This is a genomic window from Salmonella sp. SSDFZ54 (assembly GCF_004010735.1).
Taxonomy (GTDB): domain Bacteria; phylum Pseudomonadota; class Gammaproteobacteria; order Enterobacterales; family Enterobacteriaceae; genus Salmonella; species Salmonella enterica.
Genome location: NZ_CP034819.1, coordinates 3166789 through 3628161, shown reverse-complemented (window position 1 = coordinate 3628161; position 461373 = coordinate 3166789). Strand labels below are relative to the sequence as shown.

The 461373-nt window shown below is 52.6% G+C and carries 423 protein-coding genes, 13 tRNA genes, 1 other RNA gene, 9 pseudogenes, 1 riboswitch and 1 other annotated feature (2 of these 448 cut by a window edge); of the genes and pseudogenes, 214 read left to right on the top strand and 232 right to left on the bottom strand.

The window, feature by feature from the left end:
• Positions 1–309 (top strand): annotated as a pseudogene (locus EOS97_RS17870) (Cof-type HAD-IIB family hydrolase); its annotated part reaches 420 nt to the left of the window's first position; the annotation flags it as partial.
• Positions 310–337: 28 nt separating this feature from the next.
• Here the strand turns inward: EOS97_RS17870 and EOS97_RS17865 are convergent.
• Positions 338–1081, bottom strand: a complete 744-nt coding sequence (locus tag EOS97_RS17865) for a DUF4261 domain-containing protein (protein ID WP_077906549.1) — start codon at positions 1079–1081, stop codon at positions 338–340.
• A 399-nt stretch (positions 1082–1480) separates the two neighbouring features.
• Positions 1481–3073, bottom strand: coding sequence for an ABC-F family ATPase (locus EOS97_RS17860; protein ID WP_000961479.1), 1593 nt, complete (start codon positions 3071–3073; stop codon positions 1481–1483).
• A gap of 218 nt (positions 3074–3291) precedes the next feature.
• On the opposite strand from EOS97_RS17860, the gene ldtB reads away from it, so the two are divergent.
• Entirely contained in the window at positions 3292–4212 is a 921-nt protein-coding gene (gene ldtB / locus EOS97_RS17855; RefSeq protein ID WP_001056404.1) for a L,D-transpeptidase, read from the top strand.
• A 43-nt stretch (positions 4213–4255) separates the two neighbouring features.
• Here the strand turns inward: ldtB and EOS97_RS17850 are convergent, their stop codons facing one another.
• Both EOS97_RS17850 and mntR read right to left on the bottom strand, forming a co-directional pair.
• A complete protein-coding gene (locus EOS97_RS17850; RefSeq protein ID WP_001046524.1) occupies positions 4256–5368 on the bottom strand; it encodes an anion transporter in 1113 nt (370 codons plus the stop codon).
• Positions 5365–5838: a manganese-binding transcriptional regulator MntR gene (gene mntR, locus EOS97_RS17845; RefSeq protein WP_000533542.1), complete on the bottom strand. Its 474-nt coding sequence runs from the start codon at positions 5836–5838 to the stop codon at positions 5365–5367. Before mntR ends, EOS97_RS17850 begins: the two co-directional genes overlap by 4 nt.
• Positions 5839–6023: 185 nt before the next feature.
• Here mntR and mntS point away from each other — a divergent pair, with 185 nt between their 5' ends.
• A complete protein-coding gene (mntS, locus tag EOS97_RS17840) occupies positions 6024–6152 on the top strand; it encodes a manganase accumulation protein MntS (protein WP_001001755.1) in 129 nt (42 codons plus the stop codon).
• A 264-nt stretch (positions 6153–6416) separates the two neighbouring features.
• Entirely contained in the window at positions 6417–7997 is a 1581-nt protein-coding gene (locus tag EOS97_RS17835) for a phosphoethanolamine transferase (RefSeq protein ID WP_001089327.1), read from the top strand.
• Between the two features lie 62 nt (positions 7998–8059).
• On the opposite strand, the gene ompX is transcribed toward EOS97_RS17835, so the two are convergent.
• Entirely contained in the window at positions 8060–8575 is a 516-nt protein-coding gene (gene ompX / locus EOS97_RS17830) for an outer membrane protein OmpX (protein ID WP_000716763.1), read from the bottom strand.
• A gap of 353 nt (positions 8576–8928) precedes the next feature.
• Between ompX and rhtA the strand changes: the two genes are divergently transcribed.
• From rhtA to ybiO, 6 genes are all read left to right on the top strand, one after another.
• Positions 8929–9816, top strand: coding sequence for a threonine/homoserine exporter RhtA (gene rhtA, locus EOS97_RS17825; RefSeq protein ID WP_001119554.1), 888 nt, complete (start codon positions 8929–8931; stop codon positions 9814–9816).
• Between the two features lie 302 nt (positions 9817–10118).
• Positions 10119–10622 carry a DNA starvation/stationary phase protection protein Dps gene (dps, locus tag EOS97_RS17820; protein WP_000100805.1) on the top strand — a complete coding sequence of 168 codons (504 nt, stop codon included), beginning with the start codon at positions 10119–10121 and terminating at the stop codon, positions 10620–10622.
• A gap of 475 nt (positions 10623–11097) precedes the next feature.
• Positions 11098–11844, top strand: a complete 747-nt coding sequence (gene glnH / locus EOS97_RS17815; RefSeq protein WP_000838671.1) for a glutamine ABC transporter substrate-binding protein GlnH — start codon at positions 11098–11100, stop codon at positions 11842–11844.
• Positions 11845–11989: 145 nt separating this feature from the next.
• Complete coding sequence (gene glnP, locus EOS97_RS17810) at positions 11990–12649, top strand: glutamine ABC transporter permease GlnP (RefSeq protein WP_001159076.1); 660 nt, start codon at positions 11990–11992, stop codon at positions 12647–12649.
• Positions 12646–13368, top strand: a complete 723-nt coding sequence (gene glnQ / locus EOS97_RS17805) for a glutamine ABC transporter ATP-binding protein GlnQ (RefSeq protein ID WP_000569093.1) — start codon at positions 12646–12648, stop codon at positions 13366–13368. The genes glnP and glnQ overlap by 4 nt, the downstream gene beginning before the upstream one ends.
• Positions 13369–13486: 118 nt before the next feature.
• Entirely contained in the window at positions 13487–15709 is a 2223-nt protein-coding gene (ybiO, locus tag EOS97_RS17800) for a mechanosensitive channel protein (protein WP_001267724.1), read from the top strand.
• Here ybiO and rlmF read toward each other — a convergent pair.
• A complete protein-coding gene (gene rlmF, locus EOS97_RS17795; protein WP_001275962.1) occupies positions 15706–16632 on the bottom strand; it encodes a 23S rRNA (adenine(1618)-N(6))-methyltransferase RlmF in 927 nt (308 codons plus the stop codon). The genes ybiO and rlmF overlap by 4 nt on opposite strands.
• Before the next feature lie 204 nt (positions 16633–16836).
• Here rlmF and EOS97_RS17790 point away from each other — a divergent pair, with 204 nt between their 5' ends.
• Positions 16837–17103, top strand: a complete 267-nt coding sequence (locus EOS97_RS17790; RefSeq protein WP_000146330.1) for a DksA/TraR family C4-type zinc finger protein — start codon at positions 16837–16839, stop codon at positions 17101–17103.
• Between the two features lie 284 nt (positions 17104–17387).
• Positions 17388–17648, top strand: coding sequence for a DUF1471 family protein YbiJ (gene ybiJ, locus EOS97_RS17785; protein ID WP_000849089.1), 261 nt, complete (start codon positions 17388–17390; stop codon positions 17646–17648).
• Positions 17649–17803: 155 nt separating this feature from the next.
• Here ybiJ and ybiB read toward each other — a convergent pair whose 3' ends face one another.
• The 8 genes from ybiB to EOS97_RS17745 all read right to left on the bottom strand — a co-directional run bounded on the left by ybiB (position 17804) and on the right by EOS97_RS17745 (position 29354).
• Positions 17804–18778 (bottom strand): DNA-binding protein YbiB, encoded by a 975-nt coding sequence (gene ybiB, locus EOS97_RS17780; RefSeq protein WP_000386495.1) that lies wholly within the window; start codon positions 18776–18778, stop codon positions 17804–17806.
• A 29-nt stretch (positions 18779–18807) separates the two neighbouring features.
• Positions 18808–20952, bottom strand: coding sequence for an ATP-dependent DNA helicase DinG (gene dinG / locus EOS97_RS17775; protein WP_001218630.1), 2145 nt, complete (start codon positions 20950–20952; stop codon positions 18808–18810).
• A gap of 207 nt (positions 20953–21159) precedes the next feature.
• Positions 21160–22521 carry an ATP-dependent RNA helicase RhlE gene (gene rhlE / locus EOS97_RS17770; RefSeq protein ID WP_000007072.1) on the bottom strand — a complete coding sequence of 454 codons (1362 nt, stop codon included), beginning with the start codon at positions 22519–22521 and terminating at the stop codon, positions 21160–21162.
• 181 nt (positions 22522–22702) lie between these two features.
• Positions 22703–25315 carry a bifunctional acetaldehyde-CoA/alcohol dehydrogenase gene (gene adhE / locus EOS97_RS17765; protein ID WP_023165980.1) on the bottom strand — a complete coding sequence of 871 codons (2613 nt, stop codon included), beginning with the start codon at positions 25313–25315 and terminating at the stop codon, positions 22703–22705.
• A 56-nt stretch (positions 25316–25371) separates the two neighbouring features.
• A complete protein-coding gene (locus tag EOS97_RS17760; protein WP_000083414.1) occupies positions 25372–26364 on the bottom strand; it encodes a transketolase family protein in 993 nt (330 codons plus the stop codon).
• The gene (locus EOS97_RS17755; RefSeq protein ID WP_000784291.1) at positions 26364–27209 is read right to left on the bottom strand and encodes a transketolase; all 846 of its coding nucleotides are present in this window, start codon (positions 27207–27209) and stop codon (positions 26364–26366) included. The genes EOS97_RS17760 and EOS97_RS17755 overlap by 1 nt, the downstream gene beginning before the upstream one ends.
• A 13-nt stretch (positions 27210–27222) precedes the next feature.
• Positions 27223–27972, bottom strand: a complete 750-nt coding sequence (locus tag EOS97_RS17750; RefSeq protein ID WP_000924698.1) for an SDR family NAD(P)-dependent oxidoreductase — start codon at positions 27970–27972, stop codon at positions 27223–27225.
• A gap of 50 nt (positions 27973–28022) precedes the next feature.
• Positions 28023–29354 carry an MFS transporter gene (locus tag EOS97_RS17745; RefSeq protein WP_001518324.1) on the bottom strand — a complete coding sequence of 444 codons (1332 nt, stop codon included), beginning with the start codon at positions 29352–29354 and terminating at the stop codon, positions 28023–28025.
• 465 nt (positions 29355–29819) lie between these two features.
• On the opposite strand from EOS97_RS17745, the gene EOS97_RS17740 reads away from it, so the two are divergent.
• The 6 genes from EOS97_RS17740 (at position 29820) to EOS97_RS17715 (ending at position 36560) form a co-directional block, all read left to right on the top strand.
• Positions 29820–30743 (top strand): LysR substrate-binding domain-containing protein, encoded by a 924-nt coding sequence (locus EOS97_RS17740; RefSeq protein WP_001075546.1) that lies wholly within the window; start codon positions 29820–29822, stop codon positions 30741–30743.
• A 73-nt stretch (positions 30744–30816) separates the two neighbouring features.
• Entirely contained in the window at positions 30817–31491 is a 675-nt protein-coding gene (gene cecR / locus EOS97_RS17735) for a transcriptional regulator CecR (RefSeq protein WP_001025260.1), read from the top strand.
• A complete protein-coding gene (gene hlyD, locus EOS97_RS17730) occupies positions 31491–32486 on the top strand; it encodes a secretion protein HlyD (protein ID WP_000743431.1) in 996 nt (331 codons plus the stop codon). Before cecR ends, hlyD begins: the two co-directional genes overlap by 1 nt.
• Entirely contained in the window at positions 32479–34215 is a 1737-nt protein-coding gene (locus EOS97_RS17725; RefSeq protein ID WP_001287616.1) for an ATP-binding cassette domain-containing protein, read from the top strand. The genes hlyD and EOS97_RS17725 overlap by 8 nt, the downstream gene beginning before the upstream one ends.
• The gene (locus EOS97_RS17720) at positions 34208–35338 is read left to right on the top strand and encodes an ABC transporter permease (RefSeq protein WP_000045762.1); all 1131 of its coding nucleotides are present in this window, start codon (positions 34208–34210) and stop codon (positions 35336–35338) included. Before EOS97_RS17725 ends, EOS97_RS17720 begins: the two co-directional genes overlap by 8 nt.
• Before the next feature lie 115 nt (positions 35339–35453).
• On the top strand, positions 35454–36560 hold the full coding sequence (locus tag EOS97_RS17715; RefSeq protein ID WP_000469050.1) for an ABC transporter permease: 1107 nt from the start codon (positions 35454–35456) through the stop codon (positions 36558–36560).
• Here EOS97_RS17715 and EOS97_RS17710 read toward each other — a convergent pair.
• Positions 36522–36932 carry a YbhQ family protein gene (locus tag EOS97_RS17710; protein ID WP_000871970.1) on the bottom strand — a complete coding sequence of 137 codons (411 nt, stop codon included), beginning with the start codon at positions 36930–36932 and terminating at the stop codon, positions 36522–36524. The two genes, EOS97_RS17715 and EOS97_RS17710, sit on opposite strands and share 39 nt — an antisense overlap.
• 132 nt (positions 36933–37064) lie before the next feature.
• Between EOS97_RS17710 and EOS97_RS17705 the strand changes: the two genes are divergently transcribed.
• Genes EOS97_RS17705 through EOS97_RS17695 form a run of 3 tightly spaced genes read left to right on the top strand, consistent with a single transcriptional unit; the run spans position 37065 to position 40023 of the window.
• On the top strand, positions 37065–37823 hold the full coding sequence (locus EOS97_RS17705; protein WP_000192039.1) for an endonuclease/exonuclease/phosphatase family protein: 759 nt from the start codon (positions 37065–37067) through the stop codon (positions 37821–37823).
• Positions 37820–39061 carry a cardiolipin synthase ClsB gene (clsB, locus tag EOS97_RS17700; protein WP_000649639.1) on the top strand — a complete coding sequence of 414 codons (1242 nt, stop codon included), beginning with the start codon at positions 37820–37822 and terminating at the stop codon, positions 39059–39061. The genes EOS97_RS17705 and clsB overlap by 4 nt, the downstream gene beginning before the upstream one ends.
• Positions 39061–40023, top strand: coding sequence for a YbhN family protein (locus EOS97_RS17695; protein ID WP_001129817.1), 963 nt, complete (start codon positions 39061–39063; stop codon positions 40021–40023). The genes clsB and EOS97_RS17695 overlap by 1 nt, the downstream gene beginning before the upstream one ends.
• A gap of 2 nt (positions 40024–40025) precedes the next feature.
• On the opposite strand, the gene EOS97_RS17690 is transcribed toward EOS97_RS17695, so the two are convergent.
• The 9 genes from EOS97_RS17690 to moaA form a co-directional block, all read right to left on the bottom strand.
• Positions 40026–40586, bottom strand: coding sequence for a hypothetical protein (locus tag EOS97_RS17690; protein WP_001052196.1), 561 nt, complete (start codon positions 40584–40586; stop codon positions 40026–40028).
• Positions 40587–40593: 7 nt separating this feature from the next.
• Complete coding sequence (locus tag EOS97_RS17685; RefSeq protein WP_077906195.1) at positions 40594–41202, bottom strand: hypothetical protein; 609 nt, start codon at positions 41200–41202, stop codon at positions 40594–40596.
• Positions 41203–41225: 23 nt separating this feature from the next.
• The gene (locus tag EOS97_RS17680; protein ID WP_000529066.1) at positions 41226–41933 is read right to left on the bottom strand and encodes a Bax inhibitor-1 family protein; all 708 of its coding nucleotides are present in this window, start codon (positions 41931–41933) and stop codon (positions 41226–41228) included.
• Between the two features lie 145 nt (positions 41934–42078).
• On the bottom strand, positions 42079–42783 hold the full coding sequence (locus EOS97_RS17675) for a Bax inhibitor-1/YccA family protein (protein ID WP_000373611.1): 705 nt from the start codon (positions 42781–42783) through the stop codon (positions 42079–42081).
• 47 nt (positions 42784–42830) lie between these two features.
• Complete coding sequence (moaE, locus tag EOS97_RS17670; RefSeq protein ID WP_000545202.1) at positions 42831–43283, bottom strand: molybdopterin synthase catalytic subunit MoaE; 453 nt, start codon at positions 43281–43283, stop codon at positions 42831–42833.
• Between the two features lies 1 nt (position 43284).
• Entirely contained in the window at positions 43285–43530 is a 246-nt protein-coding gene (moaD, locus tag EOS97_RS17665) for a molybdopterin synthase sulfur carrier subunit (RefSeq protein WP_000598585.1), read from the bottom strand.
• Positions 43523–44008 (bottom strand): cyclic pyranopterin monophosphate synthase MoaC, encoded by a 486-nt coding sequence (moaC, locus tag EOS97_RS17660; protein WP_000080894.1) that lies wholly within the window; start codon positions 44006–44008, stop codon positions 43523–43525. The genes moaD and moaC overlap by 8 nt, the downstream gene beginning before the upstream one ends.
• Positions 44009–44010: 2 nt before the next feature.
• Complete coding sequence (moaB, locus tag EOS97_RS17655; RefSeq protein ID WP_000084604.1) at positions 44011–44523, bottom strand: molybdenum cofactor biosynthesis protein B; 513 nt, start codon at positions 44521–44523, stop codon at positions 44011–44013.
• Positions 44524–44544: 21 nt separating this feature from the next.
• A complete protein-coding gene (moaA, locus tag EOS97_RS17650) occupies positions 44545–45534 on the bottom strand; it encodes a GTP 3',8-cyclase MoaA (protein WP_000168180.1) in 990 nt (329 codons plus the stop codon).
• A riboswitch (molybdenum cofactor riboswitch) is annotated at positions 45522–45666 on the bottom strand. It overlaps the preceding gene by 13 nt.
• A gap of 264 nt (positions 45667–45930) precedes the next feature.
• Here moaA and yvcK point away from each other — a divergent pair.
• Positions 45931–46839, top strand: a complete 909-nt coding sequence (gene yvcK / locus EOS97_RS17645) for a uridine diphosphate-N-acetylglucosamine-binding protein YvcK (RefSeq protein WP_001246033.1) — start codon at positions 45931–45933, stop codon at positions 46837–46839.
• 91 nt (positions 46840–46930) lie between these two features.
• On the opposite strand, the gene slrP is transcribed toward yvcK, so the two are convergent.
• From slrP to bioB, 7 genes and pseudogenes are all read right to left on the bottom strand, one after another.
• Entirely contained in the window at positions 46931–49198 is a 2268-nt protein-coding gene (gene slrP, locus EOS97_RS17640) for an SPI-1 type III secretion system effector E3 ubiquitin transferase SlrP (RefSeq protein WP_023165979.1), read from the bottom strand.
• Between the two features lie 7 nt (positions 49199–49205).
• A pseudogene (locus tag EOS97_RS27235) lies at positions 49206–49380 on the bottom strand (hypothetical protein).
• Between the two features lie 307 nt (positions 49381–49687).
• The gene (gene uvrB / locus EOS97_RS17635) at positions 49688–51709 is read right to left on the bottom strand and encodes an excinuclease ABC subunit UvrB (protein ID WP_000042502.1); all 2022 of its coding nucleotides are present in this window, start codon (positions 51707–51709) and stop codon (positions 49688–49690) included.
• Positions 51710–52359: 650 nt separating this feature from the next.
• Positions 52360–53046, bottom strand: coding sequence for a dethiobiotin synthase (gene bioD, locus EOS97_RS17625; RefSeq protein WP_001616933.1), 687 nt, complete (start codon positions 53044–53046; stop codon positions 52360–52362).
• Positions 53039–53794 (bottom strand): malonyl-ACP O-methyltransferase BioC, encoded by a 756-nt coding sequence (bioC, locus tag EOS97_RS17620; RefSeq protein WP_000079911.1) that lies wholly within the window; start codon positions 53792–53794, stop codon positions 53039–53041. The genes bioD and bioC overlap by 8 nt, the downstream gene beginning before the upstream one ends.
• Positions 53778–54935 carry an 8-amino-7-oxononanoate synthase gene (gene bioF / locus EOS97_RS17615; RefSeq protein WP_000118939.1) on the bottom strand — a complete coding sequence of 386 codons (1158 nt, stop codon included), beginning with the start codon at positions 54933–54935 and terminating at the stop codon, positions 53778–53780. Before bioF ends, bioC begins: the two co-directional genes overlap by 17 nt.
• Positions 54932–55972 (bottom strand): biotin synthase BioB, encoded by a 1041-nt coding sequence (bioB, locus tag EOS97_RS17610; protein ID WP_000090727.1) that lies wholly within the window; start codon positions 55970–55972, stop codon positions 54932–54934. The genes bioF and bioB overlap by 4 nt, the downstream gene beginning before the upstream one ends.
• A gap of 86 nt (positions 55973–56058) precedes the next feature.
• Between bioB and bioA the strand changes: the two genes are divergently transcribed.
• Positions 56059–57348 carry an adenosylmethionine--8-amino-7-oxononanoate transaminase gene (gene bioA / locus EOS97_RS17605; RefSeq protein WP_000205507.1) on the top strand — a complete coding sequence of 430 codons (1290 nt, stop codon included), beginning with the start codon at positions 56059–56061 and terminating at the stop codon, positions 57346–57348.
• Positions 57349–57405: 57 nt separating this feature from the next.
• Positions 57406–57882, top strand: a complete 477-nt coding sequence (locus EOS97_RS17600) for a kinase inhibitor (RefSeq protein ID WP_000767404.1) — start codon at positions 57406–57408, stop codon at positions 57880–57882.
• An 84-nt stretch (positions 57883–57966) separates the two neighbouring features.
• Here EOS97_RS17600 and hutH read toward each other — a convergent pair whose 3' ends face one another.
• From hutH to hutI, 5 genes are all read right to left on the bottom strand, one after another.
• Positions 57967–59487, bottom strand: coding sequence for a histidine ammonia-lyase (hutH, locus tag EOS97_RS17595; protein WP_001095242.1), 1521 nt, complete (start codon positions 59485–59487; stop codon positions 57967–57969).
• A gap of 1 nt (position 59488) precedes the next feature.
• Positions 59489–61174 (bottom strand): urocanate hydratase, encoded by a 1686-nt coding sequence (gene hutU / locus EOS97_RS17590; RefSeq protein ID WP_001115217.1) that lies wholly within the window; start codon positions 61172–61174, stop codon positions 59489–59491.
• 195 nt (positions 61175–61369) lie between these two features.
• Positions 61370–62095, bottom strand: coding sequence for a histidine utilization repressor (locus tag EOS97_RS17585; protein WP_000287413.1), 726 nt, complete (start codon positions 62093–62095; stop codon positions 61370–61372).
• Positions 62096–62139: 44 nt separating this feature from the next.
• Complete coding sequence (gene hutG / locus EOS97_RS17580) at positions 62140–63081, bottom strand: formimidoylglutamase (protein ID WP_000195697.1); 942 nt, start codon at positions 63079–63081, stop codon at positions 62140–62142.
• Positions 63078–64301 (bottom strand): imidazolonepropionase, encoded by a 1224-nt coding sequence (hutI, locus tag EOS97_RS17575; protein WP_001249483.1) that lies wholly within the window; start codon positions 64299–64301, stop codon positions 63078–63080. Before hutI ends, hutG begins: the two co-directional genes overlap by 4 nt.
• Before the next feature lie 237 nt (positions 64302–64538).
• On the opposite strand from hutI, the gene EOS97_RS17570 reads away from it, so the two are divergent.
• A complete protein-coding gene (locus EOS97_RS17570) occupies positions 64539–65822 on the top strand; it encodes a putative acyl-CoA thioester hydrolase (RefSeq protein ID WP_001094772.1) in 1284 nt (427 codons plus the stop codon).
• Between the two features lie 123 nt (positions 65823–65945).
• Here EOS97_RS17570 and pgl read toward each other — a convergent pair whose 3' ends face one another.
• On the bottom strand, positions 65946–66941 hold the full coding sequence (gene pgl, locus EOS97_RS17565; RefSeq protein ID WP_000815464.1) for a 6-phosphogluconolactonase: 996 nt from the start codon (positions 66939–66941) through the stop codon (positions 65946–65948).
• Positions 66942–67104: 163 nt separating this feature from the next.
• Here pgl and EOS97_RS17560 point away from each other — a divergent pair, with 163 nt between their 5' ends.
• Positions 67105–67923 carry a pyridoxal phosphatase gene (locus EOS97_RS17560; protein ID WP_001748281.1) on the top strand — a complete coding sequence of 273 codons (819 nt, stop codon included), beginning with the start codon at positions 67105–67107 and terminating at the stop codon, positions 67921–67923.
• Here the strand turns inward: EOS97_RS17560 and modC are convergent, their stop codons facing one another.
• The 4 genes from modC to EOS97_RS17540 all read right to left on the bottom strand — a co-directional run bounded on the left by modC (position 67924) and on the right by EOS97_RS17540 (position 70763).
• Entirely contained in the window at positions 67924–68982 is a 1059-nt protein-coding gene (gene modC, locus EOS97_RS17555) for a molybdenum ABC transporter ATP-binding protein ModC (protein ID WP_000891711.1), read from the bottom strand.
• A 2-nt stretch (positions 68983–68984) separates the two neighbouring features.
• A complete protein-coding gene (gene modB, locus EOS97_RS17550; protein ID WP_000604026.1) occupies positions 68985–69674 on the bottom strand; it encodes a molybdate ABC transporter permease subunit in 690 nt (229 codons plus the stop codon).
• Complete coding sequence (modA, locus tag EOS97_RS17545; protein WP_000951418.1) at positions 69674–70447, bottom strand: molybdate ABC transporter substrate-binding protein; 774 nt, start codon at positions 70445–70447, stop codon at positions 69674–69676. Before modA ends, modB begins: the two co-directional genes overlap by 1 nt.
• Before the next feature lie 166 nt (positions 70448–70613).
• Positions 70614–70763 carry an AcrZ family multidrug efflux pump-associated protein gene (locus EOS97_RS17540; protein ID WP_000891513.1) on the bottom strand — a complete coding sequence of 50 codons (150 nt, stop codon included), beginning with the start codon at positions 70761–70763 and terminating at the stop codon, positions 70614–70616.
• Positions 70764–70891: 128 nt separating this feature from the next.
• Between EOS97_RS17540 and modE the strand changes: the two genes are divergently transcribed.
• The 8 genes from modE to gpmA all read left to right on the top strand — a co-directional run bounded on the left by modE (position 70892) and on the right by gpmA (position 79759).
• On the top strand, positions 70892–71680 hold the full coding sequence (gene modE / locus EOS97_RS17535; protein ID WP_001147418.1) for a molybdenum-dependent transcriptional regulator: 789 nt from the start codon (positions 70892–70894) through the stop codon (positions 71678–71680).
• A 67-nt stretch (positions 71681–71747) separates the two neighbouring features.
• Positions 71748–73223 (top strand): molybdate ABC transporter ATP-binding protein ModF, encoded by a 1476-nt coding sequence (gene modF / locus EOS97_RS17530; protein WP_000096931.1) that lies wholly within the window; start codon positions 71748–71750, stop codon positions 73221–73223.
• A 170-nt stretch (positions 73224–73393) separates the two neighbouring features.
• Complete coding sequence (locus tag EOS97_RS17525) at positions 73394–74302, top strand: DUF2167 domain-containing protein (protein WP_000885519.1); 909 nt, start codon at positions 73394–73396, stop codon at positions 74300–74302.
• Between the two features lie 222 nt (positions 74303–74524).
• Entirely contained in the window at positions 74525–75541 is a 1017-nt protein-coding gene (galE, locus tag EOS97_RS17520; protein ID WP_001265465.1) for a UDP-glucose 4-epimerase GalE, read from the top strand.
• Between the two features lie 10 nt (positions 75542–75551).
• Positions 75552–76598, top strand: coding sequence for a galactose-1-phosphate uridylyltransferase (gene galT, locus EOS97_RS17515; RefSeq protein ID WP_000187473.1), 1047 nt, complete (start codon positions 75552–75554; stop codon positions 76596–76598).
• Positions 76599–76600: 2 nt separating this feature from the next.
• Positions 76601–77749 (top strand): galactokinase, encoded by a 1149-nt coding sequence (gene galK / locus EOS97_RS17510; RefSeq protein ID WP_001049368.1) that lies wholly within the window; start codon positions 76601–76603, stop codon positions 77747–77749.
• Complete coding sequence (gene galM, locus EOS97_RS17505; protein ID WP_000931428.1) at positions 77743–78783, top strand: galactose-1-epimerase; 1041 nt, start codon at positions 77743–77745, stop codon at positions 78781–78783. Before galK ends, galM begins: the two co-directional genes overlap by 7 nt.
• Positions 78784–79006: 223 nt before the next feature.
• Positions 79007–79759, top strand: coding sequence for a 2,3-diphosphoglycerate-dependent phosphoglycerate mutase (gene gpmA, locus EOS97_RS17500; protein WP_000301554.1), 753 nt, complete (start codon positions 79007–79009; stop codon positions 79757–79759).
• A gap of 90 nt (positions 79760–79849) precedes the next feature.
• Here the strand turns inward: gpmA and EOS97_RS17495 are convergent, their stop codons facing one another.
• The 3 genes from EOS97_RS17495 to aroG form a co-directional block, all read right to left on the bottom strand.
• On the bottom strand, positions 79850–80626 hold the full coding sequence (locus EOS97_RS17495) for an ABC transporter ATP-binding protein (RefSeq protein WP_001214710.1): 777 nt from the start codon (positions 80624–80626) through the stop codon (positions 79850–79852).
• The gene (locus EOS97_RS17490) at positions 80626–81705 is read right to left on the bottom strand and encodes an iron ABC transporter permease (RefSeq protein WP_000128336.1); all 1080 of its coding nucleotides are present in this window, start codon (positions 81703–81705) and stop codon (positions 80626–80628) included. Before EOS97_RS17490 ends, EOS97_RS17495 begins: the two co-directional genes overlap by 1 nt.
• Before the next feature lie 153 nt (positions 81706–81858).
• Positions 81859–82911: a 3-deoxy-7-phosphoheptulonate synthase AroG gene (aroG, locus tag EOS97_RS17485; protein ID WP_001109234.1), complete on the bottom strand. Its 1053-nt coding sequence runs from the start codon at positions 82909–82911 to the stop codon at positions 81859–81861.
• A 319-nt stretch (positions 82912–83230) separates the two neighbouring features.
• Here aroG and EOS97_RS17480 point away from each other — a divergent pair, with 319 nt between their 5' ends.
• Together EOS97_RS17480 and zitB are read left to right on the top strand one after the other, a co-directional pair.
• Positions 83231–83617 (top strand): YbgS-like family protein, encoded by a 387-nt coding sequence (locus EOS97_RS17480; protein WP_000784380.1) that lies wholly within the window; start codon positions 83231–83233, stop codon positions 83615–83617.
• Between the two features lie 110 nt (positions 83618–83727).
• Positions 83728–84666: a CDF family zinc transporter ZitB gene (zitB, locus tag EOS97_RS17475; protein WP_000951251.1), complete on the top strand. Its 939-nt coding sequence runs from the start codon at positions 83728–83730 to the stop codon at positions 84664–84666.
• On the opposite strand, the gene pnuC is transcribed toward zitB, so the two are convergent.
• The 27 genes from pnuC to EOS97_RS26795 form a co-directional block, all read right to left on the bottom strand.
• Complete coding sequence (gene pnuC / locus EOS97_RS17470; protein ID WP_000345373.1) at positions 84663–85382, bottom strand: nicotinamide riboside transporter PnuC; 720 nt, start codon at positions 85380–85382, stop codon at positions 84663–84665. The two genes, zitB and pnuC, sit on opposite strands and share 4 nt — an antisense overlap.
• A gap of 25 nt (positions 85383–85407) precedes the next feature.
• Positions 85408–86451: a quinolinate synthase NadA gene (nadA, locus tag EOS97_RS17465; RefSeq protein ID WP_000115342.1), complete on the bottom strand. Its 1044-nt coding sequence runs from the start codon at positions 86449–86451 to the stop codon at positions 85408–85410.
• A 390-nt stretch (positions 86452–86841) separates the two neighbouring features.
• A tRNA-Lys gene (locus EOS97_RS17460) sits at positions 86842–86917 on the bottom strand.
• Between the two features lie 134 nt (positions 86918–87051).
• Positions 87052–87127: transfer RNA gene (locus EOS97_RS17455), tRNA-Lys, on the bottom strand.
• 142 nt (positions 87128–87269) lie between these two features.
• Positions 87270–87345 (bottom strand) — tRNA-Lys (locus EOS97_RS17450).
• 3 nt (positions 87346–87348) lie between these two features.
• A tRNA-Val gene (locus EOS97_RS17445) sits at positions 87349–87424 on the bottom strand.
• A gap of 136 nt (positions 87425–87560) precedes the next feature.
• Positions 87561–87636, bottom strand: a tRNA-Lys gene (locus EOS97_RS17440).
• 164 nt (positions 87637–87800) lie between these two features.
• On the bottom strand, positions 87801–88589 hold the full coding sequence (gene cpoB / locus EOS97_RS17435) for a cell division protein CpoB (protein WP_000097554.1): 789 nt from the start codon (positions 88587–88589) through the stop codon (positions 87801–87803).
• Positions 88590–88598: 9 nt separating this feature from the next.
• Positions 88599–89123, bottom strand: a complete 525-nt coding sequence (pal, locus tag EOS97_RS17430) for a peptidoglycan-associated lipoprotein Pal (RefSeq protein WP_001176623.1) — start codon at positions 89121–89123, stop codon at positions 88599–88601.
• Between the two features lie 34 nt (positions 89124–89157).
• Entirely contained in the window at positions 89158–90450 is a 1293-nt protein-coding gene (gene tolB, locus EOS97_RS17425; RefSeq protein ID WP_001805604.1) for a Tol-Pal system beta propeller repeat protein TolB, read from the bottom strand.
• Positions 90451–90573: 123 nt separating this feature from the next.
• Positions 90574–91752 carry a cell envelope integrity protein TolA gene (tolA, locus tag EOS97_RS17420; RefSeq protein WP_023204971.1) on the bottom strand — a complete coding sequence of 393 codons (1179 nt, stop codon included), beginning with the start codon at positions 91750–91752 and terminating at the stop codon, positions 90574–90576.
• A 64-nt stretch (positions 91753–91816) separates the two neighbouring features.
• Positions 91817–92245 (bottom strand): colicin uptake protein TolR, encoded by a 429-nt coding sequence (tolR, locus tag EOS97_RS17415; RefSeq protein WP_000124676.1) that lies wholly within the window; start codon positions 92243–92245, stop codon positions 91817–91819.
• A gap of 3 nt (positions 92246–92248) precedes the next feature.
• A complete protein-coding gene (tolQ, locus tag EOS97_RS17410; protein WP_000131318.1) occupies positions 92249–92941 on the bottom strand; it encodes a Tol-Pal system protein TolQ in 693 nt (230 codons plus the stop codon).
• Positions 92938–93342 (bottom strand): tol-pal system-associated acyl-CoA thioesterase, encoded by a 405-nt coding sequence (ybgC, locus tag EOS97_RS17405; RefSeq protein ID WP_001046240.1) that lies wholly within the window; start codon positions 93340–93342, stop codon positions 92938–92940. The genes tolQ and ybgC overlap by 4 nt, the downstream gene beginning before the upstream one ends.
• Before the next feature lie 228 nt (positions 93343–93570).
• Positions 93571–93864, bottom strand: coding sequence for a cyd operon protein YbgE (gene ybgE / locus EOS97_RS17400; protein WP_000148790.1), 294 nt, complete (start codon positions 93862–93864; stop codon positions 93571–93573).
• Positions 93864–93977 (bottom strand): cytochrome bd-I oxidase subunit CydX, encoded by a 114-nt coding sequence (gene cydX / locus EOS97_RS17395; protein WP_000270278.1) that lies wholly within the window; start codon positions 93975–93977, stop codon positions 93864–93866. The genes ybgE and cydX overlap by 1 nt, the downstream gene beginning before the upstream one ends.
• Positions 93978–93991: 14 nt before the next feature.
• Positions 93992–95131: a cytochrome d ubiquinol oxidase subunit II gene (cydB, locus tag EOS97_RS17390; RefSeq protein WP_000568258.1), complete on the bottom strand. Its 1140-nt coding sequence runs from the start codon at positions 95129–95131 to the stop codon at positions 93992–93994.
• A gap of 15 nt (positions 95132–95146) precedes the next feature.
• Positions 95147–96715, bottom strand: coding sequence for a cytochrome ubiquinol oxidase subunit I (cydA, locus tag EOS97_RS17385; RefSeq protein ID WP_000884369.1), 1569 nt, complete (start codon positions 96713–96715; stop codon positions 95147–95149).
• A gap of 1581 nt (positions 96716–98296) precedes the next feature.
• The gene (gene sucD, locus EOS97_RS17380) at positions 98297–99166 is read right to left on the bottom strand and encodes a succinate--CoA ligase subunit alpha (protein ID WP_000114631.1); all 870 of its coding nucleotides are present in this window, start codon (positions 99164–99166) and stop codon (positions 98297–98299) included.
• Positions 99166–100332: an ADP-forming succinate--CoA ligase subunit beta gene (gene sucC / locus EOS97_RS17375; RefSeq protein ID WP_001048590.1), complete on the bottom strand. Its 1167-nt coding sequence runs from the start codon at positions 100330–100332 to the stop codon at positions 99166–99168. The genes sucD and sucC overlap by 1 nt, the downstream gene beginning before the upstream one ends.
• A 141-nt stretch (positions 100333–100473) precedes the next feature.
• Positions 100474–101682 (bottom strand): 2-oxoglutarate dehydrogenase complex dihydrolipoyllysine-residue succinyltransferase, encoded by a 1209-nt coding sequence (gene odhB / locus EOS97_RS17370; protein WP_000099858.1) that lies wholly within the window; start codon positions 101680–101682, stop codon positions 100474–100476.
• Positions 101683–101696: 14 nt separating this feature from the next.
• Positions 101697–104498, bottom strand: coding sequence for a 2-oxoglutarate dehydrogenase E1 component (sucA, locus tag EOS97_RS17365; protein WP_001181500.1), 2802 nt, complete (start codon positions 104496–104498; stop codon positions 101697–101699).
• A gap of 523 nt (positions 104499–105021) precedes the next feature.
• Positions 105022–105738 carry a succinate dehydrogenase iron-sulfur subunit SdhB gene (gene sdhB / locus EOS97_RS17360; RefSeq protein ID WP_001537859.1) on the bottom strand — a complete coding sequence of 239 codons (717 nt, stop codon included), beginning with the start codon at positions 105736–105738 and terminating at the stop codon, positions 105022–105024.
• 16 nt (positions 105739–105754) lie between these two features.
• Positions 105755–107521 carry a succinate dehydrogenase flavoprotein subunit gene (gene sdhA, locus EOS97_RS17355; protein WP_000775561.1) on the bottom strand — a complete coding sequence of 589 codons (1767 nt, stop codon included), beginning with the start codon at positions 107519–107521 and terminating at the stop codon, positions 105755–105757.
• Entirely contained in the window at positions 107521–107868 is a 348-nt protein-coding gene (gene sdhD / locus EOS97_RS17350; RefSeq protein ID WP_000254356.1) for a succinate dehydrogenase membrane anchor subunit, read from the bottom strand. The genes sdhA and sdhD overlap by 1 nt, the downstream gene beginning before the upstream one ends.
• Positions 107862–108266 (bottom strand): succinate dehydrogenase cytochrome b556 subunit, encoded by a 405-nt coding sequence (gene sdhC / locus EOS97_RS17345; RefSeq protein WP_000263340.1) that lies wholly within the window; start codon positions 108264–108266, stop codon positions 107862–107864. Before sdhC ends, sdhD begins: the two co-directional genes overlap by 7 nt.
• A gap of 393 nt (positions 108267–108659) precedes the next feature.
• Complete coding sequence (locus tag EOS97_RS26795) at positions 108660–108905, bottom strand: hypothetical protein (RefSeq protein ID WP_001539488.1); 246 nt, start codon at positions 108903–108905, stop codon at positions 108660–108662.
• A gap of 100 nt (positions 108906–109005) precedes the next feature.
• Between EOS97_RS26795 and EOS97_RS17340 the strand changes: the two genes are divergently transcribed.
• Entirely contained in the window at positions 109006–110289 is a 1284-nt protein-coding gene (locus EOS97_RS17340) for a citrate synthase (protein ID WP_127836183.1), read from the top strand.
• Between the two features lie 136 nt (positions 110290–110425).
• Positions 110426–111472, top strand: a complete 1047-nt coding sequence (locus EOS97_RS17335) for an AbrB family transcriptional regulator (protein WP_001122035.1) — start codon at positions 110426–110428, stop codon at positions 111470–111472.
• A gap of 54 nt (positions 111473–111526) precedes the next feature.
• On the opposite strand, the gene nei is transcribed toward EOS97_RS17335, so the two are convergent.
• From nei to ybgI, 18 genes are all read right to left on the bottom strand, one after another.
• Entirely contained in the window at positions 111527–112318 is a 792-nt protein-coding gene (nei, locus tag EOS97_RS17330) for an endonuclease VIII (protein ID WP_001113967.1), read from the bottom strand.
• A 48-nt stretch (positions 112319–112366) separates the two neighbouring features.
• Positions 112367–112504 carry a hypothetical protein gene (locus tag EOS97_RS17325; RefSeq protein WP_001145917.1) on the bottom strand — a complete coding sequence of 46 codons (138 nt, stop codon included), beginning with the start codon at positions 112502–112504 and terminating at the stop codon, positions 112367–112369.
• Between the two features lie 67 nt (positions 112505–112571).
• Positions 112572–114467, bottom strand: a complete 1896-nt coding sequence (locus EOS97_RS17320; RefSeq protein ID WP_077906550.1) for a glycosyl transferase — start codon at positions 114465–114467, stop codon at positions 112572–112574.
• Between the two features lie 57 nt (positions 114468–114524).
• Positions 114525–115358, bottom strand: a complete 834-nt coding sequence (locus tag EOS97_RS17315) for a glycosyltransferase family A protein (RefSeq protein WP_001800477.1) — start codon at positions 115356–115358, stop codon at positions 114525–114527.
• Between the two features lie 192 nt (positions 115359–115550).
• Positions 115551–117329, bottom strand: a complete 1779-nt coding sequence (locus EOS97_RS17310) for a glycosyltransferase (RefSeq protein WP_000273747.1) — start codon at positions 117327–117329, stop codon at positions 115551–115553.
• Between the two features lie 93 nt (positions 117330–117422).
• On the bottom strand, positions 117423–118133 hold the full coding sequence (locus tag EOS97_RS17305) for an ABC transporter ATP-binding protein (protein WP_000702849.1): 711 nt from the start codon (positions 118131–118133) through the stop codon (positions 117423–117425).
• A gap of 3 nt (positions 118134–118136) precedes the next feature.
• Positions 118137–118907, bottom strand: a complete 771-nt coding sequence (locus EOS97_RS17300; RefSeq protein WP_023165933.1) for an ABC transporter permease — start codon at positions 118905–118907, stop codon at positions 118137–118139.
• Between the two features lie 104 nt (positions 118908–119011).
• Entirely contained in the window at positions 119012–120169 is a 1158-nt protein-coding gene (locus EOS97_RS17295; protein WP_127836182.1) for a glycosyltransferase family 4 protein, read from the bottom strand.
• A 12-nt stretch (positions 120170–120181) separates the two neighbouring features.
• Positions 120182–121078 (bottom strand): glycosyltransferase, encoded by an 897-nt coding sequence (locus EOS97_RS17290; RefSeq protein ID WP_000973919.1) that lies wholly within the window; start codon positions 121076–121078, stop codon positions 120182–120184.
• On the bottom strand, positions 121075–122226 hold the full coding sequence (gene glf, locus EOS97_RS17285) for a UDP-galactopyranose mutase (protein WP_001669310.1): 1152 nt from the start codon (positions 122224–122226) through the stop codon (positions 121075–121077). Before glf ends, EOS97_RS17290 begins: the two co-directional genes overlap by 4 nt.
• Positions 122227–122511: 285 nt before the next feature.
• Positions 122512–123252, bottom strand: coding sequence for a hypothetical protein (locus EOS97_RS17280; protein ID WP_001194237.1), 741 nt, complete (start codon positions 123250–123252; stop codon positions 122512–122514).
• 1 nt (position 123253) lies between these two features.
• Positions 123254–123589 (bottom strand): hypothetical protein, encoded by a 336-nt coding sequence (locus tag EOS97_RS17275; RefSeq protein WP_001182680.1) that lies wholly within the window; start codon positions 123587–123589, stop codon positions 123254–123256.
• A gap of 459 nt (positions 123590–124048) precedes the next feature.
• On the bottom strand, positions 124049–124615 hold the full coding sequence (locus EOS97_RS17270) for a tyrosine-type DNA invertase (RefSeq protein ID WP_000824704.1): 567 nt from the start codon (positions 124613–124615) through the stop codon (positions 124049–124051).
• Positions 124616–124674: 59 nt separating this feature from the next.
• Positions 124675–124806, bottom strand: coding sequence for a hypothetical protein (locus EOS97_RS17265; protein ID WP_001521652.1), 132 nt, complete (start codon positions 124804–124806; stop codon positions 124675–124677).
• 323 nt (positions 124807–125129) lie between these two features.
• Entirely contained in the window at positions 125130–125864 is a 735-nt protein-coding gene (gene pxpA / locus EOS97_RS17260; protein ID WP_001017922.1) for a 5-oxoprolinase subunit PxpA, read from the bottom strand.
• Positions 125854–126786, bottom strand: coding sequence for a 5-oxoprolinase subunit PxpC (gene pxpC / locus EOS97_RS17255; RefSeq protein WP_000932052.1), 933 nt, complete (start codon positions 126784–126786; stop codon positions 125854–125856). Before pxpC ends, pxpA begins: the two co-directional genes overlap by 11 nt.
• Positions 126780–127436 (bottom strand): 5-oxoprolinase subunit PxpB, encoded by a 657-nt coding sequence (gene pxpB, locus EOS97_RS17250; protein ID WP_001188371.1) that lies wholly within the window; start codon positions 127434–127436, stop codon positions 126780–126782. The genes pxpC and pxpB overlap by 7 nt, the downstream gene beginning before the upstream one ends.
• 15 nt (positions 127437–127451) lie before the next feature.
• Positions 127452–128195, bottom strand: coding sequence for a radiation resistance protein YbgI (ybgI, locus tag EOS97_RS17245; RefSeq protein ID WP_000798844.1), 744 nt, complete (start codon positions 128193–128195; stop codon positions 127452–127454).
• Between the two features lie 328 nt (positions 128196–128523).
• Between ybgI and EOS97_RS17235 the strand changes: the two genes are divergently transcribed.
• A complete protein-coding gene (locus tag EOS97_RS17235; RefSeq protein WP_001041123.1) occupies positions 128524–130005 on the top strand; it encodes an MFS transporter in 1482 nt (493 codons plus the stop codon).
• Positions 130006–130043: 38 nt separating this feature from the next.
• On the opposite strand, the gene phrB is transcribed toward EOS97_RS17235, so the two are convergent.
• Both phrB and EOS97_RS17225 read right to left on the bottom strand, forming a co-directional pair.
• On the bottom strand, positions 130044–131465 hold the full coding sequence (gene phrB / locus EOS97_RS17230) for a deoxyribodipyrimidine photo-lyase (protein ID WP_001142028.1): 1422 nt from the start codon (positions 131463–131465) through the stop codon (positions 130044–130046).
• A 110-nt stretch (positions 131466–131575) separates the two neighbouring features.
• The gene (locus EOS97_RS17225) at positions 131576–131782 is read right to left on the bottom strand and encodes a YbfA family protein (RefSeq protein ID WP_000401433.1); all 207 of its coding nucleotides are present in this window, start codon (positions 131780–131782) and stop codon (positions 131576–131578) included.
• A 336-nt stretch (positions 131783–132118) separates the two neighbouring features.
• Between EOS97_RS17225 and kdpF the strand changes: the two genes are divergently transcribed.
• From kdpF to EOS97_RS17175, 10 genes are all read left to right on the top strand, one after another.
• Complete coding sequence (gene kdpF, locus EOS97_RS17220; RefSeq protein WP_001670793.1) at positions 132119–132208, top strand: K(+)-transporting ATPase subunit F; 90 nt, start codon at positions 132119–132121, stop codon at positions 132206–132208.
• Entirely contained in the window at positions 132208–133887 is a 1680-nt protein-coding gene (gene kdpA / locus EOS97_RS17215; RefSeq protein ID WP_000226488.1) for a potassium-transporting ATPase subunit KdpA, read from the top strand. The genes kdpF and kdpA overlap by 1 nt, the downstream gene beginning before the upstream one ends.
• 20 nt (positions 133888–133907) lie before the next feature.
• Positions 133908–135956 carry a potassium-transporting ATPase subunit KdpB gene (kdpB, locus tag EOS97_RS17210; protein WP_000088031.1) on the top strand — a complete coding sequence of 683 codons (2049 nt, stop codon included), beginning with the start codon at positions 133908–133910 and terminating at the stop codon, positions 135954–135956.
• A gap of 8 nt (positions 135957–135964) precedes the next feature.
• Positions 135965–136549, top strand: coding sequence for a potassium-transporting ATPase subunit KdpC (gene kdpC, locus EOS97_RS17205; RefSeq protein ID WP_001518103.1), 585 nt, complete (start codon positions 135965–135967; stop codon positions 136547–136549).
• Positions 136546–139230: a two-component system sensor histidine kinase KdpD gene (gene kdpD, locus EOS97_RS17200; protein ID WP_000997489.1), complete on the top strand. Its 2685-nt coding sequence runs from the start codon at positions 136546–136548 to the stop codon at positions 139228–139230. The genes kdpC and kdpD overlap by 4 nt, the downstream gene beginning before the upstream one ends.
• Positions 139227–139904, top strand: coding sequence for a two-component system response regulator KdpE (gene kdpE, locus EOS97_RS17195; RefSeq protein WP_000186064.1), 678 nt, complete (start codon positions 139227–139229; stop codon positions 139902–139904). The genes kdpD and kdpE overlap by 4 nt, the downstream gene beginning before the upstream one ends.
• 278 nt (positions 139905–140182) lie before the next feature.
• Positions 140183–140287, top strand: coding sequence for a leader peptide SpeFL (gene speFL / locus EOS97_RS17190; protein WP_015632840.1), 105 nt, complete (start codon positions 140183–140185; stop codon positions 140285–140287).
• A 379-nt stretch (positions 140288–140666) separates the two neighbouring features.
• Positions 140667–142865 carry an ornithine decarboxylase SpeF gene (gene speF, locus EOS97_RS17185; RefSeq protein ID WP_023165931.1) on the top strand — a complete coding sequence of 733 codons (2199 nt, stop codon included), beginning with the start codon at positions 140667–140669 and terminating at the stop codon, positions 142863–142865.
• Positions 142862–144181, top strand: a complete 1320-nt coding sequence (gene potE, locus EOS97_RS17180; RefSeq protein WP_000042658.1) for a putrescine-ornithine antiporter — start codon at positions 142862–142864, stop codon at positions 144179–144181. Before speF ends, potE begins: the two co-directional genes overlap by 4 nt.
• 64 nt (positions 144182–144245) lie before the next feature.
• Positions 144246–144731 (top strand): pyridoxamine 5'-phosphate oxidase family protein, encoded by a 486-nt coding sequence (locus EOS97_RS17175; protein ID WP_000070059.1) that lies wholly within the window; start codon positions 144246–144248, stop codon positions 144729–144731.
• 114 nt (positions 144732–144845) lie between these two features.
• Here the strand turns inward: EOS97_RS17175 and pgm are convergent, their stop codons facing one another.
• Positions 144846–146486 carry a phosphoglucomutase (alpha-D-glucose-1,6-bisphosphate-dependent) gene (gene pgm, locus EOS97_RS17170; RefSeq protein WP_000974387.1) on the bottom strand — a complete coding sequence of 547 codons (1641 nt, stop codon included), beginning with the start codon at positions 146484–146486 and terminating at the stop codon, positions 144846–144848.
• A 24-nt stretch (positions 146487–146510) separates the two neighbouring features.
• The gene (gene seqA, locus EOS97_RS17165; RefSeq protein ID WP_000848395.1) at positions 146511–147053 is read right to left on the bottom strand and encodes a replication initiation negative regulator SeqA; all 543 of its coding nucleotides are present in this window, start codon (positions 147051–147053) and stop codon (positions 146511–146513) included.
• A gap of 184 nt (positions 147054–147237) precedes the next feature.
• Between seqA and ybfF the strand changes: the two genes are divergently transcribed.
• From ybfF to tcuC, 9 genes and pseudogenes are all read left to right on the top strand, one after another.
• A complete protein-coding gene (gene ybfF, locus EOS97_RS17160; RefSeq protein ID WP_000773245.1) occupies positions 147238–148008 on the top strand; it encodes an esterase in 771 nt (256 codons plus the stop codon).
• A 133-nt stretch (positions 148009–148141) separates the two neighbouring features.
• Positions 148142–148435: a LexA regulated protein gene (gene ybfE / locus EOS97_RS17155; RefSeq protein ID WP_001040939.1), complete on the top strand. Its 294-nt coding sequence runs from the start codon at positions 148142–148144 to the stop codon at positions 148433–148435.
• A gap of 150 nt (positions 148436–148585) precedes the next feature.
• Positions 148586–149116, top strand: a complete 531-nt coding sequence (gene fldA / locus EOS97_RS17150; RefSeq protein WP_001018621.1) for a flavodoxin FldA — start codon at positions 148586–148588, stop codon at positions 149114–149116.
• Positions 149117–149319: 203 nt separating this feature from the next.
• Positions 149320–149405 (top strand): annotated as a pseudogene (locus EOS97_RS26955) (ryhB-regulated fur leader peptide).
• On the top strand, positions 149398–149850 hold the full coding sequence (gene fur, locus EOS97_RS17145; protein ID WP_000131699.1) for a ferric iron uptake transcriptional regulator: 453 nt from the start codon (positions 149398–149400) through the stop codon (positions 149848–149850). The pseudogene EOS97_RS26955 and the gene fur overlap by 8 nt, the downstream one beginning before the upstream one ends.
• 114 nt (positions 149851–149964) lie before the next feature.
• Entirely contained in the window at positions 149965–150891 is a 927-nt protein-coding gene (tcuR, locus tag EOS97_RS17140; protein WP_000423370.1) for a tricarballylate utilization LysR family transcriptional regulator TcuR, read from the top strand.
• 97 nt (positions 150892–150988) lie between these two features.
• Positions 150989–152392: an FAD-dependent tricarballylate dehydrogenase TcuA gene (gene tcuA, locus EOS97_RS17135; protein WP_000228709.1), complete on the top strand. Its 1404-nt coding sequence runs from the start codon at positions 150989–150991 to the stop codon at positions 152390–152392.
• A complete protein-coding gene (gene tcuB / locus EOS97_RS17130) occupies positions 152379–153518 on the top strand; it encodes a tricarballylate utilization protein TcuB (RefSeq protein ID WP_000811134.1) in 1140 nt (379 codons plus the stop codon). The genes tcuA and tcuB overlap by 14 nt, the downstream gene beginning before the upstream one ends.
• A gap of 50 nt (positions 153519–153568) precedes the next feature.
• Positions 153569–154873, top strand: a complete 1305-nt coding sequence (tcuC, locus tag EOS97_RS17125; protein ID WP_000057014.1) for a tricarballylate/proton symporter TcuC — start codon at positions 153569–153571, stop codon at positions 154871–154873.
• Positions 154874–154921: 48 nt separating this feature from the next.
• Here the strand turns inward: tcuC and chiQ are convergent, their stop codons facing one another.
• The 4 genes from chiQ to nagE form a co-directional block, all read right to left on the bottom strand.
• Positions 154922–155254 carry a ChiQ/YbfN family lipoprotein gene (gene chiQ / locus EOS97_RS17120; protein WP_000722260.1) on the bottom strand — a complete coding sequence of 111 codons (333 nt, stop codon included), beginning with the start codon at positions 155252–155254 and terminating at the stop codon, positions 154922–154924.
• A 49-nt stretch (positions 155255–155303) separates the two neighbouring features.
• Positions 155304–156710, bottom strand: a complete 1407-nt coding sequence (gene chiP, locus EOS97_RS17115; RefSeq protein ID WP_001258803.1) for a chitoporin — start codon at positions 156708–156710, stop codon at positions 155304–155306.
• 660 nt (positions 156711–157370) lie between these two features.
• Positions 157371–159038 carry a glutamine--tRNA ligase gene (gene glnS, locus EOS97_RS17110; RefSeq protein ID WP_001287186.1) on the bottom strand — a complete coding sequence of 556 codons (1668 nt, stop codon included), beginning with the start codon at positions 159036–159038 and terminating at the stop codon, positions 157371–157373.
• Positions 159039–159248: 210 nt separating this feature from the next.
• Positions 159249–161201 carry a PTS N-acetyl glucosamine transporter subunit IIABC gene (gene nagE / locus EOS97_RS17105; RefSeq protein ID WP_001023065.1) on the bottom strand — a complete coding sequence of 651 codons (1953 nt, stop codon included), beginning with the start codon at positions 161199–161201 and terminating at the stop codon, positions 159249–159251.
• A 326-nt stretch (positions 161202–161527) separates the two neighbouring features.
• Here nagE and nagB point away from each other — a divergent pair, with 326 nt between their 5' ends.
• From nagB to EOS97_RS17040, 13 genes are all read left to right on the top strand, one after another.
• Positions 161528–162328 carry a glucosamine-6-phosphate deaminase gene (gene nagB / locus EOS97_RS17100; protein WP_001237059.1) on the top strand — a complete coding sequence of 267 codons (801 nt, stop codon included), beginning with the start codon at positions 161528–161530 and terminating at the stop codon, positions 162326–162328.
• Between the two features lie 59 nt (positions 162329–162387).
• A complete protein-coding gene (nagA, locus tag EOS97_RS17095) occupies positions 162388–163542 on the top strand; it encodes an N-acetylglucosamine-6-phosphate deacetylase (RefSeq protein ID WP_000271186.1) in 1155 nt (384 codons plus the stop codon).
• 4 nt (positions 163543–163546) lie between these two features.
• Positions 163547–164767 (top strand): DNA-binding transcriptional regulator NagC, encoded by a 1221-nt coding sequence (gene nagC, locus EOS97_RS17090; protein ID WP_000187578.1) that lies wholly within the window; start codon positions 163547–163549, stop codon positions 164765–164767.
• A 46-nt stretch (positions 164768–164813) separates the two neighbouring features.
• Positions 164814–165566 carry a ribonucleotide monophosphatase NagD gene (gene nagD, locus EOS97_RS17085; protein WP_000153143.1) on the top strand — a complete coding sequence of 251 codons (753 nt, stop codon included), beginning with the start codon at positions 164814–164816 and terminating at the stop codon, positions 165564–165566.
• A 289-nt stretch (positions 165567–165855) separates the two neighbouring features.
• A complete protein-coding gene (gene asnB, locus EOS97_RS17080) occupies positions 165856–167520 on the top strand; it encodes an asparagine synthase B (RefSeq protein ID WP_000337035.1) in 1665 nt (554 codons plus the stop codon).
• Between the two features lie 222 nt (positions 167521–167742).
• A tRNA-Met gene (locus EOS97_RS17075) sits at positions 167743–167819 on the top strand.
• A gap of 9 nt (positions 167820–167828) precedes the next feature.
• Positions 167829–167913 (top strand) — tRNA-Leu (locus EOS97_RS17070).
• A 23-nt stretch (positions 167914–167936) separates the two neighbouring features.
• Positions 167937–168011 (top strand) — tRNA-Gln (locus EOS97_RS17065).
• Between the two features lie 35 nt (positions 168012–168046).
• Positions 168047–168121: transfer RNA gene (locus EOS97_RS17060), tRNA-Gln, on the top strand.
• Positions 168122–168136: 15 nt separating this feature from the next.
• Positions 168137–168213: transfer RNA gene (locus EOS97_RS17055), tRNA-Met, on the top strand.
• A gap of 46 nt (positions 168214–168259) precedes the next feature.
• Positions 168260–168334 (top strand) — tRNA-Gln (locus EOS97_RS17050).
• A 43-nt stretch (positions 168335–168377) separates the two neighbouring features.
• A tRNA-Gln gene (locus EOS97_RS17045) sits at positions 168378–168452 on the top strand.
• A gap of 135 nt (positions 168453–168587) precedes the next feature.
• Positions 168588–169163: a hypothetical protein gene (locus tag EOS97_RS17040; protein ID WP_001109070.1), complete on the top strand. Its 576-nt coding sequence runs from the start codon at positions 168588–168590 to the stop codon at positions 169161–169163.
• A gap of 66 nt (positions 169164–169229) precedes the next feature.
• Here EOS97_RS17040 and ubiF read toward each other — a convergent pair whose 3' ends face one another.
• Positions 169230–170405: a 3-demethoxyubiquinol 3-hydroxylase gene (gene ubiF, locus EOS97_RS17035; protein ID WP_023165950.1), complete on the bottom strand. Its 1176-nt coding sequence runs from the start codon at positions 170403–170405 to the stop codon at positions 169230–169232.
• 143 nt (positions 170406–170548) lie between these two features.
• Between ubiF and miaB the strand changes: the two genes are divergently transcribed.
• From miaB to EOS97_RS16975, 12 genes are all read left to right on the top strand, one after another.
• Positions 170549–171973 carry a tRNA (N6-isopentenyl adenosine(37)-C2)-methylthiotransferase MiaB gene (gene miaB / locus EOS97_RS17030; RefSeq protein WP_001519200.1) on the top strand — a complete coding sequence of 475 codons (1425 nt, stop codon included), beginning with the start codon at positions 170549–170551 and terminating at the stop codon, positions 171971–171973.
• A gap of 204 nt (positions 171974–172177) precedes the next feature.
• Positions 172178–173224: a PhoH family protein gene (locus tag EOS97_RS17025; RefSeq protein ID WP_001805632.1), complete on the top strand. Its 1047-nt coding sequence runs from the start codon at positions 172178–172180 to the stop codon at positions 173222–173224.
• Positions 173221–173694, top strand: coding sequence for an rRNA maturation RNase YbeY (gene ybeY, locus EOS97_RS17020; RefSeq protein ID WP_000084479.1), 474 nt, complete (start codon positions 173221–173223; stop codon positions 173692–173694). The genes EOS97_RS17025 and ybeY overlap by 4 nt, the downstream gene beginning before the upstream one ends.
• 157 nt (positions 173695–173851) lie before the next feature.
• Positions 173852–174730 carry a CNNM family magnesium/cobalt transport protein CorC gene (corC, locus tag EOS97_RS17015; protein WP_023165951.1) on the top strand — a complete coding sequence of 293 codons (879 nt, stop codon included), beginning with the start codon at positions 173852–173854 and terminating at the stop codon, positions 174728–174730.
• 19 nt (positions 174731–174749) lie between these two features.
• A complete protein-coding gene (lnt, locus tag EOS97_RS17010; protein ID WP_001575804.1) occupies positions 174750–176288 on the top strand; it encodes an apolipoprotein N-acyltransferase in 1539 nt (512 codons plus the stop codon).
• Positions 176289–176642: 354 nt separating this feature from the next.
• Positions 176643–177551: an amino acid ABC transporter substrate-binding protein gene (locus EOS97_RS17005; RefSeq protein WP_001518176.1), complete on the top strand. Its 909-nt coding sequence runs from the start codon at positions 176643–176645 to the stop codon at positions 177549–177551.
• A gap of 159 nt (positions 177552–177710) precedes the next feature.
• Positions 177711–178451: a glutamate/aspartate ABC transporter permease GltJ gene (gene gltJ, locus EOS97_RS17000; RefSeq protein WP_000020930.1), complete on the top strand. Its 741-nt coding sequence runs from the start codon at positions 177711–177713 to the stop codon at positions 178449–178451.
• The gene (gene gltK, locus EOS97_RS16995; RefSeq protein ID WP_000272795.1) at positions 178451–179125 is read left to right on the top strand and encodes a glutamate/aspartate ABC transporter permease GltK; all 675 of its coding nucleotides are present in this window, start codon (positions 178451–178453) and stop codon (positions 179123–179125) included. Before gltJ ends, gltK begins: the two co-directional genes overlap by 1 nt.
• The gene (gene gltL, locus EOS97_RS16990) at positions 179125–179850 is read left to right on the top strand and encodes a glutamate/aspartate ABC transporter ATP-binding protein GltL (RefSeq protein WP_000631369.1); all 726 of its coding nucleotides are present in this window, start codon (positions 179125–179127) and stop codon (positions 179848–179850) included. The genes gltK and gltL overlap by 1 nt, the downstream gene beginning before the upstream one ends.
• A gap of 116 nt (positions 179851–179966) precedes the next feature.
• Positions 179967–180902 carry a pyrimidine-specific ribonucleoside hydrolase RihA gene (gene rihA / locus EOS97_RS16985; RefSeq protein WP_001207422.1) on the top strand — a complete coding sequence of 312 codons (936 nt, stop codon included), beginning with the start codon at positions 179967–179969 and terminating at the stop codon, positions 180900–180902.
• 31 nt (positions 180903–180933) lie between these two features.
• Positions 180934–182172, top strand: coding sequence for a hypothetical protein (locus EOS97_RS16980; RefSeq protein WP_000498883.1), 1239 nt, complete (start codon positions 180934–180936; stop codon positions 182170–182172).
• Between the two features lie 75 nt (positions 182173–182247).
• Positions 182248–183927, top strand: a complete 1680-nt coding sequence (locus tag EOS97_RS16975) for a molecular chaperone HscC (RefSeq protein WP_000368026.1) — start codon at positions 182248–182250, stop codon at positions 183925–183927.
• Between the two features lie 21 nt (positions 183928–183948).
• Here EOS97_RS16975 and EOS97_RS16970 read toward each other — a convergent pair whose 3' ends face one another.
• The 4 genes from EOS97_RS16970 to EOS97_RS16955 are packed head-to-tail and all read right to left on the bottom strand — an operon-like array spanning position 183949 to position 188271.
• Entirely contained in the window at positions 183949–185421 is a 1473-nt protein-coding gene (locus EOS97_RS16970) for a J domain-containing protein (RefSeq protein ID WP_001017766.1), read from the bottom strand.
• Complete coding sequence (locus EOS97_RS16965; RefSeq protein ID WP_000356621.1) at positions 185418–186122, bottom strand: DUF1266 domain-containing protein; 705 nt, start codon at positions 186120–186122, stop codon at positions 185418–185420. Before EOS97_RS16965 ends, EOS97_RS16970 begins: the two co-directional genes overlap by 4 nt.
• Before the next feature lie 11 nt (positions 186123–186133).
• Positions 186134–187567 (bottom strand): J domain-containing protein, encoded by a 1434-nt coding sequence (locus EOS97_RS16960; RefSeq protein WP_000845194.1) that lies wholly within the window; start codon positions 187565–187567, stop codon positions 186134–186136.
• A complete protein-coding gene (locus EOS97_RS16955) occupies positions 187564–188271 on the bottom strand; it encodes a DUF1266 domain-containing protein (protein WP_001805626.1) in 708 nt (235 codons plus the stop codon). Before EOS97_RS16955 ends, EOS97_RS16960 begins: the two co-directional genes overlap by 4 nt.
• A gap of 124 nt (positions 188272–188395) precedes the next feature.
• Here EOS97_RS16955 and EOS97_RS16950 point away from each other — a divergent pair, with 124 nt between their 5' ends.
• Positions 188396–189391, top strand: coding sequence for a tetratricopeptide repeat protein (locus EOS97_RS16950; protein ID WP_001016632.1), 996 nt, complete (start codon positions 188396–188398; stop codon positions 189389–189391).
• Between the two features lie 37 nt (positions 189392–189428).
• On the opposite strand, the gene EOS97_RS16945 is transcribed toward EOS97_RS16950, so the two are convergent.
• From EOS97_RS16945 to EOS97_RS16925, 5 genes are all read right to left on the bottom strand, one after another.
• Positions 189429–189902, bottom strand: coding sequence for a zinc ribbon-containing protein (locus EOS97_RS16945; RefSeq protein ID WP_001044885.1), 474 nt, complete (start codon positions 189900–189902; stop codon positions 189429–189431).
• 92 nt (positions 189903–189994) lie between these two features.
• Positions 189995–191923, bottom strand: coding sequence for a sigma-54-dependent Fis family transcriptional regulator (locus EOS97_RS16940; RefSeq protein ID WP_001044183.1), 1929 nt, complete (start codon positions 191921–191923; stop codon positions 189995–189997).
• A gap of 67 nt (positions 191924–191990) precedes the next feature.
• Positions 191991–192944 (bottom strand): 2-keto-3-deoxygluconate permease, encoded by a 954-nt coding sequence (locus tag EOS97_RS16935; RefSeq protein ID WP_000694480.1) that lies wholly within the window; start codon positions 192942–192944, stop codon positions 191991–191993.
• A 49-nt stretch (positions 192945–192993) separates the two neighbouring features.
• A complete protein-coding gene (locus tag EOS97_RS16930) occupies positions 192994–194166 on the bottom strand; it encodes a UxaA family hydrolase (protein WP_001670689.1) in 1173 nt (390 codons plus the stop codon).
• Between the two features lie 16 nt (positions 194167–194182).
• Positions 194183–194524, bottom strand: coding sequence for a UxaA family hydrolase (locus EOS97_RS16925; protein ID WP_001574029.1), 342 nt, complete (start codon positions 194522–194524; stop codon positions 194183–194185).
• 236 nt (positions 194525–194760) lie between these two features.
• On the opposite strand from EOS97_RS16925, the gene leuS reads away from it, so the two are divergent.
• From leuS to nadD, 4 genes are read left to right on the top strand one after another with little or no spacing between them, the layout of a single operon-like run.
• Positions 194761–197343, top strand: coding sequence for a leucine--tRNA ligase (gene leuS / locus EOS97_RS16920; RefSeq protein ID WP_001157920.1), 2583 nt, complete (start codon positions 194761–194763; stop codon positions 197341–197343).
• A 14-nt stretch (positions 197344–197357) separates the two neighbouring features.
• Positions 197358–197948 (top strand): LPS assembly lipoprotein LptE, encoded by a 591-nt coding sequence (gene lptE, locus EOS97_RS16915; protein ID WP_001269950.1) that lies wholly within the window; start codon positions 197358–197360, stop codon positions 197946–197948.
• The gene (holA, locus tag EOS97_RS16910; protein ID WP_000620498.1) at positions 197948–198979 is read left to right on the top strand and encodes a DNA polymerase III subunit delta; all 1032 of its coding nucleotides are present in this window, start codon (positions 197948–197950) and stop codon (positions 198977–198979) included. The genes lptE and holA overlap by 1 nt, the downstream gene beginning before the upstream one ends.
• A 1-nt stretch (position 198980) precedes the next feature.
• Positions 198981–199622: a nicotinate-nucleotide adenylyltransferase gene (nadD, locus tag EOS97_RS16905; RefSeq protein ID WP_001518902.1), complete on the top strand. Its 642-nt coding sequence runs from the start codon at positions 198981–198983 to the stop codon at positions 199620–199622.
• Here the strand turns inward: nadD and cobD are convergent.
• Entirely contained in the window at positions 199597–200691 is a 1095-nt protein-coding gene (gene cobD / locus EOS97_RS16900; protein WP_001173249.1) for a threonine-phosphate decarboxylase CobD, read from the bottom strand. The genes nadD and cobD overlap by 26 nt on opposite strands.
• A gap of 96 nt (positions 200692–200787) precedes the next feature.
• Here cobD and EOS97_RS16895 point away from each other — a divergent pair, with 96 nt between their 5' ends.
• The 11 genes from EOS97_RS16895 (at position 200788) to lipA (ending at position 211593) form a co-directional block, all read left to right on the top strand.
• Positions 200788–201396 carry an adenosylcobalamin/alpha-ribazole phosphatase gene (locus tag EOS97_RS16895; RefSeq protein ID WP_001241921.1) on the top strand — a complete coding sequence of 203 codons (609 nt, stop codon included), beginning with the start codon at positions 200788–200790 and terminating at the stop codon, positions 201394–201396.
• A gap of 328 nt (positions 201397–201724) precedes the next feature.
• Positions 201725–202042: a ribosome silencing factor gene (gene rsfS / locus EOS97_RS16890; protein WP_001161670.1), complete on the top strand. Its 318-nt coding sequence runs from the start codon at positions 201725–201727 to the stop codon at positions 202040–202042.
• Between the two features lie 3 nt (positions 202043–202045).
• On the top strand, positions 202046–202513 hold the full coding sequence (gene rlmH, locus EOS97_RS16885) for a 23S rRNA (pseudouridine(1915)-N(3))-methyltransferase RlmH (protein WP_000776107.1): 468 nt from the start codon (positions 202046–202048) through the stop codon (positions 202511–202513).
• A 30-nt stretch (positions 202514–202543) separates the two neighbouring features.
• Positions 202544–204445: a peptidoglycan DD-transpeptidase MrdA gene (gene mrdA / locus EOS97_RS16880; RefSeq protein ID WP_000828700.1), complete on the top strand. Its 1902-nt coding sequence runs from the start codon at positions 202544–202546 to the stop codon at positions 204443–204445.
• Between the two features lie 2 nt (positions 204446–204447).
• The gene (gene mrdB, locus EOS97_RS16875; protein WP_000131713.1) at positions 204448–205560 is read left to right on the top strand and encodes a peptidoglycan glycosyltransferase MrdB; all 1113 of its coding nucleotides are present in this window, start codon (positions 204448–204450) and stop codon (positions 205558–205560) included.
• A gap of 10 nt (positions 205561–205570) precedes the next feature.
• On the top strand, positions 205571–206704 hold the full coding sequence (gene rlpA / locus EOS97_RS16870; RefSeq protein WP_001231303.1) for an endolytic peptidoglycan transglycosylase RlpA: 1134 nt from the start codon (positions 205571–205573) through the stop codon (positions 206702–206704).
• 139 nt (positions 206705–206843) lie between these two features.
• Positions 206844–208055: a D-alanyl-D-alanine carboxypeptidase DacA gene (gene dacA, locus EOS97_RS16865; RefSeq protein ID WP_000858711.1), complete on the top strand. Its 1212-nt coding sequence runs from the start codon at positions 206844–206846 to the stop codon at positions 208053–208055.
• Between the two features lie 107 nt (positions 208056–208162).
• Positions 208163–208426: a DUF493 family protein YbeD gene (gene ybeD / locus EOS97_RS16860; RefSeq protein ID WP_000850547.1), complete on the top strand. Its 264-nt coding sequence runs from the start codon at positions 208163–208165 to the stop codon at positions 208424–208426.
• 99 nt (positions 208427–208525) lie between these two features.
• Positions 208526–209167 carry a lipoyl(octanoyl) transferase LipB gene (gene lipB / locus EOS97_RS16855; protein ID WP_000284009.1) on the top strand — a complete coding sequence of 214 codons (642 nt, stop codon included), beginning with the start codon at positions 208526–208528 and terminating at the stop codon, positions 209165–209167.
• A gap of 301 nt (positions 209168–209468) precedes the next feature.
• Positions 209469–210422, top strand: coding sequence for a YbeF family transcriptional regulator (locus EOS97_RS16850; RefSeq protein ID WP_001282822.1), 954 nt, complete (start codon positions 209469–209471; stop codon positions 210420–210422).
• A gap of 205 nt (positions 210423–210627) precedes the next feature.
• The gene (gene lipA / locus EOS97_RS16845) at positions 210628–211593 is read left to right on the top strand and encodes a lipoyl synthase (RefSeq protein WP_000042640.1); all 966 of its coding nucleotides are present in this window, start codon (positions 210628–210630) and stop codon (positions 211591–211593) included.
• A gap of 85 nt (positions 211594–211678) precedes the next feature.
• On the opposite strand, the gene tatE is transcribed toward lipA, so the two are convergent.
• Positions 211679–211882, bottom strand: coding sequence for a twin-arginine translocase subunit TatE (gene tatE / locus EOS97_RS16840; RefSeq protein ID WP_000503938.1), 204 nt, complete (start codon positions 211880–211882; stop codon positions 211679–211681).
• Between the two features lie 128 nt (positions 211883–212010).
• Positions 212011–212799 carry a deaminated glutathione amidase gene (locus tag EOS97_RS16835; RefSeq protein ID WP_000495776.1) on the bottom strand — a complete coding sequence of 263 codons (789 nt, stop codon included), beginning with the start codon at positions 212797–212799 and terminating at the stop codon, positions 212011–212013.
• Positions 212800–212888: 89 nt separating this feature from the next.
• Between EOS97_RS16835 and crcB the strand changes: the two genes are divergently transcribed.
• On the top strand, positions 212889–213272 hold the full coding sequence (gene crcB / locus EOS97_RS16830) for a fluoride efflux transporter CrcB (protein WP_000939753.1): 384 nt from the start codon (positions 212889–212891) through the stop codon (positions 213270–213272).
• Between the two features lie 58 nt (positions 213273–213330).
• Here crcB and cspE read toward each other — a convergent pair whose 3' ends face one another.
• Together cspE and pagP are read right to left on the bottom strand one after the other, a co-directional pair.
• On the bottom strand, positions 213331–213540 hold the full coding sequence (gene cspE, locus EOS97_RS16825; RefSeq protein ID WP_000034826.1) for a transcription antiterminator/RNA stability regulator CspE: 210 nt from the start codon (positions 213538–213540) through the stop codon (positions 213331–213333).
• 187 nt (positions 213541–213727) lie between these two features.
• Positions 213728–214300, bottom strand: coding sequence for a lipid IV(A) palmitoyltransferase PagP (gene pagP / locus EOS97_RS16820; RefSeq protein WP_001623090.1), 573 nt, complete (start codon positions 214298–214300; stop codon positions 213728–213730).
• Positions 214301–214678: 378 nt separating this feature from the next.
• Between pagP and dcuC the strand changes: the two genes are divergently transcribed.
• Complete coding sequence (dcuC, locus tag EOS97_RS16815; protein ID WP_000958619.1) at positions 214679–216064, top strand: anaerobic C4-dicarboxylate transporter DcuC; 1386 nt, start codon at positions 214679–214681, stop codon at positions 216062–216064.
• Positions 216065–216117: 53 nt separating this feature from the next.
• On the opposite strand, the gene dpiA is transcribed toward dcuC, so the two are convergent.
• Together dpiA and dpiB are read right to left on the bottom strand one after the other, a co-directional pair.
• Positions 216118–216798 carry a two-component response regulator DpiA gene (gene dpiA / locus EOS97_RS16810; RefSeq protein ID WP_000138784.1) on the bottom strand — a complete coding sequence of 227 codons (681 nt, stop codon included), beginning with the start codon at positions 216796–216798 and terminating at the stop codon, positions 216118–216120.
• Positions 216767–218428, bottom strand: a complete 1662-nt coding sequence (gene dpiB, locus EOS97_RS16805; protein ID WP_127836181.1) for a sensor histidine kinase DpiB — start codon at positions 218426–218428, stop codon at positions 216767–216769. Before dpiB ends, dpiA begins: the two co-directional genes overlap by 32 nt.
• 385 nt (positions 218429–218813) lie before the next feature.
• Between dpiB and citC the strand changes: the two genes are divergently transcribed.
• The 9 genes from citC (at position 218814) to rnk (ending at position 227112) form a co-directional block, all read left to right on the top strand.
• Positions 218814–219890: a [citrate (pro-3S)-lyase] ligase gene (citC, locus tag EOS97_RS16800; RefSeq protein WP_127836180.1), complete on the top strand. Its 1077-nt coding sequence runs from the start codon at positions 218814–218816 to the stop codon at positions 219888–219890.
• On the top strand, positions 219887–220183 hold the full coding sequence (citD, locus tag EOS97_RS16795; RefSeq protein WP_000700679.1) for a citrate lyase acyl carrier protein: 297 nt from the start codon (positions 219887–219889) through the stop codon (positions 220181–220183). Before citC ends, citD begins: the two co-directional genes overlap by 4 nt.
• Positions 220180–221088, top strand: coding sequence for a citrate (pro-3S)-lyase subunit beta (gene citE, locus EOS97_RS16790; RefSeq protein ID WP_000622342.1), 909 nt, complete (start codon positions 220180–220182; stop codon positions 221086–221088). The genes citD and citE overlap by 4 nt, the downstream gene beginning before the upstream one ends.
• A gap of 9 nt (positions 221089–221097) precedes the next feature.
• Positions 221098–222627, top strand: a complete 1530-nt coding sequence (citF, locus tag EOS97_RS16785; RefSeq protein ID WP_000192323.1) for a citrate lyase subunit alpha — start codon at positions 221098–221100, stop codon at positions 222625–222627.
• Positions 222628–222630: 3 nt separating this feature from the next.
• Entirely contained in the window at positions 222631–223182 is a 552-nt protein-coding gene (gene citX / locus EOS97_RS16780; protein ID WP_001236063.1) for a citrate lyase holo-[acyl-carrier protein] synthase, read from the top strand.
• Positions 223154–224050, top strand: coding sequence for a triphosphoribosyl-dephospho-CoA synthase CitG (gene citG / locus EOS97_RS16775; RefSeq protein ID WP_000982653.1), 897 nt, complete (start codon positions 223154–223156; stop codon positions 224048–224050). The genes citX and citG overlap by 29 nt, the downstream gene beginning before the upstream one ends.
• A gap of 37 nt (positions 224051–224087) precedes the next feature.
• Complete coding sequence (gene citT / locus EOS97_RS16770) at positions 224088–225551, top strand: citrate/succinate antiporter CitT (RefSeq protein ID WP_000059029.1); 1464 nt, start codon at positions 224088–224090, stop codon at positions 225549–225551.
• A 109-nt stretch (positions 225552–225660) separates the two neighbouring features.
• Positions 225661–226467 (top strand): ribonuclease I, encoded by an 807-nt coding sequence (rna, locus tag EOS97_RS16765; protein WP_001092568.1) that lies wholly within the window; start codon positions 225661–225663, stop codon positions 226465–226467.
• 234 nt (positions 226468–226701) lie between these two features.
• A complete protein-coding gene (gene rnk / locus EOS97_RS16760) occupies positions 226702–227112 on the top strand; it encodes a nucleoside diphosphate kinase regulator (protein ID WP_000089748.1) in 411 nt (136 codons plus the stop codon).
• 82 nt (positions 227113–227194) lie between these two features.
• Here the strand turns inward: rnk and EOS97_RS16755 are convergent, their stop codons facing one another.
• Positions 227195–228433, bottom strand: a complete 1239-nt coding sequence (locus tag EOS97_RS16755) for a zinc-dependent alcohol dehydrogenase (protein WP_000646120.1) — start codon at positions 228431–228433, stop codon at positions 227195–227197.
• Positions 228434–228655: 222 nt separating this feature from the next.
• Between EOS97_RS16755 and uspG the strand changes: the two genes are divergently transcribed.
• Positions 228656–229084 carry a universal stress protein UspG gene (gene uspG / locus EOS97_RS16750; RefSeq protein WP_000278499.1) on the top strand — a complete coding sequence of 143 codons (429 nt, stop codon included), beginning with the start codon at positions 228656–228658 and terminating at the stop codon, positions 229082–229084.
• Between the two features lie 67 nt (positions 229085–229151).
• Here the strand turns inward: uspG and EOS97_RS16745 are convergent, their stop codons facing one another.
• The 6 genes from EOS97_RS16745 to ahpC all read right to left on the bottom strand — a co-directional run bounded on the left by EOS97_RS16745 (position 229152) and on the right by ahpC (position 236008).
• A complete protein-coding gene (locus tag EOS97_RS16745) occupies positions 229152–229919 on the bottom strand; it encodes a dimethyl sulfoxide reductase anchor subunit family protein (RefSeq protein ID WP_000417102.1) in 768 nt (255 codons plus the stop codon).
• Positions 229919–230476, bottom strand: a complete 558-nt coding sequence (locus tag EOS97_RS16740) for a 4Fe-4S dicluster domain-containing protein (protein ID WP_001250381.1) — start codon at positions 230474–230476, stop codon at positions 229919–229921. Before EOS97_RS16740 ends, EOS97_RS16745 begins: the two co-directional genes overlap by 1 nt.
• Positions 230473–232752 carry a molybdopterin-dependent oxidoreductase gene (locus EOS97_RS16735; RefSeq protein ID WP_000064310.1) on the bottom strand — a complete coding sequence of 760 codons (2280 nt, stop codon included), beginning with the start codon at positions 232750–232752 and terminating at the stop codon, positions 230473–230475. Before EOS97_RS16735 ends, EOS97_RS16740 begins: the two co-directional genes overlap by 4 nt.
• Positions 232745–233305, bottom strand: a complete 561-nt coding sequence (locus EOS97_RS16730) for a molecular chaperone (protein WP_000377434.1) — start codon at positions 233303–233305, stop codon at positions 232745–232747. Before EOS97_RS16730 ends, EOS97_RS16735 begins: the two co-directional genes overlap by 8 nt.
• A 332-nt stretch (positions 233306–233637) precedes the next feature.
• Positions 233638–235203 (bottom strand): alkyl hydroperoxide reductase subunit F, encoded by a 1566-nt coding sequence (ahpF, locus tag EOS97_RS16725; RefSeq protein WP_000887644.1) that lies wholly within the window; start codon positions 235201–235203, stop codon positions 233638–233640.
• A gap of 241 nt (positions 235204–235444) precedes the next feature.
• Positions 235445–236008 (bottom strand): alkyl hydroperoxide reductase subunit C, encoded by a 564-nt coding sequence (gene ahpC, locus EOS97_RS16720; protein WP_000052802.1) that lies wholly within the window; start codon positions 236006–236008, stop codon positions 235445–235447.
• Positions 236009–236448: 440 nt separating this feature from the next.
• Between ahpC and dsbG the strand changes: the two genes are divergently transcribed.
• From dsbG to EOS97_RS16695, 4 genes are all read left to right on the top strand, one after another.
• A complete protein-coding gene (gene dsbG, locus EOS97_RS16715; RefSeq protein WP_000597128.1) occupies positions 236449–237195 on the top strand; it encodes a thiol:disulfide interchange protein DsbG in 747 nt (248 codons plus the stop codon).
• A 316-nt stretch (positions 237196–237511) separates the two neighbouring features.
• Positions 237512–238417 (top strand): LysR family transcriptional regulator, encoded by a 906-nt coding sequence (locus EOS97_RS16705; RefSeq protein ID WP_000002487.1) that lies wholly within the window; start codon positions 237512–237514, stop codon positions 238415–238417.
• A gap of 162 nt (positions 238418–238579) precedes the next feature.
• The gene (locus EOS97_RS16700; protein ID WP_000118142.1) at positions 238580–239815 is read left to right on the top strand and encodes a phosphoadenosine phosphosulfate reductase; all 1236 of its coding nucleotides are present in this window, start codon (positions 238580–238582) and stop codon (positions 239813–239815) included.
• Positions 239788–240405: a ParB/RepB/Spo0J family partition protein gene (locus EOS97_RS16695; protein ID WP_001164751.1), complete on the top strand. Its 618-nt coding sequence runs from the start codon at positions 239788–239790 to the stop codon at positions 240403–240405. The genes EOS97_RS16700 and EOS97_RS16695 overlap by 28 nt, the downstream gene beginning before the upstream one ends.
• Here the strand turns inward: EOS97_RS16695 and EOS97_RS16690 are convergent, their stop codons facing one another.
• A complete protein-coding gene (locus EOS97_RS16690) occupies positions 240406–241566 on the bottom strand; it encodes a pyridoxal phosphate-dependent aminotransferase (protein WP_001245597.1) in 1161 nt (386 codons plus the stop codon).
• A gap of 126 nt (positions 241567–241692) precedes the next feature.
• Between EOS97_RS16690 and EOS97_RS16685 the strand changes: the two genes are divergently transcribed.
• Positions 241693–242781, top strand: coding sequence for an oxidoreductase (locus EOS97_RS16685; protein WP_001016869.1), 1089 nt, complete (start codon positions 241693–241695; stop codon positions 242779–242781).
• A gap of 35 nt (positions 242782–242816) precedes the next feature.
• Here the strand turns inward: EOS97_RS16685 and EOS97_RS16680 are convergent, their stop codons facing one another.
• The 7 genes from EOS97_RS16680 to entC all read right to left on the bottom strand — a co-directional run bounded on the left by EOS97_RS16680 (position 242817) and on the right by entC (position 250202).
• Positions 242817–243014 (bottom strand): YbdD/YjiX family protein, encoded by a 198-nt coding sequence (locus EOS97_RS16680; protein ID WP_000460619.1) that lies wholly within the window; start codon positions 243012–243014, stop codon positions 242817–242819.
• 63 nt (positions 243015–243077) lie between these two features.
• On the bottom strand, positions 243078–245183 hold the full coding sequence (gene cstA / locus EOS97_RS16675) for a pyruvate/proton symporter CstA (protein ID WP_001043108.1): 2106 nt from the start codon (positions 245181–245183) through the stop codon (positions 243078–243080).
• 181 nt (positions 245184–245364) lie between these two features.
• Positions 245365–245778: a proofreading thioesterase EntH gene (gene entH / locus EOS97_RS16670; protein WP_000637966.1), complete on the bottom strand. Its 414-nt coding sequence runs from the start codon at positions 245776–245778 to the stop codon at positions 245365–245367.
• Between the two features lie 2 nt (positions 245779–245780).
• Positions 245781–246536, bottom strand: coding sequence for a 2,3-dihydro-2,3-dihydroxybenzoate dehydrogenase EntA (gene entA / locus EOS97_RS16665; protein ID WP_001112173.1), 756 nt, complete (start codon positions 246534–246536; stop codon positions 245781–245783).
• Positions 246536–247393, bottom strand: coding sequence for an isochorismatase (locus tag EOS97_RS16660; protein ID WP_001007166.1), 858 nt, complete (start codon positions 247391–247393; stop codon positions 246536–246538). The genes entA and EOS97_RS16660 overlap by 1 nt, the downstream gene beginning before the upstream one ends.
• A 13-nt stretch (positions 247394–247406) precedes the next feature.
• Entirely contained in the window at positions 247407–249017 is a 1611-nt protein-coding gene (gene entE / locus EOS97_RS16655; protein WP_001222441.1) for a (2,3-dihydroxybenzoyl)adenylate synthase EntE, read from the bottom strand.
• Between the two features lie 9 nt (positions 249018–249026).
• Positions 249027–250202, bottom strand: a complete 1176-nt coding sequence (gene entC / locus EOS97_RS16650; protein WP_000367609.1) for an isochorismate synthase EntC — start codon at positions 250200–250202, stop codon at positions 249027–249029.
• Between the two features lie 307 nt (positions 250203–250509).
• Here entC and fepB point away from each other — a divergent pair, with 307 nt between their 5' ends.
• Positions 250510–251466: a Fe2+-enterobactin ABC transporter substrate-binding protein gene (gene fepB / locus EOS97_RS16645; protein ID WP_001238992.1), complete on the top strand. Its 957-nt coding sequence runs from the start codon at positions 250510–250512 to the stop codon at positions 251464–251466.
• Positions 251467–251528: 62 nt separating this feature from the next.
• Here fepB and entS read toward each other — a convergent pair whose 3' ends face one another.
• Complete coding sequence (gene entS / locus EOS97_RS16640) at positions 251529–252773, bottom strand: enterobactin transporter EntS (protein ID WP_001081667.1); 1245 nt, start codon at positions 252771–252773, stop codon at positions 251529–251531.
• Between the two features lie 110 nt (positions 252774–252883).
• Between entS and fepD the strand changes: the two genes are divergently transcribed.
• From fepD to fepC, 3 genes are read left to right on the top strand one after another with little or no spacing between them, the layout of a single operon-like run.
• Positions 252884–253891 (top strand): Fe(3+)-siderophore ABC transporter permease, encoded by a 1008-nt coding sequence (gene fepD / locus EOS97_RS16635; protein ID WP_001277876.1) that lies wholly within the window; start codon positions 252884–252886, stop codon positions 253889–253891.
• Entirely contained in the window at positions 253891–254880 is a 990-nt protein-coding gene (gene fepG, locus EOS97_RS16630; protein ID WP_127836215.1) for an iron-enterobactin ABC transporter permease, read from the top strand. Before fepD ends, fepG begins: the two co-directional genes overlap by 1 nt.
• On the top strand, positions 254877–255671 hold the full coding sequence (gene fepC / locus EOS97_RS16625; RefSeq protein WP_000140622.1) for an iron-enterobactin ABC transporter ATP-binding protein: 795 nt from the start codon (positions 254877–254879) through the stop codon (positions 255669–255671). The genes fepG and fepC overlap by 4 nt, the downstream gene beginning before the upstream one ends.
• 53 nt (positions 255672–255724) lie before the next feature.
• On the opposite strand, the gene wzz(fepE) is transcribed toward fepC, so the two are convergent.
• The 4 genes from wzz(fepE) to fes form a co-directional block, all read right to left on the bottom strand.
• Positions 255725–256861, bottom strand: coding sequence for an LPS O-antigen length regulator Wzz(fepE) (wzz(fepE), locus tag EOS97_RS16620; protein ID WP_001139578.1), 1137 nt, complete (start codon positions 256859–256861; stop codon positions 255725–255727).
• A 249-nt stretch (positions 256862–257110) separates the two neighbouring features.
• Positions 257111–260995, bottom strand: coding sequence for an enterobactin non-ribosomal peptide synthetase EntF (gene entF, locus EOS97_RS16615; RefSeq protein WP_000194147.1), 3885 nt, complete (start codon positions 260993–260995; stop codon positions 257111–257113).
• Positions 260992–261210 carry an MbtH family protein gene (locus tag EOS97_RS16610; protein WP_000396006.1) on the bottom strand — a complete coding sequence of 73 codons (219 nt, stop codon included), beginning with the start codon at positions 261208–261210 and terminating at the stop codon, positions 260992–260994. Before EOS97_RS16610 ends, entF begins: the two co-directional genes overlap by 4 nt.
• A 30-nt stretch (positions 261211–261240) precedes the next feature.
• A complete protein-coding gene (gene fes, locus EOS97_RS16605) occupies positions 261241–262455 on the bottom strand; it encodes an enterochelin esterase (protein WP_000656607.1) in 1215 nt (404 codons plus the stop codon).
• A 188-nt stretch (positions 262456–262643) separates the two neighbouring features.
• Between fes and EOS97_RS16600 the strand changes: the two genes are divergently transcribed.
• The 4 genes from EOS97_RS16600 (at position 262644) to EOS97_RS16585 (ending at position 267095) form a co-directional block, all read left to right on the top strand.
• Complete coding sequence (locus EOS97_RS16600; RefSeq protein ID WP_001034952.1) at positions 262644–264899, top strand: TonB-dependent siderophore receptor; 2256 nt, start codon at positions 262644–262646, stop codon at positions 264897–264899.
• Between the two features lie 46 nt (positions 264900–264945).
• Positions 264946–265650, top strand: coding sequence for an enterobactin synthase subunit EntD (entD, locus tag EOS97_RS16595; protein WP_000958056.1), 705 nt, complete (start codon positions 264946–264948; stop codon positions 265648–265650).
• A gap of 11 nt (positions 265651–265661) precedes the next feature.
• A complete protein-coding gene (locus tag EOS97_RS16590; RefSeq protein WP_001196908.1) occupies positions 265662–266780 on the top strand; it encodes a YbdK family carboxylate-amine ligase in 1119 nt (372 codons plus the stop codon).
• A gap of 66 nt (positions 266781–266846) precedes the next feature.
• The gene (locus EOS97_RS16585) at positions 266847–267095 is read left to right on the top strand and encodes a DUF1158 family protein (RefSeq protein WP_000682497.1); all 249 of its coding nucleotides are present in this window, start codon (positions 266847–266849) and stop codon (positions 267093–267095) included.
• A 5-nt stretch (positions 267096–267100) separates the two neighbouring features.
• On the opposite strand, the gene EOS97_RS16580 is transcribed toward EOS97_RS16585, so the two are convergent.
• The gene (locus tag EOS97_RS16580; RefSeq protein WP_000155631.1) at positions 267101–267442 is read right to left on the bottom strand and encodes a RamA family antibiotic efflux transcriptional regulator; all 342 of its coding nucleotides are present in this window, start codon (positions 267440–267442) and stop codon (positions 267101–267103) included.
• Between the two features lie 288 nt (positions 267443–267730).
• Between EOS97_RS16580 and EOS97_RS16575 the strand changes: the two genes are divergently transcribed.
• From EOS97_RS16575 to EOS97_RS16535, 9 genes are all read left to right on the top strand, one after another.
• On the top strand, positions 267731–268312 hold the full coding sequence (locus EOS97_RS16575) for a TetR/AcrR family transcriptional regulator (RefSeq protein ID WP_000113609.1): 582 nt from the start codon (positions 267731–267733) through the stop codon (positions 268310–268312).
• Positions 268312–268680, top strand: coding sequence for an MmcQ/YjbR family DNA-binding protein (locus tag EOS97_RS16570; RefSeq protein ID WP_000348989.1), 369 nt, complete (start codon positions 268312–268314; stop codon positions 268678–268680). Before EOS97_RS16575 ends, EOS97_RS16570 begins: the two co-directional genes overlap by 1 nt.
• A 96-nt stretch (positions 268681–268776) precedes the next feature.
• Entirely contained in the window at positions 268777–269430 is a 654-nt protein-coding gene (gene nfsB, locus EOS97_RS16565; protein ID WP_000355878.1) for an oxygen-insensitive NAD(P)H nitroreductase, read from the top strand.
• A gap of 199 nt (positions 269431–269629) precedes the next feature.
• Positions 269630–270079: a PTS sugar transporter subunit IIA gene (locus EOS97_RS16560; RefSeq protein ID WP_001216659.1), complete on the top strand. Its 450-nt coding sequence runs from the start codon at positions 269630–269632 to the stop codon at positions 270077–270079.
• Complete coding sequence (locus EOS97_RS16555; RefSeq protein ID WP_000594180.1) at positions 270057–270527, top strand: PTS system mannose/fructose/N-acetylgalactosamine-transporter subunit IIB; 471 nt, start codon at positions 270057–270059, stop codon at positions 270525–270527. The genes EOS97_RS16560 and EOS97_RS16555 overlap by 23 nt, the downstream gene beginning before the upstream one ends.
• 14 nt (positions 270528–270541) lie before the next feature.
• Complete coding sequence (locus EOS97_RS16550; RefSeq protein WP_000927523.1) at positions 270542–271285, top strand: PTS mannose/fructose/sorbose/N-acetylgalactosamine transporter subunit IIC; 744 nt, start codon at positions 270542–270544, stop codon at positions 271283–271285.
• A gap of 2 nt (positions 271286–271287) precedes the next feature.
• Positions 271288–272142, top strand: coding sequence for a PTS system mannose/fructose/sorbose family transporter subunit IID (locus EOS97_RS16545; RefSeq protein WP_000005802.1), 855 nt, complete (start codon positions 271288–271290; stop codon positions 272140–272142).
• A 32-nt stretch (positions 272143–272174) separates the two neighbouring features.
• Positions 272175–273218, top strand: a complete 1044-nt coding sequence (locus EOS97_RS16540; RefSeq protein WP_001805529.1) for an SIS domain-containing protein — start codon at positions 272175–272177, stop codon at positions 273216–273218.
• Between the two features lie 66 nt (positions 273219–273284).
• Positions 273285–274271 (top strand): SIS domain-containing protein, encoded by a 987-nt coding sequence (locus tag EOS97_RS16535; RefSeq protein WP_000109361.1) that lies wholly within the window; start codon positions 273285–273287, stop codon positions 274269–274271.
• Positions 274272–274398: 127 nt separating this feature from the next.
• Here the strand turns inward: EOS97_RS16535 and EOS97_RS16530 are convergent, their stop codons facing one another.
• Positions 274399–277128, bottom strand: coding sequence for a sigma 54-interacting transcriptional regulator (locus EOS97_RS16530; RefSeq protein WP_001031470.1), 2730 nt, complete (start codon positions 277126–277128; stop codon positions 274399–274401).
• Between the two features lie 166 nt (positions 277129–277294).
• On the bottom strand, positions 277295–279265 hold the full coding sequence (locus tag EOS97_RS16525; protein WP_000192412.1) for an autotransporter domain-containing esterase: 1971 nt from the start codon (positions 279263–279265) through the stop codon (positions 277295–277297).
• Between the two features lie 309 nt (positions 279266–279574).
• Here EOS97_RS16525 and EOS97_RS16520 point away from each other — a divergent pair, with 309 nt between their 5' ends.
• Positions 279575–280822: a mechanosensitive ion channel family protein gene (locus EOS97_RS16520; protein ID WP_001156971.1), complete on the top strand. Its 1248-nt coding sequence runs from the start codon at positions 279575–279577 to the stop codon at positions 280820–280822.
• Positions 280823–280863: 41 nt separating this feature from the next.
• Here the strand turns inward: EOS97_RS16520 and EOS97_RS16515 are convergent.
• Positions 280864–281724 (bottom strand): annotated as a pseudogene (locus EOS97_RS16515) (amino acid permease); the annotation flags it as partial.
• Between the two features lie 185 nt (positions 281725–281909).
• Between EOS97_RS16515 and EOS97_RS16510 the strand changes: the two are divergent.
• Positions 281910–283172, top strand: coding sequence for an IS1380-like element ISEcp1 family transposase (locus EOS97_RS16510; RefSeq protein WP_000608644.1), 1263 nt, complete (start codon positions 281910–281912; stop codon positions 283170–283172).
• Positions 283173–283411: 239 nt separating this feature from the next.
• Positions 283412–284053 carry an MBL fold metallo-hydrolase gene (locus EOS97_RS16505; protein ID WP_000134999.1) on the top strand — a complete coding sequence of 214 codons (642 nt, stop codon included), beginning with the start codon at positions 283412–283414 and terminating at the stop codon, positions 284051–284053.
• A 224-nt stretch (positions 284054–284277) separates the two neighbouring features.
• Here the strand turns inward: EOS97_RS16505 and EOS97_RS16500 are convergent.
• Positions 284278–284817: pseudogene (locus EOS97_RS16500) on the bottom strand (amino acid permease); the annotation flags it as partial.
• Between the two features lie 325 nt (positions 284818–285142).
• Here EOS97_RS16500 and EOS97_RS16495 point away from each other — a divergent pair.
• Positions 285143–286318, top strand: a complete 1176-nt coding sequence (locus EOS97_RS16495) for a DnaJ family molecular chaperone (protein WP_001033459.1) — start codon at positions 285143–285145, stop codon at positions 286316–286318.
• A 78-nt stretch (positions 286319–286396) separates the two neighbouring features.
• Here EOS97_RS16495 and rclC read toward each other — a convergent pair whose 3' ends face one another.
• The 3 genes from rclC to rclA form a co-directional block, all read right to left on the bottom strand.
• On the bottom strand, positions 286397–286957 hold the full coding sequence (gene rclC, locus EOS97_RS16490; RefSeq protein WP_000362177.1) for a reactive chlorine resistance membrane protein RclC: 561 nt from the start codon (positions 286955–286957) through the stop codon (positions 286397–286399).
• A gap of 12 nt (positions 286958–286969) precedes the next feature.
• Positions 286970–287206, bottom strand: a complete 237-nt coding sequence (gene rclB / locus EOS97_RS16485; protein WP_000922168.1) for a reactive chlorine resistance periplasmic protein RclB — start codon at positions 287204–287206, stop codon at positions 286970–286972.
• Positions 287207–287362: 156 nt separating this feature from the next.
• On the bottom strand, positions 287363–288688 hold the full coding sequence (gene rclA, locus EOS97_RS16480; RefSeq protein ID WP_000195935.1) for a reactive chlorine resistance oxidoreductase RclA: 1326 nt from the start codon (positions 288686–288688) through the stop codon (positions 287363–287365).
• 215 nt (positions 288689–288903) lie between these two features.
• On the opposite strand from rclA, the gene rclR reads away from it, so the two are divergent.
• A complete protein-coding gene (gene rclR, locus EOS97_RS16475; RefSeq protein ID WP_000339615.1) occupies positions 288904–289758 on the top strand; it encodes a reactive chlorine-specific transcriptional regulator RclR in 855 nt (284 codons plus the stop codon).
• Between the two features lie 50 nt (positions 289759–289808).
• Here rclR and EOS97_RS16470 read toward each other — a convergent pair.
• Positions 289809–290069: pseudogene (locus EOS97_RS16470) on the bottom strand (efflux RND transporter permease subunit); the annotation flags it as partial.
• Between the two features lie 9 nt (positions 290070–290078).
• Between EOS97_RS16470 and EOS97_RS16465 the strand changes: the two are divergent.
• From EOS97_RS16465 to EOS97_RS16445, 5 genes and pseudogenes are all read left to right on the top strand, one after another.
• Positions 290079–290453, top strand: a pseudogene (locus EOS97_RS16465) (ATP-binding protein); the annotation flags it as partial.
• 199 nt (positions 290454–290652) lie between these two features.
• Positions 290653–290898: a copper-binding protein gene (locus EOS97_RS16460; protein WP_000445905.1), complete on the top strand. Its 246-nt coding sequence runs from the start codon at positions 290653–290655 to the stop codon at positions 290896–290898.
• Between the two features lie 424 nt (positions 290899–291322).
• Entirely contained in the window at positions 291323–291685 is a 363-nt protein-coding gene (locus EOS97_RS16455) for a GtrA family protein (protein WP_000915529.1), read from the top strand.
• On the top strand, positions 291682–292602 hold the full coding sequence (locus EOS97_RS16450) for a glycosyltransferase family 2 protein (protein WP_000703665.1): 921 nt from the start codon (positions 291682–291684) through the stop codon (positions 292600–292602). The genes EOS97_RS16455 and EOS97_RS16450 overlap by 4 nt, the downstream gene beginning before the upstream one ends.
• A gap of 1 nt (position 292603) precedes the next feature.
• Positions 292604–294061, top strand: coding sequence for a glucosyltransferase domain-containing protein (locus EOS97_RS16445; protein WP_023166277.1), 1458 nt, complete (start codon positions 292604–292606; stop codon positions 294059–294061).
• A gap of 169 nt (positions 294062–294230) precedes the next feature.
• Here the strand turns inward: EOS97_RS16445 and EOS97_RS16440 are convergent.
• Together EOS97_RS16440 and EOS97_RS16435 are read right to left on the bottom strand one after the other, a co-directional pair.
• Positions 294231–295330, bottom strand: a protein-coding gene (locus EOS97_RS16440) for an IS3 family transposase (protein WP_086013477.1) whose coding sequence is annotated in 2 segments (ribosomal slippage) — positions 294231–295075 and positions 295075–295330 — 1101 coding nt in all. Because the reading frame shifts where the segments join, the coding sequence is not laid out codon by codon here.
• A gap of 183 nt (positions 295331–295513) precedes the next feature.
• Positions 295514–295590, bottom strand: a tRNA-Arg gene (locus tag EOS97_RS16435).
• 254 nt (positions 295591–295844) lie between these two features.
• On the opposite strand from EOS97_RS16435, the gene fimW reads away from it, so the two are divergent.
• The 4 genes from fimW to fimZ all read left to right on the top strand — a co-directional run bounded on the left by fimW (position 295845) and on the right by fimZ (position 298891).
• A complete protein-coding gene (gene fimW, locus EOS97_RS16425) occupies positions 295845–296441 on the top strand; it encodes a fimbria biosynthesis transcriptional regulator FimW (protein WP_000948627.1) in 597 nt (198 codons plus the stop codon).
• Between the two features lie 161 nt (positions 296442–296602).
• The gene (locus EOS97_RS16420; RefSeq protein ID WP_000226491.1) at positions 296603–296914 is read left to right on the top strand and encodes a hypothetical protein; all 312 of its coding nucleotides are present in this window, start codon (positions 296603–296605) and stop codon (positions 296912–296914) included.
• Between the two features lie 18 nt (positions 296915–296932).
• A complete protein-coding gene (fimY, locus tag EOS97_RS16415; protein ID WP_127836179.1) occupies positions 296933–297655 on the top strand; it encodes a fimbria biosynthesis regulator FimY in 723 nt (240 codons plus the stop codon).
• Between the two features lie 603 nt (positions 297656–298258).
• Positions 298259–298891 carry a fimbria biosynthesis transcriptional regulator FimZ gene (fimZ, locus tag EOS97_RS16410; RefSeq protein WP_000801272.1) on the top strand — a complete coding sequence of 211 codons (633 nt, stop codon included), beginning with the start codon at positions 298259–298261 and terminating at the stop codon, positions 298889–298891.
• Between the two features lie 45 nt (positions 298892–298936).
• Here fimZ and sfmF read toward each other — a convergent pair whose 3' ends face one another.
• The 6 genes from sfmF to fimA form a co-directional block, all read right to left on the bottom strand.
• Positions 298937–299455, bottom strand: coding sequence for a fimbria assembly protein (gene sfmF / locus EOS97_RS16405; protein ID WP_000603410.1), 519 nt, complete (start codon positions 299453–299455; stop codon positions 298937–298939).
• A 9-nt stretch (positions 299456–299464) separates the two neighbouring features.
• Positions 299465–300472, bottom strand: coding sequence for a type 1 fimbria D-mannose specific adhesin FimH (gene fimH, locus EOS97_RS16400; protein WP_000708664.1), 1008 nt, complete (start codon positions 300470–300472; stop codon positions 299465–299467).
• Positions 300473–300486: 14 nt separating this feature from the next.
• Positions 300487–303099: a fimbrial biogenesis usher protein gene (locus tag EOS97_RS16395; RefSeq protein WP_000754212.1), complete on the bottom strand. Its 2613-nt coding sequence runs from the start codon at positions 303097–303099 to the stop codon at positions 300487–300489.
• 30 nt (positions 303100–303129) lie between these two features.
• Entirely contained in the window at positions 303130–303822 is a 693-nt protein-coding gene (gene fimC, locus EOS97_RS16390) for a type 1 fimbria chaperone FimC (RefSeq protein WP_023170764.1), read from the bottom strand.
• Positions 303823–303865: 43 nt separating this feature from the next.
• Entirely contained in the window at positions 303866–304399 is a 534-nt protein-coding gene (fimI, locus tag EOS97_RS16385) for a type 1 fimbrial protein subunit FimI (RefSeq protein WP_000619617.1), read from the bottom strand.
• A gap of 74 nt (positions 304400–304473) precedes the next feature.
• The gene (gene fimA, locus EOS97_RS16380; RefSeq protein WP_000681029.1) at positions 304474–305031 is read right to left on the bottom strand and encodes a type 1 fimbrial protein subunit FimA; all 558 of its coding nucleotides are present in this window, start codon (positions 305029–305031) and stop codon (positions 304474–304476) included.
• A 546-nt stretch (positions 305032–305577) separates the two neighbouring features.
• On the opposite strand from fimA, the gene folD reads away from it, so the two are divergent.
• The 5 genes from folD to EOS97_RS16350 all read left to right on the top strand — a co-directional run bounded on the left by folD (position 305578) and on the right by EOS97_RS16350 (position 308582).
• Entirely contained in the window at positions 305578–306444 is an 867-nt protein-coding gene (folD, locus tag EOS97_RS16370) for a bifunctional methylenetetrahydrofolate dehydrogenase/methenyltetrahydrofolate cyclohydrolase FolD (protein WP_000729165.1), read from the top strand.
• 1 nt (position 306445) lies between these two features.
• On the top strand, positions 306446–306658 hold the full coding sequence (gene ybcJ / locus EOS97_RS16365; RefSeq protein ID WP_000190281.1) for a ribosome-associated protein YbcJ: 213 nt from the start codon (positions 306446–306448) through the stop codon (positions 306656–306658).
• Positions 306659–306785: 127 nt separating this feature from the next.
• Complete coding sequence (locus EOS97_RS16360; RefSeq protein WP_001143574.1) at positions 306786–307331, top strand: metal-dependent hydrolase; 546 nt, start codon at positions 306786–306788, stop codon at positions 307329–307331.
• Positions 307324–307761 (top strand): STM0539 family protein, encoded by a 438-nt coding sequence (locus tag EOS97_RS16355; RefSeq protein WP_001038580.1) that lies wholly within the window; start codon positions 307324–307326, stop codon positions 307759–307761. The genes EOS97_RS16360 and EOS97_RS16355 overlap by 8 nt, the downstream gene beginning before the upstream one ends.
• Complete coding sequence (locus tag EOS97_RS16350; RefSeq protein WP_000819120.1) at positions 307758–308582, top strand: DUF2145 domain-containing protein; 825 nt, start codon at positions 307758–307760, stop codon at positions 308580–308582. The genes EOS97_RS16355 and EOS97_RS16350 overlap by 4 nt, the downstream gene beginning before the upstream one ends.
• Before the next feature lie 43 nt (positions 308583–308625).
• Here the strand turns inward: EOS97_RS16350 and cysS are convergent, their stop codons facing one another.
• Positions 308626–310011 (bottom strand): cysteine--tRNA ligase, encoded by a 1386-nt coding sequence (cysS, locus tag EOS97_RS16345; protein ID WP_000912376.1) that lies wholly within the window; start codon positions 310009–310011, stop codon positions 308626–308628.
• A gap of 172 nt (positions 310012–310183) precedes the next feature.
• Between cysS and ppiB the strand changes: the two genes are divergently transcribed.
• From ppiB to purK, 4 genes are all read left to right on the top strand, one after another.
• On the top strand, positions 310184–310678 hold the full coding sequence (gene ppiB, locus EOS97_RS16340) for a peptidylprolyl isomerase B (protein WP_000255991.1): 495 nt from the start codon (positions 310184–310186) through the stop codon (positions 310676–310678).
• 2 nt (positions 310679–310680) lie between these two features.
• On the top strand, positions 310681–311403 hold the full coding sequence (gene lpxH, locus EOS97_RS16335; protein ID WP_000212284.1) for a UDP-2,3-diacylglucosamine diphosphatase: 723 nt from the start codon (positions 310681–310683) through the stop codon (positions 311401–311403).
• A 117-nt stretch (positions 311404–311520) separates the two neighbouring features.
• Positions 311521–312030 carry a 5-(carboxyamino)imidazole ribonucleotide mutase gene (gene purE, locus EOS97_RS16330; RefSeq protein ID WP_000098736.1) on the top strand — a complete coding sequence of 170 codons (510 nt, stop codon included), beginning with the start codon at positions 311521–311523 and terminating at the stop codon, positions 312028–312030.
• On the top strand, positions 312027–313094 hold the full coding sequence (gene purK, locus EOS97_RS16325; RefSeq protein WP_000815597.1) for a 5-(carboxyamino)imidazole ribonucleotide synthase: 1068 nt from the start codon (positions 312027–312029) through the stop codon (positions 313092–313094). Before purE ends, purK begins: the two co-directional genes overlap by 4 nt.
• Before the next feature lie 40 nt (positions 313095–313134).
• Here the strand turns inward: purK and EOS97_RS16320 are convergent, their stop codons facing one another.
• Genes EOS97_RS16320 through EOS97_RS16305 form a run of 4 tightly spaced genes read right to left on the bottom strand, consistent with a single transcriptional unit; the run spans position 313135 to position 317786 of the window.
• Positions 313135–314028, bottom strand: a complete 894-nt coding sequence (locus EOS97_RS16320; protein WP_000855345.1) for a carbamate kinase — start codon at positions 314026–314028, stop codon at positions 313135–313137.
• A gap of 3 nt (positions 314029–314031) precedes the next feature.
• On the bottom strand, positions 314032–314841 hold the full coding sequence (locus EOS97_RS16315; RefSeq protein ID WP_000821191.1) for a DUF2877 domain-containing protein: 810 nt from the start codon (positions 314839–314841) through the stop codon (positions 314032–314034).
• Between the two features lie 11 nt (positions 314842–314852).
• The gene (locus EOS97_RS16310) at positions 314853–316112 is read right to left on the bottom strand and encodes a DUF1116 domain-containing protein (protein WP_000495330.1); all 1260 of its coding nucleotides are present in this window, start codon (positions 316110–316112) and stop codon (positions 314853–314855) included.
• 9 nt (positions 316113–316121) lie between these two features.
• A complete protein-coding gene (locus EOS97_RS16305) occupies positions 316122–317786 on the bottom strand; it encodes an acyl-CoA synthetase FdrA (RefSeq protein WP_000580905.1) in 1665 nt (554 codons plus the stop codon).
• A gap of 315 nt (positions 317787–318101) precedes the next feature.
• Here EOS97_RS16305 and allD point away from each other — a divergent pair, with 315 nt between their 5' ends.
• From allD to allE, 3 genes are read left to right on the top strand one after another with little or no spacing between them, the layout of a single operon-like run.
• Complete coding sequence (gene allD, locus EOS97_RS16300; RefSeq protein ID WP_000703936.1) at positions 318102–319151, top strand: ureidoglycolate dehydrogenase; 1050 nt, start codon at positions 318102–318104, stop codon at positions 319149–319151.
• Between the two features lie 21 nt (positions 319152–319172).
• Positions 319173–320408 carry an allantoate deiminase gene (gene allC / locus EOS97_RS16295; protein WP_000589764.1) on the top strand — a complete coding sequence of 412 codons (1236 nt, stop codon included), beginning with the start codon at positions 319173–319175 and terminating at the stop codon, positions 320406–320408.
• Positions 320409–320418: 10 nt separating this feature from the next.
• Positions 320419–321204, top strand: coding sequence for a (S)-ureidoglycine aminohydrolase (allE, locus tag EOS97_RS16290; protein WP_000540988.1), 786 nt, complete (start codon positions 320419–320421; stop codon positions 321202–321204).
• A 79-nt stretch (positions 321205–321283) separates the two neighbouring features.
• Here the strand turns inward: allE and glxK are convergent, their stop codons facing one another.
• The 10 genes from glxK to allA all read right to left on the bottom strand — a co-directional run bounded on the left by glxK (position 321284) and on the right by allA (position 333128).
• Positions 321284–322432: a glycerate 3-kinase gene (glxK, locus tag EOS97_RS16285; protein WP_000706337.1), complete on the bottom strand. Its 1149-nt coding sequence runs from the start codon at positions 322430–322432 to the stop codon at positions 321284–321286.
• Positions 322433–322454: 22 nt separating this feature from the next.
• Positions 322455–323753 carry a uracil/xanthine transporter gene (locus EOS97_RS16280; RefSeq protein WP_000484505.1) on the bottom strand — a complete coding sequence of 433 codons (1299 nt, stop codon included), beginning with the start codon at positions 323751–323753 and terminating at the stop codon, positions 322455–322457.
• Between the two features lie 58 nt (positions 323754–323811).
• Positions 323812–325173, bottom strand: coding sequence for an allantoinase AllB (gene allB / locus EOS97_RS16275; protein WP_000006865.1), 1362 nt, complete (start codon positions 325171–325173; stop codon positions 323812–323814).
• Positions 325174–325251: 78 nt separating this feature from the next.
• Entirely contained in the window at positions 325252–326706 is a 1455-nt protein-coding gene (locus EOS97_RS16270) for a putative allantoin permease (RefSeq protein ID WP_000401064.1), read from the bottom strand.
• 95 nt (positions 326707–326801) lie between these two features.
• Positions 326802–328049 (bottom strand): MFS transporter, encoded by a 1248-nt coding sequence (locus EOS97_RS16265; protein WP_000005070.1) that lies wholly within the window; start codon positions 328047–328049, stop codon positions 326802–326804.
• A 65-nt stretch (positions 328050–328114) separates the two neighbouring features.
• Complete coding sequence (gene glxR, locus EOS97_RS16260; protein ID WP_000765809.1) at positions 328115–328993, bottom strand: 2-hydroxy-3-oxopropionate reductase; 879 nt, start codon at positions 328991–328993, stop codon at positions 328115–328117.
• Between the two features lie 100 nt (positions 328994–329093).
• A complete protein-coding gene (gene hyi / locus EOS97_RS16255) occupies positions 329094–329870 on the bottom strand; it encodes a hydroxypyruvate isomerase (RefSeq protein WP_000943591.1) in 777 nt (258 codons plus the stop codon).
• A gap of 12 nt (positions 329871–329882) precedes the next feature.
• Entirely contained in the window at positions 329883–331664 is a 1782-nt protein-coding gene (gene gcl, locus EOS97_RS16250; protein ID WP_001096886.1) for a glyoxylate carboligase, read from the bottom strand.
• A gap of 84 nt (positions 331665–331748) precedes the next feature.
• On the bottom strand, positions 331749–332567 hold the full coding sequence (allR, locus tag EOS97_RS16245) for an HTH-type transcriptional repressor AllR (RefSeq protein WP_000141265.1): 819 nt from the start codon (positions 332565–332567) through the stop codon (positions 331749–331751).
• A gap of 78 nt (positions 332568–332645) precedes the next feature.
• Positions 332646–333128 carry an ureidoglycolate lyase gene (allA, locus tag EOS97_RS16240; RefSeq protein ID WP_000764659.1) on the bottom strand — a complete coding sequence of 161 codons (483 nt, stop codon included), beginning with the start codon at positions 333126–333128 and terminating at the stop codon, positions 332646–332648.
• A 226-nt stretch (positions 333129–333354) separates the two neighbouring features.
• Here allA and allS point away from each other — a divergent pair, with 226 nt between their 5' ends.
• Together allS and mnmH are read left to right on the top strand one after the other, a co-directional pair.
• Positions 333355–334281 (top strand): HTH-type transcriptional activator AllS, encoded by a 927-nt coding sequence (gene allS, locus EOS97_RS16235; RefSeq protein WP_000460169.1) that lies wholly within the window; start codon positions 333355–333357, stop codon positions 334279–334281.
• A 69-nt stretch (positions 334282–334350) separates the two neighbouring features.
• A complete protein-coding gene (gene mnmH, locus EOS97_RS16230) occupies positions 334351–335445 on the top strand; it encodes a tRNA 2-selenouridine(34) synthase MnmH (protein WP_127836178.1) in 1095 nt (364 codons plus the stop codon).
• Between the two features lie 38 nt (positions 335446–335483).
• Here mnmH and EOS97_RS16225 read toward each other — a convergent pair whose 3' ends face one another.
• From EOS97_RS16225 to ybbA, 6 genes are all read right to left on the bottom strand, one after another.
• A complete protein-coding gene (locus EOS97_RS16225) occupies positions 335484–336143 on the bottom strand; it encodes a methionine ABC transporter permease (protein WP_000342247.1) in 660 nt (219 codons plus the stop codon).
• Positions 336136–337152, bottom strand: a complete 1017-nt coding sequence (gene sfbB, locus EOS97_RS16220; protein ID WP_000569660.1) for a virulence-associated ABC transporter ATP-binding protein SfbB — start codon at positions 337150–337152, stop codon at positions 336136–336138. Before sfbB ends, EOS97_RS16225 begins: the two co-directional genes overlap by 8 nt.
• Positions 337153–337188: 36 nt before the next feature.
• Complete coding sequence (locus tag EOS97_RS16215) at positions 337189–338019, bottom strand: MetQ/NlpA family ABC transporter substrate-binding protein (protein WP_000524311.1); 831 nt, start codon at positions 338017–338019, stop codon at positions 337189–337191.
• Positions 338020–338275: 256 nt separating this feature from the next.
• A complete protein-coding gene (locus EOS97_RS16210; protein ID WP_000152869.1) occupies positions 338276–339409 on the bottom strand; it encodes a porin in 1134 nt (377 codons plus the stop codon).
• 185 nt (positions 339410–339594) lie between these two features.
• A complete protein-coding gene (gene ybbP, locus EOS97_RS16205; protein WP_000561787.1) occupies positions 339595–342009 on the bottom strand; it encodes a putative ABC transporter permease subunit YbbP in 2415 nt (804 codons plus the stop codon).
• On the bottom strand, positions 342006–342692 hold the full coding sequence (ybbA, locus tag EOS97_RS16200) for a putative ABC transporter ATP-binding protein YbbA (protein ID WP_001110601.1): 687 nt from the start codon (positions 342690–342692) through the stop codon (positions 342006–342008). Before ybbA ends, ybbP begins: the two co-directional genes overlap by 4 nt.
• Between ybbA and tesA the strand changes: the two genes are divergently transcribed.
• From tesA to cnoX, 3 genes are all read left to right on the top strand, one after another.
• A complete protein-coding gene (tesA, locus tag EOS97_RS16195; RefSeq protein WP_001010574.1) occupies positions 342663–343277 on the top strand; it encodes a multifunctional acyl-CoA thioesterase I/protease I/lysophospholipase L1 in 615 nt (204 codons plus the stop codon). The genes ybbA and tesA overlap by 30 nt on opposite strands.
• Positions 343278–343431: 154 nt before the next feature.
• A complete protein-coding gene (locus tag EOS97_RS16190) occupies positions 343432–344202 on the top strand; it encodes an SDR family oxidoreductase (RefSeq protein WP_001172807.1) in 771 nt (256 codons plus the stop codon).
• Between the two features lie 59 nt (positions 344203–344261).
• Positions 344262–345116: a chaperedoxin gene (cnoX, locus tag EOS97_RS16185; protein WP_000116056.1), complete on the top strand. Its 855-nt coding sequence runs from the start codon at positions 344262–344264 to the stop codon at positions 345114–345116.
• 85 nt (positions 345117–345201) lie between these two features.
• On the opposite strand, the gene fetB is transcribed toward cnoX, so the two are convergent.
• Complete coding sequence (gene fetB / locus EOS97_RS16180; protein WP_001002130.1) at positions 345202–345981, bottom strand: iron export ABC transporter permease subunit FetB; 780 nt, start codon at positions 345979–345981, stop codon at positions 345202–345204.
• On the bottom strand, positions 345968–346645 hold the full coding sequence (fetA, locus tag EOS97_RS16175; protein WP_000140192.1) for an iron ABC transporter ATP-binding protein FetA: 678 nt from the start codon (positions 346643–346645) through the stop codon (positions 345968–345970). Before fetA ends, fetB begins: the two co-directional genes overlap by 14 nt.
• A 146-nt stretch (positions 346646–346791) precedes the next feature.
• On the opposite strand from fetA, the gene EOS97_RS16170 reads away from it, so the two are divergent.
• Together EOS97_RS16170 and EOS97_RS16165 are read left to right on the top strand one after the other, a co-directional pair.
• The gene (locus EOS97_RS16170) at positions 346792–347709 is read left to right on the top strand and encodes an SPFH domain-containing protein (RefSeq protein ID WP_000906146.1); all 918 of its coding nucleotides are present in this window, start codon (positions 346792–346794) and stop codon (positions 347707–347709) included.
• Complete coding sequence (locus EOS97_RS16165; protein WP_000561177.1) at positions 347706–348158, top strand: NfeD family protein; 453 nt, start codon at positions 347706–347708, stop codon at positions 348156–348158. Before EOS97_RS16170 ends, EOS97_RS16165 begins: the two co-directional genes overlap by 4 nt.
• Here EOS97_RS16165 and cueR read toward each other — a convergent pair whose 3' ends face one another.
• A complete protein-coding gene (gene cueR, locus EOS97_RS16160; protein WP_001026760.1) occupies positions 348159–348575 on the bottom strand; it encodes a Cu(I)-responsive transcriptional regulator in 417 nt (138 codons plus the stop codon). It abuts the gene before it with no gap.
• 109 nt (positions 348576–348684) lie between these two features.
• Between cueR and copA the strand changes: the two genes are divergently transcribed.
• The 4 genes from copA (at position 348685) to ybaK (ending at position 353727) form a co-directional block, all read left to right on the top strand.
• Positions 348685–351186, top strand: a complete 2502-nt coding sequence (copA, locus tag EOS97_RS16155) for a copper-exporting P-type ATPase CopA (RefSeq protein ID WP_127836177.1) — start codon at positions 348685–348687, stop codon at positions 351184–351186.
• A 152-nt stretch (positions 351187–351338) separates the two neighbouring features.
• Complete coding sequence (locus tag EOS97_RS16150; RefSeq protein WP_127836176.1) at positions 351339–352166, top strand: lysozyme inhibitor LprI family protein; 828 nt, start codon at positions 351339–351341, stop codon at positions 352164–352166.
• A gap of 85 nt (positions 352167–352251) precedes the next feature.
• Positions 352252–353046, top strand: coding sequence for a TraB/GumN family protein (locus EOS97_RS16145; RefSeq protein WP_000421861.1), 795 nt, complete (start codon positions 352252–352254; stop codon positions 353044–353046).
• 201 nt (positions 353047–353247) lie between these two features.
• The gene (ybaK, locus tag EOS97_RS16140) at positions 353248–353727 is read left to right on the top strand and encodes a Cys-tRNA(Pro)/Cys-tRNA(Cys) deacylase YbaK (protein WP_000186618.1); all 480 of its coding nucleotides are present in this window, start codon (positions 353248–353250) and stop codon (positions 353725–353727) included.
• A 116-nt stretch (positions 353728–353843) separates the two neighbouring features.
• Here ybaK and ushA read toward each other — a convergent pair whose 3' ends face one another.
• Positions 353844–355496 carry a bifunctional UDP-sugar hydrolase/5'-nucleotidase UshA gene (gene ushA / locus EOS97_RS16135; protein ID WP_000670406.1) on the bottom strand — a complete coding sequence of 551 codons (1653 nt, stop codon included), beginning with the start codon at positions 355494–355496 and terminating at the stop codon, positions 353844–353846.
• Positions 355497–355668: 172 nt separating this feature from the next.
• Between ushA and EOS97_RS16130 the strand changes: the two genes are divergently transcribed.
• Together EOS97_RS16130 and ybaL are read left to right on the top strand one after the other, a co-directional pair.
• A complete protein-coding gene (locus tag EOS97_RS16130; RefSeq protein ID WP_001251593.1) occupies positions 355669–356889 on the top strand; it encodes an MFS transporter in 1221 nt (406 codons plus the stop codon).
• A 214-nt stretch (positions 356890–357103) separates the two neighbouring features.
• Positions 357104–358780 carry a YbaL family putative K(+) efflux transporter gene (gene ybaL, locus EOS97_RS16125; protein WP_000546215.1) on the top strand — a complete coding sequence of 559 codons (1677 nt, stop codon included), beginning with the start codon at positions 357104–357106 and terminating at the stop codon, positions 358778–358780.
• Between the two features lie 48 nt (positions 358781–358828).
• On the opposite strand, the gene gsk is transcribed toward ybaL, so the two are convergent.
• Positions 358829–360133, bottom strand: coding sequence for an inosine/guanosine kinase (gene gsk / locus EOS97_RS16120; RefSeq protein WP_000671592.1), 1305 nt, complete (start codon positions 360131–360133; stop codon positions 358829–358831).
• Positions 360134–360285: 152 nt separating this feature from the next.
• On the opposite strand from gsk, the gene aes reads away from it, so the two are divergent.
• Positions 360286–361257: an acetyl esterase gene (gene aes / locus EOS97_RS16115; RefSeq protein ID WP_000801786.1), complete on the top strand. Its 972-nt coding sequence runs from the start codon at positions 360286–360288 to the stop codon at positions 361255–361257.
• Here the strand turns inward: aes and hemH are convergent.
• From hemH to EOS97_RS16070, 8 genes are all read right to left on the bottom strand, one after another.
• Complete coding sequence (gene hemH, locus EOS97_RS16110; RefSeq protein WP_001250074.1) at positions 361254–362216, bottom strand: ferrochelatase; 963 nt, start codon at positions 362214–362216, stop codon at positions 361254–361256. The genes aes and hemH overlap by 4 nt on opposite strands.
• Positions 362217–362444: 228 nt before the next feature.
• The gene (gene adk, locus EOS97_RS16100) at positions 362445–363089 is read right to left on the bottom strand and encodes an adenylate kinase (protein ID WP_001220237.1); all 645 of its coding nucleotides are present in this window, start codon (positions 363087–363089) and stop codon (positions 362445–362447) included.
• Positions 363090–363446: 357 nt separating this feature from the next.
• Positions 363447–365321: a molecular chaperone HtpG gene (gene htpG / locus EOS97_RS16095; protein ID WP_001523272.1), complete on the bottom strand. Its 1875-nt coding sequence runs from the start codon at positions 365319–365321 to the stop codon at positions 363447–363449.
• Positions 365322–365431: 110 nt separating this feature from the next.
• Entirely contained in the window at positions 365432–366037 is a 606-nt protein-coding gene (recR, locus tag EOS97_RS16090; RefSeq protein ID WP_001195023.1) for a recombination mediator RecR, read from the bottom strand.
• On the bottom strand, positions 366037–366366 hold the full coding sequence (locus EOS97_RS16085; RefSeq protein ID WP_000467098.1) for a YbaB/EbfC family nucleoid-associated protein: 330 nt from the start codon (positions 366364–366366) through the stop codon (positions 366037–366039). Before EOS97_RS16085 ends, recR begins: the two co-directional genes overlap by 1 nt.
• Before the next feature lie 45 nt (positions 366367–366411).
• On the bottom strand, positions 366412–368340 hold the full coding sequence (gene dnaX, locus EOS97_RS16080) for a DNA polymerase III subunit gamma/tau (protein WP_000121967.1): 1929 nt from the start codon (positions 368338–368340) through the stop codon (positions 366412–366414).
• Positions 367015–367079 (bottom strand) — a sequence feature (DnaX frameshifting element). (Overlaps the previous gene by 65 nt.)
• A 113-nt stretch (positions 368341–368453) precedes the next feature.
• Positions 368454–369005: an adenine phosphoribosyltransferase gene (gene apt / locus EOS97_RS16075; protein WP_000127350.1), complete on the bottom strand. Its 552-nt coding sequence runs from the start codon at positions 369003–369005 to the stop codon at positions 368454–368456.
• Between the two features lie 152 nt (positions 369006–369157).
• Complete coding sequence (locus EOS97_RS16070; RefSeq protein WP_001189860.1) at positions 369158–369535, bottom strand: DUF454 family protein; 378 nt, start codon at positions 369533–369535, stop codon at positions 369158–369160.
• Between the two features lie 68 nt (positions 369536–369603).
• On the opposite strand from EOS97_RS16070, the gene priC reads away from it, so the two are divergent.
• From priC to EOS97_RS16055, 3 genes are all read left to right on the top strand, one after another.
• Entirely contained in the window at positions 369604–370131 is a 528-nt protein-coding gene (gene priC / locus EOS97_RS16065; RefSeq protein WP_001519637.1) for a primosomal replication protein N'', read from the top strand.
• A gap of 13 nt (positions 370132–370144) precedes the next feature.
• A complete protein-coding gene (rsmS, locus tag EOS97_RS16060) occupies positions 370145–370312 on the top strand; it encodes a pleiotropic regulatory protein RsmS (RefSeq protein ID WP_000051161.1) in 168 nt (55 codons plus the stop codon).
• Between the two features lie 69 nt (positions 370313–370381).
• Positions 370382–371305, top strand: coding sequence for an Rpn family recombination-promoting nuclease/putative transposase (locus EOS97_RS16055; protein WP_000440528.1), 924 nt, complete (start codon positions 370382–370384; stop codon positions 371303–371305).
• 41 nt (positions 371306–371346) lie between these two features.
• Here EOS97_RS16055 and mscK read toward each other — a convergent pair whose 3' ends face one another.
• Positions 371347–374709, bottom strand: a complete 3363-nt coding sequence (gene mscK, locus EOS97_RS16050) for a mechanosensitive channel MscK (RefSeq protein WP_000178234.1) — start codon at positions 374707–374709, stop codon at positions 371347–371349.
• Positions 374710–374827: 118 nt separating this feature from the next.
• Complete coding sequence (gene acrR, locus EOS97_RS16045; RefSeq protein ID WP_000101755.1) at positions 374828–375481, bottom strand: multidrug efflux transporter transcriptional repressor AcrR; 654 nt, start codon at positions 375479–375481, stop codon at positions 374828–374830.
• 141 nt (positions 375482–375622) lie between these two features.
• Between acrR and acrA the strand changes: the two genes are divergently transcribed.
• The 6 genes from acrA (at position 375623) to EOS97_RS16015 (ending at position 382421) form a co-directional block, all read left to right on the top strand.
• The gene (acrA, locus tag EOS97_RS16040; RefSeq protein WP_001039199.1) at positions 375623–376816 is read left to right on the top strand and encodes a multidrug efflux RND transporter periplasmic adaptor subunit AcrA; all 1194 of its coding nucleotides are present in this window, start codon (positions 375623–375625) and stop codon (positions 376814–376816) included.
• Between the two features lie 22 nt (positions 376817–376838).
• Complete coding sequence (gene acrB / locus EOS97_RS16035) at positions 376839–379988, top strand: efflux RND transporter permease AcrB (protein ID WP_001132508.1); 3150 nt, start codon at positions 376839–376841, stop codon at positions 379986–379988.
• 495 nt (positions 379989–380483) lie between these two features.
• Positions 380484–380858 (top strand): Hha toxicity modulator TomB, encoded by a 375-nt coding sequence (tomB, locus tag EOS97_RS16030; RefSeq protein WP_000344807.1) that lies wholly within the window; start codon positions 380484–380486, stop codon positions 380856–380858.
• A 27-nt stretch (positions 380859–380885) separates the two neighbouring features.
• Positions 380886–381104 carry an HHA domain-containing protein gene (locus tag EOS97_RS16025; RefSeq protein WP_001280991.1) on the top strand — a complete coding sequence of 73 codons (219 nt, stop codon included), beginning with the start codon at positions 380886–380888 and terminating at the stop codon, positions 381102–381104.
• A gap of 178 nt (positions 381105–381282) precedes the next feature.
• Positions 381283–381834: a maltose O-acetyltransferase gene (gene maa, locus EOS97_RS16020; RefSeq protein ID WP_001278793.1), complete on the top strand. Its 552-nt coding sequence runs from the start codon at positions 381283–381285 to the stop codon at positions 381832–381834.
• A gap of 116 nt (positions 381835–381950) precedes the next feature.
• Positions 381951–382421, top strand: a complete 471-nt coding sequence (locus tag EOS97_RS16015; protein ID WP_000136183.1) for a YlaC family protein — start codon at positions 381951–381953, stop codon at positions 382419–382421.
• A 55-nt stretch (positions 382422–382476) separates the two neighbouring features.
• Here the strand turns inward: EOS97_RS16015 and ykgO are convergent, their stop codons facing one another.
• Both ykgO and EOS97_RS16005 read right to left on the bottom strand, forming a co-directional pair.
• Positions 382477–382617, bottom strand: a complete 141-nt coding sequence (gene ykgO, locus EOS97_RS16010; protein ID WP_001197749.1) for a type B 50S ribosomal protein L36 — start codon at positions 382615–382617, stop codon at positions 382477–382479.
• 5 nt (positions 382618–382622) lie between these two features.
• Positions 382623–382883, bottom strand: a complete 261-nt coding sequence (locus EOS97_RS16005; protein WP_000801411.1) for a type B 50S ribosomal protein L31 — start codon at positions 382881–382883, stop codon at positions 382623–382625.
• A 224-nt stretch (positions 382884–383107) separates the two neighbouring features.
• On the opposite strand from EOS97_RS16005, the gene EOS97_RS16000 reads away from it, so the two are divergent.
• Positions 383108–384658 (top strand): EAL domain-containing protein, encoded by a 1551-nt coding sequence (locus tag EOS97_RS16000; RefSeq protein WP_000213145.1) that lies wholly within the window; start codon positions 383108–383110, stop codon positions 384656–384658.
• 49 nt (positions 384659–384707) lie between these two features.
• Here the strand turns inward: EOS97_RS16000 and ffs are convergent.
• Positions 384708–384804: signal recognition particle sRNA small type (gene ffs / locus EOS97_RS15995), an RNA gene on the bottom strand.
• An 84-nt stretch (positions 384805–384888) separates the two neighbouring features.
• On the opposite strand from ffs, the gene EOS97_RS15990 reads away from it, so the two are divergent.
• Positions 384889–385278, top strand: coding sequence for an MGMT family protein (locus EOS97_RS15990; protein WP_000961285.1), 390 nt, complete (start codon positions 384889–384891; stop codon positions 385276–385278).
• 32 nt (positions 385279–385310) lie between these two features.
• Here EOS97_RS15990 and EOS97_RS15985 read toward each other — a convergent pair whose 3' ends face one another.
• Positions 385311–385880, bottom strand: coding sequence for a YbaY family lipoprotein (locus tag EOS97_RS15985; RefSeq protein ID WP_000779802.1), 570 nt, complete (start codon positions 385878–385880; stop codon positions 385311–385313).
• A 214-nt stretch (positions 385881–386094) separates the two neighbouring features.
• Between EOS97_RS15985 and tesB the strand changes: the two genes are divergently transcribed.
• Positions 386095–386955, top strand: coding sequence for an acyl-CoA thioesterase II (tesB, locus tag EOS97_RS15980; protein ID WP_000084176.1), 861 nt, complete (start codon positions 386095–386097; stop codon positions 386953–386955).
• 99 nt (positions 386956–387054) lie between these two features.
• On the opposite strand, the gene amtB is transcribed toward tesB, so the two are convergent.
• The 5 genes from amtB to decR all read right to left on the bottom strand — a co-directional run bounded on the left by amtB (position 387055) and on the right by decR (position 392969).
• Positions 387055–388341 (bottom strand): ammonium transporter AmtB, encoded by a 1287-nt coding sequence (amtB, locus tag EOS97_RS15975; RefSeq protein WP_000684911.1) that lies wholly within the window; start codon positions 388339–388341, stop codon positions 387055–387057.
• 31 nt (positions 388342–388372) lie between these two features.
• A complete protein-coding gene (gene glnK, locus EOS97_RS15970) occupies positions 388373–388711 on the bottom strand; it encodes a P-II family nitrogen regulator (RefSeq protein ID WP_000780341.1) in 339 nt (112 codons plus the stop codon).
• A gap of 212 nt (positions 388712–388923) precedes the next feature.
• Positions 388924–390705 carry a SmdB family multidrug efflux ABC transporter permease/ATP-binding protein gene (locus EOS97_RS15965; RefSeq protein WP_001256082.1) on the bottom strand — a complete coding sequence of 594 codons (1782 nt, stop codon included), beginning with the start codon at positions 390703–390705 and terminating at the stop codon, positions 388924–388926.
• Positions 390698–392470: a SmdA family multidrug ABC transporter permease/ATP-binding protein gene (locus EOS97_RS15960; protein ID WP_001235560.1), complete on the bottom strand. Its 1773-nt coding sequence runs from the start codon at positions 392468–392470 to the stop codon at positions 390698–390700. The genes EOS97_RS15965 and EOS97_RS15960 overlap by 8 nt, the downstream gene beginning before the upstream one ends.
• 40 nt (positions 392471–392510) lie before the next feature.
• The gene (gene decR, locus EOS97_RS15955) at positions 392511–392969 is read right to left on the bottom strand and encodes a DNA-binding transcriptional regulator DecR (protein ID WP_000884593.1); all 459 of its coding nucleotides are present in this window, start codon (positions 392967–392969) and stop codon (positions 392511–392513) included.
• Between the two features lie 112 nt (positions 392970–393081).
• On the opposite strand from decR, the gene cdsH reads away from it, so the two are divergent.
• On the top strand, positions 393082–394137 hold the full coding sequence (gene cdsH / locus EOS97_RS15950; protein ID WP_000987850.1) for a cysteine desulfhydrase: 1056 nt from the start codon (positions 393082–393084) through the stop codon (positions 394135–394137).
• 49 nt (positions 394138–394186) lie between these two features.
• On the opposite strand, the gene cof is transcribed toward cdsH, so the two are convergent.
• A complete protein-coding gene (gene cof / locus EOS97_RS15945) occupies positions 394187–395005 on the bottom strand; it encodes an HMP-PP phosphatase (RefSeq protein WP_000113036.1) in 819 nt (272 codons plus the stop codon).
• Positions 395006–395105: 100 nt separating this feature from the next.
• Between cof and EOS97_RS15940 the strand changes: the two genes are divergently transcribed.
• The gene (locus tag EOS97_RS15940; protein WP_001238162.1) at positions 395106–396806 is read left to right on the top strand and encodes an SgrR family transcriptional regulator; all 1701 of its coding nucleotides are present in this window, start codon (positions 395106–395108) and stop codon (positions 396804–396806) included.
• 64 nt (positions 396807–396870) lie between these two features.
• Positions 396871–397566: a 7-cyano-7-deazaguanine synthase QueC gene (queC, locus tag EOS97_RS15935; protein WP_000817201.1), complete on the top strand. Its 696-nt coding sequence runs from the start codon at positions 396871–396873 to the stop codon at positions 397564–397566.
• Between the two features lie 106 nt (positions 397567–397672).
• On the opposite strand, the gene EOS97_RS15930 is transcribed toward queC, so the two are convergent.
• The 9 genes from EOS97_RS15930 to bolA form a co-directional block, all read right to left on the bottom strand.
• Complete coding sequence (locus EOS97_RS15930; protein WP_001194527.1) at positions 397673–398071, bottom strand: YbgC/FadM family acyl-CoA thioesterase; 399 nt, start codon at positions 398069–398071, stop codon at positions 397673–397675.
• Between the two features lie 103 nt (positions 398072–398174).
• Entirely contained in the window at positions 398175–398549 is a 375-nt protein-coding gene (locus EOS97_RS15925) for a helix-hairpin-helix domain-containing protein (protein ID WP_000680322.1), read from the bottom strand.
• Between the two features lie 149 nt (positions 398550–398698).
• The gene (gene ppiD, locus EOS97_RS15920; RefSeq protein WP_000969434.1) at positions 398699–400570 is read right to left on the bottom strand and encodes a peptidylprolyl isomerase; all 1872 of its coding nucleotides are present in this window, start codon (positions 400568–400570) and stop codon (positions 398699–398701) included.
• Positions 400571–400860: 290 nt separating this feature from the next.
• A complete protein-coding gene (gene hupB / locus EOS97_RS15915) occupies positions 400861–401133 on the bottom strand; it encodes a nucleoid-associated protein HU-beta (protein ID WP_001043544.1) in 273 nt (90 codons plus the stop codon).
• 208 nt (positions 401134–401341) lie between these two features.
• Positions 401342–403696 (bottom strand): endopeptidase La, encoded by a 2355-nt coding sequence (gene lon, locus EOS97_RS15910; protein ID WP_001067719.1) that lies wholly within the window; start codon positions 403694–403696, stop codon positions 401342–401344.
• A 185-nt stretch (positions 403697–403881) separates the two neighbouring features.
• A complete protein-coding gene (clpX, locus tag EOS97_RS15905) occupies positions 403882–405153 on the bottom strand; it encodes an ATP-dependent protease ATP-binding subunit ClpX (protein WP_127836174.1) in 1272 nt (423 codons plus the stop codon).
• 251 nt (positions 405154–405404) lie between these two features.
• Positions 405405–406028 (bottom strand): ATP-dependent Clp endopeptidase proteolytic subunit ClpP, encoded by a 624-nt coding sequence (gene clpP / locus EOS97_RS15900; protein ID WP_000122257.1) that lies wholly within the window; start codon positions 406026–406028, stop codon positions 405405–405407.
• A 246-nt stretch (positions 406029–406274) separates the two neighbouring features.
• Positions 406275–407573: a trigger factor gene (tig, locus tag EOS97_RS15895; protein WP_001198403.1), complete on the bottom strand. Its 1299-nt coding sequence runs from the start codon at positions 407571–407573 to the stop codon at positions 406275–406277.
• Positions 407574–407919: 346 nt separating this feature from the next.
• Entirely contained in the window at positions 407920–408237 is a 318-nt protein-coding gene (bolA, locus tag EOS97_RS15885) for a transcriptional regulator BolA (RefSeq protein WP_000973433.1), read from the bottom strand.
• A gap of 303 nt (positions 408238–408540) precedes the next feature.
• On the opposite strand from bolA, the gene EOS97_RS15880 reads away from it, so the two are divergent.
• The 7 genes from EOS97_RS15880 (at position 408541) to cyoE (ending at position 415884) form a co-directional block, all read left to right on the top strand.
• Positions 408541–409119 carry a lipoprotein gene (locus tag EOS97_RS15880; RefSeq protein WP_058805511.1) on the top strand — a complete coding sequence of 193 codons (579 nt, stop codon included), beginning with the start codon at positions 408541–408543 and terminating at the stop codon, positions 409117–409119.
• Between the two features lie 43 nt (positions 409120–409162).
• The gene (ampG, locus tag EOS97_RS15875; RefSeq protein ID WP_058107427.1) at positions 409163–410638 is read left to right on the top strand and encodes a muropeptide MFS transporter AmpG; all 1476 of its coding nucleotides are present in this window, start codon (positions 409163–409165) and stop codon (positions 410636–410638) included.
• Between the two features lie 452 nt (positions 410639–411090).
• Positions 411091–412047 (top strand): cytochrome o ubiquinol oxidase subunit II, encoded by a 957-nt coding sequence (gene cyoA, locus EOS97_RS15870; RefSeq protein WP_001239448.1) that lies wholly within the window; start codon positions 411091–411093, stop codon positions 412045–412047.
• 10 nt (positions 412048–412057) lie between these two features.
• Positions 412058–414049: a cytochrome o ubiquinol oxidase subunit I gene (gene cyoB, locus EOS97_RS15865; protein ID WP_127836173.1), complete on the top strand. Its 1992-nt coding sequence runs from the start codon at positions 412058–412060 to the stop codon at positions 414047–414049.
• The gene (locus EOS97_RS15860) at positions 414039–414653 is read left to right on the top strand and encodes a cytochrome o ubiquinol oxidase subunit III (protein WP_000179833.1); all 615 of its coding nucleotides are present in this window, start codon (positions 414039–414041) and stop codon (positions 414651–414653) included. The genes cyoB and EOS97_RS15860 overlap by 11 nt, the downstream gene beginning before the upstream one ends.
• Positions 414653–414982: a cytochrome o ubiquinol oxidase subunit IV gene (locus tag EOS97_RS15855; RefSeq protein WP_000019878.1), complete on the top strand. Its 330-nt coding sequence runs from the start codon at positions 414653–414655 to the stop codon at positions 414980–414982. Before EOS97_RS15860 ends, EOS97_RS15855 begins: the two co-directional genes overlap by 1 nt.
• A gap of 11 nt (positions 414983–414993) precedes the next feature.
• Positions 414994–415884 carry a heme o synthase gene (gene cyoE, locus EOS97_RS15850; RefSeq protein ID WP_000971352.1) on the top strand — a complete coding sequence of 297 codons (891 nt, stop codon included), beginning with the start codon at positions 414994–414996 and terminating at the stop codon, positions 415882–415884.
• An 85-nt stretch (positions 415885–415969) separates the two neighbouring features.
• Here cyoE and EOS97_RS15845 read toward each other — a convergent pair whose 3' ends face one another.
• Entirely contained in the window at positions 415970–417460 is a 1491-nt protein-coding gene (locus EOS97_RS15845) for a tetratricopeptide repeat protein (RefSeq protein ID WP_000595931.1), read from the bottom strand.
• Positions 417461–417471: 11 nt separating this feature from the next.
• Positions 417472–418983, bottom strand: coding sequence for an SEL1-like repeat protein (locus EOS97_RS15840; RefSeq protein ID WP_000404189.1), 1512 nt, complete (start codon positions 418981–418983; stop codon positions 417472–417474).
• 174 nt (positions 418984–419157) lie between these two features.
• On the opposite strand from EOS97_RS15840, the pseudogene EOS97_RS27230 reads away from it, so the two are divergent.
• Positions 419158–419289 (top strand): annotated as a pseudogene (locus EOS97_RS27230) (IS5/IS1182 family transposase); the annotation flags it as partial.
• A gap of 230 nt (positions 419290–419519) precedes the next feature.
• On the top strand, positions 419520–420884 hold the full coding sequence (locus EOS97_RS15835; RefSeq protein ID WP_127836172.1) for an MFS transporter: 1365 nt from the start codon (positions 419520–419522) through the stop codon (positions 420882–420884).
• 46 nt (positions 420885–420930) lie between these two features.
• Here EOS97_RS15835 and EOS97_RS15830 read toward each other — a convergent pair whose 3' ends face one another.
• Positions 420931–421422 (bottom strand): YajQ family cyclic di-GMP-binding protein, encoded by a 492-nt coding sequence (locus EOS97_RS15830; RefSeq protein ID WP_001138913.1) that lies wholly within the window; start codon positions 421420–421422, stop codon positions 420931–420933.
• A gap of 125 nt (positions 421423–421547) precedes the next feature.
• Between EOS97_RS15830 and panE the strand changes: the two genes are divergently transcribed.
• The gene (panE, locus tag EOS97_RS15825; protein ID WP_000705814.1) at positions 421548–422459 is read left to right on the top strand and encodes a 2-dehydropantoate 2-reductase; all 912 of its coding nucleotides are present in this window, start codon (positions 421548–421550) and stop codon (positions 422457–422459) included.
• Complete coding sequence (yajL, locus tag EOS97_RS15820; protein ID WP_001275809.1) at positions 422422–423012, top strand: protein deglycase YajL; 591 nt, start codon at positions 422422–422424, stop codon at positions 423010–423012. Before panE ends, yajL begins: the two co-directional genes overlap by 38 nt.
• Before the next feature lie 96 nt (positions 423013–423108).
• Here the strand turns inward: yajL and phnX are convergent, their stop codons facing one another.
• Together phnX and phnW are read right to left on the bottom strand one after the other, a co-directional pair.
• Positions 423109–423918: a phosphonoacetaldehyde hydrolase gene (gene phnX, locus EOS97_RS15815; protein ID WP_023165955.1), complete on the bottom strand. Its 810-nt coding sequence runs from the start codon at positions 423916–423918 to the stop codon at positions 423109–423111.
• 9 nt (positions 423919–423927) lie between these two features.
• Positions 423928–425031, bottom strand: coding sequence for a 2-aminoethylphosphonate--pyruvate transaminase (gene phnW / locus EOS97_RS15810; protein ID WP_000203962.1), 1104 nt, complete (start codon positions 425029–425031; stop codon positions 423928–423930).
• A 139-nt stretch (positions 425032–425170) separates the two neighbouring features.
• On the opposite strand from phnW, the gene phnR reads away from it, so the two are divergent.
• From phnR to phnV, 5 genes are all read left to right on the top strand, one after another.
• A complete protein-coding gene (phnR, locus tag EOS97_RS15805; RefSeq protein ID WP_000836265.1) occupies positions 425171–425890 on the top strand; it encodes a phosphonate utilization transcriptional regulator PhnR in 720 nt (239 codons plus the stop codon).
• A 197-nt stretch (positions 425891–426087) separates the two neighbouring features.
• A complete protein-coding gene (phnS, locus tag EOS97_RS15800) occupies positions 426088–427101 on the top strand; it encodes a 2-aminoethylphosphonate ABC transporter substrate-binding protein (RefSeq protein WP_000778008.1) in 1014 nt (337 codons plus the stop codon).
• Positions 427102–427106: 5 nt separating this feature from the next.
• On the top strand, positions 427107–428216 hold the full coding sequence (gene phnT, locus EOS97_RS15795) for a 2-aminoethylphosphonate ABC transport system ATP-binding subunit PhnT (protein WP_000928791.1): 1110 nt from the start codon (positions 427107–427109) through the stop codon (positions 428214–428216).
• Between the two features lie 2 nt (positions 428217–428218).
• Positions 428219–429079, top strand: a complete 861-nt coding sequence (gene phnU, locus EOS97_RS15790) for a 2-aminoethylphosphonate ABC transporter permease subunit (protein WP_001128373.1) — start codon at positions 428219–428221, stop codon at positions 429077–429079.
• 2 nt (positions 429080–429081) lie between these two features.
• Positions 429082–429879, top strand: a complete 798-nt coding sequence (phnV, locus tag EOS97_RS15785; RefSeq protein WP_000909793.1) for a 2-aminoethylphosphonate ABC transport system, membrane component PhnV — start codon at positions 429082–429084, stop codon at positions 429877–429879.
• Positions 429880–429922: 43 nt separating this feature from the next.
• On the opposite strand, the gene thiI is transcribed toward phnV, so the two are convergent.
• The gene (gene thiI, locus EOS97_RS15780) at positions 429923–431371 is read right to left on the bottom strand and encodes a tRNA uracil 4-sulfurtransferase ThiI (protein ID WP_000668648.1); all 1449 of its coding nucleotides are present in this window, start codon (positions 431369–431371) and stop codon (positions 429923–429925) included.
• A gap of 209 nt (positions 431372–431580) precedes the next feature.
• Between thiI and xseB the strand changes: the two genes are divergently transcribed.
• The 4 genes from xseB to EOS97_RS15760 are packed head-to-tail and all read left to right on the top strand — an operon-like array spanning position 431581 to position 435640.
• Entirely contained in the window at positions 431581–431823 is a 243-nt protein-coding gene (gene xseB, locus EOS97_RS15775) for an exodeoxyribonuclease VII small subunit (RefSeq protein WP_001124944.1), read from the top strand.
• Positions 431824–432723 carry a (2E,6E)-farnesyl diphosphate synthase gene (ispA, locus tag EOS97_RS15770; protein WP_000348074.1) on the top strand — a complete coding sequence of 300 codons (900 nt, stop codon included), beginning with the start codon at positions 431824–431826 and terminating at the stop codon, positions 432721–432723.
• 23 nt (positions 432724–432746) lie between these two features.
• Positions 432747–434609 carry a 1-deoxy-D-xylulose-5-phosphate synthase gene (dxs, locus tag EOS97_RS15765; RefSeq protein WP_000006783.1) on the top strand — a complete coding sequence of 621 codons (1863 nt, stop codon included), beginning with the start codon at positions 432747–432749 and terminating at the stop codon, positions 434607–434609.
• Between the two features lie 56 nt (positions 434610–434665).
• Positions 434666–435640 carry an aldo/keto reductase gene (locus EOS97_RS15760; RefSeq protein ID WP_001199862.1) on the top strand — a complete coding sequence of 325 codons (975 nt, stop codon included), beginning with the start codon at positions 434666–434668 and terminating at the stop codon, positions 435638–435640.
• 103 nt (positions 435641–435743) lie between these two features.
• Here EOS97_RS15760 and pgpA read toward each other — a convergent pair whose 3' ends face one another.
• From pgpA to nrdR, 6 genes are all read right to left on the bottom strand, one after another.
• The gene (pgpA, locus tag EOS97_RS15755; RefSeq protein ID WP_000584834.1) at positions 435744–436259 is read right to left on the bottom strand and encodes a phosphatidylglycerophosphatase A; all 516 of its coding nucleotides are present in this window, start codon (positions 436257–436259) and stop codon (positions 435744–435746) included.
• On the bottom strand, positions 436237–437217 hold the full coding sequence (thiL, locus tag EOS97_RS15750; RefSeq protein WP_000752133.1) for a thiamine-phosphate kinase: 981 nt from the start codon (positions 437215–437217) through the stop codon (positions 436237–436239). The genes pgpA and thiL overlap by 23 nt, the downstream gene beginning before the upstream one ends.
• 81 nt (positions 437218–437298) lie before the next feature.
• On the bottom strand, positions 437299–437718 hold the full coding sequence (gene nusB / locus EOS97_RS15745; protein ID WP_000801129.1) for a transcription antitermination factor NusB: 420 nt from the start codon (positions 437716–437718) through the stop codon (positions 437299–437301).
• Between the two features lie 20 nt (positions 437719–437738).
• Positions 437739–438209 carry a 6,7-dimethyl-8-ribityllumazine synthase gene (ribE, locus tag EOS97_RS15740; RefSeq protein WP_001021372.1) on the bottom strand — a complete coding sequence of 157 codons (471 nt, stop codon included), beginning with the start codon at positions 438207–438209 and terminating at the stop codon, positions 437739–437741.
• 88 nt (positions 438210–438297) lie between these two features.
• A complete protein-coding gene (gene ribD / locus EOS97_RS15735; protein WP_001150222.1) occupies positions 438298–439401 on the bottom strand; it encodes a bifunctional diaminohydroxyphosphoribosylaminopyrimidine deaminase/5-amino-6-(5-phosphoribosylamino)uracil reductase RibD in 1104 nt (367 codons plus the stop codon).
• A gap of 3 nt (positions 439402–439404) precedes the next feature.
• Positions 439405–439854 carry a transcriptional regulator NrdR gene (gene nrdR / locus EOS97_RS15730; protein ID WP_000543533.1) on the bottom strand — a complete coding sequence of 150 codons (450 nt, stop codon included), beginning with the start codon at positions 439852–439854 and terminating at the stop codon, positions 439405–439407.
• Positions 439855–440005: 151 nt separating this feature from the next.
• Between nrdR and EOS97_RS15725 the strand changes: the two genes are divergently transcribed.
• Entirely contained in the window at positions 440006–440545 is a 540-nt protein-coding gene (locus EOS97_RS15725) for a DUF3251 domain-containing protein (protein WP_000198488.1), read from the top strand.
• 299 nt (positions 440546–440844) lie between these two features.
• Positions 440845–441707 (top strand): annotated as a pseudogene (locus tag EOS97_RS15720) (nucleoside-specific channel-forming protein Tsx).
• 83 nt (positions 441708–441790) lie between these two features.
• Here the strand turns inward: EOS97_RS15720 and EOS97_RS15715 are convergent.
• The 9 genes from EOS97_RS15715 to queA all read right to left on the bottom strand — a co-directional run bounded on the left by EOS97_RS15715 (position 441791) and on the right by queA (position 449681).
• Positions 441791–441898, bottom strand: a complete 108-nt coding sequence (locus tag EOS97_RS15715) for a type I toxin-antitoxin system toxin Ldr family protein (RefSeq protein WP_000176312.1) — start codon at positions 441896–441898, stop codon at positions 441791–441793.
• Positions 441899–442336: 438 nt separating this feature from the next.
• Positions 442337–442684 (bottom strand): HNH nuclease YajD, encoded by a 348-nt coding sequence (gene yajD, locus EOS97_RS15705; RefSeq protein ID WP_000974818.1) that lies wholly within the window; start codon positions 442682–442684, stop codon positions 442337–442339.
• A gap of 168 nt (positions 442685–442852) precedes the next feature.
• On the bottom strand, positions 442853–443545 hold the full coding sequence (locus EOS97_RS15700; RefSeq protein ID WP_000198318.1) for a YafY family protein: 693 nt from the start codon (positions 443543–443545) through the stop codon (positions 442853–442855).
• Positions 443546–443570: 25 nt separating this feature from the next.
• On the bottom strand, positions 443571–443936 hold the full coding sequence (locus EOS97_RS15695; protein WP_000793038.1) for a VOC family protein: 366 nt from the start codon (positions 443934–443936) through the stop codon (positions 443571–443573).
• 144 nt (positions 443937–444080) lie between these two features.
• A complete protein-coding gene (secF, locus tag EOS97_RS15690; protein ID WP_000046629.1) occupies positions 444081–445052 on the bottom strand; it encodes a protein translocase subunit SecF in 972 nt (323 codons plus the stop codon).
• Between the two features lie 10 nt (positions 445053–445062).
• Complete coding sequence (gene secD, locus EOS97_RS15685) at positions 445063–446910, bottom strand: protein translocase subunit SecD (protein WP_000934811.1); 1848 nt, start codon at positions 446908–446910, stop codon at positions 445063–445065.
• A 27-nt stretch (positions 446911–446937) separates the two neighbouring features.
• On the bottom strand, positions 446938–447270 hold the full coding sequence (yajC, locus tag EOS97_RS15680) for a preprotein translocase subunit YajC (protein ID WP_000007628.1): 333 nt from the start codon (positions 447268–447270) through the stop codon (positions 446938–446940).
• A 22-nt stretch (positions 447271–447292) separates the two neighbouring features.
• The gene (tgt, locus tag EOS97_RS15675; RefSeq protein WP_000667305.1) at positions 447293–448420 is read right to left on the bottom strand and encodes a tRNA guanosine(34) transglycosylase Tgt; all 1128 of its coding nucleotides are present in this window, start codon (positions 448418–448420) and stop codon (positions 447293–447295) included.
• A gap of 196 nt (positions 448421–448616) precedes the next feature.
• Positions 448617–449681: a tRNA preQ1(34) S-adenosylmethionine ribosyltransferase-isomerase QueA gene (queA, locus tag EOS97_RS15670; RefSeq protein ID WP_001266530.1), complete on the bottom strand. Its 1065-nt coding sequence runs from the start codon at positions 449679–449681 to the stop codon at positions 448617–448619.
• A gap of 93 nt (positions 449682–449774) precedes the next feature.
• Here queA and acpH point away from each other — a divergent pair, with 93 nt between their 5' ends.
• Complete coding sequence (acpH, locus tag EOS97_RS15665; protein ID WP_001009858.1) at positions 449775–450356, top strand: ACP phosphodiesterase; 582 nt, start codon at positions 449775–449777, stop codon at positions 450354–450356.
• Between the two features lie 209 nt (positions 450357–450565).
• Positions 450566–451168 carry a peroxiredoxin gene (locus EOS97_RS15660; RefSeq protein WP_000244731.1) on the top strand — a complete coding sequence of 201 codons (603 nt, stop codon included), beginning with the start codon at positions 450566–450568 and terminating at the stop codon, positions 451166–451168.
• 71 nt (positions 451169–451239) lie between these two features.
• On the opposite strand, the gene malZ is transcribed toward EOS97_RS15660, so the two are convergent.
• The 5 genes from malZ to phoB form a co-directional block, all read right to left on the bottom strand.
• Complete coding sequence (gene malZ / locus EOS97_RS15655) at positions 451240–453057, bottom strand: maltodextrin glucosidase (RefSeq protein WP_000930722.1); 1818 nt, start codon at positions 453055–453057, stop codon at positions 451240–451242.
• Between the two features lie 161 nt (positions 453058–453218).
• On the bottom strand, positions 453219–454589 hold the full coding sequence (proY, locus tag EOS97_RS15650) for a proline-specific permease ProY (RefSeq protein ID WP_001555879.1): 1371 nt from the start codon (positions 454587–454589) through the stop codon (positions 453219–453221).
• A 74-nt stretch (positions 454590–454663) separates the two neighbouring features.
• Positions 454664–455983, bottom strand: coding sequence for a branched-chain amino acid transporter carrier protein BrnQ (brnQ, locus tag EOS97_RS15645; protein ID WP_127836171.1), 1320 nt, complete (start codon positions 455981–455983; stop codon positions 454664–454666).
• A gap of 408 nt (positions 455984–456391) precedes the next feature.
• Positions 456392–457687 carry a phosphate regulon sensor histidine kinase PhoR gene (gene phoR / locus EOS97_RS15640; protein ID WP_000893641.1) on the bottom strand — a complete coding sequence of 432 codons (1296 nt, stop codon included), beginning with the start codon at positions 457685–457687 and terminating at the stop codon, positions 456392–456394.
• A gap of 69 nt (positions 457688–457756) precedes the next feature.
• Positions 457757–458446: a phosphate response regulator transcription factor PhoB gene (phoB, locus tag EOS97_RS15635; RefSeq protein ID WP_000113921.1), complete on the bottom strand. Its 690-nt coding sequence runs from the start codon at positions 458444–458446 to the stop codon at positions 457757–457759.
• Positions 458447–458660: 214 nt separating this feature from the next.
• Between phoB and sbcD the strand changes: the two genes are divergently transcribed.
• Together sbcD and sbcC are read left to right on the top strand one after the other, a co-directional pair.
• The gene (sbcD, locus tag EOS97_RS15630; RefSeq protein WP_001221268.1) at positions 458661–459863 is read left to right on the top strand and encodes an exonuclease subunit SbcD; all 1203 of its coding nucleotides are present in this window, start codon (positions 458661–458663) and stop codon (positions 459861–459863) included.
• Positions 459860–461373, top strand: the 5' end (the start) of a protein-coding gene (gene sbcC / locus EOS97_RS15625) for an exonuclease subunit SbcC (protein WP_001805043.1). 1627 nt of this gene lie beyond the right edge of the window; 1514 of the gene's 3141 nt are visible here — the first part of the coding sequence; the start codon lies at positions 459860–459862; the stop codon falls past the right edge of the window. Before sbcD ends, sbcC begins: the two co-directional genes overlap by 4 nt.

Sequence of the window (461373 nt, the reverse complement as noted above, 5' to 3'; positions counted from 1 at the left end):
GATGGCATTATGAAGCCCGTCACAAGTGGTTTTGGCTTTATCGTTCTGATTATTCCCGGCCTGCATAAAGTAAACGGTATTTCGCGGTTACTGAAACGCTGGGATCTGTCGCCACAAAATATGGTAGCGATTGGCGACAGCGGCAATGACGCAGAGATGCTTAAAATGGCGCATTATTCCTTTGCGATGGACAATGCCGCAGAAAACATTAAACAAATCGCCCGTTACGCTACCGATAATAATAAGCATGAAGGCGCACTGAATGTGATTCAGGCTATGCTGGAAAATAAAGTGCCGTTTACACTTTAACGAGAGTCGGGGCAATCGCCCCGATTTCTCAATGAGCATTACACTCATCTTCTTCAATCAGTTCAACCACTAATGTGGTTCCAGGCCCCTGTAAGTAATATTCATCGTCAAGGGGATCGCGCAGTTTCATAAATGTCGTTTTACCGACTTGCATGGTATGCCCGGCAGCCATTTCTGCTCCACTTTCAAGCAGGTAACGCAGAATATTATTGAAAATATCAGAATATTTTTGCCCTTCGTGATGACCTTGTGCGTGTGCTGCGAAATCTGGTAGCCCAAAGCAATCAGCACCATAGGTACGCATCCATACACCTTCGATATCCTCAACTTCATATTTCACAAATCCACAAAATAGAGAGGTCAGCGGGAAACCTTCACGCAACATCTCCAGACTATGCTTACCCAACTCCTGAGACTTAAATACCCCCGCAGGTAATGAAGTGTGAGCCGATTCATTTAATACAGCGACAGCCCCCATGTTACTTAATGCACCTGCAACCACAGCCAACGCAACATATTGCTCTAAAGGTGAAGTATCATACCCCTTATAATATAAAATAATATTTGCACTGGTTGCCCGTACTTGCTCTTTTACTTCCTGGGGATAATGAGCTGGCGCGACGCATTGTTCGATTGATTCCTGGGGGTAAGGCGTTTTAAATCCAACCATCGATATTACATGCTTACCCCATCCTGCTAAACCAAAAAAATCCAGTTCAGGGACAAGTTCACACGTTGCCTGTTTCATACTGGAATGATAATTACGCAACAAGCGGGTGAGTTCTTTTGAATTATTTTCCGGGAGAGTATCAAATACAACAACTAAACTTAGTGGGTTATCAATTTCAGCATTCGCTACTAAAACACCTTGTATATTAGATGAGTTTTTTTCTTTACGGCCAAAAAAGCGTTCCAAAATGCTCATATTCATTCCTTTTGTTGAACAATAAAGGAATATAAAATAGCACTTGAATTCTTATAAAGAAAATAACATTACAATATGTTTACCACAAAATATATTCGCAATTTTTATGATAGATCCTCTTCTTTCATTTAATTTTAAAATCGAATATTAAGAGTATATATAATTTTTACATTGCATTCGGAAAAAATAAAAATTACCTTGTTAACATTCTGTAACCCCGACGCTATCGGGGTTACAGACAATAACTTACTCGATCCCTTTACTACGCAAATAATCGTCGTAGTTGCCGCTGAAGTCCACCACGCGCTCCGGCGTAATTTCAATGACGCGGGTTGCCAGCGAGCTGACGAACTCACGGTCGTGCGAAACAAAGATCAGCGTGCCCTGATACAGCTCCAGCGCCATATTCAGCGATTCGATCGACTCCATATCCAGGTGGTTAGTCGGTTCGTCCATGATCAGGATATTCGGCTTTTGCATCATCAGTTTGCCGAACAGCATACGGCCCTTCTCGCCACCGGAAAGGACTTTCGCAGGCTTTTTGATATCATCCTGGCTAAATAACAGGCGGCCCAGAATACTGCGCACTGCCTGCTCGTCGTCGCCTTCCTGCTTCCACTGACTCATCCATTCAAACACCGTCAGGTCATTTTCGAATTCATATTCGTGGTCCTGCGCGTAGTAACCAATACGCGCGTTTTCCGACCATTTAACGGTGCCGTGATCGGCGTCCAGATCGCCAACCAGCGTCTTCAGCAGCGTAGATTTACCCACGCCATTGGTGCCGAGTACCGCCAGCTTCTCGCCGACTTCGAGCAGCAAATTGACATTTTTAAACAGCGGACCGTTATCAAAACCTTTCGTCAGCGCCTCCACTTCCAGAGCGTTACGGAACAGTTTTTTATCCTGCTCAAAACGGATGAACGGGTTCTGACGGCTGGAGGCTTTCACCTCTTCCAGCTTGATTTTATCAATCTGCCGCGCGCGCGACGTTGCCTGACGCGATTTAGAGGCATTGGCGCTAAAACGGCTAACAAAAGATTGCAGCTCGGCAATTTGCGCTTTTTTCTTCGCATTATCGGCCAACAGACGTTCACGCGCCTGGGTCGCCGCCGTCATATACTCATCATAGTTACCCGGATAGACGCGCAAGTCGCCGTAATCCAGATCCGCCATATGCGTACAAACCATGTTCAGGAAGTGACGGTCGTGCGAAATGATGATCATCGTGCTATCGCGCTCGTTCAGCACCTGCTCCAGCCAACGGATAGTATCAATATCCAGGTTGTTGGTCGGTTCGTCGAGCAACAGGATGTCCGGATTAGAGAATAACGCCTGCGCCAGCAGCACACGCAATTTCCAGCCTGGCGCGACTTCACTCATCAGACCGTAATGCTGCTCCAGCGGGATGCCCACCCCCAACAGCAGTTCGCCCGCGCGCGCCTCAGCGGAATAACCGTCCATCTCGCCGTATTTTACTTCCAGATCGGCGACTTTATAGCCGTCTTCTTCGCTCATTTCCGGCAAGGCGTAGATACGGTCGCGCTCCTGCTTGACTTCCCACAGTTCGCCATGCCCCATAATGACAGTATCAAGTACGGTGAATGTTTCAAAAGCGAACTGGTCCTGACGCAGCTTACCGATGCGCTCATTCGGATCGAGGGAAACATTGCCCAGCGTCGGCTCCAGGTCGCCGCCGAGGATTTTCATAAAAGTGGACTTTCCGCTACCGTTGGCGCCGATCAGGCCGTAACGGTTGCCGCCGCCAAATTTGACGGAAATGTTTTCGAACAGCGGCTTACTGCCGAACTGCATGGTAACGTTGCTGGAAACTAACACAGGCTTATCCTGAAAAAAGATGTGACAAACCGCTTATTATGCCACAAGTCTGAAATAAGATCGCGCCCTGTACAAAGGGCTACACTGAACCGTAAGGGAAAAAAACGTGATTTCGTACACATCTGAATTCCCTGTTCACTGGAATGCACCTATAATGCGCTCCCAACATGACAGAATTCTCAACCTACTAGCCTGCTTGGCACAGAATCTCGCATAACATGAATATGAAATTAACAACGCTTTTCGCGGCGGCTTTCGCTGTAGTTGGTTTTTGTAAAACAGCCTCAGCAGTCACTTACCCGCTGCCTACCGATGGTAGCCGTTTAATTGGGCAAAATCAGGTCATCACCGTTCCTGAGGGCAATACCCAGCCGCTGGAGTATTTTGCCGCGGAGTATCAGATGGGGCTGTCCAACATGCTGGAAGCCAACCCGGGCGTGGATACCTTCCTGCCGAAGGGCGGTACCGTGCTGAATATTCCGCAGCAGCTGATCCTGCCGGATACCGTACACGAAGGCATTATCATCAATAGCGCGGAAATGCGCCTCTATTACTACCCGAAAGGCACAAACACCGTTATCGTCCTGCCGATTGGGATCGGTCAGTTAGGTAAAGACACGCCTATCAACTGGACGACCAAAGTTGAACGTAAAAAAGCCGGTCCGACCTGGACGCCTACGGCAAAAATGCACGCTGAATATCGCGCCGCCGGCGAGCCGCTGCCTGCGGTCGTGCCTGCGGGCCCGGATAACCCGATGGGCCTGTACGCGCTGTACATCGGTCGCCTGTATGCTATTCACGGCACCAACGCCAACTTCGGCATCGGGCTTCGCGTGAGCCACGGCTGCGTACGTCTGCGCAACGACGATATCAAATTCCTGTTTGAAAATGTGCCGGTCGGTACCCGCGTGCAGTTTATCGATGAACCGGTAAAAGCCACCACCGAGCCGGACGGTAGCCGTTACATTGAGGTACATAACCCGCTGTCAACGACGGAAGCGCAGTTTGAAGGTAAGGAAGCGGTGCCGATCACGCTTAATAAGAGCATCCTGGCCGTCACCAACGAGCCTGACGTTGATCAGACCGTCGTACAACAGGCGGTTCAGGATCGTTCCGGGATGCCGGTTCGTCTGAACTGACAGACTCTGCCTGCGAAGCCCGATAGATACTATCGGGCTTCTCTTACGGCATCAGTTGCAATAATCCATATCCCACCAGCGCCGCCCATGCCAGCATCGGCAGCGAATAGAAATGAAACCGCCACCAGATTCGGCGATCGTTCGCCATCCGTAAAGCAATAAGATTTGCCAGCGACCCCGGCAGCAGACCAAACCCGCCGATATTCACCGCCCACGCCAGCAGCGTCGAGGCCGGTACATAGTTCAGCAGGAGAATGGTACTGGGCACATTACTGATAACCTGCGACAGGCCGATAGCGGTTAGCCAAAGTCCCAGGTGAGACAGTGCGCCAACCTGGTTGAAAACGCCCTGCAACGCCGACAATTGCGTTAGTAGATGGACATCAATAAACATCGCCATAAATACCAACAGCAGCGTCCAGTCCACGCTGACTATCACCCTGCGCGCCAGCACAATAAACCCAGCAGCCACCAACACCAGTCCCCATAACTCTTGCCTGAGCTCCAGCGCGGTAAGAAAAACGACATATAATGCCAGGCAACTCCACACCAGACGGGGCTGCCACTGCGGCGAACGCGTACCGGTATGGTACTGTAACGCCCTACCCGGAAAACAAAACCAGCACAGGAGCAGTAACGTCAGCATCATCATGACGGCAAGCGGCGCCATTTGCCCGCTAAATTCAGCAAAGGTTAAGCCGGAGCGTCCCCACAACAGAATATTTTGCGGATTACCGACAGGCGTCAGCAGCGAACCGGCGTTCACCGCCAACGCTTCAAAAATAATCAATCGGTTGACCGGAATCGCGCACAGTTTTTTCAACGTTATCGTCAGCGGCACAACGATAAACAGCGCGACATCGTTTGTCAGAAAGGTCGACAGCACCGCCGCAGCCAGCACCAGGAACATCGCCAGTTGCCGCTCGGTATGAAATCGGCGCGTCATCTTGCGTCCCAGCACATCAAAATAGCCGCTCAGCTCAACGCCTTTAGTGAGCAACATTAACCCACTGAGGGTAATAATGGTGTGCCAGTCAATCGCGCCAGGCCAGGCGCGAGGCGCAAAAGGAACAAACAGGCTTAACGCCATCCCCACAATGATCAACAACTGAAAAAAACGGTCACGCCGCAGCGCCCGTAAAAAGGCCAGATTCATTCTGCAGATGTTCCATGCTGTTGCGTGAAGGCCAAAAAGGCATCCAATGTCTCCTGGCTGACATGGTGTTCCATCCCTTCCGCATCACGACGCGCGATCTCCGGGCTTACGCCTAATACCAGTAAAAAATTTTCGACAATTTGATGCCGCTCGCGGCTTTCCTGCGCCAGCTTCTCCCCTTCCGGCGTCAGAAAAACGCCGCGCCAGGGGATCATTTGAATAAATCCTAACGATGCCAGGCGCTTAAGCATTTTGGCCACAGTCGGCTGGGAGACGCCGAGCCGCGCCGCCATATCCACCTGACGCGCTTCCCCTACCTCAATAATTAAATCGGAAATCAGCTCAACGTAGTCGTCTATCAACTCACGGCGATGCGCCTCTCTGACCTGACGAAATCCTTCAACGTGTTCTTCTACGTTCACCAATTGCGTCACTTTTTTTGTTGTTGGCGTACCTGCGCGACGACCCATTTTGCTTCCTCGTTTCTGTGACGCGTTAACGCGTCAGCTGACAGAGCGCTCATTGTAAACCAGAGTTGTCCGGGCACAAAAAATTAACGTTTTAGCAATAGCTATAAAACATAGCCTGTGCTATATCTGTATGTAATGCAGACATCCCTCACGGATCGATGGGATAGAAACATCAGGAGGTTTATATGAACGAATTTAAGAGGTGTATACGCGTGTTCAGTCACTCTCCCTTTAAAGTCCGGTTAATGCTGCTCTCTATGTTGTGCGATATGATCAACGGCAAACCGGAACAGGATAACCCTTCCACGAAATAACGCGGCGGTGCGGTACGCCGCTTTATTTTGCATCCTCAACGGAAATGGCGCCCATTTCCCCTGTTTTTTTGTGGTTTTGCTATTCTCTTCGCAAAACATTTTCTTTCCGGCGGTTGACCTTCTTACCCGCACGCTCTATCTTCTGGCAGCCCTGAATATTTTGCGACTCGCCGTTGCGAACCCAATACCTTTTTTACGCATAATCAGGCAGGTAATGACCCTTCGCGCCAGGGTTAGCACATGGCGTTTTTGCAATAGTGGCATATGAATTCAACCCTTATCGATTCACTTCTGGCCCGTCGTCGGGCTGTAAGCCCATGGGCGGGCCTCTACTTTTTACAGTCGCTGCTGATTAACCTCGCGCTCGGCTACCCCTTTAGCCTGCTTTATACCGCGGCGTTTACCTGCCTGTTGCTGCTGCTCTGGCGCTACCTGCCTCGCGGACAAAAAGCGCTGCTCGGCATCTGTTCGCTGGTAGCCGCTTGCTATTTTCCCTTTGGCCAGGCTTACGGCGCGCCGAACTTTAATACGCTGCTGGCGCTGCACTCCACCAATATGGAAGAGTCGAGCGAAATCCTGACCATCTTCCCGTGGTATAGCTACCTGACCGGACTTTTTATTTTTGCGCTGGGTATTATTGCGCTTCGCCGCCGAAAAGAAGAGGTCAGGCCGCGCTGGAATAGCCTCGACAGCCTGTGCCTGCTGATTAGCGTCGCGGCATTTTTCGTCGCGCCGGTACAAAATCTGGCGTGGGGCGGCGTTTTTAAGGTTATTGATACCGGCTATCCGGTTTTTCGCTTCGCCAAAGACGTTATCGTCAATAACAACGAAGTCATTGAAGAGCAGCACCGTATGGCGCAGCTATCCGGCATAAAAGATAGCTGGACGGTTACTGCGGTGAAACCCAGATATCACATCTATGTCGTGGTGATTGGTGAAAGCGCGCGACGGGATGCCATGGGCGCTTTCGGCGGCCACTGGGATAATACCCCCTTCGCCAGCCATGTGAATGGCGACTTCTTTATGGATTACATCGCCGCCAGCGGCTCAACGCAAAAATCGCTTGGTTTAACGCTCAATCGCGTGGTGGATAACAAACCGCAGTATCAGGATAACTTCGTCACGCTGGCTAACCGCGCCGGTTTTCAGACATGGTGGTTTTCCAATCAGGGGCAAATCGGCGAATACGACACGGCCATCGCCAGTATCGCCAAACGCGCCGATGAAGCGCATTTCCTGAAAAACGGCGATTTTGAAGCGGATAAAAATACTCGCGACGACGCGCTGTTAACCATGACGGCGCAGGTATTGGCGACAGAACGCACGCAACCGCAGTTGATTGTGTTGCATTTAATGGGATCGCATCCCCAGGCCTGCGACCGCACTCAGGGAAAATACGCGACGTTTGTCCAGTCGAAAGAGACGTCTTGTTATTTATACACCATGACGCAAACCGACGATTTGCTCCGTCAGCTCTATACTCAGCTTCGTCATAGCGGCGACAGTTTTTCGCTCGTCTATTTCTCCGATCACGGACTGGCGTTTAAAGAGCGCGGCAAAGCGGTACAGTACCTGGCGCATGACGACAAATTCCAGCAAAACTTCCAGGTGCCGTTTATGGTGCTATCCAGCGACAGTAAAGCGCATCGGATCATTAAAGCTCGCCGTTCTGCGAACGATTTCCTGAGTTTTTTCTCGCAATGGACAGGAATTAGCGCTAAAGAGATCAAAAATCGCTATCGATTTATTTCGGAGCAGAAAGCCGGGCCCGTTTATATCACCAATTTCAAATTACAAAAAGTGGACTATAACCATCTGGGCAGCGATATTTTTTCACTAAAATAATGCACGTTTCAGGCAAAAAAAATCCGCCCCGAAAGGCGGATTTTTCATTTTCACCGACGTGATTAGAAGCGGTAACCTACGCCAGCAATCCAGGTGCCAACGTCAACGCTACGAATACGGCTCTGCTCGTAAGAGAAGTCCAGAGCAACATTTTCCATCGGGTTGAATTGCAGACCAGCGCCATAGGAGAAGCCATAATCGCTGGTGTCATGCTTGTAGGTTGGGTAATCGGTCGTCTGGAATTTACCGTAACCCACACCGACTACACCGTAGATGCTCGCCCAATCGTTCAGACGGTAAGCCGGGCCGGCAGTGATGCCGTAGTACTGACCTTTGTTGTAATCGCCCGCACCGTTAGTACGATCTTTTTCGGTGTAGGTGAAGGAACCGATTACGCCCAGCGGGTTGTCGTCCTGCTCGTAACGATACTTCAGGTTGAAACCGCTCATTTTATTCGCTACGCCCTGCGCGTCGCTCTGAGCGTAACCACCGGTAACGGTAGAAGTAGCAGCTACTGCAGTACCTGCGGAAAAAGCCAGAACAGCGGCCAGTGCTGAAAGACATGCAATTTTTTTCATAACCACCTCAAATGTGCTTCAAGTAAGTCCTAAGTTTTAAATATATCAAAAATTAATGGGAAACTCTTTGCGATTCACGGTGTCTAAGGGCGCCTTTCATGTAACAGAACGTTTCCATATCGCGCTATCTTATTCAATTAACATCACTTTTCCGGCTGATTGCACCAATAATGCGCGTGCGACGCGATACATTCATCCAGATTATTCCTAAACTAACAGTCTATTTATCCATCAATTTAAGTTCATTTTATGGAATCCTGGAAATTTTTTTTCAACGAATCCTCAACCGCCACGGGGAATTTCCATTACACTGCCACCTTTACTCGTACTGACATTTTTTGACAGGAGAAAGGATGCCGGGGTCAACACGTAAACTACCAGTCTGGTTGCCCATTTTGGTTTTGCTCATTGCCATGTCCTCTATTCAGAGTGGCGCTTCACTGGCGAAATCGTTATTTCCTCTTGTCGGCGCGCCGGGCGTAACGGCGCTTCGTCTGGCGTTGGGAACGCTTATCCTTATCGCCTTTTTCAAACCCTGGCGTTTGCGTTTTGCCAAAGAGCAGCGGCTGCCTTTACTGTTTTATGGTCTGTCGCTGGGCGGGATGAACTATCTATTCTATCTGTCGATTCAGACGGTGCCGTTGGGTATTGCGGTCGCGCTGGAATTTACCGGTCCTCTGGCGGTCGCGCTGTTTTCATCCCGGCGGCCGGTAGATTTTATTTGGGTCGTACTGGCTGTACTTGGACTCTGGTTCCTGCTGCCATTAGGGCAAGATATGTCTCACGTCGATCTTACCGGGGCCGCGTTAGCGCTCGGCGCTGGCGCCTGTTGGGCTGTCTATATTCTTACCGGCCAGCGAGCAGGCGCGGAACATGGTCCGGCCACGGTGGCGGTAGGCTCGCTGATTGCCGCCATCATTTTCGTGCCGATTGGCGCAGTTCAGGCTGGCGACGCGCTATGGCACTGGTCGATTCTTCCCTTAGGGTTAGCGGTCGCTGTGCTTTCTACGGCGCTGCCTTATTCACTGGAAATGATTGCGCTGACGCGCCTGCCAACCCGCACCTTCGGTACGCTGATGAGCATGGAACCCGCGCTGGCCGCCGTTTCCGGGATGATTTTTCTGGGCGAAACGCTTACGGGCATACAAATCCTGGCCCTGTGCGCCATCATTGCCGCTTCAATGGGATCTACCCTAACGATTCGCCGCGAACCGCAAATTAAACAAGTTGACGTAAAATAGTTTCTTATTCTGCATGATGTGCATAATCATGCAGAATATCACCTCGTTATTCACCTTTTATTATTGCGCTATTACTTCGTCATTTTTTGTCATATTTTTTCTCATTTTTTACATTAAAATGAGAATTATTACCCACCAAACAGCAAACTCGTCTAACCAATTGATTTTTAATCAAAATAAATATTAAATCTTGTCTGTACTATTAAAGTGATAGGTAAATTCAAAAAAGCAAAGTTAAAAACCGGTGCTATACTTATTTTCGTTAATTACCTGGGACACAAACATCAAGAGGATATGAGATTATGAGTACCGCTAAACTGGTAAAAACAAAAGCGTCTAATCTGCTTTATACCCGTAACGATGTATCAGAGAGCGATAAAAAAGCGACGGTTGAGTTGCTTAATCGTCAGGTGATCCAGTTCATTGACCTGTCGCTGATCACGAAACAGGCCCACTGGAACATGCGCGGTGCTAACTTTATTGCCGTTCATGAGATGCTGGATGGCTTCCGTACCGCACTGACCGACCATCTGGATACTATGGCCGAGCGCGCCGTACAGCTTGGCGGTGTGGCGTTAGGCACCACGCAAGTTATCAACAGCAAAACACCGCTGAAAAGCTATCCGCTCGACATCCATAACGTGCAGGATCACTTAAAAGAACTGGCCGATCGCTACGCTGTTGTCGCTAATGATGTTCGTAAAGCTATTGGTGAAGCCAAAGATGAAGACACTGCCGATATCTTTACCGCCGCATCACGCGACCTCGATAAATTCCTGTGGTTTATCGAATCCAACATCGAATAAATCTATCTCTACCCTGAATACTTCGAGTTGCAGGAGGTACAAACGCAGCGAATCCGCAGGAGCTTGACTTCCGTCGGTCACTGAAGCGAACGCACCTGCAACTTGATGTACACAGGTATATAAGTCATCCCTATACCCCTGCCTGGCACAGGGGTTTTGCACTTAAATAGTGCACACGTCTTGTACTCCCCTCCGATAAAAGTGAATTATTTGTAATAATTACATCACACAATCGTTAATTAAAGATTGTTTTAACAACAATTTTTACGCTAAATAGACCCTGTATCTCTACTTTGTTATTCATGCACTAAATCAGTGCCCCAAAACGGTGCGGCATACTGGTTTTGCCCGACTTATTGTGCACAGGAATGATTGACGCTTCTGTTAAAACAATGAGTTACATAATTGGCATGATTTTTTCATTACGCTACATGTTCTCGCAGGGGATCGCCCCGTGGATAGAAAAGGAAATGCTATGAAGTCTCTATTAAAAGTTTCACTGGCTGCACTTACCCTGGCTTTTGCGGTGTCTTCGCACGCTGCGGATAAGAAACTCGTGGTGGCAACCGATACGGCGTTCGTTCCGTTTGAATTTAAACAGGGCGACAAGTACGTCGGTTTTGATGTTGATCTGTGGGACGCTATCGCGAAAGAACTGAAGCTGGACTACACCCTGAAACCGATGGATTTCAGCGGCATTATTCCGGCATTACAAACCAAAAATATCGATCTGGCGCTGGCGGGTATTACGATTACGGACGAGCGTAAAAAAGCGATCGACTTTTCCGATGGCTATTACAAAAGCGGTCTGCTCGTGATGGTGAAAGCCAACAATAACGATATTAAAAGCGTTAAAGACCTCGATGGCAAAGTCGTTGCCGTGAAGAGCGGAACCGGGTCGGTGGATTACGCGAAAGCGAATATCAAAACCAAAGACCTGCGTCAGTTCCCGAACATTGATAACGCGTACATGGAATTAGGCACCAACCGCGCAGACGCCGTTCTGCACGATACGCCGAACATCCTGTACTTTATCAAAACCGCAGGCAACGGCCAGTTCAAGGCGGTAGGCGAATCGCTGGAAGCACAGCAATACGGAGTTGCCTTCCCGAAAGGCAGCGATGAACTGCGCGAGAAAGTCAACGGCGCGCTGAAAACGCTGCGTGAGAATGGCACCTATAACGAAATCTACAAAAAATGGTTCGGTACAGAACCTAAATAAAACGACCTGATGTTGGCTTGTGGCCCGGTAGTGAGGACGCTCACCGGGCCTACAGCTCTTTTCCGTGACGGATAAGACACTTTCACGCCATTTCCGCGCCGGATAGAGCATTTGACTATTTACACCACGGTAACAGGAACGACATATGCAGTTTGACTGGAGCGCCATCTGGCCCGCCATTCCGCTTTTGCTTGAGGGCGCTAAAATGACCCTGTGGATCTCGGTCCTCGGTCTGGCTGGCGGCCTGGTTATTGGACTCGCGGCAGGTTTTGCCCGTACGTTTGGCGGCTGGTTCGCCAACCACATCGCCCTGGTTTTCATTGAAATTATTCGCGGCACGCCCATCGTTGTCCAGGTCATGTTTATCTACTTTGCCCTGCCGATGGCATTTAATGATTTGCGTATTGATCCGTTCAGCGCAGCGGTCGTGACAATTATGATTAACTCCGGCGCTTATATCGCGGAAATTACTCGCGGCGCAGTACTATCCATTCACAAAGGTTTTCGCGAAGCGGGTCTGGCGCTGGGCCTTTCTCGCCGGGAAACCATCCGCCATGTTATTTTACCGCTTGCTCTGCGCCGTATGCTGCCGCCGCTGGGCAATCAGTGGATCATTAGCATCAAAGACACCTCGTTGTTTATTGTTATCGGCGTAGCCGAGCTGACCCGTCAGGGCCAGGAAATTATTGCCGGTAACTTTCGCGCCCTGGAAATCTGGAGCGCCGTGGCCGTCTTCTATTTGATCATTACGCTGGTGCTGAGCTTTATTTTGCGTCGTCTTGAAAGAAGGATGAAAATCCTGTGATTGAATTTAAAAACGTCTCCAAGCACTTTGGCCCCACCCAGGTGCTACATAACATTGATTTAAACATCCGTCAGGGCGAAGTGGTTGTGATTATCGGCCCTTCCGGTTCGGGTAAATCCACGTTATTACGCTGTATCAATAAACTGGAAGAGATCACCTCCGGCGATCTGATTGTCGATGGTCTGAAAGTCAACGATCCTAAAGTAGACGAACGGCTGATTCGCCAGGAAGCCGGCATGGTGTTTCAACAGTTTTATCTGTTCCCGCATCTGACCGCGCTCGAAAACGTGATGTTCGGTCCTCTGCGCGTGCGCGGCGTAAAGAAAGAAGAAGCGGAAAAACAGGCGAAAGCTCTGTTAGCGAAAGTTGGACTGGCGGAACGGGCGCACCACTACCCCTCCGAGCTTTCCGGCGGTCAACAACAGCGCGTCGCTATTGCCCGAGCGCTGGCAGTGAAGCCGAAAATGATGCTCTTTGACGAGCCAACCTCCGCTCTGGACCCTGAACTGCGCCATGAAGTGCTGAAAGTCATGCAGGATCTGGCGGAAGAAGGCATGACCATGGTCATTGTGACTCACGAAATCGGCTTTGCCGAAAAAGTCGCCTCACGGCTGATTTTCATCGATAAAGGCCGTATCGCCGAAGATGGCAGTCCGCAGGCGTTGATCGAAAACCCGCCAAGCCCACGTTTACAGGAATTTTTACAGCACGTCTCCTGAGATATCGCCCTTCCTGCCCTGCGGCAGGAAGGGCATCATGGAATAGTCCCATTTCATTTTCCCTCCCCTGCGCCATCTATACTTAGTGTTTTGCGTCTCTTTTCTCACTGGAGGAGTCATGCGGTGGACCCTGTTCATCCTTTTTTGTCTACTGGGCGCGCCTGCCCATGCGGTCACCATACCCGGCGTGACCACAGGGACATCAACCAGCCAGCAAGCAGCGCCAGAGCCCAGTCCTGAACAAAAAAAAGCGGCCTATGCGGCCCTGGCTGACGTACTGGAGAACGAGGCTTCACGTAACGAATTGATAGCGCAACTCCGCGAAGCATCAACCACGCCGCCGACCGAGCCGGCACCAGCGCTTGCGCCGCCTGCGGCCAAAGATGAGAAAACGGTACTGGAGAACGTCACCACCGTTACCCGTCAGTACGGCGATGCTTTCGCTACCCGTTTCGCCCAGCTTTATCGCAACATCACCGATGCGCCGCACAAGCCATTTAACTCGCAAACCTTCACCAACGCGTTAACCCACTTTTTATTTCTGGCCGCCGCGGTATTTGGTTTTTATAGCGTGATACGGCTTTGCGCCCTGCCGTTATATCGAAAAATGGGCCTGTGGGCGCGCAAGAAAAACCGTGAACGCAGCAACTGGTTACAGCTCCCGGCGATGATCGTCGGCGCGTTTATTATCGACCTGCTGCTACTGGCGCTCACCTTATTTATCGGTCAGATGCTCAGTGATAATTTCCATGCGGGAAGTCGAACTATCGCTTTTCAGCAAAGCCTGTTCCTGAATGCCTTCGCGCTGATAGAGTTCTTTAAAGCGATCCTGCGGCTTATTTTTTGCCCTAATGTACCGGAGTTACGCCCATTCGCGATTCAGGATGCGACAGCGCGTTACTGGAATCGCCGTATGAGTTCCCTTAGCAGTTTGATTGGCTACGGGCTGATTGTTGCCGTTCCGATTATTTCCAACCAGGTGAATGTTCAGGTTGGCGCGATGGCTAATGTGGCGATCATGCTCTGCATCACCATCTGGGCGCTGTACCTGATCTTTAAAAACAAAGCGGAGATTACGCAACATTTATTAAGCCTGGCGGAACGATCATTAGCCTTTTTTAGCCTGTTTATCCGCGCCTTTGCGCTGGTGTGGCACTGGCTGGCCAGCGCCTACTTTATCGTGCTGTTTTTCTTCTCGTTATTCGACCCAGGCAATAGTCTGAAGTTTATGATGGGCGCGACCGTGCGCAGTCTGGCGATTATTGGCATCGCGGCGTTTATCTCCGGTATGTTTACCCGCTGGATAGCGAAAACCATCACCCTGTCGCCCCATACGCAGCGCAATTACCCGGAATTACAAAAGCGGCTTAACGGCTGGCTCTCCTCGGCGCTAAAAGTCGCACGCTTTTTGACCGTCTGCGTCGCCGTTATGCTGTTGCTCAACGCCTGGGGATTATTCGATTTCTGGCACTGGCTACATTATGGCGCGGGGGAAAAGATGGTCGATATCCTCATCCGTATCGCGTTAATCTTATTCTTCTCCGCCGTGGGATGGACGATTCTCGCCAGTCTGATTGAGAATCGCCTGGCCTCCGATATTCATGGCCGCCCGCTACCCAGCGCCCGCACGCGCACGCTGCTGACGCTGTTCCGCAATGCGCTGGCAGTGATTATCAGTACCATAACCATCATGATCGTGTTATCGGAAATCGGCGTCAATATCGCGCCATTGCTGGCTGGCGCGGGGGCGTTAGGTCTGGCTATCTCTTTCGGTTCGCAAACCCTGGTGAAAGATATTATTACCGGCGTCTTTATTCAGTTTGAAAACGGGATGAATACCGGCGACTTAGTCACCATAGGCCCGCTGACGGGGACGGTCGAAAGAATGTCGATTCGTTCCGTCGGCGTGCGGCAGGATACCGGGGCATACCATATTATCCCGTGGTCCTCGATCACCACTTTCGCCAACTTTGTGCGCGGTATCGGCTCTGTTGTCGCCAACTATGACGTGGATCGCCATGAGGATGCGGATAAAGCGAATCAGGCGCTGAAAGACGCGGTAACGGCGCTGATGGAGACGGAGGATATTCGCGGGCTGATTATCGGCGAACCCACGTTCGCCGGTATTGTCGGTTTAACGAACACGGCGTTTACTTTACGCGTGTCGTTCACCACGCTACCGCTCAAGCAGTGGACGGTGCGTTTTGCCCTTGATAGCCAGGTGAAAAAGCATTTTGATCTGGCCAATGTGCGCGCGCCGGTGCAAACGTATCAGGTTCTACCCGCCCCCGCCGGCGGCCCGCCGCCTGATTCACTGCCGCCGCGCGAACCGACGATTTAGCGTTTACGGGTGATAAAACGGCGACGCTGGTCGTCATCCATAAAGGTCCAGGCGATAAAGCGGCTTTGCTTTTGCCCCTGGGCCATCTCTTTTTTCACCACTTTCACCGCGCCAGCCTCCGTCAACGCCCGGTAAAGCGGTGGTAAATTCTCGCCGCGCGACACCAACGTCGTAAACCACAACACCTGACGGCGGAAGGATTGGCTTTCAGCAATCATTTTTTTAATAAAGGCGACTTCGCCGCCTTCACACCATAGCTCCTGCTGTTGACCGCCAAAGTTCAGCGCATCATCTTTATTCTGCCCCAAATTGCGGCGCTTACGCTCGCTGCCCGCGCGGGCTGCGGCGGCGGAGTCGTGAAAAGGCGGGTTACAAAGCGTTGCGTCATAAAATTCATTTTTATGAATAATACCGGTAAAAATGGCCGCCGGATCTTTTTGCCGACGCAGACGAATGGCGCGGCTTAACCCCGTATTAGCCTGAATGATAGCCTGCGCGCTGGACATCGCTGCGTCGCTGACTTCACTACCGGTAAATCGCCAGCCATATTCATGGACGCCGATAAGCGGATAAATACAATTGGCGCCCACGCCCACGTCCAGAATAGTTGCCTGCGCCGGAATACTCCCTGTTGTTTCGCCAAGCAGATCCGCCAGATGATGGATATAATCCGCACGACCAGGCACTGGCGGACATAAAAACCCTGGCGGAATGTCCCAGTGTGTAACGGCATAAAAATGCGCCAGCAACGCCTTATTGAGCGCTTTTACCGCTTGCGGATTAGCAAAATCAACGCTCTGTTCACCGGCGGGCGTGCGGATAAGAAAGGACGTCAATTCCGGCGTGGTCTGACACAGTGCGGCGAGATCATAACGGTGTTGATGGCGGTTGCGCGGGTGTAACCCCGGTTTCTGGGCGGACATGGCATTCTCCTTTTAGCAGCGGCGTAAGATACCCGTATAACGCCACGGGGTAAATATACCACCGCGAATTCCCTGCCTCGCTCGTTTGATCGGATATCTGAATGACATTGGCTCTGCTCATGGTCTGAAAAGATCGCGCGATGCGATTTTTTCGCCTGACGGCGCTACACTTAACCTCAGGTACCCTAAAATCAGGAGAGCGTGATGGCATCCGGCTGGGCAAATGACGACGCAGTGAATGAACAAATCAACAATACCATTGAAGATGCCGTTGCCCGCGCTCGCGGCGAACTTCCCCACGGCGAAAGTCGCGATGAATGCGAATCTTGCGGCGACCCTATCCCTGAAGCGCGGCGTAAAGCCGTACCGGGCGTTCGGTTATGCATAGCCTGCCAACAGGAGAAAGATTTACATAACGCAACATTTTCAGGATATAATCGCAGAGGTTCAAAAGACAGCCAGTTACGCTGACTTTTCTTTACCGAAACCGCCAGTATCATCCATTCCTTTACGCTCATGCTTTTTAGCGTTCTGCGTCGCAGAATGTGCCGTTAACCTCGACTCTGTAAAGCCAGATGACAAGAACGGTAAATTCCACTGTTGAATTAATTAATAATCAATAGGTTATTTGTCATTCAAAAATTTTGAGCAAGGCCGTCAATTCTATTCGATTTTATCTTTCGCAAAAAACCGTGATACTCATCACATCGACGGAACATCGTTCCATAAACAGAATAACCTGCGAGAGATTAATCATGAAAACCATTAAATATGCTGTTGCAGCCATCGCGCTCTCCACCCTTTCTTTTGGCGCTTTTGCCGCAGAACCGGTTAGCGCGTCTCAGACGCAAAACCTGCATAAAATCGGCGTAGTGTCTGCCGATGGCGCCACCACGCTGGATGGCCTGGAAGCTAAACTGGCTGAAAAAGCCGCCGCTGCTGGCGCAAGCGCTTATAACATCACCTCCGCCGTGGGTAATGACAAAATGAGCGGCACTGCGGTGATTTATAAATAATTTACCTGCCCGCCAGATTTCAGGCTGTAACATCGCTGTTGTTTGAATTCTGACGGGTATTACCCTCGTCTGTTTGCCAACAGACCCACTGCTCCAACCCTCATTAACCCTGTTTGTTACCCTTATTTGCCCGTCCGCCACTGGACGGGCTTTTTTTATTCGCTAAAAGCCTGTTCGACGCGCGCAAGCCCGTCTTCTAACGTCGCCGCCTCTCCCGTCGCAACCAGACAACAGGCCATTTGCGTTTTTAATGATTGCGGCACCGGCTCGTGGCCGGCAAGGCAGCGCTCAATCCAGCGCGCGGTGATTTCAGGATCTTTAGTCGCAGGCAGTGAAAGCGGCTCGTCGTGCGTGTCGCTCTGACGCTCATGCAGTACCTGCACGCCACGGCTATCAATCAGGCTGATTTGCGGACAGCGTTGCGGGTTGGCATAGACTTCGCCTTCGGTACCATGCATTAGCAAAGCCCGCCCGCCAATGCGGCTAAAAAAGGTCGCCACACGCGGGACATATTCAGGGTGAGAAACGCTTGATAAACGCAGCGCGGCATCCTCAGCAAATGGTGTTGCCAGCTTGGCCAGTGAATGCGCGCTGTTGCGCACGCCCATCCGCCAGCGCATCGCCAGTTGTTTTTCCAGCGGCGGGCAGAGCGCGCTCACCGGGATAAACACCGGCTGGTGCCCGTCCAGTTTGGCCTGCGCTTGTCCGCCGTGTAGGGTGGGGACAATCCCCATCAGCTCAAATATTGTTTCCGTCAGTACGCGGGTCGGATCTTCACTGACGCCGTGTACTACAACTGGAAAGCCCAATTTATGCAGCAGGATAGCCAGCAACGGCGTTAAATTCGCCTGTTTACGCGCGCCGTTATAGCTGGGAATAACGACCGGCAACGGCCTATCTGCGGGCGGTGTCAGTTTGATGGTATGATTCTGCATGGCTTCATAAAAGCCCAGCATTTCGGCTTCGCCTTCGCCTTTAATACGCAGCGCCATCAATATACTGCCCATCTCCAGGTCGGGGACGTCGCCATTCAGCATTCGGGTATACAAACCGCGCGCGGTATCCAGATCCAGATCGCGGGCGTGATTTTTACCTCGCCCGATCTCTTTGATGATCTTGCGATAATCCATTGAAAGCTCCTTGAAGTGTGCTCACAGCATTAACGCCGTCGGCGGCGTGCAGGTTTTGCTTTTGGTTTTACTATAACGTCTGGCACGGCAGGCTGCTCTATCGGAAAAACAGGTAAGGCATTCAGTAAACGCTGTCCGTAGTTTTTGGTCAACAACCGCTTATCATAAATGACCACTTCTCCCCGACAGGCATGGCTACGGATCAATCGCCCTACCTGCTGAATTAAATTAAAAGACGCGCTTGGTAAACTTTGTACCTCAAACGGATAACGATTCAGACTTTTTAGCCATTCGCCTTCGGTGATCACGACCGGACTGTCGATCGGCGGGAAGGCAATTTTATGGATATGGACCTGCGTCAGCAGCTCGCCTTTAAGATCCAGCCCTTCGGCAAAAGACTGAAGCCCAACCAGCACGCTGCGTTCGCCGCTCTCCACCCGTTTACGGTGCAGCTCTACCAGCCGGTAACGCGGCTGGTCACCCTGGACCAGGAGGAGTAAGCGCACATCAGCGACATGCTCCAGAAAACGCTGCATCGCCCGCCCGCTGGCGAACAGTACCAGCATACCATGATGTTTTTTGCTCTCCAGTTGCTCACGAAAATAGGCCGCCATTTCGGCAATATGCTGCTCTTCGTTATCAATGGTGGGTTCGTAGCGCATCTGAGGAATCACCAGTTTCCCCTGTTCCACATGATTAAACGGCGAATCCAGCGCCACAAAGCGGTCGCCGGCTTTTTCTTTTAAGCCGCTCATTTCCTGCAGACGCGAAAAGCTATTGAGCGAGCGCAGTGTCGCCGAGGTGACAATAATGTGCGGTACGCTGCGCCATAACAATCTTTCCAGCTGATCGCTGACGCGGATACCGACACAATGGAACCAGACGTGGAGTTGCCCTTCGCGTATTTCACGCGTCGCCCATTTGGACACCGGCGCGCCTGAAGACTGCGCCATCGAAGCCAGTCGCCATAATTTACTTTGCGCCTCGAACATTCCCAGCGCCCGGTTCATCTGTAAAATCACCCGATGCAAACGCACAATATCGTGCGATCCGGTTTTTTCGCTGAGATCGTTGAGAAAGGATTCCGCCAGCCCACGCAGCGTCTCGGTCAGCTTCGCCAGTCGCTGGCAGATTTCCATGACCTCATCAGGCAACTCGCCCATTGCAAAACGGTGCTCCGCCTCCTGCGCTGCGGGCATATACAGATTAAGAATGGCATTGAGCGAGGCGATCAGTTCGTACACCTCCTCGCAATGGGCGTTAAGTCGCTCAGGATTCGCTAACGGCGGCGTGGTCTTAGGGCGAAATTGCTCCATACAGGTCGCCACCAGTTTGCTGAACAGGTCCAGTTGCAAGCGATACCAGGAGGCGGTAATTTCCGCGCTCATCTCCAGCGCATCGCGAGCGACATCGGGCAGATGATGACCTTCATCCAGTACCAACAGCAGATGCTTTGGTTCCGGCAGTACGGCTTCACTTTCCATCGCCGCCATTACCAGCGCGTGATTCGCCACCACGACTTCCGCTTCCTGTATTTCACGTCGGGCGACAAAGAATGGACATTCGCGGTAATAGTGACAGTTGCGGTTCAGACAACTGGCTTTATCGGTACTTAATCGCCGCCACAGATCGTCGTCAATAGCAATGTCGGTATGATCCCGCAGACCATCCCATTTGTAACCGTCAAGATCCCCTTTCAGCCTGGCGCAACGCTTTTGCTCTTCCTGGTTGTTAGGCGTCAGTTCGTCATCAAGAAAGGCGAGCAGATCCTGCTGCGTAGGCTCGCTACTGGCGAGCGCCGCCAGGTTTCGCGGACACACGTAACGCCCGCGGCCAAAGGCGGCGGTAAAGCGCAGATCGGGGATGATTTTTCGTAGCAGCGGCAAATCTTTGCTAAAGATCTGATCCTGTAACGCCACGTTAGCGGTACTGACCACCAGTGTTTTTTGCTCTTCCCGGGCAATGGCGATACCGGGAATAAGATAGGAGAGGGTTTTCCCGACGCCGGTCGGCGCTTCAATAGCCAGATGTCTCCCTTCTTCCCCGGCCAGCGTTCTGGCGACGTCAGCAATCATCTGCCGCTGCGGCGCACGGGGAATAAAGTCGGGAATCTGGTCCTGAAGCGCCTTATACCAGGCGGCGATTTGCGCTTTCAGCGCAGCGGTCAATGCCATGAGAAAACCTGAAGTACTGTATAAACAGCCACTATTGTGTCACATTTCAGGGGCGGGAAGTACCTTTTTTACCGGTTCTGGAAGGCGGCTCGCAACGCGATGTGTATTTTGCCGGATGGCGGTGCAAGCACCTTATCGGGCCTACGTATTTGCATAGTCCGTAGGCCCGGTAAGCGTCGCACTACCGGGCATGTTGCCGGATAAAATTTACTGGGCAGGCGTGATTCTGCGCGGGCGACGCGGCGGACGTGCTTTGTCGCCCGCGGGTTTCCCCTCGCCTGTGCGCGGTTTTGGTTTCGCCTTCGCCGCCCCGCTATCCTGACGTCGCGGCTGCTGACTGCGCCCCGCTCCCCCCTGATTTTGTCCGCGTCCACGACCGCCGCCGCCGCGCTGCTGACGACCGTTCTGAATAGGCTCCGCTTTAATCGACGGGTCCGGCTCATAGCCCGGCGTCGTAATGCGTGGGATCTCTTTTTTCAGCAACTTTTCGATATCACGCAACAATTTATGCTCGTCAACACAGACCAGCGACAGCGCCTCGCCAGTTGCCGCCGCGCGACCGGTACGGCCAATACGGTGTACATAATCTTCCGGCACGTTCGGCAGCTCATAGTTGACCACGTGCGGCAGCTCTTCAATATCCAGACCACGCGCCGCAATATCCGTCGCCACCAGCACGCGAATATCGCCGGATTTAAAATCGGCCAGCGCGCGGGTACGTGCGCCCTGCGATTTATTACCGTGGATCGCCGCGCTGCGAATACCGTCTTTATTAAGCTGTTCCGCCAGATGGTTCGCGCCATGCTTGGTGCGGGTGAAGACCAACACCTGCTGCCAGTTGCCCTGGCCAATCATCTGCGACAACAGTTCACGTTTGCGTTTTTTATCGACAAAGTGCACGTGCTGCGTTACCTGCTCTGAGGCCGTGTTGCGGCGCGCCACTTCGATTTCCAGCGGGTTGCGCAACAGCTTTTCGGCAAGCGCTTTGATGTCGTCGGAGAACGTGGCGGAGAACAGCAGATTCTGACGCTTCGCCGGCAGTTTCGCCAGCACGCGACGAATGTCGTGAATGAAGCCCATATCCAGCATACGGTCGGCTTCATCCAGTACCAGAATCTCAATCTGATCCAGCTTCACGGCATTTTGATGTTCCAGGTCAAGCAGACGTCCCGGCGTCGCCACCAGCACATCCACGCCGCCGCGCAGTTTCATCATCTGCGGATTGATGCTTACGCCGCCAAACACCACCAGCGAGCGAACGTTGAGGTATTTACTGTAATCTCTAACGTTTTCGCCAATTTGCGCCGCCAGCTCGCGGGTTGGCGTGAGGATCAACGCGCGCACCGGGCGACGACCTTTAGCGTGCGGCTGATGGGTAATCAGATGCTGCAACAATGGCAGGGTAAAACCCGCCGTTTTACCGGTTCCGGTCTGGGCGCTGGCCATCAGATCGCGGCCTTCCAGCACGGCGGGAATCGCCTGTTGCTGAATAGGGGTAGGTTCACGGTAACCCTGCTCGGCAATGGCGCGCAGGATATCAGGGTTTAATCCCAGGGAATCAAAAGACATAACTACTCCGGACCGCCCCGACCGTTGCCGGTGTAGTTTTCAGGGAGATGCTCAAATTTGGAATGACAAAAACCACAATGTCATGAAGGGGCGGAGTGTAGCAGTTTTTGTGATGCGGCGCATAAATTATCCTTACGGTGAGCCGCGGGGAAAATGACGCCCCGCGACGGGGATCCATGCGTTATTGTTCAGCAAACGCCTCGCCGTAGAAACTTGCCAGCAGCAGTTGGCGCAGTTCCGATACCAGCGGATAACGCGGGTTAGCGCCGGTGCACTGGTCATCGAAGGCATCTTCAGACAGTTTGTCAACGTGTGCCAGGAAGTCAGCTTCCTGCACGCCTGCTTCACGGATAGACTTAGGAATACCCAGCTCAGCTTTAATGCTTTCCAGCCATGCCAGCAGTTTTTCAATCTTAGCGGCGGTACGATCGCCCGGCGCGCTCAGGCCCAGGTGGTCAGCAATTTCAGCGTAACGACGGCGTGCCTGCGGACGATCGTACTGGCTGAAAGCGGTCTGCTTGGTCGGGTTGTCATTCGCGTTGTAGCGGATAACGTTACAAATCAGCAGGGCGTTCGCCAGACCGTGCAGAATGTGGAACTGAGAGCCCAGTTTGTGCGCCATGGAGTGACATACACCCAGGAAGGCGTTGGCAAACGCGATACCGGCGATAGTCGCTGCACTGTGAACACGTTCACGCGCAACCGGGTTTTTAGACCCTTCGTGATAAGACGCCGGCAGGTTTTCTTTCAGCAGTTTCAGGGCCTGCAGAGCCTGACCGTCAGAGAACTCAGAAGCCAGTACGGAAACGTAAGCTTCCAGGGCATGAGTTACCGCATCCAGACCACCGAACGCACACAGGGACTTCGGCATATCCATCACCAGGTTGGCGTCGACAATCGCCATATCCGGGGTCAGGGCGTAGTCAGCCAGCGGATATTTCTGACCGGTTGCATCGTCGGTCACAACCGCAAATGGTGTGACTTCAGAACCGGTACCGGAAGTGGTGGTGACGGCGATCATTTTCGCTTTCACGCCCATTTTCGGGAACTTGTAGATACGTTTACGGATATCCATAAAGCGCAGCGCCAGCTCTTCGAAGTGGGTTTCCGGGTGTTCGTACATGACCCACATGATTTTCGCCGCGTCCATCGGGGAACCGCCGCCCAGCGCGATAATCACGTCCGGTTTGAAGGAGTTAGCCAGCTCAGCGCCTTTGCGAACAACGGAAAGCGTCGGGTCGGCTTCAACTTCGAAGAAGACTTCGGTTTCAACGCCAGCCGCTTTCAGCACAGAGGTGATCTGGTCTGCATAGCCGTTGTTGAACAGGAAGCGGTCAGTCACGATGAGCGCACGTTTGTGGCCATCAGTAATCACTTCATCCAGCGCGATGGGCAGAGAGCCACGGCGGAAGTAGATAGATTTCGGAAGTTTGTGCCACAACATGTTTTCAGCTCGCTTAGCAACGGTTTTCTTGTTGATCAAGTGCTTAGGACCAACGTTTTCAGAGATGGAGTTACCACCCCAGGAACCACAACCCAACGTCAGGGAAGGTGCGAGTTTGAAGTTGTACAGGTCACCGATACCACCCTGAGAGGCCGGGGTGTTGATCAGGATACGCGCGGTTTTCATCATCTGACCGAAGTAAGCAACGCGTTCTGGCTGGTTATCCTGGTCAGTGTACAGGCAGGAGGTATGACCGATACCGCCCATAGCGACCAGTTGCTCCGCTTTATCTACCGCATCGGCAAAATCTTTTGCTCGGTACATGGCGAGCGTCGGAGAGAGTTTTTCGTGAGCGAAAGGCTCAGAGGCGTCCGTTGCACTCACCTCCCCTATCAGAACCTTGCTGTTTTCAGGCACAAAAATGCCGGCAATCTCTGCGATTGTAGCCGCTGACTGGCCGACAATTGCCGCATTCAGCGCCCCATTTTTGAGCAATACTCCGCCTACAGCTTTCCTCTCTTTTTTATTCAGAATCACCGCGCCGCATTTCGCAAAACGCTCGCGCACGGCATCGTAGACGGAATCAACAACGACAACAGACTGTTCAGAAGCACAGATTACGCCGTTATCGAAGGTTTTCGACATCAGGATTGACGCCACAGCGCGTTTAATGTCAGCAGTTTCATCAATCACTACCGGAGTGTTACCTGCGCCTACGCCGATAGCAGGTTTACCGGAGCTGTATGCTGCTTTCACCATGCCTGGACCACCCGTCGCAAGGATCAGGTTAATATCCGGGTGGTGCATCAGCGCGTTAGACAGTTCTACGGAAGGTTGATCGATCCAGCCAATCAGATCTTTCGGCGCGCCGGCAGCGATAGCCGCTTGCAGAACGATATCTGCCGCTTTGTTGGTTGCCTCTTTAGCGCGCGGATGCGGAGAAAAGATGATGGCGTTACGCGTTTTCAGGCTAATCAGCGACTTGAAAATCGCGGTAGAGGTCGGGTTAGTGGTTGGAACGATACCGCAAATAATACCGACAGGCTCAGCAATCGTAATGGTCCCGAAAGTGTCGTCTTCTGACAGCACACCGCAGGTCTTTTCATCTTTATAGGCGTTATAGATATATTCGGAAGCGAAGTGGTTTTTAATCACTTTGTCTTCTACGATGCCCATACCAGATTCGGCGACCGCCATTTTGGCCAGCGGAATGCGGGCATCAGCGGCGGCCAGAGCGGCGGCGCGGAAGATTTTGTCTACCTGTTGTTGCGTGAAACTCGCGTACTGACGCTGGGCTTTTTTGACGCGCGCAACCAGCGCGTTTAATTCTTCAATGGAATTAATCGACATGGAAACCTCAAACGGAAACAGAGAAGCGCCGCCGCAGAACGCGGCGGCGAAAGTCATTAACGCAGACGATGCTTAATTTTTTCTACCATCATCGCGGTGGAGATGCCGTAGCGATCGTGCAGGGTCGGCAGCGCGCCGGCCAGCAGGAATTCGTCAGGCAAACCAACGGTATCCAGCTCACAGCGTACGCCCTTACGCATCAGCAGCGCGGCAACCGCCTCCCCTAACCCGCCGACCGAGGTATGGTTTTCCGCGGTCATCACCAGGCGACCGGGCTTCGACGCTTGCTCAATAATCGCTTTTTCATCAAGCGGCTTGATTGTCGGCACGTGCAATACGGCCACGCTGATATTATCGGCGCGTAGCTTTTCAACCGCCTCCAAAGCACGCATGGTCATCAGCCCGGAAGAGATAATCAGCACATCATTGCCGTCCTCCAGCAGTTTCGCCTTGCCCAGCTCAAACTGATAGTCGTACTTATCCAGCACCAGCGGCACCTTACCGCGCAGCAGGCGCATATACACCGGGCCGTTATGGTCAGCAATTGCCGGTACCGCCTGCTCTATCTCCAGCGCATCGCAAGGATCGACGATAACCATGCCGGGAATGCCGCGCATAATCGCCAGATCTTCGGTTGCCTGGTGGCTTGGGCCATAACCCGTCGTCAGGCCCGGCAGCGCTGCACAGATCTTCACGTTCAGATGCTCTTCGGCGATCACCTGATGGATAAAATCATAGGCGCGACGGGTGGCAAACGCAGCGTAGGTGGTAGCGAAGGGAATAAATCCCTCTTTCGCCATGCCCCCCGCCGCTCCCATCAGCAGCTGTTCCGCCATTCCCATCTGGAAAAAGCGATCCGGGAAAGCCTGGGCGAAAATATGTAGATCGGTATATTTTGACAGGTCCGCGGTCATACCGACGATTTCCGGGCGCTGCGCCGCCAGTTTTGACAGCGCGACGCCAAACGGCGCAGGGATCGTCGCCTGGCCTTCATCGGCGATAGAAGCAATCATCGCGGACGTTTTTAAACGTGGTTTACTCTGGCTCATTACAGCACTCCTTCCGGTTTGTTAGCGTCCAGCACCGCAATCGCTTTTTGCCACTCGTCAGCATCGACGCGAATAAAATGGTTCTTATCGCGGGTTTCGAGGAACGGCACCCCTTTGCCCATCAGCGTGTCGCAGAGAATGACCCGCGGCTGGTTGCCGGCATGACTTTTCGCGTTGTCAAAGGCCGCAATCACCGCAGCCAGATCGTTACCGTCCACGCGCTGTACGTACCAGCCGAAAGCGGCCCATTTTTCATGCAGCGGCTCAAAGCCGAGGATTTTGCGCGAATCGCCGTCCGCCTGCTGTTTGTTAACATCAACGATGTTAATCAAGTTAGTCAGGCCATAGTGGGCTGCCGACATCGCCGCTTCCCAGGTTGAACCTTCGTCCAGTTCCCCATCCGACATAGAGTTATAAACCCAGGACGTGCTGCTCTTTTGCTTCAGCCCGAGCGCCATTCCTACGGCAATGGACAGCCCCTGCCCCAGCGAACCACCGGACATCTCCATCCCCGGCGTGTAGGTCGCCATCCCCGACATCGGCAGGCGGCTGTCGTCGGAACCGTAGGTTTCCAGCTCCTCTTCCGGGATAATTCCCGCTTCCAGCAGCGCCGCATAATAGGCGATGGCGTAATGGCCGTGAGAGAGCAGGAAGCGGTCGCGCCCTTCCCACTCAGGGTCTTCCGGACGGTAGGTCATCGCGTGGCTGAACGCGGTTGCCAGCACATCGGCATAGCCCAGAGCCTGGCCGATATAGCCCTGTCCCTGAACTTCCCCCATTTGCAGGGCGTAGCGGCGGATGCGCCACGCCGCCGCGGCGACTTTTTGTGATTCGGTCATCTTCATCTCATTGCCTCGCTTAGTGAATTAACATGCCGCCGTTAACATCCAGGGTGATACCGGTGGAGTAGGACGCGAGATCGCTTCCCAGGAACAGCGCGGCGCGCGCGATGTCTACCGCATCGCCCAGGCGGTTCATCGGGATCCCGGCAAGGATGTTGGCCGTCATTTCATCGGTCAGCTTACCGGCGGTGATGTCGGTCTGAATCAGCCCCGGAGTGATGCAGTTTACGCGGACGTTATCGGGGCCAAGCTCACGCGCCATCGCCCGCGCCAGACCGAGCACGCCGGCTTTTGCCGCGCTGTAGTGCGGGCCGCCGAAGATACCGCCGCCGCGCTGGGCGGAAACGGAGGAGATGCAGACAATGCTGCCGGATTTTTGCGCTCTCATGACCGGGATAACCGCCTGTGACATCAACAGCGTGCCGCGCAGGCTGACGTCAAGCACCGCGTCATAATTAGCGCGCTTAATGTCCATTAGCTTCAGCGGCTGAGTAATACCGGCGTTATTCACCAGTACATCGACCCGACCATATTTAGCCACGATCTGTTCAATTGCCGCCTGAACCTGAACTTCGTCAGCGACGTTTGCCGCCAGCCCGAGATGACCTTCGCCTAATGCCGCAGCCGCGGCTTCACTGGCTTCGCCATTGAGGTCGATAATGACCACTTTAGCGCCGTTTTCAGCAAATAATTTCGCGGTAGCAAAGCCCAAACCGCGTGCGGAGGCCGCGCCAGTAATAATGGCGACTTTATCTTTTAATAACATATTTTCACTCCATGACATTACGTCATATTAATTAACAGGATATATTTCCGTTATTGTGGCTCATCGAGGAAGAGAATAACCACCAGACCAATTGCTGCGCAGATACCGAAATAGGTAAATACAGAATTAAAGCTGCCGGTCTTATCAAGTAAAAAACCCGCAGCCATCGGAGCGACAAACCCGCCGAGGTTGCCGCCGCTATTGATAATAGAAGAGGCAATGGGATAAGTTTTCGTATCCGAAACCGCCATACCGTATGCTGTGAATGCGGGCCAGCCAATATTCAGGCATAAACCGACGAAGAATAACCCAACACATACCGCCCAGGTGCTTGCCGGAATATTCAGCATAATTAACATCATGACCACGGTGGAAATAGCGGTAAACATCATCGTTGGCTTACGACGACGGCCTAATACTTTATCCGAAATCCATCCGCCGCCAATCGCGCCAATAAACCCGCCGATGCACGGCATACTGGCTACAAACCCCATACTCATGACATCAAAACCGCGCTCTTTCACTAAATAGAGCGGAATCCAGGTTAATAAGCCATACAGCACGCTAACCATCATAAAATAGGCCAGGCAGTCACCGAGGATATTTTTGGAGGTAAATAATCCTTTTGCCGTATCGATAGGCGCCATTTTTTTCACCCGAATAATTTTATCCAGCAAAGTGAAACGATCGGCAATTAATATATTTTCCCGCACGGTATTTTTATGGATATCACGCCCGGCATTAATCTCTTCCAGTTCACTTTGCGAAACAAATCCGCTCTCTGAAGGTTTTGACTTAACCAGTAAATACCAGGCAATCGCCGCCACGATCCCCGGGATCGCAAAGGAGAAAAAGACCCACCGCCAGCCCCAGGTGACCGCAATCCACACCGCCAACGGCGGCACGATAATCGGCGCAAACATGGTGGCCGCGATATAAACGCCGGTTGCCGTGGCTTTCTCTTTCGGCGGAAACCAGTTATTAATGGTTGAAGCCAGACCCACCGGGCATGGTCCTTCGCTAAGCCCCAGTCCCAGTCGCACCATCTTCAGGCTAAACACCGAACTTACCGTGCCCATCAGCCAGGTGAAAGCGGAAAAGCCGAAAATTGACAGTGAAACTAACCCCCGCGTGCCGCGTTTGGCGATAAAAAAACCTGCCGGGATCTGGCTTACCGCGTAGCCAAGGAAAAACATACTGGCGATGGCCCCGGCTTCAAAGTTGTTGATATGAAACTCATCAATGATAAACGGCAGCACCGCGCCGATATTGGTTCTGTCGGCGTAATTTATTGCATACACCAGGAAAATCATCGTCAAAACCACCAAACGATATTTTGTCTTCCTGGCGTCAGTACAGACTACAGTATCTATACGTGACATAGGGTATCCTCATTATTGTTTATACCCTTCATACTTCAAGTTGCTTATGTGTTGGCTACGCTCGCTCACCCCAGTCACATAGTTATCTATGCTCCTGGGGACTCACTCCCTTGCCGCCTTTAAGCAACTCGAATTATTTTGGGTATATGTTTTTTTCGCGAACCTTACCGCATCGCGCCTTGTTATCAGGCCTGTGGTTGCAATATAACAATCCCCAAAAGAAACGGTATTCAAAAAACCTCAATTATGAATGAGGAAAATTTGCTTCGTGACTGGATTCAAATTATTGTCGAATCAGCTTGACCGACAGAAATGGCAGATAAAACTGTTAACTTCATCACGAATTACCCCATAACTTATTTTTCGCCTATGTTAAGCTGACCAGGTATTAGGGGAGTAACCGCTGAATTTACTTCCTGGGGTAATAAAATTGGGCGATCATCATTCCATTCACCGGAGATAATCATGAACCAGCCACTACAGAATAAAAGCTTGCCTGTGCCATCTTTACGCAATATCCAGGCATTCATTGAAGTGGCTGATACCAACAGCCTGAATCTGGCAGCTGAAAATCTCAATGTTACGGCCTCCGCGGTAAGCCATCAGATAGCCAGTCTGGAACAGTATCTGGGAAAGAAACTTTTTTCGCGCAGCAGTAAAGGCGTCGTATTGACCGCTATTGGTGAAAAATATTTAAAAGAGGTTTCGGGGGCGTTAAACATTATTGGACAGGCTACCAACCAGGTCATAAATGATATTCACCAGGATTATTTACGCATACATTCAGCACCGAGTTTTGGATTACTATGGTTGATGCCCCGTCTGAATAAATTTCGCCAGGCCTGGCCTGAGCTTAAAATTAGCCTGACCTGTTCTTACGAAAGTATTCAGTTCTCCCGTGATAATATCGACATCGATATCCGCCACGGCCTTTCACAATGGCCGACGCTGGTCGTCAAAACCATAAAAAATGAACGTATGCTCCCCTATACGTCATCGACTTATTTAGCGAGTCATAGCATTCAAAACATTGAAGACTTACTGGGTTGCGATCTTATTCATTCAGATAGCACGCTGATCAACTGGAGCAACTGGCTGTCCTGGCATAAGGTTCGCGGCTGGAATAAAAACTTTATTTTTAATTTTGACCGCTCCTATATGAGCATTGAGGCTGCACGTATGGGCATGGGGATTATTCTTGAAAGCAATTTACTGGCCGGACAAAGCGTTAGCCAACGCCACCTGGCGCCCGTTTTTACGACTGACGTGAGTATGCCGGTTAACGCTCACCACTTCGTTTTGCCACATCACAATGAACAAAAAGAGAAAGTGAAGATATTCTTTAATTGGGTTTCCAAAGAGCTAAGCCGCGAAGGATTTCAGATCTAATAGCTGGCGGTAGACAAACCTGAAATGTGCGCCTAAAGTTAATCAATCGATTGATTAAGACTTAGGGCGTGTGATGAATATTCCCACCACGACCACCAAGGGCGAGCAGGCGAAAAGTCAGCTCATTGCCGCCGCGCTGGCGCAGTTTGGCGAGTATGGCCTCCATGCCACCACGCGCGATATCGCCGCGCTGGCGGGGCAAAATATTGCCGCTATTACTTACTATTTCGGCTCAAAAGAGGATTTATACCTCGCCTGCGCCCAGTGGATTGCCGATTTTCTTGGCGAAAAATTTCGCCCCCATGCTGAAAAAGCGGAACGTCTGTTTAGCCAGCCTGTCCCTGACCGGGACGCCATACGCGAGCTTATTCTGCTCGCCTGCAAGAACATGATTATGCTGCTGACGCAGGAAGACACCGTTAACCTGAGCAAATTCATTTCACGCGAGCAGCTCTCTCCCACGTCGGCCTATCAATTGGTTCATGAACAGGTTATCGATCCGTTGCACACCCATCTGACAAGATTGGTTGCCGCTTATACCGGCTGCGACGCCAATGATACGCGCATGATTTTGCATACCCATGCCTTACTGGGCGAAGTGCTGGCGTTCCGTCTCGGCAAAGAAACTATTCTGTTACGTACCGGCTGGCCGCAGTTTGATGAAGAAAAAGCGGAGCTGATTTACCAGACGGTAACCTGCCACATCGATCTTATTCTGCACGGTTTAACGCAAAGGAGTCTGGACTGATGAAAAAACCTGTCGTTATCGGACTGGCAATCGCAGCGATCGTCGCTGTGATTGCCGGTGGAACCTGGTGGTATCAAAGTCGGCAGGACGATGGGCTGACGCTATACGGTAATGTCGATATCCGTACCGTCAATATCAGCTTTCGCGTCGGCGGCAGGCTGGCGTCGCTGAATGTTGATGAAGGCGATGCCATCAAAGCCGGACAGGTGCTCGGCGAACTGGATCACGCGCCATACGAAAACGCGCTGATGCAGGCGAAAGCTGGCGTGTCGGTCGCGCAGGCGCAATATGATTTGATGCTGGCAGGCTATCGCGATGAAGAGATAGCCCAGGCCGCCGCCGCCGTCAGACAGGCGCAAGCCGCCTATGACTACGCGCAAAACTTTTATAACCGTCAGCAAGGATTGTGGAAAAGCCGCACCATTTCCGCTAACGATCTGGAAAACGCCCGCTCATCGCGCGATCAGGCGCAGGCGACTCTGAAGTCCGCGCAGGATAAACTGAGCCAGTACCGTACCGGTAATCGTGAACAGGATATCGCCCAGGCGAAAGCCAGCCTGGAACAGGCAAAGGCCCAACTGGCGCAGGCGCAGCTTGATTTACAGGACACCACGCTTATCGCGCCTGCCAACGGAACCTTGCTCACCCGCGCGGTCGAGCCTGGCAGTATGCTGAACGCCGGCAGCACGGTATTAACGCTCTCGCTGACCCGCCCCGTCTGGGTGCGCGCCTATGTTGATGAACGCAACCTCAGTCAGACGCAACCGGGGCGCGACATTCTGTTGTATACCGACGGTCGTCCTGACAAACCTTACCACGGCAAGATTGGTTTCGTTTCGCCCACCGCGGAATTTACGCCGAAAACCGTCGAAACGCCGGATCTGCGTACCGATCTCGTCTATCGCCTGCGCATTATCGTCACCGATGCGGACGATGCGTTACGCCAGGGGATGCCAGTCACGGTGAAATTTAATGACGAGGCACGGCATGAGTGAGGCCGTTATTACGCTGCACGGTCTGACGAAGCGCTTTGCGGGAATGGATAAACCCGCCGTCGCGCCGCTCGACTGTACCATTCATTCCGGTTATGTCACCGGGCTGGTAGGGCCGGACGGCGCAGGAAAAACCACGCTAATGCGTATGCTGGCGGGCCTGCTCAAAGCCGATGGCGGCAGCGCGTCCGTATTGGGCTTCGATCCGATACAAAACGACAGCGAGCTGCACGCGGTTCTGGGCTATATGCCGCAGAAATTCGGTCTGTATGAAGATCTTACCGTCATGGAGAACCTTAATCTCTATGCCGATTTACGCAGCGTTACCGGCGAGATACGGGAAAAGACCTTTGCCCGTTTGTTGGAGTTTACCGCCCTCGGCCCTTTCACTGGCCGTCTGGCAGGAAAATTGTCCGGAGGGATGAAGCAAAAACTGGGGCTGGCCTGTACGCTGGTCGGCGAACCGAAAGTGCTGCTGTTGGATGAACCGGGCGTTGGCGTTGACCCGATTTCACGGCGCGAGTTGTGGCAGATGGTCCACGAGCTGGCGGGCGACGGGATGCTAATCCTCTGGAGCACCTCCTACCTCGACGAAGCCGAACAGTGCCGCGATGTGCTGCTGATGAATGAAGGCGAGCTGCTCTATCAGGGCGAACCTAAAGCGCTGACGCAAACGATGGCCGGGCGTAGCTTTCTGATGAGCAGTCCACAGGAAAACAACCGTAAGTTACTACAGAGAGCGCTCAGACTGCCGCAGGTGAGCGACGGCATGATTCAGGGACGTTCGGTACGCCTGATCCTGAAAAAAGAGGCGACCGCAGCAGATATTCGTCAGGCCGAAGGGATGCCGGAAATCACCCTCAATGAGACCGCGCCGCGCTTCGAAGATGCGTTTATCGATCTGCTTGGCGGAGCGGGAACCTCGGAGTCTCCGCTGGGTTCAATCCTGCATACGGTTGAAGGCACTGCCGGCGAAACGGTGATTGAAGCGCAGGAACTGACGAAAAAATTTGGCGATTTCGCGGCCACGGACCATGTTAATTTCGTCGTACAGCGCGGCGAGATTTTTGGCCTGCTCGGCCCGAACGGCGCGGGTAAATCAACCACCTTTAAAATGATGTGCGGCCTGCTGGTGCCGACGTCCGGCAAGGCGCTGGTGCTGGATATGGACCTGAAAGTCAGCTCCGGCAAAGCCCGTCAGCATCTGGGCTATATGGCGCAAAAATTTTCGCTTTACGGCAACCTGACGGTTGAGCAGAACCTGCGTTTTTTCTCCGGCGTCTACGGTTTGCGGGGCCGCGCGCAAAATGAAAAAATTCAGCGCATGAGTGAAGCGTTTGGTCTGAAAAGCATCGCGTCGCATCCCACCGATGCGCTACCGCTGGGCTTTAAACAGCGACTGGCGCTGGCCTGCTCGCTGATGCACGAACCGGATATTTTATTCCTTGATGAACCAACGTCCGGGGTTGATCCCCTCACCCGCCGTGAATTTTGGCTGCACATTAATAGCATGGTGGAAAAAGGGGTCACGGTAATGGTGACGACCCACTTTATGGATGAGGCGGAATATTGCGATCGCATCGGACTGGTTTATCGCGGGAAGCTTATCGCCAGCGGTACGCCGGACGATCTCAAAGCGCAGGCCGCCGATGAGCAGCAGGCCGATCCGACGATGGAGCAGGCCTTTATCACTCTCATCAATGACTGGGATAAGGAGCATACGCATGAGTAAGTCTCTCTCCTGGCGCCGCGTGCGTGCGTTGTGCGTCAAAGAGACGCGCCAGATCGTGCGCGATCCCAGTAGCTGGCTGATTGCGGTGGTGATCCCGCTGCTGTTGCTGTTTATTTTTGGTTACGGCATTAACCTCGACTCCAGCAAGCTGCGGGTGGGGATTCTGCTTGAACAGCAAAGCCAGGAGGCGCTGGATTTCACTCATGCGATGACCGGTTCACCCTATATCGACGCGACCATTAGCGATAATCGCCATGAATTAATTGAAAAAATGCAGGCCGGACGCATTCGCGGACTGGTGGTGATTCCGGTGGATTTCGCGCAGCAAATGGCGCGCGCCGGTGACAGCGCGCCGATTCAGGTGATTACCGACGGCAGCGAGCCAAACACCGCCAACTTCGTTCAGGGCTATGTTGAAGGCATCTGGCAAATCTGGCAACAGCAGCGGGCGGAAGATCGCGGCGACACCTTTGAACCGCTCATCGACGTCCAGACGCGCTACTGGTTTAACCCGGCGGCGATCAGTCAGCATTTTATCATTCCCGGGGCGGTGACCATTATCATGACGGTAATTGGCGCCATCCTCACCTCGCTGGTCGTTGCCCGCGAATGGGAGCGCGGCACGATGGAGGCGCTGCTCTCAACCGAAGTGACGCGTGTTGAACTGCTGCTGTGTAAGCTTATTCCCTATTACTTTCTCGGTATGCTGGCGATGCTGCTCTGTATGCTGGTATCGGTGTTTATTCTCGGCGTGCCGTATCGCGGTTCGCTGGTGATTCTGTTTATCATCACCAGTCTGTTTTTACTGAGTACGCTGGGGATGGGGCTGTTGATTTCCACTATCACTCGCAACCAGTTTAACGCCGCGCAGGTGGCGCTGAACGCCGCGTTTTTGCCCTCGATTATGCTGTCCGGATTTATCTTCCAGATAGACAGTATGCCTGCGGTGATCCGCGCGGTGACCTATATTATTCCGGCGCGCTATTTTGTCAGCACCCTACAAAGTCTGTTTCTGGCCGGCAATATTCCGGTCGTGTTAGGCGTTAACGTACTGTTTTTAATCGCCTCGGCGGTGATGTTTATTGGCCTGACGTGGCTAAAAACCAAACGACGGCTGGATTAACTATGTGTATGGATAATTGTCGTCGTAGGCCGGATAAGGCGTTCACGCCGCCATCCGGTATTATGCCTGATGCGCTTTGCTTATCAGGCCTACAAACTGGACTGAGAGGACGGACATGTTTCATCGTTTATGGACGTTAATTCGCAAAGAACTGCAATCGCTTTTACGCGAACCGCAAACGCGCGCGATCCTGATTCTGCCGGTGCTGATTCAGGTCATCCTGTTTCCGTTCGCCGCGACGCTTGAAGTCACTAACGCGACTATCGCCATCTATAACGAAGATAACGGCAAACATTCGGTAGAACTTACCCAGCGCTTTGCCCGCGCGAAAGCGTTTACCCATGTGCTATTGCTGAACAGTCCGCAGGAGATCCAGCCGACTATCGATACGCAAAAAGCGCTGCTGCTGGTGCGCTTCCCGGCGGATTTCTCGCGGAATCTGGATACCTTCCAGCCTGCGCCGATGCAACTCATTCTTGATGGACGTAACTCCAACAGCGCGCAAATCGCCGCCAATTATCTGCAACAGATCGTCAAGGAGTATCAGCAGACATTGATGGACGGCAAGCCAAAGCCCAACAATAGCGAACTGGTGGTACGCAACTGGTATAACCCGAATCTGGACTACAAGTGGTTTGTGGTGCCCTCGCTGATCGCCATGATCACCACTATTGGCGTGATGATCGTCACTTCGCTGTCCGTCGCCCGCGAGCGAGAACAAGGCACTCTGGATCAGCTGCTGGTCTCTCCGCTCACCACCTGGCAGATTTTCGTTGGTAAAGCGGTGCCGGCGCTGATTGTCGCGACCTTCCAGGCCACGATCGTGCTGGCTATCGGCATTTGGGCATACCAAATTCCCTTCGCCGGTTCATTAGCGCTGTTTTATTTCACGATGGTGATTTACGGGCTGTCGCTGGTAGGCTTTGGCTTGCTGATATCATCGCTTTGCGCCACGCAACAGCAGGCGTTTATCGGCGTCTTTGTCTTTATGATGCCGGCGATTTTGCTCTCGGGTTATGTCTCGCCGGTGGAAAACATGCCGGTCTGGCTGCAAAACCTGACGTGGATAAACCCTATCCGCCACTTTACTGATATTACCAAGCAAATTTATCTTAAGGATGCGAGTCTGGGGATTGTCTGGGGAAGTTTGTGGCCGCTACTGGTGATAGCGGCCACCACGGGTTCAGCGGCGTATGCGATGTTTAGACGCAAAGTGATGTAGCTTTTTATCTTTCGCCAGTAGCGAGACCACGGCGGGCCCGGCCAGGATAGCCAGCCCCGCCAGCGCCAGTAAGACATTGTTTTGCAATACGCGGGATAGCAGCCAGAGGACAATCAGCGCGGTGCCGAAGTACCAGGTGGTAGTCAGCTCTTCCAGCACATCCGCCACATCGCGCCAGCGTTGCTCATGATGGCGCTGCAACGCCAGCATCAGCAGTACCGTCACGCCATAAAGCACGCATAATCCCAGGCCGACGCGCACTAATGTGCCGCTCATCCAGCCTATTACCAGCATCGCCACTACCAGTAAATGCAACATAATCTGCCAACAACCGAGGCCGGTTGCGACACGAACGCGTTGTTGCCACTTCATGGCTTTTCTCCTGAAGCATTTTTCTCTCATTATTCAGAGTACCGAACTTTACGGAAAATTCCGTAAGACCGCATCTTTTTGTGACGACGACTACACTATTTCAATCAGGATAGTGACGCGGACAGGAAGAAAATGACTCAACACACGCGAAATTTTTCATTCAAAGTGCTCACAATTAATACGCACAAAGGTTTTACCGCCTTTAATAAACGCTTCATCCTGCCGGAGCTGCGCGACGCCGTCAGAACGGTCGGTGCCGATATCGTCTGTCTGCAAGAAGTGATGGGCGCGCATGAAGTACATCCGCTGCATATCGAAAACTGGCCGGACACTACCCACTATGAATTTTTGGCCGACACCATGTGGAGCGATTTCGCCTATGGCCGCAATGCGGTCTATCCGGAAGGCCACCACGGTAACGCGGTTCTTTCTCGCTATCCCATTGAACATTATGAAAATCGCGACGTCTCGGTCGGCGGTAGCGAAAAACGCGGCGTGCTCTATTGCCGCATTACGCCGCCCATGCTCAACCGCCCTATCCACGTCATGTGCGTACATCTCGGCCTGCGGGAGAGCCACCGCCAGGCGCAGTTAACCATGCTGGCGGGATGGGTGAATGCCTTGCCGGAATCAGAACCGGTGCTGGTGGCCGGAGACTTTAATGACTGGCGGCAAAAGGCCGGCCCGCCATTAAACGCGGCCGGGCTGGAGGAGATATTCACCCGTGCCCATGGCCGACCGGCGCGCACATTCCCGGTGAGTATGCCGCTGCTGCGACTCGATCGTATTTACGTCAAGAATGCGAACGCCAGTTCTCCTACGGCGCTACCGCTGCGGAACTGGCGACATTTATCAGACCATGCCCCCCTTAGCGCGGAGATCCATCTATGAAATGCGGCTGGCGTGAAGGTAATCAAATTCAGCTACTGGAAAACGGCGACCAGTTCTATCCTGCCGTGTTTGAGGCTATCGCTCAGGCACAGCAAAAAATCATTCTGGAAACCTTTATCTTGTTTGAAGATGAGGTGGGTAAAAAACTCCATGCCGCTCTGCTAAAAGCCGCACAGCGCGGCGTAAAAGCCGAAGTATTACTCGACGGCTACGGCTCTCCCGATCTCAGCGACGCGTTTGTCGGCGAATTAACCTCGGCGGGCGTGATTTTTCGCTATTACGACCCCCGCCCGCGTCTACTGGGGTTGCGAACTAATATCTTCCGCCGAATGCACCGCAAAATTGTGGTGATTGATGATCGTATTGCCTTTGTCGGCGGCATTAACTACTCCGCCGAACATATGTCGGATTACGGCCCGCAGGCGAAACAAGACTACGCGGTACGGGTCGAAGGGCCTGTAGTGGCCGATATCCTGCAATTCGAAGTCGAGAATCTGCCGGGGCAAAGCCCTGCGCGCCGCTGGTGGAAGCGCCATCACCAGGCCGAAGAAAACCGTCACCCCGGCGAAGCGCAGGCGCTGTTTGTCTGGCGAGATAATGAAGAGCACCGCGACGATATCGAACGTCATTATCTGAAAATGCTGACCCAGGCAAAGCGTGAAGTGATTATCGCTAACGCCTATTTTTTCCCCGGCTATCGCTTGCTCCACGCAATGCGTAAAGCCGCCCGCCGTGGCGTGAGCGTAAAACTGATTGTCCAGGGGGAACCAGACATGCCGATAGTCAAAGTCGGCGCGCGGTTGCTCTATAACTATCTGGTGAAGGGCGGCGTGCAGGTTTATGAATACCGACGCCGTCCGCTGCATGGCAAGGTGGCGCTGATGGACGATCACTGGGCCACGGTAGGGTCGAGTAATCTCGATCCGCTCAGCCTGTCGCTTAACCTTGAAGCTAACCTGATCATTCACGATCGTACCTTTAACCAGACCCTGCGCGATAATTTACAAGGCATCATCGTGAACGATTGTAAGCAGGTCGATGAGTCTATGTTGCCGAAACGCACCTGGTGGAACCTGACCAAAAGCGTGCTGGCGTTCCACTTTTTACGTCATTTCCCGGCGCTGGTCGGCTGGCTACCTGCGCATACCCCGCATCTGGCGCAGGTTCCCCCGCCTGCCCAGCCAGAAATGGAAACCCAGGATCGCGTTGATCCAGAAAATACAGGAGTGAAGCCCTAATGGCTAAATCGCATCCGCGCTGGCGGCTGGCTAAAAAAGTGCTGACCTGGCTGTTTTTTATTGCGGTCGTCGTTCTGCTGGTGGTTTATGCTAAAAAGGTCGACTGGGGCGATGTCTGGACCGTCATCCGCGACTATAACCGCACGGCGCTTTTAAGCGCTGTGGGACTGGTGATCGTTAGCTATCTTCTGTACGGCTGCTACGACCTGCTTGGACGGCTTTATTGCGGCCATAAACTGGCGAAGCGACAGGTGATGTTGGTATCGTTCGTCTGCTATGCCTTTAACCTGACGCTCAGCACCTGGGTCGGCGGAATCGGGATGCGTTACCGACTATACTCTCGCCTCGGGTTGCCCGGCAGTACTATCACGCGTATTTTCTCACTCAGCATTACCACTAACTGGCTGGGCTATATTCTGCTTGGCGGCATCATTTTTACCTTCGGCATTGTCCAGCTTCCCGACCACTGGTATATCGATGAAGGCACGCTACGTATTCTCGGTATCGTTTTATTGTTGATTATCGCGGTCTATCTGTGGTTTTGCGCCTTTGCGAAGCGGCGGCATATGACGATTAAAGGGCAGAAGCTGGTGCTGCCGTCATGGAAATTCGCGCTGGCGCAGATGGCGATCTCCAGCGCGAACTGGATGGCGATGGGCGCCATTATCTGGCTGCTGATGGGTCAGGATGTGAACTATTTCTTTGTGCTGGGCGTACTGCTGGTGAGCAGTATCGCGGGCGTCATCGTGCATATTCCGGCAGGCATCGGCGTGCTGGAGGCCGTATTCCTTGCGTTGCTGGCGGGCGAACATACGTCGCAAGGCACGATTATCGCCGCCCTGCTCGCGTACCGCGTGCTTTACTATTTTATTCCCCTGTTGCTGGCGCTGGTGTGCTACCTGATCCTGGAGAGCCGGGCGAAGAAGCTGCGGGCGAAAAACGAGCGGGCGATGGCGAAATAAATTTAAGCAGACGCGTTTTCGCTTTCCAGCACAACGCGTTTTATCCGGTAAAAATAAACATATGCTGAGAAAAAAGACGTATTCATCTGTAAGCGGGAAAAAAGCAGCAATGACCAGCTAAATAGCAGCAGGAGCACTTCGTGAAACTCGCCCATGAATACTGATGACAGGGTACAGAACGTTGCCAACGTAACGGAAATAATGGCCAACAATAGCGCATAGCGGTAAATAATGACCCCGCTCATTCTTCCTTTAAGCAGGAGCTGATTTGACGGGGTAAGAAAAGCGATATAGCCCACGGCCAGGAAGAAGACCAGCTCCAGATGCTTTTTATTGTGCAGCTCAAACTGCGCAATAACCATGTTTATACTGACGATCCATGTCATGGTCATCATGATCGCCGTAAGCCCAATAACGCCTCCGTGAGGAATACCTTGTTCATACCAGTTTTTTTTGTAGTGGCTGGCCGGATACACAGGTAACTTAATCTCTGGCGGGATCAGCTGCCCTTTTTTCACCAGCTCCGCCAGTGTTTTTCCTGTTAGCCACGTCATCAGGTTCATGGGCTTATCATTTCCTTGTCTGTGAGGTGAGATATTTTTGTAATGCGACTCGCACTAATCGACGCCCCAGGCAGAAACGAATCATCATCGTAAACGTTTCGCCATTCATCACCCAGCGGCAAAGCACAACCATAATAATCGCGATAACCAGATCACTCTTTAGTTCGCTATTTTGATTGCACAACACGTCAAATAATCCAGTACCACAGAGCATAATATTTAATAAAAACAGTAAAACGCAGAGGCGCAACCCCAGGATAAAACCTTTGGCAATAAGCCATACCTCAGCCATAACACATAGCATCATACCTATAGCACTGCCAAAATAAATAATTATATTTAGTGGCCAATACAGGATAAACTTATCAAAAACAAAATGCGCACTACACACACCTCCCACAAGAAGCATAAAACTAAACGCGCAAACAGGCGCAGGATTGGGTAATGAATGTTCCCATGACAATCCGGTAATGAAATGAGAAATCAGCGCTGGCGGGCATTTCTTATTAAAATCCTCGCCGCCATTTTTAATGGCGCGAGTGACGTCTTTAGCTTCACAAAACGCTAACCAAAATTGTTTGCCACATAATTTACTCATTATACCCATCATCACCAACCTGAATAAAAAACCTGCAACGCCTACGACCTGAAAGATAATAGTATTTCCAGAATCATCAAAATGATATAACGACACAGCGTAACCACAGCATTAATAATGCCAAGGTAAAGCGTCAGCGCGCCAAGTAAAGCGCAACGAGACAGGGATGAAAACTCGCTGTGGTATAACATGCGGGCATAACCATGAAGTGTCGATTTTTCTAGTGCTGTAATCAATGTCCACACCAATACCGTCAGCACACTGACTATCCAGACCAGAGTGCTACTGGCCACCAGGCTATTGACAACTATCGCAGCGATGATCCCGCTTACCGCCATAAAAATTAACGGCCTGAATAGACCAGAACTGATATTCAGGTAGAAAATAAATAAGGCATTAAGACTAAACATGATTCCAACAATCACGAAAATGGTCGCGCCACCTGAGAAAAGGTAAGCTAATGACACGCCGGTAAGCGTAATGATGGCAATATATATCAACGTTGCGACAACAGTGCCAAAGCGGGAAAGACAGGTAACGGTCCCATACCCCAGGCCAAGCAAAAGTGCTGATATCCACAAAACAACAACAGGTTGAACGTGAGTTATCAAAAAATGAGTATACAACGTTAACCATATAATGCCGGCGGTACACCATAGTCCCAACGCAGTATACCAATAGGTAAGGGATAACATTGTCGCGGGAATAAATGCTATTTGCCGTATACGTATTGCAGCCAGAGGTCCCACTTGTCATTTATCACTCTTCACATGATCACGGTGATAAGAATGGCAAGCGCAGGAAAACATTTCTAAGATATTTATGCTGTTTCGCCCTAAATATAGTCCTAAAAAAATCCTGGCGCAGGGCCAGGATTTTAAGAGATAGCTATAATTAGCGGCGATTACCAAAAATACGCAGTAACATCAGGAACAGGTTGATAAAGTCCAGGTACAGCGTTAACGCGCCGAGAATCGAATATTTACGCAGATTAGCGCTATCGCGGGTATCTATTTGCTCGCCGATATTTTTCAGTTTCTGCGTGTCATAGGCGGTCAGACCGACAAACACCACCACCCCGATATAGGTTACCGCCCACATCAGCGCTTCACTCTTCAGCCAGAAATTGACCAGCGACGCCAGAACGATACCAATAAGCGCCATAAACAGCATGTTGCCGAAACCGCTAAGATCGCGTTTAGTGGTGTACCCGTACAGGCTCATGGCGCCAAACATTCCCCCCGTCACCACAAACGTGCTGGCGATAGAGGAGTAGGTGTAAACGATAAAAATACTGGATAACGTCAATCCGGTTAGCGCCGAATAGAGCATAAACAGCGTGGTCGCCATTCCGGCGCTAAGTTTATGCACCAGTCCCGACAGAACAAACACCAGCGCAAGCTGGGCAATAATTAAGCCAAAGAAGGTGATCTTACTGGAAAAGACAAACATCATGACGGCTGGCGTATTAGCCGCATACCACGCGATAAACGCGGTCAGTAACAGTCCGACCGTCATCCAGCCATACACTTGCGCCATATAGGTCTGCAGGCCGGACCGCGCCTGCACTATTGAATCAGATCGTGGAAATCTGTCCATGATGAACTCCTGTGTGGAAATGATACCCTAAAGCGTATCACATTCTGCTACCAACGTTTCGCCAACTGCTGGTCGCTGTCGCGCGCTTCGACCCAGCGATCGCCTTCCGGCGTGGCTTCACGCTTCCAGAACGGCGCACGGGTTTTCAGATAATCCATAATGAACTGACCGGCGTCGAACGCGCTACTGCGGTGCGCGCTGGTGACGCCGACAAACACAATCTCATCGCCCGGCCATAATTCGCCAACGCGATGAATCACCGTGACCCGCCCCAGCGGCCAGCGGGAACGCGCCTTCGCGACGATCTCCGCCAGAGCTTTCTCAGTCATGCCGGGATAATGCTCCAGCGTCAGCGCCTTAACGCTATCGCCCAGGTTATGATTGCGCACTTTTCCGGTAAAGGTGACGACCGCGCCGTCTTCGTCGCGCGCCGCCAGCCAGGAATATTCCTCCCCGACGCTAAACGGCGCGGGGCCGACTACAATTCGCGTTTCGTGCATGTTAGCCCCCCGTGACTGGCGGGAAAAACGCCACTTCATCGCCCGCCGTCAGCGGATGGTCAAAACTTACCAGCGTCTGGTTGACCGCCGCCAACAGCTTGCCGTCTTCCAGCGCCAGCGCCCAACGATCGCTCTTTGTCGCCAGATGCTGTCGCAGCGACTCAACGGTGGAAAAATCTGCTGGAAGATCCAGCGCATCAGTTCCTGTAAGCTCGCGAAGCTGGGCGAAGAAAAGCACCTTAATCATGCGCATCCACCTTAAAATCCCCCGATTTGCCGCCGCTTTTCGCCAGCAGGCGCACCGGACCAATTACCATATCTTTTTGTACCGCTTTGCACATGTCGTAGATGGTTAACGCCGCGACGGACGCCGCGGTTAACGCTTCCATTTCGACGCCGGTTTTACCGGTCAGACGGCACAGAGACTCAATACGCACGCGGTTATGCTCCGGCTCGGCCTGCAGCTGAATCTCCACTTTACTTAGCAGTAGCGGGTGACACAGCGGGATCAGCTCCCAGGTGCGTTTGGCGGCCTGAATACCGGCAATTCGGGCGGTGGCGAAAACATCGCCCTTGTGGTGTTTGCCATCAACAATCATCGCCAGCGTTTCACTACGCATGGTAACGAATGCTTCCGCACGCGCTTCACGAACGGTTTCCGCTTTCGCGGAAACGTCCACCATGTGCGCTTCGCCTGCGGCGTTTATATGGGTTAATTGCGACATCGTTATTTCTTTAAATGAGGGTGAAAATTACATGGGCGTGTACGGGCATCCAGCTGCGGCGCAATGATATTCTCCCATGCGGTTCTGCACGCTTTTGTGGAGCCCGGCATGGCGAAAATCAAGGTGTTATTCGCCACGCCAGCTACCGCGCGCGACTGCAGAGTTGCGGTGCCGATCTCTTCAAACGAGAGCATGCGAAACACTTCGCCAAATCCTTCCACTTCACGATCGAACAGCGGCAACAGCGCTTCCGGCGCCTGATCGCCTTCGGTCAAACCGGTCCCGCCAGTTATCAATACGACCTGCACCTCATCACTGGCGATCCAGGCGGAAACCTGGGCGCGAATCGCGTAACGGTTCTCTTTAACGATGGCTTTCGCCACCACTTCATGCCCGGCCTCCTGCGCCGAATCACGCAGATAATGACCGGAGGTGTCGTCTTCTTCGCCGCGTCTGCTGGAAACAGTAAGAATAGCGATGCGGGTCGGGATAAATTCAGCGCTGACCTGACTCATCTGAAATCTCCTTATTAAGGATTAACCGCCAATGTAAGATAAATTTTGCGTAATACCAGTATTGCTCTGGTGAAGGAAATGGGTCTGCTTTTTCTCCCGCAACGCGTCGGAAATACGTTCCTCAAGCGCGTATTGCTGCGCATCATCCTGTAACAGGTCGCGTAAACTCACGCCGCCGTCGCCAAACAGACATAAATGCAGCTTCCCGACGGACGAAACACGCAGGCGGTTACAGGTGGCGCAGAAATCTTTTTCGTACGGCATAATGAGACCAATCTCACCGGCGTAATCGGGATGACAAAAAACCTGCGCCGGGCCATCGCTGCGCTGGCGGAGCTGGTGGATCCAGCCGCGCTTAATCAGCTCGTCGCGTAATACCTGACCCGAAATATGATGTTTGCGGAAGAGATCGCTCCCCTCGCCCGTCTCCATAAGTTCAATGAAGCGTAGCTGAATGGGGCGAGGCTGAATCCAGGCAAGGAAGGTATCCAACTGATGGTGATTCACGTCGCGCATCAGCACGGTGTTGACTTTCACCTTTTCGAAACCGGCGTCAAAGGCGGCATCGATGCCCGCCATCACCTGGCGGAATTTGTCCTGACCGGTAATCGCATGGAACTGACGCGCATCCAGACTATCCACGCTAACATTGACGCCCGTCAGCCCCGCTTCGCGCCAGTTCGCGGCATCGCGCGCCAGTCGATAACCGTTAGTGGTCACCGCGATCTGGCGAATAGCATCATTTTCACCCACGGCGGCAATGATGTCGGTAAAATCGCGGCGTAATGAAGGCTCGCCGCCGGTAAGACGCACCTTCTCCGTGCCAAGACTGGCAAAAGCGCGCGTAACGCGACGAATTTCATCGACGGTAAGGAAACCGTTGTTAGTGACGCCGCCAGGTTTGTAGCCATCCGGCAGGCAGTAGGTGCAACGAAAGTTACACACATCGGTAATCGACAAACGCAAGTAGTAAAACTTACGCGCGAAAGCATCGGTAAGTTGTGAAGCCATGTACACCTTTCCAAATACGGGAGGCGGAGTCATTTCTTCCTGCGCCCTGGTGGCAAACGTTAAACGTTGTCACGGCCAAAGCACCGTATCAAAAATGACCCAGGTGCAGAGGCTAGAGTGTTTACTGTGGTTACGCCGATACTAGCGTGTAAATGACAATTTCGCCATCACGCTTTCGCTATATAAACATATACATAGCGATATGATCGTGCTATTTAGCGACAGAATACGTGAAAATCACACTTTTACATTGATATATATCATTTAGCCGTGGTAACGCCCTCGCTATAAAGGGGTAGTCGGGAATAATTAATTGTCTTTTAGCCGGTCGGCTAATTGCTGAAAACCCGCGACTTGCGCTACTGTAGCGCTGCTTATTTGACTTCAGGAATTTTTATGCGCAATCGTACGCTGGCTGACCTTGATCGTGTCGTTGCCCTCGGCGGAGGGCATGGATTAGGACGCGTCCTCTCCTCGCTTTCTTCATTAGGTTCGCGCCTGACCGGCATTGTGACTACCACAGATAACGGGGGGTCAACTGGCCGTATTCGCCGCTCGGAAGGCGGGATCGCCTGGGGCGATATGCGCAACTGTCTGAATCAGTTAATTACCGAACCCAGCGTCGCATCCGCTATGTTTGAGTACCGTTTTGGCGGTAATGGCGAACTTTCTGGTCATAACCTCGGAAATTTGATGTTAAAGGCGTTAGATCACCTGAGCGTGCGGCCTCTGGAAGCGATTAATTTAATTCGTAATCTGCTTAAAGTGGACGCGCAGCTGATCCCGATGTCGGAGCTACCGGTAGATCTGATGGCGATTGACGATCAGGGGCATGAGATTTATGGCGAGGTGAATATCGATCAGTTAGCGACGCCGCCGCAGGAGATCATGTTAACGCCAAACGTTCCGGCGACGCGGGAAGCGGTACAGGCCATTAATGACGCGGATCTGATTCTGATTGGCCCTGGCAGTTTTTATACCAGCCTGATGCCTTGCCTGCTGCTGGATGAACTGGCGCAGGCGCTGCGGCGCACCCCAGCGCCAATGGTGTATATCGGCAATCTGGGTCGCGAACTGAGTCTGCCCGCCGCCAGTTTAACGCTGGTCGATAAGCTGGCGATGATGGAGCAATATATTGGCAAAAAAGTCATTGACGCAGTAGTGGTTGGGCCGCGAGTTGACGTCAGTGCGGTGAACGATCGGCTGGTGATTCAGGAAGTGCTGGAGGCCAGCGATATCCCCTATCGCCACGATCGTCAGTTATTACATAATGCGCTGGAAAAAGCGCTACAGGCGTTGGGTTAAGCCCGTTTACCGACGACGCTGCGCTTATCAGAAGCCTGTTTACACCGAAGGGTAAACAGGCTCTCTCCCCCTTCCGATAAACTGCGTTCAGCTACCGCCAGTAGGCGCTCATGAGCGAGCTCACCTCTTTTTTCAGCAATATATTCTCCATGAGCTCAGTACAGAGTGACTGATTAATTTCTTCCATTATTTTTTTCCCAATAGCACGCTCTGCGTCAGAGTCGTCTGCTATTCTTAACGCTTCCAGTTCAGCATTGACCCGGCTCTGATACTCATCCGTTTCAATACACTCAGCCCTTTTGGCCATCATTTCACGCCACTCTTCTGGCGCTATACGCTCCAGCACTTTATGCCACGGCCCCCACAGCGCAAACCATTTGTGAAAATCCCTATTTTCAGCAATTTTTATCCTTATTTCCGCCTCGTCCAGGTCAGACTCAGTGATACCCGAAACGTTATAAAATCGCATATCCTGGGTCATTGTTGTCAGCGACAGCGACTCTCGTAACTGATTCTGAAAACCCAGATATACTTCGATTTCGTCAATAAAAAACAGCCGTTTTACCTTTTCTCTGGCGAGCGATTCTATTTGCTCCAGCCGAAAGATTTCACGCCCCGCCATAATCAGTTCCGCTAAGTGGCTATCAAAGGCGCCTCTTTCAGCATCATGAACCAACGTCGCTTCCTGCATTTGGTGGTATGTCAGTGTGACCCGATCTTCACAGCTTATCGTTGCATCCATAGCTATAATAAATGCGGTTTCTCTTAGTGTGCTATCATCAGCCAGGCGCATTAGCCAGGCGGAGACTTGTGCCTTAAAATCCGGGTGTCGGGTATTCTGCGTATCACCAAGATAGTCCAGGAATCCGCTGAAAGCCGCCGCGTTTGCCTCTGCCTCAAATGCCCGCCATTGGTTGATGTCTTCCTCCTCAAGATTGGTTAGCCACCACCGGACAGCTTGATGCAGTGGTCGAGTTACCCGAACAGTTGAAAAGTCGCCCATGGCGAAAAATACCTCGGGTCCCTGATAACCCGCAGAGGACATTAGCCGCTGCATATTCTGTATTGTTCGTTCTGAAAAAGGATTATGTTCTACGATTATTCTTGTAGGTCGAGGTCCTTCACCACGAAAATGGGGTAACGACTCCGGGAGACGGACCAGGCGATTGCGAGAGGCCTGCATTATTTGTAATGCTGCCGGGAGGTTTTCCGGAAGATTACTCAATGCGTTACGGGAAACGTCCAGCGTTGTTATCGTGGGAGGTAGTGTTTCAGGCAGAACAGTAATCTGATTTTTACTTACATCCAGGAACTGTAATTCTGGTGGTAACGATGCGGGCAGACTGGTTAAGGCATTTTCGCCGGCCTCCAGATTCTTCAGGCCCGGCGGCAATGTTTCAGGCAGAGCGGTTAACGAATTACTCTGCACATTCAAACGGATAATCCCTGACGGAAGATGTTCTGGCAATGTCCTTATGCGGTTATCATAAACGCTCAGGTACCGAAGTTCCTCAGGTAGATTTTCAGGTAAGCAACTAATTTTATTATGGAAAAGATCCAGCGATTGAAGCGCTGAAGGCAAACGTTCCGGTAATTCAGTAATACGGTTAATGCTCAGCTCCATTTTCTGTATGGTATCTGGTAACGAGGCAGGGATACTGGTTAGCTGATTACTTCTGGCATACAGGATCTGTATATTTCCCTGTAAATTTTCCGGCAAACTTTTCAGTTCATTGTTATCGAGTATCAGAGTAGTTATCTGCTCAGGAATACAGGCGGGTATAGTGGTAAGTCCTAATATTTTCAGACGGAGTTCCGTCTTATTATTTTTCAGGCAGTCACGCATCCGTTGTACGGCTTTTTCACGATTTGCTGCCTCTTCCGCTGGCGCCGCTTTTACCCACTCAGACCAGTTTAACTCATAATTCACAGCATCTTTGGAGCCAGAAGCGCTACTCGCCTGCTCGCTTTCTGTCACACGGGTATAGGTGACTGACTTTCCCCCTCCCTCAACGGTATAGCCCTCTGTATTAAAAACTATAGACAGAATTTCCTGACTATTTTCACTCAAAATACAGTATTGGTCTGCCCCTCCTCTACTATACTGAATATTATCCGCATACGCCGGGAAAGCTAACGTCCTTAAACATTCAAACTTGCTTTTGATCTCTTCTGGCGAGGCGGTTTCAGGTGGATGACAAAGATAAGCGATGCAGCTTTGTGCTTCAACCTGATGTTCTGAAGAGAAAAAGGCACTTATTTTATTCCATATCTCTTCTTTTAAAGGCACCTCTGTTGATGCCTCATTGCTAATACTTTGATGCCTTGCCGTAGGTTGTATATTAGTAATATTAAACATATTTTCCCTACCTGATCTGAACGTAACCTAAAGTAACAGATAAGGATATTCTCAACTTTAAATAAGAGGTCATAGTCGTCATTATTTCGGACAAATCATTCAGTATTTGCTGCACTTGACTTATAAATGCTCACGCTTCCATCACCTCTTTTTTTACGTAGGATGATGTTATCTGTTGCCATGACACGATTTCAACGAACTCACATAAGATTAAAATGACGATCATAAGGATAGCTATACCGATAATACGGGGCGTTTTTTTCATAGCCGAGGAGAGAGGGAAAATTAGCGTTGGGTTCAGCCTCAATGCTAATTTTCTTCAGTTGTGATTAAACTAGCTACCCCATTGATGTTTTGACTTTTTCGACAATCTCGTTAGTCAAAGCCTGTCACTGTTTTTCATTCCTGACTGACTTAGCCCTGACTATTGCACTGAAATTCTCAAAAACGAGCCATGGTAACGATGACTCGCTGGCGATCGACACATTGTCAGGACGCCGCGATAAACAACTCGCGTAACTGGTGCAACTGGTCGCGAATTTGCGCGGCTTCTTCAAACTCCAGATTTTGCGCGTGCTGCATCATTTGCCCTTCCAGTTCATGAATTTTCTGCTGCAACGCTTTCGGCGTCATATCCAGTTCGACAATTCCGGCTTTTGCCGTAGAACGGCCCTTGCCTTTCCCCTTCGCTTTGGTTTTCGCAATGTTCTGCCCCAGCGCCAGGATGTCGACCACTTTTTTGTTCAGCCCCTGCGGAGTGATACCGTGCTCTTCGTTGTACTTCTGCTGCTTCTCGCGACGTCGCTCGGTTTCGCCAATCGCCTTCGCCATCGACGGCGTGATTTTATCGCCATACAGAATCGCTTTACCGTTAACGTTACGCGCCGCGCGTCCTATGGTCTGAATCAGGGAGCGCTCGGAGCGCAGGAAGCCCTCTTTATCGGCGTCCAGAATCGCCACCAGCGAGACTTCCGGCATATCCAGCCCTTCGCGCAGCAGGTTAATCCCCACCAGAACGTCAAACTCGCCCAGACGCAAATCGCGGATGATTTCCATGCGCTCCACGGTATCAATATCTGAGTGCAGGTAACGCACGCGCTCGCCGTGTTCTTCCAGATATTCGGTCAAATCTTCCGCCATCCGTTTGGTGAGCGTAGTGACAAGGACACGCTCATTAATGGCCGCACGCTGACGAATTTCGGACAGCAGATCGTCCACCTGGGTCGCCACCGGACGCACTTCAATAATCGGGTCCAGCAGCCCGGTCGGTCGCACGACCTGATCCACCACCTCATCACCAGATTTTTCCAGCTCATAGTTGCCGGGCGTGGCGGAAACATAGATAGTTTGCGGCGCTAAGGCTTCAAACTCCTCAAACTTCAGCGGACGGTTATCCAGCGCCGAAGGCAGACGGAAGCCATACTCGACCAGCGTCTCTTTGCGCGCCCGGTCGCCGCGGTACATGCCGCCTATCTGCGGGATGGTGACATGAGACTCATCCACCACCAGCAGTCCGTCGGCGGGCAGATAATCGAACAAGGTTGGCGGCGGTTCGCCCGGCCCGCGGCCCGACAGAAAGCGGGAATAGTTTTCAATGCCTGAGCAGTAGCCCAGCTCGTTCATCATCTCTAAATCGAACTGCGTGCGCTGGCTTAATCGCTGCTCTTCAAGCAGCTTATTATTTGCCAGCAAAACCTTACGCCTGTCCGCCAGCTCATCTTTTATCTCTTCCATCGCCTGCAGAATACGCTCGCGCGGCGTCACGTAGTGCGTTTTGGGATAGATAGTATAACGTGGCACCGTTGACTCTACCTGCCCGGTTAACGGGTCGAACAGCGACAGGCGTTCCACTTCTTCATCAAACAGCTCAACGCGTAGCGCGATGTCGTCAGATTCAGCTGGGAAGATGTCGATCACTTCGCCGCGCACGCGAAAGGTACCACGCTGAAAAGCTTGATCGTTACGGGTGTATTGCAATTCCGCCAGCCGACGCAAAATCGCGCGCTGGTCAATCAGCATTCCCACCGTCAGATGCAGCATCATTTTCAGGTAGAGATCCGGATCGCCCAGACCGTAAATCGCGGACACGGAAGCCACCACCACGACATCGCGTCGCTCAAGCAACGCTTTCGTTGCCGACAACCGCATCTGCTCAATATGTTCGTTTACCGAAGCGTCTTTTTCGATAAACGTATCCGAACTTGGCACATACGCTTCCGGCTGATAGTAGTCATAGTAGGAGACGAAATACTCCACCGCGTTTTCCGGGAAAAACTCTTTCATTTCGCCGTAGAGCTGCGCCGCCAGGGTTTTATTGGGCGCAAGCACCATCGTTGGCCGCTGCAAGTCCGCAATGACGTTGGCTATGGTGAATGTCTTCCCGGAGCCGGTCACGCCCAATAACGTCTGATGCGCCAGCCCGTCCTCCAGCCCCTCTTCCAGACGACGTATAGCGTCCGGCTGATCGCCAGAAGGTTTAAAAGCGGAATTCAGTTTGAACGGTTTACTCATGAGCGGCTACCTGAAGGAGTGAGCGGGCAGGGATGTAATTTTACTCTCGACGGTGAATATTGCCAATAAAAAACACTGGATGAAAAAACAGTAACACTCCAGTGTATAATGGCTATCGGCAGATACCCCACGCTATTTAGAGGTAAAACATAGACAGTCGCGGGGTAAAATTCCAGCAGTGTGCTGGTTATCCCCAGACCAGAGTCTTTTTTAACATTTGTCAAGTCGGATGATGAAAGTTTTATGTCAACGTATCCCCCTTCCTTTACAACCATTGATTTTATATAACTTGCTGTCTGAAAAGGGATATTTTCTCAAGCCGTCTTTCGCGCCAATTTAGTCGCAGGCCGCGTCGCCTCTCGCTTACGTTGTGTTTTCTAACTCTAATACACAAGGTTATCCACAGGAATAGTGGATAACTGCTTCCAGCCCGTATCCCCTGCCGCCTGGCAAAATCAGCCCCTGACGTTTTCGCCGGGCGATAAAAAAAAATTATCGCTATTTTTGGCAGATTATTGGCTAACGAGAAGGGAAAAATTGAAGCGTACACGCTCACATTTTGCACATTTTTAGCCTGGCGACGTCAGGAGGGTCTGGCGAAAGAACAGCAGGATCGTCAGATCCTGCAAGAAGGCGGTTTTTAAGCGCGGTCAGGCGCGTTCCAGGGGGCTGAGGTCCAGATACTGTCCTGTCGCCGCCTGCGATGGAGAAATGCCCAGCCACGGGATTTCCCCTAACAGCGGGGCCGGTATGACGCGGCGAAGCGTCGCGAGATATTCACCATGACGCGCGCCCGGCGGCTGTATGTCGTTGGCTATCCATCCGACAAGTGGTAATCCGGCCTGTTCTACCGCCAGCGCCGTCAGCATGGCGTGATTAATACAGCCCAGCTTGACGCCAACAACCAGAATCACCGGCAGCTGTTCCGTCTGTACCCAGTCGGCAAACGTCAGCGTGGCAGAGAGCGGTGTAAACCAGCCGCCCGCCCCTTCTGTCAACACCCAGTCTGCCTGCGCCTCCAGCGTTCGCAATCCGCGTGATAACACCGCCGCGTCTATCGCCCGGCCTTCGTCGGCGCTAACGATGTGGGGAGAGGTAGGCTCGGCAAAAGTATAAGGATTGATAGCGGAATAAGGTTGCGGCAGGCTGCTGTTACGCTGCAAGGCCAGGGCATCGCTATTGCGTAGCCCGTCGGTTGTCATTTCGCTGCCGGAAGCGACGGGCTTATAGCCTACGGTTTGATAACCTAACTGCGTTGCGGCCTGCAATAAGGCGCAACTGGCAACCGTTTTACCGACTTCAGTATCAGTACCGGTCACAAAATAGCGTTTAGTCACGTTCAATCACTCCCATAAAAAGATGGTACGTCAGCGGATATTTCCCCTGCCGCTGCGGCCATGCCAGTTGAATCTGTCTAAGCCGGGCGCGGGTTAATACATCCGACTCCCGCCCTTCATGAAGATGGGTGGCGCCAATGCCTTTAAGCGAGCGCATCGCGCTCAGGGCATCCTCAAACCACAATGTCATCGCCTGAGTATGACGAGACGCCCGCCAGCCGCGCAGCGCGTGGTCAATGGCCTCTTCCGGTAAAAAGCTATTCGCGTGAGCGCGATTATCGACGGCCTGCCATGCCTGACGCAGCTCCGGCAACGACCCCTGGCACAAGGTGGTAAACGCCACCACGCCGCCGGGCCGTACAACCCGATACAACTCGCTCAACGCATCACGTAAATCGCCGCACCACTGGACCGCCAGGTTGCTCCAGGCCAGGTCAAAAACTTCGGCGTCATGGGGAATCGCTTCGATATCCGCCAGCAAATAGTGATGCGCCGCCTGACGATCGCGAGCCTGTTGCAGCATCGGCAGCGAAAGATCCAGGGCGGTCACTTCGCTCCCCCGCTCTCGCCAGTAACGACTCATACGTCCGGGGCCGCAGCCTGCGTCCAACACACTGGCAAACTGGCGGCCTGTCAACAGCGTCAGCAGCGCATCCGCGCTGTGTTGCTGCAAAGAGGCGTGCTGTTCATATTGCGATGCGGCCCGGCCAAACGCCGCCGCAATAGCCTGCTTATTCACCTGCGCCATGCAGCACCTCCAGCAGACGGTCGATATCGCACGCTTCATGCGCCTGCGTTAACGTTAAGCGTAGGCGCGCCGTACCGACAGGCACCGTCGGCGGACGAATCGCCGTCGTCCAGCATCCTTGTTGACGCAGCGCCTCCGCCAGGCGCAATGTACGGCTGTTATCGCCCACGATTAACGGCTGGATGGCGCTATGGGCATTCAGTAGCGTAAACCGGGACGCGTTAACGCCGGCCCGAAAGCGCTGAACCAGAGCGGCGAGTTTTTCGCGCCGTTCACGACCTTCATCGCTACGGATCACCGCCAGCGAGGCGCTTAACGCCTGCGCCTGGGCGGGCGGCATACTGGTGCTGTAAACCAGATGACGGGCGAATTGCAGCAGATAATCCGCGACGCTTTCCGAGCAGAGCACCGCTGCGCCGCTGACGCCAAACCCCTTACCGAAAGTCACCACCAGTAACTCAGGCTTCACCCCCCGTTGCCAGCAGGTGCCCCGCCCCTCATCGCCAGTCACGCCGATGCCGTGCGCATCATCAACCAACAGCCAGGCATGATGCCTGCGGGCAATGTGCTGGATTTCCGCCAGCGGCGCGCAGTCGCCGTCCATGCTGTATACACCTTCTGTCACCACCAGTTGCTGACCCACGCAGGGCGATTGCAGTAAACGCGACAGATGCTGCGTATCGTTATGGATAAAGCGGCGAAGCTGCGCCGGACTCAGATTGGCGGCCTCCAGCAGGGAAGCATGACTCAACCTGTCGGCCACAATCCGGTCATTTTTTTTCATTAAGGCGGTAATGACCGCCTGATTCGCCGCAAAGCCAGAGATAAACAGCAGCGCGCGTGGATATCCTAACCATTGCGCCAGTTCCTCCTCTAACGCCTGGTGCGCCACGGAATAACCGCTGATATGACCCGACCCGCCGCTGCCGACGCCAAAACGCGTCGCTGCCTGTTGCCAGGCGCGAATAATCTGCGGGTGTTGACTTAAGCCGAGGTAATCATTGCTGGAGAAGTTAAGATACTGTCGCCCGTTCGCTACCAGCCAGCGTCCGGCACCCTGCGATACCACATAGCGGCGGCGCAACGTATCCGTCGCCCGACGCGCCGTCAGCGCATCGTCGACGCGTTGTTGCCAACTCATAAGGCTGCCGCGTTGTAATAATCATCGGTGTCAGGCGTCATCAGCGTCTGCTCCAGACGTTGCTGCTGCTCGTTATCGCCCGCCAGCACCCTGGTCTGCTGCGGATTCAGCCCCAGCTTACGGAATAACTGCAGATCCTTGTCCTCTGCCGGATTTGGCGTAGTTAACAATTTGCAGCCATAGAAAATCGAGTTCGCCCCGGCCATAAAGCACATCGCCTGGGTCTGCTCGTTCATCTGTTCACGCCCTGCGGAAAGACGCACGTATGAGGTCGGCATCATGATGCGCGCCACGGCGATAGTACGAATAAAATCAAACGCATCCACGTCATCGTTATCCGCAAGCGGTGTGCCTTTCACCTTCACCAGCATGTTGATTGGCACGCTTTCCGGCGGCGTCGGCAGGTTCGCCAACTGCAACAACAGTCCGGCGCGATCGGTAACCGTTTCGCCCAGACCCACAATGCCGCCGGAGCACACTTTAATCCCTGCTTCACGGACTTTTTCCAGCGTGTCGAGGCGCTCCTGATAGGTACGGGTAGTGATGATATTGCCGTAAAACTCCGGCGAGGTATCGAGGTTGTGGTTGTAGTAATCCAGCCCGGCGTTAGCCAGACGCTGCGCCTGGCTCTCGTTCAACATGCCGAGCGTCATACAGGTTTCCAGCCCCATCGCTTTGACGCCCTGTACAATCTGCTCCAGATAAGGCATATCGCGTTCATGCGGATTCTTCCAGGCCGCTCCCATACAGAAGCGGGTCGAACCGGCGTTTTTCGCTTTACGGGCGGAGTCCAGTACCTGCTCTACCTCCATTAAACGCTCGGCTTCCAGCCCGGTTTTATAGCGCGAGCTCTGCGGGCAGTATTTACAATCCTCCGGGCAGGCGCCGGTTTTGATCGACAGCAGCGTACTAACCTGTACCTGCTGCGGATCGAAATGCTGGCGATGAATTTGCTGCGCTTCAAACAGCAATTCCAGCAGTGGTTTTTCAAATAATTCGGTTACTTGCGACAGTGTCCAGCGTGGGTGGCGAGCCATCGGGCTTCTCCAAAATATGTTGTTTGTTTTTGATATGGTGTAGACTCGTAAACCTAAATCTTTTTAATTTGGTTTACAAGTCGATTATGACAACGGACGATCTGGCCTTCGATAAACGCCATATTTGGCATCCTTACACTTCCATGACCTCGCCGCTGCCGGTATATCCCGTTGAGCGGGCCGAAGGCTGCGAGCTGGTTCTCGCCTCGGGCGAACGCCTGATTGAGGGGATGTCCTCCTGGTGGGCGGCCATTCATGGTTATAACCACCCGCAATTGAACGCGGCGATGAAAGCGCAAATTGACGCCATGTCGCATGTCATGTTCGGCGGCATAACCCATCAACCTGCGGTGAATCTGTGCCGTAAGCTGGTCGCGATAACGCCTGAGCCGCTGGAGTGTGTCTTTCTGGCCGACTCTGGTTCGGTGTCGGTAGAAGTGGCCATGAAGATGGCGCTGCAATACTGGCAGGCGCGCGGCGAATCGCGTCAGCGTTTTCTGACGTTTCGCCACGGTTATCATGGCGACACGTTCGGCGCGATGTCGGTGTGCGATCCGGATAACTCCATGCACAGCTTGTGGAAAGGCTATCTGCCGGAAAATCTGTTCGCGCCGGCGCCGCAAAGCCGGATGGATGGCGAATGGAATGAAAGCGACATCGCGCCATTTGCCCGCCTGATGGCCGCGCATCGCCATGAAATAGCCGCCGTGATTCTGGAACCTATCGTTCAGGGCGCGGGCGGGATGCGCATATATCATCCACAATGGCTCAGGCGTATTCGTAACATGTGCGATCGCGAAGGCATTCTGCTGATTGCCGATGAAATAGCCACCGGGTTTGGCCGTACCGGCAAACTGTTCGCCTGCGAGCACGCCGGGATCGCGCCGGATATTCTGTGTCTCGGCAAAGCCTTAACCGGCGGCACCATGACCCTCTCGGCAACGCTCACGACACGCCAGGTTGCAGAGACTATTAGCAACGGCGAGGCGGGGTGTTTTATGCATGGCCCGACGTTTATGGGGAATCCGCTGGCCTGCGCCGTCGCCTGCGCCAGCCTGACGCTGCTGGAAAGCGGCGAATGGCGTCAGCAGGTGGCGTCTATCGAGTCTCAGTTACGCGCTGAGTTAGCCCCCGCACAACGTTCGCCCTGGGTGGCGGATGTGCGGGTGTTGGGCGCGATTGGGGTGGTTGAAACCACGCATCCGGTCAATATGGCGGCGCTTCAACGCTTCTTCGTCGGGCAAGGCGTCTGGATCAGGCCGTTCGGCAAGCTAATCTACCTGATGCCGCCCTACATTATTCGTCCGGATCAACTGCGCCGTTTGACCCAGGCGGTCAATGACGCAGTACACAATGAAACATTTTTTAGCCATTAATCAGCGGTAAGCGATGCTGCTTCTGGCTACACTTCTGGTGAGTCAAAAGGAGAGCGCATGAAACTTATCAGCAACGATTTGCGCGATGGAGATAAACTTCCTCATCGCCACGTTTTTAACGGTATGGGCTATGATGGCGATAATATTTCGCCGCATCTGGCCTGGGACGACGTGCCGATGGGCACCAAAAGTTTTGTCGTGACCTGTTACGATCCCGACGCGCCGACCGGCTCCGGCTGGTGGCACTGGGTGGTGGTGAACCTCCCGGCGGATACGCGCGTACTGACCCAGGGGTTCGGCTCAGGCCTGGTGGCCGTACCAGACGGCGTCATTCAGACGCGTACCGATTTCGGTAAAGCGGGCTACGGCGGCGCGGCGCCGCCTAAAGGGGAAACGCACCGCTATATCTTTACGGTTCACGCGCTGGACGTCGAGCGTCTTGACGTTGATGAAGACGCCAGCGGCGCGATGGTCGGCTTTAACGTGCATTTCCATTCGCTCGCCAGCGCCTCGATAACGGTGATGTTCAGTTAAACGCTGTGCCGGATGGTGGCGTAAACGTCTTACCCTGCCAACGGGTTGGGTAAGCCGAATAAGCGCCGCGCCATCCGGCAGCATTCACATAAAGTCCGGCACCAGACGCTGTAACGCGCCTTGCGCCAGCAGCGCCGTCGCACACTCAATATCGGGTGCGAAAAAACGATCCTGCGTATAGTGCGCCACCCGCTCGCGCAGTGTCTGCCGCGCCTGTTCCAGTAACGGGCTGGAGGTTAACCCTTCCCGTAAATCTATCCCCTGACAGGCAGCCAGCCACTCCACGGCAATGATGCCGCGGGTATTCGCCGCCATTTCCCAGAGTCGCCGTCCTGCCGCCGGGGCCATTGAGACATGATCTTCCTGATTCGCCGAGGTCGGCAGGCTATCCACGCTGTGCGGGTGCGCCAGCGCTTTATTCTCGCTGGCGAGCGCCGCGGCGGTGACCTGGGCAATCATAAAACCGGAATTAACGCCGCCATTTTTCACCAGGAACGGCGGTAACTGCGACATATGTTTATCCATCATCAGCGCGATGCGCCGCTCCGATAGCGCGCCGATTTCCGCTATCGCCAGCGCCAGATTATCCGCCGCCATGGCAACCGGTTCAGCATGGAAGTTACCGCCGGAGATCACCTCCCCCGCATCGGCAAAGACCAGCGGATTATCGGACACCGCGTTGGCCTCAGCCAGCAGTACCTCTTTCGTCTGACGTAACTGGGTCAGACAAGCGCCCATTACCTGCGGCTGGCAGCGAAGGGAATACGGGTCCTGAACTTTATGACAGTGGTGATGTGATTCAGCAATGGCGCTGGTATCGGTCAGCAGGTGCCGGAACAACCGCGCGACGTCAATTTGCCCCTGTTGTCCGCGCGCGGCATGAATGCGCGCATCAAAAGGACGGCGCGATCCCAGTACGGCTTCGGTAGTCAGCGCGCCGCAGACAACGGCGGAGGCAAATAACTCCTGTGCCTCAAACAAACCGCGCAGCGCGAAGGCCGTTGATGCCTGGGTGCCATTAAGCAGCGCCAGCCCCTCTTTGGCCGCCAACGCGACAGGCTCCAGTCCGGCCTTTTTTAGCGCCGTCTGCGCCGGAAGCCATTCGCCCTGCCAGCGCGCTTTTCCTTCGCCAAGCAGCGTCAGCGACAGATGCGCCAGCGGCGCTAAGTCGCCCGACGCGCCAACCGAGCCTTTTGCCGGAATCAGCGGATACACGCCGGCATTCACCAGAGCGATGAGCGCTTCTATCACGCTCAACCGAATCCCGGAAAACCCGCGCGCCAGACTATTGATTTTCAATACCATGATCAGACGCACCATCGCGTCATCCAGTGGGTCGCCTACGCCCGCGGCGTGAGACAGCACCAACGATCGCTGTAGATTTTGCAAGTCTTCATCAGCGATGCGCGTCTGCGCCAGCAGGCCGAAACCGGTGTTGATGCCGTAGGCGGTACGCCCTTCGGCAACGATATCATTGACGCACGCGACGCTGGCGTTAATGCCGTCAATGGCGCTGGCGTCCAGCCGAAGCTGTACCGGATGACGCCAGACATCGTACAGTTGAGAGAGGCTTAACTGCCCCGGAGTGAGTGTCATGGTGTTCATATCAGCCTTTCCCCTGCGTCGCCGCAACCATCGGTAAATTCAGACCTTGCTCAACAGCGCATTCCACCGCGAGGTCATATCCGGCATCGGCATGGCGCATGACGCCCGTCGCCGGATCGTTGTGTAACACGCGGCGAATACGCGCGGCGGCCTCGTCAGTGCCATCACAGACAATCACCATACCGGCGTGTTGCGAAAACCCCATTCCCACCCCGCCGCCATGATGGAGCGATACCCATGTCGCCCCGCTGGCGGTATTCAGCAACGCATTTAACAGCGGCCAGTCGGAAACCGCGTCGGAGCCGTCGCGCATCGCTTCGGTTTCACGGTTAGGGCTGGCGACAGAACCGGAATCCAGGTGATCGCGGCCAATCACAATGGGCGCGGATACCTCGCCGCAACGCACCATTTCGTTGAACGCCAGCCCCAGTTTTTGCCGCCACTCCAGGCCTACCCAGCAGATACGCGCCGGTAGCCCCTGAAAATGAATGCGCTCGCGCGCCATATCCAGCCAGTGATGCAGATGTTTATCCTCAGCCACTATCTCTTTGACTTTGGCATCGGTTTTATAGATATCCTGCGGATCGCCGGACAGCGCCACCCAGCGAAACGGCCCGATGCCACGACAGAACAGCGGACGAATATAGGCTGGCACAAATCCCGGAAAATCAAAGGCGTTTTCCACCCCCATCTCTTTCGCCATCTGGCGAATATTGTTGCCATAGTCAAAGGTCGGCACGCCCATTTGACTGAACGCCAGCATCGCCCGAACATGTGCCGCCATGGAACGTTTCGCTGCCTGCATCGTCCCGTGGGGATCGGATTGCGCGTTTTTCTGATACTCCTCCCAGCGCCAGCCGGAGGGTAAATAGCCATGTAGCGGATCGTGGGCGCTGGTCTGATCGGTCACCAGGTCCGGGCGCACGCCGCGATTAACCAGTTCCGGCAGGATATCCGCCGCGTTCGCGCACAGGGCGACGGACACGGCTTTCCCCTCGCGGGTGTAGCGCGTAATGCGGGCCAGCGCGTCATCCAGCGTGGCGGCCTGCTCATCCACGTAGCGAGTACGCAGACGAAAATCGATACGGCTTTGCTGGCATTCAATCGTCAGCGAACACGCTCCGGCCAGCGTCGCGGCTAGCGGTTGCGCGCCGCCCATGCCGCCCAGCCCGGCAGTCAGCACCCAGCGTCCCGCCAGCGTGCCGTTATAGTGCTGACGCCCCGCCTCGACAAAGGTTTCGTATGTTCCCTGCACGATTCCCTGGCTGCCGATATAAATCCAGCTTCCGGCCGTCATTTGACCGTACATCGCCAGCCCTTTCGCATCCAGTTCGTTAAAGTGTTCCCATGTCGCCCAGTGGGGAACCAGGTTGGAGTTGGCGATTAATACCCGCGGCGCGTTGTCGTGCGTTTTAAATACGCCGACCGGTTTGCCAGACTGAATAAGCAACGTTTCGTCCGCCTCCAGCCGGGTGAGCGCATCAACAATAGCGTCATAGCATTCCCAGTTGCGCGCGGCGCGACCAATCCCGCCGTAGACCACCAGCTCATGCGGATTTTCCGCCACGTCAGGATCGAGATTATTCATTAACATCCGCAGCGGGGCTTCTGTCAGCCAGCTTTTCGCCGTTAATACCGTGCCTCGGGGCGCGCGGATAGTCTGCTGACGATACTTGCTTTCAGGCATAGCAATGACTCCTCATTATTATCGGTCTGCCATCGCCAAATAACGCTAAAACGCCACTATCAGGCACCGCCGCAGACCCACAGATAAGAATCAGACATATACTTGTCTATACAAGTAAGCACAAGAATAGAATTAACAAAAATGATACAATTTTGTTATATTGTGTCAGCAATCACGTTTTCCGGCAGCAGCCGCTCAGGAGATAAATCGTCCCTGTAGCCGGTAGCGCGACCCGGGGAAAAGTAAGCGGGCGTGAGAAACAATCCGCGACGCGGACCAGGTTGTACGACGAATGAGCAGACAAGGCTCATGCTCTTTGATAGTTAACCACGCGCACTCTTGCGCCGTGGCGCGCACCGCCTCCACAATATGTTCCCCTTCCGTTAGCGGCGCGATCCGCGACAAATAAGCGTGCGGCGTGGTCTGACGGTAATCCTGCGTCAGGTAATCCACGGCAATATCCGCATTCACGCAGCGATCTTCAATTTGTACCGGCAGATCGTTTTCATAATGCACCATGATGGAATGGAAAATGACATCGCTCTCATTGACGTTGAGAGCGCTGGCCTGGATGGCGTTTGCCCGCACGCGCTCCAGCGTGAGCACCTCACAACGATGCTGATGGCGGCGGGCGGCAATCTCCTCGGCGATACTGCGGACTTCAAACAGCGCGGACTGGCCTTTCGGTTCGGCGACAAACGTCCCCACGCCCTGTAAACGCACCAGCCACCCTTCATCCGTCAGCTCACGCAGCGCCCGGTTGATGGTCATTCGGCTAAAGCCATACTGGGCGACCAGTTCTGCTTCCGACGGAATGCGATCGTGCGGCTGCCAGACGCCGCCGGCTATTTTTTTACAGATGTCCTGTTTCACCGTTTCGTAAAAAGGCGCAGGCGCAGAACGGGAGCGGGATGAATACATGCGTGAAGCCTTCCTTATGCGGAGAGTGTTTTCCGGATGACAGATTAACGCCACCAGTGCGCGATTTGCCAGCCAAGCCGCGCCGCCACGCGCGCCGCTGCGCCAACGTCATCAAAGCGTGGATTAAATTCAACCAGATCCGCCGCCTGTAATTTTCCGCTACGGCAAACCGGCTCAATTAAACGCAGAACCTGTATCAGCGGCACGCCCAGCGCTGCGGGAGCGGAGACGGCCGGCATTTCCCAGACAGGCAATACGTCGAGATCGATAGTCAGATAAATTTTATCCACCTTGTCGATAAACTGCGTCATCTGCGCCAGCGCGTCATGGCAGTCAAGATCCTCCACCACGGTAACATTCCGCCACTGCGCTTCCCGCCACAACGCCTGCGTATTTGCCGCACGGCTCACGCCGAAACAGGCATAATGAAACGCGCGGCTCTGCGCGTCGCATAGCTGCGCCAGTTGACGAAACGGCGTCCCGGATGTTGCCCGGTCGGTCTGACGGAGATCCAGATGCGCATCAAGATTAATGATCCCTACGCTTTCCTGCGCAAACGCGTCCAGCACCCCCGCGCCGTGTCCAAACGCGGTTTCATGCCCGCCGCCCAGTACCAGCGTGCGCATCCCGGCCCGCAGACAGCGGCTTACCGCATCGCGCAAGGCCTGCTGCGCGCCTTCCAGATCGGGAGTCGGCGCAACCCAATTGCCTAAATCCACCAGCCGTTCATGTCCCTGGTGGCTGGCCATATTCGCCAGCGCTTTACGCAACGCGTCCGGGGCGCCTGCCGCGCCGGGACGGCCTGAATTGCGTTTTACCCCCTCGTCGCAGGCAAATCCCATTAACGCGATCTTTTGCTGCCAGTTTTCGGGGGAAAAGGTCTCGCTGCGCGTGACGGTCTGAAACAGACGCCGCGCATCCGGCGCTTCTATACTGTCATCGCGCCCCTGCCAGAGCGCCGGAGAAGCCGGATACCATTGCGTCATGAGATTTGTCCTCTGTATACCCGCTGATATAAAGGGTTACGCCCCGGCTCATACACAATCTCTACCGGCTGTTCAGCATCCCACACCACAAAATCCGCCCGGTAGCCGGCCCTGATCTGCCCATGCGTCGCCTGTCTTCCCAGCGCGCGAGCGGCATGGCGCGTAACGCCCGCCCATGCCTCTTCCGGCGTCAGACCAAACTGTACGCAGGCCATATTCATCGCCAGATGCAAACTGCAAAACGGGCTGGTGCCAGGATTGAAATCGCTGGCGACGGCGACAGGCACCTGATAGCGGCGCAGCAGTTCCACCGGCGGGCGCTGCGTCTCGCGCAGAAAATAAAACGCGCCGGGCAACAACACGCCAACAGTACCGCCGTCACGCATCGCCGCGACGCCCGCTTCATCAAGATATTCGATATGATCCGCCGATAAACCCTGATAACGACTCACCAGCTGCGCGCCGCCCAACAGCGAAAGCTGCTCAACATGGCCTTTAACGGGAATACCTAACGCCTTCGCCGTCTGCAACACGCGCTCACTCTGCGCCACATTAAAGCCGACGCTCTCGCAAAAGAGGTCTACCGCATCAAATAACCCTTTTTGCCAGAGCTGCGGAATCATCGTCTCGCAGACCAGAGTGATGTAGCCGTCCGGGTCGTCACGATACTCCGCTGGCGTAGCATGAGCGGCCAATAGCGTGGGGCTAATGTCGATAGCGTTTTCGGCGGCAAGTTTTGCAGCAACGCGCAACAGCTTTTCTTCTGTCGCAAGCTCAAGACCATAGCCGGATTTAATCTCCAGCAGCGTAACGCCTTCGCTGGCAAGGCGCATCATGCGTTCGCGCGCCAGCAGGTAGAGCGTCTCCTCCGCACAGGCGCGGGTTGCTGATACCGTCGCGTTAATGCCGCCGCCCTGAGCGCTAATATGCTGGTATGACGCGCCGTTAAGCCGCTGCTCCCACTCTGCGGCGCGGTTACCGGCAAACACCAGATGCGTGTGGCAATCGATAAGTCCCGGGGTTACCAGTCGTCCCTGCATATCATGGATATTGTCCCCACTGACAGGAAGCTGCGTCTCTGGCACGATATCGCAAATATGCCCTTCGCGTACAATCAGCGCCTGGTTATCCACCAGCCCGTACGGGGCTTGCCGCTGCGGGTCCATTGTCGCCAGCCTGATGTTTCGCCAGACAGTATCGCCCGGTAAAAGTTGCCGCATTCCTGTCGCTCTCTTGCCTGTCATGAGTTGTATAGACATTTATTTTCTTTCTGCTCCGGATTGTCAACTCAAAGCGCGAAAGTTGTTGCTTAATTGTGATAAAACTATCTGATGCGACAGGTGTTTCCAGCCTGAAAAGGAACTTTTTACCTTTTCGCCTTCCCGTTTCGTTCAACTTAGTATAAAAAAGCAGGCTTCAATGGATGTCATTTAACTTTTTCAAGCCCGGAGCAACCTGTGAATACATTATCGGTTTCCCGTCTGGCGCTGGCACTGGCTTTTGGCGTGACGCTGAGCGCCTGTAGCTCTACGCCACCCGATCAGATCCCTTCCGATCAAACCGCGCCTGGCACCGCCTCGCGCCCCATTCTGTCGGCAAATGAAGCGAAAAACTTCGTTGCGGCGCGCTATTTTGCCTCCCTGACGCCGAATACCGCCCCGTGGTCGCCGTCGCCGATTACCCTGCCCGCACAGCCTGACTTTGTGGTAGGGCCGGCAGGTACGCCAGGCGTTACGCACACCTCGATTCAGGCCGCGGTCGATGCGGCAATGGTTAAACGCACGAACAAACGCCAGTACATTGCTATTATGCCGGGCGACTATCAGGGGACCGTGTATGTTCCCGCCGCGCCGGGAAGTCTGACCCTGTACGGGACCGGTGAAAAACCGATCGATGTGAAAATTGGGATGGCGATTGATGGTGAAATGAGTGTCGCTGACTGGCGCCGCGCGGTGAATCCCGGCGGGAAATATATGCCTGGTAAACCCGCCTGGTATATGTTCGACAACTGCCAAAGCAAACACGCCGCGACGATCGGTGTAATGTGTTCTGCCGCGTTCTGGTCGCAGAATAACGGTCTGCAGCTACAAAATCTGACCATCGAGAACACGCTGGGCGACAGCGTCGATGCCGGAAACCATCCGGCGGTGGCGCTGCGTACCGATGGCGACAAAGTCCAGATTAACAAGGTCAATATCCTTGGCCGCCAGAACACCTTCTTTGTGACCAACAGCGGCGTGCAGAACCGTCTGCAAACCGATCGTCAGCCGCGTACGCTGGTGACGAACAGCTATATTGAAGGCGATGTGGATATGGTGTCCGGACGCGGCGCCGTGGTGTTCGATAACACCAACTTCCAGGTCGTCAACTCCCGCACACAGCAGGAAGCCTACGTTTTCGCCCCGGCGACGCTGTCCAATATTTACTATGGCTTTTTGGCGATCAACAGCCGCTTTAACGCCTCCGGCGATGGCATTGCGCAGCTTGGCCGCTCGCTGGATGTCGACGCCAACACCAACGGTCAGGTCGTGATCCGCGACAGCGTGATTAACGAGGGCTTCAACGTTGCCAAACCGTGGGCCGACGCGGTCATCTCGAAACGTCCGTTTGCCGGAAATACGGGAACCGTGGATGACAAAGACGAGGTGCAGCGTAATCTGAACGACACTAACTACAACCGCATGTGGGAATACAACAACCGCGGTGTAGGCAGTAAAGTAGTGGCGGAACCTAAGCAGTAATCGCCGTTCCGGTTCAGGCTTATAAACGGGCCGCCGCAGCAGATGTGGCGGCCCGTGGTTTTACTGCAAGCGATGTTTATTGAAATTAATCAGGCAGCCCGCCGCCCTCCGGCACACAGCGCTTTAGTACGCGTTCACCACAACCCACATTGGCCCCTGGCCGACGGCATAACGGCCTTTTTCCGTCAGCAACCCCTGAGTGCCCGTAATTTCATAGACCGCGATATGATGTGATTTTTGACCCGCTGCAATCAGGTATTTTCCGCTATTGTCGATATTAAAGCCGCGCGGTTGGGCTTCCGTCGGCTGGAAGCCTTCAACGCTCAGTACGCTGCCATCTTCGGAGACACTAAAGACGGTAATCAGACTGGCGGTGCGGTCACAGGCATACAGATGCCGTCCATCCGGCGTAATATGAATATCCGCCGCCCAGCGGGTATCGGAAAAATCGGCGGGCATCATATCCAGGGTTTGTACGCACTCTATCTCGCCATGCGGATTTTTAAGCTGCCAGACATCCACCGAACTGTTCAGTTCATTGACGCAATACGCATATTGTCGATTCGGGTGGAAGACCATATGACGCGGGCCTGCCCCTTCGACTGTATTTACTTCCGCCGGCTCCTGGGCCACCAGATGGCCGTCATCACTTAGCGTAAACAGACAAATGCGATCCTGTTTTAGCGCAGGCACCCACAAGGTACGGTTATCAGGCGTAATATTCGCCGAGTGACAGCCGTCCAGCCCTTCCACCACATCCACCAGCTCAACCGGCAGGCCATCCTGTAAGCGCGTCACGCTGACATTACCGGCGTTATACGAGCCGACAAAGATAAAACGACCATGATGATCGGTAGAAATATGGGTCGGGCTACCCGGCAGGGCGGATTCGGCGGCAAACGTCAGCGCGCCATCATCCGGCGCAATACGATACGCCAGGACACGAAACTCCGGGCGTACGCCGACATAGAGGTAGCGTTTATCCGGACTGACCACCATCGGCTGAACCTGACCGGGCACATCCACGACCTGCACCAGCGTCAGCGTCCCTTCGTGGTTCAGGCTCCAGACGTGAATTTGCTGACTCTCAGGGCTGGCGGTATAGACTGTTTGTTTCATGAATACTCCTTTGCATATGGCATGTAGCTGCAATAACAGGACACAGCTTAACGTAGTCGCTTTTGACGGCGAATGCTGAATTCAGACGCAGAATTTTGTCTGCTTACCGTCCCGGTGTACCATGCCGACAGACGGAATTATTACTCTTAATCTGGAAAAAATTATGACTGCACGCGTGATTGCCCTCGATTTAGACGGAACATTATTAACCCCGCATAAAACCTTACTCCCCTCCTCGCTTGACGCGCTATCGCGCGCCAAAGAGGCGGGCTTTCAACTTATCATTGTCACTGGTCGCCATCACGTTGCTATTCATCCTTTTTATCAGGCGCTGGCGCTGGAAACACCTGCTATTTGCTGCAACGGCACCTATTTGTATGATTATCAAGCTAAAACTGTCCTGGATGCCGATCCTATGCCCGTGGATAAGGCGTTGCAGTTGATTGATTTACTGGATGAGCATCAGATTCACGGCCTGATGTATGTTGATGACGCTATGCTTTACGAACACCCAACTGGTCACGTCGTGCGTACCTCCCGGTGGGCGCAGACCTTGCCGCCGGAGCAACGTCCGACCTTTACACAGGTCTCTTCGTTGGCGCAGGCGGCGCGCGACGTGAATGCCGTGTGGAAGTTTGCGCTTACCGATGAAGATATTCCCAGGCTACAGCGGTTCGGTCAGCATGTTGAACAGGCGCTTGGCCTGGAGTGCGAATGGTCATGGCACGATCAGGTGGATATCGCGCGCAAAGGCAACAGTAAAGGCAAGCGCCTTACCCAGTGGATAGAAGCGCAGGGAGGGTCAATGAAAAATGTGATCGCTTTCGGCGATAACTACAACGACATCAGTATGCTGGAGGCGGCAGGCACCGGCGTTGCGATGGGCAACGCCGATGAGGCGGTGAAAGCGCGCGCTGACGTTGTGATCGGCGATAACACTACCGATAGCATCGCCAAATTTATTTACACCCACCTGCTATAGTCAGGCGGTGATAGAAACGCTTTTCACCTGCGCGTAAAGCCACAGGCCAGGCTTGATACTCAGCTCATCCCTGGCCCACGGGCTTATTCGCGCCCACAGCGTTCTGCCGCCTATTTCAAGCTGGACTTCCACCTGCCCGTTATCGTCATAACAATTCGCCACTTTTGCCCGTAATACGTTGCGGATACTGGTCTGCTGCGGCGGCTGTAGTACCAGCGAGACATCCGACGCCTGTATACGAATACGCAGTGTGGATTGCAGCGGCTGATTGAGTTTATTTACCCACAGGTGCTGGTCGCCAAGCGCCAAAGCGGTCATGGCATAATGTGGGTGATGCTCCAGCACGCTAACTTTCAGAATACTGCTCTGTTGCTCTTTCGGCAGCCACGGGTGCATAACGCTGCTTCCCCAGACCTCCTCCAGCGGGCCAAACGCTTTAACCTGTCCATCCTCCAGCACCATGACTTTATCCGCCAGGTGGAGAATTTCATCGAGAGAATGGCTGACATACAGCATGGGAATATTGATTTCCCGCGCCAGCCGTTGCAGGTACGGCAGTAATTCGCGTTTACGCGGGATATCCAGCGAGGCCAACGGTTCGTCCAACAGCAGCAACTCCGGGGCGGTGAGCAATGCCCGGCCTATCGCTACGCGCTGTTTTTCTCCGCCGGACAGGCTCCCCGGCAGGCGATCAAGCAACGCTTCAATTCCCAGCAGCGACACCAGCTTATCAAACTGACCGGTCATGCTTTTCGCCATGCCGTAGCGCAAATTGCCGCGTACTTTGTAATGGGGGAACAGGCGCGCATCCTGGAAAACATAACCGATGCGGCGCTTTTCCGGCGTTAAACAGATACCGTTTTCCGCGTCATGCAACACCCGGCCATTCAGCGCGATGCGTCCTTTTTGCGGGCGAGTCAAACCGCTGATGGCATTAATCAGCGAGGTTTTTCCCGCGCCGGAGACGCCAAAGATAGCCGTGATCCCACTGGCTGGCAGCGTTTCGTTGAGGGTTAAACAGTGCGTTCCCAGCGTCTGGGAAAAATTAAGCTCCAGCATGGTTAGCGCCCCGTCCGTTCACGGCTAATCCGCGCCAGCCATTCAGAAATCAACAGCGAAATCAGCGCTAATACAATCGAAATCACGCACAGCCTCGCCGCCGCGCTCTCCCCGCCCGGCGTCTGGATCAAGGTATACATGGCGGAAGGTATGGTGCGGGTTTCGCCCGGAATATTGGAAACAAAGGTAATGGTCGCGCCAAATTCGCCAAGCGAACGGGCAAACGCCAGCACCGTACCAACAATAATACCCGGCAGGGTAAGCGGTAAGGTGATAGTCAGAAAAACGCGCCAGCGCCCGGCGCCCAGCGTTCTGGCGGCCTGTTCAAGCTTGATATCCACCCCCTCCAGCGCCAGCCGAATGGCCCGCACCATCAGCGGGAAGGACATCACCGCCGCCGCCAGCACGGCGCCGCGCCAGCTAAAGGCAAACGTGAGACCGAACCAGTCATACAGCCACTGGCCAATAAACCCGCGTCGCCCCATCGACACCAGCAGCAGATAGCCGACCACCACCGGCGGCAGCACCAGCGGCAGATGCAGGACGCTATCAAGTAAGGCTTTGCCCGGAAACCGGCATCGCACCAGTAACCAGGCAAAAAAGATCCCAAACGGCAGGCTAAACAGCACGGCCAGGGAAGACACTTTCAGGCTAAGAAGGACAGCCTGCCATTCTGGATCGGTCAGTATCATTACTTCGTCGTAAATCCATAACGTTTAAAGATTGCCGAGGCCTGCGGTCCTTTCAGGTAATCATAGAACGCGCTGACGGTCGCATTTTTATGCCCCTCCACGATAGCGATGGGGTATTCCACTTTTTTATGTGAATCTTCCGGGAACGTCGCCACCACGTTGACCCCCTTGCTGGCGACCGCATCAGAACCGTATACAATGCCCAAAGGCGCTTCGTTACGTTCGACCAGCGCCAACGCGCCGCGCACATCCTCGCCCGGCGCCAGTTTCGGTTCAAGCGTTTGCCATGCGCCCAACTTTTGCAGCGCTTCTTTGGCATAAATTCCCGCCGGTACGTGTTGCGGATCGCCCACCGCCAGACGTCCGCCGTTCAGCAGACGAATCCAGTCCGTTTTGTTGTCGATGGTAAACTGCTTCTGCTCGCTGGCTTTCGGCGCCACCACCACCAGGCTATTGCCAAGCAATGTTTCGCGCGTCGTGGTATCCACCGCTTTTTTATCGGCTGCGTAATCCATCCATTTCTGGTCAGCAGAGATGAACAGATCCGCCGGCGCGCCCGCTTCTATCTGGCGCGCCAGCGTTGAAGAGGAGGCGAATGAGGAAACCACATCCACATTTTTCTCTTTTTTATATTCTGCCGCAATGTCTTGCATCGCGTTCGTTAGCGACGCGGCGGCGAATACGGTGATCTTGCCTTCATCCGCCAGCGCATGACCAGCGATGACGAAAGATAATGTCGCCCCTGCGACCAGGCGTAACCAGGAATGCGCCATCTGTAACTCCTTGTGCGTTTCGTTATGTAAACGACAATATAACGATAATCTCAGGGGTTTCCCAGCGGTTATTCATACCCATTAACGATTAAACACAGAAAATATCGGCAGGAAAAGCAGGATCTTGAGTAACAAAAACGCCCGACTGAGCGGGCGTTTGGGGAAATCAGCGGTTCTGTCTGGACTGGTCTTTCTGACCGATACCGGAAAAAATGTTGAACACCTCACCCAGACCGTAAATCAGACCGAGGATGATGGCCATCACTACCGGTACCATGATGACGGCGAATACCAGACTTTTTAATAACTCTAACATGGGCAACTCCAGATATAGTCCTTTTTGTATTTTAACCGCATCACACAGAAAAGCACTCCCCTTTTGTGCGGTCGGCTTTGCGCTGACGCGCTTTTCAGTCACAATAGTCTTTTTACCAGGAGCTGGTTATGCAGGCCGAAATCCTTCTTACCCTGAAACTTCAGCAAAAGCTTTTTGCCGATCCCCGACGTATCTCTCTGCTGAAACACATTGCGCTTTCCGGCTCGATTAGTCAGGGCGCGAAAGACGCGGGAATCAGCTATAAGAGCGCCTGGGATGCGATAAACGACATGAACCAGCTTAGCGAACATATGCTGGTTGAACGCGCAACGGGCGGCAAAGGCGGCGGCGGCGCGGTATTAACCCGCTATGGCCAGCGTCTGATCCAGCTTTACGATTTGCTGGGCCAAATTCAGCAAAAAGCGTTCGATGTGTTAAGCGACGATGACGCCCTGCCGCTTGACAGTCTGCTGGCCGCTATCTCCCGCTTTTCACTGCAAACCAGCGCCCGAAATCAGTGGTTCGGCACCATTACCGCCCGCGATCGCGATCAGGTGCAACAGCATGTCGATGTGCTGCTGGCCGACGGCAAAACGCGGCTCAAAGTCGCGCTGACGGCGCAAAGCGGCGAGCGTCTCGGCCTGGAGGAAGGTAAAGAAGTGCTGATCCTGCTAAAAGCGCCATGGGTTGGCATTACCCGGGATGCAGCCGTTGCACGCGCCGCTGACAATCAGTTGTCGGGAACGATCAGCCATATCGAGCGCGGCGCGGAACAGTGTGAAGTGTTGATGGCGCTGCCGGACGGCCAGACGCTGTGCGCCACGATACCGACTTCAGATGCCGCCACGTTAAAGGAAGGCGATGACGTGATTGCCTGGTTTAATGCGGACAGAGTGATTATTGCAACGTTGTGCTAAGCACATTGACATCCGTTGCCGAAAGACGTATCCCTGTCATTCATCGCTGCAAAAAATGGGATGCAAAATGTCATCGTTGCAAATTTCGCAAGGCACGTTTCGTCTGAGCGATACAAAAACACTTCATCTGGATTCGCTGACGCTCAATGCGGGCGATAGCTGGGCATTCGTTGGGGCTAACGGGAGCGGAAAGTCGGCGCTCGCCCGCGCGCTGGCGGGTGAACTGCCATTATTAACAGGCGAGCGCCAGTGTCGGTTTACCCGCATTACTCGTCTGTCCTTTGAACAATTGCAAAAGCTGGTCAGCGATGAATGGCAACGTAATAACACCGATATGCTCAGTCCTGGCGAAGACGATACCGGGCGCACTACCGCGGAAATTATTCAGGATGATGTTCACCATCCTGCCCGCTGTGCGATGCTGGCGCAGCAGTTCGGCATTTCCGCTTTACTCAACAGACGTTTTAAATACCTTTCTACCGGCGAGACGCGAAAAGCGCTGCTGTGTCAGGCGCTGATGTCTGAGCCGGAGTTATTAATCCTTGATGAACCGTTCGACGGACTTGACGTGACCGCCCGTCAACAACTGGCGCAACGCCTGACGGCGTTGAACCAGGCGGGTATGACCCTGGCACTGGTACTCAACCGTTTTGATGAAATCCCGGACTTCGTGCAGTTTGCCGGCGTGCTTGCCGACTGTACGCTGGCGGAGACCGGAACGACGGCGGAGTTGCTGCAACGGGCGTTGGTTGCTCAACTCGCGCACAGCGAGCGTCTGACCGACGTACAATTACCCGAACCGGACGAACCTTCCGCCCGCCATGCGTTACCCGATGGCGAACCACGGATCGTACTTAACGATGGCGTAGTCTCGTATAACGATCGCCCTATCCTCCACCACCTAAGCTGGCGAGTCAATCCGGGCGAACACTGGCAGATCGTCGGTCCTAACGGAGCGGGTAAGTCTACGTTGCTTAGCCTTATTACTGGCGATCATCCGCAAGGCTACAGCAACGATCTTACGCTGTTCGGGCGGCGGCGAGGAAGCGGCGAAACAATCTGGGATATCAAAAAACATATCGGCTACGTCAGCAGCAGTTTACATCTGGATTACCGCGTCAGTACCACGGTGCGCAATGTCATTCTCTCCGGCTATTTCGATTCTATCGGCATTTACCAGGCCGTTTCAGACAGGCAACGAAAACTGGCGCAACAGTGGCTGGATATTCTGGGAATCGATAAGCGTACGGCGGATGCCCCCTTCCACAGTCTCTCCTGGGGACAGCAGCGGCTGGCGCTGATCGTGCGCGCGCTGGTTAAGCATCCGACAGTGTTGATTCTGGATGAGCCGCTGCAAGGGTTGGACCCGCTGAACCGCCAACTGGTACGCCGTTTTGTAGATGTATTAATTCGCCAGGGAGAGACCCAACTGCTGTTCGTTTCCCATCATGCAGAGGATGCGCCTGCCTGTATTACCCACCGGCTGGAATTTGTACCAGAGGGCGAACGTTATAAGTACGTTTCCGGACGATGCAATAATTAAATGTATTATCAGAATGGCGCCGCGCGCCATTCTGGAACCACTCTCATTTTATTAATAATAATAATAACGGTCGATAAGCTTACTATCTCTTGAATCGCTGACCGCCTCATTGTCATAATAATCCTGAAATTTTCGACAATGATGTCGTATGTGAATATAAGGGATTCATTATGGCTTTTCGTTTTCCACAAATAATACTATTTTTACTGGCAGCCATGTTATTTTGCCCCGGCAGTTATGCTGAGCAAAAGCCGACCGCTGCGCAGGAAGCGCGTAAAACCGCCGTTGAGGTCGCTGTTGAAGGCATGAGTCGCGCCGCCGTTGCGGGTCCGACAAAGATTAGTTTAGGTGATAAAGCCACGCTTAATCTGCCGGAAGGATTTACCTGGATACCCGCAAAAGAAGCGGCGGTATTTATGCGTGAAATTGGTAACTATGTTGACGATGAATATTTTTACGGTCTCGTATTTAAAAAGGAAATGAATGGATTTATTTCTATCGAATATGATGATTCTGGTTATGTAAAAGATGACGATGCAAAAAACTGGGATGCCGATGAATTAATGGATAACCTGCGCAAAGGCACAAAAGAAGCGAATAAAGATCGTATTGCAAAAGGCATTGAGCCGATAGAAATTATTGGCTGGATCGAGAAGCCTACCTACGATGCAACCAATCATCGTCTGATCTGGTCCGCCGCCATCCAGGATATCGGCACCAACGAACCACTGAATGAACAAGGCGTGAACTACAACACCTATCTGCTGGGACGTGAAGGCTATTTTTCTTTAAATCTGGTGACCGACAGAGGTTCTGTTGACCACGAAATCCCTCTGGCGAAAAGAATTCTCAGTTCCGTCAAGTTCAACGCTGGACAACGCTACGCTGACTTCAACGAATCAACGGACAAAATAGCGGAGTATGGGCTCGCCGCGCTGATTGGCGGTATCGCGGCCAAAAAAGTAGGTCTGCTTGCTATGCTCGGTATCGCGCTGCTTAAGTTCTGGAAAGTGACCGCCATCGGCGTCGTCGCTGTCGGGGCGCTCGCCAGGAAGCTACTCTCGCGTAAAAAAGACTGACAGCTCCTGCCCCGTCCGTTTAATTCCCAGGCGCGTAACGCGCCTTTTTTTCGGATAAAAAGCAGAAGCATTCTCAAGCCAGATGATTTGTAATCATTTAATTGATATAAATGCGTAAAATCACCAGTGTGTAAACGATTCCACTAATTTATTACATGTCACACTTTTCGCATCTTTGTTATGCTATGGTTATTCCATACCATAGGCTTAACGGAGCGAATTATGAGAGTATTGGTTACAGGTGGTAGCGGTTACATTGGAAGTCATACCTGCGTACAATTGCTGCAAAATGGTCATGACGTCGTCATCCTCGATAACCTCTGCAACAGCAAGCGCAGCGTGCTGCCCGTTATTGAACGTCTGGGCGGTAAGCACCCGACCTTTGTCGAAGGCGATATTCGCAACGAAGCGCTTATAACCGAAATTCTGCACGATCACGCGATTGATACCGTGATTCACTTTGCCGGCCTGAAAGCCGTCGGCGAATCGGTCGCCAGGCCGCTGGAGTACTATGACAACAACGTCAACGGTACGCTGCGGTTGGTCAGCGCCATGCGTGCGGCCAACGTTAAAAACCTTATTTTTAGCTCCTCTGCCACCGTTTATGGCGATCAGCCCAAGATCCCTTACGTCGAAAGTTTTCCTACCGGCACGCCGCAAAGCCCCTACGGCAAAAGTAAATTGATGGTAGAACAGATCCTCACCGATCTGCAAAAAGCCCAACCGGAGTGGAGTATTGCGCTGCTGCGTTATTTCAACCCGGTCGGCGCGCACCCGTCGGGCGACATGGGAGAAGATCCGCAAGGTATTCCGAATAACCTGATGCCCTATATCGCCCAGGTCGCCGTGGGGCGTCGCGAATCGCTCGCCGTTTTCGGCAACGATTACCCGACCGAGGATGGCACCGGCGTACGCGATTACATTCACGTTATGGACTTAGCCGACGGGCACGTCGTGGCGATGGAAAAACTGGCGGACAAATCCGGCGTACATATTTATAACCTCGGCGCGGGTGTCGGCAGTAGCGTCCTGGATGTGGTCAACGCCTTTAGTAAAGCCTGCGGTAAACCCATTAATTACCACTTCGCGCCGCGTCGCGACGGCGATCTCCCGGCGTATTGGGCGGATGCCAGCAAAGCCGATCGCGAGCTGAACTGGCGCGTCACCCGCACGCTTGACGAAATGGCGCAGGACACCTGGCACTGGCAGTCACGCCATCCGCAGGGATACCCAGATTAAGGACGTTGTTATGACCCCATTTAATCCCATCGATCATCCGCATCGCCGTTATAACCCGCTTACCGGCCAGTGGGTTCTGGTTTCGCCGCATCGCGCAAAACGCCCCTGGCAGGGGGCGCAGGAAACGCCGTCTCAGCAAATGCTGCCGGCCCACGATCCGGACTGCTTCTTGTGTGCGGGCAATACGCGTGTCACCGGCGATAAAAATCCCGATTACAAAGGGACTTACGTCTTTACTAACGATTTCGCGGCGCTGATGGCCGATACGCCGGATGCGCCGGACAGCCACGATCCGCTGATGCGCTGTCAGAGCGCGCGCGGCACCAGCCGCGTGATCTGCTTTTCTCCCGATCACAGTAAAACGCTGCCGGAGTTGAGCCTGCCCGCGCTGACGGAAATCGTCAGAACCTGGCAAACGCAGACCGCCGAGTTAGGCAAAACCTATCCGTGGGTGCAGGTCTTTGAAAATAAAGGCGCGGCGATGGGCTGTTCGAACCCGCATCCGCATGGCCAGGTCTGGGCCAACAGCTTCCTGCCGAATGAGGCCGAACGCGAAGATCGTTTACAAAAAGCCTACTTCGCCGAGCAGCGCTCGCCAATGCTGGTGGATTATGTCCAGCGAGAACTGGCGGACGGCAGCCGCACCGTGGTCGAAACCGAACACTGGCTGGCGGTGGTGCCTTACTGGGCGGCGTGGCCGTTTGAAACGCTACTGTTACCCAAAACGCATGTCCTGCGCATTACCGATTTAAGCGACGAGCAGCGCGACTCTCTGGCGCTGGCGTTGAAAAAGCTGACCAGTCGTTATGACAACCTGTTTCAGTGTTCATTCCCCTACTCAATGGGCTGGCACGGCGCGCCGTTTAACGGTGAAGAAAACGCACACTGGCAGTTGCACGCACACTTTTACCCGCCGCTGCTGCGCTCTGCGACCGTCCGTAAATTTATGGTCGGCTATGAAATGTTGGCGGAAACCCAGCGTGATTTAACCGCAGAACAAGCGGCTGAACGCCTGCGCGCGGTCAGCGACATCCATTTTCGCGAATCCGGAGTATAAAAATGAATCTGAAAGAGAAAACGCGCGCGCTGTTTGCTGAAATTTTCGGCTACCCTGCCACCCACACGATTCAGGCGCCAGGCCGCGTCAATCTGATCGGCGAGCACACTGATTACAATGATGGTTTTGTTCTGCCCTGCGCTATTGATTACCAGACCGTAATTAGCTGTGCGCCGCGCGACGATCGTACCGTACGGGTGATTGCCGCCGATTACGACAATCAGGTGGACGAATTTTCACTGGATGCGCCGATCGTGACCCACGATAGCCAGCAGTGGTCTAACTATGTGCGCGGCGTAGTGAAACACCTGCAACAGCGTAACAACGCGTTTGGCGGCGTGGATATGGTCATCAGCGGCAATGTGCCGCAGGGCGCCGGGTTAAGCTCCTCCGCCTCGCTGGAAGTGGCGGTGGGCACCGTCTTCCAGCAGCTTTATCACCTGCCGCTGGACGGCGCGCAAATTGCGCTCAACGGACAAGAGGCCGAGAACCAGTTTGTCGGCTGTAACTGCGGCATTATGGATCAGCTCATCTCTGCGCTCGGCAAAAAAGATCATGCGCTGCTGATTGATTGCCGTACGCTCGGTGCCAAAGCGGTTTCCATGCCGAAAGGTGTCGCAGTGGTGATCATCAACAGTAACTTTAAGCGCACGCTGGTGGGCAGCGAGTATAATACCCGCCGTGAACAGTGCGAAACCGGCGCCCGTTTCTTCCAGCAGCCGGCCCTGCGCGATGTCAGCCTTGAGGCGTTCAATGCCGTTGCCAGCGAACTGGACCCGGTAGTCGCAAAACGCGTTCGCCATGTATTGAGCGAAAATGCGCGCACCGTTGAAGCGGCAAGCACGCTGGAGAAAGGTGATTTGCAACGTATGGGCCAACTGATGGCGGAGTCCCATGCCTCAATGCGCGATGATTTCGAAATTACCGTCCCGCAGATAGACACGCTGGTAGACATCGTCAAAGCGACCATCGGCGATCAAGGCGGCGTGCGCATGACCGGCGGCGGCTTCGGCGGCTGTGTTGTCGCGCTGATCCCGGAAGATCTGGTTCCCGCTGTTCAGCAGGCCGTTGCGCAACAGTACGAAGCGAAAACCGGAATCAAAGAAACCTTTTATGTATGCAAACCGTCACAAGGAGCAGGACAGTGCTAAATGAAACGCCCGCACTGGCCCCCGATGGTCAACCGTACCGCCTGCTAACCCTGCGCAACAGCGCAGGGATGGTGGTAACGCTGATGGACTGGGGAGCCACTCTTCTTTCCGCCCGTATTCCGCTGTCTGACGGCAGCGTTCGGGAAGCATTGCTGGGCTGCGCCAGCCCGGAACACTACCCTGAACAGACGTCATTCCTCGGCGCCTCTATTGGCCGTTACGCGAACCGTATCGCCAATAGCCGCTATACGTTTGCCGGCGAAACCGTACAGTTAAGCCCAAGTCAGGGCGAGAACCAGTTACACGGCGGACCGGAAGGCTTTGACAAGCGCCGCTGGCAAATTGTGAACCAGAACGATCGCCAGGTATTATTCGCGCTCACCTCTGATGACGGCGACCAGGGCTTTCCTGGCCATCTTTGCGCCACGGCGCAATATCGTCTGACCGATGACAATAGAATATCCATCACCTACCGGGCGACGGTCGATAAACCCTGTCCGGTGAATTTGACCAACCACGTCTATTTTAATCTGGACGGCGATCGGACCGACGTGCGCCAACATAAGCTGCAAATTCTGGCGGATGAGTATCTGCCGGTAGATGAATCCGGTATTCCACGCCAGGGGCTAAAATCGGTAGCCAATACCTCGTTTGACTTCCGGATGCCAAAAGTCATTGCCAGTGAATTTCTCGCCGATGACGATCAGCGCAAGGTTAAAGGCTACGATCATGCTTTCCTGCTACAGACGCAGGGTGATGGCAAAAAGCCGGCGGCCCGTCTGTGGTCACAGGATGGAAAGCTACAAATGATGGTTTACACCACCGCCCCGGCGTTGCAGTTTTATTCCGGCAATTATCTGGCGGGTACACCTTCCCGCGGGCCGGAACCTTATGCCGACTGGCAAGGGCTGGCGCTGGAAAGCGAACTGCTGCCGGACAGTCCGAATCATCCTGAATGGCCGCAGCCTGACTGTATCCTTCGCCCTGGCGAGGAGTACGCCAGCCTGACCGAGTATCAGTTTATTCCGTTCTAACGATATGCCGCTACATGCCCGATGACGCAAGCTTATCGGGCCTACGCGCCATTGCCCTGCTCAAACCTCCACCACTTAAAGACAAAATCGCAACCCTGAGTTCACAAGAACCTTACACTGCGCCACTATTTTCGCTATGGTTATGCGTAAGCATTGCCGCCAACACCTCGCGGCAATATAATGAGAATTATTATCATTACATATGATTTATAGGAGTGAGAGTATGGCTGTAACTAAGCTGGTTCTGGTACGTCACGGTGAAAGTCAATGGAACAAAGAGAACCGTTTCACCGGCTGGTATGATGTTGACCTGTCTGAAAAAGGCGTAAGCGAAGCAAAAGCAGCGGGTAAACTGCTAAAAGAAGAAGGTTTCAGCTTTGATTTTGCCTACACTTCCGTACTGAAACGCGCTATCCATACGCTGTGGAACGTACTGGATGAACTGGATCAGGCGTGGCTACCGGTGGAAAAATCCTGGAAACTCAATGAACGTCACTATGGCGCGTTGCAGGGGCTGAATAAAGCGGAAACGGCAGAAAAATATGGTGACGAGCAGGTTAAGCAGTGGCGCCGCGGTTTTGCCGTGACGCCGCCGGAACTGACCAAAGATGATGAGCGTTATCCGGGTCACGATCCACGTTATGCCAAACTGAGCGAGAAAGAGCTGCCGTTGACCGAAAGTCTGGCGCTGACCATCGACCGCGTTATTCCTTACTGGAACGACACCATCCTGCCGCGTATGAAGAGCGGTGAGCGCGTGATCATCGCCGCTCACGGTAACTCATTGCGTGCGCTGGTGAAATACCTGGATAACATGAGTGAAGATGAGATCCTTGAGTTAAACATCCCGACCGGCGTGCCGCTGGTGTATGAGTTCGACGAAAACTTCAAGCCGATCAAACATTACTATCTGGGCAACGCTGACGAGATCGCTGCGAAAGCGGCTGCCGTGGCGAATCAGGGTAAAGCGAAGTAATCACCTTTGCCGGATGGCGGTATAACTGCCTTATCCGGCCTACGAGCAATGGGTAGGCCGGATAAGCGCAGCGCCATCAGGCAATATGTCTTAAACAGCGATCACGCCGTCCAGCACCACCTGCAATTTACCCTGCGAACAGCGCTCCACGCGTCCTCGTACCCGGTACACTTCAGCCAGACGCTCCGCAGTAATCACCGTCTCCGGCGCGCCGCTGGCGACCAGCCTGCCGTCTTTTAGCATCAGGACATGGTCACCATGACGCAGTGCAATATTAATGTCATGCGCCACGACTATCGTCACCCTATTTTGCGCCTGGGTATCCCGACGCACGAGATCCATTACGTGAAACTGATAGTTTAAATCCAGCGCGCTGAGCGGCTCATCCAGCAACAGAAGTTCAGGGCGACGAATCAGCGATTGCGCCAGACCCACTAACTGCCGCTGACCGCCGGAAAGCTGGTCGAGATACTGCAACGCCAGATGCGTTATGCCCAATTGCTCAAGGATAGCCAGTATCTGCGCTCTGCCCTGCGCATTGTCTCTGCCGCCTGATGCCCGCAGTACCACGATAATCGACTCCAGTACATGCAGATGTACGCCCTGCGGTAATGACTGCGGCAAAAACACAACTTTCTGCGCCCGCTCGGCAAACGATAACGACATGAGATCTTCGCCATCAAGCAGCGCCTCGCCGTCGGCGTTATTCAGCCCGGCCAGCGAACGTAGTAACGTCGATTTACCACAGCCGTTCGGCCCCAGCAAAATGGTAATTTTCCCGCGCGGCAGTAAGGGAACGTTGAGATCTGCAATAACCGGCTGAGTGGAATAGCCGGCGCTAAATGAGCGGAGCATTAACCCGCGCATCAGAGACTCCCCCGATGTCGCAATACAATGCTTAAAAAGAACGGAACCCCGACCAGCGAGGTGACAATCCCCACCGGCACCATGACGCCCGGAATACTATTTTTCGCCGCAATAGAGGCCAGCGATAACACCAGCCCGCCTATCAGCACGCTGCCCGGAAGGTAGAAACGGTGATCTTCCCCCAAAAGTATTCGCGCAATGTGCGGCGCAACGAGACCAATAAAACCAATCGGCCCGACGAAAGCTACCGCCAGCGCTGATAACAAGCTGATACGCAACAATGACAGCAGGCGTAAACGGCGGACATGAATCCCAAAGCTCATCGCCCTCTCTTCGCCCAGACGTAATGCCGTGAGTTGCCAGGCGCTTCGTAACGCGCAAAAAAGCACAGCAATAAACACCACGGCCAGTACGCCCAATTTTTCCCACGACGCGCGGACCAGGCTCCCCATCGTCCAGAATACCAGCCCCTGCAGCGTATCTTCATCAGCCACAAACTGCATAATGGCGACCAACGCGTTAAAGGTGAATACCAGCGCAATACCGAACAACACCACTCCGGATGCGGCGACGCCTGTCCAACGGGTAATACCGTCCAGGAGTAACGCGGATAACAGCGCAAAGATGAACGCATTGGCCGGGATAAACCAGGCGGCAGGAATACCGGGAATACCGATCCCCAACACAATCGCCAGCGCAGCGCCAAAAGCCGCCGCGGACGATACGCCGAGGGTAAACGGCGTCGCCAGCGGATTATTTAAAATGGTTTGCATTTCAGCGCCCGCTAACCCTAACGCCATGCCCACCAGTAGGGCCATCAGGGCATAGGGTAAGCGGATATCCCAGACAATAACGTGTATGCCCGCATTCACCTTTTCCGGTTGAAAAAGCGCCTGCCACAGCGCACTGAGCGGTAAACCAGAAGACCCACAGGTTACATCCACCATCAGTGAAGCCATCATCGCCAGCGCAATAGCTAACATGAGCACAGCCCGTTTTCGTATGATCTGGCGATAGCGCGGAATGACGGGCGTGGAAGCGAAACCGGGGGCCAAAAGTGATTTGTCCTGACAGGTCATGGTTCGGGCTACGTTATTAATCAGAGGAGAATTATAGCGCCGAATTATTTCGTTATATATTTATTTATATTTCGATTAATGACACGGTGGCCTATCTCACCGGTTTCCAAATAAAAAACCGGCCTTACGGGCCGGTTTAAGACGTAATGAAGATTAGCCGCGACGGGCTTTTACCGCTGCCGACAACTGACGAAGCAGCGCATCGGTATCTTCCCAGCCAATACAGGCGTCAGTAATGCTTTTACCGTAGGTCAGCGGCTGACCGCTTTCCAGACTCTGGTTTCCTTCTACCAGATGACTCTCGACCATCACGCCAATAATCGCTTTTTCACCGCCCGCTATCTGCTGACAGACATCGGCGCAAACCTCCATCTGCTTTTGAAATTGCTTACAGGAGTTGGCATGGCTGAAATCGATCATGACCTGCGGCGTCAGTCCCGCTTTGGTGAGGCCTTCTTTCACCTCAGCAACATGCTGCGCGCTATAGTTTGGCGCTTTACCGCCGCGCAGAATGATATGGCAGTCGCCGTTGCCGCTGGTATTCACAATCGCCGAATGACCCCATTTAGTGACGGAGAGGAAGCAATGCGGCGCGCCGGCGGCGTTGATGGCGTCAATGGCGACTTTAATCGTGCCATCAGTACCATTTTTAAAACCGACCGGACAAGAGAGGCCAGACGCCAGTTCGCGATGAACCTGGGATTCAGTAGTCCGCGCGCCAATGGCGCCCCAGCTCATCAGATCGGCCAGATATTGCGGCGTGATCATATCGAGGAATTCGCCGGCGGCAGGCAGGCCGCTGTCGTTAATATCCAGCAGCAGTTTGCGCGCAATACGCAGACCGTCGTTAATCTGGAAGCTGTTATCCATGTGCGGATCGTTAATCAGCCCTTTCCAGCCGACGGTGGTACGCGGTTTCTCAAAATAGACGCGCATGACAATTTCAAGCTCGCCTTGAAGCTCATCACGTAGCGCCAGCAAACGGGCGGCATACTCTTTCGCCGCTGCCGGATCATGAATTGAACAAGGACCGATCACCACCAGCAGACGATCGTCATTGCCTTTGAGAATTTTATGGATAGCTTTGCGCGCGTGAGCAACGGTATTTGCTGCATTTTCCGTGGCGGGAAACTTTTCCAGCAGCGCGACCGGAGGTAATAACTCGTTGATTTCTTTAATGCGTAAATCGTCGTTCTGATAATTCATGTTTATTCCAGTGTTGCCGTACTTATCCCAATGAATGCAATCCCTCCAATCTATCTCTTCAATTAAATAGTGTAAACGGGCTTTTACACTTTGAACGGAATAATCCTGGAATTCAGGAAAAAAACGCACAAATGTAGCGAAAAATGGGATCTAACCTACACTTTTTAACTGTAACCACTCTGTTTATGAATTATTGCAAGATTCTCTGCTGCGTTAACCCGCGGCGGCGAACGCTTTTTATCCCTTATTTGAGGATTTGACTGACACGTGCACTGTTGGAAGAGGTTATCCGACATATCCACCATAACAGGAGCATCTTATGAAAATGACAAAACTGACTACGCTTTTACTCACCGCTACCCTCGGCCTTGCCAGCGGCGCAGCGTTAGCTGCTGAATCTAACGCGCAATCCAGTAATGGCCAGGCGAACTCGGCGGCAAATGCCGGTCAGGTTGCCCCGGACGCCCGCCAGAATGTAGCGCCGAATGATGTGAATAACAACGACATCAATACCAACGGCAATACTAACAGCACGATGCAGCATCCAGACGGTTCAACCATGAATCATGACGGAATGACCAAGGATGAAGAGCATAAAAATACCATGTGTAAAGACGGTCGCTGCCCGGATATTAATAAAAAAGTGGAAACCGGTAATGGCGTCAATAATGACGTGAATACCAAAACCGACGGTACCACACAGTAATGCAGAAAAAAGTCTGATAACGGGAGAGCTTTCGCTCTCCTTTTTATTTTGTCAGCGAAAAATCAGTATGATGTCTACAGTATTGATGAGAATAACAAAGGAATGACGTTATGGCGCACTCACACTCTCATGCCGATTCACACCTGCCGAAAGATAATAATGCTCGTCGCCTGCTTTTCGCCTTTATCGTCACTGCCGGATTTATGCTCCTTGAGGTGGTGGGCGGGATACTCTCCGGCTCTCTGGCGTTGTTGGCGGATGCGGGACATATGCTCACCGACGCGGCGGCCCTTCTCTTTGCGCTGCTGGCGGTTCAATTTTCCCGTCGTCCCCCGACTGTTCGCCACACTTTTGGCTGGCTAAGACTCACCACACTGGCGGCTTTTGTGAATGCCATTGCGTTGGTGGTCATTACCCTTCTCATTGTCTGGGAAGCGATAGAGCGCTTTTACACGCCACGTCCGGTGGCGGGCAATCTGATGATGGTGATTGCGGTTGCGGGTCTGCTGGCGAACCTGTTTGCGTTCTGGATTCTCCATCGGGGAAGCGATGAAAAAAACCTGAACGTGCGCGCTGCCGCGCTACATGTGATGGGCGATTTGCTGGGTTCCGTCGGCGCAATAGTCGCCGCGCTGATCATTATCTGGACGGGCTGGACGCCAGCGGACCCGATTCTCTCTATTCTGGTTTCGGTACTGGTGTTACGCAGCGCCTGGCGTTTGTTAAAAGATAGCGTCAACGAATTGCTGGAAGGCGCGCCGGTTTCGCTGGATATTAATGCCTTACAGCGCCATTTAAGCCGGGAAATCCCCGAAGTCCGTAACGTACACCATGTGCATGTTTGGATGGTCGGCGAAAAACCGGTCATGACATTGCACGCTCAGGTCATTCCGCCACACGACCATGATGCGCTGCTGGAACGTATCCAGGATTTCCTGATGCACGAATACCATATTGCGCACGCCACGATTCAGATGGAGTATCAAGTGTGTCACGGCCCGGACTGTCATCTGAATCAGACATCGTCCGGGCATGTTCATCACCATTAACGGGAAAGCGCGCGCGATCCTCGCTCCCGCGCGCTGTTTATCCACAGGCGGCTACCGTTCACGGCGATAAATGTCAGGATCAGATATTCCAGCGACATCGCATAGACGCCCTGCAAAGCAAAAATCACCACACTGATCACGTTGATTACCACCCACAGGAGCCAGTTTTCGACATATTTGCGTGTCATCAGAATCATCGCCGCGATAGACAGCACCATCATGCAAGAGTCCCAGAACGGGAAAGCGTCCGGTTGCAGTACAGGCATTGTCACCTGTAACCCCAGCATCTGCATAATGGCGACGGCCACGCGCGTCAGGACGGCGAATACGGGATCGATATATCGCGTCATCAAACCGATAACTATCACACATATCGCCAGCCATGCCATTGCTTTTGGCAACGGCAGCCAGCGGATTTTAAGCTCGGCTTGATTATCCTTTGTTTGCCGCGACCACGCATACCAGCCATAAATATTGGCGGCAAAGAAAAAGAGTTGCAGCAACAGGCTGGCATAAAGCTGGATCTGAAAGAAAATAATCGCAAACAGGGTGACGTTAACCAGTCCAAAAAAGTAGTTGCTGATCTTCTCCAGACTGGCAAGCCAAATACAGAGCAGGCCGGCGATGGTTCCTACCGCTTCGATCCACGAGAGATCGTACCCGCCAGCGCCAATCGGAATATGAATCAGTATGTTGTGCGTACTAAAAAAATCCATTCTCTCCCCCCAAAGATTTCCGTCTTTACGCCCGAAGTGTAGTCGCAAAATCCAGCATCCGGTTGAGGGGCAGTAATGCGCCCTCGCGTAGCGCCGCATCAACCTGTATTTCATGCGCCGCGCCTCCCTGCTCCAGCCCTTCAGCAATGGCTTTCAGGCCATTCATCGCCATCCACGGACAGTGCGCGCAGCTACGGCAGGTCGCCCCCTCGCCAGCCGTGGGCGCTTCAAGCAGCTCTTTTTCAGGCACCGCCTGCTGCATTTTGTAGAAGATGCCGCGATCGGTCGCCACGATAAGCTGTCTGTGCGGCAGCGTTTCTGCCGCCTTAATAAGCTGACTGGTGGAGCCCACCGCATCGGCCATTTCGACAATGGACTGCGGCGATTCAGGGTGAACCAGAAGAGCGGCATCGGGATAGATTTTTTTTAAACGGGTCAACGCCTGGGTTTTAAACTCGTCATGCACGATACACGCCCCTTGCCAACACAGTACATCGGCCCCGGTCTGTTTTTGCACGTAATTCCCCAGGTGTCTGTCCGGCGCCCAGATAATTTTTTCCCCCAAACTATCCAGATGCTCAATCAATTCTACGGCGATACTGGAGGTCACAACCCAGTCCGCACGCGCTTTAACAGCAGCCGAGGTGTTAGCATAGACCACTACGGTTCTGTCAGGGTGCGCATCACAAAAAGCGCTAAATTCGTCTATTGGGCAGCCTAAATCCAGCGAACATTCCGCCGCCAGGGTAGGCATAAGAATGGTCTTTTCCGGGCTGAGGATTTTGGCGGTTTCCCCCATAAACCGTACGCCCGCTACCAGTAACGTGGATGCGGCGTGCTTCGCGCCGAAACGGGCCATTTCCAGTGAGTCGGAAATACAGCCGCCGGTTTCTTCTGCTAACTGTTGAATTTCCGGATCGGTGTAGTAGTGCGCCACCATGACGGCATTGCGCTCTTTGAGCAACCGCTTGATTTTCTCACGATAAAATTGCTTTTCGTCGTCGTTCAACGGCGTTGGTTTCGGCGGGAACGGGTAGATTGCGGCTTGTGGGTCAAACATTACGCTCATCGTGGCTTCTCGTTTTACTGACTTAACGAAACAACCGAATGAAAGCGTAATAAACGCCACAATCGGTTAATTTGTTTTATATGCTAAACAAGATAGCTGATTCAATAAGGAAAGTCACAATAATTACGTAGCCCGTATCTGATGGCGGCGTAACGTCTTATCTGGCCTACGTGAGCGGTGCCGTCTGTAGGCCTGATAAGCGCAGCGCATCAGGCAAGACCCGAACCTGCGGCAGGTTCGAATCTTCCATATTGCAGATAGCAAAAAGGCGCCGCCAGCGCCCTCTTTTACATTGATGGGTCGTGCAGGATGACTCGCTTCGCTCGCCCTTCGGGCCGTTGCTGACGCAACGTTATCCTTCACGCTCAACATCTGAGTTTGATGTTAAATTGGTGGGTCGTGCAGGATTCGAACCTGCGACCAATTGATTAAAAGTCAACTGCTCTACCAACTGAGCTAACGACCCCTTGGATAAGGGTTACTGCTTCAATCATTCAGGATGGTGGGTCGTGCAGGATGACTCGGCTTCGCCTCGCCCTTCGGGCCGTTGCTAAAGCAACGTTATCCTTCACGTTCTCTACCAGTTACCACCTTGTATATTGGTGGGTCGTGCAGGATTCGAACCTGCGACCAATTGATTAAAAGTCAACTGCTCTACCAACTGAGCTAACGACCCATACGGGTGCTGCCTGAAAGATTTTACTCGGACCATCTAAAGATGGTGGGTCGTGCAGGATGACTCGGCTTCGCCTCGCCCTACGGGCCGTTGCTGACGCAACGTTATCCTTCACGTTCAACATCTGAGTTTGATGTTAAATTGGTGGGTCGTGCAGGATTCGAACCTGCGACCAATTGATTAAAAGTCAACTGCTCTACCAACTGAGCTAACGACCCAAGTGGTGGGTGATGACGGGATCGAACCGCCGACCCCCTCCTTGTAAGGGAGGTGCTCTCCCAGCTGAGCTAATCACCCGATACTACGCTGGATATTACTGACTAACCGAAGTTAGTGGTGGGTCGTGCAGGATGACTCGGCTTCGCCTCGCCCTACGGGCCGTTGCTAAAGCAACGTTATCCTTCACGTTTTATTCTCGTTTCCACCGAACGATTGGTGGGTCGTGCAGGATTCGAACCTGCGACCAATTGATTAAAAGTCAACTGCTCTACCAACTGAGCTAACGACCCACTTTTGCGTTGCTTTCGAGTTGTTTAATATCCCGTGGCAACGGCGGCATATATTACTGATTTCAGATTTGAGCGCAACAAAAATTTCGACGCAGGGGGCTCAACTGCTTAGGAATCGCACGACGCGACCAGAAAAAAGGCGTTTTCTGGTCGCATGGTACGCATTACATCGCGTTAAGACGCTTCTGCGCCTGTTTCGCGCCATCAGTGCCAGGATATTTGTTAATCACCTGCTGATAAACCGCTTTCGCTTTTGCCGTATCACCTTTGTCCTGCATGATAACGCCAACTTTGTACATCGCGTCCGCAGCCTTCGGCGACTTAGGATAGTTTTTTACTACCGAGGCGAAATAATAGGCGGCATCATCTTTTTTACCCTTGTTGTAATTCAACTGGCCCAGCCAATAATTGGCGTTCGGCTGATAAGTAGAATCAGGGTATTTCTTGATGAAGTTCTGAAACGCCACAATCGCATCATCCTGGCGAGACTTATCCTGCACCAGCGCAATTGCCGCATTGTAATCGGTATTCGCATCGCCACTTTGTACCGGCGCCCCTGAGGTTGCCGTACCGGCATCCGGAGCGGAGGTCGCAGCGGTTGCCGCCACGCTCTGGTCACCAGCTGCTGGCTGCGCTGCGCCGCCATTATTTAAGCTCCCCAGCTGCAGCATAATTTGCTTCTGGCGCTCCATCACCTGATTCAGTTGATACTGATTTTCCTGGATTTGGCCGCGCAAAGAATCGATATCAGACTGATTATCGGAGAGCTGCTGCTGAAGTTGGGTTAAAAGCTGGCTGTGAGCGTTAGAGATACGCTCAAGTTGAGTGACGCGGTCTTCGACCGAGCCTGAGCCGACACTACTGATTGGCGCCTGAGCAAAAGCGGCCCAGGGGGCCGCTATGCCAACCAGTAACGACAGACTCAACAGGTGATGTCTGAAGTTACTGCTCATGCAATTCTCTTAGTAAACCAGTACAGCGCGACGGTTCTTAGCGTAAGCCGCTTCGTCGTGGCCCAGTACGGCAGGTTTTTCTTTACCGTAAGAAACGATGGAGATCTGGTCAGCGGAAACGCCTTTACCCTGCAGATACATCTTAACAGCGTTCGCACGACGCTCACCCAGGGAGATGTTGTACTCCGGAGTACCGCGTTCGTCCGCGTGACCTTCTACGGTGACTTTGTAAGACGGGTTGCTACGCAGGAAGTTAGCGTGCGCATCCAGCATTGCCGCGAAGTCAGAACGGATATCGTACTTGTCGAGATCGAAGTAAACGATGTTGTTCTGCTGCAGCTGCTGCATCTGCAGACGCGCTTGCTCTTCAGACGACATATTGCCGCTACCGTTCGAATCCATACCCGTGCCGGCGCCGTTCAGCATACCGCCTTCGCTACCGTCATTGCTGGCGTTCTTGTTGGAAGAACATGCCGCGATTGCCATAACAGGCAGGGCAATCATCAGGCCCTTCAGCACTTTGTTCAGTTGCATTTCTTTAATTCCTTTAGTAATCAATTAATTATTATCACAGATACGGCGACCAGGCAGGCGATTTCACCTGACCATCAGTTGCCGGAAGACGCGCTTTGAAACGCCCATCTGTAGAAACCAAATTCAGCACAGATCCCATCCCCTGAGAAGAGCTGTAGATTACCATCGTGCCGTTAGGTGCCAGACTTGGCGTTTCATCCAGGAACGTTGACGACAGAACCTGTACGCCCCCCGTCACCAGATCTTGTTTGGCAATGTGCTGCTGCCCGTTATTTGAGCTTACCATTACCATAAATTTACCGTCGCTGCTGACATCCGCATCCTGGTTTTGCGAACCTTCCCAGGTAATACGTTGCGCCGCACCGCCGTTAATGTTCATTTTATACACTTGCGGACGTCCAGCCTGGTCAGAGGTAAAGGCCAGAGTCTGGCTGTCCGGGAACCAGGTCGGCTCCGTATTGTTGCTACGCCCGTCCGTTATCTGACGAATCTGGCCGGAAGCGAGATCCATGACGTACAGGTTCAGACTTCCGGTTTTCGATAACGCGAACGCCAGTTTCGTCCCATCCGGCGAGAAGGCCGGCGCGCCGTTGTGACGCGGGAAGGACGCAACCTGACGCACTGCGCCGTTTGCCAGCGTCTGGATAACCAGCGCGGAGCGACCGCTTTCAAATGTCACGTAAGCCAGTTTTGAGCCGTCCGGAGACCACGCCGGAGACATCAACGGCTGCGGAGAACGGTGCACTACGAACTGATTGTAGCCATCGTAATCCGACACACGTAGTTCATACGGGAACTGACCGCCATTAGTCTGTACCACATAGGCGATACGAGTACGGAACGCGCCCTTAATGCCCGTCAGTTTTTCAAAGACTTCGTCACTGGCGGTATGACCTGCATAACGCAGCCACTGCTTGTTCACTTTATAAGAGTTTTGCGCCAGTACGATACCCGGCGCGCCGCCAGTGTCAACCAGCTGATAAGCAACATTGTAGGAACCGTCCGGATTCGGCGTGACCTGTCCAACGACGACGGCATCAATACCCAGCGCAGACCATGCGGTAGGCTGAACTTCCTGAGCGGTGGCTGGCTGCTGCGGCAGTCGGGACCGGTCTAGCGGATTAAATTTACCGCTATTGCGTAAATCTGCCGCCACGATGCCACCGATATCTTCAGGCGCAGCGCCCGGCCCGGCCCATTTAAAAGGCACAACGCCAATCGGTCGCGCCGAGTCCACCCCCTGGGTGATCTCGATACGGACTTCTGCGTGCAGCACTGCCGCCCACAGCATCAGAAAACCAAATGCTACTCGTAATGCCTGCTTCATCATATCTCCCATACCTGGGCCTGCGACCCACGATAATTTAGCAGAATGTTAACAAACTCAAATACACAAAACCACCAGGACCAGTAACAACTCAACCGCTCCAACTTCCATAAAGAAAAGTATCTACAGTTTAAAGTCTAGTTTGGCATCCTTTATTTTCTCATAAACAGCCTGGCTTGGCGGTTTAGGAATTTTCGCGGTTTTTGCCGCCATTAACGCCGCCTGACAAAGCGCCGGATCGCCGCCCTCAGACGTAATGCTTTTTAATGAGCCATCCGGCGCCAGGCTAATATGCAAGACACATTGTTTGCCCTGATACAGGCTCGCATCATACAGACGGCTCTGAATCGCGACCTGAATCTGTTTCGCGTAGGCGCTGATATCAGCGCCTGTCGCCCCACCGTTAGCGCCCGATGTACCGCTATCTTTCGATGGCTGGCCATTCCCTTTCGCGCCGCCGCCGGTTTTCGGCGCATTCTTACCCGAGCTGAGATCGCCAAGCAGATCGTCGACGCCTTCTGCGGCGGCCGCTTTTTCGGCAGCCGCTTTCTTCTTAGCGTCCGCCGCTGCTTTCGCCGCCGCGGCATCCGCTTTCTTCTTCGCCTCCGCCGCCGCTTTCGCCGCCTCGGCATCCGCTTTCTTCTTAGCGTCCGCCGCTGCTTTCGCCGCTTCGGCTTCCGCTTTCTTCTTCGCCTCCGCCGCTGCTTTCGCCGCTTCGGCTTCCGCTTTCTTCTTCGCGTCCGCCGCTGCTTTCGCCGCTTCGGCTTCCGCTTTCTTCTTCGCGTCCGCCGCCGCTTTCGCCGCTTCGGCTTCCGCTTTCTTCTTCGCGTCCGCCGCCGCTTTCGCCGCCTCGGCCTCCGCTTTCTTCTTCGCGTCCGCCGCCGCTTTCGCCGCTTCTTCGGCCTGTTGCTGCTGCTGTTGCGCCAGTTTTGCCGCTTCTTCAGCCTGCTTTTGCTGCTCCTGAGCCGCTAAACGTTCTTTCTCAAGTTGTTTCAACCGCTCCTGTTCGGCAGCCTGCTTCTGCTGCAGCTCCTCTGCTTGCTGCTGTTGCAGCTTTTTACGCTCTTCTTCCGCGCGTCTGGCGCTGGCCTGTTGATCCTGCTGACGGTTGTACTGCTGCACAACGGCGCCAGGATCGACCATCACCGCGTCGATAGCGGAACCGCCGCCGCCGCCGGCAGAAGCCTCTATATGCTCATCAAACGAACTCCAGATCAGCACTGCAAATAAGATGATATGCAGCACGGCTGAAATAATTATCGCCCGTTTGAGCTTGTCGTTTTGTTCGGTTGCCTTTGACACTCTCGGTTCCCAAAAAACTGTTCGCCTGTTACTCGCCGTCTTTCAAGCCAACGGGACGCAGACTTCAGATTGGCTGCGTCATTAAGCCAACCGATTTTACGCCCGCGCTGTGTAACAAGTTCAGCGCTTTAATTATTTCATCGTACGGCACCTCTTTCGCGCCGCCGATTAAAAAGACTGTTTTCGGATTAGCCTGCAGATGACGCTTTACTTCTGCGATCACCTGTTCAGACGGCAGTTGATCCATTCGATCTTTATCAACCACTACGCTGTATTGCCCTACTCCGGAAACCTCAATAATGACCGGTGGATCGTCGTTACTACTGACCGCCTGCGACTGATTCGCCTCCGGCAAGTCGACTTCCACGCTCTGGGTAATGATCGGCGCGGTTGCCATAAAGATCAGCAGCAGCACCAACAGTACGTCGAGTAGCGGTACGATATTGATTTCGGACTTAAGTTCGCGACGACCTCGTCCACGCGTTCTGGCCATGGCTTACCCCTTGTTGCTTTCGCTTACGGTAAACGCCTGGCGGTGCAGAATCGCGGTGAACTCTTCCATAAAGTTGTCGTAATTCAGTTCCAGCTTGTTCACGCGCTGATTCAGTCGGTTGTAAGCCATAACCGCAGGGATGGCGGCAAACAGACCAATCGCCGTGGCAATCAATGCTTCGGCAATACCCGGCGCAACCATTTGCAGAGTCGCCTGTTTCACCGCGCCCAGGGCGATAAACGCATGCATAATCCCCCATACGGTGCCAAACAGACCGATATAAGGACTGATAGAGCCTACCGTGCCAAGAAACGGGATATGCGTTTCCAGCGTTTCCAGCTCTCGGTTCATGGAGATGCGCATCGCACGCGACGCCCCCTCTACCACTGCCTCCGGCGCATGGCTGTTGGCGCGATGGAGCCGGACAAACTCTTTAAACCCGCTATAAAAGATTTGTTCCGAGCCCGACAGACTATCGCGTCTCCCCTGGCTTTCCTGGTACAGACGCGATAGTTCGATTCCGGACCAGAATTTATCTTCAAACGCTTCCGCCTCACGCGCAGCGGCGTTCAGGATACGCGTTCGCTGGATAATGATGGCCCAGGATGCTATTGAAAAACCAATCAAAATCAACATGATAAGTTTAACCAGAAGGCTTGCCTTCAGGAACAAATCAAGGATATTCATGTCAGTCACTGCTTAAACTCCGCGACAATAGACTTAGGAAGCGCACGAGGCTTCATTTTGAGTGGATCAACGCAAACAATCAGAACCTCTGCTTCATTTAGCAGCGTGTTCTCTGCGTTGACAATGCGTTGCGTGAAAACCAAAGCGGTGCCACGCATTGACGTAATTTCTGTTTGAACTTCAAGCATATCGTCGAGCCGCGCAGGCGCATAGTATTCCAGCGTCATCTTGCGCACCACAAAGGCGACCCGCTCCGCCAGCAGCACCTGTTGGCTGAAGTGATGGTGACGCAGCATCTCCGTGCGCGCTCTTTCATAAAAAGCGACATAGCTGGCGTGATAAACCACACCGCCGGCGTCCGTGTCTTCGTAATAAACTCGAATTGGCCATCGAAACATATACTTATTCATCCCTGCAGCCTCTTTGTTGGCGTCATCCGCTTGCCGCCGTAATGCCTCAAGAATGCCGTTGTATATCGCCTTGTATTCACTTTACATCCCGGTAATGCAACAAAAGTAGAGCTTTTAAACGTTGCTACTATACGCGTGGGAATGAGGCTTGGGAATGGGGGGAAGTTAAGGGAGAGTAAAAATATATGGGCTTATGCAAGCCCCTATATTTTTAAGGAGGTTTCTTATTCACAAGAAGAAGAAAATCAGGCCGACGATAAGGACGATATCCGCAAGGAGCGGACAGAAAATCCCTTGCCAGTGTACGGATTCAGGGCGAAAACCCACGCCGTGGATTATGCCTGCGCAAACCGCCCACATCAGCAATAATCCGTGCCAGATTTCAAGCGTGCTGGTCCTGGCGGCAAACCGTGACGGGTCCCAGAACATACATCCTGCCAGCACTATCGCCATCACGAAGGAAAGCGCCCTTAACGGGCGCTTGTCCATTACCGCATACAGTTTTGCGATAATATGGGTCATTAGCTTTCTTCTTGACCGGTTTTACCCGCTTCAACGTGCTCAAGCGCCAGGGCGGTAATGATCCCGAATGCACAGGCAAGAAGCGTTCCCAGAATCCATGCGAAATACCACATTTTAAGCTCCTTACTTAGTACAGAGAGTGGGTGTTGCTTTCAATATGTTCTTTAGTGATACGACCGAACATTTTCCAGTAACACCAGCTGGTGTAGATCAGAATGATCGGTACGAACACCGCCGCAACCCAGGTCATCAGGTTCAGCGTCATCTGGCTGGATGTCGCATCCCACATGGTCAGGCTGGCATTCATCATCGTGCTGGACGGCATCACAAATGGGAACATAGCGATACCCGCCGTCAGAATAATGCAGGCCAGGGTCAGCGAAGAGAACAGGAATGCCCACGCGCCTTTCTCCATACGGGAAGTCAGGATAGTCAGCAGCGGCAGAACCACGCCCAGAGCCGGAACCAACCATAGGATCGGAGCATTATTAAAGTTCACCAGCCAGGCGCCAGCTTCACGCGCCACTTCTTTAGTCAGCGGGTTAGAGGCGGCATGATGATCAATCGCGGATGTCACGACATAACCATCAATACCATACATTACCCAAACGCCCGCCAGCGCAAAGCACACTAATGTCACCAACGCCGCAATCTGCGAGGTGGCGCGCGCGCGCAGGTGCAGTTCGCCAACGGTGCGCATTTGCAGGTAAGTCGCCCCCTGCGTGATGATCATCCCTACGCTTACGATACCCGCCAGCAGACCAAACGGGTTCAGCAACTGGAAGAAGTTACCGGTGTAGTACAGACGCAGATACTCATCTACATGGAACGGTACGCCCTGCAACAGATTGCCAAAGGCCACGCCAATCACCAGCGGCGGCACAAAGCTACCGATGAACACGCCCCAGTCCCACATGTTGCGCCAGCGCGGGTCTTCAATCTTGGAACGGTAATCAAAACCGACCGGACGGAAGAACAACGACGCCAGCACCAGGATCATCGCCACATAGAAACCGGAGAACGCCGCAGCGTAAACCATCGGCCAGGCAGCAAACAACGCACCGCCCGCGGTGATCAACCACACCTGGTTACCGTCCCAGTGTGGAGCGATAGAGTTAATCATAATTCGACGTTCGGTGTCGTTACGACCGAGGAAACGGGTGAGCATCCCCACCCCCATGTCGAACCCATCGGTGACAGCGAAACCAATTAGCAAAATGCCAACCAGCAGCCACCAGATAAAACGTAGTACTTCATAATCGATCATTTGACGACTCCTGTCTTAGCGTGCCGGCTGAGAAGTCACGGTGGACTGCTCAAAGTGATAGCGACCGGTTTTCAGGCTGCTTGGGCCAAGGCGTGCAAATTTGAACATCAGGAACAATTCTGCCACCAGGAACAGGGTATACAGGCCGCAAATCAGGAACATGGAGAACAGCAGATCGCCCACGGTCAGCGATGAGTTCGCCACGGCTGTCGGCAACACTTCGCCGATCGCCCACGGCTGACGACCATACTCGGCGACGAACCAACCTGCTTCAACCGCAATCCACGGCAGTGGAATACCGTACAGCGCCGCGCGCAACAGCCATTTTTTCTCACCGATGCGGTTACGAATCACGCTCCAGAAGGAAAGTGCGATGATCGCCAGCAGCAGGAAGCCGCACGCCACCATGATACGGAAAGCGAAGTACAGCGGCGCAACGCGAGGAATGGAATCTTTCGTCGCTTGCTGGATCTGCGCTTCGGTCGCGTCAGTCACATTAGGCGTATAGCGTTTCAGCAGCAGGCCGTAACCGAGATCTTTCTTCATGCTGTTAAACTGGTCGCGAACGGCCTGGTCGGTAGAACCGGCGCGCAGCTGCTCGAGCAGTTCATAGGCTTTCATCCCGTTACGGATACGCTCTTCATGCTGAACCATGAGATCTTTCAGACCAATAACCGGCGTGTCCACGGAACGCGTAGCGATAATGCCGAGCGCATAAGGGATCTGAATCGCCAGATGGTTTTCCTGTTTGTCCTGGTCAGGAATGCCGAACAGGGTAAAGGAGGCCGGAGCAGGTTGCGTTTCCCATTCTGCTTCAATCGCAGCGAGCTTGGTTTTCTGCACGTCGCCCATTTCGTAACCGGATTCGTCACCGAGTACGATAACGGACAGTACGGCAGCCATACCGAAGCTGGCGGCAATAGCAAAGGAGCGTTTAGCAAAGGCGAAGTCACGACCTTTCAGCATGTAGTAAGCGCTGATACCGAGGATGAACATCGCGCCGGTGACATAGCCGGACGCCACAGTGTGAACAAATTTCACCTGTGCTACCGGGTTCAGCACCAGTTCAGAGAAGCTCACCATTTCCATACGCATGGTTTCGAAATTGAAATCCGCAGCGATTGGGTTTTGCATCCAGCCGTTCGCTACCAGAATCCACAACGCGGAGAGGTTGGACCCCAGAGCCACCAGCCAGGTGACGCACATATGCTGAACTTTACTCAGACGATCCCAGCCGAAGAAGAACAGACCTACAAAGGTGGATTCGAGGAAGAAGGCCATCAAACCTTCGATGGCCAGCGGCGCACCGAAGATGTCCCCAACATAGTGGGAGTAGTACGACCAGTTTGTCCCGAACTGGAACTCCATGGTCAAACCGGTAGCCACACCCAGAGCAAAGTTGATACCAAACAACTTGCCCCAGAACTTGGTCATATCTTTATAAATCTGTTTGCCGGAAAGGACGTATACCGTTTCCATAATGGCCAGCAGGAACGCCATACCGAGCGTTAGCGGCACAAACAGGAAGTGGTACATCGCGGTCAAGGCAAACTGTAAGCGCGACAGTTCGACTATATCTAACATCATGACTCCTTGCTCATCGCATGAAGACTCCGAGAGTGAACCCCGTTAGAAAGGGTCACACGCATGCCCCAATACAAATTTATTTGCGGCCTCTCATCGTACTATCCCCTCGGGAAGGAAACAGTAATGATGAAAAGTTACAAACATGTTAATAAAAAACCCAAATTGATCCCGCAAATATATTACGCCGTAAAACCCTTACAATAAACAGGTTTTTAGTGGGTCAGATTTGCTTTTTTCGACAGCGATCAATTTATGGCTAATCTATCGCTTTTCAGGGAATTTGATCACGGACAATTTAACCAGTTTTGATGCTCTTTTCCAACATTTAAATATTGATTAAAATCAATTTTTGAAGTTAATGTTAATAATGTTTATTCATTGAATGCATGGTGAATTTTTTGTTAACTTTTTGTTTTTGCAAAGAGTAATTTCAAACCCCCTGTAAAAAGAGGCTTATTCGATAAGGCTAAACATTTTGTGCGTTTTTTACTGCCCCGCATCCAGTAAAAAACATTCCACATTGATGTTCAATTATTGCTAAATAGCTCACAGATTTTTTCTGCAGATTATCAACACTTATTATTTTATACATTTAGTCTATTTTTATTTTACTTATAATTAACACCGCAAAGAAACTATCTCATTGCACACGCGCCATCATCCCACCGGGATTACCCTGCCCCAACTTCCCTTTCCCGACGACTAACGGCCAGGATCATCTTGCCAGGTTATCGCCTTAATTATCGCTAATAAGCTTTCCAGATAGCCAGAAACAAACATTTTATTCGCTACTTTTTCTTTATTTCAATAACACCGTATTTACCTCTCTATAATTATTATAGCGAAGATTCTGTTATCACCTTCACAGATTCACCCTCAAATTCTACGTCACTCATAGTGATAATTCTGTTTATTTGCAGCCATAAATACCCTTTAAACATGATTAATCACGAACGAATAGTGTCAATAAGTTCTTAATAATTTTTAAAGTTAACCTCTTTTAATCAGCAAAAGTTCATATAATTTATTAAACGATATCTTTAATACTTCAGGGAAGTAATGCTGGTACTCTTATGATTAAAATAGCTGTTTTATTCTGCCATTAAACAAGCAGTCTGTGTAAGCGCGATACATCTGAGGAGACGTGTAGTTCGCGCTCAGGCAAACATGCGCGGCCACAGAGTCAAGCATCAATTTACTATAGAGGTTAGCGTCAACATAGTGTAATGCTGCAATGCGTTTTTTTCATGGCGGAAAGCGCATAATCCTTCTCCAGTGAGGTCGGCAGGTCTTTCACTAAGACAGCATCTGTATTTGCTGAAAAAGAGTTAACCGGCAAACAGAGTAAATTTACTGCCGCTGCCAGACGGTTATTATCAATTATTTTTAGACTCCACCATGTTTTTTACTGAGGCATCATTTTCCTATAGCTCAATATTTACAAAGCCAATAATTTTATATCCCGGATGCTTCACCCGTACTTTGCCACAAACAATAAAGCCATAAAAAAGGCCACCGTAAAGGTGGCCAACCATGTCGAAAACGGACATTTATCTGTTCCCGCAGGAACAGCGAGTTTTATTTTATAATTGCTTTCAGCGCTTCGCCGATATCGGCCAGGCTGCGAACGGTTTTCACGCCCGCGGCTTCCAGCGCGGCGAATTTTTCATCCGCAGTGCCTTTACCACCGGCAATGATGGCGCCAGCGTGGCCCATACGCTTGCCTTTCGGCGCGGTAACACCCGCGATATAGCCAACAACCGGCTTGGTCACGTGGTCTTTAATATAAGCCGCCGCTTCTTCTTCTGCGCTACCGCCGATCTCGCCGATCATCACGATCGCTTCAGTCTGCGGATCTTCCTGGAACAATTTCAGAATGTCGATGAAGTTAGAGCCCGGAATCGGGTCGCCGCCGATACCCACGCAGGTGGACTGGCCGAAACCGTAGTCGGTGGTCTGCTTAACCGCTTCATAGGTCAGCGTGCCGGAACGGGAAACGATACCCACTTTACCCGGCTTATGAATGTGACCCGGCATGATGCCGATTTTGCATTCGCCCGGGGTGATCACACCTGGGCAGTTCGGGCCGATCATGCGTACGCCCGCTTCGTCCAGCTTCACTTTCACGGTCAGCATATCCAGCGTCGGAATACCTTCGGTGATGGTGATAATCAGTTTGATGCCTGCGTCGATCGCTTCCAGAATGGAGTCTTTGCAGAACGGCGCCGGCACGTAGATAACGGATGCGGTCGCACCGGTAGCTTCTACCGCTTCGCGCACGGTGTTGAACACCGGCAGACCCAAATGCGTGGTGCCGCCTTTGCCCGGCGTTACGCCGCCGACCATTTGCGTACCGTAAGCAATCGCCTGTTCGGAGTGGAAAGTCCCCTGGCTACCGGTGAAGCCCTGGCAGATAACCTTGGTATCTTTATTAATTAAAACGGACATTATTTCCCCTCCACTGCGGCAACAACCTGCTGAGCTGCATCCGTCAGACTTTTCGCTGCAATAATATTCAGGCCACTGTCAGCCAGTTTCTTCGCGCCGAGTTCGGCGTTGTTGCCTTCCAGACGCACCACCACCGGAACGTTCACGCCCACTTCTTCCACCGCGCCGATGATACCGTCGGCAATCAGGTCACAACGGACGATACCGCCGAAGATGTTAACCAGAACCGCTTTCACGTTGTCATCCGAGAGGATAATTTTAAACGCTTCGGTGACGCGCTCTTTGGTTGCGCCGCCGCCTACGTCAAGGAAGTTAGCCGGTTCGCCGCCATGCAGCTTAACGATGTCCATGGTGCCCATCGCCAGGCCCGCGCCGTTCACCATGCAACCAATGTTGCCGTCCAGCGCGACGTAGTTCAGTTCCCACTGCGCCGCCTGCGCTTCACGCGGGTCTTCCTGAGACTGGTCACGCATTTCACGCAGATCCGGCTGGCGGAACAGCGCGTTGCCGTCAGCGCCCAGCTTGCCGTCGAGGCAAATCAGATCGCCCTGCTTAGTGATCACCAGCGGATTAATTTCGATTAGCGCCAGGTCGCGCTCAAGGAAAATGGTTGCCAGGCCCATAAAGATTTTGGTGAACTGCTGCACCAGTTTACCTTCCAGACCCAATTTGAACGCTAGCTCCCGTCCCTGATACGGCATCGGGCCGGTCAGCGGATCGAGCGCGACTTTATGGATCAGATGCGGGGTTTCCTCCGCGACTTTTTCGATCTCTACGCCGCCTTCGGTAGACGCCATAAAGACCACGCGACGAGAACTACGGTCAACCACCGCGCCGAGGTACAGTTCTTTGCCGATGTCGGTCGCCGCTTCAACCAGAATCTGGTTTACCGGTTGGCCATTAGCGTCTGTTTGATAGGTCACCAGACGTTTGCCCAGCCAGTTTTCCGCAAAGGCGCGAATCTCTTCTTTGCTTTTTACTACCTTCACACCGCCCGCTTTGCCGCGGCCGCCAGCGTGAACCTGACATTTCACTACCCACGGGCCGGCACCGATTTTAGACGCGGCTTCTTCGGCTTCACGCGGAGTAGTACAGGCATAACCCACCGGCGCCGGTAAGCCATAGCGGGCAAAAAGTTGTTTTGCCTGATATTCATGTAAGTTCATGTGTTCTGTCCATCCTTCAGGTAATCGTTATCTTTAGACCTGTAGGCCTGAAAGCTGCGCGCCATCAGGCATTACACCATCGCCGGATGGCGGCGTGAACGCCTTATCCGGCCTACAGGTAGCAGGTGATGCTCTTGCTGACTACACGTCCAACAGCAGACGGGTCGGATCTTCCAGCAACTCTTTGATGGTGACCAGGAAGCCCACGGATTCACGACCATCGATCAGGCGATGATCGTAAGAAAGCGCCAGGTACATCATCGGCAGGATTTCCACCTTGCCATCCACCGCCATCGGCCTGTCTTTAATAGCATGCATTCCCAGAATCGCGCTCTGCGGCGGGTTGATGATCGGGGTAGACATCAGCGAACCGAATACGCCGCCGTTGGTAATGGTAAAGTTACCGCCGGTCAGGTCTTCTACGGTCAGCTTGCCGTCGCGGCCTTTGACAGCCAGTTCTTTAATTTTTTTCTCGATGTCAGCCATGCCCAGCGTATCCACGTCACGCAGGACCGGCGTGACCAGGCCACGCGGCGTAGACACCGCCATGCTCACATCAAAGTAGTTATGATACACCACGTCATCGCCGTCGATAGAGGCGTTCACTTCCGGATAACGCTTCAGAGCTTCCACTACCGCTTTCACGTAGAAGGACATAAAGCCCAGGCGGATACCATGACGTTTTTCAAACACTTCGCCATACTGCTTACGCAAATCCATAATCGGCTTCATGTTGACTTCATTGAAGGTCGTCAGCATGGCGGTGGAATTTTTCGCTTCCAGCAGACGCTCGGCCACGCGCTTGCGCAGGCGGGTCATTGGCACGCGTTTTTCGCCGCGCGCGCCCAGAGCGGGTTGTGCTGCAGGTTCAACAGCGGGTGCTTTAGACTCGCCTTTCGCCAGATGTTTTTCCACATCTTCACGGGTCAGACGCCCACCCACACCAGTGCCTTTAATGGCGCTGGCTTCCAGATTGTGTTCAGCCAGCAGGCGACGGATCGCCGGGCTGAGCGCATCGTTGTTTTGTTCTTCCAGCGACGCCTGCTGGCGCTGTGCCGGCGTAGACGCTTTCTCTTCAGATTTCGCGCTGGTCTCTTTACCCGCGCTGTTGCCTTCACGCAGGCGACCCAGGATCTGGCGAGAGGTGACAGTCGTCCCCTCCTCTTCCAGAACCGCATCCAGAATGCCGTCCGCTGATGCCGGTACTTCCAGTACCACTTTGTCAGTTTCGATTTCTACCAGCACTTCGTCACGAACAACCGCATCGCCCGGTTTTTTATGCCAGGTGGCGACGGTCGCGTCCGCTACGGACTCAGGCAGGTCGGGAACAAGAATATCTACGCTACTCATTATTTATCCTTTATTTAATCGACGTTCAGCGCGTCATTAACCAGATCTTGTTGCTGTTTCTGGTGAACGGACATATACCCTACCGCCGGAGAGGCGGAGGCCGGGCGACCTGCATAACGCAGAGCGGCCCCAAACGGAATCACTTCACGGAAATGATGCTGGCTGCAGTACCATGCGCCCTGGTTGAGCGGCTCTTCCTGGCACCAGACAAAATCATGGACGTGAGCGTATGGTTGCAGCGCTTCCTGCACCGCTTTATGCGGGAACGGATAGAGCTGTTCGATGCGCACGATAGCGACATCTTTCTGGTCGTTTTTGCGACGTTGTTCCAGCAGGTCGTAATAAACCTTACCAGAACACATTACCACGCGTTTTACGGCTTTAGGGTCCAGCTCGTCAATTTCGCCAATGGCCGGCTGGAAGGAACCGTTCGCCAGTTCATCAAGCGTGGAAACCGCCAGCGGGTGACGCAGCAGCGATTTCGGCGACATCACCACCAGCGGACGACGCATCCCGCGCAGCGCCTGACGGCGCAGCATATGGTAGACCTGCGCCGGGGTGGACGGCACGCAAACCTGCATATTCTGCTCGGCGCAAAGTTGCAGATAACGTTCCAGACGCGCGGAAGAGTGCTCCGGCCCCTGCCCTTCATAGCCGTGCGGCAACAGCATCACCAGACCGCACATCCGGCCCCATTTCTGCTCGCCGGAGGAGATGAACTGGTCAATCACTACCTGCGCGCCGTTGGCAAAATCGCCAAACTGCGCTTCCCAGATAGTCAGGGTACGTGGTTCCGCCGTGGCATAACCGTATTCAAAAGCCAGCACCGCTTCTTCAGACAGCACGGAGTCCCAGACTTTAAACTGTCCCTGACCGCTGTGAATATGCTGCAACGGCGTATACGTTGAGCCGTTCGTCTGGTTGTGGATCACCGCATGACGATGGAAGAAGGTGCCGCGACCGGAGTCTTCCCCGGACAGGCGCACCGGAATGCCTTCATCGACCAGCGTGGCGTAAGCCAGATTTTCCGCGCCGCCCCAGTCAAACAATTTCTCGCCTGCCGCCATTGCCTGACGGTCGCCATAAATTTTCGCCACGCGAGACTGCATTTCAATGGCTTCCGGCACGGTGCTGATACGTTTTGCCAGCTCCTGCAGACGCTTCATTTCTACCTTGTTCGGGTATGCTTCATCCCATTCGTGGTTTAGATACGGCGACCAGGTGAACGAGTGCATATTCATCGGACGCCACTCTTTCACCACGCATTCGCCTGCATCCAGCGCATCGCGATAGAGGTTGACCATTTCGGTGGCATCTTCCAGCGTTGCGACCTTATCAGCTTCCAGTTTGTCGGCGTAGATTTTACGCGGCGTCGGATGCTTTTTGATTTTCTGGTACATCAGCGGCTGGGTTGCGCTTGGCTCGTCGGCTTCGTTGTGGCCGTGACGGCGGTAGCACACCAGATCGATGAACACATCGCGTTTAAAGGTATTACGGAAGTCCAGCGCCAGACGGGTCACAAAAGCGACGGCTTCCGGATCGTCCGCATTGACGTGGAAAATCGGCGCCTGGACCATTTTACCGATATCGGTGCAGTAAGGCGTTGAACGCGCATCCAGTGGGTTAGAGGTGGTGAAGCCCACCTGGTTGTTGATAACGATACGTACCGTACCGCCCACTTCGTAACCGCGCGCTTTCGACATGTTCAGAGTTTCCTGAACCACGCCCTGGCCGGTCACCGCGGCGTCGCCGTGAATAGTGATCGGCAACACTTTGTTGCTGCTCGGTTCGTCCAGTCTGTCCAGACGGGCGCGCACGGAGCCCATCACCACCGGGCTCACAATTTCCAGATGCGATGGGTTAAACGCCAGCGCCAGGTGAACCAGACCGCCTTCGGTTTCGATATCTGACGAGAAGCCCATGTGATACTTCACGTCGCCAGTACCCAGATGTTCTTTATGCTTACCGGCAAATTCGTCGAACAGATCCTGCGGTTTTTTACCCAGTACGTTGATCAGCACGTTCAGGCGACCACGGTGCGCCATCCCCAGCACCACTTCGCGAGTGCCGCTGTTACCCGCATGGCGAACCATCTCTTTCAGCATGGGTATCAGCGCATCTCCCCCCTCGAGCGAGAAACGTTTCGCACCGGGGAATTTGGCACCCAGATAACGTTCCAGCCCTTCAGCGGCGGTCAGTTCGTTCAGGAAGCGTTTTTTCTCGTCAGCGCTAAAGGCCGCACGACCGGATTCGATGCGCTGTTGGATCCAGCGTTTCTCTTCGGTGCTGGTGATGTGCATATACTCAGCGCCAATCGGGCCGCAGTAGGTCTGTTTGAGCGCGTCGAGCAGCTCGCCCAGCTTCATCGTCTCTTTGCCGCTGGCAAAGGAGCCGACATTGAAGGTTTCCTGGAAATCGGCCTCGGTCAAATCATGGAAAGAAGGGTCCAGATCCGCCACGCGTTCTTGTTTCCACAGTCCCAGCGGATCGAGGTTTGCATGCTGATGGCCACGGAAACGATAAGCGTTGATAAGCTGCAGGACTTTAACCTGCTTCACATTGGTGTCAGGGTCGGAAATCGTAGAAGAGTGACGTGAGCCAGCCAACGCCTGCCGCCGGAAATATTCACGTGTTTTTGAATGGAGTTGATCCGGTTTGACTCCGGTACCAGGTAACTGCTGGAACGTCAAACGCCAGTTAGCGTCTACCGAGTCAGGATCGGTTAAGAAGTCTTCATAGAGCTGTTCTATCCAGCTCTGATTCGAACCAGAGAGGTAAGAAGAGTCCAACCAGGCTTTCAAAGCGCTGTTCTGCATCGTGATCCCTTAAGCATCTTTTCTGCTTATTTAATACTCTAAATAGGTCACGTTTCAGGAAGGCGGCAAGCTTGCGAATCCCTGGGAGCTTACATCCAGTAAGTGACCGGGGTGAGCAAGTGCAGCCAACGCACATGCAACGTGAACTATGACGAGTATTTCGCCGTGGATACTAACCACGCATACGCTGTATGCGTGCCGGGGTTCACTTGTTGCGGACTGTCGTGTCATCTGCGTCCGCTAAGGAACCTTTAAAAACTGTCTAATAATCTTCGCTGTTCAGGCTACGACTGCGTTGCGGCCTTCGCTCACTCCGGTCACATAGTTAACTATGCTCCCGAAGATTCGTTCAGACCGCGCCTTGTCTCGCTCTGAACATCTCGATTATTACTAATCATATGGCAGTTTTTAGAGGTTTCCTGCACTTCTATTGCCTGATGGCGCTGCGCTTATCAGGCCTACGGGATTGCGCCTGTAGGCCGGATAAGACGGTACGTCGCCATCCGGCAACCACTACAACTACTTATGCGCTACGCTGCAACAGCATCGACTTAATATGGCCGATAGCGCGCGTCGGGTTTAGTCCCTTAGGACATACACTGACGCAGTTCATAATGCTGTGACAGCGGAATACGCTGAATGCATCGCTCATCCCTTCCAGACGACTATCGGTCTCGGTATCACGACTATCGATCAGGAATCGATACGCCGCGAGCAGACCCGCCGGACCGATAAACTTATCCGGGTTCCACCAGAATGACGGACAGGATGTTGAGCAACAGGCGCAAAGAATACATTCATACAGCCCATCGAGTTTTTCACGCTGCTCCGGCATCTGCAGATGCTCACGAGCCGGTGGATTTTGCCCATTATTCAATAAGTAAGGCTTAATCTTCTCATATTGTGCGTAGAATTGCCCCATGTCTACCACCAAATCGCGGATCACCGGCAAACCGGGCAGCGGGCGAATCACAATCTTCTTACCCGGCTGAGTCAGCGCCGAAATAGGGGTAATACAGGCCAGACCATTCTTACCGTTCATATTCAAACCATCAGAACCGCACACACCTTCGCGGCAGGAACGGCGGAAAGAAAGGCTGGGATCTTTTTCTTTAAGCTGGATTAACGCATCCAGCAGCATCATGTCGCGCCCTTCTTCGCCTTCCAGGGTGTAATCCTGCATACGCGGAGCGTTATCGACATCCGGGTTATAACGATAAATCGAAAATTCGAGTTTCATCATCCTGTCTCCGCAATTAATAAGTACGAATCTTCGGCGGGAACGCCGGACGCAGTTTCGGTTCCATATTGACGCTTCGGCGCGTCATGGATTCCGTTTGCGGCTGATACAGGGTATGACACAACCAGTTGGCATCATCACGCTCCGGGAAATCGAAGCGGCTATGCGCGCCGCGGCTTTCCGTCCGGAAGTTGGCTGATACGGCAGTGGCGTAGGCGGTTTCCATCAGGTTATCCAGCTCCAGACACTCAACACGCTGGGTATTAAACTCGCTGGACGTGTCATCCAGACGGGCGTTTTTCAGACGCTCGCGGATCACTTTCAACTGCTCAAGCCCTTTCGCCATCGCGTCGCCTTCACGGAATACGGAGAAGTTATGCTGCATACACTCCTGCAACGCTTTGCGGATAGCCACCGGATCTTCGCCATTGCGGTTATTGTTCCAGCGATTCAGGCGCTCCAGAGAACCTTCAACGTCAGACTCGCTGGCGTCGCGCAGCACGCCCTGCTCGGCGATGGATTCCTGTAAATGCAGCCCCGCCGCACGGCCAAAGACCACCAGATCCAGCAGTGAGTTACCGCCCAGACGGTTGGCGCCGTGAACCGATACACAGGCGATTTCGCCTACCGCAAACAGCCCCGGAATCACCACATCTTCGCCCTGCTCGTTCACGGTCAGCGCCTGACCGGTCACTTTAGTCGGAATACCGCCCATCATGTAGTGGCAGGTCGGGATAACCGGAATCGGCTCTTTCACCGGGTCAACGTGGGCGAATGTGCGGGACAGCTCCAGGATACCCGGCAGGCGAGATTCCAGCACCTCTTTACCCAGGTGATCCAGTTTCAGTTTAGCGTGCGGCCCCCACGGACCGTCGCAGCCGCGGCCTTCACGGATTTCGATCATGATGGAACGCGCCACCACGTCACGACCCGCAAGGTCTTTGGCGTTCGGCGCATAACGCTCCATAAAGCGCTCGCCGTGTTTGTTCAGCAGGTAACCGCCTTCGCCGCGGCAGCCTTCTGTCACCAGCACGCCCGCCCCGGCGATGCCGGTCGGGTGGAACTGCCACATTTCCATGTCCTGCACCGGGACACCGGCACGCAGCGCCATACCGACACCGTCACCGGTGTTGATGTGAGCGTTGGTGGTGGACTGGTAGATACGGCCTGCGCCGCCGGTCGCCAGCACCGTTGCGCGGGCTTTGAAGTACACCACTTCACCGGTTTCGATGCACAGTGCGGTACACCCCACCACCGCGCCATCCTGGTTTTTCACCAGATCCAGCGCATACCATTCGGAGAAAATCGTGGTGTGGTTTTTCAAATTCTGTTGATACAGCGTGTGCAGCAAGGCGTGACCGGTACGGTCAGCCGCCGCCGCGGTACGTGCCGCCTGCTCGCCGCCAAAGTTTTTCGACTGGCCGCCGAACGGGCGCTGATAGATACGTCCATCATCAAGACGGGAGAACGGTAGCCCCATGTGCTCCAGTTCCAGAATCGCTTCCGGTCCGGTCTTACACATATATTCGATGGCATCCTGGTCACCAATGTAGTCCGACCCCTTAACGGTGTCGTACATGTGCCATTCCCAGTTATCTTCATGGGTATTGCCGAGCGCCACGGTGATACCGCCCTGCGCGGAAACGGTATGGGAACGGGTCGGGAAGACTTTCGAGAGCAGCGCACAGGTTTGGCCGCTTTGGGAAATTTGCAGCGCCGCGCGCATACCTGCGCCACCGGCACCAATCACAACAGCATCAAATTCTCTGACTGGCAGTTTCATTACACACCCCACACCACAACAAATCCATAGATGACGTAAACCACCAGCGCAACAACGATAACGAGTTGCAGTATCAAACGCACTGCCAGTGGTTTAACGTAGTCGGTTAACACCTGCCACATGCCGATCCAGGCATGAATCAAGATGGAAAAAAGCGCCAGCAGGGTGAAGACTTTGGTGAAGGCCGATGAGAAGAAACCGGTCCAGGCTTCAAAGGTCAGCTCGCCGCTCGTGGCGAAAAAACCCACCATGTAGATGATGTATAACGTCAGAACGATAGCGGTAGCACGGACCAGGATGAAGTCATGTACGCCATTGCGTCCTAATGCGGAGGCGTTGCTTACCATACGAGGACTCCTGCGAGAAGTGAAAGCACGACAGTGATAACAAAAGAGATTTTGGCAGAGCGTTGACCCGCTTCGAATGTTTCTTCCAGATAGCCAAAATCCATTAACATGTGACGAATTCCCACGATGACGTGATACGCCAGCGCGGTAAGGATGCCCCACATGATAAATTTAACGATGAAGCCGTCCATGATATCGGCGGCCTGCTGGAATCCTTCCGGAGAAGAGAGGCTGGTGCCCAGTAGCCACAGTAGTATGCCGACGGCGATGAAAGTAATCACACCGGATACGCGATGGAGAATGGACGCTATCGCTGTGATGGGGAACCGAATCGTTTGTAGATCCAGATTGACAGGTCTTTGTTTTTTCACATTTCTTATCATGAATAACGCCCACATGCTGTTCTTATTATTCCCTTAAGACTTCGGTTACAGAGGTGAATCTACCTGTAGCCAGAAAGACGACGGGATTTCCTTCCTCCGGTCTGCGTGCGGGTCAGACAGCGTCCTTTCTATAACTGCGCGTCATGTAAAACACTGCTTCCAGTAGCTAAAACGACACGTTACAACGCTGGGTGGCTCGGGATTGCAGGGTATTCCGGAGACCTGGCGGCAGTATAGGACGTTCACAAAATCATTACAATTAACCTACATATAGTTTGTCGGGTTTTATCCTGAACAGTGACACAGGTCACGATAACAACATTTTTTTAATTTTCAATCATCTGATTTGACAAACATTAAACAAAATTGTTACAAACGACACCAGAAAAAGCATATAATGCGTAAAAGTTATGGGGTCACTCTTTCACCTGTTAATAAGTTATGCAACAGTACAATGATATTGACCCATTCTTTCAGGACAGTTATTAGTGATAGACAGGTTACATTACTCGGATTGCTACGTTCCTGATTTGCTGCTAATTCGAAATTAATCAAGCCGTTACCTGCAAGCGCCCATTGCTCTGTACCCAGGTCATCCCCTCTTTCACAGAGCGGCGAGCCAAATAACAAACTGGTAACGGTTGATTGATGCATACACAGAATCTTCCCTGCACTAACGACGAGGAAGATGACGTGGAGAAGGCAAGTCTGAGTTCCGGCAGTCTTAAGCAATAAGGCGCTAAGGAGACCGTAAATGGCTGATACAAAGGCAAAAATCACCCTTACTGGTGACACTGCTATTGAACTGGATGTGCTAAAAGGTACACTCGGTCAAGATGTTATTGATATTCGTAGTCTCGGTTCAAAAGGAGTTTTTACTTTTGACCCTGGTTTCACCTCTACCGCATCCTGCGAATCTAAAATCACCTTCATCGACGGCGACGAAGGCATTTTGTTGCATCGCGGTTTCCCGATTGACCAGCTTGCTACCGATTCCAACTATCTGGAAGTCTGTAACATCCTGCTGTACGGCGAAAAACCGACGCAGGAAGAGTATGACGAGTTCAGAACGACAGTCACCCGCCATACGATGATCCATGAGCAAATCACTCGCCTGTTCCATGCTTTCCGTCGCGACTCACATCCGATGGCGGTAATGTGCGGGATTACTGGCGCGCTGGCGGCGTTCTACCACGACTCGCTGGATGTGAACAATCCGCGCCACCGTGAAATCGCGGCGTTCCGCCTGCTGTCCAAAATGCCGACCATGGCGGCGATGTGTTACAAATATTCCATCGGTCAGCCGTTTGTTTATCCGCGCAACGACCTTTCCTACGCCGGTAACTTCCTGAACATGATGTTCTCCACGCCGTGTGAAACCTATGAAGTGAATCCGGTACTGGAGCGCGCGATGGACCGTATTCTGATCCTGCACGCTGACCATGAGCAGAACGCCTCTACGTCAACGGTACGTACCGCAGGTTCAAGCGGCGCCAACCCGTTCGCCTGCATTGCCGCCGGGATCGCCTCCCTGTGGGGACCCGCGCACGGCGGCGCCAACGAAGCCGCGCTGAAAATGCTGGAAGAAATCAGCTCTGTTAAACACATTCCGGAATTTGTTCGCCGTGCGAAAGACAAGAATGATTCTTTCCGCCTGATGGGCTTCGGTCACCGTGTTTACAAAAACTACGATCCGCGCGCCACCGTGATGCGTGAAACCTGCCATGAAGTGCTGAAAGAGCTGGGCACCAAAGACGATCTGCTGGAAGTGGCGATGGAGCTTGAGCACATTGCGCTCAACGACCCGTACTTCATCGAGAAGAAACTGTACCCGAACGTAGACTTCTACTCCGGCATCATTCTGAAAGCGATGGGCATTCCATCTTCGATGTTTACCGTGATCTTCGCCATGGCGCGTACCGTTGGCTGGATAGCCCACTGGAATGAAATGCACACTGACGGCATGAAAATCGCCCGTCCTCGTCAGCTGTATACCGGCTACGATAAACGCGATTTTAAATCGGCGCTGAAGCGTTAATTGACAACCGGATGGCGACGCAACCCTCGCCATCCGGTACATTTTCCCTTTTTTCTTATCCTCATTATTTTATTCTTACCCCGTTACTCTCTATGATTAATTAAGGTTTCGCTAAATATCATTCAGGGAGCATGGAATGCCGATTCTGCAGTGGTTTTTGTTGTTCCTGTTATCGCTGCTCATTTCCCTTATTTTTCTCTGGCTGCACCTTCCGGCGGCGATGCTGCTCGGTCCAATGATTGCGGGTATCGTGTTGAGTTTGCGAGGTAGCACGCTACAACTTCCTCGCGGTATTTTTCTCGCCGCGCAGGCGATTCTCGGCTGTATGATCGCCCAAAATCTAACCGGTTCGATATTGACCACCCTCGCCCTCTACTGGCCGGTCGTGCTTTTTGTGTTGCTGGTGACGCTGCTTTCCAGCGCGGTAGTCGGCTGGCTGCTGGTACGTTACAGCTCGCTGCCCGGCAACACCGGCGCATGGGGGTCTTCGCCGGGCGGCGCGGCGGCAATGGTAGCGATGGCGCAAGATTACGGGGCGGATATCCGCCTGGTGGCGTTTATGCAGTATCTACGGGTACTGTTTGTGGCTGGCGCGGCGGTGCTGGTGACACGCCTGATACTCGGCGACAGCGCGGCAACGGTCAGCCAACAGGTGGGCTGGTTTCCGCCGCTTAGCGGTAATTTATTGACGACGCTGCTATTAGCGATCGTGGCGGGCATTGCCGGTCGCCTGATGCGTATCCCTTCTGGCACGATGCTGCTCCCCATGTTGGCAGGCGCGCTTCTCCATTCGCAAGGCATCATTGAAATTGAATTACCCGAATGGCTGCTGGCCGTGGCGTATATGGCGATAGGCTGGCGTATTGGGCTGGGTTTTGACAGACAGGTGTTTTTTATGGCGCTGCGGCCATTGCCGCAAATCTTATTGTCAATTTTCGCGCTGATGGCGATTTGCGCCGCGATGGCGTGGGGAATGGCTTACTACATGCAGATTGATTTTATGACGGCTTATCTCGCCACCAGTCCCGGTGGTCTGGATACGGTTGCCGCGATCGCGGCAGGAAGCAGTGCCGATATGGCGCTCATCATGGCAATGCAAACCCTACGGCTGTTCAGCATTCTGTTAACTGGGCCAGCAGTGGCCCGTTTTATATCAACCTATGCGCCCAGACAACCTTTGTAGGACTGATAAGCGTCGCGCCATCAGGCAATAGCCGCTCGCCGATGGCGGTTCCGGCTATTTCTGGCAATGCGGGCACCAGTAAAACGGGCGTGAGGACAGTGTTGTCTTTTCAATAATGCCGCCACACCGCTCGCACGCTTCGCCGTCACGGTGGAAAACCTTAAAGCGAAACAGTGCGCCATGATGCTTGTTTTCATCCGCCTGACCGCGAGTCGTGTAGGACAGGCGCGGAATATCCAACAGCGCGTGAGAAAGCGCATTCAGTTGCGCCTCGTTGAGATCTTTCGCTTTATGCTGTCCGGTTAACCCTACCTGCCAGAGGATTTCAACGCGCAGATAATTCCCCAATCCCGCCAGAAAGGCCTGATCCAGCAACAGTCCGGAAAATTGTCGGTTGCGAAAACGCGGCGACAGCAATCGAGCTTTAACCTCTTCCGGAGTGAGACGCGCGTCCAGCACATCCGGACCGACTCGCTGTAAAAAGGGGTGCGTCGTGAGCTGCTCTGCTGTCAGCATTTCGATATCAGACGCGCTATAAAGCAGAATAGTTTTATCCGCCGTTTGTAGCCTGACGCGCAATATACGCGTGGTCTGCGGTATTTCACCAGTATCGATCACCCGCCATACGCCATAGAGTTGGTTGTGGCTGTAGAGCGTCAGGCCATTTGAAAAGTGGGTCAATAACGCTTTTCCCCGCGTCTCTATCCGGGTAACAAGTTGACCGGTAAGCTGCGATTCATACGGTTTTAACTGTGCAAAGGCAAACCAGACATCGGTTAAGGGTTTGCCTTTGATTGCCGCCTCCAGATTATCCGCCGCACGACGAATTTCCGGGCCTTCAGGCATGATAATATCCTTTGTTAACAGTTGATTAATGGACTACACCGCCTCTGACTATCTGGAATGCACATCGAACGCCATAATGAACATCCACAGCGGATGGACAAACAGGCGGTGGTATCCAGTGATAATAACATTATCGCAGCACGAGACCACTTCCCCGTCAGGGTTAACATGATCGCGCCAGGGCATAATCGACTCAGCCCTTGTCGGGCGAGCGCCCAATAATGATTGTCTGCCTACCGGAATTAAATGACGCTTAGTTATATTTTGCCCAAAATTTTTTTCTGTTGATCCTTTTAAAGCCTTCTTTCCAATAACTGGCATTCAACTCTTTGATATAATTTTCTCCGGGAAAAAGTTTATCCTTTAAAGGCAGTTTCTTGGCTAGCACGATTCTTTCTGCGTTAGATCCCGCGGACTCTGAATGTGTGAGGGAAGATAAGGCGTCCAGTTGAGCGCTTGAGGGTCTGGCTATCAATTCAAAAAAAGGTTCTGACAATACAACACTACTAAGTGCTGCATAATTTCCTTTTTGTATGAGCGGTTTGACGTACTCAAAAAAAGAAATAATCCCTGATTGCAATCTTGCTGCTTTTTTTAAATACTCAATTTCAGAACCACTGCTATCTTCACGTACAGGAATTATTCCATTATCCGTTTTTTTATAGCCAATTGTTGACCCAGTATTGTCAGCCATAGCGAACTCCATTATTTCCACCCCTCCTGATAAGAAAAGATCACACTTATCGTGGGGATGGCCATAGTTGGTTAGCCAACCAAACATCTTATTATAAATAGATCGGTTATCATTGGCGCCAGCAAAAGTTGCCAAATAAAACCCATGTATTTGTTTTTCTGCCCATTGCGCACCTAAAGAACGAGCAAATACTGATTGAATATTACCCATCCATCCTACATCGATAAGTGCTATATTTTTATAACCTTCACAGGCCGTTTTAAAGTAATCAGCGTAAACTTCCCTGTGCTGAGTATTTTTTAATAAAATATATGGAAATAATTTATTTATAAGCCAGTGAACCTTATGTTCCTCTCCTGAAACAGGAATATACTCCTCGTCAGGAAAACCAACTTGATGTATATCTGAAATATGCTCACTCGCATCTAACCCCGCGATAGCAAGTATCTTTTTAATACTTTTCTTATTCTTACCACCAAAAAGATGCCAAATCCTGTGCATCGGCCAATCAGTCATCCCCACCATATAAGCTGATGCGCGGGATATATATAAATATTCACATTTTACATGTTCTTCTGAAAAGTATTCATTATAAATTTTATAGATTAAGTGAGCATCGCGTGCTAAAAAAAGCGCTTTATCAATTTTATGAATCTTTAACTGATTCGCTAACCAGGATACATAACCTAATAATAACGGACCAAATACTTTAAATCCTATCTCGTTTAAAGGATCATTTTGATGGAAAGCAGAAACTTGTTTAAGTAATAAAGTCTTACAAATAGATGCACCAATAATATCTTTAGCTTTCCAATGATTAGATATCCCATGATTATACTCTGACCAATCAGCATGGAGAGTATTTATGCCGAGTTTTTTAGCATTCAGAATATCAGCATGAACATTGTCGCCAACATGTATCCACGATGCAATATCTACATTTTCATTTTTCTTGACTATTGAAAATAATTTACCACTATTTTTAGAGTACCGCTCTTCGCCAGATGAATAAACTGGAATGTTACTGATATCATAGCCACATGATGTTAACAACTCCTTTAATATTGCTGATGGAAGGTACATATCACTAATTAAAATGACTTTGCAACCATCACTAATAGCCTTTTCAAACAAACAGCTTCCACACGCATTTTTATATAAAACAATCTTCTCCATTTGTATTTCCAGATCGATTATCTTTTTTACTGTCGCTGGTGAAAGCTGCGGATGCTTTTTTAAAATTTCATCGTATATTTCAGATATGAGTATTTCCGGCTCGCCGCCAAAACGCCTGACCCTATTCTCTCTGGCACTTACTTCCGCCTGAACTCTTATCTCTGGGAAATTATCAACAATACCAATCTCGTACGCTGATATAAAAAAGTTCTCAGTTGCTAAAGTTGATTGCATTAATGAAAACAAATCTCTGGGACGGTAAATCCTCCGGCTAACCAATGTATCAAAGATATCAAAGCTTACGGTCTTGTATTTTTTAAAGTTCATATCCATATTTTATTTAATCTTATTTTCAATATAAGAAATTTTATGAAAAAGACTATTGTTAGCAATATTTGAAAGTAACACATTGAGCAATGATGAGTCATCAATACTTCTCATCATTTTATTTTCTGCAATTTTGCATTCTATATCAAATAACTCATTGTTAATTACGGTATAATTGCCAAATTCAAAGTCATCATTTTCTCTGAAATGATAAAATGCCAGTGCTTCAGGTAAGATCCAAACATCATTTTCTGCCAAGTAATGAATAAAAAAAGGCCAGAAAAATGCAGGAGAGGATAATTTATGACTTTCAATCACATCGATAACAGAATTTTTATCGAATAAACACGAGGAAAGTGGAATAGAATTCCTGTAATAAATAACATCAAAACTAACAGGGCCAGCATTTAAATAGTGGTTCCATGGTTGCGTTGAATTTATAATTATTCTATTATTTTCCGCAATCTCAGCAACTTTATTTGTATGGCATGCTATTGCATTTACAGATGAATACGTTGACTGTATATTCGCCAAAACACTGAGTAGCCTTGACACATATTCAGGGGCCCAGGAATCGTCATCATCCATAAAGCATAAATAATTAGATTCAGACATCTTAATAGCATTAAAGATACAGTTTTCGTCGTAGATAACACTATATATATTTGACAGTTCTTTCAGATAAAAATCATCCACATTGTGACATTTCAATTCTTCCTCCATGCAGAAAATGATGATATTTATTTTTTTGAACGTCTGGTCATTAATGGATTGCAAGGCCCGCATTAATAGACGAGTACGCCCAGGTTTATGTCGGACAATAACTAAAAGACTCTTTTCCATATTCTGATTTCGTGTTTTACGGTATATATAAAAATTAACACCCTATGAATGAATGCTGACATTGGGTAAGGATTATAATGTTTTATTAGACTGACACCAGATAAGGTGTAGCAACAGAACCATACCTAAGATTATCATAGTCATATAATTAAAAAATCGGTATAATTCTCATCAACACCACTTACATCATGTTTAATATTTATCTTCAGATTTTTTATTGAATTTTTTATACCAAAAGAGCTTTGAGGTAAGATAGGGCAAACTATTTTTCATCTCTTTTTTTGCAGATTTAAACCGATAAAAATTTTTGACTGCCGTAAACAAACCATTAATAATAACTTTAAAAAACTCCATTTTTGAGTGAGTAAGTTTTAATAATTTGCCACTTTCTATATTTAAATGATAGATAGTAATTCTCCGGAATGAAAACTTAGTAGGGTGATAATGACGATAATCAACCACGATTGGTTTTTTAATTAAAAAGAAAGCTGGAATTAAGTGTCCATTAAGGGTTATGCATCTAAAAAATTTGTAGATGGCTTTTTCTTTACCAGAACATGGGTAATCAACACAACCATTAACAATATCAATACCTTCTACATTGAATTTTTCATTATGAGTTATTGCATTAATTCTTTTTCTTATCTCCAGAAGATCTACATTATCTTCCCAAAACTCCCGTCCAGAAAGACAATCGTTATATGACATAATCATTGCTCTGGCAAGTTCATAGCGGCATGAAAAACTCGCAAGAAAGACTTCCCGCACAAAGAAAACACTTAACAGTAGTGCAGCAAACTTTCTTTTACTAATTAATGCAGGTACAGCAACAGTCCTGAAGTTCAAATAGCTATTTAGAACCGATATTTTTCTTTCAAAATCCATTTGCCACGAAGCCACACCATTAAGTGTGACAATATTATGTTTTTTATGCATATATCCAAATAGCAGGTCATCACCACGAACAAAGAAAGGAAATGAGTAATATTCAATAGCGTTAATATTAAAGGCAAAAAACCACCATCCACCGTAGCCTATTTTTCTTTCATTATCAAAAGTATCTAAAGAATCTATTTCCCGAGCATCCAGATAATGTTTATCCGGGTAATGTAAAAAATCTCTATGCCATATGGCACCAGATTCATGTATGATTGCCGGGTTATCTTCAAAAAGCATACAGCCAGTAACAACTGTATTTTTGTCTTTAGCCATCAGTAAAAAAGCATGAGTTCGACAAATCGATTCAATTTCACATGAGCCGTCGTCATCCATAAATATGACATGTTTGATATCGTTGATTTTCCCTGCCTCTATCAAACCTCTCATAAACCCGCCTGACCCACCGAGGTTTTCATTATTGATAACCATAATGCCGTTTCCTGACGGGTGATTAATCGCCTCGCCATTATTAACGACAATCAATTTAAAACGATCTTTAAATTCGCTCTGGGTTAAGAGTGTTTTATTAATTCTATTGATTGTTTTAGTAACAGCTTCTTTTCTATTATAAGTTGTTATAACTAAAGCCATAGATGATTTACTAACATGATCTTTAGTCAGAAATTCAAATCCATTTAAAACAGAGTCTTCGTCTGATTGCCACTCCACATAGATATATCCAAAATTTATTTTTGATATATCAATTTCAATCTCATCACTAATATTACATGACGAGTTAAAATCAATTTGCTTTAATACTCTAATGACACCATTCTCTTTATGCCTTACAGTTATAGTTCCGCGACCAATTATATTAACCCGCAAAAAAAGTGATGTTAAGGTTGTATATTTTTTCCATTTCTTAATTGAGAATGCATTAAAAAAAGTATCAAAATATGCAACCTTATGACGCGGAACAAGTAAGTTACGTGAGGTATAGTTATACTTCCCGCCCTGAGTTCTGAAATAAAGCTGCTCTTCCGTGCATAGATCAATGTTTGGTAAAATTACTTTTTGAAGTAAAAAATACATAACGAACCTATAAATTTATATTATCTGGGGTAACGCTATTATAAAATAGTAAATTACTCACCGCGTAGTGATATAAATACTGCAATAAGAATATTAAAATCCGCCTTTGCTAACTATCTCACCGTGCTCAAGCCTGATGAACTTATTACATACAGATTTAGCCAGTTCATCATCGTGAGTGGCCATTACCATAATGCCCGCTTTAGAGATAAAGCTATTTAATCTCATCTCTGCTTTTCTTTTAAAATCACTATCACCCACGCTCATCCATTCATCCATCAGTAAAATTTCAGGATTAATTGCAGTAGAAATAGAAAAACCAAGCCTCAGAACCATACCACTAGAATACGTTCTAACGGGGATTTTAATAAAATCACCTAACTCGCTGAACTCGATGACATCTTCTGTAATATTTTTTATTTCATTTTTTGACAGACCGAGAAATAGTCCCCTCAGTTTTATATTTTCCAGGCCTGTAAGCTCACCATCCATTCCCATCATGGGATCAATGAGGCTGGTGACTCGACCGATACATTCATACTTCCCTGAAGTTGGTTTATAGGCCCCTGCAAGTACTCTCAGAAGAGTGGTTTTGCCCGAACCATTGTGTCCGATAAGCGCAAGACGGTTACCTTCGGTAAGCGTAAAATCAATTTTTTTTAATGCCTCTACTTCAATAATCCCGGTATTCGATGAGCCAATTCGTCCACCTGAAGCAGCCTGTAGAAAAGTTTTTTTAAATGAACGGTGGCTGGAGTTAAATATAGGGAGTATTACGCCAACGTTTTTGCAAGAGATTTTCATTAATTATAACCAGTATACGATTCTTGAGCGATATTTAGTCAACACTAAGGTTGAGACCATCAACATAATAATAGAGGTTATTATTGTGTAAAACCATATAGTTACATCTGGTACAGTTCCCATTAATGGTTTCCTGAGCATCTCCATAAAGTAATAAAAAATATTATAATCAACAAATTCCTTTCTTCCATTTGGTAATTGTTCCGATGTCCAAATGATGGGAGTTATAAAAAAACACAACGTTACCACACTTTGAACAACCGGTCCCATATCACGATATCTTGTGCAAAAAATGGCGAGAATCATACCTGTAGAAATTAATGAGATGGATGTTATTATAATTGCAGGTATAAAAAGGAGAATATCAAGATTTACCGATGTATTGGTAAAAAAAATCACGAAAGGTATAATGATAAAATTATGCAACATAATCATAAACTGCCGATAGAAAACACGTAATATATATAAATATAGCGGAAGGTCAGATTGTTTAATAATTGATGCGGACTCATTAAATATTCCGCATGACTCATTAATAGTTGCTGATAGAAAGGCCCAAAAGATCATACCTAAAGTAAGATGCATGATAAAATTTTCGGAACCAGAACTGAACAGCGAACCGTAAAGAGGTCCCATCGCTGATATGGTGACCCCCATCGAAATCGTTATCCAAAAAGGCCCTAACACCGATCGCCGGTATCGTCCCAGGACATCATTCCAACCTAGCGAAATCCAAAGTTGGTGCCTGGCCAGAGCTTCTTTCAAATCATTCATTGTTTCCGTGTCACCTTTACCTGAAGAACTTATTCTTTAACGATATGAAAATATAACTTATTTATTTTCTATAATATTTACATACTATTTATCTAAACACTGACCTACTTCATAAGCACTTTATGGTGTTGGCAACCAATAGTGTCTTTATAAATTTGCAATGTCTTATTAATGACTAATATGCTGGAAAACAATTCCTTTACACGTTTTCTTCCATTCGCCCCCATCTCTAAGCGAATCTGTGGATTTTTTAACAAATACTCTAATTCTACCGCTAACTCCTGAGCTGAATTACTTTTCACGATCAACCCATTATAGTTATGAATAATTAAGCTATCACATCCGCCGGTATCATAAGCAATACATGCACGTCCTACAGATGATGCCTCTAATAAAAGCCGTGGTACTCCTTCCGGATAAATAGATGGTAATGCAACGATATTCGATTTCTGAATAAGCTCATATACATTCGAAGAGCGTCCCAGCCAGTTAATTAGTCCTTCATTATGCCAGTGATGAATGAGCTCCAAAGGGATAGCATCTTTATCGTCCTCGGCCAATATACCTGCAACATTTAAAACAAAATGAATATTTTTTTGTCTGAGGATCTTTTTTGCTTCAATGAGATCGCCAAGACCTTTACTCCATAACATTCGGCTTGCAAAAAGGACTATCGGTATCTCATGTTTTTTCTCTATAGAGAATTTATAGATATCCGGGTTAATTCCAGCACCTTCGATAACGATAGTTTTATGATAATCAATACCTACTAAACGCGATATTTTTCGTCGATCTTTATCATGTTCAAAAATAAAAACACCACGCTTATTACCGGCAATATATTTGTAAACCAAAACGGTTAACGCACGCAATATTCTCATTGGCACGGTATTATATAAAAAGATTCGACCAAGTCCGACAAAGCTGATAACAACTGGACTATTACTTCTCCTGGCGCTAACCCCACCAATCAGGCAAGGTTTGAGCGTAATACAATGCAATAAGTCAGGATTAATCTCTTTAATAATTTTCCGAGCGTTAAGGAATGCTCTAAAAAAAACAAACATATTAAATGACTGAGCAACAAGAGACACATTGTGACAAATAAAACCAAGCGTTTTGAATTTTTTTATAATCTCTTCACCAATAAAATGACTTATGATATGAATTTCATAACCCGCATCCCTTGCCGCTATCGCACGTTCTGTCCAATGTAAATCAAAGTACCAGTCTGAATTTACAAAATAACATAACCTTTTCATCTCTTCGTCCTGCTAATGATATTTCCCACTAATACCTTTAAGTCCATGAAGTATTCCCTGCCAGATAAAATATAGATAACGAAATTTCTTACGCTGCCATGGTAATATGGCGAGATATTTAGAGAGGCGTAATACTATAGAAAGAACACTGAATATCCTGGGAACGGGTAAAAGTTTTCTCAGCAGCAACAAATTTCTACAAAGATAATATACTTTCCATTCGGGGCAGATACACCTTCCATGAATAGAGATATCATGAATAAATTTAATTTCTGGGGAGTAACGAATTTTCTGCCCGGACAATACTAGCTTATAACCAAAGAAAAAATCATCATAATAAAGGAAAAGTTCATCATGGATATCGTTAAGATGGTTATTCAATACCTTTCGATCAATAATCATACCAACGAATGACACAGTTTGAACATCAGTAACCTGAGTTCTTACTGGAGAAAACCTCTCTGGGCGTATCACATAATAAATAGTCTCAAACACCGTAGATGGAACCCTGATGAAAGGCAAATTCATCCGACAAGACCGTCCATAGGTGTCCTGAACTCGCGACGCAAATATACGGTATCTTGAGGTATCTAATAACGAGAAATGTTTTAAAATATTAATTTCCGGGTAAGCATCATCATCATAGAAAAATACCCAATCGGCATTACTATATGAGCATATATATTGACTACCTACTTTAAATCCGCCAGCACCACCAAGATTATCTTTAAGATTAAGTATCGTGATGCCAGGTTCACTTAATGAAGAAAGCCATTCCCTGGTACCGTCGCTTGAGCCATTATTAACGATAACAATAGAGGAAAACCCCGCCTTAACAGTCTCTCGCACACTTTTTTTTAATTTTTCAAGACGGTTAAAAGTTACGATTAGCGCTGTACACTTCATCAAACGGTAACTGTAAAAGCTGGCATTTCTTTTTGTTCATATAGCGACGTTAAGTATACGTCCGCCGTCTGTAATGCTTCAGCTATCGTGATGTCCATATCGAGATAACGATAAGTGCCAAGACGACCAATGAAAGTAATATTTTTTTCTTTTTTAGCCCGCGACAGATATTTATTCAGTAAATCCATTTTATCTGCCCTGCGAACAGGATAGTAGGGTATATCACCAGCTTCACATTCCCGACTATATTCTTGATAACATATTGAAGCTTCATGTCTCTCCCACGGAGAAAAATATTTGTGCTCAGTAATCCGAGTATAAGGAGTATCTATTGAACAATAATTCATTACTGCGCATCCTTGATAATCACTCTGGCAAATTATTTTTTTAAAGTCTAATGTACGATATTCCAGTCGGCCATATTGACAGGAGTAAAAGGCATCCAGCGCGCCACTGAAAAAAACATGATCATAATCTGTCCGCATTTCCTGAGTGAAGGAGCGACATAGTTCAACAGCGATATTTTCGTGTTCGACAATGGACTTGACCATTTGTGTATAACCAAATTTTGGTATTCCCTGAAACTTATGATTGAAATAGTTATCATCATAATTAAAGCGAACAGGGATACGTTTCAATACAGAAGCGGGTAACGCGGAAGGATGAAGCCCCCATTGTTTAATGGTATAACCTTTAAAAAAGGCTTCATATAACTCTTTACCAATGAAACGCAAGGCCTGTTGCTCAAAATTTTGTGGTTCCAGAATGGTGCTATCACATTTTTGAAGCAGTAATTTTCTGGCGTCATCAGGTGAGCAGGCGACACCAAAAAATTGATTGATGGTATGAAGATTGATAGGTAGAGAAAATACCTGACCATTTACTGTGGCCTTAACCTTATTGATATAAGGCATCATCTCAGCGTATTTATTTACATAATTCCATACAGTTTCATTATCAGTATGAAAAATATGAGGACCATAAACGTGCACCATAATGCCCGTGTGCTCATCTCGGGCATCATAAGCGTTACCACCGATATGCGAACGTTGATCAATAATATTGACTACATGTCCCTGCTCGGCTAACTGGCGTGCTATTACTGCGCCTGAAAGGCCCGCACCTACAATTAGTATCTTTTTACGTTGCATTATTTTTGTCACTCTGTTCGCAGACACAGATAATATTAGATAGTTTATCCAGAACCATTTTCATTTATGTCAGAAGGGTAAAGTGAAATTTACTCAACGCATCCAGATAATTCCACGCTACCGCCACAGCGCGTAAACCCTCGCACTGATTACAGATTCATTAATGTCACACGTTATGCGGTATTTCCGAACAACGATGATTGCCATATTTATTTTGTGAAGATAACTCGTTCAGAACGCAACATTATGGGTCTGAATACCGCGCGGCATGATGTAAATATGCTGTCAGCATAAATCCGGTGCGTTACCGGCCCCAGTTTTTACCAACCCACTCTGTTGACTGATGTCCGGGCCGACGTCCGGTATCCTTATTCTTACCGCATCAGATAGCGGTACTCCTGTCGGGATATCCCAGCGTTGTTTCAGCGTCTGCTCCGCGAGCCAGACCTGCCTCACGCCGGTTCCCAGCATACGGGCCGTCATTTCCGGGCTACAGCCTGACAACAGTAATCCCAGCACCCGCCGTCCCTGTTTTGGCAGACGCTCTGACAGTAACCTGACCAGCGTGCGGCTGTTTATCTCCATCACCAGCTCCGGCACGCTCAACGCGCTTTTCATCTCCTCCTCGTAAGGCGATGTCTGTAGTGATGACCATATGGCAAGCTCAGCCATTCTGGCCAGAACCCTTACCGACATGGCGCGTTTAATCAGCCTCAGATGGCGGAAGTAACCTTCCACGCTGACGTCAACCGGTAAAAACGCGTTACTGCTGCAAAAAACCACTGTCCGCGGATAACGCTGAAAAACCTGTTGCCACAGCAGAAGCTGGGTTGATGGCCGTCCGGCGGATATCACCATCGCGCCGGGCCACCGACGCAACCGATCCAGCAGCCCTTCTGGTGTCCTGAGACGAACGCAGTCCTCCACGCAAAGGCCACCGGTATCCGGAAACTGCGCAGGATTTTCGCCTGACTGACAAAACATAATCAGCCGGAGAGGCGGCAGTACTCTGGTTAACGTCTGCATATCAGTACGTCAGAACCTGATACAGGCTGAACAACGCTGCGACGGTGGAGACCGCCAGCAGGAGCAAAAATATTTTCGCCCCCATACTGTACCGGCACTTACTGGTGCCCCCCCTTCCGGTGGATATTTCCGCATATTCTTGCGTCATCAGATTGTTCTCCTCTGGCCATTGCCGACCCGGCACTGCGCCAGCAACGGCAGCTTCGTGTTGTGGAAACAACATGTCCGCACCCTTTCGTGGACCGGGAGCCATTCCATGTCTGTATGAAAAATGACGTCTGGCCCTATCTAAACACAGCACTCTGACACCCTGTCCGGTTCTGCTTTTCGGCTGCATAGGCCGTCAGTCCCCCTGGTAGTAAATGCTCCTGCCGCAGGGTAATTCTGCCCTGTGCGGAGTACAAAATGACAAATAGAAAACACAGTAATCTATTGATTTATATGTTGATTATGTAAATCAGCTTTCCCTGAACAGATTTCTCTGTGATTTAACAATATGATTCAAAAAGTAAAATAAAGGATTTAATTCTTAGATATGATAATTAATCAGCATTAAATATTATTTAATACGTTTTTTTAACACTTAAAATTAACATTTTGTGCAGGCAGGACAAAAATGGATACAGCATAGTGCTGGTTGGACCAGGTAAATTTTCCCTTAGTTTTTTTATTGTTATATGGATAAGTCCTTAATAAGCAATAGATTACGATTGTATGACTCTTGTGTGGAAGGGGTAAATCTGAGAGGATGATGAAAGCGCGAAGCGGACTTAACTTTTTGAATCAGAACGTACGGTTATACTCGACGTTTTTTTCGCCATATTCCATGAAAACGCCCGGCGTTACTTGCGGTGTATCTTACGGTGTGCTGGATATTCCTGTGCCCCAGATAGTCCTGTATGAGTCGTGTGTCAATCCCTTTATCAGCAAGGGCGTAGCCGCAGGCATGTCGCAGCATATGAGGATGTGGCGCTATCGTTAATTCGGCCAACCGCCCTGCCTCACGAAGTATGTAAAAAAATTGTTGCCTGCTGAGCGGATGCCGTCGCAGCGACAGGAACAGCCAGTCTCCGTCAGCCCCTTTCTCAAGATACTTCCTGGCCCTGAGCCAGCTTTTCAGTACGTTATACTCATCGGGAAGGAGGGGGTGACACGTTGAAAAGCCATTTTTGAGGCGCCGGATATAAAGCTGTCTTCCTGCAAGATCAATATCCGACAAGCGCAGCCCCAGCAGCTCACTGGCCCGGAAGCCGTGAATAAACGCCATCAGGATTAAGCAGCGGTTTCTTTCCGGGAAGGGCATTCTGTCGGTCGCTGACAGCAGTTTTTCAATCTCTTCTTGCGTAAGATATTTTCTTTTCACAAAACAAATCCATCATAACAAAATGAGTAATATACTAAAAAATCACTGATCAGATGAGTTTAATTTTCGCTAAAAAAGTTGCTATGCGTAAACAGCTTAAAATCCATATAGCTGGCAATCTGGCACGCTATCCATGACGTGATAGTGAAACAGCGAATCAATCTGGCTTCAATCTCCTGATAAGTCGTCATGACGAGGAATATAAATGCTAAAAATGAGGCTATCGTGAGGTAAATCAATCAGAAAGGGGTAATAAAGAGTCAGTTAGTTTACCCGCCCCGGAGGTTTGATTAGATGGCGATAGCTAACAATATCATAATGATTTTCAAAAACTCTGCTGCTAACAGCAATAAGCTCATCATACTGGCTATTACAGCATCACTTGGTTATTTTTAAAATAATATATTATAAGGGGATTTATATAGTATTGAATAAATCCCTCTTCCTGACATTAAGAGAACAGAACACGATAATTTTTAGCAGCCGTAATATAATAGCTTCAATCGTCGGGCTCTCAGGCAATAACGTGTATATTACGCGCATTGAACGCGGCGCGTAACCTGCGAGCGAATGCAAGCGCATACTCGCCGTCGCCATGAATGCACACCGTTTGCGCCGTGACAGTCGTCCACACGCCAGTAACGCTTTTCACTCTCCCGGCTTGTACCATATCCAGCGTTTGCGCCAGCGCCTGCTCTTCGTCGTGAATCAGCGCGCCAGGTTGCATGCGCGGCACCAGGCTACCGTCGGCCTGATAGCCGCGATCGGCAAACACCTCCTGCCGCGTCACCAGGCGATGGCGTTCACCGGCCCGGATCAGCTCGCTTCCCGCCAGTCCAACCAGTATCAGTGACGGATCATAGTCGTGTACCGCTTTCGCAATCGCCTGTGCCAGATGGGGATCTTTCGCCGCCTGGTTATAGAGCATACCGTGCGGTTTGACATGGCGCATCACGCCGCCTTGCGCCTGAACAATCGCCCCCAGCGCGCCGATTTGGTACAGCGTCTGGGCGTATACCGTTTCCGGCGGCAAAACCATCGCCGTCCGCCCAAAATTATCCCGATCCGGAAAGCTGGGATGCGCGCCGATCGCCACGCCGTTTTTCAGCGCCTCGCGCACGCAGGTCAGCATGGTTTGCGCATCACCGGCGTGAAAACCACAGGCGATATTGGCGGAGGAGACCAGCGTTAATAATTCGCTGTCGCTGGCGCAACCTTCGCCCACATCCGCATTTAAATCAATGTTCATGCTGAAGCCGCCAGGTAAGCTGTTCCAGATAGCGCTGACGCTCGCGGCGCGCGTTGAGCGCCTCTTCCAGCGAACATTGCACAAAATGGATCGGTTGTCCTAGCGGGATCTGCGCCAGATGGTACATATCTGCCTCGATGATGCAGGCAATGCGCGGATAGCCGCCAGTTGTCTGGGCATCATTCATTAACACAATAGGTTGGCCGTTGTAAGGCACCTGCACGACACCGGGCAGCAAACCGTGCGACAGCAGTTCGCGATCCGTTGTCCGCGTTAACGATTGTCCCTGCAAACGATAGCCCATGCGATTACTTTGCGGACTGAGCTGCCATGGCGAACGCCAGAACGCTTCTTGCGAGGCGCGATCGAATTCACGGTATTCCGGCCCCGGCAGCGCACGGATGCGATTCCCCCACAGTAACTGCTTCACGCCCTGCGGCCCGCTAAACTGTCGCGATGGTTTACCCGTCGCCAGCCGATCGCCATCTTTTAGCAGCCGCCCTTCCAGCCCACCGATACCGGACTTCAGATCGGTACTACACGATCCCATCACCTCCGGCACAGCAATACCGCCCGCTACCGCCAGATAGCTACGCATCCCGTGAAGCGGTCGATGCAGCGTAAGACGCTGACCCGCTTTTACCGGCAATCGCCAGCCGGTCCAGACCGGTTGATCATCCAACTGCGCCTCGCAGCCTGCGCCGGTAAGAGCGAACCAGGTCTCATTTTCAAATTCGACAACCAGTTGACCGAGAGTGATTTCCAGCACCGGGGCATTCGCATCGTTCCCGACCAGGAGATTAGCGGTCTGAAAGGCGGGTTTATCCAGCGCACCGCAGTGACTCAGCCCCGACTGACGAAAGCCGTGACGCCCGCTATCCTGCACGGAGGTATAAATCCCCGCGCGAATAATATTCAACATATTCCCTCCTTTTGCGGCACAAAGCGTACGCTATCGCCAGGGCGTAGCAGAACCGGAGGCTCCCGCATCGGATCGAATAACTTCAACGGCGTGAGGCCGATCAGCTGCCAGCCGCCCGGCGTGGATAATGGATAAATACCCGTCTGCGCGCCGCCGATGCCGACAGAACCGGCCGGAACCTGCAGGCGCGGCTCCGCACGTCTGGGCATATGGAGCGGTTCTGGTAAATTCCCAAGATAGGGAAAGCCAGGCTGAAAGCCTAAAAACCAGACGACATACTCAACGGAGGCATGTAGCTCCACGACCTGCTTTTCACTCAAACCGCTGTGCCGTGCCACCGCCGCCAGATCCGGCCCGCCTGCGCCGCCATAGATCACCGGGATCTCAACCGAACGCGAGTCCGGCTCCAGCGCCTCGCTCTCTTCCCACCAGCGCTGCAGACGCTCAATCGCATCCAGCGCCAGGGTTTGCGGTTCCCGCAAGATCACGGTGATATTGTTCATCCCGGGAATGGCTTCCACCACGTTCGGCATATCGACCAGACGCTGCGTCAGACGCCAGATGCGTTTCTGGCTCGCCAGCGTAATCGGCGGTTCAAGTTCCAGGACGACCGCTGTTTCGCCTAACAGATAACAACGCGCTCGCTGCACTTTATTACCTCTCAGTTATGCCGGGTTAGGGATATCAATAAACGTCACATCCAACGCCGTGTTTTCGTTCAACCATTCGCTCAGGGCGCGAATACCGCCGCGTTCAGTGGCATGGTGCCCGGCGGCATAAAAATGCAGCCCCTGTTCGCGCGCGGAATGAATGGTCTGTTCGGAAACCTCGCCGGTAATAAAAGCATCCACGCCGAAGCGGGCGGCGCTATCAATAAAACTTTGCCCGCCGCCGGTACACCAGGCGACACGCTGAACATTCTCTGGCCCGGTATCGCCGCACCATAGCGGTTTACGTCCCAGACGCGCTTCAATCCATGAGGCCAGTTCCAGCCCTGGCACCGGCATTGAGAGTTCTCCCCACGGCACCAGCGGCTCAATTTCTCCTTTCACGGTAATGCCCAATAGCGCCGCCAACTGCGCATTGTTGCCCAGCTCAGGGTGCGCATCCAGCGGCAGATGCCAACCGTAAAGGTTAATATCATTTGCCAGTAACGTTTTTAAGCGACGGCGTTTCATCCCGCGAATAACCGGAGACTCGCCTTTCCAGAAGTAACCATGATGAACAATGACCGCATCGGCCTGCAAACGCACCGCCTCATCGAGCAGCGCCTGACTTGCGGTCACGCCGGTAACGATTTTCTGTACCGTCTCTTTTCCTTCGACCTGTAAACCATTCGGCGCATAATCGCTTATTGCCGCACTGTTCAGCTTGTCGTTAATCAGTTGTTCCAGCTCGGTGTTTTTCATCATCGCTCCCTTTAACCCACGTTCTACTTTCCCGTTACGGGTTCAGTCTCCGTTAACATAGCCTCCCGTTAGCCGTTCGTCGATAAACATTTGTTTGACACATCAAGAAACAATCACCCCCGGGTTTGGCGCAAATTACTTAGCAAAACACGATCGGTTTCATGTATATTTATGCAATCAGAACGCATATTGCAGAAAAAATCAGTTCTGTATCATGTTGGTAACTTTAAGGAAACACGGCGATACGGCAGGCTTAATAAGCCCACAAAGAAAGGCATTATCTGAGAATACCGCTTTCTTGCCGCAGCGCCTCTATCCCGGAAATACGATGAATAAACAAGCATCTCAACCCCGCGCTATTTACTACGTTGTCGCCCTGCAAATTTGGGAGTACTTCAGCTTTTATGGTATGCGCGCCCTACTGATTCTTTATCTCACCAATCAGCTAAAATACGACGATAACCACGCCTATGAGTTATTCAGCGCTTACTGTTCGCTGGTCTACGTAACGCCGATTCTTGGCGGCTATCTGGCGGATAAGGTGCTTGGCAACCGAATGGCAGTCATGCTGGGCGCATTTTTAATGGCTATAGGTCATTTAGTGCTGGGCGCCAGTGAGATCGCGCCGACATTCCTTTATCTGTCGCTGGCGATCATTGTCTGCGGCTACGGCCTGTTTAAATCGAATATTAGCTGCCTGCTGGGCGAACTGTACCAGCCGGAAGATCCGCGCCGCGACGGCGGGTTCTCGCTGCTTTACGCAGCGGGTAATATTGGTTCGATCGTGGCGCCTATCGCCTGCGGCTATGTGCAAGAGGAGTACAGTTGGGCGATGGGCTTTGCACTCGCTGCCATTGGTATGCTGGCGGGGCTGGTGATCTTCCTGTGTGGAAATCGTCATTTCACCCACACTACCGGCGTGAATAAAGCCGTGTTGTGCGCCAGAAACTACCTGCTGCCGAACTGGGGCTGGCTGTTAATTTTGCTGGTAGCGGCGCCGTTGCTGATTACCGTTCTGTTCTGGAAAGAATGGTCAGTCTATGCCTTAATCGTGGCGACCGCGATCGGCCTGGTCGTGCTGGCAAAAATTTATCGTCAGGCGCAAACGGCCAAACAACGCAAAGAACTGGGGCTGATTGTCACCCTGACCCTGTTCAGTATGCTGTTCTGGGCGTTTGCCCAGCAGGGCGGTAGCTCTATCAGCCTGTATATCGACCGCTTTGTGAACCGCGATATTCTGGGCTATTCCGTTCCTACCGCCATGTTCCAGTCGGTGAACGCCTTTGCCGTGATGCTGTGTGGGGTCGTCCTGGCCTGGCTGGTTAAAGAGAGCGTAAGCGGTAATCGCACCGTGCGTATCTGGGGCAAATTCGCGCTGGGTCTCGGTCTGATGAGCGCCGGATTCTGTATTTTGACCCTGAGCGCACGCTGGTCCGCCGCTTACGGACACTCTTCAATGCCGCTAATGGTGCTGGGACTGGCGGTGATGGGCTTTGCCGAGCTGTTTATCGACCCGGTCGCCATGTCGCAAATTACGCGCATTGATATCCCCGGCGTCACCGGCGTATTAACCGGAATTTATATGCTGCTGTCCGGCGCGATAGCTAACTATCTGGCAGGCGTCATCGCTGACCAGACCTCGCAAAGCGCCTTCGACGCCAGCGGCGCGGTTAATTACGCCATCAACGCCTATGTGGATGTTTTTGAACAGATCACCTGGGGCGCGTTAGCCTGCGTAGGGGTTGTCCTGCTGATTTGGCTGTATCAGTCCTTCAAATTCAAAAGCCGCGCGCTGGCCGTCGAATCCTGATAGCAGAATGCCCGGTAGTTTGCGCTATCGGGCCTGTATCACGCCCCTTTTCTCGCCGCTTCATAGGCGGAAAGCGTCGCGATTCTCGCCTGTTTGTGTTCAACAATAGGCCGAGGATAATCAAGCACGACCCCCGCTTTTTCCGCCCACCGCCACGGCTCGTGAATCGCTTTTCCAGGGATATCGCGTAATGCCGGTAGCCACTGGCGGATAAATTCGCCGTCGCGATCGAACCTCTCTCCCTGAGTCGTGGGATTAAAAATACGAAAATAAGGCGCGGCATCAGTACCGGTTGAGGCGGCCCACTGCCAGCCGCCATTATTGGCGGCAAGATCGCCGTCAATAAGCTGCGACATGAAATAGCGCTCCCCCAACCGCCAGTCAATCAGCAGATCTTTTACCAGAAAGCTAGCGGTAATCATGCGTAAACGGTTATGCATCCAGCCCGTCGCGTTAAGCTGGCGCATCGCCGCATCGACAATGGGATAACCGGTTTCGCCTTTCTGCCATGCCTGAAAATAGTGCGGGTTCTCCTGCCACGCGACGCGTTTTGTCCAGCGGATAAACGGCTGGTGTTTGCATAATGCCGGATACCAGGTCATTAAATGACGGTAAAATTCCCGCCAGATGAGCTCATTCAACCAGACGCTTCCCGGTCCGCCGTCCAGCGCCTGCGGCTGCTCCGCCAGTAATCGGTGCAGGCACTGTCGCGGCGACAGGCCGCCCGTCGCCAGGCTGGCGGAAAGCCGACTGGTGCCTTCAACCGCAGGGAAATCCCGCTGTGACTCATACCCGTCTGCGCCCTGCGCGCAAAACTGACGTAGCTGCGCGATGACCGCGTTTTCTTCCACCGGGAAAAGCGCGGCGTCAAACGCCTGTTGCGGGTAGTTAAGCGAGACTGGCGTTAAGGGTGTAGAAAGCGCGCCGCTCACCCGGATCTTCGGGGCCGGAACGCACGGCGGGATATCCTCTTTTAGCCGTTTCAACCAGGCGTTTTTAAACGGCGTAAAAACTTTATACATTTCATGATTGCCGGTCATCACCGCGCCGGGCGCCAGAATCACGCTATCGTCAAAGCCTTCGCAGATGACAGAGGGCAGCGTTTTTTCCACCGCCGCATCACGCTGACGCTCGTTAAACTCATACTGATAGTTATAAAACAGATGGCTGACGTCATGCTGTCGGCAAATGTTTTTGACCGTTTTAATACTGGCGTTAAAATCCGCCACTTCATGAAACAGCAGCGGAATGCCTTTCTCTGCAAGGGCCGTCTGTAGCGCATTGAGCTGCGCGCTGATGAATGCCGCCTGCCGCGGCGCCATATCATGGGCCTGCCACTGCGCGGGGGTGGAAATATAAAGCGCCAGCACCCGCGCGGATGCATCGCGGCAGGCGGCGGCCAGCGCAAGGTTATCCTGTAAACGCAGATCGCGCCTGAACCAGACTAAATGGGTGGGCATACAACTCCTGAAAGATGAAACGTCACGGCGAATAGCGTTAAACAGTGTAGACCCTGGCGCATAAAAAAACCGCCAGCGTGGCGGCTGACGGTTTTTCAGGCTGGTCGCGATTAATAAAAGTCGCAGGTGGCTTTTTCAGCCTGCGCCATCCATACCGGCTTATCACTGGTTTTCGACCAGACACGGTGCAGATAACTATAAAAACGCGCGCGGTCTTTCCAGAAGAGCATCACTGGCAGCGCCAGCACGCCTGCGATCACCGCGAAAGCACGACGGGCAAAAATGACATGCGCCGGATAGTCTTTATAGTGTTCCATACGTTTCCCCCCTTTATACCGACGCTACCCGCCCCGGTATAGATTGAATCGGTGAATAGCACCGAAAAATTGAACCTCGTTACCTGATTAAAATAGTACCGCTTTCGGTGTAATTTTACTACTCATCCGACCACTTATTTTCACGCTTTTCCAGCAGATTTACATTCAAAGCGTAAATTAGTTACAAAAAGGTTAAATTAATACTAACCATTAGTTAAATAATGGTCTTTGCCATTTTTATACTTTTTTTACACTCCGCCCGCCAATTTTTGCGAAATCTTTGCAGCCAAAAAATTACCTTTCTCAGGAGTAAAACAATGCCACTGGAGGTGCTCTGTGAGTGCAGGCGTGATAACCGGCATCGTGCTGGTTTTCTTACTTTTAGGTTATCTGGTCTATGCCCTGATTAATGCGGAGGCGTTCTGATGGTCGCGCAAGGATTTTTACTGATCGCCAGTTTTTTACTGATTTTATTGGTACTGGCGAAACCGTTGGGTTCGGGCCTGGCAAGGCTCATCGCCGCCGTTCCGTTGCCGGGCGTGGCTGGCGTTGAGCGTATCCTCTGGCGGACTCTTGGCATTACCGACCACGAAATGAACTGGCGTCAGTATTTACTGGCGCTACTGACGCTCAATCTGCTGGGACTGGGCATCCTGTTTTGCCTGCTATTCTGGCAGGAGTGGCTGCCCTTAAATCCGCAGCGGCTACCGGGGCTGTCCTGGGATCTGGCGTTGAATACCGCCGTCAGCTTCGTCACCAATACCAACTGGCAAGCTTACAGCGGCGAAAGCACGCTGAGCTACTTTAGCCAGATGGCGGGGCTGACGGTGCAAAATTTCCTGTCGGCGGCGACCGGGATTGCGGTGGTTTTTGCGCTTATCCGCGCCTTTACGCGCCAGAATGTGCACACGCTGGGTAATGCCTGGCAGGATCTGGTACGCATTACGCTATGGATATTATTTCCTGTCGCGTTAATTATCGCGCTGTTTTTTATCCAACAGGGCGTACCGCAAAACCTGTCGGCTTATCAGCCCATCACCACTCTTGAAGGCGCTAAACAACTCTTGCCGATGGGGCCGGTTGCTTCGCAGGAGGCGATCAAAATGCTTGGCACCAACGGAGGCGGTTTCTTTAACGCTAACTCTTCGCATCCGTTCGAAAACCCCACCGCGCTCACTAATCTGGCGCAGATGCTGGCGATATTTTTGATTCCAGCCGCGCTCTGTTTCGCCTTTGGCGAAGCGGCGGGCGATCGCCGTCAGGGACGCGCGCTACTGTGGGCAATGTCATTCATTTTTGTGGTCTGCGTAGCGGTAGTGATGTGGGCGGAAGTTCAGGGAAATCCACATCTGTTGGCGGCAGGCGCGGACAGTAGCGTCAACATGGAAGGTAAAGAAACACGCTTTGGCGTGCTGGCCAGCAGCCTGTTTGCCGTCGTCACGACCGCGGCGTCCTGCGGGGCGGTAAATGCCATGCACGACTCGTTTACCGCTCTGGGCGGTATGGTGCCGATGTGGCTGATGCAAATTGGCGAAGTGGTCTTTGGCGGCGTCGGTTCAGGGCTGTACGGCATGTTGCTGTTTGTCCTGCTGGCGGTGTTTATCGCGGGGCTGATGATCGGTCGCACGCCGGAGTATCTGGGGAAAAAAATCGACGTGCGCGAAATGAAAATGACCGCGCTGGCGATTCTGGTCACGCCGATGCTGGTCTTGTTGGGTTCGGCGCTGGCGATGATGACGGATGCCGGACGCAGCGCAATGCTGAACCCTGGCCCGCACGGTTTTAGCGAAGTGCTATATGCCGTCTCCTCTGCCGCCAACAATAACGGTAGCGCCTTTGCGGGTCTGAGCGCTAACTCGCCTTTCTGGAACTGTTTGCTGGCGTTCTGCATGTTCGTCGGACGTTTCGGCGTGATTATTCCTGTCATGGCCATCGCCGGATCGCTGGTCAGTAAAAAAGTACAGCCGGCCAGTCAGGGAACGCTGGCGACCCACGGCGCGCTATTTATTGGACTGCTCATCGGCACGGTACTGCTGGTCGGCGCGCTGACGTTTATTCCTGCCCTGGCGCTTGGCCCGGTAGCGGAACATTTCTCTTTACCTTGAGCGATGTGGAGTACATTGATATGAGTCGCAAGCAACTGGCGCTGTTTGAACCTGTTTTACTCGTACAGGCGCTAACGGATGCCGTAAAAAAATTAAGCCCACGCGCCCAGTGGCGTAACCCGGTGATGTTTGTGGTCTGGGCCGGCAGCGTGCTAACCACTCTGTTAACGCTCGCTATGGTAACAGGACAAATAGCGGGAAGCGCCTTGTTTACAGGGGTGATCAGTCTGTGGTTATGGTTCACCGTACTGTTCGCCAATTTTGCCGAAGCGCTGGCGGAAGGCCGCAGCAAAGCCCTGGCAAACAGTCTGAAAGGTGTGAAAAAGACCGCGTTCGCTCGCCGCCTGCGCGCCCCTAGCCATGATGCGCAGGCCGATAACGTGCCCGCCGCTGAACTGCGGAAAGGCGACATTGTCCTGGTCAAAGCGGGCGATATTATTCCCTGCGACGGCGAGGTCATCGAAGGCGGCGCCTCGGTGGATGAAAGTGCGATTACCGGCGAATCCGCGCCCGTGATCCGTGAGTCCGGCGGCGATTTCGCCTCTGTCACCGGCGGCACGCGAATTCTTTCCGACTGGCTGGTGATTGCCTGTAGCGTCAATCCTGGCGAAACCTTTCTTGACCGGATGATCGCGATGGTGGAAGGCGCACAGCGGCGGAAAACGCCTAACGAGATTGCCCTGACGATTTTGCTCATTGCCCTGACCATTGTCTTTTTACTGGCGACCGCCACCCTGTGGCCCTTCTCCGCCTGGGGCGGTAACGCGGTCAGCGTCACCGTGTTGGTGGCGTTGCTGGTGTGCCTGATCCCCACTACCATCGGCGGGCTACTCTCCGCCATTGGCGTAGCCGGAATGAGCCGAATGTTGGGCGCGAACGTCATCGCCACCAGCGGCCGCGCCGTAGAAGCCGCGGGCGATGTCGACGTGTTACTGTTGGATAAAACCGGCACTATCACGCTCGGCAACCGCCAGGCGTCCGATTTTATACCCGCCCGAGGGGTGGACGAACGCACGCTGGCTGACGCCGCGCAGCTCGCTTCGCTGGCCGACGAAACGCCGGAAGGCCGCAGCATTGTGATCCTCGCCAAACAGCGCTTTAACCTGCGTGAACGCGATGTGCAGTCGCTTCATGCCACCTTTGTTCCGTTTACCGCGCAAAGCCGCATGAGCGGGATTAATATCGATAACCGGATGATCCGTAAAGGCTCGGTGGACGCGATTCGGCGTCATGTCGAGAGCAATGGCGGCCATTTTCCCGCCGATGTCGAGCAAAACGTCGAGAACGTGGCGCGCCTGGGCGCGACGCCGCTGGTGGTCGTGGAAGGCGCGCGCGTACTGGGTGTTATCGCCCTCAAGGATATCGTTAAAGGCGGCATTAAAGAACGTTTCGCCCAGCTACGAAAGATGGGCATTAAAACGGTGATGATCACTGGCGATAACCGCCTGACGGCGGCAGCGATTGCCGCCGAAGCCGGTGTGGACGATTTTCTTGCCGAAGCCACGCCGGAAGCCAAGCTGGCGTTGATCCGTCAATATCAGGCGGAAGGACGGCTGGTCGCCATGACCGGCGACGGCACTAACGATGCCCCGGCGCTGGCGCAGGCTGACGTCGCGGTGGCGATGAACTCCGGCACCCAGGCGGCGAAAGAAGCCGGTAATATGGTGGATCTGGACTCTAACCCGACCAAGTTGATTGAAGTGGTGCATATCGGTAAGCAGATGCTGATGACGCGCGGCTCGCTCACCACCTTCAGTATCGCGAATGATGTAGCGAAATATTTCGCCATTATTCCCGCCGCGTTTGCCGCTACCTATCCGCAGCTAAACGCGCTCAACGTGATGGGGCTGCATTCGCCGAACTCCGCCATTCTGAGCGCGGTGATCTTTAACGCCCTGATTATCATTTTTCTGATCCCGCTGGCATTAAAAGGCGTGAGTTATAAGCCGCTTTCCGCATCGGCCATGCTGCGCCGTAATTTATGGATCTATGGTCTGGGTGGTCTGGTGGTGCCGTTTATTGGCATCAAAGTGATTGATGTGCTGCTGACCCTGCTGGGTCTGGCGTGAGGTGTATGATGATCGGTTTACGTCCTGCTTTTTCGACAATGTTATTTCTGCTGTTATTGACCGGCGGCGTGTATCCGCTTCTGACCACGGCGCTGGGGCAGTGGTGGTTTCCCTGGCAGGCTAATGGCTCGCTGATTCATAAAGACAATGTGATACGCGGCTCAGCGCTTATCGGACAATCGTTTACCGCCGCGGGCTATTTTCATGGCCGGCCCTCCGCCACCGCCGATACGCCTTATAATCCACTGGCGTCGGGCGGAAGCAACCTGGCCGCCAGCAATCCCGAACTGGATGCGCAAATACAGTCCCGCGTCGCCGCGCTACGCGCCGCTAACCCCCAGGCGAGTTCCGCGGTTCCGGTTGAGCTGGCGACGGCCTCGGCAAGCGGGCTGGATAATAATCTGACGCCCGGCGCCGCGGCATGGCAAATCCCCCGCGTGGCGGCGGCTCGCCAGCTTCCCGTTGAACAGGTCGCGCAACTGGTTGCAGAATATACGCACAGGCCGCTGGCGCGCTTTCTTGGGCAACCGGTGGTGAATATTGTTGAGCTTAATCTGGCGCTGGATGCGCTACAGGGACACAGAGCGAAATGAACGACGAACCCTTGCGTCCTGATCCGGATCGCTTGTTGGAACAAACGCCCCCGCCCCACCGGGGGAAGTTGAAAATTTTCTTCGGCGCCTGCGCAGGCGTCGGAAAAACCTGGGCGATGCTGGCGCAAGCGCAGCGGCTGCGAGCGCAGGGGCTGGATGTGGTGATCGGCGTGGTAGAGACGCATGGCCGTAAAGAGACCGCCGCGCTACTTGACGGGCTGACCATTCTGCCGCCAAAACGTCACTCGCACCGGGGGCGGCAAATTCGCGAATTTGACCTGGATGCCGCCCTCGCCCGGCGTCCGGCGCTGATTTTAATGGATGAGCTGGCGCACAGTAACGCGCCTGGCTCACGCCATCCTAAGCGCTGGCAGGATATTGAAGAGCTGCTGGAAGCGGGAATCGACGTTTTCACCACCGTGAACGTACAACATCTGGAAAGTCTGAACGATGTGGTGAGCGGCGTCACGGGGATTCAGGTGCGCGAAACCGTCCCCGATCCCTTTTTTGATGCCGCTGATGAAGTCGTACTGGTCGATCTGCCGCCCGACGATCTGCGCCAACGGCTCAACGAAGGTAAAGTGTATATCGCCGGCCAGGCGGAACGCGCTATTGAACATTTTTTCCGCAAGGGCAATCTGATCGCCCTCCGCGAGCTGGCGCTACGCCGGACAGCCGATCGCGTGGACGATCAGATGCGTGCCTGGCGCGCGCATCCGGGCGAAGAAAAAGTATGGCATACCCGCGATGCGATTTTACTGTGTATCGGGCATAACACCGGCAGCGAAAAACTGGTGCGTACCGCGGCGCGTCTGGCCTCCCGGCTCGGCAGCGTCTGGCATGCCGTCTATGTCGAAACGCCAACGTTACACCGCTTACCGGAAAAGCAACGGCGGGCTATTTTAAGCGCGCTGCGCCTGGCGCAGGAGCTTGGCGCGGAAACCGCCACCCTGTCCGATCCCGCCGAAGAGAAAGCGGTCGTGCGCTATGCCCGCGAACATAATCTGGGGAAAATCGTCATGGGCCGCCCGGCGTCGCGACGCTGGTGGCGACGTGACGCTTTCGCCGACCGTCTTGCCAGGCGCGCGCCGGATCTCGATCAGGTGATCGTCGCGCTGGAAGAGCCGCCAGCGCGCGCGTTGGCGCAAACGCCTGATAACCGACCTTTTAAAGAGAAATGGCGTGGGCAGATTCAGGGCTGTCTGGTCGCCGTGGCGCTTTGCGCCATCACCACGCTTATCGCTATGCAGTGGCTTGTCACCTTCGACGCCGCCAATCTGGTGATGCTCTATTTGCTGGGCGTAGTGGTGATTGCGCTGCTTTACGGACGCTGGCCGTCGGTGGTGGCGACGGTGATTAACGTGGCGAGTTTCGATCTCTTTTTTATCGCGCCACGCGGTACGCTCGCCGTTTCGGACGTGCAATATTTGCTGACCTTTGCCGTGATGCTGACGGTAGGTCTGGTGATTGGCAATCTTACTGCCGGGGTGCGCTATCAGGCGCGCGTCGCCCGTTATCGGGAACAGCGTACCCGTCATTTATATGAAATGTCTAAAGCGCTGGCCGTCGGGCGTAGCGAACATGATATCGCCGCGACCAGCGAGCGGTTTATCGCCTCGACGTTTCAGGCGCGCAGCCAAATTTTATTACCTGATACTAACGGTAAGTTGCTGCCTCTCACCCACCAGCAAGGCATGACGCCGTGGGACGACGCAATTGCGCGCTGGAGTTTTGATAAAGGCCAGCCTGCCGGCGCAGGCACCGATACCCTCCCTGGCGTGCCTTATCAAATCCTGCCGCTGAAAAGCGCCGATAAAACGTACGGTCTGGCTATCGTCGAACCGGGTAATTTGCGTCAGTTAATGGTGCCGGAACAGCAACGCCTGCTGGAAACATTTACTCTGCTTGTCGCCAACGCGCTGGAACGACTGACGCTGACCGCCAGCGAAGAACAGGCGCGTCTCGCCAGCGAGCGCGAAAGTATTCGCAACGCTCTGCTGGCGGCGCTGTCGCATGATTTACGCACGCCGCTGACGGTATTGTTCGGCCAGGCGGAAATTTTGACGCTGGATTTAGCCAGCGCAGGATCGCCCCACGCGCGTCAGGCCAGTGAAATCCGCCAGCATATTCTCAACACCACCCGGCTGGTGAATAATTTGCTGGATATGGCGCGTATTCAGTCCGGCGGGTTTAATCTTAAAAAAGAGTGGCTGACGCTGGAAGAGGTCGTCGGTAGCGCGTTACAGATGTTAGAGCCGGGTTTATTGCATCCGATTACATTGTCGCTGCCGCAACAGTTAACGCTTATCCATGTCGATGGCCCCTTATTTGAGCGTGTCCTGATCAACTTGCTGGAAAACGCCGTTAAGTACGCCGGGCCGCAGGCCAGTATCGGCATTGATGCTGCGGTTAAGGACGATCGTTTACAACTGGATGTCTGGGATAACGGGCCGGGTATTCCTGCGGGGCAAGAACAGAAGATTTTCGATAAGTTCGCCCGCGGCAACAAAGAGTCCGCCGTCCCCGGCGTGGGGCTGGGGCTGGCGATTTGCCATGCTATCGTAGAGGTACACGGCGGCACGCTTACCGCCTATAATCGACCGCAGGGCGGCGCCTGTTTCCGTGTGACGCTGCCGCAAGGAAAGCCACCTGAACTTGACGATTTTCATGAGGATATGTGACAAACGTTCTGATTGTTGAAGATGAACAGGCCATCCGCCGCTTTCTGCGCACCGCGCTGGAAGGCGACGGCCTGCGCGTGTATGAAGCTGAAACATTACAACGTGGTTTACTGGAAGCCGCCACGCGAAAGCCCGATCTGATTATTCTCGATCTCGGCCTGCCGGACGGCGACGGAATCGATTTCATTCGCGACCTGCGTCAGTGGAGCGCAATACCGGTGATTGTCCTTTCCGCCCGCAGCGAAGAAAGCGATAAGATTGCCGCGCTTGACGCCGGAGCTGATGATTACCTGAGCAAGCCATTCGGCATTGGCGAGTTGCAGGCGCGTTTGCGTGTCGCGCTGCGACGGCACGCCGCCAGCCCTTGCGCCGATCCGATCGTCCGCTTTTCCGGCGTGACGGTCGATCTTGCCGCACGGTTGATCCACCGTGGCGACGAAGAAATTCATCTGACGCCAATTGAGTTCCGCCTGCTGGCGGTATTACTCAATAATACCGGCAAAGTATTAACCCAACGGCAGTTATTAAACCAGGTCTGGGGCCCTAACGCCGTGGAGCATAGCCACTATTTGCGCATCTATATGGGACATTTACGCCAGAAACTGGAACAAGATCCCACCCGCCCACGCCATTTTATTACCGAAACCGGAATTGGCTATCGCTTTATGCCGTGAATAGCTATTCATTATTTTTAAATAACTTCTAATTTTTATGTCATTTATTTTCGGCGTCGCGAATAATTATTTTCGCGGCGATATTATATTTTATGGAGAATATAAAAAAACATATTATTAACATTTAAGAAACAATCCGTTATTTCACAGCACGATATGCATAATCGCCGACTAATTATTTTTCAAATGATCGTTTTTTGTTGATCTGGTTCACAGATTGCTGGCGCTTCCTGGATAAAATATCCATGCTTTCAATAAATCAATGAAAGGACCTCAAAATGGAAAATAATAATCGTTTTATGCCCCATATAAGGCGGACAACGCATATTATGATGTTTGCCCACCGTAATAGTTTCGACTTTCATTTCTTTAATGCCCGGTAGTTTTTCTGCTACGGGTACTTCAGCATACAGGTCTTTCCGACCCTTATGTCATTCAGGTCTATTGCCTAAATAACTCGAATTGTTAAAAGCGACAGTACGGTAATCCCTTTACGTCCAGCCAGCTAACCATATGGTTTGACAGAAGAAACTCCGACTCAGCGCAATTTTAGTTATCACGGTTTCTGCCTGTATATCGTAGTACTCAACTCCTTAAATCCTGAATTTCCTGCAACCGGACGGGTTGGGATTTATTACATCTAAAATAAAGCTAATTTACTGATTTTTTTATCAGCGGGATAGCTTTGATTTTTTCCGGAAGAATCAGTTTCTCATGCGAGAAATTGAGGGCCTGCTATTACCTGAAATAAAGAGATGAAAAATGTCAGAATTAAAAATTGCCGTTAGCCGTCATTGCCCGGATTGTTTTTCTACACACCGTAATATTGTAAATGTTGATGAGAGTCGTTTCATCGACGTGGCTGCCATCGTGTTATCCATCGACGACATTGAACACGGAAAACTCGATGAAATCGACGCAACGGGTTACGGTATTCCCGTGTTTGTCGCGACTCATGACGAAGGGCGCGTACCGCCTGAGTATTTGTCGCGTATCTCTGGTGTATTCGAATATAATGAATCCCGTACTGCCTTCTATGGTCGCCAGTTGGAAACCGCAGCAAGCCACTACGAAACGCAGTTACGTCCGCCGTTTTTCCGCGCGCTGGTGGATTATGTCAACCAGGGCAACAGCGCATTTGACTGCCCGGGGCATCAGGGCGGCGAATTCTTCCGCCGTCATCCTGCCGGTAATCAGTTCGTGGAATACTTTGGCGAAACGCTCTTCCGCTCCGACCTATGCAACGCGGACGTGGCGATGGGCGATCTGCTGATTCACGAAGGCGCGCCTTGCATTGCGCAGCAACATGCGGCGAAAGTCTTTAACGCCGATAAGACCTACTTTGTGCTGAACGGGACCTCCTCCTCTAACAAAGTCGTACTCAACGCGCTGTTAACGCCGGGCGATCTGGTTCTGTTTGACCGTAACAACCACAAATCTAACCACCACGGCGCATTATTGCAGGCGGGCGCAACGCCAGTTTATCTGGAAACCGCGCGTAACCCGTATGGTTTTATCGGCGGGATCGACGCTCACTGCTTCGAAGAAGATTACCTGCGCGAGCTGATTAGCGAAGTCGCGCCGCAGCGCGCCCGCGAAGCACGTCCATTCCGTCTGGCCGTCATCCAGTTAGGCACCTACGACGGTACCATTTATAACGCCCGTCAGGTCGTCGATAAAATTGGTCATCTGTGCGACTACATCCTGTTTGACTCCGCCTGGGTCGGCTATGAACAATTTATTCCGATGATGGCCGATTGTTCGCCGCTGCTGCTGGAACTGAACGAAAACGATCCGGGTATTCTGGTGACGCAGTCCGTTCACAAACAACAAGCCGGTTTCTCCCAGACCTCGCAGATCCATAAAAAAGATAGCCATATCAAAGGGCAATCGCGCTACGTTCCGCATAAGCGCATGAACAACGCCTTTATGATGCACGCCTCCACCAGCCCGTTCTATCCGCTGTTCGCCGCGCTGGACGTTAACGCCAAAATGCACGAAGGCGTCAGCGGTCGCAATATGTGGATGGATTGCGTGGTTAACGGCATCGATGCCCGTAAATTGATCCTCGAAAACTGTCATCACATCCGTCCGTTCGTACCGGAACTGATTGATGGTAAGCCGTGGCAGTCATACCCGACATCAGAGATCGCCAGCGATCTACGCTTCTTCCACTTCGTTCCGGGAGAACACTGGCATGCGTTTGAAGGCTATGCCGAACATCAGTACTTTGTCGACCCTTGCAAACTGCTGCTCACCACACCGGGCATTAATGCAGCAAGCGGCGAATATGAAGACTTTGGCGTTCCTGCCACGATCCTCGCCAACTTCCTGCGCGAGAACGGCGTTGTGCCGGAAAAATGCGACCTCAACTCCATTCTGTTCCTGCTGACGCCGGCAGAAGACATGGCGAAGTTACAACAGCTTGTCGCCCTGCTGGCTCGTTTCGAAAAACTGCTGGAAGCTGATGCGCCGTTAGCGGAAGTATTACCGTCCATCTACAAACAGCATGAAGCGCGTTATGCCGGCTACACCCTGCGTCAGCTTTGCCAGGAGATGCACGATCTCTATGCGCGGCACAACGTGAAACAGCTGCAAAAAGAGATGTTCCGTAAATCGCATTTCCCGAAAGTCAGTATGAATCCGCAAGAGGCCAACTATGCCTATCTGCGCGGCGAGGTCGAACTGGTTCGCCTGCCGGAAGCGGAAGGTCGTATCGCGGCTGAAGGCGCTCTGCCTTACCCGCCGGGAGTGCTGTGTGTAGTTCCGGGTGAAATCTGGGGCGGTTCTGTCCTGCGTTACTTCAGCGCCCTGGAAGAGGGGATCAACCTGCTGCCGGGCTTTGCGCCTGAACTGCAGGGCGTTTATATCGAAGAACACGACGGCCGTAAGCAGGTCTGGTGCTACGTCATTAAACCTCGTGACGCGCAGCGCTCCCTGCTGAAGGAGGAAAAATTATGAGTAAACCTAAATCCAATAAAATGGGTGTCGTGCAGCTCACAATTCTGACTATGGTCAACATGATGGGCTCCGGGATCATCATGCTACCGACCAAACTGTCTGAAGTCGGCACGATATCCATTATCTCCTGGCTGGTCACCGCCGTCGGCTCGATGGCGCTGGCCTGGGCGTTTGCGAAATGCGGTATGTTTAGCCGTAAATCCGGCGGTATGGGCGGTTACGCCGAATATGCCTTCGGTAAATCCGGCAACTTTATGGCGAACTATACCTACGGCGTCTCGCTGCTGATCGCCAACGTGGCTATCGCCATCTCCGCTGTCGGCTATGGCACAGAGCTGTTCGGCGCCGCGCTGACGCCGCTCCAGATCGGTCTGGCGACTATCGCCGTATTGTGGGTTTGTACCATCGCAAACTTTGGCGGCGCGCGTATTACCGGACAGATCAGTAGCGTTACCGTTTGGGGCGTCATCATTCCGGTTGTCGGCCTGTGCATCATTGGCTGGTTCTGGTTTAGCCCCAGCATGTACGTAGCGTCATGGAACCCGCACCATGTTCCGTTCTTTAGCGCGGTCGGTTCTTCCATCGCCATGACGTTGTGGGCATTTCTTGGACTGGAATCCGCCTGCGCCAACGCAGACGTGGTCGAGAATCCGGAAAAGAACGTCCCCATCGCGGTACTGGGCGGTACGCTGGGCGCGGCGGTCATCTATATCGTTTCGACTAACGTGATTGCCGGGATTGTGCCGAACATGGATCTAGCGAACTCCACGGCGCCGTTTGGTCTGGCGTTTGCACAGATGTTCACGCCTGCGGTAGGTAAAGTGATCATGGCGCTGATGGTAATGTCCTGCTGCGGCTCGCTGCTGGGCTGGCAGTTCACTATCGCTCAGGTCTTTAAATCCTCCGCTGACGAAGGCTATTTCCCGAAAGTCTTCTCTCGTGTAACGAAAGTCGACGCGCCGGTTCAGGGGATGTTGATTATTGTGATTATTCAGACTGGCCTGTCGCTGATGACCATTAGCCCGTCGCTGAATAGTCAGTTTAACGTCCTGGTTAACCTGGCGGTGGTGACGAACATTATTCCGTATATTCTGTCGATGGCCGCGCTGGTTATCATTCAGAAAATGGCGAATGTGCCGTCATCAAAAGCGAAAGTCGCTAACTTCGTGGCCTTCGTTGGCGCCATGTATAGCTTCTACGCGCTATATTCCTCCGGTGAAGAAGCCATGCTGTACGGCTCAATTGTGACCTTCCTCGGCTGGACGTTATACGGCCTGGTCTCACCGCGTTTTGAATTGAAAAATAAACACGGCTGATGGCGCGCCCGGGCTGCGGTAACGCTAGTCCGGGCATTTTCACTCTTTGAATAAGATAATAGAAATGAGTAATCCAGAACGGGAAGTCACTGATATAGCAGAAATACTGGCTATTCTCAGTAAACACGAAGTGTGTCGGATAGGGTTTAACGACAATCTCTGTCCGTATGTTGTCCCCGTAAATTTTGGCTACGAGTATCAGAACGGACGCTGGATATTTTATTTTCACGGCGCACGCACCGGGAAAAAGATGCGTCTGTTACGTAAGAACCCGGCAGTATGCCTTGAAATGGACGGCGACCATGCATTACTACGTGCCGATGCCCCCTGTGATTATAGCTACGCCTACACCAGCGTTTTCGCCACCGGACTGGCATCGATATTGCAAACGCGCGAGGAGATGCGCCACGGCCTGGACGTCATTATGCGCCAGACCGATCCGGGAAAAACCTTCAATTATCGGGAAGATATGATGAAAGCGGTTTGCGTGGTGCGTATCGAATGCGACGCCCTCACCTGCCGCCGACATCTGGCGACTCAGAGCGAATAAGTCAGATATCACAAGCGCCTTATCCGGCCTGGAGGCGATTTACAGGCCTGATAAGCGCAGCGCCGTTAATACAAAAAAGGAGCCGTAAGGCTCCTTTTTCTTCCATATCGCCCATCAGGCGTTTTTCAATACTTCGCTAACGATTTCAACGGCTTCTTTCTCAATCTGCTTGCGATGTTCTTCCCCCAGGAAGCTTTCGCAATAGATCTTGTAAGCGTCTTCCGTACCGGATGGACGCGCGGCGAACCAGCCGTTATCGGTCATTACCTTCAGGCCGCCAATCGATGCGCCATTACCCGGCGCTGCGGTAAGACGCGCGGTGATCGGGTCGCCTGCCAGCGTGCTGGCGCTGACCATTTCCGGAGACAGTTTAGACAATGCCGCTTTCTGCGCGGAGGTCGCGCTCGCCTGCAGACGGTTATAGCTCGGCGCGCCAAAACGCGCTGCCAGTTCATTGTAATGCTCTTGCGGGTTTTTCCCGGTAACGGCGGTGATTTCCGCCGCCAGCAGGCACATGATGATCCCGTCTTTATCGGTAGACCACGGCGTACCGTCGAAACGCAGGAACGAAGCGCCCGCGCTCTCTTCCCCGCCGAAACCAAAGCTGCCGTCGAACAAACCGTCAACAAACCATTTGAAGCCTACCGGCACTTCCACCAGCTTGCGTCCCAAGTCATTCACCACGCGGTCAATCATCGCGGAAGAGACCAGCGTTTTACCGACAGCCACGTCTTTGCCCCACAGCGGACGATGCTGGAACAGATAGTTAATGGCGACCGCCAGATAATGGTTCGGGTTCATCAGCCCTGCAGGCGTCACGATGCCATGACGGTCGTAGTCCGGGTCGTTAGCGAAGGCCAGGTCAAACTTGTCACGCAGCGCCAGTAAACCCGCCATCGCACATTCGGAGGAACAATCCATACGGATCGCGCCGTCTTTATCAAGGTGCATAAAGCGGAAGGTTTGATCAACCTGATCGTTAACTAACGTCAGGTTAAGCTTGTAATGCTCAGCGATACGTTTCCAGTATTCAATACCGGAGCCGCCCAGCGGATCGACACCCAGCGTCAGACCGGCTTTCTGAATCGCCGCCATATCAACGATATCCGCCAGCCCTTCGACAAACGGCTGTACCAGATCTACCGCTTTAACGTGGCCCGAGGCCATTGCCGCATCCAGAGAGATGCGCTTAACGCCTTGCAGGCCGCCCGCCAGCAGCGCATTGGCGCGATCTTCTACCACTTTAGTGACGTTGGTATCCGCCGGGCCGCCATTGGGCGGATTATATTTAATACCGCCATCTTCCGGCGGGTTGTGCGACGGCGTAATGACAATACCATCTGCCAGCGGGCCGCCTTTTTTGTTATGGACCAGGATAGCATTTGACACGGCAGGCGTTGGCGTAAAGCCATTATTTTCCTGCACGATAACGTCTACGCCGTTTGCCGCCAGCACTTCCAGCACGGAAATGAAGGCCGGTTCCGAGAGCGCATGGGTGTCTTTCCCTACATAGCAGGGGCCGGTAATGCCATTTTTCGCCCGCTCTTCAGCAATCGCCTGGGCGATCGCCAGAATATGCGGTTCGTTGAAACTGTGACGGCCTGCGCTGCCGCGATGGCCGGAAGTGCCAAATTTCACGGCATGTTCTGCATTCCCTGCCTCCGGTTTCAGTACATAATACTGCGCCGTCAGTTGGGCGACGTTAATCAAATCACTCTGTTGCGCGGGTTGTCCTGCGCGGTTGTGGATTGCCATTGCCTGGTCCTTCTAATGCAAGGATTAAATTGTTCCGCAAACCTTTTCAATCAATTCCGCCGGGAATTGCATTGACTGCATGATGTGTTCGATCATGCTGCATTTACGGCCGGTGTTGGTGTTGGTGATCACCCAGTACGGCGTGCCGGGAACGTGCTTAGGTTTAGTTTGATTCCCATTTTTCAGCAGCGTTTGTTCATCCGCCGCAAAATAGACGCGCGTGCGGCCATGCAACGACTCCGTCGCCTCCGCAAACGCGTGGTGATCCAGTGAATAGAGTGTAGTCAGAATCAGCATAAAGCGGTTGACCGCTTTTTTCTGCTCGGCATATTCGTCAGACAACAACAGCTCACGCATCGCGCGAACTTTGTCTTTTACCGGGTTAACCGGTTTCGCTTCGGCAACGGGTTGCGCCGCAGGCGTCCCCTTCACCGCTGAAGCCGTTGGCTGTGTCGTGGCGGAAAACTTCAACATACGCCGTAAAATGTCGGATGCGCTCTCGCCGATATGCTTGGTGTGGCTGGCAATATAGCTATAGAGTTCATCATCAACTTCAATCGTTTTCATCTTAATCCAGTGCGATGTCTTTGCTGAATACAAGTCATTGGGATTATAGGAACAAATCCCAACAGCGGATAGCGTTAAGCCCGGCTGACAAAAAAACTCGGAGTAAACCTTAGAGGTTGCAGCCCAGTGGCAGAATGGTCAACATAATACCCTAACCCGACAGAGCGAAAAAAAGAACTTTGCCATGAAATTAAACATCCGAGCGCAATCTGCACAAAACCTGCACAATAATTCCCCCATCGTTCTCGTTCATGGTCTGTTTGGCAGCCTGGACAACCTCGGCGTACTGGCGCGGGATCTGGTGACCGATCACGACATTATTCAGGTCGATATGCGCAATCATGGTTTATCGCCGCGCGATCCGGTCATGGATTATCCGGCAATGGCCCAGGATCTTCTGGATACGCTTGACGCGCAGCAGATTGAAAAAGCGACGTTTATTGGTCATTCCATGGGCGGAAAAGCGGTAATGGCGCTGACGGCGCTGGCGCCCGATCGCATCGATCGTCTGGTCGCGATTGATATCGCCCCCGTGGATTATCACGTTCGCCGCCACGATCGCATTTTCGCGGCCATTAATGCCGTCAGCGAATCCGACGCGACATCCCGCCAACAGGCGGCAGGGATTATGCGCCAACACCTCAACGAAGAAGGCGTGATCCAGTTTCTGTTAAAATCCTGGGCTGAAGGCGAATGGCGTTTTAATGTTCCGGTATTATGGGAGCAGTATCCGCATATCGTCGGCTGGGAAACCATTCCGCCCTGGGAACATCCGGCGCTGTTTATTCCAGGCGGTAACTCGCCGTACGTGACCGAAGCGTACCGCGACGCGCTGCTGGCGCAATTCCCTTTGGCGCGCGCGCATGTGATCGCCGGCGCGGGCCACTGGGTACATGCCGAAAAACCAGAGGCGGTTCTGCGCGCCATCCGCCGTTATCTGCACGATAAACGCTAACTGATTAAAAACTCATCGCCTGTGCGCGATTACGCGCGCGGGCGTTGGCGTCGCTTCCTCGCTGATGTATGATGGCGCGCTATCCATCCGGGCATAAGCCTGGCTGATTGTTTCCCCCGAAGTCACCAAAATCATGGCCAAAGAACAAACGGACCGTACGACATTAGATCTGTTCGCGCACGAGCGTCGCCCGGGACGACCTAAAACGAATCCGCTTTCGCGCGATGAACAGTTACGCATCAACAAGCGCAACCAGTTAAAACGCGACAAAGTTCGTGGCCTCAAGCGTGTCGAATTAAAACTCAACGCACAAGCGGTTGACGCGCTGAATGAGCTGGCCGAAGCGCGCAACATTAGCCGCAGCGAGCTCATTGAAGAAATATTAATGAAGCAGCTTATGGCGCTGCGCGGCCAGGGTTTAGTCTGAAAATAAGTTTTGTTTCATATTTCGTGTAGCAGAGCGTGCAGTCCCGCGTGATTGCTGTTTCCGCATATCTGCCTGTTCTGCTATGATTGCCCTTATCCGTGGGCAATTCGCCACCACCATTTCAATAAGTTTCAAGAGGTTATTTTACTCATGGCAATCACTGGCATCTTTTTCGGCAGCGACACCGGTAATACCGAAAATATCGCAAAAATGATTCAAAAACAGCTTGGTAAAGACGTTGCCGATGTGCATGACATTGCAAAAAGCAGTAAAGAAGACCTGGAAGGGTATGACATTCTGCTGCTGGGCATCCCAACCTGGTACTATGGCGAAGCGCAATGTGACTGGGATGACTTCTTCCCGACTCTCGAAGAGATTGACTTTAACGGTAAGCTGGTGGCGCTGTTTGGCTGTGGCGATCAGGAAGACTACGCGGAATACTTCTGTGATGCGCTGGGCACGATTCGCGACATTATTGAGCCGCGCGGCGCCACAATTGTGGGTCACTGGCCAACCGCAGGCTATCATTTTGAAGCCTCTAAAGGTCTGGCTGACGACGATCATTTTGTCGGTCTGGCGATTGACGAAGACCGTCAGCCTGAACTGACCGCCGAGCGTGTTGAAAAATGGGTTAAGCAAGTTTCGGCTGAATTGCACCTCGACGACATCCTCAACGCCTAATCTTATGCGGCGCAGCGTTATATCTGCGCCGCATCAATAGACAAGACCAATCAAAATAATTGCTACAAATTTGTAACTTTCGCACCCATCCCTGTACAATGTCCGGGTGTAATCAGGTGGCGCCAAAATTTGCAGGCAAAACCACAGTTTTATTAATATCTGCGAGAGACTTGCGGTTTTCATTTCGGCATGGCAGTCCTATAATGATACGCATTATCTTGAGTGCAATTTCTGTCACTTCTCTAATGAAGTGAATCGTTTAGCAACAGGACAGATTCCGCATGACTGACAACAATACCGCATTAAAGAAGGCTGGCCTGAAAGTAACGCTTCCTCGTTTAAAAATTCTGGAAGTTCTTCAGGAACCAGATAACCATCACGTCAGTGCGGAAGATTTATACAAACGCCTGATCGACATGGGTGAAGAAATCGGTCTGGCAACCGTATACCGTGTGCTGAACCAGTTTGACGATGCCGGTATCGTGACCCGCCATAATTTTGAAGGCGGTAAATCCGTTTTTGAACTGACGCAACAGCATCATCACGACCATCTTATCTGCCTTGACTGCGGAAAAGTGATTGAATTTAGTGATGACTCTATTGAAGCGCGCCAGCGTGAAATTGCGGCGAAACACGGTATTCGTTTAACTAATCACAGCCTCTATCTTTACGGCCACTGCGCTGAAGGCGACTGCCGCGAAGACGAGCACGCGCACGATGACGCGACTAAATAAGTGTAAATCTTTCGAAGAGCCAACCGCCCGGTTGGCTTTTTTATATCCTCCTCTTTCCTGCCGCTTGATGTTGATTTAATGTAAAAAACGCTATCGCATCTCAGGAGAGCAGGAATGGAGCTTCGCCAGTTACGCTATTTCGTGCGTATTATTGAAACCGGCAGTATGGGCAGCGCCGCACAGGATCTTGATATTGGCGTTTCAGCATTAAGTCAACAGATGTCCCGTCTGGAAAACGAGCTCGCCATCCGTCTGCTGCAGCGCACTTCGCGCGGCGTAACGCCAACCAACGCCGGGCTGGCCTTTTATTCACAGGCGCAACTCGCCCTGCGTCATGCCGACGACGCGATTCTCGCCGCCAGAGAAGCGCGCCTTTCCGGTCATGTGAGCGTAGGAATGGCCCCCAGTACCGCCTCCATACTGGGTATACCGTTTATCCATGCCATGCAGGAAAACTATGCCGATGTCCGACTGCATGTGGTGGAAAGCTTGTCCGGTAATCTGGAAAGAATGATCAATACCCGCCAGATTGATTTAGCCGTTGTCTTTCAAAAAGATAAAATCCTGCGCTGGAGCGCCAGACCGATCCTTGAAGAACAGCTTTTTCTGATTGGCTCCCATGCCCTGCTGGCGGCGCTTCCTGATAACCCGATCACACCTGAACAACTGGCAGGCATTCCGCTCATTATGCCAAGCCAGGGACATGGGCTGCGCGGCAGGCTGGACGCTGTCTGCCAGGAACATGCGCTTAACGTTGAAATCGTCGCGGAAATTGACGGCCTGGCGTTGTTGATGCGCGCCGTGCGCGACGGTCTTGGCGCCACGTTGCAGCCCGGCGCGGCGATTTCTCATCTGGATAACGACGCGCTACGCGTGATCGGCGTCCATAATCCGGTACTCAGCCGCCCCAATTTTTTAGTCAGCCTGTCGGATGATGAACTGACGCCCGCCGGCCTTGCCGCCAGAGTAGTCCTTACCAAAGTTATTCGTCAGTTAGTCGACGCCGGTGAATGGCCAGGCGCAACCCTTTACGCTTACTAAACCCCTGTTTAGCGCTACCTGATAGCGCGCCGCTTATTTATCCGTATACATTTCAATTACAAATTTAACAAATAGTTAAATGGTACGGGAGTATAAGATGGTTGATGTACTGGTGATAGGCGGAGGCAATGCCGCATTATGCGCCGCCCTGACCGCACGGGAAGCGGGCGCATCGGTTCTGCTGCTGGAGGCTGCCCCGCGGGAATGGCGCGGCGGAAATTCTCAGCACACACGAAACCTGCGCTGTATGCATGATGCGCCGCAGGATGTGCTGGTAGAAAGCTATCCTGAAGAGGAATTCTGGCAGGATCTGTGGCGAGTCACCGACGGCAACACCAACGAAGCGCTGGCGCGACTGGTCATTCGCACCTCTTCGCAATGCCGCGACTGGATGCGCAAACATGGCGTTAACTTTCAACCGCCGCTATCTGGGGCGCTCCACGTTGCGCGCACCAATGCGTTTTTTATGGGCGGCGGGAAAGCGCTCGTCAATGCCTATTACCGTAGCGCCGAACGGCTGGGCGTACAGGTTCGCTATAACACGCCGGTTCACGCGCTTGAACTTCATGACGGCGAATTCGTGGCGGCGCTGGCGGGTAGCGAACGTATTACCGCCAAAGCCTGCGTATTAGCGGCTGGCGGTTTCGAATCAAACCGTGAATGGCTGCGGGAGGCCTGGGGAGAAAACGCCCGCGGCGAATGGCCCGCGGATAATTTCCTGATTCGCGGCACGCGTTTTAACCAGGGCGTATTACTCAAATTTATGATGGATGCCGGCGCGGATATCATTGGCGATCCGTCCCAGTCGCACTGCGTAGCGATTGATGCCAGGGCGCCGCTGTACGACGGCGGTATTTGTACTCGCGTGGATTGCGTATCGCTGGGTATTGTCGTGAATCGCGACGCCGAACGTTTTTATGATGAAGGCGAAGATTTCTGGCCGAAACGTTACGCCATTTGGGGGCGGCTGGTGGCTCAACAGCCAGGACAAATTGGCTATTCGATTATTGACAGTAAAGCCATCGGCCACTTTATGCCGCCGGTTTTTCCTGGCGCGCAGGCCAATACGCTGGCTGAGCTGGCCTGCCAGTTGGGGCTGGACGCGGAAAAATTTACCCATACCGTCACGCAGTATAACCAGGCCTGCCAGCCCGGTCATTTTGATCATACCTTGCTTGATGACTGCGCCACTAAAAACCTGACGCCGGCGAAAACCCACTGGGCGCGCCCGCTTGATGCGCCGCCCTACTACGGTTATGCGCTGCGACCCGGCATCACGTTTACCTACCTGGGACTAAAAGTTAACGAACGTGCCGCGGTGCATTTTGCCGGTCATCCAAGCCGCAACCTGTTTGTTGCCGGCGAGATGATGGCAGGAAATGTTCTGGGCAAGGGGTATACCGCAGGCGTAGGCATGTCTATCGGCACAACCTTTGGCCGCATTGCGGGAATAGAAGCCGCCCGCGCGGCGCACAAGGAGGCGCAGCATGAAACAGCTTGAAAAATTAATCATTGAGGCCACCGTGCTTACCGAACCGGAAGCCGAGGTCGAACGCGTCATGCAAGTGTGTAACGCGTGTCGCTACTGCGAAGGTTTTTGCGCGGTATTTCCGGCGATGACCCAGCGGCTCGAATTCGGTAAAGCCGATATTCATTATCTGGCGAATTTATGTCATAACTGCGGCGCCTGCCTGCACGCGTGCCAGTACGCGCCGCCCCATGAATTTGCCATTAACGTGCCGAAAGCGATGGCGCAAGCCCGCCTGGAGACGTATCAACAGTATGCCCAGCCCGCCGCTTTTGGCGCGTTATACCGTCGGGCGGGGATTACCGTCGCGCTGGCGCTGATAGTCGGTCTGACGCTCTTTTTATTACTGGCGATGGCGCTGAAAGGGTCGCTGATTCATCCGCCGCTGGCCGGTGACTTCTATCAAATTTTTCCGCATAGCCTGCTGGCATGGATGTTTGGCTCAGTTTTTGTGCTGGCAATCGGTTTGCTTATGGCGGGCGTAATCCGCTTCTGGCGTGAGATCTCGCCGGGCGTACCGCGTTCGGCGGAGATTGCGGAAGCGTCGCACAATGCGTTAACGCTGAAATATCTCGACGGCGGTCACGGCAAAGGCTGTAACGAAGCGGACGATGCGTTCACGCTGCTGCGCCGTCGCTTTCATCACTTTACCTTCTACGGTTTTATGCTCTGTTTTGCCGCCACGGTCGTGGCGACGGGCTATCACTACGTCGCCGGTTGGGAAGCGCCCTACCCGTTCTTTAGCCTGCCGGTCATGCTCGGCACGCTGGGCGGTATCGGCCTGCTTATCGGCCCGGCCGGGCTACTGTGGCTCAATCTGCGGCGGTCGCCGTTACATGGCGATGCGCGCCAGAAACCCATGGATCGCGGCTTTATTCTGCTGCTGTTCTTAACCAGCCTTACCGGGCTGGCGCTGCTGGCAGGCAGAGACACCAGCGGAATGGGCATACTGCTGGCGCTCCATTTAGGCGTGGTGATGGCGCTCTTTCTCACCCTTCCCTACGGAAAATTCGCCCACGGATTTTTCCGCTGCGCGGCCTTACTCAAATGGGCAGTTGAGAAGCGACGCGGAAAACATGCGGGGGATACAGGCAACTGACCCGCAACATCTTACCCATAAAACAATAAAGACAGTGGAGAGCAAACCCTATGGCACAACACACACCTGCAACATCGCGCGCCGGCACGTTCGGCGCAATACTGCGCGTGACAAGCGGCAATTTTCTTGAACAGTTTGATTTTTTCTTGTTCGGATTTTACGCCACCTATATCGCCAGAACGTTTTTTCCGGCGGAAAGCGAATTTGCCTCATTAATGTTGACCTTTGCCGTCTTTGGCTCCGGTTTTTTAATGCGCCCCGTCGGCGCGATTGTGCTTGGCGCCTATATTGACAGAATCGGACGCCGTAAAGGGCTGATGGTGACGCTGGCGATTATGGGCTGCGGTACGTTGCTCATCGCCCTCGTCCCCGGCTACCAAACGATCGGCCTGGCAGCGCCTGCGTTGGTGCTGTTGGGCCGGTTATTACAAGGATTTTCTGCGGGCGTTGAGTTAGGCGGCGTCTCGGTCTATCTGTCCGAAATCGCAACGCCAGGCAATAAAGGGTTTTATACCAGCTGGCAATCCGCCAGTCAGCAGGTCGCGATCGTTGTCGCCGCGTTGATTGGTTATAGCCTGAATATCACGCTGGGACACGACGCGATATCGGAGTGGGGCTGGCGAATTCCGTTCTTTATCGGCTGTATGATCATTCCGCTGATTTTTGTTTTACGTCGTTCATTACAAGAAACAGAAGCGTTTTTACAACGCAAGCATCGCCCCGACACCAGGGAAATTTTTGCAACTATCGCCAAAAACTGGCGCATTATTACAGCCGGAACGCTGCTGGTGGCGATGACCACCACAACGTTTTATTTTATCACCGTTTATACGCCGACCTATGGCAGAACCGTGCTTAATCTCAGCGCGCGGGACAGTTTGATCGTCACCATGTTGGTGGGGGTGTCCAATTTTATCTGGTTACCCATTGGCGGCGCGATTTCCGACCGGATTGGCCGTCGCGCCGTGTTAATGGGCATTACGTTGCTGGCGCTGATCACCACCTGGCCCGTCATGCAGTGGCTGACCGCCGCGCCCGACTTTACCCGCATGACGCTGGTACTGCTGTGGTTCTCTTTCTTTTTTGGCATGTATAACGGCGCAATGGTCGCGGCGTTAACCGAAGTGATGCCAGTCTATGTGCGTACCGTTGGTTTCTCGCTGGCCTTTAGCCTGGCGACGGCGATTTTTGGCGGCCTGACGCCGGCCATCTCTACCGCGCTGGTAAAGTTAACCGGCGATAAAAGCTCGCCCGGCTGGTGGCTGATGTGCGCAGCGTTATGTGGACTTGCCGCGACGGCGATGCTGTTTGTACGTCTGAGTCGCGGCTATATCGCGGCAGAAAATAAAGCCTGAAAAAACCACGGGCGGAAAACATTCGCCCGTGGGTGGCAAGGCAGGGTTTTATTGCACGTTATTATGACTGCGAATTTCCTGCCAGACCTTATCGCAGTCAGCCTTGACCGCCTGATCGTTACCCGTGCGCGTCGCCTGAATGCACTGCTGATAGTCCAGTACCCGCACGCTTTCTTCGTTAGCAAATTGCTGATGTTTACGCTCTTTTTTAAGGACATTCAGCACGCTTTGGCAGGCCTCTATCTTCTCAGGCGAGCCCTGTGCGGTATTGATACAGGCGCTGTACGCCTCTTTCAGCCGACTATCTTCTTCCGGCGCGGGTGATGACGCGCAGGCCGTCAAACCGGCGGTCATGCTGGCGATGAGTAAAATTTTTTTCATAGGTCGTTCCTCAACAGCGCGGCAGACCGGCAGCCTGCCGCATCTGACATCAGAAAATAGTGAATGGCGCAATAACGATAAATTTCACGTCACGTTCATCCTGGAAGATGTTGCCGTAACCACCGCCCCAGCTTGGAATATTGGAGTGGTTGTCATATTCGGTGAAGTGCAGTTTGAACATGGTGCCTTTGGCACGCCCCTCCTGCAGGGTATAGACCGCATCCAGACTGTATGAGGACTCTTCGATAGTGCGGTTTTTGTCGTAGTAAGCATCCGGGTTACTTTGCCAGGTTGCCGGTTTAGCATCCCAGGCGTAAACGTAAGACGCGCCCACAGCCCAGCCCGGCAGATTCCAGTTTTTCAGGTCATACATCGCGCCGAAGAAAACCGCCTTTTCACCGTTAGCGTTAAAGTCGGAGCGGTTATCCCACCAGATATCCAGACGACCGTTTGAAGAGGCGTAGGTTGGCGTCATACGTTGCAGAAAATAGCCCTGCTGACCGTCCGCTTTCACCCAGGTGCCTTCCAGACGCAGGTCAACCACTTCCGCGACTTTGTAGCCGAAGGTCAACGCCTGCAGCCAGGCCGTACCGTCGTAAATATCATTCACGCTGCGATCGTCTACTTTGTCGCGCGCGCCGTAGAACTGGTAACTGGTGGTGAACGGATTGCCGCCTAAATCAAATTTATAGCTGGCCTTTGCGAAATATTGATCGACATAGCCTTCGGACTGACCAAACGCCGCTTCCAGCACCAGATCATTTTTGAAGTCGTACTTCGCGCCGATGGAGTGGAGGTAGTCCACATTGGTTTTTTTATCCGCCTGATAAAACTTATCCATTTCGGTATGCCACGGCGCTTTATATTCGTTAGTCCACATGTAGGAAAAACTTAACGCGCCCGCATCGCCATAGTCAAAACTGGCGCCGGCTTCCGCACCCTGATAGGTACCCGGCATAAAACTCCAGTGCGGCGCTAACAGTGTCTGACCGGTAGGCTGAATATAACCGGCGCGCGCCCAGACCGGGCCATATTTAAATTTCGCGGCGGCTTTATAAAGACTGATACCGCTCTTATCGCCGGAATAGTCTTCGTCGTAGCCTTTATTCTTTTTCGAGAAAGCAATTTCGTTTGGATGACCGCTGTCGCCGTTTTCTGCCATTTCAATCGCGGTAAACGCCGCGATATCCAGACCGAACATATCCGCAGCGTAGCCAGACTGAAAATCCAGGTTAGCGTTCCAGGTCGCATGAGAAAGGTTAGTTTTATATTTGTCGCCGTCGGTCACATCTTTGCGATCGCGTTCACGCTGCCAATAATAGATGCCGCCCGTTAACGTGGAGTCGTCGAAAAAGCCGGAGGCTTGCGCCTGCGGAACAACGATCCACCCTGACATTGCTGTGATACCGGCGATAGCCAGAGCCAGCGTACTACGTTTGCCACTAAACGTACGCATAAGTTAATCCTCTTTGACGTATAAATTGCTGCCGACAAAAGCGAACAGCGAAAAAATAAAAATAAAAAGTAGCGCTGAGAAATCTCATTTACTACGTTAAATAGACTATTTTTCGCGATGCGAATTATCAATCTCTTTCTGTAACCAGTATGTAATAATATGAGCAACCGCACATATTTAATTGCTTTCTGTTACATTCAACTGCTGGTGAGGGAAGCAGACCGCCAGAAAGAAAATTGACTTGTTTTCCATAGGCATGAAAATAATTGTCTCCTGTTGACCTGACGCTTATAACATTTAGATTAATAATCATTTATCAGATCAATAATTTTCAGAGAATAATTAATTCGCCTCGCAAAAAAGAGAATCGACTTAGAGCCTATCCCACCAGGCGTTATTGGCGCAGCCAGTTTGGACACGGACAGCGCGCAAAAACCGGAGCGTACACGTAGTACGTGAGGTTTGACTCGCTACGCTCGCCCTTCGGGCCGCCGCAAGCGGCGTTCAAAACGCTAACGCGTTTTGGCGAGCACTGCCCAGGTCCAAAATGGCAAGTAAAATAGCCCTAATGGGATAGGCTCTTGGAAATGCAGAGAAAAAACGCCGCAGAACGCGGCGTTGACAAGGTATTTTTACAGCATTCGCCTATTGGCGCAGTGCTTACTCGCCCGCTTTCGCCCAGGTATCACGCAGGCCCACGGTGCGGTTAAAGACCAGCTTATCGGCCGTTGCATAGCGGCTGTCGAGGCAGAAGTAGCCTTCACGTTCAAACTGGAAAGCTTTCCCTGCTACCGCCGCTTTCAGCGACGGCTCGCCATACCCCTGCTTAATCACTAATGATTCGGGGTTGATAACAGACAGGAAGTCCTCCGCGGCGCCCGGATTCGGCACGCTGAACAGACGGTCGTAGAGACGAATTTCAATCGGCAGCGCATGTGCTGCGCTAACCCAGTGGATTACGCCTTTCACTTTACGCCCGTCAGCCGGATCTTTACTCAGCGTATCGGCATCATAGGTACAGAAGATGGTGGTGATATTCCCTTCGGCATCCTTCTCTACGCGCTCCGCTTTAATGACGTAGGCATTACGCAGACGCACTTCTTTGCCCATCACCAGACGCTTGTACTGTTTGTTCGCTTCTTCGCGGAAATCTGCGCGATCGATCCAGATCTCACCGCTAAACGGCACTTCACGGCTGCCCATCTCCGGTTTATTCGGATGGTTAGGCATGGTAACCATTTCGCTCTCACCCTGCGGGTAGTTTTCGATAACCAGTTTTACCGGATCGATTACCGCCATCGCGCGCGGCGCATTTTCGTTCAGATCTTCGCGAATGCAGGATTCCAGCGACGCCATCTCAATGGTGTTGTCCTGCTTGGTGACGCCGATGCGTTTGCAGAACTCACGAATAGAAGCCGCGGTATAGCCGCGACGGCGCAGACCGGAAATAGTCGGCATACGCGGATCATCCCAGCCTTCGACGTGTTTGTCGGTCACCAGCAGGTTCAGCTTACGCTTGGACATCACGGTGTATTCCAGATTCAGCCGCGAGAATTCGTACTGGCGCGGGTGAACCGGAATGGTGATGTTGTCCAGCACCCAGTCGTACAGACGACGGTTATCCTGGAACTCCAGCGTACACAGAGAATGAGTAATGCCTTCCAGCGCATCGCTGATGCAGTGAGTAAAGTCGTACATCGGATAGATGCACCACTTCGTGCCGGTCTGATGATGCTCGGCGAATTTAATGCGATACAGCACCGGATCGCGCATCACGATAAACGGCGACGCCATGTCGATTTTAGCGCGCAGACAGGCTTTACCCTCTTCAAAACCGCCGGTACGCATTTTTTCAAATAGCGCGAGGTTTTCTTCCACGCTGCGATCGCGGAACGGGCTGTTTTTACCCGGCGCGGTCAGCGTACCGCGGTATTCGCGGATCTGCTCCGGCGTCAGCTCATCAACGTAGGCCAGGCCTTTATTGATTAGCTCGACCGCATAGGCGTGCAGTTGGTCAAAGTAATCGGAGGAGTAGCGAATATCGCCAGACCAGTGAAAGCCTAACCACTCGACGTCGTTTTTGATCGAATCAACGTACTCGATATCTTCTTTTACCGGGTTGGTGTCATCGAAACGCAGGTTGCACTGGCCCTGATAATCTTGCGCGATGCCAAAGTTCAGGCAGATAGATTTCGCGTGGCCGATGTGCAGATAGCCATTCGGCTCCGGCGGAAAACGGGTATGGACAGTGGTATGTTTACCACTCGCCAGATCTTCATCAATAATCTGACGAATAAAGTTAGTCGGGCGGGCTTCAGCCTCACTCATCGTGGATTCCTCAAAGCGTAAACAACGTATAACGGCATATGATCTTATAAGCCGGACAGACTGACAACCTTTAGTTACTTAAAAAGTGGCTTTGCAGAAAATATTGGGGCTAATTGCGGTAAAAAAAAGCGGCGAAGGTTTTCCTCTGCCGCTTATGTTTTCTGTGATATCGCCGGATGGCGTCTTACGCCTTATCCGGCCAGGAAGCGATTATTTGCTCTTGATCTCGTACAGTGGCGTTTGACCCGCTACCACGTGACCATCCGCTTTGATGACCAGAGCGCTGAAGTCATCGCTGTTGCTGCAAACAACCGGGCTTATCATGGAACGCGCATTGGCATTCAGGAAGTCCAGATCCAGTTCCAGCACCGGCTGACCCGCCGTGACTTCCGCACCCTCTTCTACCAGACGCTTGAAGCCCTGACCGTTCAGCGCGACGGTATCGATACCCATATGGACAACGATCTCCGCGCCTTTTTCGGTTTCCAGACAGAACGCGTGGTTAGTGTTGAAGATTTTCACGATAGTACCCGCCGCCGGAGAAACCACGGTTTTATCGGTGGGTTTCACCGCCACGCCGTCGCCGACCGCTTTGCTGGCAAACGCTTCATCCGGTACCTGATCCAGCGCCACTACCTCACCGGTAATCGGAGAGATCAGTTCAGCGATAGTCACCGCATTCGGCACCGCCTGGGGTTTGGCCGCCGGAGCAGGTGTCGCAACGTGAGCCGCATCAGCAGACGCTGCCGCGACCGGCCCCCGCGCCACCACTTTCTTCATTTCATCGCCAATCGATTCCGCTTTCGCGCCGACAATAACCTGAATGGTCTGTTTGTTCAGTTTCACCACGCCGGAAGCGCCGAGGCGTTTGCAGGCCGCATCGTTGACGCGAGCAGAGTCATTCACGGTCAGGCGCAGACGGGTAATACACGCATCGATCGCTTTCAGGTTGTCCGTACCGCCAACCGCAGCAATATAGCTGGTCGCCAGTTGCGTTAACCCTTCTTCGGTGTTGCTGTTGGCTTCTTCCGTTACCATCTCATCAACTTTATCTTCGCGGCCCGGCGTTTTCAGGTTAAACATACGAATAACCGCGCTGAACAGCAGGAAGTAGATGATAAAGAATACAACGCCCATCACCAGCAACATCCAGACGTTATTGCTGGCCGCTGGCAGGTTATACATCAGAACATAGTCGATCGCGCCTGCCGAGAAAGAGAAGCCCGCATGGATACCCAGCAACGTCGCGACGAACAGGCTGATACCGGTCAAAATGGCGTGCAGGAGGTACAGCAGCGGCGCCAGGAACATAAACAGGAATTCCAGCGGCTCGGTTACGCCGGTCAGAAACGCGGTGATCGCGACAGACAGCAGCATACCGCCCACCATCGGACGACGTTCTTTCGGCGCGGCGAAATACATCGCCAGAGCGGCGCCCGGCAGACCAAACATCATGATCGGGAAGAAGCCGGACATAAACATCCCCGCCGTGCCGTCGCCAGCATAGAAGCGGTTGATATCGCCGTGGAATACAGTGCCTGCGGCATTGGTGAATTCGCCAATCTGGAACCAGGCGATGGTGTTCAGTACCTGATGCAGACCGGTGGGGATCAGCAGACGGTTGATGAAGCCAAAGATACCGGAACCCAGCGCGCCTGCGGAAACGATCCATTCACCGCCCGCATGGATGCCATGCTGTACCGGCGGCCAGACGTAACCGAAAATAGCGGCCAGCACCAGACAGAAAAAGCCCGTTGCGATCGGTACAAAACGTTTTCCACCGAAGAAACTGAGAAAATCAGGTAGTTTGATACCAGACCAGCGATTATAAACCGCGCCGCCGACCAGACCGGTAATAATCCCCGCCAGCACGCCCATGTTGATTTCCGGGTTAATCGTCACCATCGCTTTGGTCATGACGAAGTAACCCACGGCTCCCGCCAGCGCTGCCGCGCCTGCGCTATCTTTAGACCAACTGGAGGCCACGCCGATAGCGAAAACCAGCGCCAGGTTATCGAAAATAGACCCGCCCGCTTGCGCGATAAACGGCATATTCAGCAAATCTGGTTGGCCGAATCGCAGCAACAACGCTGCCACCGGCAACACGGCGATAGGGAGCTGCAACGCCCTACCCAGCCGCTGGAAAAAACCTAAAATATTCATCTTATTCCCCCTACGAGACGCCGATATGGCTTCTTTGAAGCCGTTTTTTATTGTGCTGCAAACGTTAAAAACGTGATGTTCTGTAATCGAACGGTGAGATCATCTTCTGCAGAGTGTGTGGAAAATTAATTCGCCTCGCAAATTAAACGGGTGTTTTTTGTGATTATAATCACTAAATATCGTAATCACCCCCACCATCCACTGGCTAACACGGAAAACTTATTTTATGATTCAAAAAATCAGGACGGATTGAACACGAACCCTGGATATCCAGGTTACGCTTAATACGATCCGCCAAATTTTGACATTGATTATTGAGGTGAAGAATGAGACTGATCCCCCTGAGTACCGCAGAACAGGTTGGCAAATGGGCCGCTCGCCATATCGTTAACCGTATTAATGCGTTCAAACCGACAGCCGATCGTCCGTTTGTCCTTGGACTGCCTACCGGCGGCACGCCGCTAACGGCGTACAAAGCGCTGGTTGAGATGCACAAAGCGGGCGAGGTCAGCTTTAAGCATGTGGTCACCTTTAATATGGACGAATATGTTGGCCTGCCGAAAGAGCACCCGGAAAGCTACCACAGCTTTATGCATCGTAACTTTTTCGATCACGTTGATATTCCAGCAGAAAACATCAATCTTCTCAACGGTAACGCACCGGATATCGATGCAGAATGCCGTCAATATGAAGAAAAAATTCGTTCTTACGGTAAAATCCATCTGTTTATGGGCGGCGTCGGCAACGACGGTCACATCGCCTTTAACGAACCGGCTTCTTCCCTGGCTTCCCGTACCCGTATCAAAACGTTAACCCATGATACTCGCGTAGCGAACTCCCGCTTCTTTGACGGCGACGTAAACCAGGTGCCGAAATACGCGCTGACGGTAGGCGTAGGCACGCTGCTGGATGCGGAAGAAGTGATGATTCTGGTGCTGGGCCATCAGAAAGCCCAGGCGCTGCAGGCGGCGGTTGAAGGCAACGTCAACCACATGTGGACCATTAGCTGCCTGCAACTCCATCCGAAAGCGGTTGTGGTATGCGATGAGCCGTCCACAATGGAACTTAAAGTTAAAACATTGAAATATTTCAATGAATTAGAAGCAGAAAATATTAAAGGTCTGTAATGTTGTCTCCGCCCCGCCAGTCAATGCGGGGCGGTAAATTTTTGATATCGGGGGTCGGAATGTATGCTTTAACCCAGGGCCGGATCTTTACCGGTCACGAAATTCTTGATGACCATGCGCTTGTTGTCGCTAATGGCCTGATTGACCGCGTTTGTCCGATGGCTGAACTGCCGCCGGGAATAGAACAACGCTCATTGAATGGGGCCATTCTCTCCCCCGGTTTTATTGATGTGCAGCTAAACGGCTGCGGCGGCGTGCAGTTTAACGATACCGCAGAAGCCGTCAGCGTTGAAACGCTGGAAATTATGCAGAAAGCCAATGAAAAATCGGGCTGTACTAACTTTCTGCCAACGCTTATCACTACCAGCGATGAATTGATGAAACAGGGCATTCGCGTCATGCGCGAATACCTGGAAAAACATCCGCACCAGGCGCTGGGTCTCCACCTGGAAGGCCCCTGGCTTAATCTGGTAAAAAAAGGCACCCATAATCCTGATTTCGTGCGTAAACCAGACGCTGCGCTGGTCGATTTCTTATGCGATAATGCCGACGTCATCACCAAAGTCACTCTCGCGCCGGAAATGGTGCCTGCTGACGTAATCGCTAAACTGGCGAATGCGGGCATTGTGGTTTCCGCAGGCCACTCCAACGCGACGTTAAAAGAGGCAAAAGCGGGCTTCCGCGCCGGGATTACCTTTGCGACTCACCTGTTTAACGCGATGCCGTACATTACAGGGCGTGAGCCGGGCCTTGCTGGCGCCGTTCTGGACGAAGCGGATATTTATTGCGGCGTTATCGCCGATGGTCTGCATGTCGACTACGCCAACATTCGCAATGCCAAACGCCTGAAAGGCGACAAACTTTGTCTGGTGACAGACGCCACCGCACCGGCGGGGGCCAATATTGAGCAGTTCATTTTCGCAGGTAAAACAATATACTACCGCAATGGACTGTGTGTGGATGAAAACGGTACGTTGAGCGGTTCGTCCTTAACCATGATTGAAGGCGTACGCAACCTGGTCGCGCATTGCGGCATCGCGCTGGATGAAGTGCTGCGCATGGCAACGCTCTATCCGGCACGCGCTATCGGCGTTGATAAACATCTCGGTAGCATTGCGCCGGGTAAAGTCGCCAACCTGACCGCGTTCACCCACGATTTTAAAATTATCAAGACCATCGTTAATGGTGACGAGGTCGTTGACTTGAGTAAGTGAGAATATGACACCAGGCGGACAAGCTCAGATAGGTAACGTTGATCTCGTAAAACAGCTTAACAGCGCGGCCGTTTACCGCCTGATTGACCAGCATGGTCCTATCTCGCGCATACAAATTGCCGAGCAAAGCCAGCTTGCTCCCGCCAGCGTAACGAAAATTACGCGTCAACTCATTGAACGCGGGCTGATCAAAGAAGTCGATCAGCAGGCCTCGACCGGAGGCCGCCGCGCTATCTCTATCGTCACGGAAACCCGTAACTTCCATGCCATTGGCGTTCGCCTGGGCCGTCATGACACCACTTTAACGCTCTACGATCTGAGCAGTAAAGTGGTCGCTGAGGAGCATTATCCGCTGCCGGAGCGCACCCAGGAGACGCTGGAACATGCGCTGCTCAACACCATCGCCGTCTTTATTGATAGCTGTCAGCGTAAAATTCGTGAATTGATCGCTATCTCGGTGATCCTGCCAGGGCTTGTCGATCCGGAAAGCGGCGTGATTCGTTACATGCCGCACATTCAGGTTGAAAACTGGGGACTGGTCGAAGCGCTGGAAAAACGGTTTCACGTTACCTGTTTCGTGGGACACGATATCCGTAGCCTGGCGCTGGCGGAACACTACTTCGGCGCCAGTCAGGATTGCGAGGACTCGATTCTGGTGCGCGTTCATCGTGGTACAGGCGCCGGGATTATCTCCAACGGACGCATCTTCATTGGCCGTAACGGCAACGTCGGCGAAATTGGGCATATTCAGGTGGAGCCGTTGGGCGAGCGCTGCCACTGCGGTAATTTCGGCTGTCTGGAAACCATTGCCGCCAATGCGGCGATTGAACAACGGGTGCTGAATTTGCTTAAACAAGGGTATCAAAGCCGTGTTCCGCTTGACGACTGCACGATTAAAACCATCTGTAAGGCGGCAAACCGGGGCGACAGCCTGGCCTCGGAAGTCATTGAGCATGTTGGTCGCCATTTGGGCAAAACGATCGCCATTGCTATCAACCTGTTTAACCCGCAAAAAATCGTCATTGCCGGCGAGATCATTGAAGCCGATAAAGTCCTGTTGCCCGCTATCGAAAGCTGTATCAATACGCAGGCGTTAAAGGCCTTTCGCAAAAATTTGCCGGTGGTACGCTCCACGCTGGATCACCGTTCTGCTATCGGCGCATTTGCCTTAGTTAAACGCGCCATGCTCAACGGAACATTGCTGCAACGTTTGCTGGAAAGTTGATGCGCTCTTATAGTATCGGATTATTCACAAATTCCCTGGGTAGTTCATGACCATCAAGAATGTAATCTGCGATATCGACGGCGTGCTGATGCACGACAACGTAGCCGTACCCGGTGCGGCGGAATTTCTGACGGGGATTCTGGAAAAAGGTCTGCCGCTGGTGCTGCTGACCAATTACCCGTCGCAAACCGGCCAGGATCTGGCGAACCGTTTTGCTACCGCTGGCGTTAACGTGCCGGACAGCGTGTTTTATACGTCAGCAATGGCGACAGCCGATTTTCTGCGCCGTCAGGAAGGTAAGAAAGCGTATGTCGTGGGCGAAGGCGCGCTCATTCACGAGCTCTATAAAGCGGGGTTTACCATTACCGATGTGAACCCTGATTTTGTCATCGTTGGAGAAACCCGCTCCTACAACTGGGACATGATGCATAAAGCAGCATTTTTCGTCGCCAATGGCGCGCGCTTTATCGCCACCAACCCGGATACCCACGGTCGCGGCTTTTATCCGGCCTGCGGCGCGCTGTGCGCAGGCATTGAAAAAATTTCCGGCCGGAAGCCGTTTTATGTCGGCAAACCCAGCCCGTGGATCATCCGCGCGGCATTAAACAAAATGCAGGCGCACTCGGAAGAGACCGTTATCGTCGGCGACAACCTGCGCACCGACATTCTGGCGGGGTTCCAGGCCGGTCTGGAGACCATTCTGGTGCTTTCTGGCGTATCAACAATCAATGATATTGACAGTATGCCGTTCCGCCCAAGCTGGATTTACCCTTCCGTCGCTGAGATCGACGTTATCTAAACCTGTCCCCTGCCTGATGACGCATAGCTTTCAGGCCTACGGTTCGAACAACATTGTAGGTCTGATAAGCGAAACGCCATCAGGAAAAACATAATTCAATTAATCCACGATAAAACTGAAGATCCATCAATAAATCCGCGCAATATGTAATCATTTTTCACTAATCAACAATGACGATTGCATTTTTCATTTTTCAGACCGTAATCCCCTTGCGCCTTCCACGCCTTTGCGGCATTTTTTAGTCAAGCAAACACAAAAAGTACGACGCAACAGATTAACGGAGAAGGCTATGTGTTCTATTTTCGGCGTATTCGATATCAAAACAGATGCAGCGGAACTGCGTAAAAAAGCCCTTGAACTGTCACGCCTGATGCGCCATCGCGGCCCGGACTGGTCCGGCATCTACGCTTGCGATAACGCGATTCTCGCACATGAACGTTTGTCGATTGTTGATGTTAACGCCGGCGCCCAGCCCCTGTATAACGCCAGAAAAACCCACGTGCTGGCGGTGAACGGTGAAATTTATAACCATCAAACGTTACGCGCGGAGTATGGCGATCGTTACGCGTTCCAGACAGGCTCCGACTGCGAAGTTATTCTCGCGCTATATCAGGAAAAAGGGCCGGATTTCCTTGACGATTTACAGGGGATGTTCGCCTTCGCCCTGTATGACAGCGAAAAAGACGCTTATCTGATTGGTCGTGACCATATCGGTATTATTCCGCTCTACATGGGCTATGACGAATTCGGCAACTTCTACGTAGCGTCAGAAATGAAAGCGCTGACCCCGGTCTGCCGCACCATTAAAGAGTTCCCGGCGGGCAGCTACCTGTGGAGCAAAGACGGCGAAATTCGTCAGTACTATCAGCGCGACTGGTTCGATTACGATGCGGTAAAAGACAACGTCACCGACAAAAACGCGCTGCGCCAGGCGCTGGAAGAATCCGTGAAAAGCCACCTGATGTCCGACGTGCCCTATGGCGTGCTGCTCTCCGGCGGTCTGGACTCGTCGGTTATTTCGGCAATCACCAAAAAATTCGCCGCCCGTCGCGTCGAAGATCAGGAGCGCTCCGAAGCCTGGTGGCCACAGTTGCACTCTTTTGCGGTCGGTCTGGAAGGTTCGCCTGACCTGAAGGCGGCCCAGGAAGTGGCTAACCACCTCGGCACCGTGCACCATGAAATTCACTTCACCGTGCAGGAAGGCCTTGATGCCATTCGTGATGTTATCTATCACATTGAAACCTATGACGTGACCACTATCCGCGCCTCAACGCCGATGTATCTGATGTCGCGTAAGATCAAAGCGATGGGCATCAAAATGGTGCTCTCCGGCGAAGGTTCCGATGAGGTGTTTGGCGGCTACCTGTACTTCCATAAAGCGCCGAACGCCAAAGAGTTACATGAAGAGACGGTCCGTAAGCTACAGGCGCTGCATATGTATGACTGCGCCCGCGCCAACAAAGCGATGTCCGCCTGGGGCGTGGAAGCGCGCGTACCGTTCCTGGATAAAAAATTCCTCGACGTGGCGATGCGTATCAACCCACAGGATAAAATGTGCGGTAACGGCAAGATGGAAAAACACGTGCTGCGCGAGTGCTTCGAGTCTTATCTGCCAGCAAGCGTGGCGTGGCGTCAGAAAGAGCAGTTCTCTGACGGCGTAGGCTACAGCTGGATTGATACGCTGAAAGAGGTGGCGGCGAAACAGATTTCCGATCAACAACTGGAAACAGCCCGCTTCCGCTTTCCATACAACACGCCGTCGTCTAAAGAGGCGTACTTGTACCGGGAAATTTTTGAAGAATTGTTCCCGGTGCCGAGCGCCGCGGAATGCGTACCCGGCGGCCCGTCCGTGGCCTGTTCTTCCGCCAAAGCCATTGAGTGGGATGAAGCATTCAAAACGATGGATGACCCGTCAGGCCGCTCGGTCGGCGTGCATCAGTCGGCGTACCAGTAAATTAACGATGACGAAAGAGCCCTTAGGGGCTCTTTTTTTATAGCAAGCCACTTTCGGAAAAACGATTAATAACCAATAATTGCCGAATATTGCGCCACGCTGTTCGCAACCTAACCAAACAGACACTTTCCGACGTTTTTCGATGAAAAAGAGGTTGACGCTTCAAGGCTCAATACGCATAATGCGCCCCGCAACGCCGATAAGGTAACGCGAAAAAAAGATGGCTACGTAGCTCAGTTGGTTAGAGCACATCACTCATAATGATGGGGTCACAGGTTCGAATCCCGTCGTAGCCACCATCTTTTTTTGCGGGAGTGGCGAAATTGGTAGACGCACCAGATTTAGGTTCTGGCGCCGCAAGGTGTGCGAGTTCAAGTCTCGCCTCCCGCACCATTCACCGATAAGCGTTGTACGGATGGGGTATCGCCAAGCGGTAAGGCACCGGTTTTTGATACCGGCATTCCCTGGTTCGAATCCAGGTACCCCAGCCATATTTCTTCGAGTTTGCGGTTCACCGCGACGGTATTGGGGTATCGCCAAGCGGTAAGGCACCGGTTTTTGATACCGGCATTCCCTGGTTCGAATCCAGGTACCCCAGCCATCGAAGAAATCATCTGGCTACGTAGCTCAGTTGGTTAGAGCACATCACTCATAATGATGGGGTCACAGGTTCGAATCCCGTCGTAGCCACCATATTCAGAACACGTCGAGGTATTCGACCGGTTCGAAAATAATTTGTTGGGGTATCGCCAAGCGGTAAGGCACCGGATTCTGATTCCGGCATTCCGAGGTTCGAATCCTCGTACCCCAGCCAGTTTTAAAGACGCTCTGCTAATGAGCGCAAGAAGTACGACAATTGGGGTATCGCCAAGCGGTAAGGCACCGGATTCTGATTCCGGCATTCCGAGGTTCGAATCCTCGTACCCCAGCCACTTTTAAAAAGCTCGCTTCGGCGAGCTTTTTGCTTTTCTGCGTTTATAAATTCCGAAAGAGGTTTCCCCCTCAATGCCCTGCTATCAGTAAAACGCTATGATAAAGCCTTACAGGGATCGTTCGGTAACCTCACAATGAATTACCAGTTTTGTTGGTATCTCTTTTTGCAGCCATTAACATTTTTTATGGTCGTCTTGCTCTGCGCTTTCACCTTCATTGATATCACGGCCAGCGCCGCCTGGTTGATTATTTTGGGTCTGGTTTACCCCGTGGCAGTGTCAATGAGGCTACATATACTGCACCAGAAAAAGGCCGTCATGTTGCGCCAGAATAGTGCGGAATGGATAGTGTATCTGCCAGGGATCCCTGTGCAAGAAAAACAAAGCGCGCTGATTAATGTCGCGTTTTCCTCGAAAACGGCGCTGCGTGGATTCTATATTCGCGCCCTGTCCAGCAAAGTCATTCTTCACATCATCACTTTTTATATTCTGTGGTTTGATGTCCAACATGCAACACTGACGTGGTATCGGATTATCGCCGCATTAATCACCCTGGCGATTCTTGTAAAATCAATGAGTTCCACATTACTGATGCTACATAAAGTAGTACGTTGCCAATACAACGTATGCACAATTGAAATGGCATCACCTTGGTATGAGTTTGATTTCAAAGGGAAATTAGGTTTATGTGCTTTATTTGCAGTAAAGTAAGATGTCAATACGCTTACCCGACCTGCAATTGAGCGTTTTTACAAACCGGGTAAGGCATTCAACGGGTTACAACCCCAACGCATACTTCAGCGCCTGACGTTTTAGCACGCCTGCGCGCTGCGCCGCCATCAGCCCCATATTGCGTAAAATACGCAGCGGCGGCAGTTCATTGCTGAACCCGGCATAAAACAGATCCATTCCACTTTGCATCATAAAATTATCTGCCATGCGCCGCGTCTGATAGCGTTTCAACACCGAATGGCTGGCCCAGGACTCGCCATAGCTACGGGCACTCGCCAGCACATCAATCAACGCATCAACATCCCGATACCCCAGGTTGACGCCCTGCCCGGCCAGCGGATGAATGGTATGCGCCGCGTCGCCTACCAGCGCCAGCCCCGGTTGCGCATACTGCAACGCGTGACGACGGGTTAGCGGAAACGCGCCCGCCGCGACAGGCATCACCGCCCCCAGACGCGCCGGAAAGTGCTGGTTAATTTCCACCTGCAATTGCGTCATCGATAAACTCTGTAGCTGGCGAATACGTGCCGGAGCGTCATACCACACCAGCGACGCCCAATCGTCGAACAGCGGCAAAAAGGCGCGCGGCCCCGTTGGCGTAAACTGCTGCCAGGTGCTGTCGCCTGGCGCATTTTCACACTTGACGGTGATAAGCATACACGACTGCGCATATTGCCAGGCATGAATGCCAATTCCCGCCATTTGCCGAACCTGCGAATTCGCGCCGTCGGCGCCAATCACTAACTTCGGCGTTACCCATTCGCCGTCGGCCAGTTCCAGCGCATAACCATCGTGGCGGCGGTGCAATGCCGCCAGTGAAGCCGGAACGCGCAGCGTCACGCCGGGGTGCGCTTCCAGCGCCTGCCACAGCGCCTGTTGCAGGACGTGGTTCTCTACCATATAGCCTAACAGCGGCAGCTTGAGTTCAGCGGCGTCGAACACCACATGGGCGTTTTCCCACTCCCAGGTCTCCAGTCGCCGATAAGGATGGCTACGCATCCCCTGCACCGCCTCCCACACGCCCAGCCCCTTGAGCAGCGCCACGGATGCCGCGCTAATGGCCGAAATCCGCACGTCAGGCTGGCTGTCAGCCACAAACGGCGCAGGCGCGGCATGTTCTATTACCATCACCGTAAACCCTTGCTGCGCCATACCCAGCGCCAGCGCGCCGCCGACCATTCCCCCGCCGACAATGGCAATTTCCGTTGGTTGATTTGTCATGGTCATTCATCCTGTTACGTTTTAGACAAGTTTACAGGATTTTTTACCCATTAGGGCTGACGTCAGTCATACTGGTCACAACCGCGCCAAAGCATTACACTATGCGCCCTGCTTTTCAGCCACTATTTCGCAAGAGCAAGTCGATGACTAAAAAACTCCATATTAAAACCTGGGGCTGTCAGATGAACGAGTACGATTCATCGAAGATGGCCGATCTGCTGGACGCCACCCACGGCTATCAACTGACCGACGTGGCGGAAGAGGCGGATGTGCTGCTGTTGAATACCTGCTCAATCCGCGAGAAGGCTCAGGAAAAAGTCTTCCATCAATTAGGTCGCTGGAGACTGTTAAAAGAGAAAAATCCCGATCTGATTATCGGCGTCGGCGGCTGCGTGGCTTCCCAGGAAGGCGAGCACATTCGTCAACGCGCCCATTACGTCGACATTATTTTTGGCCCGCAAACCTTACACCGCCTGCCGGAGATGATTAACTCCGTGCGTGGCGACCGCAGCCCGGTGGTCGATATCAGCTTCCCGGAAATCGAGAAGTTCGACCGTTTGCCGGAACCGCGCGCAGAAGGCCCGACCGCGTTTGTTTCTATCATGGAAGGCTGCAATAAATATTGTACTTACTGCGTGGTACCGTATACCCGCGGTGAAGAAGTCAGCCGTCCCTCAGACGATATCCTGTTCGAAATCGCCCAGCTAGCGGCGCAGGGCGTGCGTGAGGTCAACCTGCTGGGCCAGAACGTTAACGCCTGGCGCGGAGAAAACTACGACGGCACCACTGGCACCTTTGCCGATCTGCTGCGTCTGGTTGCCGCCATCGACGGCATTGACCGTATTCGCTTTACCACCAGCCATCCGATTGAGTTCACCGACGATATTATCGAGGTGTACCGCGATACGCCGGAACTGGTCAGTTTCCTGCATCTGCCGGTACAGAGCGGTTCCGATCGCGTGTTGAATCTGATGGGGCGCACCCACACTGCGCTGGAATATAAAGCAATCATCCGTAAACTGCGCGCGGCGCGGCCGGACATTCAGATAAGCTCTGACTTTATCGTCGGTTTCCCTGGCGAAACTACCGATGATTTCGAAAAAACCATGAAGCTTATCGCTGACGTCAACTTTGATATGAGCTACAGCTTTATCTTCTCTGCGCGTCCGGGAACGCCGGCTGCCGATATGGTTGATGACGTACCGGAAGAAGAGAAAAAGCAGCGTCTGTATATTCTGCAAGAGCGTATCAATCAGCAGGCGATGGCATGGAGCCGCCGTATGCTCGGCACGACACAGCGCATTCTGGTGGAAGGCACGTCACGTAAAAACATTATGGAACTGTCTGGCCGTACCGAAAACAATCGGGTGGTGAACTTTGAAGGCACGCCGGAGATGATTGGTAAGTTTGTCGATGTGGAAATTACTGACGTCTATCCGAACTCCCTGCGCGGAAAAGTGGTGCGTACCGAAGATGAAATGGGGCTGCGCGTCGCCGAAACGCCGGAGTCCGTCATTGCCCGTACCCGTAAAGAAAATGAGCTGGGCGTAGGATTCTACCAGCCTTAATCCTGCAGGAAAGGCAATAATGCCCGATGGTGCTACGCCTGTCGGGCTTCCTGGTCATGGCCTGTCGCCCGACGGGCCTTGCAATTTTCTCTCTTCATCCCCATCTTCATTGCAATGCTTGCGCCTTTTCCCTATGGCGTGAATAATTTCCTTAGATGCCGGTAAATGTTCAGCGTCCGGCGATACAGACACAAGAGGAACAGTTTGAATATAGACACTCGCGAAATTACCCTTGAGCCTGCAGACAACGCCCGTCTGTTGAGCCTTTGCGGGCCGTTTGATGACAATATTAAACAGCTCGAACGTCGTCTCGGTATTGAAATCAACCGCCGTGACAATCACTTTAAACTGACCGGTCGTCCGATTTGCGTGACCGCGGCGACAGATATTTTGCGAAGTCTGTATGTCGATACCGCACCGATGCGCGGCCAGACTCAGGATATCGAACCGGAACAAATTCATCTGGCGATCAAAGAAGCGCGGGTGCTGGAACAGAGCGCGGAAAGCGTGCCTGACTATGGCAAAGCTATTAATATCAAAACCAAGCGCGGCGTGATTAAACCGCGTACCCCGAACCAGGCGCAGTACATCGCCAATATTCTCGATCATGATATTACCTTTGGCGTCGGCCCGGCGGGTACCGGTAAAACGTATCTTGCGGTCGCTGCTGCGGTAGACGCCCTGGAGCGCCAGGAGATTCGCCGTATTCTACTGACCCGTCCGGCGGTGGAAGCGGGCGAAAAACTCGGCTTTCTGCCAGGCGATTTAAGTCAGAAGGTGGACCCGTACCTGCGTCCGCTGTATGACGCGTTGTTCGAAATGCTCGGCTTTGAAAAAGTCGAGAAGCTGATTGAACGCAATGTGATTGAAGTCGCACCGCTGGCCTATATGCGCGGACGCACGTTAAACGACGCCTTTATCATTCTGGATGAAAGCCAGAACACCACTATCGAACAGATGAAGATGTTCCTGACGCGTATCGGCTTTAACTCGAAAGCGGTGATCACCGGCGACGTGACGCAGATTGACCTGCCACACAACACCAAATCCGGCTTGCGTCATGCCATTGAAGTGCTGGCGGAAGTCGATGAAATCAGCTTTAACTTCTTCCACAGCGAAGACGTGGTGCGCCATCCGGTCGTTGCCCGCATTGTTAACGCCTATGAAGCCTGGGAAGAGGCCGAGCAAAAACGCAAAGCGGCGTTGGCGGCAGAGCGTAAGCGTGAAGCCCAGGAGCAGGAACAGAAATGAGTCAGGTGATCCTCGATTTACAGTTGGCCTGTGAAAACCACGCGGGCCTGCCGGATGAAGCTCAGTTTCAACGCTGGCTGGACGGCGTTATTCCGCAGTTTCAGGAAGAGGCGGAAGTCACAATCCGTCTGGTGGATGAGGCCGAAAGCCACAACCTTAATTTGACGTACCGCGGGAAAGATAAACCCACTAATGTTCTCTCCTTCCCGTTTGAAGCGCCCCCCGGCATTGAAATGCCGCTACTGGGCGATCTGATTATTTGCCGTCAGGTCGTGGAGCAAGAAGCGCAGGAACAGAGCAAGCCGCTGGAGGCGCACTGGGCGCACATGGTCGTGCACGGTAGCCTGCATTTGCTGGGTTACGATCATATCGACGATGACGAAGCGGAAGAGATGGAGTCTCTCGAAACGGAGATTATGCTTGCTATGGGCTATGAGGATCCGTACATTGCCGAGAAGATTGCAGAATAGTAGCTTGCCGGATGGCGACGCTTGCGCCTTATCCGGCCTACATTCATGCCTTTTGTAGGCCTGATAAGCGTAGCGCCATCAGGCAAAACATGCCGTCACAGCTGAGTATACGCATGACGAGCTTTGTATTAACTAACATGAGAACCCATACGACGCCATGAGCGACGACAATTCACACAGTAGTGACACAGTAAACAGTAAAAAGGGATTTTTTTCCCTGCTACTCAGCCAGCTTTTCCACGGTGAACCTAAAAACCGCGATGAGTTGCTGGCGCTGATCCGTGATTCCGGGCAGAACGAGCTTATCGATGAAGATACGCGCGATATGCTCGAAGGCGTAATGGACATCGCCGACCAGCGCGTACGCGATATTATGATCCCGCGCTCCCAGATGATTACCCTGAAACGCAACCAGACGCTGGACGAATGTCTCGATGTTATCATCGAGTCCGCCCACTCGCGTTTTCCGGTGATCAGCGAAGATAAAGATCACATTGAAGGGATTCTGATGGCCAAAGATTTGCTGCCGTTTATGCGCAGCGATGCCGAAGCCTTCAGCATGGACAAAGTGTTACGCACCGCGGTTGTCGTACCGGAAAGCAAACGGGTTGACCGTATGCTCAAGGAGTTCCGCTCCCAGCGTTACCATATGGCCATCGTTATCGATGAGTTTGGCGGCGTTTCCGGCCTTGTGACTATCGAAGACATCCTCGAACTGATTGTCGGTGAAATTGAAGATGAGTATGACGAAGAAGACGATATCGACTTCCGTCAGCTTAGCCGCCATACCTGGACGATTCGCGCGCTGGCGTCGATTGAAGACTTCAATGACGCTTTCGGCACCCAATTCAGCGATGAAGAAGTCGATACCATCGGCGGACTGGTGATGCAGGCGTTCGGCCATTTACCGGCCCGCGGCGAAACCATTGACATTGATGGTTACCAGTTCAAAGTGGCGATGGCCGATAGTCGTCGCATTATTCAGGTGCATGTCAGGATCCCGGATGACTCGCCCCAGCCAAAACTGGACGAATAACAGCAATAGTGGACTAAAAATGGCATTTGCCTCGTTAATTGAACGCCAGCGTATTCGCCTGCTGCTGGCGTTATTATTCGGCGCCTGCGGAACACTGGCTTTCTCTCCGTATGACGTCTGGCCCGCAGCGATAGTGTCGCTTATCGGGCTGCAGGCCTTAACGTTTAATCGCCGCCCGCTCCAGTCTGCCGCTATCGGCTATTGCTGGGGACTCGGACTTTTCGGTAGCGGGATTAACTGGGTTTATGTCAGTATCGCGCAGTTTGGCGGCATGCCGGGCCCGGTTAACGTTTTTCTGGTGGTGCTGCTTGCAGCTTATCTCTCGCTGTATACCGGACTGTTTGCCGGGATTTTGTCGCGTCTGTGGCCAAAAACCAACTGGCTGCGCGTCGCTATCGCCGCGCCTGCAATATGGCAAATCACCGAATTTTTACGCGGCTGGGTGCTGACCGGCTTCCCCTGGCTGCAATTTGGCTATAGTCAGGTCGACGGCCCGCTAAAAGGCCTGGCGCCGGTAATGGGCGTAGAAGCGATCAACTTCCTGCTGATGATGGTCAGCGGCCTGTTAGCGCTGGCACTGGCGACGCGGAACTGGCGTCCGCTGGCTGTCGCCGTGATTCTGTTTGCTTTGCCCTTTCCGCTACGTTATATCCAGTGGTTTACGCTGGAACCGGCCAAAGCGACCCAGGTATCGCTGGTGCAGGGCGATATCCCGCAGTCGCTGAAGTGGGACGAAAACCAGCTACTGAATACGCTAAAAATTTATCTCAACGAAACCCGCCCAGAGTTAGGCAAATCACAGATTATTATCTGGCCTGAGTCGGCGATTCCGGATCTCGAAATCAATCAGCAGCCTTTCCTTCGTTCGCTGGACGAGATGTTACGCGAAAAAAATAGCACGCTGATCACCGGTATTGTCGATGCGCGTCTCAATAAACAGAATCGATACGACACCTACAATACGATTATTACGTTGGGCAAGGATAATCCATACAGTTATGACTCGCCCAATCGCTACAATAAAAATCACCTTGTACCCTTTGGCGAGTTCGTTCCGCTGGAGTCTATCCTGCGTCCGCTGGCGCCGTTCTTCGATCTGCCCATGTCCTCCTTTAGCCGCGGCCCTTATATCCAGCCGCAGTTACATGCGCACGACTATAAGCTGACGGCGGCAATCTGTTATGAAATTATTCTTGGCGAACAGGTGCGGGATAACTTCCGCCCGGACACCGACTATCTGCTGACGATTTCTAACGACGCCTGGTTTGGTAAGTCCATTGGCCCGTGGCAACATTTCCAGATGGCGCGGATGCGTTCGCTGGAGCTGGCGCGTCCGTTGCTGCGCAGTACTAATAACGGTATTACGGCGGTGATTGGCCCTCAGGGCGAGATTCAGGCGATGATCCCGCAGTTCACACGCCAGGTACTGACCACCAATGTCACGCCAACCACGGGTTTAACTCCCTATGCCCGTACCGGCAACTGGCCGCTATGGGTACTGACCGCGCTGTTTGCTTTTGGCGCGGTAGTGATGAGTCTGCGACAACGACGGAAATAATCTCTCCCCAGGCCGGATAGCGCTTCATTTATCCGGCCTGAAAATCCTCCTTTTTCCCTCATTCTGGCACGTCTATTGCTTTGTTAAACATGGCAAACCTGTTCTGGCTGCTTGTGCAACCGGGTCGCACCAAAATCGATCATCGGTAGCACCTGAACGGTGCAATGTAGGATTTTTGCCTCTGAACGGTGCGGCGCACTTCGCAAAAATAAACAATATCGCAGCAAAATATTTACAACAAGCCACACTAAATGTTAACAAACACACATAACACTGCACGCGCAAGTTGCAGGCAATAACAACATCACAATAGCTATCAATGCGTCGACGGCGCAGATGATAAAGGAGTTGGATATGCAATTACGTAAGCTAACCACAGCAATGCTGGTCATGGGACTGTCTGCGGGCCTTGCGCACGCAGAAGATGGCGCGCCTGCCGCTGGTAGCACCCTGGACAAGATCGCTAAAAATGGCGTGATCGTCGTCGGGCATCGCGAATCTTCTGTGCCCTTTTCTTATTACGACAACCAGCAGAAAGTGGTCGGCTATTCCCAGGACTACTCCAACGCCATTGTGGAAGCGGTAAAAAAGAAACTTAACAAGCCCGATCTGCAGGTGAAGCTGATCCCGATCACCTCGCAAAACCGTATTCCGCTGTTGCAAAACGGAACCTTCGATTTTGAATGTGGTTCAACGACTAACAACCTTGAGCGCCAGAAACAGGCCGCCTTCTCCGATACGATTTTCGTCGTCGGGACGCGACTGCTGACTAAAAAAGGCGGCGATATTAAAGATTTCCCGGATCTGAAAGGCAAAGCGGTCGTCGTCACCTCCGGGACGACCTCTGAAATTCTGCTGCATAAGCTTAACGAAGAGCAAAAGATGGGGATGCGTATTATTAGCGCGAAAGACCACGGTGACTCGTTCCGCACCCTGGAAAGCGGTCGCGCCGTCGCCTTTATGATGGATGACGCGCTGCTGGCCGGCGAGCGCGCCAAAGCCAAGAAACCGGATAACTGGGAGATTGTCGGTAAACCGCAGTCCCAGGAGGCCTACGGCTGTATGCTGCGTAAAAACGACCCTGAGTTTAAAAAGCTGATGGACGATACCATCGCCCAGGCGCAAACCTCCGGCGAAGCGGAAAAGTGGTTTGATAAGTGGTTTAAAAATCCGATCCCACCGAAAAACCTGAACATGAATTTCGAGTTGTCTGACGAGATGAAAGCCCTGTTCAAAGCACCGAATGATAAAGCGCTTAACTAACTAAAACTAAATGGGACGGGACTCCTGTCCTCTCGATTGTCGCTCAGCACGGACAGACTATAAGCCTGATGGTCGTTCCCCATCGGGCCTGAAGCCGCAAATCGCCGGGCAACAATCTTCGAGGGTAGCGCTGCTACCCTTTTTTTTCGGAGTAGATGTATGTCAATAGACTGGAACTGGGGTATTTTTTTACAGGAAGCCCCCTTCGGCAATACCACCTATCTCGGCTGGCTATGGAGTGGTTTTCAGGTCACCGTAGCCCTTTCGATTACCGCCTGGATTATCGCTTTCCTGGTAGGATCTATTTTCGGCATTTTACGTACCGTTCCCAACCGTTTCCTCTCCGGACTGGGTACGTTGTACGTAGAACTGTTCCGTAACGTGCCGCTGATCGTGCAATTCTTCACCTGGTACCTGGTGGTGCCTGAACTGTTGCCGGAAGATCTTGGCATGTGGTTTAAGGCGGAACTCGATCCCAATATTCAGTTTTTCCTCTCCTCAATGATCTGTCTGGGACTGTTTACCGCCGCCCGCGTTTGCGAACAGGTGCGCGCCGCGATTCAGTCTCTGCCTCGCGGGCAGAAGAACGCGGCGCTGGCGATGGGGCTAACGCTGCCGCAGGCTTATCGCTATGTCCTGCTGCCGAATGCCTATCGCGTTATCGTGCCGCCAATGACGTCAGAGATGATGAACCTGGTGAAAAACTCGGCTATTGCCTCAACCATCGGCCTGGTGGATATGGCGGCGCAGGCAGGCAAACTGTTGGATTACTCGGCGCACGCCTGGGAATCCTTCACCGCCATTACGCTGGCCTATGTGCTGATTAACGCCGTTATCATGCTGGTCATGAGCCTGGTTGAACGCAAAGTCCGCCTGCCGGGCAACGTGGGGAGCAAATAATGTACGAATTTGACTGGAGTTCGATTATCCCCTCACTGCCTTACCTACTGGCCGGGTTGGTCATCACGCTGAAGATCACCGTCACCGCCGTTATCGTGGGGATAGTCTGGGGAACCATTCTGGCCGTCATGCGCCTCTCAAGCTTTGCCCCTATCGCCTGGTTTGCTAAAGCGTATGTTAACGTTTTCCGTTCCATCCCGTTGGTGATGGTCTTGCTGTGGTTCTATCTGATTGTACCCGGCTTTCTGCAAAACGTGCTGGGACTATCGCCGAAAACCGATATCCGCCTGATCTCCGCGATGGTGGCATTCTCCATGTTTGAAGCGGCCTACTATTCCGAGATTATTCGCGCCGGTATTCAAAGTATTTCCCGCGGGCAGTCCAGCGCCGCGCTGGCGTTGGGGATGACCCACTGGCAGTCGATGAAGCTCATTATTCTGCCGCAGGCGTTTCGGGCGATGGTGCCGCTGTTGCTTACGCAGGGCATCGTGCTATTTCAGGACACCTCTTTAGTTTATGTACTCAGCCTGGCGGACTTCTTCCGCACCGCGTCGACTATCGGCGAGCGTGACGGTACTCAGGTCGAAATGATTCTGTTCGCCGGCGTCGTTTATTTTGTTATCAGCCTGAGCGCGTCGTTGCTGGTCAGCTATTTGAAGAAAAGGACAGTTTAATGATTACCCTGAAAAATGTTTCAAAATGGTATGGTCACTTTCAGGTGCTGACCGATTGTTCAACAGAAGTGAAAAAAGGTGAAGTGGTGGTAGTCTGCGGGCCATCGGGTTCCGGTAAATCCACGCTGATTAAGACCGTCAACGGTCTGGAACCGGTGCAAAAAGGCGAAATTACCGTTAACGGCATTATTGTGAACGACAAAAAAACCGATCTGGCGAAACTGCGTTCCCGCGTGGGTATGGTATTCCAGCACTTCGAGCTGTTTCCCCACCTGTCGATCATCGAAAACCTGACGCTGGCGCAGGTGAAAGTGCTGAAACGCGATAAGGCCGCCGCCCGCGATAAAGGCCTGAAGCTGCTGGAGCGCGTTGGCCTGTCTGCACATGCCAACAAGTTCCCGGCGCAGCTTTCCGGCGGTCAGCAGCAGCGTGTCGCCATCGCCCGTGCGCTGTGCATGGACCCCATTGCCATGTTATTCGATGAACCGACTTCCGCGCTCGATCCGGAAATGATCAACGAGGTACTGGACGTGATGGTCGAGCTGGCGAACGAAGGGATGACCATGATGGTGGTGACGCACGAAATGGGCTTTGCCCGTAAAGTGGCTAACCGGGTGATCTTTATGGATGAAGGTAAAATCGTCGAAGATTCGCCAAAAGAGGAGTTCTTCGCTAACCCCAGTTCCGATCGCGCAAAAGACTTCCTTGCGAAAATCCTGCACTAATCTTCCCGGCGCGCACGTCAGAGTGCGCGCTATCTCACGCTTTACCGCTTCGCTTCTCGAAACGTATCCAGCCGGGCGTTAACCTTGTCACAAAGTACCGCTTACAAGGAGCCACAATGGCACTGCCCATTATTATTGATTGCGATCCGGGTCATGATGACGCGATCGCCCTCGTTCTCGCCCTCGCCTCCCCTGAACTGGAAGTGAAAGCGATCACCTCTTCCGCCGGTAACCAGACGCCGGAGAAGACCCTGCGCAACGTGCTGCGGATGCTGACACTGCTCAAACGCCCGGATATTCCGGTGGCGGGCGGCGCGGTGAAACCTCTCATGCGCGAACTGATTATCGCCGATAACGTTCACGGCGAAAGCGGCCTCGACGGCCCGGCGCTGCCCGAGCCGTCATTCGCCCCGCAAAGCGGCACTGCCGTTGAGCTGATGGCAAAAACGCTGCGCGAGAGCGCACAACCGGTCACCATCGTCTCCACTGGCCCACAGACCAACGTGGCGCTGCTGCTGAATAGCCATCCGGAACTGCATACGAAAATCGCCCGCATTGTGATCATGGGCGGCGCGATGGCGCTGGGTAACTGGACGCCCGCTGCGGAATTTAATATTTACGTCGACCCGGAAGCGGCAGAAATTGTCTTCCAGTCAGGCATTCCGGTGGTGATGGCCGGGCTGGACGTCACCCATAAGGCGCAGATTCACGCTGCCGATATCGAACGCTTCCGTGCGATTGGCAACCCGATTTCCACCATCGTCGCCGAACTGCTGGACTTCTTTATGGAGTACCACAAAGACGAAAAATGGGGATTTGTCGGCGCGCCGCTGCACGACCCGTGCACCATCGCCTGGCTGCTGAAACCCGAGATTTTCACCACCGTTGAGCGTTGGGTTGGCGTGGAAACCCAGGGGAAATACACCCAGGGGATGACGGTGGTGGATTATTATTTCCTGACGGGGAATAAGCCGAATGCGACGGTGATGGTCGATGTAGACCGCCAGGGATTTGTCGATTTGCTGGCGGAACGGCTGCAATACTACGCATAAAGCGCAAAGTAGAATCCAGGGATGAACAGCGATGTTTTGGCGTAACAATAGACCTGAAATCAGCCTGCTACAGCACGACGTAGCCCATATAACGTTTTCAGTACGTAACGGAAAAGCATTGCTTCGTCCCTGCGTTATCCACGATCCCGACTCTGACGCCGGTATTCATACGCTCTCCTGGCATGGCTCGCCGCTGATTCGTTTTTACACTGAAGCCTGGTGCCCAACCTGCGCAGAATTTGTTTATGCCGGTTTTAGCAATGATGATGAAGGCGCCGCGCAGTTTTTATCCTCACTTGCCGAGTGGAATCAGCCAGGAGTCGGGTTGAACGAAGCATTTACCTCCCTGACGCCGCTGTTTTCACTCTTTGCCGATGGCTATTACCGGCTGGAAGAACGCGAACTTTATCCCACAGATGGCAACGGGCATTTTTTCTGGGCGGTGGGTAACGAAAAACAACCGAATCCCGCGACCACAGGGCAGTGGATTGCTGACGTGGACTATCACTACCAGTCCGGCGAACCCTGTTTTTTACTGCCAGGCCAGCCCCCATCGCGATTTAACCCACAACGCGCCGGGTATTACCGCGATAAGCCAGAGAGCCACGCGCTGGCCTGGTATATGAATGACAGCTGGCTTTGCGTCCTGCTTGATGGTCACCATAAAGCCACCGCCGCCGCGCTGGAAGGCCGGCCCGTGAAAACCTGGGTCATCAGCCAGCCGGTGGCGATGTCATGCTACGAGACGCGACAGCAATATCTGCGATTTTATGACGGCGCGCGCCTGGAAGAAGCCCAGTTTCAGCGCCGCATCCCCCTGAAAATACAGTACGAAAAACTACCGCCATCCCTTTGGGAGGATTACTTTACTCGCCATGACGGACGTTATACCCGCGTCAACTGGCCGAACGCATTGGCTAACTGCGCAACGCATTATCCCGATCTTGCGGCTTGTGCAGATATTATTGCCGCAGGCGATCTGAGCGAAGCCGGCCTCAATAAAATCATGGCGCAAGGGATCACCGAAGAGGGATTTCCCGCCGTACTGTTACGCGCGCTGTTTTATACCCATTCTCCCTTGTTGATTGATTTTGTCCGTTTTCTGACTCGCGCACCCGGTTATGCCTGCCACTACCCGCTGGCGTTTCGTTTACTGGCCCAAAAACGCACGCCACAAGCCGATGCTTTTTTCCTCGATTTCGCCATCAATGATGACGGCGAGCGCCCGGAGTTGACGAACATTATGGATGAATACTTTCGCCAGGCGTGACATTGATAAAGATCACCACGCCAGAGGGTGGTGTTCTTTATTCTATAAACTCTCTTTCCCGATAAATTAAACGCAATGGATAATGCAACGTTAGCGATTGGTATCGATCTCGGCACCACTAATAGTTTAATCGCCGTCTGGCAAGACGGAGCCGCACAATTAATACCTAATAAATTTGGTGAATATTTAACACCATCCATAATTAGTATGGATGAAAATAAACAAATTCTGGTGGGAAAACCTGCCGCAGCCCGTAAAACATCTCATCCAGATAAAACCGCTGCCTTATTTAAACGCGCAATGGGCAGTAATACTCACTGGCATTTGGGTGAAGAGTCGTTTAATGCGCCGGAATTATCTTCGCTGGTTTTACGCTCGCTGAAAGAAGATGCGGAAGACTACCTTCAGCAGCCAATCAAGGATGTCGTGATCTCGGTTCCGGCTTATTTCAGCGATGAGCAGCGTAAGCATACACGCCTTGCCGCTGAGCTTGCGGGGTTAAACGCCGTGCGCTTGATCAATGAACCCACGGCGGCGGCAATGGCTTATGGCCTGCATACGCAGCAAAATAGCCGTTCGCTGGTTTTCGATCTGGGGGGCGGAACCTTTGATGTGACCGTTCTGGAATACGCTACGCCGATTATCGAAGTTCACGCCTCCGCTGGCGATAACTACCTCGGCGGCGAAGATTTCACGCATTTGTTACTTGATGAAGTGCTGAAACGCTGGAATCTCGATAAATCAGCGCTGACGGATAGCGATCTGGCTGCGCTGTATGCCTGTGTTGAAGCCGCAAAATGCGCCAGCGGCTCCCCGCTGCGCATGAGCTGGCTTTATCAGGAGCGCGCGCTGGAAAGCACGTTTTATGACGATGAGCTGGAAGCCCTGTGGCTACCGTTGCTCAACCGGCTGCGCACGCCCATTGAGCAGGCGCTGCGCGATTCCCGACTCAAACCGGAGCAAATTGACAGCCTGGTGCTGGTCGGCGGCGCGTCACAGATGCCGCTGGTGCAACGCATCGCGGTGCGCTTATTCGGTAAATTGCCCTATCAAAGTTACGATCCCAGCACCATCGTGGCGCTTGGCGCCGCAACTCAGGCCGCCTGTCGCCTGCGCCATGAAGACGTTGAAGAAGTGATCCTCACGGATATCTGCCCCTACTCGCTGGGCGTAGAGGTCAACCGACAGGGCGTGCCTGGCATCTTCTCGCCCATCATTGAACGCAATACCACCGTTCCGGTGTCAAAAGTGGAAACGTACTCCACCATGCACCCTGAGCAGGACTCTATTTGCGTCAGGGTATACCAGGGCGAAAGCCATAAGGTGAAAAATAATATCCTGATCGATTCTTTTGACGTCATGCTGAAGCCGAACGGGCACATTCAGGCCATTGATATTCGTTTTAGCTACGATATTAATGGCCTGCTGGAAGTTGACGTGCTGCTGGAAGACGGCAAGAGTGAATCCAGAATCATCAGTCACAATGCCACCTCACTGACGACGCAGCAAATCGACGCCAGCCGCGAGCGCCTGCAGGCGCTGAAAATTTATCCCCGCGATATGCTAATTAACCGGACGTTTAAAGCGCAGTTAGAGGAACAGTGGTCACGCGCGCTAGGCGATGAGCGCGAAATGCTGGGGGAGATTATTACCGATTTCGACGCGGCGCTGCTGTCTAATGATATGCAGCGCGTCGATGACGTGCGCCGTCGTGCCTGCGAATATCTGGGTATTGACGAGCCGAAAGCGCCGTAACGGCGCTTTCACTGCCCCTGTTCAGAAAAAATGGAAGAATCGATTTAACGCGCAGACAATCAACGCGATCAAACCGACAATTTTCATGATTTTCATCACCCCGCCAGATTCCGCCTGACGGGGTGCTTCGGTTTTCGCTTCAGAAGACAATTTTTTCTCTTCTTTCTCAGCCGCCAGCCTGAGCTCTTCCGCCAGCTCCTTTTTGTCGCGAATATCGCCTGGCTTCATGGCGATTTTTGATGACAATGCCTGGGTTATCAGCGCCTCCAGCGGACAGGCTTGCCCCTCCTCCAGCCGGATCAGCAGGCGAAAAAAGGGCTTTTCTTTGGGAAACGCTTCCAGCACCACCTGCTCCGCCGTCCGGTACAGATCCAACAGCGGCGTTTCGGGTTCCCCCTGGGTACTCAGCCGTGAATTTGCCCACGCCATCGCTTTTCGCTTATAAAACAGGGAGTCAACAAATGAACGCCCCAGCGGTGATAACCTACCGCTGTGCAAAATGTCGGCCCACAGTAAACGCGTGCGCGCGCTTTCACCGGGCACATATTCGGCATCCGCCATACAGCGCGCTTCGACCGCCATCACCGCCAGCGGGAAGAAATCAGGCCGATGCTGGCGGCACCAGCCCAGCAACAGGTCGTCCGCCTGCGTGGAGGGGTAACGCTGCCAGAAATCGCAAAGATCGGCCAACAGGCTTTCTCCTTCGCCGCAGAGCAAACGCTGTTTGCAAAGGTAATAGTGCGCATCTTCGTTATCCGGCTCCGCGGCCTGCCAGCGACGAGCAATATCGACCAGTTCGGCCATGCCCCACTGCTCGGCGCTAAACCAGTGTAATAGTTTACGATGCAGCTGTTTATCATCGGGAATTATCCAGGCGCCCTGAACCTGCAGAGCGTCGGCAAAATGTTCGGGATAAAAGCGCCAGATACGCTCAAGCTTAAAAAAGTAGGCGTCAGTTTGGTCTTGAACAACAAGAGGCAATTTGGCCAGACTTAGCAGATCAAACGCATCGCCCCGCTTTACGGTCTCCAGAAATGCTTCCAGCTCTTCTCCCTCAGCATCATCGTCTGCTTCCTGCGGCTGCCAGTTCAGACGCTGCGCCAACAATGCCAGGCAAGACAGCGAGATCGTTTCCGTTTTCATGGCGATGTCGCACAACTGCCAGCGCAGCTTATCTATCTCATCCATTGAACACTGGTTCAATTGCTGAATAAATTTCTGCCATGCCGAGGGCTGAAAGCGATCGCGCTCTGATGCCAGCAATTCCCTGAACGCCACCAGTATTTCATGTTCGTCGCTCACCTCTTCCGTTTTTACATCCTCCGCAGGCGAGGCGGCCCAGTGCTGCGCTTCTTCATAGGCCTGGCGCAATCGCTTAAAACCCTGCGGATCGCTCTCAGGGTGGAATGAGGGCAACAGGGCAAGATAAGCCTGACGGATACATTCCAGATCGGTGGTGGGTTCAATGCCCAGGATTTCCCAACAGATATTCATAAATCGCTCACTCCTTTAAGCGTTTCCGGGCATGTCGGTTGTTCGTTGAGCGGACGCCACGGTAGCTGCGCATAATAACTCTCTGTCGTAGAGATCAGTTCATTAAACATCCGTGCGCCTGAAGCGTCGTACTTTAGGTGGGCGAAATATGCCTGCATGGCGTCCCCTTCGGCCTGCCAGTACAGCCGCCCCAACGAATAGGCGGCAAAATATTGCGTCCAGCCGTCGTAAAAATAGTGCGCCCGCGCATAGATACGCGATTGCAGCCACAGGCTTTCCTCTTCCGTCAGCCATTGATTCAACACCCCCATCCGGCATAAAAACCCCATACGCACATAGTCCCAGGCTTTAATGCCGCCGCGTCCGCAGCATAGTGCGGTTTCGGCAACAAATCGCGCATAAATCTGGCCCTGCTCGCCAAACTGCGCGGTAAATTCGCGCCATTGGCGAGGAGATAGCGTAAACCAGCGGATATAAAAGGGAGCCAAATCTGCCGCATGACCATCGTCCGTCATCCGATAGATGGTTTGAATAAGATCTTCACGGTTATCAATCCCCCATGAATCGGAGAGATCAAAGTGTGTTTTCCCGGTATACATTGCCGGGGAGAAGTGCGAAGGTTTCGCGCCAATGGCACGACTGTTTAGCACCTCCATCGGCGTGGAGAGCGCAAAAAGTAAATATTGTTCTTCCTTGTCCATATTCGATATCCCTAATGCATAAACTGGCGTAATACATGGCCGACAACGCCAATAAATAAAATGATTTTAATCATCTGCCAGAGGCCAAAGCCGCCGCCAGATTCCTCCGTACTCGGCGAAGTCACCGTCGTCACCGGTTCCTCATCTGCGACTACAGCTTCACACGGTGTGGCGACAGCCGCAGCCCGCCCCAGCAACCCGCGAATAACCAGCGCTTCCAACGGGCAGATATCCGGCGCATCAAGCTTCGTTACCAGACTCTGTAACAATGCCGCTGACGGCTCCTCGGCGCACGCCAGGCTATCCGCCACCTGATACAACAGCCAGTATGGATGCTGGCTATGCGCCTCACTCATCGCTGGCGCGCCATAATTCAAACGCCGCGCAATAAAACTTTCGCTTAGCGGCGATAATGCGCCGCTGTGCAGCGCCTCGGCCCACAGCAAGCAGGAACGGGCGCTGGAGCCGGGAATATAGAGCAGCTGTTCAGCGTTAATATCCACCTGCTCACGCCCCTCAACCGCCATCACCAGCAGCGGGAAAAAGTCAGGCCGATACTGGCGGCACCAGCGCAGCAACAGATCGTCAAGCTGGGTAGAAGGATGCGCCCACCACTGCGCGTAAAGTTCTGGCAGCAGGCTATCGCCTTCACCGCAGAATACGCGCTGGGCTAAGTAGTAATAACCCGGCGTCTGGCTATCGGGTTCGGCTTCCTGCCATGTCAGGGCGACGGGCAGCAGCTCCGCGACGCCAAGATGCAGGGTGCTGAACCAGCGTAACAAGCGTCGGTGAAAGCGCAGATCGTCCGGGACAATCCACGGGCCGTGCTGGGCCATAAGTTGGGCGAAATAGAGAGGATGCTCGAAAAAGGTGCTGTCCAGGGCATCATAAAACGCCAGAGTCTGATTCTGCACCTCCGGCGGTATATTGAGCAGTAGCGCATAGTCAAACATATCGCCGTGCTCAACATAGGACAGAAAATTATCCAGCCTTTCGCGATCCATCTCCTCATTGCAGTCCCGTTGCTCCCAGCTCAACCGCTGCGATAGCAGGTTCATACAACTATAGGAGACTGGAAACGTCTGCATCGCGATATCGCACAATAGCCAGCGCGCTTTTTCGGCCTGTGTAATCGATAATTTATTGATCTGTTGGATAAACTCCTGCCATGCCTGCGGCTGAAAGCGCCGTTCTTCATCCGCCAGCAAGTCACGGAAAATCTCCCCGAGATAATTCACCCACGGGGTATCGGGATCCTCATCAACCACCGTAATGGCGGGCGATGTTGTCCCCTGCAATGCATTCTCATAGGCTTCTCGCAATAGCTTAAAACCCTGCGGATCGGTTTCCGGATGAAATGACGGCAGCAGCGCCAGATAAGCCTGACGAATGGCGTCGGTATCCGTGGTGGCCTCAATACCAAGGACTTGCCAACAGGTTTTCATAGATCGCTCACCTCCTGAAGCGTGTCCGGGCATTCAGGGTAATGGGGCAGGTAGCGCCACGGCAGCGTGGCGTAAAAACTGTCTTTTCCGGCGATCAGCTTATTCATCATACGTCGCCCCGCGTCATCAAACTCCTTACGGGCGAATGTCTCGCGTAGCAGCGGTAGGTTATCGCCATTCCGTAACTGCCAGTACAAACGCCCGGTGTAATAAGCGCTGAAATACGGCAACCAGCCGGAATAATAGTTGAGCGCACGAAGCTGTATCCGCGACTGCAGCCACAGGCTCTCCTCTTCCGTCAGCCATTCATTGAGTACGCCCATGCGGCAGAGAAATCCCATCCGCACATAATCCCAGCTGCGAATACCGCCTTCACCGCAACACACGGCGGTATCAGCGACGAATCGGGCATAAATGCGATCTCCCTCGTCCAGCGTGTCGGTATACTCCTGCCACTCCTGCGGCGCATACCTAAACCAGAGGCGATATAGCCATTCCAGTTGTGTGGCATGACCGTCATCCGTCATGCGGGAAATGGTCTGAAGCAGTTTATCGCGATTTTCAATACCCCACGACGATTCAAGATCGAAACGTTTTATCCCTATATACATTTTCGGTGACGAATGTGAAGGTAAACAGTCCTCGTTCAATACTTCCATCGGCGAGGAAAGTGCAAAGAGTAAATATTGTGATTCTTTATCCATAATAAATCGCCAAAATATATTCACGCCACAAATAAAAACGCAATTGAAAACTAAAATAGAGTACAACAAAGCCAAATCGCAATATATTATTAATCTAAAAAACAATGGCGGGATAAATTAAAAAATGAATCATTCCATAACCAGTCATCCCTGCGACAACGTATCTTTAGCACAATTAACCGAACTGGCGCAGTCAGGAAATAGTGAAGCTCAATATATATTAGGCCGTTTATATAATGACGAACGTATAGATGGCAGCGAAGAGGATAAGCTCTCTTTTTATTGGCTACAGCAGGCGGCCGAGCAAGGACACTGCGAGGCGCAATATTGGCTCGGCTTAAGATATTCAGACACGCCTACCAGCATGAAAGATAATGCCAAAGCCTCATACTGGTTGGAAAAAGCAGCAAAGCAAGGGCATAAGCTTGCGCCTAACGACCTGGGGTGGGTCCTGGAAGGAGAAACAGGAAGTGAGCCAGATTACGCTCAGGCAGTATTCTGGTATTGCGTCGGTACGGAACGCGGGCACAGCTATGCGCAAAATAATCTCGGCAAAATGTATGAAGGAGGTGACGGTGTTGAGAAGAATCATCAACTGGCCTTTTATTGGTACAAACAGGCGGCCTTACAAGGTGACGCTACCGCCCAGGAGAATCTGGCAGATATGTATTGGGACGGTCGCGGCACGACAAAAAACCTACTCCTGGCTACCTTATGGTATTTGAGAAGTGCGCTACAGGATGAAGTCCATTCCCAATTCCAGCTTGGCTGCGCGTATAGCGAAGGGGAAGGCGTTAAGCAGGATTATCAGCAGGCAATGCACTGGTATCAACAAGCTGCGGCGCAGGGAGATAGCAATGCTTACGTTAATATCGGCTGGATGTACAAACAAGGACACGGTGTCGAGCGTGACGATGAAGAAGCACTTAGCTGGTTTCATCGGGCGGCGGAAGCTGGCAACGTTACCGCATGGTATAACCTGGGTTTTATGTACCGCGACGGGCGCGGTACCGCAGTGGATGTGAAGCAGGCGCTCTACTGGTTCCAGAAAGTGCAGCCCACGGGCAAATGGAACGTCGACGAAGAGATCCGCAAACTGGAAGCCCAACTGCACGCTTAACATGGCGGACGGCACCGTCCGCTCACGATAATGAACCTTACGGCTCAAACGGCCTGCGCTGGAACTGATCGTGCCCACACTTCGGGCAGAGCGGCAGCACATCCGGCGTGTAAACCGCCAGATGATAGTGGCATTTCTCGCACACCAGATTCCCCAACCCCACCACTTCGCCACTGTGATACACGCCGTGGTGATTCAAATCCTGGAAGACTTCACGCCATTCCAGCTGGGTTTTGTCGGTAATATCCGCCAGTTCCTGCCAGAGACTCTCTTTAATCACCCGCAAGAAGACGCTATCTTCCTGGCTCTCTTCGTAGCTCATGGCGAACTCTTCCAGATCGCGTCTGACAGCGCGCGTCAGTTCGTCCACCTCGGTTCGCGTTAACTCCCCTGTTTGCATCACGCGCTGGCGCGCCTGCTCCACCAGCGCATCAATGTCGCGCTCGCCATTGCGTAAACGCTCGCTTAATGAGGCCACCAGTTCACGGTAATATTGAGCAACCTTGTTCATCACTTCACCTCTTGGATCGTTAACTGCCTATAATAATAGACGTTATTTGCGTTACGCTTTGCAAGGCTGCCCACAGAGTCTGTAAATTCTTGTCAGGCCGACTCACGTATCCAGCGCGTCAGCGAGGTACGATCGACATTTAACCGTTTCGCCACTAACGATTTATTATCCCTTTCCGCCTCTAATAATTTTCTCAAAATACGCAGGCGAATCGTTTTATAATCGCCAGCCAGCATCTGGCAGTCGTGGCAGGTAGTTGGCTCGCGTCGGCTCCCCTCTTCCAGATCGTCCAGCAAGAGGCGACCCTCATCCAGCGTTGCCGGGGAGTGATCAATAGAGAGTACCAGCCGTTCGATAATATTGCTTAACTGCCTGACGTTTCCGGGCCAGGCGAAGCGCTGAAGCTCTTGCCACAGCGCCGGGGTTAACGTTAGTGCCGGGCGTTTATAATGCTGGCTGAAACTAGTAAGCAGCGACAGGCCGATGGCTTTGATATCCTCCGGACGTTTGCGTAGCGGGATGGTGGTCACTTTTAATACGTTAAGCCGATAGTAAAGATCTTCGCGAAATGTCCCGTCCGCAATGAGCTTCGTTAACGTCTGATTGGTCGCCGCAATCACGCGAATATCAACAGGTATCATCTGGTCTGAGCCCAGCCGCATAATCTGCCGCTCCTGCAATACCCGTAATAAGCGCGTCTGTAGCGGTTTATCCAGTTCGCTAATCTCATCCAGAAAAATGGTACCGTGGTGCGCTAATTCAAACAGGCCTATTTTGCCTTTCGGCGACGCGCCGGTAAATGCGCCGGCGACATAGCCAAAGAGTTCGCTCTCCAGAATCTGAGGGGCCATCGCACCGCAGTTAATGGCGACAAACGGGCCGTTGACGCGTTGGCTGGCATTATGAATACTTTGCGCCAGCACCTCTTTTCCCGTCCCGCTTTCGCCATTAATTAAGATAGTCGCGTCCGTACCGGCATAATTTTTAATGATCGCCAGACGACGCAGCATTTCCGGGTTTTCTGTAAGCAGATCGTCGAAATGATAGCGGGCGCTCAAGCCACGGCGAGACAGTTCCTGGCGGCGAACATGATGTTCCACCCCCTGTAAACTGGAGACGGTTTGCATCGTCAACACTACCCGGCTTAACTGTCTGGCCGCAAATACCGGATACAGATTAACCACCATCGCGCCTTGCGGCGTATCGACGACTTTCGCGCTGACGGTTTTTCCCTCGCGTAATGTATGCCGCTCCTGGTGCAATACCTGTTTCAGGAAAGATGCGTCATAAATTTCACCGGAGGCGTTAATTTTAAAAAGTTGGCTCGCATATTTATTATAATGCAGTAACGCGCCGGTATCATCAAGCGTGATAACAGCTTTATCAAACTGATCGAGAATCAGCTGCAGATGATGACGCTCGAGTAATTGGCTGCGAAAAGCCAGATATAATGAGCGGGCTTCTTCCAGAGCTTCGGTTATTGAGGCGGGGCTGGAATCAAGTAAACGGAATTGCGAGCCCAGCGGTGAAAAATAATCCTGACAAACGGTATCGCCAACAATGCAATCTAATGGCGTGGACGCTAATTGCCGCTTCAGGCAAGAAATCGTTTCTTTATCATTTCCCTGTAAGGTAAAAATTTTATAGTTAATATTTAACTGTTCCGCTACGCGCGCGCATCCTTTGATCACACTGGAAAAGCCGACAATACCGACAGTGCCTTTTTGTCCTTTAAAAGGGATAAGCGCATCAAGAATGTCGTAGCCGGACATTTTAATTTCGACTACCGGTAATTTACTGTGCTTTTTTAATATTTCCGCACAGCCGCCACGACTAATCAGTACCTGGTGCCCACGGGACTCTAATAAAGGTAGCTCATCCAGGATACGATTAAGCGTCGTTTGATGAATAGTGACGGCGTAATCCAACTGCGCGACCAGCGCCTCGGCAGCCTTTGCCAGTTGCGGATAAGGAGAGACAAAACAGAGAGGAGATGCGGCTATATCTTTCGTCTTATTCATCACTCACCATCCTGTTGGTTTATAAACGGGCGAGACCGCCCGTCGTGATTTATTTTCCGCCGAAACGCTAACCGCCTGCGGCGGCTGGGTTCAGTTTACGATCGTAGCGTTTTTTTATCCATACGGTCAGGAAGGGGGCGCACAGAGCGGTAATAATCGTCGAGGCCGCCACCTGCGCCGCCGCCGTCGACGCCAGGTCAGTAAAATGCGGATCGAGCAGCGCGATTGCCGCTGGCGTCGCGACGGCGTTGCCAGAGGTGGTGGATACCGCCGCGCCTGCCACGCCGCTGCCTCCCGTCACACGATCGGCGAAAATATTAAAAAATCCGCCAATCGCCACCGTCATGAGTCCCAGTAAAATGCCTGAAGAACCTGCCGTGATAAGTCTTGCGAAATCAATACCGTATCCTAACCCAAAGGCAAAAAAGGGAATCGTTACCACGCTGCCCTGTTTAAGAAACTTGCGCATGTCCTCATCCAGATTACCCAAAATCATGCCAATGATAATGGGAATAATAACCGCCACCAGATTCATAAAGGGTATCGACACCATGCCTGCCGACCCTAACGCCAGCATGGTGAAAAAGGGACCATCGTTCAACGATATTACCGCAATCGCGCCGCCGTCGGTTTCATCGCCGTACTCCCCCACCAACGCGGCATATAACCCACTGTTTGAGTTGGTCATCGCCGAAATAATCGCTAAAGCCGACAGACCTAATAACCCATCCGGGCCGCAAAATTTCCCGACCAGAATGCCAATAATCACGCCGCTGGCAAATTTCGCAAAGGTGATCGCAGCGCCTTTTTTCAACGCTTTCGGCGCGGCTTTAAACTGGATATCCGCGCCCATACAGACTAAAAACATGCCTAAAATCGCCATTGCGCCATGCGAAATAGAGGTGACAAAACCGCCTATTTCCAGCGCCTCCGGCGCAAAAGTTTTAAACAATGCGCCGATGATCAGCGGTACAACCATCATACCACCAGGAAAACGTTCCAGTGTTTTTTTAATTTTCATAGCTTATTCCCAGGAGATAACCGGACAGCTGGTGCTGCCCGATTTGGTATCAGAACGTCGGCGCGATCTTATAAATAGAGAATTCGTTATGACCTAAATCTTCTGATTTAGTCGTTTTCCCATTCGCGACACGTAAAATTTCCTGATAAATTTCCTCGCCCATTTGTGTAATAGAAGCCTCGCCAGACATAATGGCGGACACATCAATATCAATATTGTCCTGCATCATTTCCCACGTTGCTTTATTACCCGTAATTTTTATTACCGGCGCTATTGGGTTACCGGCAGGCGTTCCGCGACCCGTAGTAAAAATAACGATCTGCGCTCCACCCGCCACCATGCCGGAAATAGATTCAATATCCTGCCCCGGGGTATCCATAATCCACAGGCCCGGATGCGTTGGACTATCGGCATATTCCAGTACGCCCTGTAGTGGCGCATGACCCGCTTTATGCATACAACCTAACGATTTTTCTTCAATGGTAGTCAGCCCGCCTTTAATATTGCCCGGCGTCGGCTGTCCCCCGCGAATATCCTCGCCCAGCGCTTTTGCTCGCGCCTCGCAGCCGACCACTAAATCAATGAGCTGTTGACCAACCTCCGGCGTCACCGCGCGTTTCGCCATCACATGCTCGGCGCCAATAAATTCCGTCGTTTCAGAAAGAATTGAGCTTCCGCCGCAGCGTATCAGCTTATCCGAGGCGACCCCGCAGGAAGGGTTAGACGCCAGCCCCGATGTCGTATCTGACCCGCCGCACTCCATCGCCAGCAGCAGCTCGCTAACCGGTGCTTGCTGCGGTTTTTGCATGGAGAGTTGTTGCGCATAGTCGCGGGCCAGCGAAATCCCCCTGGCCTGACATTTAAGCGTGCCGCCCTCTTCCTGAATGGTGATGCAGGAGGTCGGTTTGCCAAATGCGGTAATCTCTTCTGCGATGCGCAGCGGCTCCGCGCCTTCACAGCCTAAGCCCACAACCACAATAGCGCCGACGTTGGGATTATTCGCCACATTAATCAATGTTTTTTCCGTCAGACGCGCATCGCCTGCCACCTGGCAGCAGCCAAAATCGTTATTCACCCATGTCGCGCCTTTTACCTGCCGGGCAATATCCTGGGCGACTTTATTCGCACAAACGCTGGTAGGTAAAATCAGTACATAATTACGGATGCCAAAACGGCCGTCAGGGCGGCGGAAACCCAAAAAAGTCTCATTGCTCATAATCATTTTCCCTTGTTTTATATTATTTCCAGTCACCACGTCCGCGTTCGCTTTCCACATTGTGGACGTGCACATAGTCGCCACTTTTTATTTCCTGAGTGGCGCGGCCAATGGATTCGCCATATTTATAAACTTCGCCATGAAAAGGCACATCGCAGATGGCGAATTTGTGGCCAAATGGCACATCCTGATGTAACACAACGCTTATCTCGCGTTCGCCAATGAACATTGTGGCGGTTTCGCCGGCCTTGAGCGCCGTAATAGCCGTCGCGACGCAATCCTGAGGGTGAATCACCACTGCATTTTTTTTCACGATTAACTCCTTTGCTTTAGTCCTGTCTTCCCTAATCAAAAGGCGTGCCATTTTTTAACTACATGGTTTATATGACTTTATTTTTATGGGCCGATCTGGCGGTGACAGGAACTGCGGTAATTTGCCTCAGTCGTGTCGCATTTTGCGTCACCTCCTCATGAACGCCTGGCGCGACAAATGTTCTACCCCCTGTTTTGACGTGCGTGTTTGGGCTATGCTATGCGGATCTAAACACCACCTCTAAAGCTACATTTGTAGCTGTATCGAAAACAGGACTACTGGCTGCCATGCAAGAGCAATACCGCCCGGAAGAGATAGAATCCAAAGTACAGCTTCACTGGGATGAGAAGCGCACATTTGAAGTGACCGAAGACGAGAGCAAAGAGAAGTATTACTGCCTGTCGATGCTTCCCTATCCTTCTGGCCGACTACACATGGGCCACGTACGTAACTACACCATCGGCGACGTGGTTGCCCGCTACCAGCGTATGCTGGGCAAAAACGTGCTGCAGCCAATCGGCTGGGACGCCTTCGGCCTGCCGGCGGAAGGCGCGGCGGTGAAGAACAACACCGCGCCGGCGCCGTGGACGTACGACAACATCGCGTACATGAAAAACCAGCTCAAAACGCTGGGTTTTGGCTATGACTGGAGCCGTGAAATCGCGACCTGCACCCCGGAATACTACCGTTGGGAACAGAAATTCTTCACCGAGCTGTATAAAAAAGGCCTGGTGTACAAGAAGACTTCTGCCGTTAACTGGTGCCCGAACGATCAGACCGTTCTCGCCAACGAACAGGTGATCGACGGCTGCTGCTGGCGTTGCGACACCAAAGTTGAGCGTAAAGAGATCCCACAGTGGTTTATCAAAATCACCGCTTACGCAGACGAGCTGTTGCGCGATCTGGATAAGCTGGACCACTGGCCTGATACCGTAAAAACGATGCAGCGCAACTGGATTGGCCGCTCTGAAGGCGTGGAAATAACCTTCGATGTGAAGGGCTACGATAACACCCTGACCGTCTATACCACCCGTCCGGATACCTTTATGGGCGCCACTTACCTGGCGGTGGCCGCCGGTCATCCGCTGGCGCAAAAAGCGGCGGCGAACAACGCCGAGCTGGCGGCGTTCATCGACGAATGCCGTAACACCAAAGTGGCCGAAGCCGAAATGGCGACCATGGAGAAAAAAGGCGTCGACACCGGCTATAAAGCGATTCATCCGTTAACTGGCGAAGAGATCCCGGTCTGGGCGGCAAACTTTGTCCTGATGGAGTACGGCACTGGCGCGGTGATGGCCGTTCCGGGTCACGATCAGCGCGACTACGAATTTGCCTCCAAATACGGTTTGACCATCAAGCCGGTGATTCTGGCCGCTGACGGTTCCGAGCCGGATCTTTCCGAACAGGCGCTGACCGAGAAAGGCGTGCTGTTTAACTCCGGCGAGTTCGACGGCCTGGCCTTTGAATCGGCGTTTAACGCCATTGCCGATAAACTGGCGGAAAAAGGCGTCGGCGAACGTAAAGTGAACTACCGTCTGCGTGACTGGGGCGTTTCCCGTCAGCGTTACTGGGGCGCGCCGATCCCGATGGTCACCCTGGAAGACGGCACCGTGCTGCCGACGCCGGAAGATCAACTGCCGGTTATTTTGCCGGAAGACGTCGTCATGGACGGCATCACCAGCCCGATCAAGGCCGATCCTGAGTGGGCGAAAACTACCGTTAACGGTATGCCGGCGCTGCGTGAAACCGACACCTTCGACACCTTTATGGAATCGTCATGGTACTACGCGCGTTACACCTGCCCGCAGTATCAGGAAGGAATGCTGGATTCGAAAGCGGCAAACTACTGGCTGCCAGTCGACATCTACATCGGCGGTATTGAACATGCCATCATGCACCTGCTCTACTTCCGCTTCTTCCATAAGCTGATGCGCGATGCGGGCATGGTCACCTCTGACGAGCCGGCTAAGCAGTTGCTGTGTCAGGGCATGGTGCTGGCGGATGCGTTCTATTATGTCGGCGAGAACGGCGAACGTAACTGGGTTTCGCCAGTTGACGCTATCGTCGAGCGCGATGAAAAAGGCCGCATCGTCAAAGCAAAAGACGCAGCGGGTCATGAGCTGGTCTACACTGGCATGAGTAAAATGTCCAAGTCGAAAAATAACGGTATCGACCCGCAGGTAATGGTTGAACGTTATGGCGCGGACACGGTACGCCTGTTTATGATGTTCGCTTCTCCGGCGGATATGACTCTGGAATGGCAGGAGTCCGGCGTAGAAGGCGCAAACCGCTTTATTAAACGCGTCTGGAAGCTGGTTTACGAACACACCGCTAAAGGTCCTGTCGCGGCGCTGAACGTCGATGCGCTGAGCGAAGATCAAAAAGCGCTGCGTCGCGATGTGCATAAAACCATTGCCAAAGTGACCGATGATATCGGCCGCCGTCAGACGTTCAACACCGCCATTGCGGCGATCATGGAGTTGATGAACAAACTGGCGAAAGCCCCGCAGGAAGGCGAACAAGACCGCGCACTGCTTCAGGAAGCGCTGCAGGCCGTCGTGCGTATGCTTAACCCGTTCACCCCGCACGTCTGCTTTACCTTGTGGCAGGAACTGGGCGGCGAAGGCGATATCGACAACGCGCCGTGGCCGGTTGCCGACGAGCAGGCAATGGTGGAAAACACCACGCTGGTTGTCGTGCAGGTTAACGGTAAAGTTCGCGGGAAAATCACCGTACCGGTGGATGCTACCGAAGAACAGGTGCGTGAACGTGCAGGCCAGGAACATCTGGTGGCAAAATATCTTGATGGCGTTACCGTGCGTAAAGTGATTTACGTTCCGGGTAAACTCCTCAATCTGGTTGTTGGCTAAGCGCGGGAGGAAGCGTGCGATATCTGGTAACACTGTTGTTATCTCTGGCGGTGCTGGTCACCGCCGGATGCGGCTGGCATCTGCGTAGCACTACGCAGGTTCCGGCTTCAATGAAAACGATGATCCTCGATTCCGGCGATCCGAACGGTCCGCTAAGTCGTGCGGTACGTAATCAGTTACGGCTGAATAACGTAAACCTGCTTGATAAAGACACAACGCGCAAAGACGTTCCGTCTCTGCGGCTTGGAACGGTGACTATTTCGCAGGATACGGCGTCAGTGTTCCAGGACGGCCAGACGGCGGAATATCAGATGGTGATGACCGTCAATGCCTCGGTATTGATTCCGGGCCATGACATCTATCCTATCAGCACGAAAGTGTACCGTTCGTTCTTCGATAACCCGCAGATGGCGTTGGCGAAGGATAACGAGCAGGCCATGATCGTTCAGGAGATGTACGACAAAGCCGCTGAACAGCTGATTCGTAAGCTGACCAGCGTCCGCGCGGCGGATATTCAGGCGACGAAAGAGGAGGCTACCGCCGACAATGAGACGGCGGCGCCCGCCTCTACGCCAGCACGCGTCTCCACTACGCTGAGTAACTAATGATCAGGTTGTATCCTGAACAACTCCGCGCGCAGCTCAACGAAGGGCTGCGTGCGGCATATCTATTATTGGGCAACGATCCGCTGCTGCTGCAGGAAAGTCAGGACGCTATTCGTCTGGCGGCTGCGTCGCAAGGCTTCGAAGAGCACCACGCTTTTACTCTCGATCCCAGTACCGACTGGGGATCGCTTTTCTCACTCTGCCAGGCGATGAGCCTGTTCGCCAGCCGTCAAACGCTGGTGCTGCAACTGCCGGAAAACGGGCCTAACGCGGCAATGAATGAGCAACTCGCCACCCTGAGCGAGCTGCTGCATGACGACCTGTTATTAATAGTACGCGGAAACAAGCTCACCAAAGCGCAGGAAAACGCCGCCTGGTATACCACGCTGGCAGACCGTAGCGTTCAGGTCAGTTGTCAGACGCCGGAGCAGGCGCAGCTTCCCCGCTGGGTGGCCGCCAGAGCGAAAGCACAGAATTTGCAACTGGATGACGCCGCGAACCAACTGCTGTGCTATTGCTATGAGGGCAATCTGTTGGCGCTGGCGCAGGCGCTGGAACGACTGTCGCTGCTTTGGCCTGACGGTAAGTTAACGCTTCCTCGCGTGGAGCAGGCCGTCAATGACGCCGCCCACTTTACCCCTTTCCACTGGGTGGATGCGTTACTGATGGGGAAAAGCAAACGCGCGCTGCATATCCTGCAACAGCTACGCCTTGAAGGCAGCGAACCGGTTATTCTGCTGCGCACCCTCCAGCGAGAGCTGCTGCTACTGGTAAATCTCAAACGTCAGTCCGCGCATACGCCGTTACGCGCGCTGTTTGATAAACACCGGGTCTGGCAAAACCGTCGCCCCATGATCGGCGACGCGTTGCAGCGTCTCCATCCTGCGCAGCTTCGCCAGGCCGTGCAGTTACTGACGCGTACAGAAATTACGCTCAAACAGGATTATGGTCAGTCGGTATGGGCAGATCTTGAAGGGCTGTCGCTCCTGCTCTGCCATAAGGCGCTGGCAGACGTATTTATTGATGGGTGATATGAAATCGTTACAGGCTTTATTCGGCGGCACCTTTGATCCGGTGCATTATGGACATCTTAAACCTGTTGAAACGCTGGCGAATCTGATCGGCTTATCGCGGGTGATTATTATGCCTAACAATGTGCCGCCGCATCGCCCCCAGCCGGAAGCCTCCAGCGCGCAGCGTAAATATATGCTGGAGCTGGCTATCGCCGATAAGCCGCTTTTTACGCTGGATGAACGCGAGCTACAGCGAAACGCGCCCTCTTACACTGCGCAAACGCTGAAAGCATGGCGCGAAGAACAGGGTCCCGAAGCGCCGCTGGCGTTTATTATCGGCCAGGACTCGCTGCTTAACTTCCCCACCTGGCATGATTACGACACCATCCTTGATAACACTCACCTGATCGTTTGTCGTCGTCCGGGCTATCCCCTTGAAATGACGCAGGCGCAACACCAGCAGTGGCTGGAACAGCATCTGACCCATACGCCAGACGATCTGCACCAGTTGCCAGCCGGTAAAATTTACCTGGCGGAAACGCCCTGGCTTAATATCTCCGCAACCCTCATCCGCGAACGGCTGGAAAAAGGCGAGTCCTGCGACGATCTGTTGCCGGAAAACGTGCTGAACTACATCAATCAGCAGGGGTTATACCGGTAAGCACATTGCGCAGCGCCGACAGCAGACGCTCGTTTTGCGCAGCGCTGCGTATCGCCACACGATAATAGCGGCTGTCCAGCCCCGGGTAGTTAGCGCAGCTACGAATTAAAATCCGCTGCGTCAGCAACCGCCGCTGCAGGTCAATATCCTCTCGCTCACAGCGTAACAACAGATAGTTTGCCCGCCCGGGATAGACCGTCAGCAGGGGGAGCTGACAAAGCGCCTGATAAAACCGGGCGCCCTCCTCCCGTAACCAATGCCAGGTCGCCTGTTGCCAGGCGCTATCCTGTAACGCTACCTCACCGGCAAGCGCAGCCAGCGCGTTAACCGACCACGGCATTTGTTGGCGACGCATCCGCGCCACCGCCGCGTCATCGCTATTGACGAGATATCCCAACCGCAGGCCGGGAATGGCATAAAATTTGGTCAGCGAACGCAACACCCAGATATGCGGATTATCTTTAAGAGCAGGAATAAAGCCCGTCTCATGCGGAATAAAATCGATAAACGCTTCATCCAGGATCAGGTTAATGTTCAGCGATTTGCAGCGTACGGCAATGGCCTGTAATAACTGCCGCTCCGGCAGCAGGCCGGTAGGATTATTGGGCGTACACAGAAACAGGCAGTCCAGATCGGGCGTCAACGCCTCAAGAATGGCATCGGTAAGCTGCCAGCCATCCGCTTCGCGTAGAGACCAGCGACGAATTTCACAGCCAATTTGCGCCAGCGCCCGGCCATACTCCGCGAAACCTGGCGTGACAATCATTGCACGACGCGGTTTAAGACCGCTCGCCACGGTAAAGATTGACTCCGTCTCGCCATTTCCCGCCAGTATCCACGATGCCGGCACCTGATGATGACGCGCCAGCGCCTGGTGCAAATGAAAATAATCGGCGTCCGGGTAGCGCTCAATGCAGTCCAGATTGTCGATAAGCGCGCGTTTCACGCTGACAGGCATACCCAGCGGATTAATGTTTGCGCTAAAATCCAGTAACTGGTCAGGCGAGATGCCCAACACCGTCGCGGCTTCCCGAATATTACCGCCATGCGCGCTGTTGAATAACGCCATTATGCCTCCGGCCAAAAAACGCTATTTTAGTGAAAAAAACGTTGCGCAATCAGGGGCATTATCATGTTTTGCGCATTTAACCTCATGAGGAATACCATGCGATTGTGGCTGGTGCGTCATGGCGAAACCGAGGCCAATGTCGCCGGGTTGTATAGCGGACATGCTCCCACGCCGTTAACGGAAAAAGGGATTGGCCAGGCGAAAACGCTACATACTTTATTGCGCCACGCGCCATTTGACAGGGTGTTATGCAGCGAGCTGGAGCGCGCGCGCCATACCGCCCGGCTCGTACTGGAGGGCCGGGATGTGCCGCAACACATCTTACCTGAGCTTAATGAGATGTACTTTGGCGACTGGGAAATGCGCCATCACCGCGACCTCGCCCATGAAGATGCCGAAAGCTATGCTGCCTGGTGTACGGACTGGCAGAATGCGGTTCCGACCAATGGCGAGGGTTTTCAGGCTTTTACCCGGCGCGTAGAGCGCTTTATCTCGCGACTCGACGCGTTTAGCGATTGCCAGAACCTGCTGATCGTCAGCCATCAGGGCGTACTCAGCCTGTTGATTGCCCGTCTGCTCGCAATGCCTGCCGCCTCGCTATGGCATTTCCGGGTAGAACAGGGATGCTGGAGCGCAATCGACCTGTGCGAAGGGTTCGCCACCCTGAAAGTATTAAATAGTCGTGCCGTCTGGCGGCCTGAGTGATGAATTTTCCGTTTTTTCTCGCCGCAGCGGTTTCGCCCATTGACAGCCCCCGACAGGCTGTTATTCTCCGCAGCCAGGCTTTTTTCACCTTGCAGAGCTTTGCAGAAATTGTTTTACAAAAATGGCGATGCTTTCTGTGACGTGGGATGGGATGATAATCTGGTTTTAAACGCCGATCCGGCGACATAAGTCCCGGTATCGCTGCTAATTCAGGTATACTACACGGCGTCCCGCCGGAAGGTTAGCGTTAACTCGCAACGCCTTACCGGTCCAGCCTGTTGGCCTTTTTTCTATCGTTATAACGCAATTATTCACCCAGGGGGAAAACTTGCAGGGTAAAGCACTCCAGGATTTTGTTATCGACAAAATTGATGACCTGAAAGGTCAGGACATCATCGCCTTAGATGTTCAGGGTAAATCCAGTATCACCGACTGTATGATTATTTGTACCGGCACCTCCAGCCGTCACGTTATGTCTATTGCCGACCACGTGGTGCAGTCGTCGCGCGCGGCCGGTATGCTGCCATTGGGCGTCGAAGGCGAAAATGCGGCTGACTGGATTGTCGTCGATCTGGGCGATGTGATTGTGCATGTCATGCAGGAAGAAAGTCGCCGCCTGTATGAACTGGAAAAACTCTGGAGTTAATGCGTGAAGCTGCAACTTGTCGCTGTCGGCACGAAGATGCCCGACTGGGTTCAAACGGGATTTACGGAATATCTGCGTCGTTTTCCGAAAGATATGCCCTTTGAGCTGATCGAAATCCCTGCGGGCAAACGCGGCAAGAACGCGGATATCAAACGCATTCTCGACAAAGAGGGCGAGCAGATGCTGGCCGCCGCCGGTAAGAATCGCATTGTTACCCTGGATATTCCAGGCAAGCCGTGGGATACGCCGCAGTTAGCCAATGAGCTGGAGCGCTGGAAACAGGACGGGCGCGACGTCAGTTTGCTGATTGGCGGCCCGGAAGGATTATCTCCCGCCTGCAAAGCGGCAGCGGAACAGAGCTGGTCGCTCTCGGCGTTAACGCTCCCTCACCCGCTGGTTCGGGTTCTGGTCGCGGAGAGTTTGTACCGGGCGTGGAGCATCACAACCAACCACCCTTATCACCGTGAGTGATCGTGAAGTCTTGAGAAGATTAAGCAGCGGATGAAACGACAAAATTCTTTTCGTGACTATACGGCTGAGTCCGCACTGTTTGTGCGTCGGGCGCTGGTCGCCTTTTTGGGTATTTTGCTGCTGACCGGCGTACTGATCGCCAATTTGTATAATCTGCAAATTCTCCGTTTTACCGATTACCAGACCCGCTCGAACGAAAACCGTATCAAGCTGGTGCCAATTGCGCCAAGCCGCGGGATAATCTACGACCGTAACGGCATTCCCCTTGCGCTGAACCGCACTATCTATCAGATTGAAATGATGCCGGAAAAGGTGGATAACGTTCAGCAAACGCTGGATGCGCTACGCAGTGTGGTCGATTTAAACGACGACGATATCGCCGCCTTTAAAAAAGAGCGCGCCCGATCCCATCGCTTTACTTCTATTCCGGTGAAAACAAACCTGACGGAAGTTCAGGTCGCGCGCTTTGCTGTCAACCAGTACCGTTTTCCGGGCGTCGAAGTCAAAGGCTATAAACGCCGCTATTATCCATACGGATCGGCGCTGACCCACGTTATCGGCTACGTATCGAAAATCAATGATAAAGACGTCGAGCGTCTCGACAGAGAAAACAAACTGGCGAACTACGCCGCCACCCATGACATCGGCAAGCTGGGCATTGAGCGCTACTATGAAGATATTCTGCATGGGCAAACCGGTTATGAAGAGGTTGAAGTCAACAACCGCGGTCGCGTTATTCGCCAACTCAAAGAGGTGCCGCCGCAGGCCGGACACGATATCTACCTGACGCTGGATCTCAAGCTCCAGCAGTATATTGAAACGCTGCTGGCAGGCAGTCGCGCGGCGGTGATTGTCACCGATCCGCGTACCGGCGGCGTGCTATCGCTGGTCTCCATGCCAAGTTACGACCCTAACCTTTTCGTGGATGGCATCTCCAGCAAAGATTACTCCGGGCTGCTTAACGACCCGAACACGCCATTAGTGAACCGCGCGACTCAGGGTGTCTACCCACCCGCTTCTACCGTTAAGCCTTACGTCGCCGTATCGGCGTTAAGCGCTGGCGTCATCACCCGTAACACCAGTCTTTTCGACCCTGGCTGGTGGCAGTTGCCGGGGTCTGAGAAACGTTATCGCGACTGGAAAAAATGGGGCCACGGGCATCTGAATATCACCAAATCCCTTGAAGAGTCGGCGGATACCTTCTTCTATCAGGTGGCCTATGACATGGGGATCGATCGCCTGTCAGAATGGATGGGTAAGTTCGGCTATGGTCACTATACCGGAATTGATCTCGCAGAAGAGCGCTCTGGTAATATGCCGACCCGCGAGTGGAAACAGAAACGCTTTAAAAAACCGTGGTATCAGGGCGATACGATTCCGGTGGGCATCGGCCAGGGCTACTGGACGGCAACGCCGATTCAGATGAGTAAGGCGCTGATGATCCTTATTAACGACGGTGTAGTTAAAGTCCCGCACCTGTTAATGAGCACCGCGGAAAACGGTAAACAGGTGCCGTGGGTACAGCCGCATGAGCCGCCGGTGGGCGATATTCACTCCGGCTACTGGGAAATTGCGAAAGATGGCATGTATGGCGTCGCCAACCGCCCTAATGGCACGGCGCATAAATATTTTGCCAGCGCGCCCTATAAAATCGCGGCGAAGTCGGGCACCGCGCAGGTCTTTGGCCTGAAGGCCAACGAAACGTACAATGCGCATAAAATCGCCGAGCGCCTGCGCGACCATAAATTGATGACCGCCTTTGCGCCGTATAACAATCCCCAGGTCGCCGTCGCGATCATCCTTGAAAACGGCGGCGCAGGCCCGGCAGTAGGCACAATCATGCGCCAAATCCTTGATCACATCATGCTGGGCGACAACAACACCCATTTGCCTGCGGAAAACCCGGTGGTTGCAGCGGCGGAGGACCAATAATCATGACGGATAATCCGAACAAAAAAACCTTCTGGGATAAAATTCATATCGATCCCACGATGCTACTTATTCTGCTGGCGTTACTGGTTTACAGCGCATTGGTCATCTGGAGCGCCAGCGGCCAGGACATCGGCATGATGGAGCGTAAAATCGGTCAGATTGCGATGGGGCTGGTGGTCATGGTGGTGATGGCGCAGATCCCGCCGCGCGTGTATGAAGGCTGGGCGCCCTATCTCTATATCATTTGTATCATTTTGCTGGTCGCCGTTGATGCCTTTGGCGCAATATCCAAAGGCGCGCAGCGCTGGCTCGATCTGGGAATCGTTCGCTTTCAGCCTTCGGAAATAGCCAAAATCGCCGTGCCGCTGATGGTCGCCCGCTTTATTAACCGTGACGTCTGCCCGCCCTCGCTGAAAAATACCGCCATCGCCCTGGTATTAATCTTTATGCCTACCCTGCTGGTCGCCGCCCAGCCGGACCTGGGGACGTCTATTCTGGTCGCCCTTTCCGGTCTCTTTGTCCTATTTTTGTCTGGTCTGAGCTGGCGCTTAATTGGGGTCGCCATTGTATTGATCGCTGCATTTATTCCTATTTTGTGGTTTTTCCTGATGCACGATTACCAACGCCAGCGCGTCATGATGCTCCTTGATCCGGAGACCGATCCGCTGGGCGCGGGCTATCATATTATTCAGTCTAAAATCGCCATTGGCTCAGGCGGCCTGCGCGGTAAAGGCTGGCTCCATGGCACCCAGTCGCAGCTGGAGTTTTTACCCGAACGCCATACCGACTTTATCTTCGCGGTACTGGCGGAAGAGCTCGGTCTGGTGGGCATCCTGATTCTGCTCGCGCTCTATATTTTGCTAATAATGCGCGGTTTGTGGATTGCCGCCAGAGCGCAAACTACATTTGGTCGCGTGATGGCTGGCGGATTAATGTTAATATTATTCGTTTATGTCTTCGTAAATATTGGTATGGTGAGCGGTATTCTGCCTGTGGTTGGAGTACCTTTACCCCTGGTCAGCTACGGGGGCTCCGCACTGATTGTGCTGATGGCCGGGTTCGGGATTGTGATGTCGATCCACACCCACAGAAAAATGTTGTCGAAAAGCGTATAAGGGGTGCGCAATGCGTAAGCAGTTGCCTGTAATCTGCGTCGCGGCAGGGATAGTACTACTCGCGGCATGTACTAATGACGGCGGTCAGCAGCAAACCACCGTCGCGCCGCAACCTGCGGTATGTAATGGTCCGACTGTGGAAATCAGCGGAGCGGAACCGCGTTATGAACCTCTGAATCCGACTGCAAACCAGGATTATCAGCGTGACGGTAAAAGTTATAAAATCGTTCAGGACCCGTCCCGCTTTAGCCAGGCTGGCCTGGCCGCTATTTATGATGCGGAACCCGGCAGTAATTTAACCGCCTCCGGGGAGATGTTCGATCCGATGCAGCTTACCGCCGCCCATCCGACACTGCCTATCCCCAGCTATGCGCGAATCACCAACCTGGCCAACGGTCGCATGATCGTCGTGCGTATTAACGATCGCGGCCCCTATGGCACCGATCGGGTCATCTCCCTGTCCCGCGCGGCGGCGGATCGTCTGAATACCTCGAATAATACTAAAGTACGGATTGACCCCATTATCGTGGCGCCGGATGGTTCACTCTCCGGCCCGGGGATGGCCTGTACGACGGTGGCGAAACAGACCTACGCTCTGCCCCCTCGCCCTGATTTAAGCGGCGGAATGGGAAGCGCCTCTTCAGCGCCTGCGCAACCGCAAGGCGACGTTCTTCCGGTCAGTAATTCCACGTTGAAAAGTGACGATACCACCGGCGCGCCGGTGAGCAGCAGCGGCTTCCTCGGCGCGCCGACTACGCTGGCGCCTGGCGTGCTGGAGAGTAATGAACCGACGCCGGCGCCACAGACAGCGCCGGTTTCCGCGCCGGTGACGGCTCCAGCGACTGCGACGCCGGTGAGCGCGCCTGCCGCCGCAGCCCCGGTATCTGCCCCGGTGAGTGCGCCAGCCGCCGCGGCGAGCGGTCGTTTCGTCGTCCAGGTCGGCGCCGTCAGCGATCAAACGCGTGCGCAGCAGTACCAACAGCGTTTAAGCCAGCAGTTCAGCGTACCAGGGCGCGTAATACAAAACGGCGCGGTCTGGCGTATTCAACTGGGGCCTTTTGCCAGTAAAGCCGAAGCCAGCGCATTACAGCAACGTTTGCAAACAGAAGCACAATTACAGTCCTTTATCGCCAGCGCGCAGTAACCGATCGCAGGTATCTGTACTGTCAATTTCTGTAAATGACATTAACAAAGTCACGCGGAAAGTCAGATGCCTGCCAGTTATGCTTTTGCTATAGTAGGGCTCTTTTTTTAATTTCATCACGGACGTCGTAGTTCAGACCATGAAGACCACTTTTTCCGCTCGTTTTATGCAGCGCATGGCGCTCACCACGGCGCTTTGTGCCGCGTTTATCTCAACCGCACATGCCGATGACCTGAATATCAAAACTATGATCCCGGGCGTTCCGCAGATCGATGCGGAATCCTACATCCTGATCGACTACAACTCCGGCAAAGTTCTGGCGGAACAAAACGCCGACGAACGTCGCGACCCGGCTAGTCTGACGAAGATGATGACCAGTTACGTCATCGGACAGGCAATGAAAGCGGGTAAATTTAAAGAAACCGACCTGGTTACCGTCGGTAATGACGCCTGGGCCACCGGCAATCCGGTATTTAAAGGTTCCTCGCTGATGTTCCTCAAACCGGGAATGCAGGTACCGGTCTCTCAGTTGATACGCGGCATCAATCTGCAATCCGGTAATGACGCCTGTGTGGCGATGGCTGATTTCGCCGCCGGTAGCCAGGATGCTTTCGTCGGGCTGATGAACAGCTATGTGAACGCGTTAGGGCTGAAAAATACCCACTTCCAGACCGTACACGGCCTGGACGCCGACGGACAATACAGTTCAGCTCGCGATATGGCGCTGATTGGTCAGGCGTTAATTCGCGATGTGCCTAACGAATATGCCGTTTATAAAGAAAAAGAGTTCACCTTTAACGGCATTCGCCAGTTAAACCGTAACGGTCTGCTGTGGGATAACAGCCTGAATGTGGACGGCATCAAAACCGGCCATACCAGCAAAGCGGGCTATAATCTGGTCGCTTCCGCAACCGAAGGCCAGATGCGGTTGATTTCCGCCGTAATGGGCGGACGAACCTATAAAGGCCGTGAAACAGAAAGCAAAAAACTGCTGACGTGGGGCTTCCGTTTCTTTGAAACCGTTAATCCGCTGAAGGCTGGTAAAGAGTTCGCCTCTGAACCCGCCTGGTTTGGTAATACCGATCGCGCCTCGCTGGGCGTCGATAAAGACGTTTACCTGACGATCCCTCGCGGTCGCATGAAAGATTTGAAAGCGAGCTATGTACTGAATACCGCAGAACTGCACGCGCCGCTGCAGAAAAACCAGGTGGTCGGCACCATCAACTTCCAGCTGGACGGTAAAACCATCGAGCAGCGTCCGCTGGTCGTACTGCAAGAGATCCCGGAAGGGAACTTCTTCGGTAAAATCATTGATTACATTAAATTAATGTTCCATCACTGGTTTGGATAAAAATTGAACGCTTGAAAGTGTGATTTTCGTCCCCATATACTATGCATCAGTAAAACTCCCGCCCTGTGGCGGGAGTTGTTATTTTTTTACGTAATGCCGGAGCTGACATGAAAACCAAACTTAACGAACTGCTTGAATTCCCTACGCCATTTACTTACAAAGTAATGGGGCAGGCGTTACCTGAGCTGGTTGATCAGGTGGTTGAAGTGGTACAGCGCCATGCGCCTGGTGATTACTCTCCGACGGTAAAACCGAGCAGCAAAGGCAACTACCACTCGGTCTCTATCACCATTAATGCCACCCATATTGAACAGGTTGAAACGTTGTACGAAGAACTGGGCAATATTGATATCGTGCGAATGGTATTGTAATACATCCAGACGGTTACCCGGTCTTATCCGGGTAACTCCCCGCCTCCCCCGCTGTGATATACTTTCCTCTCTTTTTTCATTCTCTACGGAGATGCCGTTTTGTATCAGGATAAAATCCTTGTCCGCCAGCTCGGCCTTCAGCCCTATGAAGCTATCTCTCAGGCCATGCATAACTTTACCGATATGCGCGATGAAAACAGCCATGATGAAATCTGGTTGGTTGAGCATTACCCGGTGTTTACCCAGGGCCAGGCCGGTAAAGCGGAACATATATTGATGCCTGGCGATATTCCCGTTGTGCAGAGCGATCGTGGAGGACAGGTGACCTATCATGGTCCGGGCCAACAGGTAATGTACGTTTTACTTAACCTGAAACGACGTAAACTGGGCGTGCGTGATTTAGTCACCCTACTTGAACAGACCGTGGTGAATACGCTGGCTGAAATTGGTATTGAGGCGCATCCGCGCGCCGATGCGCCGGGCGTCTACGTGGGTGAAAAGAAAATCTGCTCGCTGGGTTTACGTATCCGTCGCGGCTGCTCATTCCACGGTTTAGCGCTAAACGTTAACATGGATCTTTCTCCTTTCCTGCGTATCAACCCGTGTGGTTATGCCGGCATGGAAATGGCCAAAATAACGCAGTGGAAGGAAGACGCTACCACGGATAATATTGCGCCCCGCTTGCTGGCGAATATTTTAGCTCTGCTAAATAATCCACCGTATGAATATATTGCTGCTTAATGCGTAAAATATAATGGCCCAAGAAATTTATGGGTCATTAATCATATATGATTTGAATGCTTTACTTCTCCCCCCGCTTTCTATATTTTCGTTATATCCCTGCTGTAGCCGCCAGGTGGCATGGCCTCTTCAGTCCTCATGATGAGGAATTTTCCGTGAACAAAATCCCGGCCTTGCTGTTACTTATCTTATTGAAATGACTAAAAATACATTCATAAGAGTAATTTTAAAACCAACTCATAAATGCAAAATATACTATTTCATCTATTATTCATAATACGAATGAATTCGGAGCCAGAGCGTGAGTGATAATAATCAGGCAGAAAGACAACCGGCCGATCAACACCTACAAGACAAACCGCAAATTTTCAGAACACTGAGAAATATTGACCTCAATCTGTTGACGATTTTCGAGGCCGTATATGTCCATAAAGGGATCGTCAATGCAGCGAAAATTCTTAACCTGACGCCGTCAGCCATCAGCCAGTCCATTCAAAAATTACGGACTATATTTCCCGATCCGCTGTTTATTCGCAAAGGCCAGGGCGTAACGCCCACGACGTATGCTACGCATCTGCACGAATACATCAGTCAGGGGCTGGAATCTATTCTTGGCGCCCTGGATCTTACGGGCAGCTATGATAAGCAACGTACCATTACAATTGGCACGACGCCTTCGGTCGGCGCGCTAGTGATGCCGATTATTTACCAGGCCATCAGGCCGCGTTATCCTCAGCTTTTGCTGCGCAACATTCCGGTAGACGATGCCGAAAGCCAGCTTACTCAGTTTCAGACCGATCTCATTATCAATACCCATAGCTATAACAACCGGAGCATTCATCATCACGTCCTGTTTAGCGATACGCTTGAGATTGTCTGCCGCCAGCATCACCCGTGTCTGGCGAACGCCATTACTGAAGAGAGACTGAACAGCGCGGATCACACCTTTCTGATGCTGGAGGGACAACATCTTTCCCTCCTGCGCCAGCGACTGCAGGAGACATTTCCCGATCAGCAAATCAGTTTTAGCAGCTACAATATTTTTACCATTGCCTCGCTGATCGCCAGCAGCGATCTGCTGGGACTGATGCCCACCCGCTTCTACAACTTATTTAGCCGCTGCTGGCCGCTTGAACGCCTTCCCTACGCGCCGGTGAATAGTGAACAGGTCGAGTTCTCGCTGCATTACAATAAACTGAGTCTGCGCGATCCGGTGCTGGAGAACGTCATTGATATCATTCGTGAGGCGTTCTGACAAAAATGTTGCATTCAGGTCACGGAAGATATGGGCAAACAGCACAAAACAACAACTATTTTACATTTTGCCGGGCTGTCAGGCTGCTTTATGGCCCTTATCAATGATATACTGCGTGTCACAAATTCAAAAATAGTTGATAAATACAACTTTCCCTTGAATTGAAACGCTTTCCTTCGTTATTCGCAACTGGAACACGCACGCTATGAGTAAACCCATTGTGATGGAACGCGGTGTAAAATACCGCGATGCCGATAAGATGGCTCTTATCCCGGTTAAAAATGTGGTCACAGAGCGCGACGCTCTACTACGTAAACCGGAATGGATGAAAATAAAACTTCCGGCGGATTCTACCCGTATCCAGGGCATCAAAGCCGCAATGCGCAAAAATGGCCTGCATTCTGTCTGCGAGGAAGCGTCTTGCCCAAACCTGGCTGAATGTTTCAACCACGGTACCGCTACGTTTATGATCCTTGGCGCCATTTGCACTCGCCGCTGTCCGTTCTGTGATGTCGCCCATGGCCGCCCCGTTGCGCCGGATGCGGAAGAGCCGCAGAAACTGGCGCAAACGATCGCCGACATGGCGCTACGCTATGTGGTCATCACCTCTGTCGACCGTGACGATCTGCGTGACGGCGGCGCCCAGCATTTTGCTGACTGCATCACCGCCATCCGCGCCAAAAGCCCGGAGATAAAAATAGAGACGCTGGTGCCAGACTTCCGTGGACGTATGGATCGCGCGCTGGATATCCTTAACGCGACGCCGCCGGATGTGTTTAACCACAACCTGGAAAACGTGCCGCGTATTTACCGCCAGGTTCGTCCGGGCGCCGATTACAACTGGTCGCTGAAATTACTGGAACGCTTCAAAGAAGCGCACCCGGAAATTCCGACAAAATCGGGTCTGATGGTGGGCTTAGGCGAAACCAATGCGGAAATCATTGAGGTTATGCGCGACTTACGCCGTCACGGCGTTACCATGCTGACGCTTGGTCAGTATCTACAGCCAAGCCGCCATCACCTGCCGGTACAGCGTTATGTCAGCCCGGAAGAGTTTGACGAGATGAAAGCGGAAGCCCTGGCGATGGGCTTTACCCATGCCGCCTGTGGCCCCTTTGTACGTTCTTCGTACCATGCTGATCTCCAGGCCAAAGGCATGGAAGTGAAATGATCGTGTAATAGACGCTTACATTTCAGGCAAAAAAAACCGGCAACTTGCCGGTTTTTTTACTCTGCGGAGCAAGCGCATCGCGCAATTACTCTTTGTGCGAGAGTTTTTCAGCCTGAACGCTACCGTCGACGTCTTTCTTAACGCCCGCGTCTTCATCGTTCATTGCTTTCTTGAATCCTTTAATCGCCGTGCCCAGGTCTCCGCCCAGCGTACGTAACTTCTTGGTACCAAACAGCAGAACAACCAGTGCGGCAACCACCAGCAGTTTGGTAATACTAATCTCACCCATAGATACCTTCTTCACTAAAAACAGGCTGCGTAACGCGCCGGATTAACCTGAGAATATTAACGGTCTTTCGACGCGCGCACACAATAGCAATCTGTAACAAGGTGAATCAAGCTTTGCGTAAAAAAACATCATAATAATTGCGGTGGCGCAAATCGTCGTTGCTGCAAAAGAGGAAGTTGCTCCCGCACCTGGTCTATTCGTTCTCTGAATATTTCCGCGACGATCAGCGCCGGACGATCGGCTGCCGCGGCTATCGTTACCCCCAACGGATCGATAATACGACTTTGACCAATATTACGATTACCACACTCCCCGGCCGCAATCATATAGCAGGTGGTATCCAGCGCTCTCGCCGCCAGCAGCGTCGACCACTGCTGCTCTTTCAACGGGCCGCGAACCCAGCCCGTCGGCAGCGCCAATACGTCAGCCCCCTGTAAAGCCAGCGCTAACGCCATATCCGGAAAGCGCAGGTCATAACAGGTCATAAGCCCCACCTTAACCCCCTCCACGTCCAGCACAGGCGCGATAACGGTTCCGGCATCAATACTTTGGGATTCTTGCATCGAAAACGCATCATAGAGATGCAGCTTCGCGTAACGCGCGACAATGTGACCCGCCCGTAGCGCCACCAGCATATTAACCGCCCGTCCAGGCGTTGACGGGACAAGGATAGTGAATATCGTCGTCATATTATTATGAGCGCTTTCTTCCAGAAGCCGCGTCATAAACGCGCCATCCAGCGGCTGCGCGGCGCGAATCGGCAGGTCAAGGTCGATGTCATCTCGCGCTAATATCCCCTCAGGCAGCACCAGAAGCGATACGCCGCGGTCCGCCGCCTGAGCCATTAACGAAACGCAAACTTGCGCATTCTCTTCCCATACAGAACTCACCACAAACTGCCCGGCTGCAACGAACATATCCCTCCCACACCTCTGTCAGGACTCGCCAATTATGCGTGTTCGGCGTTACACTCCTCTTGTATAGCAATTAAATAAAGGATTCGGCAGTGTTACAGCTTCTTTTAGCAGTTTTTATCGGCGGTGGAACGGGGAGCGTAGCCCGGTGGATGCTAAGTATGCGTTTTAATCCGCTTCATCAGGCGATTCCCATCGGTACGCTAACAGCAAATTTGCTTGGCGCGTTTATTATCGGCATGGGGTTCGCCTGGTTTAACCGCATGACACATATCGATCCGATGTGGAAAGTGCTCATCACGACCGGCTTTTGCGGCGGCCTGACGACCTTTTCTACTTTTTCTGCCGAAGTGGTATTCTTGCTGCAAGAGGGGCGCTTTGGCTGGGCGCTGCTGAATGTGCTGATTAATCTGTTGGGTTCGTTTGCCATGACGGCGCTGGCATTCTGGCTATTTTCCGCCGCAGCGGCGCGTTAAGCGCAAAAAAAAACCCGCCGAAAGGGCGGGTTTTGAAATCTTGCTGTCGGACGTATGCTTACAGAGCAGTTACGTTTGCAGCGGAAGGGCCTTTGGCACCGTTAGTGATTTCGAACTCTACGCGCTGACCTTCAGCCAGAGTTTTAAAACCATTGGTCTGGATTGCAGAGAAGTGTACGAACACGTCTTTGCTGCCATCTTCCGGAGTAATGAAACCGAATCCTTTGGATTCATTAAACCACTTAACGTTACCTTTAATCTTAGACATCAAAATTACCTTTACATGAAAAATAGACACAAATGCTGTGTCGGATACCAGTACAACAATTGTGATGCATTTTGTCCAGTCGAACTTTGCGAAAAAGTGATAAATATCGCGTTAATTTTTAGCTAACTCTAGCTACCTATTGTTTTTTAAGACTTTTTAATTCACAACTGAAGCATGCCCTTCCCCGTCAAAACTGGAAACGCATCCAGGCGAAATAGACGTTTCCGTTGTTATACGAACCCGGAATGTAGGTCATCTGAAAGGTAGCGGGCCCATAACCTATCGACGCTAAAGGCAACAGCACAGGGATGGGAATATAATTCCAGTTGTCGCGCGCGGTAACGCCTGCGGTAAAGCCCAGTCCCAGACGAAAATTATCGTCTTCCAGCGGTCGCCAGGTTTTTTCCCAGCCATAACCGCCTATGGGTTCCCATTTGTTAAATGAATCTTTAAAGGCCATCATATAGAGGCCATGCCAGTTGCCTTTATCGTCCCAGCGCGACTGACCAAAACCAACGCCCCACGGCCGCTCGTTATAGCGATCCGTTTTCTCTTTATCGTAGGCAAAGCGCGCATGCCAGGTAATGGCGGGGACATACAAATCATAATGCTCAGGCTGTCGCCACGTTTCTGCGACGTTATCGGTAAACGTGTTAAACCACCCTTTATCCGCCGCAGAGACTGAAGGAATAGCCAGCCATGGCATAACAAGGAGAGCAATAATAAGAAAATACTTTCTGATAATCATCACAACAGCCATACCGTTCAAAAATTCGACTGTGATAATAACAACATTAACCTGAATAAAATCTTAACAAACTATAAACAGAGAATAATCTGAGAGAGTATCGGGTTAACGGCGTTTGATTTAGCACTCAGAACCGTCGCGCGCTCCTTAATAAGCTTTCACAAAAAACACAAAACAAAGCACAACAAATAAAACAATAAAATAACAATAAATTAATACTTATAGCGCTACAGAAAATTCGTATAAGCATATTTCATCTTTAGCGATGACATGAAAAAATAACCGCGCCGTGATTTTAATCAGTAAGGCGCCATCCTTTATTCGGTACATTTTTATACCACTTTTGTGGCTCTTATTTTTACTCTGGGTGTCGATAAGACAGGGGAAACAATGCTAACAGTTATAGAGCTCCTTATCGGAGTCGTCGTTATTGTGGGTGTAGCGCGCTACATCATTAAGGGATATTCCGCCACTGGCGTTTTATTTGTCGGCGGTCTGGTTCTGCTTATTATCAGCGCGCTGATGGGGCATAAGGTATTACCTGCCAGCGAAACCAGTACCGGCTATACCGCAACAGATATTGTTGAATACATCAAAATTTTGCTTATGAGTCGCGGCGGCGATCTTGGCATGATGATCATGATGCTATGCGGCTTTGCCGCCTATATGACGCATATCGGCGCGAATGATATGGTCGTGAAGCTGGCGTCGAAACCTTTACAGTACATAAACTCGCCCTACCTGTTGATGATTGCCGCCTATTTTGTCGCCTGCCTGATGTCACTGGCCGTCTCTTCCGCGACGGGGCTTGGCGTACTGCTCATGGCTACTCTCTTCCCGGTGATGGTCAACGTCGGCATTAGCCGCGGCGCGGCGGCGGCTATTTGCGCCTCGCCGGCCGCTATTATCCTCTCGCCAACGTCTGGCGATGTGGTTTTAGCCGCAAAAGCGGCGGAGATGCCGTTAATCGATTTCGCGTTCAAAACCACGCTGCCGATTTCCATCGCCGCCATTATCGGTATGGCGATTGCGCATTTTTTCTGGCAACGCTATCTGGATAAAAAAGAGAACATTTCACATGAGATGCTGGACGTGGCGGAGATTACCACCACGGCCCCGGCGTTTTATGCCCTTTTGCCGTTCACGCCCATTATCGGCGTACTGATTTTTGACGGTAAATGGGGGCCGCAGTTGCACATTATTACCATTCTGGTGATCTGTATGCTGCTGGCCGCCGTGCTGGAATTCGTGCGCGGTTTCAACACGCAAAATGTGTTTTCCGGCCTGGAAGTGGCTTATCGCGGCATGGCGGATGCGTTTGCCGGCGTTGTGATGCTGCTGGTCGCGGCGGGCGTTTTCGCCCAGGGGCTGAGCACCATTGGCTTTATCCAAAGTCTGATCTCGATTGCCACTTCTTTTGGCTCCGCCAGCATTATTCTGATGCTGGTCTTAGTGATTTTAACCATGCTGGCCGCGATGACCACCGGTTCAGGCAATGCGCCTTTTTACGCCTTTGTTGAGATGATCCCTAAACTGGCGCACTCCTCCGGCATCAACCCAGCCTATTTATCCATCCCAATGCTGCAAGCCTCAAACCTGGGGCGCACGATTTCGCCGGTCTCCGGCGTCGTGGTCGCTGTCGCCGGGATGGCTAAAATATCACCGTTTGAAGTGGTGAAACGCACGTCCGTTCCGGTCATCGTCGGTCTGTTGATCGTCATTATCGCCACGGAAATTATGGTGCCAGGCGCCTCTTCCGCCGTTACCGGCGGCTGATAGCCGGTAAGCCGGGGCGAGGGAAAACATCGCCCCGGCATCTTAAACCAGGCTTAGCCGCCGTGGTAAATACGCTGCGGCCTGCCCACTTTGCCATGAATAATCTCTGCGACAATCAGGTGCTGACTCGCGCAATATTCCAGGTAGCGTCGGGATGTGGTGCGGCTTATAGTTAAGGCCTGCGCGACCGTTTCAGCCGTATGGCGTACGGTTGGATCGGCAAACAGCTTCATCACCGCATTAAGGGTTAAGGCATCAATACCGGTCGGCAAATCCCCTTTCGGTTCGCCGCGCGCATAGGCGTTGAACATTTCATCTATCTGCTTCTGGCTTGCGCTATCCGCGCTCGCCAGCATACGTCTGCGCTGTTGATAACGGGTCAGCGTCTGCCCCAAACGCTCATAAGCAATAGGTTTGACCAGATAATCAAACGCGCCGCTACGTACCGCTTCCGCTACCGTCTCCATGTCACTGGCGGCGGTCGTAAACACGACGCCGCCGGGATAGCGCGACTGCATTAATTCATGCAGCAGCGTAATCCCCTTCCCATCCGGCAGATAATTATCCAACAGAATTAATCCAGGTTTGAACCGGTCAATCATCATTCTCGCCTGCGCCAGATTGCCCGCCAGCCATATCTGGTTAAAGCCAGGAATATGGCGGATATATTCTGCGTGCATCTCCGCCAGCAGCGTTTCATCCTCAACGATCAATAGGGTTAATGGTTCTGTCATCGTTTTTTTTCACTTTCGGAAGGAATAAAGAAAATAAGGTGCCACAAGGATCATTGTTTTCCAGCGTAATGACCCCGCCACAGCGCCCCACATAACTTGCAATCAGATATAACCCGATACCATGCTCACCGGGTTCGTCGGTTCGGGTACTTACGCCCTGTTCAAAAATCTTTTCCCGCAGCGCTTCAGGAACGCCGCAGCCCTGGTCGGCGACCTCTATTACCACCTCGTCGCCCTCGTCGCTCAGGAAAAGTTCGATGGTCTTGTCGCCTTCCTGTGTACGCAAACTCGCCTCAAACGCGTTATCCAGCAGATTCCCGACGATGGCGGCGAACTCCGTGCTATCCAGCCCCTCCGGCAGTTGATGTAGCTGACTGCCGGGAACTATCACCATCTTGAGCCCCAGTTCACGCGCGCGCTGAACTTTGCCAAACAGCAAACCGGCCACCTGACGATCGGCGAAGGCGCCGCGTAAACTATCAATAAGTTGCTGCTGCGCCTGCGATTCGCCCTGCACCATCTCTCTGACCCGATCATACTCTTTCATTTGCAGCAGGCCGTTCAGAGTCGACATCCAGTTCAGGTGCTCATGGCGTAGCGTGCGCAGGCTCTCAACATACTGTTTAATCTGAGTTAACTGCGCGTTCAACGTCGCGATTTCATCCTTGCTGCGAAAACTAATAATAGCGCCCAGCAGCTCCTCGCCGGAACGGATAGCCTCACGATTGGCGATGACGCTCAGGCCATTGAAGTTAGCCATCACATCCTGACGTCTTTCTGCGATCTGGCAGGTAAAAAAGTCTGCCGGATTGACGACTTCCGCTATCAGCTTGCCCAGCCACTGACGCCCCGGCGACGGCAGCCCCAACATTTTTCTCGCATTGCGGTTAATCGCGGTGATATGTCCCTCCGGATCAACGGCGATCAGCCCTTCATAAACCGAGCTAAATAACGCCTCCTGCTGGCGTACCACACGCGCAATCTGTTTCGGCTCCATGCCCAGCATTTGTCGGCGGATATGCGCGGCGAAAAACCAGGAAAGCAGCATTAATACCACCAGCAACAGGACAAAAACCCCCGCCATCGGTAATAAGAAGTCCAGCCGCCAGGAGTCGATTTTACTGACCAGATAGCCAATTGAAACAACGCCGATCACGTTGCCTTCGTTGTCAAAGATAGGCGTTTTGGCGCGCATCGCCATCCCTATTGAGCCCTTACCGGTAATGAAATAACTTTCTCCTCTTTCCAGCGCGCCGGGTTTCGTAAACTGCATGGGATAGCCGATTTTTTCCGGATTCGGATGGTAAAGCCGGATCGAGTGGCGATCGCCTATCACCACATAGTCAAAATCCGTCCCGCGCTGCAGTTTATTCGCAATTATCGCCAGGCGTTTATAGTCCCGGTTTTTTACGGCAGCGATAATGCTGTCGTTAGAAGCAATAATTTTTGCCTGATTCATCGCCATATCACGAACATGGGACGCCAGATAATCTTCGAAACTGGCAGACAAATATTGTGCTAACGCTGCCACGATGAAAACAGAAACCACCAGAATGAGCAGAAAAATACGTAACGGAAACGCGAGTTGCCGAAAAAAAGGAAACAGCTTTTTATTATTCTGATAGGACATTAAGGTTCCTTATGGGCATTTCTCTTCAGATTTATCGCAAATGTAATAAAAATGTTTTGAGTATCTTGAAGCATATAAAAACCAATCGTTACAGATTCCCCACATTAAATCAATTAAACAACTAAAACCCACCGCCGGAATGGCGATTAAATTAATTAAAAAACTTAAAACCATAAAACACTTAAAAACCATCTAACGCTTTGTGAAATAAATCAAAATTTACCACCAAAATACTCCTTACGATGTATACGTCAGTGAGAAAAAATAAATAACTCGTCATAAAAATACTCCCACTCTGACTGAAAAGAAAAAGTTATCAAGTTGCAACACAGCGCAACATATACAGAAAAGTGGCAACAAGTATATCACCAGGATATTTCTTACTATGTTTGGCAATAATGTATTCACTCGGGTAAAACGCTCTGAAAATAAAAAAATGGCGGAGATCGCTCAGTTTCTCAAAGAGAATGATTTAAGCGTCGATACCACTGTAGAAGTGTTTATTACCGTCAGCCGTGATGACCGTCTTATTGCCTGCGGCGGTATTGCCGGAAATATCATTAAATGCGTGGCCATTAGCGAATCAGTACGCGGCGAAGGCTTAGCGTTAACGCTGGCGACGGAATTGATTAATCTCGCCTGGGAGCGGCACTGCACCCATCTTTTTATTTATACCAAAACGGAATACGAAGCGCTGTTTAAACAGTGCAGCTTTTCGACGATAGCCAGCGTCCCTGGCGTAATGGTCTTAATGGAAAATAGCGCGACCCGGTTGAAACGGTATGCGGAATCGCTGGCGACATTGCGTCATGAGGGAAAGAAAATTGGCTGTATTGTGATGAACGCCAATCCTTTCACGAACGGCCATCGCTATCTGATCCAACAGGCGGCGGCACAGTGCGACTGGCTGCATCTGTTCCTGGTCAAAGAAGATACATCACGCTTTCCCTATGAAGACCGACTCGATCTGGTCCTTAAAGGGACCACCGATATCCCGCGCTTAACCGTTCACCGCGGCTCCGAATACATTATTTCTCGTGCGACGTTCCCCTGCTATTTCATTAAAGAGCAGAGCGTCATTAATCACTGTTATACCGAAATCGACCTGAAGATTTTCCGCCAGTATCTGGCGCCCGCGCTTGGCATCACACACCGCTTTGTCGGTACGGAGCCGTTTTGCACCGTTACCGCCCAGTACAACCTTGATATGCGTTTCTGGCTGGAGACGCCAACGCTTCCCGCCCCACCCATTACGCTGGTGGAAATAGAGCGGCTTTGCTTCCAGGAGACGCCGATATCCGCCTCCTGGGTACGCAAGCTGCTGGTTAAACACGATCTCACGGCTATCGCGCCGCTGGTTCCCGACGCCACCCTGCGCTATTTGCAGGGCATGGTCGAACGCCATCCGGGCAGCGCGGCAGCCCGTCAAAAGTCCCCCGTATTAGCAACAGGTGAAAAATGAAAATAAACCAGCTAGCCGTCGCAGGCACGCTTGAGTCCGGCGATGTGATGATACGCATTGCGCCGCTCGATACGCAGGATATTGACCTGCAAATCAACAGTAGCGTTGAAAAACAGTTTGGCGAGGCCATTCGCGCCACCATCCTGGAGGTGCTTTCTCGCTACGACGTGCGCGGCGTACAACTGAACGTTGATGATAAAGGCGCTCTGGACTGCATTTTGCGCGCCCGACTGGAAACGCTACTGGCGCGCGCCAGCGGTATTGCCGCTCTGCCCTGGGAGGATCGCCAATGATTTCCGCCTCTCTGCAACAACGTAAAACCCGCACCCGCCGCAGTATGTTATTCGTACCGGGCGCCAACGCGGCGATGGTGAGCAATTCGTTTATCTACCCGGCCGACGCGCTGATGTTCGACCTGGAAGACTCCGTTGCATTACGCGAAAAAGACGCGGCGCGCCGTCTGGTATATCACGCGCTGCAACACCCGCTTTACCGTGACGTCGAAACTATTGTCCGCGTGAATGCGCTGGACTCCGAATGGGGCGTCAACGATCTGGAGGCGGTCGTGCGCGGCGGCGCGGACGTGGTGCGTTTACCGAAAACCGACACCGCGCAGGACGTCATTGATATCGAAAACGAAATTCTGCGCATTGAAAACGCCTGCGGTCGCGAACCGGGCAGTACCGGCCTGTTAGCCGCCGTGGAATCGCCGCTGGGTATTACCCGCGCGGTAGAAATCGCCCACGCCTCTGAACGGTTGATCGGGATTGCGCTGGGCGCGGAAGACTATGTTCGCAACCTGCGCACCGAACGCTCTCCGGAAGGCACCGAACTGCTGTTCGCCCGCTGCGCCATTTTGCAGGCCGCGCGTTCCGCCGGCATTCAGGCCTTCGATACCGTCTATTCCGACGCCAACAACGAAGCCGGTTTCCTGCAAGAAGCCGCCCACATTAAACAGTTGGGCTTTGACGGTAAGTCACTGATCAACCCCCGCCAGATAGAACTGCTGCACAACCTTTATGCGCCGACGCGTAAAGAGGTCGCCCATGCGCGTCTGGTCGTTGAAGCCGCAGAAGCCGCCGCCCGCGAAGGTCTCGGCGTCGTTTCCCTTAACGGCAAGATGGTCGACAGCCCGGTGATTGAACGCGCCCGTCTGGTGCTCTCCCGTGCAGAACTTTCCGGTATTCGCGAAGAATAAGGCAAAAAAATGACGCAGAAAAATGAATCTCAACGCCAGGATCGCGTAGCAGCCTGGAGCCGTCACGCTGAAAGCGAACTGAGCGCTTACCAAAGTGCGGCAAAATTGGATCTACAAGCGCAAAAACCGCGCGACCACAAACTGTGCGCCAGCCTGGAAGAGGCCATCCGCCGTTCCGGTTTACGCGACGGCATGACGCTTTCCTTTCACCACGCGTTTCGCGGCGGCGATCTGACGATTAACCTGGTGATGGAAACCATCGCGAAGATGGGCTTCAAAAATCTGACCCTGGCCTCCAGCTCGCTGAGCGACTGCCACGCGCCGCTGGTTGAACACATTCGTAACGGGGTGGTCAGCCGCATCTACACGTCAGGCCTGCGCGGCCCGCTGGCGGAAGAAATTTCTCGCGGCCTGCTGGCTGAGCCGGTTCAGATTCACTCCCACGGCGGTCGTGTGCATCTGGTACAAAGCGGCGAACTCAATATTGATGTTGCGTTTCTTGGCGTGCCCTCCTGCGATGAATTCGGTAATGCTAACGGTTATACCGGCAAAGCCTGTTGCGGTTCACTGGGCTACGCGATGGTGGATGCCGACAGCGCGAAGCAGGTCGTGATGCTGACGGAGCAACTGCTGCCGTATCCGCATAACCCGGCAAGCATCGCTCAGGATCAGGTTGATCTGATCGTGCAAATCGAAGAAGTCGGTGATGCAAACAAAATCGGCGCTGGCGCGACCCGCATGACCACTAATCCGCGTGAACTGCTGATCGCCCGCAGCGCGGCGGAAGTCATTGCTCACTCCGGCTACTTCAACGAAGGTTTCTCCCTGCAAACCGGCACCGGCGGCGCATCGCTGGCGGTCACCCGCTTCCTGGAAGACAAAATGCGTAGCCGCAACATTGTGGCTAATTTCGCGCTGGGCGGAATCACCGCCACCATGGTCGACCTGCATGAAAAGGGCTTAATCCGCAAACTGCTTGACGTGCAGAGCTTCGATCGTAACGCTGCGCAATCTTTGGCCCGCAACCCGAACCATATCGAAATCAGCGCTAACCAGTACGCCAACTGGGGCTCTAAAGGCGCTTCCGTCGACCGTCTGGACGTGGTGGTGCTGAGCGCGCTGGAAGTAGACACCCACTTCAATGTTAACGTGCTGACCGGCTCCGACGGCGTTCTACGCGGCGCGTCCGGCGGCCACTGCGATACCGCCGTCGCGGCGGCGCTGTCCATCATCGTCGCGCCGCTGGTGCGCGGTCGCATCCCAACGCTGGTTGATAACGTCACCACCTGCGTCACACCGGGCTCCAGCGTTGACATTCTGGTCACCGATCACGGTATCGCCGTCAATCCGGCGCGTCCGGAGCTGGCTGAACGCCTGAAAGCAGCGGGAATGAAAGTGGTATCGATTGAGTGGCTGCGCGAACGCGCGCAACTGCTTACCGGTCAGCCCCGCCCTATCGAATTCACCGACCGCGTGATTGCTGTCGTGCGTTATCGCGACGGTTCAGTGATCGATGTGGTGCATCAGGTGAAGGAATAAGCCATGCGCCTGTTTCCTGAACTCGCCACCTGTCACGACGTTTCTATTCCTGAGCTGCTCGCCAGCCGGGATGAGAGACAAGCAAGACAGCGCGCCTGGCTAACGCGCCACGCCACTCCACTGGTCTCCTTTACCGTGGTGGCGCCAGGCCCGATAAAAGACAGCGCGTTAACCCGCCGGATCTTTAATCACGGCGTGACTGCCCTGCACACGCTGGCAGAAGAGTATGGCTGGACCATCCGGGAGCAGGCTGCACTGGCTTCCGCCAGCGGGCCGGAAGGGCTGCTGGCGATTGACGCGCCCGCTCAGGCGCTCAAACAGGCGACCATCGCGCTTGAACAGCGTTATCCACTGGGGCGCCTGTGGGATATCGATGTCCTGACGGCGGAAGGCGAAATACTCTCCCGCCGCCATTTCGCGCTTCCCGCCCGCCGCTGTCTGCTGTGCGGGCAAAGCGCGGCTGAATGCGCGCGGGGTAAAACCCACGCGCTGACTGATTTACTGATTCATATGGAGGCGCTGCTGCATGATGCCGATTCCCGCCAACCCGACTAACGCCTCCATTCAGCCTCAGTCGCTGTATGACGCCTGGGCCGATTTGGCCTGGCGCGCCATGCTGACCGAGGTAAATTTATCGCCAAAACCCGGTCTGGTAGACCGACTAAACTGCGGCGCGCACAAAGATATGGCGCTGGCGGATTTTCACCGCAGCGCGGAGGCGATTCGACACTGGCTGCCGCGCTTTATGGAATATGGCGCCAGCTGCACGCGCCTGCCGCCAGAGTCGGTTCTGGCGGGCCTGCGTCCATTGGGGATGGCCTGTGAAGCCGCGATGTTTCGCGCAACAGCGGGCGTCAATACCCATAAAGGCAGCATTTTCTCGCTGGGGTTACTGTGCGCCGCCATTGGCCGCCTGTATCAGCTACGCCAGCCGATCGCCGCAGAAACCCTCTGCGCTACCGCCGCCGATTTTTGCCGCGGCCTGACCACGCGCGAACTGCGCCAGAACAACCTACAGCTCACCGCAGGTCAGCGGCTGTATCAGCAACTGGGATTAACCGGCGCGCGCGGTGAAGCGGAAGCGGGCTATCCGCTGGTCATCCGCCACGCATTGCCGCACTACCGCGCATTGCTGGCGCAGGGGCGCGATCCGGAACTGGCGCTGCTTGATACCTTACTGCTGCTGATGTCGCTTAACGGCGATACCAACGTCGCGTCGCGCGGCGGGGCGGACGGTCTGCGCTGGTTACAGCAGCAGGCTGCGTTCTTATTACAGCAGGGCGGCATACGGACGCCTGACGATCTCGTTTATCTCCACCGGTTCGATCAGCAATGCATTGAACGCAATCTCAGCCCAGGCGGTAGCGCCGATCTGCTGATCGTGACCTGGTTTTTAGCGCAAATTTCGCAAGTTAATCATTAACACAATTATAGAAAATATCCTTTCCGGAGAGTCATTTATGTCTTTATCCAAAGATAATATATGGAAGTTGTTGGCCCCATTAGTGGTGATGGGCGTCATGTTGCTAATTCCTGTTCCAGATGGTATGCCGCCGCAGGCCTGGCACTATTTTGCGGTTTTCGTCGCGATGATTGTCGGTATGATCCTGGAGCCGATCCCGGCGACAGCGATCAGTTTTATCGCCGTAACCATTTGCGTTATCGGCAGCAATTACCTGCTATTTGACGCTTCAGAACTGGCCGATCCGGCGTTTAAAGCCAGTAAACAGGCGCTGAAATGGGGGCTTGCCGGTTTCTCCAGCACCACGGTCTGGCTGGTTTTCGGCGCGTTTATTTTCGCGCTGGGCTACGAAGTGACCGGGCTGGGGCGCCGCATTGCGCTGTTTTTGGTAAAATTCATGGGTAAACGTACGCTGACACTCGGCTATGCGATTGTCATTATCGATATTTTGCTGGCGCCGTTTACTCCCTCCAATACGGCTCGTACCGGCGGGACTGTCTTCCCGGTCATCAAGAACCTGCCGCCGCTGTTTAAATCGTTTCCAAACGATCCTTCCGCACGCCGCATCGGCGGTTATTTGATGTGGATGATGGTGATCAGTACCAGCCTGAGCTCTTCGATGTTTGTCACTGGCGCGGCGCCAAACGTGTTAGGTCTGGAGTTCGTCAGTAAGATCGCCGGCGTCCAGATTAGCTGGCTGCAGTGGTTTCTCAGCTTTCTGCCGGTAGGGATTATTTTACTGATCGTTGCGCCGTGGCTCTCCTATGTGCTTTATAAACCTGAAGTGACCCACAGTGCGGAAGTCGCGGCCTGGGCTGGCGGAGAATTAAAAAACATGGGGCGTCTGTCCCGCAAAGAGTGGACGCTGATTGGCCTGGTGCTGCTTAGCTTAGGATTGTGGGTTTTTGGTGGAAAAATCATCAACGCCACTGCCGTGGGTCTGCTGGCCGTCTCGCTGATGCTGGCGCTGCATGTTGTGCCGTGGAAAGACATTACGCGCTACAACAGCGCCTGGAACACCCTGGTGAACCTCGCTACGCTGGTGGTCATGGCTAATGGCTTAACCCGCTCCGGCTTTATTGACTGGTTCGCCAATACCATGAGTACACATCTGGAAGGTTTCTCGCCGGATGCAACCGTCATTGTACTGGTACTGGTGTTCTATTTCGCGCACTACCTGTTCGCCAGCCTTTCCGCTCACACCGCGACCATGCTGCCGGTCATTCTGGCGGTGGGTAAAGGCATTCCGGGCGTTCCGATGGAACAACTGTGTATTCTGCTGGTGCTGTCTATCGGTATCATGGGCTGTCTGACGCCGTATGCCACCGGCCCTGGTGTGATTATCTACGGCTGCGGTTACGTGAAATCCAGAGACTACTGGCGGCTTGGCGCAATCTTTGGCGTTATCTATATCGCGATGCTGTTGCTGGTGGGCTGGCCGATTCTGGCAATGTGGAATTAAACATTACGCCAACGTAGGTTAAAAATGATGCCGTTCAGGTTCACCTGAGCGGCATTTTTTATGATTAAATGGGTAACATTCATAATGTGTATAAATTATCGAATTCATCATGAACACAATATGGCATTACAGTCCGCTGCTGGCTGCCCTCTTAACCCCAATTTTTGCCGCCAACGCCGACGAACTTCAGGCGCAACAGTACGGTGATTTCACTGACTATGTGCTGGCGCTTTCCTGGCAAACCGGTTTTTGTCAAAGCCAGCATGAACGCCGCCATCGGGAACCCGATGAGTGCCGTCTGCAAAAAGAGCCAGCCAACAAAGCAGACTTTCTGACCGTTCACGGCCTGTGGCCTGGATTACCCAAATCTATCGCCGCACGCGGTGTTGACCAGCGACGCTGGCAGCGCTTTGGTTGTGCGACGCGGCCAATCCCGAATCTGCCTGAAGTCAAGGCCAGCCGGAAATGCTCCGCCCCCGCCCCCGGACTTTCGCCTGACATTGCGGCAGCGCTTAAGGAAGTGATGCCCGGCGCGGGGGGGAATTCCTGTCTGGAGCGCTACGAATATGCCAAACATGGCGCCTGTTTCGGGTTTGCTCCCAATGCCTATTTCGGCACCATGATACGGCTGGATAAGGCGATAAAAGACAGCGCGCTGGGGCAGTTTCTGGTGGATAATTACGGCAAGACCGTTAGCCGCGCTGAGTTTGATAGCGTCGTCGCACAAATGTGGGGCCAGGATAATGTCAAAGCCGTTAAAGTAAACTGCCATGGCAATCCCGCCTATTTAACAGAGATTCAGTTTTCATTAAAGGCGTCGATGATTAACGCCCCGCTCTCCTCTGCCTCATTCCAGCCACAGCCGCATCCCGGCAACTGCGGGAAACAGTTTATTATCGATAAAGCCGGTTATTGACGAAGCAGAGGTTTAAAACCGTAGCCACATTTGAGAACACGCCCGAATGTAGACTAAAATTCACTCAGGGCTATGACGTTTGAGGATTTACCCGAATGTGAACTAAATCACTTCAAAGACGGGGTAAGTCTCAGTATCATCATGAGAGTTAAACCCTCGCCGCCAGACGGTGAGGGTTTTCTTTTGGGACCATTTACCTGCACTACTCGCAGTATCGATGACATGGAGTAAGAAATGTCCAGACCCACTATTATCATTAACGACCTTGACGCCGAACGTATTGATCGTCTTCTGGAACAGCCTGCGTATGCGGATCTGCCGATTGCCGACGCGCTCAACGCCGAACTGGATCGCGCGCAAATGTGTTCGCCACAAGAGATGCCGAACGATGTCGTCACCATGAACAGCCGCGTTAAATTCCGCAATTTGAGCGATGGTGAAACACGCGTGCGGACGCTGGTGTACCCCGCCAATATGACGGATAGCAGTACCCAGCTTTCGGTAATGGCGCCCGTCGGCGCGGCGTTGCTGGGACTGCGCGTCGGCGACACCATTCACTGGGAACTGCCGGGCGGCGCCTCCACCCATCTCGAAGTGCTGGAACTCGAATATCAGCCTGAAGCCGCGGGCGACTTCCTGCGTTAAACCATCTGCATAAGCGTTAATGCGTTTACACAGAGGATGCCTGCGCATCCTCTTTCCGTTAGCCCTTTCATTTCTGCCTGTTTCAGACAACGCCGCCTGGCATCGGGTTGATGACTCCCGTCACCTGTTTCTGCGCCGCTTGTGCCGACGTCGCTCCCGGCACCAGGATAACCTTCCGGCACTCTTCTTCGCGTTTTTCGAAAATTTCGTAGCCGCGCGCCGCCTCTTCAAACGGCATATAGTGCGTGACAATCTCCTCCGGCTTCAGCAACCCTTTTTCAATAAGCGGTAATAATTCCCCCAGCCACGCGTGAACATGGGTTTGACCCATTTTAAAAGTTAGCCCCTTATCAAAGGCGTCGCCGAATAAAAAGCCGTGAATAAAACCGGCATACACGCCGGGCACGCTGACCACGCCGCCGCGTCTGACCGCCGCGATACATTGTCGCAGCGCTTTGCCGCTGCTGCCTTCCAGTTTAAGGTTCGTCAGCACCGTCTCCGTCATGCTGCCTTTCGCTTCAAAGCCTACGGCATCAATTACCGCGTCCACGCCGCGGTGGCCTGCCGTCTGCTCGATGATTTTTTCCGCCGGATCGTTCTCATCATCGAAGTTGATCGGTATCGCGCCATAACGTTCTTCGGCGAAACGCAGGCGCCAGGCGTGGTGATCAACGACGAAGATCTGCTCCGCGCCCAGCAGTCGCGCACAGGCGATAGTCAGTAATCCTACCGGCCCTGCGCCAAAAACCGCCACGCTGGAACCTTGCTGAATCTGGGCATTTTTTGCCGCCTGCCAGGCGGTAGGCAAAATATCAGAAAGAAACAGCGCCTTATCGTCAGATAACAGCGGCGGCACCTTAAATGGACCAACATTACCTTTTGGCACGCGAACATATTCGGCCTGTCCGCCGGGAACGCCGCCATACAGATGGCTATACCCAAACAGCGCCGCCGGTGGCGGGATCTGTTTTTTATTCATCGCCGCGCCGTGTCCGTCGTTAGTGTTTTCACACGCTGAATATTGCTGTAGCCGACAGAAAAAGCAGTCACCACAGGCAATGACAAACGGGATAACGACCCGATCCCCTTTTCGAATATTCTTCACATCATGTCCGGTTTCCACCACCTCGCCCATAAATTCATGGCCGAAAATATCGCCATGTTTTACCTGTGGGATCTTGCCGCGATAGAGATGCAAATCAGATCCGCAAATCGCGGTGGCGGTAACACGCAAAATGATATCGTCAGGCTGCTCAATGCCGGGATCGGGTACGTTTTCAACCTTTACGTGATGTGGACCGTGATACGTCAATGCTTTCATGCAGCCTCCGGGGTAACGGTGAATGTCACGTTCGACTATAAAAGGGTAGCTATCCCGGAGAGACTGCCGGCAAAACAGGCGGCTTTAGGATTTTTCCTGGAAAATACATGACTTTTTTAACGTCAGGTTGCCGTAATATTTAAAATTGCCAGACAAATAGCAGAAAGAAACATTATTATATGCTTGAATAAATTCAGTATTGATTAACAGGGAGTAACAGGTATGTATAAGACAATCATTATGCCGGTTGATGTTTTTGAAATGGAACTTAGCGATAAAGCCATTCGCCACGCTGAGTTTCTGGCGCAACAGGATGGCGTCATTCATCTGTTGCATGTACTGCCTGGGTCCGCGAGCATGAGTCTGCATCGCTTTGCCGCCGACGTGCGTCGCTTTGAAGAACATTTACAGCATGAGGCGGAAACGCGTCTGCAAACGATGGTGGGACACTTCAGTATCGATCCTTCACGAATTAAAACGCATGTTCGCTTTGGTAGCGTGCGCGATGTCGTCAATGAGATGGGCGAAGAACTGGATGCGGATGTCGTGGTAATCGGTTCGCGTAATCCGTCCATCACGACACACCTGTTGGGGTCTAACGCCTCAAGCGTGGTGCGCCATGCGACGCTGCCAGTATTGGTTGTGCGTTAACCCTGGTGGCTAAAAACTGACACGCCCTGCCAGGTCACGCCTGGCAGGGCTTTTTACTGCATCATCGTTAGTACAAATGCCCGATATTCACAATAGTACTCACCGTGTCGCCAAAAAAGACCAGCCGACTCAGAAATACGCCAACGAATAACAAGACGAACAGGAGTTTCGGGCGCGAATCACCGTGACGGCTGGCGACAAAAGCGAGCGCAAGGCAGACCAGGCTTGCCAGGTAAAACGGTGAAGCCAGCCATGAACGCGCCGTCATCTGCATTACCGTTCCCCCGCTTAACCACACCAGCGGCGCCGCGATAAGTACCGCGATACACACCACAATTCCCTGGCGTAACGCAGGAACGGCAGGCCTGAGTTTTAACAGCGGAATCGCCGCGCAACCCATGACCCATACCGTAATAAAAAATAACAGCATGGTAAATCCATTAGCGATAGCCACCATCGCTGGCGCGGCGTAGGTCATCCCCTGCACCGCCACCAGTAACACGCCGAACACGGAGGCGATAAGAGCCATCGCTTTATGTCCCTTTGCCAGGAACGTTACGCCGACCGCTGCGCCAAACAACGTGGCGCCAAGGATTTCCCGACTTAACCAGGCATGTCGCAGGTTAATCAGCGCATTATAAGCGCGATCGGGATGCGCCAGATGCAGAATCGCGGCAATAGACGCCAATGCCAGCACCAGCCCGGTGGCCAACCAATAGAAACGCTGGCCTTCCACTTCACCACGCAGCGTACGCCATGTCAGTACCAAAGCCATCCCGACAGACATCTGGCTTAATACCGTAAAAAACACCAGCGGCAGTTCATATTTTTCCATTACTTGTCCTCCGGCTGCTTAGGCTGGCGCGCCAGAATAAAGCGCGTTCCTGGATTAAGCTGTGGCATATGCGGGAACCCTGGCGGATACTGCACCGCATTATCGGGCACAGGATCGGCATCCAAATCGATAATCGACAAGGCGCCCACCGGGCAGGCGTTTACGCACGCCGGATTCATACCGATATCAAGACGCTCGTAGCACATACTGCATTTTTCCGCTTTACGCGTCTCTTCATTAAAACGCGGCGCGCCATAAGGACAGTTACGAATACAGTTTTTACAGCCGATGCAGCGCTCAGGGTTATGCACCACCACGCCATCTTCACGTTTGGTATAGGCTTCGACCGGACAGGCGGCGACGCAGGCCGGATGTTCGCAGTGGTTACAGGCCAGCGAGTAAAACGCCCGCTCTTCATGTGGATAGATGTCTTTATCCAACGGATAAACGTAGCGCCAGAAGCGATCCGGCTCCAGTTGGTTAAAGCTTTTACACGCCATAGCACAGCCGCGGCAGCCGATGCACTTATCGCTATTCACTAAAAACGCACGTCTCATGCTACGGATTCCCCTTTACCGATCAATACAACGTCAGCAAACTGACTGTGGATAGCGGCGCCCGGCGCGCCAGTTTTCATCAGCCCCATATCAGCAGGCGTATCGGCCACGACGTTTTGCACGTTGTACTGCCGTTTCGGGAACCACGCTTCATACATCACCAGAAAATCTTCCGGCACGTTGGTGGTGACTTTTGCCCGCAGCTCAACTTCACCGGTGCCATTGAAAACTTTGACCAGATCGTTCTCGCTGATGCCTTTTTTTTGTGCGGAAGAAGGATGGATATAAACGAACGGTTCCGGGTAGAACACCTGCATCCAGTCCAGGTTGATAAACTGCGAGTGCAGGCCAAACTGCACGTGCGGCGTAAACAGATGGAAAGGCAGTTTGCTCTCGGCTTCCGGTTTGTATTCCGGCAGCGCGGTGTGGCCGTTTTTCTCCGCCAGTTCAGATTTAAATTCATACTTGCCTGACGGCGTTTTGAACTTGCGGTCGTACCAGGCGGCAGAGCTTGGCAGGATCGCTTTTTTTGGCCCGTCCAGCAGATCGTCCCAGGAAGAGATGCCGAACATTTTCGCCATACCGTCGTTGAACTCCTGATCCAGCCAGCGCTTGTGATCGAACTCTTGCGGGAAGGTACAGGAACCCGGCGCCATCTTATTAATGGTGCGCGACAGCATGGTCGCGATTTCAAGGTCGCATTTTGCTTCATACATCGGCTTAATCGCCGGCTGATTAATGGAAAGCCAGTAGTGCCAGTAAGAAGCATCCACGTTCCACTCTTCAAACGCGGTGGTAACGGGCAGCACGATATCAGCGTGTTGCACCGTTTCGTTGAAGAACTGATCGGCGCAGACCACCATTTCCAGTTTTTCAAACGCTTTCTTCATCTTGCTGCGATCGAAATCCTGGGCAAACGGGTTTTTACAGGCGACCCACAGCATACGAACCGGCGGATCGTTGGCCTCCAGAATCCCCTGCGCCGTCTGGTTAATATTCAGGGAGCGATCGGAGTACTGCACGGCGTCGCTGCCAGCGGCAGCCCCGAATTCACTGGTGGTGCCCGCCGCTCCCGGTATGCCAATAGCGCCCACCGGCGGCTTCTGCAGCATGGCGTTATAGTTAAAGCCCCAGGTATGCAGATGGCCATAACGCGCGCCGCCGCCTTCGACACCGATGTTGCCGGACATAGCGACAAAGGCATCGATAGCGCGAACGTTGGCGCCGCCGTTGACATGACGCTGCATCCCGTAACCAATCCAGACCGTGGCCGGCTTAACCGCCGTAAACTCTTCCGCCAGCTGGCGAATGACATCCGCAGACAGGCCGCAGATTTCTGCCGCCCACTCCACGGTTACATGGTTACGCAGATAGGCTTCAAATTCCGGATAGCCGTGAGCATCGTTGTTAACAAAATCCTGATCCACCAGGCCTTTATCCACCAGATGACGCGCCATTCCCAGCGCCAGCGCACCGTCTGAGCCAGGCCGTACGCGCAGGTAGAGATCGGCTTTGGCAGCAGTCTGCGACAGCAGCGGGTCGATAACCACGACCTTCGCCCCTTTCTCGCGCGCCTGATAGATGTACTTCATGCTGTGCATTGAGCACCAGGCCGGGTTGGCGCCCCAGATAATGATGTATTTCGCTTTCACCATATCTTCCGGGTCGTTACACCACATGTCGCCCATGTCGTAGTTTTGCGCGTCGATACCGGCAGGCCAGCACGGCGTACCGGCAAAACGGGTGGTGTAGCCAAGCGAGGACATCATCCCTTCAACGGCATAGTTCAGCACGCCAAACTTACCGGAATATTTGGTCAGCGCCAGACCGAGCATAGAACCGTCTTTTTTCTTAATCTCCAGCATTTTGGCGGCAATGCGCTGCATCGCCTCTTCCCATGAGATGCGACGCCAGTTGCCGCTACCGCGAACGTCCTGCGCCATGGGATATTTAATACGATCGGGGCTATAAACCCGGCGCGGATAGCTTAACCCTTTGACGCAAGGGGTACCGTGAGTAAATGTTGATTCCGGCGCGCCTTCCACGAAAGTAATGACCCCGTCCTTTACCCATGTCTTGAGGCTACAGGTGTCATAGCAGTTACGCGGACACGCGTTACGATAAATTTTGTACGTTTTAGGGTTAAAGGGAACAGGCGGCTGCGCAAGCGCGCATCGGGAGGTCAGTAATCCTCCGGGTAAAGCCGCAACGGCGCCCAGTGCCACTATCCCCTTTAAAAAAGAACGTCTGTTCAGATGTCCTGTCTCATTACTCATATTGATACTCTCGTTTTAATTCATCAAGCCAATAAAATAAGATGTCCGCCACCGTATATAACGTGGTCGTTTGTGCATGAGTTTTTATTTTTTCGATATATAATGGCACCCACTTTGTTAAATAATTATTGATATATTGAGTGAGAGTAGATCGGTATTGTGACGTTTGCCGGGTATTAGCCAGTAATAGTGTGGTTAATTCCAGCACGCAGGAAATATGATCGTCAGGAATATTGCTCTCCTGATTAACCGATAATCCCAACGCTGCCATAAACTCCCGTATCTCCAGCGTCGCCTTTCCCATCACCAGCGCATCCTCTTCCAGATACACTGAAGCGAAAGGCGCAGCCAGCAGCTTGCCAGGACCGACGAATAGCGCATTAAAGTCATACTCCGCCTCCAGCCACGCCCGGTCGGTAAGGTTTACCGCAGCAGAGGGATTTAATCTCACGTAGGCAGATTTCAGTGAATGACTATCATGAGAATTAAAAAAATCACGCAATGTAAGCCCTGTTTTTTCTAATTCCGTCAGTGATTCATAGATTGAATCCATGAATAAATAACCTCACATACAAATGCAATATAAATCAAGAAAAAAGAATGGGCATGTTAACGGAAGCGCTTAATCTTTCTTTGATAAAAAAACAGAAAAATTCCAGTTAAATCTGTAGAAGACTTTTTTATTGTTTCAAAGTTTAAAAACAGAAGACCGTTGAAATAAAAAACCGTCTGTTATTAACAGACGGTTTCAGAGTATTGATAATGAAGAAGGTGTTTTACCCGGCGGCGTTCCCCAGGCATAAACACCGCAGGCCCGAATAGCTTACACTATCGGGCCGTTTACGATGGCCAGTTAACTGACCTTGCAGGTGTGCTTACTTCTTTTTATGCGATTTTGGTACGAATCAGATAATCAAAGGCGCTCAACGAGGCTTTCGCCCCTTCGCCGGTGGCGATGATAATCTGTTTATAAGGAACGGTGGTACAATCGCCTGCGGCGAAGACGCCCTTAACGCTGGTTTCACATTTGGCGTCAATAATGATCTCGCCCATGCGGTTACGCTCAAGCGCGCCTTCCAGCCAGTGGGTATTCGGCAACAGACCAATCTGCACAAAAATCCCTGCCAGCGCGACGCTATGAATATCGCCGCTGACACGGTCACGATACTCCAGCCCCACCACTTTCGAACCGTCGCCCTTCACTTCTGTCGTTTGCGCATTCAAAATGATATCGACATTTTTCAGACTACGCACTTTGTCCTGTAGCACCTGATCCGCCTTCATCTCCGGCGCAAACTCCAGCAACGTAACGTGTTCTACAATACCTGCCAGATCGATAGCCGCTTCAACGCCAGAGTTGCCGCCGCCGATGACCGCCACACGCTTCCCTTTAAATAACGGACCGTCGCAGTGCGGACAATAGGTGACGCCTTTGGTGCGATACTGATCCTCGCCCGGCACATTCATATTGCGCCATTTCGCGCCGGTGGCGATGATGATACTGCGCGCTTTCAAGACTGCGCCGGACGCCGTTTCAATCTGATGCAGGCCGCCTTCTGTCGCGGCCGGAACCAGTTTACTTGCGCTCTGGCTGTCGATAACGTCAACGTCGTAATCGCTGACATGCGCTTTCAGCGCGCCCGCCAGTTTCTGGCCTTCGGTTTTCGGCACCGAGATATAGTTTTCGATATCCACGGTATCCAGCACCTGACCGCCGAAGCGCTCGCCCATCAGACCGGTACGGATGCCTTTGCGCGCCGAGTAGACCGCCGCCGCCGCGCCCGCCGGGCCGGAGCCGACAATCAGCACGTCATACGCATCGCGTTTGTTCAGCGCTTCCGCCGCGCGTTTTTCTGCGCCAGTGTCCACTTTAGCGACAATCTCGGTCAGAGTCATACGTCCCTGGCCGAACTCTTTACCGTTGACAAACACCGCCGGAACGCCCATCACGTTACGTTCGGTGATTTCGTTCTGGAAGGTGCCGCCATCAATTGCCGTATGTTTAATACGCGGGTTCAGCACCGCCATCAGGTTCAGCGCCTGCACTACGTCCGGGCAGTTATGACAGGAGAGTGAATAATAAGTTTCGAATTCAAAATCGCCGTCAATATCGCGAATCTGCTCCAGCAGCGACTGCGCTTCTTTTGATGGATGACCGCCGGTCCACAGCAGCGCCAAAACCAGCGAGGTAAATTCGTGGCCCAGCGGAGAACCGGCAAAGCGCGGCCCCTGCTGAGAACCTGGATTCGTAATCAGGAAAGACGGCTTGCGCACCGGCAGAGTATTGTCCTCTTTAAACGTGACTTTGTCGGACAGCTCGGCGATTTCAGCCAGCAGTTCCTTGATTTCCGCCGATTTAGCGCTGTCATCCAGCGTGGCAATCAGCTCAACAGGTTTGGTCAGTTTCTCAAGGTAAGCCCTGAGCTGGGTTTTCATATTTGTGTCGAGCATTCTTCTTCCCTCTCTGAAAACATCATCATGCAAGCCGACTTCGCGGGACTGCATTAATGCAACTTGCGTCATGGTGCTGAAATGAAATGGGCGCGGGTGCGCCCATGACTGAAACAATTTCCAAGGTATTTCACGTCAGAGTAAGGCGGCTAGCCTGAGAATCCCCGGGAGCTTACTGAAGTAAGTGACCGGGGTGAGCAGGCGACGCCAACGCAGCTATGGCGTGAAAGACGACGGAAATTTAGATTTTACCGACCAGGTCTAAAGATGGAGCCAGAGTCGCTTCACCTTCTTTCCATTTCGCCGGGCATACTTCGCCTGGGTGAGCGGCAACGTACTGTGCTGCTTTAATTTTACGCAGCAGGTCAGACGCGTCACGGCCGATACCTTCAGCGGTAACTTCGATCGCCTGGATGATACCCTGCGGGTCAACAACAAAGGTCGCACGGTCTGCCAGACCTTCATCTTCACGCATGTTGTCGAAGTTACGGGTCAGGGCGCCAGTCGGGTCGCCGATCATCGCATATTTGATTTTTGCGATAGTTTCAGAGCTGCTGTGCCATGCTTTGTGCGTGAAGTGAGTATCGGTTGAGACGGAATAAACGTCTACGCCCAGCTTCTGCAGTTCTTCGTAATGGTCGGCAACGTCACCCAGTTCAGTCGGGCAAACAAAGGTAAAATCGGCCGGGTAGAAGAAGAAGACGCTCCAGCGGCCTTCGGTATCTTTCTCGGTGACTTCAATGAATTCACCGTTTTTGAACGCCTGGTTTTTGAAAGGTTTGATTTTGGTGTTAATTAAGGACATCTATACTTCCTCCGTGTTTTCGTTGAGGAGTAAGTTAACGAAATTTTGCTGATTCGGCTAATGCGTTTCCATTATCAAATCAATAAGCGTTAACTAACAACCCGATTCGGGCGACATTGTGAACACTGCGCCCTGTCAGCCATCTAAAGTAAAAAGGCCGCCTGACAGGCGGCCCCATTACCTGAACTACCCGTAGGTAACTTCAGAGCCAGTACGACTCGTCTTGCAAATTACAGACGTATTGTCTGCAACTCGAAATCCATAGCGTATATGCTGGCTAAGTGTTGCGCTCTACATTACCTTAACAAAGGCTGTAACAGCGAAAAGGATTACATCACCCCAGCATAGAAAGGGCAATCCCGGCACGCCAGCTCTTACCTATGTCTGTGATAGGCATCATCATTAATACTCTTTTCGCTTTGATCTTAAAAGGAAAAAATATGATTAAACGTACATTGCTGCTTGCTATGCTGCCCATTCTCGCCCACGCGGAAGAACTGCCTGCGCCAGTTAAAGCCATTGAAAAACAGGGCATAACTATCCTGAAATCCTTCGAGGCGCCGGGGGGCATGAAGGGCTATCTCGGAAAGTATCAGGATATGGGCGTCACGATTTACCTGACGCCGGACGGTAAACACGCGATTTCCGGCTATATGTATAATGAAAAAGGCGAAAATCTTAGCAACGCCCTGATAGAAAAAGAGATCTATGCACCGGCCGGACGTGAAATGTGGCAGAAAATGGAAAAAGCGTCATGGATACTCGACGGTAAAAAAGACGCGCCGGTGGTGCTGTATGTCTTCGCCGACCCTTTCTGCCCCTATTGTAAGCAGTTTTGGCAGCAAGCTCGCCCGTGGGTCGAATCCGGCAAGGTACAATTACGTACGTTACTGGTCGGCGTGATTAAACCGGAAAGCCCGGCCACAGCCGCAGCGATTTTAGCCGCGAAAGACCCGGCGAAAACCTGGTATGACTATGAAGCCTCCGCAGGAAAGATGAAGCTGGAGGTTCCGGCGTCCATCCCCCCGGCGCAGATGAAAGTCATTAATCAGAATCAGCAGTTAATGGACGATCTTGGCGCTAACGCGACGCCAGCAATTTATTACATGAATAAAGATAAGATTTTGCAACAGGTTGTGGGTTTACCGGAAAAAGCGCAACTGGACGCCATGATGGGGCAGCCTTAACGCAGAAATTAGCAAGGCAGAAGCTTAACCGTACCCCGCCCGATAGCGCTGCGTTTGTCGGGCCAACCTCCTCCCGGCATTAACGCGACGCCAGACCAGCATGTCATCCGGCACAGCCTTTTTAGACTAACGGCGTGATTATAAAAGTGTACGTTATGTCCGCCTTTACTGTGATTATTTACTCGCTAAAATATTCATAACTGTGGTATTTTAGTTTAAATAAACTCTACATTAAGTTTAATAAACATAACTCTGGTAAATTATTGAGATTAAGTCATAATCATGAAAGATACCATGATGATGCCGGGAAGATACTATGGCTAACCTTTACGACCTGAAAAAATTTGATCTTAACTTGTTGGTTATATTTGAATGTATCTATCAACATTTAAGCATTAGCAAAGCAGCAGAAACACTCTATATTACACCTTCTGCCGTAAGCCAGTCATTGCAACGCCTGCGCACGCAATTCAACGACCCTCTATTTATTCGTTCAGGTAAAGGAATTACGCCTACCGTAACAGGCATTAATTTACATTATCATTTAGAAAATAACCTTAACAGCCTGGAACAAACTATTAATATAATGAATCAGTCCAGCCTGAAGAAAAAGTTTATTATCTACAGCCCACAATTGTTGATAACGAAACAATTACTGGAACTGATGAAATATCTGCGTAAAGACCCACAGATTGAAATTGAACATCACGACATTTTGGGAACGGAAGAATCTCCTGAAGATCTTCTCGCCTACCGTAAAGCAGATATTGTCCTCTCGATGTCGCCGATCAGTAATCGCTCCATTGTTTGTACGCACTTTTATAGGGTGGAATGCGTTCTGGTTTGCAGTGAAAACCATCCCCGATTGCGAGAGAGCGTAAGCGTTGAAGAACTGCTGAAAGAAACTTTTACTCATCTCATCGCCGCCGATGATGCCGCAGTAAAAGAGCATCAGACTTTCCTTAATCATGTATTAGCAGAAAGAACTATAGGCTTTAAAAGTAAGTCGCTTATCACTATTGCCAATGCGATTAGCGTGACAGATCTTATTGGTTTTTTACCTAAGATTATTGTGGATTATTATCAACCCACGGTTAAGCTTAGACAAATTTCCACACCTTTTTCTGTTCCTGCTAACCCCCTCTATCTTATGTATAATAGAGCTTCGCTGAATAATAGCGGATTTGCTGAGCTCATTGAGCACATCACAAAAAAGTATTAATAAGAAGGCCCAAGAGGGAGGTAATATAAATTCAATGTATATGTCTACATAATGTATTTATTTAGCAAATATAATAAAGCATTGCAAGTTCATCTAATCCGCTTATCCTTTATGTTAATTATTCGAATATACTCTAGTTAACACATCGGAGACTATCCAGAGATGTCGGTTTATAAAGTTCCGCTTGAGCAAAATGTTCTGGAAGCGGCTCAAGAGCGTATAATGTGGACCCTGGAAACCTTACCCCGGGTCTGCGTCTCATTTTCTGGTGGTAAAGATTCAGGACTTATGCTGCACCTGACGGCAACGTTGGCGCGCAAAATGAATAAAAAGATCCATGTTCTCTTCATTGACTGGGAAGCGCAATTCTCCTGTACCATCGCCTATATTGAATCATTACGTGAATATTACGCGGACGTTATTGAGCGTTTTTATTGGGTCGCATTACCCTTAACCACACAAAATTCCCTTTCACAATACCAGCCGGAGTGGCAGTGTTGGCAGCCGGGTACCGACTGGGTACGACAACCGCCAGAAGATGCGATTACCGATCCGGCCTTTTTTTCCTTTTATCAACAAGGCATGACCTTTGAACAGTTCGTTCGCGATTTTGCCGACTGGTTTTCAGAAAAACGTCCTGCCGCTATGCTGGTCGGTATTCGTTCCGACGAATCCTATAACCGATTTGCCGCTATCGCTAATTCGCATAAGCTGCGCTTTGCCGACGATAAGCCCTGGACCACGTTAGCCCCTAAGGGGCACACCTGGTATATCTATCCCATCTATGACTGGAAAACCGCAGATATCTGGACCTGGTTCGCCAAAACAGGTAAACCCTGTAACCCTTTATATAATTTGATGTATCAGGCTGGCGTACCACCCCGCTACATGCGTATTTGCGAACCGTTCGGTCCGGAACAACGACAGGGGTTATGGCTGTATCATGTTATCGAACCTGAGCGCTGGGCGGCCATGTGCGCCAGAGTCAGCGGCGCACTCAGCGGAGGAATATACGCCGGACAAGACAGCCATTTTTACGGCCACCGGAAAATTTTAAAACCCGATCACCTTAACTGGGAAGAGTACGCGCTGCTCCTGCTACACAGTATGCCTGAAGTCACTGCCGAACATTACCGTAATAAAATCGCCGTTTATTTGCAGTGGTATAAGAAAAAAGGCATGAACACTATTCCACAGACGCAGCATGGCGATATCGGATCGCGCGATATTCCGTCGTGGCGACGGATCTGCAAGGTATTACTGAACAATGATTACTGGTGCCGGGCGCTGTCATTCAGTCCGACAAAACCTAAGAATTACCAGCGTTATAACGAACGTATGAAAGCTAAACGCCAGGAATGGGGGATCTTATGCAACACCGACTCACAGCCGAAATAACTCACTTTCTCTCTGAACTGCCTGAAGAGGAGAGGATCGCCGCCATTAATGAATTTAGAATGGCGATACATAGCGTTAGTCCTTTTCGCGATGAGCCTGTCGATTGTGTCCTGTGGGTGAAAAACGATCATATTTCGCCTAATGACTACAACCCGAATAACGTTGCGCCGCCGGAGAAAAAACTGCTGCTTAAATCGATTGAACAAGATGGGTTTACTCAGCCGATCGTGGTGGTAAAGGCCGATGCCGAGGAGTACGAGATTGTGGACGGTTTTCACCGTCATGAGCTGGGCAAAGGAAAAGCGGCCCTGAAAAGGCGTCTGAAAGGCTACCTGCCGATAACGTGTCTGGACAGAGAACGTCACGAACGCATGGCGGCAACCATTCGGCATAACCGCGCGCGCGGGCGTCACCAGATCCACGCCATGTCAGAAATCGTGCGCGAACTTTCTCTGCTAGGCTGGGACGAGAGCAAAATCGGCCAGGAGTTAGGTATGGACGCCGATGAAGTCCTGCGCCTGAAACAGATCAACGGCCTGCAGGAGCTTTTTGCAGACCGTCGATTCTCCAGAGCGTGGACGGTTAAATAACTACAGTTTACACAGGCGCTCTGCGGCGGCCAGCAGCGTTGATTCCTGTTTAGCGAAACATAAACGTATAAGCTGATGCGGGAAAGGGGCGGCGCAAAAGACAGAAAGCGGAATAGCGGCGACACCGACTTCTTCGGTTAGCCACTGACAAAACTCAACGTCATTTAGCGTCGACACTGCGCTGTAATCGATTAACAGAAAATAGGTACCTTCACAGGGCAGCACTTTTAATCGACTTTGCGCCAGCGCGTTAACCAGCACATCGCGTTTTTTCCGGTAAAAATCGGGTAACGCGCGATAGTGTTCCGGCGCGGCGCGCAGCATATCCGCCAGCGCCAGTTGCGCCGGCGTATTGACGCAAAACGTCAGGTACTGATGAACTTTGCGTATTTCGGCGCTAATGGCCGCAGGCGCAACGCAGTAACCAATCTTCCATCCCGTCATATGAAAGGTTTTACCAAACGATGAAACGGCAACCGCCCGCTCTCGTAACTGAGGGTGCGCCAATACGCTGGCATGACCTTCGACGGCAAAACAAATATGTTCGTACACTTCATCGCTTAATACATAAATTTCCCGCTCGCCGATAGCCTGCCACAGCGCCTCGATATCCGCCTGACGCCAGACGGTAGCGGTGGGATTATGCGGCGTATTGAGGATCACCAGCCGCGTGCGCTCGCTAAGCAACGCCGAAAACGCCTGCCAGTCGACGCGAAAATGCGGCGGCGTAAGCGCTATGCGTTTTAACACGCCGCCGGAAAGCGCCACGGCCGGGGCATAGCTGTCGTAACTGGGATCGAAACAGATAACTTCATCCCCTGCCCGCACCAGCGCGGTAATCGCCGCGTACAACGCTTCTGTCGCGCCCGCTGTGACGGTGATATCACTTACGTCATCGGGTCGATAACCATATATTTCCGCCGTTTTATCGGCTATGGCCTCCCTCAGCGCCTGCGCGCCCGTCATCGGCGCATATTGATTCGCGCCCTGCGCGACATGATAAGCCAACCGCTCGTGCAAATAACGAGGACCATCAAAATCAGGGAAGCCTTGCGATAAATTTATTGCCTGATGTTTCTGCGCCAGCGCGCTCATTTGCGTAAAAATCGTGGTGCCAAGATTGGGCAATTTGCTTTTTGGAATCAGTGGGTTATTTCTCATTATCTTCATACCCGCCAGTGATGTGGTTATTGACACACTATCACAGGGTGTTAGTATTTGGCAATCAAGACGTTTAGATGTCTAAATATAATAACAGCGGTGAGAAGACCCTAAGGACAACACAACATGAACCACACTGAAATCCGCGTCGTTACCGGCCCGGCGAATTATTTTTCCCATGCCGGAAGCCTCGGAAGACTGACAGACTTTTTCACGCCGGAACAGCTTTCCCACGCCGTTTGGGTGTACGGCGAACGCGCGATTGCCGCTGCCCGGCCTTACCTGCCGGAAGCGTTTGAACGTGCTGGCGCAAAACATCTGCAGTTTACCGGCCATTGTAGCGAACGCCATGTTGCCCAACTGGCGCACGCCTGCAACGACGATCGTCAGGTGGTGATAGGCGTCGGCGGCGGCGCGCTGCTCGATACCGCCAAAGCGCTCGCCCGCCGTCTGGCGCTGCCGTTTGTCGCTATCCCGACCATCGCAGCGACCTGCGCCGCCTGGACACCGCTTTCCGTCTGGTATAACGACGCGGGACAGGCGTTACAGTTCGAAATTTTTGATGATGCCAATTTTCTGGTGCTGGTCGAACCGCGCATTATTCTGCAGGCGCCCGATGACTATCTGTTAGCTGGCATTGGCGATACGCTGGCGAAATGGTATGAAGCCGTTGTGCTTGCGCCGCAGCCTGAAACGTTGCCATTGACCGTAAGACTGGGCATTAACAGCGCGTGCGCTATTCGCGATCTCCTGCTGGACAGCAGCGAACAAGCATTAGCGGATAAACAGCAGCGTCGGCTGACCCAGGCATTTTGCGACGTGGTGGATGCGATTATCGCTGGCGGCGGTATGGTCGGCGGCCTTGGGGAACGCTATACCCGTGTCGCCGCCGCCCATGCGGTACACAACGGTCTGACCGTCCTGCCGCAAACGGAAAAATTCCTGCACGGAACGAAAGTGGCTTATGGCATTCTGGTGCAAAGCGCGCTACTGGGACAAGATGACGTGCTGGCGCAATTGATTGCAGCGTACCGGCGATTTCATCTGCCGGCCCGGCTTAGCGAACTGGACGTGGATATTAATAACACCGCCGAGATCGATAGGGTAATCGCGCATACCCTGCGCCCGGTCGAATCCATCCACTATTTACCGGTGACGTTAACGCCAGACACCCTGCGTGCGGCGTTTGAAAAAGTTGAATTTTTCAGAATATAGCCTGGTGACGTTGCGTTTATCAGGCCTGGCAACCATCAGCAGCAACGCGCGCCGCCTTTTCCACCATAGCGCGCATCCTGCCGCTCGCGGAAAAATTCTTCATAGGTCATCGGCGTCTGATCCGGATGCGTTATGCGCATATGTTCCACATAGTTGTCGTAGTCTGGCACGCCAATCATCATTTTTGCGGCCTGTCCCAGATATTTTCCGGCTTTCGAAAGCGTATCGAACATCGTTGTCACCTGTCATCCAAATGCCCTCTCCTTATTCTGGAGAGGGCTATTGATGTAAAAAGATTAGTGCGCGCCTTTCGCCTGCGTCACGATCTCATCCACATTTTCCGGCATCGGCTCATACGGCGTTTCATTCGCCGTCGGTTTATCAATCTTCAGAGCGGCCAGCGCCGTCTTAATAGAGAAGACCGCCAGCACCACGACCACCACCATAAAGAAGATGGTTAGCCCGGCATCCAGACGGTTATTGAATACCAACTGCGCGAGCTGCGATTCGGTGTACTGCGGCGGAATATTGCCGCTGTCGATCATCGCCTGGAACTTATTGGCAATGGCCAGGAAGCCGATTTTCGCATCCGGACTAAACGCTTTCTGCCAGCCCGCCGTCAGCGTACAAATCAGCAGCCAGGCCGTCGGCACCAGCGCGACCCACGCATAACGCTGACGCTTCATTTTGAACAGTACCACGGCGCAAAGCATCAGCGCCATCCCCGCCAGCATCTGGTTAGCGATGCCAAACAGCGGCCACAGGGTGTTAATACCGCCCAACGGATCGACCACGCCCTGATGGAGGAAATACCCCCACGCCAGCACGCACAATGCCGTAGCAAGCAGGTTCGCTGGCAGCGAATCGGTACGTTTCAGCCCTGGCGACACTACGCCCAACAAATCCTGCAACATAAAGCGCGCCGCACGGGTACCCGCATCCACCGCCGTCAGAATAAACAGCGCTTCAAACAGAATGGCGAAGTGATACCAGAACGCCACATCCATCATGCCGCCCAACGCGCCATGTAAAATGTAGGCCATCCCTACCGCCAACGTTGGCGCACCGCCTGCGCGGGAGATAATAGATTGTTCGCCGACTTCATTGGCAATCTGGTGTAACGTATCCGGCGTGATAGCGAAACCCCAACTACTGACCACCTGCGCGGCAGAAGCCACGACATCCGCTGTCCCCGCTGGCGCCAGTACCGCCATCGGGCTATTCATCGCAAAGTAAACGCCCGGATCGATAATACAGGCGGAGACCAGCGCCATAATGGCGACGAAAGATTCCATTAACATCCCGCCGTAGCCGATAAAGCAGGCCTGGCCTTCGTTGGCCAACATCTTCGGCGTCGTGCCGGAGGAGATGAGCGCATGGAAACCGGAGACCGCGCCGCAGGCAATGGTAATAAACAGGAACGGGAACAGGTCGCCCGTCCAGACCGGTCCGGTACCATCAACAAATTTGGTCAGCGCCGGCATAGTCAGCGTCGGACGCATGATCAGAATCCCGACCGCCAGACCGACAATCGTACCAATTTTCAGGAAGGTAGAGAGGTAATCACGCGGCGCGAGCAGCAGCCAGACCGGCAGTACCGCCGCGACAAAACCATACCCCACCAGCATCCAGGTAAGCTGCACGCCAGTAAAATCAAAGTACGGCGCCCAGGTTGGGCTTGCCGCCACCCATCCGCCGGAAATAATAGCGAAAATAAGGAATACCAGCCCAATGACCGACACCTCGCCGATGCGCCCCGGACGCAAATAACGCAAGTAGATGCCCATAAAAATCGCCAGTGGAATGGTGAACGCGACAGTGTACGTTCCCCACGGGCTATGGGTCAGCGCTTTCACCACGATCATCGCCAGGACGGCCAGAATGATCACCATGATCATAAAGCAGGCTACCAGCGCGATCACCCCTGCCGTCGCGCCCATCTCCTCTTTAACCAGCTCGCCAAGCGAACGCCCATCGCGCCGGGTCGAGACGAACAGCACCATAAAGTCCTGCACCGCTCCCGCCAGCACGACGCCCGCCAACAGCCAGATCATCCCCGGCAGATAGCCCATCTGCGCCGCCAGTACCGGCCCGACCAGCGGACCTGCGCCAGCAATGGCAGCAAAATGGTGACCGAACAGCACTTTCTTATCGGTCGGGACATAATCCAGCCCATCATTATGACGTACCGCGGGCGTCATACGCGTTGGGTCAACCGCCAGCACTTTTTTGGCGATATAGAGCCCATAAAAACGATACGCAATAAGATAGACACAGACCGACGCCACCACGATCCATAGCGCGTTGATCTGTTCCCCACGATTTAACGCAATATAGCCCAGGGCAAACGCACCCAATACTGAGAGCGCTGTCCAGACGAGGTATTTCCCTGATTTATTCATAGTTGTTGTCCGTTTGGGTGTTCCAGAGAGATGTTACATTTTGTTTCTATAACACCTTTACCGTAATTAACAACACAACAACATGATAAAACCGTATCGTTACCCATTTTTTACATTACAGTGTTAACCAGATCACTTCCTTTCTTCGTTAATGCTGCAATTGCATTTTACTTTGCCAGAACTATCCCATTACCGCCGTTCCCAGGCGACAGGTGCAGCAGCGCCTCCCCTGCTCGTCAAAGAGCGTAATTTCCCAGCTTTGATTCTGCCGCCCCAGATGCAGCGGCAGGCAAACGCCACGTACTTTCCCCTGCGAGACGGCGCGGTGGTGAGTGGCGTTTAACTCGGTCCCGACCACGCACTGCCCGTCGCGGGTCATCAGATAACCCGCCATTGATCCCAACGTCTCCGCCAGCGCTGCCGATGCGCCGCCGTGTAGCAGACCAAACGGTTGATGAGTGCGGGCATCGACGGGCATTTCCGCCTCCAGCACGTCATCGCCCAGACGGGTGTAAACAATGCCCAGATGCGCCACCAGAGTGTTCTGACTGGTAGCGTTCAATTCATCCAGAGTTAAATGCCGTTTCCAGATCATCGTCAGGCTCCCAATGTTGAACCGCCGTCCACCACGATATCCTGCAAGGTAATGTGGCTGGCCAGATCGGAGGCAAGAAACAAAATGGTATTGGCTATCTCCTGCGGACGGGCGATTTTACCGAGCGGTATGCCGAGCTTAAACTGTTCGCCGAAACCGCGAATACGCTGCTGTTCGGCATCTTCACTCACCCATAACGTGCGCTGCATATCGGTGTCGGTCGAACCAGGCGACACCACATTACAGCGCACCCCGCAGCCCGCCAGCTCCAGCCCTACGGTTAGCGCCAGGTTTTTCAGCGCCGCTTTAGAGGCGCCGTAGGCGCTCATACCGATACGTGGCGTATGCGCCGCATCTGAGGCTACGGTGACAATCGCCCCTCCCTGCTGACGGCGAAACTGCGCCATCGTCTGCGAAAACAGGTTAAATGCCCCGCCCACATTGACCGCAAATGTCTGCTGCCAGTCGTCGACGCTAAGCGCATCGGTCGCTCCCATACGCAAAATACCGGCGGCGTTGACCAGCACATCCAGCCGCGGCGTTTTTTGCAACACACGCTGGCACACCTGCGCAACCTGTACGGCATCCGCCACATCCATGACTTCGGTAGCAAAGGGATAATTCTCTTGCGTAAATTCGCGATCGAAGCCGATCACCCGCGCCCCGGCGTCAACAAACGCCAGCGCCGTCGCGTAACCGATCCCTTTCCCCGCCCCGGTCACCCATACCGTTTTGTCTGAAAAATCAATACAGGGCATTACTCTACCCCGCGAGAAAGCAGCGCCCACCAGGCGTCAATGGTCGGGTTTTTCGCCAGCATCACGAAGTCGATATCGCCGTGTACTTTACGCCAGCGCGCCGCCAGCCCCATCATGCGTACTGAATCCAGGCCATAATCAATCAGGTTTTCATCGTCCAGCGGCTCGTCGGTCTCATCCAGCAACGGCAGAATCAACGCCCGCAGCGCCGCTTTACTGGCAGGAACCGGCGTCGGCAGCAGCGACTCGGTCATGACGACGCGACCGGAACGCCCCGCCACATAGTTCAGCGCCATGAGATGCTCTTCCCGGCTGAAATCCGCCAGCGCATCCGCCACCATAAACGGCTTAATGTCGCGCATAAACGCATCGGTAGCGGTGGTCATACAGCCAATATGCGCATACACGCCGGTAATGATGAGCTGATTACGTCCGGTATCTTTTAACATCTGTTCCAGCGGCGAGCGGTGAAACGCGCTATAACGCCACTTCACCAGCACCGTATCCGCCTCATCCGGCGTTAAGGCTTCTACCACCTTCTGCTGTTCCGGAGAGCGCGTCAGTCCCGGCCCCCACATATCATTGAGTAACGCGCGATCTTCATCGCTTTGCTCTTTCGGCTGAGCGGTGTAATAGACCGGGATATGATGTTCCTTACAGTACTGGCGCAGAGCGGCGATATTGGCAATTACCTGGTCCATCATTGGGCAGTTGCGGCCCCAAAAGCTGACAAAGTAATCCTGCATATCGTGGATGAGCAGCGCAGCGCGCTCCGGCTCAAATGCCCAGTTCACTTTGTTGGTCGGGATATCCAGTGCGGTGGGCAGCGCGTAAGACTGTAGTTTCGGGATTGCCATCTCTCTTTCTCCTTCAGAGCGGTGAACGTGACGCCAACCGCTGGCGTAATTGTTTTTTATCGACTTTACCAACCGGCGTCAGCGGCAGTGACGCAACGCACTCCACGCGATCCGGTAATTTAAATTCCGCCACGCCCTGCTCTCGCAGGAAACGGCGTACCTGTACCGCTCGCAGCGGCTCTTTTACCACCAGATATGCGCAACTTTTTTCTCCCAGCAGCTCATCCTCCATGCTGACCAGCGCCGCATGGATCACCGCCGGGTGGCGCAGTAACAGGTTTTCTATCTCTTCGGCGGCTATCTTCTCGCCGCCCCGATTGATCTGATCTTTTTCACGCCCGTGAACGGTGATGTAGCCGTCTTGATCAATGGAGATCAGATCGCCGGAGCAGTAAAAACCGTTGGCGTCAAAGGCGCTGGCATTGTGTTGCGGACTGTTGAAATAGCCGCGAAAAGTATAGGGGCCGCGCGTCATCAGACGACCAATCTCACCCGGCGGCAGTGGATTCCCGTCAGCATCCGCCACCCACACTTCGTCGTCCGGACACATGGGTCTTCCCTGGGTATTGATAATCCGTTCCGGACTATCGTCCAGCCGGGTATAGTTCACTAACCCTTCCGCCATGCCGAAGACCTGCTGCAACTGACAGCCAATTTCAGCCGGAATACGGGCGGCCAGCGTCGCAGAAAGCCGCGCGCCGCCGACCTGCAATAACCTTAATGACGCCAGCGGCGCATTGCCGCCCCACTCCTGGATAGCCTGTAGCCATAGACTGACCGCGGGAGGCACCAGCGCCGTGGCATTAATCTGGTGTTTTTCGATCAGCGGGAAACAGAGCGTGGCGCTGGGATCGGTCGTCAGCACTACCGTTCCTTTGGCAAGAAAGACGCCCAGCGCGCCCGGCGAACTCATGGCGTAGTTATGCGCGGCGGGAATCGCGCACAGAAAACGCGTCTCCTCGTTGAAACCGCAAATCTCATTGCTGCGACGCACGCTGTAGTAATAGTCGTTATGGGTACGGGGAATAAGCTTTGGCGTGCCGGTAGTACCGCCGGAAAGCTGAAAGTAGGCCACTTCGTCAGCAGGTGATGGCGTGGCGGTGAAATCTTCCGCCGCCTGCCGCATCGCCGCGTCCAGGCTGTGATCGCCGTCGTCGTTGCGCAATAACACCACCCGCACAGAGCGGTGTTCAGCCACAAACGTGTTGAGAAAGTCCTCCCCGGCGAACAGCATATGTTGGCGATCGGCAATCACCAGCGTCGGCGCGATCTGCATCGCATAGGCGTTAAGTTCGGTACGTTGATGGCTAAACAGCGCCAGAACGGGCGCTACGCCAAGCTTCAACAGGGCGAAAAAGGTGATATACAGTTCCGGTACATTCCCAAGTTGCACCAGAGCGGTTTCGCCAGGTTTGATGCCCTGACGGCGTAAACTGCAGGCCAGATTATCCGCGGCCTGGTTGAGCTGGCGATAGCTGAATGCGCGCTCGCCTTCAATGACCGCTGCCTTGTCGCTGTCAGCGTGGCGGGTCAGAATATCGGTCAACGGCACGTCTTGCCAGTAGCCTTTTTCACGATAACGGCGGGCAAATTCATCCGGCCAACGGGTGAAAGGTATACGCATCATCGTTCCTTAATGCAGTCCAAAAACGTTCAACATCGTAGAGAGTTTGACGCCAGTTTCCCGCCACTCGCCGACTGGCGAAGAGGCAGGGACAATCCCGGCGCCGGCGAACAGGCGCACCTGATTACCGTGCAATTTCGCGCAACGAATCGTTACTACCCACTCGCCGTTTCCTTCGGCGTCGCACCAGCCGACAATGCCGCCAAACAGTTCACGATCGAACGGTTCCAGTTCAGCAATCAGCTTTTTCGCGACCTGATGGGGGAAACCGCTTAACGCAGGCGTTGGATGCAGCAGACAGGCCAGCGTCAGCGCGTTTTCTCCGGCGTTGGCCTTGCCCTCAAACGGCGTACCGAGATGCCATAGCGTCGGCGTGGTGATCAACTGCGGAGAGGAAGGTAATTGCAGTTCCGTGCTGCGATCGCGCAGGATCTGCTTCATCGCCTGCGTCACCAGCTCATGTTCATGGCGATCTTTTTGTGAAGCCAGCAGTCGGTTTCCCGCCTCGCGATCCAGAACGTCATCCGGCTGTCGGCGTGCCGAGCCTGCTAACGGCAGCGAACTAAACCGCTCGCCCTCTTTGCGTAGCAGCAATTCGGGGCTGGCGCCCAGCAGAACGCCGCCATCCGCCAGTGGCACATGGAAGTTGTAACTAACTGGATTCTGCGCAACCAGCCGCTCCAGCAATGCTCCGCTATCCACCGCCACATCAGTGGTGATATCTATCAGCCGGGAAAGCACCACTTTATCGACGTCTGGCGTGGCGGTCAGCATAGCCGCGCGTGCGACCATCGCTTCAAAAGCATCCTGCTCCGGAATCGCCTTTCGCGCCGTCACCGTCAGCGGCTGATGGTCAGTAAAATAACGCGCCGTGCGCTGCTTTTGCTGGCGGGAAAAGGACTGCCACGCCATCGGGATAAATAGCGACGACGGCTGACGGGTATCAAAGGGGATCGCCCCCACCAGGATAGGGTTGGCGATGCCCTGCGATTTGGCCTCGGCAAACTGCTGGCGCAATTTCTGCTGGAAAGGGCTATCCGGCGAATCGCCGGCAACCGCAGGCTCGGTATAACGGGCGAAGCACCCGGAAGTGGTAAAACTGCGATACGGCGACATGAAGAAAAAGCGATCGGGAGCAAGCGTTGCCATTGTCTCCTGAGCGTCCCCGGCCAGTGACATATCCATATCATCCTCCAATGATAAAGGCTTATATACACTTCATCTTTCAAGCTGCCTCTTTGTTGGCTGCGCTCAGAAACCCCGGTCACACAGTTATCTATGCCCGCGGGGATTCTTCCCTTGCCGTCGCGATGCTTCTTGAATGATTTTGTGTATAATAATGATTATTATTTCTATTTTTAGTGCGCTAACCTAAGAGTAAAACGTCGCTCTGTCAACTCTGGTCATGACTTAAATGGCACTAAGGCTTGCATCTCGCTGCCGCTGACATGAAAATGAGAAGCATTAACTTTATTAATAACAGGACGCTATTGTGAGACTCCCCGCCTTTTATCGTTGGCTGCTTTTAGTGGTTGGTTTATCAATTTCAGGAATATCCTTAGCCCAGGACGCCGGTTGGCCCCGGCAAATTCAGGACAGCCGCGGCGTTCATACTCTGGACCACAAACCCGCGCGTATCGTCTCTACCAGCGTGACGTTGACAGGCTCGCTGCTGGCGATTGATGCGCCCGTCGTCGCCAGCGGAGCCACTACGCCGAATAACCGCTTTGCCGACGATCAAGGGTTTATGCGCCAGTGGAGCGACGTAGCAAAGGCTCGCCATGTCGCCCGGCTGTACATCGGCGAACCGAATGCCGAAACGGTCGCCGCGCAAATGCCGGATCTCATTTTGATTAGCGCCACCGGCGGCGACTCCGCGCTGGCGCTTTACGATCAGCTCTCCGCTATCGCGCCGACGCTCGTCATCAATTATGACGATAAAAGCTGGCAGAGTTTGCTCACGCAGCTTGGCGAGATCACCGGTCAGGAGAAACAGGCCGCCGCGCGAATAGCGGAATTTGAGGCACAACTGACGACGGTTAAACAGCGAATCGCCCTGCCGCCGCAGCCGGTTAGCGCGCTGGTGTATACCCCTGCCGCGCATAGCGCCAATCTGTGGACGCCAGAATCAGCACAAGGCAAGCTATTGACGCAGTTAGGCTTTACGCTGGCGACATTGCCCCGAGGGCTGCAAACCAGCAAAAGCCAGGGTAAGCGCCACGATATTATTCAGCTTGGCGGTGAAAATCTGGCCGCCGGGTTAAACGGCGAATCTCTTTTCCTGTTTGCCGGCGACAACAAAGATGTCGCGGCCCTTTACGCCAATCCGCTGCTGGCGCACCTGCCAGCGGTGCAAAATAAGCGCGTCTATGCCCTGGGTACGGAGACGTTCCGTCTGGATTATTACAGCGCAACATTGTTGCTTAACCGGCTGGCCGCCCTGTTTTAGCCTTATCAGAGTCTTATCCGACTGACCAGACAGATTTTGTCAGTCGGATAAACGCCCCTTCATCAGCCAGCATCGCTAACCGGCGGCGTCTGGCGAAAACGACGTAGCTCGCCCAGCACTAACAGCAGCAGCAAACCGATAATCACCAGCCCGAATCCACTCACGCTCGCGGACGCGACCGGCGTCATCATTGCGCCAAGACCGCCTAACAGCGCCGCGCCGATAGCGTCTCCCGTGACGTTTTGCGCGGTCCACAGGCCATTCATTCGCCCCAGCATATTTTCCGGCGTCTGGGTTTGCAGCAGGGTGTATTGTAATAACGAACTGATGGCGCTAAGCCAGCCAAACAGCGCCAGACAGATAACACCTGCGATCCAGACCGGCATGATGGCGAACAGCCCCACCGCCAGAAAAGAACCGACTGTCGAAACCAGCATAATGAGCCCCGGACGAACGCTATGCGCCAGTTGTCCGCTGGTCAGCGCGCCAATGGCCGCCCCCAGCGGAATTGCCGCATACAGCAAACCGATTTGCGCCGCCGACATCTGCCAGCTCATCGCCAGCGCCGGATAGAGGACGCGTACCGCGCTTGCCATCGTCACCAGACCGCCAAGCAGCGCAATACCGCCGATAAGCGGACTGGCGAGCAAAAAACGAAATGCCGCCAGTAACGCGATAAATGGATTTTCCCGCGGCTGCGGAGGAACAGGCAGTCGCGGCAGCGTCAGTAACGGCAATAGCGTAATAAACGTCCCGGCGGCCGCCAGCCCATAGTTCCAGGCTACGCCGCCGCTGGCAAGCAATATGCCCCCCAACATCGGGGAAATAACCGATCCCAGACGTACCGTCAGCATGGTAATCGCGCCAGCCTGCATCAGATTTTCTCTTCCGACCAGCGCTGGCGTCGCCGCCAGTAACGCGGTCACGCCCAGAGACGCGAAAAAGCCGTCCCACAGGCCAAGGAGATATATCGTCAGCAATGATGGTTCCGGCAACAGCGCGTTCACGCACAGGCCAATAAAGCCAATACCGCAAGTACCGCGCGCCAGCAGAATCACCTTTTTACGTTCGTAGCGATCGGCCAGTACACCGCCCACCATTAAGCCAATAAACATGGCGCCGCCGGTTAACGTTACCGACAGCCCCACCTGCCAGGTGGAGTGCGTCATCATTTGGATCTGTACCGGAACCGCCACGCCAAGCAGCCCCAGCGAGACAATAGAGATAAAACGGGCCAGAAATACTGCGCGAAATGCAGGGTGCGTCTTCAACAGGCTGAGATTGAGCAGCCAGGATTGTCGATTCATTACAACGCCTTAATGCGAGTTTTTTTAAATATCCATTCAATGGCTGCACATGCTAACATAACCAAATAAGATAGATAACGATAATTACTATCATTATCAGGGAAGTTACTATGTCATGCTCGTTTTCCGTGACGCGCGCGTTTGCCGTGCCCGGATTGTTGTTATTACTGAGTCTCGCCGCGGTTTTAAGCCTGGTCATTGGCGCGAAACCGCTGCCCGCCGCCGTCGTGCTGGAGGCGTTCACCGGCGTGTGCCAAAGCGCCGATTGCACCATCGTCCTGGATGCGCGTTTGCCGCGTACGCTGGCCGGATTACTGGCAGGCGGCGCATTGGGTCTCGCCGGGGCGCTCATGCAAACACTTACTCGCAACCCGCTCGCCGATCCGGGGATTCTGGGCGTTAACAACGGCGCCAGCTTCGCCATTGTACTGGGCGCGGCGCTGTTTGGTTTCTCCACGCCGCTGGAGCAGCTTTTCATGGCATTTAGCGGCGCGCTTATCGCATCGCTGATTGTCGCCTTCACCGGTAGTCAGGGCGGCGGCCAGTTAAGCCCGATCCGCCTGACACTGGCGGGCGTGGCGCTTGGCGCGGTACTGGAAGGACTGACCAGCGGCATCGCGCTGTTAAATCCAGAGGTCTATGATCAGCTTCGCTTCTGGCAGGCGGGATCGCTGGACATTCGCAGCCTGCAAACGTTGAAAGTCGCGCTTGCGCCCGTGGTTATCGCTGGGATCGTGGCGCTATTTCTGAGCCGTGCGCTGAATAGCCTGAGCCTCGGCAGCGATACTGCGACGGCGCTGGGGAGTAAAGTGGCGCGCACCCAACTTATCGGTTTACTGGCGATTACCGTCTTGTGCGGCAGCGCAACGGCGCTGGTCGGCCCTATCGCCTTTATTGGTCTGATGATGCCGCATATGGCGCGTTGGCTGGTGGGCGCAGACCACCGCTGGTCGCTGCCAGTGACGCTACTGGCAACCCCTGCTCTGCTGCTTTTTGCCGATATTATTGGTCGTCTGTTGGTGCCGGGCGAACTCCGCGTATCGGTCGTCAGTGCGTTTATCGGCGCGCCGGTACTTATCTTTCTGGTACGCCGTAAATCGAACGGAGGCGGCCTGTGATGTTTCTTTCTCGTCGGCTTATCGTAAGCTGCCTGATTCTGGCGGCTGGCTGCTTCGCCATTGGCTTATGGAGCCTGCAAAGCGGCGCCGTGCCTCTTGAGATCGGGCAGATTATTGCCGCGCTGCTGGGCGACGCGCCGCGTAACATCACCCTTGTCGTAACCGAATGGCGACTACCGCGCGTATTAATGGCGTTGCTGATTGGCGCTGCGCTTGGCGTCAGTGGCGCGATTTTTCAGTCGCTGATGCGTAACCCGCTAGGCAGCCCTGATGTAATGGGCTTTAATACCGGCGCCTGGAGCGGCGTACTGGTCGCAATGGTCCTGTTTGGCCAGCATCTTACCGCGATCGCGCTGGCGGCAATGGCGGGCGGTATCGTCACGTCATTGATTGTCTGGCTGCTCGCCTGGCGTAACGGGATTGAAACTTTCCGGCTGATTATCATCGGTATCGGCATCCGCGCGATGTTAGTCGCCTTTAATACCTGGCTTCTGTTGCAGGCGTCGCTGGAAACGGCGCTCACCGCCGGCTTATGGAACGCCGGGTCGCTCAACGGTCTGACATGGGCAAAAACCTGGCCTTCGGCGCCGCTGATTATTGTGATGCTGACAGTCGCCGCGCTACTGGTGCGTCGTATGCGGCTGCTGGAGATGGGCGATGACAGCGCCTGCGCGCTGGGTGTTAGCGTGGAGCGGTCACGCCTGATGCTGATGCTGGTGGCGGTGTCGCTCACCGCTGCGGCAACGGCACTGGCTGGCCCCATCTCGTTTATTGCCCTTGTCGCGCCGCACATCGCCCGCCGTCTTAGCGGCACAGCGCGCTGGGGATTAACCCAGTCGGCGCTGTGCGGCGCGTTGTTACTACTGGCCGCCGATGCGTGCGCGCAGCAACTGTTTATGCCTTATCAGCTTCCAGTGGGCGTGGTCACCGTCAGCCTCGGCGGTATTTACCTTATCGTCTTGTTAATTCAGGAGTCCCGCAAAAAATGACCGAATCCGTAGCCCGTTTGCGCGGCGACCAGTTAACGCTGGGTTATGGCAGCTATACCGTCGCAAAAAACCTTAATGTTTCGATTCCGGACGGCCATTTTACCGCCATCATCGGCCCTAACGGCTGCGGCAAGTCAACGTTGCTACGCACGCTAAGCCGTCTGATGACGCCTGTTGACGGCCATGTCTGGCTGGATGGCGAACAAATACAGCGTTACGCCAGTAAAGAGGTGGCGCGGCGCATCGGATTGCTGGCGCAAAACGCCACTACGCCGGGCGATATCACCGTACAAGAACTGGTCGCCAGAGGGCGTTATCCGCATCAGCCGTTATTTACCCGCTGGCGCAAGGAAGATGCCGACGCCGTCGCCAGTGCCATGCGTGCAACAGGTATCACCTCACTGGCGACGCAAAGCGTAGATACTCTGTCCGGCGGCCAACGTCAGCGGGCGTGGATAGCCATGGTGCTGGCGCAGGAAACGTCCATCATGCTGCTGGATGAGCCGACAACGTGGCTGGATATTAGCCATCAAATTGATTTGCTGGAGTTGTTAAGCGATCTCAACCGCGAAAAAGGCTATACGCTCGCCGCCGTCCTGCATGACCTGAATCAGGCCTGCCGATACGCCACGCATTTGATTGCATTACGCGAAGGTAACATTGTCGCACAGGGCGCGCCGAAAGAGATTGTTACCGCTGAGCTTATCGAAAAAATCTATGGGCTGCGCTGTATGATTATCGACGATCCGGTTGCCGGTACGCCGCTGGTGGTACCGCTGGGACGGCGATAGTCGTCCACACAGATGACAAAGCCGGATAATCGCTATCCGGCTTTTCGGGTAAATCAGACTAACCGTTCATCTATCGCCAGCGCGTTTTCCATTTTACGCGAGACCATCGCGTGACGCAGTAATACGCCGCCGCAGGCCATCATACCGCCAATCAACGCCGCCAGGATAATAATGACCGCTTTACCCGGGCCATCTTTTTTCACTGGCAGAGACGGCGACAGTTGATATTTAAACGGGGTAAACTTCACGTCGCTCACATTCATTGCCGCCAGTTGTTCAACATGGTATTGACGGTTACGCAAATCACCGTCGATCTCGGCCACGTCCGTTACCCCTTTTTCAATTTCCAGTTTGCGGGAAATACCATCCGCGCCGAGAGAAATAGAAAAATCCGGATCATCTTTTACCGCCTGACCATTGCTGTAAACCGGTCTCTTAATGCCGGCGGCGTTGGCGATTTCCAGCGAATAATGAAGACGTTGAATATTGGCATCAAGCTGGTTTTTGAGACGCACCCGATCCATCGCCAGCTTTTCCTGCTCGTAGCGGGTTTTGATTTCCAGCTGGTTACGAATATTTTCCAGCGTCTCTTTCACGACGATATCAGAGATGTACTTAATATAGCCAGCTAACACTTTTTGCGCTTCTTCCCGCGTCGGCGCGGTAAAACTCAATGTCCACGACGTGAATAACGACGTTTCATTTTTCTTGCCGGCATTGCTGTCCACCGCTTTCATTTTTTCGCTCAGCAGGACAATCGCCCGGTGAAGATCCTGCTCGTCTATTTGCGCGCCTTTTAATTGATCCATGACATACGGAGAAGAACGAAGATATTCTTCCAGCAGCGAGGGCGAGCTAAACTTTTTAATAAACAGATTAAATACGCTGGCCCGATCAACGCTTACCTCCATATCCAACACGCGCAGCGCGGTCAACGTTCTCTCCAGCCCCTGCCACTGTACCGACTCCGCCGGTGTGACAATCGCCTGGCTGGTCCATTTTTGCGGCAGCAGAAAGGACAGAAGCAACCCCACGCACGCAAAGGCGAAAACGGTAGCAAGAATACGACGTTTCGCCTGCCATAACACCTCTATAAGGCTAAACAAATCGATTTCATGACTGTTGGCGGGCGGCAGTGAATAACCTGCAAATGACTGATTTTTTTCTTGTTTTACATTAAGAGATGGCATGCCGTATGACCTGAAAACTTTATCCAATGAAAGAACACATTCCTGTCAGAGATTCTAACAGCAAGTCAGAATTATCCGAAACAATCTTTACGCGCCAGTGCCCGAAAAGCTAAATATTCGGAATTAAACTTGCCTGTAGCATGTATCACTTATGTTAAAAGAATTAATAGTTGCAATAAAAAACCCATAATAATTAGTAATTATTATGGGTTTCAGGATTTAATTTGCTAAAGGCAGAAACAACGCCCGTTATTTATTAATAAGTTCGCTGATGATGGGCCCGATAGTTTCAAAAGCGGAGGGAGAAATAATATCTACATGCGCGCACGGCTGGCGATAAATAGCCAACGACGCTATCCACGGCGACCAGCTCTGTTCAGGCGATACGCCTTCCGGCACCGTTTTATCCGCCACAAAGAGCGTAGCATGTCCATCAAACGGTACGCTATGCGCCGTCGTCAGCAAACGGACGGCATCCGCATAATTGCCTTCAATGGCGGTAAATAAGGCTTCGGAGGCATTTCCCTGCTGCGCGGCGACAAACGCAGCGCGTTCACGTTCAATTTCCGCCAATACGTCCGGATTGAGGCCATTCGCCTCTTTTTCTCGCCAGTTTTGCGTTTCCGGCGGCCAGGTGTCCAGTAACCCCAAAAACGCCACCGTTTCGCCGCGTGCGCGCAACCGGGCGGCGATCCCTTGCGCCAGCGTCCCGCCCAGCGAATAGCCTAATAAATAATAAGGGCCATGCGGCTGCCGGGCGAGCAATGTCGCCAGATGATGTTCACATACCTCATCAAGGGTGGTTGCGGTTTGCATAGGGCCAGCGGGGCGCGGCGACTGAATCCCCATAATCGACCACGACGGGCTGAGATAGCGTGATAATACGCTAAATTGCCAGGCGAACCCCGACGCCGGATGGAAACAAAATAACGTTGGACCATCGCTTTCACGCAGCGGCAACAGCGGCCCGAACCCCAGATTGCGCGAGCGTTCGTCATCGTCAGTATCGAGCAGCTTACTTAACTGCGCCACGTCAGACGCCACCATCACCTGCCCCGGCGTCACCTGGCGGTTAAACGTCTGACTTAGCTGCGCGGCCAGTTTCATCGCCAGCAGCGAATGTCCGCCCAGCGCAAAGAAATCACTTTCAACGTCGTTAATCTCACAGCCCAGCAGGCGGGAAAACGCCGCGGCGACAGCAATCTCCGTTGCGGACTGCGGCGCACGCCCTTTCACGCGCGGCGTCAGGTCCGGCAGCGGCAGGGCTTTACGATCCAGCTTGCCATTAGCGCTAAGCGGCAAACCGGCAAGTTGCAACAACACAACCGGCACCATATGCGCGGGAAGTTTTTGACGTAATTTTTCCTGCAGCGCCGGTAAATCCAGCGGCAAACCGGAGTGCGACACCAGATAGCCGACCAGTTGCCGGGCATCCCCGCCCGTCGCCGCCGCCTGATTAAAGACGCAGGCATGTGCTACCGCCTGTTCAACATCCGGCAGCGTTTGCATGACGCGGTCAATCTCGCCCAGTTCAATACGTTGGCCCCGAATTTTGAGCTGATCGTCGCTGCGCCCCAGGTATTCTACCGCGCCGGAATCCAGCCAGCGCGCCACATCTCCGGTACGGTACATCCGTTCGCCTGGCGCAAAAGGATCGGCGATAAAACGGCTGGCGGTAAGATCCGGACGCCCCAGATAACCCTGCGCCAGTTGGATACCGGTAAGATAGAGATCGCCAGCCACGCCCGGCGGCACCGGCTGCATATGCGCATCGAGAATACGTAAACCGGTATTCCAGACGGGATAACCAATCGGGATGCTGTTGCCGTCAACAGCCGCCAGCTCATCGCCACAGGCCGGATACCAGCTCACATCCACCGCGGCCTCCGTTGGCCCGTACAGATTGTGTAGCGGCGCGTTGGTTAACGTCTCCCATTCGCGGCACAGCGCCGTCGGCAGGGCCTCGCCGCTACAGAAAACGCGCTTTAAGGAAGCGCAGCTTTTCCCCGCCGACGCTGGCGTGAGCGAGGCAATAAAGGCCGCCAGCATCGACGGCACAAAATGAGTGGTCGTGACGCCGTATTGCGCAAAGAACCGTTGCATCGCGAGCGGGTCGCGGTGCGCTTCCGGCTCGGCCATCACCAGTTTCGCCCCAGCGATAAACGGCCAGAAAAACTCCCATACTGAGACGTCAAAACTGCACGGCGTTTTTTGCGCTACTACATCATCCGCCGTCAACGGATAGTGATCCTGCATCCACAGCAGCCGGTTAACTATCGCCGTTTGTCCCACCATCACCCCTTTCGGCCTGCCCGTCGAGCCAGAGGTGAAAATGATGTAAGCGGTATGATGCGGTAACGACAGCCCCAGCGGAGTGGCGTCACTGACCGGTAGCGGTTGGCTATAACACAAATATTCCATCCCCGGAATATCGTGAAAACGCGCCAGCTGCGCCTGAGTCGTAATTAACAGTTTCGGCTGCGCATCTTCCAGCATCATTCGCAGCCGATCGTCAGGATAACCGGTATCCAGCGGCAGCCAGGCGGCACCCGCCTCGACAATGCCATGCAGAGCTAAGGTCAGGAAAACCGACCGCGGCAACGCCACCGCCACGCTATCGCCAGGCTGAACGCCGCGTTCCCGCAGCGCGTATGCCAGCGCCACAACCTGTTCGCGCATTTCACGGTAGGTAAAGTGATAATGCGCATCTGCCAACGCGGAAGCCTCTGGCGTTTTTTGCGCCTGCTGCGCCACCAAATCGCTAAGCGTGGCGGCGGGAATCGTTACCGCCGTATTATTAAGGTGTGTTAATTGCGTTTGTTCTTCCGCCAGCAGCATTTGCGCATCGCCGCAGCGCAGCGCCGGGTTATCCGCAAACTGCGTGATAAGAGCCATCAACCGTAAGGCATGGCGGGAGAGCGTGGCGCCATCGTAACGCTGTGCATTCGCCAGCAATTCAATATCCAGACCGCCGTTTTCATCCGGAAAAAGCGCCAGTTCAAGATCGTTAACCGGCCCCGTCGCCAGGGTATGGGTTTGCGCCTGTATGCCAGGAAGATCCAGATGATAATCAAATACTTTTATATTGAGCACCGGGCCAAATAGCGGCGTCTCCCCTGCGGCTCGCCCGCTATCGCGTACAATCTGTTCGGCGTCGTAACGCTGGTGGCGGCGCATCTTCTTTAACTGCGCCGCAAGACGCTTCGCCAGTGTTGGCAGATCTTCCGTCGCATGAAGGTTCACCGCCAGCGGCAACACGTTAAGGACAGGCCCGGTCGCCGTTAACGCCGCCGATCCCATCCGCCGCATAAAGATAAATCCAGCGGCATAATCCATTCGCCCGCATAATCGTCCCAGCCACAACGTCACCAGCGCCAGGGTAAGATCCGCTCGCGGTATCTCAGGCATGTGCGCCGCCAGTTGGCGAAACGCCCCCGCCGGCGCGCTCAATTTCATACGCAGAACATCCGCGCTCGCCGACCGCCCCGGCAACGGCGCGGCAGAAATTGACGCCGGCGGCGGCAGCTCGCGGCGCTGCTGCGCCCAGAAGGCGCCGTCACGCTGCCAGGCCTCGCTCTGGCGATAGCGCTGATATTCCTCGACCACATCCGCAAAGGGGGTAAAAGGCGACTCCGGCGTAGGGGCGTCGCTCTGCCAGGCGCGATAAATCGCCGCAATCTGGCGGGTTATCGCCGGGAAACTAAAGCCATCCACCAGCAAATGGTGATAGCGCTGATACCAATACCAGCGGGTATCATCAATGCGGATTAACTGGTGAAACGCCAGCGGCTTACCGCTATCTGCACGCAGGTTTTGCCGTAAATCCGCCTGCATTAACGCCAGCGCCGCGTGATGCGGATCGGGCTGGTCGCGTAAATCGGCAATCGGGGGCTCGCCGAAGGTGTGCTCAGGATCTATCCATTGCCAGACCTCGCCGTTCTCTTCGGTAAAACGCATCCGTAGCGTATCCGCCTGTTGCATCCCTACCGCTACCGCTTTTGCCAGCAAGGGGGCATCCAGCTCGCCGTTCAGTTCCACGTAGTGCGCCACGCTCCAGGCGGAGGGTAAATCAGAGAGTTTTTCCGCCATCCAGATCCCCGGCTGAGCGGCGACTAACGGTAAACGCTGCGTCATTTCGCCTCCTGCTTATCGGCATAATGCGCCGGATTCAGTGTTGTCCAGCGCGTATTAAGCCACTGCTGGCACGCGTCCTGCGATTGCGGTTCGCATACCACGTCCCAGCCTGCGGGAAGCGCACATGCCGCTGGCCAAAGGCTGAATTGACGCTGCGCATTTTGCAGGATGTAAAACTGTCCCTGCGGATTATCGAAGGGATTACTGAATTCCATACTCAACTCCTGTCATGGACATGTGCCCGGTTAAAGCGTGTCGATAAGCGGCTGCCAAAGCAGCATCAGCCCTTGCGTTAGCCCGCCGCGCCAGCAAAGCGCATCGTGTCCGCCGTCAACCTGACGCCAGAAAATGGACTGCTGCGAGGTGTTCAGTTGGGCATAAAGCGCCTGATTTGCCTGAAACACGATCGGCTCACGCACGCCGGCTTCCAGTACGATACGCAGTCCGCGCGCGCATAATGCGCCGGTTTTCAGCCGGGTAATGACTTCCCCCTCCGGCGGGGTGATGCAATGAGGCCACCAGAACGATCCTGACTGGCTTAGTACACAGCCAAAACGCGTCGGCCAGTTCAGGCCGGCATACAGCGCCGACAGGCCGCCAAAACTCTGTCCGGCGACCACCGTTCGCCCGGCATCATCGCTAAAAGGCGTCACGGCTCTGACTTGCGGCAACAGTTCCTGCTGCACCGCCAGCCAGAAGTCGGCATTGCAGGGCAACTCCTGGCTGCGGTGTTGAGTATCAATCGCGTCAATCAGCAGGTAGACGGCACCAGGAAGCAGGCGTTGATGAGTCAGCGAGGCGAGCGCGGGCCAGACGGGCATATTTTCTGCCCAGAATTGACCGTCCAGCAGAATAGCCAACGGTCTTTCCTCCGGCGCCTCGTCTCCGGTCGTCAATATCCATACGCGGCGGGAGTTACCCAGACGTTCGCTATGCCACTGCATCATCAAAGGCGGCGAGTACGGCGTTTCAGGACGATCCCATCCCGGCTGAAGGGGCGCATCCGGCATTTCCAGCGCTGAAACCGCATGACCACGTCCTCCCCGCCAGCTTCGCGAATTAAGCGGGTCGGCAATCGCCTGCGGTAATAGCTGTCGCCAGCCTTCACGCAGCGCGTTCCGATCGGGCGTTTCGCCCGGCGCAAAAGCGGCAAAAACGTCATCGCGTTCGGTAGGAATAAAACAGTAGCTGCCGCGCCAGTTAGCGCTAAGCGCCGTACTCCAGCGCCAGACATCCGTTCCGGCAATACGCGCCATCGTCTGAGGCTGCACGTTTTGATGATGATCGGTTACGCCAGTGATGTAGACCCAGACACGCCGTATCGGGGAGTGTGTTTCGTTTCCCTGCGGGTCGCGCCACCAAAAAGTGACCCGATAATTTCCGTCTTTTTCCCGTATCCATTCCGGCCCGGTTTTCGTCCTCCACCAGGCCTCACTTCCCGTTGCCAGCGCCTCTTTCATTATAACCCTGTGTTTATTATGAATTTTGTATATAAAAGGTGAAATATATTGATAATATTATTGATAACTATTTGCATTTGCAATAGCGTATTGTCGCGCTATGGGACGCGCGAACACAATTTCACCACCCGGCCAATGCCTTTGACGGGCGCTTTGGCTTATGTGGCTAAAGAAAAGCAGGATATACAATGAACAAGAAGATTCATTCCCTGACCTTACTGGTCAATTTAGGGATTTACGGGGCCGCTCTGCCCGTGATGGCGGAAGACAAAACCGATAGCGCTGCGCTCACCAATGAAGACACCATCGTGGTGACCGCTGCCCAGCAAAACCTACAGGCGCCAGGCGTATCCACCATCACCGCCGATGAGATCCGCAAAAATCCGCCCGCGCGCGACGTGTCAGAAATCATCCGCACCATGCCAGGCGTAAACCTGACCGGCAACTCCACCAGCGGTCAGCGCGGGAATAACCGCCAAATCGATATTCGCGGCATGGGGCCGGAAAACACCCTCATCCTGATAGACGGTAAACCCGTCACCAGCCGTAACTCGGTGCGCCTGGGCTGGCGCGGCGAACGCGATACCCGCGGCGATACCGCGTGGGTGCCGCCGGAGATGATCGAACGCATTGAAGTGCTGCGTGGCCCTGCCGCCGCACGCTACGGTAACGGCGCGGCGGGTGGCGTGGTCAATATCATTACCAAAAAAGGCGGTAGCGAGTGGCACGGTTCCTGGAATACCTATTTCAACGCGCCGGAACATAAAGACGAAGGCGCGACCAAACGCACTAACTTTAGCCTGAACGGCCCGCTGGGCGGGGATTTCAGCTTCCGTCTGTATGGCAACCTCGACAAAACGCAGGCGGATGCGCGTAATATTAACCAGGGGCATCAGTCTGAACGTACCGGGAGTTACGCCGACACGCTACCGGCAGGACGCGAGGGGGTCATTAACAAAGATATCAACGGTGTGGTTCGTTGGGATTTTGCTCCGCTTCAGTCTCTGGAGCTGGAGGCCGGTTACAGTCGCCAGGGCAACCTCTATGCCGGCGATACTCAGAACACCAATACGAACCAACTGGTGAAAGATAATTACGGAAAAGAGACGAACCGCCTCTATCGGCAGAACTACTCTCTGACCTGGAACGGCGGCTGGAATAATGGCGTAACCACCAGTAACTGGGTGCAATACGAACATACCCGTAACTCCCGGATGCCGGAAGGCCTGGCAGGCGGCACCGAAGGAATTTTCGATCCCAAAGCATCGCAAAAATATGCCGATGCCGATTTGAATGACGTCACCCTACACAGCGAAGTGAGCCTTCCTTTCGATCTGCTGGTCAATCAAAACCTGACGCTGGGTACCGAATGGGCCCAACAGCGTATGAAAGACGAGCTCTCCAACTCGCAAACCTTTATGGGGGGAAATATCCCGGGTTACAGCAGTACCAATCGTAGCCCCTATTCAAAAGCGGAAATTTTCTCTCTGTTTGCTGAAAACAACATGGAACTGACCGACAGCACCATGCTGACGCCGGGGCTACGTTTCGATCATCACAGTATTGTGGGGGATAACTGGAGCCCGTCGCTGAACCTGTCGCAAGGTCTGGGGGATGACTTTACCCTGAAAATGGGAATCGCCCGCGCTTATAAAGCCCCGAGTCTGTACCAGACTAACCCAAACTATATTTTGTACAGTAAAGGTCAGGGTTGCTACGCGACTGGCGCGGGTACCGGCATCGGCTGCTATATGATGGGTAACGATGATCTGAAAGCCGAAACCAGCATCAATAAAGAGATCGGTCTGGAATTTAAACGCGATGGCTGGCTGGCCGGCATCACCTGGTTCCGCAATGATTACCGCAATAAGATTGAAGCGGGTACGGTGCCGTTGCAGCGTATCAACAACGGCAAAACGGATGTTTATCAGTGGGAGAACGTGCCGAAAGCGGTCGTTGAAGGTCTGGAAGGCACGTTAAACGTACCGGTTAGCGACACCGTCAACTGGACGAATAACGTTACGTATATGCTGCAGAGCAAAAACAAAGAGACCGGCGAACGCCTGTCGATTATTCCACAGTACACGCTTAACTCAACCCTGAGCTGGCAGGTACGTCAGGACGTTTCTCTGCAATCGACCTTCACCTGGTACGGCAAACAAGAGCCGAAGAAATATGATTATCAGGGTAACCCCGTTACCGGAACAGATAAGCAAGCGGTCAGCCCATACAGTATTGTTGGCCTGAGCGCGACCTGGGACGTGACCAAAAATGTCAGCCTGACCGGTGGCGTGGATAACCTCTTTGACAAACGTCTGTGGCGTGAAGGTAACGCGCAAACCGTCAGGGATACTCAAACTGGCGCTTATATGGCGGGCGCTGGCGCGTACACCTATAACGAACCGGGACGTACGTGGTATATGAGCATTAATACCCATTTCTGATGGCAACCTTCCCTCCCTCATTCGGGGAGGGAATTAGCAAAAAACGATGCTGACATCTCATTTTCCCCTTCCCTTTGCCGGACACAGGCTGCATATCGTCGACTTTGATGCGAGCAGCTTTCACGAACACGACCTGTTATGGCTGCCTCATCACGATCGGCTCCGGTCTGCCGGACACAAGCGTAAAGCTGAACATCTGGCAGGCCGCATCGCCGCCGTTCATGCGCTACGCGAGGTGGGCGTCAGGGCGGTGCCCGGTATTGGCGAGAAGCGACAGCCGCTATGGCCGGACGGCCTATTTGGCAGCATCAGCCACTGTGCGTCAACGGCGCTGGCCGTGATATCCCGACAGCGTATCGGCATTGATATAGAAAAAATCATGAGTCAGCACACGGCGACAGAGCTGGCGCCGTCCATTATTGATAGCGATGAGCGCCAAATTCTCCAGGCGAGCTCGCTCCCTTTTCCGCTTGCCCTGACGCTGGCTTTCTCCGCCAAAGAGAGCGTTTATAAAGCCTTTTCAGACTGCGTCACGCTCCCGGGATTCGATAGCGCAAAAGTTACCTCGCTTACCGCCACGCACATCTCGTTATATCTGCTGCCAGCCTTTGCCGCCACGATGGCTGAACGTACCGTCCATACAGAATGGTTTCAACGTGACAATAGCGTTATTACTCTAGTTTCTGCAATAACGCGCTTTCCCCACGACAGGAGCGCTCCCGCTTCTATACTTAGCGCAATACCCCGATAAATGAGATCGCTATGGCGCTGAATGATTTTCACGTTTCTGAACCTTATACGCTTGGTATTGAGCTGGAGATGCAGGTGATCAATCCACCTGGCTACGATTTAAGTCAGGACTCTTCTACGCTGATCGACGCCGTTAAGCCCCAACTTACTGCGGGAGAAATTAAGCACGATATCACCGAAAGTATGCTGGAGATGGCCACGGGCGTCTGCCGCGATATTGACCAGGCGGCGGCCCAACTTTCTGCCATGCAGCACGTTATTTTACAGGCGGCGTCGGAACACCATCTCGGCATTTGCGGCGGCGGTACGCACCCTTTTCAAAAATGGCAGCGTCAGGAGGTCTGTGATAATGAGCGCTATCAACGTACGCTGGAAAATTTCGGCTACTTAATTCAACAGGCGACGGTTTTCGGCCAGCATGTCCACGTCGGCTGCGCGAATGGCGACGATGCGATTTATCTTTTACACGGGCTGTCGCATTTTGTGCCGCACTTTATTGCGCTCTCCGCCGCGTCCCCCTATATGCAAGGATCTGACACCCGTTTTGCCTGCGCGCGCCTGAATATTTTTTCCGCTTTTCCCGATAACGGTCCCATGCCGTGGGTCAGTAACTGGCAAGAGTTTGCCGGACTATTTCGCCGTCTGTCTTACACCACGATGATCGACAGCATCAAAGATTTGCACTGGGATATCCGCCCCAGCCCGGCCTTTGGCACGGTAGAAGTTCGGGTGATGGATACGCCGCTCACCCTTGATCATGCCATCAATATGGCAGGGTTGATTCAGGCGACCGCGCACTGGCTGCTGACCGAGCGTCCCTTTAAACCGCAGGAACAAGACTATCTGTTATATAAATTCAACCGTTTTCAGGCTTGCCGCTATGGTCTGGAGGGCGTGCTAACCGATGCCTATACCGGCGACCGCCGTCGCCTGGCAGATGATACGCTGCGTCTGCTGGACAACGTTACCCCCTCTGCGCGCAAGCTGGGCGCCGACAGCGCCATTGACGCGCTACGTCTGCAGGTGAAAAAAGGCGGTAACGAAGCGCAATATATGCGGGAGTTTATTGCCGACGGCGGATCGCTGATAGGTCTGGTACAAAAACATTGTGAAATCTGGGCGGGACAATAGACAGCATATTTGCCTTACCAGGCGATATCCCAGACAATGGCGTTTTAACTTACGTTTAACAAAGCCATGAAACACCCGCTTGAATCATTGATGACCGCTGCCGGTATTTTGCTGATGGCGTTGCTCTCCAGCCTGCTGCTGCCCGCCCCTTCGCTCGGCCTTGCGCTGGCGCAAAAACTGGTCGGGATCTTTCATCTTATGGATCTCAACCAGCTTTATACTTTGTTGTTTTGTTTATGGTTTCTGTTGCTCGGCGCGCTGGAATATTATGTCATTCGCTTTATCTGGCGGCGCTGGTTTTCGCTGGCCGATTAAACATTTCAATGCGTACGGCCATGCTTTTCTTTACGATAAGCGCCTGGCGGCAGGTTGAACGTGCGGGTAAAAATGCGCGTAAAGGTTTGCTGCGAATCAAAACCATACTTGAGACAAATATCATACACCTTCTGGTCGGTGTCGAGCAGGTCGCGCGCCGCCAGTTTTAGCTTCCGTTCACGCACGTAGCGCCCCAGACTCTCCCCTTTGTACTGCATAAAAAGGCGCTGCAGGTGCCACTTGGAATACCCCGCATGACGGGCAATATCATCAATACGTAACGGCTGATTCAAATTATCATCAATCCACTCGACAATCGTGTCGATAACCTGAGCGGAAATGGTCATCGTGCTCTCCCCTCTATCAAACTCGTCAGCGGCTCCCGCACCGCACATTTACGGCAACAGCAATAAGCATAGTAATAACCACATAAATTGTGAGACGGCTTATCGCATGGCCTGCAATATGCTTTTCTACCACTTCATGCGGCAGCCCTTGATTATGAGTGAGTAAGCACTCATTATAGAAAGCAAAGATACGCCGTCAAGGTACTTTTCAAAGGTTGACATTCACCGTTGCGACGCGACAACGGGCATGATTCAATCATGTTTTTCCAGACATAAGGGTAACGTGTAGTGGCTCGTCCGAAGAGTGAAGACAAAAAACAAGCATTACTGGAAGCGGCAACCCAGGCGATAGCGCAATCCGGTATCGCCGCCTCAACGGCGGTGATTGCGCGTAACGCAGGTGTTGCAGAAGGAACATTGTTTCGCTATTTCGCGACCAAAGATGAGCTGATTAACACGTTGTATTTGCATTTAAAGCAGGATCTCTGCCAGTCAATGATAATGGAGCTGGATCGATCCATTACCGATGCCAAAATGATGACTCGTTTTATCTGGAACAGTTACATCAGTTGGGGTCTGAACCATCCCGCGCGCCATCGGGCGATCCGTCAACTGGCCGTCAGCGAAAAGCTCACCAAAGAGACGGAACAACGGGCCGACGATATGTTCCCCGAATTGCGCGATTTATGTCATCGTTCCGTTTTGATGGTATTTATGTCGGATGAGTACCGCGCCTTCGGCGACGGCCTTTTTCTGGCGCTGGCTGAAACAACAATGGATTTCGCCGCGCGCGATCCCGCTCGCGCTGGCGAATATATTGCGCTGGGATTCGAAGCCATGTGGCGCGCGCTGACTCGCGAGGAGCAATAATGGACGGTCAAACACTGCACGCCTGTGCAAAACGCTTTGCGCTGGAACTGCCTTTTACCGAACACTGCTGGCCTTTCGGCCCACAGTACGATGTGTTTAAAGTCGGCGGCAAAATATTCATGCTGTTCACTGAACATCACTGTCGCCCAGTGGTGAACCTGAAGTCGGATCCCCAAAAATCCCTGGTAAATCAACAAATTTACCCCAGCATTGCGCCTGGCTATCACATGAATAAGAAACACTGGATTTCAGTCTATGCGGGCGAGGATATCACCGTCTCGCTACTCAACGATTTGATAAATGACTCATGGAATCTGGTCGTAGACGGGTTGCCTAAAAGAGAGCAACTGCGCCTGCGACCGCGCTGATGCAATAACCGTTTCCGCATTTTCCTCCCTTATCTTTTTACCGATAACCCGGTACCCTGCTGATACAAAAGGGTACTAAACCAACCAGGAGCATTTATGGATATCGTTTCTGTCGCCTTACAGCGCTACTCCACTAAGGCGTTCGATCCCAGCAAAAAACTGACCGCCGAAGAAGCGGATAAAATAAAAACACTACTACAGTACAGCCCCTCCAGCACCAATTCCCAGCCGTGGCACTTTATTGTCGCCAGTACGGAAGAAGGCAAAGCGCGTGTCGCAAAATCCGCCGCCGCCAATTATGTGTTTAACGAACGTAAAATGTTAGACGCCTCCCATGTGGTGGTCTTCTGCGCGAAAACCGCGATGGATGACGCATGGCTTGAGCGCGTCGTCGATCAGGAAGAAGCCGATGGCCGTTTCGCTACGCCGGAAGCTAAAGCGGCAAATGATAAAGGTCGCCGCTTTTTCGCCGATATGCACCGCGTCTCGCTGAAAGATGACCACCAGTGGATGGCGAAACAGGTCTATCTGAACGTCGGCAACTTTCTGCTGGGCGTCGCCGCGATGGGTCTCGACGCCGTCCCCATTGAAGGTTTCGACGCCGAGGTGCTCGACGCTGAATTTGGTCTGAAAGAAAAAGGCTATACCAGTCTGGTCGTGGTGCCGGTCGGCCATCATAGCGTCGAGGATTTCAACGCCGGGCTGCCGAAATCACGTCTGCCGCTTGAAACCACACTGACGGAAGTCTAATCCCCTACCTAAGCCGGACGCCCGTCCGGCTTTTTTCACCTTTCTGCCAGGTTCCTCAATGATCAATGGCGCGAAGTGCCAGGTTTTACATCGCTAGTGTTAACTTCCTCTTTCAACCTATTGAAAATAAATAATATTTAAAACTGGCACGCCGTTTGCCATATCTGGATACCCCCTATCTGGATGAAGGAGAAAACGGGTGAGACATGTTTATGTAGCCAGCCATGGCCCTTTTGCCCGCGGACTTATTAACAGTCTATCGCTGCTGATTGGCGACGAACACGGCGTGACACCGGTTTGCGCCTACGATGGCGATATTGTCACCACGGAGCAGCTTGAACAAACCCTCGAAAATCTGATCGCGCAGGCCAACGGCGAAGAAGTGGTGGTGTTTACCGATCTGCTCGGCGGCAGCATCAACAATAGCGCCGCGAAAGTGCTGATGCGTCACCGTCACGTTTTTGTGGTGGCTGGCGTCAACATGACCCTGCTGCTGGAGTTTTTACTCTGTGAAGAAGAAAGCACAGACGCGGCCATTACCTACGCCACCAATGCGGCGCGTGAATCCATTGTCTTTATCAACACGCTAATAACACAACCATCCGCTGACCTACAGGGAGAATCCCATGATCAAATTAGTGCGCATTGATTACCGCCTGCTGCACGGCCAGGTGGTCTTCGCCTGGACCCGGGCGCTGGATATCGACCATATCATCGTCGCTAACGCCAACGCCGCCAGCGACGCGTTTGTCTCTATGTCATTAAGTCTGGCAAAACCCGCTGGCGTGTCGCTGGACATTATCACGGTGGAACAGGCGGCGGAAAAACTCGCCAGCGGCAAGCTGGATCACAAAAAAGTGATGGTGGTGCTGGGCAATACCGCCGAAACCCTCGCCTTCGCCGAGAAAGTGCCAGGGATTAGCGTTATCAACTACGGCGGTATCGCGCAAAAAGAGGGCGCACAGCAGTTCGGCAAAGCCATATACCTGACCGAGCAGGAGATTGCCGATAGCCAGGCGCTAAAAGCCAAAGGCATCCGTCTGGAAATGCGCCAGGTTCCGGCCCATTCCGCCGAATTGCTTAACGATAAACTCTGAACCCGGAGGTCACTATGTTGCTCACCGCAACGCTGCTCGGCCTGATTGCCGCACTGGGCATTCTTGACGGGCGTTTACTCGGCGTGTCGATGATTGACCGTCCGCTGGTGATGTGCGCCCTCACCGGTCTGGTCTGCGGCAATTTACACGAAGGCATTCTGATCGGCGCGACGCTGGAACTGATCTTTTTAGGTAATGTCGCTATCGGCGCCGCGGTACCGCCTGATGTCGTCACCGGTTCGGTACTGGCGACCGCGTTTTCTATTATGTCCGGGCGCGGGCCCGAAGCGGCGCTGACCATCGCGATTCCTATCTCTATGCTGGCGCAGACCCTCGGCGTCCTGGTGCGCGTGGTTAACGCCCGCTTTGGCCACATGGCCGATCGTTATGCGGCGCAGGGTAATACCCGGATGGTTGCCGTTATGCACCTGGGGGGCCCAACGCTGCTCTATTTTCTAAGCGGTTTTCTGCCGGTCTTTTTCGCCATTTTGCTCGGTTCTGCCGCCGTCACCTGGTTCCTCGACGCCATTCCCGCCTTTATTACCAATGGCCTGGTTGTCGCCAGTAAGATTTTGCCGGCGCTGGGTTTCGCGTTGCTGATCAGCATGATGCTTAGCAGCAAATTAATGCCTTACCTTGGGCTGGGCTTTCTGATCGCCGCATATACCAAACTGGACATCATCGCCATCGCGCTGTTTGCCGTGGTGTTGGCTTTCATTATCAGCCAGTTTCTTAACACATCCCAACAGGAGGGCTAATCATGAGTGAAGTGACGCAGACCCTGATCGACGACGCACAGGCTCACTCGCAAAGCGAAAGCCGCATCACCGCCCGCGATTTACGCAGCGTTTTCTGGCGCTCCTTTACGTTGCAAGGATCGTGGAACTATGAACGCCAGCAGCATATGGGCTATGCCTTCGCTATGTCGCCAGCGCTAAAGCGTATCTACCAGGACCCAGCCGAACTGGGGCGCGCCTTACAGCGCCATCTGGTGCTGTTTAATACCACGCCGCATCTGTCAACGTTTGTCTTTGGCCTGTCGATTGCGATGGAGGAGGAAAATCAACGCAACCCGGACTTTAACGAAGAGTCGATCAATGCCGTTAAAACCAGCCTGATGGGGCCGCTGGCCGGGATCGGCGATTCCATCTTTTGGGGATCGCTGAAAGTTATCGCCGCCGGGATGGGGATCTACTTTGCCCAGCAGGGCAGCATTCTGGGGCCGATTCTCGCCCTACTGGTCTATAACATTCCGCACATCCTCTGCCGCTGGTACGCCCTCAAACTGGGCTACCGGGCGGGGACCACCTGGCTGATGCGCCTCTGGCAAAGCGGGCTGATGGACAGGGTGACTTATATCGCGTCAATCGTCGGGTTGATGGTCGTCGGCGCCATGACCGCCAGCATGATCGACATTACAACCCCGCTGAGCTTTACCGCCGGGCAGACTACCATGAAAGTGCAGGATTTTATTGACAAAATCCTCCCTTCCCTGCTGCCGCTGCTCTTCACGCTCGGCATGTACAAACTTATCCGTAAGGGCGTGAACATTAACTGGATCCTGTTAGGCACCGTCGCGTTTGGGCTTCTTGCCAGCGCGCTGGGCCTGCTTTGACGAGAGGTAACACTATGCAAGTAGAAGACTATATGAACGAGACGCCCCTTCGCCTGCTGGAGATGCTGACGCAGACGCGGGAAGATCTCTGGCGCGCGGCGCAGGCGCTAACGGAACGCGGCGTAACCCGCATTATTCTGACAGGCTCCGGCACGTCATACCACGGCGCGCTGACCGCTCGCGCGTTTATGCAGCGCTGGTGCGCATTGCCGGTGGATGTCTGCTGGCCGTTTATGCTTGACGACGAGACGCTTGCCCGCAGCGGCAAGGCGCTGGTTGTCGGCATCTCCCAGGGCGGCGGCAGCCTCTCAACGCTGGCGGCGATGGAGCGCGCCCGCAATGTTGGTCATATCACCGCCTCAATGGCTGGCGTGGCGCCTGCGACTATCGACCGGGCGGCGGATTATATCCTTACCGTTCCCTGCGGCGAAGAAACCGCTGGCGCGAAAACAAAAGGCTATCACTGCACGGTTCTCAATTTGATGCTGCTGGCGCTCGCCGTCGCCGGGCAGCAACAGCGGCTGGACGGCGAACAGCGCCGGTCACTGCTGCTACGGATGGAAAAGACCTTTAACCACCTGCCCGCGCTGATTACCGCCTCGCAGGCGTGGGCGCAAACCAATGCGCTGGCGCTGCGCGATAGCGCAGATATTCGTCTGACCGGCCCGGCAACGCTGTTCGGTACGGTGCAGGAGGGCGCGCTCAAGATGCTGGAGACGTTGCGCTGCCCGGTGTCGGGCTACGAATTCGAGGAGTTTATTCACGGTATTTACAATGCCTTTAATGCGCAATCCGCACTCATTATGCTCGACCCGCAGCCTGACGCGCGTCAGGATCGGCTGGTGCAAATACTCGGTGAGTGGACGCCGTCTATTTACCGCATCGGCCCGCAGGTAGAAAATAATGGTCTGAATCTGAATTTCCCGTTTGTCAATGATGAGGACTTTGCCGTCTTTGAATATATCATTCCGCTACAAATGCTATGCGCGATATTACCCCCGCAAAAAGGCATTAATCCGGCGATACCCAAAGATCCGCAATTCCATCAAAAAATGAAAAGTAAGCAAGAAATTTAATTTTTATTAATGCTCGTTATTATCCGCGCTGTTGCGGAGGACGCGCTACACGCTAAGGAGATAAATATGTCTGTTGCTCATGAAAATGCCCGCCGTATTATTAGCGATATTTTAGGTAAACAAAACATTGAACGCGTCTGGTTTGTCGGCTGCGGCGGTTCATTAACCGGCTTCTGGCCAGGGAAATACTTTCTGGACTGTGAAGCGTCAAAACTGGCTGTCGGTTATATCACCAGTAATGAATTTGTCCACGCCACACCAAAAGCATTAGGAAAAAATAGCGTCGTTATTCTTGCCTCGCAGCAGGGCAATACGGCGGAAACCGTCGCAGCTGCCCGCGTGGCGCGTGAAAAAGGAGCGGCGACCATCGGTCTGGTTTACCAACCTGACACGCCGTTGTGCGAATACAGCGACTACATCATTGAATATCAGTGGGCGCGTTATCCGGAAACGGTCGACCCTGCACAACAAAAAGCCGCATACAGCCTGTGGCTGGCGCTGGAAATTCTCGCCCAAACAGAGGGCTATGCGCAATACGATGAGTTAGTCAGCGCGTTTGGGCGCTTTAGCGACGTTGTTCACGGCGCCCAACGGCAGGTACAAGAAGATGCTCAGCGTTTCGCCGCCGAATGGAAGGATGAGAAGGTGGTCTATATGATGGGCAGCGGCCCCTCTTTCGGCGCCGCGCATCAAGAGTCTATCTGTATTCTGCTGGAAATGCAGTGGATCAACTCCGCCAGCATACATAGCGGAGAGTATTTCCACGGACCGTTCGAAATCACCGAGCCGGGCACGCCGTTTATATTGCTGCAAAGCAGTGGTCGCACTCGCCCGCTGGACGATCGTGCGATTCGCTTTATTGAACGCTATCAGGGAAAACTGCAGTTGATCGATACGGATAAACTCGGCATTCAGGATCTGCCCACCGACGTTGGCGAATACTTCTGCGGTCTGTTGCACAACTGTGTGCTGGACGTTTATAACCTCGCTCTGGCGACAGCCCGTAACCACCCACTGACCACCCGTCGGTATATGTGGAAAGTTGAATATTAATAGTTATGCCGGATGGCGGCTTCGCTTTATCCAGCCTACAAAGCGATCTGTAGGCCTGATAAGCGTAGCGCCATCAGGCCTTTCTTCTGCGGGGCGCTAGCGCCCCTTTTTCCCTGAACTACCGCAGCTACCAGTGAAAATCCTCTATCCGTAATTCGAAAATATCGTGAATATAGCCAATTTCCGCTACCGGCAGCGCCACGTTATAAAGAATTTTCAACCGCTGAAACGAATGATTTACCATCGCGATAAATTCACCATGCCGCTCGTTAAATTCCGTCATGTTTTTATAGTGGGTAATTTCATTACGCATGACCAGTCGCTCAATCATACAGCTCAAATGAACATATAAACTAATAATCAAATTATTATTAAAGCCGAAGCCCAGCGTATTTTGCCATTCGGCAATAATCGTTTCGATATGCCCTATCGTCTTATTGGCATTGAGAATGGTCAGCGAATTAACCACATTATGCAACGAAAATTCGCGAACCATATTTTTATTAATTAACGCAATTTGTTTATCGTTAAGATAACCGCTTAATAACTGACTTAAATGCGCATACCCCTGCTCGCCAAGCAGCTCTTCAATCCCCACCCAGGGAACGCCCGCCAGCTGCGGGTCAATGGTGCCGACAACCGCAATCACTTCATACTGATTCAGCAACGAGGCCGCCATCCGGCTGTTTTTCAGGCGAGTATATTCACAGGCGATAATATTAATATCAAAGTCGGTCAACTGACTTTTTTCCATCAAATTTTTAAATTTAAACGCCGTCCCGATGCCGGTAATACAGGTCACCAGCAGCGCGCGCGCTTTTTTCTGCGCGGGCCAGAAGACATCCCAGCGCGACTGATTTAACGGGACGATCTCTTCGGCGATCTGTTCGATGTTTTTTTGCAGCGCGATCTCGCTGGCCACGTTCAGCGCCAGACGCGTCGTAACGTTATCGACCACCACCAGCGGGCCATGAATTACGCTCAAAAGCGCATCGGCGATCTCTTTGGTGTATCCCATATCGATTAGCACCATGACGCCTGCGCGGGTATCCGTATGCTGGAGATAATCGACAATGGCCCGGCTGACATCGCTAAACGCGACCTCCATCGGCATATCCATCGCATGATAAATCTTTTCGCCAATCAGACGGTTCGCCACGCCTGCAATGCTGCTGGCGGTCGAATAACCATGCGCGATGATCAGCGCTTTTACCTTACCGCCGCTGGTGGCGTCAATGGCATTACTGACGATGGCCGCCACGACCAGTCTGTCGAGCGTGTCGATTAACAAATCATATTTATTATTTACCACGTCCAGCAGTTTTTGCGCCACACGCTGCGCCAGCCCCGGCGCCTCCTCCAGCCAGCGCAGCATCACATGGCGAACCGATGGCGACACCTCCACCGGCGTTAACGGCAGGCTGGTAAGGTAACGTCCGGTGAGATAAGCGAATTCCGCATTCAGTTCGAGATCGTAATGTGCAGCGATCGCTTTCCCGACATCTTCGATAAAACGCAGCCGCTTGTCCTGACGAGCGCGAGGGCTCTCTTTATTCATTAAGGCATCGAGATATAACGTGAGGTTTTGATAGACCAGCTTGTCAAACGTCCGTGCGGAAATATTCTCCTGCGCCAGCTCTTCGCACAGGCCGCAAATGTTTTCCGTCAACCGTAAATATTCCTGATGCTGACCGGAAACTCGCGGAAAAACGCCACCTTCGCGATAAATCATGACGCGTTCCGCCGTCTGCGGAACGGTAAAGGGCACCTCCATCAGCAGACGATCCGGCAGTTGCCCGGCTTTTACTTCCAGTACCCCATCGTCACGCTGGCCGAAAGTCCAGGCGCTGGCGCAAATATTACGAATGAGATTTTCCAGGCCGCCGACATTCCCTTCCAGGGTCTCCTGCATCAGTTGGCTGATAATTTCACTATCCAGCGACAAATCGTGATGAAGACGCTGCGCCTCGCGACGAAAAAAATGGTGAATAAACGCCAGCCGCTCATACTGTCCGCGTTCGGCGATAGGCAGAATTTTGACAATGACCGGTATCCGGCGAATAAATGTCGCCAGAAAGTGCTTTTCCAGATCTTCGGTAGAGGCGAATATCAGACGTACCGTGGCGCTGCGTTCATCGCTGCTTTCGCCTAAGCGACGCCAGGTGCCGTTATCCATAAAATGGAACAGTTTTTCCTGCCCTTCCGGCGGTAGACGGTGCACTTCATCGATAAACAATACGCCGCCATTACTGGTCTCAATTAACCCGGATACCGCTCTGTCTGCGCCGGTAAACGCACCTTTGGCATGACCAAATAATTTTGACGTCAGCAATTCCGGGTTATTAGCGTATTCGGCGCAGTTAAACACGGTAAAGGGCGCCTCCGGGGGCAAAATGCCCTGCTCGATGGCGTACTGCCAAAGCTGACGCGCCAAAAAACTTTTTCCTGTCCCCGTCGGGCCGCGCAGCAGCAAAGGCAAGCCCGCGCCGGGATAACTGATCGCCGCCTTACACTGACGCAGGGACTCCTGCAAGCTGCCCTGCGCGCCAATGAGCAGCTCCAGACTGTCCTGCCGCTCCGCGCACAGCGCCTGAATGGACGCGTAATCCCCCTGTCGAACCGCCAGCCGGTGGTGACGACGTAGCGCCTCGACGGGCAGGAACAGCACCGGGCGACTATTCACTTTGACCACCCGCTGCTCACGATGCAAGTTATTAAGATGGTGACTAATAATACTGCGTTTTTGCCTGAGACTGTCGGCAATCGCCATTGCGCTAAACCCGCTTAACGCGTCGGCTGTTAGTGAACATCCGGCCAGCCGTAGCTCCAACTGACGAAATATGGACTCTTTATTCATACCTGCGCCCCGCCAAAAACGTAAACTCCGCTTATACGATAATTTACAAACGACGTCACAGGCTTCACCCACATTTTTGAAAATACTTACTTTTTATAAAACTTACCGTTGCGCTTTCGGCTCATCGTGTCACGAACGAACGGGGTTGGCCCTCCCTGGCGTGTCATCAAAATCGGGCGCTAAACCCAACGTTATAACGGGTTTGATTGCCATCGCTTAACCCTGCCGTTTGCGCCAGCCCGGCGAAAGCGGACACCGTTGCCGACAGCGGAAAATCTGCGCCAATCGCGATATCAACCCAGTTTTTATCCTGCGTTTTTCCGTCGCGGCTAAACGTCAGCACGGTCGATTTAAGGCCGCCGTTCGCCACATACGTATCATCGCCAAACTGACGGCGATAATTAATCTGCGCCCAGGAGTGAATGATGCTGTGGCGAAGATCCAGACGCCAACCAGCGCTACCCACCTGCGAATGGGCGTTTTGGTCGCCAAAACGCATTGATGTACTGGTATTGAGCTTCTCGCTATAGCCATTAACGTGGCTGTAATCCCATGCATATTGCAGCATCGGTCCGGTCGTTAACCACGGCATCATGACAAAATCATAACCGCTGGTTAACCTTGCGCCCCACAGGCGACCGTTGGTTTCGCCCTCTTCCACCCGTCTTAGCGCACCGAGCGTTATACTGCGTTGAATGTTACTGAATTTAGCGGACAGGTAGTGTAAATCGCTATCCAGCCACGCCTGACCGGCGCGTAAATGGCTGAATACGGCGGCCTGAAAACCGCGGGCGTCATAACGATAATTATCGTCAGGATGTTGCTTATCCAGAGAACCGGCTATCAGCCCTCCCAGCAGTACCTGCTCGTTAAGCTGATAATCGACGCCAACCGTCAGATTATTATGATTACCGTTCCCGTCGGCCTCATTATTATCATAACGTTGATATCCCCCGCTGTATCCACCGAACATGCCCAGTGAACCAACAGGATTTTCCCCCTGGCGAAGCTGCTGATAACGGCTGTCAAGCGTGGTACGACTACCTTGCGCCATCGACTGAACGCTTTGGTTCAGATATGTCGCCTGTACCGGCGCGGCAATGATCGACTGGATATATTGCGCAATAATGGTATGGACCTGCGGACCGGGATGTAAATGATCGGCAAACAGATAGTCCTGCGACGCATTAAATCCAGGCATTGCCGAGGAGCACGCCGAAGCGGATACGCCCGGCGGGCAGGCCATGCCTACGGTATTTGTCAAACCAAACGCCTGTGGGTTGGCAAGAATTTCCTTAAAGAGGCCGTTGATATCGGCACGGGCTATATTGCCGCCGTGTTGCTCCAGCCCCTTCTCTTCCATCTGATTATAATAATCGGTCAGAGCTGACGCCTGCCCTGCCGCCTTTTCATAGCCCGCCAGCAGTTGCTCAACGAGCAGTTGCTGAATAAACGGATTGCTGCTTACCGTTGCAGCCGCCGCCAGCAACGCCTTGCGGATCGCCTGTTGCCGACTGGCGAAATCGGGCGTAGCTCCCTCCGCCAGCGCCTCTAACGCCGCTTTTAGCGCCGGGGGCGCCGCTGCGCCCAGCCCGGCGGTGATTACCGCCTCCAGAAGCATTGGCGTCGCACTAATATCCGGTACGTTTGGCGCCACGACCAGCCCGGCGCCGGCATCCAGTAACAGCCCTACCTGCGCCGCCGCGCTAGTGGCGCTATTACCGGCTATTTGCTGTGCCATGGTTGGTTGCGCGATGGCCGCCGCCAGATCGTTTCCGCCGACCCAGTGAATATACAAACCGTTGTGGTCAGCTTTTCCCCCCGTTTTGGCAAGCCACTGCCGTACCTGATCTGCGGTATTATCCTGCGGGTTTAATTCCGGGGTCGCCGTCGCGCCGCCGGCGGCATAATTAGAACCGCCATTGCTGGAAGGGCTTAATGCCAGCCCATATAGTTCGGCCAACTGTTCGTCGTAGAGCTTATTTTGACCACTATCCCAGGTCCAGCGACCGTTATTTCCGGTATCGCTAAGGCTATCGCCAATTACCGTAAGAGAGTCAAACGCACAGGCAGATAATGGCGCGGCCAGCGCCAGCGAGAGTATGCCGTATTTTAGCAGGGTACGCTTTTGGGTCATCCGATGTTCCTTAATGTTATTGTTGATAGGTACGACGGTGCTAATCATTATCCGACAGAGATATTGCAATCGTTTTAAACATCTGGTTAAAAAGTTTTCATTCATTGTTGACGTACTGGCGCCTGTTCAAAAAGAGGGAACCGCGTAAAATAACGACGTTTATAGGGCGCTGGATAAAATATAGCGTATGGATAACCCCAGAGGCGCTTTTACCCGTCTGTTGCTGATTATGCCTGAAGCGCAGGCGTCCTGATTTGCATAAGTGCCATTCAGCAGTCATCATAGGCTGCTGTTTATAAAGGAGAGATTATGCAGGAATTGATATCCCAGGTAGAAGATTTAGCGGGAATTGAAATGAATCACACCACATCGCTGGTGGTGATATTTGGTATTATTTTTCTGACAGCAGTTGTCGTGCATATTATTTTGCACTGGATAGTACTGCGCGCTTTCGAAAAACGTGCCAGCGCCAGTTCCCGCCTGTGGCTGCAAATTATTACCCAGAATAAATTATTCCATCGTCTGGCTTTTACGCTGCAAGGCATCATTGTCAATATTCAGGCCGCGCTCTGGCTACAAAAAGGCAGTGAGGCTGCGGATATCCTGACGACCTGCGCGCAGTTATGGATTATGACCTACGCCCTGCTGTCGTTATTTTCTCTGCTGGACGTGATTTTCAATCTATCGCAAAAATGGCCCGCCGCCTCTCAGTTACCGCTAAAAGGAATATTTCAGGGTATTAAGCTCATCGGCGCAATTATCGTCGGCATTCTGATGATCTCACTGCTGATTGGCCAGTCACCAGCAATTTTAATCAGCGGGCTGGGCGCGATGGCCGCGGTATTAATGCTGGTCTTTAAAGACCCGATTCTTGGTCTGGTTGCCGGTATACAGCTTTCCGCCAACGATATGCTCAAACTGGGCGACTGGCTGGAGATGCCGAAATATGGCGCAGATGGCGCGGTCATTGATATTGGCTTAACCACGGTAAAAGTACGCAACTGGGATAATACCATCACCACCATTCCCACCTGGTCGCTGGTTTCCGACTCGTTCAAAAACTGGAGCGGCATGTCTGCGTCCGGCGGACGCCGGATTAAACGCAGCATTAATATTGACGCGACCAGTATCCATTTTCTGGATGATGATGAAAAACAGCGGCTGTTAACCGCGCAACTGTTAAAGCCGTACCTTACCAGCCGTCATCAGGAAATCGATGAATGGAATAAACAACTGGATGCGCCGGAATCAGCCTTAAATCACCGCCGCATGACCAATATCGGGACATTTCGCGCCTATCTGAACGAATATTTACGCCACCATCCGCGCATCCGTAAAGACATGACGCTGATGGTACGCCAACTGGCGCCTGACGATCATGGTTTGCCGATAGAGATCTACGCCTTTACCAATACCGTCGTGTGGCTGGAATATGAGAGCATCCAGGCCGATATTTTCGACCATATTTTTGCCGTGGTGGAAGAGTTTGGCTTGCGTATTCATCAGACGCCGACCGGCAGCGATATTCGCGCGCTGTCAGGGACATTGCGGCATTAATGGATTGCCCGATCGCATGAACATGGGATCGGGCAAAAAAGTTAATGAGCCTTACGGCGCAAAACGGTAAACGCGATAAACAGGAATACAATCCATACCGGCAGCAAAATCGCCGACAATCGCATATCGTCCATCGTACACATTAACACCAGAATCAGCGCCAGAAACGCAATGCACAAATAGTTTCCGGCGGGATAGAACAGCGCCTTAAATTGCGTCTCGCGCCCTTTACGACGCATCGCCGCGCGAAAACGTAAATGCGCGAGACAGATCATTATCCAGTTTAGCAATAGCGTCGCGACAACCAGCGCCATCAACAGGCTAAACGCTTTTTGCGGCAACAGATAGTTGATCAGCACCACCAGCGAGGTAATCGCTCCGGAAAGTATCAGCGAGTTCACCGGTACGCCGCGATGGCTGACGCGGGTTAAAAATTTCGGCGCATTGCCTTGTACGGACAGGCCGAACAGCATTCGGCTATTCGAATAAACGCCGCTGTTATACACCGAAAGCGACGCGACCAGAATAACGAAATTCAGCGCCGAAGCCACCACATTACTGTCCAGGTTATGGAAGATCATCACAAAAGGGCTGCTATTGGATTTCACCTCTACCCACGGATAGAGCGCCAGCAACACCACCAGCGAACCAATGTAGAACAGCAAAATACGGTATACCACCTGATTCACCGCTTTCGGGATGCTTTTTTGCGGATCGCGCGCTTCCGCCGCAGTAATGCCGATCAGCTCCAGTCCGCCAAAAGAAAACATAATCACCGCCAGCGACAGAAGCAAACCATGCCAACCGGTAGCGAAGAAACCGTTATAACGCCAGAGGTTATCAATACTGGCATGTTCGCCGCCGTGGCCGGAGAACAGCAGCCACAGACCAAAACCTATCACCTAGATTCTACGTCAGTACTTCAAAAAGCATAATCAAAGCCTTGATAAATATGCATTCCTTCGAAATTCAGCTTTCACCCATTGGGTGAAAGAAAAGTGCTCAAAAATATGTTAAATTATCAGCTTTTATGACTCGATATATGGTAAAATAATAGTAAGAAAAGTAGTAAAAAGGGGTTCTAATTATGATTAATAAAATTGATTTCAAAGCTAAGAATCTAACATCAAATGCAGGTCTTTTTCTGCTCCTTGAGAATGCAAAAAGCAATGGGATTTTTGATTTTATTGAAAATGACCTCGTATTTGATAATGACTCAACAAATAAAATCAAGATGAATCATATAAAGACCATGCTCTGCGGTCACTTCATTGGCATTGATAAGTTAGAACGTCTAAAGCTACTTCAAAATGATCCCCTCGTCAACGAGTTTGATATTTCCGTAAAAGAACCTGAAACAGTGTCACGGTTTCTAGGAAACTTCAACTTCAAGACAACCCAAATGTTTAGAGACATTAATTTTAAAGTCTTTAAAAAACTGCTCACTAAAAGTAAATTGACATCCATTACGATTGATATTGATAGTAGTGTAATTAACGTAGAAGGTCATCAAGAAGGTGCGTCAAAAGGATATAATCCTAAGAAACTGGGAAACCGATGCTACAATATCCAATTTGCATTTTGCGACGAATTAAAAGCATATGTTACCGGATTTGTAAGAAGTGGCAATACTTACACTGCAAACGGTGCTGCGGAAATGATCAAAGAAATTGTTGCTAACATCAAATCAGACGATTTAGAAATTTTATTTCGAATGGATAGTGGCTACTTTGATGAAAAAATTATCGAAACGATAGAATCTCTTGGATGCAAATATTTAATTAAAGCCAAAAGTTATTCTACACTCACCTCACAAGCAACGAATTCATCAATTGTATTCGTTAAAGGAGAAGAAGGTAGAGAAACTACAGAACTGTATACAAAATTAGTTAAATGGGAAAAAGACAGAAGATTTGTCGTATCTCGCGTACTGAAACCAGAAAAAGAAAGAGCACAATTATCACTTTTAGAAGGTTCCGAATACGACTACTTTTTCTTTGTAACAAATACTACCTTGCTTTCTGAAAAAGTAGTTATATACTATGAAAAGCGTGGTAATGCTGAAAACTATATCAAAGAAGCCAAATACGACATGGCGGTGGGTCATCTCTTGCTAAAGTCATTTTGGGCGAATGAAGCCGTGTTTCAAATGATGATGCTTTCATATAACCTATTTTTGTTGTTCAAGTTTGATTCCTTGGACTCTTCAGAATACAGACAGCAAATAAAGACCTTTCGTTTGAAGTATGTATTTCTTGCAGCAAAAATAATCAAAACCGCAAGATATGTAATCATGAAGTTGTCGGAAAACTATCCGTACAAGGGAGTGTATGAAAAATGTCTGGTATAATAAGAATATCATCAATAAAATTGAGTGTTGCTCTGTGGATAACTTGCAGAGTTTATTAAGTATCATTGCAGCAAAGATGAAATCAATGATTTATCAAAAATGATTGAAAGGTGGTTGTAAATAATGTTACAATGTGTGAGAAGCAGTCTAAATTCTTCGTGAAATAGTGATTTTTGAAGCTAATAAAAAACACACGTGGAATTTAGGTTAGACTATAAATAGAAAAAGGTGTTTTGACAATGACAGAGATTATCAAAGATTTATACCAATTTACAGAGGTAATGGAGCCGATTAAGCTTTCAATGCACCAATACTTATTGATGACAAATGAGCCTGTTCTCATTCAGACCGGAGCCGTATCACAAGCGCAAACTACCATTCCTAAGTTGCAAGAGTTGCTCGGTGAACGCAAAATAAAATACATTCTAATTTCTCATTTTGAATCAGACGAATGTGGCGGACTTGCTTTGGTTCTCAAAGAACATCCCGAAGCTGTCGCGGTTTGTTCCGAAACCACAGCAAGACAACTGATGGGGTTTGGTATTACTAACAATGTGCTTATTAAAAAGCCGAATGAAATATTTGCCGGAGATGATTTTGAATTTCAAACTATCAGTTACCCATCTGAAATGCATATGTGGGAAGGACTTTTATTTTTTGAAAAGAAACGTGGTATTTTCTTTAGCAGCGACCTCATGTTCGGCATGGGTGAGAATCACGGACAAGTTATCGAAAGCAGTTGGGACGCAGCGGTAAAATCAAGCGGCGCAGATACATTGCCCAATCAAGAATCCGGACAAAAGCTATCCTCGGATTTGAGTGAGATTGAACCTAAGTTCGTTGCTTCCGGTCATGGGTTTTGCATTACGATTGTAGGATAAATCAAGCAAATAGACCTTGCAAAATAAGCATTTGCAAATATACCACTTCATAAAACCGTATACTGTAATTATCAAGATTTTGAACGATATTGAAAAACAGTAACTTAAAGGCTCGATATATTTATAATATATCGAGCTTTTTTCATGTCTAAAAACTTGGGGGTATATAGTGAAAAATACCGTCCCAACGTCCCAAAGGCTGATAAGTAGGCGCATTATATGGGTATCATGCCGATAATCGCCAGCACTTTAATGAGCGCGAACCAGAATTCCGTTTCGCCATACAGACGAACGTTCACCAGATTTACGGCATTAATGATAATAAAAAACGCCGCCGCCCAAATCCATGTTGGTACGTCAGGCAGCCAGTACTGCATATAGATGCCCGCCGCGGTCAGCTCCGCCATCCCGACCAGCACAAACATGACCCAATAGTTCCAGCCCGACAAAAAGCCCGCAAACGGCCCCCAATATTTCCAGGCGAAGTGGGCAAACGATCCGGAAACCGGCTCTTCCACGACCATTTCACCCAACTGGCGCATAATGAGAAAAGCGATAATCCCGGCAACGCCATAGCCCAACAAAACAGCCGGCCCCGCCATTTGAATCGCCGGGCCGATGCCCAGAAACAGTCCGGTGCCAATGGCGCCGCCCAGCGCAATTAGCTGAATATGGCGGTTTTGCAACCCCCGCTGAAGCGTCGGTTCATTCTTCGACGCGGCATCCGACACGCTGGCGCCGGATGCAGTTGACGCGTTTTTCACGTCCTACCCCTGTATCGTTTTTATTGAGGGGCACCTTTTAACATTTCGCTCTCGCTGCCGCAAGGCGCAATCGTTTGTCAAGGCTCAACTCCGGACGTTAACGTTATCGTGTAAAAAAAGATGTCGCGGGGAGTAAAAAGAAAAGAGTGCGCGCCGATATAGAACGTTACGGGTGACAGACGCCGAGTATAAAATATGTGAATAACTCTGGACGAAAAGTACGACACCCTACAGAATACATTTAGTATTTTTTCAGTATTTTCAAAAAGGTGAATCAGACCTGGTGTCTGTTATCCGTTTTTGAGCCACGCCAGGCATCAACGTCATGAATAAGATCATCAAACGTTTAGAGATCATCAAAAGCGCCATTGAACTTGAGGACGAAGAGATTATCCGTCAGCAGCTCATCTACCTGAAAAATGAGCCGCAGGATGCCGTAATCAGCGCCATTGCCCAGGCAATTGAAGCTCGTCGATTCAGTGACGCCATGCAAGAGATCGCCGCCTGGCTACAGGCTCAACGGGCGCTCTCGACGTGGCAAGATCCCTCTATTGCCGCCAGTAAGCTGGAGCTGAAAGCACTTGAAGCCCAACTTCGCGATCTGATTGACAAACGAAATGCGCGGGTACAAATCCTCGACGATTTCAACGACCTCTATCATCTGCGCCTCGGGCCGTTGATGAGCCGTATTCTGGAGTTGCGTAAACAGCTCGCGGTGAGTATGCAGCGTAAGCAAGAGGCCGAAATAAAACGCCGGGAAAAGGATTATCAATCCTGCCTGCAATTTATTTCCCAGGCCGTGGATCAACTGGCAACGCTAAAACAACAGTGGACAGGATTGAATGCCGCCTCGCGCGAAGCGGTGGGCATCCGTCAGCGAATCCAGCAGCAGACGGAGTTAATCACCGCGTTGCTGGCGGAAATTCGCGAGCTGGAAGCGGATTTTTCCCATCAGGACGACAGCGCATTCCGCCAGGCGCAGGAAAATGCGGAACAGGACTATCACCAGTACCGGGAGCAGCAGCAGGAAGCGCAATTCCGCTACACCCGCGATCAACGTTTGTCGGCTGACGAACGCAGTGAATTAAAACGTTTGTGGCGCCAGGCCAGCCGCCTGTGTCACCCGGATGTGGTCGCCGATGAATTGAAAGAAAAAGCGCACCAGATGATGGTACAGCTTAATCAGGCGCGGCAGAATGCCGATCTGGCGGCAATTCGCGCATTATTGACGCAGCTGCAAAGCGGTCTGGAACCGATGATGGCAAGCGACAGGCTAAATAACCTGGAACATCTGCGCCATAAAATACGCCAGCTCCGCACGCAAATCGACGCGCTGTTGAAAGAGATAACGCAACTGGAAACGGAAAACGCCTGGCGGCTCGCCTCTTCCGTTGCGGATAAGGAAGCCTATTTCTCCGAGCAGGAACGGGCGCTAACCGAAATTCGCAATACGCTGGAGGCGCAGGTTCAACAGGTGGAACAGGAACTTCTGTCAGGGTAGTCCATCATTCATCAACACATTGTCGGATGGCGCAAGCGCCACCCGACGAATCGCGGCATAAAGAGGGTAAGAGGGTCGCTACTGTCGCTGTAAAAGTAACGAACGGGCGGAGTCCGCCATGATCATCACCGCACCTGCCAGCATTAACGTATCTTTTAATACCAGCCGCCCGGCGCCCGATAAATACGGAAAACCATAATGCGCATCGCCCAGCGGCATAACCCAGGCCTCCGGCGTAGTGATTAAAAACGACAGCGTGACAAATGGCGTCAGGAATGCCAGCACGCCGCCTGCCAGCCCTAACCAGCGGCTGACAGGGTTAGCCAGTACCAGCGCCGCGATAATCAATTCCACCACGCCCAGACCATCCGAAAACGCATACGTATTATTGGCGGTTTGCCAGGCGCGTTCCTCCGGTTTTAGTTCGCCCTCATGAGTCAGATGCTGACGATATTCTTCCGGATGTTCATAGAAAAAAGACATAAACGGGCTGTTCGCTACAAACGGGGTAATACTGTCTGCCTCATAGGGCACAAATTTTAGTAGTCCAATCCAGATAAAAACGATGGCGATACTCAGGCGAATTAATGTTAATCCCAGCCGATCCCCCTGGCTTAACAGACGAAGATATTTATCCATCTCAGGCTCTCCTTATTTATATAATATCGCAGTGGCGTAACCCGTATTATCAATACGCATGGACGTAATTTTCCATGACGACGCCTGTTTACTTTGCGCCAGTCTGGCAATAGCGTCTTCAAGCATTGACGGCGTTGCTGCCACCGCAGAAACGCTGATATATTCAACGTCGGTTAGCGGCTGGGCGGAAGCGGAAAACGCCAGCGGCGCAGCCAATAATGAAGCAATAAGCGTGGTAACTTTTAACATCGAGATTTCCAGTCGTGGGTTATTTCAATGGTGTTATAATACGTTACGCCTGACTAAAGCCTTTTCTTTCAGACGCCAGCATATTTGTCCTGGCGTATTTTTATAGCCTGACAGGCAAAAAAAAGCCCTGATTAACAGGGCTACGTTATTTATGTTTTACTTAATGAGAGAGAAGAGATCGTTTAAAGACTCACTCATTGTAGGATGGGTAAATATCTGGTCGCGTAACACCGTATAAGGTAAATCTGCATCCATAACGGTTTTAACGATATTAATCATTTCATGAGAATCAACGCATAACAATGACACCCCTACAATACGCTGCGTATTCACGTCCACTACCGCTTTTAGTACGCCACGGGTATCGTTCATAACACGGGCGCGAGGGATCGCCGCCACCGGTAATGTCACCACCTGCACCGTTGCGCCGCTTGCCCGCGCTTGTTCTTCCGTCAGCCCGACACGAGAGAGCGGCGGCGTCATAAAGACGGAATACGGGACGTTCTGGCGATCGCGGGTACTGCGTTTGCCATCTCCCAATAACCCGTCGCGTACAATACGAAAATCATCCAGTGAAATATAGGTAAACTGCAACCCACCGGTAACGTCGCCCATCGCCCAGATATTGTCCGCCGTGGTACGCAGGTAATCATCCACGATGATCCCGCCGCGTTCGTTCACCGCCACGCCGGCGTTCTGCAACTGTAAGCCAGCCGTCGCCGGTTTTCGCCCCGACGCCACCAGCAGGGCATCCACAAGATGCGCGCCTTCCGGCGTTTCTACTTGTACCGCGCCCTCCTTTGAGGATACGGCCTGTACGTTGGCGTTTAAAATCAGCTCGACGCCCTTTTCCTGTAAAATGCGGGTAATTGCCTGCGCGATATCCCGATCTTCACGAGGCAGGAATTGCGGCGCTGCTTCAAAGATAGTGACCTTCGTACCAAAGTTGGCGAACATTGAGGCAAATTCAAGGCCAATATAACCACCGCCTAAAATCCCCAGCCGCGCCGGACGCTGGCTCAGGCTGAGTAGCCCGGTGCTATCGAACACCCCTGCCGTCGTTGTTAAGCCCGTAATAGCCGGGATCACCGACTCTGCGCCAGTATTAATGAAGATCTTTTCTCCCCGTAACACCCGCTCGCCGTCCGCCTGAAATACCCGTAAGGTATGGTTATCAATAAACTCCGCCCTTCCCTCAATCACATCGACATTGTCCAGGTCGGCAAGATTATGAAAATTTTTGTTGCGTAAAAAATTTACGACCGCCGCTTTGCGTTGCATGGCGACAGAAAAATCGCCCTCACGTTCCGCGTCATGCACCAGCGTTTTCGTTGGAATACAGCCAATGTTGATGCAGGTTCCGCCGAACATACTGGCGGACTGTTCGATAATCGCCACGCGCCATCCCGTCTTCGCCAGAGTTGCCGCCAACGTTTTTCCTGCCTTGCCAAAACCAATAATGAGCGCCTGATACTGTGTCATCTTCTTTCTCCGCCAAATCACCATCTGTTTGTCAGGACAAGTATAAATAACGTCAAAAAAAACAGGGTTATCCGCAACGCGTCATTTTTTGTCTTATCGTCTAAATTGGCGGTTAGCAAAAACAAGAGTAGAAATGACATTGAGTCCGAAATATAGTGATCAGAGACAGAAATGGTTATCCCTATTTTTGAAAAAGAATCTGTTTTGGAGTCTATATGGATGCGCTTAGTCGGCTATTGACGCTTAACGCCCCTCAGGGCTCAATCGACAAGAATTGCCCGTTAGGCGGCGACTGGCAGTTGCCGCACGCCGCTGGCGAGCTATCGGTGATTCGCTGGCATACCGTTACGCAGGGCGAAGCGCAACTGGAAATGCCTACCGGCGACGCCATGACGCTTACGCCGGGAAAGGTGGTGATTCTGCCACAAAACTCCGCCCACCGTTTGCGCCAGTCTGACGAAGCACCGACACATATCGTGTGCGGTAGTCTACGTCTGCACACGACGTCACGTTATTTCCTTACCGCGTTGCCGGAAGTGTTATGTCTTGCCCCGCCGCCGCATAGCCCCGCCAGTATCTGGCTTAACGCCGCCATTTTGCTGTTACAGCAGGAGTCAGAACGCCATTTGCCTGGCGCTGATGTCTTATACAGTCAGCAGTGCGCCACGCTGTTTACCCTCGCCGTTCGCGACTGGCTATCGCAGGCTGGCACGGCGAAAAGCGTGCTCAATTTATTGCTGCATCCCCGGCTGGGCCGCGTGATCCTTCACATGCTGGAAACACCGGCGCATCCCTGGACGGTCGAAACGCTGGCGCAACGGGTACACATGTCGCGGGCGAGCTTCGCCCAGCTATTTCGCGACGTGTCCGCGACGACGCCCTTAGCCGTGTTAACAACGCTGCGCCTGCAAATCGCCGCCCAGACCCTGTCGCGTGAAGCGCTGCCGGTGATGGTGATTGCCGAGTCGGTAGGTTATGCGAGCGAATCTTCTTTTCACAAAGCTTTTGTCCGTGAATTCGGTTGTACACCAGGCGAGTACCGCAAACGGGTCAGCGCGCTCGGACGATAAACGTAGGCTGAACCCGCCTACAGTTTGACGCCGCAGGCGGGCGACACACGTTATGCCGCAAGGCGACGATGCCTGCGCAGCCACATCAGCTTGTAGGCTGCCGGAATGATGAACAGCGACAGCAACGGCGCGGTAATCATGCCGCCAATCATCGGCGCGGCAATACGGCTCATCACCTCAGAACCCGCGCCGGTCCCCCATAAAACAGGCAGCAGACCGGCGATAATCACCGCTACCGTCATGGTTTTTGACCGCACCCGGAGCACCGCCCCGTGGTAAAGCGCCTCATCGAGTTTTTCTGCCGAAAAGGTGTTGGGAGCTTGCGCTTTGAAGGCCGCGCCTGCTGGATCACAGGCGATCCCATCATGCTGCGCAGAGCTATCAGTAATTTACTTTCTAATGCGATGCGCTATACGCCGCCAGGTAAAACCATTACTCTTCGGATAAAAGAAGCGGACGACCAGATACATATTATTGTTGAAAACCCCGGTACGCCAATCGCGCCGGAACATTTGCCGCGCCTTTTCGATCGTTTTTATCGGGTTGATCCCTACCGCCTGCGTAAAGGGGAAGGCAGCGGTATAGGCCTGGCAATTGTAAAATCCATCGTCATTGCGCATCAGGGAAAAGTTTCTGTCACCTCCGATACGCGCGCTACTCGTTTTATTTTGACATTACCCAAACACCTCCGTTGAACTGTAGCGATAGTGAAAGGCGCTATCACTAGCCAGCAAAATACTCTGACATCATCGTCATTATCCCGTCACGCGCCAGACCCAACGACTGTTTTATTATTTCTCTTATTAACCCACACCGGAGAAATAAGATAAATAAGATTACATCCCTTTTAGCTGTCGTTTTTTTATTTCAGCTGGCGTAAAAGCCGCAGAGAAAATGGAATCCCGCCAATTATCCGCCACGGCGCATGAGATGATGAATAACGGTGACGCCTTCGCGCATCAGCAAATGGCTCAGACACAGAAACCCAGCGCCCCAACTACTGTGGAAAATGCGACACCCTTTTCTGAAATGGACGACTATGAAAAAGCAATGGTCATCCATCAATCGATGAATAATGCCCATTCTTTCGCCCACGAGATCCAGGCTGAGGAGCACCATAAACAGATTAAACGCAATTAGTTATTTGCATATTAGCGTCACGTACTGCGGATGGCGCAACGTCGCCGCCGCAGAAGCTTACGGATTAACGTAATTTTGAGAGGTTAAATGGCGCGCCCTGCAGGATTCGAACCTGCGACCCACGGCTTAGATGTTTCTGGAACTACTTGAGCTAACAACAAGTTATCCCATTACTACGGCACTCACACTCGCCCCATCTTCGAAAAACATGCAAAGCCTTGCAAGCCGATGCAAAGCTTTGTGCGTGCTGTTTTTGTCCCAAATAACTTAGCAATCAGCAACACCGATTGATCGGTAATAACGATCAATCAACAAGCAAATAATAATTTTAAACTATCAAAAATTACATTATTGATCGTTTATATCGATCAAAACAATTTGTAGTGCTACACTCCAGACCTTTCCGAATCCGCTGATTTTCATAATGTTGAAGTTATTCGCTAAGTACACATCGATCGGTGTTCTTAACACGCTCATTCATTGGGGCGTATTTGCTTTTTGTGTGTATGGGATGCATACGCATCAGGCGCTGGCGAACTTTTCCGGTTTTGTTGTCGCTGTATCGTTCAGCTTCTATGCCAATGCGCGCTTCACCTTTAACGCCAGCACCACCACGCTTCGCTACATGATGTACGTGGGATTTATGGGAACACTGAGCGCCGTTGTTGGCTGGACGGCTGACAAATGCTCCTTGCCACCACTCCTTACTCTTATCACCTTTTCAGCTATCAGCCTGATATGCGGATTCATTTATTCAAAGTTCATTGTCTTTAGGGATGCGAAATGAAAATCTCGTTAGTCGTTCCGGTCTTCAATGAAGAAACCACGATACCTATTTTCTATAAAACGGTTCGCGAGTTTGAAGAGCTAAAACCGTATGAAGTTGAGATTGTTTTTATCAACGACGGAAGCAGAGATGCCACTGAATCGTTAATTAACGCTCTGGCACAGTCCGATTCGCTTGTCGTACCCCTGTCATTCACCCGTAATTTTGGCAAAGAGCCTGCATTGTTCGCAGGGCTTGACCATGCCACGGGGGATGCTGTAATTCCGATCGATGTCGATCTGCAGGACCCTGTCGAAGTCATCCCACATCTCATCGAGAAATGGCAGGCTGGCGCAGATATGGTGCTGGCTAAGCGCTCAGACCGCTCAACTGACGGGCGTATGAAGCGTAAGACAGCTGAATGGTTTTATAAGCTGCATAATAAAATCAGCAACCCGAAAATTGAAGAGAACGTCGGTGATTTCCGGTTAATGAGCCGTGAGGTCGTCGAAAATATTAAACAGATGCCAGAACGTAATCTGTTTATGAAAGGCGTTCTGTCATGGGTGGGCGGCAAGACTGATGTAGTTGAATACGCCCGCGCTGAGCGTGTTGCCGGCGATTCAAAATTCAATGGCTGGAAATTATGGAATCTGGCGCTGGAAGGAATAACTTCTTTCTCAACATTTCCGCTCCGCATATGGACTTACATTGGATTGTTTATTGCAGGTATGTCATTCCTTTACGGTGCATGGATGATTATTGATAAATTAATATTTGGAAATAATGTTCCTGGCTACCCGTCTCTTCTTGTTTCTGTACTTTTCCTGGGTGGCGTTCAATTGATAGGAATAGGTATTCTTGGAGAATATATTGGTAGAATTTACGTAGAAACCAAAAAAAGACCTAAATATATCTTAAAAAAGAAGGTATTATAAAGTGACGTTTAATAGAAATGACAAAATGTTTGTATCAATCTTTTTGAGTTTGGTACTCATTTACACGTTCCCTTTACTAACTCAACAAGCATATTACATTGATGATTTAGGAAGGTCTCTTTATGGTGGGCTAGGCTGGTCTGAGAATGGCAGGCCTCTTGCTGATGTTATATTTTATATAATAAATTTTGGCTTACCAATTACAGACTTATCTCCACTTCCATTGATTTTAGGATTGACTGTATTAGTTATTTCATTAGCGTACATTAGAGATTATTTGTTCGGTGATGATTATATAACAGCGGTACTTTGCTTTATGATGATTATAGCAAATCCTTTTTTCATAGAAAACCTATCATATAAATATGATTCATTAACAATGTGTTTGAGCGTCGCCATATCAATTATGGCATCGCGTAAATCGTACAGCCGTGAAATTTCAAACATCATAATCGCTGTCACTCTAACAATTGCATACCTCAGTCTATATCAAGCCTCATTAAATATATACTCTATATTTTTATTTACTTTTATACTTTCAGATATAAAAAGTGGTGAAGACTTAAAGTCAATAGTTTATAAAACTATTTCATCGCTATTTTGCCTGATAACAGGATATTTGATATACTCTTTTTTTATAGCAAAAAAACTGGTTACTGGTGGTTACAATATTGAGCACAGCAAGATTATAGAGTTAAACTCGAATATTATTGAAAGTCTTTACAATAATATAGTTTCATTCTATAAAATGATAAGCGTCATTTTCGATGGTGCTTATAGCTTTGTTTACTACTCAATGCTGGTAGTGTTGGTTGTTTCTTTTTTAATTATTGTTTTAAGAATCTTATTAAGCGAACAAAATAAAGCAATGAGGATAACATTGTTGGCTGTTAGTTTATTGGCTTCTTTATTTTTTATTATTGGCCCTATGTTGCTACTTAATTCACCGATTTATGCTGCAAGAGTACTGGTTGGGATGGGCGGTTTTATGTTTTTCTGTTGTTACTCAATGTATTCTGCATTTGGGGATAAAAAATTAATATTTAGAATTTATTTTTCTTTTGTTTTATTAATGTCTACATTTTTTTCTTACGGCGCGTATCACTCAATTAATGCACAATTTAAGTTTGAAGAAAATATTGTTAATAGAATATCTCAAGACATCCAATTCTTTGGTATTGGGAACAATGCTGAATATATAAAATTTATAGGTGTAGAGCCATACACATCAACTAATGAAAATATAATAAAAAAACACCCCATTATGGAAATATTAATACCGCGCATCATTAATAATGACTGGATGTGGTCAGGTGTATTAATGCAAAGAAATCCTTTTTCCAAAAAATTTAAACTATATACAAATCATGTCACCCTTAATGATGGATGGGAAAAAAGTCGAAATGATGTGTATTCTATTGGTTTAGTAGGTGAAACTATAGTTGTAAGGTTTAATTAGCTATAGCATGTTCACTATAAAATAAAAGTGGGTGTACACGCCCACTTTTATTACATATTTAAAGTGTTATAAAGGTTAATCTAACTAATTCTCCATTAGTTTTTTCACTAAAGCCTTTAACGAAGTAGAATTGTAAGTGGCCCTGGCCCAAATTCAGTACAGTGCTAAATCAGAGATCTTCGTCTTTCCGGAGACTTCGGATAAATTCAGCCGGAGTCATGTCATTTAATGACGAATGCATTCTCTCATGATTGTATTCCCTGCGCCAGTTGTCGGTTTTTTCCTGCGCATCTTCCAGTGACAGGAACCAGTGAATGTTCAGGCATTCATCCCGCAGACTGCCGTTAAATGATTCAATAAACGGGTTATCTGTCGGCTTTCCAGGACGTGAGAAGTCCATTGTGACGCCGTGTTCATACGCCCATTTATCCAGACTTTTTGAGATAAACTCGCTGCCGTTATCCGTCTGGATACGTACCGGCAACCGCTTATCCGGCACCCGCAGTGCCTCCATTATTCTGACCACATCCTCGCCTTTTAACGATTTTCCGGCATGGATCGCCAGGCATTCCCGACTAAAATTATCCACTACAGTCAGCGCCCGAAAACGCCGCCCGTTAAACAGATTATCTGACACAAAATCCATACTCCGGCACTGATCGACATGCGTCAGGACCGGGCGCTGCTGACGGCGTGCTGCACTGATATGTCTGCGGGGGCGTTTTCTGCGCAGGTTCAGGCCTTCCGGACAATAAATCCGGTGGGTTTTCTTGTGGTTAACAGGCCATCCCTCCCGGCGCAACTGAATATGAATACGCGGGCAACCGTAGCGTATCCGGGTTTCCGCTATTTCCCGGATACGCAGGGTTATCGCCCGATCGTCACGCTGGCTCTGCCAGTGGTAAACGGTTCTGCTCTGCATCAGCAACCCGCATCCCCGCCGGACGCTGATACGGTAAGCCTCCAGCAAAAATATCACCGCCAGGCGCTTCTGAGCCGGCCTCAGAACTTTTGCTTCAGTACCTCCTGCAGCATCTCCTTGTCCAGACTCAGCTCAGCGACCAGCTTCTTCAGCCGCTGATTCTCATCCTCCAGTTGCCGCAGACGCCGCAGTTCCGTCACGCCCGGCCCGGCAAATTTTTTCTTCCAGTTGTAAAATGTGGCCTCAGAAATTCCCATCTTTCTGCAGACTTCCCCGACGCGAGTGCCGATTTCAGCCTGTTTCAGGGCAAATGCAATCTGTTCTTCGGTATAACGGGTCTTTTTCATGACAATGCGCCTTTCTGTGAGATGGAAGAAAGACCGGAAACTTCAGTTTAGACTGGCACTGTTTACAGGGGGAAGGTCAAGATAATGCGAAAATACAGGGATGATTTAAAACTTACCCTGATACTTACACTGCAGAATAATTTTAGATGATAGTTTTTTTGATGTAACTGCTTGATTTATCAATGGCGCGCCCTGCAGGATTCGAACCTGCGACCCACGGCTTAGAAGGCCGTTGCTCTATCCAACTGAGCTAAGGGCGCCTTGTGAAGTGAAGACTTCGTGTAGACGAAACGCGAGAATTATACGGTCAGGCACTCCTGAGTCAATGGCTTTTGTTCTGGTTGCTGACTAAGTGTACGAATATCGTCTTTTCTGGCGCAATGCCAGGTTCCAGGAAATCGCCTGGACACATCTCAGCACGCATAAAGTGGGAATTAAGGCCGCCAGTATTTAGATAATCAATCAGTTTCTTTAATATTTCACCATGATTCACCTGCCGTGTAGGATATTTTTTATGCTGAGTATCGCTATTAAGGAACAAAACAGTCACTTTGAGCATGGTTTGAAAATCATCATGACGCGTCTGGCGAATCAATGGCAGCAGAAAATTGACTTTCTGCCGCCAGAAGAGATAGATAATGCCGATATCGCTTTCCTGGCCCTGGATGATGATTGGTTCAGCGCAGGCTGTTACCAGATACCTATGCATACCCAACATCAGCTACGGGTGATTATTTGTAATAAATGCGATAAAGAAAAGCTCATGTTCAGACCATGTCTGTATATGCTGCCGCATATTTATCGGGAAGATGATATTGAAGAAATTACCCGGAAAATGATATTGATCTTACATAAACGAGCGCTTCGACATAGCGTCCCTTCTGGCATTTGTCACTACTGCACGACTCGTCATTTTTCAGTAACAGAACGTCACCTGTTAAAACTGATCGCCAGCGGTTATCATTTAAGCGAAACGGCTGCTTTACTTTCACTTTCTGAAGAGCAGACAAAGTCACTCCGCCGGAGCATTATGCGAAAATTACATGTTAAAACGGAGCAGCAGTTTTTAAAGTATATTAGAGTTAACCTTCATTTCTTACTCAGTAAGTAAACTCACTTAACTTTTTACAAGGCTTACGAAATATCTCACCAATAATTAAGTAACGATACCTACAGGCATTTTTTTAACGCTGCCACAATGATGCCCATAATATCCTGATAGATTCAGGGGTCGAAAATATATGGCTGCATCATAAATGCCTGGAGGAGTGTTTGGTGGCACAGGGTACTTTATTAAAGGAAAGGATAAATCCCCCACACCTGGCGTCTTCGCCAACACGTCATTTATATCTCAACAGCGGATTGTTAAAATCTGAGCCAATCGTTCATCTCTCAACTGCGCAATTAATCGGCTATGAGGTCCTGACGCAACTTCCGTCAGAACATGATAGCGAAGTTTTTTTTCAGCAGTTAATGCTGATGGAAGGCATTGAAACATCAGAGCAACGAAGCATTGCTTTTTACGCTGGTGCAACGATGGGACAAGGTTATTTATGGCCAGCCATATTACCAGATATATATTAGAGCAATGGAAAAAGCAGGATGCGCAGCGTACCACGCAGGGAAAGACACCGCCGTTTAAGAAATGCCAAAGACTGCGCCTACCGTTATCACTCTCCAACGCCGCAGATATTTGATCGCCTTGAGTTACTGAACCAACAGCTCAATTATGCCTTGCCGGTTGGTATCATTTCTCAGGCAATAATTACAACTGACAACTACCTCGGCTATTCGCTGAGTCACTACTTATTTTCCGGAAAACGTGCCGCAGCATTCCGCTCATTAGATGACATTTCTTTGTGGATTGAAAAGGGGTCGCTCAGACAACTGATTGTAGATATGGAGGCGCTACCTGTCTCCTGTATTGAGGCGCTTAACCAGCTACGCGCGCTCAGTTGGCAACAAAGCGATATCCAGATTTACCTGCTGGTATCAGATAAAACCCCCGCTATAACACAGTTTATCCGTATGGCCGGGCATTTTTTTGTCCTGTCGCGACGACAAAATCTGGCCTCAGTACGCGAAGCCTTGTTATCAGCCTCCAAACCTCGCTTATCGGAAAGCTTTAGCCGTACTGACTGGTTGATGATTGAAACTTTAGCGCAAGGCGCCTCTTTAAAAGAAATAGCACGTCAGCAAAGCGTACCTTATCATCGTGTGGTTTACCGGCTTAAACAACTTATCACCCTCCTTAACCTTCCCCACAGGCAAAGCTTTCTTCGGCTGGTCCAGCAGCTAAACGTTACTTTCCACGACATTTTTTAACGAAGTAACGTTTTGGTGAATAAGATTTTTTAAGAAATTACTTATTTTCACTTCCATTAAATGTAAATATTTCACATAAAATTAATATTTACAACTCGTCCTGGTAAGCGATAAAAATTTTTTTCTTACACCGTCCCCTGTTCCTCCTCGTTTTTTGAGGTCTCCAGCGTAAACATGTTTCTGTTATTACATAACAAATACTAAACAATTAGTCTTTCATATTATTTTTATACTTAAAAACAACAGTTTAAACTACTCAATGTCAGCTTTAAAGAAAATAGCTCTACCACGAACAAATTTTCTATAACGCCACAGAACATCCTACCCGCTATCCATAATTCGCATTTCGCAAGACTTTTCCGAGAAATCAGACCAGGTATAATCCATATTGTTTTTACTTAATCAGAAATTTCTTTTTTGTTGGTGCGAAATGGATATTCCACATATTTATTACTCTTACGCCAAATAGCCAGTCAACAGGGAGGTCTCATTCTTTATTATTGCTCCACTGTGTGGTGTGTAGATCTGGCTATTTCACAATCTTTAAGGTGTCTGACGCTTATTCTAAAACGAAGGACGCATAACAGTCTGAGGCATACAACAATGAAACCTGCATCTGTTATCATTATGGACGAACACCCTATTGTAAGAATGTCGATCGAAGTTTTACTCGGTAAAAATAGCAATATTCAGGTTGTCCTGAAAACGGATGATAGCCGAACAGCGATAGAGTATCTGCGCACTTATCCTGTTGACCTTGTCATTCTGGATATTGAATTACCGGGCACCGACGGCTTTACCTTACTTAAACGAATCAAATCTATCCAGGAACATACCCGGATACTTTTTTTATCGTCAAAATCAGAGGCTTTTTATGCCGGAAGAGCAATAAGAGCGGGCGCAAACGGATTTGTAAGTAAACGCAAAGACCTCAATGATATTTATAATGCGGTAAAAATGATTTTATCCGGCTATTCTTTTTTCCCATCTGAGACGCTTAATTTCATCAGTAATACCCGTCCCCCCAAAGGCGGGCACCATGATATGCCACTATCTAACCGCGAAGTTACCGTGCTGCGCTATCTGGCCAATGGAATGTCTAACAAAGAAATTGCCGAGCAACTTTTATTGAGTAACAAGACTATCAGCGCGCATAAGGCCAATATATTTTCTAAACTTGGCCTTCACTCTATCGTTGAGCTTATCGATTACGCCAAATCACACGAATTATTGTAAAGGTACTCCCGACGAATTATCGTTCGGGAGCCACAATAACGGACACTAATTGTAATTGATCAGGAAGGTCGCATCCGCGTTAGCAAGTCCGGGCTGCACGCCATCGGCTAAGGCGATATAGTTCGCATAGAATTTCAGGGTAGCATTGCCGTTGTTGTCAATATCGACGGCCTTGCTGGCCTGTTCAAGCGGCAATCGACGTTGATCGCCATCGCGAATTTCAATCGCCAGTTTTTGCGCCATTGCCGTATCAGCAAGCGCCAGTAATGCCGTGCCGGGCGCTGGCGTCCCGGAAAACGTTATAGACGCCGACCCCGGCGGGCAGCCTTCAAGTTTTAGGCTAAAGGCTACCGGTTGCGTAGCGTCACCGGCGGCGTGAAGCTGTTTTGTCGGCCAGGTGCCGAGGTTAACCGATTTGTTACTGTCGCCCGCAACCACGGCGCAGGTAAAATCCACCACGTTACCGCGCAGTTCAATATTCACTTCGCCCAGAGATGAGTTGGCCTGACTCAGCGGGCTGAACAAAACACAACCAATAGTGATGAAAACGCGCCGAAGGATCATTATACCTCCTTAATCATAATCGACTCGTAGATAGCCGCGCGCAGTAAACGGCCCTTCCACCGGTTTATTCCCCGTCACGCTGATCGGCCAGGCGCGAATACCTACGCGAGCGGCGGCGTTATCATCAAGATGAAACGGAATTTTACTCGACAAATTATTGGGTGTGAGCGGCGTACCGTTGCTATTAGCAACTACAAAGCCTAAATCCGGATTATCGGACACCATCGCCTGCCCTGAGGCCTTTTCGGCTTCAAGCCGCATCGATAAATAGGCCTGCGCCGCGACGTTGGTACATTTAATAGCGATAGTTTTCGTTTGCGGCGTGACGCCTTGCGGACGATTACCCGCCCCCGCCTGACTAAATAACGACGCGCCGATATCGCCGAAATCAAACTCCACGACCTGTCCGGCATTCACTTCACAGTTTTGCGGTACTTCCACTTTGCCGCTGTAGCTAATGGTATACACCGGCGTGCTCAACGCGTCGCCGGTAGAGGTCGTCACATAGACAGTAAACATTGTCTGGCGAGGGATCGTCACCATATTAATAAAAGGCCGTATCACTTTTAATTTAAAAACCAGCTTTGAGTCCTGCACGCCAAACGGCATTTGCTGCGACACGTTAGAGTCGACGCCCATGCGAATATAGTTACGGGGCGGATAAAATACGCCAGCGACACTATCGGTGATGCTCATCGCGCCCAGAAGGTAGTCATTCAGTTTGAGGTATTTAAAATTTCCTTCGGTGCTTCGTACCGGTAATTCTGATACATAGCTTCGGTAGGTATAATTTACCGTTGTCCCCGCCGGGCACGTCGCGTTTACGCCGACCCAACCTGATTTTTCCGGCAGCGTCACCACCTGTCCCGGCTGATTATTGCCGCTGGTGAAAACATCTGACAGGTCGTAAAAGATATCGGTCGCCGTCCCGTTTGAATTACGGCAAACCGTCGCCAGCGCGGGATGGGTGAAAAAGAGCGCGGTCCCCGCCAGCAATAGCGCTGAGTATATTTTCATCTCTATTTTTCCTTTTATGACGCCGGACGGATACAGGTCGCGCTGGCTATCGTAATCGCCTGCTTCAGGCTGTCCTCCGCCAGGGCGTAAGGGGCGATACAACGCGCGTTTTTCCCCTCTCCCCACTGGATGAACAGTTCACCTTTTAGCGGCAAGCCGCTCAGATAAATTTGCCCGTCATCGCCGACCATACTGGTAATGCCGCTGGCGGTTTCTCGTACTATCGCGCCAAACGGTAACGGACGTCCGCCAAGCCTCGCGGTAATGATTGCCCTTACGCCTATCCGCGTATCAAAAGCGGCCCGCACCAGCGCGCCCTCTGTCGGCACTACGCTGCTGACGTTATTTTCGACATCGGTATGGTTGTCCATCGTGTTGGTATCTAACGCGACGCGGTTATAGCGATATACCGTGGCGTAGGGCATTACCGCATAACCCCGCCAGTCCGTTTTCACGCCGGTCTGGTTTTCGATGCGCACGCCTTTCGCTCCCGGCGCTTTAATCAAGACATTGGTATCGCCCAACGGTTGGCTAAACGTAATACCATCCGCATGACCGACCACGCCGCCGGAAAGTTGCCAGTTATAGTCATGCTGATCGCGATCGTAGTTATATCCCACGCCCAGCGTGCCATACGTCGCCTGCCAGCTAGCGCTGGCGCTGCCGCTATAACCATTGGTACTGCTACGACCCTGCGTCACGCTGTAGCTCAGATTACGTCCTTCCAGAAGCGTGCCGCCCACGCCGGTCTGCCAGCTATTGTCGCCGTCGCGGTTGCGGTTGGCGTTAAACGTGGCATAAGTACGATCAAGAATAGTGTCGCGCGCATAGCGCCGTCCGGTCAGAACGCTAAACGGAACGGACATATTGAATGCCAGAATGCGATCGGCGCCTGAGATCCCCACCGACTCGCTCCACGACCATGACAGCGAATAACTTATGCCTTGCCATCCACTGGCGTATCCCAGTTGATACCAGGTATTGGTATCCGCCGTATTCCAGTAATTTTGTTGACTGCCGGAAAGATACAGTGACCCGTAATCCCCCAGGTTTTGCGAAATATTGACCTGAAAGCGGCCTTTTTTGCTGTAACGGAGATTGTGGTAGCTCTGCGCCACCGGCACTTTATGGCGGCGTCCGTCGCTATCGTATTCGTAGTCGTACCCTTCCATACTGCGGTATGCCACATCATCCAGGGTGTAAAATCCGCGTGTGGAATAGCGGTAACCCAGCAATTGAAAATTAGTCCCGTAATTATTCAGCGATTTGGCGTACAGAAAACGCAACGATTGCCCCTGATGGGTGCTGTCATCTGCCAGTTGGCTACGCGCATGTGTGACATCGACCGACACGGCTCCCCAGTCACCCAAATTTCGCCCCGCCCCGACCACCACGGCACGATAACGATCGGCAAGTTGCGTACCGCCGTAAGCCGTCAGCCCCGCAGGCAGGCCGGCAATCACCGTTCCCTGGAAAAAGAATGGCGAAGACTGCTGACTATTGCCGCTGCGAAAATCCCCGGCCACCAGGTCATACTTCACCCTGCCCTCACGCTGCAATAGCGGAACGGTAGAGTAAGGCACCGTGTAACGTTGTTGGCTACCGTCTTTTTCATCTACCGTCACCTCAAGGTCGCCGCTGGAAGAGGTAGGATTAAGATCGGTAATCGCAAACGCGCCCGGCGACACATAGCTTTGGTAGATAACATACCCGTTCTGTCGTATCGTCAGCTTTGCCGCCGTCCGGGCGATCCCTCTAACCGTGGGGGCGTAGCCCTGCAGGCTATCGGGATACATATTGTCAGAAGAGTACAGCCGCGCTCCGCGAAAGCCGACGCTGTCGAAAACATCGTTCCCGGTATTGCTGTCCCCCATGACCAGTTCGCTTTTTAGCGGAATGATGGCGCGCTGTACCCAGGTGCCAATGTTGTTCCAGCGTTGCGAATGATAGCCGTCCCCTTTCGAATAATTCCAGGCTCCGTTATTACGCAGCCGCCAGGGGCCATAGTTCAACCCGCTCAGCAGACTCAAAAAATAGCTATCGCTGTCTGTTCCGCGGCTACCGGTAAAACTGTAATTAATGAGTGCGGCGGGTATCCCTTCATCCCACTCTTCCGGCGGGATATAGCCACGCGCGCTGTTGAGCAATGACGCCTGCGGCAAGCTAATATTTAAGCGCATCGACGCGAAATCAAACGCGACCTCCGCGCCCGGGATTTTCTCAGGAAGGTGAATACACGTGGTATCGACGCCTTTATCTGAGACAGGGAACGCCGCGGTATTCACGCCCAGCCGTTTAATCCACGCCGGTGTAAAACAAGGCATCAGGCCGCCGGATTTATCGCCGGCGCCCACGGCGCCCGCCTCAAAACGAATATCCTGCGTCGCTACGAATTCGTCGTTACGCCAGATATCCACCCGGTAAATACCAGGCGGCTGATGATTACCTTTTTCAAAGCGAGATAAATCCGCCACGGACGCGGTATCCGCCGACAAAAACGCAGGGTTGAAATAACTTTCGCCGCGGCTCGTCAGCGGACACAGCGCCGCCAGCACCGACAGCGCCACGCCGCTTAACGGTGATACATAGCCGGGAAATCGCCCTGCAAACCAGGTTGTCTTCTTCATCGTGTTCTCGTGTGGCTTCACGCTCTCTGCTTAACCGAGACTGGCCGTTGTCGCCGACGTCAATGCGCCGTAATCATTGACGGTCTGAAATGTCACGCTGCCCTGCGCGCCAGTCGGTAAGGGAATTTGCATGTCGCTTTTTGGCGCGATCATCACGTTATCAATCTTTTTCGCGCCCACGCTGATATTGACCAGCGTGAGGTAATAAGCAGATGGGTTGGTTATCTTGAGATGGTTGCCGACACGGGAAAATTTCAGCAAGGTCGGCGCGTCTTCCGGCGTCTGCGGCAAATTCGCCGGACGCACGAACAGTTTGATGCGCGACAGAATCGCCAGTTGCAGAACGTTTTTTCCTTCAATATGACTTTTATCGACCGACGGGATGGCTTTCACGTTCATCCAGAATAACGACTCCCGATCCCCGGGTAGCGGTTGCCCGGCGTAGATAATACGCAGCGTGTTTTCGCTTTTGGGTTCGCTGACGAATAAAGGCGGCGTAACGATAAACGTTTTTTCTTTCTGCCCGGCGCTATTTTCGATCCATGAATTGACGAGGTAACGTTCTTGAATATCGCTATTACTGATTGCCAGAGAAGTCTGTTTCGCCGCCGAGGGATAAATAACTCGCGTGGCGCCTAATGCAATCCCCCCCGCCGCCTGTACGTTCAACGAAGTAAATAACGTGAGAAGAACAATAAAGCCTACTTTTATACTATTCAGCATGGTAAAAAATACCTTTTGCATTGAGTCACGTCGGCAAGAAAATTCATGGGTAAACCAGCGTAAACCACACTTCTGAATGAATTCGTCCCGGCGTCATATTTTCTGAAATTGCCCGATAGCGGGCGGTAAAATGCAAAGTCATTTCTGACGTTAAAATGGGCGCGTAATGAAGCGGTAATGTGTTAGGTATGATTTGCCGCTGCTGGTCATCAAATAATGCCAGGCCGATTCCGGCATTACCGATACCCTCGCCGCTGGCCAGAAAAACGTGGGGATCTTCCGCAGGCGTAACGCCGGCAAACGCAATGCCGACATGACGCCAGACCTCCGCGCTACAGGAGATTAACCGTAACGAAAATGGAACGCTGACGGGAGCGAAGCTGCCAGGACCGGTAAACGCATTCGTGCGGTACTGTCCCATCAGTACGCGCAAATCCTGGCTTTCTGTGGCGACAGCGCAGCCGCCATTGACCAGTTGTCCGCGCAGGTGAACACGCCCGCTCTCCACCATTACCGGCTGCGCAATAACGGGCGACATCAAAACAAGCCCCACTAGCGCCGCGCCTTTCCTTATCATCTGCTATGTTCTCTTTTATCCCCGATAGCCTCTTCCGTTGAGGCGCCTCCCTTCCCTGGCGTTCCCGGACGGGATTATTCGTATTTCATGATAAAGGTGGCGTCGGCATTAGCCTGACCTGGCGTCGTGGCGGCGGCGGTTGCCTTATAGCGTGCGGTAAAACGCAGCGTATTGGTGCCTTCAACCAGCGCCTGCTTCGCCGAGAAGGTCGCGCCGTCCGGCTTCAACGGTGAAGAGGTATTATCAAGAATCTCAATCCCGACGCCGGTTGCGGTAGTGCTATTGTCCGCAGAGGAGACAGCCAGCAAATTAGTGTTGGTGTTATCTGCCTGACCAGAGAAAGCCACGGCAGCGGTGGCTGCCACTTTCGGATCGCAGTCATTCAGGACGATGGAGAAAGGCACCTGCGCGGTCGTATCACCAATCGCCGTAAAGCTGGCGGTACGGTATTGACCCAGCGTCACCGTTTGATCGGCGGATTTAGTGCTAACGGCACAGGCTGCATTAACCAGTTTACCTTCGAAATGAATAGTACCGCCACTCACGCTCACCGGAGTAGGATCAGCCGCAACCGCTGCGCCAGCGACAAACATCAGACTCGCAATAGTAGAGGTCATTAATTTATGTTTCATGGATTTCCCTTGAATTACACACACCCGGTTTCGGCATCCTGTCGGCTCCGTTTGAATTATTATCGACATAGCATGTCAGAAAATTTATCTCTGCATCCTGTAAAGATAGATATCGCAGATTAATTAGTTTTCTGTTTCTCCCCTGAGTATCAGACGCAGTAATTAATCTTTGCCAATATGACATTTCGTCACGGTAATAAATTAAACATTTCGCTAAATAAAAAATAGCCGCAAACTCTTTTAATGACCTAAGCTAATTCTTATTGGGATATAAGAAGGGTCTAATCTTATTTTGTATAAAATGTCGCATTATGCCGCCTGATGCTATTAACGGCGAGGGATTACGGTAACCATAGCCAGGGTGATGAATTGTTTCTTTTTGGTTAATCATGGCGCGCTTACTGGTCACGTCTCAGTATCATCAACGGACGGGGGAGACGTCGCGTTTGCATCGGAAACACAAACGTTAACTGACAGCGAGGCCCGCTTCTGACAAAATAGCGTTATCCCCTTTGACTTGAAGTAACAGATGGAATCTTCTCTCTGATGGCAGCAAAGATTATTGACGGTAAAACGATTGCGCAGCAGGTGCGATCTGAGGTTGCTCAAAAAGTTCAGGCACGCGTCGCAGCAGGACTTCGCGCTCCCGGCCTGGCTGTGGTGTTGGTCGGCAGCAATCCGGCCTCACAGATTTATGTCGCAAGTAAACGTAAAGCGTGCGACGAAGTGGGATTCGTCTCCCGCTCCTATGACCTGCCAGAAACCACCAGCGAAGCCGAACTGCTGGCGCTTATCGATACTCTGAATGCAGATAACACGATCGACGGTATTCTGGTGCAGTTGCCTTTACCGGCAGGCATCGACAACGTTAAAGTGCTGGAGCGTATCGCGCCAGATAAAGACGTAGACGGTTTTCATCCTTATAATGTCGGTCGTCTGTGCCAGCGTGCGCCGCGTCTGCGTCCCTGTACGCCCCGCGGTATTGTGACCCTGCTTGAGCGTTACAATATTGATACCTATGGCCTGAATGCGGTGGTCATTGGCGCGTCCAATATCGTTGGACGCCCAATGAGCATGGAGCTGCTGCTGGCTGGCTGTACGACTACCGTTACGCACCGCTTTACCAAAGATCTGCGACACCATGTCGAGCATGCTGATTTGCTCATTGTCGCCGTAGGTAAACCGGGCTTTATTCCCGGCGAATGGATTAAAGAAGGCGCAATTGTGATTGATGTCGGTATTAACCGTCTGGAAAATGGCAAGGTCGTTGGCGACGTCGTGTTTGACGAAGCCGCGGCGCGCGCGTCATACATCACGCCAGTACCGGGCGGCGTCGGCCCGATGACGGTCGCCACGCTTATCGAAAACACGCTGCAGGCGTGCATTGAATATCACGATCCACAAGGAAAATAACATGGCGACATTCTCTTTAGGCAAGCACCCGCACGTCGAGCTGTGCGATCTGCTCAAGCTGGAAGGCTGGAGCGAAAGCGGCGCGCAGGCGAAAATCGCCATTGCCGACGGGTTGGTGAAGGTTGATGGCGTGGTTGAAACGCGTAAACGCTGCAAAATTGTCGCCGGGCAAACCGTTAGCTTCGAAGGCCAAAGTGTGAACGTCGTGGCCTGATACAGAGTGCCGGATAGCGACGCAAAGCGTCTTATCCGGCCTGATTACGCTGTCTTTTCAGATAATCATCCACTTAATCCTCTGCGTTCCAACTGCTAGCATGGCTATTTCCCTGTGAACCATCGCTATGCCTACCGTTATCACCCACGCCGCCGTTCCTCTGTGTCTTGGCGCAGGCTTAGGCCTGAAAGTTATCCCTCCTCGCCTGCTGTTTGCCGGTGTTGTGCTGGCGATGCTCCCCGATGCCGACGTGCTGGCCTTTAAATTTGGCGTCTCCTACGGCAACGTTTTCGGCCATCGTGGATTTACCCACTCTTTACTTTTCGCATTCGTCCTCCCCCTGTTGTGCGTACTCCCGGGACGACGATGGTTTCGAGCGGGGCAGGTGCGCTGCTGGCTGTTTTTAACCGTTTCATTGTTGTCGCACAGCCTGCTGGATTCGATCACCACGGGTGGTAAAGGCGTCGGATGGCTGTGGCCGTGGTCAGATGAACGTTTTTTTGCGCCCTGGCAGGTGATTAAAGTCGCGCCTTTCGCGCTTTCAAGCTACATCACGCCGTATGGACATCAGGTCATTCTCTCAGAATTGCTGTGGGTGTGGTTGCCGGGAAGTATTTTAGTGTTATTTCTACGGGTACTTAAAACGCATATTAAAAGGAATCAATATGAATAAAATGACATTCGCCGCCGCGGTCGTCTGTTTCTCATTTTCCCACGCCAGCTATAGCGAAGAAATGTCTGCCACTGGATGGTATGCGGCATCGTCTGCGGTTGTCAGCGTGGGCAGTTCCGCACTGGTTAGCGGAATTATACTCTCCCCCGTACTGCTGCCGCTCAACCTGAGTATTGGATCTGTTGTCGAAAATAAAAAGCAAAAAACCGCGCTGTTAACCACTAAGTCCCCCGATAACAAAGACATTAAAATGCAAGTTCCGCTACATGTCGTCAAAGAAGGCAACCTCAAAGCAGGTGATAAAGTCACTCTGGAAAAAACGCAGGAAGGCACCGGCGCTTATTTGAAAAAAGAGGGCAAAGTCCTTGCCCATATGGTAAATCAGGACGACGCAGGACTTTCCAGCAACCAGACGGTACCGGCCAAATGAAGCGGTTCGCGTTTGCCCTGTGGCTCAGCGCAATCTCGCTCAACGCTTATGCAGACAGTGCTAACTGTCACCAAAAAGCAAACACGCCGGAGAGCATCGCAGCGACAATGGATCAGGCGCTACAGCTCAAACAACAGCTTAACAGTCAATCCGATCCGGTCGTCATTCTGGTTCGCCAGGGGCAAGATATGTCGAGCCGACATTTAACCTGGTCACATGCTGGCTATGCCATGCGCCAGCCAAACGGAGACTGGCGGGTTTACCATAATCTGAATACTTGCGGAACCGCTGAATCAGCGCTCTATATACAAGGTCTGTATGAGTTTCTGGCTGATGACCTGGTGAATCAGAGCATTGCCGTTTTGCGCCCGCGTTCAGATATCGCGACGGCATTACAAACGCTCTTACATAGCGCTATCAAACTCAATCTCTTCCACAGTCCCCGCTATAACCTGATTGCGTGGCCTTTTTCCGGCCCTTATCAGAATTCGAATGGCTGGCTTCTCGAAGTGTTTGCGCGAGCAAACGATGCGCAGGTTTGGTCACGTAATGATGCCCGCCGCTGGTTGCAGCTTCAGGGTTATCAACCCTCTATCGTTAGTGCTGGCACTTTTGAACGATTAGGCGCAAAACTGTTCACCCCTAACGTTTTCACCGACGATCAGCCAGCAGAATTGCTGCGAAAAGGAAATGTGGGGCTAAACAGCGGCGACAGCGTCATCCGCTTTATTGCCCATTACAGCCGGGCAATATCCGGATGTGAACATCAGAATCTGGGGGAGTCGGTGTGTGTTTATCTTTCGCCCGGTGCGAAAAAATAAAAAACAGGCCGTTCTATGCAAATAGAGCGGCCTGTAAAAGCGCTTACTTACGCCGCCAGGTGGTGCCCTGCGGGCCATCTTCCAGAATAATACCCATTTCAGCGAGACGATCGCGCGCCGCGTCCGCCGCCGCCCAGTCTTTCGCTTTACGGGCATCCAGACGCTGTTGAATCAAGGCTTCAATTTCCGCAACTTCACCGTCATCCGCCTGCGCGCCGCTTTGCAGGAAAACATCCGGCTCCTGCTCCAGCAGTCCCAGCACGCCAGAAATCTTCCGCAGATGAGACGCCATCGCATTCGCGGCGGTCATATCCTCGCCCTTCAGACGGTTGACTTCACGCGCCATATCAAACAGGACGGAGTAGGCTTCCGGGGTATTGAAATCGTCATTCATCGCCTCCACGAAACGCGCTTCAAACGCCTCGCCGCCCGCCGGGGCCGCTGATTTATCCGTTCCACGCAATGCGGTGTATAGCCGCTCCAACGAAGCGCGCGCCTGCTTGAGGTTCTCTTCGCTGTAGTTCAGTTGGCTACGGTAATGCCCGGACATCAGGAAGTAGCGCACGGTTTCCGCATCGTAGTATTTCAGCACGTCGCGCACGGTAAAGAAGTTGCCCAGCGATTTGGACATCTTCTCGCGATCCACCATCACCATACCGGAGTGCATCCAGTAGTTGACGTATTCGCCGTCATGCGCGCAGGTAGACTGGGCAATCTCGTTTTCATGGTGCGGGAACATCAGATCGGAACCGCCGCCGTGAATATCAAAATGGTTGCCCAACTGCTTGCAGTTCATCGCCGAACATTCAATGTGCCAGCCCGGACGCCCTTCGCCCCACGGCGACGGCCAGCTCGGCTCGCCCTCTTTCGACATTTTCCACAGCACGAAGTCCATCGGGTTACGCTTCACGTCAACGACATCCACGCGCGCGCCCGCCTGAAGCTGCTCAAGATCCTGACGGGAAAGCTGCCCATAAGTCGGATCGGTCGGTACATCAAACATCACATCGCCGTTATCCGCCACATAGGCGTGCCCTTTCTCGATTAAGGTGCGGGTGAGCTCGATAATTTCCTGAATATGGTGCGTCGCACGCGGCTCGCTGTCCGGACGCAGAATATTCAGCGCGTCGAAGTCCTGATGCATTTCCGCAATCATTCTGTCGACCAGCGCGACAAAACTTTCGCCGTTTTCATTGGCGCGTTTAATAATTTTATCGTCGATATCGGTAATGTTACGCACATACTTCAGCTTATAACCGAGAAAACGCAAATAGCGCGCGACAACGTCAAAAGCGACAAACGTGCGTCCGTGGCCAATGTGGCAGAGATCGTAAACGGTGATACCACACACGTACATGCCGACTTCCCCGGCATGAATGGGTTTGAATTCCTCTTTTTGGCGCGTCAGTGTATTAAAAATTTTTAACATCGAAGATTCCGTATAGACGTGTGTGGGTAATTAGGTGTGTATAATACTCATAATTCAACCTTGAAGCAGCACACTTTGCAAGGTGATCGCAGCTTACGGTTATGCTATAACAAGCCCCTATATGTGCCCCATTGCGGGCTAAAGCACCACTCTCTTGGAACAGGATGCAAAAATGGTTACTTTCCACACTAATCACGGCGATATCGTAATCAAAACCTTTGATGATAAAGCGCCTGAAACAGTTAAAAACTTCCTGGACTACTGCCGCGAAGGTTTTTACAACAACACCATTTTCCACCGTGTGATTAACGGTTTTATGATTCAGGGCGGCGGCTTTGAGCCGGGCATGAAACAGAAAGCCACCAAAGAGGCGATCAAAAACGAAGCCAACAATGGTCTGAAAAATACCCGTGGTACGCTGGCGATGGCGCGTACTCAGGCACCACACTCGGCTACCGCGCAATTCTTCATCAACGTGGCAGACAACGACTTCCTGAACTTCTCCGGCGAAAGTCTACAGGGCTGGGGCTACTGCGTCTTTGCGGAAGTCGTAGAAGGTATGGACGTGGTAGATAAAATCAAAGGCGTCGCCACTGGCCGTAGCGGTATGCACCAGGACGTACCAAAAGAAGACGTCATCATTGAAAACGTGACCGTCAGCGAGTAATCGTGGCGACACTGTTTATTGCAGACTTGCATCTGCAAACGGAAGAACCGGCGATCGTCGCCGGTTTTCTGCGTTTTTTAGCCGTAGAAGCCCGTCAGGCCGACGCGCTGTATATTCTTGGCGATCTCTTCGAGGCCTGGATTGGCGACGACGACCCCAACCCGCTACATCGTGAAATGGCCGTTGCCATTAAATCGCTGGTTGATTCCGGCGTCCCCTGCTTCTTTATTCACGGTAACCGTGATTTCCTGATTGGCAAACGCTTTGCCCGCGAAAGCGGCATGATTCTACTGCCGCAGGAAAAAGTGCTAGACCTGTATGGCCGCAATGTGTTGATTATGCACGGCGATACGCTCTGTACCGATGATGCCGGATATCAGGCGTTTCGCGCCAAAGTCCATAATCCGTGGGTGCAACGACTGTTCCTTACCCTGCCGCTGTTTATCCGCCGCCGTATCGCCGCCAGAATGCGCGCCGGCAGTAAAGCCGCCAATAGCAGCAAATCGCTGGATATTATGGACGTCAATGCGCAGACCGTCGTCGCCGAAATGGAAAAACACCGCGTACAGTGGCTGATTCACGGTCATACCCACCGCCCGGCGGTGCATGAACTTTCCGCCAACGACCAGCCCGCATTCCGCGTGGTGTTAGGCGCATGGCATCATGAAGGTTCAATGGTAAAAGTCACGCCGGACAACGTTGAGTTAATCGCCTTCCCCCTGTAAATGTTCGCCGAATCGTCCGTTACGGCGCACACGCAACCGTTTTCCTTGCCTGATTATCATGCTATTCTCTGACACCTCAAAAGCAGCGTGTCCCGCACCACAGGAGTTTTAAGACGCATGTCTTCCCGCAATAATCCGGCGCGTGTCGCCATCGTGATGGGGTCCAAAAGCGACTGGGCTACCATGCAATTCGCCGCCGAAATTTTTGAAATTCTGGATGTCCCGCACCATGTAGAAGTGGTTTCCGCCCATCGCACCCCCGATAAACTGTTCAGCTTCGCCGAAACGGCGGAAGAGAACGGATATCAAGTGATTATTGCCGGCGCGGGCGGCGCGGCGCACCTGCCGGGAATGATTGCGGCAAAAACGCTGGTCCCGGTACTCGGCGTGCCGGTACAAAGCGCTGCGCTCAGCGGCGTGGATAGCCTTTACTCCATCGTGCAGATGCCGCGCGGCATTCCGGTGGGTACGCTGGCGATCGGTAAAGCCGGTGCCGCTAACGCCGCCCTGCTCGCCGCGCAGATTCTGGCGCAACACGACGCGGAACTGCATCAGCGCATTGCCGACTGGCGCAAAGCGCAAACCGATGAAGTTCTGGAAAATCCCGATCCGCGGGGGACGCTATGAAGCAAGTTTGCGTTCTCGGCAACGGACAACTGGGCCGAATGCTGCGCCAGGCGGGCGAACCGCTGGGTATCGCCGTCTGGCCGGTTGGTCTGGATGCAGAGCCTACCGCCGTGCCGGTACAGCAGAGCGTCATTACCGCAGAGATTGAGCGCTGGCCCGAAACCGCGCTTACCCGCGAGCTGGCGCGTCACCCGGCCTTCGTCAATCGCGATGTATTTCCGATCATCGCCGACCGTCTGACACAAAAACAGCTTTTCGATAAACTGGGACTCGCGACCGCGCCGTGGCAGCTGCTGACCAGCGCCGACGAGTGGTCCGGCATCTTTGACCGTCTGGGTGAACTGGCGATTATTAAGCGTCGCGTTGGCGGCTACGACGGTCGCGGGCAGTGGCGTCTACGCGCGGACGAAACCGGGCAACTGCCGGATGACTGCTATGGCGAATGTATTGTTGAGCGCGGTATCCATTTTTCCGGCGAAGTGTCGTTAGTCGGCGCGCGCGCTCATGACGGCTGTACCGTGTTTTACCCGCTAACGCACAATTTGCATCAGGACGGCATCTTGCGGACCAGCGTCGCGTTCCCACAGGCGAACGCCGAACAGCAGGAGCAGGCGGAATTGATGCTGTCAGCAATTATGCAGGCGCTGAACTATGTCGGCGTAATGGCGATGGAATGTTTTATCACGCCGGAAGGCCTGTTAATCAATGAACTGGCGCCGCGCGTACATAACAGCGGACACTGGACGCAAAATGGCGCCAGCATCAGTCAGTTTGAATTGCATTTGCGCGCGATTACCGGCCTGCCGTTGCCCGCGCCGGTGATTAACGCCCCGTCGGTGATGATCAACCTGATCGGCAGCGAGCTGAATTACGACTGGCTGAAGCTGCCGCTGGTACATCTGCACTGGTATGATAAAGCGGTACGTCCGGGGCGAAAAGTCGGCCATCTGAATCTGACCGACAGCGATACGTCACGTCTTAGCGCCACCCTGGAAGCGCTCTCTCCGCTCCTGCCGGGCGAATACGCCAGCGGCATTATCTGGGCGCAAAGTAAGCTTAAATAAACAGCGTGGGCGGCGCATTCTCTGTCGCCGCCCGTCGCGATCACAGACAGATGCAGGTTCCCGCTCTGCCCGCCAGGGTATCGTCAATACGCGACAATGCGCCAATCCATGCCGGCTTTCCGCACCGCTTCACATATCCGCTTACCGCGGTCACCTTCGGTCCCATCGCGCCATCGGCTTTGGCAAACGGCGCCAGCTCATCGGGCGAAGCCTGACGAATAGCGCGCTGTTGTGGCGTTCCCCAATGTTCATACACCGCATCAGCATCCGTCAAAATGATCAGACCATCGGCCGCTATCTGCTCCGCCAGCAATGCCGCCGCCAGGTCTTTATCTATCACCGCCTCGACCCCTTCGCCCTCGCCGGCAACAGGTACCCCGCCACCGCCGCTGCAAATCACCACATGGCCCTCTTTTAGCAATAACTCAATAGCGGCGCTTTCGATAATTTGACGCGGCGCCGGGGAAGCGACGACACGGCGCAGATATTTTCCATCACGTTTCATACGCCAACCATAAGTCGCTTCCAGCGCCATTTGCTCTTCTGGCGAATAAACGGGACCAATAAACTTTTCCGGTTCAAGAAAAGCAGGATCGTCCGCCGATACCTTTATTCGCGTTAATACTGTAGTCACCGGCGGCATATCGGGTTCAAGCGCCAGACGCTGCGCCAGCATATAGCCGATCATGCCCTGACTTTCCGCCACCAGCACATCCAGCGGATAAGGCTCAACGGCTTTCCAGGCAAGGTTCTGTAAAGCCAACAGGCCGACCTGGGGGCCGTTGCCATGTACTATCGCCAGCCGATACGAGCGGGCAAGTCGCGCCAGCGCAGGCACTGCGTCGGCAATATTGCGATATTGATTCTCTGCCGTTAGCGCTTCTCCGCGCTGCAATAATGCGTTGCCGCCAAGAGCAACTACCAACGTTTTCATTCCCTATCCTTTTACTATTTGTTGTCCAAGCCAGAACCCCAGCAGCGTATCCGCGCCCGAGGTGTGCCCCAGCGCCAGCAGTCCGTCAATCGCCGTTTCTGTGCGAGCATCTCGTCGCAGCGCATGAATAAAGTGGAGTAAAGGCGACGCGAAATAACCCATAGCCGCATAGCGTAAATAACTGACGCTCACGAGCGTCGTCGCCCGATCAAGGCTGCCGGATTGGGCAAAAAAATTACGCCCGGCGCGTTCATCTATGGCGCCAAAATACCAGGCCGCCAGCAACATTCCCGTCAGCGTGTCGTCATGACTGGGCGTTAAGCCCGGCCCTTTACCCAGCCATAGCCGCCAGTCAGTCGCAGCACCTGCAAGCGCCGACTGAAAGCAGTGACAAAACTGGCGAAGTTCCGGACATAGAGGCTGAGCTGCGGCGACGGTTAACGGCCCAAACAGCCCCGTCTCCTCACTACGCTGCATGTACGTCGCGTTAAGACGCGGCGACGCAAGATAGCGTGGAACCCGCAGCGAACAGCGCCTCTCCGGCTCGCATAAAAGAAACTCGCCAATCTGAATACCGGCAGCGGTTGACTGCGGTTTTTCGCCATCGGTGAGCACATCGCGCAAGGCGTCAAAATCGCCGCCGCGCAGTATCCACCCTCCCGGACTGAAGCCGCTCCCCCGACGGTGAAGCGTTAATAACTCACCGCTTTTCGCCACAAAATTAATAGAGCGACGCCATACCCCTGACATCTGCCAGGGTTGCCGATAATCCGCCGATTGTCGGCTTGCCATAAGAGGATGGATACGTTTCATGAGACGCTCTCTTAACTTACGCCCATGCTTTCCGCCAGCGCTTCCAGCGCCTGCTCGAAACAGGCCAGCGGCGCACGGACGGTTCCCGCGCCAATCTGACCAATTCCCGCCTCTTTATGCGCGATACCCGTGTTAATCAGCGGCGTAATTCCGGTCTCGACCACGCGGCGGATATCCAGCCCCAGACAGGCCCCCTGAAAATCCCAGCCGGGGATTTGTAGCTGCATGTTGCGTTCGAGATAAATTTCAGCCATCTCTTCAGAAACAGATTTCGCCGCTTCCATTCCCCCGGCACCGACAAAACGCGTTACGCCAGGCGCGGCAATCATCGCAGCGCCGCCAATACCAAACGTTTCAGTAATGGCGCTGTCGCCCATGTCCGGGTTGGCCTGATCCTGCGAAAAACCGGTAAAAAATAGCCCCTGTGGCGTATTAACAGGCGCGGTGAACCAACGGTCGCCCAGACCGCTAACCCGAATGCCAAACATATCGCCATTGCGGGTCATCGCCGTCACAATACTGCCGGCGCGAATCTGCGCGCCCGCGTCCATGGCGGCTTTACAGTAGGCCATCGCCAGATTAAGGAAGAATTGATCGGTGACGCTCAGAAAATCCATCACTTCCGCTATCTGCTGCTTATCGTGTTCCAGACGGGCGATATGCGGCGCCAACGTGCGCATCAGCAATGCGGAAGAGGCGATATTGCGCTGGTGGAATTCATCTCCCATCGTAATGCCCTGCGCCATCATTGCGGTCAGGTCGAGGCCCCGCTCCAGACGTCCCAGCGCCGCGCTTAATACCGGCATCAGCACATCGCGCATCCAGCGCAAACGTTGCTGAACATCCTCGCCATAGGCGCCGAAACGCATCACTTTGCCGATCCCTTCGTTGAGATTGCAGTACGCGCGATTGCCATCGGTGATATTTTCCACGACCAGCATCGGCATACTGGCTGACGTAATACCGCCCATCGGCCCCACGGCGTTAACGTGATGGCAGGGAATAAAGTTGACCTTTCCCTGCTCTAACAGCGCGAGCGCGCTCATTTCATCTTTGGCCCATCCTTCAAACAGGCATGCGCCGATACAGGCGCCTTTCATCGGGCCGGTCATCTCTTGCCAGCGCATCGGCGGGCCGGCATGAAGAAGCGTTTTCCCCTGATTGAGCACGCTAATTAATGAAGAAGCTGGCTTCACATCCAGCCAGTGCGGACGTGCGCGACGAATTTGTTCGATGACTGCAGCGTTGGCTTGCGCCACTGATGTAAACATGGGAACCCCTTATTGCAAACGTTCTAACAGACGAGCCAGTTTTTTATTACCGCCAGCGACAGGCGCCCACTGGTAGTGCACCACGGGCATACCGGCAGCCTGTAAATCCAGCGCGAAGCTACGTAACCCGGCATTAATCACCGCTACCGCTTCCAGTAACCGGGGAGCTGATGGATGAGTTGAAGAGAGGGTTGGTCGAATCAGTTCCGCGGCCAACAGAGTGGCTTCGGGAAGAGAATCCACTACCGTGATGCCGGCATCTTCGAGCGCGGCGATTTGTTGCGAGCGGCACTGAGGATCGCGTTCCGTTCCGGTGACGGTTGCGATGGCGAACAGCGGCTGGTCGCTGGCGCGTGCGGCACATGCCTTCTGCCAGGCCTGAATCAGCGATGCGGCGGGATCGGCAGTCGCGCCAAAACCAATAACGACGTCCACTAATAACACGCGTACCTGCGGCTGTGCGCCAAGCCCGGCGATAAGCTGATTACGTAACGCCGGGTCAATCATCGGATGTGGTCGCCCAACGGTATAAAAGTCATCGCCCAGATCGATAATCTGGTGGCCGTCAGCGTCAAGCATCATGCCATGGTGATGTTCCGTATCCGCCGCGACGCCCAGATAGCCGGCCAGCAGCCCCGCCGCTTCCGCCGCCAGCGTTCCGCCGGTATAGAGGCCACGAATCACGCCGCCTGTTGAAACCATTTCTTTACGCTGCGACGTCACGCGAGACAATAAACATGCCAGCCGGGCGGCTTCATCCAGCGTCGAGGCAAACCAGACGTTTTCCTCACGCGCAACGAGAGAGGAAAACCCTAAGAACAGCGCTACAACGGGTTTCCCGGTGGCTTTCATCGCCGCGATAATATGCTGACGAACCGCATCGGCAGGCGGTTTGGAGACAAAGGCCAGCACCTGGCTCTTTTCATCCGCGCTGAGTATGTCCAGTGCCGTTAGCGCGCTGATCCCGCCGACCTCGGCGCTCAAATCGCGTCCGCCAAGCCCGATGGCATGGGTAATCCCTTCCCCCGCCAGCGCAATCTGTGAACAGAGCTCCTGAATACCGGTGCCGGAAGCGCCAATCACCCCGATGTTGCCCTCTGGCATGACGTTAGCGAAAGCCAGCGGCGTATTGGCGATCATAGCGGTGCCGCAATCCGGCCCCATGACCAGCAGTCCTTTATCACGCGCCCGGCGTTTTAGTCTGATTTCATCGTCCAGCGTGACATTATCGGAGAAGATCATCACGTTCAACGAACGATCCAGCGCCTGCTCTGCCAGTTCCGCCGCATATTCGCCGGCCACCGATACCAGCGCCAGATTCGCCTCTGGCAGTTTCTGACAGGCGCTTTCCCAGCGTCTGACCTGGATTAACGACTGGCTGCCGCTGCTTCCCTGCGCCAACTGCTGCAATGCTTCTTCGAGCTGTTGCACAATCACCTGCGTAATGCCGTCATCTACCGCTTCGGTACGAATCGCCACGCAAATGTCATTGGGCGTAGCGCCATGAAAATCGTCATGCCAGAAACCGGTAGTTTCCAGCAGCGACTTATTCGCAGGCGTTCCCATCATTACCGATACATCATCAACATTTTCGGACTCACTCAGCTTTCGAGAAATAATCATTAAGCTGACAGAGTCCTGAAAACACCCTTTTTTAATAAAGGCGTGGATCATAACAACTCCTTAATAATTGCACCCATTGCAATTGCACGAGCAGTGTTAATGTGCGCTTCACGGTATATATCCGGGAGGGTAAATAGAGTGATTAACGTCACATCAAATTTATTAACAAAAGAATTCAAACAACGGCTAAAGGATTAGTTATGATTTTCTAAAAAAGCTTTTTATTTAAGCAAAAAGATAAAACCCGCCTGATTATCAAATAAATTCTAATTATATTTTTTTGCCTGTCTGGATCACATAATCATTTTATTTTCCCGGTATGTTAATCGCAGTCATGCTTCACACCGTCGTTAAAAAGGAAGACAGATGAAAATCAGTCGGGAAACACTCCATCAGCTTATCGAAAATAAGCTTTATAAAGCCGGACTAAAACGTGAGCACGCCGCCATCGTCGCCGACGTACTGGTTTATGCAGATGCCAGAGGTATTCACTCACATGGCGCCGTACGCGTTGAATATTATGCCGAACGAATTTCAAAAGGCGGCACCAACCGGGAGCCGACGTTCCGCATTGAGAATACCGGTCCCTGTACGGCGATACTGCATGCCGATAATGCTGCCGGACAGGTCGCAGCCAAAATGGGAATGGAGCATGCTATTGAAATAGCCAAAAAAAATGGCGTCGCGGTTGTCGGCATTAGCAGAATGGGCCATAGCGGCGCCATCTCTTATTTCGTCCGCCAGGCTGCTCGCGAAGGCCTGATCGGTCTGTCTATCTGTCAGTCCGATCCTATGGTCGTGCCGTTTGGCGGGGCGGATATTTACTATGGCACTAATCCGCTGGCCTTTGCCGCGCCGGGCGAAGGCGACGACATCATTACCTTCGATATGGCCACCACCGTGCAGGCCTGGGGAAAAGTCCTCGATGCACGGTCCCGCAATGAGTCCATTCCGGAGAGTTGGGCCGTCGATAAAAATGGCGCGCCGACACATGATCCTTTTGCCGTCAATGCGTTATTACCCGCCGCAGGCCCGAAAGGTTACGGCCTGATGATGATGATCGATATTCTGTCCGGTATTCTGCTGGGGCTGCCGTTTGGCCGCCAGGTCAGTTCGATGTATGAAGATTTACACGCCGGACGCAATTTAGGACAACTTCATCTGGTCATTAATCCGGCGTTCTTCTCTTCCTGTGAATTATTCCGCAAACATATTAGTCAGACCATGCAGGAACTCAATTCCGTGAAGCCCGCCCCCGGTTTTAAACAGGTTTATTATCCTGGACAGGATCAGGATATTAAACAGAAAAATGCCGATATGAATGGTATCGATATTGTTGATGATATTTATCAATATCTGATTTCCGATGCCCTCTATCTCAAGTCATACGAAACAAAAAATCCCTTTGCCCAATAATTATTGAAACAGGAATTTTCTATGATAAAGCATTTTCGCCACGCGATAGAAGAAACATTGCCCTGGCTCTCTTCCATTGGAGCCGATCCTACGGGTGGAATGACGCGTTTACTTTATTCGCCTGAGTGGCTGGAAACACAGCAGCAGTTTAAAAAGCGAATGGCAGAAAGCGGTCTGGAGACACGCTTTGATGACGTCGGAAATTTATATGGCCGCCTTTGCGGCACACAATTTCCGGAGCAGGTGATTTTAAGCGGTTCGCATATTGATACGGTCGTCAACGGCGGCAATCTGGACGGGCAATTCGGCGCGCTTGCCGCCTGGCTGGCGCTCGACTGGCTAAAAGCGACCTACGGCGCGCCGCTGCGCACCGTCGAGGTAGTATCAATGGCTGAGGAAGAAGGCAGCCGTTTCCCTTACGTTTTTTGGGGCAGCAAGAACATTTTTGGCCTGGCGAATCCTGAAGAGGTACGCCATATCCAGGACGCCAAAGGCACAGGCTTTGTCGACGCTATGCAGGCGTGCGGATTTATCCTTCCCGCCGCGCCGCTCGCCGCGCGAACCGATATCCGCGCCTTTGTTGAATTGCATATTGAGCAAGGCTGCGTTCTGGAGAGCAACGGACAGTCGATTGGCGTCGTCAACGCCATCGTCGGGCAACGTCGCTACACGGTGACGCTCAACGGCGAGTCCAACCATGCAGGCACAACGCCAATGGGCTATCGTCGCGATACGGTGCATGCCTTCAGTCGTATTTGCAGTCAGTCCATTGAAAAAGCCAAACAGCATGGCGATCCCCTGGTATTAACGTTCGGCAAAGTTGAGCCGCAGCCGAATACGGTCAATGTTGTCCCTGGAAAAACCACATTTACAATCGATTGCCGGCATACGGACGCCGCGGTACTTCGCGAATTTACCGAACAGTTGGAAAACGATATGCGCGCCATCTGCGATGAAATGGATATCAGCATCGATATCGATTTGTGGATGGACGAAGCGCCGGTGCCGATGAACGCCGAACTGGTCGCGGCCCTCACCAGGCTGTGTGAAACCGAACAACTGAACTATCGCATAATGCATAGCGGCGCAGGTCATGACGCGCAAATTTTCGCGCCGCGCGTCCCTACCTGTATGATTTTCGTCCCCAGCATTAATGGTATCAGCCATAACCCGGCGGAACGTACCAACATTAATGATCTTGCTGAAGGGGTCAAAACTCTGGCATTAATGCTGCATCAACTTGCCTGGCAAAAATAAGGAGCCATCAATGGGATATCTGAATAACGTCACGGGTTACCGCGATGATTTACTGGCGAACCGCGCCATTGTGAAACACGGTAACTATGCGCTCTTAACGCCGGACGGTCTGGTGAAAAATATTATTCCCGGCTTTGAAAACTGTGACGTCACCATCCTTTCGACGCCGAAGCTGGGTGCTTCTTTCGTCGATTATCTGGTCACCTTACATCAGAATGGCGGCAACCAGCAGGGCTTTGGCAGCGAGGGGATTGAAACTTTTCTCTATGTCATTACGGGAAATATTGAAGCTAAAGCAGAAGGAAAAACATTCTCTTTAACCCAGGGCGGATACCTCTATTGTCCACCGGGCGAGATGATGACCTTTAGCAACGCTCAAACGGAAGACAGCCAGCTATTTTTATATAAACGCCGCTATACTCCTGTCGAGGGGCATGCCCCGTGGTTGGTTTCCGGCAATGCCAACCAGCTGGAGCGTATTCATTATGAAGGCATGGAAGATGTTATTCTGCTGGATTTCCTGCCTAAAGAGCTGGGCTTCGATATGAATATGCATATTCTGTCTTTCGAACCGGGCGCCAGCCACGGCTATATTGAAACCCACGTCCAGGAACATGGCGCTTATATCCTTTCCGGCCAGGGAGTTTATAACCTCGACAACAACTGGGTGCCGGTGAAAAAAGGCGACTACATCTTCATGGGCGCTTATTCCCTGCAGGCCGGATACGGTGTAGGTCGTGGCGAAGCATTCAGCTACATCTACTCCAAAGACTGTAACCGCGACGTTATGATTTAACGGCGGGCAGCCCTCCTGATTATTTTTAATTTAGCTATGTTGGATTTTGCCACGGTGAGAACCGTGGCTTTTTTTATGCTTAACGAGTCCCGATATTCTGGCCAAGTTTGATGACGCGGGCAATATTACAGGCGCTGTGGTAGAGATTTTGTTCACCGTTCGCCAGAACTTCCGGCAAAGGCGCCAGCCGCGGCAAAATACTGAATACGGCATCAATACCGTGGCGATGGACCACTTCCACGCCGTCGCCCAGTACGCCGGCAATGCCGATAACCGGGACGTGATGCCGTTTCGCCACTGACGCAACGCCTATCGGCGCTTTTCCTCCCGCCGTTTGCGAGTCGATTCGCCCTTCTCCGGTAATCACCAGCGAGGCCTCTTTTACCGCCTCCTCCAGCTTCACCGCCTGCATAACAATCTCAATACCGGGCTTCATTTCCGCTTCCAGGAAGACGATAGCGGCAATCCCCATTCCTCCGGCCGCTCCACCGCCCGGTATTTGAGACATGTCGCGTCCGGTCAGGGCATGTAAGACACGGGCATAATTACGCAATCCATTTTCCAGCGTCTCGACCATTTCAGGCGTCGCCCCTTTCTGCGGACCGAATACCGCCGCCGCGCCGCGTGGCCCCACCAACGGGTTATCAACATCACAGGCGACCTCAATACGACACTCTGAAATTCGCGGATCGCACCCCTGCAGGTCAATGCTCGCCAGGCGCGATAAATTGCCCCCTCCGGCGCCAAGCAGCATTCCCTGCGCGTCCAGAAAACGCACACCGAGCGCCTGCGCTACTCCCATTCCGCCATCCACCGTGGCGCTGCCGCCGATACCCAGAATAATATGGCGAATCCCCGCGTCCAGGGCGTGACGAATCAATTCGCCGGTGCCGAAACTGGATGCCAGCAGCGGATTACGCGCCTCTGGCGCCACCAGCATCAATCCGCTCGCCGCCGCCATTTCAATAATCGCCGTTTTGCCGTCGCCGGTCAGGCCATAAAATCCGTTTACTTTTTCCCCCATCGGCCCACTAACGTCCACAGAAACCCGTTTCCCGCCGGTCGCAGCCACCATCGCATCCACGGTTCCTTCTCCACCATCGGCGATCGGTAAACAGACATAGCGCGCATCAGGAAATACGGTTGAAAATCCCGATTTAATAGCCTGACAGCATTTATCAGCGCTTAAGCTCTCTTTAAATGAATCTGGCGCAATTACAATCTTCATTATGTCTCCTTGTTTTCTCACGTTATTTAATGCGTTCCCACGGAATAAGATTTTCCATAAGCACTGCCAGTAAGATTCCCACCAGTAATCCGTTACTAAGCAGAGGACGAATCATCAGTGGAAGATCCTGTAAATAGACCGGAGGAAGCCCCATCAAAAAAATGCCGACAAAAAGCGGTAATGCCAGGCGATAAATATTCCGCGCGGTAAACGTAATTTGCTGGCTAAAAACCAAACCGGAATAAAGTAAAGGTAAATAAGAGACCAGCATAACGGCGCTGCTGATCGCCAGTGGAATAGCGCAAAATAAGCGGGTTAACGGCGTTATAATGGCAACCAGCAGACACAGCGCGCTACCGCAGATAAAGGATTTGCGAGAACTGTCGCCGGTTTGCGTTAATAAACCAATGGAAGACACAAAAGGCGAAAAAGGCACGACCGCAAAAGGCACCGTCACTAACGTCATCAGTCCGGAAATCATAAAGCTTCGGCGATAACGAGAACTGCCCGACCCTTGATGCAGATAAAAGATATCGGTACCGCGGATGGCGCCGTAAGTGTTGCTGATGTTGACTAACCCCGTCATCACCGCCGTCACAATAATACCCGGCATCAGCGTGCCGTGGCTGCCCAGCGGAAACCATCGCCAGCTTAATTCACCCGGCGGTAAGTGTGATGAAGGAAAACATAACCGCCATAGCCCCCACCCGACCACGGTCCCTACCAGTAACGCGTAACGGGAGATACGCTGTTGCAGGAAAATAATCATCGCGAGGATAAAACACATCACCGCGACCGCCAACCCAAAGGGGGCCAATTTGATTCTGGCGCTGGTATCGGCAATGCCAAAAGGCAGCCCCAGCATGCCTTTAAAAAATATTGAGGTCAGCTGCGCGCCCAAAAGCAGCATGAAAAAAACCATTACCGCCGGCGTAAACAGGCGAGCCAGACGGTGTCCTAACCCGCTAATGCCGATAAATATCGTCACCATCGCGGAGATCGCGATCCCGACCGACAGGCTGGAGGCGATATCGTTCAACGGCGTGCCGCGAGACGCCTCGCCAAGCGTAATCGTAAGAATAGCGCCCCACCACAACCCTGTCGGCCCTTCCATAATGGCGCGGCGATGGCCGCAAAATGCCTGAACCAGGCAGGCCAACGCGGTGGTCAAAAAAGCGTATTGTGTGAGCATTAACAGGTTATCAGCGGGAAGATGAAAAGCGGACAGCAAGGTAGGGGGAACCACAACCGTGTTACAGAAAATAAAGAAAAACCACTGAAAGCCGGACAATACACTTTCGCGGTTAATAACAGGGAACATATCCACACCTTAAAATAGAGAATGCCCGTCGTGACGACGGGCATTAAATCACACCGGATTACTGCTGATGTTTAAGGATAAACTGACCTTTTGGCGGCACAGGGAAGCCATGCTCGATGTCATAAATAACATCGCCGCGCAAAATCGTTTTGGTAATACGCGCGCCAATAGTACGGCCAACATACGGACTGACTTTATGGCGATATTCCAGATCTTCATTTTTCAGAACATAGCTGCTGTCAGGCTGAATAAAGACCAGGTCAGCATCTTTGCCGGGAGCAATACGTCCTTTATGTTTCAGACCAAAAATATCGGCGGCGTTGGTCGCCATTAATTTGCCAAACATCGGCAACGACATACCGCGTTTTTGCACCGCTTCATCAAACATGACGTCCATGCAGTTTTGCAGTCCGGCAATTCCGCCCCATGCTTGCATGATATTGCCTGCTTTCATTTCCGGAGGGCATGGAGAGTGGTCGGATACCAGGCAGTCGATTTCGCCGTTAAACAGTTTTTCCCACATCCCTTTCTGGTTTTCCTGGTCGCGAATTGGCGGAGAACATTTTGCCAGGGTGCCAATCTCTTCGAACTGATCGGTATCGAGGACAAAATAGTGCGGGCACGATTCACAGGTGACATCCTGGCCTTCCTGACGCGCGCGCGTTACTTCCTCTACCCCCTCCGGGCTGCTGATATGGCAAACGTGCAGACGGCAACCTGCCGCTTTCGCCAGATACAGCACGCGACGAATGGCTTCCACTTCAGTAAATACCGGACGTGAGGCGACATAATCATGCGCCGTTACGCGACCTTCGCGTTTAGCTTCTTCGCCCAGCTCATCGCAAATCAGAGCATTTTCGCAATGTACCAGTACCGTCTGGTCCATCTCCCCCAGTTTCTGCGCGCCTTTGTAAAACTGCCAGTCATTAACGTCGCGAAAATCATTATCGATGCCACGATCGCCGCAGGTGGCGACAAAGCACTTGAAGCCGACAACGCCCACTTCGTCCAGCTCATGCAGCCGATCCAGGTTATAAGAAACCAAACCGCCCAACTGCGCGGCGTCGATGGTCAATTTACCTTTTGCCGCGTCAAACTTGAGTTCAATCGTCTCACGATCGACCGTCGCCGGCAGCTGATTGAGCGGCATCTCAATCATCGTGGTAATACCGCCTTTCGCCGCCGCGCGGGTACCGGTTTCATAGCCTTCCCAGTGGGTACGGCCCGGTTCAGAAATGTGGGTATGCGCGTCAACCATGCCCGGCGAAACGATCAATCCCGTCGCATCCAGCACATTTTTCGCTTCCCCCAGGTTCTCGCCAATCGCGGCGATTTTTCCGCCCTGGACGGCGATATCGATAACTCTCGCTTCGTTTTCTAAGATGACAGTACCGTTCTTAATAATTAAATCAAAAGACATAACAAACTCCTTGTATGGATACAGATAGTTTTTAAATAGCGCACACTTCATTAAATACGCTTAATGCTTTTTCAATATTTAACCTGCGAGTTTTTGCTCTCCTGTATTTTCAAAACCCGTGCGTTTCTTCAATAGCGCATAAGCAACGAACGCAACTATTACGCCTACAAACCAGGACACGCGGGATAAAGGCTCCATAAATGGTATAAACTTGCCGCCTAATGACAGAATGACTGCGACCAGGGTGACTGAAAATGCAGTCAGGTTAAATCCATTATCATAATATTTGTAATCACCGCTGGCGGTGTACAGCTCATCAAGATTAATTTTTCCACGCATTACCACAAAATAATGAGCTAACATTACGCCGATTACCGGGCCAAGCATACCGCCGATAATATCGAGGAACAGATAAATACTGTCCTGATTCTCCATTAATTTCCATGGGCAAATCAGTAGACTGATAATACTGGCAATCATTACGCCATTTTTATAGTTAAGCTTTGTCGGGGCAAGCGCCGCAATTTGATACCCCGCAGGTATAATATTACCGGTGGCGTTGGTTGAAATTGTCGTCATCAGAATCACCAGCACCGCAAAGAATGAAGCAAACAGACTGTCCCAACGCTGCACAATATCCAGCACGTTCCAGGTATCCATACCATAATGAATACTGGCTCCGGCAATAATGCACACGCTGGCTACGGCGAATAATATATACGCTACGATAAGCCCCAGCGTTTGTCCCAATGCCTGAGCGCGAAATGAATGCGCGTTTTGCGTGAAATCGGACGCGCTCACCGCTGGCGCTGCCCAGACGGCGACTACGGCGTTAATCACCACCAGGAACAGAAAGCCGCTGTGCTCTGCTTTTTGCACGCCTGAAGGCAGATAGTCCAGAATCGGGCCAATGCCAACCAGCGATATTGCCCAAATAGCCATGCCGCCAAAGACAATGTAAATACATGGATTGAGGATAGCGGTAAATTTATTTAATACTTTACCACCGCCAAAACCGATGCCAACGTTAATAATCCAAAAAATTAGAAAAGTAATTAGTCCTGGCAGTGAAAGACCCAGCAGCTTGAAATCTCCGCCTAATGTCAGAAATCCTGGCCAGATCTTCCCAATCAAAATAAGAAATGCCAGCGATCCCGCGTAACACTGTAAGCCGAACCACATAATTGCCGCGATTCCCCCTCGCAATAATCCAGGGAATAGCGCGCCGCGGACGCCGTAAGAACCTCGCAATATCATAGCAAAAGGAACGCCATATTTGCTGCCTGCCGCGCCATTCATTACCATCGCCGCCGCAATAAATAATGCGCTGATAATAATGGCCAACATGATATTAAATGTTGATAGCCCCAGTATAAAAAAACCGCCGACCATAACGTAATTTGGCACGTTATGTACAGATCCCATCCATAAGGTGAAATAGTTAAATGCCTTCCAGTTTCGTTGGGTTTCTGTTTTAGGTAATAAGTCTTCGCTATAACCGCGCTGCTGGTATAGCTCTCTTTGATGTTCCATAAATCCCTCTTTTCACGCATCGGATAACGTTGTTATGGGTTTAGCTATGAGGAACAAATAAATATAAAATAAAGAAACAGTAGATATAATTATTTTTAAGCTGAAGCAATACGTTGTGTTGCTTTCTTTTTATATAAAGTGACGACAGCAAAGATCAGCGTTCCGGTGACCACTAAACATGCTGAAATCACAAAACTGATCTCCTTCGACCCCGTTACATCCGAAATAAATCCGGTCAACGTTGGGGCGACAACCGCCGAGCTCATGCCAAAGAAATTAAAAAGGCTGAAAGCTCTTCCCAGACTTTTTGCCGAAGCCTGTTCAGATACAAAGGAGATCAGGATCGGGTCTACTGCCATTTTCCCCAGCAAGCCGTATAGCGTCAGGCTGACCATCAGCATCGTGGTATTCGGGGACAAAACCGTAAACGCCAACATTGCCGCCGCCACAATTTCCAGACCGAGAATAACCTTAACTTTACTGTTACGGAATTTATCTGACAGATGGCTAAAAAATAACGCTCCCGGTACGCCAACCACCGCTACCAGCGCTGATGCCAGCCCGATAGCTCCGCCATCAAATCCTCTTTCAGTCTGGAGATAAGAGGGCAGCCAGGTCACTATCAAATAATAACCGTAGCAGGTACAGAAATAGAGGAAGTAAACGCTACACAATAAACCAGAGAATAAAGGCGCGCGTTTCTCATCTTCCGTAACGGTTTGGGTTTGCTTTTCCGCTTGCGCAGAGTCGCTTTTGGCTTTACCGCGAATGATCAGCGTAAAGACGCACAGCATGATTACTAATATCGCGGCCACGATATACAGTACATTTTGCCAGGCCATGCTCATGTTTTTTACTAATACGCTGGAACCGATTAAGCCAATCCCCATCCCTATAGCCGACCCGCTGTTGATAATCGCGTTGGCTAATGCCCGACGGGCCTGCGGCACGTTTGCCGAAGAGAGTGAATAAGCCGAGCTAAAGAAAGAAGCGCATCCGCCACCTGCCATTAGCGACCCTATATAGATCATGGTCAGGCCATTGGCTTTCGCGATACAGAGTGTACCAATAATAAAAAGCGTAAATCCGGCCATCAGCATGATTTTTTGACCGAATTTATCGACCAATATTCCGCAAGGGATTTGCATACTGCAGTAAGCAAAAAAGTAAAAACTTGCAATGGCGCCTATTTCAGCATTACTTACATTGTCTAAAGATGCCTGAATTTCTGGATAAATTGGCGTAAGCACGGTGCGATAGATCCAAATCGCTACCCAGCCCAGACTCATTACGACAACAATTTGTTTCCAGTAATCAATCCCGGATTTTTTAGTTTCACTCATGTTCTTCACCTTTACAGAGTGTTCCTTGTGAACAGGTATCGCTGCAGCCGCAGCGATACACATAATTAGGACAATTTATGATTGGCCATTAATTCCAGCGCCTGTACCATTGCCGAATGATCAAGCTGGCTCCCGCCATTTGCCGCACAGGTATTGAATAATTCCTGGCAGGTCGCCGTATTCGGTAAATTCAGCGCCAGCGCTTTTGCGCTTTGCAATGCAAGATTAAGGTCTTTCTGATGAAGCGCGATTTTGAAACCAGGCTCGAACGTCCGGTTGATCATCCGCTCGCCGTGAACTTCCAGAATGCGTGAAGAGGCGAACCCGCCCATTAACGCCTGGCGCACGCGTACCGGATCGGCACCTGCTTTTGAAGCAAACACTAAGGCTTCAGAAACCGCTTCAATATTCAGCGCAACAATAATTTGGTTAGCCACCTTACAGGTTTGCCCATCCCCATTGCCGCCCACCAGGGTGATATTTTTTCCCAGGATGTCAAAGAGCGGTTTAACGCGGTCAAAGACTTTTTGCTCGCCGCCGACCATAATCGACAGAGTGCCTTCACGCGCCCCGATTTCTCCCCCGGAAACCGGGGCATCCAGGTAATCAGCCCCCATTTCATTAACGCGCTGGGCAAAAAGTTTGGTTTCGATAGGAGAAATAGAACTCATATCGACGATGGTTTTTCCCTGAAGCGATGTTTTAGCGCAACCGTGTTCGCCAAATAACACGTCTTCAACCTGCGGCGTATCCGGCACCATTATGAAGATAATGTCTGCAAATTCAGTTACCTGACGTGCAGTCTCAACATTTACCGCCCCCAGCGAGAGCAGTTCGTCCGCGACCGGACCAATAGTCGTAACGTGTAATTGATGACCGGCGCGTGCCAAATTGATAGCCATTGGCGAGCCCATAATTCCCAGGCCAATAAATCCCAGTTTCATATACAACCTCTTTTATTGCTTTCGGTGTTTCCAGATTCAGGCAACACAATCCCCTTCCAACACAGTGGAAAAAAAAGCGCTGCCTGAATTATTCTGCGTTTTAACGGTACTGATTAATCCACGATAATCCCGCTTCCGTGGTAGTCAGTGGTTTATATTCACAGCCAACCCAGCCATCATAACCAGACTGTTTAATGACATTAAAAATAAAGTCATAATTAATTTCCCCAGTCCCCGGCTCGCCGCGACGCGGGTTATCAGCAATCTGTAAATGGCCTATTTTATCGGCCCATGCCGTCATGGTTTGCGTTAATTCCCCTTCCATGCGTTGCATGTGATAAATATCATACTGAATTTTGATATTATCGCTGCCGATATCCTTAATTAATGCTAACGCCTGTTGAGTGCCGGTGAGATGGAATCCCGGCATATCAAAGTGATTAATAGGTTCGATAAGTAATAAAATGTCTTCTTTCGCCAGCATATTTGCCGCATAGCGCAGGTTTTCGACCAACGTGTCGTGGATCTCCGTTGCGGAGAATCCTGACGGCGTTTTACCCACCAGACAATTTATTTTCTTATTACCTAACGCACGTGCATAGCGGATTGCGGCCGCTACGCCATCGCGAAACTCTTCTTCGCGCCCAGGAATACAGGCAATTCCACGTTCGCCAGCCGCCCAGTCGCCAGCCGGTAAATTATGTAACGTATGTTCCAGATTATTATCCCTGAGCTTACGTTTTAACACTTCGATATCGTTATCGTAGGGAAACATGAATTCCACGCCGCGAAATCCCGACAACGCCGCTTTATCAAAGCGTTCCAGGAAATCATATTCCGTAAACAGCATAGAAAGATTGGCAGAGAAACGTAACATCGATTACCTCCCTTACTCATATTTCATAAAACAGGTTTCTGTTGGCGCATCTTTCGCACTATCCGCAACCTCTTCAAACTCGGTTACGTTATCCAGTTCGCTGCCCATGGAAATATTGGTTACGCGTTCCAGAATGACTTCCACCACCACCGGAACGCGATATTGCGCCATTAGCGCTTTGGCTTGTTCAAATGCAGGCGCAATATCTTCCGGTTTAAAGACACGAATTGCTTTACAGCCTAACCCTTCCGCCACTTTTACATGGTCAACGCCATAGCCATTCACTTCGCTGGAGTTGATATTTTCAAAGGCGAGCTGTACGCAGTAGTCCATGTCAAATGCGCGTTGCGACTGGCGAATCAGACCAAGATAAGCGTTGTTAACCAGCACATGGATATACGGAATGTTAAACTGCGCGCCGACGGCTAACTCTTCAATCAGGAACTGGAAGTCGAAATCGCCGGAAATCGCCACCACATTGCGTTGCGGATCGGCAGCACAAACTCCTAATGCCGCCGGGATTGTCCAGCCAAGAGGCCCCGCCTGGCCGCAGTTGATCCAGTGTCTGTCTTTAAACACATGCAGCATCTGCGCTGCCGCGATTTGCGACAATCCAATGGTGGTGACATAGCACACATCGCGACCAAAGGCTTTGTTCATCTCTTCATAGACGCGCTGCGGCTTCACTGGCACGTTGTCAAAGTGGGTTTTACGCAGCAAAGTCCGTTTACGCTGCTGGCATTCGTCCACCCAGGTTTTCCGGCATGGCAAACGCCCCGCTTTTTGCATCTCCTGCGCGACATCGATCAGCAACGTTAGCGCCGCTTTGGCGTCCGAAACGATGCCCAGATCCGGACACAACACGCGGCCAATTTGCGTTGGTTCAATATCGATATGGATGATTTTTCGCCCCTGAGTATATTTCTCAACGGACCCCGTATGACGGTTGGCGAAACGGTTACCGATGCCAAAAACCATATCGGATGCCAGCAGAGTGGCGTTGCCGTAGCGGTGTGCCGTTTGCAGACCGACCATCCCCGCCATTAAGGGGTGATCGTCCGGGATACAGCCCCAGCCCATCAGAGTAGGGATCACCGGTACGCTGGTCAGTTCGGCAAACTGCTGCAGCAGTGGCGCGGCGTCGGCGTTAATAACCCCGCCGCCCGCGACAATTACCGGACGCGCGGACTGAATCAGCATCTCCAGCGCCTTTTCAATCTGTACGCGGCTGGCGGCTGGCTTATATACCGGTAGCGGCTCATACATATCCGGATCGAATTCGATCTCCGCAACCTGGACATCAAACGGTAAATCAACCAGCACAGGACCTGGGCGGCCTGAGCGCATCAGATGAAAAGCCTGTTGTAATACGCGCGGCACCAGCGCCGCCTCACGAACCGTCACTGCCATCTTGCTGACTGGTTTTGCAATCGCTTCAATATCGACTGCCTGGAAATCTTCCTTGTGCAGACGCGCTCGTGGCGCCTGACCGGTAATGCATAAAATCGGGATAGAGTCGGCAGAAGCGGAATAGAGTGCGGTGATCATGTCGGTTCCCGCCGGGCCGGAAGTGCCCAGGCAGACCCCAATATTACCTGCCGCCGCACGTGTGTAGCCCTCAGCCATATGCGAAGCGCCTTCCACATGACGCGCCAGTATATGGCGAATGCCTCCATGCTTACGCATTGCAGAATAGAAGGGGTTGATTGCAGCCCCAGGAACGCCGAATGCTGTGGTGACACCTTCTTTTTCCAGCACATACATTGCCGCATCCACGGCTCTCATTTTTGCCATTTTATTGCTACCTCTTTTTATTGGAAAAAGTTTCCAACTTTTAAAAATTTTAAAAAAGTCCCGCTCCAGCGAGCGGGATGCGGCTCAGGCTACAGGGGGTTTTAGCCCAAGCGCCGTACTGATGTCTTTCGCGGTATCCCGTACCAGTTCCCCCTGGCTGATAAAGCGATCTTCCGTCAGCCGGGAAGCCGGTCCCGATATCGAGATAGCGGCGACCACGCTGCCCGCATCGTCATAGATAGCGGAGGCGATACAATTCAGCCCGACAACATGTTCTTCCTGGTCAACGGTGTAGCCCTGTTCACGCGCCTGCTCCAGATTTTTAAGCAGGATAGGTAAATCCACCAGAGTGGTCGGCGTAAACCGCCGCAAACCGGTATTGACGACGATCCCCACCAGCTCTTCTTCGGTGAGCGGGTAAAGCAGCGCTTTTCCGGCGCCGGAAGCATGTAACGGCAGACGACTCCCTAAGGGCGCGCACATTCTGACCATCGATTTGCACTCCTTTTGACCGATTAACACCGCTTCATTACCGTTGCGAATCGCTACGTTGACCGTCTCGCCAGAAAGCAGCATAAGTCGGTGCATAAAGGGCCCGGCCACCGAGAGGACATCGCGATTATGAATATACGCAGAGCCCACATTAAATACGCCTAAACCAATATGCCACCAGCCAAGCTGGCTATCCTGGTACACAAAATCAGCCGCTTGCAGTACCTTTAACAGGCGAAACGTCGTAGAAAGCGGTAAATCCAGGCTGCCGGAAATATCGCTAACTGATGAACTGCCGCCGCTTCTTTCGAGATATTGCAATATCGCTATGCCCCTCTCCAGCGCCTGAGCGCCTTTCTGCGCAGTCGGCTCTGCCTGTCCTGGCCTGCCGCGTCGTCTTACTTCCGTCATATTTACGTTAACTCCGGCCCAAAATATGAGCATAAACAATGAACAATATGTTCATCTTATGCAAGAAGGCCAATAGCGTCACGCAAAACAGAGTTCATGTGTCGGGATACTTTCAACATCACAGTTATCGCTGCCGCCGCGATCCACCGTCAGAAAATCGGTAACCGTCTGCCACGCAAACAGCGGGTGATGCCATACATTACGGTGATAATTGACGCCCTGCCGTCCATTGCTAATAAACGCCCGCAGCGTGGAGAGATCGGGTTTATCATCGCCGAGCGCGACAATAACGACAAAAGCCTCGCCGTTCATCGGCACAAACGCCTGCGTACCTAAAGGATGACGTTCCAGTTCATGTACCACAATAGGCATCGCTGCCGGTTGCGCCCTGTTAATACTGATCAGCGTGCGATCCTGCTCCAGAACTTCAACCTTCGCCAGGTCGTGATATCGCTCAACTAACCCATTGTTTATATGAAAAAAGTCTCGTTCCTGCGTCTCAATAACATCGCCATAAGCGCTGAACGTCTTCTGATCTAACGGTAATACCTCAAGTTTCATTATTTTTCCCTTGTAGCTCGATTCCGTTTAACCGCGGTTTGGACTCTGTCCGCTTTCAATACCATGCAATCTAAAACCTTCGGGATTTAACATCAACATAAAAGTTGGAATATTTTTCCAAAAGTAGATTTAGACCACAAATCAAACATGGCTATTATGTAAAACTACTTAAAAATCATAGGAAAATAATTCTGGTTTTATCAGGATCGTAAGGAGGCGTCTGACGATGTTTGACCCGGAAACACTGCGTACCTTTATCAGCGTTGCCGAAACGGGGAGTTTCTCCAAAGCGGCGGAGCGCCTGTGTAAAACCACGGCAACCATTAGCTACCGCATCAAACTGCTGGAGGAAAATACCGGCGTAGGGCTGTTCTTTCGCACAACGCGAAGCGTCTCGTTGACGGCGGCGGGCTCTCACCTTCTCTCTCAGGCAAAAGACTGGCTTGCGTGGCTGGACAGTATGCCTGACGAGCTACGCCAGGTTAACGACGGCGTAGAGCGTCAGGTCAATATTGTGGTGAATAACCTGCTCTATAGCCCGCAAGCGGTCGCCAGTCTCTTATCGTGGCTTAATGCGCGTTACCCTTTCACTCAGTTTCACTTTTCCCGGCAAATTTATATGGGCGTCTGGGATTCGCTCCTGTATGAAGGTTTTTCGCTGGCGATTGGCGTAACTGGCACCGAGCCGTTGGCTAATACCTTTATGCTCGACCCTTTAGGTTCCGTACAATGGCGTTTTGTGATGTCCGCGGATCATCCTTTAGCTCACGTCAGCGGGCCTCTAACAGAAGCGCAGTTGCGCCGTTTCCCGGCAATTAATATCGAAGACAGCGCGCGTACGCTGACCAAGCGGGTAGCCTGGCGCCTTCCGGGGCAGAAGGAAATTATCGTGCCTGATATGGAAACCAAAATCGCCGCTCATCTGGCAGGCGTCGGTATCGGTTTTGTCCCGCAGCCGCTTTGTCAAACGCTGATCGACAAAAACGAACTGGTAAGCTGTACCATCCCTACGATGCGTCCGCCCTCACCGTTAAGCCTCGCCTGGCATAAATTTGGCGGAGGCAAAGCGGTAGAAGACATTGTGAAATTATTTACCCAACGGCAACCCGAAATAGCCGGTTTTTTATCCATTTTCAACACGGTACGCTGTTAAAAATCAAGCCACTTTGCGAATTGGCGCGTAAAATAGCGCAAAGGATGATTTAAGGTTACGTTTTACGTTATGCAAGACAGACAAAAAGCACAGGACTATCGCGCGCTCCTCCTTGCCGATACGCCTTTAATTGATGTACGCGCGCCGATTGAGTTTGAACAGGGCGCCATGCCGGGCGCTATCAACCTGCCATTGATGATGGATGACGAGCGAGCCGCCGTCGGCACCTGCTACAAACGTCAGGGCGCGGATGCGGCGTTAGCGCTGGGGCATCGGCTGGTTTGCGGCGACATTCGCCAGCAGCGGCTTGAGGCCTGGAAAGCCGCGTATCAACGTTTCCCCAACGGGTATCTGTGCTGCGCGCGCGGCGGTCAGCGGTCACATATCGTACAACGTTGGCTGCAAGAAACAGGGATTGACTGCCCGCTTATTGAAGGCGGCTATAAAGCGCTGCGCCAGACAGCAATTCAGGCGACCTGGCAACTGTCGCAAAAACCGATACTTTTAATTGGCGGCTGTACGGGCAGCGGCAAAACGCAACTGGTGCGACAACAGCCCAACGGCGTGGATCTGGAAGGTCTCGCGCGTCATCGCGGCTCCTCTTTTGGCCGCACGCTGAACCCCCAGCTCAGCCAGGCCAGTTTTGAAAACAAACTTGCCGTTGAATTGCTGAAAATTAACGCGCATCAGACGCTAAAAAGGTGGGTACTGGAAGATGAAGGGCGAACGATCGGCGCCAACCATCTGCCTGAGTGTTTACGCGAAAGAATGGCGCAGGCCCCCATTGCGGTAGTGGAAGATCCGTTTGCGCTTCGTCTGGAACGACTGCGTGAAGAGTATTTCATCCGTATGCATCACGACTTCACCCACGCCTACGGCGATGAAGCCGGTTGGCAGGCGTATAGTGAATATCTTCATCATGGACTGTTCGCTATTCGCCGCCGTCTGGGGTTGCAACGCTTTGCCGAACTGACGGACACGCTGGATAGGGCGCTGGCAGAGCAATTATCCAGCGGCAGCACCGACGGCCATATGGCATGGCTGGTTCCGCTACTTAACGAATATTACGACCCGATGTATCGCTATCAACTGGAGAAAAAAGCCGCGAATATCGTTTTTCGCGGCCCATGGCAAGAGGTTGCCAACTGGCTAAAAGCGCAATAGCTTACTTTTATTGCCGGCTGACGCTACATTGAGCCGGCTTAGTGTCTGTCGCGCTTGTCGGCACGTTTTGCCAGCCAGTCGCCCAGCATCTGAACGACCTGAACCAGCACAATCAGCGCCACTACGGTAACAACCATCACTTCGGTTTCGTAACGGTAGTAGCCATAGCGAATCGCCAGGTCGCCTACCCCGCCGCCGCCGACAATCCCGGCCATCGCCGAGTAGCCGATTAAGCTTACCAATGTAATCGTCAGGCCGCGCAGCAGCCCTGCGCTGGCTTCCGGCAACAGTACGGTACAGATAATACGCATCGGACTAGCGCCGAATGCCAGCGCCGCCTCAATAATCCCTTTATCGACTTCACGGAGCGCGCTATCTACCAGGCGTGCATAAAACGCGATTGCGGCCACCGACAGCGGGACGGAGGCTGCAATCGGGCCAATGGTATTGCCCAGCAAAAGCTGCGTTAGCGGCAGTAACAGCACCAGTAAAATAACAAATGGAACCGAGCGGATAATATTCACCAGAACCGAGGCGACGAGATAAATAAAACGGTTCTGCCAGAACAGATGACGATCGGTGACAAAAATCAGAAAACCGAGCGGTAGACCGCCAAGAATCGCCAGCACCGTTGAAATACTCAACATCTGGAAAGTTTCATTGAACGCCAGCGTTAAATCCGGCAATAAATCATCCACGGATCACCTCCACCTGTGCGGTACGTTGACGGATATGCTCCACGGCGGCGGCCACCGCCGTTGGATTATGCGGCGCGGTTAATTGCACCACCAGAATGCCCAACGCGCGTTCGCCGATATATTCAATCTTGCCATGCAGGATATTGACCGCGACGCCAAACTTGATCGCCACCTCCGACAGTACCGGCTGCTCCGCCGAATCGCCGATAAACAAAATTTTCAGCAACTGCCCGGGCAGGTGTTCCCGTAAACGTTCCGGCAGGGTCAAATTAAGGGTATGAGACACCAGTTGCTGTGTGAAAGCGTGTTGCGGGTGGGCAAACACATCAAACACCTCGCCCGATTCCACAACCTTACCGCCCGACATCACCGCCACGCGATCGCAAATAGATTTGATCACGTTCATTTCATGGGTGATCAGTACAATAGTAATCCCGAGCTGTGCGTTGATCTGTCTGAGCAGGGCCAGAATCGTGGCGGAAGTTTCCAGATCCAGCGCGGAAGTCGGTTCATCACACAGCAAAACATCCGGATGGTTAGCGATGGCGCGGGCTATCCCCACCCGCTGTTTTTGCCCGCCGCTGAGCTGTACCGGGAAACGGTTCGCTTTATCGGCAAGGCCCACCAGCGTTAAAATTTCCGCCACCCGCGGCGCGATTTTGCTGCGTTCCCAGCCAGCCGCTTTCAGGCTAAACGCCACGTTTTGCGCCACTGTCCGGGTATGCATTAAGTTAAAATGCTGGAAAATCATACCAATACGCTGCCGCGCCTGGCGTAACGCTTTTCCGTCCAGCGCCGAAATTTCCACGCCGTTGACGTTGACGCGCCCCTGGCTGGGACGCGTTAAGGCGTTCAGGGTACGCAGCAGAGTGCTTTTTCCTGCGCCGCTGGTACCAACAATGCCAAAAATCTCGCCCGCGGCGATATGCAGGCTCACATCATCCACCGCGCGCGTGGGGGTACCGCGACCGGCGGTAAAATCGACGCAGACTTTTTCTATTTCAATCATATTCACCTCAGAAATTGGGGATGGCTACCGCTGCGATCAGGGTGTCGCGGTCATCCATTCCGGTTTCTGGAAGGCGCTATAAATATTCTTTGGATCGTCGATAACCGCGCGATAAGCCGGCGATTTCACCGCCTCGACAATATCTTTGGCAAACGGCTTATCGGCATCTTCACTGCGTACCGCAATGATATTTTTCAGGTTCTCATCCAGGTGTTCCTGCTTAATCGCGCTGGAGAGATCGAGTCCTGCCGCCACCGCAAAGTTCCCGTTAACCAGCGCGCCGGTCACGCCATCCAGCGTGCGCGGTAGCTGTGCGGCTTCCAGCGGTTTGAAAACCAGTCCTTTTGGATTGCTGGCGATATCTCGTTCAGAGGCTTTGGTCGGATCGATATTGTCCTTAATCGTGATAAGCCCCAACGATTGCAGGAAGCGAAGGCCGCGCGCCAGGTTAGTCGGATCGTTGGAGAGGGTAATAATGTCCCCTTTTTTAAGCGCATCCAGACTGTTGATTTTACGTGAATAGAAGCCCATCCCGGCGGTCGGTACCACAATAAGTTTGCTGAGCTTCAGCCCTTTGTCAGCGGTGAATTTGTCAAAATAGAGGGTATGTTGAAAGAGGTTGGCGTCAATGCTGCCGTTAGCTAACGCCATATTGGGCTGGACATAGTCGCTAAACTCGCGCACCACGACCTTATACCCTTTTTCTTTTAATGTCGGCGCAATCGCCTGCTTCACCATGTCGCCATACGGCCCTGGCGCGACGCCAAATACGATCGTTTGCGGGGAACCATCGGCATGGGCAAACTGTAATCCGCAGGCCAGTAATAGCGTGCTGGCCGCAATGCGTAAACTCTGACGCAATCCCATAATTTCTCCATTTTAAATAGTGTGATGCTGTGCCGGATGCCGTTCATGCGGCATCGTCTGTTTTGGCCCAAACGAAAGGCTATTTCTTAACATGACACAGATCACAGCCTGCTGTCCTTGAAATTATTTCATGATGTTTCCTGGTGTGTCGTTAAATGTACGAGGCAGGCGCTCAGGCGTGTGTCAGGCGGGAATGGCGTAGAGGGAAATGCCGGATAAGAGGTCTTTACGCCAACATCCGGCACAGGAAAACGCTTTAGAAATCGTAACGCAGACGCACCAGGTTCATATCGCCCAGATTGTCAGTGCTGGAGGTGAAAACATGTTCATAATCAACGCGGAAACCATAATCCAGTTGGAAGGTGATCCCCACGCCGTTATCGGTACGCAGATAGTCGCGGCCATTCACATATTCAATGCGGTCGCCCATAAAGTACGGTTGAATAGCTTTTACGGCATACTGACCAATCGGGAAAGCGTAACCGACAAAATATTCCAGACCCCACGCATCGCCGGCAAAGTAATCATTCACAGACACTTTTTTGGTCGTCATAAAGTTCTGATACCAACCGCCGCCTGCGGCGATAGTCCAGTTTTCCGGCGTCCAGCTTAATGCGGTACCGACAATATTTTGATCGTAAGTTTTATTGCCGTTGCCGCGCATCTCCGCACGGGTATAGTTCCATGCCGTCCCCCAGGTCAGATCGTCGGTGAGATGGTAATCCGCGCCTAAAGAACCGCCGCCTTTACGCTTGTAATTCAGGCCGTTATTGGCATTATAATCGTCGCTGAACAGATAAGATGCGTAGAGATCGACATTGCCAATGCTTTTCTTATACTTCAATGACTTACGCGTGCGATAAGAACCATCGTAGTCGCCGTTAATCCCGTTGCCAGGCGCCTGACCTATCATGTCGTAATCCCAGATATCGGTTTTTACGCCCACCACATCGTAATAAATGCTGTTCTGTTGACCGAAGGTCAGCGTTCCCCACGTCGCGCTCTTGAAGCCGGTATACAGCATACGGCGAGTGGTATCAGTCGCGCCCTTCGCATAATGGTTATCCCAGTCAAATACCGCAGGGATATTGACGCCCAGCTCGTAATAGCTAATCCAACTGATATCATCAAACAGATAATAATCCGCGGCGAAGCGGAAACGCGTCCCGCCATCAAAACCATTACGTTTATAACCGTTCGCGCCGTCATTGCCGGTCATATTCTGGAACTGCGGACGAATACTCCCGCCGACGGTGAAATTGAGTCGGCTGAGTGGATTACCCGCCTGGGGATCTTGTTTTAAAACGGTGATTTCCGCCTGAGTGGCGAAAGGCATGAAAGCCACTGCCGCGCCGATCGATGCCGCCAACGCTGTTATTTTAATTGTCATTATATTTTCCTTGATAGATAGCCAATCCAAATCATTTAGCAGGCAAATAATAACTGTTATAAAACCTTACGTGTTGTGTATTTTTTAATGATTTGTGCTACTAAAAATCAAGGAGTTATCAATTTGTGCGACTAAAAAAGTACGCGCCGTTTTAAAAACCGGCGCGAAATTATTCACATCATGAATCATCCGTTAAACTGTCGGAATAGCGCTTTGCCTTTCAGCAAACGAACGCCAAGCCAGCCGCCGCATACGGAAAGCAGCAGCGCGCCGCAAAACGGCAGTGCGCCCCATAAACGCCAGTCCGGCTCCCAGGGGAAATCAAAAACGTTAATTTGTAAGATCGCCAGCGCCGTCTCCGCGCCAATCGCGGCGACCAGCCCGGCAACTAACCCCAGCATGGCGAATTCGCACCAGAGTGTGGTACGCAACAGTTTCTTTCCGGCTCCTAACGTGCGCCACACCACCAGCTCCTGATGGCGCTGACGCATCCCGACCTGTACCTGGGCCAGTAATAGCAACATGCCGCAGAGGGTGACTAGCACAACCATCACCTCCAGCGCCCGACTGACCTGCTCCAGCACCTGTCCCACCTGTTTCAGGATCGCCCCGATATCTAACAGGCTGACGGTAGGAAACTCGCGGTTAAGCTGCGTTAACATGCCGTTGCCATTCTCCCAGCGAAAACTGGTCAACCAGCTTTGCGGTTGCCCGTCCAGCGCCCCGGAAGGAAAAATGAAGAAAAAGTTGGGCCGCAGGCTTTCCCAGTCCACTTGACGCAGGCTGGTGACTTTAGCGCTAAATGCCTGGGTATCGCCCATAAAGGTTACGCTATCGCCGAGTTTGACGTTCAGCCGCTTCGCCAGCCCCTCCTCCATAGAGACTTCGCCCGGTTTTGGTGGCCAGTGACCGGCGACCAGCGGATTATGCGCCGGGCGCGTATCCTGCCAGGTCAAATTCAGTTCACGGTTGAGCGACTCATCCTGCTGACCTTCCGTCGGATTACCGTTTATCTTCGTTAACCGCGCCCGCACAATCGGATAAAACGTCTGCGGAATCACCTGATGTTCCGCCAAAAAGGCTTTCAGCGGCGCGACCTGTTCTGAAGCAATATTGATAAGGAAATAGTTCGGACTTTCCGGCGGGAGCTGCTGTTGCCAGCGATCAAGGAGGTCGCCGCGCAGCACCAGCAAGAGCGCCAGCAGCATAAACGAAAGCGAAAACGCCGAAAGCTGACTCAACGTTGACCACGGCTGACGCAGAAGTCGGCTGACGGCCAGACGCAGCGGTAGCGACGTCAACGTCATGCCGCGCAGCACGTTAAGCAGCATCCAGCCCACCAGACCGCACAGCAGCGCCAGTATCACGGCGCCCGCCAGAACCGCCCACAACAGCATGCTTCCGCCCATCAATCCGGCGAGCAGCGCCACCACGACGGCGCAGGCGACAGGCAAATAAATTTTTAACGGCCAGACGCGAGCGACAACGTCGCGGCGCAGCACCCGTAGCGGCTGGGTCGCCAGCAACAATCGATAAGGCCGTAAACCGACCAGCAGAGAGATGACCGTCATCGCGCCCAGCGCCCACAGCCAGGGCCACAGGCTGGTGGGCGGCAAATCGGCGGGCAGTACCGGTTTTAGCAGCACCAGCAATATGTTTTCAAACAGTAACCCAATCGCGCCTCCCGTGACGGCGGAAAGCCCCAGCACCATCAACCACTGTCCGATGATAAGTTTACGCAACTGGGCCCGGCCCGCGCCCAACGTTTTTAAAATCGCCACCAGATCGTAGCGGCTACGGCAGTAATGGCTCATCGCCACCGCGACGGCAGCTACCGCCAGCAGTAGCGTTAATAACGCCGAAAGCAGCAAAAACTGCTGCGAACGTTCGAGCGATTTCCCCAATGCCCCGTCATCCTGCTCCAGTCCGTACCAGCGATGTTCCGGTTTAAGCTGCGGTAACAGCCAGCTTTCATAGCCAGCAAGCTGTTGCGGCGTTCCGCCGAATTTATACCGCCACATCACGCGGCTCCCCGGCTGTATCGCACCGGTTTTTGCCACATCGGCCATATTCATCATCAGACGCGGCGCCATCTGAAAAGGGTTAAACCCGGAATCCGGCTCCTGCACCACTTCACCGGCAATACGCAAGGTCACGTCGCCGACATCAATGGTATCGCCCGTTTTCAAATTAAGCAGCGCCATCAGACGCGGCGCCAGCAGTACGCTACCCGGCTGCGGTTTCACTCCGCCTGGACGGGTTTGCAATTCGCCGTACATCGGATAAACGCTATCTACCGCCTTCACGCTGGCCAGTTGCGGCGTATCGCCGGCAAACGTCATGGTCGCAAAGGTTAACTGCTCGCCCACGTTAAGGCCGCGTTTACGCGCCTCTTCAAGCCAGGCCTTCGGTACCTCCCGCGAACTTTGCAGCGTCCGATCGCCTGCCATAAACTCGCGGCTTTGCTGACTTAACCCTTTTTCCATCCGGTCGCTGATACTGCCGAGCGCCAGTACGCAGGCCACCGCCAGACTCAACGCCAGCCAGACAATAATCAGCGACGGCGAGCGCCATTCGCGCCAGAACCAGCGAGCTATCATGCCTCCTCCTGTAACTGACCGTTGACCAACCGCAGCCGCCGGTCGCAGCGCGCCGCCAGCGCCGGGTCGTGCGTCACCAGAATCAGCGTGGTGCCGTGCTCGCGGTTAAGCGAAAATAGCAGGTCGGCGATTTTATCTCCGGTCTGACGGTCAAGGTTGCCCGTCGGCTCATCGGCAAACAGCACATCAGGACGCCCGTTAAACGCGCGCGCCAGCGCTACGCGCTGCTGTTCGCCGCCGGAAAGCTGTGCCGGAAGGTGGTCAAGCCGTTTTCCCAGTCCCAGTTGTTCGAGCAGCGCTTTCGCCCCCGCCTTACTCTGACCGCTGTTTTCACCGCGTAGCAGGGCCGGTAGCTCAACGTTTTCCAGCGCGTTAAGCGTAGGAATAAGCATGAAGGATTGAAAAACAAAACCGACATGCTGAGCGCGAAGCTGCGCCCGCGCCTCTTCGTCCATCTGGTGAAGCGATTTCCCGACCAGACTGACCTCTCCGCTACTGCCGTCATCCAGTCCGGCGAGAATCGCCAGCAGCGTAGATTTTCCCGATCCTGATTCGCCAATCAGCGCAATGGTTTCGCCGCGTTTGACAACCAGTTCAACTCCGGTAAGGATGGAAAGCTCATGCTCACCCTGACCGACGGACTTCCTGAGACGATGAACTTCAACACTGTTTTCCGCTGGCATTTGCCCTTCCTGTTTTTGATCCTGTTAACTTTCCGTGCCGCCGCCGCAGACACCTTATTAATTCTGGGCGATAGTCTCAGCGCCGGTTACCGTATGGCCGCCAGCGCGGCATGGCCGTCGCTCCTTAATGATAAATGGCAAAACAAAACGTCGGTCGTTAATGCCAGTATAAGCGGTGATACCTCGCAGCAGGGACTGGCGCGTTTGCCGGCGCTGTTGCAACAGCATCACCCGCGCTGGGTAGTGGTGGAACTTGGCGGCAACGATGGCCTACGCGGTTTTGCGCCTGCGCAAACCGAACAGACGCTACGTAAAATCATTCAGACGGTGAAAGCCGCCGATGCCCAACCGTTACTGATGCAAATTCATCTGCCCGCTAACTACGGTCGCCGTTATAATGAATCCTTTAGCGCCATTTATCCTAAGCTCGCCAAAGAGTTCGATATTCCTCTGTTACCGTTTTTTATGGAAGAGGTATATCTGAAACCGCAGTGGATGCAGGATGACGGCATTCATCCCAACCGCGACGCCCAGCCGTTTATTGCCGACTGGATGGCGAAGCAGTTGACCCCTTTTCTCTCCTGAATAATTCGAGTTGCATGAAGGCGGCACGTAAGAGAATTTCCAGGAGCATAGATACCTATGTGACTGGAGTAAACGAACGCACAGGCAACTTGAAGTATGACGGATATAGTTAACCACGACTCTTAAATCAACGGAGATCCTGACAGGTAAAGTTATGCAAAAATCGGTCTTAATAACAGGATGTTCCAGCGGAATCGGTCTGGACAGCGCGCTTGAACTTAAACGCCAGGGCTTTCAAATCCTGGCGGGCTGCCGCAAACCTGATGATGTCGCCCGGATGAACAGTATGGGATTTACCGGCGTGTTGATCGATCTCGACTCCCCTGAAAGCGTGGATCGTGCCGCCGATGAAGTGATCGCCCTGACCGATAGTCGTCTGTATGGGATCTTTAACAATGCCGGCTACGGCGTGTATGGCCCCCTTTCTACCATCAGCCGTGAGCAGATGGAGCAACAGTTTTCCAGTAATTTTTTCGGCGCGCATCAGCTTACCATGCGCTTACTTCCCGCCATGTTGCCGCATGGCGAAGGACGCATTGTGATGACCTCATCGGTGATGGGGCTGATTTCCACCCCAGGGCGCGGCGCTTACGCCGCCAGCAAATATGCGCTCGAAGCCTGGTCTGACGCGCTACGTATGGAGCTACGGCACACAGGCATTAAAGTGAGCCTGATAGAACCGGGGCCGATTCGTACCCGTTTTACGGATAACGTTAACCAGACGCAGCGTGATAAACCGGTAGAAAATCCCGGCATCGCCGCACGTTTCACCCGCGATCCTGACGCGGTAGTAGCGAAAGTACGTCATGCTTTTGCAAGCGATAAACCCAGGCTGCGCTATCCCGTTACGCTGGTCACCTGGGCGGTGATGGCGCTGAAACGCCTATTGCCGGGCCGGATGCTGGATAAAATTTTACAAAGCTGAGTTGAAGCGCGCCAGTCAGCCCCCATGTAAACGTGACACAGACAAAAGAGAGCGACGCCATGTCCGTACAGAACATTGTCAATATTAATGAATCCAACCTGCAGCAGACCTTAGAGCAGTCCATGACCACGCCGGTACTGTTCTATTTCTGGTCTGAACGCAGCCAACACTGTCTGCAATTAACGCCAGTGCTGGAAAGTCTGGCTGCCCAGTACCACGGTCAGTTTATTCTGGCAAAGCTGGACTGCGACGCCGAACAGATGATCGCCGCTCAGTTTGGTCTGCGCGCCATCCCGACTGTCTATCTGTTCCAGAATGGCCAACCGGTCGATGGTTTCCAGGGGCCGCAGCCGGAAGAGGCGATCCGCGCTCTGCTGGATAAAGTACTGCCGCGTGAAGAAGAGCTAAAAGCGCAACAAGCGATGCAGTTAATGCAGGAGGGCAACTACATTGACGCGCTGCCGTTGCTCAAAGACGCCTGGCAGCTCTCTTCGCAGAACGGTGAGATTGGCCTGTTACTGGCGGAAGCGCAAATTGCGCTGAACCGCTCTGAAGAGGCCGAAGCGGTGTTAAAAACTATCCCGCTACAGGATCAGGATACCCGTTATCAGGGGCTGGTTGCGCAGATCGAACTGCTTAAACAGGCGGCGGATACGCCGGAAATTCAGCAACTTCAGCAGCAAGTCGCGGAGAATCCGCAGGATGCGGCTTTGGCAACGCAACTGGCGTTGCAGTTGCACCAGGTCGGACGTAATGAAGAAGCGCTGGAATTGCTGTTCAGCCATCTGAGAAAAGATCTTACCGCCGCCGAGGGACAGACGCGCAAAACCTTCCAGGAGATCCTTGCCGCGCTCGGCACCGGCGACGCGCTGGCGTCGAAATACCGCCGCCAGTTGTACGCGCTACTGTATTAATCCTCTCTTGCCTGATGGCGCGCTTATCTGGCCTACCTGTCGTCCTCAGGCCGGATAAGGCGCTTGCGCCATCATCCGGCCACTATCATGATTTCTTGAGCGGCATCACTACCAACTGATGACGCGAATTATAGAACTTCCGGTAGGTTAAATAGCAGGCAATGATGGTAGACAGGCTGGCTGTCGACAACAGCATAAACGTTACCATAATTTGATATTTAATCGCTTTTACCGGATCGATCCCGGCAAAAATCAGCCCGGACATCATCCCCGGCAGGCTCACCAGCCCAACGGTCTTTGCCGAGTCGATCGTCGGGATAAGCGATGCGCGGATGCTATCGCGGATAAGCCCGGCGGAAGCCATTTTCGGCGTTGCGCCCAAACTTAATTTTTCCTGGATTTGCTGCTGCTCGCTATGAAAACGTAGCCCCAGTTGGTTGTAGCACAGCCCTACCGCTACCATCGCATTACCGGCGACCATGCCAGCGATGGGAATCACCTGCATCGGCGCAAATTCAATCGAACCGGTAAGCACCAGTACCGTCAGCGTTAGTCCGGCGCCGACGGTGATGGCGATAAACGAGGAGAGAAATGCCTTATCGATATATTTACTGCGCTTTTGCGCGTTCCAGGCGGCGTTAAAACAGATGAACAGCACCATCAGCAGCGTCAGGGCGGCATGATTAACGCCAAAGATGTATTTCAGTACATAGCCGACAATAATGAGCTGTATCACCGCCCGGCATACGCTCCACAGAATATCTTTTTCCAGCGCCAGCTTTTCCTTGTGACTGATGAGCATCGCGACCACCACCAGCAGCATCGATAACGCCAGCGAGGTATTGGTAATATTATGCTCGTTCATAACGCGCCTCCTGCATCTCTCCGGCAGATGGCGTTAACGTTATCACCTTATCCGCGTGTTGAATTTCATCTTTATCATGCGTTACCCACAAGACAGCGACCTGCTTATCGCGAACATAGCGATGAATAATATCATTCACATTCCGTTTGTTATGTTCATCCAGCGCGCTGGTTATTTCGTCGAGTAACAGTATTTTCGGCAGAAACTGTAGATTACGAATTAGAGCAATACGCTGTTTTTCCCCGCCGGAAAGCGCGGCAATCGGTTTTTGCAGAATCGTCTCCGGCAGTTCAAAACGCGCCAGATCGTCTGCGAAGGCTGTCGGCTGCGGGCGCTGATGGCGAATTTGCCAGGGAAAAATCAGGTTATCGTAAACCGTATCGCCAAATAGCGCTGGCGTCTGAGCGCAATAAGAAACCTGCTGGCGATAGGCTTCCGGACTCAGAGTAGTAATATCCTGCCCCTCAAAAAGAATCACGCCGATATCAGGGCTTATTAACGAGGCCACCATTTTCAACAACGTACTTTTTCCGCAGCCAGAAGGACCGGTAATTAACTTAAATTCGCCGCGTTGCAGCGTAAAACTGATGTTATTCACTATTTTTGTCGTCGCAGTCCGGTAACCGACCTGCTTTAACTCAAGCAACATGCTACGTTCTGTCATTTATTGCGCATCCGTTGTTCATATTTTTATAGCGATAGTGTATCCCTGTAATTAATAAGGGGGGAACATGCTTTACTGAATCAGGTATAATTCGCTTAATTCGTCAGCAAAATCGGTTTATGGACAACGCAACAGGAGGTTTAGCTATGCTCATTCTTATCCCTATTCTCATTTTCGTCGCGCTGGTGATCGTCGGCGCGGGCGTCAAAATCGTTCCGCAGGGATACCAGTGGACGGTGGAGCGCTTTGGACGTTACACCAAAACCCTGCAGCCGGGATTAAGCCTTGTTGTACCGTTTATGGACAGAATTGGCCGCAAGATCAATATGATGGAGCAGGTGCTGGATATTCCGTCGCAGGAGGTGATCTCAAAAGATAACGCCAACGTCACTATCGATGCGGTCTGTTTTATTCAGGTTATCGATGCGCCGCGCGCCGCCTATGAAGTCAGTAACCTGGAACTGGCGATCATTAACCTGACCATGACCAATATCCGTACGGTGCTCGGTTCGATGGAGCTGGATGAAATGCTCTCCCAGCGCGACAGCATCAACACGCGGCTGCTACATATTGTCGATGAAGCCACCAACCCGTGGGGAATTAAAGTTACCCGTATCGAAATTCGCGATGTCCGCCCGCCGGCGGAATTGATCTCCTCTATGAACGCCCAGATGAAAGCGGAACGTACCAAACGCGCCTATATCCTTGAGGCCGAAGGGGTACGTCAGGCGGAAATCCTGAAAGCCGAGGGGGAAAAACAGTCGCAGATTCTGAAAGCCGAAGGCGAACGTCAGTCCGCTTTCCTGCAGGCGGAAGCGCGCGAACGTTCCGCCGAAGCGGAAGCCCGCGCTACGCAGATGGTGTCTGAAGCCATCGCCGCCGGGGATATTCAGGCGATAAACTACTTCGTGGCGCAGAAATACACCGAAGCGTTACAGCAAATCGGCTCGGCGAATAACAGCAAAGTGGTCATGATGCCGCTGGATGCCAGCAGTCTGATGGGCGCTATCGCCGGGATCAGCGAGCTGGTTAAGGACAGCGCCAGCGAACGGAAAAAAGCATGATAGCGATGATTCTGGTGCATCCGCATATCTTCTGGCTTAGCCTCGGCGGCCTGTTGTTGGCTGCGGAAATGCTCGGCGGTAACGGCTATTTGCTGTGGAGCGGCGTGGCGGCAGTGATTACCGGCTTAACCGTCTGGCTCTTACCGCTCGGCTGGGAATGGCAGGGCGTGCTGTTTGCGGCCTTAACGTTACTGGCGGCCTGGCTTTGGTGGCGCTGGCTGGCGCGTCGCGTGCGGGAACAAAAGCCGACCGACAGCCGCCTTAACCAACGCGGACAACAACTGGTAGGCCGCCGGTTTATGCTTGATGCCGCGTTAGTGAACGGACGGGGTCATATGCGTGTCGGCGACAGCTCGTGGCCGGTATGCGCTGACGAAGACCTGCGCGCAGGTACGCATGTCGAAGTGATCGCCGTGGAAGGCATCACCTTACGCATTCGTGCCGTTTAATCAACGTGGCTTTTGCGCCTTGTGATGACAGCAGCCGGAAAGATTATCAATAATCGGGCAGTCGGCGCTGTCATCGCCGGGACAACTCTCCGCCAGCGCCAGCAGTTGATCGCGCATTGATTGCAGCTCGCTGATATGGCGCTCGATCTCCGCGACCTTTTCCAGCGTCCGCTTTTTCACATCTGCGCTATGGCGTCGCGGATCGTTAAACAGATTGACCAGTTCGCCACACTCTTCCAGATTAAACCCCACCTGCCTCGCCTGTCGCAGCAACGTCAGCTCGTTTAAATGCTTCTGCGTGTAGGTGCGATAACCATTTTCGCTACGTAATGGCGGCGTCACCAGCCCTTTCTCTTCATAAAACCGAATGGCTTTGCTGGTTAAACCGGTTTTTTTCGCCACATCGCTAATATTCATATTTCCCCCTTGACCTTAACCTTGCTGGAAGGTTTAACCTTTATCACAGTGAGTCACTACGATTACTAAGGTCAATGAATTGATGACCAATCATAAAGGAGTTTTTACTATGTCTCAAACTATCGACCTGACCCTGGACGGTTTGTCCTGCGGTCATTGCGTTAAACGCGTGAAAGAAAGTCTTGAACAACGTCCGGATGTTGAGCTGGCGGACGTTACCGTAACCGAAGCGCACGTTACCGGTACCGCCAGTGCGGACGCGTTAATTGAAACCATCAAACAAGCCGGGTATGGCGCGACGTTAAGCCACCCAAAGGCTAAACCGCTGACGGAGTCATCAATCCCGTCGGAAGCACTGGCAGCGGTTCCTCATGAGCTTCCGGTAGCGACGGCCGATGAAGAAAGCCAACAGTTGCTGTTAAGCGGCATGAGCTGCGCCAGTTGTGTCACCCGCGTACAACATGCGCTACAAAGCGTACCGGGCGTCACGCAGGCACGGGTAAACCTGGCGGAACGCACTGCGCTGGTGATGGGCAGCGCGTCCGCCGCTGATTTAGTGCAGGCGGTGGAAAAAGCCGGCTACGGCGCAGAGGCGATTGAAGATGACATCAAACGCCGCGAGCGCCAGCAGGAAACCGCCATCGCCACCATGAAACGTTTTCGCTGGCAGGCCATCGTTGCCCTGGCGGTCGGTATACCGGTCATGGTCTGGGGGATGATCGGCGATAACATGATGGTGACCGGCGACAACCGCAGCCTGTGGCTGGCTATTGGCCTGATCACGCTTGCGGTGATGGTCTTTGCGGGCGGTCACTTTTACCGTAACGCGTGGAAAAGCCTGCTGAACGGCACGGCGACGATGGATACGCTGGTGGCGCTCGGCACCGGGGTCGCCTGGCTCTACTCCATGAGCGTCAACCTGTGGCCGCAGTGGTTCCCGATGGAAGCGCGGCACCTCTATTACGAAGCCAGCGCGATGATTATCGGTTTGATTAATCTCGGACACATGCTGGAAGCGCGCGCCCGTCAGCGTTCCTCAAAAGCGCTGGAAAAATTACTCGATCTCACCCCGCCCACCGCACGCGTCGTGACAGAAGACGGCGAAAAAAGCGTCCCGCTGGCGGACGTTCAGCCAGGGATGCTACTGCGGCTCACTACCGGCGATCGCGTGCCGGTGGATGGCGAAATTACCCAGGGCGAAGCGTGGCTTGATGAAGCCATGCTGACCGGCGAACCCATTCCGCAGCAAAAAGGCGAAGGCGACAGCGTTCATGCCGGCACCGTCGTCCAGGACGGCAGCGTCCTGTTCCGCGCCAGCGCGGTGGGCAGCCATACCACGCTGTCACGCATTATTCGCATGGTACGCCAGGCGCAAAGCAGTAAACCGGAAATTGGCCAACTGGCCGATAAAATCTCCGCGGTATTCGTTCCCGTCGTCGTGGCCATTGCGCTGTTCAGCGCCGCTATCTGGTATTTCTTCGGACCGGCGCCGCAAATTGTTTATACGCTGGTCATCGCCACCACCGTACTGATTATCGCCTGCCCTTGCGCATTAGGCCTGGCGACGCCAATGTCGATTATTTCCGGCGTAGGCCGCGCTGCCGAATTCGGCGTGCTGGTACGCGACGCCGATGCCCTGCAACGCGCCAGTACGTTGGATACCCTCGTTTTTGATAAAACCGGGACGCTGACGGAAGGCAAGCCGCAAGTGGTGGCGGTAAAAACCTTTAACGGCGTTGATGAAGCTCAGGCATTACGTCTGGCAGCCGCGCTCGAACAAGGCTCCAGCCACCCGCTGGCCCATGCGATTCTGGAAAAAGCCGGCGACGATAAACTGCTGCAGGTGAACGGTTTCAGAACTCTGCGCGGACTGGGCGTCAGCGGTGAAGCGGAAGGCCATCAACTGCTTCTGGGGAACCAGGCGTTGCTGAACGAACAGCACGTCGCCACGGATGATATGACGGCGGAAATCACCGCGCAGGCCTCGCAAGGCTCGACTCCGGTCCTGCTGGCGATTGACGGTAAAGCGGCGGCGTTACTGGCGGTACGCGATCCATTGCGCAGCGATAGTATTGCCGCGCTTGAACGCCTGCACAACGCCGGATACCGTCTGGTAATGCTCACCGGGGATAACCCAACGACGGCTAACGCGATTGCCAAAGAAGCGGGCATTGACGAAGTCATTGCGGGCGTTCTGCCGGATGGCAAAGCCGATGCGATTAAACGTCTGCAAAGCCAGGGTCGTCAGGTTGCGATGGTCGGCGATGGTATCAACGATGCGCCCGCGCTGGCGCAGGCGGACGTCGGTATCGCGATGGGCGGCGGCAGCGATGTGGCGATTGAAACCGCGGCGATTACGCTGATGCGCCATAGTCTGATGGGCGTGGCGGATGCGCTGGCCATTTCGCGCGCGACGTTGCGCAATATGAAGCAAAACCTGCTTGGCGCATTTATCTACAACAGCATTGGTATCCCGGTGGCCGCGGGTATTCTGTGGCCATTTACCGGTACCTTGTTAAACCCGGTAGTAGCGGGCGCGGCAATGGCGCTGTCTTCCATTACCGTCGTCAGCAATGCCAACCGGCTATTGCGCTTTAAACCGAAAGCGTAAAAAGTCCTATCAGGCAGCATCAGCTGCCTGATATATTATTAAGCCATCAGTAATTTACCGTATCAATATATAAAAATTTAACCGCACATCCTGTAGAAAAATAAAAAACAACATTTTATAATATTTTTTTGAATCATAAGGATGTGTTATTTATGTTTAGAAAAGCAGTTACGCTTCTTTTCCTGCTTTCTCCCGCCGTCAGTTATGCAGGGTTATTTGATTCCACTCCAGAGTTAAAATGTGGCAACGATAATGCAGTCACGGCGGCAAAAGAATGGATTTACAATGAAGCATTAGGTCGTTTACAGCAAGACTATATTAAAGAGCCCTCCACGCTTTTCTTCGATATCCCCCAGACTCAATACGAGCAGCAACTCCGGGCTATTCCTGTTCAATTCAGTGATGTAATCACGCAGAACCCTCAACCAGAAAATGCCAACCTACGAACTTGCTCGGCTACCGTCGCCATGAGTATTCCTCAGCCATTGTTTAAATTAATGAAAGACTTACCAAATACTCTATTCTATATTTCACAAGGGGATGGACAGGTAATAAACAATACGGTGACCTGGAAACAGGTTAACTACAATATTCAGCTAGCAGACAACAACAAAGATATTGTTGTCACCCCTGTGCAGAAAATCGATAAATTGGCGCGATCTATTTATGTAATGGCAAGAATGACGGTATCTGGTGATAGCATTATAAAGAAAAAAAATAACTCACTGATTGAAATCGCAGCAAAGAAATTTGAGAGTAGAGATCGCGAGCTTAATCAGGTCTGGAAATCGCTACCCGCCTCTGCCCGAACGGCATTAAAACAAGAGCAGCGAGTCTGGGTGACAAAAAAAGAGCAGCAGTGCGGCAAACTTAGCGATGCAAAATCCGAGGCCATACCCGCTGAAAAGCACATCAGTATTTATAAATGCCAGCTTGAAATGACCATCGCCAGAACGGCCTATCTCGACGGCAGCGAATAACCCAACCGTTCGTTGACGTCCCGTCAGGGCGCATTGCGCCCTTTTCTCCAACGCGCTAGCATGAGCTTTTTCAAAGGGAGCGCGTATGGAGCTATTAAATCAACTTAAACGTTTATGGCGCGCGCTGCGTGGTACCCCAAATAGTTGGCCTGCTATCGATCTCTCCCTGCCCGGCGGTCGTCATCTGCATCTGGTTGGCAGTATTCATATGGGGACGCGCGATATGGCTCCTCTTCCAGCAAAGCTGGTGAAAAAGCTACGCCAGGCCGACGCGCTGGTCGTTGAAGCGGATATTTCCGGTAACGAAACGCCATTCAGCAATCTCCCCAAATGCCCGCCGTTGGTCGAACGTCTCAGCGCCGGGCAGCTAAGCGCACTGGAAAAACGGGTCAGCGAGTTGGGTATGCCGCTGATCCATTTTGATAATCAACCTTTATGGCAGATAGCTATGGTGCTACAGGCCACGCAGGCGCAACGGCTGGGATTGCGCCCGGACTATGGCATTGATTATCAGCTATTACAGGCTGCCCGCGAAATGTCGCTGCCGGTGCAAGAGCTGGAAGGGGCGAAACACCAGCTCGAACTACTCTGCGATCTGCCCGATGGCGGGATGGCGCTGCTCGACGACACGCTGACGCACTGGCACACCAACGCACGGCTTTTGCAGGTGATGATCGGCTGGTGGCTTGAACAGCCGCCGACCAGCGTCGGCGCTTCGCTCCCCAGAACGTTTAGCCAACCGCTGTATGATGTACTGATGGTGAAACGCAATGAAGCCTGGCGCGACGCGCTGCTGGCACTGCCGCCGGGACGCTACGTGGTAGCCGTAGGGGCGCTACATCTGTACGGCGAAGGCAACCTACCGCAAATATTGAAATAAAAAAATGGCCAATATCGCTATTGGCCCGTCAAAGAGGAATTTCATCGTTATTATTATCCCGACGCTTTCGCTTCGGATCTTCAGATTGTCGCTCAAAGTTGCCGCAACTGCCAAGACCTAATGCACAAGATTATACTATTTTTTAGTCCGCTTTCGGGCGTATGCTGATGGCAAATCACGTCTGTAGTAAGAAGGAACGTTATGACACCCGCAGTTAAGTTACTCGAAAAAAACAAGATTCCGTTTAACATTCACACCTACGATCACGATCCGAATGAAACTAACTTTGGCGATGAAGTGGTGCGTAAGCTCGGGCTAAACGCCGATCAGGTGTATAAAACGCTTTTGGTCGCCGTGAATGGCGATATGAAGCAACTGGCCGTCGCCGTGACGCCTGTAGCCGGACAGCTGGATTTGAAAAAAGTCGCCAAAGCTCTGGGCGCGAAAAAGGTCGATATGGCCGACCCGATGGTGGCGCAACGCACCACGGGATATCTGGTCGGCGGGATCAGTCCGCTGGGACAGAAGAAACGGCTGCCCACGCTGATTGACGCGCCTGCCCGCACGTTTGCCACTATTTATGTTTCCGGTGGTAAACGCGGGCTGGATATTGAACTGGCGGCTGACGATTTGGCCGCCATCCTGGGTGCTAAATTCGCTGATATCGCGCGTCGGGATTAAGCCTGCGTAAAATACATTGCCGGATAGAGGCGCAAACGCCTTATCCGGCCTACAGCAGACATAATCCGTAGGCCTTAAGGCTGCGCGCCATCAGGCAGTGATGGCTATCCGTACCGCTACAGCCAGCTCACCTCGCCATTTGGCGTAAACGCCGCCGCATCCAGCGGTGAATTTTGCTGAATAAACTCTTTCAGCACTTCCGCGTCAATAAACCCGGTATTCACGTATCCCGGTTTGTTATCGATGCGCGGATAACCATCGCCGCCCGTGGCGTTGAAACTCAGCGTCGCCATGCGGTAGGTTTTGGCCGGATCAACAGGCTCGCCTTTGATTTTCAGATCGGTGAGCTTGCCCTCTTTGGCGACAAAGCTCACATTGGCGAACTGTGGATAGGCGCCGGAGTCCGGTTTCATCTGTGCTACGGCGGTGAGATAATCAACTACCTCTTTGCCGCTCATATCGGCATACACCACAATGTTGCCGAACGGCTGTACCTTGAGCACGCTTTTATAGGTAATATCTCCCGCCTCAATCGAGTCGCGAATACCGCCGCCGCTCATCACGCCAAAATCGGCGCCGGTGCGCGCGATCTGCGCAGCCAGAATCACCCGTCCCATATTGGTCTGGACAAATCTGACCTTACTGCGATCGCCTTCAAGAAGGCCATTCACGCTACCAATTTTCACCTCCAGTTGCGCTTTACCTTTATTCTGGAACGGCGTTAATAACGAGAGCATTTGCGGATTTTCGGCGATTTCCGGCGTGTAAAGTACACGCTCGCTTTTCCCGTTATCCCAGGTCACTTTTTTCTTGAGATTTACCGGAATAAGCTGGTAGTTAACCATTTTCATCTCGCCGTTACGGAATTCGAAATCCGCGCGGCCCACATATTTACCCCACTCATGCGCCTGCACGATCCAGATACCATTTTGCTTATCCGGAGCGCAGGGCGTTCCCGGTACGTAATTCACCTGTTTTTTATTTTCCGACGCCATGCATACCGGGTCTTGTGAGTGACCGCCCACAATCATCGCCAACGAACCGGCAGGCAGGCTACGCGCCATCTCAACGTCGCCCGGCGCGTTCGAACCGTGATCGCCGTTGTCATAATGTCCCATATGCGTGGTCGCGATAATCACGTCCGGTTTTTCATTCATATTAAGTTCCTGAATCACCACCTTTGCTTCTTCAGCAGGTTTACGAAACTCAATATCGGTGAAATATTCCGGGTTGCCTATTTTCGCCGTGTCATCGGTGGTTAAGCCGATTACCGCGATTTTTATATCCTGGCGTGTAAAAATAACCCACGGCTTAAACAGACGCTCGCCGGTACTTTTTTGATAAATATTGGCGGAAAGAAAGGGAAACTTCGCCCACTTTTCCTGCTGGCGCAATACGGTGAGCGGGTTATCAAACTCATGATTACCGACGGCCATAGCGTCGTAGCCAATCAGATTCATCCCGCGGAAATCGGGCTCCGCATCCTGGAGATCGGATTCCGGCACCCCGGTATTAATGTCGCCGCCGGATAACAACAGGACGCTTCCCCCCTCTTGCGCCACCTCTTTACGGATACTGTCCACCAGCGTTTTTTGCGCCGCCAGACCATATTCGCCATATTCGCTGCGCCAGAAGTGACCGTGGTGATCGTTGGTATGCAGGATAGTAATTTTATAGGTTTTATCTTTTTCGTAAGCCTGTGCAGGCTGAGTCGTCAGCGCGAACGCCGCCAGTAACGCCAGCGCCACACCCCGTTTCAAAAATTTCATCTTTCTCTCCCTGACTCAATATCAACCGCAGAAATTACCTTTCCTTCCAATAATAGACAAATATGTTTTCAGAATTGAGACTTCCTTCAAACACATTTCACAGGTATGTTAGGCAAGTAATAATTACACATCCTACTATCTCCAACATCGCATAAAATTTAAGTGACTTTCTATGGCCATGAGTGAACCAACCCAGCCGTTAGCCGGCGCGCCCGCAGCGGCCGCTAAAGCACGTACTTCGTTTGGTATTTTGGGCGCGATCAGTCTTTCCCATCTGCTGAACGATATGATCCAGTCGCTAATCTTAGCCATTTATCCCCTGTTGCAGGCGGAGTTCTCGCTGACCTTCGTCCAGATAGGTTTGATCACCCTGACGTTCCAGCTCGCCTCATCGCTACTGCAACCGGTCGTCGGCTACTGGACGGATAAATATCCCATGCCGTGGTCGCTGCCTGTCGGCATGTGTTTTACCCTGAGCGGGCTGGTACTGCTGGCAATGGCGGGAAGTTTTGGCGGCGTATTGCTCGCTGCGGCGCTGGTGGGTACCGGCTCGTCCGTTTTTCACCCGGAATCGTCCCGCGTGGCGCGCATGGCCTCCGGCGGACGTCATGGTCTGGCGCAGTCTATCTTCCAGGTCGGCGGTAACTTCGGCAGTTCGTTGGGCCCGCTGCTGGCCGCCGTGATTATCGCGCCCTATGGCAAAGGGAATGTCGCCTGGTTTGTGCTGGCCGCGCTGCTGGCGATCGTGGTGCTGGCGCAGATCAGCCGCTGGTATGCAGCCCAGCACCGGATAGCGAAAGGCAAGCCAAAAGCGATAATCGCTAACCCGCTGCCGCGCAATAAAGTCGTGCTGGCGGTCAGCGTGTTATTGCTACTCATTTTCTCGAAATATTTCTATATGGCGAGCATCAGTAGCTACTACACCTTTTATCTGATGCAAAAATTCGGATTATCAATACAAAACGCGCAGCTCCATCTGTTTGCCTTCCTGTTTGCGGTGGCTGCCGGGACGGTAATCGGCGGGCCGGTGGGCGATAAAATCGGCAGGAAATATGTGATTTGGGGCTCTATTCTCGGCGTCGCGCCGTTTACCCTTGTTTTACCCTACGCCACGCTGTACTGGACGGGGATTTTAACGGTGATTATCGGCTTTATTCTCGCGTCGGCGTTTTCCGCCATTCTGGTGTATGCCCAGGAGTTGCTGCCAGGACGCATCGGTATGGTTTCCGGCCTGTTTTTCGGGTTTGCCTTCGGGATGGGAGGCCTGGGCGCAGCGGTGCTGGGGCTGATTGCCGACCATACCAGTATCTATTTAGTTTATAAAATCTGTGCTTTCCTGCCGCTTCTGGGGATACTGACCATATTCTTACCTGATAATCGACATAAAGCATGATTTTATGGCGGTTAAAGGTACGCTTTAACCGCCTGTACATCCTGATGCCATCTTGCTTTGTCCATCTCATACTTATCACTTTTCCGTTCCGTGCTCTTTTTACCGTCAGATTGTATCTTTTTATAAAACACAACCATTTTTTATAAACATCCTGATTGAAATTGTCATAAACTATTACCCGGAGTTTTGGAGTCCAGCAACCAAAGGAGACGGAATGCATCACGCTACCCCGCTTATCACCACCATTGTCGGCGGCCTTGTGCTCGCTTTTATTCTCGGCATGATTGCCAACAAATTGCGTATTTCTCCACTGGTGGGATATCTGTTAGCGGGCGTTCTGGCGGGACCTTTTACCCCGGGTTTTGTTGCGGATACCAAACTGGCGCCGGAGCTGGCGGAGCTCGGCGTGATTCTATTGATGTTCGGCGTCGGGCTGCATTTTTCGCTGAAGGATTTGATGGCGGTAAAGTCTATCGCCATTCCCGGCGCTGTCGCTCAGATAGCGGTGGCGACGCTGCTGGGTATGGCGCTTTCCACCGTGCTAGGATGGTCATTAATGACCGGCATCGTTTTTGGGCTCTGTCTGTCTACCGCCAGTACCGTCGTCCTGCTGCGCGCGCTTGAGGAGCGACAACTCCTTGATAGCCAGCGCGGGCAAATCGCCATCGGCTGGCTGATTGTCGAAGATCTGGTGATGGTGCTGACGCTGGTCTTGCTGCCCGCCGTTGCCGGCATGGTGGAAAAAGGCGATGTCGGCATAGCCTCGCTGGCAGTCGATATGGGGATAACCATTGGTAAAGTGGTGGCGTTTATCGCCATCATGATGCTGGTCGGACGCCGCCTGGTGCCGTGGATTATGGCCCGCAGCGCCGCCACCGGCTCGCGCGAATTATTTACCCTTTCCGTACTGGCGCTGGCGTTAGGCATTGCGTTTGGCGCGGTAGAACTGTTTGACGTCTCTTTTGCGCTGGGCGCGTTCTTCGCTGGAATGGTGCTTAATGAGTCGGAACTGAGTCACCGGGCGGCGCACGATACGTTGCCGCTGCGCGACGCCTTTGCCGTCCTGTTTTTTGTTTCCGTCGGCATGTTGTTCGATCCGTTAGTCTTGATCCAACAGCCGCTGGCGGTGCTGGCGACGCTTGCCATTATCGTCTTTGGCAAATCGATCGCTGCGTTTTTCCTGGTGCGTATGTTCGGCCACTCGCCGCGAACCGCGCTGACCATTGCCGCCAGCCTGGCGCAAATCGGCGAGTTCGCCTTTATTCTCGCCGGACTCGGCATGGCGCTCAACCTGCTGCCGCAAGCGGGACAGAACCTGGTGCTGGCAGGCGCTATTTTGTCGATTATGCTTAATCCCGTACTGTTTACCCTGCTGGAGAAGTATCTGGCGAAAACCGAAACGCTGGAAGAGCAAACTCTGGAAGAGGCTATCGAAGAAGAGAAGCAAATTCCGGTGGATATCTGTAATCATGCCCTGCTGGTGGGTTTTGGCCGCGTAGGCAGTCTGCTGGGAGAAAAATTACTGGCGGCGGGGATTCCGCTGGTGGTTATCGAAACGTCCCGTACCCGCGTGGATGAGCTGCGCGAACGCGGGATTCGCGCCGTGCTGGGCAACGCCGCTAACGAAGAAATCATGAATCTGGCGCATCTGGACTGCGCTCGCTGGCTATTATTGACCATCCCCAACGGTTACGAAGCCGGCGAGATTGTCGCCTCAGCGCGGGAAAAAAGTCCTGATATCGAGATAATCGCCCGCGCGCACTATGATGATGAAGTGAAATATATTACCGAGCGGGGAGCCAATCAGGTAGTGATGGGCGAGCGAGAAATTGCCCGGGCGATGCTGGAACTGCTTGAAACGCCGCCCGCAGGTGAAGTCGTCGCCAGTTAAGGGTTTGCCGGACGGCCCGATGCGCGCAGCGCTATCGGGCAAGCCAGATTAGCGATCCCAGTACGACTCTTCCAGGCTGTCCTCACGCTCCGGCAGCCCGCGTGTCAGACGCGGAGAATGCTGGTTCAGTACCTGATAACTGACACGGTTAGCATATTTACACACCTGCGCCAGCGACGAATAGGTCAGCCAGGTGAATTTGTGCTTACTGGAGTTCGGTACGTTGCTACGATGGTAACTGTTCGCCGTAATATCGTGCAGCAGCGCCGCCAGCGCGCCATCGCCCGCGCCGTTGGTGTTCATGATTTTTTCCGGCCCGCCCATATAGGGCGCAATATGCGAATAAACGCGCAGCGGATTAATACAATCTTTATGGCGCATTGCCCGGCTAAATTCATACTGGTTAAATTCAGCAATAGCCCCCGGCAGCAGCGGATGCTGGGTTTTACGTTTTGCTTCCTCTTCGGTGAAGCCTGCCATATATAACCCTATCGGTCCGGCGGTGCATAACACCAGGTCGACCCAGTCCAGCGCCTTATCCGCCGCCAGCAGCGGGTCGTTTTCGCCGGTCAGCGCTTCCGCTTCTTCTTCATTCATTGCCAGAATCGAGACATTCTCTTTGAGAAACGCCTGCCACCACTGCGGATTATCGGCGATCACAAATTTGGTGCCCAGCGTCATGACAACCGGCACGTTATGCTTTTTCGCGTATTCGATCGCTTTCATCGTCGCGTCAGGCATCGGTTCGCCAGGCTTACAGCGCACCAGATATGAGGTCAACACCAGCGCGGAAGCGCCAGCGATCACCGCTTCCGGAATACTTTCCGCCCGTAGCTGATTCATATGGCCGGGGCTGATAGCGAAGGTACGCTCGCCGGATTCGCCAATTAGCGTGAAACAGCGGCCAATCGGGCCATCTACCGCTTGCAAATAATTCAGGTCAGTACGGCTGGAAGTATTACACAGGTAGCGATAAGCGTAGCTGCCAATCTCAATGTTGCTGCACATCACGCCCAGTAACACCGAACGGTCATCCGCCAGTACCGAGTAATTGTGCATCGTATTGCCTATGGTGCCGCCAGCAAACTGATGGGTGATCAGATTTTCCCGCGTCAGTTCCTGATACAGCTTCTCCGCCACCTCGTCTTCTATCACCAGAGAATGCCCGGCGCTTAATCCATAGCGTGTAATAAAATCGTCATCCACTTTCGCCTCAATATCCACCAACGTCTGGTCGATACCGACGACCCAGGAGGCGTTGGTTTCCTGTTCTGGCTGAATTTGTTGCAACAACGGATCACGCGCATTGACGGGAAAATAGTGTTTGGATTTACGTTTACCGGGAAATTTCATGATTGTGCTTACGGATGAATAACGGAGCGCTGCATGGTAGCACATTCCCCCCGCTGCGCGCGACGGACGATGGCGTTTCAATATCGGACGACGAGATCGCAGTTTCTCCAGCCGCGTTTTTTACAATGGTTCACTTTCACAAGGAGCGTTTTATGAAGCCGGAAAATAAAATTCCCGTACTCACCCGACTGTCTGACGAAATGACAGCCGTCGTAAACTTCCAGCAACCAGGCCTTCCCCCCTGGCCTGCCGATGGCGATATTGAGACCCAGCGTCAGTATTATCTTCTTGAGCGCCGTTTCTGGAATGCCGACGCGCCGTCCATGACCACCCGCACCTGCGCCGTCCCTACGCCTTATGGCGATGTAACAACCCGGCTCTACTCGCCGCAGCCGACCAGTCAGGCCACCTTATACTATCTGCACGGCGGCGGATTTATCCTCGGTAATCTGGATACGCATGACCGGATAATGCGTCTGCTGGCGCGTTATACCGGCTGCACCGTGATCGGTATTGATTATTCGCTGTCGCCGCAAGCGCGTTATCCGCAGGCCATTGAAGAAACCGTCGCGGTATGCAGCTACTTCTCTCAACATGCCGATGAATACTCGCTCAACGTGGAGAAAATCGGTTTCGCCGGAGATTCCGCAGGCGCCATGCTGGCGCTTGCCAGCGCGCTCTGGCTACGTGATAAGCACATTCGCTGCGGTAACGTTATCGCGATTCTGTTGTGGTATGGGCTGTATGGGTTGCAGGATTCGGTAAGCCGCCGTCTGTTCGGCGGCGCGTGGGACGGCCTGACGCGTGAAGATCTGGACATGTACGAAAAGGCCTATCTGCGTAACGATGAAGATCGGGAATCGCCCTGGTATTGTCTGTTTAATAACGATCTCACGCGCGATGTGCCGCCCTGCTTTATTGCCAGCGCGGAGTTTGATCCGCTCATTGATGACAGCCGCTTGCTGCACCAGACATTACAGGCGCACCAGCAGCCCTGCGAATACAAAATGTATCCCGGCACGCTGCACGCCTTTCTGCACTATTCGCGAATGATGACAATCGCCGACGATGCCTTGCAGGACGGCGCGCGATTCTTTATGGCGAGGATGAAGACGCCGCGTTAACGGTACGGCGCTGTGAGTTTCAGCATCATATCAATATGTTCCGGCGTCGCGTTCAGCGCCGGAATGTACGCATATTTTTTACCGCCCGCTTCAAGGAAAATCTCGCGGTTCTGTTCCGCTATCTCTTCCAGCGTCTCCAGACAATCCGCGGCAAATCCCGGACACATGACCTGAATATGGCCAGTGCCCTTTTCACCCAACATTTTTAGCGTTTCATCGGTGTACGGCGTCAGCCACGGTTCACGGCCAAAGCGCGACTGGAACGTCATCATTACCTTTTCCGGCGGCAGTCCCAATGCGGAAACCAGTTCGCGCGTGGTATCGCGGCAGCGCTGCGGATAGTCATCGCCTTCATCCGCATAACGTTGTGGAATGCCGTGATAGGAGAGCAGAAGCACATCCGGCTCGCCGTGCATGGCGAACGACTCACGCGCGCTTTTCGCCAGCGCATCGATATAAGCGCCGTCATCCGCGTAATCGCGAATAAATGAGATACCGGGAATACGACGTTTACGCGCCAGTATCCGCCCCAGTTCGTCCCAGACTGCGCCCACCGTTGAGCAAGAGTATTGCGGGTACAACGGCAGCACGACGATATGGTCGACGTCGCTTGCTAACAGTTCATCGACAGCGCTTTCCAGCGAGGGCGAGCCGTAGCTCATCCCCAGCGCGACGGGCGTGTCTGGCAACCGCGCGGCCAGCGCCTGTTGCTGTTCGCGGCTATATACCATGAGCGGCGAACCGCCATCCATCCAGATAGATTGATAGAGTTTCGCGACGCGCGGCGAACGCAGCGGTAAAATAACGCCACGCAGCAGCGGCCACCACAGCAGACGAGGAGTATCCACCACGCGTCTGTCGCTTAAAAATTGTTTCAGGTAGCGCTTTACCGCTTCAGGAGTTGGGGCATCTGGCGTGCCAAGGTTAGCCAGCAGGATACCGGTTTTCGTCTGACGCATTGCCGCCTCTTATCTATTCAAATTGTTGATAATTGTAGCGGAAAAGCGATAAAGAAGAACTAATTGCTGCGAGAGGTAAGACGAGAATTTGCCGAATGGCGCTAACGATACCAGTAGGCCGGATAAGGCGTTCAGGCCGCCATCCGGCACCGATTGCCTGATGGCGCTACGCTTATCAGACCTGTGGGATAACAGCAGGCCTGATAAGCGGTTCACTACGCGAAAAAATTAACCGAGGATTTTTTCCAGCGCTGCGCGCACGTCGGCAACGGCCTGCGTACCGTCAACTTTAGCGTATTTGGTGTTGCCCGCTTCCGCTTCTTTCTGGTAGTAGCCAATCAGCGGCGCGGTCATCTGATGATATTCCACCAGACGTTTGCGAACGGTCTCTTCCTGATCGTCTTTACGGGTGGTCAGATCTTCGCCGGTGACGTCATCTTTGCCTTCCACTTTCGGCGGATTAAACTTTACGTGGTAAACGCGGCCAGAGGCGGCGTGTACGCGGCGACCCACAATACGGTCAACGATCAGTTCGTCCGGTACGTCGAATTCCAGCACGTAATCCACGACAATACCCGCTTCTTTCATCGCGTCAGCCTGCGGGATCGTGCGCGGGAAACCGTCCAGCAGAAAACCGTTACGGCAGTCTTCCTGGGCGATACGCTCTTTAACCAGCGCAATCACCAGTTCATCGGTCACCAGTTTACCGGCGTCCATGATATCTTTCGCCTGTTTGCCCAACTCGGAGCCTGATTTCACTGCGGCGCGCAGCATATCGCCAGTGGAGATTTGCGGAATACCATATTTCTCCATGATGAACTGAGCCTGAGTTCCTTTACCCGCGCCCGGAGCGCCAAGCAGAATAATACGCATTACGAAAATCCCCTCAAAGGTTGTCGATATTTTTTAAAAAGCGCTAAACGATACCACCATCACGCATTTCGCTCAAGGAAGCCGCCTGATGCTGAAACGGTTAACGAAGAGAAATCCAGAAAAGAGAAGGTATTATAAAAAATGCCGGATGGCGCTGGCGCTTATCCGGCCTACAAACAGTACTCGCCCGTAGGCCGGATAAGATGCTTCGCGTCGCTATCCGGCAGTCACAAAACAGTACTCGCCCGTAGGCCGGATAAGACGCTTCGCGTCGCCATCCGGCAGTCACAAAACAGTACCCGTCCGTAGGCCGGATAAGATGCTTCGCGTCGCTATCCGGCAATCAGATGAGCGTTATCAGGACACCAGCAACTGGTTCATACGACGGATAAACTGGTTCGGATCTTCCAGCGTACCGCGTTCAGCGAACAGCGCCTGATCCAGCAGCAGCTCGACCCACTCTTTAAACTGCGCTTCATCCTCGGTATCGGCAGTGCGTTTGACCAGCACATGATCCGGGTTGAGCTCAAAGATGTATTTCACTTCCGGCACGGACTGACCGGCCGCGGCGAACAGTTTCGCCATCTGGGTGCTCATTTCATCCGCATCGGTGGTGACAATCGCCGGCGTGTCGGTTAAACGGTGCGTCAGACGCACCTCTTTCACGCGATCGCCCAGCAGGGTTTTGACACGCTCCACGAACGGCTCAAGCGCCTTTTCCGCTTCTTTCGCGTTTTCGTCGACTTCATCCGCCAGTTTTTCGATGGACTCATCGGCTTTAGCGACCGACTGGAATGCTTTACCGTCAAACTCGGTCAGGTAGTTCATCATCCACTCGTCGATGCGATCGGAGAGCAGCAGCACTTCGATGCCTTTCTTACGCAGCAGCTCCAGGTGCGGGCTGTTTTTCGCCGCCGCATAGCTGTCTGCGGTGATGTAGTAGATTTTTTCCTGCCCTTCTTTCATCCGGGAGACGTAATCTTCCAGCGACACGGTCTGGGCGGAAGAGTCGGTATGGGTGGAGGCAAAGCGCAACAGTTTAGCGATCGCTTCCTGGTTGGCGTGATCTTCCGCCGGGCCTTCTTTCAGCACCAGACCGAACTGTTTCCAGAAGGTTTGGTATTTTTCCGCGTCGTCTTTCGCCAGTTTTTCCAACATTTGCAGAACGCGTTTGGTCAGAGCGCTACGCAGATTACGCGTTACCGTGCTGTCCTGCAGGATTTCACGGGAGACGTTCAACGGCAGGTCATTAGAATCAATCAGGCCGCGCACGAAACGCAGATAGTTCGGCATGAACTGCTCGGCATCGTCCATAATGAACACGCGCTGTACGTACAGCTTCAGACCATGTTTGTGATCGCGGTTCCACAGATCCCACGGCGCCTGCGATGGGATATACAGCAGGCTGGTGTACTCCTGCTTACCTTCCACGCGGTTGTGGCTCCAGGTCAGCGGATCGGTGAAATCATGCGCGATGTGCTTGTAAAACTCGTTGTACTCGTCGTCTTTAATTTCCGACTTGTTGCGGGTCCACAACGCCTGAGCCTTGTTGATTTTCTCCCAGGAAATCACGGTTTCGCCGTCTTTTTCTTCCCGTTTTTCAATCTCTACCGGCAATGCGATGTGATCGGAATATTTACTGATAATTGAGCGTACGCGCCAGTCATCGAGGAATTCATCTTCGCCTTCACGCAGGTGTAAGGTGATTTCCGTACCACGGTCATTTTTGGTGATATCGGCAACGGTGTATTCGCCTTCGCCTGCCGATTCCCAGAACACGCCATTTTCCGGCTTGTCGCCTGCCGCACGAGTACGTACGGTCACTTTATCGGCCACAATAAACGCGGAGTAGAAGCCTACGCCAAACTGACCAATGAGCTGGCTATCTTTCGCCTGATCGGACCCCATTGATTCGAGGAAAGATTTGGTGCCGGACTTGGCAATGGTGCCTAAGTGGTCAATCACCTCATCACGATTCATCCCCACGCCGTTATCGGCAATGGTCAACGTACGCTTATCTTTATCGAAAGAGACGCGCACACGCAGCTCGCCATCTCCTTCATACAGGTCCGGGTTTGACAGAGCGCGGAAACGCAGCTTGTCCGCCGCATCTGAGGCGTTAGAGATGAGTTCACGCAGGAAGATTTCTTTATTGGAATAAAGAGAATGGATCATCAGGTGCAGAAGTTGTTTAACTTCTGACTGAAAACCACGCGTTTCTTGTCCTTTCATGTGGATAGACCTCAACAATGCCATTTTTAATGGTAAAAATACGTTGAGGGTGAGATGGGGACAAGCGGGTGTGATTTCAAGCGGAGGCCGCGAATGCCGCCTCCGTTTGTTCAGAAAATAATCTTATGGCGTCCCGCCAGCGAGTGGGACAGCGTCGTACCGTCGACCATCTCCAGTTCGCCGCCAACCGGCACACCGTGGGCGATACGACTGGCTTCGACGCCGGCCTCCGCGCACAGCTCGGCAATATAGTTCGCGGTAGCCTCCCCTTCAACCGTCGGGTTGGTCGCGAGGATCAGCTCGCTGATTTTTTCTGACGCCAGCCGCTGTTCCAGACGATCGAGACCGATATCATCCGGCCCGATGCCGTCCAGCGGCGACAGGTGGCCCATCAGCACGAAATACCGCCCGGAAAATTGCCCGGTCTGCTCAATGGCGTAGATATCCGCAGGACTCTCCACCACGCAAATCTGGCCGTTTTCCTGACGCCGCGGGTTCGAACAGATATTACAAACATCCTGCTCGGTAAAGGTGCGGCAGTCGGCGCAGTGGCCGATTTCCGACATCGCCCGGGTCAGCGCCTGCGCCAGGCGCATTCCGCCGCTGCGATCGCGCTGCAACAGGGTAAACGCCATCCGCTGCGCCGACTTAGGGCCGACGCCCGGAAGGCAGCGCAACGCTTCCATAAGCTGAGTTAACAGCGGACTGGTTTGCATCAGAATGGCATCTTAAAGCCTGGCGGCAGTTGCATACCGGAAGAGACGGAAGCCATCTTCTCTTTTTGCGTCTCTTCAATGCGGCGCGCCGCATCGTTGAAGGCCGCAGCGACCAGATCTTCCAGCATCTCTTTGTCATCTTCCAGCAGGCTTGGGTCAATTTCCACGCGGCGGCAGTTATGCGCGCCGTTGATGGTAACCTTCACCAGACCCGCGCCGGATTCGCCGGTCACTTCCAGCTGCGCAATCTCTTCCTGCATTTTCTGCATTTTTTCCTGCATCTGCTGGGCCTGCTTCATCAGATTGCCCAGACCGCCTTTTCCAAACATAAGCTCTCTCTCTTGATGGTTCACAATCGCAAGCCGGGCTTACGATCAAATGGGGCGGATACTCTCTTCATCCAGCTCGGCGTCGAAGAATCGACGCAGCGTCTGAATGTTATTATCCGCAATAATTGACTCACGCGCTTGCGCGAGTTTCTCTTCATAAATGGCCTGACGCCATTCCAGCGGCGTACGCACCGCGGGATTATCATCTTCAACGATGGTCAGTTCAACCGTCGTTCCCGTCAGATCGCTGAGCGCTTGCGCCAGCTTTTGCTGCGCGCCGCTGGAATTGAGGTGCCGCTGCGTCGAGCGCAGATGCAGACAAACCGCGTTGCCGTTCTGCTCCTTCCAGGCATTGAGCGCCACCTGCTCCACCAGCTTAGGCAAAGAAAGCTGGCTTACCTGCGCCGCCCACGGATCGCGCTCAATCGCTTCCGCCGCCAGTTTAGCCGCCAGCTCCGGCGTTTTTTCATGCTCCAGAGCTTTCTTAAGCGCTTTTGGCGTAGCCACCACTTCTTTGGTTTGTACTACCGGCGTGGTGGCCTTCCAGCGATAAGCCTCTTTCTTTACTGGTGCCGTTTCCAGCGCAGACGGCGCCGGGCGCGCCTGTACGCGCTCCGAAACCGAGGCCAGCCGCTCCAGCGCAGAGTTATTCACCGGCCGCGCGCGGGATGCGGCTGCCGGTTCACTCTTTTTTGTTTTGGTTACTCCCTGCGCGCGCTGTAGCTGATTGCGCGCCGCCAGCACCTGACTGGTAGACGCCGGCAGCGGCGCTGGCGATGTCTGCGGCGCGGGCGCCGACGGCTGCTGCACCTGCGGCGGCGTCATTACCGCCGTTGGGGCCACGGGCGCAAAAGACTGCCGCGGCGTTTCAGGCTCCGGCAAGGGCATACGCGGGTGAAACGCCAGCGCACGCAGTAACGTCATTTCAACGCCCATCCGCCGGTCCGGCGCCCAGGGCAATTCTTTGCGACCAATCAACAACGTCTGATAATAGAGCTGAAGATCGCCGGGAGGCACCGTCCGGGCAAGTTCGCGCATCCGTTGCTCGATAGCCGCCATATCGCTGCCTAACGCGGCAGGCGAAAGTTGCACCATCGCAATACGGTGCAGCAGGCTAAGCATTTCGACCAGCAGCGCTTCCCATTCAATACCGCGCGCCGCCGCCTCGTTGATAAGCGACATGACGCGTTCGCCGTTAGCGTCAACCACTGCCTCGACTAATGACAAAGCCTGGTCGTCGTCCAGCGTACCGAGCATGGCGCTTACCGCCTGCGTCGAAACCTGCCCGTCGCCGCTGGCGATCGCCTGGTCAGTCAGACTTAATGCATCGCGCAGGCTGCCGTCAGCCGCCCGTGATAACAACTGCAACGCGCGGGGTTCGTGAGCGATATGTTCCTCATTGAGAATATGCTCAAGCTGATGGCGAATCTGTTCAACATCCAGCGCTTTAAGATGAAACTGTAGGCAGCGCGACAAAATGGTCACCGGCAGCTTCTGCGGATCGGTGGTCGCCAGTAAAAATTTCACATGCGCTGGCGGCTCTTCAAGCGTTTTAAGTAGCGCATTAAAGCTGTGGCGCGACAGCATGTGGACTTCATCGATCAGATAGACTTTAAAGCGACCGCGCGCAGGCGCGTACTGGACGTTATCCAGCAGGTCGCGGGTGTCTTCGACTTTGGTACGCGATGCGGCGTCAATCTCAATGAGATCGACAAAACGCCCCTGCTCAATTTCCCGACAGTTATCGCAAACGCCGCACGGCGTCGCGGTAATACCGGTTTCGCAGTTCAGCCCCTTCGCCAGCAGTCGGGCGATAGAGGTTTTACCGACGCCGCGCGTGCCGGAAAAAAGATATGCGTGATGAATGCGCCCTAACGACAAGCCGTTCGCCAGTGCGGTCAGCACATGTTCCTGGCCGACGACGTCAGCAAAGGTTTGTGGGCGCCATTTTCTGGCTAAGACCTGATAACTCATTGGCAGGCTCTGAAACGCTGGAAGGTGGATTCATAGAAGGGTAATGCTAACACAACCTCGCCGATACAGCGAGGTTGTCTCTCTGGCTAAAATAGCAGTGTGGATAGCCTGAATCAATGCCCTGGAAACGGCACCAGGCTGTAACAGGTAATCCCCTGCTTTTCCAGACGCTGCTCGCCGCCCAGATCGAACAAATTGATGATGAACGCCGCATCGGTGACTTTCCCGCCCAGACGACGGATCAGCTTCACGGTCGCCTCAATGGTGCCGCCAGTCGCCAGCAGATCGTCCACGACCAGCACGTTGTCGCCAGGTTTAATCGCGTCGACATGGATTTCCAGCTGATCGGTGCCGTACTCTAATTCATAGGTCTCGGCAATAGTTTCACGCGGTAATTTGCGCGGTTTACGTACCGGAACAAAACCAACGCCCAGCCCAAGCGCAACCGGCGCGCCAAACAGGAAGCCACGCGCTTCGGTGCCGACCACTTTGGTGATACCCGCATTTTTATAACGCTCAACCAACAGTTCAATACTGAGCGCGTAGGCTTTCGGGTCTTCCAGTAAGCTGGTGACATCACGGAAAAGAATGCCCGGTTTCGGGTAATCCTGAATGCTTTTGATGCTGTTTTTGAGAAACTCAAGCTGCTGTGCAGTCGCGGTCATGGATATATGCCTGCTAAGTACGGTGTTACTCACGGCGCAATACTTTTCGGTCAGGGGTAACGCTCGGTTACTCTTTGACCGCCTGCGCCTGTGCTCGAAAACGGTCGAATTTACTGGCTGTGAACGACAATTGCAACAGCGATTCGTGTGCTTCAGCGCTTTTGTTGCTTTTCATCAATCACCGGTATCCGCCACATAAAAATCAGCAGACAGGCCAAAATAACCAACAGCAGCACCCGCACCCACATCATATTCACCAGCCACAGCGAAATACCAAAGGTCAGCAATATCAACGCGATCGCTCGCGGTTTCGCTCCCGGCGGCATGGCCCGATAGCGCTGCCAGTGGCGCAGATAACCGCCAAACCATGAGCGGTATAACAACCAGGCATGGAAACGCGGCGACGAGCGGGCGAAACACCAGGCCGCCAGTAAAATGAACGGCGTAGTCGGCAACAGGGGCAAAACCACGCCCAGTGTCCCTAATACTACCGCCAGCCAGCCAATGATGATTAAAATAGTACGTTGCATAATGCGAATCGTTATCAAACAGAAGGCTACTGTAGCACAGCCTGTCTTATTTTCATCGGGGTGTTGAATTGAAAACCGCTATGCTGTTACAGACGCTGGAAGAGAGGCTGGCGACGCTACGCCAACGCTGCGCGCCGCTGGCGCAACATGCGACGTTAAGCGCGCGCTTTGACCGACATCTTTTCCGTACCCGCAGTACTCTGTTGCAGGGATATCTGGAAGAGGCTGACGCCAATCTCGCCGCGTTGCGTCAGGCGGTAAAACATGAGCAACTGCCGCAAGTCGCCTGGCTGGCAGAACATCTGGCTTCGCAACTGGAGGCGATATCGCGTGAAACCGCCGCCTGGTCGCTGCGCCAGTGGGACACCGCCGCGCCAGGACTTGGCCGTTGGCAGCGCAGACGAATACAGCATCAGGAGTTTGAACGTCGACTACTGGCGATGACACAGGAGCGCAAAATTCGTCTGGCGCAGGCGACCGGCCTTGTCGAACAACAAACGCTGCAAAAGGAAGTCGAGATCTATGAAGGACGGCTGGCGCGCTGCCGACATGCGCTGGAGAAAATAGAAAACGTACTGGCGCGTTTAACCCGTTAACCCTGGAGAAAGTATGTCGCTTGAAAATGCCCCTGATGAAGTCAAACTGGCCGTGGATTTAATTGTGCTGCTTGAAGAGAATCGCTTACCGGCACGAACGGTGCTACGCGCGCTGGAAATAGTTATGCGTGATTATGAAAACAAGTTAAAAAGTACGGAAGACGACTCGCAAACAGAGTAATTGCCCCCTGGTTTGTCCTCGTTGTCGCTGACAGAGTGGTCACTACAGTCAGGCAACAAGGGATGGGTCATGGAACGTCTACCCACCACGCCGCACGATGCGGTATTTCGACAGATGCTGATGCAAAAAGAGGTCGCCCGCGACTTTCTGGCTCTCCACATGCCAGAAGACTTTCTTGCAATCTGCGATCTGGATTCACTGAAGCTGGAGTCGGGGAGTTTTGTTGAAGACAATTTACGCAGCCGCTATTCAGATATTCTCTACTCTCTGCATACCCAACACGGCCCCGGATATGTTTACGCGCTCATTGAACATCAGAGCAAATCAGACCGGCTGATGGCTTTTCGCCTGATGCGGTACGCCATTGCCGCCATGCAGCGTCATCTGGATGCCGGTCATGATACCTTGCCGCTGGTGGTGCCAATCCTCTTTTATCACGGTCCGGAAAGCCCGTGGCCCTATAGCCTTAACTGGCATAATATGTTTGTGAAACCGGATATGGCGAAGGCCTTATACAGCCGCGAATTTGCGCTGGTCGACCTGACGACAATGCCGGATAATCAGCTTTTGCAGCATCGGCGGATAGCGATGTTAGAGCTCCTGCAAAAACATATTCGTCAACGCGATTTAAGCGAACTGCTCGACCCCCTTATCACGCTTTTAACGCAGGATTATTTGACGGACGCGCAGCTCAGTGTGCTGATCAACTATATGTTGAAAGCAGGAAACGCCGCAGAACCCGGAGCGCTGATTCGTCAACTGGCGCAGGGCGCGCCGCAGTATAAGGAACAACTGATGACAATAGCGGAATGGCTGGAAGAAAAAGGCCGAACGGAAGGGTTGCAAAAGGGCCTTGAGCAAGGGTTAGCACAAGGCCGTGAGGCCGAAGCGCGCGCTATTGCCCGCAAAATGCTTGCCAACGGGCTGGAACCCGGGCTCATTGCCAGCGTCACCGGCATTACGCCGGAAGAGCTTTCTACGCTGTCGCATTAGCGGCGCCGCGCGCACTCATAAAGCGCGCGGCCCACCGCCTTTTAGCTTGCCGTAGGCGCCAGATCGCCGCCGTTGAGATCGCGCTTCACTTCAGTGACTTCGTCGCCCTTCGCGTTATGCAGATGCACCTCAAGCTGGTTAAAGGCGATATTGATATCATTTTCACGGCACAGTCGATCGATCGCGCGGTTCAGTTCATCCACCGTATGGCTACGATCACGCAATTCACGCACATACAGACGCAGTTCATGATCCAGAGTGCTGGCGCCAAAGGTGGTGAAGAATACGGCAGGTTCCGGATCGTGCATCACCTTCGGATGCTCCATCGCCGCCTGTAGCAGGACTCTTTTCACTTTCTCCAGATCCGAGCCATAGGCCACACCAAGCCGGATCACCAGACGTGTCGTGGTATCGGAGAGGGACCAGTTAATCAGCCGCTCCGTCACGAACGCTTTGTTCGGAATGATCACTTCTTTACGATCAAAATCGGTAATAGTGGTGGCGCGAATACGAATCTTACTGACCGTGCCGGAGTAGGTGCCGATCGTTACCGTATCGCCAATGCGTACCGGACGTTCGAAGAGGATGATTAAACCCGAGACAAAGTTACCGAAGATCTCCTGTAGCCCAAAACCGAGACCCACCGACAACGCCGCCGCCAGCCACTGGAGTTTATCCCACGAGACGCCGAGCGATCCGAATACTGTCATCGCGCCAACAGCGATAATGACGTAGTTAAGGATCGTGGTGATCGCATACGAAGCCCCCTGGCGCATATTCAGACGTGAAAGCACCAGCACTTCCAACAGGCCGGGTAAGTTGCGGATAAGCGCCCAGGCCACCATCGCGGCAATAATGGCGAATAGCAAGCTGCCCATCGTCACGCTTTTCACCACCGCAGCACCAGCTTCGGAGCCGTTGTAGTGCCACAGCGTGATACTATCAAGATAGCTGAATACGGTGATCAAATCGGACCAAATCGCCCAGAACATAACGCCGAACAGGGCAAGCATTAGCAGCATCGTGATACGTAATGTTTGCTGGTTAATCTGCTCCAACGCGATGGTGGGTTCTTCCTGTGGCTCCGCGCCTTCCGCCCCCTCTTTTACCAGGTTCTGACGACGAGCCAGCGCGCGTCGCCAGGCAATCCGGCGCGCCGCTACGCTTAACCCGCGCAGCACCGTTTGATAAAGCAGGTTCCAGATAATGACCAGATAGACGGTTTCAATCCAGCGTCCCGCCAGGCGCAGGGTGGTATAGAAATAGCCGGTCGCCGTTAATACCATTAACGCCACCGGAATGATGGAAAGAATCGTCACGGTCACCAGTCGAATGCCGTGAGATTCTTTATCGCGCCAGCTTTCCCGGCACAGTGGCCACACCAGCAATGTTATGACCAGCAGATTGAGGAAAATAACCGCCTGCCCCAGCACGTCATCCATCAGATTCAGCGGCGACAACTCCGCCACCACAGACCAAAAGTGCAGCGGCAGCAATGCGAGGCTAATGCGTACAATCTGGCGACGCCAGTGGCTGGTCAACTGCGCTGGCATACCAAAATGGCGTATCGCCACGCCCTCTTTTTCCAGCACCTTCCAGCACAGCCCAAAGACCAGCCAGAACATCGCGAGCTTTTTACTAAAGGCCCAGAGCAGATCGCTGATATTTAGCTGCATGGTCAGCAGGATCAGTCCAAGCGCGAGGATAATCAGACACACCGGCAGCGCGCGGATCAGATCGATCAGAATAGCTTTTGGCGTATTGAGTTGACTATCGTTACGCAACGATCCCACGGCGGCGGCCAGCTTCTGTTGATACGCTTTTAACCATTTCAGACGCCAGCGGATTAAACCGGCGATGAGCAAGAGCGGCAACCCGGCCAAAAAAGCAATAAATACCGCGGGCCAGGCTTTTTGCCAGTTCACCGTGATTTTCATGGCGCTGAATTGCTCTTTTAACGTTTGGGGGAACGCTTTAAGCCAGTCCCAGTCCATAGGGCGGTTACTGTTCACCCAAAAAATCTGCTGCGTCAGAATGGCTTTCAGATTTTTCGATACGCTCATCAACTGCTGCTGGTTAACTTGCAGGTTAATCGCCATCATCAGCTGGTTACCCAACTGTTTATTTAGCTGATCCAATAGCTCACGGCGCATCTCCACCACCTGAAGCAACGCATCATGAACTTCATCATTCACCTCGCTGGTATGCCCCTCCTCCAGCTTGTCGACAAAGGCATCGCTTTGGAATAAGGCATCACGCTGCTGGTTGATTTCAAACTGCTCCAGACGCAAATCCGCAATGCGGTTGGTCATATCTTCGAGTTCGTCGGCGGAGGGCAGAGTTTGCTGCTGTTGATAAAGAATACGCGACAGCAACAGACTGCCTTTTAAGACGGCAATCTGTTCTTTGATATTTCTTTCCGACTGCAGCGCGCGATCGAGCCAGTTTTTTACTTTAATGTTTTGCTGCATCAACATATTGCCGTTTTCGGTCGCGACAATCAGACGCTGGCTGAGTTGATGGTTAATATCCAGTTCCTGTTTTACCAGCGGGTTCGCCTGGATACGCGCCGTTTCGTCCGGCGAAATGGCCTCCTGGGCCGTTTTTTCCGTTAGCGTAAGTCGTTTACTGTTGACCGCCTCCTGTAAAAGTTGAAGCTGATGTTCAAGGCGATTACTGTTGGCCGTCACGTAATCCCGCTGTTTTTGCAGGGTGTCCTGCAAAACGGTATTTCCTTCAAGACTCTTACGTTGCTGGTCGATCTGCGCATTAAGCAGCGCCTGTTGTGCCTGTAATAACACCTGTTGGCTGGGGCGAAGCGCGGCTTCGCCGACGTTATTGCCGTCCAGACGGTTACGGATTTGCTGTATTTGCTGTGAGGCGGTATACATGGCGTTTTGCACGCGCTCAGGCTGGGTCTGTAGCGAAACAAGCTGGCTGTTATAAGCGGCAAGATCGTTTTGCGAATTTTGCAAATCATCCAGTACCTGCGCCACGCGCAGCTCAAGCTGACGTAACGAAAGCGCACTCAGCGTTTTTCGCATTTCATCATCATTATCGACGTCGCTCAGCGCATTCAACGCAGCCGTCGCCTGACGCATTTTTTCAGGCGCCTGCGCCACCTTCTGCCGTAGCTGTACGGTCTCCTCTTTCACCCGCTCGATTTTATCCAGCGTAGCTAACGTATCAATAAGGTCCTGCTGGACGAGCTTATCCTGGGCGGAGAGATCTTTTTGCTTATTCAGCGTATCCAGCTGGTTTTGCACATCCGCTTTTGACGGCAGGTCGCCATTCGTTTGCCCCCGGGCAAATGCCAGAGACTGACAGGACAGCAGGATAATAAGGACGCTAATTGTAATAAAAACAAAATGCTGTGAACGTTTATAAAGCTGCAACATAGTCATGAGAATGAAGTGTCTGAACCGGCAAGCAGACCGGAAATAATTGAGTCGCAAGAATATCACGCCTGTAACAAACAGAATAGCGACACAGAAAATGTCCAGGAGTTTTCTTGGAATATTATCAGGGGGAGCCGTTGACCGTCGACGCGCGCAGCGTCGGACACAATTGATACATCTCCAGCAGGATCGTGACGTAGGCGCGAGCTTCTTTTTTTAAATCAAACGATTGCGGAGCAAATAACCAGTTTTCCATGAGCCCTGAAATAAAGCTGCGCATCAGTATCGCCGCACGACGGGTCAGCAGATTTTCAGGCAGCATTTTAGCATTAATACAATGTTTTAACGTTTGTTCAATCCGATCGTAACTTTCCAGACAAAGGCTACGTTGCGCCTGTTGAACCACAACCATTTCTCCGACAAACTCACATTTATGGAATATAATCTCCATCAATAAGCGGCGTCGTTCTTCTGTTACAGTAGCTTCAAGAATATGAACTAAAATTTCTCTTAATACAGATAGTGGATCGTCGGGGAATTTTGCCTGATACTCAATCTCAAGCTCACCAATATTGGATTCTGATAGCTCCCAGATCTCACTGAATAAATCCGACTTATTTTTGAAATGCCAATAGATTGCGCCGCGCGTCACGCCAGCAGCGTTCGCAATCTCCGCCAGCGAGGTTGCTGATACGCCTTGCTGCGAGAACAAACGCAGGGCCACATCCAGGATGTGTTGTCGTGTCTCCAGCGCTTGTTGTTTGGTTTTTCGTGCCATATGTCGGTGAATTTACAGGCGTTAGATTTACATACATTTATGGATGTATGTACCATAGCACGACGATAATATAAACGCAGCAATGGGTTTAAGGACCTTTGACCATTGACCAATTTGAAATCGGACACTCGAGGTTTACATATGAACAAAAACAGAGGGTTAACGCCTCTGGCGGTCGTTCTGATGCTCTCAGGCAGCTTAGCGCTAACAGGATGTGACGACAAACAGGACCAGCAAGGCGGCCAGCAGATGCCAGAAGTTGGAGTTGTCACACTAAAAACGGAACCACTGCAAATCACAACTGAACTTCCGGGTCGTACCGTTGCTTACCGTATCGCCGAAGTTCGCCCACAGGTAAGCGGCATTATCCTGAAGCGTAATTTCGTTGAGGGAAGTGATATCGAAGCGGGAGTCTCTCTCTATCAGATTGATCCTGCGACCTACCAGGCGACTTACGACAGCGCTAAGGGCGATTTGGCAAAAGCGCAGGCCGCCGCGAATATCGCTGAACTGACGGTGAAGCGTTATCAAAAGCTGCTGGGTACGCAGTACATCAGTAAGCAGGAATACGATCAGGCGCTGGCTGACGCGCAACAAGCGACTGCCGCCGTTGTCGCAGCAAAAGCCGCCGTTGAAACCGCACGTATCAACCTGGCGTATACCAAAGTCACCTCACCGATTAGCGGTCGTATTGGTAAGTCATCCGTAACGGAAGGCGCGCTGGTACAGAACGGTCAGGCGTCGGCGCTGGCGACAGTGCAGCAGTTGGACCCTATTTATGTCGATGTGACCCAGTCCAGCAATGATTTCCTGCGCCTGAAGCAGGAGCTGGCAAATGGTTCGCTGAAGCAGGAAAACGGCAAAGCGAAGGTCGATCTGGTGACCAGCGACGGTATCAAATTCCCGCAATCCGGTACGCTTGAATTCTCCGACGTGACCGTTGACCAAAGCACCGGGTCTATTACTTTGCGCGCCATCTTCCCTAACCCGGATCACACCTTATTGCCAGGAATGTTCGTTCGCGCACGTCTGCAGGAAGGGACAAAACCGACGGCATTACTGGTTCCACAACAGGGCGTTACCCGTACTCCACGCGGCGATGCCACGGTGCTGGTGGTTGGCGCTGATAACAAAGTGGAAACCCGCCAAATCGTCGCAAGCCAGGCGATCGGCGATAAGTGGCTGGTGACTGACGGATTGAAAGCGGGCGACCGCGTAGTCGTCAGCGGGCTGCAAAAAGTACGTCCTGGCGCACAGGTTAAAGTGCAGGAAATTACCGCGGATAACAAACAGCAAGCCGCAAGCGGTGATCAACCTGCTCAGCCCAGGTCTTAACTTAAACAGGAGCCGTTAAGACATGCCTAATTTCTTTATCGATCGCCCTATATTTGCGTGGGTGATCGCCATCATCATCATGTTGGCAGGGGGGCTCGCGATCCTCAAATTGCCGGTAGCGCAATATCCGACGATTGCGCCACCAGCAGTGACGATCTCCGCAACCTACCCTGGCGCTGATGCGAAAACGGTACAGGATACCGTCACGCAGGTTATCGAACAGAATATGAACGGTATCGATAACCTGATGTATATGTCCTCCAACAGTGACTCCACGGGGACCGTGCAGATCACGCTGACCTTTGAATCCGGCACCGATGCGGATATCGCGCAGGTTCAGGTTCAGAACAAGTTGCAACTGGCAATGCCGTTACTTCCCCAGGAAGTACAGCAACAGGGCGTGAGCGTTGAGAAGTCCTCAAGTAGCTTCCTGATGGTAGTGGGCGTCATTAACACCGACGGCACCATGACCCAGGAGGATATTTCGGATTACGTTGCCGCCAATATGAAAGATCCGATCAGCCGTACCTCTGGGGTGGGCGACGTCCAGCTGTTTGGTTCGCAGTATGCGATGCGTATCTGGATGAATCCGACAGAGCTGACCAAATACCAACTGACGCCGGTCGACGTGATTAACGCGATCAAAGCGCAGAACGCCCAGGTCGCGGCAGGTCAGCTCGGTGGTACGCCGCCGGTAAAAGGCCAGCAGCTTAACGCATCGATTATTGCCCAAACGCGTCTGACCTCAACGGATGAGTTTGGCAAAATCCTGCTGAAGGTGAATCAGGATGGCTCCCAGGTTCGTCTGCGGGATGTAGCGAAAATTGAGCTTGGCGGCGAGAACTACGACGTCATCGCGAAATTTAACGGTCAGCCAGCGTCAGGTCTTGGCATCAAACTGGCTACCGGCGCCAACGCGCTGGATACCGCTACCGCTATTCGCGCCGAACTGAAAAAAATGGAACCGTTCTTCCCGCCAGGGATGAAAATCGTCTACCCGTATGACACCACGCCGTTCGTGAAGATTTCTATTCATGAAGTGGTAAAAACGCTGGTCGAAGCGATTATCCTCGTGTTCCTGGTGATGTACCTGTTCCTGCAGAACTTCCGCGCGACGTTGATTCCGACTATTGCGGTTCCGGTGGTGTTGTTGGGAACCTTTGCCGTGCTTGCGGCATTCGGTTTCTCGATAAACACGCTGACGATGTTCGGGATGGTGCTCGCCATCGGCTTGCTGGTGGATGACGCCATCGTGGTGGTCGAGAACGTCGAACGTGTTATGACGGAAGAAGGCCTTCCGCCGAAGGAAGCGACGCGCAAATCCATGGGCCAGATTCAGGGCGCATTGGTGGGTATCGCGATGGTACTGTCGGCGGTATTTATTCCGATGGCCTTCTTTGGCGGCTCAACCGGGGCAATTTATCGTCAGTTCTCTATCACCATCGTATCGGCGATGGCGCTGTCGGTGCTGGTCGCGCTGATCCTGACGCCCGCGCTGTGCGCGACGATGCTCAAACCCGTCGCCAAAGGCGATCATGGCGAAGGGAAAAAAGGCTTTTTCGGCTGGTTTAACCGCCTGTTTGATAAGAGCACGCATCACTACACCGATAGCGTAGGCAATATTCTGCGCAGCACCGGGCGTTATCTGCTGCTCTATCTCATTATCGTCGTCGGTATGGCTTATCTGTTCGTTCGTCTGCCAAGCTCTTTCTTGCCGGATGAAGACCAGGGCGTATTCCTGACAATGGTCCAACTCCCCGCCGGCGCGACGCAAGAGCGCACGCAAAAAGTGCTGGATGAGGTCACGGATTACTATCTGAACAAAGAGAAAGCCAACGTTGAATCGGTATTCGCCGTCAACGGCTTCGGTTTTGCAGGGCGCGGTCAGAATACCGGTATTGCATTCGTGTCGTTGAAAGACTGGGCCGATCGTCCAGGCGAAAAAAACAAGGTTGAAGCGATTACCCAGCGGGCAACCGCAGCGTTTTCACAAATTAAAGATGCGATGGTCTTCGCCTTTAACCTGCCGGCGATTGTTGAACTGGGCACCGCAACCGGGTTTGACTTCGAGTTGATTGACCAGGCGGGACTTGGTCATGAAAAACTCACCCAGGCACGTAATCAGTTGTTCGGCGAGGTGGCGAAATATCCTGATCTGCTGGTCGGCGTTCGACCTAACGGTCTGGAAGATACGCCGCAGTTTAAAATCGATATCGACCAGGAAAAAGCTCAGGCGCTGGGCGTGTCTATTAGCGACATTAATACCACGCTGGGCGCAGCATGGGGCGGCAGCTATGTAAACGACTTTATCGATCGCGGTCGTGTGAAGAAAGTTTACGTGATGTCCGAAGCGAAATACCGCATGTTGCCGGATGATATTAACGACTGGTACGTTCGTGGTAGCGATGGTCAGATGGTGCCGTTCTCCGCATTCTCCTCTTCCCGCTGGGAATATGGTTCGCCACGTCTGGAACGCTATAACGGTCTGCCTTCGATGGAAATTCTGGGTCAGGCAGCGCCAGGCAAGAGTACTGGTGAAGCGATGGCGATGATGGAAGAACTGGCCAGCAAGCTGCCGTCAGGCATTGGGTATGACTGGACCGGGATGTCCTACCAGGAGCGGTTGTCCGGCAACCAGGCCCCTGCCCTGTATGCTATCTCGCTGATCGTCGTCTTCCTGTGTCTGGCGGCATTGTATGAGAGCTGGTCTATCCCGTTCTCCGTAATGCTGGTTGTTCCGCTTGGGGTTATCGGCGCGCTGCTGGCTGCGACCTTCCGCGGACTGACTAACGACGTTTACTTCCAGGTGGGCCTGCTCACAACCATTGGGTTGTCGGCGAAGAACGCGATACTTATCGTCGAATTCGCCAAAGACTTAATGGATAAAGAAGGGAAAGGTCTGGTAGAAGCGACGCTGGAGGCCGTCCGGATGCGTTTGCGCCCGATTCTGATGACCTCGTTAGCGTTCATGCTGGGGGTTATGCCGCTGGTTATCAGTTCCGGCGCGGGTTCCGGCGCGCAGAATGCGGTAGGTACTGGCGTACTGGGCGGGATGGTAACGGCAACCGTACTGGCTATTTTCTTCGTACCGGTCTTCTTCGTGGTGGTACGCCGCCGCTTTAGCCGTAAAAGCGAAGATATTGAGCATAGTCATTCGACAGAACATCGCTGATTTGCTCACTGTTGATAAGGCCGCGCAAGCGGCCTTTTTTACACAAAAATCATAAAATACGCTTATTGTTAGATTGATTATTTTTTGCCATATTAATAAAAGGTATAATCCTTACTGCGTTAAAGGCTTTTCTTAGGAAAGTTGGCCATTTCTTAATTCAGCCATTAATTAAGAAATATTAAGAATATTCCTGGCTATTTTCTCCTGTCAGAGTCTATTGTTTTAGCCTGAAAAGCTAAAAAACGTTAACCCAATGATTACACAAACAATAAAACTGGTTCCTTTTTAGGCGACCGACGATCACTGTTAAAATTCGAAAAAGTATGGCAACACGCGGCTTTCACGCAATTGTAATTTTTCGTAATATGACGATGAAAAGTTTTTTAGAGTAGATTATAGTTAAATCATAAGGTGACGTGGGAAGTACCAGGTTAGTTAGTTGTATCCATCCCGAAGGTGTTCGGTTAGTTTAAGCCACTAAAAAGGGGATGCATTATGGACGAATACTCACCCAAAAGACATGATATAGCACAGCTTAAATTTCTTTGCGAAACCCTGTATCATGACTGTCTTGCAAACCTTGAAGAAAGCAACCATGGCTGGGTTAATGACCCGACCTCAGCAGTCAACCTGCAGCTCAATGAGCTGATAGAGCATATTGCAACTTTCGCGCTTAATTATAAAATTAAGTACAATGAAGACAATAAATTGATTGCGCAGATAGATGAATACCTGGACGACACCTTTATGTTGTTCAGCAGCTATGGTATTAATACGCAGGATTTGCAAAAATGGCGTAAATCGGGCAACCGCCTGTTCCGTTGTTTCGTCAACGCCACCAGGGCTAATCCTGTTAGTTTGTCTTGTTAAAAATTATTACAATCATAGGTAGAATTTATGTCTGATAAACCATTAACTAAAACTGATTATTTGATGCGTTTACGGCGCTGTCAGACAATTGACACTCTGGAGCGCGTCATTGAGAAAAATAAATATGAATTGTCCGACAATGAGCTGGCTGTATTTTACTCAGCTGCGGATCACCGTCTTGCAGAATTGACGATGAACAAACTCTACGACAAGATCCCCTCTTCAGTATGGAAATTCATTCGTTAATCACGCTACATTACTTTTTAGAGAACACGCAGGTGTTATCTGCCTCCTCGTTCTGGCTAGTAACACAACGGGCTATTATAGAACAGTGATATAGATCACATACCAATAGCAGGGAACGTTCCCTCTAATACTTTATTATTGCTTCTATTGCGATAATATCCACCAAGGGGAGCGCGCGATGAGTGACGAAAAACAAAAAATGATCGCTGGGGCACTGTATTGCCCGACCGATGAAACTTTATGCCAGGATCGACTGCGGGCGCGTCAACTCATCCATCAATACAATTATACTACGCCTGATGAAATAAATAAGCGTCAGGCGATTTTACGCGACCTGTTGGGTCGATGCGAAGACGCCTATATTGAACCTTCCTTCCGTTGCGACTACGGCTATAATATTTTTCTTGGTCACTCCTTTTACGCTAACTTCGACTGCGTCATGCTTGATGTTTGCCCAATTCATATTGGCGATAATTGTATGCTCGCGCCAGGGGTACATATCTATACCGCCACGCACCCGCTGGACGCCGTCGAACGCAACAGCGGCAGAGAATTAGGTAAACCCGTCACTATCGGAAATAACGTCTGGATAGGCGGACGAGCCGTCGTTAATCCTGGCGTAACCATCGGCGATAACGTCGTCGTCGCTTCAGGCGCTGTGGTGACAAAAAACGTACCGCCAGACGTCGTGGTAGGCGGAAATCCGGCGCGAATCATTAAAAAATTGTAGTTCAAATGATAACTGTTATGCTAATTCGTGGTTAATCTGTTACTTTTTTCACGTTACACCTCCCTTTAAAATGGGCTGTTACTACCCCTATGTCGCAGAAATCATGAAGGCAAAAGATGACAGAGATACAGCGCCTGCTTAGCGAAACTATTGATGACTTAAACGTCCGTGAAAAACGCGATAACAGGCCGCGTTTTAGTATCAGTTTTATCCGCAAGCATCCTGGGTTATTTATCGCGATGTATGCAGCCTGGTTTGCGACGCTGGCGGTCATGCTGCAATCAGAAACGCTGGTGGGGTCAGTGTGGCTGTTAGTGGTGTTATTTATCGCATTTAATGGCTTCTTCTTTTTCGACATCGCCCCGCGTTATCACTATAACGACATCGATGTGCTGGACCTCCGGGTCTGTTACAACGGCGAATGGTACAACACCCGCTTTGTTCCCCCCACGCTCATTGAGACGATTCTTCAGTCTCCACAGGTGGATAATGAACATAAAGTCCAGCTGCAAAAAATGGTTGCCCGTAAGGGCGAACTTTCCTTCTACGATATTTTTACGCTGGCCCGCGCAGAAGCCAGTCGGTAATAAAAAAGTGCGCACCCTCCCTGGTACGCACTGCTTTCCCTGAACCGTTGGTTTTTTAACGTCTTTTTTTACGCCCCTGAACCGCCTTAAAACGCGGATTTGTTTTACAAATCACGTATAAGCGTCCTTTGCGTTTGACTATCTGGCAATCCGGATGCCGTTGTTTTGCATTGCGAAGTGAGTTTAACACCTGCATTTTATTTACCCCCGTTTAGCGCCGATAAAATGACCAAAACGTTTCTGGAAGCGTGCGGCGCTACTTTCGCTATCAAACGTTTTCTGTCTACCGGTATAAAAAGGATGCGATTTTGATGACACATCAATAGTGACATACGGATATGTCACGCCGTCCAGTTCGATTTCACGTTCAGTTTTGATAGTTGATCCCACTTTCACATATTCATTTGCGCTGGTGTCGTGAAATACGACGGTGCGGTATAAAGGATGAATATCAGGTTTCATTGCATTCTCTCAATTATGTTATAACATAACAATAAAATACGCTATCAACGCTCCTTTTTCAACCGGTAAACATTCACGATCTCTTCCTGGCGGCAAAAGCAACGTGGCGTAACGCGTTAGTCTGGCCCCTGTATCTGTAAAATCGATAAAATAGCTTTATCATTCGAGGGCGCGATTTACGATCGGATATACTTTCTCTACGCTGTGTTTATAAGGACATCACTGTGACAACACGACATCTGGTCAGCCTGGTAACGGGAGTGCTTATCCTGTCTGTCCTTTTCCCGATAGGATTGAGCCTGTGGCTGGCGCACCGTCAAGTTGAAAAAAGGTTTAACGAAGAGCTGGATATCTTCTCGTCCCGGGTGGCGCTACGTACAGAAAGGGTCAGTGACCAGGCAAAAGCCGCGTTAACGCATATTGCCTCCTTTAAAGGCGAGCCCTGCAGCAGCGCCCATTTACTCGCCATGCGCCGCGTGTCTTATAGCTTTCGGTATGTCCAGGAAGTTCTGTATCTTAAAAATTCGATTCCCGTTTGCTCCTCACTTGAAAAAGAGAGCCATATTCCCGCGTTCCCTCCGCCCATGAAAATCACTCGCGACGGTTATCGCGCCTGGTTTACGGCGCAAAACGATCTGGGTATAAAACGCTATATGGCGGCACTCGGGAGCGACAGCTATATCGTGATGATCGACCCGGCGTCCTTTATCGATGTGATTCCGTTTGGCGCATGGCCGATTGACGTCGCTATTATTGGCCGGGAACGCAATACTGTGGTTGCCAGCAGCGGTAACCTTGACCCCGCTATTCTTCCGCTCATTCACCATGAGACGCCCCTGCGGCTGGAAAACCGAGGCATTCAGTATGCTATCCACCCCTTTCCGGAAATGGGCATTACTATCGTAAGCTGGGCACCGACCGCTCCGCTGGAAAGGAGCTGGTATCGACAGGCGTTTATCTGGCTACCGGCGGGCATCGTAACGGGTCTGCTGGCCGCGGCCTTTATTCTGCGTATTTTGCGTCGGCTACAGTCGCCCCGCCACCGTCTCCAGGATGCGATAGACAATCGCGAAATTAACGTACACTATCAGCCTATTGTCTCCCTGAGCAGCGGAAAAATTGTCGGTGCCGAAGCCTTAGCTCGCTGGCAACAGGCGGACGGCACTTTCCTTTCGCCGGAAATTTTTATCGCGCTGGCTGAACAAACCGGGCTCACGGAGCCGCTAACCCGGCTAATCATCGAAACCGTTTTTGAAGACATGGGGAGTTGGTTAAAGTCCCATCCCGAACAACATATTTCAATCAATCTTGAGGCATCCGATCTGGCGTCGGAAACGTTGCCGACGCTGTTAAGCACGCTGCTGAACCGTAGCCAAATTTCTCCGTCGCAAATCGCGCTTGAATTAACGGAGCGCGAGTTCGCCGATCCGAAAACCAGCGCGCCCATTGTCGCCAGATACCGTAACGCGGGACATTCCATTTATATTGATGACTTTGGCACCGGCTATTCCAGCCTCAGCTATTTACAAAATCTGGATGTGGATGTCCTTAAAATTGATAAATCTTTTGTCGATGCGCTGGAATATAAAAACGTCACGCCGCATATTATTGAAATGGCGAAAACGCTCAAACTCAAGATGGTCGCAGAAGGCATCGAAACGACCAGGCAAGAACAGTGGCTACGCCAGCATGGCGTACATTATGGTCAGGGCTGGTTATACAGTAAGCCCCTACCCGCTACGGCATTTATTCTTTGGGCGGAACAGCGGCTATAACGTCGCACAGCAGAAAAGAACAGTGTGGAGAGGCACAAATGGGTGGGGGCCCTGCCAGCTACATCCCGGCACACGCGTCATCTGCCTTGGCTGCTTCCTTCCGGACCTGACCTGGTAAACAGAGTAGCGTTGCGGGAGAACCAACAGAGCCCCCATTGAGAGCGTTGTGAACCAACGCGCAGGCGCATTATCACTGCTATATCGTGCAATTGCAACCCATCAGGCATCGGATGCTGGTTTCTTGCGCATCCGGGCTTTCCTCCCCCCTTATTCCAGATTATCCTGAAGCATTAACGCAGGATTCTATTATGGATATTCAGGACACATTTCCTCAACGCGTCTGGCAAATCGTCGCTTCGATCCCGGAAGGATTTGTCACGACCTACGGTGATGTCGCCCGGCTTGCCGGTTCGCCTCGGGCAGCGCGTCAGGTCGGCGGAGTTTTAAAACGTCTGCCGGAAGGCAGCACTTTACCATGGCATCGGGTGGTGAACCGCCACGGCGCAATATCACTTACCGGGCCGGATCTACAGCGGCAACGTCAGGCATTACTGGCGGAAGGCGTGGTGGTGTCGGGAAGCGGACAAATCGATTTACAACGCTATCGCTGGGTGTATTAACCCTCTCCGTAACGGAGAGGGTTGGCGCAGGATTAATACTGGGTAGGCGCAGGAACGGCAGAAGACGGATTGACCTGGGTCGGCGAAGTCGATGGAACCGTCGTCGTCGCACCGCCGCTGGCCTGCACAGGCACCGCCGTTTGCTGTACCGGTACCAGCGTCAGATCCGCTTTAGTGCCGCCATTATTAATCACCGGTTTCACGCTATCGGTAATAAATACCAGCTTATTGTCAACGGTGATGGCCGCGCTCAGGAGAATACGCGCGTTAGGTTGAATATCTGATGGGTTAAACGGCAACACAAAACTGAAAGGCGCCTGTTTACCTTCGGTACGTACCGCTTTTTGCGACAGCACCTTAGACGGCGCATCAGCCAGCGAAGCATCTGAAAGCGTCACGGTCAGCACCGCATCTGGCGGCAGAGCGACCTTCTGGCGGATCCAGACGGTACCGGAAACATTGGGTTGCTGAATAGTAGACTGGTTAGCTGTAATCGACATGTTAGGGTTTGGCGCAGGCGTCTGGATATCAGCGCTTTTATCAGCGCAGGCCGCCAGAGATATCGCAACCGCTAAACCACTTACGATGTGCACGAGTTTCATTCAATTCTCCTTATCATCAATGCACCAGCAGGCCTTTCCCCCCGCCGGAAGAGTGGTTAACAGAAACATAACGTGATTAAGTGTGGCACATGTCACTCATTTTTGCCTGGAATTGGTCTGTTATTCAGACTTTTGTACCCATCGGACCACTTGCAAAATTGCGTTATACTCTGCCCTACCTCGCTTCGGCATCGTTGTCACCTGGAGAGTATGTATGAGTCAGACACTGAATAATTTGCTGACATTATTGAATCTGGAAAAAATTGAAGAAGGACTCTTTCGGGGCCAAAGTGAAGACTTAGGGCTGCGCCAGGTATTTGGCGGTCAGGTGGTGGGCCAGGCACTCTATGCCGCCAAAGAAACGGTGCCGGAAGCACGACTGGTGCATTCATTCCACAGTTATTTTCTGCGGCCAGGCGACAGCCAAAAACCCATTATCTATGACGTAGAAGTGCTGCGCGATGGGAATAGCTTCAGCGCCCGCCGCGTTGCCGCTATTCAGAACGGGAAACCCATCTTTTACATGACCGCCTCATTCCAGGCGCCGGAACCGGGTTTTGAACATCAAAAAACCATGCCGACGGCAGTCGGGCCGGAAGGACTACCGTCAGAAACGGAAATCGCGCAATCGCTGGCGCATTTACTGCCGCCGATTCTGAAAGAAAAGTTTCTCTGCGATCGCCCGCTGGAAATTCGTCCCGTCGAATTTCACAATCCGTTGAAAGGTCACGTCGCCGCGCCTGTGCGTCAGGTATGGATTCGCGCCAACGGCACCGTTCCGGATGACATTCGCGTCCATCAATATTTACTGGGATATGCCTCTGACCTGAATTTCCTTCCCGTCGCGCTTCAGCCTCACGGCATCGGTTTTCTGGAAAAGGGCATTCAGATCGCCACTATCGATCACTCTATGTGGTTCCATCGCCCGTTCAATTTTAATGAATGGCTACTTTATAGCGTAGAGAGCACTTCCGCCTCCAGCGCCCGGGGCTTTGTTCGCGGCGAGTTTTATACTCAGGATGGCGCGCTGGTCGCTTCAACCGTGCAGGAAGGGGTAATGCGTAATCACAATTAAAAAACATGCCGCTATGCGGCGTTAATGGCCTGATGACGCTGCGCTTATCCGGCCTACGGTAAACTGGATAAGCGCAGCGCCATCAGGCATGTTGCGCAATCACGCGTTATACGCATTCTCGCCGTGACTGTTCACATCCAGCCCCTCGCGCTCCTGCTCTTCCGGTACACGCAGTCCAACAAGGATATCCGCCAGTTTGTAACCAACAAACGCGACAACGCCGGACCAGACGACCGTAATAGCAATACTTTCCAGCTGTACCATCACTTGATGTCCCATCGTAACGCCGTCGACAAAGCCAACGCCGCCCAGCGAACTGGCGGCAAAAACGCCGGTCAGGATACAGCCGATTATTCCGCAAACGCCGTGAACGCCAAATACGTCGCACGGATCATCTACCCGTAACAGACGTTTAAGCATGGTGACTCCCCACAATCCCGCCAGACCCGCAATAACGCCGATAACCAGCGCGCCGCCAACGCCAACATAGCCACAGGCTGGCGTCACGCCGACCAGACCGGCAATCGCGCCGGAACAGGCTCCCAGCAGGGAAGGCTTACCGCGTAGCGTCCACTCGCCGATAATCCACCCCAGAATCGCGGCGGCGGTCGCCACCACGGTGTTCACAAAGGCCAGCGCTGCTATCTCGTTTGCGCTCCCCGCAGAACCCGCGTTAAATCCAAACCAGCCGATATATAGAATCGCAGTACCGGTAAAGACCATCGGCAGGTTATGGGGTTTAAATGCTTCTTTCCCAAAGCCGACGCGTTTGCCAATTAAATAAGCCCCCACCAGCCCGGCGATAGCGGCGTTAATATGCACCACCGTACCACCGGCAAAATCCAGCGCGCCGTGAGCAGCCAGCAGGCCGCCGCCCCACACCATGTGCGCAATCGGAATATAAGAGAGCGTGAACCACACCACGACAAAAATCAGTACCGCCGAAAAACGAATACGCTCCGCCAGCGCGCCGACAATCAGCCCGACGGTAATACAGGCGAAAGATCCCTGAAACGCGACATGAATATACTGATAAATCGTACCCGTTACCGCCGTCAACGCGATATTCTTCAACATCGCCCCATCGGCATTACCGAAGAAATGATTCCCTTCGCCAAAAGCCAGCGAATAGCCGTACACCACCCATAAAATACAGACCAGCGCAAAGGTGACGGTCACTTGCGTTAACATTGACAGCACGTTCTTGGCGCGAATTAATCCGCCGTAAAACAGCGCGATACCCGGTATCGTCATGAACAGCACCAGCGCGGTGCAAATCATCATAAAAGCACTATCCGCTTTATCGGCAACCGCCGGCGCGGCTATCGTTAGCCCAGGCAGCAGCGCCAGTGAAGCCAGTGTGGTTTTTATCATCGCTATCTTCATTTTTTCATTTCCTGTTGCTGTGTGGCGGGTCTTACAGCGCTGCTTCGTCAGCTTCGCCGGTACGAATCCGAATAACGCGCATGAGCTCCGCGACGAAAATTTTGCCGTCGCCAATTTTTCCGGTGTAAGCCGCTTTACTGATGATATCGATCACCTCTTCCAGTTGGTCGTCGGCGATAGCCACATCAATTTTGACCTTCGGCAGGAAATTCACGCTGTACTCCGCGCCGCGATACAGTTCGGCGTGTCCTTTCTGACGGCCAAACCCTTTCACTTCGGTGACGGTCAGTCCCTGAATGCCAATGGAAGAAAGCGCCTCCCGCACGTCCTCCAGCTTGAACGGTTTGATAATCACGGTAACCAGCTTCATAGAACCCTCCACTCAGAATTAGGTAACGGCTGCCGCCGCGCATGGACTCTTCAGAATGGATATTGCAAAGGATGTGCCAGAAGCTGGCGAGCGAGGAAAAGCGCGGTTAGCGGCGCGTCTTTATATTGACGCGCCCCAAAATCGAAGCAGGGAAAGAAAAATGCACCACGACGGTGCATGATGGGCGAGGCTTTGCCCTGTGGCGCCAAACCTTATGCCGCAGGGCCGGGTTCTTCGTGTACGCTGGCGGCTAACTCCTCGCCAACTAACTGTAATTGATACATTTGCCAGTAGCGCCCTTGCGCCGCCAGCAATTGTTGATGCGTCCCGCGCTCCACCGCCTGGCCGCGATGGAGAACCAGAATGGTATCTGCCTCCACGATTGTCGATAGCCGATGGGCAATAACCACCAGCGTGGTGCGCTCGCGAATCGCCGCCAGCGCCTGCTGTATCGCCTGCTCAGTGCCGGAATCGATGCTAGCCGTCGCCTCATCAAGAATTAATATTTGCGGGGCGTCAACCAGCACGCGCGCCAGCGCCAATAGCTGTTTTTGCCCAACGGACAACGTATTTCCCTGCTCGCCGAGATGCGTATGCAGCCCGTCGCTCAGGCCGCGCGCCAGGTCTGCCAGTTGTACCGTTTCCAGCGCCTGCCACACCTGCGCCTCGGAGACATCGCGCCCCAGCGTCACATTAGCCAGAAAGGTATCCGCCATCACTACCGGGTCCTGTTGAACCATCGCCACGCCCTGGCGTAAAACGCGATGATTAAGAGAGGAGATCTCTCGCCCATCCAGCCGAATTTCGCCTTGTGTCAGGGGGTAATACCCCATTAATAAGCTGGCGAGCGTGCTCTTCCCGCTGCCGGTGTGCCCCACCAGCGCCACAAAGCTACGGGACGGTACTGATAGCGTAATATCCTGTAAAACAAGATTATCGTCGCGGTAAGCAAACGACAGATGATCAATATCAATCGCCCCGCTTTGCAACGGCCTGTCGTCGCTGCCATAGCGCTGGCGCGGGCGATCCATCAGTTCAAAAACACGCTCTCCCGCCACAACCGCCTGCTGTAGCATGGATTGCTGGGTGGTCAGTTCAATGAGCGGCTCGTTCAGACGTGACAAATAGCTAATGAACGCATACAGCACCCCGACCTCAATCGTGCCGGCAGACGTAAAGCTGAAAAGCATCAACAGACCGCACAAAATGAGCGCAGAAAAGAGGCTAAGCAGCGGACGCAATAAAAAGCCGTCTAAGCGTAGTGTCTGCATCCGCGCCATGTAGTGCGAGCGGCTGGCCTCGCCCATGCGTTCGCCGAAGCGCGCCTGCTGGCGAAACTGCTGGATTACGCTCATCCCGTTGATGATTTCGTTAAAGCCGTCGTTAATATCCGCCAGGTATGCCCGCACGCGGCGTACAATCGGCGTGCTGTAGCGCTGATAAATGACCATCACGGTCAATACCGCCGGAAAAATCAAAATCGCCACCAGCGCCATCCGCCAGTCAAGGCTGAACATAGCGACCAGCATGGCGCCGATCAACGCCGCGCTACGTAATACCGTTGCGACGACCGTGACGTACAGATCGCGGATGACTTCCGTATCGTTGGTCACACGTGAAATTAATTGTCCGACAGGCTGCGTGTCGAAGGCGCTTAGCGGCTGGCGCAAGGCGGCATCCATGACGTCCGTGCGCAAGGACTGAACCACACCAACGGCCGCCCGGTTAAATAATAAAGACTGGGCGTAATGCAGACCCGCCGCCAGAAACTGTAGCCCCACATAGGCGGCCGCCAGCCCCGCGACCTTGCCCAACGGTAAATGGTGGCGGGCCACCATGTTATCAATGAAATAGCTGATCAGCAGCGGACCGCTAACCTCCGCCGCCGCCGCAATCCACAGCATCATCACCGCGACAGAGAGCGGTTTTCGCCATGGCGAGCCATACGCCAGCAACCGTTTCAGCGTCGGCCATAGCTGTCCAAAACTACGCATTCACCGCCTCCTCGCCGCGTTCCGGCGCGTCATCCAGCGCGGCCTCCAGTTGCTGATAGCGATACATATCGCGATACCAGCCAATCTGCTGCGCCAGTTGATCGTGATCGCCGCGCTGAACAACATGACCATGTTGCATAACGATAATTTCATTGGCGTCGGTCAGCGCGGATAAACGATGCGCGCTGATGATGACCGTACGCCCTTCGCCCCACTGGCGCAAATTATGCAAAATCTGATGCTCCGTACGGCCATCTACTGCAGAAAGCGCATCATCAAGAAGCAGAATTTCCGCATTTAACAGTAGCGCTCTGGCAATCGAGATACGCTGTTTTTGCCCTCCCGATAACATGACGCCACGTTCACCTACCTGCGTGTCGTAGCCCTGAGGCAAGCGGAGAATATCCTCATGTACGCTGGCTAAACGCGCCACCTGTTCAATCTCCTCCTGAGTCGCCTCCGGGCGTCCGAGCGCAATATTATTGGCAATAGAGTCCGAGAACAAAAACGGCGTCTGGCTGACGACCGCCAGTCGGCTACGCCAGCTATCCAGTTGCAGATGCGTCAACGGCATGTCATGGAATCGGATCTCTCCCTGCGTCACATCAAAATGGCGCTGGATAAGCGACAATATTGTGCTTTTCCCCGCGCCGGTCGGACCGCATATCCCCAGCATCTGACCCGGTTTAAGACGAAAGTTCACATTCTCCAACGCCGGATGCGTCGTTTGCGGATAGCAAAACTCACGAATGGCCGCCGTCAGTTCGCCGCGCCCCGCCGGGACCGGCTCTTCGCCATCCTTAACTACCGGCGCTTCCGCCAGCATAGCGCGGATGCGGCTGTAAGCGGCGCTACCCCGCTCCACGATATTAAACATCCAGGCCAGCGCCAGCATCGGCCAAATCATCAACCCCAGATACATCATAAAGCTGGTGAGTTCGCCCAGCGTCAGGCTGCCGTTAACCACCATCCAGCTTCCGCCGCTAATCGCGAGCAGGTTCGCCATGCCAATGGCGATGTAAATGGTTGGATCAAAACGCGCGTCAATACGCGCCACGCGCATATTTTTCTTGCCGGTATCTTCGGCATCCGCCGCAAACAGCGAAGACTGGCGGTCCTCCAGACCAAACGCTTTGATCATGCGGATGCTGGTCAGACTCTCCTGCGTGCGGTCGTTCAGGCTGGAAAAGGCAGCCTGCGCCAGTTTGAAATAATCATGCAGCCGATCGCCGTAACGTTTGATCATCAGCGCCATAATCGGCATCGGCAACAGCGCTAATAGCGTTAGCTGCCAGCTAATTTGCGTCGACATGACAATCAGTACCGCGCAGCCCATTACCAGCGAGTCAACCAGCGTCAGAACGCCCTCGCCCGCCGCAAATACGACGCGATCCACATCATTCGTCGCACGCGCGATAAGATCGCCCGTCCGATGGCGCTGATAAAATTCGGGATGCTGACGACTCAGCTGGCGATAATAATCTTCACGCAGTTCGACGGCTAATTGATAAGAAGCGCCAAACAGCAGCACGCGCCAGACATAGCGCAACAAATAGACCACTACGGCGATCAGGGCAATGGTGCCAATCCACATCGCTATTCGGCCTGGAGTAAAATGCTGTGCGGTTACGCCATCCACGACAATCCCCACCACTTTGGGCGGGATCAGCTGAAGCATCGCAATAAGCATAAGCAGGGCCACCGCGCCAAGATAGCGACGCCATTCTCGGCGAAAGTACCAGCTTAATTGAGCAAATAATCGCACGCGTTATTTCCTGATATGATTTCCGGCAATACCGGGAGAATTATTCAATGGGCAGAGAGGTGGTGTACTTAATCTGTTCCATCGCAAAACTGGAGGTGACGTCTGACAGTCCTGGGACGCTATTGACCAGACGTTTATAGAAGTCGTCATACCGCTTCATGTCGGCCACCTGAACTCGCATCAGATAGTCGTATTCCCCCGCCATCCGCCAGAAGCCAAGCACTTCCGGCATCTCAGAGACGACGGTCACGAACCGACAGTACCATTCACTGCTGTGGTGCTGCGTTTTTATCAACACAAAAGCGGTTAATCCCAGGCCCAGTTTTTCCGGGTCCAGCAGCGCGACCCTGCCAAGCAGGATACCGTCATCTTCCAGGCGTTTAAGCCGCTTCCAGCAAGGCGTTGTCGTCAGATTAACGGCATCCGCCAGCGCCTGCAAAGAGAGGGTACAGTCCTGCTGCAATAAGCAAAGCAGTTTACGGTCAATTTTATCTAACATACCCACTCCATAGAGAATATTTTTCTCCTTACATTGTAATTTAAAGGTCAAATAGCAACAATTTTTTCCGTACTTTTCGCTACTCTTGGCACAAAATGATAAATGGATATTAATGATGAGTAGCAATTGGGTTAAAAATGCCATTAATGAAATTAACGCTGACCACCAGCGCTCGGCGGATACGCATCTTATTCGTTTGCCCCTGTCGGCATTTCCGGGTATCCAGCTTTACCTGAAAGACGAAAGCACGCATCCCACCGGTAGCCTCAAGCATCGTCTGGCGCGCTCGCTGTTCCTTTATGGGCTGTGCAATGGCTGGATTAAAGAAGGCACTCCGATTATTGAAGCGTCATCAGGCTCAACGGCGATTTCCGAAGCCTGGTTCGCGCGTTTACTGGGACTGCCGTTCATCGCCGTCATGCCCGCCTGTACCGCAAAACGTAAAATCGAACAGATTCAATTTTACGGCGGCCACTGTCATTTTGTGGAGAGCGCCTGCGAAATTTATGCCGCCTCCGAGCGGCTGGCGCATGAACTGAACGGTCACTATATGGACCAGTTTACCTACGCAGAACGAGCTACCGACTGGCGGGGCAACAATAATATTGCCGACAGTATTTTCCGCCAGATGCGCAACGAACCCCATCCGGTACCGCGATTTATCGTCATGAGCGCCGGAACGGGCGGAACCTCTGCGACGATTGGGCGCTATATTCGCTGCCAGGGCTATGATACTCAGCTCATGGTGGTGGATCCGGAAAATTCCGTCTTTTTACCTTACTGGCAGGATCGCGACGCTTCATTACGCAGCCCGGTGGGCAGTAAGATTGAAGGAATTGGTCGTCCGCGAGTAGAGCCTTCTTTTATTCCGGATGTCGTGGATGAGATGCTGCGCGTGCCGGACGCCGCCAGCGTTGCCACCGCACACTGGCTGGAAACGCAGCTAGGCCGTAAAGTCGGCGCCTCTACCGGCACGAATATGTGGGGAGCGCTGCAGCTTGCGGCCCGGATGCGCGAGGCTGGAGAAACCGGCGCTATCGTGACGTTATTGTGCGATAGCGGCGATCGCTATCTGGATACCTATTACCACCCGTCCTGGGTTAGCGACCATATCGGCGATTTGACGCCGTGGTCAGCGGCCATCGCAAAATTACTTACCGGCGACTAGAAACCAAAAAAAAGCCAGACTGAATGTCTGGCTTGCTGGAAGAGATCTCTCATTCGGGGGAATAAGGTAGATGCGGATTGTCCAGCCAATGCGTCAAAAAGTGTGATACCGCTTGATTACCACAATGTCCGATAACCGAAAGGTGTGGCAGCGCGGCGATAAGCTGCGGCATGGCATTGCCCATAATGAGCCCCCGCCCGACGCTGCCCAGCATTTCCCGATCGTTCATCGCGTCGCCAAACGCCATGCAATCTGCCAGTGAAAGCCCTAAATGGTTGCTCAATACCGCCAGCGCCGATCCTTTATTGCACCCCAGCGGTAGCACTTCCAGGCAGTCGACGGCAGAGAAACAGAGGTGAGCGCGTTCTTCCAGCGCCTCATTGAGCTGAATGCGCAAACGGATCAGATCGTCATGATCGCCGCAAAAACAGATCTTCGTCACCTGATGGGCCGGAATGCTTTTTATATCGATAACCTGATAACGAAAGCCGCTGTAGACGTGCGCCTGGAGTAGCGCGGGGATCTCCTGGCCTGTAAACCAGCCGTTGTCATTAAACACATGCATACTGGCTCGGGTATCCCAGGCATGGTGCATCACCGTATCGGCAACCTGAGGATCGAGATCCTGACGATGCAGCACGTCGCCTTCCAGCGAGTGAATTCGCGTCCCGTTACCGGTAATAAGATAAGCATCCAGTGAAAGCGTCCCCAGAATATGCCGCATTTCCAGCACATGACGACCCGTAGCGAATGTCAGGGTGATATCGCGTTCGCACAGACGCGACAGCGTGGCGATCGTTTCTCTACCCAAATGGTGATCGGGCATTAATAACGTGCCATCCATATCAAATGCTGCCAGACGGGCCATCTCTTTCTCCACACTGTGACGCGGTTAACTTGTTGTTCAGTATTACCTGAGATATACGGAAGTAATAGTGAACAGATAAAAGGAAGTGTTCCGGGTTTCTATGAGGCTACTGAATCGGCTTAATCAATATCAACGCCTCTGGCAGCCTTCCGCCGGGGAAACGCAACATGTCACCGTTAGCGAACTGGCCGAACGCTGTTTTTGTAGCGAGCGCCATCTGCGAACGCTGCTGCGTCAGGCCCAGCAGGCGGGTTGGCTAAGATGGGAGGCGCAGTCCGGGCGCGGGAAACGTGGACGGCTCCAGTTTCTGGTCACGCCGGAATCGCTCCGCACCGCCATGATGGAACAGGCGCTGGAAAAAGGGCAGCAGCTCAACGTACTGGAACTGGCGCAGCTGGCGCCGGGCGAGTTACGGGCGATGCTCCAGCCTTTTATGGGCGGCCAATGGCAAAACGATACGCCGACATTGCGTATTCCCTACTATCGTCCGCTTGATCCGCTGCAGCCGGGTTTCCTGCCAGGACGCGCGGAACAGCATCTCGCAGGGCAAGTTTTTTCCGGGTTAACGCGCTTCGACCGCGACAGTCAATATCCTTGCGGGGATTTGGCGCATCACTGGGAGGTTTCCGCCGACGGTTTACGCTGGGATTTTTATATTCGCTCCACGCTGCACTGGCATAATGGCGATGCGGTGGACACCGCGCAGCTACACGAACGCCTGGAAAGGCTGCTTACCCTACCGGCGCTAAGCAAATTGTTTATTAGCGTCGCACGGATCGAAGTAACGCATCCTCAGTGCCTGACCTTTCTCCTTCACCGACCTGATTACTGGCTTGCGCATCGTCTGGCGAGCTATTGTAGCGGTCTGGCGCATCCTGACCTGCCGCTTATCGGCACCGGTCCTTTTCGCCTGGCGTTGTTCACGCCGGAACTGGTGCGTCTGGAAAGTCATGACCATTATCACCTCAGCCATCCGCTGCTGAAAGCGATTGAATTCTGGATCACCCCGCAACTGTTTGCCCAGGATCTGGGCACCAGTTGCCGCCATCCGGTGCAGATTGCCATCGGGAAACCGGAAGAGCTGGCGACGCTGAGTCAGGTAAGTAGTGGTATCAGTCTTGGCTTTTGTTATTTAACCCTCAAAAAGGGCTCACGGCTCAACGTACAGCAGGCGCGGCGTCTGATACATATTATCCATCATACTTCGCTGCTGAAAACCTTGCCGGTAGATGAGAACTTGATTATGCCAAGTCAGGGGCTGCTACCCGGCTGGACAATCCCGCAATGGCAGGACGTTGATGAAACGCCATTGCCGAAAAAACTTACCCTGGCGTATCACCTTCCCGTAGAGCTGCATACGATGGCGGAACAACTTCGACATTACCTGGCGACGCTCGGCTGTGAGTTAACGTTGATTTTTCATAATGCCAAAAACTGGGATAACTGCCCTGCGTTGGCGCAAGCGGATCTGATGATGGGCGACAGGCTGATCGGCGAAGCGCCGGAATATACGCTGGAGCAGTGGCTACGTTGCGATCAGATCTGGCCGCATGTCCTGGACGCGCCTGCGTTTTCCCATCTGCAGGCTACGCTTGACGCTCTGCAAATTCAGCCCAATGAAAAAGATCGCCGCGCCGCGCTACAACAAGTTTTTGCCAACCTGATGGATGACGCCACACTTACGCCGCTGTTTAATTATCACTATCGCATCAGCGCCCCACCGGGCGTTAACGGCGTTCGACTCACCCCTCGCGGCTGGTTTGAATTTAGCGAAGCCTGGCTTCCGCCGCCTTCGCCGTGAAGAAGCTGGTCGGGATTATCCGTACGCGTTACCATATTGGCTTTCGTCATTGATCAGGATAACTATGAAACGCGCCGTTGTTGTATTTAGTGGAGGTCAGGACTCCACCACTTGTCTGGCGCAAGCGCGGCATCAGTATGATGAAGTGCATTGTGTCACGTTTGATTATGGTCAGCGCCACCGCGCAGAGATTGATGTCGCACGCGCACTGGCGTTAAAACTTGGCGCACGCGCGCATAAAGTGCTGGATGTCACTTTGCTGAACGAACTGGCGGTCAGCAGCCTGACGCGGGATAGCATTCCGGTGCCGGACTATGAACCGAACGCTGACGGTATCCCCAATACTTTCGTACCGGGACGCAATATTCTCTTTCTGACGCTGGCGGCGATTTACGCTTATCAGGTCAAAGCCGAAGCGGTGATCACTGGCGTTTGCGAGACCGATTTTTCCGGCTATCCAGACTGTCGCGATGAGTTCGTCAAAGCGCTGAATCACGCGGTGAATCTGGGCATGGCGAAAGATATCCGTTTCGAAACGCCCCTAATGTGGATCGATAAAGCTGAAACCTGGGCGCTGGCCGATTATTGGGGCCAACTGGATTTAGTTCGCGAAGAGACGCTGACCTGCTATAACGGCATTAAAGGCGATGGCTGTGGTCATTGCGCAGCCTGTAATCTGCGCGCTAACGGCCTGAATCATTATCTGTCGAATAAAGCGGCGGTGATGGCGGCAATGAAGCAAAAAACCGGGTTAAGGTGATTGTTTTGCCGGATGGCGGCGCATGCACCTTATCCGTGCCTGGCGATATGCACCATGGTCAATATCGCCAGGCCGGACAAGTTCAACGCCATCAGACAGCGAGGCGTTATTGCACCATCTGTTCCAGCTTTTCACGCAATTCGCCTTCCAGCGGCAGCGCTTTTTGCGTTTTTAAATCAATACAAACAAAAGTGATGAGCGCATCGGCCACCACCTGCCCTTCTGGCTCCAGCGTAATCGTCTGGCTTAATACGCCGCTTTTACCGTTAAGCTGTTGTACCTGGCTGGTCACGGTCAGTAGATCGCTCAATACCGCCGGGCGACGGTAATTTATATTGATGTTTACCACCACAAAGGCAATATTGCGGGCCGTCATCCACTTAAAGCTGTCGCTGTTTTCCAGCCCATCCCAACGGGCCTCTTCCAGAAACTCCAGATAGCGGGCATTATTAACATGTTGATAAACATCAAGATGATATCCACGAACTTTGATTTGTGTTTGCATAGCGCAATAACCTTACGTTGTTGTTATAAGTAAACGACAAGTACAGAGGTCATAACTGGTATGACCTCTACAGTCTGGCAAATTTTGGCCACTGTGCAAGTGATTACAATGTTAAAACTGCCAGATTACGCTCCACCAGCGCGCTTCCCATTCCCGGCACCTGCTTTAAATCATCCACCGTTTTAAAAGGACCATACTCCTCCCGATAGCTCACAATAGCCTGCGCTTTTTTCAGCCCAACGCCGTTCATCACCCGCGCCAGATCCTCCGCAGACGCGGTATTAATGCTCACCCTGGTACCTTCATCATCGCTGGCTTTAGCAGGTAATGCCGCTTTGGCGGAGGATGAAGAAGGCGTATCCGCTTTTGTTTCCACCGCTGCATTTTTTGCGACAGGCGTCGCCGCCAGCGCGCTATGGGCCATGCCCGCGCAGGTTAAAGAAAGTGTAATAAGCAGTGCTTTAATTCCGTGTTTCATACTGTTTTCTCCTTGTTTGTTAACAGTGCAGCCACGATAGCGGGGCGGAGAAAAACGAACAAACGGCAATTCTCAGAAATGGAAAAGGCCGCGAAAGCGGCCTTTGTGGGATACAACGTTTTGCAATTTTTTGCGAAGCGCCTCGACGATTACTGCTGTTCCAGAGCGTCGCCGATTTTGATTTTCGCCTCTTTACGCAGATTGCTCATCAGCGCCTCAAAGACAATTTGCGCATTGTTCTGCGTGATGCCCTGCACCATCGCTTTTTTCTGCGCTTCCGGCATGGCGCCCGCTTTCACCTCGTCAAACGCCAGCAGAACGACGTTACCCTGCATATCGTTCGCCACGCCATAAACTGGCTTATCTTTCGTCGGAAGGCTTAACGCAAAGGCCGCCTGACTCACCGGATCCTGACTGGTACGACTTAACGTTTTAGGCTCGCCAAAACTCAGACCCGCCGCTTTCATCGCTTCCGCGCCTTTGCCCGCTTTCAGCTCGACCAGCAGTTTTTCCGCATCCAGCTTCGCCTGTTGTTCCGCTTTGTTATGCTTCACCAGGGCAGTGACCTGTTCCTTCACTTCTGCCAACGGCTTCACGGCTTCAGGTTTATGTTCGCTCACGCGTACGACAAAAGCTCGGTCGCCATCCACGGTGATAATGTCTGAATTCGGCCCCGGCGTACCGTTTTCGCCCACCAGACCGCCATTAAAGATAGCATCGGCTACCGGTTTGAAGTTCAGCTCTTCCGGTAAGGTGTCACGGCTAAACCAGCCGGTTTCAACCGCTTTTACGCCAGCGACCTGTTCAGCGCCTGCTAACGACTCATTGTCGTTGCTTGCCGCATCGCTCACCTTCTGCTGCAACGCATAGTAAGCATCCAGCGCTTTTTCTTGTTTCACTTTCGCGGCAATGTCGTCGCGAACCTCGCTTAACGGTTTCACTTTGGCAGGCTGAATATCATCCAGACGCGCCACCAGAAAACCGACAGACGACTTAATCACGCCAGATATCTGGCCTTTTTCTTTTAATCCGGCGTTTTTCAGTTCCGGCACCGTGGCAGACTCTTCCAGCCAGCCCATATCGCCGCCATTACGCGCAGAGATGATATCGGTAGATTTCTCTTTCGCCAGCGTGGCGAAATCTTCGCCCTTGTTCAGCGCATCCAGTACCGCTTTCGCATCATCTTCCGTTTTGGTCTGAATAATGCTGTAACGAATACGCTCCGGCTGAGTAAACTGATCTACATGCTGGTCATAATAGGCCTGAATATCCGCATCGCTGACCGGTGCCTGCATCGTCGCGGCATCCAGCTTGATATAGCTTACGCGGAACTGTTCCGGCGTCATAAAGCGGACTTTATTCTGATCGTAGTAGCTGGACACTTCCTGATCGGTCACCTGCTGCTTCGCCGCCAGCGCGTTGACATCAATAACGGCTTCACGCACCACGCGCTGTTGAGAGACTAATGCCGCCAGTTCGTCGGTTTCCCCTTTCAGCATAAAATCAGTACCGGCCACGCCGTTGATCAGTTGCTGAGTGGTAAGCTGGTTACGCAGCGCCTGAGCGTACTGATCGGCGGTCATTCCCATCTGATTCACAATCGCGTTATAGCGGTTGTTGTCAAACTTACCGTCCACCTGAAAAGCGGGAGTGGCGAAAATCGCCTGCTTTACCTGCTCATCGCTGATGCCCAGTTTCAGTTCGCGGGAATATTGATCCAACAGCGCTTCATCTATCAGACGATTCAGCACCTGCTGGCGCAGGCTTTTCATATAACCTTCGTTGGCCGCCAGTTCAGAATACCTGTCGCCCAACTGCTGCTGCATACGGTTACGTTCGTTATTAAACGCATTCTCAAACTGTGCCCGGCTGATTTCCTGGCCATTCACTTTTGCGGCGTAGTTATTGCTTCCGCCAATCAGGTAACCACTAACGCCGGTCAAAATGAACGACACGATAATGATAACGAAAATAATCTTGAGCACGAGACTGTTTGCAGCCGTGCGTAAGCTGTCCATCATGGTGTAACCACACTCCGCTGTAGGTGACTTTACACTTTATCTTTCAGGCGGCTTCTCCGCTGGCTACCGAGTGATTCGCTCAGTCGCCGCGTCGACGCAACCTGAATGATTTGCGTATAGAGACTTCACGCGCATCGCATTTTCTGAACGCGGCGCACAAAAGCCTATTGTGACAAGAAACGAGGGCAATTGTCAGCCCGCAACGCACAGAAAGTCCCGAATCGCCAATAAAAAAGGCACATCAGTTGATGCGCCCTTGTACTTTGTCACATCCCCCGAGGGGATCACGCTTAGTTTACCGCGTCTTTCAGCGCTTTACCTGCACGGAAACTCGGCACTTTGGCAGCGGCGATGGTGATCTCTTTACCTGTTTGCGGGTTGCGACCAGTACGGGCAGCACGCTCTTTAACAGCAAAAGTACCAAAGCCTACCAGTGCAACGTCATCCCCTTCTTTCAGAGATTCGGTAACAGAAGCAATAATCGCATCTAACGCACGTCCAGCCGCAGCCTTAGAGATATCAGCCCCTGCAGCAATTTTTTCGATCAGTTGAGATTTATTCACTCTTCTCTTCCTCTTTATAATTTATATCGCACCTGAATCCTTCGAAGTACGACCGCGCAGCAGTTATATCAGGCCTGCCACGCCCTTACAACACCCGTTAATGGTGGCAGACCCAATCAACCATCTAAATTAGCTATACAAAAAAAGGCTGGCAAGTCCGAAATAGCCTGCCAGCCCTGTTTTTATTAGCGCTATTTGCGCGAGGTCACTATTTTGCGGTTACAACCTGCATTCCAGACGGTTCGTTTTGCAGAGCAAGCGTCAGAACTTCCTCAATGCGCTTAACCGGGTGAATATCCAGATCGGCAATCACGTTGTCCGGAATTTCCTCCAGGTCACGTTTATTTTCGAATGGAATTAAGACCGTTTTAATCCCGCCGCGATGCGCCGCCAACAGTTTTTCTTTCAGGCCGCCGATCGGCAATACCTGACCACGCAGCGTGATCTCACCGGTCATTGCCACATCTGCGCGCACCGGATTACCAGTCAGGCAGGAAACCAGCGCGGTACACATCGCGATACCGGCGCTTGGACCGTCTTTCGGCGTTGCGCCTTCCGGCACGTGAACGTGGATATCGCGTTTTTCGTAAAAGTCCGGATTAATACCCAGTTTTTCCGCGCGCGCGCGCACCACGGTCAGCGCCGCCTGAATAGATTCCTGCATCACTTCACCGAGCGAGCCGGTGTAGGTCAACTTGCCTTTGCCCGGGACGCAGGCGGTTTCGATGGTCAACAGATCGCCGCCCACTTCCGTCCACGCCAGGCCCGTCACCTGACCTACGCGGTTTTCGCTATCCGCGCGGCCATAATCAAAGCGCTGCACACCGAGGTAGTCGTGCAGATTATCGCCGTTAATTTCGATATGTTTTAACGACTTATCTAGCAACAGTTGTTTAACCGCTTTGCGGCACAGTTTGGAGATTTCACGCTCCAGACTACGCACGCCCGCTTCACGCGTGTAATAGCGGATAATACCGATAATCGCGCTATCGTCGACCGTCAGTTCTCCTTTCTTCAGCGCGTTACGCTCGATCTGCTTCGGCAGCAGGTGACGTTTAGCAATATTCAGCTTCTCATCTTCGGTATAACCGGACAGACGGATCACTTCCATACGATCCAGCAGCGGCGCCGGAATGTTCATGGAGTTGGAGGTGGCGACGAACATCACATCGCTGAGATCGTAATCCACTTCCAGGTAATGATCGCTGAACGCCACGTTCTGCTCCGGATCCAGCACTTCCAGCAGTGCGGAAGCCGGATCGCCGCGCATGTCCGAAGACATTTTGTCGATCTCATCGAGCAGGAACAGTGGGTTTTTAACCCCCACTTTGGCCATTTTTTGGATCAGTTTACCCGGCATAGAGCCAATGTAAGTCCGGCGATGACCGCGGATTTCCGCTTCATCACGCACGCCGCCCAGCGCCATACGGATGTATTTACGCCCTGTTGCTTTAGCGATGGACTGGCCCAACGAGGTTTTACCTACCCCCGGCGGCCCCACCAGACACAGGATCGGCCCCTTGATTTTATTTACACGGCTTTGAACCGCGAGATACTCAAGGATGCGGTCTTTCACGCGCTCCAGACCATAATGGTCAGTATCGAGGATTTCCTGCGCCTGACGCAGGTCTTTTTTGACCTTGCTACGCGCATTCCACGGCACCTGCACCATCCAGTCGATGTAGCCGCGCACCACGGTCGCTTCCGCCGACATCGGAGACATCATTTTCAGCTTCTGCAGTTCCGCTTCCGCTTTCTCTTTCGCCTCTTTCGGCATTTTCGCCGCGTCGATCTTACGCTTCAGCGCTTCGTTTTCGTCCGGCGCGTCGTCCATCTCGCCAAGTTCTTTCTGAATCGCTTTCATTTGCTCGTTCAGATAGTACTCGCGCTGGGATTTCTCCATCTGCTTTTTCACGCGGTTGCGAATGCGTTTCTCAACCTGCAGCAGATCGATTTCAGATTCCATCATCGCCATCAAATATTCAAGACGTTCGTTAATGTCGGACATCTCAAGAACAGACTGTTTATCCGCCAGTTTCAGCGGCATATGCGCGGCGATGGTGTCAGCCAGACGTGCAGGGTCGTCAATGCTATTGAGTGACGTCAGCACTTCCGGCGGAATTTTTTTGTTCAGCTTGATGTAGCCTTCGAACTGGCTGATAGCGGTACGCACCAGCACTTCTTGTTCACGCTCATCAATGGCTGGCGAATCAAGGTACTCCGCCTTCGCGGAGAAATGTTCGCCGTTGTCAGACAGCGCGGAAATACGCGCGCGCTGTAACCCCTCGACCAGCACTTTTACGGTGCCGTCAGGCAGTTTCAGCATCTGCAAAATAGAGGCCACGGTCCCGACGGTGAAAAGATCGTTTACACCCGGCTCATCCGTTGATGCTTCCTTCTGGGCGACCAGCATGATTTTTTTATCATGGTCCATAGCCGCTTCCAGACAACGGATAGATTTTTCCCGCCCTACAAATAAGGGTATGACCATGTGCGGATAAACCACCACATCGCGCAAGGGCAATACGGGGATTTCAATGCGTTCAGAACGCTCAGGATTCATAGAGCTCTCTCTTAGTTTAGTGTCCGCCAGGTAATCAGATAGTATAGCTGTGCTCCATACCACCTATAACATGTACGTCAGTATATGGGGATGTTTCCCACACATTCAACGGCGTGTTTACAGGAAAAACGAAAGGGGAGATAAAATCCCCCCTTTTTTGGCTAACTGATTGTATGAATGTTTAATTATTCGCCAGAAGCCTGCGCTTCCGGTTTGCCGTAAATCAGCAACGGCTTACTCTGACCGGCAATAACGGACTCGTCGATCACCACTTTTTCGACGTCTTCCATAGATGGCAAATCGTACATGGTATCCAGCAGCGCCGCTTCGACGATAGAACGCAGACCACGGGCACCGGTTTTACGCGCCATTGCTTTCCTGGCGATAGCGTCCAGCGCTTCGTCACGGAATTCCAAATCGACGCCTTCCAGGTTAAACAGCGCCTGATACTGCTTGGTCAGCGCATTTTTCGGCTCTTTCAGGATTTGAATCAGCGCTTCTTCGCTGAGTTCGTTCAGCGTCGCCACCACTGGCAGACGACCGATAAACTCAGGAATCAGACCAAATTTGATCAAATCTTCCGGTTCAACCTGCGACAACAGCTCGCCTTCGCTGGCTTTGTCGGACTTCGCTTTCACCGTCGCGCCAAAACCAATGCCGGAGCCGGTTTCAACACGGTTAGCGATCACTTTATCCAGACCGGCAAACGCGCCGCCGCAGATAAACAGAATCTTAGAGGTATCTACCTGTAAGAACTCCTGCTGCGGATGTTTGCGACCGCCCTGCGGTGGAACCGCGGCGACAGTGCCTTCGATCAGTTTCAGCAACGCCTGCTGTACGCCTTCGCCGGAAACATCGCGGGTAATGGACGGATTGTCTGATTTACGCGAAATCTTATCGATTTCATCAATGTAGACAATCCCACGCTGCGCTTTTTGCACGTCGTAGTCGAATTTCTGCAACAGTTTCTGAATGATATTCTCGACGTCTTCCCCCACGTAACCCGCTTCGGTTAGCGTGGTCGCATCCGCCATAGTGAACGGCACATCCAGCAAGCGCGCCAGCGTTTCCGCCAGCAGCGTTTTACCGGAACCGGTCGGTCCAATCAGCAGAATGTTGCTTTTGCCTAACTCGACGCCATTGCTGGTATCGCCGTTACGCAGACGCTTGTAGTGGTTATAGACCGCCACCGCCAGCACTTTTTTCGCCTGCTCCTGGCCGATAACGTAATCGTCCAGGTGAGTACGAATTTCATGCGGCGTCGGCAGCGCACTACGTTCACGGTGCGGAGCAACTTCTTTAATTTCTTCGCGAATAATGTCGTTACATAAATCGACGCATTCGTCGCAGATATACACGGATGGACCGGCAATCAGCTTGCGCACTTCATGCTGGCTTTTGCCGCAAAAAGAGCAGTACAACAATTTGCCCGAGCCATCTTTGCGTTTATCTGTCATGAGTCAAAACCTCTTCTTTGTTCTTTGTGCCGCACACGACGACGCAAATGCCATTCTCAGGCGCAAGCCGCTAATCAGCGTTGTGCCGCCCTTCATTAGTATATACACAAAATCATTCGAGCTACATCAAGGCGGCAACTCGGCGACTCCGCAGGCGCTTACATAAGTAAGTCACCGGGAGGCGCGCTGGCAGCCAACACCGAGGTAGCGTGAAGGATGAAGTGTATAGCGGCACACTTGCGTCCAGGGCATCAATTACGATGGGTCAAAATTGAGTCAACCAAACCGTACTCTACCGCTTCAGGCGCGGAGAGGAAGCGATCGCGCTCAGTATCACGTTCAATCTGCTCAAGAGATTGACCCGTATGATGCGCCATAAGTTCATTCATGCGCCCTTTTACTTTCAAAATTTCGCGGGCGTGAATTTCAATATCCGTCGCCTGGCCCTGATAGCCGCCCAGCGGCTGGTGGATCATGACGCGAGAGTTCGGCAAGCAGAAACGTTTGCCTTTCGCCCCGGCAGTCAGCAGAAACGCCCCCATAGAGGCCGCCTGTCCCATACAAATGGTGCTGACGTCTGGCTTAATAAACTGCATGGTGTCATAGATGGACATCCCCGCAGTAATTACGCCGCCAGGAGAATTAATGTACAGATAGATATCTTTTTCCGGGTTTTCCGCTTCCAGGAACAGCATCTGCGCCACGATCAGGTTAGCCATATGGTCTTCGACCTGGCCGGTCAGAAATATGACGCGTTCCTTAAGTAGACGAGAATAGATATCAAAAGAGCGCTCACCGCGTGAGGTCTGTTCAATGACCATCGGCACCAGCGCCATATGAGGGGCCAAATTATCTCGTTCTCCGCTGTATGACATTTCCGTCTCCTGGATAAAAATTGAAAAAACCTGCTGTACTGATTGTAACCTGATGGACGGATTATCAGCCAGTCCCTCTGTAATGGGTACGGCATCGCCATAATTCAAGCATAACAATCTTTTGTTCTAACGCTAACACTGAAACGCAGTTTTCGCACCCTTACCATGCAAAATGCGTGACAAAAAAAACCCGTCACTGAAAGGTGACGGGTTTTTGTGCAAATTTCGTGCTTTTAACGCGACAAATTACGCCTGCTGGTTCATCAGCTCATTGAAGGAAGTGGCTTTTTCAGACACTTTCGCTTTTGCCAGAACCGCTTCAACAGCCTGTTCTTCCAGAGCAACGTTACGCATATTGTCCATCAGCTCTTTATTTTTGCTGTAGAACTCAATTACTTCTTTCGGATCTTCGTAAGCAGACGCCATCTCTTCGATCAGGCCTTTAACGCGTTCTTCGTCCGCTTTCAGCTCGTTGGTACGAATGACTTCGCCGAGCAGCAGACCGACAACTACACGACGCTTAGCCTGTTCTTCGAACAGTTCGCGCGGCAGCTCCAGAGCCTGTTTCTCGTTACCACCAAAACGCTGCGCAGCCTGACGACGCAGAACGTCGATTTCGCTGTCGATCAGCGCAGCCGGTACGTCGATGTCGTTAGCTTTTACCAGACCTTCGATCGCCTGAGACTTAACGCGGTTACGCACCGCGCCTTTCAGCTCGCGTTCCATGTTTTTACGTACTTCAGCGCGCAGACCGGCTACGGAACCATCTTCAACGCCGAAACGTTTGATGAATTCTTCGGTCAGTTCCGGCAGTTCGCGTTCTTCAACTTTCTTAAGGTTGATAACGAACTTAGCCGCTTTACCTTTCAGGTTTTCAGCGTGGTACTCTTCCGGGAAGGTCACATCGATAGTGAACTCTTCGCCAGCTTTGTGGCCTTTAACGCCGTCTTCAAAGCCCGGAATCATACGACCCTGGCCCATCGCCAGAACGAAATCGGTCGCTTTGCCGCCTTCGAACTCTTCGCCGTCTACAGAGCCGGTGAAATCGATGGTCACGCGGTCTTCCGCATCAGCAGCGCCGTCTTTTTCTTTCCAGGTCGCCTGCTGCTTACGCAGGGTGTCCAGCATCACATCAACGTCAGCGTCGGTGACTTCAACAACCGGCTTTTCAACTTCGATGGACTCGAGGCCAGTCAGCTCAACTTCCGGATAGACTTCAAACTCGACGGAGTAAGTGAAGTCTTCACCCACTTTGTATTCGCCCGGAACATAGTTCGGCGCGCCTGCCGGGTTAATTTTTTCTTTGATGATCGCGTCAACGAAGTTGCGGCTCATCAGATCGCCCAGCACGTCCTGGCGAACAGAAGCGCCATAACGCTGAGCGACGATATTCATCGGTACTTTGCCTTTACGGAAGCCGTCAATACGTACTTTTTTCGCTACGTTGACCAGCTCGCTTTTTACAGCGGTCTCGATGCTGTCAGCAGCGATTGTAATCGTTACACGGCGGCCAAGGCCCTGAGTGGTTTCAACTGAAACTTGCATCTTGTTACCTCAAAAAATCACAGTGCTCGGTCAACTCTACTCCGCAAGCACGTGCTATTTGCTTCGCGGAACCGGGATGTTCTCATAATCAATCACATTCCCTGTCGTCAGAATCATCCCGAAGACGTTCATATATAAGACGGCGCATTATAGCGGCATCACTTTTGTGAGTCGAGAACGGTGATTGTGCGATGCTGCGGCGGTTTTCACAATTCTCGGCTAATTTTTGTCTGAATACTGTACGACACGCTCAAAATTCAGACAAAACAAAACGGCCCGCAGGCCGTTTTCACATAATTCTGTAGCAACATACTGGAAAAGCGGAGGTAGTTGCAAATCCGTTTTGCTACGCGATGCTTCCCGCGCCGCGACAAGGAGGCGACGCGAAGATAGTATCCTGCAACCCTTCCCACTCTTTGAGGGTATAAGTATGCAGTGCCAGCGCATGTACGGTTGTGGAAAGTTCCGCCGTTAACGTACCGTAAATCATCCGATGACGATTAAGAAAACGTTCGCCTGTAAAGCGATCGCTCACCAGCACGACCTTAAAATGGCTTTCCGATCCTGCAGGAACATTGTGACGATAGCTTTCATCCACAACTTCGAGAAACACGGGGTCGAACGCTGTCCTTAATTTTTCTTCTATTTGCTCACGTATCATCATGAAAATCTCCTCCGACAACGCTGTGATGTCACCCATCCCTTTAAATACTAGCCGCTTTTACCGTTTCCATTACAGCATGACAACAAAAATTTAGCTTTCGTCTGATTATTTCAGCCAAACGTATGAAGTTTACTGCCTTAATCATTCTTTTAGCGCTCAAAATCCCCGCTCGCGCCGTTATCAATACCAAATCGGACATTACGACGAATTTACCTGCGTTGACCACTTCCCCTCGCCGTTAGCGGTGTTATGATGGCGGGAATTTTTACCTATCACGTTTTAAGCGTCATTGAGAGCCTGAATATGTTAAAAAAACTTCTCTTTCCGTTAGTCGCTCTGTTTATGCTGGCAGGATGCGCCACACCGCCGACGACCATTGACGTCGCGCCGAAGATCACCTTGCCACAGCAGGACCCGAGCCTGATGGGCGTCACCGTTAGCATTACCGGCGCGGACCAACGCCAGGATCAGGCGTTAGCGAAAGTCACGCGTAACAACCAGCTGGTAACGTTAACCGCCTCCCGCGATTTACGCTTCCTGTTACAAGAAGTCCTGGAAAAACAGATGACGGCGCGGGGCTATATGATCGGGCCTAACGGCGCGGTTAATCTGCAGATTATTGTTAACCAACTGTATGCTGATGTTTCCCAGGGCAGCGTGCGCTACAACATCGCGACCAAAGCGGATATCGCGATTATTGCGACCGCGGTAAATGGCAGCAAGATGACCAAAAACTATCGCGCCAACTACTCTATTGAAGGGGCGTTCCAGGCCTCTAACCAGAATATTGCCGACGCAGTGAATAGCGTTCTGACCGATACCATTGCTGATATGTCTCAGGACACCAGTATTCACGATTTTATCAAGCAAAACGCCCGTTAATAGCAACAACAAGACCCGGCAGAAGCCGGGTCTGTAGATGCCTATGTCAAGTCAATATTTACGTATTTTCCAGCAACCGCGCTCAGCCATTCTGCTGATATTGGGTTTTGCCTCCGGTCTCCCGCTGGCGCTCACTTCCGGTACGCTACAGGCGTGGATGACCGTCGAGAATATCGATCTTAAAACGATTGGCTTCTTCTCGCTGGTTGGTCAGGCCTATGTGTTTAAGTTTCTCTGGTCCCCGCTGATGGACCGCTACACGCCGCCTTTTTTAGGTCGTCGTCGCGGTTGGTTACTCGCCACCCAACTGTTGTTACTGGCGGCGATTGCGGCGATGGGCTTTCTTGAACCCGGCACGCAGCTACGCTGGATGGCGGCGCTGGCGGTGGTGATTGCTTTTTGCTCCGCCTCGCAGGATATCGTGTTCGACGCCTGGAAAACCGATGTTTTACCCGCAGAAGAACGCGGCGCTGGCGCGGCAATCAGCGTGCTTGGCTACCGGTTGGGGATGCTGGTTTCCGGCGGACTGGCGCTATGGCTGGCCGATCGCTGGCTCGGCTGGCAGGGCATGTACTGGCTGATGGCGGCATTGCTGATCCCCTGCATTATCGCCACCTTACTGGCGCCGGAACCGACCGATACTATCCCGTCCCCGAAATCGCTGGAACAGGCCGTCGTCGCGCCGCTACGCGATTTCTTTGGCCGTAACAACGCCTGGCTGATTTTACTGCTCATTGTGCTTTATAAACTGGGTGATGCCTTCGCTATGAGCCTGACCACCACCTTTTTGATTCGCGGCGTCGGCTTTGACGCCGGCGAAGTCGGCGTGGTCAATAAAACGCTGGGCCTGCTGGCGACGATCGTCGGCGCGTTATACGGCGGCATATTAATGCAGCGTCTTTCGCTGTTTCGCGCGCTGCTGATTTTCGGCATTTTGCAAGGCGCGTCCAACGCCGGTTACTGGTTGCTCTCCATTACCGATAAAAACATGTTCAGCATGGGCGCGGCGGTCTTTTTCGAAAATCTGTGCGGCGGGATGGGTACTGCCGCCTTTGTCGCCTTATTAATGACGCTATGTAATAAGTCGTTTTCCGCAACACAGTTTGCCCTACTGTCGGCCCTCTCCGCAGTAGGCCGCGTTTATGTTGGTCCTGTAGCGGGCTGGTTCGTTGAAGCGCACGGCTGGCCGACATTCTACCTCTTCTCGGTTGTTGCCGCCGTTCCCGGGCTGTTACTGTTGCTGGTCTGTCGGCAAACGCTGGAATATAGCTGGCAGAACGAGCGTTTCATTTCCCGCACGCAATACCGTGGCGCCTACAATTTCGCGCTTTCAATCCTGCTCGCGGGCGTCGCTTTGCTGGCGGTATGGGTACTCCTGCTGACCATGAACGCGTTGGATTACACTAACTTCTCATTCCTGTCCGGATTGCTTGAGACTGCGGTAGCGGTTGCCGTGTGCGGCATTGTCTTTGGCGGGTTGCTGGACTACCTGGCACTACGAAAAACACGCCTGCTCTAAAACATTATTTGCCGTTGTAATAACGACCCGGAATTATAACGGCTAAATAACCATCAATTGATAAAAAATATATTTGTCTTTTTGTGCGCAACAGAATTTTGGAAATTATTGGTAATTTCTACGCTACCTATTTTCTTTACACGATTCAGCCGATTAAATTTAAATTTCTGCCGTTGATTGTCCTTTTATTGATAATAAATTGTTAAGTAATTGTTTTATTTTTACATTGGTTATACCAATTATCCCTCAACATCCCACTTACAGACCTCATCCGTTATAACGCAAAGTTTCAACAGTGTCTTAAAGTTATTTCGACATACTTGGCAACATATGTGACATGCGCGGCAGAACTTGGTAACACAGAACCAATCATGTTTACAGTAATGTAACCTTACCGTAAAATGCCCCTACACTTTAAACGCCACCAGGTCCCGTGGAATTGAGGTCGTTAAATGAGACTCAGGAAATACAATAAAAGTTTGGGATGGTTGTCATTAATTGCAGGCACTGCATTACTCAGTGGCTGTAATTCTGCGCTGCTGGATCCCAAAGGACAGATTGGACTGGAGCAACGTTCGCTGATACTGACGGCATTTGGCCTGATGTTGATCGTCGTTATTCCCGCCATCTTGATGGCTGTTGGTTTCGCCTGGAAGTATCGTGCGAGTAATAAGGATGCGAAGTATAGCCCGAACTGGTCACACTCCAATAAAGTGGAAGCCGTGGTCTGGACGGTGCCTATCTTAATCATCATTTTCCTTGCCGTACTGACCTGGAAAACCACGCACGCGCTTGAACCAAGCAAGCCGCTGGCGCATGACGAAAAACCGATCACCATCGAAGTGGTTTCCATGGACTGGAAATGGTTCTTCATCTATCCGGAGCAGGGTATCGCCACCGTCAACGAGATCGCCTTCCCGGCGAACACGCCGGTTTATTTCAAAGTGACCTCCAACTCCGTGATGAACTCCTTCTTTATCCCGCGTCTGGGTAGCCAGATTTATGCCATGGCCGGTATGCAAACACGTTTGCATCTGATCGCCAACGAACCCGGAACCTACGATGGCATCTCCGCCAGCTATAGCGGCCCGGGCTTCTCTGGTATGAAGTTTAAAGCTATCGCCACCAAAGACCGCGCAGAATTCGACCAATGGGTCGCAAAAGCGAAGCAGTCTCCGAACACCATGAATGATATGGCGGCGTTCGAGAAAGTGGCTATGCCAAGCGAGTACAACAAGGTGGAATATTTCTCCAGCGTGAAACCAGATTTGTTCAAGGACGTTATTAACAAATTCATGGACCACGGTAAGAGCATGGACATGACCCAACCTGAAGGTGAGCACAGCTCGCATGAAGGAATGGAAGGTATGGACATGAGCCACGCGGAATCCGCCAACTCCAAGGGTTGAGGAAGATAAGATGTTCGGAAAATTATCACTGGATGCAGTACCGTTCCATGAACCTATCGTCATGGTAACGATCGCTGCAATTATCGTCGGGGGACTGGCGATACTGGCAGCGATTACTTACTTCGGTAAGTGGACCTACCTATGGAAAGAGTGGTTAACGTCGGTTGACCATAAACGCCTCGGCATCATGTATATCATCGTCGCGATTGTGATGCTGTTACGTGGCTTCGCCGATGCCATCATGATGCGTAGCCAGCAGGCGCTTGCCTCCGCAGGCGAAGCGGGTTTTCTACCGCCGCACCACTACGATCAGATCTTTACCGCTCACGGCGTAATCATGATCTTCTTCGTGGCGATGCCCTTCGTTATCGGTCTGATGAACCTGGTGGTTCCGCTGCAGATCGGCGCGCGCGACGTTGCGTTCCCTTTCCTGAACAACCTGAGCTTCTGGTTCACCGTTGTCGGCGTTATTCTGGTTAACCTCTCGCTGGGCGTGGGTGAATTCGCGCAGACAGGGTGGCTGGCTTATCCGCCGCTATCGGGAATAGAGTACAGTCCCAGCGTCGGGGTCGATTACTGGATATGGGCGTTGCAACTCTCGGGTATTGGTACGACGTTAACCGGTATCAACTTCTTCGTGACGATCCTGAAGATGCGTGCGCCGGGTATGACGATGTTCAAGATGCCGGTCTTTACCTGGGCCTCTTTGTGCGCCAACGTACTGATCATCGCCTCTTTCCCGATTCTGACGGTTACCGTCGCGTTGCTGACCCTGGATCGCTATCTGGGCACCCATTTCTTTACCAACGATATGGGCGGCAACATGATGATGTACATCAACCTGATTTGGGCCTGGGGCCATCCGGAAGTGTACATTCTGATTCTGCCGGTCTTCGGGGTATTCTCCGAAATCGCAGCGACCTTCTCGCGTAAACGTCTGTTCGGCTATACCTCGCTGGTTTGGGCGACCGTCTGTATTACCGTACTGTCGTTTATCGTTTGGCTGCACCACTTCTTCACGATGGGCGCAGGCGCGAACGTTAACGCCTTCTTCGGTATCACCACCATGATTATCGCCATCCCGACCGGGGTGAAGATCTTCAACTGGTTGTTCACCATGTATCAGGGCCGTATCGTCTTCCATTCCGCAATGATGTGGACCATCGGCTTTATCGTGACCTTCTCGGTCGGCGGTATGACCGGCGTGCTGCTGGCGGTACCGGGCGCGGACTTCGTCCTGCACAACAGTCTGTTCCTGATTGCGCACTTCCATAACGTGATCATCGGCGGCGTGGTGTTTGGCTGCTTCGCGGGTATGACCTACTGGTGGCCGAAGGCGTTTGGCTTCAAGCTGAACGAAACCTGGGGTAAACGCGCCTTCTGGTTCTGGATTATCGGTTTCTTTGTAGCCTTTATGCCGCTGTACGTACTGGGCTTCATGGGCATGACCCGTCGCCTCAGCCAGCAAATTGATCCGCAGTTCCATACGATGCTGATGGTTGCCGCCGCCGGTGCCGCGCTGATTGCGCTGGGTATCCTGTGCCAACTGATTCAGATCTTCGTTTCTATTCGCGACCGCGATCAGAACCGCGATCTGACCGGCGACCCATGGGGTGGCCGTACGCTGGAGTGGTCAACCTCGTCTCCGCCGCCGTTCTATAACTTTGCCGTTGTGCCGCACGTTCACGAACGTGACGCCTTCTGGGAAATGAAAGAAAAAGGCGAAGCGTACCAAGAGCCTGGACAGTATGAAGAGATTCATATGCCGAAAAATAGCGGTGCCGGTATTGTTATCGCCGCCTTCGCGACGGTATTTGGCTTCGCCATGATCTGGCATATCTGGTGGCTGGCGATAGTGGGTTTCGCAGGCATGATCATCAGCTGGATTGTAAAAAGCTTTGATGAAGATGTGGATTACTACGTGCCGGTCCCGGAAGTCGAAAAACTGGAAAACCAGCATTTCGATGAGATTACTAAGGCAGGGCTGAAAAATGGCAACTGATACTTTAACGCACGCGACTGCCCACGCGCACGAACACGGGCACCATGACGCAGGCCAGAACAAAATCTTCGGATTTTGGGTCTACCTGATGAGCGACTGCATTCTGTTCTCTATTCTGTTTGCTACCTATGCCGTTCTGGTGAACGGCACCGCTGGCGGCCCGACAGGTAAGGACATTTTCGAACTGCCGTTCGTTCTGGTTGAAACCTTCCTGCTGTTATTTAGCTCCATTACCTACGGCATGGCGGCGATCGCCATGCACAAGAACAACAAGAGCCAGGTTATCTCCTGGCTGGCGTTGACCTTCTTGTTCGGTGCCGGATTTATCGGGATGGAACTCTATGAATTCCATCACCTGATTGTTAACGGTATGGGCCCGGATCGCAGCGGCTTCCTGTCTGCGTTCTTCGCGCTGGTCGGCACGCACGGTCTGCACGTCACTTCCGGTTTGATCTGGATGGCGGTGCTGATGGTGCAAGTTGCCCGTCGCGGTCTGACCAGCACTAACCGTACCCGCATCATGTGCCTGAGCCTGTTCTGGCACTTCCTGGATGTGATTTGGATTTGCGTATTCACTGTTGTTTATCTGATGGGGGCGATGTAATGAGTCATTCTACCGAGAGCGGCGGCGCATCCCACGGCAGCGTAAAAACGTACATGACCGGCTTTATCCTGTCGGTCATCCTGACGGTTATTCCATTCTGGATGGTGATGACCGGCGCTGCCTCTCCGGCCGTTATTCTGGGATCTATCCTGGCAATGGCAGTGGTGCAGATTTTGGTGCATCTGGTGTGTTTCCTGCACATGAACACCAAATCTGATGAAGGCTGGAACATGACGGCCTTCATCTTTACCGTGCTGATCATCGCCATCCTGGTTGTGGGCTCCATCTGGATTATGTGGAACCTCAACTACAACATGATGATGCACTAAGAGCGGCGAGTATGATGTTTAAGCAATACCTGCAAGTAACGAAACCAGGCATCATCTTTGGCAACCTGATCTCGGTGATCGGGGGATTTCTGCTGGCTTCAAAGGGCAGCATTGACTATCCCCTGTTCATCTATACGCTGGTCGGGGTGTCACTGGTTGTGGCGTCGGGTTGTGTATTTAACAACTACATCGACAGGGATATCGACAGGAAGATGGAAAGGACCAAGAATCGGGTGCTGGTCAAAGGCCTGATTTCTCCTGGCGTCTCGCTGGTATACGCCACCCTGCTGGGTATTGCTGGCTTTATGCTGTTGTGGTTTGGCGCCAATCCTCTGGCCTGCTGGCTGGGGGTAATGGGCTTCGTGGTCTACGTTGGCGTGTACAGCTTGTACATGAAGCGTCACTCCGTCTACGGAACGCTGATTGGTTCTCTCTCCGGCGCAGCGCCGCCGGTGATTGGCTACTGCGCCGTAACGGGCGATTTTGACAGCGGCGCGGCGATTCTGTTGGCTATTTTCAGTCTCTGGCAGATGCCGCACTCTTACGCCATCGCCATTTTCCGCTTTAAGGACTATCAGGCGGCCAATATCCCGGTTCTGCCGGTGGTAAAAGGAATCTCAGTCGCTAAAAACCACATCACGCTGTACATCATTGCGTTTGCCGTTGCAACGCTAATGCTCACGTTGGGCGGTTATGCCGGTTACAAATACCTGGTGGTCGCCGCGGCGGTCAGCGTTTGGTGGCTCGGCATGGCGCTACGCGGTTACAAAGTGGAAGATGATAAGGTCTGGGCGCGCAAGCTGTTCGGCTTCTCTATCATTGCGATTACCGCGCTGAGTATCATGATGTCCGTTGATTTTATGGTGCCGAATTCGCAGAATCTGCTGACTTACGTCTGGTAACAAGCGTTGCTATTGAAAAAACCGCTGTGTCGCAAAACGGCGGTTTTTTTATTCATTTCATCAGGCAGTAACGCCCCACGACTTATCAATTCTGAATAATATGTAAATTATCCGTTTTCAGTAAATCAACTTTTTTACCATTGATTGTTGCCGTCGCTGACTTCACGGTGAAAGTAAGTTTATGGTAATCACACAAGTCACCGTTTTTCATCAAGATATATCCCATCGACTTAAAAGAATCCCCCATACCCTGTTCAGCACCCAGAGTATTGAGACCCAAAGGAGGAAAAGCGACCATTCTTTCGTCACTAACTCCAGCATCATTTTTTAATATCAATTCCACACGTAAGTTCGCAACATGAATTAACTTATTCGTATTGACAACAAATCCAATCTGACACAGAGGAATATTATCAATCCTGCCAAATAATCCCGCATATTTTTCTAATGTTAACTCAGGAAGTTGCTGACTAGAATCATTACGGCGCTTTCGATCTTTTTCACAATAATCAAGGTAATCGCGTTGTGTCATCTTTTTTATATAGCTGTTATCGTAATAGTGCCAGGATTGTTGGCAATCGACATCTACACTCTGGCCATTAAAATACATCTGTGCTAAATAATCAGCGGCCGCCTGTAATTCTTTCTCATAAGCTTTTTTAAAAAAATACAGCGCTTTATCGTAATCAACGTTAACCATTACGCCAGAATAGTACATACGACCTAACGTATACAATGCTTCTCCATTACCTTGCTGCGCCGCCATTTCATACCATTTCCGGGCTTTCTCTCCATCTGGTTGTAATCCCAATCCGGCGTGTTCATAAAGAAAACCTAACAGCGTCTGTGAGTCGGCATCCCCCTTCTCGGCCGAAATTCGGAGCCATTTCAGCGCTTCAGCAATATCTATCGTTTTCGTTTCATTATTAAAATACAAAGTAGAGACCAGTTTTGCCGTCTGATACGCGACCTCAGGATCACCCTCTCTCGCCCAGAGTATCGCGATCCGCGCAAGATGTGATGAGTCAAAACCTATTCGACTCAGCAGTTTTCGCTCATCTGATTGCGGGGCATAAAAATAGAAACTTAAGCCTTGAATAAAATGAGGACGAAATGAAAGGTCTCTATATGCCTCAAGTTTATTACTATAAACACTCCCAATTATACGTTCACTCACCTTTTTATCGAGATTGATATTGGATAGATTAATTTTTTCTCTAAGCTGTTTTGCTAATGTTTTCGCTTGCGTAATATCCTTTTGGGTACCGATGCCATATTCATAGAAATAAGCCGCATTAAAGCAACCATAATCACCGTCCAAATCACAAGCCTGCTCGTAGTACTTTATTGCTTGCGGAATATCCACAGATACTGAAACGCCGTACTCATAAATAAACCCCAACTCCGCCAGCGCTTGAGCGTTATTATCTTTGGCTAACGCTTTTAGCTCATTTAGCGCCTGAATATCTTTCTGCGCAATACGGCTATACAACGCGTCAATATCATCACCTGCCTGGCATACCGATGCGAAAGAAAGCCCAAGCAGAAACAAAATACTCCATTTCCGTTTTATCATTTTTCATTCCCTTATTCTTTATCTAAAAAGCGCACACTGTCAGCTTTCAGTAAATCGACATTCTTACCGTTAATCGTTGCCGTAGCGGATTTCAGCGTAAAATGGATATCGCCGATCCCGTGACAAAAATCTTGCGTATACAGTGGGAGATCGTATGAGGTAACGAGAGGATCAACATCATGATTTTGCATATCTATCCCCAGAGTATTCAAACCGAATGGCGGAATCATTAACGTTTCCTCAGTTGCCATTCCATCATCATTCTTCAGTTCAAGCGTAATATGCAAATTCGCCATGTTACGGATTTTATCTGTGCCAATCTGAAAACTTAATGCGCATTCTTTCGGTTTAGCCGTTATCCCACGAGAGAAAACACTCTCTTTTTTTAGGGTTACTTGAGGTAAAGCATCCGCGTTGTTTTTTCGACTCTGAATATCCGCTGCGCATTTACTCAAAAATATTTTTTCCTCAACTTTCTTACCTACATATCGAGATGCTTTCTTGTAATACGACCAGGCTTTATCACAATCAGGTGCAGTACCTAAACCGTTATAATACATCCAACTCAACGGCATCGTTGAGCGCGAATTAGTACCATCATTTTCAACCTGCGTAAATAATGCCAGCGCTTTAGCGTAATCAGTGCGCCCTGTTGCGCCAGAATAATAGATTTTACCTAGCGCAATCTGTGCATCGCTGTCACCCTGTTCAGCCGCCTGCCCATACCATTTTTGTGCTTCCTGAATGTCTGGCTTAATCCCCCACTCATCGCCCTCTCCCCCCGAATAAATACCCCCCAAGAGAGATTGGGCCTCAACGACGCCTTTTTCCGCGGCGGCGCTAAACCATTTCAACGAGGCTGGCCTGGCCTTATAAGGCTCATCCACATAATGACCAGAGAAATCATTAAGGGTGAGTCGCCCCATCTGATAATCCATTTGCGGGTCGCCATCCTGCGACCATAACGTAGCCAGCCGGAATGTTTTTTCTTGGTTAAATCCAATACGGCTAAAAAAAAGCGCATCGCTCTCGGGTCTATTATTTAGAGCATGAATTAGTATACTAATAAATGCCGCCCGCTGCGATTTATCCGTATCGGCCAATGCTTTTGCCGCGTAAATTTCTTGCGAAAACTTATCGATATACTCTTGCTCAATCAATAAATTATCCAGATTCATTTTTTTAGCATACTTATTGGCCTGAGCACTATCTTTCGCCACTCCGTCGCCATACTGATAAGCATACTTCACATTATAGCAACCATAGTTACCGCCAAGTTCACAGGCCTGCTTGTAATACTGCAACGCCTGTTCGCGATTCATCGGTACATTAAGGCCGTATTCATGGATAAACCCCAGTTCATCCAGAACCGAAGCTCTTTTCTCTACGGGCAAAGCATCAAGATCCTTCTGGGTAAGCGCAGCATATTTTACATCATCTTTACCGTTGTTATCTGAAGCATTCACCTGGCTAACAAATAAAATACCCGCCAAAATACATAATGATAAATATTTAATTTCCATAACGAATTCACTCCTTGAATAATATAATAAATGCGACTGCTGACGAATCTTCTGCCTGATAAACGCGCGCCATCACGCAGAAAGTTTGCTATCAGTCTCGGCGTTGTTGAATAAATCAAATTTTCAGAAGATGGACGAATCTGATCATTGCAGTCGTTTCAGAATCGGGTTCCTATGGCAAAGCAAAAGTTTAAAATCACCCACCGGCCAGCCACACTCAGGCAGCGCGGTTCGCTGACAGTCTGGCTTGACGAGTTCTGCTATTGCAACAGGGAGCAACAGCGCACACCGCCTGAAGGACGTGGCTAACCGCTACACTATACTGATATGGCTCAGATAGCCACTACAGCTCAAGGAGATCGGAATATGAATGAGCACAAGGCTATGCTGACTCTCCCGATCGCCCCTATCGTGTTAACAATTTATCTCTTTTTTAGCTCAACTGTTTCAAAAACATAATATTTGCTAATTAACCCTCTATTTACCCGGCACACTCCCCGCACTACACTACTCCCAGCTTTTATACAGAGGTGGCAATGAACGATTATAAAATGACGCCAGGGGAGCTGCGCGCCACATGGGGTTTAGGGACCGTCTTTTCGTTGCGTATGCTGGGCATGTTTATGGTTCTACCAGTACTGACCACATACGGTATGGCGCTACAGGGCGCCAGCGAAGCATTAATCGGCATTGCGATCGGCATTTACGGGCTGGCGCAGGCTATCTTTCAAATTCCCTTTGGGCTGCTGTCCGACCGCATTGGCCGCAAACCGCTGATTGTCGGCGGACTGGCGGTATTTGTCGCGGGCAGCGTCATTGCCGCGCTCTCCCACTCAATCTGGGGCATTATTCTGGGGCGAGCGCTACAAGGGTCCGGCGCTATTGCCGCCGCCGTCATGGCGCTCCTGTCTGACCTCACCCGCGAGCAAAACCGCACCAAAGCGATGGCGTTTATCGGCGTCAGCTTTGGTATCACCTTCGCGATTGCGATGGTATTAGGGCCGATTGTTACCCATAGTCTGGGATTGAACGCGTTGTTCTGGATGATCGCCGCCCTCGCCACTCTGGGCATTCTTCTGACGATCTGGGTGGTTCCCAACAGTACCAACCATGTGCTGAATCGCGAATCCTGGATGGTCAAAGGCAGCTTCAGTAAAGTGCTGGCGGAGCCGAGGCTGCTCAAGCTCAATTTCGGCATTATGTGTCTGCATATTTTATTGATGTCCACCTTTGTCGCCCTGCCCGGCCAGCTTGCCGATGCCGGTTTCCCTGCCGCCGAACACTGGAAGGTGTATCTGGCAACCATGGTGATCGCCTTTGCCGCCGTCGTGCCTTTTATTATCTATGCTGAAGTCAAACGGCGGATGAAGCAGGTATTCCTGTTCTGCGTGGGGCTCATTGTCGTCGCAGAAATCGTGTTGTGGGGAGCGGGCCAGCATTTCTGGGAGCTGGTGATTGGCGTACAACTCTTTTTCCTCGCCTTTAATCTGATGGAGGCGCTGCTGCCTTCGCTGATTAGCAAAGAGTCGCCCGCGGGGTATAAAGGAACGGCGATGGGCGTCTATTCTACCAGTCAGTTTCTTGGCGTGGCGCTTGGCGGCTCGCTGGGCGGCTGGATAGACGGCACGTTTGATGGGCAAACCGTTTTCCTTGCCGGGGCCGTACTGGCGATGGTATGGCTGGCGGTGGCAAGTACCATGAAAGAGCCGCCCTATGTCAGCAGCCTGCGCGTGGAAATTCCAGCGGATATTGTTGCTGACGACAGGCTAAAACAGCGACTGTTGGCAATGAAAGGCGTAAGCGAAGCGCTGATCGTGGCGGAAGAGCATTCCGCTTACGTCAAAATCGACAGCAAAGTGACCAATCGCTTTGAAGTTGAACAGCTTATCAGCAAAGGATGAATGCTGTATTGCCGGATGGCGGCGAGGCTCTATCCGGCATAACAACTTAATCGCGGAAGTTTTTGAACTGGAACGGCTGGCCCAAATCGCCGCCGCGAACCAGCGCCATTACCGATTGCAGATCGTCACGTGATTTGCCCGTCACGCGAATCTCTTCCCCCTGAATTTGCGCCTGCACCTTCAATTTGCTGTCTTTAATCAGCTTGACGATTTTCTTCTGCACGGCGCTTTCAATGCCCTGCTTCAGCTTCGCTTCCACATACCAGGTTTTACCGCTATGCACGAACTCGTCCGGTACATCCAGCGAAGCGCCTTCAATACCGCGTTTAAGCAGCTTGGCGCGCAGAATATCGAGCAACTGATTGACCTGGAAATCGGACTCGCTCAGCACCTTGATGGTTTTATTGGCATCGTTCAGTTCAATAGTCGCCTCTACGCCACGGAAGTCAAAACGAGACTCAACCTCGCGAACCGCGTTATCCACACCGTTACGCGCTTCCTGCAGATCAACTTCAGAAACAATATCGAAAGATGGCATCTTTTCTTCTCCCTTCATTTTCGTTGCGTTGCATAATACCTGCAACGAGGCTTAACGAGAAGCTTAGCTGATGACGCTATAATTAGCGCCATAACACCTGGCGCTGTTGCAGGTGAGGAGGAACAATGAAAATTACTGTACTGGGATGCGGAGCCTTAGGACAACTTTGGCTTTCGGCACTGTGCAAACACGGACATGACGTACAGGGCTGGCTACGGGTGCCACAACCTTATTGCAGCGTAAATCTGATCGATACCGATGGTTCCTTTTTCAACGAATCACTGACGGCAAACGATCCGGATTTTTTGGCGAAGAGCGAACTGTTATTAGTCACGCTGAAAGCGTGGCAGGTTTCCGACGCAGTACGAACCCTGGCGTCAACCCTACCGGTGACGTCGCCTATCCTGCTCATTCATAATGGAATGGGAACCATAGAAGAGCTGCAAAATATCCAACAGCCGATGTTGATGGGGACTATCACCCATGCTGCGCGCCGCGACGGTAATATCATTATTCATGTCGCTAACGGTACTACGCATATTGGCCCGGCGCGCGAGCAAGACGGCGATTACAGTTATCTCGCCGATATCCTGCAGGGGGTACTGCCCGATGTCGCCTGGCATAACAATATCCGCGCAGAGATGTGGCGCAAACTGGCGGTCAACTGTGTTATCAACCCGCTCACCGCGCTTTGGAACTGCCCGAACGGCGAGCTGCGCCATCATCCTGATGAAATCAACGCAATTTGCGAAGAGGTCGCCGCCGTGATTGAACGTGAAGGCTACCACACATCGGCAGACGATTTACGCTATTATGTTGAGCAAGTGATTGACAGTACGGCAGAAAACATCTCATCCATGTTGCAGGACGTGCGCGCCATGCGCCATACCGAAATTGACTACATCACCGGTTATTTACTCAAGCGCGCCCGCGTGCACGGTCTCGCCGTTCCGGAAAATAGCCGCCTGTTTGAAATGGTAAAGCGAAAGGAGAGTGAGTATGAGCGCTCAGGCACTGGTATGCCTCGCCCCTGGTAGTGAAGAGACCGAAGCGGTCACCACTATCGATCTGCTGGTTCGCGGCGGAATCCACGTCACTACCGCCAGCGTCGCCAGCGATGGCAACCTGACGATTGTCTGCTCGCGCGGTGTAAAGCTACTGGCGGATGCGCCGCTGGTTGAGGTTGCCGACGGCGATTATGACATCATCGTGTTGCCCGGCGGAATTAAAGGCGCCGAGTGCTTTCGCGACAGCCCGCTGCTGGTCGAAACCGTAAAACAGTTTCACCGCTCCGGGCGCATTGTCGCAGCCATTTGCGCCGCAGCCGCCACAGTGCTCGTGCCGCACGATATCTTCCCTATCGGCAATATGACCGGTTTTCCGGCACTGAAAGATAAAATCCCCGCCGAACAGTGGCAGGATAAGCGTGTGGTGTGGGATGCGCGGGTAAAATTATTAACCAGCCAGGGACCGGGTACCGCTATCGATTTTGGTTTGAAAATCATCGACCTGTTGGTTGGTCGTGAAAAAGCGCATGAAGTGGCTTCGCAACTGGTGATGGCGGCGGGGATTTATAACTACTACGAGTAAGAATGATTGCCGGATGGCGGCGTAAACACCTTATCCGGCCTACAAAACGGTACAGTCTGTAGGCCGAATAAGCGGCAGCGCCATCCGGCAGTTATTTTACGGGCGTTCGCCCTGCGCCAGACGCGCATTAATATGCGCAATCACCCCAGGTAAATCCGCCAGTGAATCCACCACGTAATGCGCCCCGGCGGCGTACAGCTTGCTGGCCGCGTGCTCGCGGCGGACCGCAACGTCCTCTTTCGACATTGTCTGATAGGCGTCCCATGTTGCGCCGAATTCGTTACCCGATACCGCCAACCCCACCGTCCACATACCCGCGTTAAGCCCCTCGCTAATGCCCGGCGCGGCATCATCTACCTTCACACAGTGCGCGACCGCATCAATGCCCAGCGCAATCACGTTTTGCAGCGCCATCCACGGCCCCGGGCGACCACCCGCGGCCAGGTCGTCCGTTGCCACCCAATGATCCGGACGATAACCATGCTCAGCGGCGGCAGGGACCAGGCGCTCCATCACCGCTCGTGGGTAACCGGAGCAGGAGCCTATCTTAATGCCCTCGGCTCGTAGCGCCGCGATCGTGTCGACAACTCCGGCAATAGGAGAAGAAAAATCGACAACTTTAGCAATCTGTAACGGCATGAAGGCGGCATAGATGGCATCAATATCTGCTGCGCTCATGGAGCGGCCAAACTTTGCCTGCCAGCGCGCGTCAACAGCAGGTAATTTTCCCAGCGCTTCAATGTGTTGCCATTTACCCAGCCCCATTGGCACGCGTGCTTCGGCGAGGGTGATCTCCACATCAAATGCCTGACGGAACGCCTCGACGAAAATTTGCGTCGGCGCGAAGGAGCCAAAATCGACGGTGGTGCCCGCCCAGTCGAGAATAACAGCGTGAATACGGTTCATCATGGTTCCTTATTTCGTCCAGTACATGGCGGTACGAATGGCGGTCAGCAGGGCAGTGATATCGGCGGCATATACTTCGCCAATGTTGCCGATGCGGAAGCAGTCGCTTTGCGACACTTTGCCAGGATAGATAACAAAGCCCTGCTCTTTGAGGCGGCGATAAAATTCGCTAAAGCGATACTGCGGGTCTTCCGGTGAATAAAAGGCGGTGATAATGGGCGAGTGAAGTTCGTCATCCAGCAGCGTGTTAAAGCCCAGCGCCCGCATTCCGGCCACCAGGCTGCGCTGATTTTGCTGATAGCGTTGATGACGTGCCGCCACGCCACCTTCTTTCGCCAGCTCTTTCAGCGCCTGGGCAAACGCCAGGACGGTATGTGTGGGCGAAGTAAAACGCCATTTGCCGTGGTTATCCTCCATGCAGCGCCACTGGGCGTAGAGATCTAACGACAGCGAGCGGGAATGCCCTTTGCACGCGGCCAGTTTTTGCTCGCGGGCAATCACGAAGGCAAAACCTGGCACGCCCTGAATGCATTTATTGGCGGAGCTGATCAGATAGTCGATGTGTAATGCTGCAATATCCATGGGGATGCCGCCGAAGCTGCTCATGGCGTCAACGATGTAGGTTTTGTCATAGCGCTGCGCCAAAGCGCCCACCTCATCAATGGGGTTGAGCATCCCGGTGGTCGTTTCGCTATGCACCATGGCGATATGGCTGATCGTCGGGTCGGCGTTGAGGATCGCGTCGATCGCCTGCACGTCCGGGCGCGCAACTTCGCCGCAGTCGTAAGCGTGATGGGCGATACCCATAAGGCCGGCCATCTCGACCATTCGTGCGCCGTATGCACCGTTGCTGACGATCAGCACCTTATCCTGCGGCCCCAATGCGCTGCCCAGTACGGCTTCCACAGCATAGCTGCCGCTGCCTTGCAGCAGTACGGAGGTGTAGCCTTCGGAGGCCGTTGCCAGTGCGGTTAGCTGCTGGCGGATCTGTTCCACCACGCCGATATTGTAATCATCATCCCAGGTACAGCTATCGAACAACATCGCTTCTTTCACGGTACGAGAGGTGGTGAGCGGGCCAGGAGTCAGCAGCAGATAGTTACGCGAAGTCATGTTATTTACCTTTGGTCTATACCAGATTGCATTTATCATGACGATCTTTGCCGCGACGGGTCAAAGAGAAAATCGCGCTGCAACAAAAAATTCATCTCTGCTTGTATAATGGCGGCAGGCAAAACGGAAACGAGTAAGCATGAAATCTATCCCGGGCGATATCCCGCAGTACCTGTTGATCAAGGCGCAGCTTCAGGCGCGTATTCAGAGCGGTGCGTTGAAAAGCGGTGATAAACTGCCGTCTGAACGCGAACTGTGCGCGATCTTCAACACCACGCGCATTACTATTCGCGAAAGTCTGGCGCAGCTGGAGTCCAGTGGGCTTATCTGGCGCGCCGATCGTCGCGGTTGGTTCGTTACGCCGGAACGCCTGTGGCTGGATCCGACCCAGAATACCAACTTCCATAAGCTGTGCCGCGAGCAGGGGCGGGAGCCAAAAACCGCGCTACTGAGCGGCGTGTTAACCACCGTGCCTGTCGAGGTCATGGAGCCCCTCCAGCTCCAGCCGTTTGATCAAATCTATCTGCTGACCCGTCTGCGTTACGCCGATGGCCGCGCCGTGTGCTACTGCGAAAACCATTGTTTGCCCGCCCGCGTGCCTGAGCTGCTGCAGTACGATCTCAACGGCAGCCTGACCGAGATATACGAGTCGCACTACAACCTCGTCTATACCAGCATGCATCTGTCGTTCTACCCCACCGCCATGCCTGCGCAGGCCGCACAGGCGCTGGGAGTTATGGAAGGGCGCCCGGCGCTGTTGCTGCGCCGTCTGAACTACGATCAACACGGGCGAGTGCTGGATCTGGATATCGAATACTGGCGTCACGACAGCCTGCGCATTGAGGTAGATACCCACTAGCGGGTGCGCCGGATGTTGGCTGCGGGACTTATCCGGCCTGTCAATCGTATCGTCTCACGGCTATCCGGATAAGCGCAGCATCATCCGGCGTGGACTGATTTATTTCTCTTTCATCGTTTTGTCATATAAGCCGTTTAGCGTAAAAAGCAAACCTGGTATAGGCCAGAAAATGCAACGTACGCTATGAGGCTATTACGATGAAACTTTCCCGACTTGCTCTGCTGTCTGTCTTCGCTCTCGCCAGCGCCCCGTCATGGGCGGAATCGGTGGTCACGGTGTACTCCATCGACGGGCTGCATGATGGCGATAACAGCTGGTACCAGGTACAGTTTGACGCATTCACCAAAGCGACCGGCATTACCGTACGCTATGTTGAAGGCGGTGGTGGCGTGGTAGTGGAACGTCTGGCAAAAGAGCGTACGAATCCACAAGCCGACGTGCTGGTAACCGCGCCGCCATTCATTCAGCGCGCCGCCGCCGAAAAGCTGCTGGCGAACTTTAACACCGACGCCGCCTCGGCTATCCCCGATGCCAACAACCTTTATTCGCCGCTGGTAAAGAACTATCTGAGCTTTATCTACAACAGCAAGCTGCTGAAAACTGCCCCGGCGAGCTGGCAGGATCTGCTTGACGGTAAATTCAAAAATAAACTCCAGTATTCCACGCCAGGTCAGGCCGCTGACGGCACGGCGGTGATGCTGCAGGCTTTCCACAGCTTCGGCAGTAAAGATGCCGGTTTTGCGTATCTCGGCAAGCTGCAGGCCAATAACGTCGGGCCATCTGCCTCTACCGGCAAGCTAACCGCGCTGGTTAATAAAGGTGAAATCTACGTCGCTAACGGCGACCTGCAAATGAACCTCGCGCAGATGGAACGTAACCCGAACGTGAAAATCTTCTGGCCGGCCAACGACAAAGGCGAGCGCAGCGCGCTGGCCATCCCTTATGTCATTGGCCTGGTCCAGGGGGCGCCGCAGAGTGAAAATGGTAAAAAGCTGATTAACTTCCTGCTGAGTAAAGAAGCGCAGACTCGCGTCAGCGAACTCTCCTGGGGAATGCCGGTACGCAGCGACGTGACGCCGAGCGACGAACATTACAAGGCCGCCACTGCCGCGTTAGAAGGCGTGCAGAGCTGGCAGCCAAATTGGGATGACGTAGCCGTTTCGCTGTCGGCAGATATTAGCCGTTGGCACAAAGTGACCGAAAGCGAGTAAGCCTGATGCTGATGAAAACGACCGCCGTTCACGCCCCTGCATCGCAGGGGACATCGGGGATAGTCCTCGACTCGCTGCGCGTTGCGTATCACGGCAACGTGGTGCTTAAACCGCTCTCTTTGACGATTGAACCTGGCGAAGTGCTGGCGCTGATTGGCCCATCAGGATCTGGAAAAACGACGGTGCTGCGTGCGGTTGCGGGCTTTGTGCAACCTGCAGGCGGTCGTATTCTGATTGGCGATACGGACGTCACCCATCTGCCACCCTATAAACGCGGGTTGGCGATGGTGGTGCAGAACTACGCCTTGTTCCCGCATCTGAAAGTGGAAGACAACGTCGCTTTTGGCCTGCGTGCGCAGAAGCAGCCAAAGGCGCTAATTAATGAGCGTGTAACGCAGGCGCTGAAAACGGTTGGCATGAGTGATTACGCCGCCCGTTATCCGCATCAACTTTCCGGCGGCCAGCAGCAACGCGTGGCCATCGCCCGCGCGATTGCCGTGCGCCCGCGCGTGCTGTTGCTGGATGAACCACTGTCAGCGCTGGACGCACAGATTCGTCATAATATGGTGGAAGAAATCGCCCGTCTTCACCGTGAGCTGCCGGAACTCACTATTCTCTACGTCACCCACGATCAAACGGAAGCGCTCACCCTGGCCGATAAAATCGGCATTATGAAGGATGGCTCGCTGATTGCTCACGGCGAAACCCGCGCGCTATATCAGCATCCGCCCAATCGTTTTGCCGCCGAATTCTTAGGTCGCGCCAATATTCTCTCCGCCATCGCGCTGGGGATAACGGAGGTTCCGGGGCTGGTGGACGTCAGCTGCGGCGGTGCGGTGATTCGCGCGTTCAGCCGGGGCAGCCACCACGGTTACAACAAACTGCTGTGCATTCGTCCTCAGCACCTCAGCCTGACGCCGCGTTCGGCCTACAGCAACCGCTTCACCGCCACACTGCAATCGGTGCACTGGCAGGGCGATTTAACCCATCTGTTGTGTGACGTTGCTGGCGAAACGGTGCGAATGGTGTTGACGCATGTCAATCCGCTGCCGCGCGTGGGCGACAAGCTGGCGCTGTGGTTCGAACCGGATGATGCGGTCCTGATTGAGGTATAACCATGCCACTCATTTTACCACTGGAAAAACCGGCGCTTAACCTACGCCCGCTGCTGTGGCTGCTGCTCCCGTTGCTGGTGCTGGCGACGCTGTTTTTCTGGCCTCTGTCGCTCATCGTTGAACAGGCGCTACGCGGTGCCAATGGCGAGATCGGGCTCGAGACCTTCCGCCAGGTGGTCGACTCGAAACGCTTTGTCGGCGCGTTGCTGAACACGTTGCAAATCGCCTTTTTCGCCACCGCCGGTTGCCTGCTGCTGGGCAGCGTGATGTCGCTGATTCTGGTGTTTATTCCTTTCCCCGGAAGCGAGTTGATTGGTCGGGTCGTCGATACTTTTATTGCGCTGCCGACCTTCCTGATTACGCTGGCGTTCACCTTTATTTATGGGTCAGCGGGTCTGCTCAACGGTACGCTGATGAGCCTGTTTGCCTTTGAGCTACCGCCGGTGGATTTTCTCTACTCGATGCAGGGCGTCATTCTGGCGGAGATCACGGTGTTCACTCCGCTGGTGATGCGGCCACTGATGGCCGCGCTGCGGCAAATTGATAAAAGCCAGCTAGAGGCAGCCAGCATTCTGGGGGCGCACCCGTTACGGGTGATTGGGCAGGTGATTTTCCCGGCGGCGCTACCGGCGCTGATGGCTGGTGGCAGCCTGTGCCTGCTGTTGACCACTAACGAGTTTGGCATCGTACTGTTTATTGGCGCGAAAGGGGTTAACACCCTGCCGATGATGGTTTACAGCAAAGCGATTCTGGAGTCCGACTATACGGTCGCCTGCATGATTGCGTTGATTAACATTGTCTTGTCGCTGGGGCTGTTCTCCCTCTATCGCCTGGCGGCATCGCGTACCGGCGTAAGGAGTTAGCCATGCTAATTTGGTCACCTAAAGGACGCGCAGCGGCGGGCGTTGTGGCTAGCGTACTGTTTATCGTGTTCTTTTTCCTGCCGCTGGCGGTGATTCTGATGTCCAGCCTTAGCCAGCAGTGGAACGGTATTCTGCCGAGTGGCTTCACGCTGAACCACTTTGTTAACGCTCTGCACGGTGCAGCATGGGATGCCCTACTTGCCAGCCTCACGATTGGCTTTTGCGCCAGCCTGTTTGCGCTGCTTTGCGGCGTTTGGGCGGCGCTGGCGCTGCGTCAATATGGGGTGAAAACGCAGAAATGGTTAAGTATGGTGTTCTATCTGCCGAGTGCGATTCCGTCTGTGTCCGTGGGCCTGGGCATTCTGGTTGCTTTCAGCCAGGGGCCATTGCAAATGAACGGCACCCTATGGATTGTGCTGACAGCGCACTTTGTGCTGATTTCCGCCTTTACCTTCAGTAACGTGTCGACCGGACTGGCGCGAATTTCCGCCGATATTGAAAACGTCGCGTCGAGTCTGGGGGCATCGCCCTGGTATCGTCTGCGTCACGTGACGTTGCCGTTATTGATGCCGTGGATGGTGTCAGCGCTGGCGCTGAGTTTATCGCTCTCCATGGGGGAGTTGGGCGCGACGATGATGATTTATCCGCCGGGCTGGACGACGCTGCCGGTGGCTATCTTCAGCCTGACCGACCGTGGAAATATCGCCGACGGCGCGGCGCTGACCATTGTGCTGGTGGCCATTACGCTGCTGCTGATGATGAAGCTGGAGCGCATTGCAAAACGGTTGGGGCAGAAATAAAACGGTAGGCCGGGTAGGACATAGCCGCCACCCGGCAAAGGAATTACGGACGATACACCTTCACATTGGCAAACCCCTGCTCGCGCAGATAGAGCGCCTGCAGGCGACTCATTACGCCGCGTTCGCACCATAGCAGCCAGGTTTTGCTCTGATCGAGGTCGCCAAATTTAGTGCTCAGCTTGTAGAAAGGCAGCGAAACCACGTCGACGCCTTCCACTTTCAGCGGCTTGTCATCCTGCTCGTCGACAGAACGGATATCCAGAATCACATCGTTGGCGCCAAAACCGCTCACGGTTTCTACTTCCACCACCTCCTGCTGGGTCTGCTGGGCGATTTCACGAATATCGACGTTGTTCGCTTCTTCGACCACCTTATCGAGAATACTGAAGTCGAAATTTTCTTCTTCGGCTTCAATTTTCGCTTTAATGGCTTTCACCGTCGGACTTTTTGAAATCACGCCACAGTATTCCGGCATCGTACGGGCAAAATCTTCCGTACCAATCTGGCGCGCCAGGTTGATAATGTGCTCTTTATCGTAAGAGATCAGCGGGCGCAGGATCAGCGTGTCAGACACGTTATCGATCAAGCGCAAATTGGTTAGCGTCTGGCTGGACACCTGGCCCAGCGCTTCGCCGGTCACCAGCGCCTGTACGCCGTAACGTTCCGCTACTTTCGACGCCGCGCGTACCATCATACGTTTGAGCACCACGCCCATCTGGCCGTCGTCAACTTTCTCCAGAATCTCGCCGACCACCGGTTCGAAGTTAATCGCCACAAAACGCACGCGATGGGAGCTGCCAAAGCGGTTCCACAGGTAATGCGCCACCTGGCGAACGCCGATTTCATGCGCCGCGCCGCCAAGGTTAAAGAAGCAGTAGTGTACGCGGCAGCCGCGACGCATCAGCATATAGCTGGAGACGCCGGAGTCAAAACCGCCGGAGATCAGCGACAGCACGTCTTCCTGGGTGCCAATCGGGAAACCGCCAATACCTTCATAACGCCCTTTGATCAACAGCAGGCGATCATCTTCCACTTCCAGATGCACCGTCACATCCGGGTTAGTGAGCTTCACGCGCGCCGATTCAATATGCTGATTTAATCCGCCGCCGACATAGCGCTCCACCTCAATGGAACTAAACTCATGCTTACCGCGACGTTTTACGCGCACGCAGAAGGTTTTACCTTCAAGCTGCTCGCGATACTGCGCCAACGCTTTCTCGAAAATGTCGTGCATATCGGTGAACGGCACATCTTCGACTTCAAGAATATGGTGAATCCCCGGAATGCGGGTCAGCGCGTCGCGAATCGCCAGACGCTGGTTTTCATCTTTGGCGCGAACTTCAATGTTATCCCAGTGACGGACAACCGCGAGGGTCTCATCGTAGTGCTTTAAAACGTTACGGATGTTCCCGGTTAAAATTTTTATAAAGCGCAAACGCACAGATTGGCTTTTGATAGTGATTTCCGGGAACAATTTAATGATAAACTTCATGGCGGCAATGGTTCTTTAGCAAGCAATCTAAGGCTTGTCGTGGAGAAATAGTACAGCAGCCCATACCTACGGCTGCATCCAGGCGCGGAAGTATATCACTATCACGGACATCTTGCGCATTTCCCCTTACCATTGCGCGTTATTTGCTTATCAGTGTGAGTCCGTTACCATAGACTTGTGCTGCCATTACAGAGAGTCAAACAGTCATCATGCCGAAGAAAAATGAGGCGCCCGCCAGCTTTGAAACTGCGCTGAGCGAGCTGGAACATATTGTTACCCGCCTGGAAAGCGGCGATTTGCCGCTGGAAGACGCGCTGAATGAATTCGAGCGCGGCGTACAACTGGCGCGTCAGGGGCAGGCAAAACTGCAGCAGGCGGAACAGCGCGTGCAAATTTTGCTGTCTGATAATGAAGAGGCTTCACCTGAGCCTTTTATCGCGGATAATGAGTAAATGGACTTTACGCAGCAGCTACAGGCTTGCGTAACGCAAGCGAATCAGGCGCTGAGCCGTTTTATCGCGCCACTGCCCTTTCAGAACACTCCCGTGGTCGAAGCCATGCAGTATGGCGCATTATTAGGCGGTAAACGCCTGCGGCCATTTCTGGTTTACGCCACCGGTCAAATGTTTGGCGTCAGTACGGCAACGCTGGATGCGCCAGCTGCGGCGGTCGAATGCATTCATGCCTATTCGCTGATCCATGACGACCTGCCAGCAATGGACGATGACGATTTGCGTCGCGGCCTGCCGACTTGCCATATTAAATTTGGCGAAGCCAACGCAATCCTGGCGGGAGACGCGTTGCAGACGCTGGCGTTTGCCATTATCAGCGACGCGCCGATGCCGGAAGTCGCCGATCGCGATCGTATCGCGATGATCGCCGAACTGGCAAACGCCAGCGGTATCGCCGGTATGTGCGGCGGTCAGGCATTGGATCTGGCGGCAGAAGGCCAGCGGATCACTCTGGACGCGCTGGAACGCATTCATCGCCATAAGACCGGCGCGCTCATTCGCGCCGCCGTTAGACTTGGCGCGTTGAGCGCGGGCGATAAAGGACGGAATACTCTGCCGATACTTGACCGCTATGCAGAGAGTATCGGCCTTGCCTTCCAGGTTCAGGATGACATTCTGGATGTGGTGGGCGATACTGCAACGTTAGGTAAACGTCAGGGCGCAGACCAGCAGCTTGGCAAAAGTACCTACCCTGCACTTCTGGGTCTTGAGCAAGCCCGGAATAAAGCCCGGGACCTGATAGAGGACGCCCGTCAGTCGTTACATCAGCTGGCCGCGCAATCACTGGACACCTCGGCACTGGAAGCGCTAGCGAACTACATAATCCAGCGTGATAAATAAACCCCATATCCAATGAGCTTGCGATGAGTTTTGATATAGCCAAATACCCTACCCTGGCATTGGTCGACTCCACCCAGGAGTTACGACTGTTACCGAAAGAGAGTCTGCCGAAACTCTGCGACGAGCTACGCCGCTACTTACTCGACAGCGTAAGCCGTTCCAGCGGGCACTTCGCTTCCGGGCTGGGCACGGTAGAACTTACCGTGGCGCTGCATTATGTCTACAACACCCCGTTTGACCAGCTAATCTGGGATGTTGGACACCAGGCTTATCCACATAAAATCCTTACCGGTCGTCGCGACAAAATCGGCACCATTCGCCAGAAAGGCGGTCTGCACCCGTTCCCGTGGCGCGGAGAAAGCGAATACGATGTGCTGAGCGTTGGGCATTCCTCCACCTCCATCAGCGCCGGTATCGGTATTGCCGTAGCGGCGGAGAAAGAAGGCAAAGATCGCCGCACCGTCTGTGTGATTGGCGACGGCGCCATCACCGCCGGTATGGCGTTTGAAGCAATGAATCACGCAGGCGATATCCGGCCCGACATGCTGGTCATTCTGAACGACAATGAAATGTCGATTTCGGAAAACGTCGGCGCGCTCAACAACCATCTGGCGCAGCTACTTTCCGGTAAGCTTTACTCTTCTCTGCGCGAAGGCGGAAAAAAGGTCTTCTCCGGCGTACCGCCAATTAAAGAACTGCTCAAGCGTACCGAAGAACATATTAAAGGCATGGTTGTGCCGGGCACACTGTTCGAAGAGCTGGGCTTTAACTACATCGGGCCGGTCGATGGTCACGATGTCATGGGGCTTATCAGCACATTGAAGAACATGCGCGACCTGAAAGGCCCGCAGTTCCTGCATATCATGACCAAGAAAGGCCGCGGCTATGAGCCCGCGGAAAAAGATCCGATCACTTTCCATGCGGTGCCTAAATTTGATCCTTCCAGCGGATGTTTGCCGAAAAGCAGCGGCGGTCTGCCAGGTTATTCAAAAATCTTCGGTGACTGGCTGTGTGAAACCGCCGCCAAAGACAGCAAGCTGATGGCGATCACCCCGGCAATGCGCGAAGGTTCCGGCATGGTGGAATTTTCACGTAAATTCCCGGATCGCTATTTTGACGTCGCCATCGCCGAGCAGCATGCCGTCACCTTCGCCGCAGGTCTGGCGATTGGCGGCTATAAGCCCGTCGTGGCGATCTACTCTACTTTCCTGCAACGCGCCTACGATCAGGTTATCCATGACGTCGCTATCCAGAAACTGCCGGTCATGTTCGCCATCGATCGCGCCGGTATCGTTGGCGCGGATGGACAAACGCACCAGGGCGCGTTCGATCTCTCCTATCTGCGCTGCATCCCGGATATGGTGATCATGACGCCAAGTGACGAAAACGAATGTCGCCAGATGTTATTTACCGGGTATCACTATAACGACGGCCCGACGGCAGTACGTTATCCACGCGGTAATGCGCAGGGCGTGGCGCTAACCCCGCTGGAAAAACTGCCTATTGGTAAAGGCGTTGTGAAGCGTCATGGCGAAAAACTGGCGATTCTGAACTTTGGCACCTTAATACCAGAGGCGGCGAAAGTCGCCGAAGCGTTGAACGCCACGCTGGTCGACATGCGCTTTGTTAAACCGCTGGACGACACGTTAATTCTGGAGATGGCCACGCAGCATGACGCGCTGGTGACGCTGGAAGAAAACGCCATTATGGGCGGCGCTGGCAGCGGCGTAAACGAAGTGCTAATGGCCCATCGTAAACCTGTACCTGTGCTGAATATCGGTCTTCCGGATTTCTTTATCCCGCAAGGAACGCAGGAAGAAGCCCGCGCGGAACTGGGGCTCGACGCCGCAGGCATTGAAGCCAAAATCAAGGCCTGGCAGGCATAATCCCCTCTTTGCTCCTGCTATGCTTAAAGAGTGACGGGTATAACAGGAGCGGAGTCATGCAATACAACACGTTAGGAAATACAGATCTTCGGGTGTCCCGCCTTTGTCTGGGCTGTATGACATTCGGCGAGCCGAGTCGCGGCAATCACGCCTGGACGCTTCCCGAAGAGAGCAGCCGTCCCATCATCAAGCGCGCCCTTGAGGGCGGCATTAACTTTTTTGATACCGCCAACAGCTATTCCGACGGCAGCAGCGAAGAGATTGTCGGCCGCGCGCTGCGTGATTTCGCCCGGCGCGACGAGGTGGTGGTAGCGACGAAAGTCTTCCATCGCGTCGGCGATCTGCCGGAAGGATTGTCCCGCGCGCAAATCCTGCGCTCTATTGACGATAGCCTCACCCGTCTGGGAATGGAGTATGTCGATATCCTGCAAATCCACCGCTGGGATTACACCACGCCGATAGAAGAAACTCTGGAAGCGCTAAACGACGTGGTGAAGGCGGGTAAAGCCCGCTATATCGGCGCTTCCTCAATGCACGCCTCACAATTTGCCCAGGCGCTGGCGCTACAAAAACAACACGGCTGGGCGCCGTTTGTCACCATGCAGGATCACTATAACCTGATCTACCGCGAGGAAGAGCGTGAGATGCTACCGCTGTGCTGGCAGGAAGGCGTCGCCGTGATTCCGTGGAGCCCGCTGGCGCGCGGGCGCTTAACTCGCCCCTGGGGAGAAAACACGGCCCGGCTGGTCTCGGATGACGTGGGCAAAAATTTATACGCTGAAAGCGATAAAAATGATGCGCAAATAGCGGAACGGCTGGCTGGCGTCAGCGAGGCGCTTGGCGCAACGCGAGCGCAGGTCGCGCTGGCCTGGCTACTCAGTAAACGAGGCGTCGCCGCGCCGATTATCGGCGCTTCGCGTGAAGAGCAGTTAGATGAGTTGCTGAATGCCGTTGATTTAACGCTCAAACCGGAGCAGATTGCCGAACTCGAAACACCGTACAAACAGCATCCGGTGGTGGGATTTAAATAATCCGCCATTGCCCGATGGCGCGGCGCTTATCGGGCCTGTGAAATCGACATATTGTTCGGGGGTAGGCCGGATAAGGCGTTTACGCCGCCATCCGGCAAACCCTTTAAATAATACCGAGCGGCCAGTGATGACCGATAAAATACAGTATGCCGGCGGATATCACCCCGGCGACTATATCATCGATCATAATCCCCATGCCGCCGTGCACGTTGCGATCAAACCAACGGATCGGCCAGGGTTTCCACATATCCAGAATGCGGAAAATAACGAACCCGGCTGCCACCCACTGCCAGTCCGTCGTCGGCAACGCCATTAGCGTTATCCACATACCGATAAATTCATCCCAGACAATACTGCCGTGGTCGTGTATGCCCATATCTTTCGCCGTCTGATGGCAAAGATAAACGCCAATGCAGATCCCAAACATCACGACCAGCGAATAAAGCTGCCACGGCAGAAACGTCATCAAATACCAGAAGGGGATCGCCGCCAGCGAGCCCATCGTGCCCGGCACCACGGGGCTCAGCCCGCTGCCAAAGCCGGTAGCGAGCAGATGCCACGGATTGCGCAAATTCAGGCGGCTTTTCGCAACATCTTTATGGCGTGGCAAAATGATCATATCCTTTCCAGTCAAAAGTGACAGGTTCTCCGTCACGCACAAAGGCGATCCCTTCGATATCCGCCGTCATTTGCCCGATACAGGTAAACGGCACGCCCAGATGACCAAGCGCGACATCCAGCGCGCCACGGTTCAGCTCCGGGACGGTAAAGCACAGTTCATAATCTTCGCCGCCGGATAACATCCAGCGAAGCTTTTGTTCGGGATCATTGGCATGTCCCCACAGTTCTTCGGAGTCAGGCAGCGCCTCCAAATCGATTCGCGCGCCGCAGTTGCTGGCTTGAAGAATGTGACCAAGATCGGAGATCAAACCGTCGGAAAGATCGATCGCCGAACTGGCGAGATCGCGTAGCGCCTGCCCTTGTAAAATACGCGGCGTCGGGCGCAGATGGCGTTTGACCAGATAGTCGGCATCCCCCCAGCTTCCCACGCGAAAATCACCCCGTAGAATCGCCAGCCCGGCAGCGCTATCGCCCAACGTGCCAGTAACATAAATCCAGTCGCCCGGTTTTGCGCCAGAACGTTTCAGCGCCCGGCCGGCTGGCACAAGGCCATGAATACCGAGCGTCATCGACAGCGGGCCGCGCGTGGTATCGCCGCCAATGAGCTGCATGTCGTAGTAATCCAGTTGTTCAAACAGGCTGTCGCTGAACGCGGCAAGCCACGCCTCATCGACGTCAGGAAGCGTGAGCGCCAGCGTTAACCATGCCGGATCGGCGCCCATCGCCGCCAGATCGCTTAAATTCACCGCCAGCGCTTTATACGCCAGATCGGCAGGATCGATATCGGGTAAGAAATGGATGCCCGCCACCAGCGTATCGGTACTGATCGCCAGGGTCTGTTTTTCAGGAATATTCAGGAGCGCGCAATCGTCGCCAATACCGGTTTCAACATCAAGACGAGAGCTTCTTACACGGTCAAAATAACGGGCAATCAGGGAAAACTCGCCACATGCCATACGTTATGCCTCAGCAGAAAAAAAGAAAAGGCCGGAGACGGCGGGTATCATCCATCGCCCGCTATCTTTCCGGCCTGTGAATCACTTTTTGTTGGGACGAATCACCGGAGCTGCTTTATCCAGTACGCCGTTGACGAATTTGTGGCTGTCTTCAGCGCCAAAGGTTTTCGCCAGTTCAATCGCTTCGTTGATGGCCACTTTATAAGGCACATCGCTGCGTTTTGACAGCTCAAACAACGCAATACGCAGCACGGCTTTTTCAACCTGTCCCAGCTCTTCAAGCAGGCGGGACAGATACGGTTTCATTAAACCATCCAGGTACGCGCTGTTAGTCGCCACCCCGGATAGCAGTTCACGGAAATAGAGAACGTCGACGTCTTTTACGTCCTGTTCCGCCAGGAACTGGTATTCAACATCAGCGATGTCGTTCTGGGACAACTGCCAGGAGTAAAGCGCCTGGACGGCACACTCACGGGCGCGGCGACGAGCAGCAGGTTTCACGGAATTCCCCTTACAAAAAATCAGGCCTTAATGGCTTTCAATACATTAATCATTTCAAGCGCGGTCAGCGCAGCTTCTGCGCCTTTATTACCGGCTTTTGTACCAGCACGTTCGATGGCTTGTTCAATACTCTCGGTGGTCAGAACACCAAAGGCTACCGGCACGCCGCTGTCCTGGGCAACGCTTGCCAGGCCATTGCTGGCGCCGCCTGCCACATATTCAAAGTGCGCAGTCCCCCCGCGAATCACGGTTCCCAGCGCAACCACGGCGTCATATTTACCGCTTTTCGCCAGCGCTTCGGTCGCCAGCGGCAGTTCATAGGCGCCAGGCACCCACACTACGGTAATATTATCATCTTTTACCTGACCAATACGCGTCAGGGCATCAACCGCGCCATCCAGCAGGCTGTCGTTGATAAACTGATTGAAACGCGCAATAGTGATGGCGACACGAGCGTCAGGGGCTGCAACGTTAGCTTTAATAATGTTCATATTCTCTCTTCCAGGGTTCATTTGGCCCCGCAGGGGGGCGGATTTTATCATAATAATTTGAGCGCTGCTCCCCTTTCGACGGGAGAACTCATGCGCTCACCATATGCAGGCAAACATCCGGGCCGACATGACGTATTTCGCTGAAGGTAAATTGCGGCGCGTCGGCGAGCTTCTCAAGCCCCGGCAATTCGCATAATCCCCGCGCCTGGGTTCCCAACAATTTAGGCGCGACATAGACAATCAGTTCATCCACCAGCCCGGCTTGCAGCAACGCGCCCGCCAGTCCCGGTCCGGCTTCAACCCATATGCTATTAATCTGCTGCCTGCCTAACTGCATCATCAGTACAACCAGATCCAAATGTCCGTTGTGCGCCGGCACGCTGATAGTACGAACCGAATCGGGCCACGTGCGGCTATCTTCCTGGGTACGCGCAATCCACGTTTCACCAGGCTGCTGCACAATACGATGCGCAGGCGTTACCCGGTTTTGGCTGTCGATAACAATTCGCACCGGCTGGCGCAGATTTTCCTGCGGGTAAGACGCCTGCGTAGAGGCGTCTAACTCCGTCCAACGCACCGTCAAGGCCGGATCGTCAGCCAATACCGTCGCGCTACTGGTTAAGATAGCGTGACTTTGCGCACGCAAGCGCTGAACGTCACGCCGGGCCTGCGGCGAGGTGATCCACTGGCTTTCGCCGCTGGCCATCGCCGTCCGTCCATCCACGGAGGCGCCCAGTTTAAGCTGAAGATAAGGGAATCCGGTACGCATCCGCTTGAGGAAGCCTTTATTGAGCGCCTCCGCTTCACTCATCATTAACCCGTGGCTGACCGCAATACCCGCCTGTTGCAGGCGATACAGCCCGCGCCCGGCGACCTGTGGGTTCGGGTCCTGCATCGCGGCGACCACGCGCGCGACGCCGGCCGCAATCAGCGCATCGCAACATGGCGGCGTTCGCCCATGATGGCTACAGGGTTCAAGCGTGACATAGGCGGTTGCGCCTTTGGCTTTTGCGCCCGCCATCCGCAGCGCATGGACCTCGGCGTGCGGCTCTCCGGCGCGATGGTGATAACCTTCGCCGACGATGTCGCCATTGTTAACAATGACACAGCCGACATTAGGGTTCGGGTGAGTGGTGAAACGTCCACGCTGCGCCAGTTTGAGCGCTCGCGCCATGTAAAACTCATCCTGCATGGCTTAGTCCTGTAGGCGAGCGATTTCTTCGCCAAAGTCTTTGATATCTTCGAAACTGCGATAGACGGAGGCAAAGCGAATATACGCGACTTTATCGAGTTTTTTCAGCTGCTCCATGACCAGGTTGCCAATCATCTTGCTGGGAACTTCACGCTCCCCAGTGGCTCGTAATTGTGACTTAATATGGTTCAATGCCATTTCAACATCATCTGCGCTGACGGGTCTTTTTTCCAGCGCTCTCAACATGCCGCTACGCAGCTTATCCTCATTAAAGGGTTCGCGCACATCGTTGCTTTTTATCACGCGCGGCATGACCAGTTCAGCCACTTCAAAGGTCGTAAAGCGTTCATTACACACCAGACACTGCCGACGGCGGCGCACGGACGAGCCCTCGCCTACAAGACGAGAGTCAATGACTTTGGTATCTACGGCGAAACAAAATGGGCAATGCATACGGCGTCCTGACCAGATGATTTAGAAAACACTATTTTACCCTGAACTGGCGCGACAACAAAGGCGGAGCGCTTTTGAGATAAAGGATCGGTGCCTTTGTGCGTATAGCGCACTACCATTACGCTATCGGACCACGAAGGAAATGATCGACATGACAAGACGTTACCTAAGAATTCTCCTGGTGGGAAGTCTCTTGAGCCTGACCGCCTGCGCGCCGCAGAGCGAAGTTCGCCAGATGCATCAAAGCATTAGCACCCTGAATAAAGAGATGACCCAACTGAATCAGGAAACGGTAAAAATTACCCAACAAAATAAGCTGAATGCGGAGTCAACCCGCGGCGTCTATTTGTTGCCTGGCGCCAATACGCCTGCCCGGCTGGAGAGTCAGATCGGTACGCTACGTATGACGTTGCTGGAGATTACGCCTGTCGCAGACGGCGCTCACGCAACGTTACGCATTCAGGGCGAGTCCCGCGATCCGCTGCCGGCATTCAGCGCTACCGTAGAGTACGGGCAACTTCAGGGCACTACGGAGAACTATCAGGAGGTGAATGCACAGAGCCTTCTGGTAAATGCCCCTGCCAGTTTGCTGGCGCCCAGTGATGTCAATATTTCGTTACCGTTGAAGGGGATCACACCGGCGCAGTTAGGCTTCATTCGCATCCATGATATTCAGCCTGTTAATCAATAAACGTTCTGGCGGAGCGTTTTGTGCGTTCCGCAACATCCCCTGCGCGACTTTTGTTGCCCTACTGACATTTCCGTAATTTATGACACGGATTGTTAATATTCATGAAAGATAGTACTGTCGCCGCGTCTAAAATGCGCAAACGTGAACGCAATCGATTACGTAAATGATAGATATGTGAAACAAGACATATTTTTGTGAGCAATGATTTTTATAATAGGCTCCGCAGAAACACGAAATATTTAGAAACGCAAATTGCGTTCTTTTCACTCCCGTAAGGGATTTCAAACAGTGGCATACATATGAAAAAAACTTTACTCGCAGTCAGCGCAGCGCTGGCGCTCACCTCATCTTTTACTGCTAACGCAGCAGAAAATGATCAGCCGCAGTATTTGTCCGACTGGTGGCACCAGAGCGTAAACGTGGTAGGCAGCTACCATACCCGTTTCTCGCCGAAATTGAACAACGACGTCTATCTGAATATGAAGCATTTGCCAAAAAAGACTGGTTTGATTTCTACGGCTATATCGATATTCCCAAAACCTTTGATTGGGGTAACGGCAACGATAAAGGTATCTGGTCCGACGGTTCTCCGCTGTTCATGGAAATCGAGCCGCGTTTCTCGATTGATAAGCTGACCGGCGCAGACCTGAGCTTCGGCCCGTTTAAAGAGTGGTATTTCGCCAACAACTACATCTACGATATGGGCGATAACAAAGCCAGCCGCCAGAGCACGTGGTATATGGGTCTGGGGACCGATATCGACACCGGCCTGCCGATGGGCCTGTCGCTGAACGTGTATGCGAAATATCAGTGGCAAAACTACGGCGCTTCCAATGAAAACGAATGGGACGGCTACCGTTTCAAAGTGAAATACTTCGTCCCCATCACCGATCTGTGGGGCGGTAAACTGAGCTATATCGGCTTTACCAACTTTGACTGGGGATCTGATTTAGGCGACGATCCGAACCGTACCAGCAACTCCATCGCTTCCAGCCATATCCTGGCGCTGAACTACGATCACTGGCACTACTCGGTCGTTGCGCGTTACTTCCATAACGGCGGACAGTGGCAGAATGGCGCAAAACTGAACTGGGGCGACGGCGATTTCAGCGCGAAATCTACCGGCTGGGGCGGCTACCTGGTCGTGGGTTATAACTTCTAAACCTGCAAAAAAGGCCAGAGGTCGCCCTCTGGCCCGTTTCGGGCGCATGCTGCCATGCGGCGGCGAGTCGCGCCCACTTCACATTACTTCCGGCGATGCCACCAGCCTAAAAACAGACCTGTCGCAATCCCGACCAGCGTTGGTGCCGCCAGATCGTGCCAGATAGTAATGCTCAACTCTGTGAGCGTCATATTGCCGCCTTTGTTGCAATGGCAACGGTTCGCGGCTATCCTCAACTTGTCTAGGGTCAAGTTAGCCCCCGTAATGTTGCCGGTGAATACCGAACAATGTGCGGGGGTTTTCTCTTTCCAGCGACAAGGCCACCGGGGATCAAGCCCCCGCAACATTGCGCCTCACCGGGTTGCCCCGGCTTACCGCTGATTCTATTCTGCTCGCCAGTATCGGCAGGACTTAAAAACAAAAAAATCCCAACCTTGCGATCGGGATTCCAGTGACAATGTATGCGTTACAGGACGTTTGGGGGCTGACGACAAACTCCGGGGCTGAAAAAATGTCGGATTGCATCCGACCTACGAAAACCAATAATTCATTTATATTGCGGATTCCGTTGTGTGGAGCGAAGCGTAACCTAACATTCAACAGCACCAACAGCTTTGTCAGCAGTCTGCTTATTTCTTTTTGTTCATCATCGCTTTCAGATCGGCAAACGGGTTATAAGTCGCCTCGCCGACATCTTTTTGCGCATCTTCCCCGGCAATGACCGTCGAACCGTACTGATCGGCTTCGGTATATTTGGAATGCTCGTGATCGTGGCAGTAGAGGCACAATAGCTCCCAGTTGCTGCCGTCTTCCGGGTTATTGGTGTGGTCATGATCGATATGATGCACCGTCAGCTCACGCAGATTTGAATACACAAACTCACGGGAACAGCGTCCGCACACCCACGGAAACAGCTTCAGCGCTTTTTCACGATAGCCGCTTTCCAGGCGCGCGTAGTTTTTGGGGATGATAGCCATAATTAACAGGTACCTGAATAATACAAAGAGTTATGCGCAGTTTCCCGCGAAGCCGGGCTTTTAGCAATGATTCTGTGCAACTTATATATCCAGGTAAGGAAGGCTATTTCAGGCAAACTGATGACCAATCAACCCGTTTTACAAGCGTTGGAGTATCGCTATCACATCTTACGGCATTTTTTCGTGCTCAACTTTACGCAAAAAATCACGCAAAGAACGGTCGATTGTTTCACGAAATCGCCGGTTAAGCGGAGTAATTTGTAAACAGCGATCGAGGCGAAAACACCGATAGTCTTCCCGTCTCTCACACCAGGCAACCAGTAGCCAGTGTTCTCCCCAGAAAAACAATCCCAGCGGTTGTATATCCCGCGAAGATAGATGCCCCGCTTCATCACGATAATGTAGCGCCAACACCTGCTGCGCCGAAACGGCCTGATGGATAAGATCAAACGCGCTGCGCGAATGTGGAGATGTACCCAAATCCGGAGCGTAAATCCGTGTCTGCTCCGCTTTACGACGGCTCTCTTCCGGTAAAATAGCCAACACTTTTTCCTGGGCGGATTCAAGCTCGCGCGATAGCGAATCGCCGCCCCAGGTTTTCAATAACCGTATAGCCACCATCAGTGCTTCCGATTCACGATGGGTAAGCATCAAGGGCGGCAGATCAAAACCCGCCATTAAACGGTATCCGCTCCCCGCTTCACCTTCGACAGGCACACCGGATAACGACAGATCGCGAATATCGCGATAAATTGTCCGTTCAGAAACCGCAAGCCGCTGTGCCAACAGCGCTGCCGTCGTCAGTCGTCTACCCCGCAAAATTTGCACGATCTGAAACAAACGGTCAGCGCGTCTGGTCATATTGACTCTCTACATTTAGCAAATATCACGCAGGTTGATGTAAACCTATTCGGTTACCTTCGCTGTCAATAAACAACGCGATGGTTCCAATGTCATCTCCGGGAACCATGGGTTCCAGAACACACTTACCACCAGCAAGGACGACACGTTCAATCGAGGCTAACAAATCGGCGGTATGCAGATAAATAACGACTCCCTGCGCAACTGGAGCGACATCATCCTGCTTTATCAGCGCTCCGCCGGGTCCGGGTTCAGCATACGGGAATACGGCCAGATCCACCCCATCCATGGTTTCCCGACGTAACGATATCTGCATCACTTGCTCATAAAAGGCGATTGCACGCGCCATATCAGTAACTGGAATTTCAAACCAGTTAATCAAGTTTTTCATACATCCTCCTGCGTGTGTGGGTTAATTCATGAGGAGTGTATGACAGGGCTCCTGACAGCATACTGTCAGTAATGTTTATCGTCATGGTACATAAAAAAAATCCCGATCGCATGACCGGGATTCAGATAACACTTAAATACGTGTTTACGGCAGAATGGACGGCTGATCCGCCCCTTCTTTTTCGACTTTCTGCTGCAGCATATGCTCGCGCTTCATGCCGAGTTTCAGCGCCAGCGCCGATGCGACATAGATAGAAGATGCCGTACCAATAGAGACACCGATCAGCATCGTCAGCGAGAAGCCTTCCAGTACCGGACCGCCGAAGAGGTACAGCATCAGAATTACCACTAACGTCGTACCGGAGGTAATCAACGTACGGTGTAGCGTCTGGGTCAGCGACACGTTAAAGATTTCGTAAGGCGTCCCGCGACGGATTTTGCGGAAGTTTTCACGAATACGGTCGGAGACCACGATACTGTCGTTCAGCGAGTAACCGATCACCGACATCAACGATGCCACAATGGTCAGGTCAATCTCGATATGGAAAAGCGACAGTATCCCCAGCGTAATGATCACGTCGTGCGCCAGCGCGATGACCACCCCTGCCGCCAGTCGCCACTCAAAGCGGAAACCGACATAAACGAGGATAGAGATCAACGCCACCAGCAGCGCCATAGCGCCGGTTTGCGCCAGATCGGCGCCCACGCTTGGCCCCACGAATTCAATACGCTTCACGGCCGCGTTCTGGTTGGTGGCTTCATTAATGATCGTCACCACTTTGCTACCCAGTACCTGACCGCCGGTTTCACCTTCGGTTGGCGGCATACGCACCATAATGTCGTGACTGCTGCCAAAGTTCTGCAACTGCGGCTCTTCATAGCCCGCTTTTTGCAGCGCTTCGCGCATCACGTCCATTTCAGCCGGTTTTTCCAGCGTGATTTCAATTACCGTACCACCGGTGAAATCCAGCCCCCAGTTAAACCCGCGTACGCCCATAATGACAATGGCCGCGATCAGCAACAGCCCGGAGATGCCGAATGCCCAGAAGTCCCAGCGCATAAAGTCATAGACTTTACGGCCGTGGTTTAGTTGTTCAACAGTGTATTCCTGTGCCACATCGCACTCCTCAGATTGACAGCTTAGTGACGCGCTTGCCGCCATATAGCAGGTTTACGATAGCACGCGTACCGATAATCGCGGTAAACATCGACGTCGCCACACCGATACCGGTCGTAATCGCGAACCCTTTAATTGCCCCGGTACCGACAGCATACAGAATGATGACTTTAATCAGCGTCGTGATGTTCGCATCGAAGATGGAACTGAACGCGCCGGCATAGCCTTCGTTTATCGCCTGCTGTACCGTGCGGCCATTACTCAACTCTTCTTTGATACGTTCGTTAATCAGAACGTTGGCGTCGACCGCCACCGCAAGGGTTAACACGATACCCGCAATCCCCGGCATACTGAGCGTTGCCCCCGGCAACAGCGACATGATACCGACAATCAACACCAGGTTAGCCACTAACGCGCTGGTCGCAATCAGACCAAACTTCTTATAGAAGAAGATCATGAACAGGATGGAGACCACCAGACCGGCCAGACAGGCTTCCAGGCCCTGCTTGATGTTCTGCATACCCAGAGTCGGGCCAATGGTGCGCTCTTCAACGATCTGAATCGGCGCAATCAGGGCGCCCGCACGCAGCAGCAACGAGAGCTGACGCGCTTCGTTCGGGTTGCTGATACCGGTAATACGGAAGCTGTTACCCAGCCGGGACTGGATGTTGGCAATGTTAATCACCTCTTCCTGTTTCACCAGTACGGCGCGACCGTTAGCGTCTTTCTTACCGCTGTCTTTATACTCCACAAACAGGGTCGCCATCGGTTTGCCGATATTGTCCTTAGTGAAGTTAGACATGATATTGCCGCCTGCGCTATCCAGCGAGATGTTAACCTGCGGTTGGTTATATTCATCCTGGCTGGACGTCGAGTCGGTGATATGGTCGCCGGTGAGGATCACGCGTTTGTACAATACCACCGGCTGACCTTCGCGGGTCTGTTTCACTTCGGAATCACCCGGTACGCGCCCGGCAGCAGCGGCGGCCTGGTCAACGTTGGTATTCACCAGACGGAATTCCAGCGTCGCGGTCGCGCCGAGAATTTCTTTCGCGCGAGCGGTATCCTGGATACCCGGCAGCTCAACCACAATACGGTCTGCGCCCTGACGCTGTACGACAGGCTCCGCGACGCCCAGTTGGTTAACACGGTTACGCAGAATATTAATGTTCTGCTGAACGGCGTATTCACGCGCTTCGCTCAGGCGCGCATCGGTCATTACCGCGCGAAGTTGATTGCCGCTCTGGCTGGAAATCACCAGGTCACGATGACGCGGCGTCAGATAGGCGATCGCCTCATCACGCGCTTTGCTGTCACGGAACGTGATGCTCAGCCCATAATTATTTTCTTTACGAACGGTGGTATAAGGAATGCCTTTTTCACGCAGATCGCTGCGCAGACTATCGATATTTTGTTCCTGGAGTTTACCTAACGCGGTATCCATATCCACTTCCATCAGGAAGTGAACGCCGCCGCGCAGATCAAGACCGAGCTTCATCGGATCGGCGTGAATAGCCGCCAACCAGCGCGGCGTAGCCGGCGCAAGGTTAAGCGCCACGACATATTTATCCCCCAGCACGCTCATCAGCGCTTCACGGGCGCGTAGCTGGGTATCGGTGGTGTCGAAGCGCGCAAGAATAGCGCCCTCTTCCAGTGCCACAGACTTAGCGGGAATTTTTTCTTCTTGTAACGTTTTCTGGACCTGGATCAGCGTTTGCTCACTGGCGGCGACGCCGCGCACGCCAGTGATTTGAACAGCCGGATCCTCACCATACAGGTTGGGAAGTGCGTAAAGCAGGCCGACGATAATCACGACGACCAGCATGATGTACTTCCACAAAGGATAACGGTTTAACACGGCAGTTCCCTTTGGGAAAACGAAATATTACAGCGCCTTCATGGTGCCTTTCGGCAGAACGGCAGCTACGAAGTCACGTTTGATAACCACTTCCGTGGTGTCATTCAGCGCGATGGCAATGTAGCCGGCTTCCGCTACTTTGGTCACTCGACCGACCAGACCGCCATTCGTCAGAACTTCATCACCTTTCGCAATGGAGTCCATCAGCTTTTTGTGCTCTTTGGTGCGCTTCTGCTGCGGGCGCAGGATCATGAAATAGAAAATCAGACCAAACACCACCAGCATTAAAATCAGAGACATCGGGCTGCCCTGCGCTGGAGCACCTGTTGCCGCTACCGCATCAGAAATAAAAAAGCTCATTCAAATTCCCTCATTATTAAAATTAATCAACGTTCAAAGGTGGAACGGGTCGCCCCTGACGTTGGTAAAACTCGGTTACGAAGCTCTCTAATTTACCCTCTTCAATAGCCTTGCGTAAACCCGCCATCAAACGCTGGTAGTAACGCAAGTTATGAATGGTATTGAGACGCGCACCTAATATTTCGTTGCAACGGTCGAGATGATGCAAGTAAGCGCGTGAATAATTGCGACAGGTGTAGCAATCGCACTCGGCGTCAAGCGGGCTGGTGTCGCTTTTATGCTTTGCATTACGAATCTTCACCACGCCGTCGGTCACAAACAGATGACCATTACGGGCATTTCGCGTTGGCATGACACAGTCAAACATATCAATACCGCGACGCACCCCTTCCACCAGATCTTCCGGTTTACCCACGCCCATCAGGTAACGCGGTTTGTCAGCCGGGATCTGCGGGCAAACGTGCTCCAGAATGCGGTGCATATCTGCTTTCGGCTCACCGACAGCCAAACCGCCGACAGCGTAGCCATCAAAGCCAATCTCTACCAGACCTTTCACCGAGATATCGCGTAAATCTTCGTAAACGCTGCCCTGAATGATGCCAAAAAGCGCATTCTTATTGCCAAGGCTATCAAAACGGTCGCGGCTACGCTTCGCCCAACGCAACGACATCTCCATCGAGCGTTTAGCATAGTCCCAGTCTGCCGGGTACGGCGTACATTCATCAAAGATCATCACGATATCGGAACCGAGATCGTACTGGATCTCCATCGACTTTTCCGGATCGAGGAAAATCGGATCGCCGTTGATCGGGTTACGGAAGTGCACGCCTTGCTCGGTAATCTTACGAATATCGCCGAGGCTGAAGACCTGGAAGCCGCCGGAATCGGTGAGAATCGGCCCTTTCCACTGCATAAAATCGTGCAGATCGCCATGCAGCTTCATGATTTCCTGACCCGGGCGCAGCCACAGGTGGAAAGTGTTGCCGAGAATAATCTGCGCGCCGGTCGCTTCCACTTCTTCCGGCGTCATGCCTTTTACCGTACCGTAAGTACCCACAGGCATAAAAGCAGGCGTTTCCACTACGCCACGATCAAACACCAGACGACCGCGACGCGCGCGACCATCGGTGGTATCTAACTCAAATTTCATTATCACTCCTGCGTCAGAAAAACAGTCCGACGTTTAACGACTCGCTACGGAATGATTCCATAGCTAATAAATTCCCGAAGGCGTCATCGGCGCAGCCAGTTTGGGGTCGACCAGCGCACAGCCACCGGAGCGTACACGCAGTACGTGAGGATGGCGAGCACTGCCCGGCGTCAAAATGGCAAGTGAGATAGCCTTCTTACGGACGCTCAGAAATAGCCTGCGGATTGTACGTGATAAACATCGCGTCCCCGTAGCTAAAAAAGCGATATTTTTGTTCTACCGCAGTCTTATAGGCATTCATGGTGTGTTGATAACCGGCAAATGCGGAAACCAGCATAATCAACGTCGATTCCGGCAGATGGAAGTTGGTGATCAGCGCATCAATCACTTTGTATTGATAACCTGGATAAATAAAGATTTGCGTATCGCCGAAGAACGGCTCTATCAAATCGCTTTTTGCCGCCTGCGCCGCGCTTTCCAGTGAGCGTACCGAGGTGGTGCCGACGGCGATAACCCGGTTGCCGCGCGCTTTCGCCGCCAGCACCGCGTCGACCACCTCTTGCGGCACCTCAGCATATTCGGAGTGCATGATGTGATCTTCAATGGTATCGACACGCACCGGCTGGAAAGTGCCCGCGCCTACGTGTAGCGTAACAAACGCCATTTCGACACCTTTCTCACGAAGCGCCGCCAGCAGCGGCTCATCAAAGTGCAGCCCGGCGGTCGGCGCGGCGACGGCGCCCGGTTTTTCACTGTAAACCGTCTGATACAGTTCGCGGTCGGCGTCCTCGTCCGGACGGTCGATATACGGCGGCAACGGCATATGGCCGATGGCGTTGAGAATATCCAGCACCGGACGCGGGTCATTAAACTCAACTTCAAACAGAGCGCCGTGACGCGCGGTCATGGTCGCGTGGATACTTTCGTCGTCGCCCAGTAGCAGTTCCGTGCCCGGTTTTGGCGCTTTAGAAGCGCGAATATGCGCCAGGATGCGTTTATCATCGAGCATACGTTCGACCAGCACTTCTATCTTGCCGCCGCTGGCTTTACGGCCAAAGAGCCGCGCCGGGATCACGCGGGTATTATTGAAGACCAGCAAATCGCCAGGGTTGAGCTTATCGAGCAGATCGGTGAAAGTACCGTGCGTCAGCGCGCCCGTCGGCCCCTCTAATGACAGCAAACGGCAGCGACTGCGTTCCGGCTGTGGGTAGTGGGCAATCAGGGATTCGGGTAGTTCAAAGGAAAAATCGGTAACGCGCATGACTCTGACTCAGACTAAAATAAGAGGCGGGTAGTCTAGTGCCGGGGCGTTCCCGCTGCAACCGTTACCCGCTTTTTGGACAGAGAATCAATAATGAATTTTCTTGCTCACCTGCATCTGGCGCACCTTGCCGACAGCTCGCTTTCCGGTAATCTGCTGGCCGATTTTGTCCGCGGTAACCCGGCAACGCATTATCCTCCTGACGTGGTAGAGGGTATTTATATGCATCGGCGTATTGACGTCATGACCGACAACCTGCCGGAAGTTCGTGAGGCGCGAGAGTGGTTCCGCCATGAAACGCGGCGCGTGGCGCCCATTACGCTGGACGTCATGTGGGATCATTTTTTATCGCGCCACTGGACGCAAATCTCTCCCGATTTTCCACTTCAGGCGTTTGTCGGCTACGCCCATGCGCAGGTCGCGACGATTCTGCCCGACTCCCCGCCGCGCTTTGTCAACCTGAATGATTATCTTTGGTCAGAAAAATGGTTAGAGCGGTATCGCGATATGGATTTCATTCAAAACGTGCTGAATGGCATGGCGAATCGCCGTCCCCGGCTGGATGCCTTGCGTGATTCCTGGTACGATCTGGACGCGCACTACGACGCGTTAGAAGAGCGCTTCTGGCATTTTTATCCGCGTATGATGGCACAGGCCGCCCGCAAAGCGCTGTGACGGCCTGATAGCGAGGGCGTGCGTCAGATCCGCCGTTGGCAGAAAGATCGTTCGCTGTCATAAAGGGGTCATCATTACGATTTATAATGACCCGATCGATAGGCAAAAGCTGTCTCATTGATTGTCAAGACCGCATTGTTTTGTCGCTTCGCCCTCCCTATACTGCCCGCGTTGCGTTCTAAAACCCTTAATATTGCAGGAGAATTATTATGGTACTGGTTACTCGTCAGGCCCCGGATTTCACCGCTGCGGCGGTACTGGGTAGCGGTGAGATTGTTGATAAATTCAACTTCAAACAGCACACCAATGGTAAAACGACCGTTCTGTTCTTCTGGCCGATGGACTTCACTTTTGTTTGCCCGTCTGAGCTGATCGCCTTTGATAAACGTTATGAAGAATTCCAGAAGCGCGGCGTTGAAGTAGTCGGCGTTTCTTTCGACTCTGAGTTTGTCCACAACGCATGGCGTAACACCCCTGTCGATAAAGGCGGCATTGGCCCGGTGAAATACGCAATGGTCGCCGACGTGAAGCGTGAAATTCAGAAAGCTTACGGTATCGAACATCCGGACGAAGGCGTTGCGCTGCGCGGCTCTTTCCTGATTGATGCTAACGGTATTGTTCGCCACCAGGTCGTAAACGATCTGCCGCTGGGTCGTAATATCGACGAAATGCTGCGTATGGTCGACGCGCTGCAGTTCCACGAAGAGCACGGTGATGTCTGCCCGGCGCAGTGGGAAAAAGGCAAAGAAGGCATGAACGCCTCTCCGGACGGCGTGGCTAAATACCTGGCTGAGAACATTTCCAGCCTGTAAGTCAGTGCATTGATAAAAGGCTCGCGAATGCGAGCCTTTTTTATGCGTGCGGTGTTACGAACCACCTCGCCTCAACGATTCATCCATACGGTCGCGGAAATCGCGGGTAAACTAAGTCTTCCCTCGCGGATGTTACCGCTTCCCGTTTTACATTGCCATCCGGCCACGTTCAGCAACGGTAACGCTTCCAGCGCCACTTCACAGGCCTCGCCCCGGTTAATCGCCACCAGCGCCCGCTGCTGCTGATAAACTCGCACGAATACCACTACGTCACCTTCGGCATACAGCGCCTGGCATCCGCCACGACGCAGCGCCAGACTGCGCTGGCGCAGTTTCGCCATGCGCTGGTACAGCGCCAGCAAGTTGCCGTCCTGCTTGCGTTCATCCCACGGGAATGGTTTGCGGCACATGGGGTCATTTGCGCCGTCCACGCCGACTTCATCGCCGTAATAAATACATGGCACGCCGGGCCAGGTAAACAACCAGACCACCGCCAGCGGCAGGCGCGCCGCGTCTTTACCCAGCAGGGTTTTAAAGCGCGCAGTATCATGGCTGTCGAGTTGATTAAACATGCGTAGTTGTTGCTGATGTGACAGCCCGGCGCGGTAGTTATCCATCCACGCGATACAGGTCCGGGCATCAATATGCTGTGGTTCGTAAGCGATATCAGTATTGGCGAGAAATCCCCACAGCGGGAAGGTGAAGCCGCGATAATTCATGGCGGCATCTTCCGCATCGGCCTGTAGCCACTGCCGCGCATCGCCGAAATGCTCCCCCACAATATAGGCTTCGGGCTGCGCTTCTTTTGCCGCCCGGGTAATGCCGGCGACGTGCTGCAAATTATGACGCGCCCCGCCCGCCTCGCCCAGCATATGTACGACATCCAGCCGCCAGCCGTCCATATTCCACGGAGCCTTTAGCCAGTGACGAACGATACTGTCCTCACCGCGATAGATCTCATCCACCAGCGTTTCTGATTGATAATCGAGTTTCGGCAGGCTCGGATAACCCAGCCAGTCCAGCGCCACGCCTTGTGGTGAAAAGGAGTACCAGTCGCGCCACGGCGAGTCCGGGTGATGGCACGCGCCGCCAGTGCTGCGGTTATGCCTGTCAAACCACGCATGCGAGTCGCCGCTATGGTTAAACACGCCATCCAGCACCAGCCTCATGCCCTGCGCCTGGGTTTCACGCCGCAGGCGTAGCAGCGCCCGATCGCCGCCAAATTGCGGATCGACATGACGATAATCTTCCGTGTCGTACTTATGGACGCTCGGCGCGGTAAATACCGGATTCAGATATAGCGCTGTGACGCCCAGTTTTTTCAGATACGGCAGCTTCTCACAAATGCCATTCAGACAGCCGCCGTAAAAGGTGGAACCGCCCGCCAGGGGGGTTAAAGGATCGTCCCAGTCGCGCAGCACAATCTCCTGACCTGCGGCATGATGGTAATACACCCGGTCCTGATCGGCTTCACGCGTCGCGCTGCGGGCAAAACGATCCGGGAAGATCTGATAAAAAATTTGATCGGCGACCCACTGCGGGCCGCTATCCGGCACATCAACCGCAAATTGTTCCAGACGCGCAGGCGGAAAACGGCTAAATCCCTGTGGCGTAAACCAAAGCTGGCGGTCGTGCCAAAGCAATTTAAAGCTGTAACGGCGACGGGGCTGCCCTAACGCGATATTGAGCGTCGCCCGCCACGCCGTCACGCCCGGCTGCGGCTGGCGGCGCTGTTTGCGCATCGCCAGTGAGATTTCTTCATTATCGAATTCTGAGCGCAACGTCACGCGAGACGGCGGATTTTCTCCGCTCAGCCACAGCGTAATGGTTAATTTATCGTTATGTTGCTTCACAAATGGGGCAACCGGTAAGTGCCAGGCATTCAACATCTCGTATCCCCTCTACTGAAAATGGGGCCACCTTGCCATAGAGATTTAAAGGATAACTCATCATCCAGGGGTTTATTAGGGGAGGAGGCTCCAGGAGGAGAAGCGGCTCCGCTTATCCGGTCTACCGTTGCCTGCAGACCGGATAAGGCAGAGAAAAACGACTACGCCTGCGCCAATTGACGGTCGCGACGGCGTTTAAATATCCAGCCAATCAACAGCAGAACTATCCAGGCGAAGCCCACATACAGTGAGATGCGGGTATCCGGATGGTAGCCGATAAGCGCAATAATGAAGACCAGGAAAATCAGACCCGCTATCGTCGTGACGACACCGCCCGGCACCTTAAATTTCAGCGCTTTTACCTCTTCCGGCGGTAAACGACGACGGAAGGCGATTTGCGACAGCAGGATCATAATCCATACCCATACCGTCGCAAACGTCGCCAGCGAAGCAATCACCAGGAAGACGTTTTCCGGCATGATGTAGTTCAGGTAAACCGCAAACAGCAGCGCAATCGTCATCACCAGCACAGTAACCCACGGAATACCACGGCGTGACGTTTTGGCAAAGACTTTCGGCGCGCTCCCCTGCTCCGCCATACCATGCAGCATACGGCCTACGCCAAACACATCAGAATTGATAGCGGAAAGCGAGGCGGTCAATACCACAAAGTTCAGAATGCTGGCGGCAAAGGTAATCCCCATATGCTGGAACGTCAGCACAAATGGACTGCCGTTTGTGCCGACCTGATTCCACGGATAGATAGACATAATGACGAACAGCGTGCCGACATAAAATACCAGGATACGCATCGGTACTGAGTTAATAGCGCGCGGAATGGATTTCTCCGGGTCTTTCGCTTCCCCGGCGGTGATACCGATAATCTCAATCCCGCCGTAAGCGAACATCACCATTTGCAGCGACATGATCATTCCCAGCCAGCCATTGCTGAAGAAGCCGCCGTTGCTCCACAGGTTATGAATGCCGGTCGGCTGCCCGCCGTTGCCAATTCCCCACACAATGATGCCGATACCCGCGACAATCATGATAATAATGGTGGCGACTTTGAAGAAGGAGAACCAAAACTCCAGCTCGCCGAACACCTTGACGCTCATCAGGTTGATGGCGCAAATGATCAGCACCACGCTAAGTACCCAAATCCAGTGCGGCACGGCGGGGAACCAGACTCCCATGTAAATGCCGAACGCGGTCACGTCGGCAATGGCGACGATCAGGATCTCAAAACAGTAGGTCCAGCCGGTAATGTAGCCCGCAAGCGGGCCGAGGTTTTCCTGCGCATAGCGCGAAAATGAGCTGGCGGCAGGGTTGTGAACGGACATTTCCCCCAATGCGCGCATAATGATATATGCCGCGACCCCGCCAATAATATAGGCCAACAGCACGCTCGGCCCCGCCATTTTGATGGCGTCCGCCGAGCCGTAAAACAGGCCGGTGCCGATTGCCGAACCTAATGCCATAAAGCGAATGTGCCGGGTGCTCAGCCCACGCTTTAGCTTATTATTGCTTTCCATCAATTTCTGACCTATCAACACAATAAAAAACCACGGGGCGTTAAGCCCCGTGGTGTACACATATGTCAGCGATTTTAGTGAGCGCTGGAGGTCACCTGCCGACCCGCCGCGCGATCCCAGATAATCGCCAGGATCACCATCACCACCGTTGGCATCAACCACGCCAGTCCCTGTTCCGCCAGCGGTAAACGCTGACTCCAGGCTGGCAGCGTATCGCCAAAGGCAGATGCTTTGATGCCGTCAAGGATACCAAAAAGCAGACTGATAAACATGGCCGGCGCGATGATGCGGGTGGAATTATGCCACCATGAGCGGGTAAAACTTAATACAACCAGTGCGATACACGGCGGATAGATAGCCGTCAGCACCGGAATGGAGATTTGAATCAGATGGCTCAGTCCAAGGTTTGACACCACCATAGAGAAGCCGCCGAGAATAAAGACCAGCGTGCGGTAAGACAGTGGAATATACTGCGCGAAAAACTCAGCGCAGGCGCAGGTCAGCCCCACCGCCGTCACCAGACACGCGATAAAGATCAGCGCCGCCAGCAGGAAGCTTCCCGCGCCGCCAAAGGTATGCTGAACGTAGGCATGAAGAATCGCCGCGCCGTTCGCTGACTGATCGACCAGCGTCGCGCTATCAGAACCTAAGCGGAACAAGGCAAGGTAAAGCAGCGTCAGCCCCACGCCCGCCATCAGGCCGGCCCAGACCGTGTAACGCGTCAACAGGCGCGCTTCGGTCACGCCGCGAGAACGCGCCGCGTTCACAATAACGATACCAAACACCATCGCGCCCAGCGTATCCATCGTCAGATAGCCGTTCACAAATCCGTTAGAAAAGGCCGCATTCTGATAAGCGTCCAGGGCGTTGCTGATTGGACCGGCAGGCCAAACGATAGCCGCGACGGAAAGGATGACCAGCGCAATAATTTTCAACGGCGCCAGGAAATTCCCCACCGTATCCAGCAGCTTACCCGGATAGAGGGAAACCAGAATAACGATAGCGAAATAGACCACGCTGTAAATCAGCAACGGCATTGCAGAATCGCCGGTCAACGGAGCAATACCGACCTCAAACGACACCGTCGCGGTACGCGGCGTCGCAAATAACGGCCCGACGGCCAGATAGCAAACGGTCGCCAGCAGGAGTCCCGCCACTTTGCCAATCGGCGTACTGAGGCTGTCTACGCCGCCGCCGACTTTCGCCAGCGCCACAACAGTAAGAACCGGTAGCCCTACGGCGGTAATCAGAAAACCAATAGCGGCTGTCCAGACGTGTTCACCCGCCTGCAAACCGACCATAGGAGGAAAGATAATATTGCCTGCGCCAACGAACAGCGCAAATGTCATAAAGCCCAGGGCGATGATATCGCGCGATTTTAACTGATGGGTCATAAAGTCTTACTGCCTGTGGATGGTGATGTTGTAAACATTAAAATTTTTGCCTTTCCCGGAGGATTATAAAGCGGCGTTTTTTATCAATTTCAGCGGGAAAAGCTCCCGGACCGATGCGGCGAAGAATTGTTTTTCGATTTACCGCGCAAATGCAGTCGTAATGACAGCACCTGAAGCGCAATTTAAACGCTTATAACGTTTTAAAGCAAGGTGGGATCTAAAAACCAGATGAATATAGCGATATGAAATTTACAACCAGAATAAAACACCATTCTCATGAAAAAGTTATGGCTAATCATGCGAACAAAAAATCACCAAACGTTGAATGTTTCAACGAGCCCGTCTTAACTGCAAAGAAAATAAGCCAGCATCCGCTGGCTTATGGAAAGTTATACTTACGAAAGGCAATTAATCGCTATTTTTGGCAATTAAACGTTCCGGCAGCACAAAGCTAAATCGCATTCCTTTGCCAGGCGAACTGTCGATTTCAAGGCGGCTTTCATGGTGATTCAACGCATGTTTCACAATCGCCAATCCCAGGCCGCTGCCGCCCGTTTGCCGCGAACGCGCTTTATCGACGCGGTAGAAGCGTTCGGTCAGACGAGGAATATGCTCGGCAGCAATCCCCGGACCGTTATCTTGAATGCAAAATTCAGCGCCATGCGCGGCACGTCGCCAGCTCACCGTAATATGCGTTCCCGCCGGCGTATGGTTTACCGCGTTATACACCAGGTTTGAGATCGCGCTACGTAGCTGCTCTTCATTGCCCAGAACGCTAAGACTATCGTCGACCTCAAACGTAAAGGTATGTTTCTGCTGGCTGAGCGTCTGCGCTTCACGCTCCACGACCCGCAGCATCATCGGTACATCCACTTTTTCATTTAATAACAGCGCCGGGGCCGCCTCAATTTTAGACAGCGTAAGCAGTTGTTTTACCAGCCCTTCCATACGATACGTTTGCTCGCGCATCGTATGCAGCGCTTTCTCTCGCGTCGCCCCTTCCAGCGCCTGTTCCTGCATCATTTCCAGATAGCCTTGCAATACCGTCAAGGGCGTACGCAATTCATGGCTAACGTTGGCGAAAAAGTTACGTCTGGCGCCTTCAAGCTGATGCATTTGCGTCACATCGCGCGCCACCATCAGGAGTTGTTTATCGGTATAAGGCATGACGCGGATCTCCAGATGCCGCCCGGTATTGAGCACCAAATGAAGCGGACGGGTGAAATCACGCGTTTTTAAATACTGGGTAAACTCCGGATAACGCAGTAGATTGAGAATATTCTGCCCGTTGTCATCCGGCCAGCGTAGCCCCAGTATCTGTTGCGCCAAACCGTTACACCAAAAAATGCCGCCCTCTTCTGTGGTCAGTACCACGGCATCAGGCAGCGACTCCGCGCCGCTGCGAAAACGTTTAATCAAGTTCCCCAGTTCGCGACGACGCTTCTTATTTCGCAACTGCATCTGGTGTAAACCGTATAACAGCGGTTCCCAACTTCCCCGTCCCGGCGGCGGCGTCATACTTCTGTCGACCCAAAGCCACCAGGAAAGACGTAATAAATTCCAGAAATGCCAGACAAGCAGTCCCGTCACCGCCGCCAGTAAAAACCACGGCAGATAACCAAAAAAAGCGCTAAGGATAAGCGCGGGGATGCAACAGAGCACCAGCTCCAGCACCAGCCTTTTCCATGACAGCCGTTCCAGCACGCGTCATACTCCCTCAAGAATGGAAAGCCTTCTCCGCCAGAAACCTGTGTTCTACTGGCGGAAAAGGCATTAAAAGCGGGTCGAAAAACGATACCCTGTCCCGCGTACCGTTTGCACCATCCGGTCGTGGCCGCTGTGCTCCAGCGCCTTACGCAAACGGCGAATATGCACGTCGACCGTCCGGTCTTCAACGTACACATTGGTGCCCCAGACATGATTGAGTAGCTGCTCGCGACTGTAAACCCGTTCCGGGTGCGTCATAAAGAAATGGAGTAATTTAAATTCGGTCGGCCCCATATCCAGCGGGCTGTCGCCGGTCATCACGCGGTGAGAGCCAGGATCAAGGCTCAGTCCCTGCATCTCGATCACCTCTTCGACCGCCATCGGCGAGATACGCCGCATAACGGCTTTAATGCGCGCCACCAACTCCTTGGGGGAAAACGGCTTGGTAATGTAATCGTCAGCGCCGGTTTCCAGCCCGCGCACACGATCTTCTTCCTCACCTCTCGCGGTCAGCATAACCACAGGAATATCCCGGGTCATGGCTTCACGTTTGAGATGTTTAATAAACTGTAACCCTGACCCGCCGGGCAACATCCAGTCAAGAAGGATGAGATCCGGCCAGGGTTCATTAAGTTTATTCACCGCACTGTCATAATCTTCGGCTTCTACGGGCTGAAAGCCATTTTGTTCGAGCACGAAGCACACCATTTCACGGATCGGCGCCTCATCTTCTACGACCAGAATACGTCTCGCCATAATTTGCCCTGTTAGTCGTTAGTTATCAATGCCGCGCCATTATGCGTCAGATTTATGACAGATTTATGAAAAAAAAAGGCAGCATTGATAGCATGTTGATGATTTATGACACCGGTGAAACCGTGCATTACCGTGTACCGGCGGTAAATTGCGCCCAAAAATGGAAGGGATGACGTGTATAATCCCGTTCACGCTTTTTTTGCATGGAACAATTATGCGCATCCTCCACACCTCTGACTGGCATCTGGGACAAAATTTCTACAGTAAAAGCCGCGCCGCGGAGCATCAGGCTTTTCTGGACTGGCTGCTGGAGACCGCGCAGACCCATCAGGTGGATGCCATTATTGTCGCTGGCGATATTTTTGATACCGGTTCGCCGCCAAGCTATGCCCGAGAACTTTATAACCGTTTCGTCGTTAATTTACAGCAAACGGGCTGTCATCTGGTGGTGCTGGCCGGTAATCATGATTCCGTCGCCACGCTAAACGAATCGCGCGACATTCTGGCGTTTCTCAATACAACCGTGATCGCCAGCGCGGGCTATGCGCCGCGGCTACTTCATCGTCGCGACGGTTCTCCGGGCGCCGTACTGTGCCCCATTCCCTTTTTGCGCCCGCGCGACATTATTACCAGTCAGGCGGGGTTATCCGGCAGCGAGAAACAGCAGCAACTTCTTCATGCGATTGCCGATTATTATCAACAGCAGCATCAGGAAGCGTGCCAGCTACGCGGCGAACGAAAGCTGCCGGTTATCGCGACGGGACATTTAACCACCGTCGGCGCCAGCAAAAGCGATGCGGTTCGCGACATTTATATCGGTACGCTGGATGCCTTTCCGGCGCAGCATTTCCCCCCCGCGGATTATATCGCATTGGGACACATTCACCGCGCGCAATGTGTCGGCGGCACAGAGCATATCCGCTATTGCGGCTCGCCCATCGCCCTCAGCTTTGATGAGTGCGGCAAAAGCAAATGCGTGCATCTGGTGACCTTCGAGCAGGGAAAATGGCAAAGTACCGAAAGTCTGGCTGTCCCCGTGACTCAACCGTTGGCGGTTTTAAAAGGCGACCTGGCGTCAATTACCGAACAGCTTGAGCAGTGGCGCGGCGTTGAGCAATCGCCCCCCGTCTGGCTGGATATTGAAATCACCACCGATGATTATCTGCACGATATCCAACGCAGAATACAGACATTAACGGAGTCACTCCCCGTAGAGGTATTACTGGTGCGCCGTAGCCGCGAACAGCGTGAGCGCTCGCTGGCGAACGAGCGGCGGGAAACATTAAGCGAGCTTAGCGTGGAAGAGGTTTTTGCGCGGCGTCTGGCGCTGGAAGCGTTAGATACCCCGCAGCGCGAGCGCCTGAATCAGCTCTTTTCCAGCACGCTCTACGCGTTGAATGAGGAGCACGAGGCATGAAAATTCTCAGTTTGCGTCTGAAAAACCTGAACTCGCTGAAAGGAGAATGGAAGGTCGACTTTACCGCCGAACCGTTTGCCAGTAACGGGTTATTCGCTATTACCGGCCCGACCGGCGCGGGAAAAACCACCTTGCTTGACGCCATCTGCCTGGCGCTGTACCACGAAACGCCGCGCCTGAATACGGTATCGCAATCGCAAAACGATTTGATGACGCGCGATACAGCGGAATGTCTGGCCGAAGTGGAGTTCGAGGTAAAAGGCGAAGCCTGGCGCGCGTTCTGGAGCCAGAACCGAGCCCGAAATCAGCCTGACGGCAATCTCCAGGCCCCACGCGTGGAGCTGGCGCGGTGTTCAGACGGAAAGATCTTTGCCGATAAGGTAAAGGATAAACTGGAGATGATCGCCACGTTGACCGGGCTGGACTACGGGCGCTTCACCCGTTCGATGTTGTTATCACAGGGGCAGTTCGCCGCCTTTCTTAACGCCAAAGCGAAAGAGCGCGCAGAGCTTCTGGAGGAGCTCACCGGCACTGAGATTTACGGGCAGATCTCCGCACAGGTATTTGAAAAACATAAATCAGCCCGTCTCGAACTGGAAAAGTTACAAGCGCAGGCCAGCGGCGTCGCCCTATTGGCGGACGAACAGTTACAGCAACTGGAAGCCAGTTTGCAGGCGCTTACTGACGAAGAGAAACGCCTGCTGGCCGACCAGCAGGGACAGCAGCAGCACCTTCACTGGCTGACCCGAAAAAACGAGCTCCACACTGAATTACACGCCCGACAGCAGGCGCTGTACGCGGCGCAAGAGGCGCGAGAAAAAGCGCAGCCGCAGCTCGCGGCGCTGACTCTGGCGCAACCCGCTCGCCAGTTGCGCCCGCATTGGGAGCGCATTCAGGAACAAACCCGCGCCGTTGAGCGTGTTCGCCAGCACAGTGATGAAGTGAATGCTCGCTTACAAAGCGTGTATCGCCTGCGCCAGCGTATCCGCGCCTGCGCGCATCGACAATTCACGCAACTGAACGCCACAGAGCAGCGGTTGAAGACATGGCTGGCGGAACACGACGGCATCCGCGTCTGGCGCAGCGAACTGGCGGGGTGGCGAGCATTATTAACACAACAATCCCACGATCGGGCGCAACTGAGCCAATGGCAACAGCAGTTGCTGAGCGATACGCGTCAGCGTGATGCGCTACCGCCGCTCACGCTCGACCTCACGCCACAGGCGCTGGCGGAAGCCAGAGCATTGCATACCCGGCAGCGTCCGCTACGCCATCGTCTCGCCGCGCTTCAGGGGCAAATTCTCCCGAAACAAAAGCGTCAGGCGCAGCTACAGGCAGCTATCGCGCGTCATCATCAGGAGCAGGCGCAATACACCCAACGTCTGGCGGATAAGCGTTTGAGTTATAAGACTAAAGCGCAGGAGCTTGCGGACGTTCGCACTATTTGCGAGCAGGAGGCGCGCATCAAAGATCTGGAAAGCCAGCGGGCGCACTTACAGTCCGGCCAGCC

What these genes read in the sequence shown, in the direction of transcription:
- ldtB (WP_001056404.1), top strand. Translation starts at nt 3,292, where the DNA reads ATGAATATGAAATTAACAACGCTTTTCGCGGCGGCTTTCGCTGTAGTT.
- EOS97_RS17850 (WP_001046524.1), bottom strand. Translation starts at nt 5,368, where the DNA reads ATGAATCTGGCCTTTTTACGGGCGCTGCGGCGTGACCGTTTTTTTCAG.
- mntR (WP_000533542.1), bottom strand. Translation starts at nt 5,838, where the DNA reads ATGGGTCGTCGCGCAGGTACGCCAACAACAAAAAAAGTGACGCAATTG.
- mntS (WP_001001755.1), top strand. Translation starts at nt 6,024, where the DNA reads ATGAACGAATTTAAGAGGTGTATACGCGTGTTCAGTCACTCTCCCTTT.
- EOS97_RS17835 (WP_001089327.1), top strand. Translation starts at nt 6,417, where the DNA reads ATGAATTCAACCCTTATCGATTCACTTCTGGCCCGTCGTCGGGCTGTA.
- ompX (WP_000716763.1), bottom strand. Translation starts at nt 8,575, where the DNA reads ATGAAAAAAATTGCATGTCTTTCAGCACTGGCCGCTGTTCTGGCTTTT.
- rhtA (WP_001119554.1), top strand. Translation starts at nt 8,929, where the DNA reads ATGCCGGGGTCAACACGTAAACTACCAGTCTGGTTGCCCATTTTGGTT.
- dps (WP_000100805.1), top strand. Translation starts at nt 10,119, where the DNA reads ATGAGTACCGCTAAACTGGTAAAAACAAAAGCGTCTAATCTGCTTTAT.
- glnH (WP_000838671.1), top strand. Translation starts at nt 11,098, where the DNA reads ATGAAGTCTCTATTAAAAGTTTCACTGGCTGCACTTACCCTGGCTTTT.
- glnP (WP_001159076.1), top strand. Translation starts at nt 11,990, where the DNA reads ATGCAGTTTGACTGGAGCGCCATCTGGCCCGCCATTCCGCTTTTGCTT.
- ybiO (WP_001267724.1), top strand. Translation starts at nt 13,487, where the DNA reads ATGCGGTGGACCCTGTTCATCCTTTTTTGTCTACTGGGCGCGCCTGCC.
- rlmF (WP_001275962.1), bottom strand. Translation starts at nt 16,632, where the DNA reads ATGTCCGCCCAGAAACCGGGGTTACACCCGCGCAACCGCCATCAACAC.
- EOS97_RS17790 (WP_000146330.1), top strand. Translation starts at nt 16,837, where the DNA reads ATGGCATCCGGCTGGGCAAATGACGACGCAGTGAATGAACAAATCAAC.
- ybiJ (WP_000849089.1), top strand. Translation starts at nt 17,388, where the DNA reads ATGAAAACCATTAAATATGCTGTTGCAGCCATCGCGCTCTCCACCCTT.
- ybiB (WP_000386495.1), bottom strand. Translation starts at nt 18,778, where the DNA reads ATGGATTATCGCAAGATCATCAAAGAGATCGGGCGAGGTAAAAATCAC.
- dinG (WP_001218630.1), bottom strand. Translation starts at nt 20,952, where the DNA reads ATGGCATTGACCGCTGCGCTGAAAGCGCAAATCGCCGCCTGGTATAAG.
- rhlE (WP_000007072.1), bottom strand. Translation starts at nt 22,521, where the DNA reads ATGTCTTTTGATTCCCTGGGATTAAACCCTGATATCCTGCGCGCCATT.
- adhE (WP_023165980.1), bottom strand. Translation starts at nt 25,315, where the DNA reads ATGTCGATTAATTCCATTGAAGAATTAAACGCGCTGGTTGCGCGCGTC.
- EOS97_RS17760 (WP_000083414.1), bottom strand. Translation starts at nt 26,364, where the DNA reads ATGAGCCAGAGTAAACCACGTTTAAAAACGTCCGCGATGATTGCTTCT.
- EOS97_RS17755 (WP_000784291.1), bottom strand. Translation starts at nt 27,209, where the DNA reads ATGAAGATGACCGAATCACAAAAAGTCGCCGCGGCGGCGTGGCGCATC.
- EOS97_RS17750 (WP_000924698.1), bottom strand. Translation starts at nt 27,972, where the DNA reads ATGTTATTAAAAGATAAAGTCGCCATTATTACTGGCGCGGCCTCCGCA.
- EOS97_RS17745 (WP_001518324.1), bottom strand. Translation starts at nt 29,354, where the DNA reads ATGTCACGTATAGATACTGTAGTCTGTACTGACGCCAGGAAGACAAAA.
- EOS97_RS17740 (WP_001075546.1), top strand. Translation starts at nt 29,820, where the DNA reads ATGAACCAGCCACTACAGAATAAAAGCTTGCCTGTGCCATCTTTACGC.
- cecR (WP_001025260.1), top strand. Translation starts at nt 30,817, where the DNA reads ATGAATATTCCCACCACGACCACCAAGGGCGAGCAGGCGAAAAGTCAG.
- hlyD (WP_000743431.1), top strand. Translation starts at nt 31,491, where the DNA reads ATGAAAAAACCTGTCGTTATCGGACTGGCAATCGCAGCGATCGTCGCT.
- EOS97_RS17725 (WP_001287616.1), top strand. Translation starts at nt 32,479, where the DNA reads ATGAGTGAGGCCGTTATTACGCTGCACGGTCTGACGAAGCGCTTTGCG.
- EOS97_RS17720 (WP_000045762.1), top strand. Translation starts at nt 34,208, where the DNA reads ATGAGTAAGTCTCTCTCCTGGCGCCGCGTGCGTGCGTTGTGCGTCAAA.
- EOS97_RS17715 (WP_000469050.1), top strand. Translation starts at nt 35,454, where the DNA reads ATGTTTCATCGTTTATGGACGTTAATTCGCAAAGAACTGCAATCGCTT.
- EOS97_RS17710 (WP_000871970.1), bottom strand. Translation starts at nt 36,932, where the DNA reads ATGAAGTGGCAACAACGCGTTCGTGTCGCAACCGGCCTCGGTTGTTGG.
- EOS97_RS17705 (WP_000192039.1), top strand. Translation starts at nt 37,065, where the DNA reads ATGACTCAACACACGCGAAATTTTTCATTCAAAGTGCTCACAATTAAT.
- clsB (WP_000649639.1), top strand. Translation starts at nt 37,820, where the DNA reads ATGAAATGCGGCTGGCGTGAAGGTAATCAAATTCAGCTACTGGAAAAC.
- EOS97_RS17695 (WP_001129817.1), top strand. Translation starts at nt 39,061, where the DNA reads ATGGCTAAATCGCATCCGCGCTGGCGGCTGGCTAAAAAAGTGCTGACC.
- EOS97_RS17690 (WP_001052196.1), bottom strand. Translation starts at nt 40,586, where the DNA reads ATGAACCTGATGACGTGGCTAACAGGAAAAACACTGGCGGAGCTGGTG.
- EOS97_RS17675 (WP_000373611.1), bottom strand. Translation starts at nt 42,783, where the DNA reads ATGGACAGATTTCCACGATCTGATTCAATAGTGCAGGCGCGGTCCGGC.
- moaE (WP_000545202.1), bottom strand. Translation starts at nt 43,283, where the DNA reads ATGCACGAAACGCGAATTGTAGTCGGCCCCGCGCCGTTTAGCGTCGGG.
- moaD (WP_000598585.1), bottom strand. Translation starts at nt 43,530, where the DNA reads ATGATTAAGGTGCTTTTCTTCGCCCAGCTTCGCGAGCTTACAGGAACT.
- moaC (WP_000080894.1), bottom strand. Translation starts at nt 44,008, where the DNA reads ATGTCGCAATTAACCCATATAAACGCCGCAGGCGAAGCGCACATGGTG.
- moaB (WP_000084604.1), bottom strand. Translation starts at nt 44,523, where the DNA reads ATGAGTCAGGTCAGCGCTGAATTTATCCCGACCCGCATCGCTATTCTT.
- moaA (WP_000168180.1), bottom strand. Translation starts at nt 45,534, where the DNA reads ATGGCTTCACAACTTACCGATGCTTTCGCGCGTAAGTTTTACTACTTG.
- yvcK (WP_001246033.1), top strand. Translation starts at nt 45,931, where the DNA reads ATGCGCAATCGTACGCTGGCTGACCTTGATCGTGTCGTTGCCCTCGGC.
- slrP (WP_023165979.1), bottom strand. Translation starts at nt 49,198, where the DNA reads ATGTTTAATATTACTAATATACAACCTACGGCAAGGCATCAAAGTATT.
- uvrB (WP_000042502.1), bottom strand. Translation starts at nt 51,709, where the DNA reads ATGAGTAAACCGTTCAAACTGAATTCCGCTTTTAAACCTTCTGGCGAT.
- bioC (WP_000079911.1), bottom strand. Translation starts at nt 53,794, where the DNA reads ATGGCGCAGGTGAATAAGCAGGCTATTGCGGCGGCGTTTGGCCGGGCC.
- bioF (WP_000118939.1), bottom strand. Translation starts at nt 54,935, where the DNA reads ATGAGTTGGCAACAACGCGTCGACGATGCGCTGACGGCGCGTCGGGCG.
- bioB (WP_000090727.1), bottom strand. Translation starts at nt 55,972, where the DNA reads ATGGCTCGCCACCCACGCTGGACACTGTCGCAAGTAACCGAATTATTT.
- bioA (WP_000205507.1), top strand. Translation starts at nt 56,059, where the DNA reads ATGACAACGGACGATCTGGCCTTCGATAAACGCCATATTTGGCATCCT.
- EOS97_RS17600 (WP_000767404.1), top strand. Translation starts at nt 57,406, where the DNA reads ATGAAACTTATCAGCAACGATTTGCGCGATGGAGATAAACTTCCTCAT.
- hutH (WP_001095242.1), bottom strand. Translation starts at nt 59,487, where the DNA reads ATGAACACCATGACACTCACTCCGGGGCAGTTAAGCCTCTCTCAACTG.
- hutU (WP_001115217.1), bottom strand. Translation starts at nt 61,174, where the DNA reads ATGCCTGAAAGCAAGTATCGTCAGCAGACTATCCGCGCGCCCCGAGGC.
- EOS97_RS17585 (WP_000287413.1), bottom strand. Translation starts at nt 62,095, where the DNA reads ATGTATTCATCCCGCTCCCGTTCTGCGCCTGCGCCTTTTTACGAAACG.
- hutG (WP_000195697.1), bottom strand. Translation starts at nt 63,081, where the DNA reads ATGACGCAATGGTATCCGGCTTCTCCGGCGCTCTGGCAGGGGCGCGAT.
- hutI (WP_001249483.1), bottom strand. Translation starts at nt 64,301, where the DNA reads ATGCGGCAACTTTTACCGGGCGATACTGTCTGGCGAAACATCAGGCTG.
- pgl (WP_000815464.1), bottom strand. Translation starts at nt 66,941, where the DNA reads ATGAAACAAACAGTCTATACCGCCAGCCCTGAGAGTCAGCAAATTCAC.
- EOS97_RS17560 (WP_001748281.1), top strand. Translation starts at nt 67,105, where the DNA reads ATGACTGCACGCGTGATTGCCCTCGATTTAGACGGAACATTATTAACC.
- modC (WP_000891711.1), bottom strand. Translation starts at nt 68,982, where the DNA reads ATGCTGGAGCTTAATTTTTCCCAGACGCTGGGAACGCACTGTTTAACC.
- modB (WP_000604026.1), bottom strand. Translation starts at nt 69,674, where the DNA reads ATGATACTGACCGATCCAGAATGGCAGGCTGTCCTTCTTAGCCTGAAA.
- modA (WP_000951418.1), bottom strand. Translation starts at nt 70,447, where the DNA reads ATGGCGCATTCCTGGTTACGCCTGGTCGCAGGGGCGACATTATCTTTC.
- EOS97_RS17540 (WP_000891513.1), bottom strand. Translation starts at nt 70,763, where the DNA reads ATGTTAGAGTTATTAAAAAGTCTGGTATTCGCCGTCATCATGGTACCG.
- modE (WP_001147418.1), top strand. Translation starts at nt 70,892, where the DNA reads ATGCAGGCCGAAATCCTTCTTACCCTGAAACTTCAGCAAAAGCTTTTT.
- modF (WP_000096931.1), top strand. Translation starts at nt 71,748, where the DNA reads ATGTCATCGTTGCAAATTTCGCAAGGCACGTTTCGTCTGAGCGATACA.
- EOS97_RS17525 (WP_000885519.1), top strand. Translation starts at nt 73,394, where the DNA reads ATGGCTTTTCGTTTTCCACAAATAATACTATTTTTACTGGCAGCCATG.
- galE (WP_001265465.1), top strand. Translation starts at nt 74,525, where the DNA reads ATGAGAGTATTGGTTACAGGTGGTAGCGGTTACATTGGAAGTCATACC.
- galT (WP_000187473.1), top strand. Translation starts at nt 75,552, where the DNA reads ATGACCCCATTTAATCCCATCGATCATCCGCATCGCCGTTATAACCCG.
- galK (WP_001049368.1), top strand. Translation starts at nt 76,601, where the DNA reads ATGAATCTGAAAGAGAAAACGCGCGCGCTGTTTGCTGAAATTTTCGGC.
- gpmA (WP_000301554.1), top strand. Translation starts at nt 79,007, where the DNA reads ATGGCTGTAACTAAGCTGGTTCTGGTACGTCACGGTGAAAGTCAATGG.
- EOS97_RS17495 (WP_001214710.1), bottom strand. Translation starts at nt 80,626, where the DNA reads ATGCGCGGGTTAATGCTCCGCTCATTTAGCGCCGGCTATTCCACTCAG.
- EOS97_RS17490 (WP_000128336.1), bottom strand. Translation starts at nt 81,705, where the DNA reads ATGACCTGTCAGGACAAATCACTTTTGGCCCCCGGTTTCGCTTCCACG.
- aroG (WP_001109234.1), bottom strand. Translation starts at nt 82,911, where the DNA reads ATGAATTATCAGAACGACGATTTACGCATTAAAGAAATCAACGAGTTA.
- EOS97_RS17480 (WP_000784380.1), top strand. Translation starts at nt 83,231, where the DNA reads ATGAAAATGACAAAACTGACTACGCTTTTACTCACCGCTACCCTCGGC.
- zitB (WP_000951251.1), top strand. Translation starts at nt 83,728, where the DNA reads ATGGCGCACTCACACTCTCATGCCGATTCACACCTGCCGAAAGATAAT.
- pnuC (WP_000345373.1), bottom strand. Translation starts at nt 85,382, where the DNA reads ATGGATTTTTTTAGTACGCACAACATACTGATTCATATTCCGATTGGC.
- nadA (WP_000115342.1), bottom strand. Translation starts at nt 86,451, where the DNA reads ATGAGCGTAATGTTTGACCCACAAGCCGCAATCTACCCGTTCCCGCCG.
- cpoB (WP_000097554.1), bottom strand. Translation starts at nt 88,589, where the DNA reads ATGAGCAGTAACTTCAGACATCACCTGTTGAGTCTGTCGTTACTGGTT.
- pal (WP_001176623.1), bottom strand. Translation starts at nt 89,123, where the DNA reads ATGCAACTGAACAAAGTGCTGAAGGGCCTGATGATTGCCCTGCCTGTT.
- tolB (WP_001805604.1), bottom strand. Translation starts at nt 90,450, where the DNA reads ATGAAGCAGGCATTACGAGTAGCATTTGGTTTTCTGATGCTGTGGGCG.
- tolR (WP_000124676.1), bottom strand. Translation starts at nt 92,245, where the DNA reads ATGGCCAGAACGCGTGGACGAGGTCGTCGCGAACTTAAGTCCGAAATC.
- ybgC (WP_001046240.1), bottom strand. Translation starts at nt 93,342, where the DNA reads ATGAATAAGTATATGTTTCGATGGCCAATTCGAGTTTATTACGAAGAC.
- ybgE (WP_000148790.1), bottom strand. Translation starts at nt 93,864, where the DNA reads ATGACCCATATTATCGCAAAACTGTATGCGGTAATGGACAAGCGCCCG.
- cydX (WP_000270278.1), bottom strand. Translation starts at nt 93,977, where the DNA reads ATGTGGTATTTCGCATGGATTCTGGGAACGCTTCTTGCCTGTGCATTC.
- cydB (WP_000568258.1), bottom strand. Translation starts at nt 95,131, where the DNA reads ATGATCGATTATGAAGTACTACGTTTTATCTGGTGGCTGCTGGTTGGC.
- cydA (WP_000884369.1), bottom strand. Translation starts at nt 96,715, where the DNA reads ATGTTAGATATAGTCGAACTGTCGCGCTTACAGTTTGCCTTGACCGCG.
- sucD (WP_000114631.1), bottom strand. Translation starts at nt 99,166, where the DNA reads ATGTCCGTTTTAATTAATAAAGATACCAAGGTTATCTGCCAGGGCTTC.
- sucC (WP_001048590.1), bottom strand. Translation starts at nt 100,332, where the DNA reads ATGAACTTACATGAATATCAGGCAAAACAACTTTTTGCCCGCTATGGC.
- odhB (WP_000099858.1), bottom strand. Translation starts at nt 101,682, where the DNA reads ATGAGTAGCGTAGATATTCTTGTTCCCGACCTGCCTGAGTCCGTAGCG.
- sucA (WP_001181500.1), bottom strand. Translation starts at nt 104,498, where the DNA reads ATGCAGAACAGCGCTTTGAAAGCCTGGTTGGACTCTTCTTACCTCTCT.
- sdhB (WP_001537859.1), bottom strand. Translation starts at nt 105,738, where the DNA reads ATGAAACTCGAATTTTCGATTTATCGTTATAACCCGGATGTCGATAAC.
- sdhA (WP_000775561.1), bottom strand. Translation starts at nt 107,521, where the DNA reads ATGAAACTGCCAGTCAGAGAATTTGATGCTGTTGTGATTGGTGCCGGT.
- sdhD (WP_000254356.1), bottom strand. Translation starts at nt 107,868, where the DNA reads ATGGTAAGCAACGCCTCCGCATTAGGACGCAATGGCGTACATGACTTC.
- sdhC (WP_000263340.1), bottom strand. Translation starts at nt 108,266, where the DNA reads ATGTGGGCGTTATTCATGATAAGAAATGTGAAAAAACAAAGACCTGTC.
- EOS97_RS26795 (WP_001539488.1), bottom strand. Translation starts at nt 108,905, where the DNA reads ATGCATCAATCAACCGTTACCAGTTTGTTATTTGGCTCGCCGCTCTGT.
- EOS97_RS17340 (WP_127836183.1), top strand. Translation starts at nt 109,006, where the DNA reads ATGGCTGATACAAAGGCAAAAATCACCCTTACTGGTGACACTGCTATT.
- EOS97_RS17335 (WP_001122035.1), top strand. Translation starts at nt 110,426, where the DNA reads ATGCCGATTCTGCAGTGGTTTTTGTTGTTCCTGTTATCGCTGCTCATT.
- nei (WP_001113967.1), bottom strand. Translation starts at nt 112,318, where the DNA reads ATGCCTGAAGGCCCGGAAATTCGTCGTGCGGCGGATAATCTGGAGGCG.
- EOS97_RS17325 (WP_001145917.1), bottom strand. Translation starts at nt 112,504, where the DNA reads ATGCCCTGGCGCGATCATGTTAACCCTGACGGGGAAGTGGTCTCGTGC.
- EOS97_RS17315 (WP_001800477.1), bottom strand. Translation starts at nt 115,358, where the DNA reads ATGGAAAAGAGTCTTTTAGTTATTGTCCGACATAAACCTGGGCGTACT.
- EOS97_RS17310 (WP_000273747.1), bottom strand. Translation starts at nt 117,329, where the DNA reads ATGTATTTTTTACTTCAAAAAGTAATTTTACCAAACATTGATCTATGC.
- EOS97_RS17305 (WP_000702849.1), bottom strand. Translation starts at nt 118,133, where the DNA reads ATGAAAATCTCTTGCAAAAACGTTGGCGTAATACTCCCTATATTTAAC.
- EOS97_RS17300 (WP_023165933.1), bottom strand. Translation starts at nt 118,907, where the DNA reads ATGAATGATTTGAAAGAAGCTCTGGCCAGGCACCAACTTTGGATTTCG.
- EOS97_RS17295 (WP_127836182.1), bottom strand. Translation starts at nt 120,169, where the DNA reads ATGAAAAGGTTATGTTATTTTGTAAATTCAGACTGGTACTTTGATTTA.
- glf (WP_001669310.1), bottom strand. Translation starts at nt 122,226, where the DNA reads ATGCAACGTAAAAAGATACTAATTGTAGGTGCGGGCCTTTCAGGCGCA.
- EOS97_RS17280 (WP_001194237.1), bottom strand. Translation starts at nt 123,252, where the DNA reads ATGCAGACGTTAACCAGAGTACTGCCGCCTCTCCGGCTGATTATGTTT.
- EOS97_RS17275 (WP_001182680.1), bottom strand. Translation starts at nt 123,589, where the DNA reads ATGCAGCCGAAAAGCAGAACCGGACAGGGTGTCAGAGTGCTGTGTTTA.
- EOS97_RS17265 (WP_001521652.1), bottom strand. Translation starts at nt 124,806, where the DNA reads ATGACGACTTATCAGGAGATTGAAGCCAGATTGATTCGCTGTTTCACT.
- pxpA (WP_001017922.1), bottom strand. Translation starts at nt 125,864, where the DNA reads ATGAACATTGATTTAAATGCGGATGTGGGCGAAGGTTGCGCCAGCGAC.
- pxpC (WP_000932052.1), bottom strand. Translation starts at nt 126,786, where the DNA reads ATGTTGAATATTATTCGCGCGGGGATTTATACCTCCGTGCAGGATAGC.
- ybgI (WP_000798844.1), bottom strand. Translation starts at nt 128,195, where the DNA reads ATGAAAAACACCGAGCTGGAACAACTGATTAACGACAAGCTGAACAGT.
- EOS97_RS17235 (WP_001041123.1), top strand. Translation starts at nt 128,524, where the DNA reads ATGAATAAACAAGCATCTCAACCCCGCGCTATTTACTACGTTGTCGCC.
- phrB (WP_001142028.1), bottom strand. Translation starts at nt 131,465, where the DNA reads ATGCCCACCCATTTAGTCTGGTTCAGGCGCGATCTGCGTTTACAGGAT.
- EOS97_RS17225 (WP_000401433.1), bottom strand. Translation starts at nt 131,782, where the DNA reads ATGGAACACTATAAAGACTATCCGGCGCATGTCATTTTTGCCCGTCGT.
- kdpA (WP_000226488.1), top strand. Translation starts at nt 132,208, where the DNA reads ATGGTCGCGCAAGGATTTTTACTGATCGCCAGTTTTTTACTGATTTTA.
- kdpB (WP_000088031.1), top strand. Translation starts at nt 133,908, where the DNA reads ATGAGTCGCAAGCAACTGGCGCTGTTTGAACCTGTTTTACTCGTACAG.
- kdpC (WP_001518103.1), top strand. Translation starts at nt 135,965, where the DNA reads ATGATCGGTTTACGTCCTGCTTTTTCGACAATGTTATTTCTGCTGTTA.
- kdpD (WP_000997489.1), top strand. Translation starts at nt 136,546, where the DNA reads ATGAACGACGAACCCTTGCGTCCTGATCCGGATCGCTTGTTGGAACAA.
- speFL (WP_015632840.1), top strand. Translation starts at nt 140,183, where the DNA reads ATGGAAAATAATAATCGTTTTATGCCCCATATAAGGCGGACAACGCAT.
- speF (WP_023165931.1), top strand. Translation starts at nt 140,667, where the DNA reads ATGTCAGAATTAAAAATTGCCGTTAGCCGTCATTGCCCGGATTGTTTT.
- potE (WP_000042658.1), top strand. Translation starts at nt 142,862, where the DNA reads ATGAGTAAACCTAAATCCAATAAAATGGGTGTCGTGCAGCTCACAATT.
- EOS97_RS17175 (WP_000070059.1), top strand. Translation starts at nt 144,246, where the DNA reads ATGAGTAATCCAGAACGGGAAGTCACTGATATAGCAGAAATACTGGCT.
- pgm (WP_000974387.1), bottom strand. Translation starts at nt 146,486, where the DNA reads ATGGCAATCCACAACCGCGCAGGACAACCCGCGCAACAGAGTGATTTG.
- seqA (WP_000848395.1), bottom strand. Translation starts at nt 147,053, where the DNA reads ATGAAAACGATTGAAGTTGATGATGAACTCTATAGCTATATTGCCAGC.
- ybfF (WP_000773245.1), top strand. Translation starts at nt 147,238, where the DNA reads ATGAAATTAAACATCCGAGCGCAATCTGCACAAAACCTGCACAATAAT.
- ybfE (WP_001040939.1), top strand. Translation starts at nt 148,142, where the DNA reads ATGGCCAAAGAACAAACGGACCGTACGACATTAGATCTGTTCGCGCAC.
- fldA (WP_001018621.1), top strand. Translation starts at nt 148,586, where the DNA reads ATGGCAATCACTGGCATCTTTTTCGGCAGCGACACCGGTAATACCGAA.
- fur (WP_000131699.1), top strand. Translation starts at nt 149,398, where the DNA reads ATGACTGACAACAATACCGCATTAAAGAAGGCTGGCCTGAAAGTAACG.
- tcuR (WP_000423370.1), top strand. Translation starts at nt 149,965, where the DNA reads ATGGAGCTTCGCCAGTTACGCTATTTCGTGCGTATTATTGAAACCGGC.
- tcuA (WP_000228709.1), top strand. Translation starts at nt 150,989, where the DNA reads ATGGTTGATGTACTGGTGATAGGCGGAGGCAATGCCGCATTATGCGCC.
- tcuB (WP_000811134.1), top strand. Translation starts at nt 152,379, where the DNA reads ATGAAACAGCTTGAAAAATTAATCATTGAGGCCACCGTGCTTACCGAA.
- tcuC (WP_000057014.1), top strand. Translation starts at nt 153,569, where the DNA reads ATGGCACAACACACACCTGCAACATCGCGCGCCGGCACGTTCGGCGCA.
- chiQ (WP_000722260.1), bottom strand. Translation starts at nt 155,254, where the DNA reads ATGAAAAAAATTTTACTCATCGCCAGCATGACCGCCGGTTTGACGGCC.
- chiP (WP_001258803.1), bottom strand. Translation starts at nt 156,710, where the DNA reads ATGCGTACGTTTAGTGGCAAACGTAGTACGCTGGCTCTGGCTATCGCC.
- glnS (WP_001287186.1), bottom strand. Translation starts at nt 159,038, where the DNA reads ATGAGTGAGGCTGAAGCCCGCCCGACTAACTTTATTCGTCAGATTATT.
- nagE (WP_001023065.1), bottom strand. Translation starts at nt 161,201, where the DNA reads ATGAATATTTTAGGTTTTTTCCAGCGGCTGGGTAGGGCGTTGCAGCTC.
- nagB (WP_001237059.1), top strand. Translation starts at nt 161,528, where the DNA reads ATGAGACTGATCCCCCTGAGTACCGCAGAACAGGTTGGCAAATGGGCC.
- nagA (WP_000271186.1), top strand. Translation starts at nt 162,388, where the DNA reads ATGTATGCTTTAACCCAGGGCCGGATCTTTACCGGTCACGAAATTCTT.
- nagC (WP_000187578.1), top strand. Translation starts at nt 163,547, where the DNA reads ATGACACCAGGCGGACAAGCTCAGATAGGTAACGTTGATCTCGTAAAA.
- nagD (WP_000153143.1), top strand. Translation starts at nt 164,814, where the DNA reads ATGACCATCAAGAATGTAATCTGCGATATCGACGGCGTGCTGATGCAC.
- asnB (WP_000337035.1), top strand. Translation starts at nt 165,856, where the DNA reads ATGTGTTCTATTTTCGGCGTATTCGATATCAAAACAGATGCAGCGGAA.
- EOS97_RS17040 (WP_001109070.1), top strand. Translation starts at nt 168,588, where the DNA reads ATGAATTACCAGTTTTGTTGGTATCTCTTTTTGCAGCCATTAACATTT.
- ubiF (WP_023165950.1), bottom strand. Translation starts at nt 170,405, where the DNA reads ATGACAAATCAACCAACGGAAATTGCCATTGTCGGCGGGGGAATGGTC.
- miaB (WP_001519200.1), top strand. Translation starts at nt 170,549, where the DNA reads ATGACTAAAAAACTCCATATTAAAACCTGGGGCTGTCAGATGAACGAG.
- ybeY (WP_000084479.1), top strand. Translation starts at nt 173,221, where the DNA reads ATGAGTCAGGTGATCCTCGATTTACAGTTGGCCTGTGAAAACCACGCG.
- corC (WP_023165951.1), top strand. Translation starts at nt 173,852, where the DNA reads ATGAGCGACGACAATTCACACAGTAGTGACACAGTAAACAGTAAAAAG.
- lnt (WP_001575804.1), top strand. Translation starts at nt 174,750, where the DNA reads ATGGCATTTGCCTCGTTAATTGAACGCCAGCGTATTCGCCTGCTGCTG.
- EOS97_RS17005 (WP_001518176.1), top strand. Translation starts at nt 176,643, where the DNA reads ATGCAATTACGTAAGCTAACCACAGCAATGCTGGTCATGGGACTGTCT.
- gltJ (WP_000020930.1), top strand. Translation starts at nt 177,711, where the DNA reads ATGTCAATAGACTGGAACTGGGGTATTTTTTTACAGGAAGCCCCCTTC.
- gltK (WP_000272795.1), top strand. Translation starts at nt 178,451, where the DNA reads ATGTACGAATTTGACTGGAGTTCGATTATCCCCTCACTGCCTTACCTA.
- gltL (WP_000631369.1), top strand. Translation starts at nt 179,125, where the DNA reads ATGATTACCCTGAAAAATGTTTCAAAATGGTATGGTCACTTTCAGGTG.
- rihA (WP_001207422.1), top strand. Translation starts at nt 179,967, where the DNA reads ATGGCACTGCCCATTATTATTGATTGCGATCCGGGTCATGATGACGCG.
- EOS97_RS16980 (WP_000498883.1), top strand. Translation starts at nt 180,934, where the DNA reads ATGTTTTGGCGTAACAATAGACCTGAAATCAGCCTGCTACAGCACGAC.
- EOS97_RS16975 (WP_000368026.1), top strand. Translation starts at nt 182,248, where the DNA reads ATGGATAATGCAACGTTAGCGATTGGTATCGATCTCGGCACCACTAAT.
- EOS97_RS16970 (WP_001017766.1), bottom strand. Translation starts at nt 185,421, where the DNA reads ATGAATATCTGTTGGGAAATCCTGGGCATTGAACCCACCACCGATCTG.
- EOS97_RS16965 (WP_000356621.1), bottom strand. Translation starts at nt 186,122, where the DNA reads ATGGACAAGGAAGAACAATATTTACTTTTTGCGCTCTCCACGCCGATG.
- EOS97_RS16960 (WP_000845194.1), bottom strand. Translation starts at nt 187,567, where the DNA reads ATGAAAACCTGTTGGCAAGTCCTTGGTATTGAGGCCACCACGGATACC.
- EOS97_RS16955 (WP_001805626.1), bottom strand. Translation starts at nt 188,271, where the DNA reads ATGGATAAAGAATCACAATATTTACTCTTTGCACTTTCCTCGCCGATG.
- EOS97_RS16950 (WP_001016632.1), top strand. Translation starts at nt 188,396, where the DNA reads ATGAATCATTCCATAACCAGTCATCCCTGCGACAACGTATCTTTAGCA.
- EOS97_RS16945 (WP_001044885.1), bottom strand. Translation starts at nt 189,902, where the DNA reads ATGAACAAGGTTGCTCAATATTACCGTGAACTGGTGGCCTCATTAAGC.
- EOS97_RS16940 (WP_001044183.1), bottom strand. Translation starts at nt 191,923, where the DNA reads ATGAATAAGACGAAAGATATAGCCGCATCTCCTCTCTGTTTTGTCTCT.
- EOS97_RS16935 (WP_000694480.1), bottom strand. Translation starts at nt 192,944, where the DNA reads ATGAAAATTAAAAAAACACTGGAACGTTTTCCTGGTGGTATGATGGTT.
- EOS97_RS16930 (WP_001670689.1), bottom strand. Translation starts at nt 194,166, where the DNA reads ATGATTATGAGCAATGAGACTTTTTTGGGTTTCCGCCGCCCTGACGGC.
- EOS97_RS16925 (WP_001574029.1), bottom strand. Translation starts at nt 194,524, where the DNA reads ATGGCACGCCTTTTGATTAGGGAAGACAGGACTAAAGCAAAGGAGTTA.
- leuS (WP_001157920.1), top strand. Translation starts at nt 194,761, where the DNA reads ATGCAAGAGCAATACCGCCCGGAAGAGATAGAATCCAAAGTACAGCTT.
- holA (WP_000620498.1), top strand. Translation starts at nt 197,948, where the DNA reads ATGATCAGGTTGTATCCTGAACAACTCCGCGCGCAGCTCAACGAAGGG.
- nadD (WP_001518902.1), top strand. Translation starts at nt 198,981, where the DNA reads ATGAAATCGTTACAGGCTTTATTCGGCGGCACCTTTGATCCGGTGCAT.
- cobD (WP_001173249.1), bottom strand. Translation starts at nt 200,691, where the DNA reads ATGGCGTTATTCAACAGCGCGCATGGCGGTAATATTCGGGAAGCCGCG.
- EOS97_RS16895 (WP_001241921.1), top strand. Translation starts at nt 200,788, where the DNA reads ATGCGATTGTGGCTGGTGCGTCATGGCGAAACCGAGGCCAATGTCGCC.
- mrdA (WP_000828700.1), top strand. Translation starts at nt 202,544, where the DNA reads ATGAAACGACAAAATTCTTTTCGTGACTATACGGCTGAGTCCGCACTG.
- mrdB (WP_000131713.1), top strand. Translation starts at nt 204,448, where the DNA reads ATGACGGATAATCCGAACAAAAAAACCTTCTGGGATAAAATTCATATC.
- rlpA (WP_001231303.1), top strand. Translation starts at nt 205,571, where the DNA reads ATGCGTAAGCAGTTGCCTGTAATCTGCGTCGCGGCAGGGATAGTACTA.
- dacA (WP_000858711.1), top strand. Translation starts at nt 206,844, where the DNA reads ATGAAGACCACTTTTTCCGCTCGTTTTATGCAGCGCATGGCGCTCACC.
- ybeD (WP_000850547.1), top strand. Translation starts at nt 208,163, where the DNA reads ATGAAAACCAAACTTAACGAACTGCTTGAATTCCCTACGCCATTTACT.
- lipA (WP_000042640.1), top strand. Translation starts at nt 210,628, where the DNA reads ATGAGTAAACCCATTGTGATGGAACGCGGTGTAAAATACCGCGATGCC.
- tatE (WP_000503938.1), bottom strand. Translation starts at nt 211,882, where the DNA reads ATGGGTGAGATTAGTATTACCAAACTGCTGGTGGTTGCCGCACTGGTT.
- EOS97_RS16835 (WP_000495776.1), bottom strand. Translation starts at nt 212,799, where the DNA reads ATGTTCGTTGCAGCCGGGCAGTTTGTGGTGAGTTCTGTATGGGAAGAG.
- cspE (WP_000034826.1), bottom strand. Translation starts at nt 213,540, where the DNA reads ATGTCTAAGATTAAAGGTAACGTTAAGTGGTTTAATGAATCCAAAGGA.
- pagP (WP_001623090.1), bottom strand. Translation starts at nt 214,300, where the DNA reads ATGGCTGTTGTGATGATTATCAGAAAGTATTTTCTTATTATTGCTCTC.
- dcuC (WP_000958619.1), top strand. Translation starts at nt 214,679, where the DNA reads ATGCTAACAGTTATAGAGCTCCTTATCGGAGTCGTCGTTATTGTGGGT.
- dpiA (WP_000138784.1), bottom strand. Translation starts at nt 216,798, where the DNA reads ATGACAGAACCATTAACCCTATTGATCGTTGAGGATGAAACGCTGCTG.
- dpiB (WP_127836181.1), bottom strand. Translation starts at nt 218,428, where the DNA reads ATGTCCTATCAGAATAATAAAAAGCTGTTTCCTTTTTTTCGGCAACTC.
- citC (WP_127836180.1), top strand. Translation starts at nt 218,814, where the DNA reads ATGTTTGGCAATAATGTATTCACTCGGGTAAAACGCTCTGAAAATAAA.
- citD (WP_000700679.1), top strand. Translation starts at nt 219,887, where the DNA reads ATGAAAATAAACCAGCTAGCCGTCGCAGGCACGCTTGAGTCCGGCGAT.
- citE (WP_000622342.1), top strand. Translation starts at nt 220,180, where the DNA reads ATGATTTCCGCCTCTCTGCAACAACGTAAAACCCGCACCCGCCGCAGT.
- citF (WP_000192323.1), top strand. Translation starts at nt 221,098, where the DNA reads ATGACGCAGAAAAATGAATCTCAACGCCAGGATCGCGTAGCAGCCTGG.
- citX (WP_001236063.1), top strand. Translation starts at nt 222,631, where the DNA reads ATGCGCCTGTTTCCTGAACTCGCCACCTGTCACGACGTTTCTATTCCT.
- citG (WP_000982653.1), top strand. Translation starts at nt 223,154, where the DNA reads ATGATGCCGATTCCCGCCAACCCGACTAACGCCTCCATTCAGCCTCAG.
- citT (WP_000059029.1), top strand. Translation starts at nt 224,088, where the DNA reads ATGTCTTTATCCAAAGATAATATATGGAAGTTGTTGGCCCCATTAGTG.
- rna (WP_001092568.1), top strand. Translation starts at nt 225,661, where the DNA reads ATGAACACAATATGGCATTACAGTCCGCTGCTGGCTGCCCTCTTAACC.
- rnk (WP_000089748.1), top strand. Translation starts at nt 226,702, where the DNA reads ATGTCCAGACCCACTATTATCATTAACGACCTTGACGCCGAACGTATT.
- EOS97_RS16755 (WP_000646120.1), bottom strand. Translation starts at nt 228,433, where the DNA reads ATGAAAGCATTGACGTATCACGGTCCACATCACGTAAAGGTTGAAAAC.
- uspG (WP_000278499.1), top strand. Translation starts at nt 228,656, where the DNA reads ATGTATAAGACAATCATTATGCCGGTTGATGTTTTTGAAATGGAACTT.
- EOS97_RS16745 (WP_000417102.1), bottom strand. Translation starts at nt 229,919, where the DNA reads ATGGAAAAATATGAACTGCCGCTGGTGTTTTTTACGGTATTAAGCCAG.
- EOS97_RS16740 (WP_001250381.1), bottom strand. Translation starts at nt 230,476, where the DNA reads ATGAGACGTGCGTTTTTAGTGAATAGCGATAAGTGCATCGGCTGCCGC.
- EOS97_RS16735 (WP_000064310.1), bottom strand. Translation starts at nt 232,752, where the DNA reads ATGAGTAATGAGACAGGACATCTGAACAGACGTTCTTTTTTAAAGGGG.
- EOS97_RS16730 (WP_000377434.1), bottom strand. Translation starts at nt 233,305, where the DNA reads ATGGATTCAATCTATGAATCACTGACGGAATTAGAAAAAACAGGGCTT.
- ahpF (WP_000887644.1), bottom strand. Translation starts at nt 235,203, where the DNA reads ATGCTCGACACAAATATGAAAACCCAGCTCAGGGCTTACCTTGAGAAA.
- ahpC (WP_000052802.1), bottom strand. Translation starts at nt 236,008, where the DNA reads ATGTCCTTAATTAACACCAAAATCAAACCTTTCAAAAACCAGGCGTTC.
- dsbG (WP_000597128.1), top strand. Translation starts at nt 236,449, where the DNA reads ATGATTAAACGTACATTGCTGCTTGCTATGCTGCCCATTCTCGCCCAC.
- EOS97_RS16705 (WP_000002487.1), top strand. Translation starts at nt 237,512, where the DNA reads ATGGCTAACCTTTACGACCTGAAAAAATTTGATCTTAACTTGTTGGTT.
- EOS97_RS16700 (WP_000118142.1), top strand. Translation starts at nt 238,580, where the DNA reads ATGTCGGTTTATAAAGTTCCGCTTGAGCAAAATGTTCTGGAAGCGGCT.
- EOS97_RS16695 (WP_001164751.1), top strand. Translation starts at nt 239,788, where the DNA reads ATGCAACACCGACTCACAGCCGAAATAACTCACTTTCTCTCTGAACTG.
- EOS97_RS16690 (WP_001245597.1), bottom strand. Translation starts at nt 241,566, where the DNA reads ATGAGAAATAACCCACTGATTCCAAAAAGCAAATTGCCCAATCTTGGC.
- EOS97_RS16685 (WP_001016869.1), top strand. Translation starts at nt 241,693, where the DNA reads ATGAACCACACTGAAATCCGCGTCGTTACCGGCCCGGCGAATTATTTT.
- EOS97_RS16680 (WP_000460619.1), bottom strand. Translation starts at nt 243,014, where the DNA reads ATGTTCGATACGCTTTCGAAAGCCGGAAAATATCTGGGACAGGCCGCA.
- cstA (WP_001043108.1), bottom strand. Translation starts at nt 245,183, where the DNA reads ATGAATAAATCAGGGAAATACCTCGTCTGGACAGCGCTCTCAGTATTG.
- entH (WP_000637966.1), bottom strand. Translation starts at nt 245,778, where the DNA reads ATGATCTGGAAACGGCATTTAACTCTGGATGAATTGAACGCTACCAGT.
- entA (WP_001112173.1), bottom strand. Translation starts at nt 246,536, where the DNA reads ATGCCCTGTATTGATTTTTCAGACAAAACGGTATGGGTGACCGGGGCG.
- EOS97_RS16660 (WP_001007166.1), bottom strand. Translation starts at nt 247,393, where the DNA reads ATGGCAATCCCGAAACTACAGTCTTACGCGCTGCCCACCGCACTGGAT.
- entE (WP_001222441.1), bottom strand. Translation starts at nt 249,017, where the DNA reads ATGCGTATACCTTTCACCCGTTGGCCGGATGAATTTGCCCGCCGTTAT.
- entC (WP_000367609.1), bottom strand. Translation starts at nt 250,202, where the DNA reads ATGGATATGTCACTGGCCGGGGACGCTCAGGAGACAATGGCAACGCTT.
- entS (WP_001081667.1), bottom strand. Translation starts at nt 252,773, where the DNA reads ATGAATCGACAATCCTGGCTGCTCAATCTCAGCCTGTTGAAGACGCAC.
- fepD (WP_001277876.1), top strand. Translation starts at nt 252,884, where the DNA reads ATGTCATGCTCGTTTTCCGTGACGCGCGCGTTTGCCGTGCCCGGATTG.
- fepG (WP_127836215.1), top strand. Translation starts at nt 253,891, where the DNA reads ATGTTTCTTTCTCGTCGGCTTATCGTAAGCTGCCTGATTCTGGCGGCT.
- fepC (WP_000140622.1), top strand. Translation starts at nt 254,877, where the DNA reads ATGACCGAATCCGTAGCCCGTTTGCGCGGCGACCAGTTAACGCTGGGT.
- entF (WP_000194147.1), bottom strand. Translation starts at nt 260,995, where the DNA reads ATGACGCAGCGTTTACCGTTAGTCGCCGCTCAGCCGGGGATCTGGATG.
- EOS97_RS16610 (WP_000396006.1), bottom strand. Translation starts at nt 261,210, where the DNA reads ATGGAATTCAGTAATCCCTTCGATAATCCGCAGGGACAGTTTTACATC.
- fes (WP_000656607.1), bottom strand. Translation starts at nt 262,455, where the DNA reads ATGAAAGAGGCGCTGGCAACGGGAAGTGAGGCCTGGTGGAGGACGAAA.
- EOS97_RS16600 (WP_001034952.1), top strand. Translation starts at nt 262,644, where the DNA reads ATGAACAAGAAGATTCATTCCCTGACCTTACTGGTCAATTTAGGGATT.
- entD (WP_000958056.1), top strand. Translation starts at nt 264,946, where the DNA reads ATGCTGACATCTCATTTTCCCCTTCCCTTTGCCGGACACAGGCTGCAT.
- EOS97_RS16590 (WP_001196908.1), top strand. Translation starts at nt 265,662, where the DNA reads ATGGCGCTGAATGATTTTCACGTTTCTGAACCTTATACGCTTGGTATT.
- EOS97_RS16585 (WP_000682497.1), top strand. Translation starts at nt 266,847, where the DNA reads ATGAAACACCCGCTTGAATCATTGATGACCGCTGCCGGTATTTTGCTG.
- EOS97_RS16580 (WP_000155631.1), bottom strand. Translation starts at nt 267,442, where the DNA reads ATGACCATTTCCGCTCAGGTTATCGACACGATTGTCGAGTGGATTGAT.
- EOS97_RS16570 (WP_000348989.1), top strand. Translation starts at nt 268,312, where the DNA reads ATGGACGGTCAAACACTGCACGCCTGTGCAAAACGCTTTGCGCTGGAA.
- nfsB (WP_000355878.1), top strand. Translation starts at nt 268,777, where the DNA reads ATGGATATCGTTTCTGTCGCCTTACAGCGCTACTCCACTAAGGCGTTC.
- EOS97_RS16555 (WP_000594180.1), top strand. Translation starts at nt 270,057, where the DNA reads ATGATCAAATTAGTGCGCATTGATTACCGCCTGCTGCACGGCCAGGTG.
- EOS97_RS16550 (WP_000927523.1), top strand. Translation starts at nt 270,542, where the DNA reads ATGTTGCTCACCGCAACGCTGCTCGGCCTGATTGCCGCACTGGGCATT.
- EOS97_RS16545 (WP_000005802.1), top strand. Translation starts at nt 271,288, where the DNA reads ATGAGTGAAGTGACGCAGACCCTGATCGACGACGCACAGGCTCACTCG.
- EOS97_RS16540 (WP_001805529.1), top strand. Translation starts at nt 272,175, where the DNA reads ATGAACGAGACGCCCCTTCGCCTGCTGGAGATGCTGACGCAGACGCGG.
- EOS97_RS16535 (WP_000109361.1), top strand. Translation starts at nt 273,285, where the DNA reads ATGTCTGTTGCTCATGAAAATGCCCGCCGTATTATTAGCGATATTTTA.
- EOS97_RS16530 (WP_001031470.1), bottom strand. Translation starts at nt 277,128, where the DNA reads ATGAATAAAGAGTCCATATTTCGTCAGTTGGAGCTACGGCTGGCCGGA.
- EOS97_RS16525 (WP_000192412.1), bottom strand. Translation starts at nt 279,265, where the DNA reads ATGACCCAAAAGCGTACCCTGCTAAAATACGGCATACTCTCGCTGGCG.
- EOS97_RS16520 (WP_001156971.1), top strand. Translation starts at nt 279,575, where the DNA reads ATGCAGGAATTGATATCCCAGGTAGAAGATTTAGCGGGAATTGAAATG.
- EOS97_RS16510 (WP_000608644.1), top strand. Translation starts at nt 281,910, where the DNA reads ATGATTAATAAAATTGATTTCAAAGCTAAGAATCTAACATCAAATGCA.
- EOS97_RS16505 (WP_000134999.1), top strand. Translation starts at nt 283,412, where the DNA reads ATGACAGAGATTATCAAAGATTTATACCAATTTACAGAGGTAATGGAG.
- EOS97_RS16495 (WP_001033459.1), top strand. Translation starts at nt 285,143, where the DNA reads ATGAATAAGATCATCAAACGTTTAGAGATCATCAAAAGCGCCATTGAA.
- rclC (WP_000362177.1), bottom strand. Translation starts at nt 286,957, where the DNA reads ATGGATAAATATCTTCGTCTGTTAAGCCAGGGGGATCGGCTGGGATTA.
- rclB (WP_000922168.1), bottom strand. Translation starts at nt 287,206, where the DNA reads ATGTTAAAAGTTACCACGCTTATTGCTTCATTATTGGCTGCGCCGCTG.
- rclA (WP_000195935.1), bottom strand. Translation starts at nt 288,688, where the DNA reads ATGACACAGTATCAGGCGCTCATTATTGGTTTTGGCAAGGCAGGAAAA.
- rclR (WP_000339615.1), top strand. Translation starts at nt 288,904, where the DNA reads ATGGATGCGCTTAGTCGGCTATTGACGCTTAACGCCCCTCAGGGCTCA.
- EOS97_RS16460 (WP_000445905.1), top strand. Translation starts at nt 290,653, where the DNA reads ATGGAATCCCGCCAATTATCCGCCACGGCGCATGAGATGATGAATAAC.
- EOS97_RS16455 (WP_000915529.1), top strand. Translation starts at nt 291,323, where the DNA reads ATGTTGAAGTTATTCGCTAAGTACACATCGATCGGTGTTCTTAACACG.
- EOS97_RS16450 (WP_000703665.1), top strand. Translation starts at nt 291,682, where the DNA reads ATGAAAATCTCGTTAGTCGTTCCGGTCTTCAATGAAGAAACCACGATA.
- fimW (WP_000948627.1), top strand. Translation starts at nt 295,845, where the DNA reads ATGCTGAGTATCGCTATTAAGGAACAAAACAGTCACTTTGAGCATGGT.
- fimY (WP_127836179.1), top strand. Translation starts at nt 296,933, where the DNA reads ATGCGCAGCGTACCACGCAGGGAAAGACACCGCCGTTTAAGAAATGCC.
- fimZ (WP_000801272.1), top strand. Translation starts at nt 298,259, where the DNA reads ATGAAACCTGCATCTGTTATCATTATGGACGAACACCCTATTGTAAGA.
- sfmF (WP_000603410.1), bottom strand. Translation starts at nt 299,455, where the DNA reads ATGATCCTTCGGCGCGTTTTCATCACTATTGGTTGTGTTTTGTTCAGC.
- fimH (WP_000708664.1), bottom strand. Translation starts at nt 300,472, where the DNA reads ATGAAAATATACTCAGCGCTATTGCTGGCGGGGACCGCGCTCTTTTTC.
- EOS97_RS16395 (WP_000754212.1), bottom strand. Translation starts at nt 303,099, where the DNA reads ATGAAGAAGACAACCTGGTTTGCAGGGCGATTTCCCGGCTATGTATCA.
- fimC (WP_023170764.1), bottom strand. Translation starts at nt 303,822, where the DNA reads ATGCTGAATAGTATAAAAGTAGGCTTTATTGTTCTTCTCACGTTATTT.
- fimI (WP_000619617.1), bottom strand. Translation starts at nt 304,399, where the DNA reads ATGATAAGGAAAGGCGCGGCGCTAGTGGGGCTTGTTTTGATGTCGCCC.
- fimA (WP_000681029.1), bottom strand. Translation starts at nt 305,031, where the DNA reads ATGAAACATAAATTAATGACCTCTACTATTGCGAGTCTGATGTTTGTC.
- folD (WP_000729165.1), top strand. Translation starts at nt 305,578, where the DNA reads ATGGCAGCAAAGATTATTGACGGTAAAACGATTGCGCAGCAGGTGCGA.
- ybcJ (WP_000190281.1), top strand. Translation starts at nt 306,446, where the DNA reads ATGGCGACATTCTCTTTAGGCAAGCACCCGCACGTCGAGCTGTGCGAT.
- EOS97_RS16360 (WP_001143574.1), top strand. Translation starts at nt 306,786, where the DNA reads ATGCCTACCGTTATCACCCACGCCGCCGTTCCTCTGTGTCTTGGCGCA.
- EOS97_RS16355 (WP_001038580.1), top strand. Translation starts at nt 307,324, where the DNA reads ATGAATAAAATGACATTCGCCGCCGCGGTCGTCTGTTTCTCATTTTCC.
- EOS97_RS16350 (WP_000819120.1), top strand. Translation starts at nt 307,758, where the DNA reads ATGAAGCGGTTCGCGTTTGCCCTGTGGCTCAGCGCAATCTCGCTCAAC.
- cysS (WP_000912376.1), bottom strand. Translation starts at nt 310,011, where the DNA reads ATGTTAAAAATTTTTAATACACTGACGCGCCAAAAAGAGGAATTCAAA.
- ppiB (WP_000255991.1), top strand. Translation starts at nt 310,184, where the DNA reads ATGGTTACTTTCCACACTAATCACGGCGATATCGTAATCAAAACCTTT.
- purE (WP_000098736.1), top strand. Translation starts at nt 311,521, where the DNA reads ATGTCTTCCCGCAATAATCCGGCGCGTGTCGCCATCGTGATGGGGTCC.
- purK (WP_000815597.1), top strand. Translation starts at nt 312,027, where the DNA reads ATGAAGCAAGTTTGCGTTCTCGGCAACGGACAACTGGGCCGAATGCTG.
- EOS97_RS16320 (WP_000855345.1), bottom strand. Translation starts at nt 314,028, where the DNA reads ATGAAAACGTTGGTAGTTGCTCTTGGCGGCAACGCATTATTGCAGCGC.
- EOS97_RS16315 (WP_000821191.1), bottom strand. Translation starts at nt 314,841, where the DNA reads ATGAAACGTATCCATCCTCTTATGGCAAGCCGACAATCGGCGGATTAT.
- EOS97_RS16310 (WP_000495330.1), bottom strand. Translation starts at nt 316,112, where the DNA reads ATGTTTACATCAGTGGCGCAAGCCAACGCTGCAGTCATCGAACAAATT.
- EOS97_RS16305 (WP_000580905.1), bottom strand. Translation starts at nt 317,786, where the DNA reads ATGATCCACGCCTTTATTAAAAAAGGGTGTTTTCAGGACTCTGTCAGC.
- allD (WP_000703936.1), top strand. Translation starts at nt 318,102, where the DNA reads ATGAAAATCAGTCGGGAAACACTCCATCAGCTTATCGAAAATAAGCTT.
- allC (WP_000589764.1), top strand. Translation starts at nt 319,173, where the DNA reads ATGATAAAGCATTTTCGCCACGCGATAGAAGAAACATTGCCCTGGCTC.
- allE (WP_000540988.1), top strand. Translation starts at nt 320,419, where the DNA reads ATGGGATATCTGAATAACGTCACGGGTTACCGCGATGATTTACTGGCG.
- glxK (WP_000706337.1), bottom strand. Translation starts at nt 322,432, where the DNA reads ATGAAGATTGTAATTGCGCCAGATTCATTTAAAGAGAGCTTAAGCGCT.
- EOS97_RS16280 (WP_000484505.1), bottom strand. Translation starts at nt 323,753, where the DNA reads ATGTTCCCTGTTATTAACCGCGAAAGTGTATTGTCCGGCTTTCAGTGG.
- allB (WP_000006865.1), bottom strand. Translation starts at nt 325,173, where the DNA reads ATGTCTTTTGATTTAATTATTAAGAACGGTACTGTCATCTTAGAAAAC.
- EOS97_RS16270 (WP_000401064.1), bottom strand. Translation starts at nt 326,706, where the DNA reads ATGGAACATCAAAGAGAGCTATACCAGCAGCGCGGTTATAGCGAAGAC.
- EOS97_RS16265 (WP_000005070.1), bottom strand. Translation starts at nt 328,049, where the DNA reads ATGAGTGAAACTAAAAAATCCGGGATTGATTACTGGAAACAAATTGTT.
- glxR (WP_000765809.1), bottom strand. Translation starts at nt 328,993, where the DNA reads ATGAAACTGGGATTTATTGGCCTGGGAATTATGGGCTCGCCAATGGCT.
- hyi (WP_000943591.1), bottom strand. Translation starts at nt 329,870, where the DNA reads ATGTTACGTTTCTCTGCCAATCTTTCTATGCTGTTTACGGAATATGAT.
- gcl (WP_001096886.1), bottom strand. Translation starts at nt 331,664, where the DNA reads ATGGCAAAAATGAGAGCCGTGGATGCGGCAATGTATGTGCTGGAAAAA.
- allR (WP_000141265.1), bottom strand. Translation starts at nt 332,567, where the DNA reads ATGACGGAAGTAAGACGACGCGGCAGGCCAGGACAGGCAGAGCCGACT.
- allA (WP_000764659.1), bottom strand. Translation starts at nt 333,128, where the DNA reads ATGAAACTTGAGGTATTACCGTTAGATCAGAAGACGTTCAGCGCTTAT.
- allS (WP_000460169.1), top strand. Translation starts at nt 333,355, where the DNA reads ATGTTTGACCCGGAAACACTGCGTACCTTTATCAGCGTTGCCGAAACG.
- mnmH (WP_127836178.1), top strand. Translation starts at nt 334,351, where the DNA reads ATGCAAGACAGACAAAAAGCACAGGACTATCGCGCGCTCCTCCTTGCC.
- sfbB (WP_000569660.1), bottom strand. Translation starts at nt 337,152, where the DNA reads ATGATTGAAATAGAAAAAGTCTGCGTCGATTTTACCGCCGGTCGCGGT.
- EOS97_RS16215 (WP_000524311.1), bottom strand. Translation starts at nt 338,019, where the DNA reads ATGGGATTGCGTCAGAGTTTACGCATTGCGGCCAGCACGCTATTACTG.
- EOS97_RS16210 (WP_000152869.1), bottom strand. Translation starts at nt 339,409, where the DNA reads ATGACAATTAAAATAACAGCGTTGGCGGCATCGATCGGCGCGGCAGTG.
- ybbP (WP_000561787.1), bottom strand. Translation starts at nt 342,009, where the DNA reads ATGATAGCTCGCTGGTTCTGGCGCGAATGGCGCTCGCCGTCGCTGATT.
- tesA (WP_001010574.1), top strand. Translation starts at nt 342,663, where the DNA reads ATGAACTTCAACACTGTTTTCCGCTGGCATTTGCCCTTCCTGTTTTTG.
- ybbA (WP_001110601.1), bottom strand. Translation starts at nt 342,692, where the DNA reads ATGCCAGCGGAAAACAGTGTTGAAGTTCATCGTCTCAGGAAGTCCGTC.
- EOS97_RS16190 (WP_001172807.1), top strand. Translation starts at nt 343,432, where the DNA reads ATGCAAAAATCGGTCTTAATAACAGGATGTTCCAGCGGAATCGGTCTG.
- cnoX (WP_000116056.1), top strand. Translation starts at nt 344,262, where the DNA reads ATGTCCGTACAGAACATTGTCAATATTAATGAATCCAACCTGCAGCAG.
- fetB (WP_001002130.1), bottom strand. Translation starts at nt 345,981, where the DNA reads ATGAACGAGCATAATATTACCAATACCTCGCTGGCGTTATCGATGCTG.
- fetA (WP_000140192.1), bottom strand. Translation starts at nt 346,645, where the DNA reads ATGACAGAACGTAGCATGTTGCTTGAGTTAAAGCAGGTCGGTTACCGG.
- EOS97_RS16170 (WP_000906146.1), top strand. Translation starts at nt 346,792, where the DNA reads ATGCTCATTCTTATCCCTATTCTCATTTTCGTCGCGCTGGTGATCGTC.
- EOS97_RS16165 (WP_000561177.1), top strand. Translation starts at nt 347,706, where the DNA reads ATGATAGCGATGATTCTGGTGCATCCGCATATCTTCTGGCTTAGCCTC.
- cueR (WP_001026760.1), bottom strand. Translation starts at nt 348,575, where the DNA reads ATGAATATTAGCGATGTGGCGAAAAAAACCGGTTTAACCAGCAAAGCC.
- copA (WP_127836177.1), top strand. Translation starts at nt 348,685, where the DNA reads ATGTCTCAAACTATCGACCTGACCCTGGACGGTTTGTCCTGCGGTCAT.
- EOS97_RS16150 (WP_127836176.1), top strand. Translation starts at nt 351,339, where the DNA reads ATGTTTAGAAAAGCAGTTACGCTTCTTTTCCTGCTTTCTCCCGCCGTC.
- EOS97_RS16145 (WP_000421861.1), top strand. Translation starts at nt 352,252, where the DNA reads ATGGAGCTATTAAATCAACTTAAACGTTTATGGCGCGCGCTGCGTGGT.
- ybaK (WP_000186618.1), top strand. Translation starts at nt 353,248, where the DNA reads ATGACACCCGCAGTTAAGTTACTCGAAAAAAACAAGATTCCGTTTAAC.
- ushA (WP_000670406.1), bottom strand. Translation starts at nt 355,496, where the DNA reads ATGAAATTTTTGAAACGGGGTGTGGCGCTGGCGTTACTGGCGGCGTTC.
- EOS97_RS16130 (WP_001251593.1), top strand. Translation starts at nt 355,669, where the DNA reads ATGGCCATGAGTGAACCAACCCAGCCGTTAGCCGGCGCGCCCGCAGCG.
- ybaL (WP_000546215.1), top strand. Translation starts at nt 357,104, where the DNA reads ATGCATCACGCTACCCCGCTTATCACCACCATTGTCGGCGGCCTTGTG.
- gsk (WP_000671592.1), bottom strand. Translation starts at nt 360,133, where the DNA reads ATGAAATTTCCCGGTAAACGTAAATCCAAACACTATTTTCCCGTCAAT.
- aes (WP_000801786.1), top strand. Translation starts at nt 360,286, where the DNA reads ATGAAGCCGGAAAATAAAATTCCCGTACTCACCCGACTGTCTGACGAA.
- hemH (WP_001250074.1), bottom strand. Translation starts at nt 362,216, where the DNA reads ATGCGTCAGACGAAAACCGGTATCCTGCTGGCTAACCTTGGCACGCCA.
- adk (WP_001220237.1), bottom strand. Translation starts at nt 363,089, where the DNA reads ATGCGTATTATTCTGCTTGGCGCTCCGGGCGCGGGTAAAGGAACTCAG.
- htpG (WP_001523272.1), bottom strand. Translation starts at nt 365,321, where the DNA reads ATGAAAGGACAAGAAACGCGTGGTTTTCAGTCAGAAGTTAAACAACTT.
- recR (WP_001195023.1), bottom strand. Translation starts at nt 366,037, where the DNA reads ATGCAAACCAGTCCGCTGTTAACTCAGCTTATGGAAGCGTTGCGCTGC.
- EOS97_RS16085 (WP_000467098.1), bottom strand. Translation starts at nt 366,366, where the DNA reads ATGTTTGGAAAAGGCGGTCTGGGCAATCTGATGAAGCAGGCCCAGCAG.
- dnaX (WP_000121967.1), bottom strand. Translation starts at nt 368,340, where the DNA reads ATGAGTTATCAGGTCTTAGCCAGAAAATGGCGCCCACAAACCTTTGCT.
- apt (WP_000127350.1), bottom strand. Translation starts at nt 369,005, where the DNA reads ATGACCGCGACTGCACAGCAGCTTGAGTTTCTCAAAAACAGCATCAAA.
- EOS97_RS16070 (WP_001189860.1), bottom strand. Translation starts at nt 369,535, where the DNA reads ATGCAACGTACTATTTTAATCATCATTGGCTGGCTGGCGGTAGTATTA.
- rsmS (WP_000051161.1), top strand. Translation starts at nt 370,145, where the DNA reads ATGTCGCTTGAAAATGCCCCTGATGAAGTCAAACTGGCCGTGGATTTA.
- EOS97_RS16055 (WP_000440528.1), top strand. Translation starts at nt 370,382, where the DNA reads ATGGAACGTCTACCCACCACGCCGCACGATGCGGTATTTCGACAGATG.
- mscK (WP_000178234.1), bottom strand. Translation starts at nt 374,709, where the DNA reads ATGACTATGTTGCAGCTTTATAAACGTTCACAGCATTTTGTTTTTATT.
- acrR (WP_000101755.1), bottom strand. Translation starts at nt 375,481, where the DNA reads ATGGCACGAAAAACCAAACAACAAGCGCTGGAGACACGACAACACATC.
- acrA (WP_001039199.1), top strand. Translation starts at nt 375,623, where the DNA reads ATGAACAAAAACAGAGGGTTAACGCCTCTGGCGGTCGTTCTGATGCTC.
- acrB (WP_001132508.1), top strand. Translation starts at nt 376,839, where the DNA reads ATGCCTAATTTCTTTATCGATCGCCCTATATTTGCGTGGGTGATCGCC.
- tomB (WP_000344807.1), top strand. Translation starts at nt 380,484, where the DNA reads ATGGACGAATACTCACCCAAAAGACATGATATAGCACAGCTTAAATTT.
- EOS97_RS16025 (WP_001280991.1), top strand. Translation starts at nt 380,886, where the DNA reads ATGTCTGATAAACCATTAACTAAAACTGATTATTTGATGCGTTTACGG.
- maa (WP_001278793.1), top strand. Translation starts at nt 381,283, where the DNA reads ATGAGTGACGAAAAACAAAAAATGATCGCTGGGGCACTGTATTGCCCG.
- EOS97_RS16015 (WP_000136183.1), top strand. Translation starts at nt 381,951, where the DNA reads ATGACAGAGATACAGCGCCTGCTTAGCGAAACTATTGATGACTTAAAC.
- ykgO (WP_001197749.1), bottom strand. Translation starts at nt 382,617, where the DNA reads ATGCAGGTGTTAAACTCACTTCGCAATGCAAAACAACGGCATCCGGAT.
- EOS97_RS16005 (WP_000801411.1), bottom strand. Translation starts at nt 382,883, where the DNA reads ATGAAACCTGATATTCATCCTTTATACCGCACCGTCGTATTTCACGAC.
- EOS97_RS15990 (WP_000961285.1), top strand. Translation starts at nt 384,889, where the DNA reads ATGCTGGTTTCTTGCGCATCCGGGCTTTCCTCCCCCCTTATTCCAGAT.
- EOS97_RS15985 (WP_000779802.1), bottom strand. Translation starts at nt 385,880, where the DNA reads ATGAAACTCGTGCACATCGTAAGTGGTTTAGCGGTTGCGATATCTCTG.
- tesB (WP_000084176.1), top strand. Translation starts at nt 386,095, where the DNA reads ATGAGTCAGACACTGAATAATTTGCTGACATTATTGAATCTGGAAAAA.
- amtB (WP_000684911.1), bottom strand. Translation starts at nt 388,341, where the DNA reads ATGAAGATAGCGATGATAAAAACCACACTGGCTTCACTGGCGCTGCTG.
- glnK (WP_000780341.1), bottom strand. Translation starts at nt 388,711, where the DNA reads ATGAAGCTGGTTACCGTGATTATCAAACCGTTCAAGCTGGAGGACGTG.
- EOS97_RS15965 (WP_001256082.1), bottom strand. Translation starts at nt 390,705, where the DNA reads ATGCGTAGTTTTGGACAGCTATGGCCGACGCTGAAACGGTTGCTGGCG.
- decR (WP_000884593.1), bottom strand. Translation starts at nt 392,969, where the DNA reads ATGTTAGATAAAATTGACCGTAAACTGCTTTGCTTATTGCAGCAGGAC.
- cdsH (WP_000987850.1), top strand. Translation starts at nt 393,082, where the DNA reads ATGATGAGTAGCAATTGGGTTAAAAATGCCATTAATGAAATTAACGCT.
- cof (WP_000113036.1), bottom strand. Translation starts at nt 395,005, where the DNA reads ATGGCCCGTCTGGCAGCATTTGATATGGATGGCACGTTATTAATGCCC.
- EOS97_RS15940 (WP_001238162.1), top strand. Translation starts at nt 395,106, where the DNA reads ATGAGGCTACTGAATCGGCTTAATCAATATCAACGCCTCTGGCAGCCT.
- queC (WP_000817201.1), top strand. Translation starts at nt 396,871, where the DNA reads ATGAAACGCGCCGTTGTTGTATTTAGTGGAGGTCAGGACTCCACCACT.
- EOS97_RS15930 (WP_001194527.1), bottom strand. Translation starts at nt 398,071, where the DNA reads ATGCAAACACAAATCAAAGTTCGTGGATATCATCTTGATGTTTATCAA.
- EOS97_RS15925 (WP_000680322.1), bottom strand. Translation starts at nt 398,549, where the DNA reads ATGAAACACGGAATTAAAGCACTGCTTATTACACTTTCTTTAACCTGC.
- ppiD (WP_000969434.1), bottom strand. Translation starts at nt 400,570, where the DNA reads ATGATGGACAGCTTACGCACGGCTGCAAACAGTCTCGTGCTCAAGATT.
- lon (WP_001067719.1), bottom strand. Translation starts at nt 403,696, where the DNA reads ATGAATCCTGAGCGTTCTGAACGCATTGAAATCCCCGTATTGCCCTTG.
- clpX (WP_127836174.1), bottom strand. Translation starts at nt 405,153, where the DNA reads ATGACAGATAAACGCAAAGATGGCTCGGGCAAATTGTTGTACTGCTCT.
- clpP (WP_000122257.1), bottom strand. Translation starts at nt 406,028, where the DNA reads ATGTCATACAGCGGAGAACGAGATAATTTGGCCCCTCATATGGCGCTG.
- tig (WP_001198403.1), bottom strand. Translation starts at nt 407,573, where the DNA reads ATGCAAGTTTCAGTTGAAACCACTCAGGGCCTTGGCCGCCGTGTAACG.
- bolA (WP_000973433.1), bottom strand. Translation starts at nt 408,237, where the DNA reads ATGATGATACGTGAGCAAATAGAAGAAAAATTAAGGACAGCGTTCGAC.
- EOS97_RS15880 (WP_058805511.1), top strand. Translation starts at nt 408,541, where the DNA reads ATGTTAAAAAAACTTCTCTTTCCGTTAGTCGCTCTGTTTATGCTGGCA.
- ampG (WP_058107427.1), top strand. Translation starts at nt 409,163, where the DNA reads ATGTCAAGTCAATATTTACGTATTTTCCAGCAACCGCGCTCAGCCATT.
- cyoA (WP_001239448.1), top strand. Translation starts at nt 411,091, where the DNA reads ATGAGACTCAGGAAATACAATAAAAGTTTGGGATGGTTGTCATTAATT.
- cyoB (WP_127836173.1), top strand. Translation starts at nt 412,058, where the DNA reads ATGTTCGGAAAATTATCACTGGATGCAGTACCGTTCCATGAACCTATC.
- EOS97_RS15860 (WP_000179833.1), top strand. Translation starts at nt 414,039, where the DNA reads ATGGCAACTGATACTTTAACGCACGCGACTGCCCACGCGCACGAACAC.
- EOS97_RS15855 (WP_000019878.1), top strand. Translation starts at nt 414,653, where the DNA reads ATGAGTCATTCTACCGAGAGCGGCGGCGCATCCCACGGCAGCGTAAAA.
- cyoE (WP_000971352.1), top strand. Translation starts at nt 414,994, where the DNA reads ATGATGTTTAAGCAATACCTGCAAGTAACGAAACCAGGCATCATCTTT.
- EOS97_RS15845 (WP_000595931.1), bottom strand. Translation starts at nt 417,460, where the DNA reads ATGATAAAACGGAAATGGAGTATTTTGTTTCTGCTTGGGCTTTCTTTC.
- EOS97_RS15840 (WP_000404189.1), bottom strand. Translation starts at nt 418,983, where the DNA reads ATGGAAATTAAATATTTATCATTATGTATTTTGGCGGGTATTTTATTT.
- EOS97_RS15835 (WP_127836172.1), top strand. Translation starts at nt 419,520, where the DNA reads ATGAACGATTATAAAATGACGCCAGGGGAGCTGCGCGCCACATGGGGT.
- EOS97_RS15830 (WP_001138913.1), bottom strand. Translation starts at nt 421,422, where the DNA reads ATGCCATCTTTCGATATTGTTTCTGAAGTTGATCTGCAGGAAGCGCGT.
- panE (WP_000705814.1), top strand. Translation starts at nt 421,548, where the DNA reads ATGAAAATTACTGTACTGGGATGCGGAGCCTTAGGACAACTTTGGCTT.
- yajL (WP_001275809.1), top strand. Translation starts at nt 422,422, where the DNA reads ATGAGCGCTCAGGCACTGGTATGCCTCGCCCCTGGTAGTGAAGAGACC.
- phnX (WP_023165955.1), bottom strand. Translation starts at nt 423,918, where the DNA reads ATGAACCGTATTCACGCTGTTATTCTCGACTGGGCGGGCACCACCGTC.
- phnW (WP_000203962.1), bottom strand. Translation starts at nt 425,031, where the DNA reads ATGACTTCGCGTAACTATCTGCTGCTGACTCCTGGCCCGCTCACCACC.
- phnR (WP_000836265.1), top strand. Translation starts at nt 425,171, where the DNA reads ATGAAATCTATCCCGGGCGATATCCCGCAGTACCTGTTGATCAAGGCG.
- phnS (WP_000778008.1), top strand. Translation starts at nt 426,088, where the DNA reads ATGAAACTTTCCCGACTTGCTCTGCTGTCTGTCTTCGCTCTCGCCAGC.
- phnT (WP_000928791.1), top strand. Translation starts at nt 427,107, where the DNA reads ATGCTGATGAAAACGACCGCCGTTCACGCCCCTGCATCGCAGGGGACA.
- phnU (WP_001128373.1), top strand. Translation starts at nt 428,219, where the DNA reads ATGCCACTCATTTTACCACTGGAAAAACCGGCGCTTAACCTACGCCCG.
- phnV (WP_000909793.1), top strand. Translation starts at nt 429,082, where the DNA reads ATGCTAATTTGGTCACCTAAAGGACGCGCAGCGGCGGGCGTTGTGGCT.
- thiI (WP_000668648.1), bottom strand. Translation starts at nt 431,371, where the DNA reads ATGAAGTTTATCATTAAATTGTTCCCGGAAATCACTATCAAAAGCCAA.
- xseB (WP_001124944.1), top strand. Translation starts at nt 431,581, where the DNA reads ATGCCGAAGAAAAATGAGGCGCCCGCCAGCTTTGAAACTGCGCTGAGC.
- ispA (WP_000348074.1), top strand. Translation starts at nt 431,824, where the DNA reads ATGGACTTTACGCAGCAGCTACAGGCTTGCGTAACGCAAGCGAATCAG.
- dxs (WP_000006783.1), top strand. Translation starts at nt 432,747, where the DNA reads ATGAGTTTTGATATAGCCAAATACCCTACCCTGGCATTGGTCGACTCC.
- EOS97_RS15760 (WP_001199862.1), top strand. Translation starts at nt 434,666, where the DNA reads ATGCAATACAACACGTTAGGAAATACAGATCTTCGGGTGTCCCGCCTT.
- pgpA (WP_000584834.1), bottom strand. Translation starts at nt 436,259, where the DNA reads ATGATCATTTTGCCACGCCATAAAGATGTTGCGAAAAGCCGCCTGAAT.
- thiL (WP_000752133.1), bottom strand. Translation starts at nt 437,217, where the DNA reads ATGGCATGTGGCGAGTTTTCCCTGATTGCCCGTTATTTTGACCGTGTA.
- ribE (WP_001021372.1), bottom strand. Translation starts at nt 438,209, where the DNA reads ATGAACATTATTAAAGCTAACGTTGCAGCCCCTGACGCTCGTGTCGCC.
- ribD (WP_001150222.1), bottom strand. Translation starts at nt 439,401, where the DNA reads ATGCAGGATGAGTTTTACATGGCGCGAGCGCTCAAACTGGCGCAGCGT.
- nrdR (WP_000543533.1), bottom strand. Translation starts at nt 439,854, where the DNA reads ATGCATTGCCCATTTTGTTTCGCCGTAGATACCAAAGTCATTGACTCT.
- EOS97_RS15725 (WP_000198488.1), top strand. Translation starts at nt 440,006, where the DNA reads ATGACAAGACGTTACCTAAGAATTCTCCTGGTGGGAAGTCTCTTGAGC.
- EOS97_RS15715 (WP_000176312.1), bottom strand. Translation starts at nt 441,898, where the DNA reads ATGACGCTCACAGAGTTGAGCATTACTATCTGGCACGATCTGGCGGCA.
- yajD (WP_000974818.1), bottom strand. Translation starts at nt 442,684, where the DNA reads ATGGCTATCATCCCCAAAAACTACGCGCGCCTGGAAAGCGGCTATCGT.
- EOS97_RS15700 (WP_000198318.1), bottom strand. Translation starts at nt 443,545, where the DNA reads ATGACCAGACGCGCTGACCGTTTGTTTCAGATCGTGCAAATTTTGCGG.
- EOS97_RS15695 (WP_000793038.1), bottom strand. Translation starts at nt 443,936, where the DNA reads ATGAAAAACTTGATTAACTGGTTTGAAATTCCAGTTACTGATATGGCG.
- yajC (WP_000007628.1), bottom strand. Translation starts at nt 447,270, where the DNA reads ATGAGCTTTTTTATTTCTGATGCGGTAGCGGCAACAGGTGCTCCAGCG.
- tgt (WP_000667305.1), bottom strand. Translation starts at nt 448,420, where the DNA reads ATGAAATTTGAGTTAGATACCACCGATGGTCGCGCGCGTCGCGGTCGT.
- queA (WP_001266530.1), bottom strand. Translation starts at nt 449,681, where the DNA reads ATGCGCGTTACCGATTTTTCCTTTGAACTACCCGAATCCCTGATTGCC.
- acpH (WP_001009858.1), top strand. Translation starts at nt 449,775, where the DNA reads ATGAATTTTCTTGCTCACCTGCATCTGGCGCACCTTGCCGACAGCTCG.
- EOS97_RS15660 (WP_000244731.1), top strand. Translation starts at nt 450,566, where the DNA reads ATGGTACTGGTTACTCGTCAGGCCCCGGATTTCACCGCTGCGGCGGTA.
- malZ (WP_000930722.1), bottom strand. Translation starts at nt 453,057, where the DNA reads ATGTTGAATGCCTGGCACTTACCGGTTGCCCCATTTGTGAAGCAACAT.
- proY (WP_001555879.1), bottom strand. Translation starts at nt 454,589, where the DNA reads ATGGAAAGCAATAATAAGCTAAAGCGTGGGCTGAGCACCCGGCACATT.
- brnQ (WP_127836171.1), bottom strand. Translation starts at nt 455,983, where the DNA reads ATGACCCATCAGTTAAAATCGCGCGATATCATCGCCCTGGGCTTTATG.
- phoB (WP_000113921.1), bottom strand. Translation starts at nt 458,446, where the DNA reads ATGGCGAGACGTATTCTGGTCGTAGAAGATGAGGCGCCGATCCGTGAA.
- sbcD (WP_001221268.1), top strand. Translation starts at nt 458,661, where the DNA reads ATGCGCATCCTCCACACCTCTGACTGGCATCTGGGACAAAATTTCTAC.